Raw genomic sequence first — 453,837 nt, forward strand, 5'->3', positions numbered from 1 at the left:
ATGCGACCCAAACGTCTGGACAGCAAGAGCGGTTGCGCGGTCGAGGTCACGCTGTCGGTGATCGGCGGGCTGTGGAAGCCGGTGATCCTGTTTCACCTGCTGGAGGAGAAGAAGCGCTTCATGGAGCTGACGCGCCTGCTGCCGAACACCACGCAGCGCATGCTGACGCTGCAGTTGCGCGAGCTGGAAGCCGACGGCATCGTTGCCCGACATGTCTATCCGCAGGTGCCGCCGAAGGTCGAATATGAGCTGACCGAGTTTGGGCGAACGCTTGCGCCGGTGCTGATCAGCCTGCGGGAATGGGGCGAGTCGTATCGTGCGCACGGGTTGGGCGAAGGGTCGGGTGAGGCGGCGGGCGAGGCGCTCCGGGCGGGTGAGCGGACCGTACGCAAGAAGCGCGAGGCGCGGCCGAAAGCGGCCGTGTAGCGGGGCGTGACGTGGCGCGCGCCGGTGGAGCCGGCGCGTTTTCATTGTGTCGAAGCGCATGACATGATTCGACGTGCGAATTGATGGTCGATGTGATTGACGTCGTGCTTCCCTGCTGCTTCTCGCCGATTTTCATCGAATTGACTTGAATCGATTCGATGGGATGCGTGTGGGACCGGCCCGGGGCATGCGTGCCGTGGTGCGCGAAAAGATCGATGCTCGATTCGGGCCGGTGCCGCGCGAATAATCGGGGTGCGGTTTGCAATGAACCGCTGGAGGGTCAGGCGCCCCGCGATATTTTTCCGTTTCCCGTTCCAGCTTGTCCGGATAACTAATCGACAAGACAGGCCGGATGGAATCGTTTTCCGGCGTCCCGATGTCACGGCGGATACGGGCGTCGTTACGTTACGGCGCCGGGAACGCGCAGCTGAAATGCTGCTCGGCCGGGCGGCCGGCGCGGCGCAATGCGCAATTTTATTGTTCTTATCTTTGCTCCGATGGGCAAAAAAGCGGGCGGTGCGATGGGTTTCACCATTGGCACGCTCCATGCTGTGACCTCCGGGCGGTATCCAGGTTAATACCAACCGACATGAGAGGTCGAGCATGAAAAAAACTTTCAAATTGACGAATCTGGCGCTGTCCGCTGCAGCGGCATTCGGACTGGCGGGGGGCGCGCCGGTTCATGCGGGCACGCTGGATGTCCTGACGCTGCCGGGGGCAATCGGCGGCGTCGGCGTGAGCGCGGCGGGCGCAAGCGGGCCGGACATCGTGCCGGCGGGCGGCGGCATCAGCCTGGGCGGCGCGGGATCGGGCAGCTTCACGGTGGCCTTCGGCGATCCGGATGCCGGACAGGGCATCGACATCAGCGCGGGCCTGACGGGTTCCGCGAGCGCGTCGCTCAGCATCGGCGACGGCAGCGGGGTGGTCGAGCCGCTGACAGAGGCGCTGGGCGGCGCAGTAGGGGCGCTGACGGGCACCGTCAATACGGTGCTCGGGACGCTGGGCAGTGTGAGTCCCGCGGGCGTGCTGAACGGAACGATCAACTCGGTGACCGGCGTGCTGGGCGGGGTGGGCGTCGGCGGCAATCCGCTCGGGGCCCTGACGGGGGCGGTCAATACGGTGTTCAGCAGCCTGTGCGGTGTGAATCCGGTCGGCGCATTGAACGGCGTGCTTGGAACGCTGACGAATGCGCTGGGCGGCCTGGGCGGTGGAGGAAATCTGCTCGCGCCGCTGACGGGTGCGGTCAACACGGTGATCGGGACGCTCGGCGCGTCGAATCCGGTGGGCGCGTTGAATGGCGCGATCGGTGGCGTGACAGGCGCGCTGGGTGGTGTGGGCAGTGGCGGTGGCGTGCTTGCACCGGTGACGGGCGCGTTGAATGGCGCGGTTGGCGCGGTGACGGGCACGCTCGGCAGCATCGGCAGTGGCGGCGATCCGCTCGCGCCGGTGACGGGTGCGGTCAACACGGTAGTTGGCACGCTGAGCGGTGAGAATCCGATTGGTGGGTTGAGCGGCGCACTCGGCACGGCGACGGGCGCAGTGAATGGCGCGGTTGGAACGGTGACGGGCGCGTTGGGTGGCATCGGCGGCGGTGACCCGCTTGCGCCGGTGACCGGTGCGGTGAACACGGTAGTCGGGACGCTGAGCGGCGCGAACCCGATTGGTGGGTTGAACGGCGCACTCGGCACGGCGACGGGCGCGGTGAATGGCGCGGTTGGAACGGTGACGGGCGCGTTGGGTGGCATCGGCGGCGGTGACCCGCTTGCGCCGGTGACCGGTGCGGTGAATACGGTAGTCGGGACGCTGAGCGGTGCGAACCCGATTGGTGGGTTGAACGGCGCACTCGGCACGGCGACGGGCGCAGTGAATGGCGCGGTTGGAACGGTGACGGGCGCGTTGGGTGGCATCGGAGGCGGTGACCTGCTTGCGCCGGTGACCGGTGCGGTGAACACGGTAGTCGGGACGCTGAGCGGTGCGAACCCGATTGGTGGGTTGAACGGCGCACTCGGCACGGCGACGGGCGCAGTGAATGGCGCGGTTGGAACGGTAACGGGCGCATTGGGTGGCATCGGAGGCGGTGACCCGCTTGCGCCGGTGACCGGTGCGGTGAACACGGTAGTCGGGACGCTGAGCGGTGCGAACCCGATTGGTGGGTTGAACGGCGCACTCGGCACGGCGACGGGCGCAGTGAATGGCGCGGTTGGAACGGTGACGGGCGCGTTGGGTGGCATCGGCGGCAGCGACCCGCTTGCGCCGGTGACCGGTGCGGTGAACACGGTAGTCGGGACGCTGAGCGGTGCGAACCCGATTGGTGGGTTGAACGGCGCACTCGGCACGGCGACGGGCGCAGTGAATGGCGCGGTTGGAACGGTGACGGGCGCGTTGGGTGGCATCGGCGGCAGCGACCCGCTTGCGCCGGTGACCGGTGCGGTGAACACGGTAGTCGGGACGCTGAGCGGTGCGAACCCGATTGGTGGGTTGAACGGCGCACTCGGCACGGCGACGGGCGCAGTGAATGGCGCGGTTGGAACAGTGACGGGCGCGTTGGGTGGCATCGGCGGCAGCGACCTGCTTGCGCCGGTGACCGGTGCGGTGAACACGGTAGTCGGGACGCTGAGCGGCGCGAACCCGATTGGTGGGTTGAGCACGGCAACGGGAGCACTGGCCAACGCCGGTGGCGTACTGAGCGGAGCGCTGGGTACCGCAACGGGCGCGCTGGCCGACACCGGCGGCGTGTTGAACGGTGCCGTCGGCACGGTGACCGGCATGCTCGGCAACGCGGGCGGCGCACTCGCGCCGGTAACAGGCGCGGTGACCGGCGTCGTCAATACGGTGACCGCGACGGCGAGCAATCCGATTGCGCCGATCACCAGCATTGTCGGCAGTTTGGGCAGCGCGCTGCCGGTCGGCAACCTCGGCAATCCGGTCGGTGTCGTGAGCGGCGCGGTAGGCGCGGCAACGGGCGCCCTCGCCAACGCGGGCGGCGCACTGAACGGCGCGGTGGGCACGGTGGCGGGCACGCTCGGCAACGCAGGCGGCGCGCTTGCGCCGGTAACAGGCGCGGTGACCAGCGTCGTCAATACGGTGACCGCAGCGGCGAGCAACCCGATTGCGCCGATCACCAGCATCGTCGGCAACCTGGGCAGCGCGTTGCCGGCCGGTGCGCTGAACGGCGCGGTGGGCGGCGTGACGGGAGCGGTGGGCGGCGTGGCCGGCGCATTGCCGCCAGCCGTGAGCGCGACGGGCGGACTCGTCAATACCGTGGCGGGCGCCGTGACGAGCGTCGCGGGCGGCGGCGCGGCGTCGATCGGCCAGGTCGGCGGCGCGACGGCATCGCTGGTCGGCTCGGTGGCCGGTTCGGCCGGCGGCCTGCTCGGGGCGGGGGGCGGTGCGCTCGGTGCGGTGGCGAACACGACCGGTGCGCTGGCGGGCACGGGTGCGGCCGCACTGGGTACGGTCGCGACGGCGACCGGCTCGACGGTGGGCACGCTCGCCAACGCGACCGGGTCCGCGGTCGGCGGCGTCGCGGCGACGTTGCCGAGCCTGACGGTGTCGGTGACGAATCCGTCCGCGCATGGCAACAGCACGGCGGCCAGCCCGCTCGCCCCGGTGACCTCGCTCATATCGACGCTGACGAGCGGCGTACCGAAGTAGTCAGCTGGTCAGCGGCGCCCGGCGCTCCGGGTTCCGCTGACCGTTATCCGACAGCATGGGCTGTCGGTCCGCGGCATGGCGATGACGTCATGCCGCCTTTTTTCGAGGGGCGTCCCGCGCGGACTAGTTGGCGCAGGCCGGCACGACCGGATCGTTGCTGCCGGTATAGACGTAACCGTCGGAGACCCACTGGTTCGAATTCAGCCGGTACCACAGCCGCGTCGCGCCCCAGTTGCCCTGCACCGTATCGCCGTACGCGAAGCACGCGAGCGTCACCGTCGCGCCGTTCGCCACGCTGCCCACGACCGATGCGGACAGCGACGGCGCGTCGCGCAGGTTCACGTTGCCGGGCGCGCGGATCGGCGCGTCGACGGTGCGGCCCGGTTCGGGCGGGCCGCCGCTGTCGTCCGAGCCGTAGTTGGTCAGCGCGGCCTGTACGCCGACGCGGCGCTGGTTCCGTACCGCGTAGCCGCCGTACGCGGAGGGCCCCTCGAAGAACTGCCAGCCGCCGATCGTCTTGCCGTTGACCGGCACTTCCGTACCGCCCTGGCTCAAGGACAGATGCACGTGCGCGCCCGTGGTTTGCCCACCGCACGGCAGCGCGTTGCCGATGCGGCCGAGGTAGTCGCCCTGGCGGATGCGCGCGCCGTTCGCGACCTGAGCGAGCTGCTCCATGTGGTAGTAGGTGGTCTCGTAGCCGTTGTCATGAACGAGCTTGACGATCGCGCTGCCGTTGCGCTCGCAACTTCTGTACAGGTATGCGTCGCGCGCCGCGAGTACACGACCGTCGCCGCCCGAGAAGTCGAGCGAGTTGTACGGACGGCTTTCTCCGCTCCAGCCGTGCGCGCCGCCGGTCCAGTACCACGCGGTGTCGCGTTGCCACGGCAGCGCGAGTCCGGTCTGTCCGGGGGCGGCCTTCGGTTGCCCGCCGGCCGCGCCGCGTCGCGGATCGAGCTGCGCGCGTTCGGCGGGGCCGACCAGCGCGGCGGGCGCCGCGCCCAGCAGCGCCGCGTAGGTTGCGTCGCCTTCGACGCCGACCCGCCATGCACCCTGCGCGCGCCGCGCGACGAACAGCTTGCTGACGGGGTCGGCCGCCACGCCGTCGGGAACGATCTGCGTGGCGGCGCCCAGCACCCAGTCGCCGTCGGGCGTGACGCGGATCGTCTCGACCAGGGCATCCTGCCCTGCTGTGGCCAGGGTGGGCGCCTGTTTGCCGAGCCGCGTCGAAAACGCCTGCCGGGCCGCCTGCTGAAGCGCGACGTCGGCATCGGCGGCCATCGCGGCGCCGCCCTGCAGGCAGACCGCGAGCAGCGGGATGACGAGATATCGGGAAGCACGGTGAGCGCGGCGCGTGATCATGCGGTCTCCTGGTCGATGAGGGTGGGATAAATCGGAATCCTTACGGTTTGGTAACCATAGCGAGATTTGCGAAAAAGTAAACCTTCGGCGAAGGAAATCGTGCGACACCGCATCCATTGCCCGGCGATCGCGCCGATTGTTTCGGCGCGCACGTTTGCGCGTTTGTGTCGAGGGTGCGTGAGAGGAAACGATCGCCTGGGTCGTGTCGTAAAGTCTTATAGTGCAGGCACCCGGATGCGCAGCGCGACGCGCCTCCGGGCTCCATGCCAGGACGATACGAATGATATTGGGCAGAGTGCCCTGAGAGGACCAACATGAAGAAACTGATCAACGATGTGGGTACGGTGGTGCCCGACATGCTGAACGGCCTCGTCGCGCTGAATCCGCACCTGTCGTTGCTGCAGGACACGACGATCGTGGTGCGCGCGGATGCCGACGCGGCGGCCGCGCGCGGCGAGGTCGCGCTGATCTCGGGCGGCGGCGCAGGCCACGAGCCGGCGCACGGCGGTTATGTCGGGCTGGGCATGCTGAGCGCGGCGGTGGCGGGCGAGGTGTTCACGTCGCCGTCGACGGACGCGGTGCTCGATGCGATCCGCGCGGTCGCGGGTCCGGCGGGCGTGCTGCTGATCGTGAAGAACTATACGGGCGACCGCCTCAACTTCGGCCTCGCGGCGGAGATCGCGCGCGCGGAGGGCATCCCGGTCGAGATGGTGGTGGTCGCCGACGACGTCGCGCTGTCGGCGCGAGGCGAGCATGCGGGGCGGCGCGGCCTCGCGGGCACGGTGCTGGTGCACAAGATCGCCGGCGCGGCGGCGGCCGAGGGCCGGCCGCTCGCCGAGGTCGCGCAGGCGGCGCGCGACGCGGCCGCCGCGCTCGGCACGATGGGCGTCGCGCTCACGCCGTGCACGGTGCCGGCGGCGGGCAAGCCCGGCTTCTCGCTCGCCGACGGCGAGATCGAATGGGGGCTCGGCATTCATGGCGAGGCGGGCGTCGAGCGCGGTGCGCTCGAACCGGCGGATGCGATCGTCGCGCGCCTGCTCGACCGGATCGTGACGGATCTCGCCCCGGCGCGCGGCGAGCGCGTCGCGCTGCTCGTCAATAATCTCGGCGGCACACCCGCGAGCGAACTCGACATCGTCGCGGCCGCCGCGCTGCGCGAGCTGGATCGTCTCGGCCTGCGGGTCGAGCGCGCGTGGGCCGGCACGTTCCTGAGCGCGCTGGAGATGGCGGGCGTGTCGCTGACCGTGCTGCGGCTCGACGACGCGCGGCTCGCGCGACTCGATGCGGCTTCGCGCACGAGCGCGTGGCCTGTGCATGGCGGCGCGCTCGCGGCGGTGGTCGCGAAGGCGGCGCCCGCCGCGCCGCGCGCGCAGTCGGCCGAGGCGCGGCTCGCGCGCGACGCGGCGCTGCGGCGCGCGATCGAGGCCGTGTGCACGAGCCTGCTGGCGTCGGAGGCATTGCTGACCGAGATGGATCAGCGCGTCGGCGACGGCGATCTCGGCATCAGCCTGTCACGCGCGTCGCACGCGATGCGCGATGCGCTCGACGATTGGCCGTCGGCCGAACTGCCCGCGGCCGTGCTGCGCGAGATGTCGGCGACGATCCGGCGCGTGGTCGGCGGCACGTCCGGTCCGCTGTACGCGATCATGCTGATGCGCGCCGCCGCCGCGCTCGACGGCGTGCGCGAACCCGATGCGCATGCCTGGGCGCGCGCCTTCTCGGCGGCTGTCGATGGCGTGATGGAATTGGGCGGCGCGCGGCCCGGCGACCGCACCATGGTCGATGCGTTGCAGCCGGCGGCCGATGCATTGCGCACGGCGCTCGAGGCGCGGGCCGTCGACACGGCGGCCGCCTTGCGCGCGGCGGTCGAGGCGGCCGAGGCGGGCGCGGCGCGCACCGCGTCGATGACGCCGCGCCGCGGCCGCTCCAGCTATATCGGCGAGCGGGCGCTCGGGCATGCCGATCCGGGCGCGCACGCGGTCGGCCTGTGGCTCGCGGCGGTGCGCGACGCGCTGGTGGGCTGAGCATGACGTCGCGCGGGTGCATGCTGCACGCGTCCGCGCGACGGCTCGAAGCGCCTCAGGCGAGCCGCACGATACGGCGGCGCGGCCAGACCAGGCGGTAGTACAGGGTTTGCAGCAGGAGCATGGCGATGAAGGTCGTCGCGCAGGCCCACCAGATGCCGGCTAATCCGACCCGGGCGTTCAGCCAGAACGCGAGCGGCAATTCGATGCACAGGATCGCGCCGATCGCGAGCGCGGTCGGACCGGCGACTGCGCCGCTGGCACGCATCGCGCCGACCAGCACGTTCGCGCAGCCGAGCACGACCACGCTCCAGGCGACGATGTGCAGCAGATCGAGTGCGCGCGCAACCACTTCCGGCGCGGTCAGGAACGCGCCGACGAGCCACGGCGCGCAGCCGTGCACCAGGGCCACGATACTTCCGGTGAACAGCAGATTGAGCCGCAGGCCGGTGCCGACGATCGCGCCGATCCGTTCCGCGCGGCCCGCGCCGATGGCGTGCGACGCGAGGATCGTCGTCGTGATGCCGAGCGACATCGCCGGCAGCTGAATCCAGCTCATCACTTGCGTGACCGCGCCATAAGCCGCGGTCGCATCCGATCCGTGACGGTTCACGAGGCCGAGCAAGGCGAATTCGGCGAGCGCCATCGTCAGCATCTGCAGCGCGGCGGGCACGCCGATCCGCAACATCTTCGCGGCGATGGCCGGCTCGATGCGCAGGTTCCGCAGCAGCGCGTGGTCAGGCGCGAGCGGATGCCGGCGGCGACGCCAGTGCCACGCGGTCCAGAGCAGCGCGAGCGTGAAGGCCGCGAGCGTCGATACCGCGGCGCTCGCGACGCCGAGGCGCGGCAGGCCGAACCAGCCGCGGATCAGCGCCGGCGTGCACGCGAGCGAGAGCACCGTGGCGAACGCGAGCGTGCGCAGCGGCGTGACCGCGTCGCCGACGCCGCGGCTCATCGAGGTGGTGAGCCACATCAGCAGCACGATGGGCATGCCGGCCAGCATCAGCGTCGCATAGCGGCTCGCCTCGTCGAGCACGTTGGCGGGCGTGCCGAGCCAACGCATCAGCGACGCGGCGCCGAAGCCGCCGCCGATCGCGATCACGACGCCCACGCAGAGCATCAGCGCGAGCGCGGTGCCGGCGATCGCGCGCACCTTCGGCAGATCGCCCGCGCCCCACGCGTGGCCGATCAGGATCGTCGCGCCGGTGCTGAGGCCGATGATGATCGAGAGCAGCAGGAAGAACACCGGAAAGAACGCGGAGACCGCGGCGATCGCATCGACGCCGAGCATCTGCCCGAGGTAGAGACCGTCGATCGTGCCGGCGGCGGATTGCAGCAGATTGGTCAGCATCATCGGCAACAGGATCGCCAGATAGGTTTTCCATAAAGGCCGCACGGGCGGCGGGGCGAGGGTGGTCCGGGTGGACATGCGGGATTCCTTTGGGCAAAGCGACGCCATGACGCGCGGCGGACCGCGCGACGTCGCGTGAAGTGACGAACGGGAAAGGGGGCGCGGCGCGCGTGCGCCGCGCGGGTCAGGCGTCGGGCGCTGCCGTGTCGGCGTCGACCGCGGACGCGAGCCATGCCGCGTGTTCGCGGACATCGCGCGGCCAGCCGGCGATACAGGCGTCGAAGCGCGCCGCGTCGCGCGCGAACAGCGCGCGGGTGGCCTCTTCGAAGCCGGGCAGGTCGCCCGCGAGCGCCGACATGAAGTGATACGCGCGTTCCTGCTGCTGACGTGCGCGGTCGCGTTCGCCGTGCTTGCGGCGGGCGTCGTCGACCATCTTGCGCAGCGCGACCGAGGCGCCGCCCGGCTGCGTCGCGAGCCATTCCCAGTGACGCGGCAGCAGCGTGACTTCGCGCGCGATCACGCCGAGCTTCGGCCGGCCGCGCCCGCGGGCGGCGGGCGCGGCGTCGGCGTCGTCGCTTGCCGACGCCGACGCGCCAGCGGGCGCCGGCGTGTCGGGATAGCGCGCCCGGATCGCCTCGTCCGGCCCACGCGTATCGACGTCGATCGAGCGGCCGGTGCGGTTGTCGAAAATCAGGATCGACGCATTGGCATCGCGATCGAGCGCGTGCCGGGTGGCGAGCGCGATGGCCTGCAACGAGCCCGAGGCGAGACGCCGGTGGCCCGCGAAGCTCGTGTAGGCGGGAAAGGCGGAATGAGAAGTCATGACGGACACCGAGGAACAGGATGGTTCGAATAATACCCGGGTATTATTCGAGGTGCAATATTACCCGGGTATTATTTTGAGGGGGCGCGTCATGCATGCCGCGCGGGCGGCGGGGTGAACAGCGGCTGCAACTCGGGGGCGAGCGATCTCAGCAATTGCACCGCGAGCGCGCTCGTGAAGTCGTAGCGCGCCGCGTAGGGCTCGTGGGCATACGCGGTCAGCACGCCGAAGAAGCGCTCGCCGATCGCGAACACGAAGGTGGCGCTGCGGTTGACCTTGCGCGATTCGACGAGGCGCGCGCCCGGCGCATAGACGTTGAAGCGCTGGTCGCCGGTGCCGGTCTTGCCGTAGATCTCGAAGGTCCTGCCGTCGGGCAGCGTGAGGCCGGAGGCGAGCCGCCGCGCGGTGCCGTCGAGCACCACGTCGCGCAGCATGCGCCGCACGACGGCGACGATCTCGGGCGGCAGCATCGTGCGAGGCTGCGCCGGCGCGCGCGCGAAGCGCGTTTCGTAGGGCGTGTCCGGCGCGAACGTGAGCTGCGTGATGCTTTGCGTCGGGGCGTCGTTGCCGCCGTTCGCGATCATCCCGATCAGGTGCGCGAGCGCATCGGGCTGGTCGCCGGACGCGCCGATCGCGGCCGCGAGCGACGGCGTGAGATGGGCGAACGGGTAGCCGTACGCGCGCCATTCGCGGCCGATCGCATCGTAGGCGCGCAGCTCGATCATGCGGCGGATGCGGCGGTCCTGGGTGGCGTGATAGCGGGTCTTGTAGAGCCACGAATAGGTGGTGCGCCGCACGTCGCTGCTGGCGCCCTCCACGTCGTCGAGGGTGGCGCCCGGATGCGCGCGCAGGTAGGCGAGCGTCCACAGCGCGAGCGGATGCACGCTCGCGATGTAGCCGCGATCGTTGAGGTTGAAGCGATCGACGCCGTACTTCGCGTACAGCGCGGCGAGCGCGTCGTCCGGCAGCGTCGCGGCCGGCGTGCCCTTGAGCGTCGCGCGCATCCAGGCGTCGAACCAGGCGGGCGGGCCGTCGGGCGCGACGCTGCGCAGCACCGTGGCGATCTTCGGCGGCGATTTGCGCACGTTGCGCAGCATCGCGGCGAGCGCGTCGTCGTCGGTCCGGCCCGCGTAGCGCGTGTAGAAACGCTTCACGTAGACGCGGCTCTCGTCGTCGACGAAGCGGTCCAGGTAGCGCGCGCGGGCCGCGGGATCGTCGAGCCAGGCCGACGCGGGCCCGGAGGTTTCGATCATCTCGTAGTGGACGATGTCGCGCATCAGCCGCACGAACACGAGGTTCACCGAATGCGTGAACGCGGCGTGCACGGTCAGGATCCGGCCGTTGTCGATCTTGTCGAAATTGGTGAACGCTTGCGCGCCGCCGCCCGTATAGAAGGTCTCGCCGGCGCTCGCCGAGTATTTGCGTTCGATGGCCGCGTCGAGCATGGCCGGCAGCGACGGGTCGCGCGCGCTGGCCAGGTAGGACAGCGCCCAGCGGGTCAGCGTATCCGACGGATCGGGCTTCAAGCCGGCGCGTTCGGCGGCGGACAGCGGGGCGTAGCGCGCATGCAGCGCCGCGATGATGCGCAGGTAGGTGACGAGGGTGCGCAGCTTCGCGGTGGAGCCGAGATTGAGGCGCGCGCCCTGGTTGATGTCGAACGGCTCGTTGACGCTGTCCGTCTGCACGCGCAGCAGGTTCGCGCCGCCGCGCCGTTCGTACAGCGTGAAGCTGTAGGTCAGGTGCGACGGATCGTCGGCGGGGCGCAGCATCTCGAAGCCGTAGAGGCCGGCCGCCTGCGCGCCCGCGCGCGTCGCGACGCCCGCGAGGCGCGCGGACACGGCCTGCTGCACGCGGTTGTCGAGCGTGTCGGTGGCGTCGAGGTCGAGCCGGTCGAGCGCGTAGAAACCGGGCGTCCCGAGCGCGTCGAGCAGATGCGCGCGCGCGGAGGTCACGGCCTTGCGCGTGACGAACGATTGGGCCGGCGCGCGCGCCGGCGCCGGACTGAGCGCGATCGACGCGCCGAGCGCCGCGTCGCGCAGGGCCGGCGTGATCACCTCGTTGGCGGCGAGCAGGCGCAGATAACTGTCGGTCAGGCGCTGCAGCGCCGGGAAGTCGCGCTGCAGGTAATAGGAGGGCGCGCGCTGAGCGATCAGCAGCGACAGCACCTCGCGAAACGCGAGCGCCTGCGCGGCGAGCTGGTCGGGCGTCGCGGGCGCGGCGAGCAGGCGGTTGACCTCGTCGAAGTCGCGGTCGTACCACGCGGCGAGACCGTCGCCGATACCGATCACTTCGCCGAGGTGCGGACGGGCGGCGAGCGGCACCGCGTTCAGGTAGCGCGCGACGAGCGCCTCGCGCGCGGGCAGGGTTTGCGGCCCGTGCAGGTACGCGCGCAGCGACGCGGACGCGATCTGCCGCAGCTTCTCCGGCGGCGTCGCGGTGCGGCCGCCCGGCGAGTGACGGAATTTCTCCAACTGGGTCGCGAGCGTGCTGCCGCCGGGCGTGGCCTGGTGCGGCATGACGAAACGCAGGCCCTGATCGGCGAGCGCGCGGCCGAAACGTCCCCAGTCGAGGGCGGGGTTGCGTTCAGGCGCGGCGGCGTCGAGCAGCGTGCGATCCTCGATATACAGCAGCGCGGCGACGACGACGGGCGGGATCGCGTCGAACGACGGGTAGATCCGCGCGGGGTAGCGGGCCGTGTAGAGCGGTGCGCCCGTGGCGTCGCGCAGCGTGAGGCCGGTCTGGTCTTTTTCGTCGTAGGGGGGAAACAGGCCGGCGTCGGCGAGCGCGCGCATGCGGTCCGACTGCCGCGCCTGCGCCGTGACGATGAAGCCGCGCGATAGCAGGCGCTGCTCGATCGCGGGCAGCGCGGTGTAGCCGAGCCGCAGGTCGTAGGGGCCGTCGCCGGGGAAGCGGAGCGCGTTGCTCGGCCCGGCGCCGGGCTGATAGGCGAGCGTCTGGTCGTAGCGGGACAGGTAGCGCGCCTGCAGCCGCGAACTTTCGAGTTCGAGCTGACACAGCTTCGCGACGGCGGCGAGCGTGATGACGCTCAACGCCAGCAACCACAACCAACGCTTCCGCATCGATGCAACACCGATCGAGCGGAGCGGAATCCGAACCAGCGGCCGATTCATGGCGGCATCTCCCGGCAGGGACCGGAGCGTGCCGGATCCTCTTTCGTAGTGTAGTCGCCAAACCGAAAATGCCACGGTCGGGAGTGACCCGGGGTTCATGAAGGCGTCGACGGTCGTGGGCGGGCTTGTGGATGGCGCGCGCGGATTGGTACCATCGTCCGCTGTTGGTTCCGTTCATTTTTCGGCCGGTTGCCCGTGCGTTCGCGTCGGGCGCGCTGTTTGAGCCGGTTCGCCCAGCTTGCCAATCCGATGCACTATTTCACCCGAACCCTGATGTGCGCCCTTGCCTGCGTGACGTGCACGCCGGCGAGCCGGGCGGACGTCCCGTTCACCGACGCGCAACTGACGCCGCAGGCGGCGCTGATTCATATGAAGGCTGTCGACTATTGCGGGAAAGGCGCGGCTGACGATCGCGTGGCCTGCGAAAACGATTTCATCACCATGGCCAGCCAGATACTCGCGACGCAGCCCGGCATCGCGCCGCCCGGCGCACGCGCGGCGGACCACGCGGCGGCCGTCGCGGACGCCGCGCGTCGCCGCCTGCCTGCCGCCGAGCGCCTCGCCTCGCTCGCGCCGGCCGACAGCCCGGACCCCGGCCGGGATCCGGCGGCGCAGATGATCGGCTTGTCACGCGCGTGCGAGAAGCTGTTCCCGGAGACGGCCGCGCAGGCGAACGCGCAGCGGCTCGCCGCGCTCGAGGCGCAGAGCCCCGAGATCCATCGCGAGGCGGTCGCGCTGGAAGCGGACCGGTCGGTGGCGGCGCGCCGCCGGATCCACGCGGCCGAAGCCCAGTTCGGGTGGGATGGTCAGCTCGCCAAGCTCGTCTGCACGCTGTCCTGAGGCCGCGGCCCCCCGGTCTCGCGGGGGCGGCTCAGGGTGCGGGAACCTGCTCATCGGATCCGACCCTTGCAACTGTTACACTTTCCGCACTGCGGCATCGGTGCGTCGAAATCGCCAGAAAGCCCGCCGGGCGGGGCATTGAGCGAGATCAGGCCGATCGGGGAAGGATCCTGGGGCGGTTCTTGAATTTGTCAAAACCCGTCCATATAATTAGCACTCGCTGCACTAGAGTGCTAACAATTCTCTGCCGGGCTTCCGGCCCGGCAGATTCCCTCAGCGTTCTTCAGTCTCAATCAAGAGAGGAGTGAGTATGAACCTTCGTCCTTTGCACGATCGCGTGATCGTCAAGCGTCTGGATCAGGAAACCAAGACCGCGTCGGGCATCGTGATCCCCGAAGCCGCTGCAGAAAAGCCGGATCAAGGTGAAATCCTGGCCGTCGGCCCGGGCAAGCGCGACGACAAGGGCGCGCAGATCGCGCTCGACGTGAAGGTCGGCGATCGCATCCTGTTCGGCAAGTACGCTGGCCAGACCGTCAAGGTCGACGGTCAGGAACTGCTCGTGATGCGCGAAGAAGACATCATGGCCGTGGTCAACGCTAAGTAAGCGTTCGCCAACGTACCCATTCTCAAAGAATCCCAAGGAGTTAGAAGATGGCAGCTAAAGACGTCGTATTCGGCGATTCCGCCCGCGCGAAGATGGTCGAAGGCGTGAACATTCTCGCCAACGCAGTGAAGGTCACGCTGGGTCCGAAGGGCCGCAACGTGGTGCTCGAGCGCAGCTTCGGCGGCCCGACGGTCACCAAGGACGGTGTGTCGGTCGCGAAGGAAATCGAGCTGAAGGACAAGCTCCAGAACATGGGCGCGCAAATGGTCAAGGAAGTCGCTTCCAAGACCAGCGACAACGCCGGCGACGGCACGACGACGGCAACCGTCCTCGCGCAATCGATCGTTCGCGAAGGCATGAAGTACGTCGCATCGGGCATGAACCCGATGGACCTGAAGCGCGGCATCGACAAGGCAGTCGCAGCGGCTGTCGAAGAGCTGAAGAAGATCAGCAAGCCGTGCACGACCAACAAGGAAATCGCGCAGGTCGGCTCGATCTCGGCGAACAGCGATTCGTCGATCGGCGATCGCATCGCTGAAGCGATGGACAAGGTCGGCAAGGAAGGCGTGATCACCGTCGAAGACGGCAAGTCGCTGGCCGACGAGCTGGACGTCGTCGAAGGCATGCAATTCGACCGCGGCTACCTGTCGCCGTACTTCATCAACAACCCGGACAAGCAAGTCGCCGTCCTCGACAACCCGTTCGTGCTGCTGCACGACAAGAAGGTGTCGAACATCCGTGATCTGCTGCCGGTGCTCGAGCAAGTCGCGAAGGCTGGCCGTCCGCTGCTGATCATCGCGGAAGACGTCGAAGGCGAAGCGCTCGCGACGCTGGTCGTGAACAACATCCGCGGCATCCTGAAGACTGTTGCGGTCAAGGCGCCGGGCTTCGGCGATCGTCGCAAGGCGATGCTGGAAGACATCGCGATCCTGACCGGCGGTCAAGTGGTGGCGGAAGAAACCGGCCTGACGCTCGAGAAGGCGACGCTGGCTGAACTGGGCCAGGCGAAGCGCATCGAAGTGGGCAAGGAAAACACGACGATCATCGACGGCGCAGGCGAAGCCGTGAACATCGAAGCGCGCGTGAAGCAAGTGCGTGCGCAGATCGAAGAAGCGACGTCGGACTACGACCGTGAAAAGCTGCAAGAGCGCGTGGCCAAGCTGGCCGGCGGCGTGGCAGTGATCAAGGTCGGCGCTGCGACCGAAGTCGAAATGAAGGAAAAGAAGGCACGTGTCGAAGACGCACTGCACGCCACGCGCGCAGCTGTGGAAGAAGGCATCGTGGCCGGCGGCGGCGTCGCGCTGATCCGCGCGCGCACCGCGATCGCGGGCCTGACGGGCATCAACGCCGACCAGAACGCCGGTATCAAGATCGTGCTGCGCGCGATGGAAGAGCCGCTGCGCCAGATCGTCACGAACGGTGGCGAAGAGGCGAGCGTCGTGGTGGCGGCAGTTGCAGCGGGCAAGGGCAACTACGGCTACAACGCGGCAACGGGCGAGTACGGCGACCTGGTGGAAGCCGGCGTGGTCGACCCGACCAAGGTGACGCGCACCGCGCTGCAAAACGCGGCATCGGTCGCGGGCCTGCTGCTGACGACGGACGCAGCGGTTGCCGAGCTGCCGAAGGAAGACGCACCGATGCCTGGCGGCATGCCGGGCGGCATGGGCGGCATGGGCATGGATATGTAATCGGCGTTACGCCGCTTGCATTGAGGAACGCGCGGCGACGCGCGTTCACCCAATAAAAAACCCGCAGCGATGCGGGTTTTTTATTGGGGCCGACGGATCGTGCACCGCGCCGGCGGCCGGGGCGGGCGCGCCGCCGCGTTCAGCCCGGCGCGCTCTTGCCGGCCGCGGTCGGCCGGGTGGCGGCGGGTTGCAGCAGCGCTTCGTCCTCGTTGCTGCGCGCCCAGAAGAAGCGATCCGGCAGATACGCGCCCATGCCGGGACGGAACGCGTCGCGCGTGGCCTGATACAGGTACTCCTGCGCCTCGCGCACCGCCTCGGGCGGTTCCTGCCCGTTCGCGAGCAGCGCGGCGATCGCCGCGCCGAGCGTATCGGTGACGCCCATCAACCGGTGCGGCGTGCGCTCCCACAGATCCTGCCGGATCTGGCCTTCCTCGCCGTACAGCGTGTTGACGAGGCGGTGCGAGCCGGTCTCGGTCGCCAGGATGTATTCGCAACCCTGCGCCAGCAGGTGCGAGATCGCGGCGTCGAGATTCGGCGCTTCGGCGTCGCCGTCCGGCTGCGCGAGCGCGATCAGCGTCGCGTGGTCGGCGACGAGCAGCGTGGTCTGCGGCGCGAGCAGGTCGGCGATCGATTCGCGCAGGTCGTCGGCCGCGAGCACGTGCTCGTCGTCGAGCGTGAAATCCGGCGCGAGTACGAGCGGCACGCCGTCGTAGTCGGCGACCACCTCGGCGATCGCGCTCACGACTTCCGCGCGGGTCGCGGCGCCGATCTTGAACGCGGCCACCGGCATGTCTTCGAGCAGCATGCGCGCCTGCGCGGCGACGGTGTCGGGATCGAGCCCGGTCACTTCGTCGCAGGCGGCGGAATCGCGCACGGTATAGCCCGTCAGGACCGACACGCCGTGGCAACCCATGCTCGCCAGCGTCAGCAGGTCGGCCTGCAGGCCGGAGCCGCCAGTCGGATCGGACAAGCCGAAGGAGAGGACGATCGGGGGGGCATTGCTGGACATGGAAAAATGGGGCAAGAAAAAACGGACAGGCAGGACAACGGCGGGACGCACCAAGCATGGGCATCCTGTCGGCATTATGCGGCCGAATCAGGCGGGCCGACCGGGTTTTTTTATCGCACCGCAACGAAGCGCCGCGCGTCGAGGCGGATTGCTAGGCAGTCCGGCCCCGACACGGTACCATCATGGCTCTCAAATCAACGGACTTTCCTTACACGGCTTAAGATGGAATATAAAAGCTGGATGTGCCTGATCTGCGGTTGGATTTACGACGAAGAGGCAGGCTTGCCGGACGAGGGCATTGCCCCGGGCACACGCTGGGAAGACGTTCCCATCAATTGGACCTGCCCGGAATGCGGCGCGCGCAAGGAAGACTTCGAGATGGTGCAGATCTGACCGTCTTGCGCCGGTGTCCGTGGTGGGCGCCGGCAGCCCGTGCGCGACGCGCGTCAGGAAGGGGTCGACCGCGCGTCACGCGATGATCCGGCTTGCCGGGAGGTGAAAGCGCGCGCATGAGTTCCGATCCGATCACGCAAGCGGTGCTTGAAGCCCTGCCCAATCCGCGGGGGGGCGCAGTGCGCGTAGCGGAAGCCGCGCTGCGCGAGGCGGCCGACGCCTTCGAGCGCGAGTCGTCGCCGGCGGCGCCGCTTGGCGTCGCGGCGGCGGCGCTGCGCGATGCGGGCTGGCTGGCCGCGCACCGCTTCGTGGTCGCGCTGTCGCACGCCGCGCCGTTCGCGGCCGCCGACGTATCGCCGATGGCGTTCCATGCGGCGCTGCGCGCGTTCCGGCTCGCGGTGGCGCGCCACAATCTGCGCGAGCTGGCCTGCTCGCCAGTCCTGTTCGAGCACTATCACGCGCTGCGCACCCAGGTCGCGCGCGACCTGCGCACCGACACGCCGCACGACGCGCTCGCGCTCGCCGGGCGGCCGGTGCCGCCCGCCACGCTTCACACCTTGCCGGACCACGCGTTCCTGCATGTCCGGGCCCGCTTCGAGCAGGCGTTGCTGGCCGTGCTGCGCGCGCCGCAGGCGCCGCCCGACGCAGCCCTGGACGAGATCGCCGCCTGCGCGGCGGCGCTGTCCGGTCCGCTCCCCTATGACTATTGGCGTCTCGCGGGCGCGTGCGCGCACGCGCTGCGGGTGAGCGGCGCGGCCGAGCTGAAGCGCTTTCTCGCGCGCTGCAACCTGCTGCTGGGCGAGCAGGCGCGCGGCCTGCGCGTGGCATCGCCCGTGCTGGTGCGCGAGACGCTCGCGCTGATATGGCGCGATTACGCGCTTTACGGCGCTGCGGCGGAGGATGCCGACGACGTCGAGCTGCTGCGTGACTACGGCCTGACGGTCGACTGGCATGTGGCGGCCACGCAGGCGTCCGAGACGCTGTGGGAAGCGGACGCCGCGCGGGCGGAGCGCGCCGCGCTGGAGGACGCGCCGACCCGCGAGCTGGGCGTCGTGACCGTCAATGCGTACGCCTACGAGGATTTCCTGCAGACGGCCGATGCGTCGATGGCCGAGCTGGCGGGCGAGATCCGCGCGGCGGATGCCGGGACCGCGCTGCGCGCGGCCGATGCCGCCTACCGGGTCGGTGCGGCGGCGGGCGCGCTCGGGCTCGGCCATCTCGCGCTGCTCGCCGACGCGCTCGGTCTCGCCTGGCGGCGGCGCGCGCTCGCGGGCCCGCCCGACGCGGCCGGCGCGGCGGTGGTCGCGCGCGCGGCCGAGGCGCTGCGGGCGGCGCTGCACAAGATCGCGGCGGGCGTCGCGCCGAGCGGCCTGTCGACGGTGTGCTGGTCGCTCGCCGACCTGCTCGCGCGCCCGCCCGCGCAGGCCTGACGGGTCGCTTCGCGCGTCGCGCGAAGCGACGCCGGTCCGACTCGAACGCGTGATAGAGTGCAACGTACTCTGCCATCTTGACCCGTGGCGCCGCCGCGCCGCGAGTCTTTGCTAAAATTCAAACCATGTCCAAGAGTTCCGATCGCATCAATCTCACCAACCAGTTCCTGATCGCCATGCCCAACATGGCCGATCCGACGTTCTCGGGAACGGTGGTCTATCTTTGCGATCACAGCGAACGCGGCGCGCTCGGCCTCGTCATCAATCGTCCGACCGATATCGACCTCGAATCGCTGTTCAACCGTATCGACCTGAAGCTCGAGATCGAACCGCTCCTGCATATCCCCGTGTACTTCGGCGGCCCGGTGCAGACTGAGCGCGGCTTCGTGCTGCACGAGCCGGTCGAGGGCAGTTCGTACAGCTCGTCGATGAGCGTCGAGGGCGGCCTCGAAATGACCACCTCGAAGGACGTGCTCGAGGCGGTCGCCACCGGCACCGGCCCGAAGCGCTTCCTGCTGACGCTGGGTCACGCAGGCTGGGGCGCGGGTCAGCTCGAAGAGGAAATCTCGAAGAACGGCTGGCTCACCGTCGAGGCGGATCCGAAGATCGTGTTCGACACGCCGGCCGAGGAGCGCTTCGAAGCCGCGCTCGGGCTGCTCGGCGTCAGTTCCTCGATGCTTTCCGGCGAGGCAGGGCACGCATGAGCGCGGCGGGCTCGCGCGATGCGACGCTCCTCGCGTTCGACTACGGTGAAAAACGCATCGGCGTCGCGATCGGCAACACGCTGACCCGCTCCGCGCGCGCGCTCACCATCATCCCGAACCTGAACCGCGAGCACCGTTTCAAGGCGATCGGCGGGCTGATCGCCGAATGGCGTCCCGACGCGCTCGTGGTCGGCCTGCCGCTCCATCCCGACGGCGCTGCGCATGAAATGACCCAGCTGGCGCGGCGTTTCGGCAACCAGTTGAACGGCCGTTTCAACCTGCCGGTGAGCTGGGTCGACGAGCGCTACTCGTCGGTCGACGCGCGCGCGGGCGCGCGGGCGCGCGGCGAACGGGTCGGCCCGATCGACGCGGAGGCGGCCAGCGTGATTCTTCAACAGTATCTCGACCAGTTGTCCGATCATCATGAGTTCAATTGACGCCGAGGCGCTTTATCGCGCCTTGCTCGACCAGATCCGCGGCGCCCACGGCGCGGCCGCGTTCGCCGATCCGGCGGGTCCCGTGCTCGCGGGCATCCACAGCGGCGGCGCCTGGCTCGCCGAGCGCCTCGCGCGCGACCTGGGCGCGCCGGGCTTCGGCGTCGTCAACGTCGCGCTGCATCGCGACGACTACGCGAAGAAAGGCCTGCACAGCCAGGCGAGCCCCACCTCGCTGCCGTTCGAGGTGGATGCGCGCCGCATCGTGCTCGTCGACGACGTGCTCCATACCGGCCGCACCGTGCGCGCCGCATTGAACGAACTGTACGACTACGGCCGGCCGGCGGCCGTCGAGCTCGCGGTGCTCGCGGATCGCGGCGGCCGCGAGCTTCCGGTGGCCGCGCGTTTCGTCGGCGGCGCGCTCGACGTGCCCGCCGACGCGACGCTCGTGCTCGAACGCACCGCCGACGCGCGTTTCACGCTTCGCACCGAGGCGCGCACCGCATAAGCGCGCCGCATCCGGATCGTCCGGGCGCGCCCGGACCCAGCACCGCAGATCAGCATCACGTTGGAATCACGCCTACCATGACCCTCGACACCACCGGCCGCCCGGGCGGCTCCGCCGCGGCCGCGCCCGCCGAACGTTTCCGCTACGGTTTCCTGAAGGGCAACCCGCAGCTCACGAAAAACGGCGAGCTCAAGCATCTGCTGTCGATCGAAGGCCTGCCGCGCTCGATCGTCACGCATCTCCTCGACACCGCCGAGCAGTTCGTCAGCGTGACCGACCGCGAAGTGAAGAAGGTGCCGCTGTTGCGCGGCAAGTCGGTGTTCAACCTGTTCTTCGAGAACTCGACGCGCACCCGCACGACCTTCGAGATCGCCGCGAAGCGCCTGTCGGCCGACGTGCTGAACCTGAACATCAACGCCTCGTCGACGAGCAAGGGCGAATCGCTGCTCGACACGATCAACAACCTGTCGGCGATGCATGCCGACCTGTTCGTCGTGCGCCATGCATCGAGCGGCGCGCCGTACCTGATCGCCGAGCACTGCGCGCCGCACGTGCACGTGGTCAACGCCGGCGACGGCCGCCACGCGCATCCGACGCAGGGCCTGCTCGACATGTACACGATCCGCCACTACAAGCGCGACTTCACGCAGCTGCGCGTCGCGATCGTCGGCGACATCCTGCATTCGCGCGTCGCGCGCTCCGACATCCACGCGCTGACCACGCTCGGCGTGCCCGAAGTGCGCGCGATCGGCCCGCGCACGCTGCTGCCGGGCGGCCTCGAGCAGATGGGCGTGAAGGTGTTCCACAACCTCGACGAAGGGCTGCGCGGCGTCGACGTGATCATCATGCTGCGCCTGCAGAACGAACGGATGAGCGGCGCGCTGCTGCCGTCCGCGCAGGAGTATTTCAAGAGCTGGGGCCTCACGCCCGAGCGCCTCGCGCTTGCCGCGCCCGACGCGATCGTGATGCACCCGGGGCCGATGAACCGCGGCGTCGAGATCGACTCGCAGGTCGCGGACGGCCCGCAGTCGGTGATCCTGAACCAGGTCACGTTCGGCATCGCGGTGCGCATGGCGGTGATGGGCATCGTCGCGGGCAACCACGACTGACGCCGCCGCTCTCCCGACTTCAACGACTTCAACGAATCAACAGGCAGCGCATGAAGATTCATATCAAAGGCGGCACGCTGATCGATCCGGTCGCGGGCACCGAACAACGGGCCGACGTGTTCGTCGCCGCCGGCAAGATCGCCGCGATCGGCGTGGCGCCGGCCGATTTCACGGCGGCGAAGACGATCGACGCGAGCGGCCTCATCGTCGCGCCGGGTTTCGTCGACCTGTCGGCGCGTCTGCGCGAGCCCGGCTACGAACACAAGGCGACGCTCGCGTCCGAGATGGCCGCGGCCGTCGCGGGCGGCGTGACGAGTCTCGTGTGTTCGCCCGACACCGATCCCGTGCTCGACGAGCCCGGGCTCGTCGAGATGCTCAAGTTCCGCGCCCGCAACCTGCACCAGGCGCACGTTTATCCGCTCGGCGCGCTGACCGTCGGCCTGAAGGGCGAGGTGATCACCGAGATGGTCGAGCTGACCGAATCGGGTTGCGTCGGCTTCACGCAGGCCAATGTGCCAATCGTCGACACGCAGGTGCAGCTGCGCGCCCTGCAATACGCGAGCACCTACGGCTACACCGTGTGGCTGCGCCCGCTCGACGCGTTTCTCGCGAAGGGCGGCGTCGCGGCGAGCGGGGCGCTCGCGTCGCGGCTCGGCCTGTCGGGCGTGCCGGTGTCGGCCGAGACGATCGCGCTGCACACGCTGTTCGAGCTGATGCGCGTGACGGGCGCGCGCGTGCACGTGGCGCGGCTGTCGTCGGCGGCCGGCATCGCGCTCGTGCGCGCCGCGAAGGCGGAAGGGCTGCCGGTGACTTGCGACGTGAGCGCGAATCACCTGCACCTGATCGACGTCGACATCGGCTACTTCGACGCGCAGTTCCGCCTCGATCCGCCGCTGCGCGGCGAGCGGGATCGCGAGGCGATCCGCGCGGCGGTCGCGGACGGCACGATCGACGCGATCTGTTCGGATCACACGCCGGTCGACGACGACGAGAAGCTGCTGCCGTTCGCCGAGGCCACGCCGGGCGCGACGGGGCTCGAGCTGCTGCTGTCGCTGACCGTGAAGTGGGCGGACGAGGCCGGCGTGCCGCTCGCGCGCGCGCTGAACCGGATCAGCGCGGCGCCGGCGGACGTGCTGAAGCTGCCGGCCGGCCGGCTCGCGGTGGGCGGCGCGGCGGACCTGTGCGTGTTCGATCCGCGCGCACACTGGCGCGTCGAGCCGCGCGTGCTGAAGAGCCAGGGGCACAACACGCCATTCCTCGGCTACGAGCTGCCCGCCCGGGTGCGCGCGACGCTCGTCGCGGGCCACGTGGCGTTCGAGCGGCATTGAGCGGGGCGCCGCGATGAACGCTCTGCGCAAGGCGCGTCTCGTGCTTCACCTGCTGCGCGGCATGGCGACCATCGCGCTGTGCTTCGGGCGCGCGACCCCCGCGCGCCGCCAGCAGCTCACGCGGGCGTGGACCGAGAAGATGCTGCGGCTGTGCGGCATGCGGCTCGTCGTGCACAACGACGACGCGCGGCTCGACGCGCGTGCGCTCGTGGTGGGCAACCATGTGTCGTGGCTCGACATCTACGTGATCAATGCCTGGCGTCCGACGCCGTTCGTGTCGAAGGCGGAGGTGCGGCAGTGGCCGGTGGTCGGCTGGCTCGCGGAACGGCTGGGCACCGTGTTCATCCAGCGCGAGAAGCGCAGCGAGGCGCGGCGGATCATGCACGAGCTGGCCGAGCGGATGCAGGGCGGCGGGCTCATCTGCGTGTTTCCGGAAGGGACGACGTCCGACGGCGTCGAACTGCTGCCGTTTCATGCGAACCTGTTCCAGGCCGCCGTGTCGGCCGGCTGCCCCGTGCAACCGGTTTGCCTGATGTATGAAGACGGACAGGGGCGGCAGTCGCTCGCGCCGGCCTATATCGGCGAGATGTCGCTCGGCGAATCGCTGGGCCGGGTGCTGCGTGACGGCCCGTTGACCGCGCACCTGTACGTCGGCGCCCCGCTCGATCCGGGGGCGGACCGGCGCGAGCTGGCCGCGCGCGCGCAGCAATCGGTGGCGGCGTCGCTCGCGGTGTTGCAGGAAAAGTGCGCGCGGCCGGGCGATGCGGCGCGCGCGCGTTTTGCGGCGGCCGCGCGGGTTGCCGTTCCGGCCGACGCGCCGGCGCAGGAGGCAGGGGCGGAAACGCTGACGCGCGGCGAAGGCTGAGCGCTCGCTGCGCGCGGCGACGGGCTATTCGCCGGCCGCCCCGCATGACGCGCAGGCCACCTGCGTCACGGTGCGCCGCGCCGGATCGGCGTCGAGCACGACGGCCGACAACTGGTTGCCCCAGACGCAGCCCGAATCCAGCGCGACGAGCGTGTCGCGCAGCATCAGGCCGAGTGCGGCCCAGTGGCCGAACACCACCGTGATGTCGGCGCTGCGCCGCTCGGGCGCGTCGAACCAGGGCAGGTAGCCGGCGGGCGCGGCGGCGGGCCCGCCGTTCGCGCGGAACTCCATCGCGCCGTCGGGCGTGCAGAAGCGGATCCGGGTGAACGCGTTGAAGGCCACGCGCAGCCGGTCCTTTTTCTTCAGATCGGGATGCCACCGGTTCGGCTCGTTGCCGTACAGGTTGCGCAGCGTGTCGACCCAGTCCGGCCCGCGCAACGCGCGCTGCAGTTCGTCGGCGAGCTCCAGCGCGAGCGTCATGTCCCATTGCGGCAGCAGCCCGGCGTGGACCATCAGCATGCCCGGCCCGGCATGCGCGAACGGCCGCTGCCGCACCCAGTCGAGCAGGTCGGGGGCGTCCGGCGCGGCCAGGATCTCGCCGATCGTGTCGCCGGGCTTGAGCGTGCGGATGCCGGCCGCGACCGACAGCAGGTGCAGGTCGTGATTGCCGAGCACGGCCGTGGCGCGCGGGCCGAGCGCGATGACCTCGCGCAGCGTGGCGAGCGAGGCCGGGCCGCGATTGACGAGGTCGCCGGCGAACCAGAGCGGGGTGTCGGAGGCGGGGGCGAGCGTGTCGAGCAGGGTTTGCAGGGCGGCGTGGCAGCCCTGGAGGTCGCCGATGGCGATGGGGGTTGACGTCATGGCGGATGATGCGAGCAGGTGGTGGCAATAGAAGAATGATCGTTGCAACCGGGTCGGGATGCAATATTTGCACCACGATAACCATTTGATTCGACGTGTATTTTCTTGTTCCTGTCGGGTCCGGAGCGCTGTATCAAGTTGTTAGCGGCATGGCTTTTGCATGGGCCGACTTCTTATAATCGTTGCTTTCCCCCCGAAAATTAACATCTGATGACTTGGGACGGCTCGCTCAGCGGTTAAAATGCCGGGCCTGAGTGGTCGAGGTCTGTGACCTCACTACTTTGAGAAATCTTTTCGGCGGCGCGCTCCGCGCGTCCGCCTCGCATTACTAGAGGGAGCCTCATGATCCTGGTTACGGGCGGCGCGGGTTTTATCGGTGCCAACTTTGTACTCGACTGGTTGAACCAATCCGACGAAGCGGTGCTCAACGTCGACAAGCTGACCTACGCAGGCAACCTGCGAACGCTGAGATCGTTGGAGGGCAACCCGGCGCACGTGTTTGCGCGAGTTGACATCTGCGATCGGGCCGCGCTCGACGCATTGCTCGCCGAACACAAGCCGCGCGCTGTTTTGCATTTCGCCGCCGAAAGTCATGTTGATCGTTCGATTCACGGGCCTGCCGATTTTGTGCAGACCAATGTCGTCGGCACGTTCACCCTGCTGGAAGCGACGCGCCAGTACTGGAACGGCTTGAGCGACGCAGGCAAGGCGACGTTCCGTTTTCTGCACGTATCGACCGACGAGGTGTTCGGTTCGCTGTCCTCGACCGATCCGCAGTTTTCCGAAGCGACGCCGTACGCGCCGAACAGCCCGTATTCCGCGACGAAGGCCGGCTCTGACCATCTGGTGCGCGCCTATCATCACACGTATGGCCTGCCGACGCTCACGACGAACTGTTCGAACAACTACGGTCCGTACCAGTTCCCGGAAAAACTCATTCCGCTGATGATTGCGAGTGCGCTCGCGGGCAAGCCGCTGCCGGTGTATGGCGATGGGCAGAACGTGCGCGACTGGCTGTACGTCGGAGATCACTGCAGCGCGATCCGCGAGGTGCTCGCGCGCGGCGTGCCAGGCGAGACCTACAATGTCGGCGGCTGGAACGAGAAGAAGAACCTCGATGTCGTGCATACCTTGTGCGACCTGCTCGACAAGGCGCGGCCGAAGGCGGCCGGTTCGTATCGCGACCAGATCACGTACGTGACGGATCGCCCGGGCCATGATCGCCGTTATGCGATCGATGCGCGGAAGCTCGAGCGCGAACTGGGCTGGAAGCCTGCTGAAACGTTCGAGACGGGTTTGGCGAAGACCGTCCGGTGGTATCTCGATCACGAGGCGTGGGTCGAGGAGGTTGTATCCGGCGAATACGCGAAGTGGGGGGGGGCCAGCAATGGTTAAGGAGCGTGCTGGTCCGGTATTCCTCGTTACAGGTGCGAACGGCCAGGCGGGTTTCGAACTGTTGCGCAGTTTGGCGCCGCTGGGCCAGGTCATCGGGGTTGGGCGCGCGCGTTGCGATCTGGCCGACGCGGACGCGATTCGCCGGCTGGTGCGCGAACTGCGCCCGGACGTCATTGTGAATGCGGGCGCCTACACGGCCGTCGATCAGGCGGAAAAGGCCCCGGACGTCGCGCGCGCGGTCAATGCGCAGGCACCCGGCGTGTTCGCCGAGGAGGCGGCCGCATTGGGGAGCTTGCTCGTCCATTACTCGACCGACTATGTTTTTGACGGACAGAAGGCCGGGCGCTACGTGGAAAGCGACGAGCCGAATCCACTTTCCGTGTATGGCGCGACCAAATTGGAAGGCGAGCGGGCGGTAGGCCGGGCGGGATGCCGGCATCTGATTTTCAGGACCAGCTGGGCGTTCGGCGTGCATGGCGTCAATTTTCCCAAACAAATCATTCAGGCTGCGCGCCGCACGCCTGAGTTGCGAGTGGTGGCCGATCAATTCGGCACGCCGACCTCGACCGCACTGACTGCCGACGTGACGGCACACGCCATTCGCCGCTATCTGGACGGGCGCATCGATGTCGCGCAGGATGGGGTGTATCACCTGACGGCGCAGGGCGAGACATCCTGGTTCGAATACGCGCGCCACGTCATTGCGACGGTGCGGGATGCTGGATTGGTGACGCAGGCGAAGGCGGAGGACATCAAGGCGGTCAGCACGTCGGAGTATCCGACGTCGGCATTGCGTCCGAAGAATTCTCGTCTCGATACGACGAAATTGCGGCAAAACCTTGAGTTGAGCTTGCCGGCGTGGCAGGTGGGCGTCGATCAGATGCTCGCCCAGGTGACCGAGATTGCGGCGATGATGGCTGACAGATGATCGTGTCGCCACAAGTTTGGAGAATCAAAAATGAAACGTAAAGGAATCGTTCTGGCGGGTGGGTCAGGCACGCGCCTCTACCCGATCACGCATTCGGTATCGAAGCAGCTCCTGCCGGTCTACGACAAGCCCATGATTTATTACCCGCTGAGCACGCTGATGCTCTCGGGCATCCGCGACATCCTCATCATTTCGACGCCCGCCGACACCCCGAGGTTTGCGCAGATGCTGGGTGACGGGTCCCAGTGGGGGCTCAATCTGCAATACGCGGAGCAGCCTTCGCCCGACGGTCTGGCGCAGGCATTTCTGATTGGCGAAAAATTTCTGGACAACTCGCCATCGGCCCTGATTCTCGGCGACAACATCTTTCACGGCCACGAGCTGGTTGCCCAACTCAAGCGCGCTGACGCACGCACCGACGGGGCGACCGTATTCGCCTACCACGTTCAAGATCCCGAGCGCTACGGCGTCGTCGAGTTCGACGAGCAATTCCAGGCCCTGTCGCTCGAAGAGAAGCCGGCCGCACCGCGATCGAACTACGCGGTTACCGGGCTGTACTTTTACGACAATCAGGTGTGCGACATTGCGAAGAGCATCAAGCCATCCGCGCGCGGCGAACTCGAGATTACCGACGTAAACCGGTGCTACCTGGAAAAAGGCGGGCTCAATGTCGAGATCATGGGGCGTGGATACGCGTGGCTGGATACGGGCACGCACGAATCGCTGCTCGACGCCGCGACGTTCATCGCGACGCTCCAGCGCCGTCAGGGCCTGATGGTCGCCTGTCCGGAAGAGATTGCGTATCGCAATCAATGGATTACCGCGGACCAGGTCCGGGCGCTTGCGAAGCCGCTTGCCAAGAACGGCTACGGCGCCTATCTGCATCAAATCATTGCCGAGTGCATTGCATGAATCTGACCGTTATCGACACCACGCTGCCGGGCGTGAAGATTCTCGAACCCAAGGTGTTCGGCGACGATCGCGGCTTCTTCTTCGAGAGCTTCAACGCCCGCGAATTCGAAGAGGCGACCGGCGTGAGTCAGGCCTTCGTCCAGGACAACCATTCTCGCTCGGCGCGCAACGTGCTGCGTGGCCTCCATTATCAGATCCAGCATCCCCAGGGCAAGCTCGTGCGAGTCGTTGCCGGGGAAGTTTTCGATGTCGCCGTCGATATCCGCCGCAGCTCGCCGAATTTCGGCAAGTGGGTGGGCGTGAGGCTGTCTGCCGAGAACAAGCGCCAGCTGTGGGTGCCTGAAGGTTTTGCGCACGGCTTCGTCGTTCTGTCGGAAGCCGCGGAGTTTCTCTACAAGACCACGGATTACTGGTATCCGGAATACGAGCGCAGCCTGCTCTGGAGCGACTCGACGGTCGGCATCGAATGGCCGATCGAAGGCGATCCGATTCTTGCAGCGAAGGACAAGCTCGGGAAGACCCTGGCCGAAGCAGATTGCTTCGTGTGACGCGCTGCGCGTCAGATCTTTTGCATTTTCCGGAGCCTTGATTGCGGATGATTGTGAGTTTTTTCTCTGAGCTGGTTTCCTATCGCTATGTGCTTTCTCAGCTCATTAGTCAGAATCTTACGCTTCGGTACCGGCGGACGGCCATAGGGTTTCTCTGGACGCTCGTCAATCCGCTGCTGATGATTGCTGTCAGCGCGGTCGTGTTCTCGATCGTGCTGCGTATCGGCCTGAAGGATTATGCGATCTTTCTGTTCAGTGCGATTATCCCGTGGAACTTCCTGAACGGATGTATTCAGGCGGGTGGCACGTCGATGATCACCAACGAAGGGCTCATCAAGAAGATCTACGTCCCGAAGCACATCTTTCCGGTGTCGGCGGCGGTCAGCCTGCTTGTCGACAGTGTGCTGAGCACGGTGTCGCTGTTCGTGATCGTGCTGATCCTGGGGGCGAAGCTCACTTCGGCATTGCTGTTTCTACCTGTCGCATTCCTGATTACAGGCGTGCTGGGCGGTGCCCTCGCATTGATTTTTTCCGTGGTGTTCGTGTATTTGCGGGATACCGCTCACATCATCTCGATTCTGATGCAAGCGGTTTATTACATCACGCCGATTATTTATCCGGTATCGCTTGTTCCGGAGCAATACAGAATTTATTTCAAATTCAATCCGCTGTATTACTTCGTGCAACTTTTCCGTGCGCCGATCTATGAAGGAGTTTTTCCGGATGCGATGAGTGTCGCGGTGAGTTGTGGTACGTCGGCTATTATGGCGCTGATCAGCCTGATTGTTTTTCAGCGGTATTCGAAAAAAATTATTTTTAGGCTGTGATTCATGGATTCGAAAATTGAAATATCGGATTTAGGCGTCAGATTTCGGCTTTATCACGACCGGTCTCCGTCGCTGAAGCAGATCATTGCCGGCATGGGGCGCCATCGGGAGCGAAGCTTCAACGATTTCTGGGCGTTGCGCGACATCTCGCTGACCATCGACCACGGTGAGCGGGTGGGTATCGTTGGCCACAACGGAGCGGGAAAGAGCACGTTGCTGAAGGCGATTTGCGGAATTTACCCGCCGAGTTGCGGCGCGTTGGACGTGAAGGGGCGCATCGCGCCCTTGCTCGAGATCGGCGCGGGTTTCCAGCCGGAATTGAGTGGACGGGATAACATTTATCTGAATGGTGCGATTCTTGGTTTTTCCAAGAAGGCAATCGAGAAATTTGAGAGTGAGGTCATCGAGTTTACCGGCCTCTCGGAATTCATCGATACGCCGGTCAAATATTATTCGACCGGTATGTACATGAAGCTCGGATTCGCAATCGCGACGGCAGTGCCGCCTGAAATTCTGATCCTTGACGAAATGTTCGCGGGTGGCGATGCGTCGTTCGTCGAACGGGCGACCGCGCGCATGGATCAGTTCATTGATCAGGCAAACATCATGGTCCTGGTGTCCCATAGCATGGAACTGCTCGAGAAGATGTGCGAGCGGGTGATCTGGCTGGAGCGTGGCTGTGTCCGCGGTGACGGGCCTGCGCGAGACATCATTGGTCGATATCTCGAGTCGCAGCATGCACAGACGAGCGCCTGACGCCGTCAAGCAAATTTAAATAATTACGTGAACAAGTGATGAAGCGAATCGCCTTTTACATGTTCTATGACGAGCACGGGGTCGTCGATGATTTCATCATCCACAAACTGCGTGCGCTTCGAGAGCATGTCGACACAATTTTTGTCGTGTCGAATTCGGAACTGCAGCCTGAAGGGCGTGATGCGCTGGAAAGCGTTGCGGATACGGTCTTCGTGCGCGAGAACGTCGGCTTTGATGTCTGGGCGTACAAGGAGGCAATGGAGGCCTACGGGATCGACCGCCTGGAAGCCTTCGATGAACTCATCCTGCTGAACTACACGTTCTTCGGCCCGATCTTCCCGTTCTCGGAGATGTTTGAACATTTCGACGGGAATTCGGACATCGATTTCTGGGGGGTCAGTGCCCACAAGGAAATGGTGCCGAATCCGTTTACCGGCAGCGGCGTGCTGCCGCTGCACATCCAGTCGCACTGGATTACCGTGCGCAAGCGATTGTTCACGTCGCTCGAGTTCAAGAAATACTGGGCAGACATGCCCATGATCAAGTCCTACCAGGATTCGATTCTGCAGCACGAGTCGAAATTCACCGCGCACTTCAGCGGCAAGGGCTATCGCTACGACGTCTATCTTGACCCGGAAGCGTATCCAACTCAGTATGCGACGTTCCAGAGTGTCGTCACGACGCTCGAGGATCGCTCGCCGATCCTGAAGCGCCGCCTCTTTTTCCATGATCCGCTGTTTCTCGAGCAGAACGCGGTCATTCTGAAAGACGCCATCAAAATCGTCGAGGAGCAAAGCGATTACGATACCGGACTGATCTGGCAGAATGTCAGCAGAACAACGGTTCCGCGAAATCTGTATACCAATCTGGACAATCTTCACATTCTGAACGATGTACTGGATGGTGCGCCACGTGCGGAGACTGGGACCCGGGTGGCCGTGATCGTGCATCTGTACTATCCGGACATGCTCGACGAGATGGTCACGTACATCAGTCGCATCCCTCGGTCGTTCGATCTGTACATCACCACGAGCAGCGACGAAAAGAAGCAGGACATCGAGGAGCGGCTCAAGGCGCTCGACCTCGGCTGGAGGTACGAGGTGCGGGTGACGGAGGAAAACCGGGGCCGCGATATGTCGTCGCTGTTCATCACCTGCAAGGACGTCGTGCTCGACGGCGGATATGATTATATTTGCCGCCTGCATTCGAAGAAGTCGCCTCAGAACAGCTACAACATGGGGCGATTGTTCAAGGCGCACCTGCTGGAAAATCTGTTGTACAACGAAGCTTTTGTTGAGAACCTGTTGCGCGTTTTCGACGACAATCCACACGTTGGGATGCTGATGCCGCCGGTTATTCACATCGCCTATCCGACGCTTGGCCACGCATGGTTCGCCAATCGCCCGGGTGTCGAGGAATGGGTGAAGAAGCTCAAGATCCTCACGCCGCGCGACGACTATACGCCGTTGGCGCCGTACGGGACGATGTTCTGGTTCCGTCCCGATGCGCTGAAAAAGCTGTTCGAGTACGAGTGGAAATGGACCGACTTCAATCCGGAACCGGACCACACGGACGGCGGGCTCGCGCACGTGCTGGAGCGGTTGATGGGCTATGCTGTTCACGATGCGGGATACCTGGTTCATTGCGTGATGAACCGCGAGATGGCGGCATCAAGCTACACGAAGCTTGAGTACAAGCTTCAGCGAATCGCAGGGCTGTTGCCGAACGGAAATATCCTGGATCAGATCGGTTGGATCTCGCTGAATGCGCATCCCGCCTCGCTGCGATTCATGCTGGGGACATGCCTGCGCATCGCGCAACGCTCTTTTGGCAGCAAGCATCCGCGCGTGACCCGGATGCTCAGGCCGGTGTTTCGCACCATGCGTTCCGTTTACCGGGCGTTTGTCCGGTGAACCTGTCGGATAATGCTCTGATTCAGTAAGGGGGTGGCAGTGAGAGTGACTGTTACGGGCGCCGGCGGGTACGTCGGCCGACATGTGGTGCGTGCGCTCGTGGAGTTTGGGCACGAGGTGGTCGCGATTGGTCGCGATACGTATTCAGCCGGGGACATGATCGACGGCGTGGATTATCGTTCGATGGACATCTTCGACGAAGGCGTCCATACGTTCGAACGGATCGGTAGTCCGGACGTGTGCATCCATTTGGCGTGGGAGGCTGGATTCAATCACCAGGATCCGTCCCACATCGGCAATGCGCTGAAGCATTATCGTTTCGTCGAGCGGCTGATTTCGGGCGGCTTGAAACATATCGCAGTGGCCGGGTCGATGCATGAGATCGGCTATCACGTCGGCGAGGTGGACGCGCAGACGCCGACCAATCCGTTGAATCCCTATGGCGTCGCCAAGAATTTCCTGCGCCAGGCGCTTTCGCTTTTGTGCGAGAAGCATGGCATTGACTGGAAATGGCTGCGAATGTACTACATCGTCGGCGACGATACGCGGAACAACTCGATTTTTGCGAAGCTGCTGGCGGCCGAAGCCGAAAACAAGCCGACGTTCCCGCTCAATAGCGGGGAGATGCTGTACGACTTCATCGAGGTCGGCCGCTTGGGACGTCAGATCGCACTGGTATCCACGCAGGAGGCGTATCGCGGCGTGATCAATTGCTGCAGCGGCCAGCCCGTTGCGTTGCGAACGGCCGTCGAGCGTTTCATTGCAGATCGCCAGTTGAGCATTCGACCGGAGTACAACAAGTTTCCGCGGCGCCCCTACGATTCGTATGCGATCTGGGGAAATGCCGATGTCGTGCGCATCCTCGAGGATGCCGTGGGCGGCTCCCGCCAATCATGATGACATGAGCCATGCGTCGACGGTTCCACCGAGGATGTAGGGCTCGCTAGCGCCGGGATGGTGGCATGGTATTCAGTTCATTTTCGTTTCTGTTTCTGTTTCTTCCATTGTTTTTCGTAGGATACGGAAGCATCAGGAATGTCGTATACAAGAATATTTTTCTGTTCGGGGCGTCGCTGGCCTTTTATTTCGTGGGCGAGCACAGGCAGATCTGGATTCTGATCGCCTCTATCCTCATCAACTACGCATTCGGTCTGCTCGTGGGTCGCGCGCGCGAGCGCGGGCGTGCGTTTCTGCTTGGGCCTCGGATGCTGGTGGCGTTGTGTGTTGGCGCCAATCTCGTCCTGCTCGGCTACTTCAAGTACATCACGTTCCTGACGGAAAACCTGGCCGGTGTCGTGCACGTCCTTGGGCTGCCGGTGCACGTTGCGGTCGTGCATGCCGCATTGCCGCTCGGCATCAGCTTCTACACGTTCCACGCGCTGAGCTACGTGGTCGACGTCTATCGAGGTGAGGTCAAGGCAACGCGGAACCTCGTCAACGTCGGTACCTATTTCACGATGTTCCCGCAGCTCGTTGCAGGCCCGATCCTGCGCTACAACATGATCGGCCATGCGATGGGCAAGCGCACCGTGACCGCCAACATGCTGTCGCACGGCATCTACCTGTTCGTGCTCGGGCTCGCCAAGAAGGTGTTGTTCGCCGATACGTTCGCGATGACGGCGGACGCTGTTTTTGCCTTGCCGCCCGCGCAGATCGATTTCGGTCTGGCGTGGGTCGGCGCGCTGGCGTATTCCTTCCAGATCTTTTTCGATTTCTGGGGCTATTCGCAGATGGCGATCGGCCTCGGGTTGATGATGGGATTTGATTTCCCGCTCAACTTCAACTACCCGTACATTTCCAGGAATATCCAGGAGTTCTGGCGTCGCTGGCACATGACCCTGTCGTTCTGGTTTCGCGACTATGTGTACATTCCGTTGGGCGGCAACCGCAAGGGCAGGATGCGCACGTACGTGAATCTGATCGTCGTGTTTTTCCTCACGGGGCTCTGGCACGGTGCGGCCTGGACGTTCATCGTCTGGGGCCTTTGGCATGGCGGTTTTCTGCTGCTTGAGCGCGCCGCTGCTCGAGGCTTCGAGCGCTTGCCGCGCGCCGTCTCGCATCTGTACACCCTGCTGGTCGTGATCTTCGGGTGGGTCCTGTTCCGCGCAACGCACTTTTCGGATGCGCTGACGTTCTGGAAGGCCATGGTCGGACTGCACGGATTTTCGTCGCCGGCGCTGTATCAGTACCTGAACCCGCTGTTTGCCGTCTTGCTGATCGCGGGCGCAGTGTTCTCGACGCCCGTGCCAGCGAAGCTGTCGGCCTGGTGCGTGCCGCGCATCGCAGGCATGACGATGCCCACGGCCATGATTGCGGGGTCGGTGCTGTTCGTCATATCGAGTGTGAAGATTCTGTCGGGCTCGTTCAGCCCGTTTCTGTATTTCCGTTTCTGACCGGTAGAAAATGAGAGCCTTGAATCGATATTTTCCAGCGCTTGCCTTTTTCGCCGCTACGCTGATTCCCGCCGTCTCCTGTCTGTACAGCCCGGCGCTGTCTTCCTATCTTCACGCGTACGTGCGCGGCGGCGACGTCACGGGACTGGAAGAGCAGGTGCGGCGAAGCAATCCGGTCTGGAACGGCGCACTCGATATGTATTCGACTACGCTGTATCGGCTTGGTATTTCATCGAATCCTCATGCCGCGCGTATCGGGCAGGACGGATGGGTGTTTCTCGGAAACATGCACAACGAGAATTTCGATCAGGCAGTGCGCGCGCGCGAAATCAGCGACGGCGAGGCGCAGCAGTGGGCGGAAGTGCTCGACTCGCAGCGTCATTGGCTCGAGTCGCGGAACATCCCCCTGCTGTTCGTACTCGCGCCGATGAAGGCCAATATCTACCCGGAGAAACTGCCGCGCTGGGCGCAAGCCATGCGTGAAGGGAAGCCGTCCGCGTTGGATCAGTTCAAGAAATACGCCGGGGACGAACTGCTTGACGTTCGCGGTGCGCTGATCGAAGCGAAAGCGTCGGGCCTGAGCTATTCGAAACTGAACAGCCATTGGACCGGCTATGGTGCATATGCAGCCTGGCAGCCGATTGCAAGGCGCCTCGAAACCGAGCTGCCGGGGTTCCACGCATACGGCACCAAGCCTTACACGGCAATCAGCCATGTCGCCTACGGCAATGAGTTCGATGGGATGGTCAATATCCATGTGCCGAATCAATGGGATGAGGTCTCGCTGTCCGAACCGACGCCGTCGATCGACATGCTGGCGGCGGACGGCAACTGGGTATCGCTGAACGGCAATCCGCAGACGGATGTGCTGGATTTGCCGCGACACACGCGTAACCAAAGCGCGCCGAACAAGCTACGCGCACTGGTGTTGCGTGATTCGATGGGGAACAGCCTGTCGCCGTACCTGCAGGCGTCGTTTCGCGAGGTGATCCAGGAGCACCATCACTTCTACCCGGGGCATACGTTGAACCTGCCCGCGCTCATCGAGAAATACCGTCCGGATGTGGTGATCTACGTGATGACGGAGCGATTCTCGATTGCGCCGCTCGGCAATCTCTACTACTGGCGCGGCGAAGAGGCGTTCCGGAAGGCCGCCGGCGCAGGCGATCCGATGCGGGTCGTCCGCGCGCTTGGCACCCTTGGCGAACCGGCCGTCCTGTCGCTTGATGGTCCCCATTCGTCCGGTTCGCGCACCGGCGTGGTCCGGCTGCGCCTGAACAGCGCCGCGGACGGCGCGGTCAGGCTGACGACCCGTGACGCGACGCAATCTCGCGAATACTTCGAGTCGGTGACACGTGGTGCCAATGACCTCTATTTCTTCCTGTCCGAAAGCGAGTTGAAGGGTAGTATTGATGTCGTGCCGGTTGGTACCGACTCGATTCAGATCGAGACAAGCGAAATCAAGCGGCCATCCTAGCGCGTACAACGATGGACCGGATCATGCGCTGGTCCGGTACGCCAGTCAGACGAGGTCTTGGCAGCCGGGCCGTCTGTCGCAAAAATTGTTCACGGGAAGACGTATGGGGCGCACCGCGCTGACGCAGGAGGCGGATCGCTTCGAACAGACGGATGATCGCAAGGTGTGCGCGGTCATCGTAAGTTTCAATCCGGATATCGAGCATCTGCGCGCGATGATCGACGCGTTGACGCCGCAACTGGCGCGCGTCGTCGTCGTCGACAATGGGTCGGCGCCATCGGCGCTCGGGTTTCTGGAAACACTTGCGCAACACGCGCAGGTGGACGTCGTGCCGCTCGGCGAAAATCGCGGAATTGCGAGCGCGCACAACGAAGGCATCCGATATGCGCGTCGTGCCGGATGCCACTACGTACTGCTGCTCGATCACGACAGTAAGCCGGCACCCGATATGGTGGCGCAACTGGTCGGTGCCGAACGGCATCTGACCGGGGAAGGCGTGAAAGTGGGCGCGGTCGGGCCGGTTGCGATCGATAGTCGCACGGGCGCCCGTGCATCGTTCGTCGTGATGCGGGGTGTCCGGCTGCGGCGCATTCAGTGCGGTGGCGACGAAATCACGGAGGTCGATTTCCTGATCTCGTCGGGAACCCTGATCGTATTGTCCGTGTTCGACGAGATCGGCGGCATGCGCGACGAACTCTTCATTGATCATGTCGACACGGAGTGGTGCTTTCGCGCACGCACGCACGGCTATCGCCTTTTCGCAGTCGGGGCGGCTGGTTTGCTTCATTCATTGGGTGATGAGGTGCAGCGCGTCTGGATCGGCCGCTGGCGCAGCATTCATGTTCATTCACCGCTACGCGACTACTACATGATCCGCAACACTCTGCTGGTGGCGAAGATGTCGCGACTGCCGTTGCGCTGGCGCATGGCGCTCATGATTCGCGCTGTCGGGTCGTTCGCCTATTTCAGCCTGTTCATGTCTCCGCGTGCGCGGCGAGTCGCGGCGATGGCGACCGGTGTCGCGCACGGGCTGACGAACCGGTCCGGCAAACGCTGATTCGCTGCATGCCGAGGTCAAATATACACATGCATCCACGCTTTTCCGTTACGGTTTCCATCGTCACGTTTCGCTCCGAGCCGGCGATGCTCGAGCGCACGCTTCACAGCGTGAGCCGCGCGGCCCGTTTCGCTCGCGAAGCGGGCGCAATTGATCGCCCGGTTCAGGTCGCGCTGATCGACAACGATGATCAAGCGGCCGGCGCCGCCATTCAGCCGTATCGCGATCTCGACGACGTCGAGGTTCGGCTGATCAGTGGGCACGGCAATGTCGGCTATGGCAGGGGACACAATCTGGCGCTTGCCGAGACGGACAGCGCGTTCCATCTGATTCTGAATCCCGACGTCGACATGGAGGCGTCGGGATTCGCGGAGGCGATCGGTTTCATGAACGCTCATCCGGATGTCGGGTTGCTCGCGCCGCACGTCAGGGGTGACGATGGCCGGATGCAGTATCTGTGCCGGCGCTATCCGTCGTTGTTCGATCTGCTCCTCCGGGGCTTCGCGCCTGCGTGGGTGCGATCGCGATTCGCGAAGCGGCTGAACGGATACGAAATGCGGGACGTGATCGGCGAGCGCGACGTCGTGCTCGATCCGCCGATCGTCAGCGGGTGCTTTATGTTTTTCCGGACCTCCGCGCTGCAGATGCTGCAGGGGTTTGATCCACGCTACTTTCTGTATTTCGAGGATTACGATCTCAGTCTCAGGGTCCACGAAAAAGCGCGAATCGCCTATGTGCCCGCGGTGAAAATCGTGCACTTTGGTGGCGGGGCCGCCCGCAAGGGGGCCAAGCATATCCAGATGTTCGCGGCGTCCGCATTCCACTTTTTCAATCGTCACGGCTGGAGGTGGCGATGAGCGCCTTGCTCGTGACGGGTGCAAACGGCTTCGTCGGGCGTGCGCTGTGCACGCTGGCGCAGGCGCAGGGCCACACGGTGTCCGGGATCGCGCGCCGTGCCGGCGGTTGCGTACCCGGCGTGCGGGAATGGGTGCACGATACCGCGGATTTCGATGGGATGGAGGCCGCATGGCCGGCTGATCTGCAGGTCGATTGTGTCGTCCATCTGGCGGCACGCGTGCATGTCATGCGTGATGAGGCGCGTGATGCCGGCGCAGCGTTCGACGCGACCAACGTCGACGGTGCGTTGCGTGTGGCAAAGGCCGCGCATGCGCGCGGCGCGACCCGCTTCGTGTTCGTGAGCAGTATCAAGGCCATCGCCGAGTGGAGTGCGGACGTCCCGCTTGTCGAGGACATCGCGCCTCGTCCCAGGGACGCGTACGGACTATCGAAGCTGCGCGCCGAGCGCAGGCTCGTGCAGTTCGGGGAGTCGGCCGGACTCGACGTCGTCATCGTTCGTCCTCCGCTCGTTTACGGACCGGGCGTACGCGCTAATTTTCTGAGGATGATGAACGCCGTGTCGCGCGGCATGCCGCTGCCGCTCGGCGCAATTGAGTCACGGCGCAGTGTTGTCTACGTCCGCAATCTTGCGGACGCGTTGCTGCAATGCGCAATCGACCGGCGCGCGGCGGGGGGGTGTTTCCACGTCGCCGACGACGACGCGCCGACCGTCACGGGACTGCTGCGAATGGTCGGTGACGCGCTCGGCAAGCCGGCACGGCTCATTCCGGTGCCTCCGGGTCTGTTGCGAGCGCTCGGCAGGCTGACTGGCCGCAGTGCGAGCATCGAGCGGTTGACCGGCAGCCTGCACATCGATACCACGCATATACGACAGGTTCTCGGCTGGCAACCGCCCTATACCACCCGGCAGGGCATGGCGGCGACGGCCGCGTGGTATCGTTCGCGCAGCACTCAATGATGGGCCTCATGCAATTTGCAACGACTACGTGGCTGGGGGCGCTCGCGGTAGCGTTAACCGCAGCCGTCGCTTCGACAGCGATCCTGCGCGTCCTGCTTGCCAGCGGGCTCGCATGGCGGCTCGCAACCGACATTCCGAACGAGCGTTCGTTGCATACGTGCCCGACGCCGCGCGTTGGCGGCTGGGGTATCGTACCGGTGTTCGTCGCCGCACTGCTGGGCCTGGCTCCCGGGATGTGGCTGATCGCGCTTGCCGCGGCGATGCTTGCCGCGGTGTCGCAGATCGACGACCGGCGCGGGTTACCCGCGCCGCTGCGGTTCGCCGCGCACCTCGTGGCGGTGGCCGTGTTGTTGATCGGCTACCGGGCCGATGCGCCTTGGTGGCTGGTTGCCGGAATCGGTTTTGTGATGGTGTGGCTGACCAATCTCTATAATTTCATGGATGGCGCGGATGGTCTTGCTGGCGGGATGGCGCTGTTCGGGTTCGGGGCCTATGCGGTGGCGGCGCTGAGCGGCGCGAAGCCGGCTCCGGATCTCGTGATCGCCGGCGCGGCCGTTGCGGGCGCGGCCCTGGGCTTTCTCCTGCTGAATTTCCATCCGGCGCGGCTTTTCCTTGGCGATGCCGGCTCGATTCCACTCGGTTTCATGGCGGGGGCGCTTGGCTACTGGGGGTGGCGCGACGCGATCTGGCCATTGTGGTTTCCCGGCATGGTGTTCGCACCCTTCATTGCTGATGCATCGGTAACACTCTTGAAACGATTGCTTCGGGGCGAAAAGTTTTGGCAGGCGCATCGGGAGCATTATTATCAACGGATGGTGCGTACAGGCATGAGTCATTGCCGTACTGCCATCTACTGGTACCTCACCATGCTCGTAGGCATAATGCTTGCACTGTGGGTGTTGGGTCGTGCTGAACGGGTGCAATGGCTGTTTTGCATCGGCTGGTATGGGGCTCTTGCCTGCATCGGGGTCTTGATCGACATACGTTGGAGCAAGGTCCAACCCCCCACCGGTATCAATTCTTGAGGTCTCTCGCCGATGTTGCGATCCAAAGCATCATGGCTGTCATTGAGCGCTTTTCTGTTCGATTTTCTGGCCGTGGCGGCTGCGTGGTTGTTGGCGTACCTGGTGCGATTCAATGGCAGCATCCCGCCTGACTTTGTAAGCGGCGCGCTGACAGCGCTCGTCTGGGTGCTCCCTGTCTATGCGTTGATGTTCCACGTGTTCGGCCTGTATCGCGGCCTGTGGGTATTTGCGAGCTTGCCCGACCTGATGCGCATTTCGAAGGCGCTCGCGGGCGGCGGGATGATCGTGATGATCGGCGCGGTAATGTTTCAGCCGACGCCGATCATTCCGCGTTCCGTTCTGCTTGTCTTCCCGTTGATGCTGTTCCTGTTTATGGGCGGCGCGCGCGCGCTGTATCGTGCGACCAAGGAGTTTTACCTGTACGGCGGCCTCGTCGGGCAGGGCAAGCCCGTACTTGTGCTCGGCGCGGGTACGGCCGGTGCGAACCTCGCGCGCGAGTTGTCGCGCTCGGGCGAGTGGCGCCTCGTCGGGTTGCTCGACGACGATGTCACGAAGCACGGTCGCGAGGTGTACGGCTACAAGGTGCTCGGGGCGATCGACGACCTGGCCTACTGGACCGAGGCGTCGAAGATCGAATACGCAATCATCGCGATCCCGTCGGCCACGGTCGAAGTCCAGCGCCGTGTCGTGACCCTTTGTGTGCGCGCCAGGGTGAAGGCGCTGGTGCTGCCGTCGCTGACGACATTGATGCCGGGCCAGGGCTTCCTGTCGCAAGTGCGTCATATCGATCTCGAGGACCTGCTCGGCCGCGAGGCCGTCACGATCGATACGCCGCACGTCGAGGCGTTGCTGCGCGGTCGCGTCGTGATGATCACGGGAGCGGGCGGGTCGATCGGGTCTGAATTGTGCCGGCAGATCCTGCGTTTCGCCCCTGCACAACTGATCGCGTTCGACTTGTCCGAGTACGCGATGTACCGGCTGACCGAAGAGTTGCACGAGCGCTTCCCGGAGCAGCCGGTTGTGCCGATCATCGGCGATGCGAAGGATTCGCTGCTGCTCGATCAGGTGATGTCGCGCCACGCGCCGCACATTGTGTTCCACGCCGCCGCGTACAAGCACGTGCCGTTGATGGAAGAGCACAATGCGTGGCAGGCGCTGCGCAACAATGTGCTCGGCACGTACCGTGTCGCGCGCGCGGCGATCCGGCATGATGTGCGCCATTTCGTACTGATCTCGACCGACAAGGCCGTCAACCCGACCAATGTGATGGGCGCAAGCAAGCGCCTCGCGGAAATGGCGTGCCAGGCGCTGCAGCAGACGAGCGAGCGCACGCAGTTCGAGACGGTGCGGTTCGGTAACGTACTCGGCAGCGCGGGCAGCGTGATCCCGAAATTCCAGGAGCAGATCGCGAAAGGGGGGCCGGTGACGGTCACACATCCGGAGATCACGCGTTTCTTCATGACGATCCCGGAGGCTTCGCAACTGGTGTTGCAGGCATCGAGCATGGGCCGGGGCGGCGAGATCTTCATCCTCGACATGGGACAGCCCGTGAAGATTGTCGACCTCGCGCGCGACCTGATCCGCCTGTGCGGTTTCTCAGAAGAGCAGATTCGCATCGAGTTCACTGGCCTGCGGCCGGGCGAGAAGCTCTACGAGGAATTGCTCGCTGACGACGAGACGACGACGCGCACGCCGCACCCGAAACTGAGGATCGCGCGCGCGCGCGAGGTACCCGGTGACCTGCTCGCCGAACTGCTGCCGTGGCTGATGCAGCATCGTGTGCTCGGCGACGATGAGGTTCGCCGCGATTTGCGGCGCTGGGTGCCGGAATACCAGTCGGTTGCCGCGCCGGTATTGCAGAGCGTGCCGACGCGCTCGGCATCGAGCCGTTGACACGCGGCTCGTCGCGATGACGGTAGGGCCGCCTCGCACTTGGCTGCGGAAGAATCAGCCGCGTCCGGTTCGACGGCGCACCGCGCGACCGCAATCCGATTGAGCCGGCGGGCGCGGCGAGCGCCATTTCAAGGCTTGCGCCGCGTCTTTCGCACCACCATCCATCGCGGCACCTTGAACCGCACGATACTCACATAAAGCCACACATAGGTGAGCGCGAACAGCACGACGAACGTGAACAGGTGGGCCGTGTGTCGCCAAAACAGCGTCGCAGGAATCACGGCCACGAGGCACAACAGCCACAGATACGGCGATGTCAGCGAATTCCGGCGCGTCAGGTCGTGCGCATGCTTGGTTCCCACCGCCCACCGCATCAGCCGCTTGTACACCAGCATGTGCAGGTGCACGCCGTCCGGAATGCCGGGCGAGATCCCGCGGATGAATTTCTTCCGGTAGATCGAGAAGCAGGTCTCGAAGATCGGATACATGAACAGCAGCACCGGATACCAGGCCGACACCTCGCGATGCCGCATCACGAGCAGGATCGCGAGTTCCGCGAGCATGAAGCCGATGAAGTAGGCGCCGCCGTCGCCGAGGAAGATCAGCCCCGCCGGGAAGTTCCAGATGAAAAAGCCCATGATCGCGCCCATCATGATCAGCGAGCCGGACAGCACGACCGGGTCGCCGACCTGGAACGCGACGTAGGCGAGCGAGGCGAACATCATGAACGCCACCATCGAGGCGAGCCCGTTGAAGCCGTCGATGATGTTGATCGCGTTCGCGAGCGCCGCGACCGCGAGCACGGTGACGACCGCGGAGATCGCGACATAGCCGAGCACGAAGTCGAGCGGCGGCACGCTGATCCGGGTGATCGCGATGCCGAGCAGTCCGAACGCGAGCGCGGCCGCGGCCATCGTGCAGATGAGCCGCGCGAGCGGCGAGACCTTCTTGGTCAGGTCCTCGACGAGCCCCGAGGCGAAGGCCGGCGCGCCGCAGGCGGCCAGCCCGAAGATACTGCCCGCGACCGCCGGATAGCGGCGCGACAGCAGCAACGCGCCGACCGTGAGGCCTAGCACGATGCCGATCCCGCCGACCCGCGGCACGGGCCGGACGTGGAATTTCTGCACGCCGGCGAGATCGCCGTCGATCGAGAATTTCTCGTGCAGGTGCGCGTAGCGGATGACGAGCAGCGTGACGAGCAGGGAAGCGAGGAAACCGGCGGCGAAGCTGAGCATGGATGCGCTCGGAAGAGGGACAGCGGATTATACAAAACCCAGCGGGTTGTTTTCCTGCCAGCGCCAATGGTCGGCGCACATGCGCTCGATGCCGAATTCGGCGCGCCAGCCGAGCAGTTCGGCCGCGGCGGCCGGGTTCGCGTAGCACTCGGCGACGTCGCCGGGGCGGCGCGCGACCAGTTCGTAGGGCACCGGCCGGCCGGATGCCTGCTCGAACGCGCGCACCACGTCGAGCACGCTGTAGCCCTGCCCGGTGCCGAGGTTGACGACGAAGCTCGCGTCGCGCGCGACGAGCGCGTCGAGCGCGGCGAGGTGCCCGCGCGCGAGGTCGACCACATGGATGTAGTCGCGCACGCCGGTGCCGTCATGCGTCGGGTAGTCGCTGCCGAACACGCGCAGCCGTTCGAGCTTGCCGACCGCGACCTGCGCGACGTACGGCATCAGGTTGTTCGGGATGCCGGCCGGATCCTCGCCGATCAACCCGCTCGCGTGCGCGCCGACCGGGTTGAAATAGCGCAGCGTCGCGATTCGCCAGCTCGGGTCGGCGCGCTCCGCGTCGCGCAGGATCTGCTCGGCCATCAGCTTGGTCTGCCCGTACGGATTGGTGGCCGACAGCGGCGCCTGCTCGTCGATCGGCGAGCGCTCGGGCACGCCGTAGACGGTCGCCGACGAGCTGAACACCATGTGCCGGACGTCGCGCGCGTGCATGACCTTGAGCAGCGCGAGCAGGCTGTCGAGGTTGTTGCGGTAGTAGTCGAGCGGCTTCGCGACCGATTCGCCGACGGCCTTGAGCGCCGCGAAGTGGATCGCCGCGCGGATCGGGTGCGCGTCGAACACGCGCGCGAGCGCGGCTTCGTCGCAGACGTCGATCGGATAGAACGCGGGCGTCTTGCCCGTGATCGCGGCGATCCGTTCGAGCGCCGCGCGCTTGCTGTTGACGAGGTTGTCGGCGATCACGACGTCGTAGCCGTGTTCGAGCAGTTCGACCACGGTGTGCGAGCCGATGTAGCCCGCCCCGCCCGTGACGAGTATCGTGCCTTGTGCGTTCATTTTTCTGAGTTCCTCAGAGTGAGGCGCCCGTCTGGGCGCGGATCGTATCCTGGTAGCGCGCGACGACGCGCGCCTCGTCGAACTCGTCGGCGACCTTGCGCCGGCCTCGTTCCCCCATCGCGCGTCGCGCGGCGGGGTCCATCGACAGCATCCGTTCCAGCTGGCCGGCGAGGCTCGCGCTGTCGCGCACCGCGCACAGCAGGCCCGTCACGCCGTCGTCGACCACGTCGCGGCAGCCGGGTACGTCGGTGGCGACGATCGGGCGGCCCATCGCCGACGCTTCCATCAGCGTGCGCGGCACGCCTTCGCGGTACGACGGCAGCACCACGCAGTCGGCCGCCGCGATATGCGGCCGCACGTCGTGCGCCTCGCCGAGATATTCGATCACGCCTTCGCCGACCCACGCGTCCACGTCCGCCCGGCCGATGGCGCTCGGATTGTCGACGCCGAGCGGCCCGAGCAGCTGGAAGCGCGCGCGCGGTTCGCGTGCGCGCACGATGCGGGCCGCCTCGACGTATTCGCGCACGCCTTTGTCCCACAGCAGGCGGCCGATCAGGATGAACACGGGCGCGTCGCCGGCGGGCAGCGGCGCGGGCGCGAACTGTTCGAGATCGACGCCTTCGCCATGCAGGAGCCGCGCGCGCGCCGGATGGGCGAGCAGCCGTTCGCGCTCGAAGGTGGCGAGGTCGTCGCGGTTCAGGAACCAGACCTCGCGCGGGAACCGGAACGCGAACCGGTACAGCCGCTTCGCGACCTGGGCCGCGCGGCTCGGCTGGATGAACACGTAGCCGAGCCCGGTGGTCACCGCGATCGACGGCACGCGCGCGAGCCACGCGGCGATCGAGCCGTAGATGTTCGGCTTGATCGTGTAGTGGAACACGAGGTGCGGCCGGATCGCCCGGTAGTGCCGGTACAGCGCGGCGAGCGTGCGCAGGTCCTGGCGCGGATCGGTGCCTTTCGAGGCGACGGGCAGCTCCAGGTAACGGCAGCCCATCGCGATCAGCGGCTCGACCGTGCGGTCGCGCGGCGCGAGCACGGTCACCTGCGCGCCGCGCGCGACGAGCATCCGCAGCAGCCCGTGGCGGTAGGTGTGGATCGCCCAGGCGGTATTGCAGACGAGGACGATGCGCAATGGCGTGGCAAGGCTCATGAAAAAATTCGCAAAAAAATCGGGGCGCGCATCAGGCGGAGCGGTTCGCGCCGAACAGCGCGCGCTTGATCCGCTGCAGCATCCGGTACGGGGTCACGAAGTGCAGCAGGTTCTTCGCGAGCCCGGCCCAGTCGTACGGGTTGAGCGGGTTGAAATGGCGCAGCAGCAACGCGAGCGTCGAGCCGACCTGGCGCCGCCGCTTCGTCGCGCTGATCCCGCCCTCGTTCAGCTCATAGTACAGCCCGAGCTCCGGCAGGTTGGCGCAATCGTAGCGCGCCATCAGTCTCAAAAACAGATCGAGATCCTCGGCCGCGCGATAGTGCGCGCGATAGTTGCCGACCGCGCGCACGGCGTCGATCCGCAGCATCATCGACGGATGCACGAACGGCGAGCGGAAGAAGCGCGTGCGGCGCAGCGCGGCGGGCTCGGCGGGCGGCGTGAGCATGAACAGCGGCCGGCCGTCGCGGCTCACCACCTGGGTCCACATGCCGAGGCCCGCGACCCGCGGGTTCGCCTCGAGATACGCGAACTGCCTGGCGAGCCGGCCCGGCGCGGCGAGGTCGCCCGCGTCGATGCGCGCCGCGTAGCGGAAGCCGCGCGCGGCGAGCGCGTCGATGCCCGCCGCGAGCGCGCGCTCGATGCCGACGTTGCGCGGCATCCGCAGCACCTCGACGACGAGGCCCGGCAGTGTCGGCGCGACGATCGGCGGCGTGCTGCCGTCGTCGACGATCAGGACGTGGACGCGCGCGTCCTCGCGGAACGAGGCGAGCGTGCGCGCGACGTCGTCGCCTCCGTTGTAGACGGGCATCAGCACGGCGACGTCATCGAGCGCGGCGCGCGGGGAGGAGGTGGGCGTCATGGGCGCAGCTTGAAACGGATGTAGTGGAAATTGACGGCCGCCGCCGCCAGGTAGCCGGCGGCGAGGCCGACCAGCGCGCCGTACAGGCCGAGCCGGGGAATCGCGACGAGGTTGACGAGCGCGGCGCACGCGAGCGCGAGCAGCCATTTGGTCAGCAGCACGAATTTCGCCTGGTACTTGAGCACGATGAGATTGCCGATCGCCTCGATGCCGGCCGGGACGGACAGCCACACGGCCCAGCGGAAGATCTCGACCGAGGTTTCGTAGCCGGGCCCGAACACGCGGCCGATGATCACGCCGGCGAGCAGGTCGAGCACGAGCGCGCCCGCGGCCATCAGCGCGGCCGTCATGGCGATCAGCCGCCACACGTTGCGGCGCAGGCGCGCGAGATCCTGGACCCGGTACACGAACGCGGGCGCGAGGGTCTGCGCGAGCATCAGCGCTAGCGTGATCCAATTTTCGTTCAGTTGCTGCGCGGCCGCGTAGCGGCCCAGCTCGGCGAACGACACGTGGCGCTCGAGCATCAGCCGGTCGAGCTTCAGGAACAGGTACATGCAGATGAGGCCGAGCCAGAACACCGTGCCCGCGGTCGCGAAGTGGCGGAACAGCGGGCGGTCGAGGCGCCAGCCGAGCCTGCCGCCATGGCGGCGCCGGTAGTAGAGCAGCAGCGCCGCGCCGATCGCGGCGGCCTCGAGCGCCCACAGCCAGCCGAACCGCGCGGGCGCGGCGGCGGCCCGCACCAGCAGCCACACCAGCAGCGCCTTGGCGAGCGCGGCGGCCATGCTCGCGAGCAGCTGCGGCTTGCTGTAGGTCATGCTCTGCAGCCACGCGTTGATCACGCCGACGAACGGCTCGCGCAGCACCATCGTCACCGCGAGGCCGGCCAGCATCGCGCCGACGAGCGGATCGACGAGCCCCGCCGCGATGCCGGCCCAGGTCAGCGCGAGCGCCGCGACCGACACCACGAAGCGCAGCGCGAACGCGCTGCCGAGCACCGCGCCGAGCTGCGCGGGCGGGCGCTGGACGATGGTCGGCACGAGGATTTCCGCGCCGCAGACCCAGGTGAGCGGCGCGAGCACCAGCAGCAGCGTGTTCGCGTACTGCCACTTGCCGAACACGTCCGGCCCGAAATAGCGCGCGAGCAGGCCGCTGATCGCGATCGCGACGCCGATCTGCGTGAGCCGTTCGAGGCCCAGCCAGACCAGATTGGCGACGGCCTTGGCGACGTCGGGGTTGGCGATGCGCGCGAGCAGGGGTTTCAGCATCGGTGACGGGGCGGGAATGTACGCAAGATGACCGCGCCGGCCGCTTTTGCGCGCGACTTTGCTGCATTGAAGCATCCAGGCATTAGAATGGCGCGATCCGCGTTTCTGAAACCGGCCATTATAAGTGGGATCGGGCCCGTTCCTCACCTGATCCGGCCCGCGCCGGCCGGCGCGGCGGCCAGATTTTTACATGCACGACAGAGAGTGAATCGATGATTTCGCAATCCATTTTCAAGGCGTATGACATTCGGGGCGTGATCGGCAAGACGCTCGACGTGGGCGTCGCCCGGTCGATCGGCCTCGCATTCGGCAGCGAAGTGCGCGCCCAGGGCGGCGACGCGGTCGTGGTGGCCCGCGACGGACGCCTGTCCGGGCCGGATCTCATCGGTGCGCTGGCCGACGGCCTGCGCGCCGCGGGCGTCGACGTGGTCGACGTCGGCATGGTGCCGACCCCCGTCGGCTATTTCGGCGCGAGCGTGCCGCTCGCGCTCGCGGGCGGCGAGCGCCGCATCGACTCCTGCATCGTCGTCACGGGCAGCCACAACCCGCCCGATTACAACGGCTTCAAGATGGTGCTGCGTGGCGCGGCGATCTACGGCGAGCAGATCCAGGCGCTGTACCGGCGCATCGTCGCGAACGATTTCGCGTCGGGCAGCGGCAGCTACGAGCAATGCGACCTGGCCGACGCCTACCTCGAGCGCATCGTCGGCGACATCAAGCTCGCGCGTCCGCTCAAGCTCGTCGTCGACACCGGCAACGGCGTCGCGGGCCAGCTCGCGCCGCGCCTGTTCAAGGCGCTCGGCTGCGAGGTGGTCGAGCTGTTCACCGAGATCGACGGCCATTTCCCGAACCACCACCCGGATCCGGCGCACCCGGAGAACCTGCAGGACGTGATCCGCGCGCTGCGCGAGACCGATGCGGAGATCGGCTTCGCGTTCGACGGCGACGGCGACCGCCTGGGCGTCGTCACGAAGGACGGCCAGATCATCTATCCGGACCGCCAGCTGATGCTGTTCGCCGAGGAAGTGCTGTCGCGCAACCCGGGCGCGCAGATCATCTACGACGTGAAGTGCACGCGCAATCTCGCGCAATGGGTGCGCGAGAAGGGCGGCGAGCCGCTGATGTGGAAGACCGGCCACTCGCTCGTGAAGGCGAAGCTGCGCGAGACGGGCGCGCCGCTCGCGGGCGAAATGAGCGGCCACGTGTTCTTCAAGGACCGCTGGTATGGCTTCGACGACGGCCTCTATACCGGCGCGCGGCTGCTCGAGATCCTCGCGCGCGTCGCCGATCCGAGCGCGCTGCTGAACGGCCTGCCCAATTCGATCTCGACGCCCGAGCTGCAACTGAAGCTCGAGGAAGGCGAGAACGTGAAGCTGATCGACGCGCTGCGCGCGAATGCGCGCTTCGACGGCGCGGACGAGATCGTGACGATCGACGGCCTGCGCGTCGAGTACCCCGACGGCTTCGGGCTCGCGCGCTCGTCGAACACGACGCCCGTCGTCGTGCTGCGCTTCGAGGCGACCAGCGAGGCCGGAATCGAGCGCATCAAGGCGGCGTTCCGCGCCGCGCTGACGGCCGCCAAGCCGGACGCGCAGCTGCCGTTCTGAGCGAAGCCGGGCGTGCGCCCGGCGGCCCGCGCCGGTTGCGCGGGCGCAAGTTCGGCCCCGAAAGCGGCGCGGCGCGCGAGCGCGCGCCGCTTTTTGCCGTTCTCCGGGCCGCATCGCGATAAAATCCCCCCTTTCTGCCCCTGCCGGCCGTTCGCCGGCTTTTTTTCAGCGTGCAAAAGATTCTGATCGTGCGGGTGTCGTCGCTGGGCGACGTCGTGCACAACATGCCGGTGATCGCCGATATCCGGCGCCGGCATCCCGATGCGCAAATCGACTGGCTCGTCGAGGAAAGCTTCGCCGACCTCGTGCGGCTCGTCGACGGCGTGCGCAACGTCCTGCCGTTCTCGCTGCGCCGCTGGCGCAAGCGGCTCGGCTCGGGCGCGACCTGGCGCGAGATCGGCGCGTTCCGGCGCCGGCTCGCCGAGGAGCACTACGATCTCGTGATCGATTGCCAGGGCCTGATCAAGACCGCGTGGATCGCGAGCTGGGCGCGCGGCCCGCTCGTCGGGCTCGGCAACCGGACCGACGGCGCGGGCTACGAGTGGCCGGTGCGCTTCTTCTACGACCGGCGCGTGCCGATCGCGCCGCGCACCCACGTGGTCGAGCGCTCGCGCCAGCTGGCCGCGGCCGCGCTCGGCGATCCGGCGCCCGCGCCCACCGATCCGATCGCGTTCGGCCTCGACACGGGCGCGGCGGCGCGCGCGCTGGCGGCGCTCGACCTGAACCTGCCGGTGCCCTACGTGGTGTTCGTGCATGCGACCTCGCGCGCCGACAAGCAGTGGCCGGACGCCGCGTGGCGCGAGCTGGGCCAGGCGCTGGTGCGGCGCGGCGCGTCGCTCGTGCTGCCGTGGGGCAACGAGGCCGAGCGGATCACGAGCGAGCGGCTCGCGGCGGGCTTCGGCGCGGCCGCGATCGTGCCGCCGCGCCTGTCGCTGCCCGCGGTGGTGGGCCTGATCGACGGCGCGGCCGCGACCGTCGGGGTTGACACAGGTCTGGTTCACATTGCCGCCGCGCTGAAGCGGCCGACCGTCGAACTGTACAATTTCGCCACGGCCTGGCGCACCGGCGGCTACTGGTCGCCCAACGTCGTCAATCTCGGCACGGCCGGCCAGCCGGCGTCGCTGGCGCAGGTCCAGGCCGCGCTCGAGGCATTCGGCCTCCTGTAATTCACCCAGGCGATCATGAGCGAATCCCAGATCATCGAAGTGGCGTCCGCGGATTGGAGCGGGCGCAATCTTTCCGTGCCGCGCGAGCAGCTGCTCGCCGCGGTCGAGACCGGCAAGGTGCTGTACTTTCCGAACCTGCGCTTCGCGATCGAAGGCGGCGAGGAAGCGCTGCTCGATCCCGCGCTCGCGGACCCGAAGCGCAAGAACATCAGCCTCGCGCCGAACGGCGGCGCGCTCGCGGGCGTGCTCGGCGACAGCGTCATGCAGTCGGCGGTGCGCGCGCTCGTCGCGCGCTTCCAGCAGCAGGCGGGCTCGCTCGTCGACGGCCTCTTTCCCGAGTATCGCGGCCGGCTGCGCGTCGCGCCGACGAGCCTGCGCCTGATGCAGGTCGAGACCCGCCAGACGTCCTGGCGCAAGGACGACAGCCGGCTCCACGTCGACGCGTTCCCGTCGCGGCCGAACTACGGCGAGCGGATCCTGCGCGTGTTCACCAACGTGAATCCGGCCGGCGCGCCGCGCGTGTGGCGGGTCGGCGAGCCGTTCGAGGCGGTCGCGCGGCGCTTTTTGCCGCACATCAGGCCGCAGCTGCCGGGCGCCGCGTGGCTGTTCGACCTGCTGCACGTGACGAAGTCGAAGCGCAGCGCGTACGACCACCTGATGCTGAACCTGCATGACCGCATGAAGGCCGATCTCGACTACCAGCGCGACAGCGCGCAGGAAACCATGCCGTTCCCGCCCGGCAGCGTGTGGATCTGCTTCTCCGACCAGACCTCGCACGCGGTGATGTCCGGACAATTCATGATGGAGCAGACCTTCTTCCTGCCCGTCGAGGCGATGGCGCGCCCCGAGTGCGCGCCGCTCGGCATCCTCGAGCGCCTGCAAGGCAGGGCGCTGGTTTGAGCGCGCGCCTCTCGATGCGGGCGGGCTCGCGATGCTGAGGGCGATCTATCGCGCTTTGTGGTGGATCGTCGCGCCGCTCGCCGTGCTGCGGCTGTGGGTGCGTTCGCGGCGCGAGCGCGGCTATCGCGAGCACATCGCCGAGCGCTTCGGCCGTCGCGACGCGCATGCGCTGGCCGCGCGCGGCCCGGACGACGCCGCGCCGCTGATCTGGATTCATGCGGTGTCGGTCGGCGAAACGCGCGCCGCGCAGCCGCTCGTCGAGGCCCTGCTGGCCGCGCGGCCCGACGCGAAGATCCTGCTGACCCACATGACGCCCGGCGGCCGCGCGACGGGCGAACAGCTGTTCGGCGCGCGCGTGCTGCGCTGCTATCTGCCGTACGACATGCCGCACCTGGTGCGCCGGTTCCTGCGCGCGTGGCGGCCGGCGCTCGGCCTCGTGATGGAGACCGAGGTGTGGCCGACGCTGATCGACGAATGCCGTCGCGCGGACGTGCCGCTCGTGCTGACCAATGCGCGGATGTCGGCGCGCTCGTACCGGCGCGCCGCGCGCTTCGGCGCGGCGGCGCGCGACGTGTTCGGCGGCTTCGCGCGGGTGCTCGCGCAGAGCCCGGCTGACGCGGAGCGCCTGAGCGCGCTGGGCGCGCGCCAGGTCGCGGTGCTCGGCAACCTGAAATTCGACATGACGACGCCGCCCGAACTGGCGGCGCGCGGGCGCGCCTGGCGCGCCGCGATCGGCGCGCGGCCGGTGTGGGTCGCGGCGAGCACGCGGGAAGGCGAGGAAGCGCTGGTGCTGCAGGCGTTCGCGGCGCTCGCGACGCCGGGTGCGCTGCTGATCCTCGTGCCGCGTCATCCGCAGCGTTTCGACGAGGTGGCGGCGCTGGTCGAGCGCTGCGGCCTCAGCTGCGCGCGCCGCTCCGCGTGGGCGCCCGGCGCGGCGCCGGCGGCGTCCGAGCGCGTGGCGCCCGCCGCGCTGCCGGCCGACGTCGCGGTGCTGCTCGGCGATTCGATGGGCGAGCTGGGTGCGTACTACGCGGCGTCCGACGTCGCGTTCATCGGCGGCAGCTTGCTGCCGCTCGGCGGCCAGAACCTGATCGAGGCCTGCGCGGTCGGCGTGCCGGTGCTGATCGGGCCGCACGTGTTCAATTTCACGCAGGCCACGGCCGACGCCGTCGCGGCCGGCGCGGCCGAGCAGGTGCGCGATCCCGCGGATCTCGCGCGCGCGCTCGACGCGCTGTTCGCCGATCGCGCCCGGCGCGTCGCGATGGGCGCGGCGGCCGCCGCGTTCGCCGCGCGCCATCGCGGCGCGACCGCGCGCACGCTCGACGTGCTGCTCGCGCGCCTGCCCGATCCCGCGTAAGCGTTCGACGCGCGCGGCCTGCCGGCTACAGCCGCAGCAGGCCGCGCCGCTCGATGAACGCGACCACCTCGGCCACGCCGTCGAGCGTCTTCAGATTGGTCATCACGTAAGGGCGCGCGGCGCGCATCTTCTCCGTATCCGCGGCCATGACCTCGAGGCTCGCGCCGACCATCGGCGCGAGATCGGTCTTGTTGATCACGAGCAGGTCCGACTTGGTGATGCCGGGGCCGCCCTTGCGCGGGATCTTCTCGCCGCCCGCGACGTCGATCACGTAGATCGTCAGGTCCGACAGCTCGGGGCTGAAGGTCGCGGCCAGGTTGTCGCCGCCCGATTCGATGAACACGATGTCCGCGTCGGGGAAGCGCGCGAGCATGCGTTCCACGGCTTCCAGGTTGATCGACGCGTCCTCGCGGATCGCCGTGTGCGGGCAGCCGCCCGTCTCGACCCCCATGATCCGTTCCTCGGGCAGCGCGCCCGCCACGGTCAGCAGGCGCTGGTCTTCCTTCGTGTAGATGTCGTTGGTGATCGCGACGAGGTCGTACTGCGCGCGCATCGCCTTGCACAGCATTTCGAGCAGCGTGGTCTTGCCGGAGCCGACCGGGCCGCCGATGCCGACGCGCAGCGGCGGCAGCTTCTTGGTGCGACGGGCTGGGGAGGAGGGCGAGGATGCATTCATGATCGTGGGCTCAGGAGCGGAACAGCCGGGAGTATTGCGCTTCGTGACGCGCGGACAGGATGCCGAGCTGCGGCGCGAAGGTGTTGAGCGCGTCGGGCGCGATGGCGAGCGCGCGCGCCACGGCATCGCGGATCGGCGCGCGCAGCGCGACCAGGATCTTCTGGCCGGCCAGCTGGCCGAGCGGCACGGCCTTCAAGGCGGCGGCGGTCTGGTTCTCGATCCAGCCGAAGGCATAGGCGGTCAGCGTCGCGTCGGCGCGCGCGTCGTGCGCGGCGGCCGCGAACGCGAACGCAGTCGGCAGCGCGATCGGCCTGAGCGCGGCGAGCGTCGCGCGGCGCGCCGCGTCGCCCCATTCGAGCGACGCGCACAGCTGCGCGAGCGACCAGCCCATCTGTTCGGTCTCGCGCCGCAGCTCCGACGACTCCCGGCTCGCGACGAACTCCTCGTTGGCCGCCGCGAGCCCGGGCGCGTCGTGCTCGCGCCAGCGCGCGAGCTGGTGCGCGACGAACGGCAGCTCGCCGTGCGCGAGCACGTCCGCGAGGCCGCTCGCGATCCAGTCGCGCGCGCTGTCGGCGTCGCGGATCAGCTGCGCGTCGAGCGCGGCTTCCAGCCCCTGCGAATAGCTGAATGCGCCGATCGGCAGCGCCGGCGAGGCGAGATGCAGCAGCGCGAGCAGTTCAGCGGTGTCCATGGCCGTGCGTATGCGAGCACGACGGGCCATGCTGGTGGTCGTGGTCGTGGTCGTGGTCGTGGTCGTGCGAGTGCGAGTGCGAGTGCGAGTGCGAGTGCCCGTGGCGTTCGTCGAACACCTGCTGCGCGAGCGCATAGTCCTCCGCGAAGCTCGCGTCGTGGCCGTGGCGATGGCCGCCGCCGTATGCGCCGGCCTCCGGATGGAACGGCGCGTCGACCCGCTCGACCGTCGCACCGACCCGCGCGAGCATGTCGGCCAGCACCGGATCGTATTCGAGCGTCAGGCGGTCCGCGCCGATCTCGACGGGCGTGTGCCGGTTGCCGAGGTGGTACGCGGCGCGCGTGAGCGTGAGCGGGTCCGGCGCGCGCACGCGCAGCACCGCCTCGGCGGCCGCCGCGACGCGCACGAGGCCGCCGTCGTCCGCGACCAGCACGTCGCCGTCGCGCAGGATGGTGCCGCGCGGCAGCAGCAGCGCGACCGCCTCGCCGTCGTCGAGGGTCGCGGCGAGCCGGCTGCGGCAGCGCGCGTCGTAGGGGAGCGTGAGCACCGGCGCGCGCGCGACGAGCGAGGCGGCGAGTTTCACGTGCGGAGCGATGCGTTTGTCGAGCGTGCGCATGGGCGGAAGCGGAAACGTCAGAACAGGAAATAGCGCTGCGCCATCGGCAGCACGGTCGCGGGTTCGCAGGTCAGCAGCTGGCCGTCGGCCACCACGTCGTAGGTCTCGGGATCGACGCTGATCGACGGCCGCCATGCGTTGTGGATCATGTCGGCCTTGGTCACGGTGCGGCAGCCGCGCACCGGCACCACGCGCTTCGCGAGCCCGTAGCGCGCGGCGATGCCGGCGTCCGCCGCGAGCTGCGACACGAAGGTGAGCGAGGTGCGCGCGAGCGCGCCGCCGCGCGTGGCGAACATCTCGCGGTAGTGGACCGGCTGCGGCGTCGGGATCGACGCGTTCGGGTCGCCCATCTGGGCCAGCGCGATCATGCCGCCCTTGAGCACCATCGCGGGCTTGACGCCGAAGAACGCGGGCTCCCACAGCACGAGATCCGCCCACTTGCCGGGCTCGATCGAGCCGACCTCGTGCGCGATGCCGTGCGTGAGCGCCGGATTGATCGTGTACTTCGCGACGTAGCGCTTGGCGCGGAAATTGTCGTTGCGCGCGCCGTCCCCGGGCAGCGCGCCGCGCTGCACCTTCATCTTGTGCGCCGACTGCCAGGTGCGGAGGATCACCTCGCCCACCCGTCCCATCGCCTGCGAATCCGACGACACCATCGACAGCGCGCCGAGGTCGTGCAGGATGTCCTCGGCCGCGATCGTCTCGCGGCGGATCCGCGATTCGGCGAAGGCGAGATCCTCGGCGATCGACGGGTCGAGGTGGTGGCACACCATCAGCATGTCGAGATGCTCGTCGAGCGTGTTGATCGTGTAGGGCCGGGTCGGATTGGTCGACGAGGGCAGCACGTTCAGCTCGCCGCACACCTTGAGGATGTCGGGCGCATGGCCGCCGCCCGCGCCCTCGGTGTGGTAGGTGTGGATCGTGCGGCCCTTGAACGCCGCGACCGTCGATTCGACGAAGCCGGCTTCGTTGAGCGTGTCGGTGTGGATCGCGACCTGGGTGTCGGTGTCGTCGGCCACCGACAGGCAGGTGTCGATCGCGGCCGGCGTGGTGCCCCAGTCCTCGTGCAGCTTGAGGCCGATCGCGCCCGCCGCGATCTGCTCGACGAGCGGCTGCGCGAGGCTTGCATTGCCCTTGCCGAGGAAGCCGAGATTGATCGGCCAGCCGTCGGCCGCCTGCAGCATGCGCTCCAGGTGCCAGGGCCCGGGCGTGCAGGTGGTCGCGTTGGTGCCGGCCGCGGGGCCGGTGCCGCCGCCCAGCATGGTCGTGACGCCCGAGGCGAGCGCTTCCTCGATCTGCTGCGGGCAGATGAAGTGGATGTGCGTATCGATGCCGCCCGCGGTCACGATCATGCCTTCGCCCGCGATGATCTCGGTGGCCGCGCCGATCGCGATCGTCACGCCGGGCTGGATGTCCGGATTGCCGGCCTTGCCGATCGCCGCGATCCGGCCGCCCTTCAGCGCGATGTCCGCTTTCACGATGCCCCAGTGATCGAGGATCACCGCGTTGGTGATCACGGTGTCGGCGACCTCGGCGGCGTTGCGCTGCGACTGGCCCATGCCGTCGCGGATCACCTTGCCGCCGCCGAATTTCACTTCTTCGCCGTAGATCGTGCAGTCGCGCTCGATCTCGATCAACAGCTCGGTATCCGCGAGGCGCACGCGGTCGCCCGTGGTCGGGCCGAACATTTCCGCGTACGCGCGGCGGCTCAGGCGCAGTGTCATGGTGGGAATTCCGTGGAGGAGCGGGCGCGGCGCTTACAGCGGCCCCGCCACCTTGCCTTGAAAGCCGTGCACGATGCGCGCGCCGGCCAGCTCGACCAGCTCGACCGTGCGCGTCTGGCCCGGCTCGAAGCGCACGGCCGTGCCGGCCGCGATGTTGAGCCGGAAGCCGCGCGCGGCCGCGCGATCGAACGCCAGCGCATCGTTGACTTCGTGGAAGTGATAGTGGGAGCCGACCTGCACGGGCCGGTCGCCGGCGTTCGCCACCGTCAGCACGATCGTGTGGCGGCCCACGTTGAGTTCGTGCTCGCCGGGGTCGGTCAGGATTTCGCCCGGAATCATGCGGCCTCCACGGCGGCGGGGGGACAACGGTCACGCATGGCGGCCTTCACGGAATCGGATGGTGGACGGTGACGAGCTTCGTGCCGTCGGGAAAGGTCGCTTCGACCTGGATGTCGGGAATCATCTCCGGCACGCCGTCCATCACGTCGTCGCGGTTCAGGAGCGTGGTGCCGTAGTGCATGACTTCCGCGACGGTCCTGCCGTCGCGCGCCGCTTCCATCAGCGCGGCGGTGATGAACGCGACCGCCTCCGGATAGTTGAGCTTCAGCCCGCGCGCCCGGCGACGCTCCGCGAGCAGCGCGGCGGTGAAGATCAACAGCTTGTCCTTTTCGCGGGGCGTCAGCTTCATGAAAGATCGATTATCAGGAAAACGTAATATATTTGCGCGCGCAACCGTCTCGATCGCGCGCGGCTATCGTAGCACCGCATGCGGCGTCGCGGCACATGACAGATCACGTGTATCAGCAAGGGACATGCCATGCCGGATTTCGGCGCGGTTGCGCGTCGCGGCGGTGCCCGGCCGCACCGCGTTGGCGCGGTGCGGCCCGGAGGTGCGTCAGCGTGGTGCGGATTTCAGGTTTGCCACAGTCGCAGCGGCATCGCGTCGACGCCGTGCACGCGCGGACGCAGTTGCATCCACAACTGCGTGAACAGCTGCTGGAGCGCTTCGGTCGAATGCGCGAGCGCGCGCACGATCACGACGCCGGGCGTCACGCAGGTCGCGCCGGCGCGCAGCGCGGCGTCGAACGGCAGGGCGGGCGCGAGCGCTTCGGCGAGCGCCGCGTCGCAGGCGTCGCCGAGCGCCCACAGCGTGCCGTACACGGGGAAGCCGTCGAGCCCTTGCAGCGCGTCGCGCAGCGGGTCGTCGGCCTGCAGGTGGGCGCGCTCGACCCACAGCGCGGCGCCGTCGGCGCCCGCGAAGCGCGCGTAGGAAGCGATCCGCCCCGCGCGCCAGGTTTCGCCGGCCGCCTGCCTGCCGAGCTGCGACACGTCCCAGCCGAGCGCGCTCGCGCCCGCACCGAGACGCAGCGTGAATTCGAGCGACGCGTGCGTGGCATCGAAGAACAGGTTGTTCTGCGGCAGCCAGTCGAGCTTCGCGCGCGCGCCGACGTCGAGCGCGATGCGCTGGCGCGCGTCGAGATCGTTCGACTTGTACCACTTGGTCGCGCCGGGCGTGGTCAGCACCGCGTGCGCGTCGTCGCCGAGCCGGATCCGCACGTCGAGGCGGTCGCCGCCCGCGACGCCGCCGGGCGGATGCACGATCACCGCATGGCAGACGGCCTCGCCTTCCGGGTAGAGCGCGCGCTGCACGCGCAGCGGGCCGTCGTGCAGCCGGTGCGTGAGGGTCGTGCGCGCGCCGCGCCGCTCGAAACCGAGTTCGAGGCGGGCGCGCCACGACTTGGCGGAGGCGGGGCGGGCGGGTGGGGATCGTGGGCGGACATCGGCGCAATCGGGACAAACGGCGCGCCCATGCTACAGGATGCGCGGCGGTTCGGCACGAGGGCTTTGCGCGGCGAGTCGCACGCGGCGTATCCGGTGCGGTCGGCGCGCGGCGGATCGGCCCGGGTCAACACCGCCGACACCGCTCACACCGCGATCAACTCGCGCACGCCATGCGCCTCCATATCGCGGCCCGCGCCGCCCGCGACGATCTCGCCCCGGCTCATCACCCAGTAGTGGTCCGCGATCGCCCGTGCGAAATCGTAATACTGCTCGACCAGCAGCACCGTCATCCCCGCTTCCTCGACCAGCTGCCGCAGCGTGCGGCCGATGTCCTGGATGATCGACGGCTGGATGCCCTCGGTCGGTTCGTCGAGGATCAGCAGCTCCGGCTCGCTCATCAGCGCGCGGCCGATCGCGAGCTGCTGTTGCTGGCCGCCCGACAGGTCGCCGCCGCGGCGCGCGCGCATGTCCTTCAGCACCGGGAACAGGCGATAGATGCGTTCGGGGATCCGCGCGGGCGCCTTGCGGCTCGCCGCGCCGACCAGCAGGTTTTCCTCGACGGTCAGCCGCGGAAAGATGTCGCGGCCCTGCGGCACGTAGGCGAGGCCCGCCCCGACGCGCGCATAAGGCGGCAGCGCGCCGAGCGCGCGCTCGCGCCATGCGATGCGGCCGCTCTGCGCGGGCACCACGCCCATCAGGCAGCGCAGCAGCGTGGTCTTGCCGACGCCGTTGCGGCCGAGCAGCACGGTCAGCTCGCCCGCGCGCGCCGACAGGCCCACGTTGCGCAGGATATGGCTGCCGCCGTAGTACTGGTTGAGACCTTCGATCGTCAGCATCGCTTCATCGTCCCAGATAAGACTCGATCACCGTTTCGTCGCGCTTGACCTGGTCGAGCGTGCCCTGCGCGAGCACCGCGCCCTCGGCCATCACCGTCACGCGGCCCGTCTCGCCCGCGAGCGCGGCGACGAATTCCATGTCGTGCTCGACCACCATCATCGAGCAGCTGCCGCGCAGTGTGTTCAGCAGCTCGGCGAGCGCCATCGTCTCGTGGTCGGTCATGCCGGCCGCCGGCTCGTCGAGCAGCAGCAGCGCCGGACGCTGCATCAGCAGCATGCCGATCTCGAGCCGCTGCTTCTGGCCGTGCGACAGCTCGCCCGCGAGCCGATAGGCGCTGTCTTCGAGGCGGATCAGCGCGAGCGTCTCCTCGATGCGCGCCTGTGCCGCGCGATCGAGCCGCGCGCGCAGCGACGCGAACCAGCGCTTGTCGGTCTGCATCGCCAATTCGAGGTTTTCCCACACCGGATGCTGCTCGAACACGGTCGGCTTCTGGAACTTGCGGCCGATTCCCACGCGCGCGATCTCCGGCTCGTTGAGCCGGGTCAGGTCGAGGGTCTGGCCGAGGAACACCTTGCCGGCGTCGGGGCGGGTCTTGCCGGTGATGACGTCCATCATCGTCGTCTTGCCCGCGCCGTTCGGCCCGATCACGCAGCGCAGCTCGCCCGCGTCGATCGAGAGCGACAGCTTGTTCAGCGCGCGGAAGCCGTCGAAGCTCACCTCGACGTCGTCGAGATACAGGATCGTGCCGTGCGAGGTGTCGATCGCGCCGGGCGTGACCGGCCGCGCGAGCGAGGCGCTGCCGCTGACGGCGCGCAGGTCGGGCTCGCCCGCAGGGGCGTGGGCTGCGTTCATGAGCGATCTCCCTGGCGGCGCATCGAATCGAGCAGGCCCATGATGCCGCGCGGCAGCAGCAGCGGCACCAGCACGAAGATGAGCCCGAGGAACAGCAGCCAGTACTCGGCGAAATACGCGGTGAACACGCTCTTCGCGCCGTTGACCGCGAACGCGCCGATGATCGGGCCGATCAGCGTGCCGCGCCCGCCGACCGCGACCCAGATCGCCATCTCGATTGAATTGCCCGGCGACATCTCGCCGGGGTTGATGATGCCGACCTGCGGCACGTACAGCGCGCCCGCGATGCCGCACAGCACGGCGGATACGGTCCACACGAACAGCTTGTAGGCGAGCGGGCTGTAGCCGAGGAACATGAGCCGCGTCTCGCCGTCGCGCACCGCGGTGACGACCCGCCCGAGCTTGCTCGTGACGATCGCGCGCGCGCCGACGAAGGCCAGCACGAGGGTCGCGAAGGTCAGCAGGAACAGCGCGGTGCGGGTGCCGGGCGAGGTGATCGCGAAGCCCGCGATGCGCTTGAAGTCGGTGAAGCCGTTGTTGCCGCCGAAGCCGGTCTCGTTGCGATAGAACAGCAGCATCGCGGCGAAGGTCAGCGCCTGCGTGATGATCGACAGGTAGACGCCCTTCACGCGCGAGCGGAACGTGAAGTAGCCGAACACCCAGGCGACGAGCGCGGGCGCGGCGATCACCAGCAGCAGCGCGTAGGCGAGATGGCCGGTGCCGCTCCAGTACCACGGCAACTGGTGCCAGTCGAGGAACACCATGAAGTCGGGCAGGTCACTGCCGTACTTGCCGTCGCGGCCGATCGCGCGCATCAGGTACATGCCGATCGCGTAGCCGCCGAGCGCGAAGAAGAGCCCGTGGCCGAGGCTCAGGATTCCGCAGTAGCCCCACACGAGATCGAGCGCGAGCGCCGCGATCGCGTAGCACATGAGCTTGCCGGCCAGCGTCATCGCATACGCGGACAGATGGAGCGCGCTGGTTTCCGGCGCCACCAGCGCGGCGAGCGGCACGCCGACGCCGACCGCGAGGCACAGCGCGACGAGCGCGCGCCACGCGCGCGGGGACAGCAGCGCGGGGCGCGGCGGCAGGCCGAGCGCGAAGCCGTCGGCGGCGGCGCCGGCGGGCGGCGCGGGCGCATCGCGCGTGCCGGACAGGGATGAGGTGAGCGATGTCATGTCAGGCCTCCGCGCTGCGCCCCTTCAGGGCGAACAGGCCTTGCGGCCGCTTCTGGATGAACAGCACGATCATCGCGAGCACGATGATCTTCGCGAGCACGGCGCCCCAGAACGGTTCGATCGCCTTGCTCGCGAGCCCGAGCCCGAAGCCGCCGAGCACGGTGCCGGCGAGCTGGCCGACGCCGCCCAGCACGACGGCCATGAACGAATCGATGATGTAGCCCTGGCCGAGATCCGGGCCGACATTGCCGACCTGCGACAGCGCGCAGCCGCCGAGGCCCGCGATGCCCGCGCCGAACGCGAACGCATAGGCGTCGACGCGTGCGGTGCGCACGCCGACGCAGGCGGCCATGCGCCGGTTCTGCGTGACCGCGCGCACGAACAGGCCGAGCCGGGTGCGGTTCAGCACGGCCCATGCGATGCCGACCACGAGCAGCGCGAACGCGAGGATCGCGAGCCGGTTGTACGGCAGGATCACGTTCTGCATCACGGTGACGCCGCCGCTCATCCACGCGGGATTCTCGACCTGCACGTTCTGCGCGCCGAACAGCATGCGGGTCGCCTGGATCAGGATCAGGCTCACGCCGAAGGTCGCGAGCAGCGTTTCGAGCGGGCGGCCGTACAGGTGGCGCAGCACCGTGCGTTCGAGCACGATGCCGACCGCCGCCGCGGCGCAGAACGACGCGGGCACGGCGAGCAGCGGATACCAGTCGAACGCGCCGGGCAGGTAGCGTTGCACGAGCGTCTGCACGACGTAGGTCGCGTAGGCGCCGATCATCAGGAATTCGCCGTGCGCCATGTTGATCACGCCGATCAGGCCGTAGGTGATGGCGAGGCCGAGCGCCGCGAGCAGCAGCACGCTGCCGAGCGACAGCCCGGCGAACAGCGTGCCGACGATCTCGCCGCGGCGCTGGATCGCGTGCAGGGCGTCGAGGCCTTGCTGCGCGGCGGCGCGCACGGCGGCGTCGGGTTCCGCCCAGCCGCCGTCGGCGCGCTTCGCGACGAGCGGGCGCAACTGCTCGATCATGTCGAGATCATGGCGGGCGGCGACGAGCTGCACCGCTGCGAGCCGCTTCGCGGGATCGGGGTCATGCAGCGCGGCGATCGCCCACAGCGCATCGAGGCGGCGCTTGAGCGCGGGATCGGTTTCGCGCGCGCGGGCCGCGTCGATCAGCGGCTTCAACGACGGGTCGGGATTCTTCAGCAATGCGTCGAGCGCGCTGCGCCGCGCGGCGGGATCGGGCGAGCCGAGATCGAGCGCCGCGAGCGCGTTCGCGAGCTTGGAGCGCAACAGGTTGTTGAGCAGCACGGGCTGCGCGTTGCCCGCCGCGACGGCGGCTTGCGTGAGCGCGTCGCGCGCGGCGTCGCCTTGCTGGATCAGCAGGCGGCCGTCGTCGGTCGCGAGCGCGTCGCCGTCGGCGAGCGCGTGCAGCAGCGCGACGGCGGCCGGGTCGCCGGCGGCGGCCAGATGATCGACCGCGACGGCCTTCGCATCGAAATCGTCGCCGGCAAGCGCGGCGGCGTCGGCCGCCGTGAGCGCGTGCGCGGGCACGGCCGCGGCGAGCGCGAGGAGCGTCGCGAGCGCGGCGCACGCGCGGACGACGCGGGAAGAGAGCATCGGCATCAGGGTTTCCTGGCGAACTCGGAGGGCGCGCGCGGCCGGGCCGCGCGCGAGCGGGGCGTCAGGCGACGCGGGCGCGGCGCAGGAACGCGGGGATCGAGGCGACCACGTCGGGCTTGCCCTGGTTGCCCGCGATGTACGGGCTCCACGGCTGCGCGCGCAGCGCGGTCTTGGTGCGCCACACGACGTTGAATTGGCCGTCGCCGCGGATCTCGCCGATCATCACGGGCTTGTGCAGGTGATGGTTGCCGTCCATCGTCAGCGTGAAGCCCGACGGGGCGGCGAAGCTCTGGCCGATCATCGCGGCGCGCACCTTGTCGACGTCGGTGCTCTTCGCCTTCTCGACGGCCTGCTTCCACAGATGGATGCCGACATAGGTCGCTTCCATCGGATCGTTGGTCACGCGCTTCGCGCCGCCGGGCAGGTTCTGCGACTGCACCCACGCGGCGAACCGCGACTTGAACTTCGTGTTGGTCGGATTGCGCACCGACATGAAGTAGTTCCAGGCGGCGAGGTGGCCGACCAGCGGCTTCGCATCGATGCCGCGCAGCTCCTCCTCGCCGACCGAGAAGGCGACCACCGGCACGTCGGTCGCCTTCAGCCCCTGGTTGCCGAGTTCCTTGTAGAACGGCACGTTCGAGTCGCCGTTGATGGTCGAGATCACGGTGGTCTTGCCGCCCTGCGCGAAGGTCTTGATGTTCGCGACGATGGTCTGGTAATCGCTGTGACCGAAGGGCGTGTAGACCTCCTGAATGTCGGCGTCCTTCACGCCCTTCGATTTCAGGAACGCGCGCAGGATCTTGTTGGTCGTGCGCGGATAGACGTAGTCGGTGCCGAGCAGGAAGAAGCGCTTCGCGCCGCCGCCCTCGGCGCTCATCATGTACTCGACGGCCGGCAGCGCCTGCTGGTTCGGCGCGGCGCCCGTGTAGAACACGTTGCGCGACATCTCCTCGCCTTCGTACTGCACCGGGTAGTAGAGCAGCCCGTTCAGCTCCTCGAACACCGGCAGCACCGACTTGCGCGACACCGAGGTCCAGCAGCCGAACACGCACGCGACCTTGTCCCGGGTGAGCAGCTGGCGCGCTTTTTCCGCGAACAGCGGCCAGTTCGATGCGGGATCGACGACCACCGGCTGCAACTGCCGGCCGAGCACGCCGCCGCCCTGGTTGATCTCGGCGATCGTCATCAGCGCGGTGTCCTTCAGCGACGTCTCGGAGATCGCCATCGTGCCCGACAGCGAGTGCAGGATGCCGATCTTGATCGGACCGCCCGCGTCCGCGGCGTGGGCGAGCGGGAGGCGGTTCACGAGCGCGAGCGCGCCCGCCATCGAGCCGAATTTCAACAGACTGCGGCGTTTCATCGGGTTCCCCTTGACGTGTTGGCTGGGTCGCGCACCGTAACGGACGCGCAACGCTCAGCACTACGCAAGGCATGTGCCAGATCGCCCGCCGCGGGGCGCGGCGCGTGCGGGGACGGGGGCCGCGCGAAGATCGGCGGGCGGCGTGCGCGACGGCGGCGCGCACGCGATGATGCGTCGCGGTGCAGTATCAGGGGCGGAAATGGTGCACGAGGGCGCGGCCTGGGGAGGCGGCGTGCGTCATGCGTGCGGCGGATCGAACGGCGCCGGCGGCGCGGACCGGGCGGGGCCGCCCCCGCGCCGCGCGCCGGCGAGGCCCGGTTCAGGGCATCGCGCGGGTGCGGCGGCGGGCGGGTGCGGCGGCGGGCGGAGCGGCGCGTGGGGTGCGTGCGGGACGCACCGCAGGATCAGTAGCGCGGAACGGACGGATCGACGTCGCGCGACCACGCGTCGATGCCGCCTTGCAGGTTGTAGAGCTTCGTGTAGCCGCGCGAGGCGAGGAACATCGCGACCTGCGCGCTGCGCATGCCGTGATGGCAGACGCAGACGATCTCCGCGTCGTCGTCCAGCTCCTCGCTGCGCGCGGGGATCTGCTGCATCGGGATCGACACGCTGTTCGCGATCCGCGCGGTCTCGATCTCCCACGGCTCGCGCACGTCGAGCACGACGGGCGCGGGGCGCGACGCGTCGGCCAGCCAGGCGGCGAGATCGCGGGCGGTCAGGATCTGCATCGTCATCGTGCGGCTCAGAACTTGAAGCGCGACGGCTCGACCGCGTTGACGAGGTGATCGACGTAGGTTTCGAACACGTCGGCGACGCGGAACTGGGTGTCGTCGACGCGCGTGATGATCTGCGCCTTCATGACTGGCCGGCCGCCGACGAACGCCGCGAGGCGGCCGCCGACCTTCAGCTGTTCGAGCAGCGCCTGCGGCACCACGGGCAGGCCGCCCGACACGCAGATCACGTCGAAGGGCGCCTTCGCGGGCAGGCCCTGCGAGCCGTCGGCGAGCACGACTTCGGCGTTGGTCACGCCGTTGTTCCTGAGGTTCTCGGCGGCGAGCGCCGCGAGCGCCGGATCGATCTCGACCGACACGACGTGCTGCGCGCGATGCGCGAGCAGGGCCGCCATGAAGCCGGAGCCGGCGCCGATCTCGAGCACGCTTTCGTGCTTCTTGACCGCGAGTTCCTGCAGGATGCGCGCCTCGACGCGCGGGAACAGCATCTTCCGGCCGCCGGGCAGCGGCAGCTCGAGGTCGGCGAACGCGAGGTTGCGGTGCGCGGCGGGGACAAAGTTTTCACGCTTGATCACCGACAGGAGATCCAGGACTTCCTGATCCAGCACGTCCCACGGCCGGATCTGCTGTTCGATCATATTGAAACGCGCGTTTTCGATATTCATGGTGGTCATGCAGCCGGATAGGCCATCAGCGAGGGTAGAGAAACGCCGCGATTGTACCAAACGGCGCGCCGGGCTCGCCTTCAGAAGGCCTGCGGGGCGGCCGCGGGCGGGTCAGCGCTTGCTGTTGCGCATCTGTTCCTCGAGCGCGAGGTCGAGCTTGCTGACCTTGCGCGGCTTTCTGGGGCCAAGTCCGTCGACGAACGCGACGAATTCGTCGAGCGGCAGCGGCGTGCACAGCTTCTCGGTCGCGCCGCTCGAACGGTCGGCCAGGTAGAACAGGTCGCCGGGCATGCTGACCGCCGCGTAACGGGGGTTGCCGGTGCGGGTCTTCAGGCGTTCGACCGCGTAGGTCGCTTTGGTGGTGCGCATCGTGCGGGGAAAACCGGGGGCGGGAAAACCGACACTTTAGCAAGAACCGGTCGCCCCCGCCCGGCGCGTCATACCGTGCTCGAATAGCGCGGCGCGGCGTTGCCGGCCAGGTAGGCGTCGAACACCATCGCGATGTTGCGCACGAACATCCGGCCGGCCGGATGGAGCGTCAGGCGGTCGGCGCCGATCGACAGCAGGCCGTCGCGCTCGAAGTCGCGCAGGCTGTCCAGCTCGCGCGCGAAGCGCTCCGCGAAGCGGATCCCGTAGATCGCCTCGAAGGTCTCGAACGGCAGTTCGAGATTGCACATCAGCTGCGTGATCAGGTCGCGGCGCAGCCGGTCCTCCGCGCTCAGGCGGATGCCGCGCGCGATCGGCAGGCGCCGCGCGTCGAGCGCCGCGCCGTAGGCGGGCAGGTCCTTCGCGTTCTGCGCGTAGACATCGCCGACCTTGCCGATCGACGACGCGCCGATGCCGATCAGGTCGGTGTCGGCCTGGGTGCTGTAGCCCTGGAAATTCCGCTGCAGCGTGCCGTCGCGCTGCGCGCGCACCAGTTCGTCGTCGAGGTGCGCGAAGTGGTCCATGCCGATGTAGACGTAGCCCGCGGCCGTCAGCCGCTCGATGGCGAGGCCGAGCAGGGCGAGCCGGGTCGCGGGATCGGGCAGCGCGGCCGCGTCGATTTGCCGCTGCATCTTGAACAGGTGCGGCAGGTGCGCGTAGCCGAACACCGACAGGCGGCCCGGCGCGAGTTCGATGATCGTGTCGAGCGTGCGCGAGAAGCTGTCGACGGTCTGGTGCGGCAGCCCGTAGATCAGGTCGATGCTGGTCGAGCGGTAGCCGAGCGCGGGCGCGGCCGCGAGCAGGCGCGCGGTCAGGTCGAGCGGCTGGACGCGGTTGATCGCCTGCTGCACCTGCGGATCGATGTCCTGCACGCCCAGGCTCAGCCGGTTGAAACCCTGTTCGCGCAGGTGCGCGAGCGTGTCGGGCGACGCGGTGCGCGGGTCGATCTCGATCGAGAATTCGCCGTGCCGGTCCGGCGCGAGCGTGAAGTGCTCACGGATCGCCTCCATCAGCTCGGCCGTCTCGTCGCCGGACAGGAAGGTCGGCGTGCCGCCGCCCCAGTGCAGCTGCGTGACGGTGCGGCCCGGGTCGAACAGCGCGGACTGCAGCGCCAGTTCGCGCCGCAGCTGGTCGAGGTAGGGCCGTGCGCGCGCGTGGTTGCGGGTCGCGATCCGGTTGCAGCCGCAGTAGAAGCACGCGGTCGCGCAGAACGGCACGTGCAGGTACAGCGACAGCTCGCTGGCCGCCGCGCCCGGATCGGCCGCCGCGCGGAGGTAGTCGGCGGGATCGAAGTCGTCGCGGAACTGCGGCGCGGTCGGGTAGGACGTATAGCGGGGGCCGTTCGCGCTGTATTTCGCGAGCAGGTCGGGGCGGAACAGATCGGAGGCGGAGGGCGTCGTCATGCGGGGCTCGGAGCGTGCTTCAGGACGCTTCCGAGTATATAAACGGGCGCGCGCGCCGAATTGTGTAATAACGTCGCAGCAGACGAGGGATGGCACAATGCGGTTTCGGCCGGCGTCGTGCGCGTTGCCGCCGAGGTCGTTGCAGCGCAGGGTATCGAGGCAGGTTGGGGATGGATCCGATGGTTGAGGAAGGTCAGGCAGGGTTGCCGGAGCGGGCGGCGCATGCGTGCCGCGAAGGCTGCGCGGCGTGTTGCATCGCGCCGTCGATTTCGACCCCGATCCCCGGGATGCCGGACGGCAAGCCGGCCGGCGTGCCCTGCGTGCAGCTCGACGCCGACGCGCGCTGCAGGATCTTCGGCCGCCCCGAACGGCCCGCGTGCTGCGGCGGCCTGCAGCCCAGCGACGAGATGTGCGGCGGCACCCGCGCCCACGCGCTCGCCTGGCTCACCACGCTGGAAGCCGCGACGCGGCCCTCAGCCCAGACCCCATCAGCAGGAGATTGCGCATGATCCCATCGAGCGCGCCGGGCCGGCGCCGCTTCCTGTCCGCGTCGCTGGCGGCGCTCGGCGCAGCCGTCTCGCTCGCCGCGTGCGCATCGACGTTCCCGTTCATTCCCGATCACTACACGTTCTCGCAGGGCGACGTGCAGAAGGCGATCGCGCGCAAGTTCCCGTACCAGCACACCGTCGCGCAGGTGGTCGAGGTCGCGCTCGCGAATCCGGCGGTGGGGCTGAAGCCCGAGCAGAACCGGGTGGCGGTGCAGCTCGACGCCCGCTTCACGAGCCCGTTCCTGCGCGCGCCGGTGAACGGCACCTTCACGGTGTCCGGCCAGCTCGCCTACGACGCGCCGAGCCGTTCGGTGGTGCTGAAGTCGCCGGCCGTCGACAGCGTGAATCTCGACGGCGAAGCGCAGGCCTATACCCAGCAGATCGGCGCGGCCGCCGGGATGCTCGCGACCCAGCTGTTGACCAACTATCCGATCTACACGTTCAAGCCCGAGCAGCTGCAATTCGGCGGGGTGAACTACGAACCCGGTACAATCACAATTCTTACAAACGGCATACGTGTGGCGATCGTCGAAAAATGACGAGATGCGACGCGCGTGGCCGGGCGGGTCGCGCGTCGGGTGGGCGCCGTGGCCTTTTCCGGGACTTTCGAAACTGGGCTACGGATGGATTGGATCCTGATCTGCAAAGCGTTGCTCCTCGGCGTGGTCGAGGGGCTGACGGAATTTCTGCCGGTGTCGAGCACCGGCCACCTGATCGTTGCCGGCAGCTTCCTGAACTTCAACGACGCACACGCGAAGACCTTCGACGTCGTGATCCAGTTCGGCGCGATCCTGGCCGTGTGCTGGGAATATCGGCGGCGGATCGGCGCGGTGATCGGCGGGCTGCCGAGCCAGCCGCAGGCGCGCCGCTTCACGCTCAACGTCGTGATCGCGACGATTCCGGCGGTCGCGCTCGGGCTGTTGTTCGAGAAGGCGATCAAGGCGGCGCTGTTCTCGCCCGTGCCGGTCGCGTTTGCGCTGGTCGCGGGCGGGCTCGTGATCCTGTGGGCGGAAGCGCGTCAGCGCGAGCGCACCGAGCCGCCGCGCGTACAGACGATCGATGCGCTCACGCCGGTCGACGCGCTCAAGGTCGGTCTCGCGCAATGCTTCGCGCTGGTTCCGGGCATGTCGCGCTCGGGCTCGACCATCATCGGCGGGATGTTGTTCGGGCTCGACCGGCGCGTCGCGACCGAGTTCTCGTTCTTTCTCGCGATCCCGATCATCTTCGGCGCGACGCTCTATGAAACCGTGAAGGACTGGCACGCGTTCTCGGTCGACGCGATCGGATTGTTCTCGATCGGGCTCCTGGCCGCGTTCATCAGCGCATTCGCGTGCGTGCGCTGGTTGCTGCGCTATATCGCGTCGCACGACTTCACCGTGTTCGCGTGGTATCGGATCGTGTTCGGGCTGTTCGTGCTGCTCGTCGGGTATAGCGGCTGGCTCAACTGGAATTGAGGCGGCGACGCCGGCGCTGATGCCGGCGGCGCGGCAATGAAAAAGGCGGCGGCCTCGGACGAGGGCGCCGCCTTTTTGTTGTGGGCCGCGTGCCGTGCGTATCAGCCTGCGCGCTTTTTGAACACGAGGTCCCAGACGCCGTGACCGAGGCGCAGCCCGCGCCGTTCGAACTTCGTCACCGGCCGGTAGTCGGGGCGCGGCGCGTAGTCGTCGGCGGTGTTGTCGAGCGAGGGGTCGGCGCTCAATACCTCGAGCATCTGTTCCGCGTAGTTCTGCCAGTCGGTCGCGCAGTGCAGGTAGGCGCCCGGCTTCAGGTGCGCGGCGAGCTTCGCGACGAACGGCGGCTGGATCAGCCGGCGCTTGTGGTGGCGCGCCTTGTGCCACGGATCGGGGAAGAAGATGTGCACGCCGTCGAGGCTCGCGGGCGCGATCATGTGCTCGAGCACCTCGACCGCGTCGTGCTGGATGATGCGGATGTTGGTCAGGTTCTGTTCGCCGATCAGCTTCAGCAGCGCGCCGACGCCGGGCTCGTGGACCTCGACGCCGAGGAAGTCGTCGCCGGGGCGCAGCGCCGCGATTTCCGCGGTCGACGCGCCCATGCCGAAGCCGATCTCGAGGATGCGCGGCGCGGCGCGGCCGAACACCAGGTTCCAGTCGGGTTGCTCGGGCGTGTACGGGACCACGTAGCGCGGGCCAAGCTCGTCGAGCGCGCGGCGCTGGCCGGTCGAGACGCGGCCGGCGCGCGTGACGAAGCTGCGGATGCGGCGGTGGCGCAGCGGATTGTCCGAGTTGTTCGCGTCGGAGGGGGTGTCGTCGGCGCTCGCGCCGTCTTGCGGCAGGGCGGGGTCGTTCGGATCGTGGATCATCTTCGCAATCAGTGAGCGGGGCGGCGGTGCCTGGTCGCGTGCGGCGGGTGGGACCCGTCCGGCGCCCGATACGAAAAAGCCGCCTTCGACGAGGCGGCTTCGCGCGGGCTACACGGTGCGATTCAGGCTGCCTGGCAGCGGAAGGTGGAGCGGGCGATATTGTCCCACATAAGCGGAACCGCGGTCCAGAGACCGGCTGGCTAGCCTGCTGCACGGCCCTGCTGTCGGGACGAGCGGCATTGCGCCGAAGCCTTTTCGAGCCGCTGGGCGTCGGCGTGACTTGATTCGGTGGGCTCGTCCTTCGGTGGGAATGGGGGGCGTATGCCTGGTCCGGCATGGCGTGTGAAAGGGAAGGCGGGGACTGGGTGTGCGGACTACGCGATTCGATGGTGGCTATTTTTCTCGAGACCCGAAGGAGCAATTGAGGGATCATGCATTCTTTCATCTTTTTGCGTGAGGGACTGCATGGACGTCGGGAGCAAGAATCACCGGATTGACAATATCGAGTTCAACGTCACGGACATCGCGCGCAGCAAGCGCTTCTACGGCACGGCGTTCAGTTGGACTTTCACCGACTACGGCCCTGCCTACAGCGAGTTCAGCGATGGCCGCTTGACTGGCGGCTTCGCCATGGGCGAGCAGGTGCGGCCGGGCGGGCCGCTCGTGATCTTGTATGCCGATGATCTTGCCGATGCGCAACGACGCGTGGTGTCGGCCGGCGGGCAGATCAGCCGCGAACCGTTTTCGTTTCCTGGCGGGCGCCGGTTTCATTTCATCGATCCCGATGGCTACGAACTGGCGGTGTGGTCTGCGCAATAGCAGCCGTGGACGCATGCTCCCCGACGCGCGCGAGCGTCGGGGAGGCAATCTTTTCGATTCGATTGCGCCATCCGTTTCATGAGATCTTGAATTTTCCACGGAGGATCCCTGCAAGGCGTCGTTGCGGCGCATGCGGGGATTCACGCACGTCAGGCCGGATATCCCAGCGTATCCCGCAGCCGGTGCCAGTTGATTGCCAGGGCAGCGCCGAGCTGCCGGGCGGGATAGAGCGGCAGGCGCGAGATCGGCGTGACGGGGAAGTCGAGCTGAGCGACATCATGCCCACGCACGGCCTGCGCGAGCACGCGGCCGAGCGCCGTACCCATCGCCACGCCGCGGCCGCAGTATCCATAGGCGGTCCATACGCCGTCCGCCAGGCGGTGCAGACGGGGCAAGTCATCGATGGTCATGCCCACACGACACACCCATCCATGGGGCCAAGTCGCATCGGCGAGTTCGGGATAGCGCTTGATGGCGGCGTTTCGAAGCTGCGCGCGCGTCGCGGGATCGAGCGTTTCGGCAGAGCGTCCGCGGCCGCCGATGACAAAGCGGCCCTCGGGGTCGATGCGGCAGTAGTACGTGATCTTGCGCGTCTCGGAGATGCCTGCGCGGCGCGGCATGACGACGTCACGCAACGCTGACGGAAGAGGATCCGTGGCGATCTGCGCACTCGACACGGTGACGTACGATTGCGCGACCGCGGGCCATAGCCGGTCGGTGTAGGCATCGGTAGCCAGGATTACTTGCCGTGCGTGAACGAGGTAGCCGTTCACGGTCAGCGCGATACGGCTTCCTGTCGGTATGACCGCGCTGACATGCGAGTGCTCATGGATGATTGCGCCGCACGCGATTGCAGCGTTTGCGAATCCTCTCGCGTAGGCAAGCGGATGCACCGCTCCGGCGCGCCGCTCGAGCAAGCCCGCGGGCCAGAATGTCGAACCGGTCGCCGCTGCCATGGCATCGCGTTCGAGGTATTCGACGTCGCCGCCGTGCATGTTGATCTCCTCGGCCCTGGCTCGCAAATAGCGCGCGGACATGTCGGAATACGCACCCTGGATCCAGCCGCCGCGCGCCGCGTCGCAATCGATCCGATAGCGCTCGACAAGTTCGAACAGCTCATCCGCGTTGCGGTAGGCAAATCGCATCATGCGCGCGGCGCGCTCTGCTCCAAAGCGGGCGATGAGGGCCGACGGCGTCGGTTTGAAGCCTGGGACCACCTGGCCTCCATTGCGGCCCGACGCACGGTGAGCGATTTCGTGAGCCTCGAAGAGCGCCACCTTGATGCCGGACTGGGCAAGGTGGAGCGCAGCCGACAATCCCGTGAAGCCCCCGCCGATCACGGCGACATCGATGGAAAGCGGCGCGGAGATGGGGGGCGCTGCCTGACGCGGGAGCGTGGTGGCAGCCCAGAGCGTGGACGTCGGCATGAAGGAATTGGGCGTCATGGCAAGCCTATACGTTATGCGGATTCGGAGATGGCGAAGGTCTTTCGCTGCTTCAGGCGGCGTGGGTGACGCGCCGCAGGAAATCCCGCGTGCGCTCGTTGGCCGGTGCGGTGAGAATTTCTCTCGATGGTCCTTGCTCGGCGATTCGCCCGCCATCGAGGAACAACACCCGGTCGGATACGTTTCGGGCGAAGTCCATCTCGTGCGTCACGACGATCATCGTCATGCCTTTCTCGGCCAGCCCGCGCATCACGGCCAGAACCTCGCCGACCAATTCCGGATCGAGCGCGGAGGTGGGTTCGTCGAACAGAATGGCGTCGGGCTGCATCGCCAATGCGCGTGCAATGGCGACGCGCTGCTGCTGACCGCCCGATAACTGATGCGGGTAGTGATCGACCTTTTCAGCCAGACCTACGCTGGCCAGCAGTTCGCGCCCGCGATCGGCAGCCGCGGCGGCATCTTCCCCCTTCACGTGAACGGGACCTTCCGTGACGTTTCCGAGCGCCGTGCGATGGGGAAAGAGATTGAACCGCTGGAAGACCATCGCGACGCGTTGCCGGACCAGACGGATTCCCGCGTGTCCGGCGTCGACGCGAATGCCTTCCACCGAAATACTTCCTTCGTCATAGCGTTCCAACCCGTTGATACAACGCAACAGCGTCGACTTGCCCGAACCCGACGGGCCGATCAGGCAAACCACTTCGCCTGGGTGGATCTCGGCGTTGACGCCGTTCAGCACGCGGTGCGTACCGAATGACTTGCTCAGGTGCTCGATCTTGATCATTTGCTGCTCCCCATGCGTTTTTCGAGGCGGCCGAGCGAGTACATCATCGGCAGGCTCATGGCGAGGTACATCAGTGCGACAAGCGTAAAGACCGTCGCGCTCTTGAAGGTCGCCGATGCGATCAGCTTGCTTTGCATCGACAATTCGACCACGGTGATGACTGCGGTTTGGGAGGAGTCCTTGAGCATCATCACGACATTGTTGCCGTACGGCGGTAGTGCGATGCGCAGCGCCTGCGGCAGAATCACCCGCCGCATCAACTTCGTCCGCGACATGCCCAACGACTGTGCGGCCTCGAACTGCCCGACATCCACGGCGTTGATGCCGGCGCGGAATACTTCCGCCATATACGAGGAATAGGCGATGCCGAGCCCCAGGGAGCCGGCCTGGAAGGCGGTCAGGCTGATGCCGATCTCCGGGATCACGAAGTACATGTAGAACAGCACCACGATGATCGGGACGCCGCGGATGACGTTGGTCAGCACGCGGCTTGCATGGGCAAGCGGGGCGATGCCGCTCACGCGCAGAAGCGCCCAGCACAAGCCGAGCAGCGTGGCAATCGCCAGCGCCGCGACGGTGATGTAGATCGTGGTCAGTGCGCCTTGAAGCAGCAAGGGGAGGTAGGCCACTGCATCGGTCAGGAAAGAATCGAGCATCTGCAACTCTCGGGAGCGTGTGCATGCATCCCGTCGGGGACAGGCCTCATGGATGCATGCGTGGTGGAGACGAGTCGATCAGGACGTGACGTGCCACTTCGCGAGGATCGCGCTGAGCGTCCCGTCGCGGCGGAGCTTGGCGATTGCCTCGTTGAGCCGCGCGACCGTCGCGGCATTGCCCTTCTTGACGGCCAGGGCGATGTCAGTGGCGATCACCGGTTTGTAGGTGTCGACGAAGCGCACGTTTGCGCCGACCTGACGCACCTGGTAGGCGACCACGGGGCCGTCGCCGAATGCGGCATCGAGACGGCCAAGCGAGATGTCGCGGACCATGTCGGCCATCGTGTCGTACATCTTGACCTCCTTGAAGGCGCCGGCAGCCTTGATCGGTTCGACATAGGTCGTGCCGACCTGGACGCCGACGGTCTTGCCCTTCAGGTCCGCAAAGCTGCGATAAGGCGTGCTGTCCTTTGCCGACACGATCAGCCCTTCGCCATAGCTGACGACGACGTCCGAGAAGTCGACGACCTGGGCGCGTGCAGGAGTGCGCGCGAAGGCGGAAGCGATGATCCGGATCTTGCCGGTTTGCAGCGCCGGCACGAGCGAGGTGAAGGGAATCGGCATGATGTCGGGTTTGAAGCCCACTTCCTTGCCGACCGCATCAGCGATGTCGATCATCACGCCTTTGAGCGTGTTGGTCTGTGGGTCGAGATAGTTGAACGGCACCGCGCTCGGCGTGGCGCCGACCTTCAAGGACGGCAGGTCGGCGTATGCCGTCGAGATCGCGGCGGCAGCCGCCATCACGGCGACCCACGACTTCATGGTTTTCTGCAACATGTGGACTCCCTTCGTGAAACCGTATCGATGACGCGCGGCACAAGCCGGCAAGCACCGGCTGGAAAAATTATTCAGCGAGCGTTTTGCTATTGCATAGCGATACTAATGAATTGCATGTTGATTTGATCGTGCGACAGGGGCGGAGAATCGTCAATAGTCAAAAGACCCGGTTGCGATATGAAATGACGGCGGATAGGATTTCGTATCGATTTTGAGATCGTGATGTCGCGAGATATTTGATTTATTTTCCGTGGCCTCATGCGGTAGATAAATATCGAGATTTAATCTCCATTTTGTGAGCTGATTTACGTTGCCGCCAACGCACGGATGATCATGAACCCCGAAGACTCGACGCTCTATGTGCAATCTTTCGCCACGGGCATCGCGGTGCTGGATGCATTCGATGTGCAGCACGCATCGATGAGCTTGCCGGAGATTGCCGCTGCCGCGGGTATCAGTCGCAGCGCGGCCCAGCGGTTCGCCTTTACGCTCGAAGCGATCGGCTTGTTGATGAAAGATCCGGTCAGTAAGCGTTATTCGCTGTCGTCGCGTACCCTGGATGCGGGTTGTCGCTATCTGCAGTCGCATCCGCTGCTGGATCGAGCCAATCCCTATCTGCTCGAACTCAATCGCAGCGCGGGTGAAACAGTCAACCTGGCGGAGCCGGCCGGGACGGACATGATCTATATCGGCCGATTCCCGAGCCCGATGCGGCTGATGGTGCACATGCCGATTGGCCGCCGGATCCCGATGTACTGTTCTTCGGCCGGACGGGCGTTTCTGTCGTGTCTGCCCGAAGAGCAGGCGCGTCGGGTCCTGCAAAGCACACAACCGGTGCGTTTCACGCCCAGCACGGTGGTGGATGTGGACGAGTTGCTCAAGCGTTTGCAGAGGGCGCGCCAGGATGGATATGCGTACTGCAACGGGGAGTATTACCGCGGCGACCTCGCGCTCGCCGTACCGGTATTCGATCTCGGTCAACGCGTGGTCGCGAGCTTGCAGGTTTCCGTGTCCGCGTCCAGGTGGTCGCTCGATCGAGCGGTGTCGCGTTTCGTGCCGATGATGCAGGAAACTGCGCGGCTGATCTCCACGACGCCGCCGACGCAGCGCGCTCTGGCATCGCTCCTTGGGCCTCATGTCGATCAACCGGCCACATTGGGTGATCGGGCGGGTTCCCGATAAGCAAATACCCGTCACTTGCTCAAGCAATACGACGATACCGACTGCCACGTTCTGACCTCCCAATCGCACAGCCGCGGGCAGATCGACTACGAACGCGACACCCTCCGCCATGAGGTGGTCCGCCCACCAGACAACCGGATTCGATCGCGGCTGCCGCGTCTCGCGAGACGCGTTCCGGCGCGGCGGGCCAACACGCCCTAGCGGGCAATCCACGCATCCGTCCAGTTCGTCCCCTTGCCGGGCTCGTAGTGTGCGAGAGAAAGTCCGCACCAGCCCGTGTACGGCCACGGCTTGCATTCGTAGATCTTGCCGCCGTTGGTGACGCGGTCGCCGGCCTGGTATTCCGTACCGGGCCGGTATGCGGGAACGTCGTCTCCGCCGCCGCCTTCGCCGCCTCCACCCCCGCCGCCTGACTGCCCCTTGACCTTGACCACATGGTTCGCGTTTGCCTTGCGACCCTGGGCGTCGGTGATCTCCACCCGGAACGTCAGGTTCTTGTCCTGTTCGAGTGCGGGCGCCTTGAAGGTCGCCTCGGCGCCCTTGACCTGCAACGCGATGCCGTCGAGGCTCGTCCACGCGTACTTCAGATCCTTGCCGCCGGAGCCGCCGGCCGAGAGCTTGACTTGATCGTTCGCGTTCGCCGTCGACGGTCCCTCGATCCGCGCGACAGGCGGCGGCACGAGACCGCAGGCTTCCGGCTGCAACCAGGGCTTGCCGAACTGCGCCGAGTTCAGATCCGGGCGCTGGCCGACATTCCAGAAGTTCTGGCGATACAGCTTGCCGTCGTAGACCACGGTCTCGTGGAACGTCGAGTAGGTCTTCTTGCTGTCCCACGCGGGTGCGTCGAGGCAAGCACTGCCGCTCGACTTGATCCGGAGGTCGTGACTCGCCTGCGAGTCGCGCCCTTGCTTGTCGACCACCTTCACCGTGATCCGATAATCGGTGTCCTGCTGCAGCGTCGGCGCGATGAAGCTGGCGTGCGCACCCCGTTGCTCGAATGTCAGTGCGGGCCGGCTGCTCCATGCATAGGTCAGATCCTGGCCGGTCGATGCCTGAGCGGACAACTCGACGCGTTGCCCGCCTGGCGCATCGGTCGGGCCGGTCAGCGCGGCGACAGGTGCGGGACCGGCGCCGCCGTCGCGATCGAGCAACTCCGCCGCGCGCACGAGATCGGGCTGCGTGCCGATGTTCTTGCCGGGATCGACCACCGGCAGCGGCTTGCCGCTGTCGACGAGAAGCTGGCGCATCTGCTTCGGCGCGATATTGCCGAGCCCGCGCTCGCGCGCAAGGCTTTGCAGCCACGCCACGCTGCCCGCGATGATCGGGTTCGCCGACGAGGTGCCGGCGAAGCCGATCGTGTACAGCTGATGCCTGCCTTGTTTCCAGGTCGTCGTCGTGACGTTGCTGCCCCAGCTGAACACGTCGACGCGGCTGCCGTATTCGGAGAAGTCATTGCGCGCGCCGGTTTCCGGGCTGCCCGCGCCGACGTAGATTGCGCCCGAATCGTTGCGTCGGCGATCGTAGCGGCCCTGATGGTGGGGGGCGTCGAGGTCGACGCCGCCGTTGGCAGCCGCGAGGATCACGTGCACGCCTTTTTCCTGGGTCAGATAGGAGATCGCGTCGAACGCGAGGTCGACGGTCTCGACCGGCAAGAGACAGTCGACGTTCGGGCCGCAGCCGTCGCTTATGTCATATTGCACGCCGATCTGAAGTACGTCGCCGGCCTGCAGCACGTTGCGCAGGTCGACAAGGCCTTCGGCACCGTACTTCGTATAGCCCGCCTGCGCCTTCGGCGCGATGCCGGTCACGCCGAAGCCGTTGGCCCGGCCGAACATGATGCCGGCCGAGCTTGTGTCGTGCGACCCGGTTCGGTGGGGCTCGGCGTGCCAGTGCTCGATGAACGGCTTCGGCAGGTCGACGTGTTCGTAGTCCCAGTGATCGCTCTCGTCCGACACGAGTCGCACCTTGTCGCCGAGATGGTCGTTGATGCGATGCGCCTCGAACGCGTTGACGCCGCCCAGCTTCCAGTACGAAGAAGCCGGGTCCGGCGGCCCCATGTAGTTTTGACAGATCCTCGCGTTCTTGCCTTCGCAGTTCGTGTAGTCGGGGATGCCGGCCGCACGTTCGCCGGCTTCAGGTGCGATTGCATCGGCGTCGGTTGACGGGGTGGGGCGTTGCTTGCTCATCGATACCGGCTTCGGCTCGACCTGCGCGCTTTCGACGAGCGGATTGCGCTTCAATGCGCGCACGAGTTCCTCGGCGTCGCGCCCTTGCAGCGACGCGGCCGAGATCTTGTAGTAGCGCGTGAGATTGTGCCGTTCGAGCGGGGCGCGTTCCGCCGCGCTGCGCGCAGCGCCTTGCGGGATCAACGGCTGCATGTTCGCCGCCAGACGTTTCAATTCCGCCATGTCGCGCTGGCGCTGCGGTTCGGCGGTGGCGCGTGCCGCCGGTTCCTGCGCCTCGGCCTTGATCCGGATGAAGATGGGGCGCGGATCGTCGGCTGCGAATGCGGCCGACGAAAAGGCTGCGCCGGCGACCAGCGCGAATAACGATAAGCCGAGTTTCTTGTGCACACCTGCTCCAGAACGGGTTCGATCGTGGTCTTCACCATCGGGGGAAGGCCGAGAGGCGCCGATTCTGGTGTTGTTGGGGCGATGTCCAAAACAAGTTCAAAGGTTTCTGAATGGGGCGAGGCGGGGTGGTGAAGGCAGGGTGTTCGAAGGGGGCGGCTTAGGGCAGGTTCACACTAGCGAAGGGCTTCGACGATCAGGGCGAAGTTGATAAAAGCCATGAACATCAAATCGAGTTTGTCGAAGCGCGAGAAGATGCGACGAAAGCCCTTCAATCGACGGAACAGCCGCTCGACTTCGTTGCGACGTTTATACATCTGTCGATCGTACTCCCAGGGCTCGACGCGCGTGCTCAACGGAGGAACGACCGGGATGAAGCCCAGATCAAGCGCGAGTTGTCGGGTTTCGTTGCCTTCGTCTGCCTTGTCCATCAGCAGATGCAGCGGCCGATTCGGCGGTCCCAGGCGTTCGAGTAATGCACGTCCGTGCGGCGCATCGCCGGCTTGACCGGGCGACAGTGCGAACGTTATGGCTGTTCGAGCATCCGCGGCAACCATATGAATCTTGGTTGTCCATCCTCCGCGGGACTTGCCGATCGCTTGGGGTCCATTTTTTTAACGCACCGGTGCCGTCAGGATGAACCTTCACGATCGGGCTATCCAGCGATACTGCTTCAATTCGAACGCGAATAATCTGGGCGCGCTGCAACTCCGTGAACACTCGGTCCAGTACGCCGTTGCGCGACTAACGATTCATGCGCGTGTAGATCGTATGCCAGCGACCGAAACGTGGCGGCAGGCCGCGCCATTTACATCCGTGCTCGGCAACATAGAGGATCGCGTTGAGCACTTGCAGGTTCGACAGGCTCACATTGCTCGCTGTTGCGGCAAGCAATGTTCGATCTGCTTGAATTGGGCTTCGGAGATTTCCATCTCCGAAGCATAACCTTCAATCAATGTAGTGTGAACACGCCCTAGGACAGACATGACCACATCAGCCGTGCTTTTGCTTTCAAGAGTCAGATGCTGGCCTGGTTCGTTCTGCGGCGCGCCTGCCTGTACAGAAATCAAGTCACGCCGAGAAGGGAATATGTCCATGACCGGTCCACGTCGAAGAGGTTGCCCACTCGGGAATTCTCCCCGCGCACTCAGCGCACCCGCATCTGCGCTATGCAAGGCACGGGTGCATGTCGTGAGAATTTCCGGGATCCCTGCTGGGTGAAGGCTCCGTCAATACTAGAAGTTTCACACATCTCTAGAAATGAGAAGTATCTGATTTACCCATCAGATATCTGCTGTTTAGGGATGTGGTGGGTCTGGCATATGGAGCACACCTTCAGGGTGCGAGTCCCCAGGGTGTAGCGCTTCAGAAGTCGGTGCGCGGCATTTGTTGTGGCTTAAATGACTGAGCCACATTTGGCCCGGTCAGGCCAAATGTGGCTCGATTTTTTATCTTTAATTTTCAATTGGTTATTTCAATTCGAGTCAAAGTTGGCTCGAAAAATCCGAGAAAAGAACACTTATCGCGACTTCCGAAGATTTGATGATTCCCAATGTCTCGATGAAATCAATTTAACCTATTGATAAATAAGAACAAAAAACAAAAACAAAAGCTGGCACAGCGTTTGCGTTAAGACCTCTGTCATCACCGATGGCATCGCGGCCCAACCGGCCTTTTCGTCAACGATACAAGGAAGCAGCTAATGCCGACTCCCGCCTATATCAGCATCCAGGGCAAGACCCAGGGCAACATCACCCAGGGCGCCTTCACCGCAGACTCCGTGGGCAACGTCTACCAGGAAGGTCATGAAGACCAGATCCTAGTCCAGGAAATCGAGCACTTGATTGCCACCCCAACGGACCCGCAGAGCGGCCAACCGTCCGGCCAACGCGTGCACAAGCCGTTCGTGTTCACCGCACCGCTGAACAAGGCCACCCCACTGCTGTACCAGGCCTTGGCCTCCGGCGAGATGCTGCCGGAAGTGGAAGTGAAGTGGTACCGCACCTCCACCGAGGGCAAGCAGGAGCACTTCTTCACCACCAAGCTCGAAGACGCCACCATCGTCAATATCAACACCGTTCTGCCGCACGCGCAGGACCCGAGCAAGGCCGAGTACACCCAACTGGTCAAGGTCTCCATGGCCTACCGCAAGATCACCTGGACCCATGCCATCGCCGGCACCGAAGCTTCGGACGACTGGCGCAAACCGCAGGAAGCCTGACCCCAGGCCAGAAGCGCGGCCGGCGCTTAGTGCGCCGGCCGTGCCGACCTTGAGCTGAGCGATAACCCGGGCAAGGGCCCAGGTTGCTATGGAGCCCGCCATGCCTACCCAATCCGATCTGCGCTTCGCCTTCGACCTTGTCGGCAGCGAGACACGCGACGTCTTCGAGGTCGTCGAGTTCGAGTGCCACGAAGCGCTGTCCGAGACCTTCCACCTCGCAGTCGAACTGACCTGCGCCAACCCCACGGTCGACTTCGGCCAGGTACTCGACCGCCCCGCTCGTCTGACCGTCTGGCATGGCGATACCCCGGTGCGCTACATTCACGGCGCCGTGTCCTCCTTCGTTCAGGGCGACACCGGTTTCCGGCGCACGCGCTACTCCGCCGTGGTCGAGCCGCGCCTCGCTCGCCTGAAGCTCAGCTCCGACTGGCGCATCTTCCAGGGCCTCACCGTCCCGCAAATCACCGAAGCCGTTCTCAAGGCTCACGGTCTCACCCAGGACTACGAGCAGCGCAACACCACCGAGCACCAGGCCCGCGAGTACTGCGTGCAGGCCGGCGACACCGACTACCACTTCATCGAACGCATCATGCGCGAGGAAGGCTTTTTCTATTCCTTCCGCCACAGCGCCGAGGGCCACCAGCTCGTCCACAGCGACCGCCTGTTCATCCACGGCCGCGTGGGCGACGAACCGGTGCAGTACAATCCCACGCCCGGCGGCGACCAGCCGCAGCCCGCGCTGCGCCGCTTCGCCTATACCGAGAACGTGCGCACCGCGCGCCAGACCCAGCGCGACTACACCTTCCACCATCCCCGCTACAGTCACCAGCACAGCCGTGACGGCGTCGACCTCGAGCATCAGGGCCGCCGCTACGAGCGCTACGACTACCCCGCCCGCGCCAAGTTCGACGAGGCCGGCAAGCCCTTCGCCGAGAACCGCCTGCGCGGCCACCGCCGCGATGCGCGCATCGCCCTGGTCGAAGGCGACGACCCGCGCCTGCAGCCGGGTGTCTCCTTCACTCTTGCCGGCCACCCGCGCGAGGACATGAACCGCGGCTGGCGTCCGGTCAGCATCGTCCACCGCGGCAAGCAGCACACCAGCCAGGCCGAAGAGAACGCCGAGGCGCAGACCGGCACCCACTACCACTATGAGGCCGAGTTGGTACCGGACGACGCCGAGTGGCGCGCCGAGCCGCTGCCCAAGCCGCGCATCGACGGCCCGCAGAACGCAGTGGTGGTCGGCCCGCCGAACGAGGAGATTTACACCGACGAGTACGGCCGGGTGAAGGTGCAGTTCCCGTGGGACCGCCTGGGCAAGCAGGACGAATACAGCTCTTGCTGGATCCGCGTCTCGCAGAACATCGCCGGCGCCACCTGGGGGCACATGGCCAGCCCGCAGGTGGCACAACCCCTATTCAAGGTATTCTGCCTCCCGGTACGCGCATCATTGGCGGCGAAATCCAGAAAGGATGGGTACGCGTTCAATCGATAGCCGAAGGCAACGTAACGCCTCCGAAGACAGGTGATGCCGCGATTGAGGCCCGCGCCATAAGCGGCTGGGCTCATCTTGCCGCGCTGGAGGCGCACTCACAGGTGCCGGAGACCTTTGATGAGGTGGTGGTTCCCAAGACCCCGATCAAGGTTAAAGCAGGAGCATTGCTCGGGCACTTGGGCGAGTATCGCCGGGTAGTCGACCCCAGCTCGTCCCGCCAGATGTTGCACCACGAGATCATCGCGGGCGCCGACCTTCCGGCCTATTTGAAGAAGAGTAGAGCCGCAGCGCTAGCGGCTAAACCGGAAGAAAGGACGGTGTTGCGAGTAGCGCCCGGCGCACAATTGCGCAATGCGGTCCTGGCCCCCATCCAGACAGGGGTTCTCCGCCTAGGGTTGGTACTGGAGCTTGATGGCATCCCGCCGGATGAGGCGACCTATGTGAAAGTCAAACCTGTGGCTGAGCTGCAATGGATAGAGCGACGAGCAAAGCTGCCGGCTGGAGCCCAAGAAACAAAGCTGTATCGACACACTAACACCAATCCCTATACCGCTACGGATCTTGTTGCCGAAAACAATCGAGGCACCGATGGACAGGCCAAGGCTACAGTGTATCGGGGCATTCGTGTCGCAACGCCGAATGCGGAGTCGGTATGGATTGCGGCGACTACCTACCGTGGTTTGTACGACCTCAAGAATCTCAAGAAAGAGAGGTTGGTGCTATCAGATCTTAGCGGCTGGAATAGCTATCCGCTCGCCTTCACCGCCAACGGCTACAAGAACGGCAATGTCCCTCATCACTTTGCTATTTCGGCCTTGGAACTGGCACGCCCCGCTACGCCGGATCCTACCTCCGAGCCTATCGGCTTTGCACTGGATGAAGCAGGAAAACGTTGGTGGCAAGTGCAAGTTAGAGATAGCACCACCTGTGCAACGGGCTGGGCAGGCGAAGCAGGCCATACAGGCATCAGCTTGCACTCTCCACACGAATGGGTGGACTTTTCAATAATTGAGTCCGAATCTCAAACGGCCGCTTACGGCAGCTACTTCCTGGCCCTGGCAGACATGGCTGCATTTCAGCGCGGCGAAATGCCACTCAAGAAGAGTCAGCTGGATGCGCCCCTACAGCAGGTTTTCAGCATTCTGGACACCCACCCGGACGGCAAGCTGACGTTGGGCGAACTCCAGGCGGCCCAACGCAGCCGCAGTACCGTACAGCAACTCTCGCGGATCATCCTGCGCTACCCCAGCGAGTGGAAGGCCAATCCGGAGGCCTGGAAGCAGTATGACTCTCAGATCTCGCCGACCGACATGCCGGCATGGGAAAGCGAGAAATCTCGCATGCAGGAACTTTTTTGGTGGGAGGACGTTGAAGGAAAAATAGACGGAATCCCTGCTACCGATAAATCTTTCTACATTCATCCAGTTTCAATCTCAAGTAATTTTCTTCGTTATTCCGCCACGAAACTATCCGAGAGAGGATTTTGGTTTATCTTCAAGCAAGAGACCCTCAGAGGTGTTTCTAACGTTCTTCATTGGCCCAAAGGAGCCAGCGGCGTCACTCTTGGTCCAGGCTACGACATGAAAATGCGAAGTGCCGCAAGCATTCGTTCCGACATGATCTCAATTGGTCTCTCTGAGGATGTCGCAACCAGCATTTCGGCGGCATCAGGCCTAACCGAAACGGCGGCCGATGAATTCCGAAAAAACAATAAGAGTCTTGTTTCGCTAACCGAAGAACAAGAGTTCGCCTTGCTTCGTCTTATAGCTCCTCATTACGAAAAGATGGTTAGGGATAGTGTAGATTCCGATCTCGCGCAGCATGAGTTCGATGCATTGACTTGCTTTGCTTACAATCCGGCGGGCCGATGGTCTTCAGTAACCAGTTTTATTAATGATGGCAATCTGACTGATGCTACCAGCAAGATAAAGGAAGGAGTTACTTCAGCAGGAAAAGTGTTTGTCGGTTTGGTGAAGCGAAGGGATGATGAAACCAACCTCCTTCTCAATGGTCGCTACGAATATCATGGAGTGAAAATTGAACTTCCGTGAGAATTACTCAATCAGTGCTTTCAGCCGAATTGCGCTTTTTTGGGGAAATATGCTAAGAGCTATTCCTTGTGTGTCACTGGTCGCAGCAAGCGCTGTCTATTCCTCCCCTTTAGTTCAGCCTCCCCAACAGCTACCTATCGAATTGCTGGGGAAGTGGGAGGTTAGCGAAGTCCACCGCAATACCCAGTCATCTCGAACGTTCCAGTATGGCTGGAACTCCCCCATGCTTAGGTGGAGAATCTTTGATTTCAGTCTCTCCAAGATTGTAAATAACACACCCGAGAAAGCGATTCCCTGCCACAATCCTGTGGCCGTATCGAAATCTGTTGTAGTAGGCAGCACGCTGAATCGAGTCCTTGCGCATGAATTAAGTGGCACGGGATCGGTAGCAAAGGACTACGAGCTTAATATCCCGGAGTCACGGGTTGTAAATTTCTTGCATATTAATTGCTCAGGTGAGGCCTGGAATGGATCAATTCACTCGTCACAAAATGGTGATGAAATTTTCTCCGACGGGTCCTGGTTATTCTTCATCAGTAGTGATGAAATTGCTCTCCGATGGTATGGCGAAACCATCTTGATACTCAAGCGAGTGCCAATCAACGCCAGACCATCGCCATCATTCTCTTGCATTAATGCAAGGCTCCAATCTGAAAGAGCAATTTGTAAATCGCATGCACTTTCCGGGCTTGATAGAGGTGTAGCTTCAGCCTATCGAACGCTCCTGGAATCTACTGAGAGGGAGAGTCCCGGCGAAGTGATGCATGTGAAAAGCAGCCAAAAAAAATGGCTCATGATTAGAAATTCGTGCGGCACTGATAACTCCTGTTTAGCGGGCTCAATGGAGCAGAGGATTGGGGAAATTAATATGCCGATCGACTAGGGAAAAGTTGGTTTAGTGGGAGCCATGTTGCGGGCAAGGTGACAGGCTTTCCGGCAGATCAATCTGACTGCCATGTTCACTCAGTTGGATTTATCTCAAACTTAAATCACCCCGATCTTGAAGGGTTGCGCTATTTGTCCATGACGCTTTATGGCGAGAATCGAGGGCAAAACCATGAGTCAGAAATGGCCGTCGCCCGGGATATTAAAAATAGATTGAATACTGGCCGCTGGGGTGATGCATATCAGTCTGCAGTAACTGTAAGGCTCCAGTTTACCTGCTGGAATAAAGATGTAGAGCCCAACGGGCATGCCGCCATTCATAATCCTGTCGGTGATCCGTGCGACGTCCCCCATCCTTGAGTAGCGCGACGCTTTAGAGTTCAATCACGTAGTCAGGAGATTGGACATGAAGAAGCGGTTCACTGAAGAGCAGATCATTGGCTTTTTGTGCGAGGTGGAGGCCGGCCTGCTAATCAAGGAGCTTTGCCGCCAGCATGGTTTTTCCGAGGCTAGCTATTACCAGTGGCGCAGCAAATTCTGCGGCATGAGCGTGTCCGATGCGAAACACCTGGAAGAGCTTGAGGCGGAAAACAACCGGCTGAAGAAGTTGCTCGCAGAATCGATGCTGGAGAATGAAGTCACCCGCGAGGCGCTGCGAAAAAAGTGGTGAGCGCACCGTCACGCCGAGACTTGGTGCGCCATATGACTCACGGCGGCTTGAGCGAGCGACGCGCGTTGCGGGTGATTGGCATGAGCGCCAGCGCTTATCGCTATCAGCCTGTCCTGGACTGACCTGGGACGTTTCTTGTAGCCATTTGGCAAGTGAGTTCTCTTTTATCCTGGAGGCAAGGAGAACTCGATGAAGAAGCGATTTACCGACGAGCAAATCATCCGGATTTTGCGCGAGGCCGAAAGCCGGGACGAACCGGTGAAGGATCTGTGCAAGCGCCACAACATCTCGGAACAGACGTTCTATCGTTGGCGCAACAAGTTCGGTGGCATGGATGTGGCCGACGCCCGCCGGCTCAAGGATCTGGAATCGGAGAACGATCGGCTCAAGCGCCTGATCGCCGAGCAGATGCTGGTGATCGACGGTCTGAAGGAATTCAGCCGAAAAAAATGAGTCCCCCAACGGGTCGGCGCGAAGCGCTGGAAGTTCTGACTCGGCGGGGTCTCTCGCAACGCAAGGCATGTTGCTATCTGGGGCTGAGTCGCCGGGTGGCTACCTATACGCTCAAGCAACCGGAGAAGGATCGGAGCCTGGGCGAGCAACTGATGGCGGCCGCGCAGGAAGTGCCGCGCTTCGGCTACCGGCGGATGTCGGCCTGGCTGGCGATGGGCGAATCGCGCGTGCGGCGAATGTGGCGAGCCTTGCAACTCAACATTCCTCGGCGGCGTCCGCGCCGTCGTCGTTGTGGCAACGACATTCGCCTGCCCGGTGCGACACAACCCAATTCGGTATGGAGCTATGACTTTGTGCACGACCAGTTAGTGGACGGGCGGGCGTTGAAGATGCTCTGCGTGATCGATGAATACACCCGCGAGTGCCTTGCGATCGAAGTCGGCGCCGGCTTGCGGTCGCAGGATGTGATCTTGACGCTGTCGCGACTGATGCGACTGATGCGGCTGTACGGCAAGCCCGCGTTCGTTCGGTCTGACAACGGCGCTGAATTTACCGCTGCCAAGGTCATGCGCTGGCTGCGAGACGCTGCAATCGGTCCGGCCTTCATCGCGCCCGGCAGTCCGTGGCAAAACGGGTTCGTCGAGAGCTTCAACGGCAAGTTGCGTAACGAATTGCTGAACCGGGAATGGTTCCGCAGCCGTGCCGAGGCCAACGAACGCTGGCGGCAGTTCTACAACGGGCGCCGGCCCCATAGCGCGCATCGCTATCAACCTCCGGCCACGGTCCGTCGAGCTTGGTGGATTCCGATAATATCGACACGAGACTCACTGCCTGATTGGTCACAAAATTCAGCCTCAGGTCAGAGCCGGGGCATTGGCCTCTTGATGCCGTGCTGGCGGAGGGATTGTTCGCCGCGCTGTATTTTTTGAGCGAACAGGCGGCGTCGCTGACGGCGCCGTCGATGGATGATCCGGCGTTCGGCTAAGGATGGTGTGGCGCGGCGACAAACATGCATGAGGATGGCCATGTGAGTCGCTTTCCGCCAGTCGTGATCGGCGGCTATCGGCCACCTTCTGTCATTCGCGAGCAGGGCGCGGCCGGCGGATTTCCAAGGGCAACGGACGTTTGCCTCATCCCCGTGCAGGCCAACAAAGGGGGCGAGGCATCCCCCTGTTTTTCAAAGGCAGGGCCTTAAATCCACTGATCGTTCACCACAGTGCGCTCGCTTGGAGCGCTGTCCCCGGTATTCACGACACCGCGTGGCTCGATCAGCAGCAGTTTCACGCCGGCAAGTGCGCAGGGCTTGTGCTCGACGCCTTTTGGCACGACGGCCATCTGACCGGCACGCAACACGAGAGAACCGTCGCCCGATGGCCCATCTCGAAAGTCAATCCGCAATTCGCCGTCCAGCACGATAAAAGTCTCATCTGTATCGCTGTGTTTGTGCCAAACGAATTCACCTTCGACCTTTACGACCTTGAACTGATAATCGTTCATTTCCGCGACTACGCGCGGTTGCCAGTACCCGTCGATCAGTGCGATCTTGCCAGTCAGGTCGATCGCCTCGCATTGACCGCGTGAGGCGGGTCCTATGCCGGAATGTGTTGATATGGACATCGTTCGTACCCTCCGTTCGGTGTAGATGTGCCGTCGAGAATACTCAGCCACCAGAGGGCTGTATTGAACGATTGTGGGTAACGATTCAACCGAAGGGCACGTTGTTCACAATCCGGAGCCAGCGCCCCGGCGTAAGGCCAAAGGTCTTCAGGAAATGACGTGTCATGTGGCTTTGATCGGCAAAGCCTGCGTCTACGGCCGCACTCGCGAGCGAGATGCCTGAGAGCAGCATGCGCCGCACGGCATCGAGCCGACGCATTGTGAGGTAGCGATACGGACTCGTGCCGTAGAACGTGCGGAAATCGTGCGAGAGGCTCCAGCGGTCACGGCCCGTCGCGACTTCCACTTCTTCGAGCGTGACTATGCGCGTGAAGTTCGCGAGCAGAAAATCGCGAGCACGGCGCGCTGCGAAATAATCGCCTTTGCCTCGTTCGCGCGGCATGCCCGCGACGGCGGCGAGCGCATGCGCAAGCTCGGCCAGCGCGTCGCTCTGTTCAAGCGGTTCGAACGTATGGCCTACACGTTGCAGCAAGGTTTCCGTTGCCGCCCCGATACGTCGATCAGTCGTTATACCGCCTTCGAGGAACGGAAGCGCCCTGCCACCCAATACGTCCTGGAAAAGTGCTGGCTCCACGTAAATCATGCGGTACCGGAATCCCTCGCCCGTACCCGCCTGGCCGTCATGCGCTTCATCGGGGTGTAGCACGATGGTGTTGCCCGGCAGGCTGTCACGCTGGCTGCGTCGATAGCTGAAGCTCTGCACCCCCGCGAGCGTGCGGCCGATCGCGTACGTATCGTGGCGATGCATGGCGTAAGCTTTGCCGCGAAACCAGGCCTCGATGCGCTCGATGCCCTCTGTCGGCTGGGCGCGCACCACCCAGTCTGGGGGTATGGATGCAGGTTTTCGGAGCATGGCGAGTCACAAAGGAGAGTGAAGCACAGGGAGATTTTACAGAGTGCTACATGAGCGCGCCGAACGCGGCCCACTTCCATGTCGAAGTGATCGCATCGTCCTTTGCATCGACTGACAGAAATGGTTGCTTCTTCGTAAGCGATCCATTCGTCGCGCAGCACACGCGCTTCGCGGAGGGACACCTCTGGGTAGCTGCCCAGCGACATCCGCTTTTGCCTGCCGGCCCAGTAGTAGCGGAAATGCCAGGCCTTGCCTCCTGTCGCCGACACGGCCAGACAGAGGCCATCCAGATCCGGGAGGGTGTAGGCCTTGCCGGTGGCTTTGGCCTGTCGAATTGCGAAGTTGGAGAGCGCCATGCTCTTGCTCCTGAACATGAGTCAGGAACTCGATGCTGGTCACATGAACCGCGCGCCTCCATCCACAATCCGGAATCAGCCATGTCCGTAAAAATGGACTTGTTTTTGGACTTAAAAGTCCCGGCTGGGAGCGGATTTCAGTGGCTGTCGCCGGAATCGAAGGCAGGTCAATAAGTCAATTGCATCAATGACTTGACCCACTTCTCTGGACGTCCACGGATCTCCGTGGATTGAGGCGGTGGAGCGGGCGATGGGAATCGAACCCACGTCATCAGCTTGGGAAGCTGAGGTAATGGCCATTATACGACGCCCGCAGAACGAATGATTCTACAGCGGATTGGGTGGAAAGGGCAAGCGAGTGGATTGGGCCGCTGTCGTCGGGGCAGGCATCGCTCGACGATGGTGTGGTGGCATGGCTTGGTCGTGAAGTACCTGAGGGGCCACGTATTGTTCTATTCACCTCTGCGGAGGCGTCCGTCGGTTGTTCGTGGCGGGACGGGGGAGCGATCGAACTCCCATACATGCCGTCGACCGGGGTGCCGATATCGGGATGGGGGCAGTTATCGGGAGGTGAAACTCCCGATCCGAGAGTTGCCCGGCCGTAGTCGGATGGTCTAAATCGCGGGGACCGTCGCAGTATGTACGGCCTCTGCCGCCACGATCATGCGCGCGCGTATCCGATCGCCATCACAGCGAAGCGCGTCATCCGCCGGGTGGCGCGTTGCGGGCCGGCGAGGAAATCGCGCAACCCGGCCTGCTGTATCGAAGGCTATCTGCCTTCCAGCCATCTATACCGCGGCCCGCTTTACCCCCGGACACTCAACGCCTTCTCAAGCGCCGCAATCAGCTTGAATGCATCGTCGCGGCCGATCAGGAAACCACGGCTGGTGTACTCGCACCCGAAGGCGTAGAAGCTCGGCAGCAGCGTCACCATGTCCTTCTGCTGATCGAAATCGACTTCGCATCTAGTCAACGGGAAGAACGGGTGGGAATCGGTCTGCCGGTCGGACACGACGTCCTCCTAGTACATCTTGCGGGGCGGCAGCATGCGCTTCGCCCGCAAGCGTTGCCGCGCAACGGCGCTGGCCTTCTTGCGCTTGCGTTCCGCGGTGGGCTTCTCATAGCCGGTGCGGGCGCGCAATTCCCGGATCAGCCCGGTTCTCTCGATGTCGCGTCGAAAGCGCCGGAGTGCGACGTCGATCGGTTCGTTGACCTTGAGCGTGATGGTTGTCATGTAGATCCTGCTTCGGAGCGTTGGAAAGGGAAATCAGCCGAGTCGTGTCATGACGGCGCTTGCTATCTCGTCAGATTCGAACTCCGAATATCCGGCTCCGAGCGAAAGTGCGCGTACTGCCGCGAACATCTGCAACTCCTGTTGATGGCGCAAGCCGGAATCGGCAATTCCGGCGGGAAGGGCGGCGTCGGCACGGGCGACCTGACCTCGTCCGATCAGGCGAAGAAGCTCGTCGATGATCATGCCCTCCTCCTCATTGCCGGAAAGCCGCGTTGTCGCGGCGAACCGCGTCAGCGAGCGTCGGAAAAGAAATCCGGGTTGTCGCCGCCGGCGTTGTCGATGAGGCCCTCGGCATAGCGCAGCGAAGCACGACGTGCGTTGCCGACGGTTTCGAACGGTGCGTTGTCGACCAGCCTGAATGTCTGGCTGCGCGTCAGCGTATCGTCGGTGCCGCGCAGGCAGATCTTGACCGCTGCGTCGAAGCCGGCGTCATAGTTGCGAGGGCAGCCGTTGAAAGGCTGCACGTGGGGATAAATCAGTGGATAAATCTCGAATCCACGGTAGAGATGCATGCTCATGATGAAATCCTGGCGTTCGGTTGCGACGAATCGCATGGACGAACGCATTCAGCCGGTATCGCCGCTGCGCGGCGCGACAGGTAGGGTGTAAGGGGCAAACAGTGCGTGCGGGGAAGGCGGCGCGACGCAGCAAGGGGGTAGTGAAGAGGCGAGCACCGGAGGGCCAGGGTGTGCTCGGATGAAATGATCATACGCGCATCGTTCTCCGGATGTCCATCGCAATTTCGGACACCGCAGGGATGCGCGGGCGACCGGCGCGGGCGACCGGCATGCGATCGACGGGGCGACTCGCGCACGTTGTCCAGCCCGACCGTCAGCGCTGGACGAATCGTCTTCCCGTCGAGGCGGTCGACGCGTGTTCGTCCTTGTGCCGGAAGTTGATGCCGCCTCTGATCAAGTCTGCGAGCGATAACGCCGGCGTGACCCGATATCCCGATGCGTATGGGGCGACTACCACGCCGTTTCCCGGCGTCACGCGAAACCTGTTGTCCTGCAGCGCTTCGTCGACGACGCCGTCCAGTTCCCGACGACGCCGTCCAGTTCCAAAATCGAATACGCGCACGGCTCGGTACACGCCGCGTGGGCGCGCCGGCAAGGACGCATGCAACGCCTGGAAGGTGCGGTCGTATCATGCCCGCCCCGGGCGGGGTATCGGATATCCGCGGTGGCGGGGCGTGATCCTGGCGCGCGCATGATGCGCGCGCCAGCGGTCAGGGCTGGGTACTAAGGCGGGTTACAGCGGCGTGATGTTCGACGCCTGCAGGCCCTTGGGACCTTGTTTCGTCTCGAAGCTGACTTTTTGGCCTTCGGCGAGCGTCTTGAAGCCGTCGCCGCGAATCTCCGAGAAGTGCGCGAACAAGTCTTCCTTGCCGTTGTCGGGCGTGATGAAGCCAAAACCCTTGCTGTCGTTGAACCATTTGACGGTGCCGGTATCCATGTAGATCTCCTGAAAATTGGCGAGTATATGCGCCCCGAAAGGACACGGAAAAAGTCTCAAGGAGGGAGAGGACAACGAATACCGCAGGCCGCGGCCGATGGTGAGCAGCAATCACACTTCTTGAATACTTCGCGAGCCACAGTACGCTTCGTCAAGGGGGGCGTCAAGCGCTTTCGTCCGAAGCACGGACCTCGTCGTGTGCTTGCCGTCGTCATCGTGCCACGTTCGGGCGAGCACCGCCGGATGAACGTGGCACGACATCCAGAGGCGTTCGAGCCGACACCGATCGGCCAGGTTTGCGTGCGACGCCGATCGAGCAGAGCGCGCCTGGGTCCGGCTCCTCGCACCTGGCTGTTGTTGTGCGGCGAGGTCGCCAATATTTAGGTATCTGGATGAAATTTCGGTGAGATTCGTCAGGCTCAGGTGAGCGGGATCCCACGATTCCGATCCACGGTGCGCGGGCAAGGCCTCCGCCGTCATCGACCTTGCATGCGGCCTCGTTTCCCGCGAACCATGCGCGTTGTCGAGGTCGGTAAGGGCCGTCCGGGTTGGCAGGCCAAGCCTGTCCGTTCACGGCTGACATGGCGCGTGTCGAACATGCAAGCGCCGACGGCCTCATGCATCGCGCCGCAACCCGCAACTTGCGCCGTTTGTTCAAGCCCGCCGCGCCGCCGCACGGAACACTTCGCTCGTCCAACCCGCGGAGTCCGTCCATGCAGTTCCTCGTCAGAACCTTCTACGCTCCTGTTTTCTTCATCGGCACGATCAGCGCCGCGGTATGGCTGATCCATGTCCGCCACGCGCCGCCCTGGATGCTGATCGCGTTGTTCGCCGTCGCGCTCGCGCTGTCGTTCTGCTGCGAATCCCGGTTTGCCTACGATCTCGAATGGAACCGGTCGCGCGCCGATACGGCCCGCGACATGGCGCACGGTCTCGTGAACGAAGCGCTCAACGCGCTCGGCGTGTGCGTGGTGCCGCTCGTCACACGGTTCGCGCCGTTTCCCGGTCTTTGGCCGCAGCATTGGCCCTGGGTCGCGCAACTCATGCTCGCGATCGTCACAGCCGACATCGGCATCACGCTCGCGCATTACCTGAGCCATCGCGTGCCTTTCCTCTGGCGCCTGCATGCTGTTCATCACAGCGTCACACGGATGTACGGCTTCAACGGCCTGATGAAGCACCCGCTGCACCAGGCGCTGGAAGCCGTCGCCGGTACCGCGCCGCTGCTCCTGACCGGCATGCCCGTGTCGATCGCGGCGGTGCTGGCCTTCGCCATCTCGATTCAACTGCTGCTCCAGCATTCGAACGTGGACATGCGGCCCGGTCCGCTGCGTCATGTCGTTGCGTGGGCGCATGCGCACCGCTTCCATCACATGAAGTACGGCGACGCGGGCGACGTCAATTTCGGCCTGTTCCTGACGGTGTGGGACCGGCTGCTCGGCACCTATGTCGACGGCGACTATCGGATCGGCAGCCGCGACCTCGGCATCGGCACCCGGCCCGACTATCCCGACGCGTATCTGCGCCAGTTGCTCGAACCGTTCCGGCCCGAACGCGCATCGCCGGTTCCGGCCGCGCCGCCGGGGTTGCCGCGGCGTCTCTAGCGCAGGCTGCGGATCCGCATCGCGCGCAACGATGCATCGGCCCGCACGCCGAACAGCGCGCGCATCGTGCGCGAGAAATGGGCGGAATCGGCGAAGCCCGCCTCATGCGCGGCCGCCGTCAACGTCTGGCCGCCGAGCGCCCGTTCGAGCGCGACGCACAGCCGTCGCCAGCGCACCAGTTGCCGGATCGGCAGCCCCACGCGCGATCCGAACAGCCGTTCGAGCTGGCTGACCGACACATGCGCGGCGGTTGCGAGCGTGTGCGCGGACAGGGAGTCCGGCGACGGCGCATCGAGCAGCGCGAGCGCCCGCGCGACGCGTGGATCGTCGGGCAGGGGCCGCCGCCGCTGCGCGAGCGCCTCGGCGAGTGCGTCGAGCGACGGTGCGCCATGACGCGCGGCGTCGAGCAGCGCATCGGCCGACATCGCGAGCGGCTCCGCGTAAAGCGTGAAGAGCCGCGCGGGCGCATCGACGATCCGATGCCGCTGCATCGACGGGATCAGCACGCGCGCGCCGCGCACGGTTTCGCCATCGCATTCCACCGTGACGTCGCCGCCGGGCGACAGCAGCACCTGGTGCGCGTAATGCGCATGCATCGAGGTCGCGCCGGCCGCGCCGTCGATCAGTGCGAAATCCTTCGCAAGCCACAGCTCCCCGGACCAACCCGATGACGTCACTGCCTCCCCCTTCTGGTGCGTGCTTGTGCGGCCGAACCACGCCGCATGTCAATCACATGTTTTGTTGATTAAAAAGATTCAATTCATCGGGTTGCTTATCGATGCTCAATTGATAGGCGGACGCCTTACGCCATTATTTCGATTTTGTGCAATTTCATCCAATACGTCGTTTTTGATGCGCATAAAACTGGATGCGTCGCGGGAAATCGATTCTATTTTAAGAATTAATGAAGATTGGTGTTTCAGTTTTCGCTGTCAAGGTACTTGTTCCGGTTCACCGGGCGTCACGAAAGCGCCCGGCCGTCGTTCTGCAAGGCAGCGCCAAAAAACCGACCGCGCGGCCGCGTGGTCGTCCGAGCGTGATCCGAGGGCCGTTCCAACCAGAAGTTCTTTCCCACAGCACAGGAGCTGATGATGTCAGTCAACGTCGATAGCCTGGTCAGCAGCATCAAGAGCCACCGTTGCTACACCCACCCGGTCTTCCTCAACTGGGCGAAAGCGGATCCCGCGCCCGAGGTGGTCGGCGCGCTGTTCCATCAGATCCAGAACTTCTGTTCGGCGACCCGTCCGGGCTGGAACTTCCCCGACGCGCTGCACGAACACGGCTTGCCCCAGCAGAGCACGCTGATGCAGGAGATCGTCGAGAGCGAGGGCGGCCACGGCCCCGAGCTGGCGACGATGGCGGGTTACATCGTGAACCAGGCGGCCGGCGACGCGATCTTCGCGGACCTGTACGACCAGCACGCGGTGGAACAGGGGCTCAAGGCGTATTCCGATCGCCTGCTCGGCAGCCTGCCGGGCTACGACCACGCCAGCGGCCTGACGAGTCAGGTGCGCCGCGCGATGGCCGTGTTCGACGGCCGCAAGCAGACGGATCTCGCCTCCACCTATCGCAATCTCGGCGTCGCGCTCGCGCTCGAGATGATCTCGAATCGCCAGCTGATCCCCGGCGAAAAGCACTGCCTGGTCGACAGCGGCCTGTACCGCACCGATCTCGACGTGCCCGAGATGCACTACCTGCTCGAACACTGGGGCGAAGTCGGCGCGGAGGAGCAGCACGAACGCAATGCGCGCGAGGCGGTCGCGGTGGCGCTCGACGGTCCGCACGCGGCGCTCGTCGTCGAGGGGGCGCAGGATTTCCTCGATGCGCTCGCGAGCATGTGGGACCTGCTGGATGCGTCGCTGCTTCAGTCCGGGCATCCGGGCTATCGGGAGGACGCGCGGATCGCGGCTTGAGCGCACGACGACGGAGGCCGTTCATGGATCGGTTGCGCAAGAGGCGGATGGCTGCGCCTTGGCCGCGGGAGGCCGTGCCTGCCGCGGTGCTGGCGAGCCCGAGGGAAAGCATGCGGAGTCTGCCCAGGGTGTTGCAGCCGTTCCTGACCTGGCTGACGGGCATGCCGCTGTTCGACGAGACGCCGTTGTTCCGCTGGAACGCGTTCACCCGCACGGTCGCCGCCGTCGCGATCCTGCTCGCGGGGCTGGGCTTGAGCGCCGCGTGCCTGCGCGCCGGCGGCGTCGCGTATCTCGGGCTCGTGCCGGCCTGGCTGTTGACCGTCAACGGGATGCGCGACCTGTACACGGTGACCGAGCACTATTGCGCCCACGATACGTACTCGCGCGTGCACCGGCTCGACGTGCTGGTGGGCGAGTGCGTGTCGACGCTGCTGTTGGCGGCGCCGCTCGGCCTGTTCCGGCGCGAACACCTGAAGCATCACGCGGTGCCGCGTCTCGACAGCGATCCCGACGTGGTGTTCCTGGTCTCGACGGGGTTTCGCCGCGGGATGTCGCGGGCGGCATTCCGGCGCTACATCGCGCGGACCTGCCTGTCGCCGCGCTTCCACCTGCGCTACCTGGGCGCGCGCCTTGCCGCGAACCTGTCCGGCCCGCCGCTTCGCGTCGTCGCGACGCTCGCGTATCTCGCCGCGCTCGTTGTCGCGCTCACGCATTACCACGGCTGGCTCGCGTGGTGGGTCGCGTGGGTCGTGCCGGCAGTGCTGCTGTTCCAGATCGCATCGCTGATCAATTATCACTCGGAGCATCTGTGGGACGACGTGGCGTCGCTGGCCGGGCGCGAGGCGATCGCGCGGGTCTGCGTCGGGCGTTTCTGCGGCGATCCGGCGCCGGGTCCGCGCGCGGGCGTCGCGCGCTGGCTCATGTGGTGGGCGCGGGTGCTGTTCGTGCATCTGCCGCACCGGCTGCTGGTGTTGCCGGGCGACCAGTCGCAGCACGACCTGCATCACCGGCGGCCGCGCTCGGACTGGGCGAACGCGGCGTTCACGCGGCGCGACGACGTGATCGCCGGCGCGCCCGGCTGGCCGGTCGGCTATATCGACGTCTGGGGGAGCCTCGTCGACCACCTCGACGCCTGCGTCGATCCCCGGGGCTCGACACATCTCGTGCGGCATCCGCCGCACCACGCCGCGCGGGCCGCTGCGGCTGTCCGCGAGCGGCTTTCGACATCTTCTGGCTGAGGAGACTATGGAACTGATCTTTCGTGGCAAGACGCTGGATACCGGTTCGGCGCGGGTCGGCGCGCTGCACGCGTCGAACGGCATCCTCGACGATGTGTCCGCGCAGCATCAGCGGATGCGCGACGAGGGCTACCTGCTGTTTCGCGGGCTCGTGGATCCGCAGGTGGTGCTCGACGCGCGGCGCGAGATCCTGCTCAAGTACGCGATCGTGGGCGAGATCGACTCGAACGGCCACGACGTGATGGAGTCGATCCAGCAGACGCCGTCGTTCATCGATCAGGTGAACCTGCTCGCGTTCACCGAGAGCATCCGCTCGGGGAAGGCCTACAACGACGTCGTGTCCCATCCGGCGCTGCTCGGTTTCTTCGCGCGCTTTCTCGGCGGCGCGGTGGCGACCTTCGATTTCAAATGGCCGCGCTTCGTCCGCCCGGGCGAGGGCACCGGCATCCACTCGGACATCGTGTACATCGGGCGCGGCACGAAGAACCTGTGGTCGGCATGGATTCCGCTCGGCGCGGTGTCGCTCGACGAGGGGCCGCTGATCGTGCTGGAGCGCAGCCACCGCGCGACCACGCTCGACGCGTACTGGTCCGCCGACGCCGATCGCGACAAGATCGGCTGGCTCGGCGAGGATCCGTTCGCGCTGCAGGATGCGCTGGGCGGCCGCTGGCTCACGAGCCCGTTCGAGGCGGGTGACGTGATCGTGTTCGATACGCGGCTCGTGCACGGCTCGCTCGACAACGTGTCGCCGCGGCGGCGCTGCCGGCTGACCTCGGACACGCGCTACCAGCTCGCGCACGAGCCGCTCGACGACCGCTGGAACGGCGACATCTCGAATCCGCATGGCGGTTCGCAGAAGGCATTCCTGCCGGGCATAATGAAAACGAACGGCAATCGGGAATTCGAGGAGGAGTGGAAGCCCGTCGATGCGCACGGGCGGCTCGTCTCCGCGGTTTCGAGCGAGGCGTCGGCCTAGCGGCCCGGCCGCATCGAGCGCGCGCCCACCGGCCGGAGCGGGCTTACCGGAGATTCCATGAACGCCACCGAGTTGCGTGAGGCGCGGCCGTCGTCGTTGCCGGGCGCGGTCCTGCTGATGGTTGCCGCCACCGCGCTGTGGGGCGTCTCGTTCGTCGCGCCGCTCGTGCTGAACGCGTACACGCCGCTCGCGATCACCTTCGGCCGGTTCTTCTTCTATGGGCTGGTCTCCCTCGCGCTGCTGCTCGTGCGCTATCGCGCGCAGCCGCTCGGGCTCGCGGGGTGGGCGCGCGCCGCCGCGTACGGGTTGGCCGGCAACATCCTGTTCTCGCTCCTGGTCAGCTTCGGCGTGCAGGACACGGGCGCGGAGGTCGTGATCCCGATCATCGGGCTGCTGCCGATCTGCGTGTCGGTCGCGGGCGGCCGCGCGCTGTCCGCGGCGGCCTGGCGGCGGCTCGCCGTGCCGCTCGCGCTGGTCACGCTCGGGCTCGCGCTGGTGCTCGTGGTCCAGCGCGGCGGGCTCGTGCGCGACGCGCGGCTGTCGTGGCCGGGCGTGGCCGCGGCGGCGGCGACGGTCGTCATCTGGACGGCGTATGCGCTGTCGAATGCGCGCTTCCTGCGCGCGCATCCGTCGGTGTCCGGTGCGCACTGGTCCTGCGCGATCGGCGTGGCGACCTTCGCGCTCGCGCTCGTGCTGGCCGCGTGGCAGGCGCTCGCGACCGGCGCGGGCGTCTGGCGCACGGCCCAGACGCCGGCCCAGAGTCCCGCGCTGTTCGCGGCCGTGACGCTGGTGCTGGGCGTGGGCGGGTCGTGGCTCGCCACGATCTGTTTCAACCGCGCATCGAGCCTGCTGCCGATGAGCCTCGTGGGTCAGTTGATCGTGCTCGAAACCCTGTTTGGCATCGCCTACGCATGCCTCTACCGGAACACGCTGCCGCCCGCGCCGCAGGCGCTCGGGATGGCGCTCGTGCTCGCCGGCCTGTGGCGCGCGGCGCGCACGCGCTTCACATGACGCCGCTTCATCACGACAGACCAGGCGCGCGCAGCGCGAGGGACCGAAGCCATGGCACGACGCGATCCACGCAATCTTTCGGCGTTCTGGACGCTGCCGACGCTGCCGGGCGTCGAATTCCTGCACGCGCGCTATGCGACGCTGACGTTCGCGCCGCACGTGCACGAGGAACTGGTGATCGGCATGACGGAGGGCGGCGCGGGTTACTTCACGACCAACGGTCGCGAGCACATCGCGACGGGCGACACGCTGATCCTGTTCAATCCGGACGAGCCGCACCACGGCGGCGTGGCCGAAGGCGGGCAGTGGCAGTATCGCGCGCTGTACCTGAAGCCCGAGGCGCTGGAACGATTGCGGCTTCAGATCACGGAGTCGAACCGGCCCGCGTATTTCTCCGCGAGCAATGTCGCCGACGCCGCGCTGGTCGGCCGCGCGCTCGACTTCCATCGCGCCGCGCAGCCGGGCGCGGCGGCGCTGGCGCTGGAAACGGGCCTGCTCGACCTGATGGCGGGCGCGATCCTGCGCCACGGCGACCTCAAGGCGCGCCTGCCGCGTTGCGGCCGCGCGGAGCCGGTCATCGGCAAGATCAAGGACTACATCCACGCGCATTACGCGGCCGACGTGCAACTGGGCGATCTCGCGTCGCTCGCCGGCATGTCGGCGTTCCAGGTGCTGCGCGCGTTTCGCAAGCAGACCGGGCTGACGCCGCACGCCTACCTCAACCAGGTGCGTCTCGCCAAATCCAAGGCGCTGATTTCCAGCGGCTGCCCATTGACCGATGTCGCGATCACGGTCGGGTTCTTCGACCAGAGCCACCTGGTGCGGCACTTCAAGCGCAGCTTCGGCATCACGCCGGGACAGTTCGTGTGCGAACCCCGGCAAGCGGCCGCCGCGCCCGCGTTCTGAGCGGCGGCGCGGTGCGTCATGGCGTCAGCCGCTCCGGATCGCGCGGCACGAACGCGGCTTCCTTGACGCTCGCGAGCCCGAGCAGCTTCGCGATCACGCGTTCGACGCCGAGCCCGAACCCGCCGTGCGGCGGGCAGCCGTAGCGGAAGGTGTCGAGGTAGGGCGCGAGCGTCTCCGGATCGATGCCCTTGTCGATCGCCTGCGCGCGCACCCTCTCGTAGCGATGCTCGCGCAGCGCGCCCGTGGTGATTTCCAGCCCCCGGAACAGCAGGTCGAAGCTGTGGGTCGTGCCGTGCGTGCGATCGCGCAGGTGATAGAACGGCCGTTTCGCGAGCGGGTAGTCGTGGATGAAGATCAGGTCGTGTCCGAGCAGCGCGTGGAGCAGGCGTTCGCCTTCGTCCGGCAGGTCGTCGTCCGCGGCGAGCGGCATGCCGTGCTGCGCGAGCAGCGCTTTGGCGTCGGCGAGCGACAGGTGCGTGACGCTCGGCGCCGGCGGCAGCGCGATGTCGAAATGCTCACGCACCTCGGCCGCGAACGGCGCGAGGCGTGCGAACGCATGCCGCAGCATCGCTTCCTCGAAGGCCATCACCTCGCGTACGTCGAACACCCAGGCAAGCTCGACGTCGAGCCCGGTGAATTCGGTCAGGTGCCGGCTGCTGCGGCTGTCCTCCGCGCGGAACACCGGGCCGATCTCGAACACGCCCGCGAGCCCGGCCGCGATCGCCATCTGCTTGTAGAACTGCGGCGATTGCGCGAGATAGGCGGTGCGTTCGAAATACGCGACCCGGAATACCTGCGCGCCGCTTTCGCTCGCCTGGCCCATCAACTTCGGCGTGTGGATCTCGGTGCAGCCGCGCGCGAGCGCGAAGTCGCGGCAGGCCGTCTCGAACGCGCTGCGCAGCCGCAGCATGCACAGCCACTTCGGCGCCTTGAGGTCGACGACCCGGTGCGTGAGGCGCAGGTCGAGGCTGCTGCCCGGGCCGATCGGCCGCGCCTGCGCGAGCGAGAACGCTGCCACGTCGTGAACGCGCAGCTCGAGGCCGGCGGTCTTGCTTTGCGGTGCGGCGACCAGCTCGCCCGTCGCGCGGAACGTGGTGCCCGCGAGCCAGTGGCGGATGTCGGCGTGGCAGGCGCGCGCGGCCTTGTCGACCACGAGCTGCAGCGGGCCGCCGGCATCGTGGGCGAGCAGGAACTGCAGGTGCTTCTGGTCGCGCAAGGTATCGAGCGTCAGATACAGGCTGACGATTTGCCCGAGATGGGCGGGGGCTTCGTGGACGGTGATCGGCATGAGGGCCTCGTGGGATGAAAGTGACGCGGAAATAAAAAAAGGCACTCGGGATCGAGTGCCTTTGGTGTGGAGCAGGGGGGCTTGTCAGCGGCCGAACGCGTTCCTGTCACCCAAAGGCGACATCGGATTATTGCGACGGGCAACGCTGAAATGCGGCATGGGGCGCGGAGTGGGCGAGAGGGGCGGCCGCGCGCCGTGAAAAGGGCGGCGCGTCAGGGCATCGCATGACGATAGAGCAGAGACGGGGCGGCTGTAAAGCGGCGCGGCGATGACGCCGCGCATGGCGCGGGCTTTTGGGGGCCGGTATGCTGTGCGACTCGTTTGTTTGTCGCGGAGCACCCGGACCATCGTGTTTCCCCAACTGCACACCGAACGGCTGCTCCTGCGGGAGCTGCGCCCCGACGACGCGCCCGCGCTGCTCGCGATCCACGCGGATGCGGCGCACATGCGCTGGTACGGCGCCGATCCGGTTGCCACGCCCGACGACGCGGCGCGGCTCGTCGAACTCTATGCGGGCTGGCGCAGGATGCCGAACCCGGGCACGCGCTGGGGGATCGTCCGGCGCGAGGACCAGGCGCTCATCGGCACCTGCGGCCTGTTCAAGTGGAATCGCGGCTGGCGACGCTGCACGACGGGCTACGAGCTGGCTGCGTCCGAACAGGGGCGCGGCTACATGCGCGAAGCGCTGACGGCCGTATTCGCGTACGGCTTCGACGAGATGGCGCTCAATCGCATCGATGCGTCGGTGCATCCGGGCAACGCGGCGTCGATCCGCGTGCTGTCCGCATTCGGTTTCACGCGCGAGGGCTATACGCGGGAGGCGGGCTTCTGGGGCGGCAGATATCACGACCTGGTCGAGTTCGGCCTGTTGCGGCGCGATTTCCGGGCGTTCCCGGGCCGGGCGGGCGTCGAACCCGCGACGTGCGCCGAAGCGGCCGGGGCGGACGACGCATAGCCGTGAGCGCGCCGCGCCCGGCCGCGCGCTTGCGAACCGGGCGCGGCTGCGCATAAAGTAGATCCCGATCCGCCGCGCGGCCGCGCTGGGCCGCCGTCCTCATTCGGAAGGGTTCGTCTTGATCTACTCCATTCTCGCGATTTTCATCGGCGCCGGGCTCGGCGCGCTGCTCCGCTGGTTCCTGAGCATCGGCCTGAACGCGGTGCTGCCCGAGGTGCCGCTCGGCACGCTCGCCTCGAACCTGATCGGCGGCTACCTGATCGGCATCGCGGCGGTCGTGTTTACCGCCAGGGCGGGGCTCGCGCCCGAATGGCGCCTGTTCGTGATCACCGGCTTCATGGGCGGGCTGACGACCTTCTCGACCTATTCGGCCGAGGTCGTCACGCACGTGATGGAGGGGCAATACGGCTGGGCGATGACGGTGGCCGTCCTACACTTAATAGGATCGTTCGTCTTGACGGGGCTCGGGATGTGGACCGCCCGCGCGTGGCTGGTCGCCGGCTGAGCGGGCCCCGGGCGGGGAGGTACGCATGGACAGGATCTTGTTGCGCTTCTACGTGCATGAGCATCATCGCCTGCACTGGAAGCCGCTGTGGGAATGGCTGCTCGAGACCGCGAGCGGGATGGGCGTGGCGGGCGGCTCGGCGTTTCGCGCGATGGCGGGCTTCGGCCAGCATCACGTGCTGCACGCGGACCGCTTCTTCGAGCTGCAGGGGTCGCTGACCGTGGAGGTGGAATTCGTCGTCAGCGAGGACGAGGCGGCGCGCCTGATCGATGCGGTGTCGCGCGAGAAACTGCGGCTGTGCTACACGCTGATCCCCGCGCGCTTCGGCGTGATCGACACCCTGGGCGATGCGCCGCCGCCCGCGGCGGGTTAGCGGCGCGGCCCCGGGCGGGGCTTCAGATCCCGAACAGCGTCATCGACACGGCGGCGCGCGTGACGATCATGATCAGCACCTGGACGATCACGAACAGCAGGATCGGCGACAGATCGATGCCGCCCAGCTGCGGCAGCACGCGGCGCAGCGGGTTCAGGAACGGCGCGGTCAGCTGGTAGAGGATCGCCATCGCGGGCGAGCGCGGGTTGAGCCAGGACAGGAAGGCCATCAGGATCGTCATCCAGAACACGAGCTGGAGCGTCCACTTCGCGAAGGTCAGGAGCGCGACGATGACGAGGGTGGGCGCCATCGCCATCACGTCGACGCCCGACATCGACACCATCAGCACCACATAGACGAAGGCGGTCGCGAGCGCCGCGACGACGCTCGCCCAATCGATGCCGCTCACGCCTGGAATGATGCGGCGCAGCGGCAGCACGAGCCAGTTGGTCGCCTGCAACACGGCCTGAGTGACGGGGTTGTACGGCGGCACGCGCACGGCCTGCATCCAGACGCGCAGGATCAGGGCGGCCCCGAACAACGTGAAGACGGTATTGAGCAGAAAGCGGGCGATCTCGCCGAACATCGTTGGAATCCTTTTTATGCAATCAGGTAGCGGGAGACCGCCGCGCGACGCGGCGGCACACCGGGCGTCACATTATCACGGCTTTTCCCGGGCGGGGAACCCCGCCGGCCGGGCCTGCGCGAGCGCGTCTTCCACCGTGCGTTCGAGGGCGTCGAGCGCGGCGGGCGGCGTCGCGCGGCGCTTCGCGAGCGCGATCGCGCGACGGGTCAGCAGCGCATAGAGCGTGGCGTGGTCGCCGCCGCGCGCATCGAGCAGCGCGAGCTGCTGCTCGACGATGCCGGCGTCGCCGCGCGACACCGGGCCGGCGAGCGCATTCGCGAGGCCCTTGTCGCGCGCGGTCTCGATCGTGCCCGCGAGCATCGGCAGCAGCGCGCGCAGCGCGTCGTCCTCGGCGAAGCCGAGCGTGCGCCACAGCTCGACGCATTCGGACAGGCTGCACAGCGCGAAGCTCGCCGCGTAGTGCGCGGCCGCGTGGTACAGCATCCGGCCGCCCGCCGGGATCGACAGGGGATGGCAGCCGAGCGCGCCGGCGAGCGCGGTCAGGTGTTCCTTCAGCGCGCCGTCGGCCTCGATCGTCACCGAGCAGCCGTCGATGCGCGTCAGGTCGGCGTCCCCGCCGCCGAACAGGTACAGCGGATGAAACCCGCCCGTCGCCGCGCCCTGGTCGCGCGCCGGGTCGAGCAGCGCGACGCTCGACGCGCCGCTGCAATGAACGAGCGCCTGTCCCGCCGCGCGCGCCGGATCGAAGCGCAGCTGCGCGGCGAGCGCGCCGAGCGCGTCGTCGGGCACGGTCAGGAAAATCAGGTCGGCGGCGTCGACCACCGCCTGCGGCGTGTCGAGCGCCGCGCACGCCGCGCCCGACTCCGCCGAGATCTGCGCGGCGAGCGCCTGCGCGGACGCCGGCGCCCGGCTCGCGACCGCGCTGACGGCGTAGCCGGCCCGCGCGAAACGGCGCGCGACGCAGCGCGCGAGGCGGCCCGCGCCGATGAAACCGAGGCGGGGAGAGGCGGGGAGGGTCATCGGAGGCTCGTCGAAAGGTGGCGAAAGTCGTCAGTATCGCGTATTCGGCGCGGCCGCTGCCGGGCTGCGGCAGGGTGTCCGGTGCGACGTCTTGTCTCAAATTTGTAATCGTTCATTACGGTGCGCGGCGTGCGCGCCTCGTGGAAATCGGTAAGGGTGACCGATCGGTACGTAAGCGTTTCGCGAGGTGGCCGGAACAGCACGCCGACGCGGGATCCGGTGCGGCGGCGGGGCGCGCCGGCGGGGTCCGGAGGACTTGCAATTTGCAACAAATGGGCATGGATCGTCATACGGGTTTTCGCTACATTGCAGCCATACAGTCTGCAATCAGCTGCTGTGATGTGGTGCGCCATTCCGGCCGCGCCGCCAGGAGAACCGAAGTGAAAAAGCTCATTCCGTTCATTGCCGCCGCCGCGTTGGGTCTCGGGGTCGTGGGCGCCGCGCAGGCGCACGTGTCGGTCGGGATCGGCATTGGTCTGCCGGTCGCGCCCGCCTATCCGGTCTATGCGGCGCCGCCGCCCGTCTATTACGCGCCGCCGCCGCCCGTCTACTATGCGCCGGCGCCCGCCTACTACGCGCCGCCCGCCGTTGTGGTCGGCGGCTACTATGGCCACGGCTATTACGGTCGCCCGTACTGGCACCGCGGCTACTACGGCCATCCGTACTGGCGGCGTTGAGGTTGGCGCGCGGCCCGGCGGCCGCGCGCGACGGCGCGTTCCGGCGAGGCCGGGCGCGCCGTTTGTCGTTTACCGCGGATGCGCATGGCGGGTGAAGCTGGGACAATGGCCGCGTGTCCCACTCCTTGCCTGCTGCCCGCCATGTCTGCTTCCGCTTCCCTTCCCGCACCCACCTATGACGATGTCGTCGACGCCGCCGCGCGCCTCGAGGGCGCCGCGCATCGCACGCCGGTCCTGACCTCGCGCACGGCCGACGCGCGCACCGGCGCGTCGCTGTTCTTCAAGTGCGAGAACTTCCAGCGGATGGGCGCGTTCAAGTTCCGCGGCGCGTACAACGCGATCTCGCATTTCGACGCCGAGCAGCGCCGCGCGGGGGTGCTCACCTATTCGTCGGGCAATCACGCGCAGGCGATCGCGCTCGCCGCGCGGCTCGCCGGCATCCACGCGACGATCGTGATGCCGCACGACGCGCCGGCCGCGAAGGTCGCGGCCACCCGGGGCTACGGCGGCGAAGTCGTCACCTATGACCGCTACCAGGAAAATCGCGAGGAAATCGGCGCTCGGCTTGCGCAGGCGCGCGGCATGACGCTGATCCCGCCCTATGACCATCCGCACGTGATCGCGGGGCAGGGCACGGCGGCGAAGGAATTGTTCGAAGAGGTCGGGCCGCTCGACATGCTGGTCGTGTGCCTGGGCGGCGGCGGGCTGCTTGCGGGCAGCGCGCTGTCGGCGGCGGCGCTCGCCCCGGCGTGCGAGGTGTTCGGGGTCGAGCCGGAGGCGGGCAACGACGGCCAGCAATCGCTCGCGCGCGGCGAGGTCGTGCATATCGCCACGCCGCGCACGATCGCGGACGGCGCGGCGTCGACCCACCTCGGCGCGTACAACTTCCCGATCATTCAGCGCCATGTGAAGGGGATCGGGACGGTCAGCGACGCGCAACTGGTCGACACGATGCGCTTCTTCGCCGAGCGGATGAAGATGGTGGTCGAGCCGACCGGCTGCCTCGCGGCGGCCGCCGCGCTCGACGGCGTGCTGCCGGTGGCGGGCAAACGGGTCGGCGTGCTGGTGAGCGGCGGGAACGTCGATCTCGCGCGCTACGGCGAGTTCCTGCGCGGCTGAGCGCGGCAGGGCCGCGCGCGGCTCAAGCGGCGGCGTTCAGGATCAGGTCCCGATAGCCGCCGACGATCACGCTGTAGGAGAAATACGCGAACAGCATCGCGGAGACGACGTGGCAGGCCCGCATCAGCCCCGCGCCGGCGCGCCTGCGGCCGTGGCTCGCGAGCGTGCACAGGAACAGCGTCCAGGCGAGGCCGCCGAGAAAGAAGCCCGACAGGAACACCGACGCGGTGAGCGGCGTGGTCGCGCCGCTCTTCGCGATCAGCGCGCCGCCGACCGCCGCGAACCACAGGATCGCGGACGGCGACGACATCGCGAGCAGCATGCCGCGCCCGAAGCTGCGCCAGGTGCCCGCCCGCGCGGCGGCGGCGGCTTCCGCATCGTCGCCGGCCGGCGCGGCGGCGGGGCGCAGCGCCTCGCGCGCCATCTTCCAGGTCAGGAACAGCAGGATTGCGCCGCCGCCGAGCCAGACCACCCAGCGCACCGTGTCGAACCGCAGCAGCACCGCCATCCCGGCGAGCGCGAGCGCCGCGTAGACCAGATCGCCGACGCAGGAGCCGAGGCCCAGCCAGAAGCCGGGCCGGAAGCCGTGCGACAGCGTGAGCGACAGCATCGCCACGTTCACGAGGCCGATATCGAGGCACAGCGAAAGCGACAGGAAGAATCCATCCGACAACATCGACGCGGGTAGCATGTTCATCTGCGGGTGTAGCGAGGGGCGGCGCGCTCGCCGCCGGATTTCAGGACAGACCGAGCTCGGTCCACAGCCGGTCGACGCGCGCCTTGACGGCGGCGTCCATCTCGATCGGCCGGCCCCATTCGCGCTGGGTCTCGCCCGGCCACTTGTTGGTGGCGTCGATGCCCATCTTCGAGCCGAGGCCGGCGACGGGCGAGGCGAAATCGAGGTAGTCGATCGGGGTGTTCTCGACCATCACGGTGTCGCGCACGGGGTCGACGCGCGTCGTGATCGCCCAGATCACTTCCTTCCAGTCGCGCACGTCGACGTCCTCGTCGACGACCACGATGAACTTCGTATACATGAACTGCCGCAGGAAGCTCCATACGCCGAGCATCACGCGCTTGGCGTGGCCCGCGTAGCTCTTCTTCATCTGCACGATCGCCATGCGATAGCTGCAGCCCTCGGGCGGCAGGTAGAAATCGGTGATCTCGGTGAACTGCTTCTGCAGCAGCGGCACGAACACCTCGTTCAGCGCGACGCCGAGCACGGCCGGCTCGTCGGGCGGCTTGCCGGTGTAGGTCGAGTGGTAGAGCGCGTCGCGGCGCATCGTGATGCGCTCGACGGTGAACACCGGGAACCACTCCTGCTCGTTGTAATAGCCGGTGTGGTCGCCATAGGGCCCTTCGAGCGCGTGCTCGTAGCGCGCGCTCGCGCCCGTCGGACGCGGCGGCGCGCCGGCCGGCGCGGCGTCGGGCTCGCCCTGTTGCGGATGGATGAAGCCTTCGAGCACGATCTCGGCGCGCGCGGGCACCTGCAGCGTCTCGACGCCCGGCGTCAGGCAGCGCGCAAGCTCGGTGCGGCCGCCGCGCAGCAGCCCCGCGAACTGATATTCGGACAGCGTGTCGGGCACCGGCGTGACCGCGCCGAGCATGGTCGCCGGATCGGCGCCGAGCACCACCGCGACCGGATACGGCTCGCCCGGGTGGCGCAGCGTGAACTCGCGAAAGTCGAGCGCGCCGCCGCGATGGGCGAGCCAGCGCATGATCAGCCGGTTGCGGCCGATCACCTGCTGGCGGTAGATGCCGAGATTCTGGCGCGGCTTGTTCGGGCCGCGCGTGACCGTGAGCCCCCAGGTGACGAGCGGCCCCGCGTCGCCGGGCCAGCAGGTCTGGATCGGCAGCTTCGCGAGGTCGACGTCGTTGCCTTCCCAGACGATCTCCTGGCACGCGGGCGACGATACCGTTTTCGGCGCCATGTCCCACACCGCCTTGGCGAGCGACAGCAGCTTGCCGGCGTCCTTCAGGCTCTTCGGCGGATCGGGCTCCTTGAGCGCCGACAGCAGCCGGCCGACGTCGCGCAGCGACGCGAGCGCGGCGTCGTCGCCGGCGTCGACGCCCATCCCGAGCGCGACCCGGCGCGGCGTGCCGAACAGGTTGCCGAGCACCGGAAAGCGATAGCCGGTCGGCGCATTGAACAGCAGCGCGGGGCCGCCTGCGCGCAGCACCCGGTCGCAGAGTTCAGTCATTTCAAGCACGGGCGACACGGGCTGGGTCACGCGGCGCAACTCGCCCAGGCTTTCGAGGCCGTCGACGAAATCGCGCAAGTCTTTGTATTTCATGAAGAATATCCGGGCCGCAAGCGCGTTGCGGCGGGGTTGGGCGCGGCCGGCGGCAGCGCGCGTGAAACAGAGGGCCCGATTTTACCCAAGCGCGCGCCGAGCCGATCGAAACCTCAAAAATCGGCGAGCGGCGGCTGAGCCAGACGGCAAGCGGGTCTCCGTTCTGAAGGGTAACAAATCATTACTTTTTGTTATGACTTTGAAATTTTATAGTGTTGACGATCTATAAAACCCTGCTAGAATCCGCTCACATTGGTTGCAGGACCCTTGTGGAAAGTCACCAATCTCCGGTCCTTCAGACGCTTCGCGTCACCGTCTGCCGATACCTGCACGGCACCCGACGGCCTTGTTTGTTGTCCTAGCCAGCGCCCAGTCGACGCTGGTTTTTTGCGTGGGAGCCACCGCGCGTCCGCCCGCCTGGAAGGCGCCGGCCTGTTTTCCGCCGTGGCCCCCGAACGGTACTTATACCGTTTCTCCGATACCGTTTCGCCCAGCCATGGCGCGCGGTGTCTTGATTCCGCGGCAGTGCTTCCTGCCTCGCTTCGAGCTGAGCGAGCCGCACGAGTCATGTTCATGGGAGATCTGAATGAACGCTTGGTTATCGTGGCGTCCCAACGAGCGGCACGCGCAGGTTCTGCGCGCTGCGCTGCGCCGGGGGACGCGTGTCAGTCACCATTTATTCAGCGTGGTCGGCGGCATCGCCGTCGTGATCGCGCTGGCGTTGTGGCTCCTGCCCAACGTGCGCGGCACTCTCGCGGCCCGGCTGATGCCGATCGTGTCGGCCGCCGTGCAGGCCGGCCCGGCCCGCCTGCTGTCCGGCCACCCGTTGCCCGCCTTCGGTCCCGCGAATGCGAATCCCGACCAGCAGGACGACGTGTCCGGCGTCGAAGCGTCGCGCACGACCTACGACGGCGCGGTCAGCGGCCCGGCGTTCGGCGATGACGCCGCGCGCGGCACCTCGCCCGTCTCGCTCGCCAAACTGATCCCGACCCAGCGGGTCGCCGCCGATGCGCGCGACGACCGCGTGCTGACCTCCAATCGCGAGCAGGCGCTCGTCGCCACCTACCTGGCGCGCCGCTACCGCGTCGCGCAGGAGCCGGTCGGCCAGCTCGTGAAGGCCGCGTTCCAGACCGGCCGCGATGTCGGCCTCGATCCGCTGCTGCTGCTCGCCGTGATGGCGATCGAATCGGGCTTCAATCCGTATGCGGAAAGCGGCGTCGGCGCGCAAGGGCTGATGCAGGTGATGTCGAAGGTCCACTCCGACAAGTTCGAGTATTTCGGCGGCACCACCGCGGCGCTCCAGCCGCTCGTCAATATCCAGGTCGGCGCGCTCGTGCTGAAGGATTGCATCGCGCGCGGCGGTACGCTCGCGGGCGGCCTGCGCCTCTACGTGGGCTCGTCCTCGCCGGACGACGGCGGCTACGGCGCGAAGGTGGTTGCCGAGCGCGACCGCCTGCGCGATGTCGCGCGCGGCCGCAAGGTGTCGATCTACGCGTCGCAGTCGCCGCAGACGACGGCGGTGGTCACCACGGCGGCGGTGTCGACGGGGGGCCAGAAGCGGATCCAGGCCACGCTCGACGGCGCTCATCCGATGGCGATCAAGGCGATGGCGCCGAAGACCTCGCAGCAGGATGACGCGAGCGTCGACACGGCCAAGCGCGACAGCGGTTCGTCGGAACTCGGCACCTGAGCGGGCCCCGGGACCGGAGCCGCATCATGAAAAAAGCGCCCTCGGGCGCTTTTTTTCGTTCCAGGGACGGGCGCGATCAGCGTCCGAACTGCGCGCCGATCCGTTCGACCGCCTCCTCGAGCCGCGCGTACGCGGTCGCATACGAGAGCCGCAGGTAGCGGCGCGGGGCGGCCACGCCGAAGTCCATGCCGGGCACGAGCACGACGCCCGCGTCGTGCAGCAGCGCGCGGGTCAGCGCGGCGCTGTCGCCCGCCGCCGGATGGGCGACGCCGTTGCAATCCGCGTAAACATAGAAGGCCCCGTCCGGCATCACCGGCACGCCGAACCCGAGCCGTTCGAGTGCGGGCACGATGAAGTCGCGCCGGCGCTTGAATTCGAGCCGGCGCGCGTCGTAGATGTCGAGCGTGCGCGGCTCGAAGCAGGCGAGCGCCGCGTGCTGCGCGAGCGCGGACGGGCAGATGAACAGGTTCTGCGCGAGCTTCTCGAAGGTGTCGGTCAGCGACGGCGGCACGACCAGCCAGCCGAGCCGCCAGCCCGTCATGCTGAAGTACTTCGAGAAGCTGTTGACGGTGATCACGTCGTCGCCGAACGACAGCGCCGATACGGGCGCGTCGTCGTAGCTGAGGCCCTGGTAGATCTCGTCGACGATCGAGAAGCCGCCGCGCGCGCGCACGGCCTCGACGATCCGTTTCAGTTCGTCGGGCGCGAGCGAGGTGCCGGTCGGATTCGACGGCGACGCGAGCAGCACGCCGCGGGTGCGCGCGCCCCAGTGGCGCCGCACGTCGTCCGCGCTCAGCTGGAAGCGGGTCTCGGGGCCGCTCGGCACGAGCACCGCGCGTCCTTCGGCCGTCGCGACGAAATGACGGTTGCACGGGTAGGACGGATCGGGCATCAGCACTTCGTCGTCGCGGCCGACGAGCGCGAGGCAGGCGAGCAGCAGCGCCGCTGACGCGCCGGCCGTCACGATGATCCGTTCCGGCGCAATCGCGAGGCCGTAGGCGCGCGCGTAGTGCGCGGCGATCGCTTCGCGCAGCGGCGCGATGCCGAGCGCGCTCGTATATTGCGTGACGCCTTGCCGAAGCGCGGCGGCGGCCGCCTCGATCACGGGCTCCGGCGCGGTGAAATCGGGCTCGCCGATGCTCATGTGGATCAGGTCGCGGCCCGCGCGTTCGAGCTGCGCGGCCTCCTTGACGATTTCCATCACATAGAACGGTTCGATCGCGTCGACGCGCGAGGCGAGCCGGTGCAGCGGATCGGCAGCAGTATTCATGGCGGGTGCGGGCGGAAGACGGGGCGATGCGTCGGAACGCGAAAAAAAAGCGGGCGCCGAGGCGCCCGCTGGAGACTCACGCGCCGCGGCGAGCCTGGATTTCGGCCGGACGCAGCGTGACGGACAGCTTGTCGAGCACGCCGTTCACGTACTTGTAGCCGTCCGAGCCGCCGAACGTCTTCGCGAGTTCGACGGCTTCGTTGATGATGACGCGGTACGGCGTCTCGATCTGATGCTTCAGTTCGAAGGTGGCGATCAGCAGCACCGCCCGTTCGACCGGCGAGAGCTGCTCGATCGGCCGGTCGAGGCTCGGCGTGAGCGCTTCGGCCAGTTCCGCGTGGTCGCGGATCACGCCGTGCAGGATCGTGTCGAGCAGCGTCTTGTCGGCTTTGTCGTACCCCTGCGCACCGCGCAGCTGCGCATCGATTTCGCCCGAGGACGCGTTCGACAGCAACCACTGGTAAAGGCCTTGCGTCGCCAGTTCGCGCGACTGTCGGCGGGCGCTCTTCTTCATGCGCGTTCCTCTTCGTCTTCCTCGTCTTCGTCCTCTTCGTCGTCGCTGAGCTGGTCGAGCGTCATCGTGAGGTTAGCCATTTCGACCGCCACGCGCGCCGCGTCACGACCCTTCTCGGTCATGCGAGCAATTGCCTGCTCGTCGGTGTCGGTGGTCAGCACCGCGTTCGCGATCGGCGTGTTGAAGTCGAGCGCGAGGCGGGTGATGCCCGCGCCGCTTTCGTTCGACACCAGCTCGAAGTGATAGGTCTCGCCGCGGATCACCGCGCCGAGCGCGATCAGCGCGTCGAACTGGTTGCTTTCCGCGAGCTTTTGCAGCGCGAGGGGAATCTCGAGCGCGCCCGGCACCGTGACCAGCAGCACGTCCTCGCCGGACACGCCGAGGCGTTCCAGCTCCTCGACGCAGGCATCCGCCAAGCCGTTGCAGACGGGTTCGTTGAAGCGCGACTGCACGATGCCGATGCGCAGGCCGTCGCCTTCGAGGTTCGGTTGATATTGTCCGATTTCCATGTGTGTTCCGTACGTAGTTTGAATGAGCGGTTAGGGGGCCGCGCGGGTGCGCGGTCCCGAGCGAAATGGATCAGGCGGCGGGGCAGACCGCCGCCGCGCTGCCCGGCATCGGTACGAAGCCCGTCACCTCGAGGCCGTAGCCCGACATGCTGCCGAGCTTGCGTGGGTTCGACAACACCTGCATCTTGCCGACGCCGACATCGCGCAGGATCTGCGCGCCGATGCCGAAAGTCTTGAAATCGACCGGCCGGCGCTTCAGCGCGGCCGCGCGTTCCTCTTCATCGAACGCCTTGAAGACGTCGATCAGATGTTCCTTGGTATCGCCGCAGTTCAGCAGCACGATCACGCCCAGCTCGCGCGCGGCCAGCTCGCGCATCGCCGCGTCGAGCGTCCAGGAGTGGGTCGACACGCCGGTTTCGAGCAGATCGAGCACCGACAGCGGCTCGTGCACGCGCACCGGCGTTTCCTGGTCCGGCGTCGGCGCGCCGCGCACCAGCGCGATATGCGGCGAACCGCTCGGCTGGTCGCGGTACAGCACCGCGCGGAACGCGCCGTGCGCGGTCTGCATGGTGCGTTCCGCGACGCGCTCGATGATCGATTCGGTGCGGCTGCGATAGTGGATCAGGTCGGCGATCGTGCCGACCTTGAGGCCATGCTCGCGGGCGAACTCCATCAGGTCCGGCAGGCGCGCCATCGTGCCGTCGTCCTTGATGACCTCGCAGATCACCGCGGCCGGCGTGAGGCCCGCGAGCGCGGTGAGATCGCAGCCGGCCTCGGTGTGGCCCGCGCGCACCAGGACGCCGCCCGGCTGCGCCATGATCGGGAACACGTGGCCCGGCTGCACGATGTGATCGACGCGCGCGTCGTGCGCGACGGCCGTGGCGATCGTGTGGGCGCGGTCGGCGGCCGAGATGCCGGTGGTCACGCCCTCGGCGGCCTCGATGCTGACCGTGAACGCGGTGCCGTACTGGGTGCCGTTGCGGTAGGTCATGAGCGGCAGGTTCAGCAGCTTGCAGCGTTCCTGCGTGAGCGTCAGGCAGATCAGGCCCCGGCCGTAGCGCGCCATGAAATTGATCGCTTCCGGCGTCACGAATTCGGCGGCGAGCACGAGGTCGCCCTCGTTTTCGCGGTCTTCTTCGTCGACCAGGATCACCATCCGGCCGGCTTTCAGCTCGGCGATGATGTCGGGCGTGGAGGCGAGCGTCATAAAGGTTCAGGGCAAGGGAAAGCGCGTATTTTACGCCACCCAGGGACGGTTTTAGGCGCAGGCGCGCCGGACGGCGCGAAATGTGCGGCCGGTCGCGCGCGACGGCGCGCGCCGAGGTCCGCGCGGCCGCGTCGGCGGCCCCGTGGCCCGGGCGTTTCCGGTTGCCGCCGGGCCGTGCGGCGCGTTTCGCGCATGAAACGATTTGCGGCGAAATCGCACGGCGCGACCGCACGAATCGCGTATCGGCGGGGCGTGGCACGCTCCATGCGGCACCTTGGGATGCCGCGCGCGGCATGGCCGGGGTCCGCCCCCGATAGCCGCGCGTCGGCGCGCCCGTTCGCCGGCGGCGGCGAGGCGCCCGGCCGGGCGCCCGCGCAGGCGGCGACGGGCCGTCGTCGTCAAGGCCTGTTCTCGCACGGGGGAAATCATGTTCATGAAACGCATAGCCGGATGGCCGGCGCAGGCGGCGGGGCTGCTCGTCCTGCTCGGCGCGTTCGCGGGCGCGCACGCGCAATCGACGCCGCGCCTCGTCACGCAGCCGATCGACGAGCGCGCGACCGTCGCGCTGCCGGGCAACGTCCGGCCGGAAGCGAACGCCGCGAACGATCGCGGCCGGGTCGACGACACGCTGGTGCTCGACCATCTGCAATTGCTGCTGAAGCGTCCCGCGCAGACCGAGGCCGCGCTCGTGCAGCGGATCGCGCAGCAGCACGATCCGAAATCGCCGCTTTATCACCAGTGGCTGACGGCCGCGCAGCTCGGTTCTGAATACGGCCCCGCGCCGCAGGACGTCGCGGCCGTGACCGACTGGCTCACGCGCCACGGCTTCACGGTCAACCACGTCCAGCCGAACGGCATGGTGATCGACTTCTCGGGCACCGCCGAGCAGGTGCGCGGCGCGTTCGGCACCGAGCTGCACCAGTTCGAGGCCGGCGGGCGCATGCACTTGTCGAATCTCGCGGATCCGCGCATCCCGGCCGCCCTCGCGCGGGTCGTGAGCGGGGTCGTGTCGCTGCACGATTTCATGCCGCACGTGAATTTCCGTGCGCGGCCGTCCTACACCTTCGCGAGCGGCGGCACGACGTATCAGGCGGTGGTGCCGGCCGATCTCGCGACCATCTACAACCTCAATCCGTTGTTCTCGGCCGGCATCGCCGGGCAGGGGCAGACGATCGTCGTGATCGAGGACACCGACGTCTACCGCGCGACGGACTGGAGCACTTTCCGCTCGACCTTCGGCCTCGCGGGCTACACGACGGGTTCCTTCACGCAGGCGCACCCCGCGCCCGCGAGCGGCGCGAACAACTGCACGGATCCGGGCGTGGTCGCGGGCAACGAGACCGAGGCGGAACTCGACGCGGAATGGTCGAGCGCCGCCGCGCCCGGCGCGGCGATCGTGCTCGCGTCGTGCAAGGACACGCGCACCACCTTCGGCGGCCTGATCGCGCTGCAGAACCTGCTGAACGGCAGCAGCCCGCCCGCGATCGTCAGCATCAGCTACGGCGAATGCGAGGCGGAGAACGGCGCGACCGCCAATGCCGCGTACTACGCGGCCTACCAGCAGGCGGCCGCGCTCGGCACCTCGGTGTTCGTGTCGGCCGGCGACGAGGGCGCGGCGAGCTGCGACGCCAACGCGTCGAGGGCGACCCACGGCATCGGCGTGAGCGGCTTCGCATCGACGCCGTACAACGTGGCGGTCGGCGGCACCGATTTCGGCGACACCTACGCCGGCACCAACTCGACCTACTGGGGCGCGACGAACGGCTCGACCTACGGCTCGGCGCTGTCCTACATCAACGAGATTCCGTGGAACGATTCGTGTGCGAGCACGCTGATCGCGAAGAAGCTCGGCTATGCGGCGACCTATGGGTTCTCGGGCTTCTGCAACAGCCTGACCGGCCAGCGCAGCTTCGAGACCACCGCGAGCGGCAGCGGCGGGCCGAGCGGCTGCGCGACCGGCGCGCCGTCGCGCGCGGGCGTGGTCGGCGGCAGTTGCAAGGGCTATGCGAAGCCGTCATGGCAGGCGCTCGTCGGCAATCCGGCCGACGGCGTGCGCGATCTGCCCGACGTGTCGCTGTTTGCCGCCAACGGCGTGTGGGGGCACTACTACGTGTTCTGCGATTCCGATACGGCCGACGGCGGCGCGGCGTGCACCGGCGCGCCGAGCGGCTGGGCGGGCGCGGGCGGGACCTCGTTCGCCGCGCCGATCTGGGCCGGCTTCCAGGCGCTCGTCAACCAGAAGACCGGCGCGAAGCAGGGCAATCCGAACCCGACGCTCTACGCGCTCGCGGCGACGGAATACGGCGCGTCCGGCAGCAGTGCGTGCAATTCGAGCAACGGCAAGGGCGTGGGCAGCAGCTGCGTGTTCTACAACGTCACGCAGGGCGACATGGACGTGGACTGCTCGGGATCGAGCAACTGCTATCTGCCGGGCGGCTTCGTCGGCGTGCTGTCGACGGTCAGCAGCAGCTACCAGAAGGCGTACGGCACGGCGGTCGGCTGGAATTTCGCGACGGGGATCGGCACGGTCAACGTGACGAATCTCGTGAACGGCTGGTGAAGGTGGCCCGGCGGCGGCGGGAGCGGACCGCGGCGGGCCTCCGGCGCGGCCCGGTCCGGCGCGGCCGGGCCGGCCGCCCGAAAGCGCCCGGCCTGGCGACGACGCTTACTTCGCGTCGTCTTCCTTCAGTTGCGGCAGCGCGGACGATTCGCCCGGCGTCAGGAGGCCGACCTGCGCGTAGATGCGCAGCTTGTCGCGCGTATCGGTGATGTCGAGGTTGCGCATCGTGAGCTGGCCGATCCGGTCGCGCGGTGAGAAGGTCGACGCGACCTTCTCCATCGACAGGCGTTCCGGCTGGTACGTGAGGTTCGGCGACTTCGTGCTCAGGATCGAGTAGTCGTTGCCGCGGCGCAGCTCGATCTTCACTTCGCCCGTGATCGCGCGCGCGACCCAGCGCTGCGCGGTCTCGCGCAGCATGATCGCCTGCGGGTCGAACCAGCGGCCCTGGTACAGCAGGCGGCCGAGGCGGCGGCCGTTCTCGCGGTACTGCTCGATCGTGTCCTCGTTGTGGATCCCGGTGACGAGCCGCTCGTACGCGATGTACAGCAGCGCGAGCCCCGGCGCTTCATAGATGCCGCGGCTCTTCGCCTCGATGATCCGGTTCTCGATCTGGTCGCTCATGCCGAGGCCGTGGCGGCCGCCGATGCGGTTCGCTTCCAGCATCAGCTCCACCGCGTCCGTGTATTCGACGCCGTTCAGCGCGACCGGGCGGCCTTCCTCGAAGCGCACCGTGATTTCCTCGGCCGCGATCTTGACGTCGTCGCGCCAGAACGCGACGCCCATGATCGGATTGACGATCCGGATGCCGCTTTCGAGGCTCTCGAGATCCTTCGCCTCGTGCGTCGCGCCGAGCAGGTTCGAATCGGTCGAGTAGGCCTTCTCCGCCGACATCTTGTACGCGAAGCCCGCCTGGTTCATGAATTCGGACATTTCCGCGCGGCCGCCCAGCTCGTCGATGAAGGTCTGGTCGAGCCACGGCTTGTAGATCTTCAGGTCCGGGTTCACGAGCAGGCCGTAGCGGTAGAAGCGCTCGATGTCGTTGCCCTTGTAGGTGCTGCCGTCGCCCCAGATGTTGACGCCGTCTTCCTTCATCGCCGCGACGAGCATCGTGCCCGTCACCGCGCGGCCGATCGGCGTCGTGTTGAAGTAGGTGACGCCCGCCGTCGAGATGTGGAACGCGCCGCACTGCAGCGCCGCGAGGCCCTCGGCCACCAGCTGCGCGCGGCAGTCGATCAGGCGCGCGCCTTCCGCGCCGTATTCGGTCGCGCGGCGCGGGATCTCCTCGTAGTCGTCCTCGTCGGGCTGGCCGAGGTTGGCCGTATAGGCATATGGCAGTGCGCCCTTGAGTTTCATCCAGTGCAGCGCCGCGCTGGTGTCGAGGCCGCCGGAGAAGGCGATGCCGACCTTCTGGCCGGTCGGTAAGCTTTCAAGAATCGTCGTCATGAGGAAAACCGTTCAATCAAGGTCTGGAAGAAATCTCGCGCAATCTGCAAGTATCGTCCGTGCCCGATATTGAGGCAAGCCCGAAGGCAGGGCGTCCGCGGTGGCGCCGGATCGCGGCGCGCGCGCTCAAATGGTGCCGGATCTTTGCCGTCGCGCGGCGCGCGGCGGCCAGCAGCGGCCGGGGAAGGGCCGTTTCACGCGCCCGCCGGGATGGCCGGCCGACGCGTGCGATGGCGGAGCAGCCTCGTATTCTAGCGAATTGCCGGCGCGGGCCGGGTCGAGGCGGACGCGAGCGGCCGGCGACCCGGGGGCGGGCGGGGCCGACGCACCGGCCGGCGAGGGCGCGACCGCGCGGTGCGACGCCGCATTCATCGAGCACGGCCGGTCTCGGGTTGCTTCGTCGCATCGTCGTTGCGCTTCGCGGTCGCGCGCGTTCATCCATACGCGCGATCGGCGTGCGCGCGGAGCAGGTCCACCATCAGCTGCGCATTCGGCGACAGGAACAGGTCCGAACGCGTGACGAGGCCTTCGGCGAGATCGGGCAGCGGCGCGTCGAGATCGAGCCGCACGATGTCGGGGTCGTGCAGGTGCGAGGCGACTTCCTCATTGGTGACGGCGACCGCGGGCAGGCACTTGAGGATCGCCCAGCTCGCGATCGGATTCTGGCTTTCGATGTTCTGCGGGGCTTCGATCACCTGCGCGGCGCCCACTTCGGGCGGCTGCGCGTTGATGCGCATGCCGGCGCTCACCCAGCGAAAGCGCGACAGGTCGTCGAGCGTGCAACGGCGGCCGGCGAGCGGATGGCCGCGCTGCACGAGCGCGACGGCGGGCCGGCGGAACCAAGGATCGAAACGGAACGGCAGCGGGATCGACTCCGCGAACGCGGTGCACACGCCGAAATCGAGCGTGCCGTCGCGCAGGCCGGGCAGCACCGTCGCGAGCGCGCCGTCGACGATGCGCAGCGGCGCGCGCGGTCGTTGCGCGAGGAAGGCCGGCAGCGCGAGCGGCAGCAGGTTGGCGGACGCCATCTGCGACATCCCGAGCGCGACGCGCCCGTGCTGGTCGAGCGACACATCGCCGTCGAGCAGCTTCATCTGCTCGACGACCAGCGTCGCGCGCGGCAACAGCGAGCGGCCGGCCTCCGTCAGCGTCGCGCCGCCGACGCCGCGCGAGAACAGCGTCGCACCGAGTTCTTCCTCCAGAAGACGCAAGGTCTTGGTGACGGCGGCCTGCGAGACGCCGAGGTTCCGCGCAGCCGCGCGGATGCTGCCCAGCCGCGCGACGCTGACGAAGGCGAGTACTTGCGGATACTTCATGGTGACAACCCGCGGTTGAATACGTGAACGAAACGACGTCTTTTGACATCCGCGCATGCATGTCATGCTCGGCGTGCCTTTCGAAGGGGACTAGAAGGGCGGTTCGTTTGGAAAACACCATCACGCGGTGGGATGTCGACCGGACTCACGGGCGACGACTGCCGACGATCAAGCGAGAGTGTCACATGGAAAAAAAGCAAATGCGATCCAGTGCGTTCGCACCGTGGAGTCTGGCCGCCAGTGTCGTTGCCTTGACCCTGGCGGGATGCGGCGGAGATGAAATCGACAGCGGCGGCGTGCGGCCGGGCCCGGTGCCGGTCGCGAACGCGGCCTACGGCGACGGCGGCATGCCCGCGTTCTACACGTGGACGAGCCCGGTGCCCGGCGGCAAGCCGGGCCTCGTGCTGAGGCAGGAATCGCTGCCCGCGAACCTCGCGCTCGCCAATTCGGATCCGGCGCGCAACCTGCGCCTGCTGTACACGTCGACGGAAGGCGTCGACGGCAAGACGCCGATCACGGTGTCGGGCGCGGTCTACGTGCCGCAGGGCACGCCGCCCGCCGGCGGCTGGCCGATCGTCGCGTGGACCCACGGCACGGTCGGCATCGCGGACGTCTGCGCGCAATCGTTCCGGCCGCGCTCCACGCGCGACCAGACCTATCTCGGCGCGATGCTCGCGCAGGGCTACGCGGTGGTCGCGACGGATTACGAAGGGCTCGGCACGCCGGGACCGCATCCGTATCTCGTGCATCGCGCGGAAGCCTACGGCGCGCTCGACGCCGTGCGCGCGGCGCTCACCGCGCTGCCGGGCGTGCTGAACAACAAGGTGGTCGCGGTCGGGCAGTCGCAAGGCTCGGGCGCGACGATCGCCACGCTCCAGTACGCGCCGACCTATGCGCCGGACGTGCGGGTGGTCGGCGGCGTCGCGACGGGCGTCTACTTTCCGCTCGTGACGAGCGGCAGCGCGCCCGCGAATCCGATCGGCGTCGGCGCGGCCAGCAATTCGGTCTACCTGTTGCTCGCGATGCGCGGCACCGGCGCGCTCGTCACGCCCGGGTTCGATTTCCGTCCGTATATCTCGGATCGCGCGATGCCGGTGTACGACGCGACGCTCACGTCGTGCATCGACGGGCTCGATACGCTGCAGGAGGCGAACGGCGTCGACCAGACCAACTACGCGAAGGCGCCGCCGCCGGCCGACGAGGTCGGCGCGATTCTCAAGGCGACCTCGACGCCCGCCGCGGGATTCGCGTTGAAGGCGCCGCTGTTCACGGGCTCGGGGCTCGCGGATACGACCACGCCGCCGACCGATGCGTATGCGTTCGTGTCGCAGGCCTGCGCGCTCGGCGCGACGGTCGAGTGGCACGACTACCCGGGGCAGACGCATGACAGCACCGTCAACGCATCGCTCGCGGATTCGCTGCCGTTCATCCGCAAGGTGATGGGCGGCCAGCCGGTGGCCGGCAATTGCGGCGCGCTGAAACCGCCGGGCGCCGCGTAGTCGCGGCGGCGGGCCGATCTTCGCGGGCGCGGCGTCGTGATTCCGAAGGACGCCGCGCGTGGCGGGTCAGCGCGCGGCGTCCGGCTGCCTGCTGCTCCACATGAGCCGGTATGCGGCCTCGACCTCGCGCGCGAAGCGCGCGCCGTCCATCAGCGGCGAACGCGCGAGGCGCGGGCGCAGCGCGCCGCGCAGCGCGGCGAGCACGGGCAGGTCGCTGGCGAGCGCGACGGCGGCGTCGACGAACGCCTCATCGTGTTCGGCGGCGAGCATGGTGAGGCCGAGGTTCGCGAGCTGGCACAGCCCGCCGCGCCCGACCGCGGTGCGCCCCACCCGCGTGACGACCGGCACGCCCATCCACAAGGCGTCGAGCGTCGTCGTGTGGCCGTTGTAGGGGAAGGTGTCGAGCGCGACGTCGATGTCGAGATAGGACGCGAGATAGTCGGCGCGCGGCCGGTACGGCACGCACGTGACCCGCTCCGGCGCGATGCCGTGCGCGCGCAGCCGCTCCATCAGCCGGATGCGCCCCGCGCCGTGCGGCGCCATCACGACGAGCCGCGCATCGGGCAGGCGCGCGAAGATGCCGGCCCACAGGCGCAGCGTGCGGTCGGTCAGCTTGCAGGGATTGTTCAGGCAGCCGAACGTCGCGTGACCCGCCGCGAGCGCCGGCAACGGGCCGACGGCGGGCGTGTCGGCGAGCGGGTCGTAGCACCAGAACGTGTCGGCGAGGCGGATCGAGCGCTCGCGATAGAACGCCTCGTTGCCGGGCGGATCGAGATGCGGATCGGTCAGCCGGAAATCCATCGACGCGAGGCCGGTCGTGCCGGGGTAGGCGAGCCAGGTCGCCTGCACCGGCGCGGGCCGTCGCGCGTACAGGCCGGGCCGGCCGCCGTCCATGTGCATCGTCAGGTCGACGAGGAGATCGATCCCGTCCTCGCGGATGCGGTGCGCGAGCGCCGCGTCGTCGAGCCCCTGCACGTCGCGCCAGCGGTCCGCGTAGCCGGCGAGCCGTTCGGTCATCGCGTCCGGCCGCGCGACGCTCGCATAGCAGACGATCTCGAAGGCGTCGCGGTCGTGATTCGACAGCAGCGGCGCGAGGAACAACGCCTGGCAATGCTCGCGAAAATCCGCGCCGACGTAGCCGATCCGCAGCCGCGCGTCCGGCGCGTGCGTGCGGCAGGGGGCGGCATGCGCCGCGCCGGACGGCTCGTGCCGCGCGGACCAGCGCAGCGCTTCCTCGAGCACCGGTTCCGGCTGTTCCGACTGGAAGCTCAGCGCATAGACCAGATTGCTGTGCGCGACCGCATTGTCGGGATCGCACGCGAGCGCGCGCCGGTAGCTGTCGATCGCCTCGTCGAGCACGCCGTTGTCCTTCAGCACGTTGCCGAGATTGTTGTGGCTCGGCGAATGCGTCGGCGCGCCGGCGAGCGCGGCGCGCAGGTGCGCGATCGCCTCGTCGTGCAGGCCCAGCCGTCGCAGCAGGTTCGCGGCATTGTTGTGCGCGGCGACGCAGCCCGGCCGCGCGTGCAGCGCGGCGTCGAACGCCCGGGCGGCCGCGTCGGCGTCGCCGAGCGCCTCGCAGGCGTTGCCGAGGTTGTTCAGCGCATCCGCGTGGTCGGGCTGCAGCGTGGCCGCGCGCAGATACTGCTCGGCCGCGTCCGCGTGGCGGCCGAGCCCCTGCAGCGCATTGCCGAGGTTGTAGGCCGCGTCGGCGTCGAACGGCGCGCATGCCGTCGCGCGCGCGAGGTGCGTGGCCGCTTCCTCGAAGGCGCGCCGTTCGCACAGCGCGACGCCGAGATTGATCAGCCCGGCGCTCGCGTCCGGTGCGGCGCGCACCGCGTCGCGCAGCAGCGCGAGCGCGTCGTCGTGCCGGCCCTGCGCGTCGAGCAGCGTGCCCAGGTGCGTGAGCGCGAGCGCATGGGTCGGCTGCGCGGCGAGCGCTGTGCGGTAGGCCCGCTCGGCCGCGTCGAGCGCGCCGCATTGGCGGTGGCTGTTGCCGAGATTGTTGGCGGCGTCGGCGTTGGACGGATCGCGCGCGAGCGCGTCGTCATACGCGCCGATCGCGCCCGCGTGGTCGCCGAGCGCTTGCAGCGCGTTGCCGAGCGCGGCGTGCGTGTCGGCGTCGTCGGGCGCGAACGCGAGCGCCGCGCGCAGCGCTGCGGCAGCTTGCGCATGCTGGCCGAGCGCGTGCAGGACATGGCCGCGCGTCACGTGATGGCGCGCGTCGCGCGGCGCGAGCGCGACTGCCCGGTCCAATTGCGCGAGCGCGCGGATGCTGTTGCCGCTTTGCAATTCGAGAATGCCGAGCCGCAGCCGCAGATCGTCGTTGCGCGGGTCGTCGACGAGCGCCGCTTCGTAGATCGTGCGGGCCGCGGGCAGGTTGCCGGCGAGGTGGAGCGCCTTCGCCTGGGCGAGCGTCGAGTCGGGAGTCATGGCTGGGTGGAAACCGGCAAGGGAGAGCGGGCCGCACGTCGTGCGTCGAGCAGGCGCGCGAACGCCTGCGCGATGCGATCGACGTACGGGTTCTTGTGCGCGAGCGGCCCGTCGGCCGCTTCGCGATGGACGAGCATCGTCGCGTTCGCCTCGAAGACGACGACCTGGCCCTCGGCCGTCAGCGCGAAGTCGATGCCGCCGTAGTCGAGATCGAGCTGTCTGCCGATCGCGGCGAGCGAGCGCAGCGCGGTCGCGCCGAGCGCCGCGAGCGGATCGTCGAGGAAGCGCCGTTCCTCGTCGAGCTTCCAGGGCGCGGACGTCATGTCGGCCGAGAAATAGTGAACGAGCCAGTGCGAGGAAATCGCCAGGTGATACGGATACGGCACGCGATCAACGAAGATCATCCGGTACTTGCGGAACTCGCCGTCGGCGCTGCGCGTGTCGCGGTAGGCCGTGACATAGGCGGCGGCGTCGAGCCGCGCGAGCGCCGTCGCGAAGGTGGTGGGTTCGGTGTGCAGCGTCAGGCCCTCGCCGCCGTGCGCGCCGGTCGGCCGCAGCAGCAGCGGAAACGCGATGCCGGCTTGCGCGAGGCGTTCCAGCAGCAGGTCCAGCGGGGCATGGGGGGCGTCGATGCGCACGCAGGGCGGCACCCGCACGTCCGGCAGCGAGCCGAGCCGTTCGGCGGTGCGGTCGCGATGCGTGCGCGCGATCGCGTCGGGCGGATTCAGGATCGGCGCGCGGCTGCGGCCGGCGAAGCGCGCGAGGCGCGCGGCCAGCGGCGCGGCGATGTCGGGCTCGCCGATCGCGTTGAACACGAGATCGTGAGGCGGCAGGCGGGCATCCTCGGCGTCGGCCGCGTAGTCGAGCGCGTACTTGATGCGGGTCGTCGTGCGGAACGGCAGCAGCGTGTCGAGCGGAACATTGCCCGCCCCGCTGCCGACGCCGACGATCAGCACGCGGCAGGCTTCCTGATCGAGCGCGGGCTCGACGAACACGCGTTGCAGGCGGTAGGCGCGCGCGCGATGCCGGCGGGCCTCGATTCGACGACCGAGCGTGTCGTACAGCGCCGCGAGATTCTGGTGCGCGCTCGCGAGATCCGGATCGATGGCCAGCGTATGCCGATACCAGTACACCGCGTCGTCGACGCGTCCCTTCATCGAGTAGAGGGTCGCGAGGTTGTACAGCGCGAGCGCGCGCTGCGTATCCGGTGCGCCGTTCAGCATGCCGAACGCGACGACCGTGAGCTGGTGCGCGGCGAAGCCGATGGCATCGCCCGCGGCGTGCAGCGCATCGCGCATCTGAGCATGCAGGACGACATCGAGAGGCGCCGCGTCGAGCGCGCGCGCCAGCTTCCTGCACAGCGCCGGCGCGTCGGGCTCGACGCCCGCCGGATCGAGCGGCGGCTGCGCGAGGCCAATGGGGGCGGCGGCGTTCACGCGTGGGCGACGCTGAATTCGGTCAATGCGTCGCACAGCGTATCGACCGCGTCGGGCGTGACGGCGTTGTAGAGCGACGCGCGCAGGCCGCCCAGCGAACGGTGACCGTCGAGCCCGACGATCCCGCGTTCCGCGGCCGCGTCGGCGAATGCCCGGTCGAGCCGCGCGTCGCCGAACGCGAACGCGGCGTTCATGCGCGAGCGCCACGGACGCTCCGCATGCACGGCGATCGCATCGCTCAGCGCATCGAGCGTGAAGTAGAGCCGCCGCGCTTTCATGTCGTTGAGCCGCTGCATCGCGGCGAGTCCGCCGATCTCGTCGCGCAGCCAACGCGTGACCAGCGTCAGCACGTAGATCGCGAACACGGGCGGCGTGTTGTAGTTCGAGCCGTGCTCGACGTGCGTGCGGAAATCGAGGATGCCGGGCAGGGTGTCGGGAATCCGCTCGAGCAACGCGCGATCGATCAGCGCGACCGTGACGCCGGCCGGACCGAGATTCTTTTGCGCGTGCGCGTAGATCATCGCGTAGCGGCTCGCGTCGAGCGGCCGCGACAGGAAGTCGGACGACATGTCGACGATGAGCGGCGCGTCGTGCGGCGCGTCGGCGGGCGGCTCGAACTGCAGGCCCTCGACGGTTTCGTTCGACACGTAGTGCAGGTACGCGGCATCGGGGGCGACCGCGAGCTGATCGAGCGCGGGCAAGCGGCGAAAGCCGCAGTCCTGGCCGCTCCACGCGATGCGCGCGGGGCCGACGCGCGCGGCTTCGGCGCTCGCGCGGCTGCTCCAGTAGCCGGAATTCACGTACACGGGCGGCGCATGGCGGCGGCTCGCGAAGTTCATCGGGATCGTCGCGAACAACAGGCTGCTGCCGCCTTGCAGGAACGTGATCGCGTAGCGCTCGGGCAGCCCGAGCAACGCGCGCAGGTTGCGTTCCGCCTCGTCGAGGATCGCGCGGAACCAGTCGGATCGATGGCTCATGCCCAGCACCGACATGCCGGTTTCCGGCAGCGCGATGATGGCGTCGCGCGTCTGGCGCAGCACGGAGTCGGGCAATGCGCCGGGGCCGCCGGAGAAATTCAGGGTATTGGACATCGTCGGGAGCAGGTCGATAGCGTTGAACCGGGCGACGGGCGGCGCGCATGCGGCGAGCAGTCCGTCAGTGCGTGCAGGTTAGCGGCGCGGTATGCGGAACGAGGCGGGGAAGAGAGGGCGAATGTGCCGTCAATTCAAATAAAATTCCTTAATAATCAGATGGTTACTGAATATTTCGGTCAGCTTGATGCAAGCTGTTCGTGAGGTGCGGGGAGGGAGAACGGTGGCGCAGCGGTCGAAGGCCGCGCCGGTGTGGTCAGGATTGCGAAAGGTTTTGGGCGGGGGAGCCGGACGCTCGGGCGCGCGATGTCAGGCGGCCTCGGCGGCGTCCAGCAGCGCCGAGGCCGCGGGGATGAGCTTGCCGATCCGCCAGGCATCTCCGGCGGCTTCGGCCGTGGCAAGGAAGCCGGTCGTCCACAGCCCCGCGTAGAAGTACATCGCGCGGCGGGCGTCGCCCGTCAGCGCGCAACTGTCGATCAGCGCGTCGCCATAGGCGCGGCCCGTGTCGCCGACGTCGGCGGCCAGGTAGGCGAGCGTCGAGCCGACCTGCAACAGCGGATCGCCGTAGCACACGAAATCGATGTCGATGAAGCCGCTCAGCGCACCGTTGTCGACGATCACGTTCTTGGTCGTCAGGTCGTCGAGAAAGCACACCGGCTGGCAGGCCTCGAAATAGGGTTCGAGTGTGGCGCGCACTGTGCGCAGTCGCGCGCGCAGGCGGCCGAGCGGTGTCGGGGCGTCGTTGACGGAGGCCGTGGCCGGCGCGCCGAACAGATCGGTCCAGTGCGCGAGCGCGGCGTCCTGGCCGACCGGCGCCCAGCCGAAGCCGTGGCTGCGCGGCAGGCCGGCGACGCGACGCTGGCAATCGGCCACATGCCCGGCGACGCGGATCATCTGGTCTGCGCGCATCGAGGGCAGTGCGAATCTCAGGTCGAAGCCGTCGAGCCAGTTCAGGATCACGAAGGATCCGCCCGACGTGAGCGGGCCGACCGCGAGCACGTGCTGGACCGGCACGCCGAGCGCGCGCAGCGCGCCGAGATTGTGTGCGGTGTAGGCGAACGTGCTGCGCTGGGGGCTGATGCGCAGGACCACCTTCCGCCCGTCGGGCAGGTCGGCGCGGTAGATCGTGTTGCCGCTTTGCGTGAGGAGTTGCGGCACGAGCGCGAGCGGCTCGACCTGCAAGGCGCGCCGGATCAGGGCCGCGGCGGCTTCGGGGCCGTGCGGAGGCGCGGCGTCGCACGACGCCGGCAGTGCTTGAATGGACATGACCCGATTTCCCCGTTTGCTTTAGGTATGCAAAACGCCGGCCGCCGGGTGGGCGCGCGCTGGCAATACGCGCGCCGCCGACGCGCTGCAGCGAATGGCTCAGACTATAAGACGCGTTGTTTCGCGTGGCCTTTCGATCTGGATTACATGTGTTACGCGCGATGACATGTCGCCCGTCGGCAGGGCCGCGTTCATTAGGCGGCGTGACGGGGTGTTACGTGCGATGACAGTGCGTGTGCGTGTGCGTGTGCGTGTGCGTGTGCGTGTGCGTGTGCGTGTGCGTGTGCGCGGCGGGGGCGGGAAGATCCGTCCCCGATGCGCGCATGTGACGGCTAGTTCGGATACAGGGTGTCGCGCGGGAAGAACATGCGCGGCTCGAAAGGCGGCAAGACGACGGTCGCGCCCGCGGCCGTCAGGCGTACGTCGCAGGTCTGGTCGAGCAGCTGGCCCCGCCGGTAGATGAATGCGCCCGGGCCGCCGTTGCAGGGCGAGGCGTGTTCCAGGAGGTGAAGTTCGCGACCGTTCGACAGGGGGCGCGTGATGGCGAAGCCGTCGGCTTGCGCCGCCGTGAAGCCGAAGAGGGCGGCGACGCCGACGATGAAGTGTGCGATCCGCATGATGACGATTCCCAAGGTCGGCCGGATGACGCGCACCGGTCGGCCGCCGACGAGCCGGAACCGGTGTGGGTGCAGCGAAGTGCGTGATGTCGACAGGATACGCCCGCTGTGGCGGCGCGTGAGCCGGGGGGAATGCGGGGGCATCTTGCGTGGCGCTCGCGGCGGCGGCGGGTTTCGCCGTCGTGTGTTTTCTCCGCGCCGGCGTGACTGCTGCCTGACGGATGGCCGGCGGTCCGCTTGCGCCGTATCTCGATGCCTGGGGCTTGGGTTGGTCGGCAGGCGCAACGAAACGGGCGTTGTGCAAGGTCGAAACTGTCTATTTCGCTTCGAATTGGGTTTTTGCAAACGGAAGGGTGTTTCAGCGGATTATTGCCCTGCGGGCGATTGCTTTTGGTAATACACTCACAAAGTGGATTTTCTGCAATGGATTGCATCCAATTTCATTGAATCTGAAATTCCCATTGATGCTCCATTCTGCGGCATGAAGGCTTCGCTGATTTGACTTGATCGGCGCGAGTCGCCATGCCGAACCCTCTGCGCTACTTCTCTCACAAAAATGAACGTAACCACGTCGGACGACTGCACCGGGATCCTGCCGAACCACCCGATGTCCAAGCATTTCATCGTATTCGGGTACCGGGACGGCGCCTATTCAACGATTCCCAACAACTTCTTCAGGAATTGGTTCGACGAAGAGGCGCAGATCGGGACGTTCCACATCGGGAAGGGGTCGGGCCTGGGTGTCGGGTCGATTGCGAAGTACGACGCGGGCCTTCAGAGTCTCAGGCTCGGGAAATATGTCGCGGGCGGACTGCGGCTGCGCTTCCTGCTGAACGGTCAGCACGAGACGCGCACCATATCGACCTGCATGTTCAGCGTGTTCGGCGATGGCCTGCGCAATGCCCCGCCGCCGCAGTACGGCGATACCGTCATTCACAACGATGTATGGATCGGGGATGAGGCGTTGTTCCTGGGCGGCAGCGAAGTGCAGAGCGGATGCGTGATCGGCGCGCGCACGGTCGTGCCGCCGAATTTCCGCTCGGAGCCTTATGGCATTTATGTCGGATCGCCTGCGCGGTTGGTCAAGTTCAGGTTCCCCGAGCGCGTGCGCGAAAGCCTGATCGACCTCGCATGGTGGGATATGCCGCTGCAATGGATCAAGCAGTATAACGATGCGTTCCTGGCGGATCTGACCGAGGATGAAGGGCAGGCGCTTGAGGTGCTGGCGGAGTTGAAGCGGGCGAAGACGAGTGCAGTGCAGGTGGCGTCGGCGTAAAGGGTGATCTTTCTCCGGCGGTGCGGGATCGTGATGCGCGCTGGCGGCAGAATGCGAACAACTCGCCAGGCAAGGCGCGGCTCGACGATGCTCTTGTGGGACGACGCAGGCAACGCGGTTCGGTGCCCGCGTTGCCCGATACGACGCAAGGCAGTCGAGTCGGCCGCGTGCCGATTTTTGTGCATTGCTTGGAGGAATATCTGTAATGAGAACGCTGACTGCTTCGATCTTGCTGATGGTTCTGTCGAGCGCTGCGCTTGCCGGGAGTCAATCCTTGTCTGCGGGAGAGGGGGGCGGGGTTGATGAGCTGGTAGCCCGGGTGTATGGAATACCATATCGCGATGCTGTCTGCGCGTTCAGCAATATCGATAAGGGCACCGGAAAGTATCTGAATAGAAAATTCAACGACAAAAAGATTCGCGAAGAAATTTATCGGAAGACGTTTGGCGATGTTTTGTCGGTGAGTCTGTTTGATAAATTGAAGCGCCAATGCGTCGATGCGACTCGCGCGGGCTTGAAGCCGGATTTCAGGACGGGCGATCTGGATGAGGAAGATGGCAACCTGTTTGACGCAGCGCCCACATTGAAGGTGACCGCCAGACCGGTGATCATTCAGAAGAGTGCTGCACGGCTGCGTCTCAAGGTGCTGTGGCGGGCATCCTATGGGGGCGCGGACGCTTCCCCGGCGATCGACGGGCGGACCGACCTGATATTGATTCGGGAAGGCGGGGGCTGGCGTATCGACGACGCGATTGCCAATCCGGCGTTTGCTTATCGCGATTTCGACATCATTGATTTCGACAATGCGACGGCGCGGGTGCACCTGCGGGAAGAGTGATGGGCATTGGCTCTGCGGGTAGCGCGGGATGGATCGAACGGCGTGGGCCAATCATTTGCGGATCATGCTCCGTCGCTCCGTCGCGCTGGATACTGCTGCGATGCGCGGTTCCGCATGTTTGGGCTCGAATGCACTGCAGGAGGCGTGACGGCATACGAACCACACGCAATGGCCGTATGCCGTCAGCAAGCGATGGACCTGGGCGACGCCGGCAGACCGCGGGCGTAGCGAAACCGGCTTACTTCAACGACGATTGTGCATCCTGCGTCGAGAGCATCCGCTCCACATACCGCGCGATCATATCGATCTCCAGATTCACCCGGCTCCCCGTCTTCAGATGCCGCAGCGTGGTCACTTCGATCGTATGCGGAATCAGATTGATCGAGAACTCGCATCCGTCCTCGCGATCCTCGACCCGGTTCACCGTGAGACTCACGCCGTTGACCGTCACCGAGCCCTTGTACGCGAGATAACGCCCGAGTTCGCGCGGCGCGAGCACGCGCAGCTCATGCGACTCGCCCACCGGCGCGAAATGCGAGACGACGCCGAGCCCGTCGACATGCCCCGACACGATATGCCCGCCGAGCCGGTCATGCGCGCGCAGCGCCTTCTCCAGGTTCACCTCGCCCGGCTCGGCGAGGCCGGCCGTCTTGTTGAGGCTCTCGCGCGACACCTCGACGTCGAACGTGTGCGCGGTCTTGCCGATCGCCGTCATGCATGCGCCCTGGATCGCGATGCTGTCGCCGAGCGCGACGTCGGCGAGATCCAGCCCGCCCGCATGCACGGTCAGGCGCACCCCTGCGTCGGGCGAGGTGCCCAGCGGCGTGATGGTTTCAATACGGCCGACTGCCGCGACGATTCCGGTAAACATCGTGGTTGATTCCATTCAAGTTGAGAGGGGAGCGGGCGCGAAGCGCGCAAGCACGCGCAGATCGTCGCCCACCCGATCGATACTGTGAAACGCGAATCTGACGCGTGCATCGAGCGTGGCCGGCGCCGCGAGATCGAACATGCCGGCCGCGTCGCGGCCCAGCAGGCTCGGCGCGAGATAGACGAGCAGCTCGTCGACGCATTGCTCGCGCAGCAGCGAGCCGTTCAGCTTGTGACCCGCCTCCACGTGCAATTCGTTGATGCCGCGCTGGCCGAGCGCCGCGAGCATCGCGCCCAGGTCGACCTTGCCGTGCGCGTTCGCGCGCGGCGCGATCTCCGCGCCGCGCGCGCGCAGCGCGTCGGCGCGCGCCTCGCCCGCCGCGTCGAGCGCGCCGCAGAAGATCAGGAGCGGCTCGCCTTCGAGCAGATGCGCGTCGAGCGGCAGTTCGAGCCGGCTGTCGACCAGCACGCGCCGCGGCTGGCGCGGCGTATCGATGCCGCGCACGGTCAGGTGCGGATTGTCCTCGCGCACGGTGCCGATCCCGGTCAGGATCGCGCAGGCGCGCGCGCGCCACGCATGGCCGTCGGCGCGTGCCTCCTCGCCCGTGATCCACTGGCTCTCGCCCGTCGGCAGCGCGGTGCGGCCGTCGAGCGACGCGGCGCTCTTCATGCGCACCCAGGGCCGGCCGCGCGTCATCCGCGACACGAAGCCGATGTTGAGTTCGTACGCCTCCTGCGCGAGCAGCCCGCAGCGCACGTCGATGCCCGCATCGCGCAGCATCGTGAGCCCGCGGCCCGACACCTGGGGATTCGGGTCTTCCATCGCGGCGATCACGCGGCCCACCTGCGCGTCGATCAGCCCGAGCGCGCACGGCGGCGTGCGGCCGAAGTGGCTGCACGGTTCGAGCGTCACATACACGGTCGCGCCGCGCAGGTCGTGGCCGCGCGCGCGCGCGTCCTTCATCGCCTGTACTTCCGCGTGGTCCTGGCCGGCGGGCTGGGTGAAGCCCTCGCCGATCACGACGTCGTCCTTGACGATCACGCAGCCGACGCGCGGGTTCGGCGTGGTCGTGAACATGCCGCGCGCCGCGAGGGCGAGCGCCTGCTGCATCCGTGCGAAATCGCTGTCCGAGAACATCGGCGCGCCGCTCCCGCTCAGGCCGCGAGTGCGGCGAACGCGCCGCGCGCCGCCGCCAGCGTCGCGTCGATCGTCGCGTCGTCGTGCGCGCTCGACACGAAGCCCGCCTCGTAGGCGGACGGCGCGAAGTACACGCCGGCGTCGAGCATCAGGTGGAAGAAGCGGTTGAAGCGCTCGACGTCGCTCTTCGTCACGTCCGCGAAGCGCGTCGGCACCTGCTCCGTGAAGTAGAGGCCGAACATCGCGCCTATCGCGTCCGCGCTGAACGGCACGCCGGCCGCGCGCGCCTCGGCGGCGAGGCCGTCGGCGAGGCGGCGGGTCTGGCGCGTCAGCGCATCGTAGAAGCCGGGCGCCTGGATCAGGCGCAGCGTCGCGAGACCGGCCGCGACCGCGATCGGGTTGCCGGACAGCGTACCCGCCTGGTACACGCCGCCGAGCGGCGCGAGCCGGGCCATGATGTCGCGGCGGCCGCCGAACGCGGCAGCCGGCATGCCGCCGCCGATCACCTTGCCGAGGCAGGTGAGGTCGGGCTGGATGCCGTAGTGCTGCTGCGCGCCGCCGAGCGCGACGCGGAACCCGCACATCACTTCGTCGAAGATCAGCACGGCGCCGTGCCGGGTGCACAGCGAGCGCAGCGCGCCGAGGAACTCGGGCGTGCCGCGCACGAGGTTCATGTTGCCCGCGACCGGCTCGACGATCACGGCGGCGATTTCGTCGCCGAAGGCCTGGAAGGCTTCTTCGAGCGCCGCGACGTTGTTGTATTCGAGCACGGTGGTGTGCTTTGCGATATCGGCGGGGACGCCGGCCGAGGTCGGGTTGCCGAAGGTCAGCAGGCCCGAGCCGGCCTTCACGAGCAGGCTGTCCGCGTGGCCGTGATAGCAGCCCTCGAACTTGACGATCCGGCTGCGGTCGGTGAAGCCGCGCGCGAGCCGCAGCGCGCTCATGGTGGCCTCGGTGCCGCTCGACACCATGCGCACCTGTTCGATCGACGGCACCAGCTTGCAGATTTCCTCGGCGATCTCGATCTCGGCCTCGGTCGGCGCGCCGAACGAGAAGCCGTCGGCGAGCACGCGCTGGACCGCGTCGAGCACCTCGGGATGGACGTGGCCGACGATCATCGGGCCCCACGAGCCGATGTAGTCGATGTAGCGCTTGTCGTCGGCGTCCCAGAAGTACGCGCCCTGCGCGCGCTTGACGAAGCGCGGCGTGCCGCCGACCGAGCGGAACGCCCGCACGGGCGAGTTGACGCCGCCCGGGATGGTCTGTTGCGCGCGTTCGAAGAGGATCTGATTGTTCGACATGGTTGGGACCTGCGAGAGAGGGGCGGCGGTTGCGGCGGGAGCGCCGCGGCCCGCGCCGGGCTGGACGATCGTTCGATTGTACCGGAGAGCCGCGCGGCGGGCCGGCCGGCCCCGTGCGGCGCTTGCGCGCGGGCTCAGCCGCGCGGCGGCTTGCGCTTGCCGGTCAGCTCGGCCCAGCGTTTCTCGAGGGCGCCTTCCGCCATCGGCTTGATCGAGATGCCGGAGGTTTGCGCGTCCCAGGTTTGCACCGAGAATGGATGCACGCGCAACGCATCGCGCGGGATCACGACTTCCGAGTGGCCGTCGACGAGCCAGTCGTAGACGAAGTCGATGCACAGCCGGTAGCCGCGCCTGGTGTTCGGGTCGGGCACCTCGTACGGTGCGCGGGTCACGTAGCCGGAGCCGAACACGCCCTTGGGCTCCTTTGCGACCCGGTGCAGGAAGACCCGGTCGCCGGGCAGGATGCTGCGCGAGAATCCGCAGCCCCAGACGTCCGCGACCGCCTCGCCGGCTTTCACGCGGGCGGCGACGTCGGGCAGCTCGGGCCACGGCCACTTCTTGGGGCTCCAGATCAGCAGGAAGGCGGTCATGTCGACGGGGCGCGCGGCGGGCAAAAGCGCGAGCTTACCCGATGGCGGCGGGTCGTGGCGGCGGCGCGTCCCGATGGGGTCGCGTACAATCAGGAGCATGCGGCGGCCGGTGTGGCCGCTTTCGCTGTGCCCAGCCGGCGCGCGTCGGCTGGCTTCTTCCGTGGAACCCCATGTCTCATGTCGTCAGACGCCGGCCCGATGGCCGGCTGATCCTGTTGCTCGGCGCGCTGGCCGCGTGTGGGCCGATCGCCACCGATATGTACCTGCCGAGCCTGCCGTCGATCGCCGATGGCTTCGGCGTCGGCGCGGCTGCCGCGCAGCGTACGCTGACCACCTTCATGGCGGGTTTCTCGATCGGCATGCTGCTGTATGGTCCGCTGTCCGACACCTACGGCCGCCGGCCGGTGCTGCTCGGCGGCATCGCGCTGTTTACGCTTGCGAGCATCGGCTGTTTTCTGTCGCCGTCGATCGACGTGCTGGTGGTGATGCGTTTTCTGCAGGCGTTCGGCGCGGGGGCGGCGTCGGTGCTGTCACGGGCGATCGCGCGGGATGCGCATGAGCCGACGGATGCGGCGAAGGTGCTGTCGATGGTGGCGATCGTCACGGCGGTCGGGCCGTTGCTTGCGCCGTTGCTGGGTGGGCAGATCTTGCGTTTCGTGGGCTGGCGGGGCGTGTTCGTGGTACTTGCGCTGGTGGGTGCGGCCTGTGCCGTGACGGCGTTCCTGCGCGTGCCGGAGACCTGGCCGCGCGAGCGGCGCGCGAGTTCCGCCGTGCTGCGTTCGTTCGCCGCGTATGGCCGGATCGTCGCCGATCCGGTGGCCTGGGGGCACATGCTGTGCGGCGGGATGGCCTTTGCGGCGATGTTCTCGTATATCACGGCGACGCCGTTCGTTTATATCGATTACTTCCATGTCTCGCCGCAGCATTATGGGCTGCTGTTCGGGCTCAACGTGGTCGGCATCATGATCGGCAACCTGATGAATACGCGCCTGGTCGGCCGGCTCGGATCGCTGAGGATCATCGCGGGCGCGTCGCTGGTGAGCAGCGTGGCGTCGCTGGCGGTCGCGCTGGTCGCGCTGACGGGGTGGGGCGGGCTGTGGTCGATCGTCGTGTGTCTGTTCTTCGTGGTGGGGGTGGTGGGGATCCTGTCCGCGAACTGCACGACCGATCTGATGCAGCGTTATCCGCATAACGCAGGCGCGGCGGCGGCGGTGTTCGGCGCGATGCAGCTCGCGTTGGGCGCTGTCGCGAGTGTCGCGATCGGGGCGCTCGCCGACGGTACGCCGTTTGGGATGGGCGTGACGATCGGGGTGATCGGGGTGTTGTGCTTCGGCGGGCGCACGTTGGTGTTGCGGTGGCACGGGCGGCCGGTGCGGGGGGATTGACGGTTGTTTGCTTCGCGCTCTGGGTTTGTCGTGGATGTCCTGTGAGGGTGTTGGTCTATTCGCGTCGCCCCTCCCCGGGGCAGGGGTCACTTTTCTTTGTCCCCCAAGGGGACTTCCTTCGGGGCGTCTTGCCAAAGAAAAGTAACCAAAAGAAAGGCGTTTTTTAGATCCGAAAATAAGGTGCGATGGCGTTCAGAGTGGCCCAGCCGTAGCGAGTGGCGTAAGGGCGCAACGGGGATCGGCCCGCGCAGGGTCCGACCATACGCGCCGTAAACGGAGTGGTATACCGCCCGCAAGCTTCTCCTCGCTGCGCTCGTAGATGGGTGCTTCATGCCGGTGGCTTCGGATTGACTGGTCGGGAATCGACGGTCCGATAACCACGCCCCCCAAAGCCCCGGCCTGACACACCTTCAATCCCGCGCGTTAGACGCGGCCCCATGACTTAACCAATCGAGCACATCCGCGGCCTCGTCATCCGCGCCGGCGCGCGCCTTCGCTTGCGCCACTGCGTCGCTCAGCTCCGCATCTGGCGACGCGCGCCGAATCGCGACGCCTACCGCGAGAATATCGATCATCAGCAGATGCAGGATCCGCGAGATCATCGACAACTGCGACTCCCGCATCTCGATATGATCGGTTTCGAGCGCCACGGTCGCGCGCTTTGCAAGCGGCGTATTGCTCGACGTGATCGCGATCACCTTCGCGCCCGCCTGCATCGCGACATCGAGCACGCGCAGCAATTCCGGCGCCCGTCCCGACTTCGACACCGCCACGATCACGTCGCCCGTGCCGAGCAACGCAGCCGACGCCGCCTGCATGTACAGGTCGCCGTACGCGATGGTCGGAATCCCGAAGCGGAAGAACTTGTAATGCGCGTCCTGCGCGACGATGTTCGAATTGCCGAGCCCGTAGAACTCGATCCGCCGGGCGGTGTTGAGGATCTCGATCGCCTGCTCGACCTGCTCGAAGTTCAGGTGCTCGCGCAACTGCAGGATCGCCGACACGGTGTTGTCGAGCACCTTCGCGCCGAAATCGGTCGCGGTGTCGCCGAGGTGCACCTGGCTGTGGCTCATCGGAATCGTGCCCGTCAAGCCCGTCGCGAGCTTCAGCTTGAAGTCGGACAACCCCTGGCAGCCGAGCGAGCGGCAGAAGCGGATCACGGTCGGCTGGCTCACGTCGGCCTTGCGCGCGATGTCGATGATCGGATCGTTGATGATCGAGCGCGGATGGTTGAGCGCGAGATCGGCCACGCGCCGCTCGGCCGGCGTCAGCGCATCGCGCATCTGGCGGATCCGCTCGAACACCGCCGACGACGCGCCGCCCGTGCGGTTCGACAACTGCTCCGACAGAATCGCCGACACGCCGAGAAACGCCGGATATTCGGCGGTGATCAGGTAGGTCGGGATGTTCGCGAGATAGCCTTCGAAACGGCCCTTGGCCTCGAAGCGCGCGCGGAACGGCGAGCGCGTGAACAGCTCGCCGAGCCGCGGCACCACGCCGCCGCCGATGTAGATGCCGCCCAGCGCGCCGAGCGTCACCGCGAGGTTGCCCGCGAACGCGCCCAGGATCGCGCAGAAGCACTCGACACTCTCCAGCGCGAGCGCGTCGCCCGCGTGCGCGCGTTCGACGATCTCCGCCGTGTCGACGGTCGTCGCCACCCGCTTCTTGTCGCGCGCGGCGAGCGCGCGATAGATGATCTCCATGCCCGGGCCCGCGCACACGCGCTCGAACGACACGTGCGGATACTTCTTGCGCGCGTACTGCAGCACCAGATCCTCCCGCTCGTCCTGCGGCGCGAACGACGCATGGCCGCCCTCGCTGCCGAGCGCGATCCAGCGGTCGTCGGCCGGAATCAGCCCGGACACGCCGAGCCCGGTGCCCGGGCCGAGCAGCCCGATCACGCTGTTCTGCCGGCGCGCGCCGCCGCCGACCTGCACGCGCTGCGCATCGGTCAGCCCCGGCAGCGCCATCGCGAGCGCCGTGAAGTCGTTCACCACCAGCAGCGTGTCGAAGCCCAGCGCGCGGCGCGTCGCCTCGATCGAGAAGCTCCAGTTGTGATTGGTCATGCTGACCTGGTCGCCGTCGACCGGATTCGCAATCGCGATCGCCGCATGGTTCACGCGGCCGATCTTCACGTCCTTCAGGTACTTGCGGATCGCGTCGGTCAACGTCGGGTAGTCGGCGCCGGGATACACGCGGATCTGCGTGATCTCGCCGGGGCCGGTTTCCAGCGCGAAGCGCGCGTTGGTGCCGCCGACATCGGCCAGGAGGCGCGGGCCGTCGGCGTGCTGACTCGCGGCGGCCTTAGTTTGCACACCAGTAGACATCGAGCTTGATCCCCTTGTCGTTGGCCAGTTGCGAGATGGCGTTCCGCTGCGGCGCGGCCGCCGCAGCGTCGAGCACCGCGCGCTTGCGTTCACCCGCGATCAGCAGGAACAGCCGGTCGATGCGCTTGAGCGCGTCGAGCGACAGGCTCACGCGCGCGTGCGGCGCGGCCCCCGGATGCACGGCGACCCAGCGCTCGGGCGTCGTGGTCGCGTGGCTCCATTCGGGCGCATCGGCGAAGATCGACGCGGTATGCCCGTCCTCGCCCATGCCGAGCACGGCGACCTGCGGCAGCCGGTAGGCGGCGTTCGCGTTGAGCGCGGCGACGTGCGCGTCGAGCGCCGCGTGCGTGTCGACGAGCGGCAGGAAGCGCGCCGCCGACGCGGCGCCCTGCAGCAGCGTGTCGCGCACGAGCTGCGCGTTGCTGGCCGGATCGGTGTCGGGCACCCAGCGGTCGTCGACCAGCGTGACGTCGACCCGCGACCAGTCGAGCGCAATGCCCGACAGCGCCTGCAGGAACGGACGCGGGCTGGTGCCGCCGGACACGGCGAGCGTCGCGCCGGCCGGTTGCGCGAGCGTCGCGGCAAGCGCCGCGCCGACGGCTTGCGCGAGCGCGTCGGACTGGGCGCGCGGGCTTTCGAAAGCGTGAACCTCGATCACTTCTCCTCCAGGCTGCTTTTATTGAATTCGGTGGGGACGGCAGGACGGGGCGCGCGCGGCGGGGCGGCCGCGCGCCGCGCCGTCAGTTTTCCTCTTCGAGCCAGCAGGTGCCGTGCTGCGCGAGCATCGCGCTCGCGGCGGCCGGCCCCCAGGTGCCCGCCGCATACGGCTTGGGCGGCTTCAGCGATTGCGACCACTCGTTGAGGATCGGCTCGACCCAGCGCCAGGCGGCTTCCTGCTCGTCGCGCCGCACGAACAGCGCGAGGCGGCCGTTGATCACGTCGAGCAGCAGGCGCTGGTACGCCTCCATCTGGCCTTCCTTGAAGAACTGGTCGAACGCGAGATCGAGGTGCACGCTCGCGAGGTTCATCCCTTCGCCGGGCTGCTTCGCCAGGCAGTACAGGCGGATCGTCTCGTTCGGCTGCAGGCGGATCACGAGCCGGTTCGCGCCGGGGCGCAGCGCGGTCGGACCGAGCGCCGAATGCGGGACCGGCCGGAAATTGACGACGATCTCCGCCACCCGCTCGGCGAGCCGCTTGCCGGTGCGCAGGAAGAACGGCACGCCCGCCCAGCGCCAGTTCTCGATCTCGACCTTGAGCGCGACGAAGGTCTCGGTCGCGCTGTCGGGCTTCACGCCGGGCTCGGTCGCGTAGCCGGGCACCTGCGCGCCCTTGATCACGCCCGCGTGATACTGGCCGCGCACGGCGACCTTGCCGATGTCGCGCGGATCGATCGGCTTCAGCGCGCGCAGCACGCGCAGCTTCTCGTCGCGCACGGAGTCGGAATCCATCGAGTGCGGCGGCTCCATCGCGACGATCGACAGCAGCTGCAGCAGGTGGTTCTGCACCATGTCGCGCAGCGCGCCGGTATTGTCATAGAAATCGCCGCGCGCCTCGACGCCCAGCTCCTCCGCGATCGTGATCTGGATGCTCTCGACCCACTCGCGCCGCCACATCGGTTCGAACAGCGCATTGCCGAAGCGCAGCGCGAGCAGGTTCTGCACCGGCTCCTTGCCGAGGTAGTGGTCGATCCGGTAGATCTGGTCTTCCGCGAAGATCTCGCCGACCGCGTCGTTGATCGCGTTCGACGAGCGCAGGTCGTAGCCGAGCGGCTTTTCCAGCACGATGCGCGCGCCTTCGTTCAGGCCGACCGCGGCCAGCGCCTTGCAGATCGGCTCGAACAGCGACGGGCCGGTCGCGAGGTAGAACACCCGGATGCCCGACAGTTCGGCCACCGTGTCGCGCAACAGTTCGTAGTCCTCGGCGCGGCCGAGGTCCAGCTTCACGTAGACGATGCGCTCGAGGAAGCTGCGCCAGGTGGCGTCGTCGAACGCGGCGCCCGCGGCCTTCGCCGCGTGCGGCTTCACGCGCTCCTCGACCCATTCCAGATAGCCGTTCCGATCCGCCGCATGGCGGGCCACCGCGACGATCCTGCCGGTCTCGGACAGCATCTTCGAGCGATGCGCCTCGTACAGCGCCGGAAGGATCTTGCGCATCGACAAATCGCCGGTGCCGCCGAAAAGAACGAAGGTGAAGCTGGAATCGGTATGCATGTGTCTCCGCCGGGTTCGGGTGGCCGCTGAGCAAGCCGTAGTGCGATAAAAATATTTTTGACACTGAATTGTAGTTTAACTACAATCCGCCGCAAGGGGTAGCACCCAGCCGAAGAAAAAAGAAGCGCTCGGTACAAAGAGCGCATTCGTCGGTCGGGGCATGCGGCGCGCGAGGCGCGCCGAGTGTGGATGTTATCGGACATTGGTGGTGCGCATGGTTGACGCCGCGTGTCGCTGCGCCCCTGGCCCGAGCCGCGCCCCGCGTCGAAGGCCAGAATCAGAAGAGGAGACATATCGTTGAAGCGCGAGTCACTCAGTTCTTGAGAGCCCCCGGCCGGCATCGGCCCGCACGCATCGCCGCATGGCCTGCGTCGTTCGCGGCTCGGTTCCCCCCGGTTTCCCGTCTGTCCTGTAGCAAGCCGGCTTTCGCCTGGCGTGAAAGCCTTACGAGTTGATTCATCTGGAGGAGATAAGTAATGAAAGTTCGCGCGATCATGGGCGCGCTGTGCGCCGCGGGTCTGATGTTCGGCGCCGCGGCGGCGCAGGCGGCGGAGAACGTCACGGTGCTGCACTGGTGGACGTCGGGCGGTGAATCGAAGGCCGTCGGCGTGCTGAAGGACGACCTGCAGAAGCAGGGCTACGTGTGGAAGGATTTCGCGGTCGCGGGCGGCGCAGGCGCCGCGGCGATGACCGCGCTGAAGACCAAGGTGATCAGCGGCGACGCGCCGTCGGCCGCGCAGATCAAGGGCCCGCTGATCCAGGATTGGGCGGACCAGGGCGTGCTCGTCAACATCGATCCGGCCACGGCCGACTGGAAGCAGAACCTGCCGCCCGAGATCGACAAGATCATCAAGTACAAGGGCAACTACGTCGCCGCGCCGTTCTCGGTGCACCGCGTGAACTGGCTCTACATCAACAAGGCGGCGCTCGACAAGATCGGCGCCAAGGTGCCGACCACCTGGCCTGAATTCTTCCAGGTCGCCGACAAGCTCAAGGCGGCCGGGATCCAGCCGGTCGCGATGGGCGGCCAGCCGTGGCAGGACCTGACGCTGTGGGAGGACGTGGTGCTGTCGCAGGGCCCGGCGTTCTACAGGAAGGCGCTGGTCGACCTCGACCAGGCCACGCTGACCTCGCCGCAAATGCTCGACGTGTTCAACACGGTGCGCCGGATCCAGGGCTACTTCGACAACGGCCGCAACGGCCGCGACTGGAACCTGGCGACCGCGATGGTCATCAATGGCAAGGCCGGCATGCAGTTCATGGGCGACTGGGCGAAGGGCGAGTTCGAGAACGCCGGCAAGAAGGCGGGCAAGGACTACATCTGCGCGGCGGTGCCGGGCACCGCGAACGCCTACACGTTCAACGTCGACTCGTTCGTGTTCTTCCAGCAGAAGGGCGCGAAGACCCCGACCCCGGGCCAGGTCGCGCTCGCCAAGACCATCATGACGCCGGACTTCCAGGAGCAGTTCAGCCTGCTGAAGGGCTCGGTGCCGGTGCGCCTCGGCGTGAAGATGGACAAGTTCGACGATTGCGCGAAGAAGTCCTATGCCGACGAGCAGACGGCGATCAAGTCGGGCGGCTTCGTGCCGTCGCTCGCGCACGGCATGGCGCAGAACGACGCCACGGCGGGCGCGATCACCGACGTCGTCACGAAGTTCATGAACTCGTCGCAGGATTCGAAGAGCGCGGTGGCCGCGCTCGCGAAGGCCGCGAAGGTGAAGTGATCCGGCGCCCGCCGCGTCCGGCCGCCTGTGCGCGCCGGACGCGGCGGGGCTTGCCGCAGCGGGCCGTGGCCGGCCCGCGCCGTACCCGCCGTCCGTCCCGGCTCGCGCCGGGCAGGCGCTCTTGCTCCAGGAGTCGAAACAAGTGGCTGCCCCTCTTAGCGGAAATCGCGGCACCGGACCCAGCGCGGGCGACGCGCCTCGCACGTCGCCGCTGTCGGCCTTCGCCGACCGCTGGATTCCGAAGCTGGTGCTCGCACCCAGCATCGCGATCGCCGTGGTGTTCATCTACGGCTTCATCATCGTCACGGGCTACCTGTCGCTGACCAACTCGCGACTGCTGCCCAACTACGAATTCGACGGCTTCGGCCGCTACACCGACCTGTTCCAGAACGACGTCTGGTGGACCTCGGCCGCGAATCTCGGCTGGTTCGGCATTCCGTTCATCGCGATCTGCGTGGCGCTGGGCCTGTTCCTCGCCATCCTGCTCGATCAGAAGATCCGCAACGAAGGCGCGCTGCGCGCGGTGTTCCTGTATCCGATGGCGCTGTCGTTCATCGTCACGGGCACCGCCTGGCAGTGGATCCTGAATCCCGGCCTCGGGCTCGAGAAGGTCATGCACGACTGGGGCTTCGCGAACTTCTCGTTCGGCTGGCTCGACGATCCGGACAAGGCGATCTTCTGCGTGGTGATCGCGGCCGTGTGGCAGTCGACCGGCTTCGTGATGGCGCTGTTCCTGGCCGGCCTGCGCGGCGTCGACGCCGAGATCTTCAAGGCGGCCCAGGTCGACGGCGCGACGCTGCCGACCATCTACCGCAAGATCGTGATCCCGAGTATGCGCCCGGTGTTCTTCTCGGTGCTGCTGATCCTCTGCCACATCACGATCAAGACCTTCGACCTCGTCGTCGCGCTGACGGCGGGCGGGCCGGGCACGTCCTCGTCGCTGCCCGCGATGTTCATGTACACGTTTTCGTTCAACCGCGGGCAACTGGGCCTCGGCGCGGCGTCGTCGGTGATGATGCTCGCGACGGTGGTCGCGGTGCTCGTGCCGCTCATGTATCTGGAATCGAGGAGCACCCGCAATGCAGCCTAAGATGACGATCAGCCGGGCGGTCATCTACGCGGCGCTGATCCTGTTCGCGCTGTACTTCCTGTTCCCGATCTACGTGATGCTGTCGACCTCGTTCAAGGATCTCGACCAGCTGCGCACCGGCAACCTGCTGACGCCGCCGTCGCACTGGACCGTCGATCCGTGGCTCAAGGCCTGGAGCGGCGCCTGCACCGGCGTGCGCTGCGACGGCATGAAGCCGTTCTTCTTCAACTCGATCAAGATGGTGATCCCGGCGGTGCTGATCTCGTCGCTGGTCGGCGCGTTCAACGGCTACGTGCTGACCCACTGGCGCTTTCGCGGCGCGGATGCGCTGTTCACGATGCTGCTCGTCGGCTGCTTCATCCCGTTCCAGGTGATCCTGCTGCCGATGGCGCGCGTGCAGGGCTACCTCGGCCTCGCCAACACGACGACGGGCCTCGTGCTCGTGCACGTGGTGTACGGGATCGCGTTCACGACGATGTTCTTCCGAAACTTCTACGTGAGCGTGCCGGCGGAACTCGTGAAGGCCGCGCGCATCGACGGCGCGGGCTTCTTCACGATCTTCACGAAGATCCTGATGCCGGTGTCGCTGCCGATCTTCATGGTGTGCCTGATCTGGCAGTTCACGCAGATCTGGAATGACTTCCTGTTCGGGATCGTGTTCTCCGGCGTCGATTCGATGCCGATCACGGTGGCGCTGAACAACCTCGTCAACACGTCGACGGGCGTGAAGGAATACAACGTCGACATGGCGGGCGCGATCATCGCCGCGCTGCCGACGCTGCTCGTGTACGTGGTCGCCGGCCGCTACTTCGTGCGCGGCTTGACGGCGGGGGCGGTGAAGGGATAGGCCGGATGCCCGCCGCGCGCGCGTCGCGCGGCGGGACTTGCATGGGACCGGGGCCGGCGCCGCAACGCCGACCCTGATCGACAGCGTTGCATGGGATCGGCGTGAAGCGCGACAGCACGCACGCCGGTCGACATATAGACAGAGGATTCACAGCATGGCAAGCCTTTCCATCCGTGACGTGTACAAGACCTACCCGAACGGGGTGCCGGTTCTGAAGGGTGTCGACATCGACATCGAGGACGGCCAGTTCCTGATCCTGGTGGGCGGCTCGGGCTGCGGGAAGTCGACGCTGCTCAACATGATCGCCGGGCTCGAGACCGTGACGCGCGGCGAGATCCGGATCGACGGCAAGGTCGTCAACGACCTGTCGCCGAAGGATCGCGACATCGCAATGGTGTTCCAGTCGTACGCGCTGTATCCGTCGATGACGGTGCGCGAGAACATCTCGTTCGGCCTGAACATCCGCAAGGTGCCGAAGGCCGAGCAGAAGCAGATCGTCGATCGCGTTTCCGCGATGCTGCAGATCGAGCACCTGCTCGACCGCAAGCCGGGCCAGCTGTCGGGCGGCCAGCGCCAGCGCGTCGCGATGGGCCGCGCGCTCGCGCGCGATCCGGCGCTGTTCCTGTTCGACGAACCGCTCTCGAACCTCGACGCGAAGCTGCGCATCGAGATGCGCTCGGAAATCAAGCTGCTGCACCAGCGCCTCGGCACGACGATCGTCTACGTGACGCACGACCAGATCGAGGCGATGACGCTCGGCGACCGCATCGCGGTGATGAAGGACGGCGTGGTCCAGCAGTTCGGCGCGCCGCAGGAGATCTACGATTCGCCGTCGAACCTGTTCGTCGCGGGCTTCATCGGCGCGCCGCCGATGAACTTCATCAACGGCCGGCTGGTCGAGCAGGGCAGCGGCGTCGGCCTCGAACTCGACACGGGCGCGATGCGCGGCGTGCTGAACCTGCCGTTCGACGCCAAGCGGATGAACGGCCATGTCGGCCGCGAAGTGATCCTCGGGCTGCGTCCCGAGCGCATCACCGACGCGCGCAGCGCGCACAACGGCGAGGCGTCGAGCCTGCAGCCGATCGACGTGCGGGTCGACGTGACGGAGCCGACCGGCCCCGATACCCACGTGTTCGCGCAGGTCAACGGCAAGCGCATCGTGAGCCGCGTGCACCCGGCCGCCGAGCCGCGCGCGCAGGAAAACCTGACGCTGATGTTCGACGTATCGAAGGCGGTGGTGTTCGATCCGGCGACCGAGGCGCGGATCGTCTGAACGACGAGGCCGGCGCGCCGGCGAGCATCTGGATGAAGCGAGGCCCGAGGGCGAGCCCCTGAGTGCGAGACCCTCAGGGCCTCCAGACTGCTGACAAGCCCCACGTTTTCCGGAGCGTGGGGCTTTGCTTTTTTAGAGCCGGGTTGGCAGGGGTGCGGTGAGCGGCCGGACCGAACTGAGGGGCAAACGGCTCAAGAGACGCGGGTTTCTGGCGCGGCGCTCAAACCGTGCGCAGGCGCGCGCCGCGTCGGCGGCCCCGGACGGCCCTCGGGGGCCGCCGGGGCAACGCCGGTTTCTAATGCGTCGGACGATAGCCCGGCTGGCCCATCTGCCACAGCGCGAACGCCCACTCGTCGGCCAGCAGGTTCGCGCGCTGCGAGACGCTCGAACCGATGCCGTGGCCCGCGTCGTAGTCGATGCGCAGCAGCACCGGGCGGCCGCTGCCGGTCGCGACCTGCATGCGCGCCGCCATCTTCAGCATGTGCCACGGCGACACGCGCGGATCGTTGGCGCCCGTCGTGAACATCACGGCCGGGTAGGGCGTGCCGTCATGGATGTGCGCGTAGGCGCTCATCGCATAGAGGCCGTGAAAACCGGCTTCGTCGGAACTCGAACCCATCTCCGGCACGTTGGGCGGTCCGTTCGGTTCGGTCTCGAAGCGCAGCGCGTCGGACAGGCCCACGTCGTCGAGCACCACCCGGAACAGGCCCGGATTGATCTCCATCGCGCCGCCCATCACGATGCCGCCCGCGCTCGCGCTGTTGGCCGCCAGATATTTCGATTGCGTGTAGCCGCGGTCGATCATGTGCTGCGCGGACGCGATGAAATCGAGCATCGTGTTGATCTTGGTGAGCTTCTGCCCGGCGCGATGCCACGCGTCGCCGTATTCGCCGCCGCCGCGCATGTGCGAGACCGCGATGATCCCGCCGCGTTCGATCCACGCCTGCCAGGCCGGCGCGTAGTACGGGTCCATCGACACTCCGTAGCTGCCGTAGCCGAACACGATGGTCGGATGCGAGCCGTCGCGCTTGATGCCCTTCTTCGCGATGATCGACACCGGCACGCGCGTGCCGTCGTAGCTGACCGCGAATTCGTCGTGCACCTCGAGGTCGGTCGACTCGCTCTTCGACGGCGGGACGAGCCCGGTGTCGGTCGCGCTGCCGCGGGCCGGATCGTAGGCGATCTCGCGCGGCGCCGTGACCCAGCCCTGCAGGCTGAACATCACGCCCGGCGTGCGCGGATCGGTGCTCAGGTGATGCACGGTGCCGGCGAACGGCAGGTCGATCGCGCGCGCGTCGCGACCGTCGAAGCCCATGCGGCGCAGCTGGAACGACGCGCCCGCGCGTTCGCTCACATACAGCGCATCGCTCGCGGGCGCGAACGCATCGATCACGGCCGGGCCTTCCGGCACGACCACCTCGGCCTTCGCGAGTTCGGGCTGGGCGGCGGGCAGCGACAGGATGCGGAAGCGCGGCGCGCCCTTCTGGGACAGCAGGTACAGGCGGTCGCCGTGCAGCTGCACGTCGGTGACGCCGTCGTCCGGGGTCGCGATGCGCCGCCACGGGGTGCGGGCGCCGTCGACCTGATCGAGCGGCGCGACATAGAAGGTGTTCGGGTTGTCGTCCATGTTGCGGTTCGCGACCGCCACCGCGTAGTGCGAATCGGGCGCCAGCAGCACATAGCTGGCCTGCCCCTCGGGCACCTCGACCGCGCTCGACACGCCGCGCCCGAACACGGCCGTGTCGCCGATGCCGTCGGGGCGTTCGCCGAGCACGTGCAGGAACGTGACCGCGTTGTACTCGGTCTGCGATGGAGGCGTGTCGGGGCCCGGCTTCGGATAGCGCAGGTAGAAGAACGAGCGGTTGTCCGCGCGCCACGACACCACGCAATCGCTGGTGCGATCGATCGTCTCCGCCAGCAGCTGGCCGGTCTGCACGTCGATCACCTTCAGCACGCTCTTTTCCGAGCCGCCTTCGGACACGCCGTAGGCGACGTAGCGTCCGTCCCACGACGGCGAGTACCAGTCGAGCGCGAAATGATGGGCGCTGTCGGTCGACAGCTTCGCCGGGTCGACCAATACGTGTTCCGCACCGCTCACGCCGTCGCGGTAGGCGAGCTTGGGCAGGTTGGTGCCGGGCTCGAACAGGCGGTAGAACAGCCGGCCGCCGCGCCGGCTCACTTCGTCGCGCCGCAGGTCGCCGCTCATCAGCGCCTGGATGCGCCCGGCGAGCGCCGCGCGGCCGGAGAGGCTGTCGAGAACCTTACGCGTGTGGTTCGCCTGTCCTTTCATCCACGCCTGGACCTCGGGATCCTTGAGGTTTTCCATGTAGCGGTAGTTGTCCACCACCGGCGTGCCGAAGTAGGTGTCGGTGACGGGGCGCACCGGCGCGACGGGGGGGCCGTCCGCGGACCAGGCGACGCCGGCGGATGACAAGAACGCGGCCGCGAGCGCGGCGACCCTGATCGAAGTGGGTAGTTTCATTTTGACTCGTGGAGTAAAGAAACGCCGCCAAGCGTATTGCGTCGCGCGAAGCGGGGCAATGAAGCCGCACGATCTTAGTGGAACGATTTGGCGCTGCGTGTGGGAATTTGTGCGAATCGATGCCGCGGCGCCGCAAAGCAGGTCCGGGCGCCGGCCGCGATCGCGGCGCGCAGCCGAGGGCGCGCGCTCAGTGCGGCAGCCGCACGTCGTACCGGTAGGTCACGAGGCGCGCGGCGAGGATGAAGCCGGTCGCGAGCAGCACGCTGTAGACCGCGTCGACCTGCAGCGTGACGAGCAGCAGGTAGAACCAGCAGCCGGCGAACGCGCAGGTCGCGTACGGGCGGGAGTCGCGCAGGATCAGCGGGATGTCGTTGCACAGCACGTCGCGGATGATCCCGCCGAACACGCCGGTCACCACACCCATCATCACCGCGGTGAAGCGCGGCATGTCGGCGTCGAGCGCGATCGAGGTGCCGGAGATGCTGAAGATGCCGAGCCCGATCGCATCGGCGACGAGCAGCATGCGTTCGGCCGAGCGCCGCGACATCATGCGCAGCACGAGCGGCGCGAACAGCGCGAGCACGAAGATCACGATCACGTAGTACTCGTGCACGACCCAGTAGAACGGCCGCCGTTCGAGCAGGATGTCGCGCGCGGTGCCGCCGCCGAACGCGGTCGCGAGCGCGACGATGAAGGTGCCGACGGAGTCGAGGCGGTTCTTGCGCGCCTCGACGAAGCCCGAGATCGCGTAGGCGAGCGTCGCGATCGCCTCCAGCACGGCGATCGCGAGGGTCAGCCTAGGGTGCGGCACGCGGCCCGCGCTCGGGGGCGCCCGGCTGCAGCAGCACGAGCACCGCGCCCGCGCCGCCGTCGTTGTCGCGCGCCTCGCAGAAGGCGATCACTTCTTCCTTCTGCACGAGCCACGCGCGCACCTTGCCCTTGAGCACGGGCTCCTTGCCGATCGAGCCGAGCCCCTTGCCGTGGATCACGCGCAGGCAGCGCAGCCCTTTCTTGCCGGCTTCGCGGATGAACGCGGCGAGCGCGTCGCGCGCCTCGTCGCGGCGCATGCCGTGCAGGTCGATCTGCGACTGCACGATCCAGGCGCCGCTGCGCAGCTTGCGCACCACGTCGCGGCTGATGCCGGGGCGGTGGTAGTACAGCGATTCGTCGCTGTCGAGCAGGGTTTCCGGATCGAATTCGTCGGACAAGGTTTCGGACAGCACCGCCTCCTCGTCGAGCCGGGTCTGCTGCGGCACGGGCGGCGGCGGGGTGCGGCCGGGGGTGACCTTGCCGGACGGCGCGAGCGACCGGACCGCGCCGATCTCGCGGCGGAACAGGTCGGCGTCGGCGGCGGCCGCGCGGGCGACCTGGCGCGCCTCGACGCGCTCGCGTTCGCGGCGCTCGGCGTCGCCCTTGAGCGCGCCGCGCAGCGCGCCGAGCCCCGCGAGCCCCTGGCCGCGCAGGTCGGCGGCGGCGGGCGGGCGCGCGCGGCGCGGCTCGGTTGGGCCGCCGCGCGGCGTTTCGCGGGGTCGCTCGGATGGGGTTGGTTCTTCGCCATGGTGGTTCGGAGGCTCGAAGACGGGCGGATGCCGCCCGCGGACATGAAAAAGCCGCTGCGCGGGCAGCGGCTCTCGGCAGCGGCGCGCGCGGGTGGACGCCATTGTAGCGTCCGCCGCGCGACGGGCTTACTTGCGGTCGTGCAGGCTTTCCAGGTAGCGCTGCGCGTCGAGCGCGGCCATGCAGCCCGTGCCGGCGCTCGTGATCGCCTGGCGGTAGATGTGATCCTGCACGTCGCCGGCGGCGAACACGCCCGCGATGCTGGTGCCGGTCGCGTTGCCCGACAGGCCGCTGTTCGTGATGATGTAGCCGTCCTTCATCTCGAGCTGGCCCTTGAAGATGTCGGTGTTCGGCTTGTGGCCGATCGCGACGAACAGGCCCTGCACCGCGAGATCCTCGGTCGTGCCGGTCTCGACGTGCTTGATGCGCAGGCCCGACACGCCGGAGTCGTCGCCCGTGACCTCGTCGAGCACGTGGTTCCACTTGATCTCGACCGCGCCTTCCTTTTCCTTCTCCAGCAGGCGGTCGATCAGGATCGGCTCGGCGCGGAACTTGTCGCGGCGGTGGATCACGGTGACCTTCTTCGCGATGCCGGTCAGGTACAGCGCTTCCTCGACCGCGGTGTTGCCGCCGCCGACCACGGCGACGTTCTGGTTCTTGTAGAAGAAGCCGTCGCAGGTCGCGCAGGCCGACACGCCCTTGCCCATGAACGCTTCCTCGGACGGCAGGCCGAGATACTGCGCCGACGCGCCCGTCGCGATGATCAGCGCGTCGCAGGTGTATTCGCCGGCGTCGCCGACGAGGCGGAGCGGCTTTTCGTCGAGCTTCGCGGTGTGGATGTGATCGAACAGGATCTCGGTGTTGAAGCGCTCCGCGTGCGCGAGGAAGCGCTGCATCAGGTCCGGGCCCTGCACGCCGTTCGCGTCCGCGGGCCAGTTCTCCACGTCGGTCGTGGTCATCAGCTGGCCGCCCTGCGCGATGCCCGTGACCAGCACGGGCGAGAGGTTGGCGCGGGCCGCGTAGACGGCCGCCGTGTAGCCGGCGGGGCCGGAACCGAGAATCAGAACTTTCGCGTGTTTGGGCGTGGACATGTGCAAGATCCGTAAAAAACGGCCGGGCGGGCGGGGTGGCGCGAACGCACGACCTGGCGCGACCGACGCCGGCCGCGGGACACCAAGGTAGTTGGGTATGGAACGCGCATTATAAAGGCCCGCATGCTGCGCCGCCGAACGACAGTTTCAATCGCGGCGATAGCCGGTGCCGGACGGGGTTACCGTCATTTACACTTGGTCGGGCGGCGCAGCGTTTACAATAGGCCGGATAGAACGACCGGCGGCCGCGCGGCCGCCCCCTCTGAACGGATTCATGGCAAAAGCTCCCTATACCGCGCAGGCACAGGCGCTGCCGCACCGGATGTCGCGGCTCCTCGGCGAGATCCGCTGGATTCTCCAGGTCGCGCTGCTTGCGTTCCTGCTGATGGCGCTCCTGAGCTACAGCCGGCGCGACCCGAGCTGGACGCACGCCGCCCAGGTCGACCACATTTCGAACTGGGCCGGCCGCGTCGGCGCCTGGACGGCCGACATCATGCTGCTGCTGTTCGGCCTGTCGGCGTACTGGCTCGTCGTGCTGCTCGCGCGCCAGGTCGCCTCGAACTACCGGCGCATCACCCGCCAGGACGTCGTCCCCGAAACGCCGCGCAAGCCCGCGAGCTGGCTCGCGGAAGGCGCCGCGTTCGTGCTGGTGCTGCTCGCGAGCGACGGCGTCGAGGCGCTGCGCATGTGGTCGCTGAAGGTCCAGCTGCCGCGCGCGCCGGGCGGCGTGGTCGGCGAGGCGGTCGCGGGCGGCATGTCGCACGCGTTCGGCTTCACGGGCGGCACGCTCGCGCTCCTGGTCGCGCTCGCGATCGGGCTGTCGCTGTATTTCCGGTTTTCGTGGCTGTCGGTGGCGGAGCGCGTCGGCGATGCGATCCTGTCGGCGGTCACGCTCGCCAGGCTGCGCCGCGAGGCGGAGCGCGACCGCAAGCTCGGCGAGGCCGCGGCGGTGCGCCGCGAGGGCAAGGTCGAGGAGGAGCGGGTGCGGATCGAGGAGCACGAGCCCGTCACGATCGTGCCGCCCATCGTCACGCCCGCGAAGTCGGAGCGGGTCGAGAAGGAGCGCCAGGTGCCGCTCTTCACCGACTTGCCGGGCGACTCCACGCTGCCGCCGATCGCGCTGCTCGATCCCGCGCCGCAGACCCAGGAGGCGATTTCCGCCGACACCCTCGAATTCACCTCGCGGCTGATCGAGAAGAAGCTCAAGGACTTCGGCGTCGAGGTGAGCGTGGTCGCCGCCTACCCGGGGCCCGTCGTCACCCGCTACGAGATCGAGCCCGCCACCGGCGTGAAGGGCAGCCAGGTCGTCGGCCTCGCGAAGGATCTCGCGCGCGCGCTGTCGATCATGTCGGTGCGGGTGGTCGAGACGATTCCCGGCAAGAACTACATGGCGCTCGAGCTGCCGAACCAGCGCCGCCAGACCGTGCGGCTGTCGGAGATCCTCGGTTCCGAGGTGTATGCGGCCGCGCCGTCGGTGCTCACGCTCGGCCTGGGCAAGGACATCGGCGGCAAGCCCGTGTGCGCGGACCTCGCGAAGATGCCGCACCTGCTGGTGGCCGGCACGACCGGCTCGGGCAAGTCGGTCGGGATCAACGCGATGATCCTGTCGCTGCTCTACAAGGCGAGCGCCGAGCAGGTGCGCCTGATCCTGATCGATCCGAAGATGCTCGAAATGAGCGTCTACGAAGGCATACCGCATCTGCTGTGCCCGGTCGTCACCGACATGCGCCAGGCGGGCCACGCGCTCAACTGGACGGTGGCGGAGATGGAGCGCCGCTACAAGCTGATGAGCAAGCTCGGCGTGCGCAATCTGGCCGGCTACAACAACAAGATCGAGGATGCCGCGAAGCGCGAGGAGAAGCTGCCGAATCCGTTCAGCCTGACGCCGGACGATCCGGAGCCGCTCGGCAAGCTGCCGTACATCGTGGTCGTGATCGACGAGCTGGCGGACCTGATGATGGTGGTCGGCAAGAAGGTCGAGGAACTGATCGCGCGGATCGCGCAGAAGGCGCGCGCGGCCGGCATCCACCTGATCCTCGCCACGCAGCGTCCGTCGGTCGACGTGATCACGGGCCTCATCAAGGCGAACGTGCCGACGCGGATCGCGTTCCAGGTCTCGTCGAAGATCGACTCGCGCACGATTCTCGACCAGATGGGCGCCGAATCGCTGCTCGGCATGGGCGACATGCTCTACCTGCCGCCCGGCACCGGCCTGCCCGTGCGCGTGCACGGCGCGTTCGTGTCGGACGACGAGGTGCACCGCGTGGTCGAGAAGCTCAAGGAGCACGGCGAGCCCAACTACATCGACGGTCTGCTCGAGGGCGGCGTCGCCGACGGCGACGAGGGCTCGGGCGGCGCGGGAACCGGCGAGGGCGGCGACGAGTCCGATCCGCTGTACGACCAGGCGGTCGAGATCGTCATCAAGAACCGCCGCGCGTCGATCTCGCTCGTCCAGCGCCACCTGCGCATCGGCTACAACCGCGCCGCGCGCCTGCTCGAACAGATGGAGCAGTCGGGGCTCGTGTCGGCGATGTCGTCGGGCGGCAACCGCGAAATTCTCGTGCCGACGCGCGACACCGAATGAATCCGCATCGGGCCGGCGCGCCGTCGCCGGACGATCATCCAGGGAGAATCATCAGCATGCAGCAACCGTCGTTTGCAGTTCAGTCGAAACCGGCCGCGGCGTCGCGCCGCGGCCTCGCGCGCCGGCTCGGCGTCGCGCTCGCGGGCGCGGCGCTGATGCTCGGCGCATCGCAGGCGTTCGCGAGCGGCGCCGAGCAGTTGAAGGCGTTCGTCACGCAGGTGCGCACCGCGAAGGGCGATTTCACGCAGCAGATCGTCAAGGCGCCGTCGAAGGCGGCGAGCGGCGCGCTCGCCACGCAGAAGCCGACCGACAATTCGAGCGGCAGCTTCGTGTTCGCGCGTCCGGGCAAGTTCATCTGGTCGTACCAGAAGCCGTACCAGCAGGTGCTGCAGGCGGACGGCGACACGCTCTACGTGTACGACAAGGATCTGAACCAGGTCACCGAGCGCAAGCTCGCGGGCGCGCTGGGCGCGAGCCCGGCCGCGATCCTGTTCGGCAGCAACGATCTCGACAAGAACTACACGCTGCGCGACGCGGGCGAGAAGGGCGGGATCGACTGGCTCGAAATGGTGCCGAAGGCGCAGGACACGCAGTTCCAGCGCATCGGCATCGGCTTCAAGAACGGCGTGCTGGCCGCGATGGAGCTGCATGACGTGTTCGGCAACGTCACGCTGCTGACCTTCACCAACATCCAGACCAATCCGCCGCTCAAGGCCGATCAGTTCAAGTTCGTCGTGCCCAAGGGCGCGGACGTGATCACCGGCTGAGCGTCGTCGCGCGCCGTGATCGAGCGGGCCCGCCAGCGATGGCGGGCCCGCTGCGTTTCGGCGGCCGCGCGGCGCCGCGATGCGCCGTGCGCCGCGCTGTCATAATGACCGGTCCGGCGGCCGCCTGCGCCGCCATCGAAATTTCGTGGGAGCCAAGGTTCATGTCCGACCTGTTTCAAGTCGAACCGCGCCGGCCGCTCGCCGAGGCGCTGCGCCCCAAGACGCTCGCCGAGGTGATCGGCCAGACGCATTTGCTGGGCGAGGGCAAGCCGCTGCGGCTGGCGTTCGAATCGGGCAAGCCGCACTCGATGATCCTGTGGGGGCCGCCCGGCGTCGGCAAGACCACGCTCGCGCGCCTGACCGCGCAGGCGTTCGAGTGCGAATTCATCGCCCTGTCGGCGGTGCTGGGCGGCGTCAAGGACATCCGCGAGGCGATGGAGCGCGCGCAGGACACGCTGAACCGCACGGGCCGGCACACGATCCTGTTCGTCGACGAAATCCACCGCTTCAACAAGGGGCAGCAGGATGCGCTGCTGCCGTTCGTCGAGTCGGGGCTCGTGACCTTCATCGGCGCGACGACCGAGAACCCGAGCTTCGAGGTCAATTCGGCGCTGCTGTCGCGCGCGCAGGTTTACGTGCTGAAGTCGCTGAGCGACGACGAGCTGCGCCAGCTGCTCCAGCGCGCGCAGGCGACCGCGCTCGACGGCCTCGCGTTCGAGGCGCTGGCCGTCGATACGCTGATCGGCTACGCGGACGGCGACGCGCGCCGTTTCCTGAACCTGCTCGAACAGGCGCAGACGGCGGCGACCTCGGCGGGCCTGACGACGATCGACGCCGAGTTCGTCGGCAGCGCGATGACGCTGAACGCGCGGCGCTTCGACAAGGGCGGCGACAACTTCTACGACCAGATCTCGGCGCTGCACAAGTCGGTGCGCGGCTCGAGCCCGGACGGCGCGCTGTACTGGTTCTGCCGGATGCTCGACGGCGGCGCGGATCCGAAGTATCTCGCGCGGCGGATCGTGCGGATGGCGTGGGAGGACATCGGTCTCGCCGATCCGCGCGCGATGCAGGTCGCCAACGACGCGGCCGCGACCTTCGAGCGGCTCGGCTCGCCCGAGGGCGAGCTGGCGCTGGGGCAGGCGGTGATCTACCTGGCCTGCGCGGCGAAGAGCAATGCGGGCTACAACGCGTTCAACCAGGCGATGGCGTTCGTCAAGCAGGACAAGTCGCGCGAGGTGCCCGTGCACCTGCGCAACGCGCCGACCCGGCTCATGAAGGAACTGGGCTACGGGCATGCGTATCGGTATGCGCACGACGAGCCGCACGCGTATGCGGCGGGCGAGACCTACCTGCCCGACGGCATGCGCGAGCCGCGCTGGTACCAGCCGGTGCCGCGCGGGCTCGAAACCAAGATCGCCGAGAAGCTGACGTGGCTGCGCGAACTGGACAAGGCGGCGGGCAAGGACGACTGAGCCTCAGCGCTTGCGCCGCTCGAACTTTTTCCAGTAGCCGAACGGCTCCTCGTGGCACTCGATGTCGAGTTCGGCGATGCGGCCGTGCAGTTGCTGCTGCGCGTGGCCGACCGCGGCGTTGTAGACGAGCGGCGCGATTTCCTCGAGGAAGAAGCCGAGCAGCGCGCCGGCCTGCAGGTTGCCGATCGGTTCTTCCATGTTTTCGGTGAAGTAGCGTTGCAGCGAGACGATCGCGCGGTCGCGGACGTCCTTGTCGAGTTCGATGGCCATGCGGTCTCCAGCGGCGGCGGGGTGAACGGAAACGGGCGCGGCGCGCGGCCGCGCGCCGTCATCTTGACATGCGCCGGCGCGTACGGGCCGAGCGGCCCCGCAACGGGCGACCGCCGTGACGGGGCCGCGGTGCGTTAGAATCCTCGTTTCATACAACGATTTTTCCTGTCCTCCCATGCTCGACATCCAGTTGCTGCGCAAAGACCTCGACGGCGTAGCGAAACGCCTCGCCGATCGCGGCTACACCCTCGACGTCGCTGCGTTTTCCGCACTTGAAGCGGAACGCCGCGCGATCCAGACCCGTACCGAAGAGCTGCAGGCCCGCCGCAACAGCCTGTCTAAGCAGATCGGCGCGCTGAAGGGGCGAGGCGAGGATACGTCGGCGGTGATGGCGGAAGTGGGCGGCATCGGCGACGAGATGAAGGCCTCGGCGGTGCAGCTCGAGGACATCCAGGCGCGCCTGTCCGAGCTGATGCTCGGCATGCCGAACCTGCCGCACGACAGCGTGCCGGTGGGCAAGGACGAGGCGGGGAACGTCGAGGCCCGTCGCTGGGGCACGCCGCGGCAGTTCGATTTCGAGGTGAAGGATCACGTCGACGTCGGCACGCCGCTCGGCCTCGATTTCGAGACGGGCGCGAAGCTGTCGGGGGCGCGCTTCACGATGCTGCGCGGCCCGATCGCGCGCCTGCATCGCGCGCTCGCGCAGTTCATGATCGACACCCACACGCAGCAGCACGGCTACAGCGAAACCTACACGCCGTACATCGTGAATCCGGAAGTGCTGTACGGCACCGGCCAGCTGCCGAAGTTCGCGGACGACATGTTCCGCGTCGAGAAGGGCGGCGGCGAGAACACGGTCACGCAATACCTGATCTCGACCTCCGAGATCTCGCTGACGAACACGGTGCGCGACTCGATCGTCGACGCGCAGGCGCTGCCGATCAAGCTCACCGCGCATTCGCCGTGCTTCCGCTCGGAGGCGGGCTCGTATGGCCGCGACACGCGCGGCATGATCCGGCAGCACCAGTTCGACAAGGTCGAGATGGTGCAGGTCGTCACGCCGGAGACGTCGTACGCGGCGCTCGACGAGATGGTCGGCCACGCGGAGGCGATCCTGCAGAAGCTCGAGCTGCCGTACCGCGTGATGGCGCTGTGCACGGGCGACATGGGTTTCGCGGCGTCGAAAACCTTCGATCTCGAAGTCTGGCTGCCGGCGCAGAACACCTATCGCGAGATTTCGAGCTGCTCGAACACCGAGGCGTTCCAGGCGCGCCGGATGCAGGCGCGCTATCGCAACGCGCAGGGCAAGCCGGAGCTCGTCCATACGCTGAACGGCTCGGGGCTGGCGGTCGGCCGGACGCTCGTCGCGGTGCTGGAGAACTGCCAGAACGCCGACGGTTCGGTGACGGTGCCGGTCGCGCTGCGTCCGTACATGGGCGGCCTGGAGCGCATCGACGCGCCCCGCCAGGCGTCGTGAGTTTGCGCGCCGGCATGTTCCGGAAGCCCTTGTGAGAATTTTGCAAAAAGGGCTTGGAAGTTGAGCCGAGATCGTTCTATAATCTTTGCTTGCCCGGAAATGACCAGCCGGGAATGCAGTAAAAAGGAGAGGTGGCAGAGTGGTCGAATGTACCTGACTCGAAATCAGGCGTACGGTTTCCCCGTACCGTGGGTTCGAATCCCACCCTCTCCGCCAAGAAAACGAACTTTTTCGATGTGGCAGGCTTGTTCGAAATTGTTCACAAAGAAACGTCAGATTCTGTGGAAGAATCTGACGTTTTTTTACATCCAATGAGAATCGGTTACGCAAGAGTCTCCACGCAGGAACAGGAGACACGCGCACAGATCGACGCATTGACGAAGGCCGGCGTCGATGCAGTTCACGAAGAAAAGCGATCAGGTGCAAGCACCCGTCGCCCCGTCCTAGACAAACTCCTCCGAAATCTCAAGCGCGGCGACGTCCTGGTCGTCTACAAGCTCGATCGCGTTGCGCGATCGCTCAAGCATCTCCTCACCATCATCGATCGCCTAGCAGACCGAGGGGCGAGCTTTGAGAGCCTTACCGAACACATCGACACCAACACCGCATCCGGGCGGCTGATGCTCCAGATGCTAGGCGCGTTCGCCGAATTCGAACGGGAAATGATCCGCGAGAGGACGATAAGCGGCATGGAAGCCGCCAAGGTGCGCGGGGTCCGCCTGGGCCGCCCACGAAGCCTCAAAGCCGAGGACGAGCGCCGTGTCGTGTACCAATGGCGCACTGGGCAATACACGCTCACTGCGCTAGCGCATGAGCACAGTGTTCACATATCCAGCATCAAGCGCGCGATCCTTCGCGCTAATCCATATCGGCAGCCTGCATACCGCCAGTAAAGGCGGCTTTGCAGAGAGGGGAAGGGAGGCAAGCGACACTGCCTCCGACCTGGCGCATCGGTGCGACTCGCTACTCGGTCCGACGGGCCGCGCTGAGCCGCGCGACAAGCGCCACGACTCCGCTATGCGGCCGTCGCCCTAAGCCTCTCCGCTCTCGGTCGGACACTCCTAACGCTAGACGCAGAATGCCTTTGAATGTAAAAGGCTGGACTAGATCAAATGGGTAGCGCCAGATCGGGTGGCCCAGTATGGACAAGATTTGCCGCTCGACAAGATTCTTCGGGTCGCCAGCCAAATAGGCTGGCCAGCTGATGGCGAGGATTTCAGAACTCAGAAGACAACGACAGTCCGACTATGGCCAAACAACTGACAAAAAAAGACCTATTACTGCACATGCAGCACACGATTATTCCTTTTCACGTTCAAGGAGTGAAGGCCAGGTTATCCGCGTTGGACTTAGCGGCGAAGCGCGACTTGTTTACTCCGGTGGAAATCCATATCGCAGGCGCCGAGCCTGAGGTGCGGCACGAGCTACTTTTGGGCTACGCACAGCCGATTTGGTGCATGGGCGCTATACATTCGCGGTTCCTATTGGAATTCATGGGGCTGAAAAGTAAAGGCTCGCCGTCGCGCCTGGAAACCATCACCGAAAAAGAGCGTAGGTCGAGCGATATCGGAATCGAATGCTTTCAACGTGCAGACGACACATTCCTGCGAAAACTTGATCCGTCAATCGTTGAGCTCGTTCCGGATCCCGAGACCGTGAGACGTGCATGGATTGGCACCTGTGATTTCGCTGGGCAGCGGCTCGCCCACGCTACCGACGATTACAAACTGCAGAACGGCGACGTAACGGAGATGCTACGGCGCACGTTCGAAACCATCCCGGACCTCGTTAGCTATTGCTTTCACAGCAAACTATGAGTTACCGCTACCTGTAAAGAATACGGGTATGGCGTACAAGAAGGCTTTGGTACGGTGCGGCTACAACATCCGAGAGAGCCGGCCATGCCAACCATCTGCACGTTCGCCCTAAATGGTGCGTCACTATCCACCCTACAATGCCCTGGCATAGGAGCCTTCGCGGCGTTCTCCGGGATGCCGCAAGACAGGAACAAGCCTGAGGCCGTTTCACACCTCGACAATGGGCCGCTGCCGCCCGGTCGATACTACGTGGTCGATCGGCAATCGGGCGGGCGCATGGGCTGGCTTTATGACTTCGCTCGCGAATATGGCTATGGGACGAACCGCAGCCAATGGTTCGCGCTCTACCGTGACGACGGGAAAATCGATGACGAGACGATTATTCAGGGCGTTCATCGCGGGGCCTTTCGCCTACACCCTATCGGACCACAAGGCCGTAGCGAAGGGTGCATTACACTGACGAGCATCCCGGGTTTCAATAAGCTCGCAGCCACCTTGCGCGCGCAAGGCGCAACGATTCCAATTCCCGGCTCCGGGATGAAGGCATACGCAATCATCGAGGTACGGTAATGAAAGTCACGCGGTACGCCCTTAACGCGCTCGCAACACTCGCGATCGGATACGCGCTGTCCCGCTGGATAGACCAGCTTCCATACGAATTTTCGCCACTCCCTGCGACGATTACGGCCGTCATGCGAGCCATCGGTATCGACACGATCGCCCATGCCGATGACATCGAAGCAATAGGCTTGCTCGTCATCATCGCGGGATCATTCGTGGTCGCAGCGCTACTGGTTTGGATCGCGAATCGAGTCATCGAGCGCCGACGGCGCGCATAGGAACGCCCTACAGCTGTTGCACCTGAAGGGGCAACAGCACCTCAGTACGCCCCTTCGATGCTGTCCGACCGCTCATCCAATCAGGAAGAAACGCCAAACCTGATCGAGTTTGTCGGGCGTGTGTCGCCGCTTTGCTACTATGCCGCGTTCAAGGCGGCCGTCGATGCGCGGATTGATGAAATCCATCTGAGTAGCGGTTGGCGGCTGATGATCGGCAGCGTATTGCACCGGGTCGGTGTCGGTCTCGATGTGAACTACCTACTGGACGACGGCATGAGGATGGATCGCATCCGCAGCGTCCAGCCCGAGTGCGCAAGCCACGTCGGCCGCTCTGGAAGCACCCGTTGTATCTCGCGATCTGGGAGCGCCTGCCGAATGGCTTGCAGATTTGTCTTCTCGAATACGAGGCGCGGCTTGAAATGCGACAGGAACGACGCGCGAAACGATGATGTTGCCGTTCGAAAGAAGGAAGATGCCGATCGTCGAGGCGTGGCGGTTTTTTGCCGTGTCGTTGATGGTTTGGGCGGCCAGCGCGCCCGCCTGCGCGGGATCGTTGTCTTCTTCGTGTCTTACGTCCGCGGAAGTCAAACAACTGGATGCGGCATTCTGGGGCCCGTTTCCGTCTCCCGACGGATTCGCAACCTATGCCGCAGCGGATTTTTCGCTCAGTACGAACATCGTGACGTTGTCGGAGTTGCTCGTGGGTGCATCCGGAGGGCCGGCGCGTGCGCGGGCCGTCGCAACATTCCTGAGCCAGCACCCGGATATATTCGGCGCATTCAAGACCGCGCATGATTCGACCTATCTTTACCATCCAGGCCGCGATCACAGCCTGGATGCGTTGCGTGCGTCTTCGACGTTTCCTGTAGCGCGGTGCGTGTCGGAATTCAATTTCGTGGCGAAGCGGATGCGCGACCGATGCGTATACGGTCAACGTATCCGCGCCTTCAGCCTATCGTTCATCAAGGACCGTGGACGCGTCACGCTTCAGACCGGCGTGTTGGGAATGGAAGCTTGCAGTTGAACAATGGTGTCGATGGTCTGGGGACGGGCGATCGATGGCAGATTCAGTCCGTCGTGCCGGCGGGCCGCCGGGAATTGGGATCCCTTCTGATCCGCGGCCTTCGACGCCCGCGCCGGACGGCAGGCGGCGCGGGACGTTTGCACCCAGGCGTTTACGGCGCACTCACCGGGTGGATCGGCTCGCCGTTGTCCGTGACCTCCTGGAAGGAGAAGAACACGATTGCTGCGCCGGCCTGTACGTAGTACGGCTGCGCCGTCGCCCCTTTCTGCAGGTACAGCACGAAGCCGCGCGGGTCCTTGCGGTCCCAGCTTTCCGTGACCCCGGTCTTGACCGGGTACGGATTCGGGTCGCCGTGATTGCCCCAGGTGCTGATGGACACCTGGACATCTTCTGCCGATTTGTTCGTCACAGTAATTGCCATGGCGTTGCCTCTATCTGGATGGAGGTAAGGGAAGGGTGGCCTTTCCGGAATTCGACGGCGGGATGAGATGCCGCTGTCGTTTCGACTTGCCGGGAAAGCGCCCGGAATCAATGGTAGAGATCGCCTGATAAATTTGGACTGCGATTTATGGTGGTTTTTGATTATTTATTGGAATTTGTTTTTCATGAAATAAGTGGTTTTTTTATCGCGATGGATTGTTTGATGTGAGTGTCGGGGGATTCTGGTGTTTGATTGTCGATGTGAAAAGCAAAGCATCGGAAGGGATGAGTATATTTGGGTTCCTGAATATATCGCCGGTGTCGCAGCGGATGAATCGACGCAAAACCATCCGATGCGACGATGCGGCCATGACGTGCTTCTTCGTTGCCTGCATTCCGTGCGTGGCTGTTCTTGCTCATCGACCATGAGGTGCCTGCAATGACACGAGTTGGCTGTGCGACCACGTCGGCAGCAAGCCAATCATCCATGCGAGTGAAAGAGATCCAGGACGTATTCGGCGGTTTCGCGTTTCGCCATACCTACTCGGTGCGAACGGGGCGAATGCATCGTCGCATGGTTCTCGCGCGTGGTCGAAGATGGAGGCGCGGGAGACGCGATCGAGGCGCCGCCGCATTCCGGCGCCATGATCGCTCGACCGATTCCGCGCCGGCAATCTTGATTCCATCAATCAACTTCGAAATAGCACACCGAAATCGCCTCGAATCATTCCATGCAGACATGCCGCTAATTAATCGGACTTGATTCCCTGAATCAAGATTGACGCTCGAAGTCGGCGGGGAATAACCTCGGATCGACTTGTCCGGAGGGAAATGAGCATGTCTGAGAATCTGACCTTGTCGCAGCCCGGCGAAGTGAACGTGGCTGCCTACCTAAGCGACATCTGGCGCGCACTGAATGGAGATCCCGACGACCTCGGCGCGTTGAGTCTCGTCGGCGAGGGCGTCTTGCCGTCGCTGTTCAACGTGACCGACTTGGCGTCGGCGGCAATCGGCGCGGTCGGCCTGGCGATCGCGGAACTCGTACGGCAGGCGGGCGGCGCGCCGCCCGTCGTCGAAGTGAATCGCCGCCATGCGTCGCAATGGTTCGGCGTCTCGCTGCGGCCGCAGGGCTGGGCGCTGCCGCCGACCTGGGATGCGGTCGCGGGCGACTACCCGACGGCCGACGGCTGGATCCGACTGCACACCAACGCGCCGCACCACCGCGACGCGGCGCTTGCGGTGCTCGGCGTCGCGCCGGAGCGCGAGGCGGTCGCGCGGGCCGTTGCGCGATGGCAGGGCGACGCGCTCGAACAGGCTGTGCTCGATCAGTACGGCTGCGCGGCCGTGATGCGCACGCAAGAGGCGTGGGCGCGTCATCCGCAGGGCATCGCGGTGCGCGCCGAGCCGCTGCTGATCCACGATGCGGTCGAGGTCGACGGCCGTCGACCGGACTGGACGGCGCCGGCCGCGCGGCCGTTGCAGGGCGTGCGCGTGCTGGACCTGACGCGCGTGCTCGCGGGGCCGGTCGCGACGCGCGCGCTCGCCGGATTCGGCGCGCAGGTGCTCCGCATCGATCCGCTGTTCTGGGACGAGCCGAACGTCGTGCCCGACGTCGTGCTCGGCAAGCGCTGCGCGCGCGTCGATCTGAAATCGGCCGACGGCCGCGCGCTGTTGCGCCGGCTGATCGGCGAGGCGGATGTGATGGTGCACGGCTACCGACCCACGGCGCTCGCGGGGCTCGGTTTCGACGCCGACGAGCGCCGCCGGATCAATCCGTCGCTGATCGACGTGTCGCTCGATGCGTACGGCTGGAGCGGCGCATGGCAAGGCCGCCGGGGTTTCGACAGCCTGGTGCAGATGAGCACGGGCATCGCCGAAACGGGCATGCGCGAGAAGGGCGCGGACCGTCCGGTGCCGCTGCCGGTGCAGGCGCTCGATCATGGCACCGGCTACCTGATGGCCGCGGCGGTGGTGCGCGCGCTGGTGCGTCGTCTTGCGACGGGGCGCGGCAGCCGGGTGCGCGCATCGCTGGCGAGAACCGCGGCGCTGCTGGTGTCCACGGGCCTGCAATCACAGGAGCGGCCCTTGCTCGCGCCCGGTGTGCCTGCCGACCTGGCCGCCGGCATCGAGGCGACGAGCTGGGGCGATGCGCGGCGCATCGTGTCGCCGCTCGCGGTGTCGGGCGCGCCGATGCAATGGGCGTACCCGGCTCGCGAACTGGGTTGGTCGCCGGCCACGTGGTGAGATGCGCATGCCTCGTTCGAGACGAACGAGGCATGCGAACGAGCCTTGCCGATGTTGCGCCGATGCACGCTGGGCCGCCCGCATTGGCATGCTGCGAAGCAGCAAATCAATGACGGTGCGTATTGGTCGACTTGCACATGGCGTCGCGCCTCGCGGATCGAATTGATCCCATGCGAACGTCCGTGCGCGCCGAGCGCGCACGCTGCCGGTGCGCATACCGGCGCATGCGGAATTCCGCTGACGAATCGCGCACGGCGGCGCCCACGCGCCGCATCGATTCCGCATTAGTCTGCGCGGGGTGTGTTGCACCCCGGCGTTTGAAAATAACGATTTGACTCATGCCCCGCTTTCGGTTGAAGCTAATGGCTTGCTGTCCGAAGGGGGCTGTGCCTGCATGAGTTCGACTTTGACCGTTCGTCGTATCACCGCCGACCAGGGCGTCGTGTATCGCGAACTCCGCGCGTCGTCGCTGCGGGAGCCCTATGCATCCGGCGAAACGCCGGGTGCCGAATTGTCTGTCGACGCGGAGGTGGCCGCGTCGATCGCGGGCCAGCGCGCGACCTCCGATCAATCGACGATGTTCCTGCTGTACACCGAAGGGCATCCGGCGGGGATGATCGGCGCTTACTTCGACAACACGCCCGAGCATCGCGCGTTCGTCAGCGAGCTGTGGGTCGCCCATGCGGTGCGGCACCTGCGCGGCGGGGTGCTGCTCGTCGACACCGCGCGCACGTGGCTGGCCGAGCGCGGCGCGACCGAGATCTACGCGTGGATCGCCGACCAGAACCGCAGCGCGATCCGTTTCTACGAGCACGTGGGGTTCGGTTACACCGGCGAGCGTGCGCCGATCACGCGCATTCCGGGCGCGATGAAGTCGCTGTTCGTGTGGCGGCTTTTCAAATGACCCGCTGCCGTCCTGGCGGCGTCCCTCGCGCCCGCTGCCGGGCGCCCCTTCCCGAAAAAAATGGCTGCCGGCGTGGACGCCTGTAAAATACGCAAAAATTTTTTGCAGAACGTCCATGTCGCTTAAAAAATCGCCATTCTTTGAGCTACGCAGCGGCTCGGTCGACACGTTGCTGTTCATCGTGAAAACCACCGATCTCGATGCGTTGCGCAGCGAGCTGGTCAAGCGCTTCGAAGCGACGCCGGAATTTTTCGCCGATGATGTCGTCGCGATCGACGTGCGCCGGCTCGCCGACCACGAGCGCGTGCCGCTCGCGGACCTGCGCCAGATGCTGAACGACGTGCGGATGCGCCCGATCGGCGTGGTCGCGCAGGCGGGTCAGCATGCCTGGGCGGCGCAGGCGGGGCTGCCGCTGCTGGAAGCGCGCGACAAGCGCGCGCCGACGGCGAAGGCGGGCGGCGAGGAGGCGGCGGACGCGAAGCCGGCGGCGGCGGAAGCGGCGTCGTCGGGGGAGCCGGCGCGGCCGGAACCGGCCGTGGTCGTGGCCGCGGCGCCGTCGGGGGCGACACTCGTGATCGACAAGCCGCTGCGCTCGGGGCAGCAGATCTACGCGAAGGGCGACCTGGTGGTGCTCGCGCCGGTCAGCTACGGCGCCGAGGTGATCGCGGAAGGCAACATCCACGTCTACGCGCCGCTGCGCGGCCGCGCGCTGGCCGGCGTGCACGGCAATCACGACGCGCGCATCTTCTGCACGTGTCTGGAGCCGGAACTCATTTCGATCGCGGGTATCTATCGAACCACCGAGAACCCTCTGCCGGCCGATGTGCTCGGCAAATCGGTGCAGATCCGGCTCGAACAGGAAAAACTGATGATCGAACCGCTGCGCCTGACCTGAGCGCGGCGCGCGGCAGCGGATCGATCGGACCTCATTTGACGAAACAGGGTAGGGTAAATGGCAAAAATCATCGTGGTGACTTCGGGCAAGGGCGGCGTGGGCAAGACGACCACCAGCGCGAGCTTTGCTTCGGGGCTGGCGCTGCGCGGCAACAAGACGGCCGTGATCGACTTCGACGTCGGCTTGCGCAACCTCGACCTCATCATGGGGTGCGAGCGCCGCGTGGTGTACGACCTCGTCAACGTGATCCAGGGCGAAGCGAACCTGAACCAGGCGCTCATCAAGGACAAGAAGTGCGAGAACCTGTTCATCCTGCCCGCGTCGCAGACCCGCGACAAGGATGCGCTCACGCGCGAGGGCGTCGAGAAGGTCATCAACGACCTGATCGGGATGGGCTTCGAGTACATCGTGTGCGACTCGCCGGCGGGCATCGAATCGGGTGCGCTGCACGCGATGTATTTCGCCGACGAGGCGCTCGTCGTCACGAACCCGGAAGTGTCGTCGGTGCGCGATTCGGACCGCATCCTCGGCATCCTGTCGTCGAAGACGAAGCGCGCGACGGAAGGCGGCGAGCCGATCAAGGAGCACCTCCTGATCACCCGCTACAGCCCGAAGCGCGTGAGCGAGGGCGAGATGCTGTCGCTGGAAGACATCAGCGAGATTCTGCGCATCAAGCTGATCGGCGTCGTGCCCGAATCGGAAGCCGTGCTGCACGCGTCGAACCAGGGCCTGCCCGCCGTGCATCTCGAAGGAACCGACGTCGCGGAAGCGTACAAGGACATCGTCTCGCGCTTCCTCGGCGAGGACAAGCCGCTGCGTTTCACCGACTACCAGAAGCCAGGCCTGCTGCAGCGCCTCTTCGGCAACAAGTAACGGAGGCGCGCGATGTCAATTCTGTCTTTTTTGCTCGGTGAGAAGAAGAAGTCCGCGTCGGTGGCCAAGGAGCGTCTGCAGCTGATCATCGCGCACGAACGCGTGGGCGGCCGCCCGCCCGCCGACTACCTGCCCGCGCTGCAGAAGGAACTCGTCGCGGTCATCTCGAAGTATGTGAAGATTTCGAACGATGACATCCGCGTGAGCCTCGAACGTCAGGACGATCTCGAGGTGCTCGAGGTCAAGATCGAGATTCCGCAGGCCTGATACCGGAGTTCCCCCCCGCGCGGCGGCTGGTCCGCCGCGCGCGTCTTTCAAGCGCTTCATTACGCGCTGTTGCACTTTCAGGATCGCCGTAATACGGCGCCTGTCGACCGTTACACGCCTTCGCGCATTGAACGGATACGCTCTCGTCGCGTATTCGAACAACTCACCGGAGGTCGTGATGACTATCTCTCTTCGTCAAGTCGCAGCACCCCTGATCATCGCCGTCGCGGGAGCCTGGGTGGCCGCCGCGCCGCTCGCCTCGCAGGCGGCTGAAGTCCTGATCGTCGCGCCGAGCGCGCCGCCCCCCGTTCGCTACGAGATCGTGCCCGAGCCGCGCGTCGGCTACGTGTGGGATCGCGGCCACTGGAACTGGGAGCGCGGCCACTACGTGTGGGTCGCGGGGCACTGGCAGGCCGAGCGCGTCGGCATGCACTGGGTCGCGGGCCACTGGGCGCCGCGCGGGCCGAGCTGGGTCTACGTGAAGGGCCACTGGGCCTGAGGAGCGCAACGATGAAACGCACTCTGTTCGCGCTCGCGCTGGTCGTCGTGACGCTCGCCGGCTGTGTCGTGGTGCCGGCGCGGCCGGCCTACTACCGGCCCGCGCCCGTGGTGATCTATTGAACCCGCTTCAGCGCGCGGGCGCGTCGTCGTCCGCGCGCGTCGGCGCATCCGGCATGGGCGCATCGTCCGAGCGCAGCGTGTCGAGCGGATCGGCGGGGGCGGAGCCGGCGTCTTCCGGCGTGGTGATCGCGCTTGCAGCGGGCGTGATGGCCGCGGCGGTGGCGGGCGCGGCGGGCGTCGCCGGTTTCAGGTAGCGCTCGGCGAGCGATTCGTACAACGGCGGCACGAACAGGCGCGACACGCGGCTTGCAATCAGCGCGGTCGCCATCAGCGAGATCACGAGCGCATGACCATTGATCATCTCCATCACGATCACGAACGAGGTGATCGGCGACTGCGTGACCGCCGCGAGATAGCCGACCATCGCGAGCGCGATCAGCACCGGCAGGTGCATGTCGCTGAACACGCTGTGCAGCAGGTTGCCGAAGCCCGCGCCGATCGACAACGACGGCGCGAAGATCCCGCCCGGGATCCCCGGCAGGTAGGACGCGACCATCGACACCATCTTCAGGAACGGATAAAGCGCGGACAGCTGCTCGCGTCCGTCGAGCAGCCCGCGCGCTTCCGCGTAGCCGCTGCCGAAGGTCGTGCCGCCCGAGACCAGGCCGACCACCGCGATCACGAAGCCGCAGCCGGCCGCGAACGTGATCGGATGCTCGCGGTAGAGCGCGAGCAGGCGCGGCGGCAGCCAGCGGCTCGTATTGAGCAGCAGCCAGCCGAACAGGCCGCCCGCGATGCCCGTGACGAGCGCGGTGATCAGCACGGCGAGCGCGAGCAGCTTCGGGAAGTGCTGGCCGATGTCGATCGTGCCGAAGTAGGTGTAGTTGCCGTTCAGGCCGAGCGCGATCACGCCCGCGATGATGATCGCGGTGATCAGCACGCCGCTCGCGCGTGCGGAGAAGCTGCGCGTGAGTTCCTCGATCGCGAACACGATGCCGGCGAGCGGCGTGTTGAAGGCGGCCGACAGCCCGGCTGCCGCGCCGGCAAGCACCAGCTGCCGTTCGATCTGCGCGTTCGAGCGCGGATAGAAGCGGCGCAGGTTGAACATCAGCGCGGCGCCGATCTGCACGGTCGGCCCTTCTCGGCCGATCGTGAAGCCGCCGAGGATGCCGAGGAACGACACCAGGATCTTGCCGAACAGGATGCGCAGCGTGAGCAGCCGCGCGCCGAACGCGCTCGGGCGCGCGTGCAGCGTCGCGATGACCTGCGGGATGCCGCTGCCCTCCGCGCCCCGGAAGAAGCGCCGCGTGAGCCAGACCGCGCTGGCGGCGATGGCCGGCGTGAGGATCAGGGGCAGCCAGACGTAGCGGTGCTGCAGTGTGCGGAAGGTGTCGTAGCCCCAATCGATGAGGCGGGCGTACATCACGGCCGCGAGCCCGACGGCGATCGCACCGAGCCAGAACACGCCGTACTGGCGCCAGATGCGCTGCGTATGGCGCGTGAGGGAGGGGAAGCGTGACGGGCGTGGCATGGCGAAGCGGGTGAGGCAAAGGCCCAATTATAGGGAGTCCGCGCGATCCCGACGGGATGAAAGGTGAGCGACGGGAAAAAATTGCTATCTCGTCAAAATGTAATTCTTCCGTAATGTATGTCGTGGTTTGTGTATTTAGAATAGCAAACTAAAGGCGAGGAGATTCGACTACCAAATGAAACGCATTCTCATCGTGAAGGTCACGTCGCTCGGCGACGTCGTGCAAACACTGCCGGTGGTCGCGGATCTCCACCGGGCGTTTCCAGGGGTGGAGGTGGATTGGGCGGTCGACGAGTCATGCGCCGACGTGGTGCGCTGGAGCGCCGGCGTGAGCCGCGTGCTGTGCGCGCCGCTGCGCCGTTTCAAGAAGGCCCGCAGCGTGGCCGACCTGAAGGCGATCGCGGAATCGATCGGCGAGTTGCGCCGGTATCGTTACGATGCCGTGATTGATCTGCACGGCGTATATAAAAGCGCAATTATTGCGTTTCTCGCGCGGGCCCGGGAGCGGTATGGTTATCGGAATCCCGATCTCGGCGAGCGCGGCGCGATGTTCGCGTACAGCGGCCGCTTCGGTCCGCGGCCCGCGTGCGACGCGTGGCACGGCATGCGCGTGAGCGCGGGCGAGGCGCTGGGCTACGAACCGCAGGGGCCGGCCGACTATTGGCTCGTGCCGCCGACGCTCGACGACGCCGCGCAGGTCGAGCCGGATGCGGCGCGCCCGTATGCGCTGTTCTTTCACGCGACCTCGAACGACGACAAGCGCTGGCCGACCGGCGACTGGGCGGAGCTGGCGCGCGAGCGGCTCGCGGGCGGCATGCGCGTGCTGTTGCCGTGGGGATCCGCGAGCGAGCACGAGGAGGCCCAGCGGATCGCGCTGCGTGCGCCGGGAGCCGAGGTGATGCCGCGCCAGTCGGTGACCGAGCTGGCAGCGCGTATTGCGGGTGCGGCGCTGGTGGTCGGCGTCGATACGGGGTTCGTGCACATGGCGCATGCGTTCAAGCGGCCGACGGTGATGATCTTCGTCGCCACTTCACGCCATCACTGCGGGATCGCCGGCGCGCCGCATTCGCTGTCGATCGGCGAGACGGGCGTGATGCCGAGCGTCGACGATGTGCTGGATGCGATTGCGCAGGTGCGGCCGGAGCCGAATCTGGTGCGCTACCGGATGGCGGCGTTCTAGCGGCGCGGCTCAGGCGAGCAGCGCTTCGATCGCGAGCACGGCGGCGATCGCGGCGACGTTCGCAAGCAGCGCCTCGCCCACCACGCCGATCCAGGTCTTCGGTCTGAAGCGCACGGCGAGCAGCAGTGCGCAGCCCAGCGCGAGCGCGATGATCAGGACGACGTCGGAATTCTGGAGATGGATGCGCATCGGGGGCTCCTGTCCGCAGCCGGGCCGCCGGGGCGGCCCCACGCGTCGAGTATAGGCGGGCCGGCATGGCCCGCCTAGCGCGGGTCAGCCCCTATCTGTCACAGCCGAGTGTCGCGGGTCTCGCGCATCAGCAGGACGCCGATCAGGCTCACGAGCGCCGCGACCGACACATAGCCGCCGACCCAGGCCAGACCGCCGCGCGCGGCGAGCAACTGCGCGATGTACGGCGCGATCGAGGCGCCGAGGATGCCGCCGAGGTTGTAGGCGACGCCCGCCCCCGTATAGCGGACATGGGTGGGGAACAACTCCGGCAGCAGCGCGCCCATCGGTGCGAACGTGACGCCCATCAGGAACAGCTCGATCGTCAGGAACAGCGCGACGAGCGGCATCGAGCCGCTGCCGAGCAGCGGCGCCATCGTGAAGCCCGACAGCAGCGCGGCGAGCGCGCCGACGATCAGCACCGGCCGGCGGCCGAAGCGATCGGCGGCCCAGGCGGACAGCGGCGTCGCGAGCGCCATGAACAGCACCGCGAAGCACAGCAGGCCGAGGAAGCTCTGGCGCGAGAAATGCAGCGTCGAGACGCCGTACGACAGCGAGAACACCGTCGAGATATAGAACAGCGTGTAGCAGACGACCATCGCGAGCGCGCCGAGCAGCGTCGGCTGCCAATGGCGGGTGATGAGCGTGGCGATCGGCATGCGCACGCGTTCCTGTCGCTCGAGCGCGGCCTGGAAGGCCGGGGTTTCGGCGATCTTGAGGCGCACGTACAGGCCCACGGCCACGAGCACCGCGCTGACGAGGAACGGGATGCGCCAGCCCCAGCTGCGGAACTGCTCGTCCGACAGCGAGAGCGCGAGCGCGAAGAACAGGCCGTTCGAGGCCAGGAAGCCGATCGACGGCCCGAGCTGCGGGAACATCCCGAACCAGCCGCGCTTGCCCGCGGGCGCGTGCTCGGTCGCGAGGAGGGCCGCGCCGCCCCATTCGCCGCCGAGCCCGATCCCCTGGCCGAAGCGCAGCACGCACAGCAGCACCGGCGCGAGCGTGCCGATCGCATCGTAGCCGGGCACGAGGCCGATCGCCGTGGTCGAGATCCCCATCACCAGCAGCGATGCGACGAGCGTCGACTTGCGGCCGATCCGGTCGCCGAAGTGGCCGAACAGGAACGACCCGATCGGCCGCGCGATGAACGCGATCCCGAACGTGACGAACGCGGACAACGCCTGCGCGGTCGCGGAACCGTGCGGGAAGAACACCGGACCGATCACGAGCGCGGCGGCGGTCGCATACACGTAGAAATCGTAGAACTCGATCGCGGTGCCGATGAAGCTCGCGAAGACGATCCGCCGGTGACTGACGGTGGGGGGCGCGCCGGCATCGGCGGCGACGGAGGAAGGCGAAGCGGACATGCGTGTCTCCGGTGGTAGCGCGTCGCGGGGCCGTTGCGATCCGCCCGTCGGGCGGCGGCCGGGCCGCGTCATTGTGTTGGGTCGTGCAAGGCGCCGGGTCGGGCGGCCGCCGTTTCGCGGACGGCGGCGATGCTGCGGGAACCGGGCGCGCGAGGTGCGGCGTACCCGATGGCGGCCGCGCGCGTGACGCGGCCGTGGTGTGGATGCGTTGTGGGGCGTGCCGGATAGGTGCGCCGTCCAAGCGAGGCCGAAGGCCGGAAGCAGGTGGCGGAAATTATAACGATGCCCGTCGCGGCGCAGCAATGGCGCCGCGTCAATCGAGCGTCTGCGCCTGGGCGACGGCGGTGGTGCGCAACTGGAACTGGCCGTTGTCGTTGAACAGCCAGCATTCCATCATCTCCAGCTCACCGCGGCCGTCCAGCAGGCGGGACGGTGGCGGCGGCAGCGGCGCGGCCGCGTGCAGCGTCGCGAGCGCGATGCTTTCCGCCTCGTCGTCGCCGTTGCTGCGATAGACCGACGCGTGGATCACGTGACCGACGCGGTCGACGGTGAACGACACGACGACCAGCGAGCGCAGCATCGCCTGCGGCGTGCCGTGCAGGATGCGCGACGGATTGCGCTCGGCGATGCGATGCGCGACCGCGAGCCGATACTGGGCGACGTTGCCGTCGGGCACCGGGGTGGGCGTCAGGATCAGCATGTCGGGCGGCGGAGGCGTGATCGTGCAGGCAACGAGCAGCGCGGCGATGGACAGCGGCAGCGCCCGGCGGAGCAGGGCGAGAAAGCGGGCAGGGGCACTCATGATCGACGCTCGTCGATGAACCGGCAGATTGCCGTTTTCATCATAGGCAGCCGCGCGTGCGCGCGCATCGGGACAAACGATCTGTTGCACGCGGCGCGGCGCACGGACCGCGACGGCGCGGGGTCAGCCGCGCAACGCGAGCTTGTAGCCTTCGTGGCTCGCGACGAAACCGAGCCGCTCGTAGAAGCGATGCGCGTCGTGCCGCTGCTTGTCGGTGGTCAGCTGGACGAGGTCGCAGCCGCGCGCCCGGCAGGCGGCGACGGCCCATTCGAGCAGCCGTTCGCCGAGGCCGGCGCCGCGCTGCGACGACGCGATCCGGACCGCCTCGATCTGTCCGCGCCAGGCGCCGAGGCGCGCGATGCCGGGGATGAACGACAACTGCAAGGTGCCGATCACGATGTTGTCGGCGACCGCGACGACGAGCTGCTGGTTCGCATCGGCCTCGATCTCGCCGAACGCGGCGAGGTAGCGCGCATCGAGCGGCAGGCGGGTGGATTCGCGTTGGCTGCCGAGCGCGTCGTCGGCGAGAAGCGCGACGATCGCGGGCAGGTCGTCGCGCGTGGCGCGGCGGAAGATGAGATCGGACATGATGGGCGGAGCGGGGAGCGCGGGGTCGGGAGCAGGCGCGCCCATTGTGCGGGTGGGCGGCGTATTCCGCAATCGCGCGGGGGATCTCGCGGGGGGCGAGGGGGCGTCCGGTTCGCCGGCGGGCGAGGGCGGAGGCAGCCCGGCGGCGCGCCGATACGGTGCGGGCGCGCCGGAAAAGAAAAATCCCGCCTGGGCGGGATCTGCTGGCGGAAGCGGTGAGATTCGAACTCACGGACAGTTGCCCGTCGCTGGTTTTCAAGACCAGTGCCTTAAACCGCTCGGCCACGCTTCCACGGCCGGCATTGTAACCGAAATGCCGGCCCCGTCATGCGCGATCCGCTTGCGCGTCGCGCAGGAACAGCGCCTGCAGGTCGTTCAGGAAGCGCTGGCCGAGCGCGGTCGGCGCGATCCGCTCGTGGCTGCGCGTGATCAGCCCGCGCTGCTCCGCCTCGCGCAGCGCGGGTTCGATCTTCGCCATCGGCATCCCGGTGCGCTCGGCGAAGCTGTGCACCGGAAAGCCCTCGACGAGCCGCAGCGTGTTCAGCATGAACTCGAACGGCAGGTCGCGCGGGCCCACCTCGCGCTCTTCCTGCACCGGCGCGCCGGCCTTCACCTGCTCGATGAAGGTGCCCGGGTGCTTGTAGCGCGCCTGCCGCAGGATCCGGTTCGGGAACGACAGCTTGGTGTGCGCACCCGCGCCGATCCCGAGGTAGTCGCCGAAACGCCAGTAGTTCAGGTTGTGCTTGCACTGCCGGTTCGGGCGCGCGTAAGCGGACACCTCGTAGCGCCCGTAGCCCGCTTCGGCCGTGCGTTCGTGGATCCAGTCCTGCATGTCGGCGGACGCGTCGTCGTCGGGCACGGTGGGCGGGAACTTCGCGAACAGCGTGTTCGGTTCGAGCGTCAGGTGATACAGCGACAGGTGCGGCGGCGCGAACGACAGCGCGGTCTCGATGTCGGCGCGGCACTGGTCGAGCGTCTGGTTCGGCAGCGCGAACATCAGGTCGAGATTGAAGTTGTCGAAGGTGCGCGCCGCGACCTCCACGGCCGCGCGCGCCTGCGCGCTGTCGTGGATCCGGCCGAGCGCCTTCAGGTGCTCGCCGTTGAAGCTCTGGATGCCGATCGACAGCCGGTTCACGCCGCTCGTGCGGTATTGCGCGAAGCGCGCGGCCTCGAACGTGCCGGGATTCGCCTCGAGCGTGATTTCCGCGTCGGCGTCGAGCGGCAGCAGCGCGCGCACGTCCGACAGCAGCCGGTCGAGCCCCGCCGCGGACAAGAGGCTCGGCGTGCCGCCGCCGATGAAGATCGTATGCACCTGGCGCCCCCAGACGAGCGGCAGCGCCTGTTCGAGATCCGCGCGCAGCGCGTCGAGATAGTCGTTTTCCGGGAACGCGTCGCCTTGCCACTCGTGCGAATTGAAGTCGCAGTAGGGGCACTTGCGCACGCACCACGGGAAATGCACGTAGAGCGCGAGCGGCGGCAGCGAGGTCAGGTGCACGCGCCCCGGCGATGCGAAGGTCGCGACGATGCGCGCGCCGTTGGCGGCAGCCTGGCTCACGACGCGTCTCCGAGCCGCGCGAGCAGCGTGCGCAGCGCGAGCGCGCGATGGCTCTGCGCGTTCTTGACGGCCGGCTCGAGTTCGGCGGCCGTCGCGCCGAGCGCGGGCACGAGGAAGTGCGGATCGTAGCCGAAGCCGTGCGCGCCGCGCGGCGCGTCGACGATCTCGCCGTGCCAGCGGCCCTCGGCGAACAGCGGTTCGGGATCGTCCGGGTGGCGCACGAGGGCCAGCACGCAGCAGTAGTACGCGCGGCGATCGGCGACGCCCTGCAGTTGCGCGACCAGGTGCGCGTTGTTGGCGGCGTCGCCCTTGTCGAGCCCGGCGCGCTGCGCATAGCGCGCCGAATACACGCCCGGCGCGCCGCGCAGGGCGCGCACGCACAGGCCGGAGTCGTCCGCGATCGCGGGCAGGCCGGTCAGGCGGGACGCATGGCGCGCCTTCGTCAACGCATTCTCGATGAAGGTCGGATAGGGCTCGTCGGCCTCCGGCACGTCGAGTTCGCCCTGCGGGACGATCTCGATGCCGGCCGTCGCGAACAGCGCGGCGAATTCGCGCAGCTTGCCCGGGTTGTTCGACGCGAGCACGATGCGGCGCGGTGCGGCGTCGTCGAATGCGATCGACATGTCAGACACCCAGCGCCTGCTTCTGCAGGCGCACCAGCGATTCGATCCCCTGTTGGGCGAGATCGAGCAGCGTGTTCATCTCGGCGCGCGAGAATGGCGTGCCTTCGGCGGTGCCCTGCACCTCGACGAAACCGCCCGCGCCCGTCATCACCACGTTCATGTCGGTGTCGCAGCGTGAATCCTCTGCGTAATCGAGGTCGAGCAGCGGCGTGCCGTTGAACACGCCGACCGAGATCGCCGCGACGTAGTCGGTGATCGGCGAGCGCGTGAGCTTGCCGGCCGCGAGCAGCGACGAGACCGCGTCGTGCGCGGCGACGAACGCGCCGGTGATGCTCGCCGTGCGCGTGCCGCCGTCGGCCTGGATCACGTCGCAGTCGAGATGCAGCGTGCGCGGGCCGAGCGCCTCGAGATCGAACACCGCGCGCAGCGCGCGGCCGATCAGGCGCTGGATTTCCTGGGTGCGGCCGGTCTGCTTGCCGCGCGCCGCCTCGCGGTCGCTGCGCGTGTGCGTCGCGCGCGGCAGCATGCCGTATTCGGCGGTCAGCCAGCCCTGGCCGCGATCGCGCAGGAATTCGGGTACGCGCTCGGCGACGCTCGCCGTGCAGATCACCTTGGTGTCGCCGAACTCGACGAGCACCGAGCCTTCGGCGTGTTTCGTATAGTGGCGCGTGATGCGCACGTCGCGCAGCTGATCGACGCGGCGGCCGCTCGGCCGGGAAGGGGAATTCGTCATGGGAACCAATGCGCTGGGGGGAAACCGTGATTTTACGCCGAACGGCGCGACGGCCGGCGCAAGGGGCGCGGCCAAAAATGGGATAATACGCGTTTAACGCCCCGCGCCCCTCAAGCGCCGGGCGCCTCGAATTCCCAGGCCGGGCCGGCCAATCCTACGGCGAGACGAACCATGATCTACAGCATGACGGGCTATGCGAACGCTACGCGCGAACTCGTGGCGGCTTCAGGCAATGGCGGTACCAGTGTGTCGGTGGAACTGCGCACGGTGAATTCGCGCTTCCTCGACCTGAATTTCCGCATGCCGGACGATGTGCGCGTGTGTGAGCCGTCGCTGCGCGAGATGTTGATGAACAAGCTGTCGCGCGGCAAGGTCGACGTGCGCATCAACCTGCAGCGCGGCGACCAGAGCGCCAACGCGGGCGCGTTGAACCAGACCGCGCTGGGCCAGCTGGCCGAACTCGAGCGCGCGGTGCTCGATGCGTTTCCGGGCGTCGGCCGCATGCGTGCGGGCGAGATCCTGCGTTGGCCCGGCGTGCTCGCCGAGAGCGGCGTGTCGGCCGACACGCTGCGCGATGCGGTGCTGGCCTGCGGCAAGGAGGCGATCAACGAGCTGGTGGTGGTGCGCTCGCGCGAGGGCGCGCAGCTTGCGTCGATGCTGCTCGCGAACGTCGTCGAGATGGAGGCGATCGTCGCGCGCATCACGCCGCTCGTGCCGGAGCTGATCGCGAAGCATCAGCAGAAGATCGTCGAGCGCCTGCAGGAGGCGCTCGGTCTCGCGGCGCCGGAAGGCAGCATGCCGCTCGTGTCGCGCGAGGAAGCCGCCGAGCGGATCCGCCAGGAAGTGACGATGTACGGGATCCGCATCGACATCGCCGAGGAACTGTCGCGCCTGACCGCGCACCTGAATGAAACGCGTCATGTGATCGAGAAGGGCGGCCGGGTCGGCAAGCGCCTCGACTTCATGATGCAGGAACTGAATCGCGAAGCGAACACGCTCGGCTCGAAGGCCGCGGCCAAGGAGCTGGCCGACGCCTCGATGGCGCTCAAGCTGCTGATCGAGCAGATGCGCGAGCAAGTGCAAAACCTGGAGTAACGCAACATGACCGACACGAACCGCGCCGGCGCCGCCGCGCATACGCTGCACGCCGGCGCTTATCCCGGCAACCTGTTCATGGTGGTCGCGCCGTCCGGCGCGGGCAAGTCCACGCTGGTGAACGCGCTGCTGGCGAAGGATCCGGAGATCTGCCTGTCGATCTCGTACACGACGCGCAAGCCGCGTCCCGGCGAGCAGGACGGCCAGCACTACCACTTCACGACGGTCGAGGATTTCCGCGCGCGCCACGCGCAGCACGAATTCCTCGAGAGCGCCGAAGTGCACGGCAACTACTACGGCACGTCGCGCGTGTGGATCGAGGAGCAGATGAAGAGCGGCCACGACGTGCTGCTCGAGATCGATTGGCAGGGCGCGCAGCAGGTGAAGAAGCAGTTCCGCAACGCGGTCGGCATCTTCATTCTCCCGCCGTCGCTGGACGCGCTCGAAGAGCGCCTGAAGAAGCGCGGCCAGGATGCGCCGAACGTGATCACGCGACGCCTGCTCGCGGCGGGCAGCGAGATCGCGCATGCGTCGGAGGCGGAGTACGTGGTGATCAACGAGAACTTCGAGCGCGCGCTCGCGGAGCTTGAGTGCATCGTCTCGGCCACGCGCCTGCGGGTCGCGTCGCAATATGCGCGGCACACCGAACTTTTCATCGAGCTCGGCATCCATCTGCCTCACGCCGAGTAACGGCGGGGGCAGAGGGACATAAGGTAGAATACAAACCATATTCAGAAGGAAACCCAACATGGCTCGCATTACCGTCGAAGACTGCCTGAAGCAGATCCCGAATCGCTTCGAACTGGCGCTCGCCGCCACTTATCGTGCGCGTCAGCTCGCGCAAGGCCATACGCCGAAGATCGAAAGCCGCGACAAGCCGACGGTCGTCGCGCTGCGCGAGATCGCGGCCGGTCAGGTCGGCGTCGAGATGCTGAAGAAAGTGCCGGTTTAAGGCACACTCAGATTTCGACAGTCATGTAATCCCCGCGCAACCGACGTGCCAACCCGAGGAGGCGAATATGAGCACCACCCCATCGTCCGCCTCCGCGGATGCCAGCCCGGCTGAGGCAGCCGCCACGTCGCCCGCGCGGCAGTACATCGATGCGGTCCTCGAACAGTCGTTTCGCCATCTGTTCGGGCCGACCGCCACCCCGGAGCAGCCGCGCAAGCACGGCGTCGTTTCGATCGCGAAACTGACGGCCGCGCTTGCCGAGTATCTGAGCCCGGAAGAGGTCAAGGAAGTCAAGGCTGCGTTCCATTTCAGCGACGAAGCCCACCTTGGCCAGTATCGCCAGAGCGGCGAGCCCTACATCACCCATCCCGTTGCCGTTGCCGAGATCTGCGCGAGCTGGAAGCTCGACGCGCAGGCGGTCATGGCCGCGCTGCTGCACGACGTGATGGAAGACCAGGGCGTGACCAAGAGCGAGCTGGCCGAGCGGTTCGGCCCGAAGGTCGCGGAGCTGGTCGACGGGCTTTCGAAGCTCGACAAGATGGAGTTCCGCAGTCGCGAGGAGGCGCAGGCGGAGAACTTCCGCAAGATGCTGCTCGCGATGGCGCGCGACGTGCGCGTGATCCTCGTGAAGCTGGCCGATCGCCTGCACAACATGCGCACGCTCGGCGCCGTGCCGATGGAGAAGCGCCGCCGCGTCGCGCGCGAAACGCTCGACATCTACGCGCCGATCGCGCACCGCCTGGGTCTGAACAATACCTATCGCGAGCTGCAGGACATGAGCTTCGCGAATTTCAACCCGCATCGCTACGCGACGCTCGAGAAGGCGGTCAAGGCCGCGCGCGGCAATCGCCGCGAGGTGATCGGCAAGATCCTCGAGGCGGCCCAGCGGGCGATGGGCGACGCGAAGATCGAAGCGGAGATCACCGGGCGCGAGAAGACCATCTACAGCATCTACCGGAAGATGCGCGACAAGCAGCTGTCGTTCTCGCAGGTGCTCGACGTCTACGGCTTCCGGGTGGTGGTCGAGAATCCGCTCGACTGCTACACCTGCATCGGCGCGCTGCATGCGCTCTACAAGCCGGTGCCGGGCAAGTTCAAGGATTACATCGCGATCCCGAAGGTGAACGGCTACCAGTCGCTGCACACCACGCTCGTCGGCCCGTTCGGCGCGCCGATCGAGTTCCAGGTGCGCACGCGCAAGATGCACGAGATCGCGGAGGCGGGCGTCGCGGCCCACTGGCTGTACAAGAACGGCGGCGCCGACCTGAACGACGTGCAGTCGCGCGCCCACCAGTGGCTGAAGTCCTTGCTCGACATCCAGAGCGAGGCGGGGGATTCGAGCGAATTCCTCGAGCACGTGAAGATCGACCTGTTCCCCGATGCGGTCTACGTGTTCACGCCGAAGTCGAAGATCATGGCGCTGCCGCGCGGCGCGACGGCGCTCGATTTCGCGTATTCGATCCACAGCGATCTCGGCAACCAGTGCGTGGCCGTCAAGATCAACAACGAGCTGCTGCCGTTGCGCACCGAGCTGAAGAGCGGCGATATCGTCGAGGTCATCACGGCGCCGTACTCGAAGCCGAATCCCGCGTGGCTCGGCTTCGTGCGCACCGGCAAGGCGCGCTCGGCGATCCGTCACTATCTGAAGACGATGCGCCTGAACGAGTCGGTGCAGCTCGGCGAGCGGCTCGTCGACCAGAGCCTGAAGGGCTACGGGTTCGCGCTCGCGGACGTCGGGCCCGATGTCTGGGAAAAGCTCGTGCAGTGGACGGGCAACAAGAGCCGCCAGGAGATCTTCGCGGATATCGGCCTGGGCCGGCGCGTCGCGGCGGTGATGGCGAAGCGCATCGAGGTGCTGATGACCGGGCGCGACGCCGACGACGACCTGCCGCGCGCGGAGCGCCACGCGCACCATGCGCCGCCCGTCGTGATCACGGGCACCGAGGGTATGTCGGTGCAGTTGTCGGCCTGCTGCCGGCCGATTCCGGGCGACGACATCATGGGCTATATCGGCATCGGCCTCGGGATGGCGATCCACACGACCGACTGCCGGGTTGCGCAGCGGATCCACCGCCGCGATCCGGGCCGCTGGATCGACGTCGCATGGGCGCCGCAGCCGGGCCGCCTGTTCGACGTCGCGGTGAAGGTGCTGGTGAAGAACACGAAGGGGATCTTCGCGCGCGTGGCGGCCGACATCACGTCGGCGGACGCGAACATCGTGCACATCGCGATGGACGAGGATCTGACTCACGAGTCGACGGTGCTGCGCTTCGTGATCCAGGCCAGCGACCGCGTGCATCTGGCCAACGTGATGCGGCGCGTGCGGACCAATCCGGACGTGATGCGGATCATGCGCGAGCGATCGAGCGACGACGTCGTTCATGCGCGTCACGACGGCGGCATGCGGATCGACCGGGAGCGCCAGGATTATTGATGGCCTGCCGCGAGAGGCGGCGCGAAAACATTGGAACGGCAGCCTGCGGGCTGCCGTTTTTCATGGCGCCTGAAGGCGGCGCGCAAAAGAAAAGGGCCTTCCCGGAGGAAGGCCCTTTATAAATGGCGCGGCTGGCAGGATTCGAACCCACGACCCCTTGGTTCGTAGCCAAGTACTCTATCCAACTGAGCTACAGCCGCACGCAAAGCGGTGCTACTTCGAATTGTTAAGGGCCTTCTCGGGAGAAGGCCCTTGGAAAAGTGGCGCGGCTGGCAGGATTCGAACCCACGACCCCTTGGTTCGTAGCCAAGTACTCTATCCAACTGAGCTACAGCCGCACGCAGAAGTGAGATTATAGCAAAGGAAAATAAAAAGGGAAGTGGTCTTTCGCAATTTATTGGGACAAGCCGTTCGTGTACTCTTGGAGGCCTCATCCATGCTGTTGACCGTGTACGTATGAACAAGGCGTTTGTGAAGGAGCCGGACGGGGACGACGACGACCTCGATCACGCGCAACCCGCGATTCCGGCGGGGGCGAAGAACTACATCACGCCCGCCGGGCACCAGCGCCTGCGCGACGAACTGCTGCAACTGATCGACGTCGAGCGTCCGGAGGTGGTGCGCCTCGTATCGTGGGCCGCCTCGAACGGCGACCGTTCGGAGAACGGCGACTACATCTATGGCAAGCGCCGTCTGCGCGAGATCGATCGGCGCATCCGCTTTCTCACGAAGCGTCTCGATCTCGCGGAAGTCGTCGACGCGAGCCGTCAGGAGAGCACCGACCAGGTGTTCTTCGGCGCGACGGTCGACTATGCGACGCGGGACGGCGAGGACCATACGATCACGATCGTCGGCGTCGACGAGGTCGACCTCGATCATGGGCGCGTGAGCTGGATCTCGCCCGTGGCGCGTGCATTGTTGAAAGCCCGTGTCGGCGATACGGTCACCTTGATGACGCCGCTCGGTCCGGAGCCGATCGACGTGCTGGACGTTCGCTATCCGGCGCCGGGCGGGGCGGTCTGAACCGCGTGCCGTGCGACCGATCATGAAAAAAGCGCCCCATCGGGGCGCTTTCCACTGCGGCGTATGCTGCCCGCTCAGAAGCGGTGGCGCAGGCCGGCCGTGACGGCGATCTGCTTCTCGCTCGACGACGCGCCGCCGATGCCGTTGATGTAGGCGCCGAGACCCGTGCCGTCGGGGCTGACCTTCTGGTATTCGCCCTGCAGGTACACGTCGGTCCGCTTGGACAGCGCATAGGCGGTCTGCAGGTTGAACTGGTTCCAGCCCGGATGGCCGTTGTTGAGGAAGCCCGCGGTGTAGGTGTACGAGCCGGCCAGCGTCCAGGCCGGCGTGAATGCATAGCGGGCATTCACTTCATAGTTGTTGAAGCGGACGAACGAACCGTTGAGCGACACGCCGTTCGACAGGCCCGACGCGCCGGAACCGATGGCGAGACCCGAATCCACGCGGGTCTGCGTGAACACGAAGCCTGCCGTCGCCGGACCGTAGGTGTAGTTGATGCCGCCGCCGAACACGCGCTGACGCTGGCCGACGAAGGTGTTGTCGCCCGCCACCGCGCCGCCCGAATTGCTCACCGCGGGAGCCGTCAGGCCCGTGACGCTGTTGTTCAGCTGCAGGTAGCCGGCGCCGATGTTGAAGCCGGCGTAGCTGTACGACGCACCGACGCTGTAGGCGCGATTGTTCGAGAACTGGGTGCTGTTCGAGAAGCCATACAACGCGCCGAGTTTCAGGCCGCCGTAGTTGGCGCTGGTGTACTTGACCGCGTTATTGATCCGGAACGAATTGTTCAGGTTGTCGTTGTCGAACGGGTGGGCGAACTGAGTGCCGCCGAACTGCGTGCCAGTCAGCGACAGCGGGCCGATGAAGTCGACGACGCTGTCGTATTGGCGGCCCAGCGTCACCGCGCCGAACTGGTCATGCGACAGGCCGACGAACGCCTGGCGGCCGAATTCGCGCCCGTTTTGCTTGAGCGTGCCGTTGTTGATGCCGAAGCCGTTCTCCAGCACGAAGATCGCCTTCAGGCCGCCGCCGAGATCCTCTGCGCCGCGCAGGCCCCAGCGGCTGCCGTTCACCGAGCCGCTCGTTTCCGACCACGCGCTGTGGCCACCTTGGTTGTTCGCGTAGGTGATGCCGGCATCGATCAGGCCGTACAAGGTGACGCTGCTTTGCGCGTACGCCGCGCTCGCGAAGACGCTGGAAAGGGCTGCCACGATGAGAGTCTTTTTCATTGATCTATCTCCGTTCGGTACAGGATGGATGACGCTCTGGCCCGCATTGTTGGGCGCCTCCGGGGCGGCGCTGCGAGAGGGGGGCGCCCCGGAGGGAAATGCATCGGGCGCCACGACGCCCGTTCCAAGCGACTTGAGTGTAGAGAGCGAGGTCCGCGTCCGCTGATTCCAGATTAAGCAATAATTAATTTAAGTTCACGCAATGATTTCGGACTCGGCCGAAAGCCTTGCCGGGCAAGGCCGGCTCGCAATTCGGAGGGGATTTTCAGGGTTACGAATCGATTACCGCGTTGCGCGTTGGCGACAAAGGAGGGGGCCGGTCAAGCGTCGTCCAATCGTGTGATTATTGACACTTTGGCAATAGAGGTTTGTGCGGAGCATGGCTGATGAAGCCATGCCAAGTCGCTATACTGCAATCTCTGCTTTACGAAGCAGACTTTTTCGTTGACGGAAAAGATCTCCAAACCTTTGTCAGCGCGACTTTCCGGTCGCGCTTTTTTTTGCCCGCCGATTATTGTTCATACCAGCGACGCCGACGTGCCGGCGGCGCTGCATCGGTGTCGTCGCTGGGCGGCATCGCGGGCTGCGCCCAGTCTTCCATCACATAGTGCCGAGCATCGAGCGGCGAGGCGAGCAGGTTTTGCCAGTGGTCGCCGTGCCAGTTCGTGTCGAAGGCGGGATCGAGCAGGTCGGAGGAAATCGGGGTGCGATCTTGTCCGACCCTGCGGCGGGCAAAACCGAGCCGATGAGCGAAGCGTCGGATTCCATCCAGCATGACAATCTCCCGAGCCATTCAGGCACTGTTCAGGCGCGAGTCAGCTTGACGAATGTTTTTATGAAATACAATGCGGATAAATACTGAGTCAATGTGACTTTTTCTTCTCGCAGGTAGAACTTGCGATCGAACGGATATTTCCTAATCCCACCCGGCAATAATGACAGGTGTCGTTGCAAAATATTAATCTTTTGTAGGAAGTGTACCGATTCCAGATGTATTAGCGTCAATTAAGATAAGCGGTCATCAAAAATTTTCTTGACTGAATTGGATGCTCCAATTTATAAAAGCAGCACTAAGCCTTCGGTGCTTTCTGCCTCCGGTTACGAGGGTGGGGGATGAGGGATTTTTAGTGACGGCATAAGGGCGCAGCCCGATTTATTTAAATTTAGTGGGGAACTTGGAATATGGATACCGGTATCGTGAAATGGTTTAACGATGCTAAGGGCTTCGGCTTTATTACGTCGGACAATGGCGGTGAGGATTTGTTTGCACATTTTTCCGAAATTCGGATGGATGGCTTCAAGACCTTGAAGGAAAATCAGCGGGTGTCGTTCGAAGTAAAAACCGGCCCCAAGGGCAAGCAGGCCGCGAATATCCAGGCGCTTTGAACGCCGGAAGCGCATGAGGGTCGTGCGAGCCCCCGCCCCAGGCGGGGGTTTTGGTTTTCATGACGGGTAGAATGCCGGCTGGCGCCGCGCAGAATCCGGCGCATACTGCACCGAAACAGGAAGCGCCGTCTCTAGCTACTCATGTCCGAATCGCAATTGCTCCACCCGGCGACCGACGCGCCGATCGTGTTCGTCGACCTGGAAACGACAGGCGGCTCCGCCGCCGACCACCGCATCACCGACATCGGCATTGTCGAGGTCGGCGCGGATGGCACCCTGTCCACCTGGACGACGCTCGTCAATCCGCTGCAATCCATTCCGCCGTTCATCCAGCAGCTCACCGGCATCACCAACGAGATGGTGCGGGATGCGCCGACCTTCGACACGCTCGCGCCCGCGCTGTTCGAGCGTCTCGACGGCAAGCTGTTCATCGCGCATAACGCCAGCTTCGATCGCGGCTTCCTGCGCGCGGAATTCCAGCGCGTGGGCCTCGCCTTCAATCCCGACGTGTTGTGCACGGTGCGCCTGTCGCGCGCGCTGTTTCCGCGCGATGCGCGCCACGGGCTCGACGCGTTGATCGAACGGCATGGGCTCGTGCCCAGCGCACGCCACCGTGCGCTCGCCGACGCCGACCTGATCTGGCAGTTCTGGCGACGCCTGCACGATCAGGTGCCGGTCGAGCGGCTGCGCGAACAGATCGCGCGCACGACGCGTCATTACCGGCTGGCGGGAAGCGTGACCGAGGAACTGCTGGAGTCCGCGCCCGCCGGACACGGCGCCTATGCGCTGTTCGGCGAGGACGACGCGCCGCTCTATGTCGCGCGCAGCGTGCGGGTCCGGCAGCGGTTGCGGTCGCTGTTGACGGGGGAGCGGCGCTCGGCGAAGGAACTGCGCATCGCCGCGCAGGTGCGCCGGGTCGCCTGGCGCGAAACGCCCGGCGAATTGGGTGCGATGCTGGCGGAGGCGGCCTGGATTGCCGAATTGACGCCTCAGTTCAACCGCAAGCCGACCGAGGCGAAGGCGCGTGGACGGGCCGGCGAACTGCCCTGGCCGTTCACCGGCCCGGTCGTGTTCGAGGAGCAGGGCGCGGTGAGCGGATTCCACGTGATCGACCGCTGGCGCTACCTGGGCGCGGTGCGATCGATCGCGGAAGCCGCCGCGATCGTGGCGGCGGGCGCCGACGGCGCCTTTGTGCCGGCGGTCCAGCGGATCCTCCAGACCCATCTGGCGCGCGGCCTGCAGCTGGTGCCGCTCGCGCCCGCGGCCGCGTGAGGCGGCGTCAGCCGACGCGGCTCGCGCTGCCTGCGCTGCAGACGTGCGACAGCGCGGTGTCCAGCGCGACGGACTGCCCGGAATCGTAGCGGGTCAGCGTTTTCCAGTTTGCGATGCTGCGCGCGAGCCGCGACGGGCAATCGGGCGCGTCGCGCAGCGGTGCGGCGCGCGTGAGGCCGGCGAGCAGCGCTTGCGTGAGGCGATCGAGTTGCGGGCGCGTCTGGGTCGCGAGATCGGGCGCCGGGCCATCCGGCGCGCGAGTGGCGCGCCACTGCGTGAACAAGGCGTCCTGCACGATCTTGCTCGCGGCGATCTGATCCTCGAAGAACGCACGCGCATAGGCCGGCTCGATGCCGCTTGCCGCCGCGCGTCGCTCGACGCTGGCCAGCAATTCAGCCTCGCGGCGCGGATCCGTGATCGGCTTGTGGTTTGCCCACTTCCAGCGCGCCACCGGCTCGGCCAGCGCAAGGCGCTGCGACGCGAGCGCGACGAGGTTGGTAAGCGCGGTGTCGTCGCCGTCGGCGCGCGCGAAGTGCGGGGCGGCCAGCATGGCGAGGCCCAGCGACGCGGCCGTGAGGCGCGCGAGAGTCGTTGGTTTCATCGGGTGACAGGCGGTGCGGCGCGAGGCCGGGAGATTAAAAACCGAAGGATAAGCGAAGATACCGCGCTGCGGCGCGGCAGGAGATCAGCAGGCGCGGCCGAACACACCCGGCTGGCCGGTGCGGCCCAGGTGGCATATGGCTTGCCGAGACGGGAGGGCGGAAGTCCGCACGGAATCGTTCGCGCTCGCGCGACGGTTCACAGGCCGGAATGCGCCGTATCCGAACGAGCGGTCACTTCGGCGAGTACAGCTTGTGCTGCTCGTCGAAGAAGGCCCGAACGTGGTCCGGCAGTTCGGCGAGAAATTCGACGGCCACGGGTTCCGGATCCGGGCTCATCACTTTCTCGGGAGGCGGCATGCGCGTTGGCTTTTCGTCCATGATCATTCTCCTTGCGGTAAATCGATTATCGGCCGCAGCCTTTGCCTGACGCCAGTGTCGAATTGTTTCGACGCCGCTTTGTTGCGAAAATCGTACATGCTGCGGCGCGGCATGCCAGGGGCGAAGCGGGACAGGGTTCCGGGATCGCACGCCATCGCGCGCATCGCGTTCCTTGCGTGTGGTGATGGGGGGCGATGCGATGGCGGTCCGGTCCGGCGATTCCGCGTGTTTTCACCCATCGTCGACGGTGTGCGCATGAGCGTACTGCCGCGGAGTCGACGTGCCGTGCGGCGTCTGCGACCCTGCGCTGCAGACGCAGGATGACATCGGATCCGCTCGTTCCGCCGTTTCGGTTTCCGCGCGCATCTCGCCCTCGGCCGCAGTGTGACCGGGGGATTGATTCTTGTACGCGTGCTGGTTCACACAAATCGCATCGGGCGCCGTCTACCGCGCCCGCTTGGCTCGATCGCGTGGGGGCTCCCCGTATGCCGATGGGCTGGACATTTATCCATCATGGGCGCCGGCAGCGGGGCGTGCGGCGGACGGCACAGCCGCACGCCCGTCGGTTGTCCATTGTGCGGATTCGCAAGAAGCGCTGGCGGCGGTCGAATCGATCGTGCGTGAGCCGACATCCTCACGCATGAGCGCAAGCCTGGGCCGTAGTCGGGGAGCGGTGCGGCGGCATTGGTGATCTCGGCGCGGTGATCGGCCGTTGCGCATGGATCGAACCGAAGCGCGTCGATAAGGGAGTGAATCGCGTGCCGACGCTATCCGGCCCAAGCCGTTGCCGCTCGCGCACGTCGTTGGCCGGCGATGCGTAGGGCGCATGTGCGCTTCCGGAGGCATCGATACGGGAACAGCGGGGAAAGACTTGCCGACCGGCGTGCGCCGATGGAGGGAGAAACAGGCCCGGCGGCCGGAGCGGCCGCCGGGCGCAAGACCGTCAGGCGGCCCGCTTGAATAGACGGATCACGAACAACAGGATCACGGCGCCGATCACCGCGACGATGATCGAACCGATGAAGCCGCTGCCGATGCTGATGCCGAGCAGGCCGGCCAGCCAGCCGCCGATGATGGCGCCGACGATGCCGACGATGATGTCGACCAGCAAACCGAATCCGCCGCCCTTGACGAGCAGCCCGGCGAGCCAGCCGGCAATCGCGCCGATGATGAGCCACATAATCAAGCCATGAGCCATGGTGGTCTTCTCCTTGTGAAGTTCTTCAAATGAACCGACGCTGGTGGTCGATCGGTACTCGACACAACGGGCGCACCGATCCGGAGCGTCGCCCACGCAATGTACTGCAAGAAGCGCAGCAATAGACGGGTCAGGATCGTTAAGTAATGTTATGCATCCTTGGGTCGATTTTCCAACCGTTTTTTGTACGTGGAATCCACCTCCGTGTGAAATGAAAATGTAAGCGGATGGCTCGGATGACGAATCAATTTTGCGCGCCGGTCGGGTAAGCCGGACGGCGCGCAGGCGGTCGAGGCCAGATCAGACGGGATGAGCGGCGGTGAAATTCTTGAATGCCGCGTAGGCTGTTTTTTTCGTGACGCCGTTCGTGTCGACGAGGCCGAACAGGTTGTTGGATAGATCGATCAATTGATAGAGCATGACCGACTCCAGGTTGTACTGCGAGCGGACCGTGTAATACTGGGTCAGTGCGCGCGTCACGTAATCGGCTTGTTGGGCCGGCGTATCGAGATTGGCATTGAAGCCCCATTCGGTCAGCCAAATTGGCACTCCGAACGAATCGGCGAGGATGCGCAGCACGTTGAGCGAGCCGCTCGGCCCCGCGTGTTCGATGTCGCCGGACGACTCGTACCAGTGGTACATCGTCACGTCCCAGCGCACCGGCGTCGCGCCGCCGCGCCCGCTCGCGGAACCGTCGGGCTGGATGCCGTTCCACAGCATCTGCAGCGCGCCATACGCGAGCGGCACGCCGACGTCGACGCCGCAGCGGATCGTCGGGTCGACCGAGCGCACGCCGTCGATCATGCCGCGGATCGCGCCGCGGAATGCTGGCCAGTAGGCGGGGTTGTAGTCGGCGGGTGACGGCCCGAGGCCAGTGACGAGGCCGTAGGCATCGAGTTCGTTGCCGCATTCGATGTGCGTGACGAGCCCCTTCAGTATGCCTGCGACCGAGGCGGCGAGCCGGAAGCCGACCGCGTAGGCGTCCGTCTCGGACATCGTCTGTTGCAGCGCGGCGCTGGGATTCAGGCATGGCAGGATCGTGACGCCGCTGTTCGCGAACGGTCCGTGCAGCGCGACGGCGAGCGTGCGCGCCATGTCGGCGCTGGCGACGTCCGCGCGATAGCAGGTCACGCCGAGGTCCTTCAGCGCCTGCAATTGCTGCGCGGCGGGCATGCTGGCATAGATCGACTCGGCCCACCCCATGTGGCCGTTCATGCCGTAGAACAGCTTCTGCGCGGCCGGCGCGGGCCGGGTCGCGCGCGGATCGGTCGCGGCGGTCCAGTTGCCCGACTGATAGACCCACCATTGCGCGCTCGCGTTCTCCGCGTAGACCGTGTGGTTCCAGTAGAGCAGCAGTGTCGCGGTGGACGGAAAGCGCGTGTCGACCTCGTTGTTCAGAACCCGGCCATTCGCGATTCGCCAGCTTTGTCCGCCGCTGTCGGTCAACGTCGCGACGGGCGGGGTGGTCGTGCCGGAGGCCGATTCCGTGGGCGTCGATGTACCGCCGCCGCCGGATGTCGCTCCGCCGCCGGTGCCGGCAGACGCGTCGGCGTTGCCCGGACCGCCGCCATCCCCGCCGCCGCATCCGGCGAGGGTCAGCGAGCCGGCGCCGGCCAGCAACCCCGCAAGGAATCGGCGGCGTGCATGGCGCGCATCGGCGGCGGAATCTACGAGTGGTGGGATGGACGGGGTGGGGGAGAGGCGAGACATCATGATCCCGTTAATTTCAAAAAATGGGATTATAGCGATGTAAAGTTGAAAATCTGAATTATTTATACTCCTAAGCAAATTTTTTTGAAAAACAATCGCAATTACGATTTGTTGCTTTTTGGGAGGCGTGGTGCTGTTGCTGGGGCAGTCTGCTGCGCGTGCTGGAGGGGCGGGCAAGATGGTGCAGGGCGTGCGGCCTTGCGCGAAAGCTCTTTGGGAGGCGCGGTGCGCTCCGTTGCGTGATGGCGGGCGGGTGCGTCGCGGGCAATTTAAGCAGTTTCTGGCGAGTGTTCGAAGGGGCGAATTGGACATCAGTCGATGATTCGTTCTTTTTTATTAATTATTTTGTGGTCGAACGTGGATTGATGTTTTTGTCGCTAATCGATTCGAATTCAATCGATGTAATTTTTACTTTGCATGTGTAAAAATTATCTGATCGTCGAGGGCGGTTGGCGTGATGGCGAGCCCGTGAAGCGTGGATCGTGCGACGGATGAGTGGGCTGGCTGGTGGTCGAACATCGGAGAGGGGCTGTCGATCAATTCCGTTCAGAGGCATCCAATATGAAGCCGCAGCGCGCTGCGGTGGTGTCGGCCGCGTCGGGGTCGTGTGTTCGGGTGCGCGCGGCCTGCCTTGTTTGGTCGAGGCGGGTGGCGACGTCGAGCGACGCCGATATGCGTGCATTCTCCGATCCGCACCCAAGCGCCTCGACCGGGGGAGCGCGATCGCGGTCGTGAGCGGCAAGCTTCAAAAGCGCCCGCAGTGCATCGTCGTCCATATCAGAGGCATGTCGGTCGCCGTGAGTTCTGCATGATCAGGCATGTGAGCGCGTGGGCGACGACGAATGCCTGCATACACGTCTGAAGAGGTTTCATGGGCATCATGAGCGACGACGTCATCGATCGCGACAGGGGCTCGCGCATACAAGGAACGCGATGCAGCTTGTCGTGTGCGGCGGCGTCATCGGGGTGCGCCGTTGCCGCGCCGGCGGGCAGATCGGGGCGCGGATCAACACGCAATTCTCGCGATCACGGGAAACCGGGGCCGGCGACGCGTCCGCGTTGCAGCGAGAGAGAGCGCAATGCACGAGGTTTCGCGGCCATGCGTTCGGAAGGTCGCGCAAATCGATGACGGCGAGTCGCACGCGATGAGTTCGCGTCCGTCACCCGCACACGCTCGGCATGCCGGACGGGGCGTGCCGACTGAATTCGGATGCGAAGAAGGCCGTGTGGCGGTTCCTTGTCGCAGGCGTCGACGTGAGCGGGATTCGATGCGACCGACGGGCCATCGCGGCGATTTGCGGCAGGCGTGCCGGCGTGAATGAAAACGAGAGCGGGCAATCGCCCAAACGGAAAAGGGGTACAACGCGAACGTTGTACCCCTTTTGGATTCTGTTGGTGCCGGAGAGAGGAATCGAACCACCGACCTTCGCATTACGAATGCGCTGCTCTACCGACTGAGCTACTCCGGCAACAGAGAAATGAAATTATAGGGTGATATCCAAGGGCTTGGCAATAGGTTTTGCGAAATTTTTTATGCCCATCGGGCAACTCTCGCTAACTCTTTGATCTGGCGCGATTCTTCGTCTGCACGCATGGCGCGTGCAGGCCGGAAGGCCGGACATATCCCGAAAAATCCGGCGACCGACGCGTACACGATCGATCGCCCGGACATTCCGCCGTCCCACGATGCGCGATTTCCCGCGCATCGTGGTGGGGCACGTCAGCGTGCTTCCTCGTGATAGCGGACGACGCGCTCGACTTCGTTCTTCGAACCGAGGATCACCGACACGCGCTGGTGCAGGCCGGTCGGCTGCACGTCGAGAATCCGTTCGGCGCCGGTGCTGGCCGCGCCGCCCGCCTGCTCGACGATGAACGACATCGGGTTCGCCTCGTACATCAGACGCAGCTTGCCCGGACGATCCGGCGTGCGCTTGTCGGCGGGATACATGAAGATGCCGCCGCGATTCAGGATCCGATGCACGTCGGCGACCATCGAGGCGATCCAGCGCATGTTGAAGTTCTCGCCGCGCGGGCCTTCCGCGCCTGCGTTCACTTCATCGACATAGCGCTTCACCGGCTCGTACCAATGGCGCGCGTTCGATGCGTTGATCGCGTATTCGCGGGTGTCGGCCGGGATCTGCATGTTGCTCTGCGTGAGCACCCAAGAGCCCACTTCGCGATCGAGCGTGAAGCAGTTGACGCCGTTGCCGGTGGTGAGCACGAACACCGTCTGCGGGCCGTACACCGCGTAGCCCGCCGCGACCTGGCGCGTGCCCGGCTGCAGGAACGATTCCTCGGTCGCCTGCTTGCCGTCCGGGCAGCGCAGCACCGAGAAGATCGTGCCGATCGAGACGTTGACGTCGATGTTCGACGAGCCGTCGAGCGGATCGAACACCAGCAGGTATTCGCCGCGCGGGTAGTTGGCCGGGATCGGGAAGAAGGTTTCCATTTCCTCCGACGCCATCGCGGCGAGGTTGCCGCCCCATTCGTTGGCGTCGAGCAGGATTTCGTTCGACAGGATGTCGAGCTTCTTCTGGACTTCGCCCTGGACGTTCTCGCTGCCGGCGGTGCCCAGCGCCTCGCCGAGCGCGCCCTTCGACACGTTGTAGCTGATCGCCTTGCAGGCGCGCGCGACCACTTCGATCAACAGGCGCAGGTCGGCGGGAAGGTTGTTGGTCGCACGCTGCTGTTCGATCAGGAACTTGGACAGCGTGGTGCGTCGGGTAATGGACATGGCGAGGCTCCAGGAGGCGAAGAATGCGTAAACAGCCCCGATTTTACCCGCCGCACCCGCCGCCACGCGGTTTTTCGCGTGCTGGGCGGCCTCGCGCGCTCACAGCAGCTCGATTTCCGGCAGCGCGATCACACTGGTCTCGCGCATCGTCGCGACGAAGTCGGCCGCGTACGGACGGCTCGCGAACGCCGGCAGGGTCGCCGCGTACAGCTCGCCCGACAGAGGGGTGCCGTCGGCGCGATGCACCGGGCGCGCGCTCACGTAATGCTTGTCGAGGTAGGTCGCGACCGCCCACAGCGGCAGCGCCGCGACCCCGCGCCGGCTCGCGACCAGCTGCAGGATCGCGACGGTCAACTCCGAGGTGCGCCGCCTGGGCTCGATGCCGGCCGGCTTGAGTACCTGGCGCATGATGTCGAGCATGTCGTCGGGCACCGGGTAGGTGATCAGCGTCTCGGCGCGGAAATCGTCGGCCTCCAGCGCGTCGCGGCACGCGAGCGTGTGATCGTTGGCGATCAGGCCGACGATCTGGAAGCGGAACAGCGGGTGGTAGACCACGGCCTCGCTCGCATCGGCCTCGGCGACGATCGCGAGATCGGCGCGATCCTGGTGCAGCAGGCCGATCGGGTCGGCGTGGAAGCCCGACACGATGTCGAGTTCCACCTCGGGCCAGCGCTGGCGGAACGCATCCATCGCGGGCATCAGCCAATCGAAGCAGGTGTGGCACTCGACCGCGATCCGCAGCGTGCCGCCCGTGCCTTGCGCGAGCCGCGCGACGTCGCGCTCGGCCTCCTCGATCGCCGGCACCACGGCCTCGGCGAGCGCGAGCAGCCGCTTGCCGGCGGGCGTGAAGGTCAGCGGCGCGGACTTGCGGATGAACAGCGGCAGCCCGAAATGCGCTTCCAGCGCCTTCAGCTGGTGCGACAGCGCCGATTGCGTGACGCACAGGCATTGCGCGGCGCGCGACAGGCTGCCGGTGTCGCGCAGCGCCGCCAGGGTTTGCAGGTGGCGAAGTTCGAGAGGGGAGCGGATCATCGTGCGCGGCCGTGATGTTGAAAAATATTCATTTTGATCTGAAAAAACTTTCGTTTGAGTAATGATAAGGCAAATCCGATACTGATCGCCGGTTCGAAACAGGAGGATCCGATGAGCACGGCGCACGTATTGGGCTTTCCGCGCATTGGCGCGCAGCGGGAGTTGCCGGACGCGCTCGAGCGCTACTGGCAGGCGGGGCAGTCCGCGGACGCGGAACGGGCGTTGCGGGAGACGGGGCGCGCATTGCGCGCCGCGCACTGGCGCGTGCAGCGCGACGCCGGGCTGGACTGGGTGACGGTCGGCGATTTCGCGTGGTACGACCCCGTGCTGACGACGCTCGCGTACCTCGGCGGCCTGCCGGCGCGCTTCGGCTTCGATCCGCGCGCGCTGACGCTCGCCGATTATTTCGCGGCGGCGCGCGGCGACGCTGCGCAGCCCGCGATGGATTCGGCTGCCTGGTTCGATACCAACAGCCGTTACCGGGTGCCCGAGTACGGCCCGCAGACGCAATTCGGCACGGGTGTCGACTGGTTGTTCGACGAACTGCGCGAGGCGCGCGCGCTCGGGCATCCCGTGAAGGTCGCGCTGATCGGCCCGCTGACGCTGCTCTGGCTCGGCCGCGAAGGCGAGGGGCTGGCCGACCGTCTGGCGCTGTTGCCGCGCCTGCTGCCTGCGTATCAGGCGCTGCTCGCGCGTCTGAAGGCGGACGGGGTCGAGTGGGTGCAGATCGACGAGCCCTTGTTCGCAGCCGATCTGCCCGCGGCGTGGCGCGACGCGGTGCCCGCGGCCTATCAGACGCTCGCGCCGCATGCACCGCGGCTGTTGCTGAGCACGTACTTCGGTGACGTGAGCGAGCATGCCGCGTTGCTGAAGTCGCTGCCCGTCGCGGGGCTGCATGTCGATTGTGCCGGCGTCGCTACGTCGGGCGTCGCTACGTCGCTCGACGCATTCGCGGCCGATTATCCGGCGGACAAGGTGCTGTCGTGCGGGATCGTCGACGGCCGCAACGTCTGGCGGCACGACCTCGAGCGTTCGCTGGCGCGGCTCGCGCCGGTGCGCGAGCGGCTCGGCGAACGCCTGTGGATCGCGACGAGCTGCGCGTTGCAGCACGTCCCGGTCGACCTGCGCGGCGAGGCGCGGCTCGACGACGAACTGAAATCCTGGCTCGCGTTCGCGGCGCAGAAGACCCGCGAAGTCGCGGTGCTGCGCGACGCGCTCGTGCACGGGCGGCGGGCGATGGCGGCCGAGTTCGACGCGGCGGCGGCCGCGCTGGCGTCGCGCCGGACCTCGGCGCGGATTCACAATCCGCTGGTCCAGCGTCGCGTGGCGAGCCTGACCGACGCCGACGCGCAGCGCAGCGCCGCCTATCCGGCGCGCGCGGCGCTGCAGCGCGCGCGCTTTCAATTGCCGCTGTTGCCGACCACGACGGTCGGCTCGTTTCCGCAGACCGACGAGATCCGCACGGCGCGCACCGCGTTCGCAGCGGGCGCGCTCGATCATCTCGGCTATCTGGAAGCGATGCGCGACCAGGTGAAGGTCGCGATCGACAAGCAGCTCGCCTATGGCCTCGACGTGCTGGTGCACGGCGAGGCGGAGCGCAGCGACATGGTCGAGTATTTCAGCGAGCAGCTGTGGGGCTTCGCGCTCACGCGCGCGGGCTGGGTGCAGCACGACGGCGCGCAGTGCGTGAAGCCGGCGCTGATCTACGGCGACGTCTATCTGCCGGAGCCGATCACGGTGGGCTGGGCGCAGTATGCGCAGAGCCTGACCGACAAGCCCGTGAAGGGCATGCTGACGGGCCCGGTGACGATGCTGCAGGGTTCGTTCGTGCGCGACGACCAGCCGCGCGCGGTGACCGCGTTGCAGATCGCGCTCGCGTTGCGGCAGGAGACGATCGACCTGGAGAAAGCCGGGATCGGCATGATCCAGATCGACGAGCCGGCGCTGCGCGACGGGATGCCGCTCAAGGCGCGCGAGCGCGCGGCGTATCTCGAATGGGCGGTGCGCGCGTTCCGGGTCGCGTCATCGGGAGTGGGCGCCGCGACCCAGATCCACACGCACATGTGCCACGCCGCGTTCGGCGACATCCTGCCGACGATCGCCGCGCTCGATGCGGACGTGATCTCGATCGAGACGAGCCGCGCGAACCAGGGCCTGCTCGATGCATTCGACGGGTTCGCGTATCCCAACGAGATCGGCCCCGGCGTCTACGACATCCATGCGCCGCGCGTGCCGGGCGTCGACGAGATCGCGGGCGCGCTCACGCGCGCGCTCGAACGGATTCCGGCGGAACGTCTGTGGGTGAATCCCGACTGCGGCCTCAGGGCGCGCGAGTGGGCGCAGGTGGATGCCGCGTTGACGGCGATGGTCGCGGCCGCGCGGCGTGTGCGCGAGGGCGTGGCCGCGACGGTCTGACGCGCGGCGCACCCGCCAAGAAAAAAACCGGCATCGCCTGCGATGCCGGTTTTTTCATGGCCGCGGCCCGAAACGGCTCAGGCGAGCGCCTTCTCGATGATCTCGCGCACGTCGCGCGATTTCGCGCCGGCGGCCACGCGCTCGAGCGCGACCTTCATCTGCTCGCGCAGCGCCGGCGTGAAGCGGCGCCACAGTTCGAGCGCGCGCGCGAGGCGGGCGGCGACCTGCGGATTGATCGCATCGAGCGCGAGCACCTGCTCGGCCCAGAACGCATAGCCGGAGCCGTCCGCCGCGTGGAACTGCGACGGATTCGCCGAACAGAAGCCGAACACCAGCGAGCGTGCGCGATTCGGGTTCTTCAGATTGAAGGCCGGGTGCTGGAACAGCTTGCGAACGAGGTCGAGCGTCGGTTGGCCGGGTGTGCCGCGCCGCGCCGCCTGCATCGCGAACCACTTGTCGATCACGAGCGCCTCGTGTTCGAAGCGCTGGTAGAAATCGGCGAGCGCGCGTTCGGCCTCGGCCGCCGCGGCGGTCGAGACGGGCGCGGCCAGCAGCAGCGCGCCCAGCGCACCGGTGCGGTCGGTCATGTTGTTCGCCGCGTCGTACTGCGCGCCGGCGAGCCGGGTCGCGTCGACCGGGTCTTCCAGCTCGGCCAGGTAGGACAGCGCGAGGTTCTTGAGCCCGCGGCGGCCGGCCGCCTCGGGCGTCGGCGCGTAGGCGCCGGGCGTTTGATGATCCGCGTGGATCTGCAGCCAGGTGGCGCGCAGGCCGTTCGCGAGCGCCTGCCGCACGAACTGGCGGGCGCGATGCACGGCGGCCGGGTCCGCCTCGCGCATCTGATCGGCCAGGTAGGCCTCCGACGGCAGCGTGAGCGCCAGCTCGCGGAACGCGGGCGACAGCGACGCATCGGTCAGCACGCGCTGAAAGGCCGGGACGAAGCCGTCGTCGAGCGCGAGCGGCTGGCCGGCGGCCGCGCGCTCGGCGAGCGTGAGCAGCGCGCGCGTCGCGAGCCGCTGGCCGGCTTCCCAGCGGTTGAACGGATCACTGTCGTGCGCGAGCAGGAACGCGAGCTGCTCGGCGCTGTAGTCGTATTCGACGATCACCGGCGCCGAGAAGTTGCGCAGCAGCGACGGCAGCGGCGCTTCGGCGACGTCGACGAAGGTGAAGGTCTGCTCGGCCTGCGTGAATTCGAGGACCCGCGTCGTGCCGCTCGCGGCGGCCTCGCCGTCGAGCCGCAGCGGCAGGTCGCGGCCGTCGCGGCCGATCAGGCCGATCGCGAACGGGATCGGCAGCGGACCCTTCTGCGTGTCGCGGGCGGCCGGCGCGGCGTCGCCGTAGCCTTGCTTGAGGGTGAGCGTGTAGCGGCGCGCGGCGGCGTCGTAGGCGGTCGAGACCGTCACGCGCGGCGTGCCGGCCTGGCTGTACCAGCGCTCGAACTGCGCGAGGTCGCGCTGGTTCGCGTCGGCCATCGCGTGACGGAAGTCGTCGCAGGTCACCGCATGGCCGTCGTGGCGCGCGAAGTAGAGATCCATCCCGCGCCGGAAGCCGTCGCGGCCGAACAGCGTCTGGTACATCCGCACGACTTCCGAGCCTTTCTCGTAGACGGTCATCGTGTAGAAGTTGTTGATCTCGACGTAGCTCTCGGGGCGCACCGGGTGCGCCATCGGGCCTGCGTCCTCGGCGAACTGGAGCTGGCGCAGCACGCGCACGTCCTCGATGCGCTTCACCGCGCGCGCGGCCGGATCGTCGGCGTCGCCCGCGGCCATGTCGGCCGAGAACTCCTGGTCGCGGAATACCGTCAGGCCTTCCTTGAGGCTCAGCTGGAACCAGTCGCGGCAGGTGACGCGGTTGCCGGTCCAGTTGTGGAAGTACTCGTGGCCGACGACCGATTCGATGTTCGCGAAATCGACGTCGGTGGCCGTTTCCGGATTCGCGAGCACGTACTTGGTGTTGAAGATGTTGAGCCCCTTGTTCTCCATCGCGCCCATGTTGAAGTCGCTGACGGCGACGATCATGAAGCGGTCGAGATCGAGTTCCAGCCCGAAGCGGCGCTCGTCCCAGCGGATCGAATGGATCAGGGAATCCATCGCATGGCGGGTCTTGTCGAGATCGTGCGGCTCGACCCACACCTGCAGCAGCTTGTCCTTGCCCGAGCCGCTCGTGATCGTCTCCTCGATCGCGACCAGCTTGCCCGCGACCAGCGCGAACAGGTAGCTCGGCTTGCGGAACGGGTCTTCCCATTTCGCGTAGTGGCGGCCGTCGGGCAGCTCGCCTTCTTCGATCAGGTTGCCGTTCGACAGCAGCACCGGGTAGGCGGCGCGGTCGGCGCGCAGCGTGACGGTGTAGGTGGCCATCACGTCGGGGCGATCGAGGAAGTAGGTGATGCGGCGGAAGCCCTCCGCCTCGCATTGCGTGAAGAAATTGCCGCCCGACACGTAGAGGCCTGACAGCGTCGTGTTCTGGTCCGGCGCGCAGGTGCTCTCGAGCGTCAGCTCGAACGCATCGGGCAGGTTCTCGACCGTCAGGCCGTGCTCGTGCGCGCGCACGGCCGCATGGGGCGCGCCGTCGAGCCATGCGCCGATGAAGGCCAGCGCCTCGCCGCGCAGCTCCAGGTGCGGCGCCGGCGCGGCGGCCGGATTGCGGCGCACCCGCATCGTGTTCCGGACCACGGTGCGGGCCGGGACGAGGTCGAATTCGAGCGAGACGGTGTCGATCAGGAACGCGGGCGGCGTGTAGTCGGCGCGGCGGATCACGGCGGAGGTAGCGGCGGTATCGGACATGTTGATCGTGGGCGATGATGAGGATGAGGGCCCCTTCGCGCTCGTGGCGCAAAGCGGCGAACAGCCATTGTACAAAGCCTGGCGATGGCGCGCGGGACGAACTTTTTACCGGCTCGCATGGTCTTTGCATTATCGGCGTGGTAATGCCTGCCGGGCGATCGTATGATCGCGATGCCGCATGCACGGCCCACGCATAAAGAGGACGAATCAACATGAAGCGCAATCGAATCACCCGCGGCGCGACCTGGCTGGCGGTCGCCTGCCTCGCACTGCTGGCGGGCTGCACGAGCTACGTGAACACGCAGGTCACCGCGTTCTCCGACTGGAGCGGCAGCGACGCCACCCGCACCTATGCGTTCGCCCGCGCGGCGGACCAGCAGAACAGCCTCGAGCAGGCCACCTATGAACGGGTGGTCGCGAACGAGCTGTCGCTGTATGCGTTCCGGCAGGTGCCGGAGCCGCAGGCCCGCTATCTGGTCGGGCTGACCTACTCGATCAAGGGCGACCGGGTCACGGTGCCGCAGCCCGTGTACTACGATCCGTGGTTCGCGCCGGGGCCGTACTGGCGCGGCGGCCCGTGGGGGCCGTTCGGTCCGTGGGGCCCGTACCCGCCCGCCTACGTGAACCAGACCTACCAGATCTTCGACCGCACGCTCGACCTCCGCATCACGGAGCGCGCCACCGGCAAGGAGGTCTACAACGTGACGGCGCGCAACGCGGGCGAGGGCTCGTCGCTGCTGTGGGCCATGCCGTACCTGGCGCGCGCCGCGCTCGCCGATTTCCCGCTCGGCAACGGCATCGTGCATACCGTGCGGCTGCCGATCGACAAGCGCGGCGGCCCGGCGGCCCCGGGCGTCAACGAACGCTCGGTCATGCCTGCCGCCGCGCCCCCCACGGCGGCGTCCGGCGCGACGGTCAAGTAAACCCGATGAAAGCCGCGCGCCGTACGGCGCGCGGCGGCCGCGCCTATAGGCCGACGCCGAACAGCGCGAGCGCGCCCAGCACGACGAACAGCACGGCGGCGACGCCGTGCACCACCTTGGTCGGCAGACGGTGCGCGAAGCGGTCGCCGAGCACGATGGCCGGCACGTTCGCGAGCATCATGCCGAACGTCGTTCCGGCCACCACCCCCACGTAATCCTGGAAGCGCGCCGCGAGCGCGACCGTCGCGAGCTGTGTCTTGTCGCCCATTTCCGCGAGGAAGAACGCGACGAAGGTCGCGCCGAACACGCCGAGCTTCGAGCGGTTCGCATTGGCCTCGTCGGCGTCGAGCTTGTCCGGCACGAGGATCCACAGACCCATGCCGATGAAGGACGCGGCGAGCGCCCAGCGCATCACGGACGGCGTCACGTAGGCGCCGAGCCACTCGCCGAGCGCGCCCGCGCATGCATGGTTGATCAGGGTCGCCGCCAGCACGCCCAGGATGATCGGGACCGGCTTGCGATAGCGCGCGGCCAGCACGAGCGACAGCAGTTGGGTTTTATCGCCGATTTCGGCAAGCGCGACTGCGCCGGTGGAGATCAGGAAGGCTTGACTCACGTGGGGACATCCTCGGGCCTGTTGTGTGTGCGAGCGACGATCCGCCGCGCGCCGGGCCCATGTACGGCGCGCAGAGGACCATCGGTCTCGCCAGGCTGACAGTGTCTGCTGCGTCCGCCATGGCCGCGACGGCCAAGTCTGTTGACGGACGCCCCCGTCGCGATGCGGCCCGCCTGGGTGGCGGTGATCGCGCGGAGCGGCTACTCCCCAATGAGGAGCGGATTCTAGCACGCTGCCTTTCGCGTTGGAAAGGTTCCGCCCGGCAGCGCCGGGCGGGGCAGGCGCGGGTCAGTGCGCGCCGGCTGGGCGACCGGCCGGGCCGCGACCGGCCGGGCCGCGACCGGCCGGGCCGCGCGCGTCGTCGCGCCGGTGCACGCAGCGGCCGGCCGCGTAGGTGAACGCCACCGCGCGATCGTCGCCGAGCAGCGCGAGCGCGAACAGCAGCTCCTCGAGCGATTCGGCGCGCGCGCTGCGGCGCGCGAGGAGCGGGGTCGCGGCCGGATCGAGCACCACGAAGTCCGCTTCCGCGCCCGGCGCGAGCGTGCCGACCTGCGCGTCGAGGTCGAGCGCGCGCGCCGCGCCGGCGGTCGCGAGCCAGAACATCCGGGTCGCCGTCAGATGATGGCCGCCCAGGCGCGCGATCTTGTGCGCCTCGTTCATCGTCTGCAGCATCGAGAACGCGGTGCCGCCGCCGACGTCGGTCGCGAGCGTGACCGGCATGCCGGTCGCGTCGGCCCGGTCGAAGTCGAACAGGCCGCTGCCGAGGAACAGGTTCGAGGTCGGGCAGTGCGCGGCCACGGTGCCCGTCTCGGCCATGCGGCGGCGGTCCTCGTCGTCGAGGTGGATGCAGTGGCCGTACACGGCGCGCCGGCGCAGCAGCCCGTAGCGGTCGTAGATGTCGAGGTAGCTGCGGTGGCCGGGAAACAGCTCGGCCGCCCATTTCACCTCGTCGACGTTCTCGGCGACGTGGCTCTGCACGAACACGTCCGGGTGCCGGCGCGCCAGCTCGCCGCAGGCTTCCAGCTGCGCCTCGGTCGAGGTCGGCGCGAAGCGCGGCGTGAGCGCGTACATCTGCCGGCCGCGACCATGCCAGCGCGCGATCAGCGCCGCGCTGTCGTCGTAGCCCGATTGCGCGGTGTCGCGCAGGAACGCCGGGCAGTTGCGATCCATCAGCACCTTGCCCGCGATCATCCGCAGGTTGCGCGCGTCGCTCGCGGCGAACAGCGCGTCGGCCGACTGCGGATGCACCGTGCAGTACACGAGCGCGGTCGTGGTGCCGCACGCGAGCAGTTCGTCGACGAAGAATTCGGCGACGTCGCGCGCGTGGACGGGGTCCTCGAAGCGCCGCTCGGTCGGGAACGTGTAGGTGTCGAGCCACGGCAGCAGCCCGGGCGCAGGCGACGCGATCATGTCGGTCTGCGGGTAGTGGATGTGCGTGTCGATGAAGCCCGGCACGATCAGCCGGTCGCGCAGCTCGGTCAACTGCGCGTCGGGCGCGAGCCGGCCGGCGAGCGCCGCGTAGGCGCCCGCGGCGACCACCCGGCCGTGCTCGACGAGCAGCAGCCCGTCCTCTTCGAAGCGGACCGCGTCGGCGTCCTGCGCGGGGTCGCCGGTGAAGGTCAGGAGCCGCGCGCGGAAAGCGGATTGCGTCATGATGGGAGCCTCGCGCGGGTCAGAGCTGCGTGAGCAGCAGCGCGGACAGCGCCGCGACCACCCACATCGCCGGCTTGATGTCGCGGCGATGGCCGGTGCACAGCTTCAGCACGACGAACGCGAGGAAGCCGTAGGCGATGCCGTCGGTGATCGAGTAGGTGAGCGGGATCAGGATCATCGCGAGGAACGCGGGGATCGCCTCGTCGAAGCGGTGCCACTCGATCTTGGTGATCGACTCCATCATGAACACGCCGACCAGGATCAGCGCGGGCGCGGTCGCGATCGCGGGCACCAGCGACAGCAGCGGCGACAGGAACAGGAACGGCAGGAAGCACAGCCCCGCGACCACCGCGACGAGGCCCGTGCGGCCGCCCGCCGAGATGCCCGCGGCCGATTCGATGTAGGCGTTCGCCGGGCTCGTGCCGAGCGGCGCGGAGACGAGCGCCGAGAACGCGTCGACCATCATCGACTGGCGGATGTTGCGCGGATTGCCGTGCTCGTCGAGCAGGTTGCCGGCTTCGGAGATCGCCATGAAGGTCGACAACGCGTCGAAGAACGCGGTGAACAGCATCACGAAGATGAACGGCCAGTAGATCACCTTGAGCGCGCCGAGCAGGTCGAGCTGGCCGATCGCGGAGAAGTCCGGCGCGGCGAACAGGCCGTTCCAGTTGACGAGCGTCGGCGTCGCGATGGCGGCGGGCCAGTAGGCGCTGCCGTCGCCCCAGACGCGGCCGATCGGGATCGCGAGCAGCGTCGTCGCCACGATGCCGATCATCAGCGCGCCGGTCACGCGGCGCACCACCAGCACGGTCGTGATCGCGAGCCCCACGAGGAAGGTGACGATCACGGGGTTGAGCGAGGCCGAGTGGACGATCGTCACCGGGTCGCCGATGATGAACTTCGCGTTGACGAGCCCGATCAGGCTGATGAACAGGCCGATCCCGCACGACACCGCGTGCCGCAGGTTGGCCGGAATCGCGTCGACGACGAGCTTGCGCGCGTTGAACGCGGCCAGCGTCGCGAAGATCACGCCGGCCCAGAACACGCAGCCGAGCGCGGTCTGCCACGGCATCTTGCCGCCGTGCACCATCACGAACGCGAAGAGGGCGTTCATCCCCATGCCGGGCGCGACCAGCACCGGGTTGCGCGCGTACAGCCCCATCGCGCAGCTGCCGAGGAAGCTCACGATCACCGTGGCGGTGAGCGCCGCCGCGAACGGCACGCCGGCCTGCGACAGGATGCCGGGATTGACCACGATGATGTACATCGCGGTCAGGAAGGTCGTGATGCCCGCGACGATCTCGGTGCGCAGGCGCGAGCCCGCCGCGCGGATGCCGAAGTAGCGGTCGAGCGCCGAGCCGGAGGCCGGCGCGCGGGTGCCGTCATAGATGTCCATTGGTGCAGCTCTCCTCAGTGTCTGTTGTCATGGGGACGGTGATGGGCACGTGGGGGTGGGGGCGAACGGCGAGGCACGGGCGCGGTCCGGGGCGGGATCAGGCCGCGTGCCAGTAGGCGTCGAGCTGCGCGATCAGCGCGGCCCGCTGCTCGGGGCTCACGAACGAGGCGTCGAAGCCGTTGCGGATGATCGTGTAGACCGCCTGATCATCGAGCTGCAGCGCTTCGACCGTCGCGAAGAAGTTGTCGTTGACGTAGCCGCCGAAGTAGGCCGGATCGTCGGAATTGATGGTCACGGCCACGTTGCGCGCGAGCAGGTCCTTCAGCGTGTGCTTCGCCATGTCGTCGAACACGCACAGCTTCAGGTTCGACAGCGGGCACACGGTCAGCGCCATGCGCGACGCGGCGAGCCGCTCGACCAGCGCGGGATCCTCGATGCTGCGCACGCCGTGATCGATGCGGTCCACCTTGAGCAGGTCGAGCGCCTCGTACACGTAGGCGGGCGGGCCTTCCTCGCCCGCGTGCGCGACGAGCTTCAGGCCGAGCGCGCGCGCCTTCGCGAACACGCGCTCGAACTTCGACGGCGGATTGCCGCGCTCCGACGAATCGAGCCCGACGCCGACGAGCCGATGCTGGTATTGCTCGAACAGCGGCAGCGCTTCCTCGAAGGTGGCGAGCGCGTCTTCCTCGGACAGGTGGCGCAGGAAGCACAGGATCAGCCGGCTCGACAGGCCGCGCGCCTCGGCCGCCGCGAGCGCGCGCTCGATGCCGGCCACGACGGTCGCGATCGGCACGCCGCGCGCGGTGTGGGTCTGCGGATCGAAGAACAGCTCGGTATGCGTGAGGTTGTCGGCGAGCGCGCGCTCGACGTACGCCGCCGTCATGTCGTGGAAGTCCTGCTCGGTGAGCAGCACGCTCGCGCCCGCGTAGTAGATGTCGAGGAACGATTGCAGGTCGGTGAACGCATAGGCCGCGCGCAGCGCGTCGATCGAGTCGTACGCGAGCTTCACGCCGTTGCGCTGCGCGAGCGCGAAGATCAGCTCGGGTTCGAGCGAACCTTCGATGTGGATGTGCAGCTCGGATTTCGGTGCACGGGCGATCTTGTCCTTGAAAGTCGGCGTCATGATGATGTGTCTGTTCTTGGTCGGTTCAGAAAGTGGGGTTCGCGCTTTCGCCGCGCGCGAGCGCGGCCTGCGCGTCGACGGCCTGCAGGATCTGCGCGGCCGCCGAGATCGCGATCACCTCGGGCGCCTTGTCGACGATGCCGGGCACGCCGATCGGGCATTGCATCCGCGCGATCTGGCGCGGATCGATGCCGCGCGCGGCGAGGCGATGCTCGAACTGCGCGCGCTTCGTCTGCGAGCCGATCATGCCGAAAAACGCGAAATCGGCGCGCCGCAGGATCCGCTCGGCGAGATCGAGGTCACGCGCATGGTTGTGCGTCATCACGGCGAAATAGGCGTCGGGCGGGGCGGCGTCGACCGCTTCGTCCGGTGCGTCGCTGGCGTCGATCGTCAGGTTGTCGAGGCCGGCGAGCGCGGCGGGCGGCGGAAACTGCGCGTCGCGCTCGTCGACCCAGCGCACCCGGCACGGCAGCGTCGCGAGCACGCGCACGAGCGCCGCGCCGACGTGGCCCGCCCCGAACAGCACCACCGCGAATTCATGGGGCGCGATCGTCTCGGTCAGCAGCGGCGCAGCGGCGTCGCCCCACAGCAGGCAGTCGGCGCGCGCGACGCCGGGCGCCGGCTCGCTCAGCAGCACCGCGTCGGGCGAGGGGCCGAATGATACGCTACGCACCGTCGCCTCGCCTGCCGCGACGCGTTTCGCGAGCAAGGCGAGCCAGCCGAGGTCGCCGATATCGAGCCGCTCGAAGCCGAGCGTGACGGCGCCGCCGCAGCACTGGCCGAGGCTCGGGCCGAGCGGCAGGCGCGCGAGGCGGCGCGCGTGCGGCGTGTGCGCGCCTTCCTTCAGCAACTGGCGCGCGAGTTCGATCGCCTTCCATTCGAGATGCCCGCCGCCGATCGTGTGGCGGGCGCCCTCGCGCGTGACGAGCATCTTGGTGCCGGCCGCGCGCGGCGCGGAGCCCTCGACGCGCACGACCGTCACGAGGACGGCCGCGTCGCCGTGGGCGAGCAGACGTTGCAGGTCGGTCAGCCAGGTTTCCATCCGACGGGTCTCCAGGTTCAGGCCGCGGCGGCGCGGTGGCGCGGCAGGCCGATGCGCGGCGCGCGGCGGGGGCGGCGCGCGGACGAGGCGGCGAGGCGGGGCTGGCGGCGCGCGCGCTGCGCGGCGGCGGGCGCGATTGCGCCACGGCGCGCCCGCGAGCGATGCGGGGCGGCATGGGCGGGCGCGGCGCGAAGGCCGCGGCGCAGGAAGCGGATGGTTTGCGTTGTCATGGTCAATCCAGGCGACATTGCGGATCAGGCGCGCGTTACGCCGGCCGGGAAACATCGGCCTCGCGCACGTAGATCGCCATCCGGAAATCAAGATAGCACCGCCAAATACCGACAGTATGGCGCGGTGCTGATGCGGGCTATTCGGTGGCGATCATGACGATCGTAGGATTCGCACGACAGGCCGAAGTTGCGGTGGGGCGCGGCGACGCGCCGAGCAAGGCCGGGCGGGGCGGCGAACGGGGCGCCGCCGGGCGCGCGGCCCGTGGTTGAATGCGGGCCGGAACGGCTTAGGTGTTTACACGCGGCGGCGGAAAACCGCCGCGCGCCGTCGCGCTCACGCGGCGATGCGGCGCCGGTTGCGCCACAGCCCGGCCGCGACCAGCACGAACATCACGGCGAAGCCGATCAGCGCCCAGCCCGGCAGCAGGATGCCGAGGATCGGCGGGTACACGGTCTCGCACAGCCCGGCGACCTTGAACACGCCCGGCAGCCATTGCGCGGGCGGCAGGCTGTCGACGATCGGCTGCAGCGTGTCGAAGCCGCAGCTGAAGCCCGGGTTGAGCTGCAGGTACAGGTGGCGGGCCGCGGTGCCCACGCCGGCCGCCGCCGTCAGCACGATCAGCAGTTCCAGCAGGGCGATGCCGCGCCAGCCCTTCAGCCCGGCGCCGATGAACGCGAACACCGCGATCAGCAAGAAGAAGTAGCGCTGGATGATGCACAGCGGGCACGGGTCCTCGTTCTTCACGTATTGCAGGTAGAGCGCGCCGGCCAGCAGCGCAAGGCAGACGAGGCCGAGCAGCACCAGCAGGCGTCGTTCGCGACGCAGCGAGAGCGTGAAATCGTTCATCGGAGACGGGTTTCCTTCGGTCGGTCAGAAAATCGAATCGTCGGATTTTAGCGCGAACCTCGTGTCATTCCCCGTCGCCGCTTCAACGGATCGTATGGAGCACCGCCTCGACCGCCTGGCCGATCGACAGCAGCGCGTCGTCGCGGTGCGGCCCGGCCGCGAGCATCAGCCCGACGGGCGCCGCGTCGCGCGGATGGCAGGGGAGCGACAGCGCACAGGCGTCGAGGAAGTTGAACGCGCTCGGATTGCGCAGGATCAGCGCGTTGACGCGGGTGAACGCTTCGTCGTCGTGTTCGAGGTCGGCGATGCGCGGCGGCACGACCGGCACGGTCGGCGCGACGAGCGCGTCGAAGCGTTGCCAGATCGTGTGCTCAGCCTCGTCCAGCATGGCCGCGCGGGCGGCCATCAGGTCCAGGTAGTCGGCCGCGCTCGCCGGCTCGCCCTTCAGGATCCGCACGAGCACGCGCCGGTCGTAGTCCGCGCGGTGCTGCGCGAGCAGCGGGCGGTGCCAGGCGTAGGCCTCGATCGGCGCGAAGCCGAAGCGGTTGATCTCGGGCAGCCGGTCGAGCGGCGCGAAGCGCACCTCGGACACGATCGCGCCCGCCGCTTCGAGATGCTTGAGCGCGGTGTCGAGCGTGGCGGCCACCTCGGCGTCGACGCCGTCCGTCACGTAGTGGTTGAGCACGCCGAGCCTCACGCCTTCGAGCGGCCGGCGCGCCGGCACGCGCGGCTCGAGGCCGGCCAGCACCCGGTCGACCAGCGCGCAGCACGCGACCGACACGCCGATCGGACCGAACGAATCAAGCGTCGTCGACAGCGGCACGCCGCCCTGGCGCGGGATCCGGCTCGCGGTCGGCTTGAAGCCGGTGAGCCCGCACAGCGCGGCGGGAATCCGGATCGAGCCGCCGGTGTCGGTGCCGAGCGCGACGGCGGCCATGCCGTCCGCGACCGATGCGGCCGCGCCGGACGACGAGCCGCCCGCGATCCGCGCGTCGCCCGCGACGTCGCGGCGGTACGGCGAGCGCGGCGTGCCGTAGTGCGGATTGAGGCCGAGCCCCGAGAACGCGAATTCGCTCATGTTGGTGCGGCCGACCAGCACGGCGCCCGCGCGCCGCAGGCGGCCGACCACGGGCGCGTCGGCGGCGGCGGGTGGGGCGCCGGCGAGCGCGCGCGAACCGGCGCGGGTCACCTGGCCCGCGACGTCGAACAGGTCCTTGATCGACACCGGGATGCCCGCGAGCGGCGACAGCACCGTACCGGCCGCGCGCAGCCGGTCGTGCGCGTCGGCGGCCGCGCGCGCGCCGGCCGCGTCGACGTCGGTGAAGGCGATTGCGCCCTGGCCCGCCGGGTCGGCGATCCGTTCGAGGGCGGCGTCGACGAGCGCGCGGCTCGTGGTGGCGCCGGCGGCGAGGTCGGCGGCGAGTTGGGCGAGCGGCGGAAACGGAGCGAAGGGGGTCATGGCGGCGTCAGGACTGGATGTGTTGGACAAGGGACGCGCGGAACGCCTCGATGTGGCGCTCCACGGCGCGGCGCGCGCCGGCTTCGTCGCGCGCGCGCAGCAGTTCGTACAGCTCGGTGTGCTCGCGCTGGACGTCGGCGAGATGGTGCGGCTCGGACAGCGTGATGAACCAGAAGCGCAGCGAGCGCTCGTGCAGCCCGCGCAGGATCTCGGCGAGCACCGGATTGCGCGCGGCGGCCGAGATCGCGAGATGGAACGCACGGTCGAGTTCCATCATCGCCTCGACGTCGTGCGCGGCCACGGCGGCGCGCGCGTCGTCGAGGAGCGCGGCCATGCGCGCGTGGTCGTCGGCCTGCGCGTGGCGCGCGGCCAGCTCGACGCACAGGCCCTCGTTGATGAGCCGCACGTCGATGATCGCGAGCACGTCGTCGAGCGACACCGGCTTGACCATCACGCCCTTGCGCGGCATCACGCTCAGCATGCCTTCGAGCACGAGCCGGTGCACGGCCTGATGGACCGGGGTGCGGCCGATGCCCGTGCGCGCGATCAGCTCGGATTCGTTGAGCGCCGCGCCGGGCTTGAGCCGCATCGTGATGATGTCGCGCTGGATCAGCGCGTAGGCCTGGTCGGCAAGACTTTCCGGCGGCCGCGCGGCGGCGCGCGGCGGGCTGTGCGGCGAGGCAGGGGGCGTCATGGTGCGCGTGGCGGTGAAATTGCTGCGCATTGTAGATCAGGGGGGCCCGCCTCAGGGGGGCCGCCTCAGGGGCGTCCGCCTCAGGGGCGCTCGGCTCAGGGGCGTCCGCCTCAGGGGCGCTCGGCTCAGGGGCGCCCGCCTCAGGGGCACCCGCCTCACGGCGACCCGGCCACAGAGGGGCCCGCCTCAACAGCGTTCGGCAAGGGGGTGGCTGCCTCAAGGGCGTGCGGCGGGCGACCCGTCGCCTCGCGCATGCCCCGGCGCCGGCCGCGGCCGACGCCCGCCGGTGTCGATGCGCGGCAAGGCGAGCGTGACGAGCCCGCCCGCGACCAGCGCGACGGCGATCAGCACGAGGCCGGGCGTGATGCGGTGGGTCGCGTCCTTGATCAGGCCGAGCGCGTACGGGCTCGCGTAGCCGGCGAGGTTTGCGATGGAATTGATGACCGCGATGCCCGCGACCGCGGCGGTGCCCTGCAGGTAGCCGGTCGCCATCGACCAGAAGATGCCGAAGCCGGACAGGATGCCGATGTACGCGACCGCGAGGCCCGCCACGGCGAGCGGGATCGAATGGGTGAGCGCCGCGCTCGCGACGAGGCCGGCCGCGCCGGTGAAGCACGACAGCGCGTAGTGCCAGCGCCGCTCGCCGCTCAGGTCGGACGAGCGGCCGACGAGGACCATGCCGATGCCGGCGGCCAGGTACGGAATCGCGGTGACGAAGCCGTTCGTGACGAGGTCGGCGACGCCGAGATCCTTGATGATCTGCGGCAGCCAGAACGAGAAGCCCGCATTGCCGGCGACGAGGCAGAAATAGACGAGCGTGAGCAGCCAGAAGCGGCCCGAGCGCAGCGCGGCCCGCAGGCGGTGTTCGCCGCCCGCGCGGACGGCCTCGGCGCGATCGAGCGCGAGCCGTGCGGCGAGCGCGCTTTTTTCCTCGGGGCTGAGCCAGGCGGCATCGTCGGGCGTGTTGCGCAGCACCGCGAGCGCCCAGCAGCCGGTCAGGATCGACGGGACGCCCTCGATCACGAACATCCATTGCCAGCCGCGCAGCCCGTGCGCGTCGTGCAGCGCGGACATCAGGTAGCCGGACAGCGGCGCGCCGACGATGCCGGCGACCGGGATCGCGGCCATGAACACCGCGATCATCCGCGCGCGCCGGTCGGCGGGGAACCAGAACGTCAGGTACAGCACCACGCCCGGCACGAGCCCCGCCTCGGCGACGCCGAGCAGGAAGCGCAGCAGATAGAAGCTCGTTTCGTTCGTGACGAACATCATCGCGCAGGACAGGGCGCCCCACAGCATCGTGATCCGCGCGAGCGTCGCGCGGGCGCCGAAGCGCTTGAGCAGCAGATTGCTCGGCACCTCGAACAGGAAGTAGCCGATGAAGAAGATGCCCGCGCCCAGGCCGTACGCGGCGTCGGACAGGCCGAGGTCGGTGGTGAACTGCAGCTTCGCGTAGCCGATGTTGACGCGGTCGAGGTACGACAGCACGTAGACGAGGAACAGGAACGGCATGATGCGCCAGGTGACCTTGCGCAGCGCGCGCGCTTCAGGGTCGGCCGTTGACGTCGGGGAGGTCGGCATGGGGGTCTCGCGGGGCGGGGGTCAGTCGGCGATCTCGAGCACGCGCACGCGATAGGCGTGGCGCAGCGTGCGCTCGAGCACGGGGTCGTGCAGTTCGATCTCGAATGCGTCGCCGTCGGCCATCGTCGCGAGCGGGCCGTCGACGGCGAGCGTGCCGCAGTACAGCGCGCCGCGCTCGGGCAGCGCGGTCTCGCGCGGCGCGCGGGCCAGCAGGTCGGCGGGCGCGAGCAGGGCCGCGACGCTGCCCGCCTGATAGCGGCGGCGCGCGCCGTGCTGCGTGAGCCAGGCGCGCAGTTCGAGGCGGTCCCAGTGCGGCGCGACCTCGGCGAAGCGCCAGGCCACGCGCGCGACGGGTTTCGGGCACACCTGCTTCGAGACCGTGACGCCGTAGGCCTCGACCGCACGGTCGGTGTGATCGGAGCCGACCGTGACGAGCAGGCCGTCGGGGGTGTTGAGCAGCACGCATTCGGCCTCGCCGCCGGAGTGCGCGCCGACCACCTCGATCCGGTCCGACTGCGTGAGCAGGCCCGCGCCGAGCCGGTAGAAGCACGGCGTGGCGCTGGGCCGGCGCACGCCGAGCGCGGCCAGTTCGGCGATGTGATGTTCGATGGCGGCCGGGTCGCGGCCGGCCCAGCCGGCGATCGTGAGGTCGTCGATCGCGATGTCGATCGGCTGGGCGGGCGGGGTGGCGGAAACGGTGAAGGTGAGCGACGGCATGGGCAATCCTGCAGGCCTCGGGATAGGGAACGAATCTGGATATTAATGTGATATATCACATGAATCCAGCATGTCAAAATTCCCCGTCATGGAGCGAGCAGAGGGCGCGGGTGGCGATTTGTCGTCAGCTTGCAACAATGTTGACGAAATACTGGCGATTTGCCGCTAATCCGCTACTGAAGGATAATGAATCCTCGTTTAATACCGCGTGACCGACGCACCAGACCATCGTCATGAGCGAAAACACGCCAGCAGGCGCCGGGTCGTCCGGCTCTTCGTCCCCGTCCTCCTCCACGCCGCCCGCGAGCGGCCAGGTTGAATCGGCGGCCTCGACTTCCACTCCGCAGGACAAGCCTCAGCCCACCGTCCACGTCAGCGCGTTCGCTGCGCAGGTGGCGGCTGCGCAGGATGTCGGCGATCCCGGCGCGGCGCCGGTCGGCCAGGGCGCCGAGCCGGGCGCGCCCGGTTCCGCCGGGGCCGGCGCGGCTGCGCCCGGCGTGGCGACGCCCGAGCGTTCCGCCGCCGGGCGGGGCGCGAAGCCCGGCGCCCCGCCGCCCGGCTTCGGCGCGGCGCCCGATTTCGAGACCGCGCGCCCGCCGCCCGCCGGTGCGCCGGTCGCGCCGCCCGCGTATCTGAAGCAGAGCGATACACCGTGGTCGGTGTTCGGCCGCATCATCGCGGCGCGCGCGCGCCGGCTGTTCGACCGGGCCGGCCAGCGGATCACGCAGCGCACGCTGCGGATCGGCGTGTCGGCGCGGATCTTCCATCCGGAAGTCGGCGCGCCGGGGCTGCGCGGCAAGACGCTGCAATACCTCGAGGAATCGATCGCGCACTGGGTGATGTCGCGCGACGTGCTGGTGTTCATGATCCCGACCGTCGGCCATCAGGGCATGCTGCACCCGAGCAACATCCGCCTGCGCGATTACGCCAAGCACCTCGACGGGCTGCTGCTGCAAGGCGGCGCCGACGTGTCGCCGCAGACCTACGCGGCGTCCGACGCGCGGCCGGAGTGGCCGGGCGACCGGGTGCGCGACATGTACGAGCTGGAGCTGCTGCACGAGTTCGTCGAGTCGGGCAAGCCGGTGCTCGGCGTATGCCGGGGCTGCCAGCTGATCAACGTCGCATTCGGCGGGACGCTGTACCAGGACATCGCGACCGACGTGCCGACCGCCGGCGCGCACGTCAGCGAACGCTACGACCAGCATCGCCACACGGTCCGCTTCCCCGACGGCTCGACGCTCCAGAACATGTTTCCGGGCCGCCGCGAGGCGATCGTCAATTCGATCCACCACCAGGCGATCCGCGATCTGGGTCGCGACCTGAACATCGAGGCGGTCTCGGCCGAGGACGGCATCATCGAGGCCGTCCGCTACCGGCGCGCGCCGTTCGTGGTCGGCGTGCAGTGGCATCCGGAATTCCACCGCGCGGGCGGCCCCGAGCTGCTCGACTGCACGCCGCTGCTCGACACCTTCCTGCGCGCGGCGCGCGAGACCCGGCTGTGACGAACGGGGTCCGTTTCGCCGGGGCCTCGGTCCAGGTGGGACGGATCCGAAAATGTCGCGGGGCGCGCATCGGCTGCCCGGCATCGCCGGGAATCGCGCGATAATCCGCCGTTGCCCAATTCATGCGGAGTGCTGATCCGATGTCGTTCTGTCTGTATCGCGTTCGCCGCCTGGCGCTGTGCGTGGCGGTGTGCGCCGGCGCGCAGGCCGGCGCGTCGTTCGCCGCTGACGCCACGGCGCCCGTGGCCGGCACCCGGCCGGCCGTGACCGCGCTGACGGCTGAGCCGGCCGCGCCCGCGGCGGGCGAGCAGCCGCTCGGCTCGGTCGCGGAGATGATGAAGCTGCTGCACGACGGCAAGCTCGTCGAGCTGCGCACGACCTACAACGGCAGCTACGGCGCGAGCCTGCTGTTCTATCCCGACGAGATGACCTATTACGCGGCGCTGTTCCAGGACCGGCAGTTCTGGCGTGTGATTCCGTCGCAGGAGAAGCCGCGCGCCGAGATGATCTATGCGAACTTCGTCGCGCGGACGGTCGAGCTGGCCGATGTCGAGATCCAGCGCACCGAGCTGGCCGCGCAGAAGGCGTTTCTCGAGCGTGTGATCGCGCTGTCCGAGGAGCGCGCGAAGCGCTTGCAGGCCGACGTCGACGTCGCGCATACGCGGCAGGTGGAGGTGGCCGTGCAGCAGCGCGCGGCGCGCGACGAGGCGCAGGCGCTCGACGTGCAGAAGCGGGCCGCGCAGGCGCAGTTGCGCGAGCTTCAACAACAGGTGCAGAAGTTGCAGCAGCAGACCGAGACGGGTTTGGCCGCGCCGATGCGCTAGCGTCGCGCGGAACGATTGGTCAGTCAGCAGCCCGGCGCAGCAGTGCGCCGGGCTTTTTCATGGGCGGTGTCAGCGCGTGAACCGGGCGGGGTCGGCGGTCAGGCGTCGATGCTGCAGCGCGTTCGCCCAGTCGTCCGGCGGTGGGCGATGGGCGGCCGCCGGCAGCGCGGCGGGGAGGTCGGCGCGCAGGGTGGCGTACAGCGTTTGCCATTCGGCGAACGTCGTCGGATCGTCGAGCGCGGCCGGGCGTGTATGCCGATCGGGTGAGCGAGCGGCCGTGACGGGGGGATCGGTGCGATGCGGCGCGGCGGCGGCGTGCCGCATCGCGTGCTCGAGCGGCGGTCGCGTATGGATTGCTACCGGCCGGGCTGGTTTGACGCGAGCGTGGGACGCCTCGGGGAGCGGCATCACGGGCGAGACGGGGGCGTGCGTCGGCGCGCCCGCTGGCGGCAAGGGGGCGGTCGACGTATGCCGGGGTGGCGCCGCCGGGCGTGGGCGGCCGGCGCGAGCCTCGGGCGGCGCCGGTGTCGCGGCCGGCGCGGATGGTGCAGGCGGCGCGGCGCGCTCGGGGAGGTGAGACCAGAGCAGCCAGCCTATCAGGCCGAATGCGCCCAGCGCGCAGCACAGGGCGTGCAGCACGCGGGGCGGCCCGCCGGACGTCGGGATCAGCACGGACGACGCGGCGGGCGCGGCGGTGGTGGAGCCGGCCGGCGCCGTGCGGCGCAGCGGCCGCCACTGGCAGGCGCGGTGCGGGGCGTCGGGGTCGATGAAGACGGTGCGCAACTGCGCGGGGCAGCCGGCGAGGCTCGTCCATTCGCGCCCGAACGGCAGGCCGCTGAACGGCATGAGCGACGGGCGCGCCAATTGGCCTTCGACGGGAACGAGTGATGAGGCGGTCATGAGTCGGTCGGGCCGCGCGGCGTGAGCAAGGCGCGCATCGCCGGAAGCGGCCGGGGCGGGCAATCGAGGAATCATCGGTGAAGCGTCGCGGCGCGTCGATGGGACCGGTCTGAATCTGAATGAATCTGAATGAATCTGAACGTCGAAGTTGGCGCGGGCCGATGCCGCCTCGGCCCTGCCGCATCGCAGCAAGCGCGGCCCGCCGCCGTTCAATGGGGCGCGACGGCCCGACCCGGCCGCCTGCCGCGCCCGCTCGGGACTCCCGATCGTTGCGAGCCGCGCGGATGGCCGATCTCATCATTTCCCCCGATTTCCAGGCGTGCGTTTTCGCGCGACACTTTGACGCGGTTGCCCGTCGATTCGCAGTAATATGGCGGGCGCGATGCGGTGCATCATCGGCCTGCGTCGTCCCGTGTCCGCGCCAGCGGCCCGGCGATACCACGATGTCACGACCCTGCGCGCCCCACGCAGCAGCGGTGCCTTATCGAGAGAGACATGTCAACAGCGTCCCACGCCTCCCAGCAGGATGAATCGAAGTTCCGGACCGTATTCCGGGTCGTCAGCGGCAATTTTCTGGAGATGTACGACTTCATGGTCTATGGCTATTACGCGTCCGCGATAGCCAAGACCTATTTTCCGAGCGGCGACGCGTTCGCGTCGCTGATGCTGGCGTTGTCGGTGTTCGGCGCGGGCTTCCTGATGCGGCCCGTCGGCGCGATCGTGCTGGGCGCCTATATCGACCATCATGGCCGCCGCAAGGGCCTCATCCTGACGCTCGGCCTGATGGCGCTCGGCACGCTCACGGTGGCGACCGTGCCGGGCTATGCGACGATCGGCGCGCTCGCGCCGGCCCTCGTGCTGCTCGGCCGCCTGCTGCAGGGCTTCTCGGCCGGGGTCGAGCTGGGCGGCGTCTCGGTCTACCTGTCCGAGATCGCGACCAAGGGCAACAAGGGTTTCTACACGTCGTGGCAGTCGGGCAGCCAGCAGGTGGCGGTGGTGTTCGCCGCGCTCGTCGGCGTGCTGCTGAACAAGGCGCTGCCCGTCGAGCAGATGACGTCGTGGGGCTGGCGCGTCCCGTTCCTGATCGGCTGCCTGATCGTGCCGTTCCTGTTCCTGATCCGCCGTTCGCTGAAGGAGACCGACGAGTTTCTCGCGAAGAAGCACCGCCCGAGCATGGGCGAGATCATGAAGTCGATGGTCGACAACTGGGGCGTCGTGCTCGCGGGGATGGGCATGGTGATCATGACGACCGTGTCGTTCTACATGATCACCGCGTATACGCCGACCTTCGGCAAGGAAGTGCTGCACCTGTCGTCGATCGACGCGCTGCTCGTCACGGTCTGCGTCGGCATCTCGAACCTGATCTGGCTGCCGCTGTCGGGCGCGGTGTCCGACCGGATCGGCCGCCGTCCGGTCCTGATCACGTTCACCGTCCTCACGCTGCTGACCGCCTATCCCGCCGTGCAATGGCTCGTCGCGGATCCGTCGTTCATGCGGCTGCTGTCGGTCGAGCTGTGGTTGTCGTTCCTTTATGCGTCGTACAACGGCGGCATGGTGGTCGCGCTGACCGAGGTGATGCCGCCCGACGTGCGCACCGCCGGTTTCTCGCTGGCCTACAGCCTCGCCACGACGATCGGCGGCTTCACGCCGGCGATCTCCACGCTGCTGATCCACGAGACCGGCAACAAGGCCGCGCCCGGCCTGTGGCTTGCCGTGGCCGCAGTCTGCGGGCTGGTTGCGACGCTCGTGCTGTATCGCACGCCCGAGGCGCGCAATCAGTACAAGGCCGCGTAACTCGGAGGCATGCCCGCCGACCGGCGGGCGTCGAAAAAAGAGCGCCTCGGCGCTCCTTTTTTGTGCGATCAGCCGGCTTACGCGCGCCGCACGGCGTGCGCGACGGCTTCGACCACGGGCGCCCATTGCGCGGGCGCGGGCTGGCGATGCAACTGCGCGCGCGGATACCACGGGCTGTCCGCGCCCGTGAACCAGCGCCAGTCGGCCGCGAACGGCAGCATCAGCCACAGCGGCTTGCCGAGCGCGCCCGCGAGATGCGCGACGGCGGTGTCGATCGACACGACGCCGTCGAGCCGATCGACCAGCGCGGCGGTCGCGGCGAAATCGTCGAGGCCGTCGACCCGATGGATGCGCGCCGCGTGCGGGTGGGCGTCGAGCGCCGCGCGTTCGGCGTCGGACAGGGCGGGGTGCAGCACGATCCAGTCGACGTCGGGCAGCGCAAACAGCGGATCGAGCACGGCGAGCGGCAGCGAGCGGTTCTCCTGCGCCTGCTGGCGCCCGGCCCAGGCGATGCCGTAGCGGCGCTTGGCCTGGCCGCCGATCGAGCCGCGAAAGCGGCGGCGGGCGGTGTCCGGGGCCGTGAGATACGGCGTGCGCGACGGCAGTTCGTCGTATTCGAGCCCCAGCGCGAACGGCAGGCTCAGCAGCTCGCAGAGCAGGCCGGCCTCGGGCGCGCGCGGCGCGTCGAGCGCCACGACGCTGATCTGCCACGCGGCCGCGCACGGCGCGAACAGCGGCAGCAATTCGGGCTGAACCTGCAGGATCAGGCGCGCGCAGCGCGCGCGGGCGAGCGGAATGAAGCGCGCGAACTGCAGCGTGTCGCCGAAGCCCTGTTCCGCGCGCACGAGCAGCGTGCGCGTCGCGATCGGCTCGCCCTGCCAGCGCGGCAGTTCGGCGGGGCGGGCGCCCGGCAGGCGATGGCGGGCTTCATAGGCGGGCAAGCCGCGCGGCAGGTCGCGCAGCGTGAGCAGCGTGACCGCGCGGTGCATCTGCGCGCGCGCGTCGTCGGGGGCGAGCCGCAGCGCCTGATCGAACGCGCGCAACGCCATCTCGTGCGCACCGAGCGCGTGATGCGCGGTGCCGAGATTGAGCCACGCGAGCTGGAACGACGGATCGAGGCCGACCGCGCGCTCGTAATGGGGGCGCGCCTCGTCGTGCCGGCCGAGCGCCGCGAGCGCGTTGCCGAGCCCGAACAGGGCGAGCGGGAATTGCGGCACCAGCGCGAGCGCCGCCTCGAACGCGGGCATCGCGTCCGTGTGACGGCCGGCCGCGTCGAGCGTATTGCCGAGGTTGAAGTGCGCGGCGACGAAGCGCGGCTCGGCAGCGAGCGCCGCGCGGAAATGCCCGACCGCCTCGTCGACGCGGCCGAGCGCACCCAGCGCCATGCCGAGGTTGTTGTGCGCGCCCGCATGGCCGGGCCGCAGTTCGAGCGCGCGATGAAAGGCCGCGAGCGCCTCGCCGTGCCGGCCGAGCGCGTTGAGCGCGTTGCCGAGATTGTTGTGGATCGAGGCGTCGTCGGGCGTGAGCCGCAGCGCGCGCGCGAACGCGTCGGCCGCGTCCTCGTGGCGCGCTTGCGCCGCGTAGGCGTTGCCGAGGTTGTAGTGCGCGAGCGGAAAATCGGGCGCGAGCGTCAGCGCGGTGCGGAAGTGGTCGATCGCGGCGTCGAGCCGGCCCAGCGCCTTCAGCGCGTTGCCGAGGTTCAACTGCAGCGCGGCGTCGTGCGGGCGCAGGCCGACCGCGCGGCCGACCAGGTCGGCCGCCTCGGCATGCTGCCCCTGCTGGTGGCGCAGGACGCCGAACAGGTGCAGCGCGTCGGCGTCGGCGGGATTGGCGGCGAGCGCGGCGCGGTAGCCTTGCTCGGCTTCGCCTAGCCGGCCCGCGCGATGCGCTGCGAAGGCGCGGTCGAAAACGGATTCCATGACGCGGATGAAGCCAGAAACCGCTATTTTCCCACAAGCGTGACGTGGGTCGCCGAATCGGCTGTCCGGCCTATGGATGGCGCCCGGGCAGCGGCGTAGACTGGGCGCGTTGCCGCTCGCGGAGGTCCCGTATGGATGTCGTTCCGCTCGATATCGCCCCGGTGCTCGTGGTCGGCGCCGGTCCCACCGGTCTGGCGGCCGCGATGAGCCTTTCCCGCGCGCGGGTGCCGGTGCGCATCATCGACAAGGCGGCGCAACCGGCGTCGTATTCGCGCGCGATCGGCATCCAGGCGCGCACGCTCGAACTGTTCGAACAGCATCGGATCGTCGAGCCGTTTCTCGCGCTCGGGCATCGCGCCCGCCGCGCAAGCCTCTACTCGAATGCGCACCGCATCGCCCGGCTCGACTTCGATCCGCTGCAGACCCGTTATCCCTACCTGCTGTTTCTCGACCAGACCGTGACCGAGCGGCTGCTCACCGAGCATCTGGCCACGCTCGGGGTCGAGGTCGAGCGCGGCGTCGCGCTGACGCGCTGCGCGACGTCCGACGCCGCGCCCGAGGTGCTGCTGCGGCACGGCGACGGCCGCGACGAGATGCTGCGGCCGTCCTGCGTGATCGCCGCGGACGGCGCGCACAGCACGCTGCGCCATCTGCTGGGCGTCGGGTTCGCCGGGCGCGCGTTCGAGCAGACTTTCCTGCTGGCCGACCTGGCGGCCGACGTCGACTGGCCCGACGACGAGATCCACCTGTTCACGACGGGCGAGGGGATCGCGGGGCTCTTTCCGATGGGCGGCGGCCGCTACCGCTTGATCGCCGATCGTCCGCCGCACAACGGCGTCCTCAACGAGTCGGGCGGCCCGTCGCTCGAACTGTGCCGCGAGGTGGTGCGCGCGCGCGTGCCGCTTGCGATGGCGCTCGACGATCTCGCGTGGTCGTCGTATTTCCACCTGCACAGCCGGATGGTCGACCACCTGCGCTACGGCCGGGTGTTCTTCGCGGGCGACGCCGCGCACGTGCACAGTCCGGCCGGCGGGCAGGGCATGAACACGGGCATCCAGGAGGCGCTCAACCTGGGCTGGAAGCTGGCCCGCGTGCTCGCGGGCGGCGCGCCGGAACGGTTGCTCGACAGCTATCACATCGAACGGCATCCGATCGAGCGCGACGTGTTGCGGCAGACCAGCTTCGTCACGCAGGTCATCGAGGCGGACCACGGGCCGCTGCGGCTGCTGCGCGATCGCGTGGTGCCGCTCCTTGCCTCGTTCGGCCCGATGCGCGACGCGGCGCGGCGCACCGTCAGCGAGCTGGCGATCCAGTATCGCAAGAGTCCGCTCACGCTCGAACGCATGCTCGACGGCGGCCCGCGCGCCGGCGAGCGGGCGCCGGACGCGCTCGTGCGCGTGCTCGACGGGCCGCTCGGGGATGCGCCCGGGGTCGCGACGCTGTACGACCTGCACGATCCCGCGCACTTCACGCTGTTGCTGATCGAGGCCTCCGGCGCGGACGACGACGCGCCGCCCGCGGTCGATCCGGACGGCGCGGAGCTGGCCGCGGGCCTCGTGCGCGCGATGCCCGGCGCGGCGCGGGTCTGGCGCGTGGCCGATGCCGAGGGCGACGGCGCGCCGTCGCTGAGCGATGCCTACGGGCGCACGCGGCCGGCGTTCTACCTGTTGCGGCCGGATGGTTATGTCGCGGCGCGCGGCCGCGCCGCGTCGGATGGCGCGGGGCTGTTGCGGCACTGCGAGGCGTGGTTTGCCGCGCCCGTGCCGTCCGCCTGACGGCCCGGGCGCGCGGCGGCGTCAAGCCGGGGGACGGCGTCACGCATCGGTCGCGGCGGCGGGCGTCAGTTGCGCGCGGTGCGCGATGAGCGCGGCGCGCACGAGCGGCGCGAGCGCATCGGCGCCCGGCGCGTCGGCGCCCGGCGCATCGGCGCCCGGCGCATCGGCGCCCGACACGTCGTCGTGCGGATCGTCGAGCAGCGTCAGCAGCGCCCGGCGCATGCGCGGTTCCCAGAACCGCCGCAGGTGGTCGGCGATGCCGGCGAGCGCCTCGTCGTGATCGGGCATCGACGCGAAGAACGCCCCGATCTGGTTCGCCATCGTGGCCAGTTGCGCGCGGTTCATCGCATCCTCACTTTCCGCCCGCGGCGGGCTGGGCTTCGCGTCGCTCCAGCAGGTCGAGCTGCTGCGCGTTGAAGCGGCTGTATTGGCGCTGCCAGGCGGACGGCTGCGCGACCGGCAATACCTGCACCGCGGTGACCTTGTATTCCGGGCAGTTGGTGGCCCAGTCGGAACTGTCGGTCGTGATCACGTTCGCGCCCGACTCCGGGAAGTGGAACGTCGTGTAGACGACGCCCGGCTGCATGCGCTCCGTCACGTGCGCGCGCAGCACGGTCTGGCCGGCGCGCGACTCGATGCCGACCCAGTCGTCGGGGCGGATGCCGCGCGCCTCCGCGTCGTGCGGATGGATCTCGAGCCGGTCCTCGTCGTGCCAATGGACGTTGTCGGTGCGGCGCGTCTGCGCGCCGACGTTGTATTGCGACAGGATCCGTCCGGTGGTCAGGATCAGCGGGTAGCGCGCCGTCACCTTTTCCGGCGACGCGATGAACTGCGTGATCACGAAGCGGCCCTGGCCGCGCACGAAGGCGTCGACGTGCATGGTCGGCGTGCCTTCCGGCGCCGCGTCGTTGCAGGGCCATTGAATGCTGCCGAGCGTGTCGAGCCGCGCGTACGAGACGCCCGCGAAGGTCGGCGTGAGGCGCGCGATCTCGTCCATGATCTCGGACGGATGGGCATAGTCCATCGGATAGCCGAGCGCGCGCGCGAGCCGCAGCGTGACCTCCCAGTCCGCATAGCCGGCGAGCGGCGGCATCACGCGGCGCACGCGCGAGATCCGGCGTTCCGCGTTGGTGAAGGTGCCGTCCTTTTCCAGGAAGGTCGAGCCCGGCAGGAATACGTGCGCATACTTCGCGGTCTCGTTCAGGAAGATGTCCTGCACCACGATGCACGCCATCGACGACAGCGCGGCCGCCACGTGCTGCGTGTTCGGGTCGGACTGCACGATGTCCTCGCCCTGGCAGTAGAGCCCCTTGAAGCTGCCGTCGAGCGCGGCGTCGAACATGTTCGGGATGCGCAGGCCCGGCTCCGGCTGCAGCGTCGCTGACCAGGCGGCCTCGAACTGCGCGCGCACCGCGGCGTCGCCGACGTGCCGATAGCCGGGCAGCTCGTGCGGGAACGAGCCCATGTCGCACGAGCCCTGGACGTTGTTCTGGCCGCGCAGCGGATTCACGCCGACGCCTTCGCGGCCGAGATTGCCGGTGGCCATCGCGAGGTTCGCGATGCCCATCACCATGGTCGAACCCTGCGCATGCTCGGTCACGCCGAGGCCGTAGTAGATCGCCGCGTTGCCGCCCGTCGCATACAGGCGCGCGGCGGCGCGCACCGTGTCGGCCGGCACGCCGGTGATCGCGGCGCTCGTCTCCGGCGCGTGCTCGGGTTGCGCGACGAACGCGCGCCACTGCTCGAACGCGCGCGGCTCGCAGCGGGCCGCGATGAACGCATCGTCGAGCAGGCCTTCGGTGACGATCACGTGGGCGAGCGCGTTGACGAGCGCGACGTTGGTGCCCGGCCGCAGTTGCAGATGGTGGACCGCTTTCACATGCGGGCCGTCGACGAGATCGATGCGGCGCGGATCGACGACGATCAGTTGCGCACCTTCCCGGATCCGCCGCTTGAGCCGCGATGCGAATACCGGATGGCCGTCGGTCGGATTCGCGCCGATCACGACGATCACGTCGGCCGCACCGACCGAGGCGAAGGTCTGCGTGCCGGCCGACTCGCCGAGCGTGGTCTTGAGCCCATAGCCGGTCGGCGAATGGCATACGCGCGCGCAGGTGTCGACGTTGTTGTTGCCGAAGGCCGCGCGCACGAGCTTCTGCACGAGATAGGTTTCCTCGTTGGTGCAGCGCGAGGAGGTGATCGCGCCGATCGAATCCCGGCCGTGCTGTGCCTGCAGCCGGCGGAATTCCGAGGCGGCGTGTTCGATGGCTTCGTCCCAGCTGACCTCGCGCCACGGATCGGTGATCTTCGCGCGGATCATCGGCTTCGTGATGCGGTCCTTGTGGGTCGCGTAGCCCCAGGCGAAGCGGCCCTTGACGCACGCGTGTCCTTCATTCGCATGGCCGTTCTTGTGCGGCGTCATGCGCACGACCTGGTTGCCCTTCAATTCGGCCTTGAATGCGCAGCCGACGCCGCAATACGCGCACGTGGTGACCACCGCACGCTCGGGCAGGCCGAGCTGCGTGACGCTCTTTTCCTGCAGCGTCGCGGTCGGGCAGGCGGCGACGCAGGCGCCGCACGACACGCATTCCGACGCCATGAACGACGCGCTGTCGCTCGCGGCGACGCGCGACGCGAAGCCGCGCGCGGCGATCGTCAGCGCGAAGGTGCCCTGGGTTTCCTCGCAGGCGCGCACGCAGCGATTGCAGACGATGCATTTGGACGGGTCGTAGCTGAAGTACGGATTTGATTCGTCCTTGGGCGCGTCCAGGTGATTCGCGCCGTCGAAGCCGTAGCGGACCTCGCGCAGGCCGACCACGCCGGCCATGTCCTGCAGTTCGCAGTCGCCGTTGGCCGCGCAGGTCAGGCAGTCGAGCGGGTGGTCGGAGATGTACAGCTCCATCACGTTGCGGCGCAGCGCCTGCAGCCGCTCGCTCTGGGTGCGCACCTTCATGCCGGCTTCGGCGGGCGTCGTGCACGAGGCGGGATAGCCGCGCCGCCCCTCGATCTCGACGAGACACAGCCGGCATGAGCCGAACGGTTCGAGCGAATCGGTCGCGCACAGCTTCGGCACCGGGATGCCGGCCTCGATCGCCGCGCGCATCACCGATGTGCCGGCTGGCACCGTGACCGGATGGCCGTCGATGTCGAGCGTGACGTCGGTGTCGGCGCGCCGGCGCGGCGTGCCGTAGTCGGTGTCGTCGAACGGCGCCGCGCGGCGCGCGCCGGCGCACGCGCACTGGCCGGAGCCGCAGCCGCCCGGGAGCGTGTCGGAAGCGTGGAGGGTCATGCGGGGCTCCTTGATTCAGGCGGCGGCCTGGGTTGTCGACGCGGCGGGGCCACCAACGGCGGGGCCGGTCCCGGCGAGACCGAAATCCTCGGGGAAATGATCGAGCGCGGACAGCACCGGGTAGGGCGTCATGCCGCCCATCGCGCACAGCGAGCCCGCCGTCATCGTGTCGCACAGATCGCGCAGCAGCTGCACCTGGCGCACCGACGTGTCGCCCGCGCGGATCTTCGCGATCGTCTCGACGCCGCGCGTCGAGCCGATCCGGCACGGCGTGCACTTGCCGCACGATTCGAGCGCGCAGAACTGCATCGCGTACTCGGCGAGTTCGGCGAGATTCGAGGTGTCGTCGTGCAGCACGATGCCGCCGTGGCCGACCACCGCGCCGACGGCCGCGTAGGCCTCGTAGTCGAGCGGCAGGTCCCACTGGCTGTCCGGCAGGTAGGTGCCGAGCGGGCCGCCCACCTGGGCTGCGCGCGCCGGGCGGCCGCTCGCGGTGCCACCGCCGAACTCGAACAGCAGCTCGCGCAGCGTGACGCCGAACGCCAGCTCGACGAGCCCGCCGCGCCGCACGTTGCCGGCCAGCTGGAACGGCAGTGTGCCGCGCGAGCGGCCCATCCCGTAGTCGCGATAGAACGCGGCGCCGCGCGCGAAGATGATCGGCGCGGTGGCGAGCGTGATCACGTTGTTGATCACGGTGGGCTGGCCGAACAGGCCGGCGAGCGCGGGCAGCGGCGGCTTCGCGCGGACCACGCCGCGCCGGCCCTCGAGTGATTCGAGGAGCGCGGTTTCCTCGCCGCAGACATAGGCGCCCGCGCCCTTCGCGACGTGCAGCTCGAACGCGTGCGCGGAGCCGAGCACCCGCGGGCCGAGCCAGCCGGCGGCGCGCGCGTGTTCCAGCGCGGCGTCGAGCGCGGCGATCGCATGCGGATATTCGCTGCGCACGTAGATGTAGCCGACCGTCGCGCCTGTGGCGATGCCGGCGATCAGCATTCCCTCGATCAGGCAGTACGGGTCGCTTTCCATGATGAGGCGATCGGAGAAGGTGCCGGAATCGCCCTCGTCGGCGTTGCAGACGATGTATTTCTGCGCGCCGGCGGCCTGGCGCACCGTGCGCCACTTGATGCCGGCCGGAAACGCGGCGCCGCCCCGGCCGCGCAGGCCGGATTCGATCAGCAGCTCGCAGGCGGCGTCGCCGTCGAGCGCGAGCGCCTGCCGCAGGCCGGCGAGGCCGCCGTGCGCGAGGTAGTCGTCGATCGACAGCGGATCGGTCAGGCCGATGCGCGCGAAGGTCAGGCGTTGCTGACGCTTCAGGTAAGGCAGTTCGTCGACGATGCCGACGGCGCTCGGATGCGCGCCGCCGTCGAGCCAGCCAGCATCGAACAGGCCGGCCACGTCGTCGGCGCCGAGGTTGGCGTAGCCGGCGCGGCCCGCGGGCGTGACCACTTCGACGAGCGGTTCGAGCCACAGCAGCCCGCGCGAGCCGTTGCGCACCAGCTCGATCGCGTGGCCGCGCCGCCCGGCCTCGGCCACGATCGCGGCAGCGAGCGCGTCGGCGCCGAGTGCGAGCGCGGCGGAATCGCGCGGGACGTAGAGGCGCGTCGTCATGAGGTGGCCTCCGTCGCCCCGGCCGCCGCGGCGGTTGCATAGAGCGTGTCGAAGCGTGACGGCGACACGCGCGCATGCAGCGCGCCGTTGACGGTCAGGGACGGCGACTGCGCGCACAGCCCGAGGCAGTACACGGATTCGAGCGCGACCTCGCCGGCGGGCGCGGCCTCGTCATGACGGGCGTCGATGCGGCAGCCGGTGCGCGCTTGCGCGTGCGCGACGAGTGCTTCGCCGCCCATGCTGCGGCACGCCTCGGCCCGGCAGATCTGGATCGTCACGCGCGCGGGCGGCGCGCTGCGGAAGTGATGGTAGTAGGTCAGGACACCGTGAACCTCGGCGCGCGACAGGTTCAAGGCGCGCGCGAGCGGGGCGATGCAGGCGGGCGGCACGAAGCCGGCGTCGTCCTGGATCGCGTGCAGGATCGCGACCAGTGATGCGCCGGGCCGGACGTGTTTGTGCACGAGCGCCTCGGGGGCGACGGGGGATGGGGACATCCGGTATGCTCCTCCAAAGTCATATATGCGCACGCTGTGCATATGGTGCGCAAATCAACTCTGTTTTGATTGATTGCCGTTGACGATAAGCTGATCGCGGCGGCGTCGCAATAGGAAATGAGCGTGCATAAATGATTGAGATCGAATGCGACGCGCACTTGTACGTGCGCGACAGCGCGGGTCGGGTCGCGAGCCTGACCGACCTCGCGCCGCTGTTGGAATCGATCGCGGCGACGGGCAGCATCGCGCGCGCCGCGCATAGCCGGGGGATGTCCTACCGGCACGCGTGGGGTCAGGTGCGCGCGTTCGAGGCGTGCGTCGGCGGGGCGCTGATCGAAACCGTGCGGGGCAAGGGGACTTCGCTGTCGGCGCTGGGGCGCGCGGTGGCCGATGCGCAGCAGCTCGCGGGCGAGCGGCTCGACGGCAGCCTGCGCGCCTGCGCTGCGGAGATCGCGGGCAATCTCGATCGGTGGCTGACGCGGCGCGCGGCGGGCTTGCGGATTCACGCATCGCACGGCTACGCCGTCGCGGCGCTCGCCGAGGCCTGGGAGCGCGGCGGCGCGCCGCTCGATCTCAAGTACCGGGAAAGCGTGGAGGCCGTGAAGGCGCTGGCGGCCGGCGAGTGCGACCTGGCGGGCTTTCATCTGCCGCGCGGGCCGCATCGCGCGGCGTGCGCGCGGATCTACCGGCCCTGGCTCGATGAAGCGCGGCACGCGTTGATCCACCTCACGCGGCGGCGGCAAGGGCTGTTCGTGCCGCACGGCAATCCACGCGGAATCGCGGGGCTCGCGGACCTCGCGCGCGGCGACATCCGTTTCGTCAATCGCCAGCCGGGCTCGGGCACGCGGATGCTGTTCGAGCTGGCGGCGCAGGCGGCCGGCGTCGATCCCGCGCGGCTCGGCGGAGCGGCCTCGACCGAGCTGACGCATTCCGCGATCGCCGCCTTCGTCGCGAGCGGGATGGCCGACGTCGGGTTCGGCGTCGAGCCCGCCGCGCGCCACTTCGGGCTCGATTTCATCCCCGTGGCCGACGAGGACTATTACTTCGCCTGCGAGCGCGCGCGCTTGACCGACGCGCCGCTCGCGGGCGTACTCGCGCTGCTGCGCGAGGCGGACTACCGCGCCGGCGTCGCGCGACTCGACGGCTATGATCCGGCCGCCTCGGGCTCGCTCGTGAGCGTGTCCGACGGGCTCGCGGGAACGGCGGCGAAACGTCATGCCCGGTAATGGGGGGGAGGGCTGTTTCGCTGCACGGCGGCCGCGTTTGCGCTACGCTTTCCGTTCATCTACGTTTCATCCGCTACGCCGTCGCGGCGTTTTTCCTTTATGAAGCCATTCCTGTCCCTTACCGTCGCTGCCCTCAGCGCGGGCGTGCTTGCCGCCACCGCCTCGCTCGCGTTCGCGCAGAATTCTCCCGGCGTGCCGGGCGGCATCCTGAACGAGCAATTCCGTCTGAACGAACATCCGCAGATGCAGTTCGCCGCGTCGTCGCCGTCGCAGAAGTACCAGGGCAGCAAGAAGTCGGCCCTGCGCAGGAAGGGCGACATGGGCGACCCGAACGGCTGCAACCTCAAGTGTCCGATGGACGGCCAGTAAATCCACCGTTCGCCGCTGCCGGTTGTCCCGGCATGTCGGCTCTCGCCCGCGCGTCCAAGTGACGCACCCCGGCCCCGCGCGCCTTGGCGCGCGGTCGGACTACCAAGGCTGGTAGTTGTCGGCGCGCGCGGGTCCGCGTGAAATCTCCCTGTGTCTCGCCGAGCCGGCTTTGCCGGCCGATGGTCGCCGTCCTGGCGCGCGGGGCGCGCATTTCGCGCTGAATGAGAGTCGAACGATGGATCAAGCTTTGCAGCACGCGTCGCAATGGTGGGGCGCTGGCGACACCGAACCGGGTGCCCGACCGGGCCCCTCCGCCGATGAAACCGCGTGGCACGCGGTGGCGTCGGGCGGCCTGCGGCCTGCCGCCGAGGCGTGCCGCGCGCTCGGCGCGTATGACCGAGCGGCGCTTGCCGCGCTCAACCGGCACCGTGAGCTGAGCGTGCAGGCGGTGCGCGAGGGCGCGTCGCTCACGCTCTACGTGAATGCGCTCGGGCGCTTGCATGTCCGTCCATCGGACGCGCCGAAGATCGCCTATACGCCGGACGATACCTGGCTCGAGCTGGGGCATGTGGCGGCGGGCGCGGAGGTGCTGGCCGAGGTCGACGCGCGTTTTGCCGACTGGCAGCTGCGCGACCGGCAGTGCGCGGCGCGGGTGCGCACAACGCTCGACCGGGCGCACGCGAGCGGCGAACTGGCGCGGGTGCTGCAGGAGGCGCGCGCGTGCGTCGCGCAGATCGAACCCGTGTGTTTCTACATCGATGACCGGCTGTATACGCTTGCCGCCCGCTACGAACAGGTCGTGGGCGGGACGCGCGGCGCGCTGCTGCTGGCGTCGCTGCGCGAGCGCGGATACCCGGCCTGGAACGAGGACGAGCGCTTGATCGTCGCGGCGCTGTATGCGTTGAAGACCGCCGGACGGATCACGGCGTTCGCGGAATTCAACGGCGCGGTACTGAGCGCCGGCGCCTTGCTCGCTTGTCTGCGCGCGCTCGCCGTCGAGTGCGGCGCGGGGGAGTGCGACGATCTGTTCGACTGGGCGCGCAAGATCCACGATGGCCTGCTGCGGTCGGCCGGGGAATTGTGGCTGCGTTATCGCTGGCGCGGCGGTTTCGAATTCAGTTGCGCGGCGTCGCGGTCCGGATCAGGCGTCATGACGCTGCCCGACGATGCGCCGCTGTCTCGGCGCGCGCGCTGGTGGCGGGCCGCACGACATATCGGCGCGCGGCTTGGTTTCGCGCCTGCGCGCGTGTCGCGCGCAGGCGCGGCATCGCGCGGCTAAGCGGGGACAAGTCGGCGGGGACAAGTCACCACGGCCAAGTCACCACGGCCAAGTCACCACGGCCAAGTCACCACGGCCAAGTCACCACGGCCAAGTCACCACGGCCAAGTCACCACGGCCAAGTCACCACGGCCAAATCACCACGGCCAAATCACCGCGGCCAAATCACCGCGGCCAAATCACCGCGGCCAAATCACCGCGGCCGACCGGACGCGGCCGGACGCCATCAGTCGCGGGACCAGCCGGCGAGCAAAGCGGGCAGCGCGTCCATGTCGGCAAACACCGCCGCGACGCCCGCGCCGCGCAGCGCGGCCTCGGCATCCGCACCGGCCGGCGCGGGGCAATAGCCGAATACCGTCGCACCCGCGGCCACGCCGGCCGTCGCGCCCGTCACGGTATCCTCGACGACCGCGCAGCGCGCCGGGTCGACGGCGAGCGCGCGCGCAGCCGTCAGATAGACATCCGGATGCGGCTTGCTGCGCGGCAGATCGTGGCCGCTGAAGACGTGTTCGCCGAAGTAGTCGCTGATGCCCACCTTGGCCAACTGCATCCTGACCTTGCGCAGATCCGCGCCGGAGGCGACCGCGACGCGGCCGGCGACGGCCTGGTGTACGGCGTGCAGCGCGGCCGGCGCGCCGTCGATGGCGACCAGTTCGGCCTCGAGCGCGGCATCGCGGCGCGCGCGGAATTGCGCGAGCCAGTCGGCCGTGATCGCGACGCCGGTGTGTTGCTCGATGCGCGCCGCTTCGTCGCGCACGGCCTTGCCGACGAAGATCCGCATGGTTTCGGTCACGCTGATCGCCCACCCCAGTTCGCCGAGCATTTCGGCCAGCACGCGGTTCGTGATGGGTTCGGAATCGACCAGCACGCCGTCGCAATCGAACAGCACGGCATCAAACGGGAAGGACGTCATGGGCGCATCGGAGAGGGCGGCAGGAGCGGGCTAGGATACACCGGACCTGGCGGGTCCGGAACCGGTTGCGGGCCGGCTCCATCGTGTATTCGGGCGGGCGCGCCACCAGTAAAAAAACCCGCGCGGCCGGGAGGCTGTCGCGGGTTCGTGCCGTCGCGGCAGGGGCCGCGAGCGGGAGAATGTGGTGGAGGCGGCGGGAATCGAACCCGCGTCCAGAAGCGCTCTACGATCAGTTCTACATGTTTAGTTCTGTCGTTTGATTTAACCGTAACGTCGCGGACGAACACGCTCCGATACGGCGATTCACTAGGTTTTCGACCTCGGCGTCGTGACGCCACCGAAGCTTAACTGACGTATATGACCTCTGGCGGTATTGCTACCGGTCTTGCGACGCTAGCCCGTCAGTGAACTAGGCAGAGGACGGCGGCCCTTAGGCTGCCAGTGCGAACGTTTCGTCGTTTGCAGTTACGTTTTTCCCATTGATTAACGAGGTGACGGGTCCTCGACATGCCCTGACCGCTTCACAACCCCTGTCGAAACCAGGTCGCCCCCGCGGATCGGATCGATCATTATAGCCCAACATCGCGCAGGAGCCGCTGCAATTCGTCGGGCGTGGCGGCCAGGTGCTGCGCCTGCCAATCCTCGGGCGCGACACCGTCGCCGCAATAGCCGTATGCGGCCGCGATCGTCGTCATGCCCGCCGCGCTGCCGGCCTGGATGTCGCGCAGGTCGTCGCCGACGTACACGATGCGAGCCGGCTCGATCTGCAGCTCCTGCGCGGCATGCAGGAGCGGCGCAGGATGCGGCTTGGCATGCGGCGTCGTGTCGCCGCTGACCACGCAACCTGCGCGCGCGGCGAGCCCCAGCCGGTCGACGAGCGGGTCGGTCAGCCGCGCCACCTTGTTGGTCACGATGCCCCAGCGCACGCCGCGCGCGTCGAGGTCGTCGAGCAGCGCGCCGATGCCGGCGAACAGCGTCGTGTGCACGCACAGGTCGGTCGCGTAGTTCGCGAGGAATTCATCCCGCATTGCGTCATAGCCGGGGCTGTCCGGCGCGATGCCGAACGCGCCCGCGAGCAGGCCCCGCGCGCCGGCCGATGCGAGCGGGCGCAGCGCCGCGAGCGGCGTTTCCGGCAGCGCGCGGGCGCGCTGCATCTTGGTGACGGCGGCGGCGAGGTCCGGCGCGGTGTCGGCGAGCGTGCCGTCGAGATCGAACAGCACGGCGGCGCAGGCGTCGAGTCGCGGCGCGACGTCGGACGAAGGGGCGAGGGAAGTGTTCATGGCGGGAGGCTGCGGACTCAGGCGTGTCGGCGGCAGGCGACCAGGTAGTTGATGTCGGTGTCGTTCGACAGCGCGAAGCGCTTGCCGATCGGATGATAGGTGATGCCCTTGATCTCGACCGTATGCAGGTCGGTCGCGCGCACGAAGGACGCCAACTCGGACGGGCGGATGAAGCGCGCGTAGTCGTGAGTACCCTTCGGCAGCAGCTGGGCGATGTACTCGGCGCCGATCACGGCGAAGAGGTACGACTTCAGGTTGCGGTTCAGCGTCGAGAAGAACACCCAGCCGCCCGGCTTCACGAGGCTGGCGCACGCGGCGACCACGTTGGCGGGGGACGGGACGTGCTCGAGCATCTCCATGCAGGTGACGACGTCGTAAGCGCCGGGCTCGCGGGCCGCGAGCGCCTCGGCGGCGATCGCCTCGTAGTCGACCGTCACGCCGCTTTCGAGGCTGTGCAGATCGGCGACGCCGAGCGCCTCGGTCGACAGGTCGATGCCCTTGACCTGCGCACCGAGCCCCGCCATCGATTCGGACAGGATGCCGCCGCCGCAGCCGATGTCGAGCACGCGCTTGCCGGCGAGGTGCGCGTGCGCGTCGATCCAGCCGAGCCGCACCGGGTTGAGGTCGTGCAGCGGCTTGAACTCTGCGTTCGGGTCCCACCACTTGTGGGCAAGGTCACTGAATTTCTGGAGCTCGTGCGGATCGGCGTTGGTCATGTCGGCAAGCGGGATACGGGAAGGGCGGAGGCCGCCCGTCAATCAAGCCCCGAGTATATAAGGGGGCGGGGCGCCTTGCACGGAAACGTCCGGCGCGGGATGCGCGGGAATAAAAAAAGCCCCGCCGGAGCGGGGCCTTGCTGCCGGGTGATCCTGGGATCACCGCAACCTGTCTTACTTCTGAACTTGTTGCGTGCCGACCACTTCGACTTCCACGCGACGATCCGGTGCGAGGCAGGCGATGAGTTGCTTGCGGTTCTTCTGGTTGCAGCCGGTCGTGACCGGGTTGCGCTTGCCCTTGCCTTCCGTGTAGACACGGTTGGACTCGATGCCCTTGCTGACCAGGTACGACTTGACTGCTTGCGCACGGCGCAGCGACAGACGGTCGTTGTACTTGTCCGAACCGATGCGGTCGGTGTAGCCCGTGGCCACGACGACTTCCAGGTTCATGCCCTGGATCTTCGCTGCCAGCTCGTCCAGCTTCTGCTTGCCCAGCGGCTTGAGGGTCGCCTTGTCGAAGTCGAACAGCGCGTCAGCTTGATACGTGATCTTCTGGCTCGTGATGGCCGGAGCAACCGGAGCGACCGGCGTCGGCGCCGGTGCCTGGGCGACCAGTGCGCCATCGCACTTCGCGTTGGCGGTGGCCGGCGTCCAGAACGCATCGCGCCAGCAAAGCTCGTTCGTGCCGTTCATCCACACGTATTCGCCCGTGCCATTCACCCAGTTGTCGTTCACGGCTTGTCGCGACGCCGGCACCGACTGTGCCGAAGCGGATGCAGCCATAACTGCGGTAGCTGCAATGAACGCGAGCTTTGAAAGTTTATTCATATTTCTCCTCTCGAAATTGAGATTACCGCAGGTTTACTGCGAGCCTGTTGACGATGACAAGTCATACATTGCTCGAAGTATAACATTGGTGCGGCACAAAAAACGCGGCGCCGCTCTGTGTAGACTTCGAGCAGCGTCTAACTTTCAGTGCGTTGGCATTTTGCCATATCGTTCCCTTCCCACGAAAAAAAATCCTCCCCACCCTAAGATCGCTCTCCTGAATGTGGTGCATGTGCAACACGGCCTTGCCGCAAGTTTCAGAAATTGTCAAGGACTGAACAAAAAATAGCGCGTGGGAACCCGTGCCGGCCGGATTGTGAATGAAAACGAAACAGATTCGATCGGATCCGCGGGGATGGGGGGACGGGGCGCGGCGCGCTTCCGCTATATGTATATAGAGGGGCGGGCGTTGGGGCGGATTTGGCGCATGCTAGAATCGCACGTTGCGTCGCGTTTTTAGCGGCGCTCACGCGAAAGGCGGTCCCGTCTTCGCTCCGAAAAGATACACGGATACATGGATCAATTCGCCAAAGAGACCCTGCCCACCTCCCTCGAGGAGGAAATGCGCAAGTCGTATCTCGATTACGCCATGAGCGTGATCGTCGGACGCGCCCTCCCGGACGTCCGTGATGGCTTGAAGCCTGTGCACCGGCGTGTGTTGTTCGCAATGCACGAACTCAACAACGACTGGAATCGCGCCTACAAGAAGTCGGCGCGTATCGTCGGCGACGTGATCGGTAAATACCATCCGCACGGTGACACCGCGGTGTACGACACGATCGTCCGGATGGCGCAGGATTTCTCGCTGCGCTACATGCTGGTCGACGGCCAGGGCAACTTCGGTTCGGTCGACGGCGACAACGCCGCCGCGATGCGTTATACCGAAATCCGCATGGCCAAGATCGGTCACGAGCTGCTCGCGGACATCGACAAGGAAACCGTCGACTTCGGGCCGAACTACGACGGCAGCGAGATGCAGCCGCTGATCCTGCCGGCGCGGATCCCGAACCTGCTGATCAACGGCTCGTCGGGGATCGCGGTCGGGATGGCGACCAACATCCCGCCGCACAACCTGAACGAAGTCGTCGACGCGTGCCAGCACCTGCTGCACAACCCGAAGGCGACCATCGACGAGCTGATCGAGATCATCCCCGCGCCCGATTTCCCGACGGCCGGCATCATCTACGGCGTCGCAGGCGTGCGCGATGGCTATCGCACCGGCCGCGGCCGGGTCGTGATGCGCGCGACCACCCATTTCGAGGAGATCGACCGCGGCCAGCGGATGGCGATCATCGTCGACGAGCTGCCGTACCAGGTGAACAAACGCTCGCTGCTCGAGCGGATCGCCGAATTGGTGAACGAGAAGAAGCTCGAGGGCATCTCGGACATCCGCGACGAATCCGACAAGAGCGGCATGCGCGTCGTGATCGAGCTGAAGCGCGGCGAAGTGCCCGAGGTGGTGCTGAACAACCTGTACAAGGCCACCCAGCTCCAGGACACGTTCGGCATGAACATGGTCGCGCTGGTCGACAACCAGCCGAAGCTGCTGAACCTCAAGGAAATCCTGCAGTGCTTCCTGTCGCACCGGCGCGAAGTGCTGACGCGGCGCACCATCTTCGAATTGCGCAAGGCGCGCGAGCGCGGCCACGTGCTCGAAGGCCTCGCGGTGGCGCTCGCCAACATCGACGAGTTCATCGCGATCATCAAGGCCGCGCCGACGCCGCCGATCGCGAAGCAGGAACTGATGATGCGCGCGTGGGATTCGTCGCTCGTGCGCGAGATGCTGACGCGCGCGGAGACCGAGAACGCCCTGGCGGGCGGTCGCGACGCCTATCGTCCGGAAAACCTGAGCCCCGCGTTCGGGATGCAGGGCGACGGCCTGTACAAGCTGTCGGACACGCAGGCGCAGGAAATCCTCCAGATGCGCCTGCAGCGTCTCACGGGCCTCGAGCAGGACAAGATCATCGGCGAGTATCGCGAGGTGATGGCGCAGATCGCCGACCTGCTCGATATCCTCGCGCGGCCGGAGCGGATCACCACGATGATCGGCGAGGAGCTGACGCAGGTGAAGGCCGAGTTCGGCGACGCGCGCCGCTCGAGGATCGAGCTGAACGCGACCGAACTGAACACCGAAGACCTGATCACGCCGCAGGACATGGTCGTGACCATGTCGCACGCGGGCTACGTGAAGTCGCAGCCGCTGTCCGAGTACCGTGCGCAAAAGCGCGGCGGTCGCGGCAAGCAGGCGACCCAGATGAAGGAAGACGACTGGATCGAGACGCTCTTCATCGCGAACACCCACGACTACATCCTGTGCTTCTCGAACCGCGGCCGCGTGTACTGGGTCAAGGTCTACGAGGTGCCGCAAGGTTCCCGTAATTCGCGCGGCCGCCCGATCGTCAATATGTTCCCGCTGCAGGACGGCGAGAAGATCAACGTCGTGCTGCCGGTGCGTGAATTCTCCGAGGACAAGTACGTGTTCATGACGACGGCGCTCGGCACCGTCAAGAAGACGCCGCTCGAAGCCTTCAGCCGTCCGCTCAAGAAGGGCATCATCGCGGTCGGCCTGGACGACGGCGACTACCTGATCGGCGCCGCGATCACCGACGGCGCGCATGACGTGATGCTGTTCTCCGATTCGGGCAAGGCGGTGCGCTTCGACGAGAACGACGTCCGGCCGATGGGCCGCGAGGCGCGCGGCGTGCGCGGCATGCAGCTCGAGGACGGGCAGCAGGTGATCGCGATGCTGGTGGCCGGCAGCGAGGAGCAGTCGGTGCTGACCGCGACCGAGAACGGTTTCGGCAAGCGCACGCCGATCACCGAATACACGCGCCACGGCCGCGGCACGAAGGGGATGATCGCGATCCAGACCTCGGAGCGCAACGGCAAGGTCGTCGCCGCGACGCTCGTCGATCCAGAGGATCAGATCATGCTGATCACCACGGCCGGCGTGCTGATCCGCACGCGCGTTTCGGAGATTCGCGAGATGGGCCGCGCGACGCAAGGTGTTACACTCATCAGCCTCGATGAAGGCACCAAGCTCTCGGGTCTGCAGCAGATCGCCGAAGCTTACGCCGAGGGCGACGCCGACGAAGCGTCGGAGGGCGACGACGCCTGATTCTGGTTGTAACGGCCGGCGGCGTCCACGCGAAGCGCAACGCCTCGGCTGGTAACAGTTCATATTTCCATGAGGGAGTGATGATGCAAAAACAATTCAAGCAACTGGCCCTGCTGGCAGCTCTGGTGCCGACTTTCGCAATGGCGCAGTCGCTGTCGAACCAGGCGCCGGCTGCGGCTCCGGCTGCTGCTGCTCCGATCGACGCCGACAAGAAGGCGGCGATCAAGGACCTGCTCGACGCGATCGACGCGCCGAAGCTCGTGTCGGCTATCGCCAACAGCGCTGAAATGCAGTCGAAGCAACTCGTGCCGGCGATCCTCTCGGACGCGCTGTCGGAGAACAAGACGCTGAACGACAAGCAGAAGCAGGCTGCCGTGCCGACGCTGCAGAAGAACACCGTGCCGAAGCTGGTCGACAACGCAGGCAAGGTGTTTGAAACCTCGCAGTTCTCGGGCGATGCGATGCAGGCTCAGTACGACGCGTACGCGAAGTACTACAGCACCTCGGAAATCAAGGACCTGACGACGTTCTACAAGAGCCCGACGGGCCGTAAGTTCATCCAGGTGCAGGATCAGGTCGGCCGCGACGTCGTGAACGGCCTGATGCAGAAGTACATGCCGCAAGCGATCAAGGCGACGCGCGACCAGGCCGACAAGGAAGTCGCAGCCGTCAAGCCGGGCAAGTAAGCACGTTGCGCCGGCCCGGGGCGCAGGCGCCCCGGGTTTGGCGGGTTCGATACGACAGTGCGATAATGGCCGTTTGCGCAAGTGCGCAAGCGGCCATTCCTTTTTCTGGCGCGGCTTTTGCCGGCGTGTGCCGGCCGCGTCCCTCAGAGGTTCTCACGATGCGCGTCTATAACTTCTCCGCCGGCCCCGCGGCGTTGCCCGAAGCGGTGCTGCGTCAGGCCGCCGACGAAATGCTCGACTGGAACGGCAGCGGCATGAGCGTGATGGAAATGAGCCATCGCGGCCGCGAGTTCATGTCGATCCACGAGGCGGCGCTCGCGGACCTGCGCGAGCTGCTCGCGGTGCCCGAGCACTACCGGATCCTGTTCCTGCAGGGCGGCGGGCTCGCCGAGAACGCGATCGTGCCGATGAACCTGCTCGGCGCGCGGCGCACGGCCGATTTCGTGATCACCGGTTCGTGGTCGCGCAAGTCGCTCAAGGAAGCGGAGAAATATTGCACGGCGCACGTCGCCGCGAGCGGCGAGACCGAGGCGGGCTTCACGCGCGCGCCGGCGTTCTCGACCTGGCGCCTGTCCGACGATCCCGCCTACGTGCACCTGTGCACGAACGAGACCATCGACGGCGTCGAGACCTTCGAGGTGCCCGATCTCGGCGACGTGCCGCTCGTCGCGGACGTGTCGTCGCACATTCTGTCGCGGCCGCTCGACGTCACGCGTTACGGCGCGTTGTTCGGTGGCGCGCAGAAGAACATCGGCATGGCCGGCGTGACGCTCGTGATCGTGCGCGAGGACCTGCTCGACCGCGCGTTGCCGATCTGCCCGTCGGCGTTCGAATGGAAGACGGTCGCCGAGAACAACTCGCTCTACAACACGCCGCCCACCTATGCGATCTACATCGCGGGCCTCGTGTTCAAGTGGCTGAAGGCGCAGGGCGGCCTGCCGGCCATCGAGGCGCGCAATCTCGAGAAATCGAAGCTGCTGTACGACACGATCGACGCGAGCAGCTTCTATCTGAACAAGGTCGAGCCGACGTCGCGTTCGCGCATGAACGTGCCGTTCTTCCTCGCCGATGAATCCCGCAACGAAGACTTCCTTGCCGGCGCGAAGGCGCGCGGGCTGCAGCAGCTGAAGGGCCACAAGTCCGTCGGCGGCATGCGGGCGTCGATCTACAACGCGGTGCCGTTCGAGGGCGTGCAGGCGCTCGTCGAATATATGAAGGAATTCGAAGCGCGCCACGCCTGAACGCCGGGCGGGCCGCTTCATCAGCACGGCTCTTAACGCATGGACGACGATCTCAATTCCCGCTTGAAACCCTTGCGCGAGCGCATCGACGAGATCGATGCGCAGCTCATCGCGCTGCTGAACCAGCGCGCCGCGGTCGCGCTCGAAGTCGGCGAGGTGAAGAAGCATTTCAACGCGCCCGTGTTCCGGCCCGAGCGCGAGCACCAGGTGATCACGCGCCTGCAGGACATGAGCGCGGGGCCGCTCGCGAGCGACCACATCAGCGCGATCTGGCGCGAGATCATGGCCGCGAGCCGCGATCTCGAACAGACGATCCACGTGGCCTTCCTCGGGCCGGTCGGCACGTACAGCGAGCAGGCGATGCTCGAATACTTCGGCCAGTCGATCGAAGGCTTGCCGTGTCCGTCGATCGACGAAGTGTTCCGGTCGGTCGAGGCGGGCGGCGCGTCGTTCGGCGTCGCGCCCGTGGAGAACTCGGCCGAGGGCGCGGTGTCGCGCACGCTCGACCTGCTGCTGCACACGCAATTGCTGATCGGGGGCGAGCTGTCGCTGCCGATCCACCACAACCTGTTGACGCAAACGGGCAGCCTCGACGGCGTGCGGCGCGTGTGCGCGCATGCGCAGGCGCTCGCGCAGTGCCAGCAATGGCTGTCGGCGAATGCGCCGCATCTGGAGCGGCAGGCGGTGGCGAGCAACGCCGAGGCGGCGCGCATCGCGGCCGACGATCCGAGCGTCGCGGCGATCGCCGGCGATCGCGCGGCCATTCATTACCGGCTGCAGATCGTCTACGCGCTGATCCAGGACGATCCGCACAACCGCACGCGCTTCGTCGTGCTCGGCCGCGAGCCGACCGGGCCGAGCGGCCATGACCAGACCTCGCTGATCGTCTCGGTGAAGAACGAGCCGGGCGCCGTGTTCAAGCTGCTCGAACCGCTCGCGCGGCACGGCGTGTCGATGACGCGCTTCGAGTCGCGGCCGGCGCGCGTCGGCACGTGGGAGTATTACTTCTACATCGATATAGAAGGGCATCGCGATGACGCGTCGGTCACGGCGGCGCTCACGGAGCTCGGCCGGAAAGCCGCGTTCCTGAAAGTCCTCGGCTCGTATCCGCGTGCCCGTTGAGGGCCGCTGCCGTGAGCGTCGCCCCATGACGGCGCGATCCGGTCCGTCGAGCCGCGCGTGGGCCGCCCTGGCGGCGCCGCGCGGCCCCGGGCGGCATCCCGCCCCTGATCCGCGCGCGCCGGGCTTGCCCGCGCGCGCATTACCTGGCGTCTGCCGTGTCTGGTTTCTCTTTCAATAAGCTGGTGATTTTCGGCGTCGGCCTGATCGGCGGCTCGCTCGCGCGCGCGCTGCGCGAACGCGCGGGCGCGGCGGGCGAGGTGGTGGGCGTCGGCCGTTCGCCCGCGTCGATCGCGCGCGCCTGTGAACTGGGCGTGATCGACCGCGGCGCGGCGCTGGACGACGACGCGCAGTTGCGCGACGCGTTGCGCGGCGCGGACCTGGTGCTGCTCGCGGCGCCGGTCGCGCAGACCGGGCCGATTCTCGCGCGCATCGCGCCGTTCCTCGAGCCGTCGACCCTCGTCACCGACGCGGGCAGCACGAAGTCGGACGTCGAGGCCGTGGCTCGCACGGCGCTCGGCGCGCGCATCGGCCAGTTCGTGCCGGGCCATCCGATCGCCGGGCGCGAATCGAGCGGCGTCGAGGCGGCCTTGCCTGATCTCTACGTCGGGCGCAACGTCGTGCTGTGCGCGTTGCCCGAGAATCCGCCCGCCGCGCGCGAGCGGATCGCCGCGATGTGGCAGGCCGCGGGCGCCGAGGTGCGGACGATGGACGCCGCGCAGCACGATCGCGTGTTCGCGGCGGTGAGCCATCTGCCGCACGTGCTGTCGTTCGCGCTGGTCGAGCAGATTCTCGGCGAGTCCGACGCCGAACTGAAGTTTTCATATGCCGCGGGCGGTTTCCGCGATTTCACGCGGATCGCGGCGTCGAGCCCCGAGATGTGGCGCGACGTGTGCGTCGCGAACCGCGTCGCGCTGCTTGACGAGCTCGACGCCTACGCGCGCGTGCTGGCGCGCCTGCGCGCGGCGATCGACGCCGGCGACGGCGCGGCGCTCGAGGCGGTGTTCGCGCGCTCGCGCGACGCCCGCACCGCATGGCAGGAGCGCGGCGGCCAAGCCGCGCCCGGTTCCGTTCAGTCTTAACAGGATCAACAGGATCACTCATGGATCATCTCGATCTCGGCCCATTCTCCCAGGCGTCCGGCACGGTGCGGCTACCCGGCTCGAAGAGCATTTCCAATCGCGTGCTGTTGCTGGCGGCGCTGGCGGAAGGCGAGACCACCATCACGAACCTGCTCGATTCCGACGACACGCGGGTGATGCTCGATGCGCTCGGCAAGCTCGGCGTGCGGCTTGCGCGCGACGGCGACACCTGTGTGGTGTCCGGCACGCGCGGCGCGTTCACCGCGCGCACGGCAGATCTGTTCCTCGGCAACGCGGGCACCGCGGTGCGGCCGCTGACGGCCGCGCTCGCGGTCAATGGCGGCGACTATCGCGTGCACGGGGTGCCGCGCATGCACGAGCGGCCGATCGGCGACCTCGTCGACGGCTTGCGCCAGATCGGCGCGCAGATCGACTACGAGGAGAACGATGGTTATCCGCCGCTGCGGATCCGGCCGGCGTCGATCTCGATCGATGCGCCGATCCGCGTGCGCGGCGACGTGTCGAGCCAGTTCCTGACCGCGCTGCTGATGACGCTGCCGCTCGTCAAGACGAAGGAGGGCGTGACGGTCGTCGAGGTCGACGGCGAATTGATCTCGAAGCCGTACATCGAGATCACGATCAAGCTGATGGCGCGCTTCGGCGTGACCGTCGAGCGCGACGGCTGGGCGCGCTTCACGGTGCCGGCCGGCGTGCGCTACCGCTCGCCCGGCCGGATCATGGTGGAAGGCGACGCGTCGTCGGCGTCCTATTTTCTCGCGGCCGGCGCGCTCGGCGGCGGTCCGCTGCGGGTCGAGGGCGTCGGCCGCGCGAGCATCCAGGGCGATGTCGGTTTCGCGAACGCGCTGATGCGGATGGGCGCGAACGTGTCGATGGGCGACGATTGGATCGAGGTGCGCGGGATCGGCCATGATCACGGCAAGCTCGCGCCGATCGACATGGATTTCAACCTGATCCCCGACGCCGCGATGACGATCGCCGTCGCGGCGCTGTTCGCGGGCGGCGCGAGCACGTTGCGCAACATCGCGAGCTGGCGCGTCAAGGAAACCGACCGCATCGCCGCGATGGCGACCGAGCTGCGCAAGGTCGGCGCGACCGTGGAGGAGGGCGAGGACTATCTGATCGTCAAGCCGCCTGCCGCGCTGACGCCGAACGCGGCGATCGACACCTACGACGATCACCGCATGGCGATGTGCTTCTCGCTCGTCAGCCTCGGCGGCGTGCCGGTGCGCATCAACGATCCGAAATGCGTCGGCAAGACGTTCCCCGATTATTTCGAGCGCTTCCTGGCGCTCGCCAAGGCTTGACGCCTGCATTGAACTGATGAAACCGAACCGTCCTTTTCACCCGACCCCAGTTATCACGATCGATGGCCCGACCGCGTCCGGCAAGGGCACGGTCGCCGCGCTCGTCGCCGCGCACTTGGGCTTCCACCTGCTCGACAGCGGCGCGCTGTACCGGCTGGCGGCCCTTGCGAGCCTGCGCTACGCGATCGAGCCGGATCAGCCGGACGCGCTCGCGAAGCTCGTCGACGACCTGCACATCACGTTCCGCGAGGGCTGCGCGCAGCTCGACGGTGTCGACGTGTCGGACGAGATCCGCGCGGAGGCGATCGGCAACCGGGCCTCGGCGATCGCCGTGCATGCGCCGGTGCGCGCCGCGCTGGTGGCGCGCCAGCGGGCGTTCCGCAAGCTGCCGGGGCTGGTCGCGGACGGCCGCGACATGGGCACGGTGATCTTCCCGGACGCCGGGCTCAAGGTGTTCCTGACCGCGAGCGTCGAGGCGCGCGCTGCCAGACGGCATAAGCAATTGATGCAAAAAGGTTTTTCTGCTAATATAGATGACTTGCTCCGGGATTTGCGTGAGCGCGACGCACGCGACAGCAATCGCGCCGCCGCGCCGCTCAAGCCCGCCGCAGACGCCAAGCCCCTCGACACCTCGGGCCTGACGATCGAGCAATCGGTCGAACAGGTCCTGGCGTGGCACCGGGCGCTGGGCCAGTCCGCCTGAAGGGCGGGCATGTCGTGGTGCCGCGTGCGCATTTGCGCGCGGCGTGTGTTGAACCCTTAACCCCGTATGGCATTTGCACCTGTTCTGACAGCCGGTCATTCCGCCCGGCGAGACGGTACGAAACCCATGCACATTCCGATTTTTATGTCCGACCTGCAAACCTCCACCCCGAATACCGAATCTTTCGCGGCTCTGTTCGAAGAGTCGCTGACCCGCCAAGACATGCGCGCCGGCGAAGTGATTTCCGCCGAAGTCGTGCGCGTCGACCACAACTTCGTGGTCGTGAACGCAGGCCTCAAGTCCGAGGCATACATTCCGATCGAGGAATTCCTGAACGATCAGGGCGAGGTTGAGGTTCAGGCGGGCGATTTCGTTTCCGTCGCGATCGACGCGCTGGAAAACGGCTACGGCGACACGATCCTGTCGCGCGACAAGGCGAAGCGTCTCGCTTCGTGGCTGTCGCTCGAGAAGGCGCTCGACAACAACGAACTGGTCACCGGCACCATCACCGGCAAGGTGAAGGGCGGCATGACCGTGATGGTCAACGGCATCCGCGCGTTCCTGCCGGGCTCGCTCGTCGACACGCGTCCCGTCAAGGACACGACGCCGTACGAAGGCAAGACCCTCGAATTCCGCGTGATCAAGCTCGACCGCAAGCGCAACAACGTCGTGCTGTCGCGTCGCGCAGTGATCGAAGCGACCCAAGGCGAAGAGCGCGCGAAGCTGCTCGAGACGCTGAAGGAAGGCGCGATCGTCAACGGCGTGGTCAAGAACATCACCGACTACGGCGCGTTCGTCGACCTCGGCGGCATCGACGGCCTGCTGCACATCACCGACATCGCATGGCGTCGTGTGCGCCACCCGAGCGAAGTTCTGTCGGTTGGCCAGGAAGTCACCGCGAAGATCCTCAAGTTCGACCAAGAGAAGAATCGCGTCTCGCTCGGCATCAAGCAACTGGGCGACGATCCGTGGGAAGGCATCTCGCGTCGTTACCCGTCGGGCACGCGCCTGTTCGGCAAGGTCACCAACATCACCGACTACGGCGCATTCGTCGAAGTGGAGTCGGGCATCGAAGGCCTGGTCCACGTGTCGGAAATGGACTGGACGAACAAGAACGTCGCCCCGTCGAAGGTTGTTCAGCTGGGCGACGAAGTCGAAGTCATGGTCCTCGAGATCGACGAAGACCGTCGTCGTATCAGCCTCGGCATGAAGCAATGCAAGCCGAATCCGTGGGATGACTTCAGCCGCAACTTCAAGAAGGGCGACAAGCTGACGGGCGCGATCAAGTCGATCACCGACTTCGGCGTGTTCATCGGCCTGCCGGGCGGCATCGACGGCCTGGTCCACCTGTCGGACCTGTCGTGGAGCGAAGCCGGCGAAGAAGCCGTCCGCAAGTACAAGAAGGGCGACGAAGTGGAAGCGATCGTGCTCGGCATCGACGTCGAGAAGGAACGCATTTCGCTGGGCATCAAGCAGCTCGAAGGCGACCCGTTCAGCAACTACGTTGCCATGAACGACAAGGGTTCGATCGTTGACGGCGTGGTGAAGTCGGTCGATGCGAAGGGCGCCGTGGTGACGCTGTCGGGTGAAGTCGAAGGCTATCTGCGCGCATCGGAAATCGCGCAAGATCGCGTTGAAGACGCTCGCAACGTGCTGAAGGAAGGCGACAAGGTCAACGCGATGGTGATCAACATCGATCGCAAGTCGCGCGGCATCAACCTGTCGATCAAGGCGAAGGATTCGGCCGAGCAGCAAGAAGCGATTCGCGGCCTGCAGTCCGACTCCAGCGCAGCGGCAACCGGCACGACGAACCTCGGCGCGCTGCTGAAGGCCAAGCTCGACGGCCAGAACCAGTAAGCCTTACGAGGTCTGCTGAAGTATGACCAAATCCGAGTTGGTCGCCCAGCTGGCAACGCGATTTCCGCAACTTGTCCTCAAGGATGCGGATTTCGCGGTGAAAACGATGCTCGATGCGATGTCCGATGCTCTATCGAAAGGGCATCGCATCGAAATTCGCGGCTTCGGCAGCTTCGGCTTGAATCGCCGCCCGGCCCGCGTGGGTCGCAACCCGAAGTCGGGTGAGAAGGTGCAGGTGCCCGAAAAGCACGTGCCGCACTTCAAGCCCGGCAAGGAATTGCGTGAGCGCGTCGATGGCCGCGTCGGCGAGCCGTTGAAGCAAGACGAAGACACCGACGACGATCTGTAAGCGTCGCCGGAGCCCTGCCGGCATGGCTGAAAGAAAGCGCCCTTCATGGGCGCTTTTTCATTGGGGCGTGGGCGCTTGCGCGCGGGTGTCGCGCACGCGCGGCCCGAACCCGTTCGCGCGCCCTCAAACGCTTCCTTTACAATACGGGTCACTTCGGCGCGGCGAAGGGGAGTCGCACGCGTCGCCGGCAAATCTCAGTCAAAGAGAGGGTTTCATGAAATTTATCGTCTGGTTGATCCGGGTGCTGGTGTTCGTGCTGTTGCTGGTGCTGGCACTCGCCAATACGCAAACCGCCACGCTGAATTTCCTCGCCGGCTACAACTGGCAAGCGCCGCTGATCCTGATCGGCCTCGCATTCTTCGGCGTCGGCCTGCTCGCCGGCCTGCTGTCCGCCGCGCCTTCGGTGTTGCGGATGCGCCTCGAGAACGGCCGCCTGAAGCGTGACCTGCGCAGCGCGCGGGAAACCCCGGTCGCCGTCGATCAGCCGCCGATGCCGCCCGTCATTTAACGACCCCGAGTCGCGCGCTTGCCGCGCGGCTTTCTTGTCTTCGCCTCGATACATCGCATGGATCTCGATTTCTGGTGGCTGCTGGCCATCCCCGTTGCCTTCGCGCTGGGCTGGGCCGCCTCGCGCTACGACCTCAACAAGCTGCTCTCCGAAGGCACGAACCTGCCGCGTTCGTATTTCCGTGGCCTGAATTTCCTGCTGAACGAGCAGCCGGACAAGGCGATCGACGCGTTCATCGAAGTGGCGCGGCTCGATCCGGAAACGGTCGAGCTGCACTTCGCGCTCGGCAATCTGTTCCGCCGCCGCGGCGAGACCGACCGGGCGATCCGCGTGCACCAGAACCTGCTGAGCCGCAACGATCTGCCGGCCAACGAGCGCGACCACGCGCTGTTCGAGCTGGGCCAGGATTTCCTGAAGGCCGGCCTGCTCGATCGCGCGGAGGAAACCTTGCACATGCTCGCGGACGGCAATTACGCGTTGGACGCGCAGCGCGCGCTGCTGGCCATCTATCAGATCGAGAAGGAGTGGAACAAGTCGATCGAGACCGCGCGGCGGATCGAGGCGATGAGCGACACGCTGCTCGGCGTCGAGATCGCGCATTTCCATTGCGAACTCGCGCAGGACGCGTTGCAGCGCAAGGAGGCCGGTGCGGCTGAAGAGCAGCTGCGTCTCGCGCTCGTCGCGAATCCGCAGAACGTGCGTGCGACGATCCTGTCCGGCGACGCGGCCGCCGCGTCGGGCGATGCGCGCGCGGCGATCGCGCACTGGCGTCGCGTCGAGGCGCAGAATGCGGCTTACCTGCCGCTCGTCGCGGAGAAGCTGATGAAGGCCTACGACGGGCTCGGCGAAGGCGCGCAGGGCGCCGAACTGCTCAAGGACTACGCGGAGCGCTATCCGTCGAACGACCTGCTCGACGTCGCGTACCAGTACATCCTGCAGCTGAGCGGCACCGAAGCGGCGCATGCGCTCGCGCGCACGCAGATGGAGAAGTCGCCGAACTTGTCGGGCATGCTGCACCTGCTCGACGCGCAGATCGCGAGCGCCGACGAGGCGCGGCGCAGCGAACTGGAAATGATGCGCGCGCTGATCAAGCAGCGCACCAAGAATTTGCCACGTTATACATGTCAGAATTGCGGTTTCCGGGCGCGCCTCTTCTACTGGCAATGCCCGGGATGCAGTGGTTGGGAAACCTACGCGCCGCGGCGCGTCGAGCCTGCTGTCCCCAATTGATCGCAGCTCGATGGGGGCGCATGGCGCTCCCGGCGGCGTGAACCGTCAACCACCGGAAAGATTCACCGGAACACTTATGAAAATCACCATCATCGGCACCGGCTACGTCGGTCTCGTCACCGGCGCGTGCCTCGCGGAAATCGGGCACGACGTGTTTTGCCTCGACGTCGATCCCCGCAAGATCGAGATCCTGAACACCGGCGGGATTCCGATCCACGAGCCGGGCTTGCAGGAAATCATCGCGCGCACCCGCGCGGCCGGGCGCATCACGTTCTCCACCGACGTGGAGGCGAGCGTCGCGCACGGCGAGATCCAGTTCATCGCGGTCGGCACGCCGCCCGACGAGGACGGCTCGGCCGATCTGCAATACGTGCTCGAGGCGGCGCGCAACATCGGCCGCTACATGACCGGCTACAAGGTGATCGTCGACAAGTCGACGGTGCCGGTCGGCACCGCGCAGCGCGTGCGTGGCGTGGTCGACGAGGCGCTGGACGCGCGCGGCCTCGCGGGCAGCGTCGCGCATCGCTTCTCGGTCGTGTCGAATCCCGAGTTCCTCAAGGAAGGCGCGGCGGTCGAGGACTTCATGCGGCCGGATCGCATCATCATCGGCGTCGACGCCGACGAATCCGGCACGCTGGCCGCGGAGAAGATGAAGAAGCTGTACGCGCCGTTCAACCGCAACCACGAGCGCACCATCTACATGGACGTGCGCTCGGCGGAGTTTGCGAAATACGCGGCGAACGCGATGCTCGCGACCCGCATCTCGTTCATGAACGAGATGTCGAACCTCGCGGATCGCGTCGGCGCGGACATCGAGGCGGTGCGGCGCGGCATCGGTTCCGATCCGCGGATCGGCTATCACTTCCTGTACGCCGGGGTGGGCTACGGCGGCTCGTGCTTCCCGAAGGACGTGCAGGCGCTGATCCGCACCGCGAGCGAGAACGGCCATCCGCTGCGCATCCTGGAGGCGGTCGAGGCGGTCAACCACGCGCAGAAGCACGTGCTGCTCGACAAGATCGAAGCGGTCCACGGCGCCGACCTGAGCGGGCGCAGCTTCGCGGTCTGGGGGCTGGCGTTCAAGCCGAACACCGACGACATGCGCGAGGCGCCGAGCCGGCGCCTGATCGCCGCGCTGCTCGAACGCGGCGCGACGGTGCGCGCGTACGATCCGGTCGCGCTCGAGGAGGCGCAGCGCGTCTTCGCGCTCGATTTCGGCGCTGATGCCGAGGCGCTGGCCCGGCTGCAATTGGTCGATTCGGCCGACGATGCGCTGGTCGGCGCGGACGCGCTTGTGATCGTCACCGAATGGAAGGAGTTCCGCAGTCCCGATTTCGCGCATCTCAAGTCGGTGCTGAAGACGCCGGTGATCTTCGACGGCCGCAATCTCTACGAACCGGATGCGATGGCTGAACTCGGCATCGACTATCACGCGATCGGGCGCCCCCATGTCGAACCTCAACTCGTCCGCTGAGACAAGCGGCGCACCCGCGCCCGCCGTATCCCGCGATCAACTCGCGCACTCGCGCGTGCTGATCGTCGGCGACGTGATGCTGGATCGCTACTGGTTCGGCAACGTGAACCGCATCTCGCCCGAAGCGCCGGTGCCGGTCGTGCACGTGCAGCGCCACGAGGAGCGGCTCGGCGGGGCGGCCAACGTCGCGCGCAATGCGGTGACGCTGGGCGGCCGGGCCGGCCTGCTGTGCGTGATCGGCAGCGACGAGCCGGGCGACCGGATCGTCGAGCTGCTCGGCGAGAGCGGCGTGACGGCGTATTTCGATCGCGACCGCGCGTTGCCGACCACGATCAAGCTGCGCGTGCTCGCGCAGCAGCAGCAGTTGCTGCGCGTGGACTTCGAGGCGTCGCCGACGCACGAAGTGCTGCTCGCGAGCCTCGCGCGTTTCGATGCGCTGCTGCCGTCGTACGACGTGGTCCTGATGTCGGATTACGCCAAGGGCGGCCTCACGCATGTGACGACGATGATCGACCGCGCGCGCGCGGCGGGCAAGCCGGTGCTGGTCGATCCGAAGGGCGCGGACTGGGCGCGCTATCGCGGCGCGTCGCTGATCACGCCGAATCGCGCGGAGCTGCGCGAGGTGGTCGGGCAATGGGTGTCGGAAGACGACCTGCGCGCGCGCGTGGCGCAGCTGCGCGCGTCGCTCGCGCTCGACGCGCTGCTGCTGACGCGCTCGGAAGAGGGGATGACGCTGTTTACCGACGCGGGCGAGCTGAACGCGCCGGCGCAGGCGCGCGAAGTGTTCGATGTGTCGGGCGCGGGCGACACCGTGATCGCCACGGTCGCCACGATGCTGGGCGCGGGCCTGTCGCTTGCGGACGCGGTGGTGCTGGCGAATCGCGCGGCGGGGATCGTGGTCGGCAAGCTCGGCACCGCGACCGTCGAATACGACGAATTGTTTTGACGACGTCGCGGCGCCCCGGGCGTTCGCCGACGGATTTTTCTTTTAGAGCAGGATGACCATGACCCTGATCGTCACCGGCGCGGCCGGTTTCATCGGCGCGAATCTCGTGAAGGCGCTGAACGAGCGCGGCGAAACGCGCATCATCGCCGTCGACAACCTGACTCGCGCCGACAAGTTCAAGAATCTCGTCGATTGCGAGATCGACGATTACCTCGACAAGACCGAATTCATCGAGCGTTTCGCGCGCGGCGATTTCGGCAAGGTGCGCGCCGTGTTCCATGAGGGCGCCTGTTCGGACACGATGGAAACCGACGGCCGCTACATGATGGACAACAACTTCCGTTACAGCCGCGCGGTGCTCGACACCTGCCTCGCGAACGGAACGCAGTTCCTGTATGCGTCGTCGGGCGCGACCTACGGCGGCTCGACGCGCTTCGTCGAGGAGCGCGAGGTCGAGGCGCCGCTCAACGTGTACGGCTATTCGAAGTTCCTGTTCGACCAGGTGATCCGCCGCGTGCTGCCGACCGCCAAGAGCCAGATCGCGGGCTTCCGCTACTTCAACGTGTACGGGCCGCGCGAGACGCACAAGGGCCGGATGGCGTCGGTCGCGTTCCACAACTTCAACCAGTTCCGCGCGGAAGGCAAGGTCAAGCTGTTCGGCGAGTACAACGGCTACGCGCCGGGCGAGCAGACCCGCGATTTCGTGTCGATCGAGGACGTCGTGAAGGTGAAACTGTTCTTCTTCGATCATCCGGAGAAGTCGGGCATCTTCAACCTCGGCACGGGCCGCGCGCAGCCGTTCAACGATGTCGCGACGAGCGTCGTCAACACGCTGCGCGTGCTCGACGGCAAGACGCCGCTCACGCTCGCCGAGCAGGTCGAGCAGGGGCTCATCGAATACATCCCGTTCCCCGACGCGCTGCGCGGCAAGTATCAGTGCTACACGCAGGCCGACCAGACGAAGCTGCGCGCGGCCGGCTACGACGCCGCGTTCCTGACGGTGCAGGAAGGCGTCGACCGTTACGTGCGTTGGCTGTCCGGCCAGGTGTAAGCGCGGCGCTTCCCTGCCTACACTGGGTCTCACGGTCGGCAGCCGCCGGCCGTTTTTTTCAGGGAGATCCAGATGTTCAAGAAGATCCTTGGCGCGGCCGTCGGGTTGGCCGTGGCCGCGCATGCGTGGGCGGCCGTCGATGTGAACACCGCGAGCGATGACGCGCTGCGCGGCATCCGGGGCGTGGGTCCGGCAAAGGCGCGCGCGATCATCGACGAACGGACCGCGCATGGCCCGTTCAAGGACGGGGCGGATCTGGCCCGGCGCGTAAAGGGCATGGGCGGCTCGACGGTCGAACGCCTGCAGGCCGAGGGCCTCACGATCGGCGCGGCGAAGCCTGCCGCCGCCGCGCCGCCGTCGAAAGCGGCCGGCGCACCCGCGCGAAAATAGTCCGGGCTGCAAAATATCGCCCACCAGGCTCCTTCAGCCGTCGTGCCGTGCGGCGACGGTTTGCCCGCGGTCCGCCGCGGGTTTTTTGCGTGTTCGTCGGCGTGCGTGCCCCTCGCGTCGATGGGGTGAAGCGCGCGCGCGTCGGTGCTGGTTTAGAATCGCTCAATTAACCGGCTTCGTTCTATCGTCACGTTCATGGCTTACAAAACTATCGAAGACACGATCGGCAACACGCCGCTCGTACAACTGGTCCGGATCCCGGACGACGAGATCCGCGCGCGCAACAACGTGGTCCTCGCGAAGCTGGAAGGCAACAATCCGGCCGGTTCGGTGAAGGATCGGCCCGCGCTGTCGATGATCCGCCAGGCCGAGGCGCGCGGCCGGATCAAGCCGGGCGACACGCTGATCGAGGCGACGAGCGGCAACACCGGCATCGCGCTCGCGATGGCGGCCGCGATCCGCGGCTACAAGATGCTGCTGATCATGCCGGAGGACCTGTCGGTCGAGCGCCGTCAGAGCATGGCGGCCTATGGCGCGGAGATCCTGCTGACGCCGGTGAAGGGCGGGATGGAGCTGGCCCGCGATCTCGCCGAGCAGATGCAGCGCGAAGGCAAGGGCGTGATTCTCGACCAGTTCGCGAATCCGGACAATCCGCTCGCGCACTACGCCGGCACGGGTCCCGAGATCTGGCGCGACACCGAGGGCCGCGTCACGCACTTCGTGTCCGCGATGGGCACGACGGGCACGATCATGGGCACCTCGCAGTATCTGAAGGAACAGAACCCGCAGATCGAGATCGTCGGCGCGCAGCCCGAGGAGGGTTCGCGCATCCCCGGCATTCGCAAGTGGCCCGAAGCCTATCTGCCGAAGATCTTCGATCGCAGCCGGATCGATCGCGTCGAGAACGTGAGCCAGGCGGCGTCCGAAGCGATGGCGCGCAAGCTCGCGTCGGTCGAGGGGCTGTTCTGCGGGATCTCGTCGGGCGGCGCGTGCGAAGTGGCGCTGCGCGTCGCGCGCCAGGTCGAGAATGCAACGATCGTGTTCATTGTGTGCGACCGGGGCGATCGCTATCTGTCGACAGGGGTGTTTCCCGCCTGACGGCGTTCGCGCGCCGACATGAAAAAAGCGCCGCTGACAGCGGCGCTTTTTGCTGGTGAAGGCGGCGTGCGCGTTACTGCGGGTCGGGCTGCGCAACCGGCGCGGGGGCGGGCGTCAGCGCGCCGCCGGCCGCCATCTGCTCCTTGACGCGCTCGCCGAGCTGGTACACCGCGAGCGCGTAGAAGAAGCTGCGGTTGTAGCGGGTCAGCACGTAGAAGTTCTTCAGGCCGAGCTTGTATTCGGTCGCGCGGCCCGGCGTCGGCAGGTCGACGACCGTGACCGGCGTTCCCGCCTCGGCCGCGACGTTCAGCGACGGCTCGTCGAGCACGAGCCCCGCGCGCAGCAGCTGTGACAGCGCCCAGTGCGGCTCGGGCTGGCCGTCGGCGGCGGCTTGCGCCACGCCCTGGCTGCCGGTGTCGGGCGAGATGTTCCAGATCACCGGGCGATCGGTTTCCCAGCCATGCTGCTTCAGGTAGTTCGCGACGCTGCCGATCGCATCGGCCACGCTCGCGCGCAGATCGATATGGCCGTTGCCGTCGTAGTCGACGGCGTAGTCGCGGATGCTGCTCGGCAGGAATTGCGGGATGCCGACGGCGCCCGTATACGAGCCGAGCACGCTCGTCGGTTCGATCTGACTGTCGCGCGTCCACAGCAGGAAGTCTTCGAGGTTCTTGCGGAAGGTGGCCTGGCGCGCGTCGCGATTCGGCGTGTTCGGATAATCGAAGGCCAGCGTGGTGAGCGCATCGAGCGTGCGGAAGTTACCCATGTAGCGGCCGTAGATCGTCTCGACGCCGATGATTCCGACGATCACCTCGGGCGGCACGCCGAACTCGGCGGATGCGCGCTGCAGCGTGGCCTGATTCGCACGCCAGAATTTCACGCCCGCGTTGATCCGCACGGTGTCGAGAAAGCGCGACTGGTAGACGCGCCAGTTCTTCACCGACGGCGACGGGGCCGGCGTGACGAGCTTCACGGCGGTCGCCGAGTAGCTGGTGCGCGCGAACAGCGCGCGCAGCGCGGCGGGATCGAAGTTGTCGCGCGCGCTGACGTCGCTGATGAAGGCGTCGATCGTCGGGTTGTTCGCGTAGCGCTGCGGAACGATCTCTTCCTCGAAGGTTTGCCCTTGCGGCGCGGCCTGCGCGGGTTGAGCCTGTTGCGGCTGCGCCTGCGCGACGGTCAGCGGCGCGGCCGGCTGCGTCTGCGCGCAGGCGGCGGACACGCCGAGCGCGGCGGCAAGCGACAGGACGGCGAACGGAAGACGGCGAAGGACAGCGGATGAGACGGATGCGGCAGGCGGTTTGAAAGTCATGGCGAACCGGGGCGGTCGAGGCATTGTGTACGGCGCAGTATAACCGACGCCCCCCGGCCGTCGGCCCGGGAAGCGGCCGTCATGTGGTAAGTTAGCGGCGAACTTCGCGCAAGACGATTGTGTGAACACATTGAGGGAGACGACGGCGCGCGCGCGACCCGTGCCGCGCGCCGATGCATATGGCAACCGCCTTTTACACCCACCCCGACTGCCTGCTGCATGAGATGGGCGACTGGCATCCGGAATGTCCGGCGCGGCTGTCGGCGATCCGGGATCAGCTGATCGCGGGCCGGATCGACGACCTGATCGTGCACGAGACGGCGCCGTTCGCGAGCGAGGCCGCGCTTGCGCGGGTCCACACGCAGGCGCACATCGACTACATCAAGCGCAGCGCGCCCGCATCGGGCTACGCGGAACTCGATCCGGACACGCTGATGAATCCGCATACGTGGCGCGCGGCGCTGCGCGCCGCGGGCGCCGCGGTCGAGGCGACCGATGCGGTGCTCGGCGGCCGCTACGACAACGCGTTCTGCAGCGTGCGTCCGCCCGGCCATCATGCGGAGCCCGCGCGCGCGATGGGCTTCTGCTTCTTCAACAACGTGGCGATCGCCGCGCGGCACGCGCTCGAGGCGCACGGGCTCGAACGCGTCGCGATCATCGATTTCGACGTGCACCACGGCAACGGCACCGAGGCCGCGTTTGCGAACGACGAGCGGGTGCTGATGTGCAGCTTCTTCCAGCATCCGCTGTATCCGTTCTCGGGCGTCGAGCATCAGGCGCCGAACATGGTGAACCTGCCGATGCCCGCGCGCACGGGCGGGATGGCGGTGCGCGAGGCGGTCGACATGATGTGGCTGCCGCGTCTCGACGCGTTCCGGCCGCAGATGCTGTTCGTGTCGGCGGGCTTCGACGCGCACCGCGAGGACGAGATCGGCAACATGGGGCTCGTCGAGGCCGACTACGAATGGCTGACCGAACAGATCTGCGCCGTCGCGCGGCGTCACGCGCAAGGGCGCATCGTGAGCTGCCTCGAAGGCGGCTACAACCTCTCCGCGCTCGGCCGCAGCGTGGTGGCGCACCTGCGCGTGCTGGCCGGGCTGTGACGCGCGCCGGCGCGCATCACGTGCGCGCCGCGATCCAGTCGAGCAGCGCGCCGATCACGCGTTCGCGTTCGAGGTCGGCCATGGTCTCGTGATAGCCGCCCTCGTAGAGCGTCAGCGTGCGGTCGGGCGAGCCCACCTGGGTGCCGAACACACGGCTGCCGTCGGGTTCGGTGAGCTTGTCCGCGGTGCCGTGATAGACGAGCACCGGCAGGCGCAGCGCGCCGCGTCCGCGTTCGATGCGCTCCATGGCCGAGAGAATCTCCGCGCCCGTGCGCGCCGGCACCGCGTCGTGATGCACGAGCGGATCCGCGCGGTTCGCGCCGACCACGGCCGGATCGCGCGACAGCAGCGCGGCATCGATCTTCAGCGCGGGAAAGCCCGGCCATAGACGGCTCACGATGCGGCTCAGCGCGAGCATCCAGCGCGGCACGTCGCGCCCCGGCGCGAGCGCGGGGCTCGACAGGATCAGGCCGGCGAGCGGCGGGCCGCCGGCGGCCCGCTCGATCGCATACAGCGCGGCGATCGCGCCGCCCATGCTGTGCCCCATCAGGAACAACGGCGTGTTGTCGCGCGCGGCGCGCGCGACGAGCGCGTCGGCATCGAGCAGGTATTGGTCGAAATGGTCGATCCACGCGCGCCGGCCCGGCGAGCGGCCGTGGCCGCGCAGGTCCGTCGACACCAGCTCGATCCCGGCCGCGTTCAATCGCTCCGCGAGCGCCTGATAGCGGCCGGCGTGCTCGGCGAGGCCGTGCACGAGCGCGATCGTCGCACGCGGCCGGGCGGGCGCCGCGACCGGCCAGCGCGACGACGTCAGCTCCAGGCCGTCCGCGGTGCGCAGCCGGTCGTGGATCGGTCCCTGCGGCGTGGCGGCGGGCGCGGCGTCCCGGGCGGACAGCGTGTCGTTCATGGCGGGCGTCTCCGGTTCGAATGGGGCGTGGTCGTGTCGCACGATCATAGTCGCGGCAGCGTGCGGCGACTATGCGGTGTCCTCTAATTTCGCCTGGTTATGAAACGCTCGGAATCGATTATTAAGATTCATGAGGGGATTGCGGTAAAATCCGCCGCTATTCCAAGATACGGCGGCCGGCAGGCGAAGCAGGGAAGCTCGGCTTTGTCCGCTACCGTCGTTTTGTTTCGCTCATGATCGAAATTCGCAATCTTTCACAGCGGTTCGCCGGCCCGCAAGGCTGGATCGAAGCGCTGCACAACGTCAACCTGACGATCCCGCAAGGCGAGGTGTTCGGCATCATTGGCCGCAGCGGCGCGGGCAAGAGTACGCTCGTGCGCACCCTCAATCTGCTGACCCGGCCGTCGGAGGGCAACGTGGTGGTCGACGGCCGCGACCTGACGCAGCTGTCCGCGAGCGCGCTGCGCGCCGCGCGCCGCGACATCGGCATGATCTTCCAGCACTTCAACCTGCTGTCGTCGCGCACCGTGTTCGACAACGTCGCGCTGCCGCTCGAGCTGGCCGGCGTGAAGCGCGCGGAGATCGAGGCGACGGTGCTGCCGCTGCTCGAACTCGTGGGGCTGTCCGCGCAGAAGGACCGCTATCCGGCCCAGATCAGCGGCGGCCAGAAGCAGCGCGTCGGCATCGCGCGCGCGCTCGCGAGCAAGCCGAAAGTGCTGCTGTCGGACGAGGCGACTTCCGCGCTCGATCCGGAAACCACGCGCGCGATCCTCGAACTGCTCCAGCGGATCAATCGCGAGCTGGGGCTGACGATCGTCCTCATCACGCACCAGATGGAAGTGATCAAGCAGGTCTGCGACCGCGTCGCGGTGCTCGATGCCGGCCGCGTGGTCGAGACGGGCCGCGTGCTCGACGTGTTCCTGCAGCCGCATCACGAAGTGACGCGCGCGCTGATCGGCGACGTGATCGCGCAGGAACTGCCACCGGCGCTCAAGGCGCGCGTCGCCGAGCGCATGAAGACGGGCGCCGGTCATCTGCTGCGCCTGGCGTTCATCGGCTCGGGCGTCGACCAGCCGATCCTGTCGGAGACGATCCGCCGCTACGAGCTGGACTTCAACATCCTGCACGGCCAGATCGACGAGATCCAGGGGCAGGCGTTCGGGTCGCTCGCGGTGCTCGCGGGCGGCGAGCCGGGCAAGGTGGGGCAGGCGCTCGCGTATCTGCGCGAGCAGGGCGTGGTGGTCGAGGAGCTTTCGTATGTTGAGTGAAATGTTCGATATGTTCGTGCAGTCGTTCTGGGAGACGCTGATCATGGTCGGCATCTCCGGGGCGGTGGGCGCGCTCGTCGGCCTGCCGCTCGGCGTGCTGCTGTACCTGACCGATCGCCAGGGCGTGCTGCAGAACCTCGCGGTCAATCGCGTGCTGGGCGGCCTCGTCAATGCGGTGCGCTCGACGCCGTTCATCATCCTGCTGGTCGCGGTGATTCCGTTCACGCGGCTCGTCACCGGGTCGTCGATCGGCACGGCCGCGGCGGTCGTGCCGCTGACGCTCGCGGCGGCGCCGTTCGTCGCGCGTCTCGTCGAGACCGCGCTGCGCGAGGTCGATCGCGGCCTGATCGAGGCCGCGCAGTCGATGGGCGCGACCACCGGCCAGATCGTCTTCAAGGTGCTGCTGCCGGAATCGCTGCCCGGCATCGTCGCGGGACTGACCATCACGTTCGTGTCGCTCGTCGGCTATTCGGCGATGGCGGGCGCGATCGGCGGCGGCGGTCTCGGCGATCTCGGCATCCGTTACGGCTATCAGCGCTATCTGCCCGAAGTGATGTGGACGGTCGTCGCGATCCTGATCGTGTTCGTGCAGATCGTGCAGTCGTTCGGCGACTGGCTGGTGCGACGCCTCAGTCACCGTTGATCCCTTTGTCAGGAGCCAGGAACCGGACATGCAACGACGCTTTGTCTTGAAATTGGCGGCCGCGCTCGGCGTCGTCGCGTGTTTCGCGGGCGCGGTCGACGCGCAGACCATCCGGGTCGGCGTGACGGGCGGCCCGCATGCGCAGGTGATGGAAGTGGTCAAGCAGGTGGCGGCGAAGCAGGGGCTCGACATCAAGGTCGTCGAGTTCTCCGACTACGTGCAGCCGAACGCCGCGCTTGCCGCGGGCGACCTCGATGCGAACAGCTACCAGCACGCGCCGTATCTCGATGCGCAGGTGAAGGATCGCGGCTATCCGCTCGTCAAGGTGGCGGAGACCGTGACGTTTCCGATGGGTCTTTATTCGAAGCGCGTGAAATCGCTGGCCGAGCTGCCGCCGGGCGCGCGCATCGCGATCCCGAACGATCCGACCAACGGCGGCCGCGCCCTGTTGCTGCTGCAGAAGCAGGGCGTGCTGAAGCTGCGCGCGGACGTTGGTCTGAAGGCGACCCGCTTCGACATCGTCGACAATCCGCGCAAACTCAAGATCATCGAGCTGGATGCGGCGCAGATTCCGCGTTCGCTCGGCGACGTCGACGCCGCCGCGATCAATACCAACTATGCGATGGAAGCCGGCCTGAAGCCGAAACAGGATGCGATCGCGATCGAGGGCCCGAACGGCCCGTACGCGAACATCATCGCGATCCGCGCGGCGGATCGCGGCAAGCCCTGGGTCGGGAAACTGGTGGCGGCCTACCATTCGCCGGAGGTGAAGCACTACATCGAGAGCCGCTTCGGCGGCGCGGTGATCGCGGCCTGGTAAGGGCCGCGCGCGCGGGCGATTAGAGGCGAGGGTCGAGAGCCCGGGCTTTGCGTCCGGGTTTTTTCTCTTTTAAAATAGAACGATCGTTCGCTATTGCCGGCGCGCCGCTGAGGAGCGCTATCCTCGAAAACTGCAGACGGGCGGACACGTGGCGCCGCTCAGGCGGGCCTCGCTATAGAATGGCCGCTGGTCGTATTCGTAACTTTGGAGCGTGTGCATGAAAATCCTGGTGCCAGTGAAGAGAGTGGTCGATTACAACGTGAAGGTCCGGGTGAAGTCGGACGGCACGGGCGTCGACATTGCGAACGTGAAGATGTCGATGAACCCGTTCGACGAGATCGCGGTTGAAGAAGCCGTGCGCCTGAAGGAAGCGGGCGTGGCGACGGAAGTGATCGCCGTGTCGGTGGGCGTGTCGCAGGCGCAGGAGACGCTGCGCACGGCGCTGGCGATCGGCGCGGACCGCGCGATCCTCGTGGAGTCGGCTGATGAAGTGCAGCCGCTCGGCGTGGCGAAGATCCTGAAGGCGCTGGTCGACAAGGAACAGCCGCAACTGGTGATCCTCGGCAAGCAGGCGATCGACGACGATTCGAACCAGACGGGCCAGATGCTGGCGGCGCTGGCGAACCTGCCGCAGGCGACCTTCGCCTCGAAGGTGACGGTGGCCGACGGTAAGGCGACGGTCGCGCGCGAAGTGGACGGCGGCGCGGAAACGCTGTCGCTGACGCTGCCGGCCGTGGTGACGACGGACCTGCGCCTGAACGAGCCGCGCTACGTGACGCTGCCGAACATCATGAAGGCGAAGAAGAAGCCGCTGGAAACGGTGAAGCCGGCGGACCTGGGCGTGGACGTCGCGCCGCGCCTGAAGACGCTGAAAGTGGTGGAGCCGCCGAAGCGCGCGGCCGGCGTGAAGGTGGCGGACGTGAAGACGCTGGTCGAGAAGCTGAAGACCGAAGCCAAGGTGCTGTAAGGGGAGCGGACACAAATGACGATTCTGGTAATTGCGGAACACGACAACGCGTCGATCAAGGCGGCCACGTTGAACACGGTGGCGGCGGCGGCGAAGATCGGCGGCGACATTCACGTGCTGGTGGCGGGCCACAACGCGCAGGGCGCGGCGGACGCGGCAGCGAAGATCGCGGGCGTGAGCAAGGTGCTGCTGGCCGACGCGCCGCAGCTCGAAGCGGGCCTCGCGGAGAACGTCGAGGCGACGGTGCTGAATGTCGCGAAGGACTACTCGCATATCCTCGCGCCGGCGACGGCCTACGGCAAGAACATCGCGCCGCGGATCGCGGCGAAGCTCGATGTCGCGCAGATCTCGGACATCACCGCGGTGGATTCGGCGGACACGTTCGAGCGGCCGATCTACGCGGGCAATGCGATCGCGACGGTGCAGTCGAGCGACCCGATCAAGGTGATCACGGTGCGCGCGACGGGCTTCGACCCGGTGGCGGCGGAAGGCGGCAGCGCGTCGGTGGAGAAGATCGAGGCGGCGGCCGATGCGGGCCTCGCGCAGTTCGTGAGCCGTGAAGTGACCAAGCTGGACCGGCCGGAGCTGACGAGCGCGAACATCATCGTGTCGGGCGGCCGGGGCCTCGGCAGCGGCGAGAATTACACGAAGGTGCTGGAGCCGCTGGCGGACAAGCTGTCGGCCGCGCTGGGCGCCTCGCGCGCGGCGGTCGACGCGGGCTATGTGCCGAACGATTATCAGGTGGGCCAGACGGGCAAGATCGTCGCGCCGCAGCTGTACATCGCGGTCGGCATCTCGGGTGCGATCCAGCATCTGGCCGGCATGAAGGATTCGAAGGTGATCGTGGCGATCAACAAGGATCCGGAAGCGCCGATCTTCAGCGTGGCCGACTACGGCCTCGTGGGCGATCTGTTCACGCTGGTGCCGGAGTTGGTCGGCGAGCTGGGCTGAGCCCGGGCGCGGCGCGCCGCGCACTCACGCCGTTCAGGCATCGAACCGAAGGGGCGCGGCAAGCGCCCCTTTTTCATTGACAAGCACAGGCGACAGGAGAAGAGCACCATGAGCTATCACGCCCCCGTCAAGGACATGCTGTTCGTGATGAAGGAATTGGCCGGCCTCGACGCGGTTGCGCGGCTGCCGGGCTTCGAGGACGCCGGTTTCGAGACGGCGCGGGCGGTGCTGGAGGAATCGGCGAAGTTCTGCGGGGAGGTGCTGGCGCCGCTGAACGTGGAGGGCGACCGCAATCCGAGCAGCTGGAAGGACGGCGCGGTGACGGCGACGCCGGGTTTCGGCGAGGCGTTCCGGCAGTTCGTGGAAGGCGGATGGCAAGGATTGCAACACCCGACCGAATACGACGGCCAGGGGTTGCCGAAGCTGGTGGCGACGCCGTGCATCGAGATGCTGAACGCGGCGAACCTGTCGTTCGCGCTGTGCCCGCTGTTGACGGACGGCGCGATCGAGGCGCTGCTGACGGCGGGCACGGACGCGCAGAAGCAGCGCTACGTGCCGAAGCTGATTTCGGGCGAGTGGACGGGGACGATGAACCTGACGGAGCCGCAGGCGGGCTCGGATCTGGCGCTGGTGCGGTCGCGGGCGGAGCCGCGGGCGGACGGGTCGTACCAGGTGTTCGGCACGAAGATCTTCATCACGTGGGGCGAGCACGATATGGCGGAGAACATCGTGCACCTGGTGCTGGCGCGCACGCCGGGCGCGCCGGAAGGGGTGAAGGGGATTTCGCTGTTCATCGTGCCGAAGTTCCTGGTGAACGAGGACGGCAGCCTGGGGGCGCGCAACGACGTGCAGTGCGTGTCGATCGAGCACAAGCTCGGGATCAAGGCGAGCCCGACGGCGGTGCTGCAATATGGCGATCACGGCGGCGCGGTGGGGTATCTGGTGGGCGACGAGAATCGCGGGCTGGAGTACATGTTCATCATGATGAACGCGGCGCGGTTCGGGGTGGGGATGCAGGGCGTCGGGGTGGCGGAGCGGGCGTACCAGAAGGCGGCGGCCTTTGCGAAGGAGCGGGTGCAGAGCCGGCCGGTGGACGGTTCGGCGAGACAGTCGGTCACGATCATCCATCACCCGGACGTGCGGCGCATGCTGGCGACGATGCGGGCGCTGACGGAAGGCGCGCGGGCGTTGGCGTATGTGGCGGCGGCGCACAGCGACCACGCGCATCGTCATCCGGACGAGACGGAGCGTGCGCGCCACCAGGGGATCTACGAATATCTGGTGCCGGTCGTGAAGGGCTGGAGCACGGAGATGGTGAACGAGGTGGCGAGCCTGGGCGTGCAGGTGCACGGCGGGATGGGCTTCATCGAGGAGACGGGTGCGGCGCAGTACTACCGCGACGCGCGGATCCTGGCGATCTACGAAGGGACGACGGCGATCCAGGCGAACGATCTGGTGGGCCGGAAGACGCAGCGCGACGGCGGGGCGGTGGCGCAGGCGCTGCTGGCGGAGGTGCGCAAGACGGTAGAGGCGTTGGGCGCGCAGGAAGGCGCGGCGTTCGCGTCGATGCGCACGCAGCTGGCGCGCGGCGCGCAGTCGCTGGCGGCGGTGGTGGAGTACGTGGTGGTGACGGCGAAGCGTGATCCGAATGCGGTGTTCGCGGGCAGCGTGCCGTACCTGAAGCTGGCGGGGATCGTGCTGGGCGGCTGGCAGATGGGGCGTGCGCTGCTGGCGGCGCATCGCGAGCGTGAATCGGACCCGGCATTCCACGACGCGAAAATCGCGATCGCGCAGTTCTACGCGGAGCACCTGCTCACGCAGGCGGGCGGCCTGGAGGCGGCGGTGCTGTCCGCCGACAGCGCGGGCGGCGTGCTCGCGCTGAGCGAGGACCAGTTCTGAGTCGTACGCGGACGCGAAGCGGCATGAAAAACGGCGCCCTCGGGCGCCGTTTGCACTGGAGCGCGGCCGGCGCTTACGCGTATGCGGGGCGGTGCTGGCCGACGGTCTCGCGCAGGTAGCGATGCACCGACAGGTCGTCCGCCTGGATCGCGGGCTTCTTGCCCGACATCAGGTCGGCGAGCAGCTGGCCCGAACCGCAGGACATGGTCCAGCCGAGCGTGCCGTGGCCCGTGTTCAGGAACAGGTTCGACACCGGCGTGCGGCCGACCACCGGCGTGCCGTCCGGCGTCATCGGACGCAGGCCGGTCCAGAAGGTCGCCTTCGAGGTGTCGCCGCCGCCCGGGAAGAGGTCGTTGACGCACATTTCGAGCGTCTCGCGACGCGCTTCGAGCAGCCGCCTGTCGAAGCCGACGATCTCCGCCATGCCGCCCACACGGATGCGCTGGTCGAAGCGGGTGATCGCGATCTTGTAGGTCTCGTCGAGTACGGTCGAGATCGGCGCGGCGGCCGTATCGACGATCGGCGCGGTGATCGAATAGCCCTTCAGCGGATAGACCGGGATCTTCACGAGATTCGCGAGCAGCGCGGTCGAGTAGGAGCCGAGCGCCACCACGTAGGCGTCGCCGCGCACCATCTCGGCGCCGCACTGCACGCCGGCGATCTTGCCGCCCGCCACGGCGAGCGCGTCGATCGGCGTGTTGTAGCGGAACTTCACGCCGAGCGACTCCGCGAGCGCGGCGAGGCGCGTCGTGAACAGCTGGCAGTCGCCGGTTTCGTCGCCCGGCAGCCGCAGGCCGCCCGTGAGCTTGCGCGACACCGCGGCGAGCGCGGGTTCGGCGCGGCCCAGTTCGGCGGGCGACAGCAGTTCGTACGGGACATTCGCGTCTTGGAGCACCGCGATGTCCTTCGCGGCGCCGTCGAGCTGCTGCTGGGTGCGGAACACCTGCAGCGTGCCGCCCGTGCGGCCTTCATATTCGATACCGGTGTCGGTGCGCAGCGCCTGCAGGCATTCGCGGCTGTATTCCGCGAGCCGCACCATGCGGCCCTTGTTCTCGGCGTAGCGCGCCTCGGTGCAGTTGCGCAGCATCTGCCACATCCATTGCAGCTGGAAGCGGGTGCCGTCGAGGCGGATCGCGAGCGGCGCGTGCTTCTGGAACATCCACTTGACGGCCTTCAGCGGCACGCCCGGCGCGGCCCACGGCGCGGCGTAGCCCGGCGAGATCTGGCCGGCGTTCGCGAAGCTGGTTTCGAGCGCCGGGCCGACCTCGCGATCGATCACAGTGACTTCATGGCCGGCGCGCGCCAGATAATAGGCGCTTGCCACGCCGACCACACCGCTGCCCAAGATCACCACACGCATAGCTGCTCCAAGATGGAAGGTCGGGCGGCGCCGGCGCGATGCGCTGAACCTTCGCTGCCCTAGTTTTTTGCGCTATGGTATTGTCGAATCGCCAGTTTTTGTTATCGTATTTTTTTGATTTTCAGTCGAAACCCAATGAGAACTCAACGCCAACCGGTGCGCGCGCTCGACAAGCTCGACCGCCGCATCCTGAAGCTGTTGCAGGACGACGGTCGCATGGCGATGAAGGACCTCGCCGAGCAGGTCGGCCTGACGGTCACGCCATGCATCGAACGGGTGCGCCGGATGGAGCGCGACGGCGTGATCACCGGCTACCACGCGCGGGTCGATCCGGGGCAGCTGGGCGCCGCGCTGCTGGTGTTCGTCGAGATCACGCTGGACCACAAGAACGGCAGCATGTTCGAGCAATTCCGGCGGGAGGTCATGAAGATCGACGAGGTGCTCGAGTGCCATCTGGTGTCGGGGGATTTCGACTACCTGATCAAGGCGCGCATCGGCGAGATGGCCGACTATCGGAAGCTGCTCGGCGATATCCTGCTGCAGCTGCCCGGGGCCGTGCAGTCGAAGAGTTATGTCGTGATGGAGGAGATCAAGGAGACGCTGACGATCTCGGTCGACGAGTAGGCGGGCGGACTTGGCATCGTTGCGTTAATACTGTATAAATATCCAGTATTAACGAAGGCGTGTTGGCGGCTCCGGCCGCATCCAGGTGCGTGATGAGCGATCGATCCGATGTCGAGTACCCGATTGCGCCGCCCGCGCCCCGCAAGGGGCGCGGGGCGGTCGGCAATCTGCAGGGGCGTTACGAGGTGCTGCAGCGCGAGCAGGTCGACGACGGCTGGACGCCATCCGACGACGAACTGCCGCCCGCGCTGCGCACGCAGGTGTTCGAGGAGCGCGCGAAGAGCATCCTCACGCGCAATGCGTCGCCGGACATTCCATTCAGCGTGTCGCTCAACCCGTACCGGGGGTGCGAGCATGGCTGCATCTATTGCTTCGCGCGGCCGACGCATAGCTATCTGGGTCTGTCGCCGGGGCTCGATTTCGAAAGCCGCCTCTATGCGAAGGTGAACGCAGCCGAATTGCTCAAGCGCGAATTCGCGAAGAAGCACTACATCCCCGAGCCCATCGCGCTCGGCGTCAGCACCGACGCCTACCAGCCGGTCGAGCGCGACCTGCGCATCACGCGGCAGGTCATCCAGGTGATGCACGACCACGGGCAGCCGTTCGCGGCGATCACGAAATCCTCGCTGATCGAGCGCGATCTCGATCTGCTCGCGCCGATGGCCGCGCGCGGGCAGGTGATGGCCGCGGTCACCATCACGACGCTCGATGCCGAACTCGCGCGTGCGCTCGAGCCGCGGGCCGCGACGCCCGCGCGGCGGCTGCGCACGATCCGCGCCTTGCGCGACGCGGGCGTGCCGGTCGGCGTCAGCATCGCGCCCGTGATCCCGTTCGTCACCGAGCCCGATCTCGAGCGCGTACTGGAGGCGTGCGCGGAAGCGGGCGCGACGCATGCGAGCTATATCGTGCTGCGCCTGCCCTGGGAGGTCGCCCCCCTGTTCAAGGAGTGGCTGGCCGCGCATTTCCCGGATCGCGCGGACCGAGTGATGAGCCGCGTGCGCGACATGCGCGGCGGCAAGGATTACGAGTCGGCGTTCGGCCAGCGGATGAAGGGGGAAGGGATCTGGGCCGACCTGTTGAGGCAGCGCTTCCAGCAGGCGGTCAAGCGGCTCGGCTTGAACGTGCGCCGGGGCGGCGCGCTCGACATGTCGTTGTTCAGGATGCCGGACAAGCCGCGTGCGGCGGCGCCGTTCAAGGCGGCGCGCGACGCTGCGCAATTGAGCCTGTTTTCCGAGTAGCGCGCTTGCCCGTGAAGGGCGGATGCCGGCGGGCGCGCCGCTTACTGCGAAAGCTGCTTTGCCGCTTCGACCTGGGCCTCGAAGTAGGTTTGGAACGACAGGGCGAGGGCCGTCATCAGCAGAAACGCGCCGATCAGCAGCGAAAAGATCACGATGAAGATCACGGTCCAGCCGGAGCGGCTGTGGCGGCCGGTTTCCGCATTGAATTGCGCATCCCATTTCTCGTCGGGGCGCAGGCCGTAGACGAGCGCCGCGAGGAACGCCGCGAACAGCGAGATCGCGCCCGGTGCCGCCAGCCACCAGCCGAGCGTCGCGCTGCGCTGCGAATCGATCAGCAGCAGGATGCCCGGGATGCCGATCAGCGTGCCGAGCAGGTGCGCCCAGCCGGCGAGATCGCGCCAGCCGTACAGATAGAAGCGATGCGCGCCGAGCGAGCCGAGCAGGAAGGCGAGCGCGGCCGTGAGGGTCTTGGAGCGGAAACGGGGCGGGCGGCTGGACATGGGCGGGCGATGTGTCGACTGGGGGAGGGCCGCGCGGCGCGGCGAACGGGCTGGCATTCTACGATGCGAGGCTGCGCGCGGTCACGCCCGTGCTGCGTCAAGGTGCCGCATAGGTGACCCGGTAGATCGCGCCGGCGTGGTCGTCGCTGACGAGCAGGGAGCCGTCGGGCAGCGGCAGCACGTCGGCCGGCCGGCCCCAGGCGCTGTCGTCGGCGCCGAGCCATCCGGCGATGAACACTTCCTGGCGCGCGCGCTGGCCATCCGCGCCCGCGGTCACCCGCACCACGCGATAGCCGACCTTGCGGCTGCGGTTCCATGAGCCATGCTCGGCGATGAAGATGCTGTTGCGATAGCTGGCCGGGAACATCGCGCCGGTATAGAAGCGCATGCCGAGGGCCGCCACGTGGGCGCCGAGCTTCAGCGCGGGCGGCGCGTAGCGCGCGCAGTCGTGGCCCTGGCCGAATTCCGGGTCCGGCACATCGCCCGCATGGCAGAACGGATAGCCGAAATCGAGTCCCGCGCGCGGCGCGCGGTTCAGCGTGTCGTCGGGGCGATCGTCGCCGAGCAGGTCGCGGCCGTTGTCGGTGAACCAGAGCGCGTGCGTGACCGGGTGCCACGCGAAGCCGACCGAATTGCGCACGCCGCGCACGTAAGGCTCGTACCCACTGCCGTCGGGGTTCATGCGCCCGATCATCGCGTAGCGGTCGCGGTCCGCGAGACAGATATTGCAGGGCGCGCCGGTCGGCACGTACAGCTTGCCGTCGGGGCCGAACGCGATGAACTTCCAGCCGTGATGGCGTTCGGTCGGCAGCGCGTCGGTCACGACGGCCGGTTCGGGCGGCGCGGCGAGCCGGTTGTCGATCCCGTCGAAGCGCAGGATGCGCGAGATCGCCGATACATAGAGATCGCCGTTCCGATAGGCGACGCCGACCGGCATCGAGAGCCCCGAGGCGATCACCTGGTGCGCGGCGACCCGGCCGTCCCGCAGCGTCAGCGCGTGCACGCGACCGTCGGTGCTGCCCACGTACAGGATGCCGCGCGGCGACCAGGCCATCTCGCGTGCGGTCGGCACGTCGTCGGCCAGCACCTCGACGTGGAAGCCGGGCGGCAGGGTCAGGCGCTCGATGGGCAAGGCGGCGCGCGCGAGCGACGCGGCGAACATCAGGCAAAGCAGAGCGGGGCGCAGCCGCGAGGCGCGCAACAGGGGGCGGGCTGCCTGACGGCGCGTGGATTTCAGGCGCATGACGAATAACGGGGAAGGAGCAACCAGGATCGCATCATGGGAAAATTGTAAGTCTGTTGTTCGGCCGCCGGGCGGCCGTCGGCGCATTTTGTGCGGTAAGTGTTTGTTGTGCCTCTTGTTTCCCGCTATAATCCCGTGTTTCAGTAGTTTCGAACCCGGTTTACCCGAAGGATTTCATATGGTCATCATCCGTCTGGCTCGCGGCGGCTCGAAGAAGCGCCCGTTCTACAACATCGTCGCAACCGATTCGCGTAACCGTCGTGACGGCCGCTTCATCGAGCGCGTCGGCTTCTACAACCCGGTTGCCGAGAAGGGCGAAGCACTGCGTATCGTGCAAGATCGTCTGGCGTACTGGCAAGGCGTGGGCGCGCAGCTGTCGCCGACCGTCGAGCGTCTCGTCAAGCAAGCGCAAAAGGCGCAGCCGGCTGCCTAACATGGCGCGGTTTGCCGGACGTGCCGTCCGAGAGGTTTGCTGATGTCGGATCACGATTCCGGTAGCGCCAAGGGCGCGCGCGGGCGAACGCCGTTTGGCGTGTTCGTCCGCAAGCCCGTCGAGCGCGCGTCCGAACAGGGCGTCGCGGGCGGGGAACACACGAGCGTCGAGACGGCGCAGGCCTGGCCCGACGATGCGGTCGAGGTCGGCGCGGTCGTCGATGCGTACGGCCTCAAGGGCTGGGTCAGGATTGCGGCCCATGCCGGGGCGGGGCGAGGCGGCGATGCGCTCCTCAAGGCCCGTCACTGGTGGCTGGAGCAGAAGGGCGGTGCGCGTGCCGGCATGCGCGTGTCCCAGGCGAAGACGCATGGCGACTCGGTCGTCGCGCATCTCGCCGGCCTGGATGACCGCGATGCGGCGCTGGCGATGCGCGGTACGCGCGTGTTCGTGGGCCGCGGCGATTTTCCGGCGCTGGCCGCCGATGAATTCTACTGGGTGGATCTGATCGGTCTCGACGTCGTCAACGAAGCGGGTGTTGCGCTTGGCGAGGTCGCCGACATGATCGACAACAGCGTGCATTCGATCATGCGGATCACCTACCCGTCGACCGGCAAGGATGGTCGGCCGGTGACCGGCGAGCGGCTGATCCCGTTCGTCGGCGTGTATGTCAAGACGGTGGATCAGGCGGCGCGGCGGATCGTGGTCGACTGGGAAGCCGATTACTGAAATGAATCAGGCTCAGGAGCGCGCGATGCAGTTCGATGTCGTCACGCTCTTTCCCGAGATGTTTCGTGCGCTGACCGAGTGGGGCATCACGAGCCGCGCGGTGAAGCAGGGGCGTTTCGGTTTGCGCACGTGGAATCCGCGCGATTTCACGACGGACAACTATCGCACCGTCGATGATCGTCCGTATGGCGGCGGTCCCGGCATGGTGATGCTGGCCAAGCCGCTCGAGGCGGCGATCGGTGCGGCGAAGGCCGCGCAGGCGGAGCAGGGCGTGGCGGTGTCGCGGGTGGTCATGATGTCACCGCAAGGCGCACCGCTCACCCACGAGCGCGTGACGCGGATGGCGAATGAGCCCGGCGTCGTGCTGCTGTGCGGCCGCTACGAGGCGATCGACCAGCGTCTGCTCGATCGCTGTGTCGACGAGGAAATCAGCCTCGGCGATTTCGTGCTGTCGGGCGGCGAATTGCCGGCGATGGCGCTGATGGACGCGGTGGTCCGGCTGCTGCCCGGCGTGCTCAATGATGCACAGTCGGCGGTGCAGGACAGTTTCGTGGACGGCCTGCTCGATTGTCCGCACTACACGCGCCCCGAGGAGTACGAGGGCGAGCGGGTGCCGGACGTGCTGCTCGGCGGCCATCACGCGGAAATCGAGCGCTGGCGTCGCCAGCAGGCGTTGAGCAATACGCTGAAGAAGCGTCCGGACCTGATCGTCCAGGCGCGTCGCAACAAGTTGTTGAGCCGGGCCGATGAGGCGTGGCTCGCAAGTTTCCCGAAGGAAGCGAAGCAGACCTCCTGAGGTCGTCTCGCGGATTCGGGACCAGGCGGTGTCGCGGCATGCGTGCCCGGCGCCAGATGTGAATCCATCCTCTATCGGGGCCGAGCCGGGTTAACCGCAGGCGCGAACGCCGACATGATGGTTTTAGGAGTCAGTGATGAATCTGATCGCAAAACTTGAGCAGGAAGAAATCGAGCGCGCGCTCGCAGGCAAGACCATCCCCGAATTCGCCCCCGGCGATACGGTGATCGTGAACGTGAATGTGGTTGAAGGTACCCGCAAGCGCGTCCAGGCCTACGAAGGCGTCGTGATCGCGAAGCGCAACCGTGGCCTCAACTCGGCCTTCATCGTCCGCAAGATTTCGTCGGGCGAAGGCGTCGAGCGTACGTTCCAGACCTACTCGCCGCTGCTGGCGAGCATCGTCGTGAAGCGTCGCGGTGACGTGCGTCGCGCGAAGCTGTACTACCTGCGCGAGCGTTCGGGCAAGTCGGCCCGGATCAAGGAAAAGCTGGTGTCGAAGGATCGCACCGCTGCCGCTCCGCAAGCGTAAATGTTGTAAGGAAAAAGCACCCTTCCGGGTGCTTTTTTCATTCCGGCGCGACAATACGCAGATCCCCGCCCATACGAAGAGCGCCCTTTGACCCGCCGCCCGATCATCGATCCCGAAGTTCTGCCCGTCGAAGCCACCGGCAGCGATCTGCCCGCCGTGGCCCCCCGCCTCCTGACGCCCGCCGGCCTGCGCGAACGCTTCTCGCAATCGCTCGAATGGAACCGGGAGCCCGACGAAGTGCGCCTGGACGGCGATCCGCGCAGCGCGGCCGTGCTGGTGCCGTTCGTCGTGCGCGAGCACGGCCTGACCGTGCTGCTGACCCGGCGCACCGCTCATCTCAATGATCACGCGGGGCAGATCAGCTTCCCCGGCGGGCGCCGCGAGCCCGACGACGCGGATGCGCGCGCCACCGCGCTGCGCGAGGCGTGGGAGGAGATCGCGCTGGACCAGGAGCGGGTCGAGGTGCTGGGCGCGCTGCCCGATTACCTGACGGGGACCGGATTTTGCGTGGCGCCCATCGTCGCGCTCGTGCATCCGCCGTTCACGGTCCAGGCGGACACCTTCGAAGTCGCCGAGATTTTCGAGGTGCCGCTCGCGTTCCTGATGAATCCTGCCCACCACGAGGTGCGCGTGTTTCGTTGGGAGGGCGGCGAGCGTCGTTTTTTCGCGATGCCGTATCCGGATGGGCGCGTCGACGGACATTACTTCATCTGGGGCGCAACAGCGGGTATGTTGCGCAATCTTTACCGCTTTTTAACGGCTGCCTGAGCATGCCGGTCGCCCGGGCGAGCTTGTCCTGCGGGCGCGGCAGGCCATGCCGGGCGTGGGCTGTGCTATCGTTATGCGAAAAATCTCATAACGCGGATCGCCCGACTTTCGCATGACTTTCTTCTCGGTTCTCCTCGCACTCATCATCGAACAGGTCCGCGCGCTGTCGCCGAGCAATCCGGTCTTCGCGCTGTTTCAGTTCCATGCGGAAACCGCCGCGCACGGCTTCGACGCCGGCAAGAAAAAACATGGCGTGCTGGCCTGGCTGGTCGTCGTGCTGCCCTGGGTGCTGGGCGTCGCGCTCGTGTATTTCCTGTTGTTCAAGCTGAGTTTCGTGCTCGCGTTCCTGTGGAACGTCGTGGTCGTGTACTTCACGCTGGGTTTCCGCCAGTTCAGCCACTATTTCACCGACATCCATCTCGCGCTCAACAACGACGACGTGCCGCGCGCGCGCGAGATTCTCCACGAATGGACCGGCATGGACACGGTCGACATGCCGGTGGGCGAGATCGTCCGCCACACGCTGATCCATGCGGTGATCGCGTCGCATCGCCACGTATTCGGCGTGTTCTTCTGGTTCGTGCTGCCGGTCGGCCCGGCCGGCGCGGTGCTGTACCGGATCGCGGAATACCTGGCGCGCAGCTGGTCGGTGCCGGCCGATGACCGCACCGCGGCCTTCTCCAATTTCGCGCAGCGCGCGTTCTTCGTGATCGACTGGGTGCCGGCGCGCCTCACGGCGCTTGGTTTCGCGATCGTCGGCAATTTCGAGGACGCGATCTATGCGTGGCGCAACCATACGCGCCAATGGCCCGACCCGAACGACGGCGTGCTGCTGGCCGCCGGCAGCGGCGCGCTGGGTGCGCGCCTCGCGGGGCCGCTCGCCGAGCCGTCGGGCATCGACGCGCTCGCGGTCGGCGACAGCGGCCCGCTGACGGTCGGCGACGACTGCACGCCGCGCACGCTGCAGTCGGCTGTCGGGCTGGTCTGGCGCGCCGTGATCCTGTGGATGATCCTGCTGCTGATGCTGACCATCGCGGTGTGGGTGTCGTGACGTCGACGCGCCTTTCGCGTTCCGCCCATTGAAAAAGCCGGCTCGAAGCCGGCTTTTTCGTATCTGCCCCTGCCCGCGGGGCGTTCCCGCGCGGCGCGCTCAACCGTCGCGCGGGTCGCGCGCCGCGCCGCAGCGCCAGCATTCGGTGAACTGCGCCTCGAGCGTCTCGCCGCACCGTCCGCAGCGCCACGGCGCGGCGTCCGCGCGCGGGCCCCGTGCGGCGGCGTCGATCAGGCGCCGCGCGAGCGCTTCGTCGCGTTCGTCGTCGAGCCAGATCTCGGGGCCGCACTGGTCGGCCGGGATTCCGCCGAGCGCGCCCGTGGCATAGCGGTTGTGCAATTCGCAGCCGATGCCGGCCGCGCTCAGCACGTTGGCCCAGTGCTGGGCGGTCGCGAGATCGGGGGCTTTCAGTCGCATCGCGGTCCCGGCGGGCCTAGCGCACCACCTGGCTCGCCTCGTGCACGAGCTGCGCGTACAGCGCGTGACGCGTCGGGGCGATGCGGCCGTCGGCGACCGCTTCGAGGATCGCGCAGCCGGGCTCGTGCAGATGGTGGCAGTTGTAGAAACGGCAGTCGGCGAGCAACGGTCGGAATTCAGGGAACGCGCGCTCCAGCATGCCTTCCGTCAGATGATAGAGCCCGAATTCCTGGAAGCCCGGCGAATCGATCAGCGCGCCGCCGTCCGGCAGCGGGTAGAGGCGCGTGAAGGTGGTCGTGTGACGGCCGCTGTTGAGCGCCGCGGAGATCTCGCGGGTGGCGGCCTCAGCGTCCGGGACGAGCAGGTTGACGAGGGTCGACTTGCCCATGCCCGACTGGCCGAGCAGGATCGTCGCGTGGCCGGCGAGATGCGGCGCAAGCTGCGCGCGGGCGTCCTCCGGGCGGCCCTTGACCGACATCTCCAGCACCGCGTAGCCGAGCGCGCGATATGGCGCGAGGCGTGCGCGCGCCACATCCAGCGCGGCTTCGACGTCGATCTTGTTCAGCACGATCAGCGGCTTGAGCGCGTTGGCCTCGGCCGCGATCAGCGCGCGGCCGAGCAGATCCTCGCTGAAATAGGGCTCGGTCGCGAGCACGATCAGCAACTGGTCGAGGTTAGCGGCGAACAGCTTCGACTTGAACTGGTCCGAGCGGTACAGCAGGTTGCGTCGCTTGCCGATCTCGACGATCACGCCCTGGTCGGCCGAGCTGCGCTCGTAGAACACCTGGTCGCCGACCGCGACCTCGCTGCGCTTGCCGCGCGGAAAGCACTGCAGCATGGCTTCGCCGCTCGCGGGTGCCACGAGGTAGTGGCGGCCGTGCGCGGCGATCACGCGCCCTTCGGCGCGCTCGCCGCCGCGGGCGGGCCGGGCCGGCTGGTTACGGGGCGGGCGGCTCATGAGTGTTGCAGCAGACGGTCGATGCGCTGCGAGGCGGGCGGGTGCGAATAGTAGAACGCGGTATAGACCGGGTCGGGCGTCAGCGTCGATGCGTTGTCCTCATAGAGCTTGACGAGCGCGTTGACGAGATCCCGGGCGTCGGTCTGGCTGGCCGCGAACGCGTCGGCCTCGAACTCGTGCTTGCGCGAGCTGAGGCTGCCGAGCGGCGTGACGAAGAACAGGAAGACCGGCATCGCGAGCACGAACAGCACGAGCGCGAGGCCCGCGTTGCTGCTGGTCAGCGACGGCATCACGCCGAGGCCCGTGTAGAACCAGCTGCGCTGCGCGAGCCAGCCGAGCAGGGCGAGCATCGCGAGGCTCAGCACGAACGACACGAGCATCCGCTTGATCACGTGGCGGCGTTTGAAATGGCCGAGCTCGTGCGCGAGCACGGCCTCGATCTCGCTGCCGGACAGGCGCGCGAGCAGGGTGTCGAAGAACACGATGCGCTTGGCCGCGCCGAAGCCGGTGAAATAGGCGTTGCCGTGCGCGGAGCGGCGGCTGCCGTCCATCACGAACAGCCCCTTGGCGGCGAAGCCGCAGCGCGTCATCAGGCCCTCGATGCGCGCGCGCAGCGCGTCGTCGCCGAGCGGCTCGAACTTGTTGAACAGCGGCGCGATGAAGGTCGGGTACAGCACCAGGACGAGCATCTGGAACACGCCCCAGACGATCCAGGTCCACAGCCACCACAGCGCGCCCGTCTGGTTCATCAGCCACAGCACGACGAACAGCAGCGGCAGGCCCAGTGCGGCGCCGAGCAGCGTGTTTTTCACGAGATCGGTGAAGAACAGCCGTTTTGTCATCCGATTGAAGCCGAAGCGCGCCTCGATGCCGAACTGCCGGTAGTACTCGAACGGCAGGTCGATCACGCTCGTGACGGCCAGCACGGCCGCGACCAGCGCGACCTGCTGCGCATAGCCGTGGCCGAGCCAGCCGGCCAGCAGCGTGTCGAGCGCGCCGACGCCGCCCAGCAGCGTGAGCCCGACCAGCACCGCCGCGCTGACGACGATCTCCAGCAGGGTGAGGCGGGTGCGCTCGATCGTGTAGTCGGCGGCGCGCTGGTGCGCGGCGAGCGGGATGGTCGCGCGGAACTGTTCGGGCACGCGGCCGCGATGGGCGGCGACGAAGCGGGTCTGCCGCGACGCGAGCCATAGCTTGGTGCCGACCATCGCGAGGACCGCGGCGGCAAACAGCAGGGTGAACGTATAGGAGGACATCGAGGGAGCCAGTGGTATCTATGCGAGAATTATATGTTCTTGCGGACCGGGCTCGCTCGACGATCTCCGGCCGCGTGGGCGGCCGCTCGCCGCCCGCCATTTTCCAGGATGACTCATGACCGACACTTCCGCTCCCGCCGGCGCGCCCGCGCTTGTCCGCACCGATATGAATCTGGTGTGGCTCGACATGGAAATGACGGGGCTCAATCCGGACGAGGACCGCATCATCGAGATCGCGGTGGTCGTCACTAATTCGACGCTCGACGTCGCCATCGAGGGGCCGGTGCTCGCGATCCGCCAGAGCGATGAAACCCTCGCCAAGATGGACGACTGGAACAAGAACACCCACGGCCGCTCGGGCCTGATCGACCGGGTGCGCGCGTCGACCGTCACGGAGGCCGACGCGGCCGCGCAGATCGAGGCGTTCCTGGCCCAGTACGTGCCGCCCGGCAAGTCGCCGATGTGCGGCAATTCGATCTGCCAGGACCGCCGCTTCATGGCGCGCTGGATGCCGGAGCTCGAACGCTTCTTCCACTACCGCAATCTCGACGTCAGCACGCTCAAGGAGCTGTGCCGCCGCTGGCAGCCGGCCATCTACAAGGGTTTCCAGAAGCGCGCGATGCACACGGCGCTTGCCGACATCCACGAGTCGATCGACGAGCTCAAGTACTACCGCGAACACTTCCTGATCCCGGCCGCCGCGCCGGCGGCCTGAGGGCGGAAGGGCGGGCGGCGAGGCCCTCAGCCGGGCGCGCGCCGCGCGCTCTTCGGGCGGAACGCGTCGACCACCTCCGGCGCAGTCTCCGCGTACGGACCGCCGATCAGGTCGATGCAGTAAGGCACCGCGGCGAAGATGCCCGGCACCTTCACGGCGCCGTCGCCGCCGCGCAGCCCTTCGAGGGTTTCCCTGATCGACTTCGGCTGGCCCGGCAGGTTGATGATCAGCGCCGCGTGCCCGGCGGTCTCGCGGATCACCGCGACCTGCCGCGACAGGATCGCGGTCGGCACGAAATTCAGGCTGATCTGCCGCATCTGCTCGCCGAACCCCGGCATCTCCCTGGTCGCCACCGCGAGCGTCGCCTCGGGCGTCACGTCGCGGCGGGCCGGGCCCGTGCCGCCCGTGGTCAGCACCAGGTCGCAGCCGGCCACGTCGACCAGCTCGACGAGCGTGGCCGAGATGGTCGGCGCGTCGTCCTGGATCAGCCGCGTTTCGGCCCGCCACGGCGAGCGCAGCGCCTGGCCGAGCCAGCCCTCGAGGGCCGGGATGCCCTGGTCCTCGTAGACGCCGCTGCTCGCGCGATCGCTGATCGACACGAGGCCGACCACGAGTTCGTCGGGGTGGTTACGCTGTGTCGTCGTCATCGTCGGGCTCCTCGGCGTCGCCGGCGGCATCGCCCGGCGCGCCGCTGGCGGCCTTGATCCACTGGAACAGCTCGCGGAAATAGCGCGGCGGCCGGCCCTGCTCGGTTTCCTTGCGCGCGTTGCGGATCAGCGTGCGGCCTTCCTGCACGTCGGCGGCCGGATGCCGGCGGATGAACTCGGTCAGCGCGTCGTCGTTCGCGAGCAGCTGTTCGCGGGTGCGCTCGATCCAGTGCAGCTTGGCGGTCTCGGCCTTGTTGACGCCGCGCTGGGTGTCGAGCGCGGTGCGCAGCGCGGCCGTCTCGGCGTCGGTCAGCGTGCGCATCACGCGCCCGACGTACTGGATCTGCCGGCGCCGGCCTTCGTGATCGGTGATGCGCCGCGCTTCGCGCACCGCTTCGCCGAGGCTTTCCGGCATCGGCATGCGCTTGAGCGCGTCCTTCGGCAGCTCGACGAGCGCCTCGCCGAGCACCTGCAGCGCGTGCATGTCGCGTTTCAACTGGGATTTGCTGGGGCGATCGTAGCCGTGGCCGGCGTCTTCGTCGGCATGCTCGATCGGTTGGATACGGGTTTTGCGTGTCATGGGCCGCATTGTATCGCGGCGCGCCCGGCGCACGCTGACCCGGGTGCGGGATCCCGGACCTTGCTATGATCGCGGGATACGCTTCTTTTCACCCCGCGGGCGATGCGCCCGCCACCGGACACCCACGACGATGGCTGCAAACCTCGACGCACAGGCGGGCTACTTCCCGCACACGCAGGACCAATTGAAAGAAATCGCGTCGGACATCCTCCGTCACGCGAAGACGCTCGGCGCCAGCGACGCCGCCACCGAGATCTCCGAGGGCGACGGCCTGTCGGTGTCGGTGCGGCGCGGCGCGGTCGAGACGATCGAGCACAACCGCGACAAGATGGTGGGCGTCACGGTGTTCATCGGCAAGAAGCGTGGCAACGCGAGCACCTCGGACTTCTCGCCGGAGGCGCTGAAGGACACGGTCGCGGCCGCCTACAACATCGCGCGCTTCACGGCCGAGGACGATGCCGCCGGCCTGGCCGAGGCCGAGCTGCTCGAAACCGCGCCGCGCGACCTCGACCTGTACCACCCGTGGCAGCTCGATGCCGACGAGGCGGTCGAACTCGCGCGCCGCGCGGAAGACGCGGCCTTCGCGGTCAGCCCGCAGATCCGCAATTCGGAGGGCGCGAGCGTCTCGGCGCAGCACTCGCAGTTCGTGCTCGCGACCTCGCGCGGCTTCGTCGGCGGCTATCCGTACTCGCGCCACTACGTCGCGTGCGCGCCGATCGCCGGCAGCGGCCGGCACATGCAGCGCGACGACTGGTACACCTCGAAGCGCAACGCGGCGGATCTCGCCGCGCCCGAGTCGGTCGGGCGCTATGCGGCCGAGCGCGCGCTCGCGCGGATGGGCGCGCGCCGCCTCGATACCCGCAAGGTGCCGGTGCTGTTCGAGGCGCCGCTCGCCGCGGGCCTTCTGGGCGCGTTCGTGCAGGCGGTGAGCGGCGGCGCGCTGTATCGCAAGACCTCGTTCCTCGTCGACAGCATGGGCAAGCCGGTGTTCGCGCCGCACGTGCAGATCGTCGAGGACCCGCACGTGCCGCGCGGCATGGGCAGCGCGCCGTTCGACGAGGAAGGCGTGCGCACCCGCTCGCGCAGCGTCGTGAAGGACGGCGTGGTCGAAGGCTACTTCCTGTCGACCTATTCGGCGCGCAAGCTCGGCATGCAGACCACCGGCAACGCGGGCGGCTCGCACAACCTCGCGCTGCGCAGCGCGCGCACCGGGGCGGGCGACGATTTCGATGCGATGCTCAAGAAGCTCGGCACCGGCTTGTTGCTGACCGAACTGATGGGGCAGGGCGTCAACTACGTGACGGGCGACTATTCGCGCGGCGCGGCGGGATTCTGGGTCGAGAACGGCGTGATTCAGTATCCGGTCGAGGAGATCACGGTCGCGAGCACGCTGCAGGACATGTTCCGCCACATCGTCGCGATCGGCGCGGATTCGATCGTGCGCGGCACCAAGGAAACCGGCTCGGTGCTGATCGAGCAGATGACGATCGCCGGGCAGTAAGTGGAGCGGGCTTCACCCCGCGCCCGAAAGCAAAAGCGCCGCTTGCCGCGGCGCTTTTTTCATGGTGCGCGCGATGCGCCGCTCAGGCGGCGCGCTTGCGCCGGTAGACGACGAACGCGTAGGCGAAATCGTTCGGCGCGTTCGCGCGGTGCGTCTCGCGCGAGGCTTCTTCCCAGTGCGCCGGGTCCGGCGCGGGAAACGACGCGTCGCCGCTGAAATCGGCGTCGATCTCGGTGACGATCAGCTTGTCCGCGTGCGCGAGCCCTTCCGCGTACAGTTGCGCGCCGCCGATCAGGAACGCCTCGGCGGCCTGGTCGCGCGCGGCGAGCGCGAGCGCGTCGGGCAGCGAGGTGACCGCATCGCAGCCGTCGAAGCGGCGCGTCGCGTCGCGCGTGACGACGATGTTGCGGCGCCCGGGCAGCGGCCGGCCGATCGATTCGTGGGTCTTGCGGCCCATCACGATCGGCGCGCCCATCGTGGTGCGCTTGAAGAAGGCGAGATCCTCGGGAAGTTTCCAGGGGAGTTGGTTGTCGCGGCCGATCACGCCATTGCGGGCGCGTGCGACGATCAGGGTCAGCGTAGTCATGCGGGAGGGCGGAAGTCGAACCGGAAGAGCCCGATTCTACCGGAGCGCCGCGCGCGGCGCGCCGTCCGCGCTCAGGCCGGCGTCTCGTTGTCGTCGTCGCACGCGAGCGCGCGCTGTTCGGCGCACGCGAGGTCGCGCAGGCCGTGCGCGCCCATCAGCCGGTACAGCGTGACGCGCGACACGCCCAGCTCGACCGCCGCCTCGGTCAGGCGGTGGCGGTGCCGCAGCAGCGCCGCCTCGATCGCGCGGCGCTCGGCATGCTCGCGCGCCTCGGCGAGCGTGGTCGTCTGCTGCAAGGTGTACTGCGCGAGATCGAGGTCGGCGGCGGACAACAGCCGGCTGTCCGCCATCACGATCGCGCGCCGGATCCGGTTGATCATCTCGCGCACGTTGCCGGGCCAGCCGTAGCTGTGCATCGCCTCGATGGCGCAGGGCGTGAAGCCGCGGATCCGGCGCGCGCTGTCGTCCTTGAATTTTTGCAGGATGTGGTGCGCGAGGATCTCGATGTCCTTGCCGCGCGCGCGCAGCGGCGGCTCGTCGACGCGCAGCACGCACAGGCGATGGAACAGGTCGGCGCGGAAGCGGCCGTCGCGCATCGCGGCATCGAGGTCGACATGGGTCGCGGAGATGATGCGCACGTCCACCGGGATCGATTCGTGGCCGCCGAGCCGCTCGATGCGGCCTTCCTGCAGGAAGCGCAGCAGGCTCGACTGGCTTTCGATCGGCATGTCGCCGATCTCATCGAGAAACAGCGTGCCGCCGTTGGCCGATTCGACCCGGCCGATCTTGCGCTGGTTCGCGCCGGTGAACGCGCCGCGCTCATAGCCGAACAGTTCGGACTGCAGCAGATGATGGGGAATCGCGCCGCAGTTGATCGGCACGAACGGCGCCTTGCGGCGCGGCGAGCGCTCGTGGATCGCGAGCGCGGTCAGTTCCTTGCCGGTGCCCGATTCGCCCGAGATGAACACGGTCGCATCGGTGTTGGCGATCTTGCGGATGGTGCGGAACAGCTGCTGCATCGCGTCGCAGGTGCCGACCATCTCGTCGTCGCCGCTGGCCGCGAGGCCCGCCGCGAGATCGAGGTCGCACAGCGTCACCATGCCGTACGCATGGCCCACCAGGTAATCGAGCGTCGCCTGCGTCGGCGCGCCTTTCACGTAGTCGAAGCAATACTGGCGGATCAGCTTGCGGATCTCGGCGTCGTGCAGGCGCGCGTCGGTCGCGAGCGCGATCCAGCCGACCTGTTGCTGGCGCAGGATGCCTTCGAGCGCCGCCAGGTCGCGCGCGCCGAAACTGTCGAGATCGATGAGGCCCGCGTGCGGCACGTCCGGTTTCAGGAGCCGCCCCGCCTCGCTGGCCGTGCGGGCGGTCAGCACCTGCCAGCCGCGCGCGCCCAGGTGCTCGACCAGCACGGCATCGGGCGCGCGCGACAGGTACAGCAGCGCGCGCGCGGCTGGATCATCCGCCGCCCGCGAGCCGGACGGCGCGACCGCGAGGTGCGGCGCATAGCCCGGTGCGGCGGCGGGAGAGAGGGGGCGGGAATCGTGCACGATGACCTCGTTCGATTTCGACGGCTAGAACGTGTACGGGAATCGCACGCCCACGACAAAGTTCGGCGCGTCGGGCGTGAGCCCGATGGAGACCGACGCATTCATCGTCAGGTGCTTGTTGAACACGTGGTTGAGGCCAAAATTGACCGTCGACGCCGTGGTCTGACTACCCGGTACTTTCTGCCATCCCTGGCCGGGGGCTTGGGTTTCGGTTTGTGGTTCGATCGCCATCGTGTACGAGATGCTCGCCGAGTCGCGCTCGGAGAACGCAAGCGCGACGCCGCCGCCGAACTGGATGATGTCGCCGAGTTTCACCTTGGCGGGTTCGGTCTGCCCGACCACCGACGAGATGTCGGAGAACGAGCGCGCGACGTTGTACGTATACGAGAGGCTGCCGAACAGCACGATCGGGTCGTAGGTCTTCAGCGCCGACACGCCGGCCGTGATCGCCCACATGCCGGTGCCGGTCGGCAGCTTGTCCGGCGCGACCAGGTTGGTGTTGTTCGGATCGATCTGTTCGAGCTTGATGCCGAACGGCGAGGTGCCGGTCGGCGTCTTGACGCGCAGGCTGGCCACGATGTCGGGCATGTTCTGCGTTTCCTTCAGGATCTGGTAGTAGAGCCCGAAGTTGACGTCGCCGAGCGCGTGCGAATTCACGGTCGAGTCGGACAGCGTGCTCGCCGCGCCGCCCGCGCCGCCGACGATGAAGCTGCTGGTGCGGTACAGGTAGGGCACGTCGACGTCGATGTTGATCCGGCTGGTGAGGCCGTAGCGGACGTCGACGTCGGTCATCAGCTGGTGCGACTTGGTCTCGCCGAGATTCAGGTTGCCGAGGAAGATCGCGTCGAGCGCCAGGAACCCGGACAACTGCAACTGGCGGCGGTCGTAGTAGGTGTCGCTGATGCCCCAGTCGATCGTCAGCTTGTGATCGAAGAGCGGCGCATGCTCGCGCTGCACGACCGCGTTCTCGGCCTCGGTGCGGCTCGGCTGGGCGGCCTTGTTGTCGGTGCCGATGGTGCCGGCCGACCCGCTCGCCGCGCTGCCCTCCGACGATGGCGGCACGGGCGGCGTGACGGGCACGCCGGTCGCGGTGCCGGTGCCTTCGCCGCCCGCGGGCGAGATCGGCGTGTACTGCGCCACCGTGGTCGGTGCGCCCACGCCGTCGGCGCTGCCGCCGGGCACGCCGCGACCGCGCTGCGCCATCTGCAGGTCGATGACCTGCTGCTCGAGCGCGTCGATCTTGCGTTGTTGTTCGTCGACGACTTTCATCAGCGTATTCAGGCGGTCTTCCATTGACTGATCCGCAAGCGCCTGCGCGCTTGCCCCCTGCGCCAGCGCGAACAACAGGGCGGCGGCCGGAATGGCCGCGAGCGCGTGGCGTGGCAAGTACTTGTTCAACCTTGTGTGGTGCATGGTCCTTCCCCCGGTGTGGCCGCCGCGCGTCGGCTCATCGAACCGGTGCGCGGCCGCCTGGAACGGCGCATCTGCATGGTGAGGCCGAGCGGTTTGCGAGCCGCGTTATCTCCTTGTCATGACGCTGTTTTGCAGCGCTTGAAGAATCCCCATCTGTCTCAGCGTGGACGCCGACATCTGCTGGGTCTGCAGTTGCAACTGCAGTTGGTTGCTCGCGTTTTGTGAGTTGCCCGCGATTTGCAACAGCTGGGCGATGGCGCCCGCTTGTTGGGTGTTGCTCGGCGTGATGGTCTGTTGCGCGAGTCCCGCAGGCGTCTGCAGGGCGAGCGCGATGCCACCGTTGCCGAAGGTGATGCCGGCTTTGATCGTGCCGGTCGCGTTGCTGGCGAAGGCGCTGGACGACGCGCTCGCGCCGGGCAGCATCGTCACCTGCGGATCGCCCGAATTGAAGTCGATCAGCGCGGTGTTGGTGCCGCCGTTGTAGCTGCCGGCCACTTGCGTGACCTGCGAGATGCCGTTGACCGAGATCGACTGGCCGCCCGCGGCGACCGCGTTCGGCGTCGCGCCGCTCGGGCCCGCGCCGCCGATCACCTTGGCGAGCGTCGAGACCTGGGCGGACAAGTGGTTCGCGGCGTTGGCCGCGACCGACAGCGAGCCTTGCGCGACGGCCAGCGCGCCGTTCGGCAACTGCCATTGAGAAAGCAGGTTCAGAACGAACCCGGAAATCATCGAGGAGTCGGCATACTTGCCGGTCTGTTGTGCGAGCACGTCGTCACCGACGTCCTGCAGGGGCAGGGCGTCGGGCTCAGTGTCCTGGGCGAATGGAAGGGACAGCGCGGGGGGCGCGCTTTCGGCTGCGATGGCGCTGCTCGCGAAGCCGCACGCGGTCGCGCACCACGCGAGGCAAAGCGGCGGGAGGTAGCGTTTCATGATGGTCAGAAAAGATCTGCCTTGATCAAGCCGAATTCAACGAAGGGAATCGTGGCAGAGCCGGTGCTGAGTGCCTGCTCGCGTAGCTTGAGCGCCAACGATTCGTTGTTCTGCAAGAGCGGAGAGTCCTCCTTGAAGGGTTTGCCGAGCACGGCGAAAACGAGGCCGTTCCAGCTTTTGGCGAAATCCTGTTCGAGCACGATGCGATTGCCGAGCGCGGGGTCGGCGAGGAAAATCCGGCCGTTCTCCGCGTGCTTGACGATCACGAAATGCTCGTAGCCGTCGATGTTCATCAGCACGAGGACGGGAATCTGCAAGTGGTAGAGCGCGTCGATGCCGACCCGGAAGCCGCGTCCGCGCAGCCCCAGCGTCTCGACGAATTTCTTCATGTCGAGCATCGAGAAGCCGTGCTTGACCACGGTGTCGGGCGTCGAGAAGGCCATCATCCGGCGGATCATCTCCGGTTCCGGGATGTCGATGTCGTAGCCGTACTTGAGCAGCGTCGCGAGCGCGGCGGAGCCGCAGCTGAAATCGAACTTCTGGTTGACGATGTCGCGATAGCGCAGATCGCGCATCGAGCGCACCGTCTTCGTGAGCGGCACGCCGGTGAGCGTAAACGCATCAATGCTCGCCTGCGCGAACGCGGCCGCGCAGAGCGCGCAGCCGGCGAACGCCACGGCGAGGTGCCTAGGCGACAGCCAGTTTTCCCCGGACATACTGATCTCCTGCACGCGGGCCGGGATGAATGCCTCCCGGCCCGCGTTCCCCTGCTTCGGTCAATGACCGTTGTTCAACGCAGCGATGGCAAGACCGTTGTGTTGGAGGTTGCCCGCACCACCGGCGATGTTCACGCCGATGTTGCCGGTTGCGCCCGTGAGCGTGTTCGCGCCCAGTGAGGCGGTGCCGTCAAACCGACCGCTGACCTGCGCCGACGCCATTTGCGAGTTGTCGTCCGTCGCGACCATCGCAACCGTCTTCGCCATGGTCGGATCGACCGTCGTCACCGAGCCGGCGAGGCTGTTGTTCTGGACGTTGCCGACGCCCGACGCGACGTTCACCCCGACGTTGCCCGACACGGCGGCGAGCGAGCCGTCACCGATCGAGGCGTTCAGGTGGAAGTCGTTGATCCGGGCGGAACCCGACGACGTTTGGTTGCTGAAGATCTGCGCGTTGCCGAACACGTTGCCGACATCCACCGAGGCGAGCGCCACGTCGTTGCTTTGCGCGTTGTCGACGCCTTCGGCGATGTTCACGCCGAGATTGCCGGTTACGCCCGTGGCAGCGGCCGTGCCGGTCGTCGCGGTCAGCGTGCTGGCGACTTCCGTGTTGACGTACTGCGTCACGCTGCCCGTGGTCGATACGTTGACCGAGTCGAGCGTGTTGCTGAAGGCCCAGAGGGCGTAGGCGGTGAGCGACGCGCTTTCGTGTTCATGCAGCGATTCGCTGGCCGACGTGCTCGACGAGGTCTGGCTGTGGCTGGCTTCCCACGCCGCACCGAATTGCGACTCGGTCAGGCTCGCACTTTGCGACTCGTGCTCGTGCAGGCTCGCCGACTGGTTCGCATAGGTGTTTTCGCCCCAGATCGCCCCGGCCGCACCGACGATGTAGCCGGCGGACGCAGTCGAGACGCTGCCGCCGGCGGTGAAGCCGAAGGGCAGCGGGATCGCGTAGCCGGTGATGTTGGCGGCGTTGTAGGTGCCTGCCGCATAGCCGGCGCCGCCCGCGATGAACGCGGAGCCGCCGCTGTTGGCCGACTGGTGCGCGCTCGCCGATGCATTGAGCGACGAGCTTTGATGCGCGTTCGCGTTGTAGTACGAGCCGCCCACGATCCAGGCGTTCGAGCTGGTCGACGATGCCGAATGCGCGTGCATGCTTTCGGATTCGCTGAGCGATTGCGACTGACCGGCCGTGAAGAACGCGCCGCCCGTATCCGTCACCGACGAATAGGTGTTGTTGACGGACGTCGTGACCTTGCCCTTCGTGTAGCTCTGATAGAGCGGGTCGAGCGAGACGTGCGACAGCGTGACCGACTGCGTGTTGTTGATGACGGCACCTGCGGTACTGGATACGCTGACGCAACCAAACAGCTCAACCCAGCCGAAGATGCCAACCGTTTCCACTACCCCCGTTACGTTGAACAGGTAGGGATTGGGCGGGAACGCGAACGCGGAGCTGGCCGCCGACGCGAGAACCGCCGCTGCAATGACTGTGCGCTTCATAATACGCTCCGATACGGATGTGGCTTAGTTAAAAAAGAGTGCCCGCCGGGGGACGGAGCACAAAACTGTTGGCCGTGGCATTACCGGCTCCGGCCGTCTGGTTGACTTGTACGATGCCGCTGATATGCTTGAAAGCGTCGCCGCTAATCGACACTTCGCGCATGTCCTGGCCCCCCGTCGGTCGTCCCAGGTTTCCGCTTCTGGGGGCCGCCTCGGATAATTCGGTATCCGACACGGTCTCCACTCCCGCGCCCAGCACGCCGACTGCCGCGCTGTTGCGCTGAAGATTGGCTGTGCCCGCGCTCTGATTCACCATCAGCACGCCAGACACATTCGAGAACGCATTGCCCGCGATGCCAGCCGTCGCGTTGCCCGTATGGGCGACGGCGTACGCGAGCTGTTCGGAAGTCGCGCTTGCCGCGCCTCCCGCTCCACTGATCACCAGCTGATTGGCCTGGACGTTGTCGAGGCCCGCCGTTTCATTCACCGTCAGTACGCCGGTCACGTTGGTCGCTGCGCCAGGGCTGATCGATGCTGCGCCGGTCACGTAGGGCAACGCCTGCGCATGCACGGCGTGCGCGAAGCCGCTCAGTGCGAGCGCCAGCGCGGCGCTGCTCAGGAACAGCCAGGGCGCGGTTTGCGCGCGCGCGCGGCGGGCGATGGGCCGGGCGTTCATCGAATGCCTCCCAGCGCGCTCGTGATCGGCGCCACGGCGCTCGTGACCGAGTTCGAGATCATTCCGCCGATGCCGCCCGTCGGCACGGTCATGCCGTTCGGGTTGCGCGCGACGCTGGTGCCGACCAGGTCGCCGTTGAGAATCTGCGTGACGGCCGCGATGCCGGCGGTGCCGCCGATCAGCCCGTTGGGCGCGAGTCCGCTCGAGCCGTGCGCGTTGGTCAGGTCGGTGTCGGACACGAGGGTCGCCATCATCGGATCGAAGGTATTGGCCGGGAAGGTCGTGGCGCGCACCAGCACGGGATCCTGGTCGACCGGCACGGGCCGGTAGGCGATGCGCGGCGTCACGTCGCGCTCGACGATGATGTCGCCGGGATTCTCGACTTGCTGCGCGAGGGCGCCGGCCGCCGCGAAGCCGACGAGCGCGGCGCACAACGCGCGGCGCGACAGCGGCAACGGCAACAGATGGAGCAGGGCGGTCATGTCGGTTCCTTGGTTGCGTCGTGCGGGGCGGAGCTTGAGGCCGCCGCGCGGCATACATTCACATTTCACTTACTTGCGGGTGTAGCTCGCGTTGTTGCTTTGCATCGCGCGCTGCGCGTCGACCGGGATCGGCAACGGGGTCGGCGGGGCGATCTCGTCCCACAGCGTCACGCCGTTGCCGCCGTTGCCGCCGCTGCCGCTCGTGACGAGCAGTTGCGGGGCGGCCGCCACCATCAACATGCCGGTCGCGCGGCCGCGTTGCAGGTCGAGCGTGTCCTCGTCGAGCTGAGTGGAATGCTTCATCCACGCAGCGTCGGTGACGAAGGTCAGGAACGTCGTGTCGGGCGGGGCGGTTTCATCCGCCTCCTGCGCCAGTGCGGCGAGCGGCAGCAGCGCGGCGGCGAGCGCGGCGATGAGCGGGAGTCGGCAGGAACGGAATGCGTGTCGCATGGCATGTCTCCGGTGTGCGGGTCATTGAGCGAAATGCGTGCCATCGCGCGCAATCCGTTGTCGCAGCGTGATTCGCGTGATGAGGTGCGCGGCGTCGCGGCCGCAATCGCGGAAAAATGTTTCAGCGTTGAAACGAGGGGCTTGGGAGTACTGCTGATTCACAAAAGACCGACTACCGACAACACTGAAGCCAGACGAATGAAAATCGAATTGAAAATGACAGTCTTTCGGAATATCAGCAGATGAATGGGGCTGGGACGAAGGCCTGGAGAGGCGTTGCTGATCGGCAATGATGGTTTTAATGTATTTGCCATGCGCAACGCGTAAAAGTAAGCTTCGCTGAATAAATCAACGAGATTGAAAAGGGCCAAGATTTTGAACGGCCCTTTGCATATAAAAAGCGCCGTTTTACGGGGAACGTCGTTCCTAAGCTGTGAAATGGCGGATCGAGCCTGTACCAGGCCGATTTGACCGGGCGCCCGGGCATGCCGGGGGGCGCGTCGTGACTAGACGAATCGGGTGGGAGAAAGGCGTGACGGACAGACATCTGATCTATTTTTCGCGGGATCCGAGCACGGATCTGCGGCATTGCTTCGATGCGCGCGGGTGGCGCGTCGAATGCGTCGGGTCGATGCGCGAGATGCGCCGCGCGGCTGCTCATGCGACCGCCGCGGGCGGCCTGCTCGATCTGAGCGCGGGCCTGAAGCCGAGCGATCTCGCCGACCTCGAATCCTGCCTGACCGTGCCCCATGTCGGCTGGATCGCCGCGACCCAGCGCGGACAATTGCAGGACGCCGGACTGCGGCGTCTCGTGCGCGACTATTGCTTCGACTACGTGACGGTGCCGTACGAAGGCGAGCGGATCGTCGAGTCGATCGGCCACGCGTACGGGATGGTCACGCTCACGGACGGGCTCGCGCAGCCGGCGGGCGGCCAGCGCGAAGGCGAGATGGTCGGCACCTGCGACGCGATGCTCGCGTTGTTCAAGACGATCCGCAAGGTGGCCGCGACCGACGCGCCGGTGTTCATCTCCGGCGAATCCGGCACCGGCAAGGAACTGACCGCGGTCGCGATTCACGAACGTTCGTCCCGCGCCGAGGCACCGTTCATTGCGCTCAACTGCGGCGCGATTCCGCCGACGCTGCTGCAGTCCGAACTGTTCGGCTACGAGCGCGGCGCGTTCACCGGCGCGAACCAGCGCAAAATCGGCCGGGTCGAGGCGGCCCACGGCGGCACCTTGTTTCTCGACGAGATCGGCGACCTGCCGCTCGAAAGCCAGGCGAGCCTGCTGCGCTTCCTGCAGGAGAGCAAGATCGAACGCCTCGGCGGGCACGTGTCGCTGCCGGTCGACGTGCGGGTGATCTGCGCGACCCACGTCGACATGCAGGCCGCGCTGCGCGAGGGCCGCTTCCGCGAGGACCTGTACCACCGGCTGTGCGTGCTGAAGATCCACGAGCCGCCGCTGCGCGAGCGCGGCAAGGACATCGAGGTGCTCGCGCGGCACATGCTCGAACGTTTCAAGGGCGATGCGCACCGGCGTCTGCGCGGCTTCTCGCCGTGCGCGATCGCCGCGCTCCACAACTACGGCTGGCCCGGCAACGTGCGCGAGCTGATCAACCGGGTGCGGCGCGCGATCGTGATGTCCGAGGGACGCATGATCACCGCCACCGATCTCGAGCTGGACGGGCACGTCGCGCTGGCGCCGGTGTCGCTCGTCGAGGCCCGCGAGGTCGCCGAGCGTCGCGCGATCGAGCTCGCGCTGCTGCGGCATCGCGGCCGGTTCGCCGATGCGGCGCGCGAGCTGGGCGTGTCGCGCGTGACGCTGTATCGGCTGCTGTGCGCCTACGGCATGCGCGCGCGCGAGGAGCCGGATGGGCTGTCGGCGCCGCTGTCGGGGTGAGCGGGCGCGAGGCTTGTTAAAATCGGCGGGTACGGCCGTTTCCCGGCCGAAGGAACCCGCATGAAACAGTATCTCGATCTCGTCCGCACCATCCTCGACACCGGCACCTGGCAGGACAACCGCACCGGCATCCGCACCATCAGCATGCCGGGCGCGATGCTGCGCTTCGATCTGCAGGACGGTTTCCCGGCGGTGACGACCAAGAAGCTCGCGTTCAAGTCGGCGATCGGCGAGCTGGTCGGCTTCCTGCGCGCGACGCGCAGCGCGGCCGAGTTCCGCGCGCTCGGCTGCAAGGTCTGGGATGCGAACGCGAACGAGAATGCGGCGTGGCTCGCGAATCCGTACCGCGCGGGCGTCGACGATCTCGGCGACGTGTACGGCGTGCAATGGCGGCGCTGGCCCGGCTACAAGCTGCTGGATGCGGGCGCCGGCGCGCAGATCGACGACGCGCTCGCGCGCGGCTACCGGATCGTCGCCCGCCTCGACGATGAGGGCGCGCCCAAGGTTCTGCTGTACAAGGCGATCGACCAGCTGCGCGAATGCCTCGACACGATCATGCGCGAGCCGTCGAGCCGGCGCATCCTGTTTCATGGCTGGAATCCCGCTGCGCTCGACGAGATCGCGCTGCCGGCTTGCCATCTGCTATACCAGTTCCTGCCGAACGTCGCGAAGCGCGAAATCTCGCTGTGCCTGTACATCCGCAGCAACGACGTCGGCCTCGGCACGCCGTTCAACCTGACCGAGGGCGCGGCGCTGCTGTCGCTGGTCGGCCGGCTCACGGGCTACACGCCGCGCTGGTTCACGTATTTCATCGGCGACGCGCACATCTACGAGAATCAGCTCGACATGCTGCAACAGCAGTTGCAGCGGGAACCGTTCCCGAGCCCGCGCCTCGCGATCGACGCGCGCGTGCCGGATTACGCCCGGACGGGCGTTTACGCGCCCGAATGGCTCGAAAAGATCGAGCCGTCCGATTTTTCACTCGTCGACTACCGGCACCACGCGCCGTTGACCGCGCCGATGGCCGTCTGAAGCCGCGTCGCCCAAGCCAAAAGCCCGCTTCGAGCGTGATGCCGTTCAGTTAGGGATCTTTCTTGGGAAGAGGGCGGGATAACGAGCGGGACGGGACTTGACGGCCCGATCGCATTTGCGATCGGGCCGTTTTACGTTGATGAGCCGCGTGAGGTGTTCGCGAAGTCGCTTGAGAACGGCGGGCAGCGTGGCGAAGGCGGGCGTACGTGCGGCCCACATCATTTCGTGCTGGATGAGATGGCGCGAGCGAACGAAGCTGAGTTCGCTCGGTTCGCACTTGGCCTCGAAGGCAGCGCAAGCCATTTCGCGGCGAATCAGGTTGTAGGCGATCAACGCTCCCCAGATTTCCTGGTAAATGCCGTCGACGGTCCGGCTGCGATCCAGCATGAAGATCGGGTGGTCGGTCAGCATCGCGTCAAACGTTGACAGCTTGGCCCGCCGTTTACAACTCCAACCCCAAAAGAAAATGCCGTTCAGGCCTTAACTGAACGGCATTACCGCTTCGAGCGGGCTTTTTGCATCGGCGCGCGCCGTTCAGGCGTGCCGCTGCTCGTCGTGATGCGTGCTGCCGTGCTGTTCCGGGTGTTCTTGATGCTCCGGATGTTCCTGGCGCGGCGGCGCTTCGTGCGGCGGCGGGTTGTGCGGCGCCTGGGCGGGCGGCGCGGCCGGGCGCGGCTCGGCGCGGGGCGCAGGCGGGCGCGCTTCGTTGACGGGCGGCCGGTAATCCTCGCGCGGCGGCGCGAATTCCGGGCGCGGCTCGGCGCGCGGCGCTTCCGGCGGGCGGTAGTCGTTGCGCGGCGGTTCGGCCGGCTGCGCGTGCGGCTCGGTTTCGCGCGGCGAGCGGATTGGCGGCAGGGCGTTCTGAGCAGGCGAGCGCGGCGGCAATTGTGCGTTCGGCCCGCCGTTCGCGCGCTGCTGCTCGATCGGCGGATGCGCCTGCGTCCATGCGGGTTGCGGCGTGGGGAAGCGCTCGCCGTTGCGCGCCTCGTTCGCGGCGGCGGGCGGGCGCGGCACGCCGGCTTCGGGCTGGCCGGCGCGCGGCGGCGCTTGGCTCGCGCGCGGCTCGGCCGGCGGCATGCGCTCGGACTCGCCGTGCGCGGCTTGCGGCCCGCGGCCCGGTTGCAACACCGGCGTGCGGGTGTTGACGAGCTGGACATTGCGCGGCGTCGGCTGTGCGCTCGCGCCTGCCTCGGGCCGCGTGCGCGCGGCGTAGTTCGGCGGCGCCGCGCTGCGGATCACGGGCGCGCCCGCGCCCGGCACCTGGCCGCCGCTCTGCGCGAAATGCTGCGCGAGCTGGTCGTGGTAGGCGGCCGGCACGACCGGGTTGCGGGTCGCGACGATCGAGCGCTGCAGCGCGGCGGCGGGCGGCTGATACGCGGCGTTGCGCAGGTTGCCGCTGAAGCTCTGGCGCACCGGCGCGATCGCGGGCGCGCCCGCGCCCACCTGCGCGTTGCGCCACTGCTGCGGGTCGACCTTCTGCGCGAAGCGCGCGACCGGCTGCCCGTGGACGAACGCGGTCGCGGGCACGGCCGTCACCGCGTTCGGCGCGCGATAGTTGATGAAGGTCTTGTTGATGTTGGTGATGTTCGTCACGTTGGTGACGTTCACGGTCTTGTTGATCGTGATGTTGTTGACGACCGTCTGGTTGACGCGCTGGTAGTAATGCGGACTCCAGCCGCCCCAGCCCGGGTGCCAGGCTTCGTGCGGGCCGAGCGGGAACCACGCGACGCCCGCGGCGACCGCGCCGCCGAGCGCGAGACCCACGCTCCAGCTGAAGCCGCCGCCCCCGCCGCCGACGAAGGCCACGAGCGCCGGCGCGTAGCAGGGCGGCGCGGCCGCGACGATCGGGCCGGGCACCCACGCCCAGGCGTTGCCGAGATAGGCCCAGCGGCCGTAGTGATACGGCGCGAAGCCCCACGGCTGGTCGTCGACCCAGGTCCAGCCCCACGGCGCCTGCCAGATCCAGTGGCCGGTGTGGTACGGCGCCCAGCCCGCGGGCACCGCGTTCGGGATCCAGACCGCGCCGTACTGCGAGTCGTCGCGCCAGCTCCCGTTCGCATCGAGATCCTGGTAGCCGGGGATGTCGCGCGACACGTAGCGCGCGGACAGCGAGCGGTCCTCGGCCGCGTCGCGGCTCGCGGCCCACTGGTCGAGCGGATCCGGCGCAGGGGCGGCGTATTCGCCCGCGACCTGCAGGTTGGTGCCGCTGAAGACGATCTGCTGGCCCGCCGACACCGGCATCTGCCCGCCGTCGCCGTACACGGTCGCGCTGCCGCGCCGCACCGTGACCGTCGTGCTCGCGCCGTTCGGCGCGACGTCGACCCGGTAGTCGCCGGGGCCGCCGACGGCGAGCGCGAGATTCGGCGTGTCGATCTCGTACGAGGTGCCGGGCGGCAGTTCGCGCACGTGCGTCGACAACGTGCCGAGCGCGACCTTCAACTGCGCGTTGGCGTCGTCGAGATTGAGGAGCGCGAGGCTCGTCGAATCGCCGAGCCGGACGGCGGTCGAGCCGATATGCAGCTCCGAGCGCGCGCCCGTGTCGTTCCACACCTGGTCGCCGGTCGTGAGCGGTCGATTGACGGCGGCGTACGACCAGTCGGTCGCGCCGGCCGGCTCGGTCGTGACCGCGCCGGTGAGGTAGTCGAGCCGCGCGACGCGGGTGGGCGGATCGCCGCCCGGCTGCTGGGCCTCGGGATACGGCGCGCCGGCGTCGGGCACCTGGGCGAAGGCGGGAGGCAGTGCGGCGAGCGCCGCGGCGACGAGCGTGAAGCGGGCAATGCGTTTGAGCAGAACGGGAGGATGGCTGGCGGACGTTTTCATTGTGGTCTCTTGTTCAACGGCGCTGGTCGCGCGCCGCATGCCTGCACTCTATCCGCTGGCGGTATTTCCGAGCCCCCTGTTTTGTTAAGCGATCCGTCGCTGCTGTAACAAAACTTGTCTATCCGACGATTTCGTCATCCGCCCGAAAAATGATCGTCAAACGTCCGTAAGCAGCTGTGCGAAATGGCGCTGTCCCGGGGGCGTGACACGCAGCACGCGCGGCTTGCCCGCGCGCTCGATCCAGCCCTGCGCATGGAAGCTGTCGAGCAGCGCGGCGCCGAGCGCGCCGCCCAGGTGCGGGCGCCGTTCGCTCCAATCGAGGCACTGGCAGGCGAAACGCCGCCGGCGCTTGCGCTGGTCCGCGACGTCGACGCCCCAGCGCGCCAGTGCCGCGATGCCGTCGGCGGTGGCGTCGAGCCCGTCGGCGCCGTGCGCGAGCCAGCCGCGCGCGAGCATGCGCTCGTACACCTGGACCGCGAGTTCGCCTGCCATGTGGTCGTAGCAGGTGCGCGCATAGCGCATCTCGAGCGGAACGGTGCGTGCGGCGCGCGGCGCGGCAGGCGCGATGGCGGCCGCATGCGCGACGGTGGCGAGCGCTTCGAGCGCGGCCGCGATGTCGGGCGACGCGATCCGGTAGTAGCGATGCCGGCCCCGCACGTCGAGCGCGAGCAGGCCGCCGTCGGCGAGCCGCGCGAGATGCGCGCTCGCCGCCGACGGCGACAGTCCGGCGATCAGCGTCAGCTCGCCCGCGGGGCGCGCGCTGCCGTCCATCAGCGACCACAGCATCGCGGCGCGGCCGGGGTCGGCGAGCAGCGCGCCGAGGCGGCTCAGGCCGGGGAAGGGGGGGTGTGGATCGGTCGGCATCGGGGTGTTCCTGGCACGGGATGCGTGCAGTGTAGGCGCATCGCGCATGCGATGTTTCAGGCCGGCGTGAAATGTCGAGGATGAGGCGGGGCGCGTAGAATGACGCCGGTTTCCTTCCTTTTCTCACGCCATGAAGACGCTTTGGGCCGTTGCCGCCGTGCTGGCCGCCGCGATCTGCGCCGGGTGCGCGCAGGGCGGCGCGCCGGGTTCCGCCGGCACGGGCAGCATCGAGATGTACGGCACCCTCGACCAGGGCATCACGATCCGCAACTGACGCGCGACGTCGCGTGTCAGGCGCGTTCGAGCCGGTGCGCGAGTCCGTCGAGGATGATCGCGAGTCCCTGCTCGAAGTGCGCGTCCGGTCCCGCCTGCACGACCGCTTCGAATGCCTGCCGCAGGAACGCGGACGGCTCGGCCCGGTTCGGCGCGCGCCCGGCCTTGCCGCTCGCCGCGCTCTGCTGTTCCAGCACCGCCCCGACGACGTACTGGCTCACCATCAACAACGCATGCGCGGCGGCGACCGGCGTGAAGCCGGCGTCGCCGAGCAGGCGCAATTGCGCCTCCACCGCCGCGAAGTGCGGCGCGTCCGGCGTGCTGCCCGCATGGACCCGCGCGCCGTCGCGGCAGGCAAGCAGCGCGCCGCGGAAGCTGCGCGCGTTGTCGGCCACGAAGCTGCGCCAGTCGTCGCCGTCGCGCGGCATCGCGCAGGTGTGATGGCGGCTCAGGAGCGCGTCCGCGAGTGCGTCGAGCAGCGCGCGCTTGCTGTTGAAATGCCAGTAGAGCGCCGGTTGCTGCACGCCCAGCCGTTCGGCCAGCAGGCGGGTCGTCAAGCCGTCCATGCCGACTTCGTCCAAAAGCGCCAGCGCGGCGTCGATCACCTGTTCCCGCTGCAATTTCGCCACGATCGGGATCCTCGTCGTTGTGAATTTATCGGTGATAAATTATAGTGCCCAGAAAATTTATCATCGATAAATTAACCGACGATCAGCGGAGAGGACATGGCATGAAGCGCGCGGTGGTGGTGGCGGGCATGGTGGTGGGGCTCGATGCGCTCGGGATCGGCTGCGTGATGCCGGTGCTGCCCGGGCTGCTGCGCGAACTGGGCGCGGGCGGGGCGTCGCTCGCGTGGCACTACGGCGTGCTGATCGCGCTGTACGCTGCGTTGCAGGCTGTCTGCGCGCCTGTGCTCGGGCGGCTCGCGGATCGTCATGGCCGGCGGCCGGTGCTGCTGGCCTCGCTGGCGTGCGCCGCGCTCGACTATGCGGTCGCGGCGCGCGCGAGCGGACTCGCGATGGTTTACGCCGCGCGCGCGGTGGCGGGCGTCACGGGGGCGACCGGCGCGGTCGCGGGGGCGTGCGTCGCGGACGCCGCGCCGCCCGGCGAGCGGGCGCGTTACTTCGGGCTATTGGGCGGGTGCTACGGCGCGGGGTTGATCGCGGGGCCGGCGTTGGGTGGATTGCTGGGCAGCCAGGGCTTGCGGGCGCCGTTCGCGGCGGCCGCCTTGCTGAACGGCCTCGCCTGCGCGGCCGCGTGGCGCTGGCTGCCCGAGCACGCACGCGCTGCGCGATCCGCGGCGGCCGAGGCCGTGCCGGCCGAGGACGCGTCGGCGGAAGGCGAGGGCGCGTTGCGTGGCAACGGGTTCGGGCGCTGGCTCGGCGTGTATGTCGTGATGCAGTGGGTCGGGCAGATACCGACGACGCTGTGGGCGATCTTTTGTGCGCAGCGCTTCGGCTGGTCGCCGGGCATGGTCGGGCTGTCGCTCGCGGGATTCGGCTCGCTGCATGCCTAGGTCCAGGCGTGCGTCGCCGGGCCGCTGGCGGCGCGCTGGGGCGAGCGGCGCACGCTTGCGATCGGCATCGTGGTCGATGCGCTCGGCTATCTGCTGGTGGCGTTCGCGTCGAGCGGCGCGCAACTGATTCCCGGCATGCTGTGCCTCGCGCTGGGCGGCGTCGGCACGCCTGCGCTGCAGGGGCTGCTGAGCCGTCTCGCCGGGCCCGCGCGCCAGGGCGCGCTGCACGGGCGGCTCGCGAGCCTGAACGGCGTCACCGCGATGGGCGGGCCGCTCGCGTTCAGCGCGTTGTACGCGGCGAGCGGGGGATGGGACGGATGGAGCTGGCTGGCGGGGGCGTTGTTTTACCTGCTGTGCGTGCCGTTATGGCCGGGGCGGCGGCATGCCGGGCCGGGCTGAGGGGCGGCTGCGCCCTTCGGTTCGACGAATCAGGCCGCGCTTGCCGCGCGGCAACGTGTCGCAGTGCGCCGTATAATCGCGCCATCCCCGCAACACCGCTGAACCGCAGAACGGAGCCAAGATGCCCAGCATGCCCACCGCCGCCCTCGATCGTACCGAGACCGTCTTTCGTTTCCTGGCCGAGCCGACTTCCGTGAATTTCGGCGGCAAGGTGCACGGCGGCGCGTTGATGAAGTGGATCGACGAGACCGCCTATGCCTGCGCGGCCATCTGGTCGAGCCGTTATTGCGTGACCGTGAGCGTCGGCAATATCCGTTTCCAGCGGCCGATCCTGGTCGGCAACCTGGTCGAGCTGAAGGCGCGGGTCGTCGCGACCGGCCGCACCAGCATGCACATTCACGTCTCGGTGCATGCCGGCGATCCGAAGGGCGGCGTGCTGCGCCAGACCACGGACTGCCTCGTCGTGTTCGTCGCGGTCGACGAGAACGGCAACCCGCTGCCGGTGCCGCCGTTCGTGCCCGCCAACGACGAGCAGAAGCGCCTGGCGAAGTACGCGATGGATGTGCGCGCGGCGCTCGACAAGATCATCGAGCTGAAGCCGGAAGAGGTCGCGAAGGGCGACGTTTGATGGTCTGATCAATACGCCCGGGCGCGGCGGTTGCCGCGCCCGGGCGAAATCGAATGCGTCGCCCGGTTCGTCAGGGCGACGCGTCTGCCTCAGGCGTCGCCGACCATGTCGCCGGGCCGCACCCACTCGTCGAACTGCGCCTCGGTCACATAGCCGAGCGCGAGCGCCGCGGCCTTCAGCGTCGAGCCTTCCTTGTGCGCCTTCTTCGCGATCTGCGCGGCCTTGTCGTAGCCGATGTGCGGATTGAGCGCGGTCACGAGCATCAGCGACTCATTGAGCAGCGTGTCGATCCGCGCGCGGTTCGGCTCGATGCCGAGCGCGCAGTGGTCGTTGAAGCTGTGCGCGCCGTCCGCGAGCAGGCGCACCGACTGCAATACGTTGTGCGCGATCATCGGCCGGAACACGTTCAGCTCGAAATTGCCGCTCGCGCCGCCGAAGTTCACCGCGACGTCGTTGCCGAACACCTGGCAGCACAGCATCGTCACGGCCTCGGACTGGGTCGGATTGACCTTGCCCGGCATGATCGAGCTGCCCGGCTCGTTCTCCGGAATCGACAGCTCGCCGAGCCCGCAGCGCGGCCCGCTCGCGAGCCAGCGCACGTCGTTGGCGATCTTCATCAGGCTCGCGGCGATCGTCTTCAGCGCGCCGTGCGCGAACACCAGCGCATCGGCCGCGGCCATCACCTCGAACTTGTTCGGCGCGGTCACGAAGGGCAGGTGGGTGAGCGTCGCGATCTCGGCCGCGAAGGCCGCCGCGAACTTCGGATGCGCATTGAGGCCGGTGCCGACCGCCGTGCCGCCTTGCGCGAGCTGGTACAGATGCGGCAGCGTCGCTTCGACGTGACGGATGCCCTGTTCGAGCTGCGCGACATAGCCCGAGAACTCCTGGCCGAGCGTGAGCGGCGTCGCGTCCTGCAGATGCGTGCGCCCGATCTTCACGATGCCGGCAAAGGCGCGCGCCTTCGCGTCGAGCGTCGTGCGCAGCGCGGCCAGCGCGGGCAGCAGGTGCTGCGTGATCGCGCGCGCCGCCGCGATGTGCATCGCGGTCGGGAACACGTCGTTCGACGACTGCCCGCGATTCACGTCATCGTTCGGATGCACCTTGCGCGCCTCGCCGCGCACGCCGCCGAGCAGTTCGCTCGCGCGGTTCGCGATCACTTCGTTCAGGTTCATGTTGGTCTGCGTGCCGGAGCCCGTTTGCCAGACCGCGAGCGGGAATTCGTCGGGATGGCGGCCGGCGATGATCTCGTCGGCCGCGGCCACGATCGCGTGTGCCTTGTCCTCGGCGAGAACGCCCAGTTCGAGATTGACCGTGGCCGCCGCGCGCTTGATCAGCGCGAGCGCGTGGATCAGCTCGGGCGATTGCTTCTCGGTCGAGATCTTGAAGTTCTGCAAGGACCGCTGCGTCTGCGCGCCCCATAGCCGGGCGTCGGGCACGGCGATCTCGCCGAAGGTGTCGCGTTCCATCCGTACTGCTTCGCTCATGATTCACTCCATCAGAATGAAAGAAGGAAGGCCGCGCGGCGCGCGGCGGGAAATGTAAGGGGAACGGGCGCCGCTTCTGCGGTGGCGTCCTGAGACAGCTAGCATAGCGCCGCGCGCGATTTCGCGTCGCGGCGCGGCATCAGTGCGGCATCAGTGCGGCATCAGTGCGGCATCAGTGCGGCATCAGTGCGGCATCAGTGCGGCATCAGCGATGCGCTCTTGCGGTGGAAGCGCCAGGTCATCAGCACCGCGACGCTGGCGAGCCCGGCGGCCAGGCCCCACCACAGGCCGCGCACGCCGAGGCCGGCATGGAACGCGAACCAGTAGGCGGTCGGAAAGCCGATGCCCCAGTAGCCGAGGGTCGCGGCGAGCATCGGCACGCGGGTGTCCTTGAGCCCGCGCAGGCAGCCGGAGCCGACCGTCTGCATGCCGTCGACGATCTGGAACACCGCGGCGATGCCGAGCAGCGACATCGCGAGCGTGACCGTGTGCGCGTTGGCGGGATCGTCGAGCCTCAGGTAGAGGCCGACGATCGCGTGGGGCGCGAAGATCAGCACGAGGCCCGACAGCGACATGAACGCCACCCCGAGCGCGAGCGCGACGAAGCCCGCGTGGCGGGCCGCGAGGGGTTGCCCCGCGCCGACCCAGTAGCCGACCCGCACGTTGGCGGCCTGGCCGATGGAGAGCGGCACCATGAACGCGACCGACGCGACGTTGAGCGCGATCTGATGGGCGGCCAGCGACGATTCGCCGAGCACGCCGACCGTGAGGCCCGTCGCGAGAAACAGCGTGGATTCCACGCCGTAGGTGATGGCGACCGGCCAGCCGATGCCGACCAGCTCGCCCATCAGCGGCAGCTTCGGCCGCGAGCGGGCGACGAAGTGGCGGAATGCGGGGCGGCCGTGCAGCAGCACGAGCAGCGTGGTGGCGCTGATCCAGATGGTGATCGCGGTGGCGGTCGCGGAGCCGAGGAAGCCGAGACGGGGCAGGCCGAACGCGCCGTGGATCAGCCCGTAGTTGAGCACTGCATTGATGCCGACGCACACGACGGACACCCACAGCAGGCGCCGCGCGGCACCGATCGCGGGCAGGAACGAGCGCATCAGCCCGACGCCGATCAGGCTGCCGGGCGCGGCGAAGCGCAGCACGCCCGCGTATTCGCCGACGTTGCGCGCGAGCAGCGGCGGCTCGTGGAACATCAGCAGGATCGGTTCCGCGAACGACAGCAGCAGGAAGGCCGGCACCGTGAGCAGCATGGCGAGCGCGAAGCCGGTCCAGTAGATGTGCGGCACCTCGTGGTCGGCCTTCGCGCCGCGCGCGTGCGCGACGCTCACGCTGATCGAGGTCAGCACGCCCTGCATCAGCGTGACCACCACGAAGAACAGATTGGCGCCGAGGCCGCCCGCGGCAAGCGAATCGGGGCCGAGCGAGCCGAGCAGCACGGTGTCGGTGACGCTCATCGCCATCTGCGACAGTTGGGCGATGGCGAGCGGCGCGGCGAGGCGCGCGGTGTCGGAGGCGTGACGAGTGAGCGACGGCGGCGCGGCGGCCGTCCGCGAGAAAGCAGGAGGCGACATGGAATGAGCGCGCGCGCGGATACTTGCCCGCACGCTTGTTTATTTTTGAGAGACAGTCAGCTTACGGGTTTCGTCCGACGCTGTCGATCAGGTGCGCCGAAGGCCATGTCGCCGACAGGGGCTCGCTAGCCCGCGTGCACCGCGATCCGCGTGTCGCCGAGCAGCACCACCTGGCCGTCGCGGATCTTGCAGGTCTTGCGCAGCTCGACCGCGCCGTCGACCTTCACCGCGCCCGACGCGACGAGCACTTTCGCCGAGCCGCCGCTGTCGGCGAGCCCGGTGATCTTGAGCAGGTTGTGCAGTTCGACGAAGTCGCCGGTCAGGGTGAAATCCAGGTTGGGCATGGCGGAACGGGCGCGGCGCGCCGGGAGAATGGCTCCGCATGATAAGCCAGCGCGCGCCGCGCCGGGGATAAAGCGCGCGCGCGGCGGAGGGCCGGATCCCGGGGCCGCGCGTTTACGGGCGCCGCTGTTGCTGCTGTTGTTGCTGCGCCTGGCCCGCGTTCGGCCGCACCGGGGTCGCGACCATGAAGACGCTGCGCAGCCATGCGGCGGCGCGCGAGAAGATGTCGTAAGGCTCGTCGATGAAGATCTCGGGTTTCAGGAGCCGCAGGTATTCCATGATCTGCTGCGCTTCCTGCTTCTGGAACGAGCCGTGCGCGAGCCCGAGCCGCAGCAGGCCGCGCAGTTCGCCGAGCTTTTCGCGCGCGGCGCTGCCGACGTTCATCTCGCAGGCGAGCTTCGCCTCGTAGACGCGCTGCCGCAGCGATTCCGCCAGCCGCCACGCGGGCGTCTGCATGCGCTCCTCGAGGGTCTGGATGTCGATCGCGGCCGCCTTGATCTGCGCGGCGAGCGGATCGACGAGCGTGTCTTCGCCCTGCGCCTCGGAGACGATCGCGGCGGCCCAGTCGCGGCACGCCTTCGCCAGCTCGTCGGGGGTCCACTCGGAGCGCGACGCGAACCCGAAGCCGAATTCGCCGGCCTGCCGCATCAGGATCGCGACGACATCGGGGAATTCCTTGTCGAGCGTGCGTTTCGCCCACGCGTACTGGCCGCCTTGCAGCATGCGCTGCACCGCGTGCTCGGTCAGCGGCACCATGTTGTCGAGCAGCTTCGCGCGCAGGAAGTCCTCGAACGACGGGGTGGCGAATTGCGGGTCGAGCTTGAGCGACACGCGCAGGAACGCTTCGAAGTCCTTGCGCAGGGAGTCGACGGTGTCGTCCTTGATGGATAGGGTGATCTGGCCCATGGTTCTCGATGCTCGATGCCGGCCGGCTGGGTGGCGCGCTGACGTCAGTGGGGCGAAGCCGCGCTGGCTGTTCGGGCCGGACAGCCGGCGCTTGCCGGAAGGTCTCGCCGCCCGCCCGCCGACGTCGACAGGTCGACCCCGCGCGACCGATGGCGGGGCCTCACCCGCTTAACGGCGGCGCAGCCGGAAACTTGAGGCCCCGGCCGGGCCCTTGAGGTCCGAGCACCGGAATCAGGCCGGCGGCCAGGCGTTCGGCAGCACGATGCCTTGCCAGAGGAAGAACGCCGCGAGGCTGACCGTGATCGTCAGCAGCGGGCGGCGGGTCGCGGCCGACACGGCGATGGCGACGAGCCCGCCGACGAGCTGCGGGTTGCGCCAGGTGAATTCGGGCGCGCCGCCGTGCGGCGCGATCATCATCGGCGCGACGATCGCGGTGAGCACGGTGACCGGCACGAAGCCAAGCGCGGTGCGCAGGGGCGGCGGAAAGCGCAGCCGCTCACCGCACAGGAACAGCGTCGCGCGGATCGCATAAGTGACGAGCGCCATGCCGACGATCAGCAGCAGCAGGCTCATGACGCGGCCTCGGTCGGCTCGGGCGCGCCCGAGCCCCGGCGCGACAGCGCGACGCCGACCGCGACGCCGGCCGCCACGGCGGCGAGCAGGCCGAGCTTGTACGGCCAGCCCAGCCAGCAGCAGGCGAGGACGCCCGCCGTGAGCGCGGCGGCGAGCTGGCGCGGGGCGGCGAGCTGCGGCACGACGATCGCGATGAAGGTTGCCGCCATCGCGAAATCGAGTCCGAGCGTGCGCAGGCCGGGAAAGGTCGCGCCGAACAGCAGGCCGGCGGCGGTCCAGACCTGCCAGTTCAGATACATCGCGAGGCTGGAGCCGAAGAAGTAATGCGGACCGAGCGTGCCGGGGGCGGCCTGGCGGTAGTGCGCCTGGGCGACCGCGAACGCCTCGTCGGTCAGGAGCGCGCCGAGCGTCGCGCGCCAGCGCAGCGGCAGGTGGGCGACATGGGGCGCGAGCGTCGCGCTGTAGAGCAGGTGGCGCAGGTTGACGATGAAGGTGGTTGCGAGCACCACCGCGAAGCCCGCGCCGCCGGCGACGAGGCCGAGCGCGATGAACTGCGCGGAGCCGGCGTACACGACGAGCGACATCAGTTCGCCGTGCCACCACGTGAGCGGCCCGGTCGACACGAGCGTGCCGAAGATCACCCCGAACGGAGCGGCGCCGACGAGCATCGGCAGGGTGGCGCGCACGCCGGCGGCGAATTCGGCGCGCGGGCGGCGCGGCGGGGAAACGGAAAGGAACGGGTTCAACGGCTGGTGCCTCCAGGATCCCGTCAGCTTAGCGGCGCGGCGGCGCGCGGGCTTGTACGTTCTTGCCGCGGCTCAGGTCTGGCGCCAGCGGCCGGGCGGCACGCCGAACATGCGCCTGAAATGACGCGTGAAGTGGCTCTGGTCGGTGAAGCCGTTCGCGGCGGCGACGTCGGCGACCGCCACGCCCGCGCGCAGCGGCGCGAGCGCGCGCTGCAGGCGCAACTGGTTGCGCCAGGCGTGGGGCGGCATGCCGGTCTCGCGCACGAACAGCCGGGCCGCGTGAAACGGCGACAGGCCGGCCGCGCGGGCGACTTCCGCGAGCGTGACCGGATCGGCGAGGTCGGCGGCGAGCCGTTCGCGCATCGCGTCGACGCGCGGCTCGGCGTGCGCGAGCGCCTGGGGGCGGGCATGGGTGCCGGAATGGCGGACGATCAAGGTCGAGAACGCGTCGAGCATCGCCGTCTCGGCCGCGAGCGGATCGTCGCCGGCTTCGAGCGCCTGGTAGGCATGCAGGAGGCGTTGCGCGAGATCGAGGTCGCGGATCACGTCGGGGCGGAACCACGGCGCATCCTGCGGCGTGCCCGCGAGGGTCCGCGCGAGATCGTGGATGAAGTCGACCGGCACGTAGCCGACGCGGTAGCGCCAGCCGTCGTCGTGCGCGCGCGAGCCGGTGTGGACTTCACCCGGATTGATCACGGGCACGGTGCCGGGCACGGCGACGTGCGTGGCGCCGCGGCAGGTGTAGCGCTCGGCGCCCGCCTCGATGACCGGGATCGTGTAGGCGTCGTGCCAGTGCAGCGCGAACGCCTGGTCGCGGTAGCGCGCCGTGACGAGATCCGCGTCGGGCAACAGCGGCGTGCGCCAGTAGCGCGCGGAGTCGCGGGAGCGGGGCGGGACCATGGCCGGTGCGGTGGCGCGCCTACTTGAGCGGAATCGGCGTGCCTTCGGGCACGGGCACCGCGGTCACGCTGTTCTTCGGGCTGCCGCTCGCGATGCGGTCGCTGTAGGTCAGGTAGATGAGCGTGTTGCGCTTGCGGTCGACCACCCGCACCACGTGCAGGGTCTTGAAGATGAACGACATGCGCTCGCTGAACACGTCGGTCTGCTGCTTGAGCGGCTCGGTGAAGCGGATCGGGCCGACCTGACGGCAGGCGATCGACGCCTCGCTCGGATCCTCGGCGATCCCGAGGCTGCCCTTGATGCCGCCCGTGCGGGCGCGCGACACGTAGCAGGTCACGCCGTTGACGAGCGGATCGTCGTAGGCCTCGACCACGACGCGATCGGAGCCGGTCAGGCGGAAATTGGTGTTGACGCTGCCGACTTCCTCGGCGTGGGCGGCGGTAAGCGGCAGGAGGGCGGCGCAAAGCGCCAGGGCGGGGCGACGGATGTTCATGGGCTGCGGGCGTGACGGTTGCGGAGGGAGCACGACTCTAGCATGCCGCCGCGCGCGGGGTGGGTGCGCCAAAAGACCGAAGGGCGGGTGGGCGGGGCGGCCTGCTGCGCGCCTGCGATCCGGGGAAAAGAAAAGTTTCGGGCGCCCGGCATCCTTCGATGTCTCGATGCCCCGCCCCGGGTTTGAATCGCGTGGTTTCCCGCCCGATTTCGCATTGGCGTGGAACGTACGGAATGCCGCGCGCTATTTAGGCGCGGGTCATGGGCTTTGCAGCCAAGGATGGGGTCAGCGGCCGGCGGGCGCGATGCCGCGCGAGCGGCCTACAAAGCACAACGCCCCAGGCTTTTCAGCCTGGGGCGTTGATATGTTTGGCTCCCCGACCTGGGCTCGAACCAGGGACCTACGGATTAACAGTCCGGCGCTCTACCGACTGAGCTATCGGGGAATAAAACGGGTGCTGCGTGTCTGTTCGCTGCCATGAAAAAGCCCGTCAGCAACGGGCCTTTGCATTTCTTGGCTCCCCGACCTGGGCTCGAACCAGGGACCTACGGATTAACAGTCCGGCGCTCTACCGACTGAGCTATCGGGGAACAAACAGCAGAGAAACGAGATTCTATGGTGCGTTGGTCAGTCTGTCAACAGTTTTGGCGGCAATGCAGCAAAAAAGCGCGCGCCGCCGTGCGGGCTCAACGCTCGAGCAGGTGCAGCTTGTCCTGGACGTCCTTCCACTCGTCGGCATCGGCCGGCGCGGGCTTGGTCTTGGTGATCGACGGCCATGCCTTCGCCAGTTCAGCGTTCAGCGGAGTGAACTGCTGCTGGTCGCCCGGCACGTCTTCTTCCGCGTAGATCGCGTTGGTCGGGCACTCGGCGACGCAAACCGCGCAATCGATACACTCGTCCGGGTCGATCGCGAGGAAGTTGGGGCCTTCACGGAAGCAATCCACCGGGCATACATCGACGCAATCCGTGTATTTGCACTTGATGCAGCCTTCGGTCACTACGTGAGTCATTCAAATTGCTCCTGCTTGGCGATGTGTATATGGGGTATGGGCGTGGCGCCAAAAGCGGCATTGTAACTGAAGCGCAAAACCCGCATGCAGCGCGCGGATTCCCGGCTTATACCGTTTCGTGATTAGTTTATGGCGGCGCAAACGCCCCGGCGTCCGCCCTCGCGGATGGTCCGGCCCGTATTCGGGTAACATGGTCGCCACGGAGCGGGCGGCGCGCAGGGGCGCGCGGATCTCCGGGCTCCGTCTCGATTTTGGTTGTCCTGAATCATGATCATCACTTCGCTGCTCGATACCGATCTGTACAAGTTCACGATGATGCAGGTCGTCCTGCATCATTTCCCGGCCGCGAACGTCGAATATCGTTTCAAGTGCCGCACGCCCGGCGTCGACCTCGTGCCCTATATCGACGAGATCCGCGCGGAGGTGAAGTCGCTCTGCGAGCTGCGCTTCACCGACCCGGAACTCGACTATCTGCGCCGCCTGCGCTTCATCAAGAGCGACTTCGTCGATTTCCTCGCGCTGTTCCACCTGAGCGAGAAATACATTTCGGTGCTGCCGTCGGCGAAGGGCGACGGCGAGATCGAGATCGAGATCAAGGGGCCGTGGCTGCATACGATCCTGTTCGAGATCCCGGTGCTCGCGATCGTCAACGAGGTGTACTTCCGCAATACGCAGCGCGAACCCGATTATCGCGAGGGCCGCGAGCGGCTGCGCGAGAAGATCCAGCTGCTCGGCGGCCAGCCCGGCTTCGCCGATTGCAAGATCGCCGACTACGGTACGCGCCGGCGCTTCTCGAAGGACTGGCACGAGGAGGTCGCGCTCACGCTGCGCGACGGGCTCGGGCCGCAGTTCGCCGGCACGAGCAATGTCTACTACGCGATGAAGCACGGGCTCACGCCGCTCGGCACGATGGCGCACGAGTACCTGCAGGCCTGCCAGGCGCTCGGCCCGCGGCTGCGCGATTCGCAGATCTTCGGCTTCGAGATGTGGGCGAAGGAGTATCGCGGCGATCTCGGCATCGCGTTGTCGGATGTCTACGGCATGCAGGCGTTCCTGCGCGACTTCGACATGTACTTCTGCAAGCTGTTCGACGGCGCGCGCCACGACTCGGGCGATCCGTTCGACTGGGGCGAGCGCCTCATCAAGCACTACGAGGACAACCGCTGCGACCCGCGCACCAAGGTGCTGGTGTTCTCCGACGCGCTCGACATCCCGAAGGTGATGCAGCTCTACGAGCGGTTCCGCGGGCGCTGCAAGCTCGCGTTCGGGGTCGGCACGAACCTGACCAACGATCTCGGCTACGTGCCGCTGCAGATCGTGCTCAAGATGGTGCGCTGCAATGGCCAGCCGGTCGCGAAGCTGTCCGATTCGCCGGGCAAGAGCATGTGCGACGACAAGGCGTATCTCGCCTATCTGCGGCAGGTGTTCGGGATCGCGCCGCCGGCCGACGACGACGGCGCCGGCAAGTAAGGCGGCGCCCGGGGGCGGGCGCGGCGCGATGCGGCCGGTATAATCGCAGGGCTACCGACCGCCACCGTCACAAGGACCGCTCATGGACACTTCGGCTGCCCGCCGCAACATCCTGGCGCGCATTCGCGCGGCATCGGGCCGTTCGGCCGAAGCCGACGCGACGGAGCGCGAGCGCGTCGCCGATTATCTCGCGCGTCATCCCGAGGGGCCGCGTCCGCCCGTGCCGGCCGACCTGGCCGGCCAGTTCATCGAGGAAGCCCGCCGCTTCGAAACCACCGTCGACACGGTCGCATCCCCGGCCGATGCGCCCGCGGCCGCCGCCCGCTATTTGAGCGGGCTCGGCCTGCCCGTCGAGGCGATCGCCTGGCGTACGCTCGAGGGGCTCGACTGGCGCGGCGCGGGGCTGTCCGTCGCGTTTCGCCAGCCGGAGGACGCCGACCGGGTCGGCATCACCGGGTGTTTTTGCGCGATCGCGGAAACCGGGTCGCTGGTTCTGCTGTCTAGTCCGGAGACCTATGCGTCGGCCGGGCTGCTGCCGGAGACCCATATCGCGATCGTGCCGGCGTCGCGCATCGTGGCCGGCCACGAGGAAGCGTTCGCGCTGATCCGCGCGGAACGCGGCGAATTGCCGCGTGCCGTGAACATCGTGTCGGGGCCGTCGCGTACCGGCGACATCGAGCAGACCATCGTGCTCGGCGCGCATGGGCCGTATCGCGTACACGCGATCGTCGTCACCGGCGCGTGACGGCGATGGCGCCCGCTGCGCCCGCAATCCATCCGTACTTCAAGAGGTAGTGAACATGAAACGACATGCCGCCTGGGCGGGCATGGCGCTGGGAGGGGCACTCTGTGCGTTTCCCGCGCCTGCATCGGCCGCGACTCTCGACGGCGCCACGCTTTCCGCGTTGTGGGGCATCCCGTTCGCCGGGATCCTGTTGTCGATCGCGGTATTCCCGCTGATCGCGCCGGTCTTCTGGCATCACCATTTCGGCAAGATCGCCGCGCTGTGGGCGCTGCTGTTCCTCGCGCCGTTCGCCGCGGCGTTCGGCGTCGGCACCGCGTTCGGCACGCTCGTGCATGCGCTGCTCGAGGAATACATCCCGTTCATCGTGCTGCTGACCACGCTATATACGGTCGCGGGCGGCATCTGCGTGCACGGCAACCTGCACGGCACGCCCAAGCTCAATACCGGGATCCTCGCGCTCGGCACGGTGCTCGCGAGCATCATGGGCACCACCGGCGCGGCGATGCTGCTGATCCGGCCGCTCCTGCGCGCGAACGACAACCGCAAACACGTCGTGCACGTGGTCGTGTTCTTCATCTTCCTCGTCGCGAACGCGGGCGGCTCGCTGTCGCCGCTCGGCGATCCGCCGCTGTTCCTCGGCTTCCTGAACGGCGTGAGCTTCTTCTGGACCACCACGCATCTGGCGCTGCCGATGCTGTTCATCTGCGGGATCCTGCTCGCGCTGTTCTTCGCGCTCGACACCTACTACTACCGCAAGGGCGGCGAAGAGGCCAAGCCGTTCCTCGACCCGACGCCCGACAGCCACGGCATCTCGATCGACGGCAAGGTCAACTTCCTGCTGCTCGGCGCGGTGGTCGTGCTCGTGCTGATGAGCGGGCTGTGGAAGCCCGGCATCACGTTCGACGTGTTCGGCACGCACGTCGCGCTGCAGAATCTCGTGCGCGACGTGGCGCTGATCGTCGTCGCGCTCGTGTCGCTCGCGATCACGCCGCGTTCGGCGCGCGAAGGCAACGCGTTCAACTGGGCGCCGATCGAGGAGGTCGCGAAGCTGTTCGCGGGGATCTTCGTGACGATCGCGCCGGTGATCGTGATCCTGCGCGCGGGGCAGGACGGCGCGTTCGCGCAGATCGTCCACCTCGTGACCGGGCCGGACGGCAAGCCGGTCGACGCGATGTATTTCTGGGCCACGGGCCTGCTCTCGTCGTTCCTCGATAACGCGCCGACCTACCTGGTGTTCTTCAATCTCGCGGGCGGCGACGCGCAATCGCTGATGACGACGGGCGCGAGCACGCTCGCGGCGATCTCGGCGGGCGCGGTGTTCATGGGCGCGAACAGCTACATCGGCAATGCGCCGAACTTCATGGTGAAGGCGATCGCGGAATCGCGCGGCGTGCGGATGCCGAGCTTTTTCGCGTATCTCGGCTGGGCGGTCCTGATCCTGGTGCCGGTGTTCCTGCTGGCGACGTGGATCTTCTTCGCCGCGTAAGCGTGCGATGGTCGTGACGGAACGGCACACGGCGCGAGGCGCGGCGTGTGCCGTCCGTCGTATACGGAGGGGGCAATGCAGAAAGTATTGGTGGCGCGTCCGATCTTTCCGGACGTGATCGAACGGCTCAAGCAGTATTTCGAGGTCGACTGGCACGACGGCGACGCGCTCGCGCCCGACGCGCTCGCGCGGCGCCTCGCGGACAAGGACGGCGCGCTGACGGCGGGCGATCCGATCGATGCGGCCGTGCTCGCGGCGGCGCCGCGGCTGCGCGTGGTCGCGAACATGGCGGTCGGCTACAACAACTTCGACATGGCCGCGTTCGACGCCGCGCACGTGCTCGGCACCAATACGCCCGACGTGCTCAACGAATCCACCGCCGATTTCGGCTGGGCGCTGATGATGGCGGCCGCCCGCCGGATCGCCGAGTCCGAGCACTGGCTGCGCGCCGGCCACTGGCGCAAGTGGGCGTACGACGGTTTCCTGGGGACGGACGTGTACGGCTCGACGCTGGGCGTGATCGGCATGGGCCGGATCGGGCAGGCGCTCGCGCGCCGCGCGCGCGGCTTCGGCATGCGGGTCGTCTATCACAACCGCTCGCGGGTCGCGCCCGAGATCGAGGCCGAACTGAACGCCGAGTATGCGACGAAGGAGGCGCTGCTCGCGTGCGCCGACCACGTGGTGCTGGTGCTGCCGTACACGGGCGCGAGCCATCACACGATCGGCGCGGCCGAGCTGGCGCTGATGAAGCCCACCGCGACGCTGACCAATATCGCGCGCGGCGGCATCGTCGACGACGCCGCGCTCGCCGTCGCGCTGCGCGAGCGGCGCATCGCGGCGGCCGCGCTCGACGTCTACGAGGGCGAGCCGAGCGTGAATCCGGCGCTGCTCGAGGTGCCGAACGTCGTGCTCACGCCGCACATCGCGAGCGCGACGGCGGCCACGCGGCGCGCGATGGCGAATCTCGCGGCCGACAACCTGATCGCCGCGCTGGGCGAGGGGCCGCGCGCCGGGCAGCCGCCGAACCCGATCAACCCGGGCGTGCTCGGAAAGGCGCGCCGATGACCTCCTGGCTGCTGATCGCCGTGGTGGCGCTCGCGGCGGCGCTGCTTGTCGCGCTGATCGTGCTCGGCGTGCTGGTGCGCGGCGGAGGGCGCGACGACGCGATCGCGCAGCTCGGCGAGCATCTGGACGACGCGATCGATGCACAGGCGCATGCGGTCGAACGTCTCGAACGCGAGCTGCGCGGCGAGATCGCGGGCAGCGCGCGCGGCGCGCGCACCGAGTTGAGCGGCAACTTCGCGCAGCTGCAGCAGATGCTGGCCGCGCAGTTGACGAGCGTCGCGACCGTGCAGAATCACCAGATCGACGGCTTCGGCCAGCAGCTGGCGAAGCTGGTCGAGGCGAACACGCAGCAGTTCGACGCGATGCGCGGCGCGCTGCAGCAGCAGTCGCAGCTGGCGCGCGACGAACAGGGCGCCGCGCTGCGCCATCTCGGGGCGGTGCTGAACCAGCAGCTGGCGCAGCTGACCGAGGCGAACGACCGCCGCATCGGCGAGGTCCGCGCGACGCTCGAACAGCGGCTCAAGGAGATCGAGGCGAACAACGCGACGAAGCTCGAGGAGATGCGGCGCACGGTCGACGAGAAGCTGCACGCGACGCTCGAACAGCGTCTCGGCGAATCGTTCAAGCTGGTGTCGGACCGGCTCGAACAGGTGCATCGCGGTCTCGGCGAGATGCAGACGCTGGCGGCGGGCGTCGGCGACCTGAAGAAGGTGCTGACCAATGTGAAGACGCGCGGCACCTGGGGCGAGGTGCAGCTCGAGGCGCTGCTCGAACAGATGCTGACGGCGGACCAGTATGCGAAGAACGTCGCGACGGTGCCGGGCAGCAGCGAGCGGGTGGAGTTCGCGATCCGCCTGCCGGGCCGTCACGACGCGCGCGACCGCGATGCGCGGCCGGTGTGGCTGCCGATCGACGCGAAATTCCCGCGCGAGGACTACGAGCGCCTGCTCGACGCGCAGGAACGCGCCGACGCGGCGGCGGTCGAGGAGGCCGGGCGCGCGCTCGAGGCGCGGATCCGCGCGGAGGCGCGCACGATCGCCGAGAAGTACGTGGCGCCGCCGTACACGACCGATTTCGCGCTGCTGTTCCTGCCCACCGAGGGCCTGTATGCGGAGATCCTGCGCCGGCCCGGGCTCACCGACCTGCTGCAGCGCGACTGCCGGATCACGATCGCCGGCCCGACCACGCTGACCGCGCTGCTGAACAGCCTGCAGATGGGGTTCCGCACGCTTGCGATCGAACAGCGCTCGAGCGAGGTCTGGCAGGTGCTGGGCGCGGTGAAGACCGAATTCGGCAAGTTCGGCGACGTGCTCGCGAAGACCAAGGCCCAGCTCGAAACGGTCACGCGCTCGATCGAGTCGGCCGAGCAGCGCACGCGCGTGATGAGCCGCCGGTTGAAGCAGGTCGAGGCCTTGCCGGGCGACGAGGCGGCCGGGCTGTTGGGCGGCGCGGGGACGGAGCCGGAGCCGGACGACGCGTGACGCGCGCCAGGCGGGAAACGGGACAAGGGGCGCCGCGGCGCCCCTTGTTGCATTCAGCGGGGCTGCGCGAGCGTCGCGAGCGCGTCGCCGGCGACGCGCACGATCTGCCAGTCGGGCATCACGGTCGCGCCGAGCTTTTCGTAGAAATCGATGGCCGGCTGGTTCCAGTTGAGCACGGTCCATTCGAAGCGGCCGCAGCGGCGCTCGACCGCGAGTGCGGCAAGATGCCGCAGGAAGCGCGTGCCGAGCCCGGAGCCGCGTTCCGGCGGCTGCACGTACAGGTCTTCGAGATAGAGGCCGCGCCGGCCGACGAAGCTCGAATAGTTGTGGAAGAACAGGGCGTAGCCGACGAGCGCGCCGTCGCGCGCGGCGACGAGCGCCTCGGCGGCCGGGTGCGCGCCGAACAGCGCCTCGGCGAGGTCGGCTTCGGTGGCGGCGAAGACGTGCGCGAGCTGCTCGAATTCGGCCAGCTCGCGCATCAGCGCGAGGAGCGCGCCGACGTCGCCGGGCGTCGCCGCGCGGATCGCGGCGGCCGCGGTCATGCCTCTTCCGGCGCGTCGGACAGCACGATCTCGATGCCGCCGAAGCGCGAGGCCACCCAGTTGTAGGCGTGGCAGGCGATCCACAGCAGCACGAAGCCGAGGATCGCGTTGAGCAGCAGCGCGCTGAAGATCGTGCTCAGCTCGACCGACCCGAAGCGCACGAAGGCGACCAGGATGCCGAGCAGGACGATCGGCACGCTGAACGTCAGGTAGACGAGAATCAGCGCCTTCGCGGTTTGTCCCGCGGCGATGGATGTGATTTGCTTTTTCATGTGCGTGTAGCCCCCGTGTGTACAGAAAACGAATCTAGATTGCGTCGCCGAACGGCAGGATATCGACCGTGGCGCCTACGTCAACCCGCGCGGTGTCGTGCGCGAGCACGATGAAGCAGTTGGCGGCCGCGAGGCCGGCGAGCGAGGCCGAGCTTTGCGAGCCGGCGGGCTCGACCAGCCAGCGGCCGTCCGGCGCGCGCGAAGCGCGGCCGCGCAGATATTCGGTGCGGCCCGGCCGCTTGTCGAACGCATGCGTGCTGACGGCCGGATAAAGCGCGGCCGGCTGCGGCTCGGCGCCCATCATGGCGAACAGCGCGTCGCGCACGATCACCTGGAAGGTCACCGCGACCGCGACCGGGTTGCCCGGCAGGCCGAAGAACAGCGCGGGCCGCTCGGCGCGCGTGTCGTCCGCCCACAGGCGGCCGCAGGCGAGCGGCCGGCCCGGGCGCAGCGCGACGTTCGCGAAGGTGACGTCGCCGAGGCGCGCGAGCAGCGCGCGCGTGAAATCCGCGTCGCCGACCGAGACGCCGCCCGAGGTGATCACCACGTCCGCCTGGGCGGTGGCGGTGCGCAGTGTGTGTTCGAGCGCCGCCGGATCGTCGCGGACGATGCCGAGGTCGAGCAGGTCGAGGTTGAGCGGCGCGAGCATGCCGTGCAGCGTCGCGCGATTGCTGTCGTAGAGCGCGCCCGCGTCGAGCGCTTCGCCGGGGACGCGCAACTCGTCGCCGGTGGAGAAGAACGCGACGCGCAGGCGGCGGCGCACCGCGAGGTCCGTGATGCCGAGCGAGGCGAGCAGGCCGAGATCGGCGGCGCGCACGCGCCGGCCCGTGCCGAGCACGCGCGCGCCGCGCGCCAGGTCTTCGCCCGCGCGGCGGCAGTTGGCGCCGCGCGCGATGCTCGCGGCCGCGAAGCGCACCGTGTCGCCTTCGAGCGTGGTGCGCTCCTGCGCGATCACGGTATCGGCGCCCGCGGGCATCGGCGCGCCCGTCATGATCCGCACGCAGGCGAGCGCGGGCAGCGTGCCCGTGAACGGGTGGCCGGCCAGCGCGCGGCCCGCGACGGACAGCGCGCAGTCGGCGGCGCCCGCGAGCAGCGCGCCGGCGAACGCGTAACCGTCCATCGCCGCATTGTCGTAGGCCGGCACGTCGAGCGGCGACAGGATGTCGGCGTCGAGCACCCGGCCGAGCGCGTCGCGCGCCGCGACCCGCTCGTGGTCCGTGACCGGCGTCGCGTGGCGCAGCGCGAGCGCGCGGGCGGCATCGACGCTGAGCGGAGCGTCGGTGTCGGGCGAAGCGGGCGAGGCGGTGGCGGTATGCGTGGTCATGAGTGGGAGGCGCCGCGAGGCGGACGATGATCGTGGCCGGGAGGCCGGCGGTGTGCGCGGCGGGCGCGTGGTGGCCGGGATGGCACGCGGCGGGCGGAGCCGGCGGTGCGCGTCAGGCGCGGTTCAGTCCGGCCAGATCCTGCAAAGAGTTGGCATTGTAAAACGCGCGCTCGTCAGTAAAAGTGACTTCGACGGTCTTGTGGCGTGCGTACCACGCACGCATCCGGTGCTCGCCGGCTTCGAGCGCGGCCGTCAGGTCGTCCGCGAGCGCGGTGCGCACGAGCGCGAACACCGGGTGCGGCGAGCGCGCGCCGTGCGCGTCGACGGTCGCGGCCATCGCGATGTCGGCGTGCGCTGCGTCGAGCGCCGCGGCGAGCCGCGCGCCGAGATCGGCGGGCAGGAACGGCGAATCGCACGGCGCGCACAGCACGAAGGGCGCGTCGACGGCGAGCAGGCCCGCGAGCAGGCCGGCGAGCGGGCCCGCGAAGCTGTCGTCGGCATCGGTCGCGACCGTCGCGCCGAACGGCGCGCCGAGCACGGCGTAGCGGTCGAGATGGCGGTTCGCGCTGATCACGAGCGGGCCGGCCTGCGGCGCGAGACGGCGCAGCACGTGCAGCGCGAGCGGCTCGCCGTGCAGCAGTTGCAAGCCTTTGTCGACGCCGCCCATCCGCGTGCCGCGTCCGCCTGCGAGCAGCAGGCCGGCGGGGGCGGAGGAGGGAGAAGACGGGACGCTGCGCATCAGCCGCCGATGTAGGACATCTCGACGCGCCGGGCGTCGCGCACGGGCGCCGTCGGGCTGCCGCGCAGCTGCGAATAGCGGTCGGCGCGCGCATGCCAGATCTGCGCGATCGCGGTGGCGATCTCGGCGTCGCTCGCGCCGCCGCGCAGCAGCGCGCGCAGGTCGTGGCCCGATGACGCGAACAGGCACAGGTACAGCTTGCCTTCGGTCGACAGGCGCGCGCGAAGATCGCCGCGAGCACGTCGGCGCTCGCGAAATCGGCGTCGTTCATGCGCTTGAACAGCGCGTCGTCGAGCGCGTCGAGGCTGATCGTGACGCGCGACAACCCGGCGTCCTTCAGGCTTTGCGCCTTTTTCGCGAGCAGCGCGCCGTTGGTGGTGAGCGTGAGGTCGAGCGGGCGGCCGTCGATCGTGGTCAGGCGCGCGAGCCGCTCGATCAGGAATTCGAGGTTCTTGCGCAGCAGCGGCTCGCCGCCGGTGATGCGGATCTTCTCGACGCCGTGCGCGACGAACTGCCGGGCCAGCCGCTCGATTTCCTCGTGCGACAGCAGGTCTGCGTGGGGCAGGAACGGATAGTTCTTGTCGAACACCGCGCGCGGCATGCAGTAGACGCAACGGAAGTTGCAGCGGTCCGTGACCGAGATGCGCAGGTCGCGCAGCGGCCGGGCCAGCGCGTCGTTCAGGACGCCGGTCGGGACGTGGGCGGGGCCGGGGACCGGCACGGCGCTCGCGTCGGCCACGGGAATGATGCGTCGGGACATGATGATTGAAAGGTAATCCAGACTTCCATTTTAGCTGGAAGCGACGAGGAGGACCGGTGCACGGCGTCCCGTGGAAAACCAGCACAGATAAAAAAGCCCGCCTCTTTCGAGGCGGGCTTTTGTCCAAGCGGCGCGGAACTTAGTGGTTCTGCGACGTTTCGACCTGCTGCATCGGCGTTGCGTCAGCCGGCGGCAGCGCCTTGCGCTCGCGCGGCACGCGCGCGGCGGGCGCGTGTTGCGACGCCTCGGCCTGCGCGGCGCGCAGCTTGTCCGTGTCGGTGTTGACCCACACGAGCCCGGCTGCTTCCAGCACGGTCTCGAGCTTCGCGGCCGGCGCAGGCGCGGCGGCGACCGGCACGGGTTGCGGCGCGACCGGCGCCGGGGCTGCTTCGACCGGCGCGGCCGTTACGACCGGCTCCGGCTGGGGCGCGGCGACCGGCGTCGGCGCGATGGCTTCGACCTGCGGTTTGGCGGGGGCGGCAACGGTTGCCACGGCCACGGGGGCGGCTTGCGGCGCAACTGGGGCGGTTTCGACCGCGACCGGGGCGGTTTCAGCCACGACCGGCGTTTCGACTGCGACAGGTGCCTCGACCGCGACAGGTGCTTCGATTGCCACCGGCTCGACGGCCGCCGGCTCGACATGCGCGACCGGTGCGGTTTCGACCACGGCCGGCTCGCTTGCCGGGGCAGCGGGTTCGGCTGCGACGACGGGCGTTGCGGTGTGGGCGACGTCCGTCACGGCCACCTCGGTTGCCGCTGCGGCGGCGACCACGGCCACGGCGGGCGCTGCGACCGGCTCGGCTGCGTGCGTTGCGGCGTCGGTTGCGCTGACGCCTTCGTCCGCGTCGCCTCCCTGGTGCATCACGCCCTGGATTTCCTCGTCACGCTCGCGACGACCGCCACGGCGGCCGCGACGACGGCGGCGGCGCTCTTCGCTGCCGGCTTCCGCGTCACCGCCTTCGATATCAGGCGCGTAGCCCGGCTTGTCGGTCGCTTCCGCTGCATGCGCGTCGGTGCCGCGGTTCACGGTTTCGAGCGTGGCGGCATGCTGGACCGGTTTGCGGCGCTCGCCGCGCTCGCGGCGCGGCGCGTCGGCGGCTTCCGGCTGCTCGGCGCGTTCGCGTTGGTCGCGCGGCTCGCGGTTTTCACGCGGCTCGCGGGGTTCACGCGGTTCACGGGCCTCGCGCGGCTCGCGGTTCTCACGGGCCTCGCGCGGTTCGCGGCCTTCGCGACCCTCGCGGTTGTCGCGTTGGCCACGGCCTTCGCGCGGCTCGCGGCCTTCACGGCCTTCACGCGGTTCCCGAGCCTCGCGGCCCTCGCGGTTTTCACGGCCTTCACGCGCTTCCTTGCCTTCGCGTTCGGCGCGCGGCTGCTGCGCGCGGCCGCCGGCTGCCTGGTCACGGCCGCCTGCCTGCTGCGGGCCGTTGCCGCCGCGGCGGTTGCGGTTGCGATCGCCGCCGCGTTCGGCCTTTTCGCCGCGCTCGGTCTTGTCACCGCGTTCGCGCGCCGGACGGGCCGCTTGCTCCTTGGCGGCCGGCGCCGGAGCGGGCGCGGCGGCCGGCTGGAGGCCGAACAGGCCCTTCAGCCAGCCCACGAAGCCGCCGCTCGCCGCGACCGGCGCGGCGGGTGCCGCCGGCGCCGGCTGCGGGCGCTGCGGCGCCGGGCTGGGCGCCGGACGCTCGGGCGTGATGCCCTTCACGGCGGCTTCCTGCTTCGGCTTCACCTCTTCGGCGCGCTTGCTGTAGCCGGTTTCCGACTCGAGTTCGCGGGCGGCTTCCTCGGCCATCTTCCACGAGGCGCGCGGGTCGTCGAGGCGCGCGTCGTCGTGGCGCAGGCGTTCGAGCTTGTAGTGCGGGGTGTCGAGGTGCTTGTTCGGGATCAGCACGACGCCGACCTTGAAGCGCGACTCGATCTTGTTGATTTCCTGGCGCTTTTCGTTGAGCAGGAAGGCGGTTACCTCGACCGGCACCTGGCAGTGGATCGCCGCGGTGTTTTCCTTCATGGCCTCTTCCTGAATGATCCGCAGCACCTGCAGCGCGGACGATTCGGTGTCGCGGATGTGGCCGGTGCCGTTGCAGCGCGGGCAGGTCACGTGGCTGCCTTCCGACAGGGCCGGGCGCAGCCGCTGGCGCGACAGCTCCATCAGACCGAAGCGCGAGATCTTGCCCATCTGCACGCGGGCGCGATCGTGCTTGAGCGCGTCCTTCAGGCGCTGCTCGACCTCGCGCTGGCTCTTGGCCGATTCCATGTCGATGAAATCGATCACGATCAGGCCGCCCAGGTCGCGCAGGCGCAGCTGGCGGGCCACTTCATCGGCGGCTTCGAGGTTGGTGCGGGTCGCGGTTTCCTCGATGTCGGCGCCCTTGGTGGCGCGCGCCGAGTTCACGTCGATCGCGACGAGCGCCTCGGTGTGGTCGATCACGATCGCGCCGCCGGACGGCAGCGGCACGGTGCGCGAGTACGCGGTCTCGATCTGGTGCTCGATCTGGAAGCGCGAGAATAGCGGCACGTCGTCGTGGTAGCGCTTCACCTTGTTGACATTGTCCGGCATCACGATGTCCATGAAGGCGCGGGCCTGGTCATGGATCTCGGTGGTGTCGATCAGGATTTCGCCGATATCGGGCTGGAAATAGTCCCGGATCGCGCGGATCACGAGGCTCGACTCCAGGTAGATCAGCATCGGCTGGCCCGAGTGGCCGCTTTGCGAAGCGGCCTCGATCGCGCGCCAGAGCTGCAGCAGGTAGTTCAGGTCCCACTGCAGTTCCTCGGCGCTGCGGCCGATGCCGGCCGTGCGGGCGATCATGCTCATGCCGTCGGGCAGCTCGAGCTGGGCCATCGTCTCGCGCAGTTCCTGGCGCTCGTCGCCCTCGATCCGGCGCGACACGCCGCCGCCGCGCGGGTTGTTCGGCATCAGCACCAGGTAGCGGCCGGCGAGCGAGATGAAGGTGGTGAGGGCGGCGCCCTTGTTGCCACGTTCTTCCTTCTCGACCTGGACGATCAGTTCCTGGCCCTCGCGCAGCGCATCCTGGATGCGGGCGGAGCGCATGTCGACGCCTTCCTTGAAATACTGGCGGGCGACTTCCTTGAACGGGAGGAAACCATGGCGATCTTCGCCGTAGTTGACGAAACAGGCTTCGAGCGACGGTTCGATACGGGTGACGACACCCTTGTAGATATTGCCTTTGCGCTGTTCGCGGCCGGCCGTTTCGATATCGATGTCGATGAGTTTCTGTCCATCGACGATTGCGACGCGCAGTTCTTCCTGCTGCGTCGCATTGAACAGCATGCGTTTCATTGAACGACTCCAGGCGGCTCTGCCGGCGGCGCCTCGCGGTTGTCAGCCGGAGGGCGGGGACGACGTCAGGCCGCGCCTTGTTGTGTTGTCACAAGCACGCTGGAGCGGGGATGCCGACGGGGAGAATTGCCTGCGGAGGCCCGGCCCGGACGACAGGGGCGGTGGCCATTGGCACTGCGAACACGGCTTCAAAGCACGGCGTCGACACTCCGCGCGCCTCAGGGCGCGCTAAGCCTCCGACCGGGCACTGCCGCAAGGCGCGGGCGCAAGGTGCGCGCGACGCCGATGGGCGGCAGATGCTGCGGCTGGGCCGCAGCGGGGAGTATCGAATCCAGCCCGACTTTCCCGCCTGGGGTGTTCTTCCTTGGTTTGACGTCGCCAAGCTTCGCACTCTTCGCGAAGCCACATCAGGCGCACGCCGTAACATTCGCAACTGGAAGCGCAGGCTGCTCACTGCGCGGCGCGTGCGCTTCCAATTGAATTCTTTGGTCCAACATTCCGTTACCGCGGCAGCGTTTCAACCGAATCCGCCTGTGGGCGCGATCCCTGCCGAAGCCGGCTGCCGTGCGTGCAACTTGCTGCTTTCTGATTCATCAAGGACGAGCAGCACGCCCCCGGCGCAAGTAAAATGACGGTTTGCGCTTGCGCCTTGCACAGTCCGCCCGAATCGGCCGATCAGGCCGCCCGCGGCGGAAAGCTGCACAAAATTATATTCAGTATGAATGAGTTAGGCAAAATTTCTCAGAAATTGGTCGCGAGCGACCAGGTTTCACTGCTCGAAATCGACGACAGCGCGGCCGGACAGCGCATCGATAATTTCCTCCTGCGCGTCTGCAAAGGCGTGCCGAAGAGCCATATCTACCGGATTCTGCGCAGCGGCGAGGTCCGGGTCAATAAGGGTCGGGTCGACGCCCAGTACCGGCTCGCGCACGGCGACATCGTGCGGGTGCCGCCCGTGCGGATCGCGGCGGCCGACCTCGCGCGCGCCGACGCCCCCGTCGTGCAGCCCGCCGCGTTCGAGATCCTGTTCGAGGACGACGCGATGCTCGTCATCAACAAGCCGGCCGGGGTGGCGGTGCATGGCGGCAGCGGCGTCGCGTTCGGCGTGATCGAGCAGCTGCGTGCCGCGCGGCCGCAGGCGAAGTTCCTGGAGCTCGTGCATCGGCTCGACCGCGAGACCTCGGGTATCCTGATGCTCGCCAAGAAGCGCTCGGCGCTCGTCGGCCTGCACGCGCAGATCCGCGACAACCAGCTCGACAAGCGCTACTTCGCCTGCGGGCACGGCGACTGGGCGGCCGACTGGGGCCGCCGCCGCGCGGTCAAGGCGCCGCTCTTCAAGTACTCGACGCCCGACGGCGAGCGCCGGGTGCGGGTGCAGGACGACGGCCTGCCGTCGCACACGGTCTTCAACCTGGTCGATCGTTGGCCTGGCTACGCGCTGCTGGAGGCGGAACTCAAAACGGGTCGGACCCATCAGATCCGGGTACACCTTGCCCATCTCGGCCTGCCGATCGTGGGCGACGCGAAATACGGCGATTTCGCACTGAACAAGGCGCTGGCGCGCGCAAACGCGATGCCGTCGCTGAAGCGGATGTTCCTGCACGCGCACCGGCTGCGCGTCGCGCACCCGCTGACGGGCGAGGCGCTGCAGTTCGACGCGCCGCTGCCCGCGGAATGCCGCAGTTTCATCGATCAACTCACCGACTTGCGCGATACCGCCCGATAAAAGCATGGCTCGAGAGCAATTTGACCTGATTGTGTTCGACTGGGACGGCACGCTGATGGATTCGACTGCGCATATCGCGCACAGCATCCAGGCGGCGTGCCGCGACCTTGGCCTGCCCACGCCGTCGGACGAGGCCGCGCGCTACGTGATCGGCCTCGGGCTGCGCGACGCGCTGCAGATCGCCGCGCCGGATCTCGATCCGGCCGACTATCCGCGGCTCGCGGAGCGCTACCGGGTCCACTATTTCACGAAGGACCAGCGCACCGAGCTGTTTCCCGGCGTGCGCGCGATGCTCGAGGAGCTGCGCGACACCGGCTACCTGCTCGCGGTCGCGACCGGCAAGGGGCGGGTGGGCCTGAACCGCGCGCTCGACCAGGCCAAGCTGACCAGCCTGTTCGACGGCACCCGCTGCGCCGACGAGACCTTCTCGAAGCCGCATCCCGCGATGCTGCAGGAGCTGACCCGGGAATTGGGTCAGGATCTGGCGCGCACCGTGATGATCGGCGACACCACGCATGACCTGCAGATGGCCGCCAACGCCGGCGCGGCGGGCATCGGCGTCGGCTACGGCGCGCACGCGGCGGCGGCGCTCGCGGCGCTCGAACCCCGTTTCGTCGCGGCCGATATCGAGGCGCTGGCCGGCTGGCTGCGCGAGTACGCATGAGCGAGTCAACGCAACCCGCCTGGCGCGTGTGCGCCGCCGATGCGCTGGCCGACGGCGGTGCGGGCGTGCGCTGCGCGGCGCGCCTGCGCGGCGAGGAGGCGGTCGTGTTTTTCGTGCGCTACGAGGGCCGGGCCTACGGCTACCTGAACCGCTGCGCGCACGTGCCGATGGAACTGGACTGGGTCGAGGGGCAGTTCTTCGAGTCGTCCGGCCTGTATTTGATGTGTGCGACGCATGGCGCGATCTACGCGCCCGATACCGGCAAGTGCGTCGGCGGGCCGTGCCGCGGCGCGCGGCTGCGGCCGGTCCAGGTCGACGAACGGGACACGCCGGACGGCCGTGCGGTATTCTGGCTGCCCGACGACGACCTGCATCCCGCAGCGTCCTGACTTCTGACGACCCCGCATGGCCGACCAACTGACTCCTTCTGATTCGACCCCTAAATCTTCCACCGGCGGCGAGTCGGGTTGGGAGCGCGCGGCGCTCGAGCGGATCGCGCTCGCGGCGATCAAGGAACAGCGCGCGGCGCGGCGCTGGCGGATCTTTTTCCGCTTCGCGTTCCTGGCGGTGCTGCTGGTCGTGGCGTTCGCGCTGGTCGATTTCTCGGGCGACGGCAAGCTGTCGTCGGGCCGCCACACGGCGCTCGTGACGATCGACGGCGAGATCGCCACGGGCACCAACGCGAATGCGTCCGACATCAATTCGGCGCTCGACGACGCGTTCGACGACGCGGGCACGGCGGGCGTGGTGCTGCGCATCAACAGCCCGGGCGGGAGCCCGGTGCAGGCGGGCATCGTGTACGACGAGATCCGCCGGCTGCGCAAGCAATACCCGTCGAAGCCGCTCTACGTGGTCGTCACCGACATGTGCGCGTCGGGCGGCTATTACATTGCGTCGGCCGCGGACAAGATCTACGTCGACAAGGCGAGCATCGTCGGCTCGATCGGCGTGCTGATGGATGGCTTCGGCTTCACGGGCCTGATGGACAAGCTCGGGGTCCAGCGCCGCCTGCATACCTCGGGTGAGAACAAGGGCTTCTTCGATCCGTTCTCGCCGGAAACGCCGAAGATGGACGCGCATGCGCAGGAGATGCTCGACCAGATCCACGCGCAGTTCATCAAGGCGGTGAAGGACGGCCGCGGCGCGCGGTTGCACGACAGCCCCGAGTTGTTCTCGGGGCTGTTCTGGACCGGCGAGAAGAGCGTCGAGCTGGGGCTCGCCGACGGCTTCGGCACGACCGACAGCGTCGCGCGCGACGTGCTGAAGGCGCCCGACATCGTCGACTACACGGTCAAGGAAAGCCTGTCCGACCGGGTCGCGCGCCGTTTCGGCGCGGCGGTCGGCCATGCCGCGATGAAGGCGGCGCTGGCGGGCGGCGAGTTCAAGCTGCGCTGATCGGCCGCCCGCCGGGGCCCGGCTAGTTCGCGAGCAGCAGGAAGATCGCCGGGCGCTTGTGCAGGTCGGGCGCGGGCGCCTTTTTCCAGGCGGCGGCCGGGCGGCTCAGGATGGTCTCGGTCGACAGCGTCAGGTCGGCGGCGACGCAGATCAGCGTCGACGGCGCGCAGGTCGCCGTCAGCGTGTCGAGCATCGCCTGATTCCGGTACGGCGTCTCGATGAAGATCTGGGTCTCGTTCGCCTTGCGCGAATGCGCCTCCAGTTCCCGCAGCCGCTTCGCGCGGGCGGCGGCGTCGACCGGCAGGTAGCCGTGGAACGCAAAGCTCTGGCCGTTCAGGCCGGATGCCATCAAGGCAAGCAGGATCGAACTCGGGCCGACGAGCGGCACGACCCGTACGCCGCGCTCGTGCGCGCGCCGCACCAGCAGCGCGCCGGGGTCGGCGACGGCCGGACAGCCGGCCTCCGACACGAGCCCGGCGTCGGTGCCGGCGAGCAGCGGCGCGAGCAGCCGCTCGATCTCGGCTGCCGGCGTCTTGACGTTCAATTCGCGGATCTCGATGTCCTGGATCGGCCGTTCGGTGCCGATCTTCTTCAGGAAGGCCCGGGTCGTTTTCGCGTTCTCGCCGACGTAGTAGCCGAGCGTCGCGGCGCGCGCCTGCACGGCGGCAGGCAGCACGGCCGCGAGCATCGCCGCGTCGCCGTCGCCGAGCGTGTTCGGGATCAGGTACAGGGTGCCGGTCGTCATCGTGCGATGCCTCCCGAGGCGGCGCCGAACAGCGGCAGCCCGGCCGTGCCCAGCATGCGCGTGAGCGCGATCAGCGGCAGGCCGATCAACGCGGTCGGATCGTCGGAATCGATCGCATCGAGCAGCGCGATGCCGAGCCCTTCGGATTTCGCGCTGCCCGCGACGTCGTAAGGGGTCTCCGCGTGCAGATAGGCGTCGAGCGCCGCGTCGGCGAGCGTGCGAAAGCGCACCCGCGTCACGACGTCCTCGCGCTGCGCGTGGTCGGTGCGGCTGTCGTAGAGGCACAGCGCGCTGTGAAACTCGACCTCGCGGCCCTGCATGGCCTTCAGCTGGGCCAGCGCGCGCGCGTGGGTGCCCGGCTTGCCGATCTGCAGCCCGTCGAAAGTCGCGACCTGGTCCGACCCGATCACGAGCGCGCCGTCCGGCGCGTCGATCTGCCGCGCGACCGCGCGCGCCTTCGCTTCGGCGAGGCGCAGGGCGGTCGCGGCGGGCGTTTCGTCCGGCAGCGGGGATTCGTCGAGGTCGGGGCTCAGCACGTCGAACGGCAGGCGCAGACGCTCGAGCAGCTCGCGCCGATAGCGGGAGCTGGAGGCAAGGATCAGGCGGGGGAGGCGGGAAGGGGTGGCCGGCATGATGGAAAGCGGTTGAGGCGGATCAATGGGGCGCCCGCTGGGCGCTGTTTAAGTGTTTGACTCGAAAAGACAAAACGGTTATGCTTTTGCGCTTTTCATCGGCAGTATTTGTGCCGATTTCTTCGGAAACCGCTCCGGAGGCCGCGCCGAGCCTGTGTCAGGCCCAGGCGGGCGGCGCCGGGCGGGTGGGTCAGCAACGGGCCAGGCCTGGCCGGTACGCCCGGCCATCCCGATCGACGACAGCAGGAGCGCACATGACATCTTCCGGCAAACCTGCGGTTTCGCTCGATCCGCACGCGGTCGACCTGTTCGAGTTCGCTCGCAGCGGCCGTCAGGCGGCGGGCGCGCTGCACCTGTCGCAACTGCCGCGCATGTTAAACGAAGTGCCGGCCGACGCGCCAGACCGCGATACGCGCTTCACCTGGCAGGCGGAGGGCTCGACCCAGCCGGAACTGCAGGACGACGGAACCGAGGGGCCGCAGCCGTATCTGCGCCTCGCGCTGCACGGTTCGGCGTGGCTCGAATGCCAGCGCTGCCTGACGCCGTACCAGCAGGCTTTCGATGTCGACGTGGTGTATCGCATCGTGGCGACCGAAGAAGAAGCCGAGGCATTCCCGCTCGACGACGATGAGGTCGATGTGATCGTAGGCTCGCGCCAGTTCGATCTCGTCGACCTGATCGAGGAGGAGTTGCTGCTTTCGCTGCCCCTTGTGCCGAACCACGATGTGTGTCCGGCGGTGCACGAAAGCCTCGTGTCGGGCGCGAGCGCCCCCGTCGCCGAAGCGGATGAAGCATCCGACGAGGCGGGCGGGGAGAGCGACAAGCCGAACCCGTTCGCGGCGCTCGAGGCGCTGAAGCGAGACGGCGAGAAACACTAGGCAGTAGGAGCACGGGAAGGCGTTGGGCCGTCGGGCCCGGGATGTTAAGCGTCGGATCGGGCTGTGTTAGAATCCGAAAAATTTTTAGGAGTTAGTCATGGCAGTTCAGCAAAACAAGAAGTCGCCGTCGAAGCGCGGCATGCACCGTTCGCACGATTTCCTGACGGGCGCGCCCATCGCGGTCGAGCCGAGCACGGGTGAAGTGCATCTGCGCCACCACATCAGCCCGAACGGCTACTACCGCGGCAAGAAGGTCGTCAAGACGAAGAACGACTAAGCGTCGCGTCGCGCGGTGCCTGATGATGATTCGGGCGGTTCGTGCGACAAGCGGTTCGCTTGACACTTTCCTGGCTCGACAAAAAGGCGGCATTCAACTGCCGCTTTTTTGTGCCTGAAATTCGTCGCACTCCATGACTGTAAAGCTCACAATCGATTGCATGGGAGGCGACCACGGCCCGTCCGTGACCGTTCCCGCCGCAGTCAAGTTCGTCCGCGCGCATCCCGACGCCAGCCTGATGCTCGTCGGCCTCGACAGCGCGATCCGGGCCCAGCTCAAGAAGCACAAGGCGCTCGACGAACCCGCGCTGACCATCGTGCCCGCCACCGAAGTCGTGGCGATGGACGATCCGGTCGAAGTCGCGCTGCGCAAGAAGAAAGATTCCTCGATGCGGGTCGCCCTCAATCACGTGAAGGACGGCGACGCGCAGGCCTGCATCTCCGCCGGCAATACCGGCGCGTTGATGGCGGTTTCCCGTTACGTTCTCAAGACGCTGCCCGGCATCGAGCGGCCCGCGATCGCGTTCGCGCTGCCGAATCCGACCGGCTACACGATGATGCTGGACCTCGGCGCGAACGTCGACTGCGAACCGCAGCATCTGCTGCAGTTCGCGGAGATGGGGCACGCGCTCGTCGCCGCGCTCGAAGGCAAGGAGCGTCCGTCGATCGGCCTGCTCAACATCGGCGAGGAGATGATCAAGGGCAACGAGACGATCAAGCGCGCGGGCGAATTGCTGCGCGCCAGCACGCTCAATTTCCGCGGCAACGTCGAAGGCAACGACATCTACAAGGGCACGGTCGATGTGATCGTGTGCGATGGTTTCGTCGGCAACGTCGCGTTGAAGACGTCGGAAGGGCTCGCGCAGATGCTCGCCGACATCATCAAGGAAGAGTTCAGCCGCTCGCTGCTGTCGAGGCTGATGGCGGTGCTCGCGCTGCCGGTGCTGCTGCGCTTCAAGAAGCGCGTCGATCATCGGCAGTACAACGGTGCGGCGCTGCTCGGCCTGCGCAGCCTCGTGATCAAGAGCCACGGCTCCGCGGACGCCTATGCGTTTGAGTGGGCGATCAAACGCGGGTATGATGCCGTCAAAAATGGCGTGCTGGAGCGACTGTCGCGGGCGATGGCGGAAAACGCCGCGCCGCTGGCCGACGGACGCGAGGCGGGCGGGGCGGGCGGTGCGAGCCCTGTGGCCGGTCAGCCAGCAGAGCCTTCCGCCGCGCTATCCTCTAAAGCATAAATGGCCCAATCGACTCTCTATTCCCGCGTGCTCGGCACGGGCAGCTGTCTGCCGCCCAACCGGGTCACGAACCAGGACCTCACCGATCGTCTCGCGCAGGAAGGCATCGAGACCAGCGATGAGTGGATCGTCGCGCGCACCGGTATCCACGCGCGCCACTTCGCCGACCCGAACGTGACCACGAGCGACCTCGCGCTGGTCGCCGCGCAGCGCGCGATCGAGGCCGCCGACGTCGATCCGCAGTCGATCGATCTGATCATTGTCGCGACCTCGACGCCCGACTTCGTGTTCCCGAGCACGGCCTGCCTGCTGCAGAACAAGCTCGGGATCAAGAACAACGGCGCCGCGTTCGACGTGCAGGCGGTGTGCTCGGGCTTCGCGTACGCGCTCGCCACGGCCGACAGCTTCATCCGCAGCGGCCAGCACCGCACGGCGCTCGTGATCGGCGCGGAAACCTTCTCGCGCATCCTCGACTTCAAGGACCGCACCACCTGCGTGCTGTTCGGCGACGGCGCGGGCGCGGTCATCCTCGGCGCGTCCGAGGAGCCGGGCGTGCTCGGCAGCGCGCTGCATGCGGACGGCAGCTACTCGCATATCCTGTGCACGCCGGGCAACGTGAACGGCGGCGTGATCAGCGGCAGCGCATTCCTGCACATGGACGGCCAGGCCGTCTTCAAGCTCGCGGTGAACGTGCTCGAGAAGGTCGCGGTCGAGGCGCTCGCGAAGGCGGGCCTCGCACCCGAACAGGTCGATTGGCTGATTCCGCACCAGGCGAATATCCGTATCATGACCAGCACCTGCCGCAAGCTCGGCTTGCCGCAGGAACGCATGGTCGTCACCGTCGGCGAGCACGGCAACACCTCCGCTGCGTCGATTCCACTCGCGTTCGACACCGCAGTGCGCGACGGCCGCATCAAGCGCGGTCAGCATGTGCTGATCGAAGGCGTCGGCGGCGGCTTCACGTGGGGCGCGTCGGTGTTCCGCTACTGATTTCCGCGGATCTCATCCCAGCCGGCGCGCAGAAGCTGCGCGCCGCTCGAATCGATTCATTTGGGGACGTTATGAAATTTGCATTTGTCTTTCCCGGCCAGGGCTCGCAGGCTGTCGGCATGCTCGACGCATTCGCCGACCTCGCCGTCGTGCGCGAGACGGTCCAGGAGGCGTCCGATGCGCTCAAGCAGGATCTCGGCAAGCTGATCGCCGAGGGCCCGGCGGAAGAACTCAATCTCACGACCAATACCCAGCCGGTGATGCTGACCGCCGCCTATGCGTGCTATCGCGCGTGGCAGCAGGCGGGCGGCCCGGCGCCGTCGATCGCTGCCGGGCACAGCCTCGGCGAGTACACCGCGCTCGTCGCGTCCGGCGCGCTCGCGTTCGCCGACGCGGTGCCGCTCGTGCGGTTCCGCGCCCAGGCGATGCAGACCGCGGTGCCGGTCGGCCAGGGCGGCATGGCCGCGATCCTCGGTCTCGACGACGAGACGGTGCGGGCCGTGTGCGCGGAAGCATCGGTCGCCGGCGTGGTCGAGGCGGTGAACTTCAACGCGCCGGCCCAGGTCGTGATCGCCGGGGCCAAGGCCGCGGTCGAGAAGGCCTGCGAGGTGGCGAAGGCGAAGGGCGCGAAGCGCGCGCTGCCGCTGCCGGTGTCCGCGCCGTTCCACTCGTCGCTGCTGAAGCCGGCGTCGGACCAGTTGCGCGACTATCTCGCGCGGGTCGACGTGAAGGCGCCCGCCGTCGACGTCGTGAACAACATCGACGTGGCCGTGGTCAGCGATCCGGCCGCGATCAAGGACGCACTGGTGCGTCAGGCGGCCGGCCCGGTGCGCTGGGTCGAGTGCGTGCGGCACATCGCGGGCACGGGCGTCACGCACGTGATCGAATGCGGCCCGGGCAAGGTGCTGACCGGCCTCACGAAACGCATCGACGGCAACCTGACGGGCGCCGCGGTGTTCGATCCGGCGTCGCTCGACGAGGCGCTCAAGCTCGTCGCCGCGTAAGCGGAGCCAGGCGCTCGCCGTTCACCGAACCACGGAAGATTTCATGGAAAAAACTCTCGATAAACAGGTTGCGATCGTTACCGGCGCATCGCGCGGCATCGGCCGTGCGATCGCGCTCGAACTGGCGCGTCGCGGCGCGATGGTGATCGGCACCGCGACGAGCGAGTCGGGGGCCGACGCGATCAGCGCGGCATTCAAGGAAGCCGGTCTCGAAGGCCGCGGCGCGATGCTGAACGTCAACGACGCAGCCGCCGCCGAGGCGCTGATCGAGGCGACGGTCAAGGAATTCGGCTCGCTCGGCGTGCTCGTCAACAACGCGGGCATCACGCAGGACCAACTCGCGATGCGTATGAAGGACGACGACTGGGACGCGGTGCTCGACACCAACCTGAAGTCGGTGTTCCGCCTGTCGCGCGCGGTGCTGCGTCCGATGATGAAGGCGCGCGGCGGCCGGATCATCAACATCACGTCGGTGGTCGGCTCGGCCGGCAACCCGGGGCAGGTCAACTACGCGGCGGCGAAGGCCGGCGTGGCCGGCATGACCCGCGCGCTCGCGCGCGAGATCGGCAGCCGCGGCATCACGGTGAATTGCGTGGCGCCCGGCTTCATCGACACCGACATGACGAAGGCGCTGCCCGACGAACAGCAGGCGGCGCTCAAGACCCAGATTCCGCTCGGCCGCCTCGGCAGCCCGGACGACATCGCACACGCGGTCGCGTTCCTCGCGTCGCCGCAGGCCGGCTATATCACAGGCACGACATTGCATGTGAACGGCGGCATGTACATGTCGTAACGGATTTCGTTTACCATCCGCGCCGTGCCACGTTAATCCTGTCGCGGCGCTTGTCTAACCGTAAAGCCGGCGCGCATTTTGGGCGGCAGCAAACCTGATAAAATGCGCGCACTTGTAAATCTGAACTTTCCCTCGGAGGGGTAATGGACAACATCGAACAACGCGTCAAGAAGATCGTCGCTGAACAACTGGGCGTCGCCGAAGGCGAAATCAAGAACGAAGCATCGTTCGTGAACGATCTGGGCGCGGACTCGCTCGACACCGTCGAACTGGTGATGGCACTGGAAGACGAGTTCGGCATGGAAATCCCGGACGAAGAGGCCGAGAAGATCACGACCGTGCAGCAAGCGATCGACTACGCTCGCGCGAACGTCAAGGCCTAAGCGCCGTCCGCGTCGTTCAGCGCATACTGCGTTTGAGGCGCATCTCGCCGGCTCCGTCCGGCAGAGCTAACAGCCACAGGGCTCGCAGGGCTGGTTCCTGTGGCTGCTGTGGCTTTTGTTTTTGTCATCCAATGGAAAAGAGGTTACCGTGAGCCGCCGTCGAGTCGTTGTTACAGGCCTTGGGCTGATTTCGCCTGTTGGCAATAATGTTGCCGACGGCTGGGCCAATCTGGTGGCCGGCAAGTCCGGCATCGCCAACATCACGAAGTTCGATGCGACGAACTTCTCGACCCGCTTCGCAGGCGAGGTGAAGGGCTTCAATATCGAAGACTACCTGCCCGCGAAAGAAGCGCGTCACATGGATACGTTCATCCACTACGGCGTCGCGGCCGGCATGCAGGCGATGCAGGACAGCGGTCTTGCGATCACCGAGGAAAATGCCGAGCGGGTCGGCGTCATCGTCGGCTCGGGGATCGGTGGCCTGCCGATGATCGAGGTCACGCAAACCGAACTGCTGAACCGCGGTCCGCGTCGGATCTCGCCGTTCTTCGTGCCGGCGTCGATCATCAACATGATCTCGGGCCACCTGTCGATCAAGTTCGGCCTGAAGGGCCCGAACCTCGCGATCGTCACGGCCTGCACGACCGGCCTGCACTGCATCGGCGAGGCGTCGCGCCTCATCGAGTACGGCGATGCCGACGTGATGATCGCCGGCGGCGCGGAATCGACCGTCTCGCCGCTCGGCATCGGTGGTTTCGCGGCCGCGCGCGCGCTGTCGCAGCGCAACGACGATCCCGCGACGGCGAGCCGTCCGTGGGACAAGGACCGCGACGGTTTCGTGCTGGGCGAGGGTGCGGGCGTGATGGTGCTCGAGGAGTACGAGCACGCGAAGGCGCGCGGCGCGAAGATCTACGCCGAGATCGGCGGCTATGGGATGAGCGGCGACGCCTATCACATGACCGCGCCGCTCGAGGACGGCGACGGCGCGCGCCGTTGCATGGTCGCTGCGCTGCGCAACGCGGGCATCAATGTCGACCAGGTGAACTACCTGAACGCGCACGGCACGTCGACCCAGCTCGGCGACCTCGCTGAAACGATCGCGATCAAGCGCGCGTTCAACGACCACGCGAAGGACATCGTCGTCAATTCGACCAAGTCGATGACGGGCCACCTGCTGGGTGGCGCGGGCGGTCTCGAGTCGGTGTTCACGGTGCTGGCCGTGCATCATCAGATCTCGCCGCCGACGATCAACATCCTCAACCAGGACCCCGAGTGCGATCTCGATTACTGCGCGAACGAAGCGCGGGACATGAAGATCGACGTCGCGCTGAAGAACTCCTTCGGCTTCGGCGGGACTAACGGCACGCTGGTCTTCAAGCGCGCCTGACGCAGGCTCACTTGACGGATCCTTTCCGCGCCGGTCCGCGCATCGCGCTGCGCGCGTCGGCCGGACTGGCCGGCGCGCTGGCCGGGTGCGTGGCAAGCGCGGCATGGGCCTGCCGGGTGGTCGCGACGCCCCTCGTCGGGCCGTCCGGCGCGACGCTCCTCGCCTTGCTCGTGGCCGCCTGGCTCGCGCTGCGGGTCGGCGCGGCCTGGCGACGCAGGGTGCCCGCGCAGCTCGGCATCGATGCCGGCGCGGGCACGCTCGCGGCGTTCGACCGCGCGGGCCGGCTGCTGGCGGAAGGGCGCGTGGTCGACGGCGTGCAGTGGAGCGATCTGCTGCTCGCGCTGACCGTACGCGGCCGGACGAAGCGTGCGGCCACGCTGTTCGTGGCCGCGGATTCGGTCGACGTATCCACGTTTCGCGTACTCTCCGTGCTGGGCCGTCGCGCGCGTCGCGGCGAACCGGCACGGGCGTGACGCGCGCGGCGCGAGGGCGGGGCGCTACAATGGCGTTCCGCGTTGCATCCCTAGTTAACGGATTTGTCAGGTGAGTGAAAAAGAAATCGACCAGGCGCTGGTCGAACGCGTACAGAAAGGCGACAAGGCGGCGTTCGAACTCCTGGTCACCAAATACCACCGCAAGATCATCCGACTGATTTCGCGCCTCGTGCGGGATCCCGCGGAGGTCGAGGACGTGGCCCAGGACGCCTTCATCAAGGCGTATCGGGCGTTGCCGCAGTTTCGCGGCGAATCGGCGTTCTACACGTGGTTGTACCGGATTGCCGTGAATACGGCGAAGAACTACCTTGCGACCCAGGGTCGCCGGGCGCCCACCTCGACTGAAGCGGATGCCGAAGAAGCGGAAACTTTCTCCGACGCCGACCAACTAAGGGATATCAACACGCCCGAGTCGATGTTGATGAGCAAGCAGATCGCCGAGACGGTCAACGCCGCCATGGCCCTGCTGCCGGAAGAATTGCGCACGGCGATCACGCTGCGCGAGATCGAAGGCTTGAGCTACGAGGAAATCGCGGAAATGATGGGATGCCCGATCGGCACGGTCCGGTCGCGGATCTTCCGCGCCCGCGAGGCGATCGCCACGCGGTTGCGGCCATTGCTCGATACGCCGGAAGGCAAGCGCTGGTAAGCGCATGGCGGGCCGGGACGGCCCGGGGTCTAGAGGTATCACAGAAAGTCGTGGATCACGACGGGATAGGTAAGATGGGGAGCATCATGGGGTCGGTTTCTACACAGTCGCAAGCATGCTCGCAAGGCGAGCGCCTGTCCGCACTGGTCGACGGCGAGCCGCTCGACGGGCTTCAGCTGGGGCAGCTCCTGGCCGGGCTTGGCGAGACCGAGCGCGTGACCTGGGCGCAATACCACGCGATCGGCGATGCGCTGCGCTCGGATGAGCTTGCGCTGTCGCCGGCCGTCAGCGAAACCTTCATGACGCGCTTCTCCGCGAGCTTCGCGGCGGAGCCGCACCTGCTCGCGCCGGCCGCGATCAGCCCGGTGGCGCGCACGCTGCTGTCGTGGCGCCGCCGCGTCGTGCCGGCGTTCGCGGTGGCGGCGGCTGCCGCCACGCTGACCTGGATCGTCGTGCCGCAGCTGCAGGGCACGGGTGGCGGTCAGGCGCAGATCGCGTCGGCGGGCGCGCCGCAGGGCGGCGTGCAGCGCGTCGCGGCCGTTCAGGCAGGCGCGCAGCCGGCGTTGCAGGATGCCAACATCATCCGTGACGCGAGCCTCGACCAATATCTCGAAGCGCACCAGCAGTTCGCGCAGCAACCGGTCGTGACGGGCTCGATGCCGCTCATTCGCGCCGCCGTGACCACGCAAGGCCAATAAACCCGATGCGGACATTGCAGGTGAAGCACGCCATTCCCGGCTGGAAGCGGCTGCCGGCGCTGTTGCTTTGCGCGGCCGCGCTGTTGTCCGTTCAATCCCACGCCGTCGCGCAGCAGCCCGACGATCTCGTCGCCACGCGGCGCGCCGCGGCGGACTGGCTCGACCGGATCCAGCAGGCCGCGCAGCAGCAAAGCTACGAAGGCACCTTCGTCTACCAGCGCGGCACCTATGTGCAGTCGTCACGCATCGTCCATGTGGCGGTGAAGGGCGACGGCGAGTACGAGCAGATCGAGACGCTCGATGGCAAGCCGCGCAAGCTGCTGCGCCATAACGACGATCTCTACACGTTCGTGCCCGAGCGGCGCCTGTGCGTCGTCGAACGGCGCCAGAACAAGGATTCCTTCCCGGCGCTGCTCGGCGCGAGCGGCGAGCAGGTGCTGGCCGTCTACGAGCCGAAGCTGCTCGGCCAGGACCGGGTCGCGGGGCTCGACGCGCAGGTCGTCGAACTGATGCCGAAGGACGCCTACCGCTTCGCCTACAAGCTCTGGACCGACGCGCGCACCGGGCTGCTGCTGCGTTCGCAGACGCTCGACGCGGACGAGCGCGTGCTCGAGCAGATCGCGTTCTCGCAGGTGCAGATCGGCGCGGGCAATGCCGCGCAGAAGGGCGCGATCGCGGCAGGCATGCGCAACCTGACCGGCTGGACCGTGGTGCGGCCGCCTGTCGCTCCCGTCGACATCGAGGCGCAGGGCTGGCTGATCGCGCCGACCGTCGCCGGCTTCCGCAAGATTCGCGAAGTGCGCCGTCCGATGGCGTCGCGCGATGCCGGCGATCCGCCGATCCCGGTCGACCAGGCGGTCTATACCGACGGCCTCGCCACCATCTCCGTATTCATCGAACCGGCCGAGAAGAATGTCCGCAAGGAAGGCGCGGGCAGCACCGGCGCGACCCACGTGCTCGTCAAGCGCCGCGGCGACTACTGGATCACCGCGCTGGGCGAGGTGCCGCCGGCGACCTTGCAGCAGTTTACGTCTGCCATAGAATACAAGGCTTCCAAGTAACCTTCCTCCGGTCCGACATGAAGAAACTTTCGCTGCGCAACTGGCTGGCCGCCGCGGTGGTGGCTGCCTGGGTTCCGTTCGTCCCCCACGCATCGGCGGCGCCCGCGGCGAGCGCCGCCGGCGCGAGCACGCCCGTGGCGCCGGCGCGCGCAGGGCTGCCCGATTTCGCCGATCTCGTCGAGAAGGTCGGGCCGGCAGTCGTCAACATCCGCACCACGGCGAACGTGCCGACCGACACGCGCGGCATGATGCCGCCGGGGATGGACAACGGCGACATGTCGGAATTCTTCCGTCGCTTCTTCGGCATCCCGTTGCCGCAGGCGCCGGGCAATCCGAAGGGCGCGCAGCCGAACCCGCCCGATGCGCCGGACGCCGAGCAGAACCGCGGCGTCGGCTCCGGCTTCATCCTGTCGTCGGACGGCTACGTGATGACCAATGCGCACGTGGTCGACGATGCGGACACGATCTACGTGACGCTGACCGACAAGCGCGAGTTCAAGGCGAAGCTGATCGGCGTTGACGAGCGCACCGACGTGGCGGTCGTGAAGATCAACGCGACCAGCCTGCCGAGCGTTGCGATCGGCGATTCCAACCGGGTCCGCGTCGGCGAATGGGTGGTCGCGATCGGTTCGCCGTTCGGGCTCGACAACACCGTCACGGCCGGCATCGTCAGCGCGAAGGGCCGCAATACCGGCGACTACCTGCCGTTCATCCAGACCGATGTCGCGGTCAACCCGGGCAACTCGGGCGGTCCGCTGATCAACATGTCGGGCGAGGTGATCGGCATCAACTCGCAGATCTACAGCCGCACCGGCGGGTTCATGGGCATCTCGTTCGCGATTCCGATCGACGAGGCGATGCGGGTGGCCGACCAGCTGAAGGCCTCGGGCAAGGTGGTGCGCGGCCGCATCGCGGTGGCGATCGGCGAGGTCACGAAGGACGTCGCCGACTCGATCGGCCTGCCGAAGGCGGAAGGCGCGCTGGTCAGCAGCGTCGAGCCGGGCGGCCCGGCCGACAAGGCGGGCATCCAGCCGGGCGACATCATCCTGAAGTTCAACAATCGCCCGGTCGATACGGCCACCGACCTGCCGCGCATGGTCGGCGACACGAAGCCCGGCACGCGCGCGACGGTCACGATCTGGCGCAAGGGCCAGGCGCGCGACCTGCCGATCACGATCACCGAGGTGCCCGTCGACAAGAACGCCAAGGCGGACGCGGGCCAGAGCCAGCCGAAACCGCGCCAGAGCAACTCGCTCGGGCTGACGGTGAACGATGTGCCGGCCGACCAGCTGAAGGCGCTCAAGCTGCGCGGCGGCGTGCAGATCGTCAATGTCGACGGTCCGGCCGCGCGCGCGGGCCTGCGGCGCGGCGACATCGTGCTGCGGGTCGGCGACACCGACATCACGAGCGCGAAGCAGTTCGTCGACCTGACCGCGCAGCTCGATCCGCAGAAGGTGGTGGCGGTGCTGGTGCGGCGCGGCGACAACACGCAGTTCATCCCGATCCGTCCGCGCCAGAAGTAGGCGAATCGTGATCTTCACGCTGTACGGCCGCGGCTGGTGCCATTTGTGCGACGACATGCGCGACGCGCTGGCGCCCGTCGCGGCCGAGTTCGGCGCGCGCGTCGAGGTGGTCGACATCGATGCGGACCCCGCGCTGGTCGCGCGCTACGACGAGGACGTGCCGGTGCTGCTGCTCGACGGCGTCGAAGTCTGCCGGCATCGTTTCGACGCGGCGCGGGTGACGGAAGCGCTGCAGCGGGCCGTGCGGCGCGGTTAGCCGCGGGTTCCACGCAAAGGCCGCCCCTGGCAGGGCTTTTCGGCTAAAATAGGCTGTTTTTTCACCGACTTACACAAGGCGTGCTCTGCGATCGTCGAGCGCGCCTTTTTCGCTTGATCGGACGGAATGGATCATATTCGCAACTTTTCGATCATCGCGCACATCGACCATGGCAAGTCGACGCTCGCGGATCGCATCATTCAGGTATGCGGCGGCTTGTCCGACCGCGAAATGGAATCGCAGGTGCTCGACTCGATGGATCTCGAGCGCGAGCGCGGCATCACGATCAAGGCGCAGACCGCCGCGCTGTCGTATCGGGCGCGCGACGGCAAGGTTTACAACCTGAACCTGATCGACACCCCGGGGCACGTCGATTTCTCGTACGAGGTGAGCCGTTCGCTGTCCGCGTGCGAAGGCGCGCTGCTCGTGGTGGACGCGAGCCAGGGCGTCGAGGCGCAGACGGTCGCGAATTGCTACACGGCGATCGAGCTCGGCGTCGAGGTCGTGCCGGTGCTCAACAAGATCGACCTGCCCGCCGCGAACCCGGAGAACGCGATCGCGGAGATCGAGGACGTGATCGGCATCGACGCGACCGACGCGACCCATTGCAGCGCGAAGACGGGGCTCGGCGTCGAGGACGTGCTCGAGTCGCTGATCGCCAAGGTGCCGCCGCCGAAGGGCGATCCCGCCGCGCCGCTGCAGGCGCTCATCATCGATTCCTGGTTCGACAACTACGTCGGCGTCGTGATGCTGGTGCGGATCGTCAACGGCACGCTGCGTCCGAAGGAAAAGATCAAGCTGATGGCGACGGACGCGCAGTTCCCGGTCGAGCACGTCGGCGTGTTCACGCCGAAGTCGCGCAATCTCGAATCGCTGTCGGCCGGGCAGGTGGGCTTCATCATCGCCGGCATCAAGGAACTGACGGCCGCCAAGGTCGGCGATACGGTCACGCATGCGACCAAGTCGGCGCTCGCGCCGCTGCCGGGCTTCAAGGAAGTGAAGCCGCAGGTGTTCGCGGGCCTCTATCCGGTCGAGGCGAACCAGTACGACGCGCTGCGCGAGTCGCTCGAGAAGCTCAAGCTGAACGATGCGTCGCTGCAGTACGAGCCGGAAGTGTCGCAGGCGCTCGGCTTCGGCTTCCGCTGCGGCTTCCTCGGCCTGCTGCACATGGAGATCGTGCAGGAACGGCTCGAGCGCGAGTTCGACATGGACCTGATCACGACCGCGCCGACCGTCGTCTACGAGGTCGTGAAGAGCGACGGCGCGACGATCACGGTCGAGAATCCGGCGAAGATGCCGGAGCCGAGCCGGATCGGCGAGATCCGCGAGCCGATCGTGACCGTGAACCTGTACATGCCGCAGGAATACGTGGGTTCGGTGATCACGCTGTGCGAGCAGAAGCGCGGCATGCAGATCAACATGCAGTACCACGGCCGCCAGGTGCAGCTCACCTACGAGATCCCGATGGCCGAGATCGTGCTCGACTTCTTCGACCGGCTGAAGTCGGTGTCGCGCGGCTACGCGTCGATGGACTACGAGTTCAAGGAATACCGCGCGTCGGACGTCGTGAAGGTCGACATGCTGATCAACGGCGACAAGGTCGACGCACTGTCGATCATCGTGCACCGTTCGCAGTCGCAGTATCGCGGCCGCGAAGTCGCGGCGAAGATGCGCGAGATCATCCCGCGCCAGATGTACGACGTGGCGATCCAGGCCGCGATCGGCGTGCACATCATCGCGCGCGAGAACATCAAGGCGCTGCGCAAGAACGTGCTGGCGAAGTGCTACGGCGGCGACATCTCGCGCAAGAAGAAACTGCTGGAGAAGCAGAAGGAAGGTAAGAAGCGGATGAAGCAGGTGGGTTCGGTCGAGATCCCGCAGGAGGCATTCCTGGCGATCTTGCGCGTCGAAGACAAATAACAGGACTGATCCTTTATGAATTTTGCGCTGATCCTTTTTGTGCTCGTCGTTTTGACGGGCATCGCGTGGGTGCTGGACAAGCTGGTGTTCCTGCCGCAGCGGCGTCGGGCGGCGGATGCGGCGGTCGAGGAGTTCGATCGCCAGCAGGCGCGCGTCGGCGAGCGCTTCGCCGACGAGAACGCGCCGCAGACGCGTGCGCGGCTGCGCGACGACAAGCTGCGCCAGCCGTGGTGGCTCGAGTACACGGCGAGCTTCTTCCCGGTGATCCTCGTCGTGTTCGTGGTTCGTTCGTTCATCGTCGAGCCGTTCAAGATTCCGTCGGGCTCGATGGTGCCGACGCTGCTGGTCGGCGATTTCATCCTCGTCAACAAGTACGACTACGGGCTGCGGCTGCCTGTCGTCAATACCAAGATCACGGCGGGGCGGCCGCTCGAACGCGGCGATGTGGTGGTGTTCCGCTACCCGAAGGATGAGTCGGTCGACTACATCAAGCGCGTGATCGGCCTGCCGGGCGACACCGTCGCGTATCAGGACAAGCAGCTGACGATCAACGGTCAGCCGGTGCCCGAAACGCCGATGGCCGACTACTTCGACGAAGAGCGCATGAACTACGCGAAGCAGTTCGAGGAAACGCTGGGCACCCGCAAGAACGCGATCTTGAACAATCCCGGCGTGCCGCCGTTCGTGATGGGCGCGTACGACTACCCATATCGCGACAACTGCGAATACAACAGCCGCGGCGTGATCTGCAAGGTGCCGCCGGGTCACTACTTCATGATGGGCGACAACCGCGACAACAGCGCGGACAGCCGCTACTGGGGCTTCGTGCCCGACAAGAACATCGTCGGTCGCGCGTTCTTCATCTGGATGAATTTCAGCAACCTGAAACGCATCGGCTCGTTCAACTGAGCAACGCGCCGTTCGGCAACACGTCGCACGACGTGTTGCCGAACTACTTTAAGAACCCTCGGTAACACCGCTTCGTCACGCCTTTTCGTGCCCGGCCCCGTCCGTTCGACGGAGTTGGCGCCCGCGTTATACTCCTGCACATGCCCCTATCCCAGTTGGAAAGCCGGCTGCGCTACGAATTTCGCAATGCGGAATTGTTGCGCCAGGCTTTGACCCATCGCAGTCACAGTGCCACGCACAACGAACGGCTCGAGTTTCTCGGCGACTCCGTTCTCAATTGCGCGGTGGCCGCCCTTTTGTTCCAACGTTTCGGTAAGTTGGACGAAGGCGATTTGTCGCGCGTCCGGGCGAATCTCGTCAAACAGCAGTCGCTGTACGAAATCGCTCAGGCCCTTAATATTTCCGACGGGCTGCGCCTGGGCGAGGGCGAGTTGCGCAGCGGTGGGTTCCGGCGCCCCTCGATCCTCGCGGACGCATTCGAAGCCATCATCGGGGCGGTGTTCCTCGATGGCGGCTTCGAAGCCGCCCAAGGGGTGATCAAGCGCCTCTACATTCCGATCCTCGATCACATCGATCCGCGCACCCTCGGCAAGGACGCGAAGACGCTGCTGCAGGAATACCTGCAGGGTCACAAGATCGCGCTGCCGACCTATACCGTCGTGGCGACGCATGGTGCGGCGCACAATCAGCAGTTCGAGGTCGAGTGCACGGTGCCGAAGCTCGACGTCAAGGTGTCCGGGTCCGGCGCGAGCCGGCGCGCGGCCGAGCAGGCCGCCGCGAAGAAGGCGCTCGACGAGGTGATGGCCGCCGCGCCGTTGCTCGGCGCGAAGCCGAAGCGCTCGAAGGGCGCGCGGGCCGCGAAGCATGCGGAACCGGAGATCGTGCCGGGCGTGAAGGGCGTGCAGGAAGCACTCGACCTGCGTGCGCCGGACCGCAAGGAACGTGCGCCGGCCCGCGCGGCGGGCGGCCCGGCCGAAGCCCGGCCCGCGGCGGAGCCGGTTGCGCCCGCCGGGCCGATCGCGGTGATCCGCGGCGCGCACGCCGAGCCGGCCGAGCGGTCCGCCCGCGCCGCCGACAAAACCGCCGCCGCCGACAAACCGGCGGAGAAAACCGACGCGGCGCCGCGCGCGGCGGCCGGCCTGGTCGACAAGCCGCCCCGTCCCCGTGACGCGACGCCCGCGCTGTCCTCCGAAGCCGAGCCCGGCATGGCGGCCGCCCCCGTGCGCGCTGCCGATGCCGGCCATTGATCCCGAACACGATACCGGTCGCGCCCAACCCGCGCGCCGGTTCCGAACCCGCTGCATCCTGATATGAACGCTCCCGCTCCCACTGGTTTCCGCTGCGGCATGATCGCGATCGTCGGCCGGCCGAATGTCGGCAAGTCGACGCTGATGAACGCGCTGGTCGGCCAGAAAATCAGCATCACGTCGCGCAAGGCGCAGACGACCCGCCATCGCATCACCGGCATCCACACGCTCGACGACGCGCAGTACATCTTCGTCGATACGCCGGGCTTCCAGACCCGCCACAGCACGGCGCTGAACCGCTCGCTGAATCGCGCGGTGACCTCGACGCTGACGTCGGTCGACGCGATCCTGTTCGTGATCGAAGCCGGCCGTTTCGGCCCGGACGACCAGCGGGTGCTCGACCTGATCCCGCCCGGCACGCCGACGCTGCTGATCGCAAACAAGCTCGACCGCGTGAATGACAAGGACACCCTGTATCCGTTCATGCAGCAGATGGGCGCGCTGCGCGAGTTTGCCGAGATCGTGCCGCTGTCCGCGATGCGGCCGGAGGACATCCGCCGCTTGACGGACACGATCAAGCCGTACCTGCCCGAGGGCGAGCCGATCTACGGCGAGGACGACCTGACCGATCGCAGCTCCCGCTTCCTCGCGGCGGAAATCCTGCGCGAGAAGGTGTTCCGCTGGACCGGCGACGAATTGCCGTACACGAGCACCGTGGTGATCGACAAGTTCGAGGAGGAAGGGCGCCTGAAGCGCGTGTTCGCGACGATCCTGGTCGAGCGTGATTCGCACAAGGCGATGGTGATCGGCAAGAAGGGCGCGAAACTCAAGCAGATCAGCACCGAGGCGCGCATGGACATGGAGAAGCTGTTCGACGGTCCGGTGTATCTGGAAACCTTTGTCAAGGTGCGCAGCGGCTGGGCCGACAACGAAGCAGGGCTTCGCGCCTATGGGTACGAATGACGCGTGGATGATGCCCGCGGAGGGCGAGGCGGCTTCCGAGCCTGCCGCGCCCGCCGACGCGCCGCCGCCCGAGCCGCCCCGCAAGGCGCGCCGCGGCGGCGCGCGCACATCCGAGTTCCGGGTGGCCGAGCAGCCGGGCTTCGTGCTGCATAGCTACCCGTATCGCGAGACGAGCCTGATCATCGACGTGCTCACGCGCGACCACGGCCGCCTCGCGCTCGTCGCGAAAGGCGCGAAGCGCCCGCATTCGGCATTGCGCGGCGTGTTGCAGACCTTCCAGCCGCTTGCGCTGTCCTGGTCCGGCAAGTCCGAGCTGCGCACGCTGACGGGCGCGGAATGGGTGGGCGGCATGCTGCCGCTCGCCGGCGACGCGCTGCTGTGCGGTTTCTACGTGAACGAGCTGCTGGTCAAGTTCTGCGCGCGCGAGGATCCGCATCCGCCGCTGTTCAAGCACTACCTCGTCACGCTCACGCGGCTTGCGCATGGCGAAGCGCCGGTGCAGGTGCTGCGCTCGTTCGAGCGCGTGCTGCTGCGCGAGACCGGCTACGCGATGTCGCTCGGCCGCACGGTCGCGCGACGCGCGGTGCAGCCGGACGGCCGCTACGTGTTCGATCCGGAGCGCGGCGTGCGCGACGCCGACGACAGCGTGCCGTCGCATTGGCCGGTCGTGTCCGGGCAGACGTTGCTCGACATGGAGGAGGACGATTACCATCGGGCTCTGACCGTCGCGCAAAGCAAGACGCTGATGCGCTTCCTGCTGAACACCTACCTGGGCGGCACGCCGCTCGCCACGCGCCAGATCCTGATCGACCTGCAAAATCTATGAGCTTCTTTCTCACCACGCCCACCGCCATCGACCTCGGCGTCAACATCGACCACGTCGCCACGCTGCGCAACGCGCGCGGCACCGCCTATCCCGATCCGATCCGCGCCGCGCTGGCCGCCGAAGCCGCCGGCGCGGACGCGATCACGCTGCATCTGCGCGAAGACCGCCGCCACATCGTCGACGCCGACGTGCGCACGCTGCGGCCGCTCTTGACGACGCGCATGAACCTCGAATGCGCGGTGACGACGGAGATGCTCGACATCGCCTGCGAGATCCGTCCGCACGATGCCTGCCTCGTTCCGGAGAAGCGCGAGGAGCTGACCACCGAGGGCGGGCTCGACGTCGCGGGCCGCTTCGAAGCGGTGCGCGCCGCGTGCCGGCAGCTCGCGGATGCGGGCGTGCGGGTGTCGCTGTTCATCGATCCGGACGAAACCCAGATCCGCGCCGCGCACGAGGCGGGCGCGCCGGTCGTCGAACTGCACACGGGCCGCTACGCGGATGCGCACGATGAGGCGGAGCAGCAGCGCGAATACGAGCGGATCGCCGCCGGCGTGGAGGCGGGCGCACGGCTCGGCCTGAAGGTCAACGCGGGCCACGGCCTGCATTACACGAACGTACAGCCGATCGCGGCGATCGACGGCATCGTCGAATTGAACATCGGCCATGCGATCGTCGCGCACGCGATCTTCGTCGGTTGGGACAACGCGGTGCGCGAGATGAAGGCGATCATGGTCGCCGCGCGCGTCGCGGCGCTGCACGGCGCGCGCTGAACGCCGATGGCGATCTACGGCATCGGCACCGACGTCGTCCAGGTGAGCCGCATCGCGGCCGTGCTCGAACGCACGGGCGGGCGGTTCGCCGAGAAGGTGCTCGGTCCGGACGAGCTGCGCGTGTTCCAGGCGCGGCGCGCGCGCTCCGAAGTGCGCGGCATCGCGTTCCTCGCGACCCGTTTCTCCGCGAAAGAGGCGTTCTCGAAGGCGATCGGCCTCGGGATGCGCTGGCCCATGACGTGGCGCGCGCTGCAGGTGCTCAACGAGCCGAGCGGGCAGCCCTTCGTGGTCGCGTCGGGCGAGCTGGCGGCCTGGCTCGGCGCGCGCGGCATCACGGCGCGCGTCACCGTCAGCGACGAGCGCGACTACGCGGTCTCGTTCGTGGTCGCCGAGACGCCCGACCCGGCCGCCGGCCGCGACGCCGCCTGATTTCTTACCGAAGGATCCTGATTCGATGAAACTGACTCCCGGCCCGGTGATGCTCGACGTCGTCGGCACCGCGCTGACCCGTGACGATGCGCGCCGTCTCGCGCACCCGCAGACGGGCGGCGTGATTCTGTTCGCCCGCCACTTCCAGGACCGCGCGCAGCTGGTCGCGCTGACCGAGGCGATCCGCGCGGTGCGCGAGGACATCCTGATTGCGGTCGATCACGAGGGCGGCCGCGTGCAGCGCTTCCGCACCGACGGCTTCACGGTGCTGCCCGCGATGCGCCGCCTGGGCGAGCTGTGGGACCGTGACGTACTGCGCGCGACCGAGGCGGCGACGGCCGTCGGCTACGTGCTCGCGGCCGAACTGCGCGCGTGCGGCATCGACATGAGCTTCACGCCGGTGCTCGATCTCGACTACGGCCACTCGAAGGTGATCGGCGATCGCGCGTTCCACAGCGATCCGCGCGTCGTCGCGCTGCTCGCGAAGAGTCTCAATCACGGGCTGGCGCTCGCGGGCATGGCCAACTGCGGCAAGCATTTCCCCGGCCACGGCTTCGCGGAGGCGGATTCGCACGTCGCGCTGCCGACCGACGACCGGCCGCTCGACGCGATCCTCACGGCCGACGTCGCGCCTTACGACTGGCTCGGCCTGTCGCTCGCGGCGGTGATCCCGGCCCATGTGATCTATACGCAGGTCGATGCGCGGCCCGCGGGCTTCTCGCGGATCTGGCTGCAGGACATCCTGCGCGGCCAGCTGGGTTTTGAAGGGGCGGTGTTCAGCGACGATCTGTCGATGGAGGCGGCGCGCGAGGGCGGGACGTTGACCGAGGCGGCCGAGGCGGCGCTCGCGGCCGGCTGCGACATGGTGCTCGTGTGCAACCAGCCCGAGGCGGCCGAGCAGGTGCTCAATGAATTGCGGACGATGCCCTCGCGCGAATCGAGCCGCCGCCTGAAGCGGCTGCGGCCGCGCGGCAAGGCGCTCAAGTGGGACAAGCTGATGCGCGAACCGGCCTACGTGCGCGCCCAGGCGCTGCTGCACACGCTGTTCGCCTGATCCGGCGCGGCGGGGCGGGCGCTCAGGCCCGGCCCGCCGTCGCTCAGTCTTCTTCCTTCATCCGCTGCAGCTTGTTGTAGAGCGTCTTCGGGCTGATGCCGAGCAGTGTCGCGGCGCGGTGCCGGGTGCCGCCCACCGCGTCGAGCGTCGCGCGGATCAGCAGATCCTCGACGTCCGCGAGCGGGGTGCCGACCCGCACCTGCACGCTGCTGCCGTTCAGCGACGTGCCGGCCGTGAGGCTTGGCTCGCCCGCGTGCAGGGTGTCGATGAAATCGCCCGAGGCGTCGTACGCGAGCCGGACCCGCTCGTGCAGCTCCCGGACGTTGCCGGGCCAATCGTAGGCGCGGCATTCGCGCACGAAGCCCGGCGCGAGCCGCTTGTCGGTCGCACCAAGGCCCGCCGCGCGGGTCTCGCGGTTCAGATCGTCGACCAGCGCCTCGGCGATCTGGATCACGTCGTCGTCGCGCTCGCGCAGCGGCGGCAGGCCGACCGATGCGGCGTCGAGGCGCAGCCACAGATCCTCGCGCAGCGTCCCGTTCGCGACCGCCTCGCGGGCCGGGCGGCGCGTGGTCGTGATCAGCCGGAAATCGCTCGAAATCTCGCTGCTGCCGCCGATGCGCATGAAGTTCTGCGAGTCGAGCGTGCGCAGCAGCGCTTCCTGCAGGGCCAGCGGCAGCGCGGTGATCTCGTCGAGCAGCAGCGTGCCGCCGCTCGCTTGTTCGAACAGCCCCGGTTCGCGGCGCTCCGGGCCGGTGTAGCTGCCGCGCTCGCGGCCGAACAGCATGCCCTCGAGCGCGGTGCCGTCGGTTTCGAGATTGCGCGGCGACACGGCGGCCGCGCGGCAGTCGAACGTGATGAACGGTCCCTTGCGGCGCCGGCTCAGCTCGTGCAGCGTGCGCGCGGCGATCTCCTTGCCGGTGCCGGGCTCGCCCCAAAGCAGCACCGCGGTCTCGGTGCGCGCGTTGTGCTCGAGCATGTCGTACACGTGCTGGATCGCGTCGCTGCGCCCGACCAGCGCGCCGAACCGGCCGAGCCTGCGCAGCGTGGCGCGCAGCGACTGGACCTCGTCGATCAGCTCGTACGGCCGCGGAATCCGCGCGAGCAGGCTGCGCAGGCGCGGAATGTTGATCGGCTTCAGCAGATAGTCCCAGATGCCGTGCCGCAAGCCCTCGATCGCGCTCTCGACCGTCGCATTGCCGGTCAGCACGATCACCGGCAGCGATCCGTTCGGCTGCTGCTGCGGCAGGTTCTGCAGCAGGTCGAAGCCGCTGCCGTCGGGCAGGTTCAGGTCGACGAGCACCACGTCCGGGATCGAGCGGGCCAGCGCCGTCCGGGCTTCGGCGAGCGAGGTCGCGGTATCGACGGAAAATCCGTCCGCGCCGAGCAGCGCGGTGAGCCCGGACAGGCTATTGGGATCGTCTTCGACAATCAGGGCGTGTGGCATGGTGTACGCGAATATTCAAATGGGCGGGCAGCGTGCGGCAGCCTCATTTTGAGATTAGAAATGGATTTTATGCCGCGCCGCGCTTTTAGCGTACGGTATTTGTCAGCCGATATAAAACGGTTACCGAAGATACAAATTGGATATCTTTGATTTGCCTTACAGCGCGCATTTCGTGCTGGGTGTCCGGGGGCTGTCCGCCAACGAAAAAGCGCCCCGGAGGGCGCTTGATTCGGCGTGCTTCGCAAGGGGCGCTTCGCTTACGCGCGGCTGCGATACTCGTTGGTACGCGTGTCGATTTCGATCTTGTCGCCGGTGTTGCAGAACAGCGGCACTTGCAGCTCGTAGCCGGTCGAGATCTTCGCGTTCTTCAGCACCTTGCCCGACGACGTGTCGCCCTTGACGGCCGGTTCCGTGTAGGTGATTTCGCGGACCAGGACCGTCGGCAGTTCGACCGAGATCGCCTTCTCGTTGTAGAACACGACTTCGCAGGCCATGCCGTCTTCGAGGTAGTTGAGCGCGTCGCCCATCATTTCCGCCTCGACTTCATACTGGTTGTAGTCGGCGTCCATGAACACGTACATCGGATCGGCGAAGTACGAATACGACACTTCCTTGCGCTCCAGCACGACGACGTCGAACTTGTCGTCGGCCTTGTAGACCGATTCCTGGCCCGCGCCCGTCAGCAGGTTCTTCATCTTCATCTTCACGACGGCGGAGTTGCGGCCCGACTTGTTGTATTCGGCCTTCGAGATCACCATCGCTTCGCTGCCGATCATCACGACGTTGCCTACGCGGAGTTCCTGTGCGGTTTTCATCATAAAACTGTCCTGTACGAAAAAATTGCCCGGGCGTTGCGCAACGGCGGACGCCGCAAGCGGGTTCATTCCGGCGGGTCGCGCGGGGGCCGTTCCGGCCGGGCCGCGCGCTGCGGGCCACGGACGCCGAAAACGTACGCGCTTGCGCAGTCTGCCGTTGGATAACCGCTTATTTTAACTGAGATTTTGAGAATTCGGCCAGATTTCCGGCGAGATCGCCGCGCGACGCCAGTTCGTCCGCCCAGGCGGCCGCGCGGGTGCGCAGCGCCGTGCGATGTCTCCAGAAATCGGCCCAGTCCGGCGCGCCCTGGCCGTTCCAGGCATGCCAGAAACGCGCGAGCGCGGCGCCGGCCGGGGCGTCGAGGCCGTCCCCCAGGTGCGCGAGCGCGGCGTCGAGCTTCGGCAGGTGCGCGTCGTCGGCCTGCGGGTAGATTTGCCAGACGAATGGCCGCCGGGCCCATTGCGCGCGCACGAACGAATCCTCGCCGCGGACGAAGTTGATGTCGCTGACCCACAGCAGCGGGTCGTAGGCGGGCTGCGCGACGAACGCGAGCCCGTGTGCGCACAGGTTGCCGCGCGCCGCCCGGCTGCCGGCCGCGAGCTGGCCCGTGCCGAAGAAGCGGCCGAGCCCGGCCGACACCCGGCCTTCCGGCGCCAGCAGGGCGACCGGCTGGTCGCCGTCGCGCCATTGTTCGAGCAGCGCGTCGAGCGCCGGATTTTCGTACGCGAACAGCGACGCGACCAGCGTGCCGGCGGCCGGCGCGGGGCCGCCCGTCGCGGCCTGCCACCAGGCGTCGCGCGCCGCGGCGTCGAAGGCGTCGCGGCGCGCATCGAGGTCGCGCTCCTTGAGCACGCCGCCCGTGCCCGCGCCGAGCCCGGGGAAGAAGAAGGTCTTGGTGAGCGGATAGCGCGGGTGCGGCGAGGGCCGCAGATGAAAGTCGCCGACCCAGTCCTCGGCGCTCAGGTATTCGAGGTTGATCCACACCGGCGCGCGTGCGCGGCGGGCCATCGCCGCGACGTACTCGGGCGGCAGCTCGCATGCGAACGCCTCGATCACGACGTCGGCGATCGCGAGCGTGTCGCCCGCGTGGGCCGGCCCGCGCCAGTGCTCGACGACGATCCCGTCGAGCGTCTGGCGCGCGGCGTCGACGCGCGCGTCGGGCCGCAGCCGCGCGAACGGGTGCAGGTCGTCGACGAAGAGGCGCACCTGCCAGCCGTGTTCGTCGGCGAGTTGGCGCGCGAGGCGCCAGCAGACGCCGATGTCGCCGAAATTGTCGATCACCGCGCAGAACAGGTCGCAGGCGATGCGGCGGACGGCGGGCGCGGCGTCGACGACGGCGGCGTGCGCGGACGGGATCAGGGGAAAGGACGGCATCGGAAGCGGGGCGGGAATGCTCTAAACTGGCGATTCTAAATGACCTGTTCGCGCGCGCGCCGCGTCGAATCACGCATGACATCCCCCGAGACACCCGAAACCGTTTTCGAGCCCAAGAAGATCCTCGCGCAGTTGCCGCACATGCCGGGCGTCTACCGCTACTACGATGCCGACGGCGCGGTGCTGTACGTCGGCAAGGCGCGCGACCTGAAGAAGCGCGTGTCGAGCTATTTCAACAAGACCCAGCTGTCGCCGCGCATCGCGATGATGGTCACGCGCATCGCGCGGATCGAGACCACGGTCACGCGCTCGGAAGCCGAGGCGCTGCTGCTCGAAAACAACCTGATCAAGGCGCTCGCGCCGCGCTACAACATCCTGTTTCGCGACGACAAGTCGTACCCGTACCTGAAGCTCACCGGCCATCGCTTCCCGCGCATGGCGTATTACCGCGGCGCGGTCGACAAGAAGAACCAGTATTTCGGGCCGTTCCCGAGCGCTTGGGCGGTGCGCGAGAGCATCCAGATCCTGCAGCGGGTGTTCCAGCTGCGGACCTGCGAGGATTCGGTGTTCAACAACCGCACCCGGCCCTGCCTGCTGCACCAGATCGGCCGTTGCAGCGCGCCGTGCGTCGGCGCGATCGGCGACGACGACTACGCGCGCGACGTGTCGAACGCGTCGCGTTTCCTGCTGGGCCGCCAGAACGAGGTGATGGGCGAGCTCGAGCAGAAGATGCATGCGTTTGCCGCCGAACTGAAGTTCGAGCAGGCGGCGCAGGTGCGCAACCAGATGAGCTCGCTCGCGACCGTGCTGCACCAGCAGGCGATCGACGTCGGCGGCGACAGCGACGTCGACATCCTGGCCGTGGTCGCGCAGGGGGGGCGCGTGTGCGTGAATCTCGCGATGGTGCGCGGCGGCCGGCATCTGGGCGACAAGGCCTACTTCCCCGCGCATGTGGAGAGCGCGCTGACCCTCGCGGAAGGCGGCGCGGGCGATGCGGAGGCTGATGATCGGGCGGCGGGCGGTCCCGCGGAGGGCGGTCCCGCGGCGGGAGACCTTGCTGCGGGCGATCCTGCGGCAGACGACCTCGCGACGGAGGGCGCGACGGCCGGCGCGGCGGCGCTCGAGCGCGAGGTGCTCGAGGCCTTCATCGCGCAGCACTACCTCGGCAACCGGGTGCCGCCGGTGCTGGTGGTGAGCCATGCGCCCGCGAACCGCGAGCTGATCGACATCCTGACCGAGCAGGCGGGGCACAAGGTGACGCTGCTGCGTCAGCCGCAAGGACAGCGGCGCGCGTGGCTGACGATGGCCGAGCAGAATGCGCGGCTCGCGCTCGCGCGGCTGTTGTCAGAACAGGGTTCGCAGCAGGCGCGCACGCGCGCGCTCGCGGACGTGCTCGGCTACGACAGCGAGGATCTCGCGCAGCTGCGGATCGAGTGTTTCGACATCAGTCATACGATGGGCGAGGCGACCCAGGCGTCGTGCGTCGTCTATCACCATCACAAGATGCAGTCGGGCGAATACCGGCGCTACAACATCACCGGCATCACGCCGGGCGACGATTACGCGGCGATGCGCCAGGTGCTCACGCGGCGCTACGAGAAAATGGTCGAGCAGGCGGCCGAGGCGGCCTCGGCCGACGCGGAGGCGGGCATCGACGCGGACACGACGCGCGAAGCCGCAGCCGGCGCGCTGCTGCCGAACCTCGTGCTGATCGACGGCGGCAAGGGTCAGGTCGAGATGGCCCGCCAGGTCTTTACCGAGCTGGGGCTCGATTGCTCGATGCTGGTCGGAGTCGCGAAGGGCGAGGGGCGCAAGGTGGGCCTCGAGACGCTGGTGTTCGCCGACGGCCGCGCGCCGCTCGAGCTCGGCAAGGAAAGCGCGGCGCTGATGCTGGTTGCGCAGATCCGCGACGAGGCCCACCGTTTCGCGATCACAGGGATGCGCGCGAAGCGTGCGAAGGCGCGCCAGACCTCGCGGCTGGAGGAGCTGGAGGGCGTCGGCGCGAAGCGGCGCCAGCGCCTGCTCGCGCGCTTCGGCGGATTGCGTGGGGTGGTGGCGGCGAGCGTCGAGGAGCTGGCGAGCGTCGAGGGCATCTCGCACGCGCTCGCCGAACAGATCTACCGGCAGCTGCATTAGCCGCGTCGCGCCGGGCCGCCGGCTTGTAGCGGGGCGGGTGACACGGCACAATTGCAGCTCCTTTACCCATGTCGCCTGCCATGCCGTTCAATTTTCCGATTTTCCTGACGTGGGTGCGAATCGTGCTGATTCCGCTCGTGGTCGGCGTGTTCTATCTGCCGGACACGGTGATGAGCGGCGATCACCGCAACCTGGCGGCGGCGGTCGTGTTCATCCTGGCCGCGCTGACCGACTGGTTCGACGGCTTCCTGGCGCGCAAGTGGAACCAGACCTCGGCCTTCGGCGCGTTCCTCGATCCGGTCGCCGACAAGCTGATGGTGACGGCCGCGCTGCTGGTGCTCGTGCAGCTCACGCGGATCGACGCGGCGATCGCGCTCGTGATCGTCGGCCGCGAGATCGCGATTTCGGCGCTGCGCGAATGGATGGCGCAGATCGGCGCATCGAAGAGCGTCGCCGTGAATTCGCTCGGCAAGTTCAAGACGGCCTGCCAGATGATCGCGATCCCGATGCTGCTGTTCTATGGGCGTCTGCCGCTCGGCGTGTTCGAGCTCGATACGCGCGTGTGGGGGCAGTGGCTGATCTATCTCGCCGCCGTGCTGACGATCTGGTCGATGCTCTACTACATGAAGCTCGCGTGGCCGCAGATTCGCGAGCGGGGCGGGGCGGCCTGACGCGCGCGAGCGTGTGCAAAAGAAAAAAGGGTGCGAAAAAGTGTTGACACCCGAAACTGGTTTCTACATAATCTCGTTTCTCCGCTGCACGGCAAGCAGTAAGCGCAGCGGGAAGCAGCAAAACGCGGGAGTAGCTCAGTTGGTAGAGCGCAACCTTGCCAAGGTTGAGGTCGCGAGTTCGAGACTCGTCTCCCGCTCCAATTCGAAGCGGCGTTTTGTGAGTAGTGAAGCAGCAGGACGTCCGATGCAGGACATGCGGGAGTAGCTCAGTTGGTAGAGCGCAACCTTGCCAAGGTTGAGGTCGCGAGTTCGAGACTCGTCTCCCGCTCCAAATTTTGATCTTCAGCGTTCCACGGAATTCTGTAAGTCGTTGAAAAAGGGGCGAAAGCCCCTTTTTTCATTCCGGTGAGGTCTACCGGAATCCAGCAGCAGCCAGCACTTTTCAGCCCATCTATACGGACGCGGGCTGGAGCGTATTGTTGCTGGGCGGTAGCGGGCGATATGTCGACCATCTGTTCCTGAATGAACCCAGGTACAGAGGAGTTGAACATGGCACTCTCCGCAACGGGCTTACCATTCAAGGCCTGAGCGCAGCAGCCACCATTTGGGCCACCGGCGCGTGGCGGGCTACGGTTTTCTGACCGAGGCCAGTACGGTCACCGGTTTGATCCTGGTGACGAACCTGCTGCTCCGCCAGCGCGCCAAGCTGGTCGACCGCCATGTACCTGAGGCCGAAGCCGAAGAGCGCTACTACAACATCGCACTGACCTGCGCGTCCTCGGATGAGGCGGTGATGCGGGCCGAATTGCTCAACGCCATCGGCGCGCACAATTTGCGACTGCGGGGAGTCGAAAGCCGGCAGCGCGATGGCGGACGTTCGGAAGTGCACACGATCGTCTACTCCACACAACAGGAAGATGAGCGGGTGGAAAAGCTGGTGGGCCGCTTGAGCCTGCTGCCGCAAACCTATTCCGCGAGCTGGACCTCTGATACGGGCAACACGTGAGTGGCCGCGCTCTGCTGAGCACCTGCGCAAAGCCACGGCGCACGCAGATGCTCAGCACTGTCTTACTCGACCAGCCAGTCCGCTTCACCTTCCACCAGTTTGCCGCCATGGCTGGTGCTGTCTCCCTCACGAGCCACCGGCTGGCCTTCCACGCTGGTGCCTGGCGAACCTGTCTGGATGACGGCACCGCAACTGATCCGATCACCAACGCGCGCGACGGCGCGGCCGTTGATCTCGGCACTGCTTGCGCCACTGACGACTGTACCGCTCCCGTGGATGGGGCAACTGTGTTTATGACCAACGAGGACGATTGGTTTCATTTCAAACTCCTTGGGTTTAGAACGGCATCAGCTTTTTCAAGTCATCACGAATCAATACGCTCCCCGTTGACACGAATCACCGGCTTGCGTTTTTCGTTGAAGCCGCACAACCGGTCTATCTCCTTGAGGAACTGCGTGGACGGCACGTTGTACTGAATGAAGGCTTCGACGCTGCCCGGGAACGCGTTGATCAGCAGCCAGCCCAGCCAGAGCGGGATGGTGATGGGGGGGCCTTGAACAGGCCGTAGGGCTTCGCCAACCTACGTCGAAGCCCCGCATACCAGTCTCGGTAAGGTTGCTGTCTCTTGCCAACGGCATCGTCGTGGCGGCACCTGCGCGGGTTTAGGCAGATTTTCAAGACCTCGTTCCATGAAAACTTGAAGATAGGACCAGAGGGACTTGGCTGACCGATCTCCGTCAAATAGACCGAGATTTCCGCAAGCCGCACAGATCTCGGTCGGCGGATCCATGCTGTGGTCCACGCCGATGAGATACAGCGGGTGCCGGCTTGCGTAGCCACTTGCAGACACAATGGGAACGTACCCTGCCACGGCTTCGAGGTGATTCCAGTCGAGTACGTGGAGACGCTTCTGCCGCGGGTATATGAAGTAGAGTTTTCGGGTGCCTCGATGAATGCGAATAAAGGCGCCGCGACTCCGATGAGCCCCGCTGGCTAAGTAAAAAATAAAGGCCATGCCAATCGATACTGGTAGCCCGGAGAGCATAACCAAGATTGTATCTGGCTCTATGCTTGCGGGGCCGAGGGCGAATATGCCCAATACAACTGCGAAGATGAAAACAACGACGGACATTCCAATGAGGCCGGCAGCTCCGCTTTGCGTGCAATTTGCATAAGTTTCAAGTTCGATACACCTATCGTTAATCCGTCGCACCCCATCGGGTTGAGGGGTTTCTTCCGTAGCCGATCTCGATACAGTGGCGTTCCACCAACGCGCAGGCTGTTTGGTAGACGCTTGATCAGATTGGCTGTCCTATCCACGGCAACACTTCATGGCTCAATGCGCTCCCCGTTCACGCGGATAACCGGCGTGCGCTTCTCGTCGAAACCGCATAGCCGGTCGATCTCCTTGGGAAACTGCGTGTACGGCACGTTGTACTGGATGAAGGCTTCGACGCTGTCCGGAAATGCGTTGATGAGCAGCCAGCCCAACCAGAGCGGAATGGTGATGGGGGCCTTGAGCAGGCCGTAGGGCTTTGCCAACCTACCTCGCAGCCCCGTATACCAGTCTCGGTAGGGTTGCTGCGTCTCTTGCCACCGGCTTCGTCGTGGCTGGAGCGGCGCGGGCTTGGGTAGGCCCTCAGGACCTCGCTCCATGAAGGCTTGCAGATAAGACCAGAGCGCCCTGGCTGACCGGTCACCATCGAACATACCGAGGTTGCCACAGGCCGCACAGATCTCGGCGGGCGGATCCATAGCGTAGTCGATGCCGATCAAATACAGTGGATGTCGGGAAGTATTAATGCTGCCGGTAAAGGTCGGGATATACCCAGCTAAGGCCTCGATGCTATCCCAGTCGAGTACGTGGAGGTGTGTCTGCCGGGGGTAAATGAAGTAAGCCTTTCGAGTTTCTCTATGGATGCGAATATAGCCTCCACGACTCCGATGGGCACCACTTGCGAAGTAAAAAAAGAGAACTATAGAAGGTAAAACCGGAGCAATAAGTGCGAAGGTTAGAAGTGTTTGTTCAGTTATCTTATCTCTATCCGCAACTGCCAATATCAGTAGCAGAGCGGATGCGGTCACGAGAATGGACATTCCAATATGACCAGCGATACTGCTCTGCGTAAAGTTAGCGTAGGTCTCAAGTTCGATACACTGTTTGCTGACCCGCCGCACTCCATCGGGTTGTGGCAATTCTCCAGAGGGGGGAGCTTTATATAGAGGCGTTCCACCGAGGCGTAGGCTTCTTGGAAGACGTTTAATTTCAGTTGTCATTTGGTGCTCCAACGGGTTCAAGCTTGGAAGAGTCAATCGGATCGGTAAACCATCCCCCCGATGTGAATACCAACGGTGTCGGCGCGTCAGGTTGCAACAATGCCAAACCGGGTTGTTGCTCCGGATCCGGAAAGTACAGATATTCCAAGTCCACCTTGGCATCCTCATGCATTTGAATCGACCAGCCACATTCCTTTCCAGTGCCACCTAACGGTGTAACCAAACACTCACGACGGTAGTCTATAGGGCTGCTTTCAGCGGAGTGGATAATGGGCCCATTGACTCGGGAAAGCTTGTTGCCGCGCAGACTGAAGGCTAACCTTGTTTGGAATTTATCTCCTGGCACATCGTTTGTTCCGGGGAGTTGGCAACTGATGCGAAGTGTACCCACTGAGTATCCGGGGGCTTTGTCCCACTCAGGCGTCAGGCGCGGGCGATAGTACAAACTATGTACAGCATCCAACTCCTCATGATTGTTGTAATGGCGGCTGTCAATCCCCCACGCGCTGTGCTTAAGCCATCTCTCCACAGGGCCATGTTTGGTCATGTCTGCCCCAAACGCAAACCCAATAACAAGTACGACGGCGATACCCGCAACAACGGCCCAGCCCCCCGGAGTCAGGCCAAGCACTATAGCGGCTGCTCCACCACCTGAAACAGTCAAGGCGGTGGCTGTGCCTCCTGCCCAGGTCGCAACCGTCAGCAGGCCGCCGGCCATGGCTGAGCTGACCAACATCCAACCTTGTTCTGGGTTACTTTCACCAAATGCAGCGGCCGCCCTAATTGCATCCGCAACTGCTGTGATGCCGACTCCCCCAGCACCGAAGATAGCTACCCCACGTTTGGCGGCAAGTATCTTCATGCTATTCGCTAAAGCGGTATTGCCACGCGCTTTAGCTGATATAACAGTGACGGCTGCGCTAGTTTCTATTCCAGCGCCAACAAGAGAGTAAAGGGCTCCAGCAACTGCCGCAGTATTTGCCGCCTTATTTTCCGTCGAATTCCACGCTTTTAGTGAATTATTCATTCCCTTAAGCGCAAGGAAGCCTCCTAATCCAGTGAAGAAGTGCCCTCCGGGGCCACGTATCCGATTCATCGCGTTAATGAACGGATTGCCTTCCATATGAATAGCCCGTGCCGGTGGCAGCGCAGGCCGCTCTGCCGGCGCGCGGTCAAGTTCGCGGTATGTGGTTTCACCAACCTTGACCCAGTCGTACACCAGAACACGAGTAAGTACATCGACCTGGTTGATTTTCGGCGGTGGCATTTTCCAGCCGCGCGAGCGCTCGGCACCGAGCGTTTGGTAACCTTGGAATTCATAGGCGGCACGCTGCAGATCCACCAAGCGGACATCATATACAACGATGGTTGCGTTGGCTCTGATCTCCATCACATGTCGCAGACGTCGTACCAGGACGTCTGCTTGCTTTGCTTCCGGTAGCACCTGCAACAATCCAATCAGCGCATTGGTGGCGGGAGCGATAACATGCTCTTCCATAAACTTGTCCATTACATCAAACATGTTTTTGGCAATATCGCCGGTGCTGGACTTCAACCGAGCCAACAGGATTTCGCTGCCATTGGCAAGTGCCAGCCAATAGGGGCTTTTGTCCGCAGGCTTGGCGATCAGGTCATCCATCACCTTGCCGCCCTCCTTGGTGTGAACCAAGCCGCCAATACACTGGAAGACTGCATTCTCATAGTCGCGTGCGTTGTGGATCACGGTAAGATCAAAACACCTCAGTGCTTTGCCCAACAGCTTCTCTTGGTCGATGAGTTGCACCCAGGCGATAGAATCGTTCACCGCTGTGGCAATGGTTTTCTCAAACTCTTTGATCTTCTTGGAGTAGGTCTCGGGAAACAATGTCGCGCCGGCATAGTTCACAAGATTGCGTTGCTTGGCTAGGGCTTTGGCCGAATCTGGGGAACTGGCCGCCTGCTTCTTCATGGCCTCAAAATAGTTGGTAATGAGAATCCCACTCTGCAACTTGTGTGCATTTTGCCCGGCATACTTGGTCTTGCTCGCGACCGCCTCCGTGACCAGATAGTGCAACTCACTTGCAATCCCGATCGGATCTTGCAACGTGACCGCCAGAGGCGTGATTTCCATGCGCGGTTGCAAAGCGATGTACATGTTGCCCAAGATGTTATTGCTGTTGGGCGCTCCTTCGGTAAAGCGGATTTCGCTCCATCCGTAGTGCATCGGTACGCCGTAAACGGCGGGCGCGAGCAGTTCGAGCGTTGAGCTGCCAAGCAGTGCTGCATTGAAAACGTGCTTTTGCCCGGCGCCTCCGGCAGGCATGCACTTGGTGGCCAATGTGTCGCGTAGACCGTCCTTATTGGTTTCGACCTGCCAGAGTGTGCGATGGGTAAGCAGCGTGTCACTTACCAACAGGTAGACGGTCTCTGCGGTTTTGCTCTCCGGAGCAAGTAGATAGGGTTTGGCACCGGCTGTATCGGGCCGGGTGTGCCGACCTGGTGTAGCATCTTTGTCATCAGACCGGTCCCACCAAATACGGGCAAATCGCACATCCTCGGTAACTTGATAGTGTTGTGTCCACATACGGTCATTCTCGAAATAGCAGAGGTAGACGTAGGTGCCTGGGCGCAGCACGCGCAAACCATAGGCCTTAGCAGGCTGTTGAAAAGCGCCTCGCTTTGGCGATCGGGGCACGGTTTAAAAGGGTTTCGTATGCGATTGGCCGCTGAGTTGCAGACGGATCGTGCCGGATGCGCCGCTGGAGAGCGGACCGGCCGGCGCGTTGCCACGCAACTGCTGCGCTCGGGCGGCTCATCGCGTGGCTCCTTGCGGCACCGCTGCCAGTATTCGGGCCATTCGAGTCAGGTTGCTCGCCAGCATCGTCAGCTTGAAGTGCTGGTCGACCCGCTTGATGCCGCGATACGCGGTCTGCCGAATCCTGCCGACGGTCTTGCCCCAGCCGAAGTGCTCTTCGATGCGCTTGCGAATCACTTGGCTGATGCCATAACCGGCGTGCCGCGACGTCCGTCCGTCGATCGCGCTGCCGCCTTGATGCGTGTCGTTGCGCGCGACGTGCGGCGTCACTTTGCGCGTTCGGCAATCCCGCACAAAGTCGCGCATGTCGTAACCCTTGTCGGCACCGAGCGTCTTGGCGTGACGACCCGGTACGCAATCGAGCAGGCGCAATGCACTCGCGCGTTCGCCGAAACCGTCCGCGTGACTGACCACTGCGCCCACCACCAAGCCCGAGCGGTTCTCCATCAGGATGTGCCCCTGATAACAAAGGATGGCTCCGCTTTGCCGCCCCTTTCGGAACAGGCGCGCATCCGGATCAGTGCTCGATTCATGCGTGTCGTTGCTGCGCCGCTTGCCCTTCCAGTCGGTGTCGACATTGCGGCCACCGCCGGCCGGTGGATCGTCCGAACCGTCCTTGGGCCGGAAGCTCTTGTGGCTGGCCCACGCCTGGATCAGCGTGCCATCAACCGAGAAGTGTTCTCTGGAGAGCAGCCCTTGCTTGTCGGCCAAGCTCATGACTTCGGTAAAGAACGCTTCGACCACTTCGTGCTCGAGCAGACGATCCCGGTTCTTGGAGAACACCGAGTGGTCCCAGACGGCGTCTTCGATCGCCAGTCCGACGAACCAGCGGAACAGCAGGTTGTAGCGCATCTGCTCCATCAGCATGCGCTCGCTGCGCACCGAGTACAGCACCTGCAGCAGCAACGCACGCAGCAGCTTCTCGGGGGGAATCGACGCACGGCCGCTGTCCGCATAAATCGTGCCGAACAATCCGTTAAGTCGCTTCAGCGCTTGATTGACCAGCAACCGAAGCGGTCGCAACGGATGATCGGCCGGCACGAAGTCTTCCAGCTTCACCGTCGTGAACAGCGGTTCTTGCATCTCGTCCATTCCGCGCATCGCTCTCGCCTGCTCAAGATCATGAACACGATATCTCTAACGCACCGCCCTCAGGGCCCGTTTACACCGTATCCAAATTCAACAGCCTGTTAGTACCTGTGAGAGCGGGATACCCCTCGGTACTCAGCGTGGGGAATATGCTTTTATCGAGGGCTCTATCCGCGATGCCATAGCGCATCGGGTAGACAGGAACACACCGCTCACACGGTAGTGGCGAGATTGCAGCGGCCAGTTGCTTCTCGTTGGGGCGGTTGGGGCCCAGGGCATTTTTATGGGGCGTCGTCATATGGGTTCCTTCAAGCTCTTGCGGTGGCGAGTGCCGTCAGCCGCGCTTCGGCGTCAAGCAACCGCTGTTTCCCTTGCACCTGTCTTTTTAAAAAGATGTCACGCAATGCAGCATCCTTGGCGAAGAACTCATGCGGGTACTGGAAGCGAAGTTCCACATAGTGGCGAACGTCGCGCTCAGCGGTTAGCGCTAGTTGATCACCTACGCCAGCCGCCAAGCCTCCAGCTCCGCAAATCGCGCCGCCTGCTGCTACCCGCGTCCCTGACATCGTCTCCCTGGTTCGACGCAATGAGTCGCGTCGCAAGAGCGAACAGACTGGAATGCTGCTTCTGCGCGTGGAGGATGCATTGCCGGGTCAATCCAAGGTGGTGATCTCCGCACCTGCGGTGGGTGGAGCTGAACCCAGGCCGTTACTGGCGATCAGTTGCCTGCAGAACATCTCGCGTCTGCAATTGCTGACTGCACAACCGCTCGACGTGAACCGCGTGAGTATTCGCATGCTGGTGGACGGCCGGCCGATTTCCACCAGCCGGCCCTGGCAGGTGCTGGAGGATGGCACGGTGACGGATGCCGGCCGCGGTCTGGTCGCCATCGAGCAACTCCGCCACCTGACCCGTCCCGCCCAGCAACTGCAACTGGAGAGCGACCATGCGCCCTTCGACGGGCTGTCGTTCGACGCCTCCGCGCTGCACGACCTGATGGGGCAACAACGCGAGGCTTGCCATTGGTGAACACTTTGCCTCCATTGGACCTCGACACTATCCTGTCTCCGATATCGCCGCAGCGTCCTGCCGGCGATTTCGACGAGGAAGACAACGCCTATCAGGGGATCGATACCGAGATGCTGAAGCTCGGTGGTCTGCAGGAGGCGACCATCGACTGGAGCTATGTGGACTCGGCGGCACGCCAGTATCTGCAAACCCAGTGCAAGCACCTGCGTATCGCCGCTCACCTGGCGGCCGCGCGCATGCGCGCGGGAGGCTGGCGCGGCTGGGCCGAGGCGGCGGGGGTACTCGCCGGCATGCTGACTCAGCACTGGGACAGTAGCTTTCCCAAGCCCGGTGCCTCGGGACTGACCGCCAAGCGGCGGCTGATGGACCAGCAGTTGGAGCGTCTGGGCGAAGCGCTGGCCAAGCTCGACGGCAAGGGATACGCTGAGGAGTACTACAAGGCGGGGCAACGGGCGCTGGACAAACTGCAAAGCATCGCAGCCGAAACCCGGCTCGATACCTCGGCCTTGAATCGGCTGGAAGGCCAGCTTCGGCAAAGAGCCGAAGCCAATCGGGCACCGGAGCTGGCCGAGGCGCAGCTCGACCTTGGCCCTCGCTCCACGGCAGTGACCGAGGCCTTTTTCACGCCCGTCGCCATGGAGCCAGGCAACGAGCGCGGGACGCGCCGCTCCCTGCTCAACGTGGCCGACATCATCAATCAACAAGATGCCTATGACCCGACGGGCTACCTGCTGCGCCGTTTTGCTCTGTGGGCGCACCTGAGCGTTGCCCCGTCGACCCGCAAGGACACCCAGCGGACCGAGTTGATGGCGGTTCCTGCCGAAACCGCTGAAGCCTACTGGGACTTGCTGAAGGCAAATACGGTCGATCCCGTCCTGCTGCAGCGGGTTGAGAAGAGCGTCACGTCTTCTCCTTACTGGCTTCGCGGCAGCTACCTCGCTGCCGGCATCGCCCGGCGCCTGGAAATGCCGAACGTGGCAGAGGCGATTCGCCTGGCGACCGAGCGATTTGTCTCGAGACTGCCAGCGCTGGTGAAGCTGCAGTTTGCCGACGGGCGACCCTTTGTCGACGGCGAAACGCAATCCTGGATCAGCGGCGCAGATAAAGGCTCCGCGAAGCTCGGCGCCGGGCAGGAGTACCCCGCATTACGCGACGAGCTACGCGAGACCCTGGAGACCTCCGGCGTAGAAGCCATGCTCAAGCGCCTTGAAACCACCCAGCAGGCGTCGGCCGACCCTCGTCATGGCTGCCATGTCATGACGATCGCCGCCGAGCTGCTCGGCGCGCGGGGGCTTGCCTGGCTCGCTGACGGCTTGTACGCCCGCGCGCATCAGATGATGCGGGACGCGTCTGCGCCAGAGTGGGAGCCGGCCCTCTTCGGTCTGCTTGAGCAGCATGTGCACCCAGCAATGGAACACAAGAACTAGGAGCTACCTCATGTTTAAGATATGGTCGAACCTGAAGTGCTATGGCCGGCCCGTCCTGGGTTGGGCCAAGCAAGGCATGCCGCTGGCGCTGCTGCTGGTTCTGATACTTGCCCTAGCGGGCATCTGGTGGCTGGGGCCTAAATGGACCTGGGGCGAGCATCAGCCTCTGGCCAGCCTCGCCGCGCGCGTGCTCGCCACTTTGGTACTCCTCGTGCTGCCCTTGTTGGTCTGGGCCATCCGGCTGCGCAAGCGCAACCGGACGCTGGAGGCCGAGCGCAGCCAGGGGCAGGAGCAACAGTTGGACCCCTGCCTACGCTACGTACAAGCCCAGGAGCGCGACCTGGACAGAAGCCTGGGCGTGCTCCAGGCCAACCTCAAGGGGCGCAACGCGCTGTATCAACTGCCCTGGTACTTGGTGCTGGGCCAGGAGAATGCGGGTAAGACCAGCTTCGTCAACCGCTCCAGCCAGAGCTTTCCACTCACCGGCGAAGTCAAGGCGGGTAGCCGGCGCCTGGAGGAAGACCCCGACAGGATCTACCGCATTGACTGGTGGATGGGCGACCAGGCCGTGCTCATCGACCCGCCGGGCGAACTGATCAGCCAGCCGCGGGTGCCGACCTATGTTGAATCGGATGCCTCCAGCGGCGACGACGAACAGCGGGCGTTCCGGCACGCCACGGCACAACCCTCTCTGCCGGAGGATTTGCACCCGCGCCTGTGGGACAGCTTTGTCGGCTGGCTGGGGCGCAACCGCAGCCGTCGCCCGCTCAACGGCGTGGTGCTGATCGTCAGCCTGGTCACCTTGCTCAACCAGCAACCCAGCGACCGAAAGGCGCTTGCCTCATTGCTGCGCGCCCGGATGACGGAACTCAGCCGTCAGCTCGGCACGCGACCGCCCCTGTACGTCGTCCTGAGCAAGTTCGATTTGCTCGAAGGATTCGAGCCGCTGTTTTCACGGCTGCCCAAGTCCGTGCGTGAAGACATCTTCGGCTTTACCTTCACCCTCGAGTCGCTGCAGCGCTACGACGCCTGGCGCGATGAGCTTGGCGCGCGCTACGACGAATTCCTCAAGCGCCTGAACGAGCAGGTGTTCGATGCCCTGGCCGACGTCAGCGAACTACCCCAGCGCGAAGCCCTCTATTCCCTGGTGCGGCAGTTGGCCGGCATGCGCCCGTTGCTGCTGGAATTCCTGACCGATATCCTGGGTAGCGATCGTTACATCACCCCGGCGCTGCCGCGCGGCGTGTTCCTGTCGTCGGTCTACCAGCAAGGCGTGCTGACCAATGCCTTTGTGGCATCCGCCTCGCAGAACTACGACATCCGGGAGCCCGTGCCGACCATGCACCCCAGCGGACGGGCTATGGTCTACTTCGCCCAGCAACTGTTCCAGCGGGTGATCTACCCCGAGTCCGGCCTGGCGGGCGACAACCCGCGCGTGCTGGCCGACAAGAAGCGCGCACTGGCCCTGCGCTTCGGCATTGCTTCACTGGGCAGCGTGGTCCTCATCGGTGGCTGGTACCACTACTATGCAGTGAACCGGGACAAGGCCCTGAACGTACTGGATCGCAGCCGCGCCTACAGTGCCCACGCCATCGACGGCAAGCTCGACCCAACCGGCCGCAACCTGCTGCAGCCGCTGGATCAGATCAGTAGTGCGGTGGCGGTTTACGGCGATTACCGCGAAGCCTGGCCGGTGGTAGCGGACCTGGGTCTATACCAGGGCCGGCAGATTGGCCCGAAGGTCGACCAGGCCTATCTCACCTTGCTGTCGCAACGCTTCCTGCCGGCGCTGGCCAGTGGTGTAATGGAGCACCTCGACGGGACTGCCGTGGATAGCGACGCGCAATTGGCCGCGCTGCGTGTCTACCGCATGATCGAAGATCGGCCCAATCGCCGGCCACCGGTGGTCGAGCGCTGGATGGGCGAACAATGGGCGCAGGCCTTCCCCGGCGAAGATCAGGTGCAGCGCGCGCTCATGCGCCACCTCGACTACGCCATGAAGTACGCCGATGCCCGGTTGCCCCAGTACCAGCAACGCGTGTCCGCGGTGCAGCGCGACCTGCGACAAATCCCGCTGCCACAGCGCGTGTACATGACCATGCGGCGCCAGGCGTGGGAGTCCCTGCGGGCGCCGCTGGACCTGCGCAACGAGATCGGCCCGGCCTTCGACGTGGTCTACCAGCCGAACAGCACCGGTAAAAATGAAACGGGGAAGCCAGCCGCCGATGGCCGTATCGACGCGCTTCTGACGGCCAAGGGCTACCGCAGCTATTTCGCGCCGCACAGCCAGGACCTGACCGAACTGGCGATGATCGATCAGTGGGCCTTGGGCGAGCGGCGCAACATCGACTACTCAGAGGCCGACAAGCGCGCGCTGGCCGAGCGTATCCGGGCCATCTACAGCCGCGACTACATCGATTCCTGGCAGAGCAACCTCAACCAGCTCGAGGTGCGTGACTTCCAGGACCTTGCCGAGGCGGTCAACGTGCTGGGCAGCGTGACCAGTCCGGCGGCGCCGTTGCGCCGGTTGGTGGAAACCGTGCGTGACAACAGCGAGCTGAGCACCAAACCCGGGCCGCTCTCGGCTGCCGCAGTCCCTGCCAAGGACGCCGCAGCTGGGCCAGCCACCGCCGCGCTGGAGAAGACGGCCGGCGATACGGAGGCCGGGCCGATCCTCAGCGTCGCCCGCGCGTTCGCGCCGATGAGCCAACTGCTGGAGGCCAAGGGCGATCGCCCGTCGTACCTCGACGAAACCATGCTCGCTATCGGCAACGTGCAGGACAAGGTGCGCACCGTGCACGACAGCCCGGACCGCGGCAAGACTGCTCTCAGCGTGGTGCTCGAACGCTTCGGCCTGAAGGGGCCGGATCCGATCAGCAACCTGCAGCGGATCGCCGCCGGGCTGCCTGAGCCATTGAACCAGCAAGTGCGCAAACTGGCCGACGAATCCTCCCGGGTGATCCTGGTGGAAGCGCTGCGCGAGCTCGAGCGCCGCTGGGACACCGACGTCTATCGCTTCTACCGCGAGCGCCTGGCCAACCGCTACCCGTTTAACCCCGCCAGCCGCGAGGAAGTGGCGCTGGACGACTTCACCGCGTTCTTCGGCCCCCAGGGGCGCCTGCAGCAGTTCCGTGAGAAGTACCTCAACCTGTTCATAGAGGACAACCTGGAGGCTCTGTACTCCGAGCGCCTGGGCGGCTACCTGGTGCGTACCGACGTGCTGACCCAGCTCGAAGCGGCCGAGAGGATCCGCGACGCCTTTTTCAACAGCCGTGGCACGCTCGGCGTGCAGTTCTACGTCGAACCGCTGGGCATGGCACCCAACAAGCGCAGCAGTTCCCTCAGCGTGGAAGGGCAATTGGTCACCTACAACCATGGACCCACCACCAGCACGGCGCTGATCTGGCCGAACACCCTGGCGCCCAGCAACGAAAGCCGCATGGCCCTGGTCCACGCCGGCGGTAGCAGCAGCGGCCTGGTGTACCGCGGCCCCTGGTCGCTGTACCGCCTGCTGAGCCAGGCCAGGCTGAACGGCGCCACCAGCACCAGCGTCGATCTCAGTTTCGCCGCGCCGGATGGCGGCATGCGCTACCGCATCAGTACCGAGAAGGCCAACAACCCCTTCACCCAGTCGCTGTTCAAGGGCTTCGCCTTGCCGCAGACGCTGTTGCAGGATGGCGTACAGGGCAATGCCACAGGCAAACGCGCTGCCGCTCCAGGTCGCGCTCCGATGGAACTGGCACAGCGCACTCCGCTGCCGAGGGGCCTTCCCTGAAAGCAGGTGGAGCGATGTGCGAGCCGGAGGCGGGTAGAGCCCCTGGCTTCCACCCGCCAAGGGCGAGTGGGCAGCCCCAGCCAAAAAAGGATGAGCCAGCACCGCGACCAGTTTGCGTTTGCTCAGGTATCCACGCGGGCCGGGCTTGGGTTCCGCTGTCTCCCGGTACCGCACGACGAATCCCGCCAGCAGCGCGGTTGCCTCGCTCCAGTTGCGCCAATTACGTGCGTGAGTCGGGCAGTCATCAGGTGCCCGACCACGCGCAAATGCTTGCACTGCGAGGTCAGGTACTGACGGACGCTTCGTCCACGTATGCCCGATCAATACTCGCAGACTGCAGGCCGCCGAGTTTGACCATTTCATGTTCGATGTCTTGGAACGTCTCGTCTTCTTCATCGAAGATGCCGCTCGGCTGCTTGGGATCTATATCCACCAGCAACCGCTCGAGATCCAGAGGGGGCAGGTTGATCACCAGTGACATGCCTCGCGCTGCTGTTTCATCAAGGTGTGCAGGTATGTCGCATCGAACTGCAGCCCCGATACCGGCGCATAGTCGCTTTCCACCTGCAAGCGAGCGCCTGCGCCTACCAGATGGCGCAGTTGCTCAATGGCGACCAGGCCACGCCCCGCGTCGACCACCGTGCCGTCTGCAAGCACTTGCCATGAGACAGGCGGCGAGATAGGCCTGCCGTCCACCAGCAGGCGGATGTTCATTCGATTGGGATCAACAGGATGCTGGGTTAGCAACTGCAGCCGAGAGATGTTCGACAGGCAACTGATCGCCAGGACAGGCGGGGCTGCCGAGCCGTCCATGGCCGGAGCGGAAATCACCACGTTCCACCGCTCGGTGATCGGCTCCTCCTCGCGAGACAGGCGAAATCCGGTTTCTCCTGCCTGGCGGCTGGACTCATTGAGACGGACCAGGCCGACAATCTCCGGCACGCGTACAAACGCGTTGCTACTGTCGGACGGTGCTACCGCTGCCGGGGTGGGAGACGTCGGTGCCGGCGGCGTTCCGGCGGCGGTGTCGAAGCAGGCCAAGCGCTCGATATCCGAAACGACGCCGATGCAGGCTTTTTCGCGTAGGTTCGCCGCTGCGGCGTCGGCCTGTTTGCCGGCGTCGCAACCGGCGACAAGTACCGCGAAGGCCAGAGCCAAGCTGAGTGATTTCATGGGGTTGAGTCCTCCTTGTCCGGATTCCATTTCAGGTATTTGCGTGCCAAGGTGCGTTTGGGAATGCCCAGACTCTGCGCTGCAGCCGAGCGTGATCCGTTGGCCTGTTGCAGGCGTGCTTCGATCAGGCGGCTTTCGAAGGCGACCAGCGCTTCCGGCAGATCGTTGGTTAGCCAGAGGTCAGCCCGAGGCGATGCGGATTCCGTGGGGATGCCGGCTCGCATCGGAATCGGTTGGAGTCCCCGGATAGCGTCCGGAGAAATCGCCTGGCCTGCCTGGGTACTCTCGGCGGCCACCATCACCAGGCTGCGCAGCTCGCGCACATTGCCGGGAAACGAATGTGCCTCCAGCAGTCGCAGCGCTCGCGCGCTGAATCCGGGGATGTGTACCTGGCACTCGCGGTTGTATTGCAGCAACGTGTGTTCGGCCAGAACGGCGATGTCTTCCGGGCGCTCCCGTAGCGCTGGTACATGCAGGATCAACTGGTGGATGCGGAAACACCGGTCTTTCCTGAATCGACCTTCCGCGATGCGCAGTGGCCGCGGCTGGTGCGTGGCGCAGATCAGGCGGAAATCGGAGTGGCGTTCCTGATTGGCGCCCGCCGGGCGGTACTTCTTTTCATTGAGCACGCGCAACAGCCGGCCTTGAAGTTCGAGTGGCATGTCGCCAATCTCGTCCAGAAACAACGTGCCGCCAGCTTCTTCCAGGGCTTGCGGGGAAGAGGTATTCAGCCGGTCGAAGACGGCGGAAAGTTCAATTCGGATCATGAGAGTGAACTCATCAATGGAAAGCGAGAAGACTGGAAGAGAACATTTGCGAAGGCGAGTGCCATCGAGTCAAGTAACGGTTAACCGATACTAGTAAGACGAGGAGGGTAATTGGATTAATAAGGAAACATATATGGAGCACGCTGTAAATCAGACGCATTCGGTTTTAATGTGAATTTATGTGATTCGAAAAATGCATGTCTCTATTGCCAAATATTTAGTACTTCTCCAATAGGCAGGTTTTTGAGGAGGACGTTAACTCACTATCGAAAAGCCGATTCTCTCGGTGCGATATTTCGCAACGTTCCGGTTCCGGTAAAGGATATGCCTCAGCAAAGGCATTGCAGGGCCACGGAGTTCTTTTCGGCGCTTTCCTCAGCTACTGCAGGACAGTTCTGGCTAGCGCTCACTCCTCTTGCCAAGTTATTTATTCCATACCTGAGACGGCTCCCCGTTTTCAGTAGCACTCAGCTTTGGAGTCCGGGGTTAATTAGCTGCTTCTGCCGCCAGTTGGCGGGCGCAGGTTGCGGGCGTCGGACCGGCGGTGCCAGAATTTCCGTGTTCAAGGCGGGTTGAGAATCATAGGGCAGGTCGAACGAATCGATCAGCGTAGAGGATAGCGAATGGGTTCATCGCCGCCTTCCAATCTTTGGCTGAGCGTCCCCACTCAGCGGTGATATTGCGCAGCGCCAGCCAGATGAGCTTCGTTGCTGCGTCATCGGTCGGGAAGCGCCCGCGCGTCTTGAATCCGGAACTTGGCACCTTCGGTGTTTTCGAGCCATAGGCCGAGGATGTCGCGCGACCCATCGGGCAGCACACCCAGCGCCAGATAGACGGCCTGGTTACGAACCACGGCGTCTTCACGGATCTTGACCCGCAGCGCATCGAAGAACACGACGGGATACATCGGCTCAAGCGGCCGGGACTGCCAGGCCGTGACCTCAGCCATCACTTCGTCGGTCCACGGAGCTGATGAAGTCGGGCGAGACCTCAGTGCCGTGCTGTTCAAGCAGGAAAGCCCTGGATCTCGCGCACCGTCATGCCCCGGGCATACATGGCGACGATCCTGTCATCGAACCCGGTGAAGCGCCGTTCGTGTTTGGGAATCAGCAGCGGTTCGAAGCTGCCGTCGCGGTCACGCGGCACCTCAATGCGAATCGGGCCGTCTTCGGTCAGAACCGTCTTGGCGCCTTTGCCATTGCGCTGATTCGCGGCGTTGGCCGGTTTGGCAGCACCGGACGGATAGCCGAGATGGTGATTCATCTCTCCGCCCGGTGCTCGTTCGATCAGCGCCTTCTTGAGCGCCAATGTCGCAGCATTGATGGCGTCAGCCGCCATCGAGGCCGTTACCAAACTGCTCCGGCAGTTCGGCGGGAATCGCCGGCAGGTCCGCCGGCTGGGCTTTCGGTTTGCGTGGCATAAACGCTCCTGAGTCGCGTCATGTTATGCCTTGAACACGAAATCTCTGACAGTCCCCCCTTGGCATTGACATTCCCACTTCCCCCAAGAAGCCCGAAGCCGACGTGACGTCGCGTGTGAACAGGTCGTCCGCGGTATCGCTCATCGTGCTCCCCGGCTGACCCGGTCGGGATCACGATGAAAATCGTCGCCTCGACGAGATCCACTCGCCGCTATTCCACATGCGCCTGCAGCAGGACGACAAGCCGCTGCGCGAGTGGCGGCATATACGCGCCGGCCCGATGCATCGTGGCGATGCGCCGGCGCAACTCGAGTTCGCCGGCGCGCACGTCGAGCGCGCGCAATCCCGACAACTGATCCAGTGCCTCGGTGCCGCTCACGCACAGCAGCGGCGTGCCGCGCAGTAACAGCAGCAGCGACGTGCTGCCGAAATCCATCTCGACACGCAGGCGTGGGCCTGGCAGGCCGCGCATGCGAAACGCGTCGTCGATCTGGCGTCGTACGGGTAGCGTCGACTCGGGCAGCAGCCACTCCTGGTCCGCGAGGTCGGCGAGCGTGAGATCGCGTTTGCGCTGCAGCGGATGCGCTTCGTCGGCGAGTACCGACAGGCGATCGCGGAACAGTTCGAGGATGGCGAGCGCCGGATCCGGTTGCGCGGGAGCGGGCGCGACGACGAGGTCGAGTTCGCCCGCGGCCAGGAGATCGAGCAGGTCGCGCGCGAGCCGGCAGCGCAGCCGCAGCCTGGCCGCCGGCCGCTCGCGGATCAGTTGCCGGCATGCGCCAAGGACGAGCGCGCTCGGCACGGTCGGCGAGTAACCGATCCGCACGATGCCCCGCTCGCCGCTGCTGATCGCGCGCATTTCCTGCATGGCGTCGTCGAATTCGAGCGTGATCCGCTGCGCCCGCGCGACGAAGCGCGCGCCGGCCGGCGTCGGCGTCATGCCGTTCGCGTTGCGCTCGAACAGCGTGACGCCGACCTGCGCCTCCAGCCGTTGCATCGCCTTGGTCAACGCCGGCTGCGACAAGCCCAAGGCATCGGCGGCCTTGCCGATGCTGCCGTGCCGCTCGACGGCCAGCAGGTACTCCAGATCTCGCGTATCCATCGGGGGGTTCCCATTGGTTATGACTTTATAGCTGGCGATGCATTGTGGTGATGCATGGGCATCTTACAGACTGGCGGCATTGTTCGACCAGGAGAATTCGCTTGAGCTTTACCTACTTCCTGCGGCGCGCCGCCCGTTTCTGGGGCGATCAAACCGCCGTGCTCCATCGCGATCGCGCCCTGACGTATCACCAACTCGACGCGCGCTCGACGCGGCTGGCGAACGCACTGCGCGGGCTCGGCTTCACACCGGGCGCGCGGATCGCCGTTCAGGCGCGCAACTGCATCGAACTCGTCGAGATCGAATGCGCGCTGTACAAGGCCGGCCTCGTGAAAGCCGCGCTGAACCCGCGTTTCACCGCGGCCGAGGCGGCCGACGTCGTCGGCAACTGCACGCCCGTCGCATTCATCGGCGGGCGCGGCTATACGCACTACACCCCTGACTCGCCAGGCTTCGTGACGGTGGAACGGTTCGTGTCGCTGGACGGGCGGACCGATGGCTATCTCGACTACGAGGCGCTGATCGCGCAGGGCAGCGACGCGGTGCCTGATTACGCGCCGACGCCCACCGACCTCGCGGTCCTGCATTTCTCGTCGGGTTCCACGGGGCGCATCAAGGCCGCGATGCAGAGCTACGGCAATCGGCTCGCGTCGCTGCGCAAGATCGTGCTCGGCATGGATCGGCTCGCGCAACCCGGCGACCGGCTCGCGCTGATCGGGCCGATCACGCATGCATCGGGGATGCTGATGCAGCCCTATCTGTTTTGCGGCGCGACGCTCGTGCTGTTCGACACGTTCGAGCCCGCGCATTTCCTCGCCGAAGTGGCGCGGCAGCGCATCACGCATGCATTCATGGTGCCGGCGATGATCAACATGCTGCTGAACGAGCCCGACCTCGCGGGCGCGGATCTGCGCAGCCTGAAGGTGCTGGGTTACGGCGCGGCGCCGATGGCGCCCGCGCGCATCGAGGAAGCGTGGGCGCGTATCGGCCCGGTGCTGTCGCAAGGCTACGGCGCGAGTGAATCGACGTCGGGCGTCACCCGTTTCGGCATTGCCGATCACGCGCAGGCGATGACCTCCAACCGCGAACGGCTCGCCTCGTGCGGGCGGCCGCTGGGAGAGACCGAGGTGCGCGTCGTCGACGCGAGCGGGCAGGAGGTCGACGGGGATGCCATCGGCGAGGTCGTGATCCGCGGCGCGGACGTGTTCCAGGGCTACTGGAACGCGCCGGAACTGACGCGCGAGGTGCTGATCGACGGCTGGCTGCATACGGGCGATCTCGCGCGCACTGACCGCGAAGGTTTCATCTACCTCGTCGACCGCAAGAACGACATGATCATTTCGGGCGGCTTCAACGTCTATCCGACCGAAGTCGAGGCGGCGCTGTACCAGCATGCGGACGTGCTCGAAGCCTGCGTCGTCGGCGCGCCCGACGACAAATGGGGCGAAGCCGTGAAGGCCGTCGTCGTGCTGAAGTCCGGCCGCGATGCGCAGGCCGCCGATCTCGTCGCGCATTGCCGCGCGCTGCTCGCCGACTACAAGCTGCCGCGCGCCATCGATTTCGTCGCGGAATTGCCGAAGAACGCCAGCGGCAAGATCGCCCGCAAGCTCGTGCGCGAGCAGTACTGGCGCGGCGTCGCGCGTCGCGTCAACTGAAGGGGATCCCCATGTTCGATCATCTGACCCATCCCGACTTCGTGGCGCTGCGCGCCGACCTGCGCCGGTTCGTCGACGAGACATTGCGTCCGGTCGAGCGCGAGCTGGGACTCGACTCGGAAGACGTGTGGCCGCGCGACGTGCTGCGCAGCGTGTGGCGGCGTTCGGCCGAACGGGGCTTTTATACCGCGAGCCTGCCGGTCGCGCTTGGCGGCAGGGGGCTGTCGATCGTCGAGCAGTGCGCGTTGAAGGCGGACCTCGCGGCATCCGGGGCGGCGCTCGCGCCGCATGTGCTCGGCGAACTTGGCGGGCCGCCGCGCGTCGGCAACATGCTGAAGTATGCGACACCCGCGCAGCTCGAACGCTACTTCAAGCCGGTGATGCGCGGCGAGAAGTCGACCTGCTTCGCTCTGACCGAACCGCATTCGGGTTCCGATGCACTGAGCATCCGCACCCGTGCGGTCGAGGACGGTGACACGCTGGTGATCAATGGCGCGAAGCACTTCATCAGCGGTGCGCCGTTCGCGGACTTCGCGATCGTGATGTGCGTGACCGATCCGGACGCGGCGCCGCCGCAGATCACGGCGGTGCTCGTCGATCTCGACCTGCCGGGCGTGAGTGTCGAGCATGAATACGTGCCGATGTCGGGCCAGCATATCGACGCCGACATCCGCTTCGACGATGTGCGGGTGCCGCGCGAGAACGTGTTCGGCGGGATCGGCAACGGCTTCAAGCTCGGCATGTCGCGCATCAACGTGAACCGTTTGCTGCATTGCCCGACCATGCTCGGCCTGGCGATGTCGGCCTACCGGGCGTCACTCGACTACGCTCGCACGCGTCAGCAGTTTGGTGGGCCGATCGCGCGTTTCCAGGCGATCCAGCACATGCTCGCCGACATGGCCGCCGCGCTGTGGGCGTGCGAAAGCATGATCGCGCACACGGCCGCGCTGGCCGATGCCGGCGCGGACCTGCGGATGACGGCCGCCGCGTGCAAGCTGTACGTGTCGGAGCGGTGCTTCGAGGTGGCGGACAAGGCGGTGCAGATCCACGGCAACGTCGGCGTGACGCGAGGGCATCCGGTCGAGCAGACGTTTCGCAAGCTGCGGATGTTCAGGATACTGACCGGCACGAGCGAGATCCAGCGCAACACGATCGCGAAGGCGATTCTCGAACCCGTCGGCGCGGGGCGCGGCGCATGACGACGCCTGACGACGGGCGCGGCGCCTGGCCGGTCGGTGACAGCGACGCACCGGCGTGGTCATGCCTGCGCGGCGTGCGGATCGTCGATGCGGGCCAGCTGTTGCCCGGGCCGCATGCCTGCGCGCTGCTGCGCCAGCTCGGCGCCGACGTGATCAAGGTCGAGCCGCCGGGCGGCGACGCGCTGCGGTGCTTCGGCGACGACACGTTCGCGCAGTTCAACCGCGGCAAGCGTTCGATCGTGCTCGACCTGAAGACCTCCGACGGCCGCGCGCGATTTCTCGATCTCGTGCGCGACGCCGACGCCGTCGTCGAGGGGAACCGGCCCGGCGTGATGGCGCGGCTCGGGCTCGACTACGACGCACTGGCCCGGACGAATCCGCGCGTCGTGTTGTGCTCGATCACCGGATACGGGCAGGACGGTCCGTCCGCGAATCGTCCCGGTCACGATCTGAATTTTCTCGCCGACGCCGGTTACTGGTCGATTCCCGCGCAGCTGCACGACGCCGTCGCGCGTCCGCGCGTGCGCCTTGCCGACCATGCGGCCGCGCTGCATGCGGCGCTCGCGCTGGCGGTTGCCGTGATGAGCGCGCGCGCGAACGGCATCGGCCAGCATCTCGACGTGTCGATTCACGACGCGATCTTCGCGTGGACCGCGCCGGCCGCCTGGGCGTTGCGCACGGGGCGCGATACGCCGGACGACGCGCGCTGGGTGATGCCCGACAACGATGTGTTCGAGACCGCCGACGGGCGATACATCGTGCTCGCGACGCTGGAGGACAAGTTCTGGGCCGCGTTCGTCGATGCGCTCGGCGAGGCGTTCCCCGCGTTGCGCGATCCGCGCTTCGCGCGCCGCGCGGGGCGTCAGCGACACCGTCACGCGGTGGCGGACCTGCTGCGCGCGATATTCGCGAGCCGCACGCAGGCTGAATGGCGGCGCGCGCTGTGCGGGCTCGACCTGCCGGTTTCGCCGCTGCCCGACACCGACGCGCTGTTCGACGATCCCCATGTTCGCGCGCGCGGCGTCGTGCGCGAAATCGACGGCGACGGCGCATTGGCCGTGCGCTTCCCCGTGAAGTTCTCGCTGGGACTGCCGGACCGCGACGACCGCGTGCCGGGGCTGGAGGCGCACGACGACGCCTAGCGGCCGCGCGCGGCCGGATCTACCCATACGGAGACACGAATGACGACAGGCAATACGCAGTACCGCCCGGCGCGGGCATGGTCAATCGCAATCATGCTGGCGCTGATGATGCTGGTGAATTTCCTCGACAAGGTGGTGCTCGGGCTCGTATCGGTGCCGATGATGCGCGACCTGAATCTGACGCCCGCGCAGTTCGGCTTGATCGGCGGGAGCCTGAACTGGTTGTTCGCGATCTCCGCCGTCGTGGGGGGAATCGTCGCGAATCGGCGGCCCGCGAAGTGGCTGCTGTTCGGCATGGCGGCCGCGTGGTCGGCGCTGCAACTGCCGATGCTGGTCGCCGGGTCGATCTGGGTCGTGATCGTGTGCCGCGTGCTGCTCGGCGCGGGGGAGGGGCCCGCGTCGCCCGTTGCCACGCATGCGATCTACAAATGGTTTCCCGACACGCGCCGCAACCTGCCGGTCGCGCTGCTGCATCAGGGCAGCGCGCTCGGGCTCTTGATCGCGGGGCTGACGATTCCCGTCGTGACGACGCACTGGGGCTGGCGCGCGAATTTCGCGGTACTCGCGCTGCTCGGCGCGGCGTGGTGTGTCGCGTGGGCCGTGTATGGCGAGGAGGGCACGCTGACGCGCGCGCCGCGCGCCGCAAGCGCCGAGCGGATTCCGTACGGGCTGCTGCTGACTGATCGGACCGTGTACGGCAACTTCCTGGGGCACTTCGCGGCGAACTGGATTCTCGCGATGACGCTCACGTGGATGCCGGCCTACCTGCAACTTGGACTCGGTTTCCAGCCGCACGCGGCGGGCCGCCTGTTCGCGCTGTTCGTGGCGGTCACGTCGCCGTTGAGTCTTGGGTTGGCGTGGCTGTCGCAGGCGCTGCTCGCGCGGGGCGTGCCTTCGCGCTACGGGCGCGGCGTGTTTGTCGCGGCGGCGCTCGCGGTCGCGGGGCTGCTGCTCGCTTTGCTCGCGGTGCCGGGCATGCCGCGGGACGCGAAGTTGGCGCTGCTGACGCTCGGCAGCGGGATGACGCTGACGATGTACTCAATCGGCCCCGCGATGCTTGCCGAGGTGACGCCCGATGCGCAGCGCGGCGGCGTGCTCGCGATCAGCAATGCATTCGCGTCGCTCGCGGGGCTTGGCGCGCCCGTCGTGACCGGCTTGCTGATCGAGGCGAGCGGCGCGTCGACGGCGCGCGGATTCGAGCAGGCGTCGCTTGTGTGCGGCGGGGTGCTCGTGCTGTGCGGTCTGCTCGGCGCGCTGTGCCTCGACCCGCAGCGTTCGCTACGCCGCCTCGCGCAAGCACCGCGCGACGCGTCGGCGACGCTGGGGGCGTCGCGCGGCTGAGACGCGTCGTGCATGCGATTCGGATAACAAAGCCATCCTCGATGAAAGGAGGCGTGTGAAAAACGAAGGGGGCGTGAGATAAAACGGAGGAGACAGATGAAAAAGATGATGGCGGCGGCGCTGATCGGCGTGCTGTCCGGTGCGGCTCACGCGCAGTCGAGCGTGACACTGTTCGGCAAGATCGGCGGTGGCGTCCGTTGGGTGAACGGCATGACGGGCGGCAGCCAGATCGGCTTCAACAATAACATCATCGCCGGCAATGAAATCGGCATTCGCGGCCGGGAGGACCTGGGCGGCGGCATCAAGGCGCTGTTTGTGCTGGATGGCGCGTTCAACAGCGGCACCGGCGCGCTGAAGAGTTCGGGGACGCTGTTTTCGCAGGCCGCGTATGTGGGCCTGATCGGCGATTTCGGCCGCGTCACGCTGGGACGCCAGTTCAGCGCGGCGGCGGATCTCGGTATCGCGCTCGATCCGCTGGGCGGGCGCGGGCAGTCGATCGCGGTCGAGCCGGGCGTATTGTTCGTCGGCAATCCGTTCACGCTCGATTCGCGCTTCAACAACACGATCAAGTATCTCGGGCAGACGGGCGGGCTGCGGGTCGGCGCGAGCTATTCGCCGGGCGGCGTGGCGGGGGCGTCACGGGCGGGCACGAGCTATTCGGCGGCCGCGATGTATACGCTCGCCAGCCTGACGGGGGGCGTGTCGTACGCGAAGACGTACAGCCCCGACGGCAGGCAGTCGGCGCAGACGATCCTGACGGGCGGCACGCTGCAGCTGGGGCGCGCGCGTTTCTACCTGAGCTATGCGTCGCTGAACGTGACCGCGAATACGGCCGGCGCGCCGTCGCGGCGCGACGATATCCCGTTGTTCGGCATCGTCGTGCAGCCCGTTCCGTCCGTGCAGTTGAGCGCGGCCGCGTTTTACGACCGCGCGCGCAATCTCGGCAACGCGCCGAACGCGGATGGCCACAAGCTGACGACCTACGCGATCGCCGAGTACTTCCTGTCGAAGCGGACAAGCCTGTATGTCGAGGTCGACCGCAACGGGATGACGGGCGCGTACATGCGCGACCCGACGACGATCGCGGCGCTCGGGCTGCGGCCTGGCGCGAGTGCGATGACCGGCGTGTCGATCGGCCTGATGACGCAGTTCTGACGTTTTCTTCACTCGACTTTCCGGAGTCTCATTCGATCATGCGTACTTCATTCCCCCTCGTCGCGGCGCTATTGACGGCCGCGTGCTGGACCGCCGTCGCGCATGCGCAAGCCGATGCGGCGAGCGCGGCGGCGTCGATGTCGGCGGACGCGCCGACCTCCTCGCAGGCGTCCGCGCCGGACAGCCTGTCGGCGGCGCAGCGCAAGGAGGCCGACCGCAAGCTTCAGCGCCGTGTCGGCGCGGCGCTCGCGCGCACGCGAGAACTCAACGCGACGCGGATTCTCGTGCGCGCGCGCGATGGCCAGGTGACGCTGACCGGCTCGGTCATGGAGACCAGTCAGGCGAGCCTCGCGGCGGCCGTCGCGCGGCGCGTCGCCGGCGTCGCGTCCGTATCGAACCAGTTGCGCATTGACGGGCCGGCGCTGTGACACCGCGCCGCGGCTTGCGTTCATCCCATGACGGAGTCCATTCCATGCGATTTCATCGATGTTTTTCCCCCGCGCCGCGCGCCGGCCGGCTCGCCGGCGCGTGCATGCTGGCAGCTTGGCTCGCGTTCGTCGGCGTGACCGCGCGCGCGGCGCCCGATCCGGCCACGGGCGTGATGCAGGGCTTTCCGCCACCGGCCGATCAGGTCGTCGACAAGGCGAACGTGTTCACGCCGGCTCATCTGCGCTGGGCGTTGCGCAATACCCGGCTGCTTGCACCGACCGCGGGCATCCGGCATGCGGCCGGGCCGATGCCGCTGCCGGAGCATCCGGCGGCGGGCCTCGATGCGCTGCCGGTGACGATCGGCGGCGAAACGCTGACGCTGGACGCGTACCTGCGTGCGACGCACACGGACGGCTTCATCGTCCTGCAGCGCGGCCGGATCGTATACGAACGCTATTTCGATGGCTTCCGGCCCGATGAGCCGCACGCATGGGCGTCGATGACGAAGTCCGTGACGGGGCTGCTGGCTGCGCAACTGATCGAGGCGGGGGTGCTCGATGCGGACGCGCCGCTGTCGCGCGCGGTGCCGGCGCTTGCCGACACACCGTTCGGCAGCGCGACGCTGCAGCAGAATCTGGATATGGAGGTGCCGGCCGCGTACGCGCCGGGCGTGCCGCCCGATCTGGGGCTGTTCGGCGCGGTCGGGCTCGTGCCGCGCCGCGAAGGCGCGCCGGCCAGCATCGTCGAGTTCCTGGGGACCGTGCAACGCGTGCCGGATGCCGCGCCGGGCAGTGTGTGGTTTTATCAGAACGGATCGCCGGAAGCCGTTGCATGGGCGATGCAGCGCGCGACGGGGCAGTCGTGGGGCGCGCTGGTCGAGCGGTGGCTTTGGCGCGACTTCGCCGAGGACGACGCGTATGTCGCCGTGGATCGCAACGCGATGGCGATGGCGAGCGGGGGCCTGTATACGACGCTGCGCGATGCCGCGCGCTTCGCGGAGCGCGTGCGCACGGGGCTGGCCGGTGTGCCGGGCATGCTGCCCGCGTCGACGATCCGCGCGGCGCTGCAACCCGCGCGCAATGCGGCGCTGTTCGCGAAAGGCAATGTGGTGCCGGGCAAGGACGGCTTCTCGTATCGCGACTATTGGTATCAGGTGAACGACGGCGATGGCTCATTCGCGGCGGCGGGACGATTCGGCCAGTCGATATGGGTCGATCCGAAAGCCGCGTTGACGATCGTCAAGTTTTCGTCGTCGCCCGATTTCACGCCGCGCGCGCGTGATGCGCGAAGTGACGCCGTGCGGCCGCGCGTCGCGCTCGAACGCGGCGATGCATTGAATGCGGTTGCCCGGGCGCTCGTCGGCCGTTTGCCGTGATGCGGACGCGGCGGCGCCGATCTGCGGGGGCGGCCCGATAAAAGTCCGGCGGTCGATGCATGCGGGGTCGATTTCTTTATCGCGGGGGCTTGCCAAGTTACTCAGACTAGTCCATAATTTATTTTCTTGATTCGGCGGGGTTTGAAAAAAGCCCATAAGAATCAAGTACTTGGAACGTGATTGGGTGGCTCGGCCCCCATGTCGCATCAAGGGAAGCCGGGCTTCCCTTTTTGTTTGGCGAGATCGTCGATCTCCTCGTTCATATCTGAGGGTCGTTGCAGGAGGTATTCAATGCAGCGGTTTCTCAGTCCGCTTTTGGCGCGATAGCAAAGCGGTTATGCAGCGGCCTGCAAAGCCGTTTAGGCCGGTTCGACTCCGGCTCGCGCCTCCAGAACAAGCCCCGCTTCGGCGGGGCTTTTCTTTTTTCTGCTTAGCTTTCATTTCCGTAAGAAAATCGCCTGGAGCGGTACAAAGTCGTCACTAACCACTCAAGAAACACGCGCAACCACTCTTAAGTCGGTTCTTTGGCCGTATAGGTGAGTTCGCACTGTACATTGCGACCAAGCGATTACGGCCTTCCGGAACGTGGGAATACATCATCCGACGTTCACAGCTCCTACCAAAGCCATTTTCCCTGACGTTCCAATCCGAGGAAGAGGGTGACGCGTACGTCGCCCGACTCGAACAACTGCTCGACGCCGGCATCGTTCCGGCGGACGTTGTCGAGCAGCGAGATCTGATCTCAACCACGCTCGACGCCGTTCGCGAGTATCTGCGTTGCGTATCCGTGCCTGATTCCGACGCCCAGGTGTTAAGCACGTTGCTTGGCCGGCTACCATCGAAAGCGCTATCGACCTTGGACTATGAATGGGCCGAGCGGTGGGTGACAGGCATGAAGCACGAGCATCATCTATCGTTGTCGACGATTCGCCACAATGTCGGTGCGCTCGCTCGCTGTTTCGACTGGGTGGTCAAATCAGGGACGCCGATGCTTGCCGTCAAGCTGCTGCGGCTGTTGCCGAAGCGATACGCGACCTATACGGATGACGATCGAGTAGCTGTCGAGGCGCAAGACGTTGCTGCGAAAGGCGATGTGCATCGTGATCGCCGGCCGAGCGAGGCAGAGGAGGTCGAGATCCGCCGAATCATGTCCTGTGGAACGCCCCAGGGCCGCGAGCGGGCGCTAGCACCTCTGAACACGAGCTGAAGAATGAACACGGAACTGAATCATTTGCACTCGAAAAGCTTCGTCGCATTATCAATGTCGCGCTAGAGGAATAGCAAACGACGCCGAAGATGCCGCCGCGTTTCCGAGAGTGGTACATTGCCGCAAAGCAAAATTCGAGAGGGCCACGGCAATGAGATCGATCATTTGCCAGGGTGACACCACGTCCCACGGCGGGCGTGTGCTTGAAGGGAGTGAAAGCTACACGCTTTACGGACGCCGAGTTTCCGGCGTCGGGCACATGGTGCTGTGCCCACAATGCAAGGGCGTGTTTCCCATACTGCCCGACACGCTCGGCCGACGCGTCCCTCACCAGATCGCCGGCCGCGACACAGCGGTCGAGGGAATGCGCACCGCGTGCGGCGCGACACTCATCGCGCAAGATGCGAACGGCACACTCGATGACGTAGGCGCGGGAACGCCGACGGCAGGCGTGGCCGCTGCCACCTCAGCGCCTCCCGCCCCCTCATCTACCCTTTGCCTCGAATGCCTGCAAGCGGCGGCCCGCGACGCCCTCACCATCGTTCCGCGTGGATGACAGCATGCAGACAATCGATCGCCAGTTCGAACGACAACGAGCGCATAGCGCGCAAGAGATGCATCTGTACGCCTTGGTCGACGGCCTCCTATGCGCCGGCGCTACGCCCCAGGTCATGCTCAGGCGCTCGTCAGCGGCCATCGCGCTGTTCGACGGCACGGACGGACGAATCGCTGGCCGACGCCGGCCCCTGGCTGCTCGACGCAACGCCAGCGCAATCTCGGCACCCGCTCCGCAGACTTGCGAACTCCGATTCGGGGATCTCCTGGCTGATCAGCACTACGTCGATCGCCACCCTCGCCGATGAGCTGCGCGACCGCCTCGACGTCCGATTGCCGGACGGACGCACGGCGCTGTTCCGTTTCTATGACGCACGCATCGCGCCCGATCTGTCACGGCTCATGGATCCGATGCAACGCCATCGGTTCTTCTCCGTGGCGTGCAACTGGCATACCGAAGTCAACGGCACCTCGATGGAGATTTACAGGCATGCTTGAGCTATCCCCAGAACAGCTCGCGAGCCTCGCCGACATCGACGCAATCAACTACGTCGCGCGCATCCGCTCGGATCTCGTCAGCGCTGACGCTGGGCTGTCGGCCGACGCGACCCTATCCGCGCGCCTCTGGTCCGCGTTTCGAGTCGCGCGCGACTACGGCATCACAACGGACGAAAACACGTCGGCATTCCTTCGCATCGAGGCGTACAGCCCGGGCTTTTACAGCAAGCCCGCGACCCGCGCGTGGCTGACTCGCCCTGGCGCTACGGCCGATTCACGTTTTCATGACTATTTGAGGGTGCTGCGCTGGCGCATCCAGCATCCGGAATTCAAGGGGGGAGCCCTAGATGGCGAGTTTGGTGGTGACGGGAATAGAGGCGGCGGTAACCGAATTGGGGCCGCTCTTGGCTCGCGCTGGCGTAGCCTTGTTGGGTGGGGCCGCGGTCGGGGGAACGGCAAGCCTGTCGGGTGACACGTCGAAGGACAACAGCAAAGCGACCCCGATGACGCGAGCCGTACCGCGCACCGGCGACAGTTGCAAGAAATGCCCGCCAGACTTGGGACTCGCCCAGCGACGCAATTCCCAAATGAATGCCGCGCCGCGCGAATACCAAGGCCGAATCACCGGCCGGCCATTCAGTGTTGAGGAGGGCTGGAGCGAGGAATGGGTCTGGCTTGAGACCGACTTTGACGGCTTCCGCTCGGAAGAATGCTTGCAGCAAGAAGCCAAGGGCGACTATGACCAGTTCTTTGATCCCCTGACAAAAAAGCCGCTCAGGTGGTTCAAAGGAATCGATCCACTCGTCGTAGGGATCGAAACCCGAGCCGACAAGGTACACGCGAATCCGCCTGCTCGGCTCATGTACTATTTCCAAACACCAATGACCGCCGCGTACTTACGCACCACGCTGGCGGAAAACGGCATTCCGTATATCGTCACCGGCTGATCATGAAAATTACGTCACGCTTCCGAGACCCACAACAGGACGCCACAGACCTGCCGCGTGCTTTCGGCCGCCTGGGCGACATTGCCAAGGCGATCCACGAGGCGACACCGCAATTCTCGACGTGGTACTTAACCGGCAACTCGAAAAAAGAAGCGCTGCTGTATCCCGCGTTCGAAGATTGGCATGCGACGACGGCCGCATTGGCCGTGCTGCGGACTGAGTTTGAGGGCGCGGAACAGCGCGCACAGATGATCTCGCTATGGGACGGCGGCGATGACGAACAGGCCGGCGCGAAACTCACCTTCCTGATCGCCCCCAAAACGCGCCCGAAGAAAATCGAGGCGGACTTCAATGACGAGCGAGCGCTGTCCATCGACCAGGCGCTCGACGTCGTTCGAGCGATGGTCGCGACTACCGCACCGGCATACATCACCGTCGAGCCGCACGGGTATGCCGAAAGGCAGGTATTTGACGACAAACCGGGAGTGGGCTGGATGCTTTATCTACCCATCAAGATCACTCAGCGCCAACTCCCTGAAGCGCGCGCTCTCGTACCTGTCGTCGTGGACGACCAGACGGCGGGCACGGTCATCGTTAGCGTAGCTGACGATGTGTTCTCGATCGACAATCCCGAACATGTCGAGATAGCGAACCGAATCGAGATCCGGCTCGCCGATCAGGATTTACTCCCTACATACACGAGCGTGTGAGGCGACCACAACTCGCGCCGACTCGCGGGTCAGGATAGCCCCACCGGCTCAGCCGCATCGTTCCAGCTGAAGATGATCAACTCGCGTCGATCGACCGCCTTGATCCGCTTGGGTTTCCCGGACCAGATCTAGAGCGAGTTTTCCGGCGTTTCGGGTCTGGTTGAACCCGGCAAAGGCATCAGCTGACGGGCGAATTCAGCTGGTGCCAACTCTTTGAGAGCAGAGTGAGGACGGCTCTCGTTGTAATCCCGGCGCCAGGCCTCGACGATCGCTTTGGCTTCGCCCAACGTCTCGAACCAATGTAGGTTCAAGCACTCATCGCGGAATGATCCGTTAAACGTCTCGATGTGGCAATTGTCCGTCGGCTTGCCCGGTCGGCTGAAGTCGATTTTTGCTTGGTAGTGGTACGCCCACATATCGAGCAGGCGCCCGGAAAACTCGCTGCCGTTGTCGACAAACAGATGCCGCGGAGCGCCGCGCCGAGCGGCGATTCGGTTCAATGCGGATACCACGTGTTCGCCTTTCAAGCGTTGCCCCACTTCGATCGCCAACGCCTCCTTCGTGAACACATCCACGATCGTCAAAGTGCGAAATTTCGAGCCATCAGCAAGCTGGTCAGCCACAAAATCCATACTCCAAGCGTCGTTTGGCCTGACCGGAACGATCTTCGCCACGCGCGTCACCACCATCTTTCGTCGCTTCGGCAATTTCGAGCGCAACTGCAACTGCTCTTCGCAATACAACCGGTACGCCTGATTCCGACCCAACTGCCAGCCTTCCCGGCGCAGCAGTACATGGACGCGTCGATACCCGTAGCGCACACGCGTATAGGCGATCTCGCGCATACGTGAGCGCAGTTCTGGGCGAGGGTCCTTGATGCTTTTGTAGTACTGAACGCTGCGCGGTTGCTTCACGAGCCGACAGGCCCGCCTCATCGTCAATCCGTAGTGGCTCACCACGTAATCCACCACGTCTCGTCTCAGCGCGGGCCGGGCCACTTTTTTGCAGCTACGTCTTGCAAGATGGCCTTGTCCAAGCTCAATTCGGCGACCAGCTTCTTCAGCCGCGCATTCTCGTCCTGCAACTGCTTGAGTTCGCGTACCTGATCAGACTGCATCCCGGCGTATTGTTTCTTCCACCGATAGAACGTCTGTTCCGAAATACCGACCTGCCGGATCACATCGGCCACCGGCATCCCCAGTTCGGCTTGCTTCAGCACTGCCACAATCTGTTCGATCGAAAAGCGTTTCCGTTTCATGACAAACGACCTCCTGGTTCAGGGTCAAGCCAGGGTGTTCAGTTCGAACAGGGTTAGCCAGCAACAGACGTTGGCCCGTTCCTTCACCTGGACGTTCGAACGTCGGCTCCGCTCAGATTAGGGACCTTTGTCCTTGGATCATGTCGCTCGCGTTTCTGACGTCTCCATGCAGCCAACGCTCGTTGCCTGCAGTGTGCCAGCGCTAATTGGGAAGATGGGGGGCGCAGCGTTGTCGGAATGCTGGGCCGCGACCACGCATGAACAACAGCAACCATGTCGACCTGTACAGCATGCCCCCGACGACAAGAGTAGGGCGACAGTGGCCAGCGCGGACGAACCCGAGCCCCGAGCACGCCAGAACGTGATCCTTGAGCTCCGCCATTTCGCGGCAAAGCCCGGGGGCGGACATGTCTGTGCATTGCGCCGGGGGAATGTCGAAATTCCGTCCGACTTCACCGAGGCCGCTCTTCGAAATTACAGCGGTCCGAAAAAATGAGACAGGTCATGCCTACATTTTTCCAACAACCATATTCGACACATTTTGTTTAGCAAAACAAACGAAAAATTAGGGAGACATCTAGTAGTTGATAAACGCACCGATCAGTAATATTCCGTAACATGATGAAAGGAACAGCGATTTCCGAAGAGGAGACCAAAGATGAGAAACAACACACGCTGGATAGTGACCGCAATTGCAGTCGCAATGCTGAACGCCGGTTGCGGGGGGGATACGGTTGACAGTACGCCTGCCGGTAATTCTCCAACGCGCCCCGGCACACCATCGAATCCGGGCACACAGCCTACTCCAGGCTTGCCGTCCAATCCGGGCACGCCGCCTACTCCAGGCTCGCCGTCCAATCCGACGCACCCCGTCAAGGATTTACAGTTGACGCGCTACGTCGACCCGATGATCGGCACGGATCAGGTGCCGCCTATCGATCCTGAAATTGCCAAATCCGAAACCCATCCTGAAGATTTGCTCGGCGGTTTTACAACGCCTGCTGCCTCGTTGCCGTCCGGCATGGTTCAGTGGGGACCGGATACCCCACCTGTTCCCGATGTGTGGAGTCCACCCGGTTATCACTACAGTCAGACAGAAATCACCGGTTTCAGCGTCACGCACCTGAGCGGTGTCGGTTGTAGCGCCGGAGGCGCATTGCCAATATTTCCGACCGTCGCCGGCCAAGACGGTCCGGCGTCGTTCAAGCATTCGAACGAGACCGCGAAACCCGGCTACTACAGTGTGACCTTCGACAACGGTATCCGTACCGAACTGACGGCAACGTTGCGTTCCGGCGCCGCACGTTTTGCATGGCCGGACGGCAAGAGCGGTCAACTCAACATTTCGGCTGAAAGCACCGCAAACGCGGGTGATGGGGTAATTTCACTCGATCCGAATGATCCGAAAGCGTTGCAAGGTACGCTGACAGGTGGCGGTTTTTGCAATAACGGTCAGACTTACACCATCAATTTTTATATTGAATTTGATAAGGAGTTCAAATCAAACATAAGCGGCGACAACGCACAATTGACTTTTCCATCGTCGAAACCAGTGAACATGAAAGTCGGGATTTCGTACGTCAGCGTCAAAAATGCGAAGGATAACTTGCAACAGGAAAGTGGATCCCAAACGTTCGACCAACTTGTGTCGCAGGCCGATGCAATATGGAACCAGGAACTGAATGCAATTCAAGTAACGGGCGGTAGTGACGAGAATCTGAAGAAGTTCTATTCATCGTTATATCATGCGCTGCTTGCTCCTAGCATTTTCAACGATGCAGACGGCGAATATCTGGCGGTGGACGGCACAACGGCCAAGGTGCAAGCGGGTCACAACCACTACACGACGTTCTCCACCTGGGACATTTACCGTTCGCTGATGCCGATGATCGCGTGGCTCAAGCCGGCTGCCGCAAGTGACATGATGCAGTCGCTTGTCGATGACGCCAACGTGTGCGGCGGCAGTTTCCCGAAATGGGTCGAAGCCAACACGACTAGCGACGTGATGCCAGGTGACGGAGCCTCCATTCTTGTAGCGCAGAGTTATATGTACGGTGCGACCGGCTTCGATACGAAAAGAGCATTGTCGATCATGCTCGATACGGCAAATGGTGTCGCCACTTCGTGCAACGGAATCACCGCCCTCCCGGGACTTTCCGATTACATCAAGTATGGCTATTTGCCCCCGGAAACGATCAGCAACGGCCCCGCATCGACGACACTGGAGTATGCCGTTACGGACTATGCTGTTTCTCGTTTCGCGCAGGCGCTTGGCGACGACAATAACGCCGCAAAAATGCTGATGCGTTCGACGAACTGGAAAAATCTGATCAAACCGTCTACCCGCGCTCACAACGGTACAACGTTGCCGACGCTGTCCGATCGCACTGGCGATGGAAAATGGACGGCGAACTCGTACAAGGAAGTTGAAGGCAACGTTGAACAATACACGTGGATGGTACCGTTCGACATTCCCGGTTTGATCAACATCCTGGGTGGTGATAGCGCAGTCGTTCCCCGGCTCGATATGTTCAACCTCTTCCTGAACGCCGGCGAAGGCAGCCAGCACATGTGGATCGGCAACGAACCGTCGTTCGCGACGCCGTGGATATACAACTGGACGAGTCGCCCGGACAGGACACAGAAAATCGTGCGCCAAATCGTCAATCAACAATACACGACGGCCGCATCCGGTCTGCCGGGCAATGACGACGAAGGTGCAATGTCTGGATGGTTTGTGTGGGCGGCGCTTGGACTTTATCCGGAAGTCCCGGCTGTACCGGGTTTTACGCTGACAGGCCCTTTATTCCAACATGCGCTGATCAAACTCGGCAACGGTAATACGCTGACGATTGACGCTGACAACCCCGACTTCACCTACGTCAAAAGCGCCACACTGAATGGCGCTGCGTTGAACAACACGTGGCTTGACCTCGAGCAGGTCAGGAATGGTGGCGCACTTGCTTTCGGCCTCAGCGATGCGCCTACGACATGGGGACGTCCGCCTGTGGCACGGTGATTTTTCAGCGGGAAAAACTGCGTCGCATGTATTTGTCGCAATTGTATATCCATCAAATAAATGCGTTTTTTAATTTTAGTACTTGACCGGCCTCTATTGTCCCCTTACTCGATCCGGGGCAATTTCGTGGCGGGTGTCTGCTTGTTGGGCACCCGCTCTTTTTTATACTGCCGAAGATGCGATGCTGGCACGAGAAATGTGCGCAGGATCAGACGGATATTTTTCGACGAGAATTTATCACATCCCGTTGAAGCAATGTGCCGCCCTCAACGAGTCGAGGGTCGGGAGCGGAAGTCCGCGAAAGTGATAGGCCTAGGTTTTGGCGTAGCTTTCTGATCAAAGCCACGTCAGATAAGGCGAAGTTACCGATGCATCATCGTCGACTGCAAGTTGCCTTGCAACTGGGCGACAGGAGAAGTGCGGAAACCCGCTGCGAGCGGGCTTTTCTTTTTTCATCGCCCTCCGCCGCCTCCGCATGAGCCCCGCCGCGGGACGGCGAGCCGGTTCGCGAAGTGCGCTATGCTGCGGATTCACGCCGGCCCGCCTCAGTCAACAGGAGTACGCAATGTTCCCCGCAGAAATTCTCGCCGCCTATCTCGCGGCGTGCATGGTCATCGTCATCTCGCCGGGACCGGACAACATCCTCGCATTGAGCCGCGGCCTGAGCCAGGGCGCGGCCGCCGCGGCCACCTCGTCGCTGGGCGCGGCCGTCGGCATCATGGTGCATACCGTGGCCGCCACGTTCGGCCTGACCCTGCTGCTGCAGACGAGCCCCTGGGCGTTCTGGGCCGTCAAGCTGATCGGCGCGGGCTACCTGATCTACCTCGGCATCAAGGCGTTGCGCTCGCGCGATCTGATCTCGATCCGCGCCACGGATCGCCTGCCGTTGCCCACGGTCCTGCGCACGGGGATCCTGTCGAACGTGCTCAATCCGAAGCCGGGCCTGTTCGTGATCGCCTTCCTGCCGCAGTTCGTCAGCGCCGGGCGAGGCTCGGTGCAGGTTCAGATGCTCGTGTACGGCGCGATCTTCGCAGTCAGCACGTTCGTCGTATTCACGCTGCTCGGCGCGTTCGCCTCGCGGCTGTCGAAGTGGTTGCTCGCGCATCCGAAGGTCACCGCCCACCTCAATACCGCCGCGGGGATGACGCTGATCGGCGCGGGCCTGCTGGTCCTCTCGCTGCGGACCCGCGCGGCGCGTTGACGCGTCGATGCGTTCAACCATGAAAAAGCCCCGCTTCGGCGGGGCTTGGTTTTTCAACGCGGACGCATGGCCGGCTCAGCGCCCGCGCTCCGCGCATTCCACGAACACGCGGCACAGCGCTTCCATGCCGCGCGCATCGTCGTCGTCGAAGCGCGCGAGCAGCGGGCTGTCGACATCCCATACGCCGAGCAGCGTGCCGTCGGCCGCCACGAGCGGCACCACGATCTCCGACTGCGACGCCGAATCGCAAGCGATGTGGCCGGGGAATGCGTGCACGTCGCGCACGACCTGCGTCTCGCGCGACTGCGCGGCGGCGCCGCATACGCCCTTGCCGAGCGGAATCCGCACGCACGCCGGCTTGCCCTGGAACGGGCCGACCACCAGTTCCCTGCCGTCGTGGAAGTAGAACCCCGCCCAGTTGAGGCCCTCGAGCGCGTGATACACGAGCGACGAGAAGTTGGCGGCGTTGGCGACGAGATCGGTCTCCGTCTCGAGCAGCGAACGCGCCTGTGCGACGAGTTCGGCGTAGAGCGCGGGCTTGGACGAGGGCAGGTTGTCAGGCAGTGCGAACATGAGGGATGACCAGAGTGGGAGGGGCGCCGCATCGCGCGCATGGAGCGCAGTCTAAGCGAATTCCGCGATGCGCGCGGTGGCCCGCGTCAATCGGGATCGAGCGCCGCGAATCGCTGCGCGAGGAAATCGAGCAGCGCGCGCACCGACGGCAGCAGGCCGCGCCGCGAAGCGTACACCGCATGCACGATCTCGCGGCGCGGCGCCCAGCCGGGCAGGATCCGCTGCAGCGCGCCGTGCGCGAGCGCGTCGCGCACCAGCAAGGTCGGCAGCTGTACGATGCCGACGCCCGCCACGGCGGCCGCGCGCAACGCGGGCATGCCGCGCGTCACGAGCCGGGGATGGTGCAGGATCGTCGCGCGCGCGCCGTCCGGGCCGAGCAGGGTCCAGGCGTGATCGTCCTGCGGCGTGCCGAGCGCGAGGCTCGGCAGGTTCGCGAGATCGGCCGGCACGCGCGGCATGCCGGCCCGCGCCAGCAGGTCAGGGCTCGCGACCAGACACTGGCCGCGCTCGGCCAGCGCGCGCAGCACCAGATCGCTGTCCTCAAGCGGCGGCGGACGCACCCGGATCGCGACGTCGATCCCTTCGCCCACCACGTCCACGCGGCGATTGGTCTCTTCCAGATGGATCTCGACGTGCGGGCAGTGCGCCATGAACGCCGCGAGCATGTCGCCCACCAGCGTGTCGAGCAGCGCCACCGGGCAGGTCACCCGCACGATGCCGCGCGGCTCCGCGTGCAGCAGCGCGATCGCCTCGTCGGCCGCGTCCGCCTCGACCAGCATCGCGCGACAATGCGCGTAATAGGTCTGGCCGACATCCGTCACCGCGAAGCGGCGCGTCGAGCGCTGGATCAACCGCATCCCGATCCGTTCCTCGAGCAACGCGATCCGGCGGCTCAGCTTCGATTTCGGCAGGTTGAGCGCCCGGCCCGCCGGCGCGAAGCCGCCGTGGTCGACCACCTGCACGAAGTAGTAGAGGTCGTTGAGGTCTCGTGTCATTCATCGTTCACCAGATGGAACGCTGCGTGTGATTATTGCAGCCTACCGATTCCATCGTTCTGATTATATTGTTCTATTCATGGCGCGGGGCTTCCGCTCCGCCGGTGAACCCCACAGGAGAACCACATGAAGAAGATCGTCGGCGTGTACAGCGCACCGCGTTCGCATTGGGTCGGAGATGGTTTCCCGGTGCGCTCGATGTTCAGTTACGACAGCCATGGCGCGCACTTGAGCCCGTTCCTGCTGCTCGACTACGCGGGGCCGGCGCAGTTTCCGCCGGGCACCCATCGCCGCGGGGTCGGCCAGCATCCGCACCGCGGCTTCGAGACGGTGACCATCGTTTACGAGGGCGAGGTCGACCATCGCGACTCGACGGGCGCGGGCGGCCATATCGGGCCGGGCGACGTGCAGTGGATGACGGCGGCAGGCGGGATCCTGCACGAGGAGTTCCATTCGGAGCAGTTCACGCGGCAGGGCGGCACGCTCGAAATGGTGCAGCTGTGGGTGAACCTGCCGGCGAAGGACAAGCTCGCCGCGCCCGGTTATCAGACCCTGCTCGACACGCAGATTCCGTCGGTCGCGCTGCCGGACGAGGCAGGGCGGGTGCGCGTGATCGCGGGCGAGTTCGACGGGCATCGCGGCCCGGCGCGCACCCATACGCCGATGGACGTCTGGGACGTGCGCCTGAACCAGGGCGGCCGCGCGCGTTTCGAGATCGCTGAAGGTCGCACGCTCGCGCTCGTCGTGCTGCGCGGCACGGTGCTTGTCAACGGCGCGGAAATCGCGCGCGAGGCGCAGCTCGTGCAGTTGGCGCGCGAAGGCGACGGGGTCGAGATCGAGGCCAACAACGACGCGACGCTGCTGCTGCTGAGCGGCGAGCCGATCGACGAGCCGATCGTCGGTTATGGCCCGTTCGTGATGAACAGCGAGGCGGAAATCCGTCAGGCCGTCGACGATTTCAACAGCGGCCGGTTCGGGCGCATGCCTGCGTGAAAGACGCCGGCCCCGCATGTCGCGGGGCCGGCGGCCGCGTTTCGGCCGCGTTTCGGCCGCGTTTCGGCCGCGTTTCGGCCATTCGGCCATTCGGCGCGCGGCGCGTACGGGGTCGCCCGGCTGGCGCGCGCGGGACATCGCGGCATAATGCCCGGCTAGGCGCCGCGATCCGTGCGGCGCGTGCCCAGGATTTTCTTCGTCATGAATGCCTCTGCCGTTTCGTCATCCCATGTGTCCGCCCTCTCGTTCGAATGGCGTTGGAGGCCGTTCGCGGCGCTGTCGCCCGTCGAGGTCTACCAGATCCTGTCGGCCCGCAGCGACGTGTTCGTGGTCGAGCAGAACTGCGTGTACCGCGACATCGATCATGCGGACTTCGACGCCTGGCATCTTGGCGCGCACGATGAAGCAGGGCAGCTGGCGGGCTACTTGAGGGTCTTGCTGCCGGACGCGACGGAGCCCGACATCCGGATCGGCCGGGTGCTGACGACGCAGGCGTTTCGCGGCATGGGCCTCGGCAACCGGCTGCTCGCCGAGGCGCTCGAACGGATTCGCGCGCAGTGGCCCGGCACGCCGATCAGCCTGCATGCGCAGGCGCATCTGCAGAAGTACTACGGCGCGTTCGGATTCGCGCCCAGTTCCGAGGTGCACGACGAGGACGGCATCCCGCACGTGTGGATGCGGTCGGCCTGACGCGGTCGGCCTGACGCGGTCGGCCTGACGCGGTCGGCTAGACGCGGTCGGCCAGACGCGGTCGGCCAGACGCGGTCGGCCAGACGCGGTCGGCCAGACGCGGGGCGCGGCGGCGCGCCCCGCGCGCGCCGTCAATGCGGCGCGGCCGGCACGGCGCCGCGCTGCGGGCGCGCGTCGCGCTCGTTGCGCAGGCGGCCGCGCGCCGACAGGCGCATCCAGTGGCGCAGCGCGATCAGCGCGCCGATCACGCTCATCATCGAGCCGGGGATCCACAGCAGCAGGCCGCCGATCTGCTGGTCGCGCAGCGGGCTCAGCCAGGTGAACGCGCGGCCGCAGATCGAATACACGGGATACAGCTCGTGCGGCGTGAAGAAGATCAGCGCGCCGAGCACGATCTGCGGCGGGATCGCCGCGACGATGACCAGGATCCGCCGTCCCGGCGCAAGCCGCGCCGGCGGGGCGGGCCGTGGATCGAGGACGAGCCACCAGAACAGCAGCCCGTCGATCACCATGCTCCAGTTCATCACGCGATAGAGCCGCCAGTCGAGCATCGCGATGAAGTGGATCGGCGAGAGCAGCCAGAAATAGATCAGCCCGACGAACAGCACCACCGCGACGACCGGATTGAACACGACGTCAAGCGCGATCCGCACCGGCTTGAATGCGAGCGTGGGGCCGACGAAGCGGCGTCGCCACGCGGCCGGGATCCCCGCGCGCAGCGCGGCGCCCGGATACGACAGCGCGATGAAGAATGGCCCCAGGTGGTGCAGCACGAGGTGCTGCGCGCGGTGCATGAAGAACTCGTGTTCGAAGAAGTAGTCGAGCCGCGTGTGCAGTGCGACGTACAGCGCCGTGAGCCCGAGCCAGAACGAGAAGCGCCGCAGCGGCGAGACTTTCGCCTTGCGCGCGCCGCGGATGAACAGCACGGCCGCGACGAGGACCGCGATTACCACGGTCGGCGACGGCTCCCACGGTTCGAGCCAGTACAGGAGTTCCATCACGCGAGACTTACTTGGTGGTCTGCGCGGGCGACTTCACGGCGAACGGCGTCTCGAGCTTCTCGCCGTCGGAGAACGTGAGGCGCAGGTGCACGGTGTCGCCCGGCTTGATCGCGTGCTTCGGTTCTTCGAGCATGAAGTGGTAGCCGCCCGGCGCGATGTCGACCTTGCCGCGCGCGGGGATCGTCAGCTTGTCGACCATCACCATCTGTTGGGTCGAGCCGTTCGAGACGGTCTGGTGCAGCATCGTCATCCCGTATTCGGGGCTGTCGACGTCGACGAGATCGATCGGCTTGTCGCTGGTGTTGACGAGGGTCACGTAGCCGGCGGCGGGCAGCTTGTTCGGCAGCCAGCGCACCCAGGCGTTCTGCGCGCTGATCGCGTCGGTGCCGCCCGCGTAGGCGTGCAGGCTCAACGACAGGGTGGCGAGCGCGGCGAGGGTCTTCAGTTTGGTCGACATGGCGGGGACCTTTTCGGTGAATGCCGTTTCAGGAACGGTTGACGATGATCCGGCGCAGATCGGTGGCGATCGCGGCGGGGGAATCCTGGTCGGTCGCGAGCAGGCGCGCGCGGCCCTGCGCGTCGAACACGTAGACGGCGGAACTGTGCGTGACCTCGTAGCCGCCGCTCGGATCGCGCTTTTCCATCTGGTAGGCGACGCGATAGCGCTTCGCGAGCGATTCGATCTGGCGCTCGGTGCCGGTCAGGCCGTACGCATGCGCGGCGTCGAACGCGGCCACGTAGTCGCGCATCGCCGCGGGGGTATCGCGCGCGGGATCGACCGAGACGAACAGGATCCGCACGTCGCGCGCATCGGGGCCCAGCAGCGCGAGCACCTGCATCAGGCGCGCCATGGTTTCGGGGCAGACGTCCGGGCAGTGCGTGTAGCCGAAGTAGACGAGCGCGACCTGGCCGCGGAACGCGGCGGCGTCGATCGGCTGACCGTTCTCGCCCGTCAGCGTGAAGGTGAGGTCGGGCAGGTGGCCCGTCACGTTCGCGAGCGTCCACGGCGCTTCGCGGGACGAGCAGGCGGCCAGCGTCGCGGCGGCCAGGAGGCCGGCGAGGGCGAGGCGAACGGTGCGGACGACGCGGGTGCGGGCGGACAGGCGCCGCGCGGTTGGCTGAAACGGCATTCCAGGGCTCGGTCGAAGAATGGCGGGGACGGCGGCGATGCGCCGCTTTCCGGCGGTTGCGACTGTAACGCACTTTGATCGGGATCGTCCTTTCGAAACGCGTGCAAAGCGTCCGGCCGGGGCAAAATGTCGCATCGGCGCGGTCTTGCGGTCCAGGCGCGGCCGTGCGTTTTGCGCATGGTGGCCGCGAGGCGCGGTAAGATGCGCACATTTCCCGGCGGACCGCCCCGCCAGCGGTCATTCTTCCAGCGAATCGATGCAATCCGTCCCGGCTTCCTTCTCCCTGAGCGACACCGCTTTCTTCTTCGATTTCGACGGCACGCTCGTCGAATTGGCGCCCACGCCCGACAGCATTCACGTCCCGCCCACGCTGCCCGCGCTGCTCGACAGCCTGCGGCAGCGCGCGCACGGCGCGCTCGCGATCGTCTCGGGGCGCGCGATCGACAGCATCGACGCGTTCGTGCGGCTGCCCGACCTGCCGGTCGCGGGCCTGCACGGCGCGGAACGGCGCGATGCGAACGGCGACGTGCAGCGGATCGGTTTCAACGACGCCCGCCTGTTGCGCATCGAGCGCGAACTGGCCGCGTTCGTCGAGCGCCATGCGGGCATGCTGCTGGAGATCAAGGGCGCGGCGGTCGCGCTGCATTTCCGCAATGCGCCCGAGCACGAAGTGGCGGCGCAGCGCGCGGCCGAGCGGCTGGTCGCCGAGTATGCGGACGCGTATGTGCTGCAACCGGGCAAGATGGTGTGCGAGATCAAGCCGAAGGGCGTCGACAAGGGCCGCGCGGTGACGGCGTTCCTCGCCGAGCCGCCGTTCGCGGGCCGCACGCCGGTGTTCGCCGGCGACGACCTGACCGACGAGAAGGGCTTCGCCGCCGTCAATGCGGCGGGCGGGCTGTCGATCAAGGTGGGCGCGGGCGAGACCACGGCGCGCTGCCGCGTCGAGTCGGTCGACGCGTTTCATGCGTTGCTCGCGCAGTGGCTGTCGACCGGCAGCGTGCGCGCATGAGCCGCCTCATCATCGTATCGAACCGCGTCGCGCCGATTTCCGAAGGCGAGCCGGCGGCGGGCGGGCTCGCGATCGGGGTGTACGACGCGCTCAAGGAAACGGGCGGCATGTGGTTCGGCTGGAGCGGCGACGTGGTCGCCTCGGGCGCGCCCCAGATCCACGTCGAGGAGCGCGGCCCGGTCACGTTCGCGACGATCGGGCTCGCGCGGCGCGATTACGAGCAGTACTACCGCGGCTTCTCGAACGCGACGCTGTGGCCCACGTTTCACTACCGCACCGACCTGATCCAGTACGACCGCCACGAATTCGAGGGCTACTGCCGGGTCAACATGTGGCTCGCGCAGCAACTCGTGCCGCTGCTGCACGAGGACGATGTGATCTGGGTGCACGACTACCACCTGATCCCGTTCGCGCAGGCGCTGCGCGCGGCCGGCGTGAAGAACCGCATCGGCTTCTTCCTGCACATCCCGTTCCCGGCCGCGCAGGTGCTCGTCAACGTGCCGCCGCACCGGGCGCTCGTCGAGGCGCTGTGCGCGTTCGACCTGCTCGGCTTCCAGACCACCTCCGATCTGCGCGCCTTCTGCGACTACATCGAGCACGAGGCGGGCGGCACGGTCGAGCCGGGCGGGCGGGCCGTCACGGTGCGCGCGTTCGGCCGCACGCTCGGCGCGGGCGCCTATCCGATCGGCGTCTACCCGGACGAGATCGCCGCGCTCGCGCAGGCGGGCCAGAGCGGCAAGGCGGTGCGCACGCTCGCGACCTCGCTGCGCGGCCGGCAGCTCGTGATGAGCGTCGACCGGCTCGATTATTCGAAGGGGCTCGTCGAGCGCTTCCGCGCCTTCGAGAAGCTGCTCGAACACGAGGCCGCGTACCGCAACCATGTGTCGTTCCTGCAGATCGCGCCGTCGACGCGCGCGGACCTGCGCGCCTACCAGGACATCCGGCTCCAGCTCGAGGCCGAATCGGGGCGCATCAACGGGCGCTTCGCGGAACTCGACTGGGCGCCGATCCTGTACATCCACCGGCAGTACGAGCGCCAGCTGCTGGCCGCGCTGTACCGGCTCGCGCGCGTCGGCTACGTGACGCCGCTGCGCGACGGGATGAACCTGGTCGCGAAGGAATACGTGTCGGCGCAGGATCCCGAGGATCCGGGCGTGCTGGTGCTGTCGCGCTTCGCGGGCGCGGCGCACGAGCTGACGGGCGCGCTGATCGTCAATCCGATCGACATCGGCGGGATGGCGGACGCGCTGTCGCAGGCGCTGTCGATGCCGCTCGCCGAGCGGCGCGCGCGCTATGCGGACATGATCGCGCAGCTGCGCGAGAACAATGTATCGGTGTGGCGCGACCATTTCCTGACCGACCTGAAGTCGCGCCCGCGCGCCTGAACGGAGCCGGCCGGTTCACCCAGGGAAAAAGCCGCGCGGCGTGACGCCGCGCGGCTTTTTTCGCTGTGAGGCGGCGCGCGCCGCGCTCAGGCGACGCGTTCGCCGTCCGCGCCGCCGCCGGGCGCGGGCAGGTGGTGCTGCTTCGCGAGCAGGTCGCGGTACAGGCCGGGACGATTGCGCAGGACCTCGGGGCTGCCGTCGTCGATCACCTTGCCGGTGCTCATCACGATGATCCGGTCGAAGTTGCGCAGCGTCGACAGCCGGTGCGCGATCGCGATCACGGTGCGGCCGACCATCAGGCGGTCGAGCGCGGCCTGGATCGCTTCCTCGGAGGCGCTGTCGAGCGCCGAGGTCGCCTCGTCGAGCAGCAGGATCGGCGCATCCTTGAGGATCGCGCGCGCGATCGCGATGCGCTGCCGCTGGCCGCCCGACAGCTTCACGCCGCGGTCGCCGACGATCGTGTCGTAGCCTTCCGGCATCGCCTCGATGAAGTCGGCGCAGCGCGCCTCGCGCGCGGCGGCGAGCACCGCCTCGCGGCTTGCGTCGGGACGGCCGTACGCGATGTTCTCGTAGATCGAGCGATGGAACAGCGAGATGTCCTGCGGCACCAGCGCGATCGACTGGCGCAGGCTGTCCTGCGTGAGCGTGGCGAGATCCTGGCCGTCGATCCTGATCGCGCCGTGCTGCACGTCGTAGAAGCGCTGCAGCAGCGCGAGCACGGTCGACTTGCCGGCGCCCGACTTGCCGATCAGGCCGACGCGCTGGCCGGGCTCGATGTGCAGGTCGAAGTGGTCGAGGATCGGCCGGCGCTTCGGGTACGCGAACGTGACCCGCTCGAAATCGACGCGGCCGCCGCGCGGCGCGAGCAGGACGGCGTCGGAGCGATCCGGCATGCCGTGCGGTTCGAGCAGGGTCCGGACGGCCTCCGAGAGGCGCGCGACGTGCTGCGTGACGTCGACGAGCGCGACGGCGAGATCGCGCGTACCGTGCAGGATCGTGAAGCCGAGCGAGCTGACGAGCACGATGTCGCCCGAGGTCGCCTGGCCGCGGTCCCACAGCCACAGCGCCCAGCCGAGCAGGCCGGCCGACAGCATCGCGGTGATCACCGCGTGCAGCAGCCGCAGCTTCTCGAGATACAGCAGGCTTTGCTGGCGCGCGTCCATTTCCGCCTTGACGGTCGCGCCGAAGCGTTTCTGCTCGCGCAGCGTCATGCCGAACGCGCGCACGAGGCCCATGTTGCCGATCACGTCGACCAGTTCGCCGTCGACGGCCGCGGCCTTCGATGCGAAATTGTGATGGCGCACCGAGCCGCGGCCCGCGAGCTTGAACAGCACGATCGCGAGCACGGCCGAACAGCCGAGCAGGCCGAGCGCCATCAGCGGATTGACGACGATGATCATCAGGATCGCGCCGATCACCGCGATGCACGGCGGCAGCACGTTCCACGCCATCGTGTTCTCGGCGGTGTAGATGGCGTTCGAGGTCGCGGTGATCCGGCTCGCGAGCGTGCCCGGCTGCTTCTCCGCGTAGTAGGTCGGGGAGTGGCCGCTCAGGTACTGGAACAAGTCGCGCCGCAGGTCGCCCGTCACCGCGACGAAGGTGTGCGCGGCAACCCAGCCGCCGACGCGCCACAGCAGGTTGTCGGCGGCGATCAGGCCGACCAGGAGCGCGAACGCGCCCCACAGCGGCCCCGGATGGTGGCGGCCGGCCGCGAGCACGTCGATCAGGTGCTTGATCGCGTATTGCGAGCCGAGCGCGCAGCCGACGGCCGCCAGCACGCTCCCGAGCACGATCATGTGCGCGACGGGATGCATCCTGATGTAGCGGAACAGGAAAGCGAGCGGACGGCTCGCGTAGCTCGAGAGCTTCGCGTTGTATGCGTTGCGCTGGGCAGGGGTGAGAGCTTCCAAAATTGTGCGTGTGGTGAACCAGTGGTTGGACGCCGCGCGCCCGCGGCCGACAGGCCGCGACACGGACGAAAGCCGGCATTGTAAACAAGCCCGTGCGCGATGCCGCGTCGATGTTTGTGTCGCGGCGGCATCCGGCTCATTTTGAGATAAAATTCCACATCTTGCGATGGGCAGCCAGATTGCGGTGCAGCAACTCGGGCGCGGTCGCGGTGAAGGCGGGGCGCCAAGCCTGCCGCGAGTGGGTCCTACTCTAAATCTGTCTTTAAAATTAAAGGGTTGCAAAGTGTTGCACCTTTGTAACAAGGTAAAGACTTTGAAATCTTGTGCGCCGCAGCGGAAAAATTTGCTGATAATGAGCGCCGGGTTGGCCCTCCGGATTTTTTACGGGATCCTGTCAACGGGGCGTGCGGTCGCGCGTTCTAAGCGGGGTGCCTCGCTGATCCAAGGCCAGCGCGCATTCCAGGCCGCGAACCGGTCCTTTCGTCTGACGTTCGCACGACACAACCGGTCGGGCAGGGCGCTCAACCCACAGCTGCATTTTTTGCCGATTTTTTAGGAGTTACGCACATGCGAATCGCTCAAATCGCTCCATTGCACGAAGCGGTTCCCCCGAAGTTGTACGGTGGCACCGAACGCGTGGTGTCCTACCTGACCGAAGCGCTGGTCGAGGCGGGCCATGACGTCACGTTGTTCGCGAGCGGCGATTCGCAAACGTCGGCGAAGCTCGAGGCCGTGTGGCCGCAGGCGCTGCGCCTCGACCCGACGATCCGCGACGTGATGGCGCCGCACATGCTGCTGCTCGAGCAGGTGCGTCGTCGCGCGGACGAGTTCGACGTGCTGCACTTCCACATCGACTACTACCCGTTCCCGCTGTTCTCGCGCCAGCCGGTGCCGCACCTGACGACGCTGCACGGCCGCCTCGACCTGCCGGAACTGCAGCCGATCTTCAACACCTTCAGCGACGTGCCGGTCGTGTCGATCTCCGACAACCAGCGCATGCCGCTGCAACAGGCGAACTGGCTGTCGACCGTCTATCACGGCCTGCCGGAAAACCTGCTGAAGCCGCTGCCGGACGTGAAACCGAGCTACCTCGCGTTCCTCGGCCGGATTTCGCCGGAGAAGCGCGTCGACACGGCGATCCGCATCGCCGCGCAGGCCGGCATGCCGATCAAGATCGCGGCCAAGCTCGACAAGGCCGATCGCGCCTACTACGAAGAGCAGATCAAGCCGCTGTTCGCGCTGCCGCACGTCGAATACATCGGCGAGATCAGCGAATCCGAGAAGGCCGAGTTCCTCGGCAACGCGCACGCGCTGCTGTTCCCGATCGACTGGCCGGAGCCGTTCGGCCTGGTGATGATCGAGGCGATGGCATGCGGCACGCCGGTGATCGCGTTCAAGCGCGGCTCGGTGCCTGAAGTGATCGACAACGGCGTCTCGGGCTTCGTCGTCGAGGACGAGCTGTCGGCCGTGGCGGCCGTCAAGCGTCTGCATACGCTGCCGCGCGAGCAAGTGCGCGCAGCCTTCGAAGCGCGCTTCTCGTCGAAGGTGATGGCGCAGAACTACGTCAAGGGTTACGAAGAACTGCTGCGCCGGAAGCGCCGCACGGTCCTGCGCGAAGTCAACGCCGGCTAAGCCGCCGCGCCTCGCGCGCCACGACGCCCCGCACGGGTTGCCCGTGCGGGGCGTCGTGCATTTCACGGCCGGGATCTGTTGTATCCGCGCCGCGCGGGGCCGGGCGCAGCGCCGCAAACCCGTGATTTATAACGTAGATTCATCTGCGATACCGGTAATGTCCCTATAATGGCCGTGCCTTGAAATCCGGCCCCGGCCGACCGTCGACAGGAGAGCAGTTTTGACGAGAACGAAAACCACGCGCGCGAACCCGGCCCCCGGCGCCGGCGTGATCTTCGCGCTGCGCGCCGTCGGTCTCGTGCTGCTCGCGCGCTGGTTGTTCTCGATGTCCCTGATGGGCTATCGCGCATCGCTGTCGGCGATGGCGTCGTCGCCGTGGGCCTGCATCAACGTGGTCCTGATCTTCCTGCTGCTCGTGCTGCCCGGCGCGCAGGCGCGCGCCGAGCGGCCGTTGCATCCGCTGCCGCAATGGCTGCGCCAGGCGCTGCGGTTCTTCGCGCTGCTTGGTTTCGTGTTCGCGGTCTGGTCGGTCGGCGCCTTTGCCTGGGCGGTCGGCTGGCGGCGCGCGCTGCACGCGGTGACGGCCACCAACGGCTGGCTGGTCGCCGCGCCGGCGCTGTACGCGGCGGTGATCTGGGTGTGCCGGCCGCGGCCGCTGTGGCGGACCAACATCGCCGCGCGCCGCTTCGCGATCGGCCGTTACGCGGTGTCCCTCGATGTGCTGACCCGCACCGTGATCGTCTGGATGGAAAGCCGCAAGGTGGGCCAGTATGATGCGCGCGAGTTGTCGGTGCGCTGGCCGGCCGGCGCTGCGCCGCAGGCGGACGGGGCCGGCGCCGATGCGTCGGGCGCCGATGCGTCGGCGGCCGCCGTCGCGCCTGCGCCGCGGCCCAGGCCGTGGGCGCGGCCGAAGCTCGAATTGCTGTGGGATTCGCCCGCGGCGGTCGGGCACAACCGCCAGATCGTGATGCGCGCGCCGCTGGTGACCGAGGGCGACCGGGTTGCCGCACGGGCGCTCGACACATCCCTCAAGCAGGTAACCTGAACGGCGCGGGCTCGCCCGCCGGGAGACGCTCCGATGATGATCCGATGGTTGCTGGCGGCCGTGCATCTGAGCGCGTTCGGCTTCGCGCTGGTCGGCATCGCGGGACGCAATCGCGCGCTGAGGCGTGTGGCGGCGGATCCGCAGCCCGGTGAGCTGGGCGCGGTGTTCCGCAGCGACGCGATGTGGGGCCTGGCGGCCCTGGTGCTGATCGCGACGGGCCTTGTACGCGCGTTCGGCGGCTTCGAGAAGGGCGCCGTCTACTATTTGCACGAACCGCTGTTCCATCTGAAGATGGGCGCGGTCGTGCTGATCCTGCTGCTCGAACTGATGCCGATGATCGGCCTGATCCGCTGGCGCATCGCGCTGCGCAAGCATGCCGCGCCGGCGCTGGGCGCGGCGCGCGGCTACGCGCGGATCGGCCATTTGCAGGCGGTGTTGATGATCGTCATCGTGTTCGCCGCCTCCGGCATGGCGCGCGGCATCGGGCTGCCGGGGTAGGCGCGAGGCGCGCCGATTCGACGGGGCGATCCGACGCGGAGTAGGCGGGAACGGGGATCTGGTTGCGATTGGATCTATCGCTCAGCGTCTCGGGCTCCGCGCCCAGGGCTCCGCGCCCAAGGCTCCACGCCCAGGGCTCCGCGCCCAGGGCTCCACGCCCAGGGCTCCGCGCCCAAGGCTCCGCGCCCAAGGCTCCGCGCCCAAGGCTCCGCGCCCAAGGCTCCGCGCCCAGGGCTCCGCGCCCAGGGCTCCGCGCCCAAGGCTCCGCGCCCAAGGCTCCGCGCCCAAGGCTCCGCGCCCAAGGCTCCGCGCCCAAGGCTCCGCGCCCAAGGCTCCGCGCCCAAGGCTCCGCGCCCAAGGCTCCGCGCCCAAGGCTCCGCGCCCAAGGCTCCGCGCCCAAGGCTCCACGCCCAAGGCTCCGTACCCAAGGTCTCCCACCCAAGGTCTCCCACCCAAGGTCTCCCACCCAAGGCCCGCAGCGCATCGCACGCCGCCCACGCTCCTTTACTGACGTGCAATGTCCGCCGGGGCGCTCAGCCCGCCGTTTCCACGAGGCTGAACGACGCGACCGCATGACCCAGTTGCCGCCCCTGCGATTCGAGCGACTGCGACGCGGCCGTCGCCTGCTCGACGAGCGCCGCGTTCTGTTGCGTCACCGCGTCCATCTGCGTGAGCGCCACGCTGACCTGTTCGATGCCGCGCCGCTGCTGCTCCGACGCGGTCGCGATCTCGGCCATGATCGTGGTCACGCGCGCGACGGCCTCGGTGACGTCGTTCATGGTTCGGCCGGCGTCGCCCGCGATGGTCGCGCCGTTGCGGATCCGCTCCACCGAATTGGCGATCAGCTCCTTGATTTCCTTCGCGGCGCTCGACGAGCGCTGCGCGAGCGAACGCACCTCGCCCGCGACCACCGCGAAGCCGCGCCCCTCGTCGCCGGCGCGCGCCGCTTCGACCGCCGCATTGAGCGCGAGGATGTTGGTCTGGAACGCGATGCCCTCGATCAGGCCGGTAATCTCTGCGATCCGGCTCGCGCCGTCGCTGATGTCGCCCATCGCCGCGAGCACCTGATCGACCGCTTCGTGGCCGTTGCGCGCGACGTCGGACGCCTGCGTGGCGAGTGCGCTCGCCTGTTGCGCGTGCTCGGCGTTCTGCCTGACCGTCGAGGTCAGCTCCTCCATGCTCGCCGCGGTCTGTTGCAGCGAGGCCGCCTGTTCCTCGGTGCGCGACGACAGGTCGAGGTTGCCCGCCGCAATTTCCTCCGAGCCGTTGCGGATGTGGTCCGCCGCGTCGCGCACCTGGCCGATCAGGCCGACGAGGCTCAGCTGCATCGCGCCCATCGACGCCAGCACGCTGCCCTCGGCCGCTGCGTCGGCGCCCGCGATCGGCCGCAGGTCGCCGTCGGCCACGCGGCGGGTCGCCGCGCTCAGCGCGGCCGGTTCCGCGCCGAGTTCGCGCAGCAGGCTGCGCGTGATCAACCAGCCGGCCAGCAGCGCCGCGCCGAACCCGAGCGCGCAACCCGCGAGCAGCACGAGGCGCTGGATCCGCAGCGCCTCGGCCGCCGCGCTCACCACCTGTTCGCCGCGCCGCCGCGTGTAGTCGGAGTAGTCGTTGGTGGCCTTCACGAGCGCGGCGAGCAGCGGCCGGCATTGGTCGTTCATCTTGGCGATCGCGGCCTCGCGCTGTCCCGCCAGCGCCAGCTCGACGATCGCGAGGGCGACCGGGCCGTAGTCGGCCTCGACGCGCGCGATCGCCGCCGCGCGGGCGCGCGCTTCGTCGTCGAGATCCGTCGCCTGCACGAGCTTCGCGTTCAAGCGTTGCAGGTCGCGCTGCACCTCGGCGTGCGCGCGCGTGACGGCGGCCTTCTCCAGCGCGAGGTCGTCCGGCCGCGTCACGAGCACCAGGTTGCGCGCCGCGATCGCGCGCTCGTCCACCGCGTTGCGGATTTCCTGCGCGAGCGCCGCGCGCGCGGCAACGCCGTCGACGTAGTCGGCAAAGCGGCGGTTGGCCGCGGTGAGCGCGCCGGCCGCGGCCAGCGCGAGCACCGCGAGAATCGTGATCAGGGCCGCGAAGGCCGTGGTGAGACGGGCGCGGACGGACAGGTGTCGAAGTTTCATGAGGCGGGTTCCTCGAGGCTCGGGTGAACGGGTTCGGCGACGTTCGATGGGCAGGGAACGAGCTGCTGAAAGGCCGCGCGCCGCGGGGCGCGCCGTCGGTCTGTCGCATCGGGACGGCACAGTGCTGCGGATTGCTGTCTCCGGACGGGTTTTCGGCTGCGCCGATTCTTTCTGAATACTGAAAATTGTTAGCGAACGTTAAATTGACGGCGGGAGGCGCGAAAGAGAGGGGGAGTGGCCTGAATGGGGCCCGATGCGGCGGAGAGGATGGGAGATGGGGATGGATCGCCGCGCAAGCGGCGGGCCGGGGCGACCCGCCGCTTGCGCGGCGTCAAACGACGTTGTGTTCGACGATCGGCCGGCCGGCGAGCACGCGTTCGAAACCGAGCGCGGACAGGTCGAGCGAGGTGAAGCGGCCGTGCAGGATCAGCTCGGCGACGCCGCGTCCGGTCGCCGGGCCTTGTTGCAGGCCGTGGCCGGAAAAGCCGTTCGCGAACACGCAATTGTCGAGGTCGGGGTGGCGGCCGATGATCGCGTTGTGATCGAACACGTTGTACTCGTAATAGCCGGACCAACTGCGCACCACGCGCAGCGCCTCGAACTGCGGCACGCGATGCGCGAGCGTCGGCCAGATCACGTCGTCGAACAGCGTGTGGTCGACTTCGTCGAGCGGCAGGTCGTCCGCGTCGCGCGCGGGCGACGGCGAGGCGCCGCACAGGAACGATGCGCCTTCGGGTCGGAAGTACACGCCGTTCGGATCGATCACGAGCGGGCAGCGCGGCAGCACGGCCGGCGAGGTCACGTTGAAGATGCTGCGGCGGCGCGCGTAGACCGGCAGCTCGATGCCGAGCAGCTGTGCGATCGGACGCGCCCACGCGCCCGCCGCGTTGACCATCACGTCGCAGTCGTGCGCGCCGCCGCCGGCGGTCAGCACCCGGGTCACGCGCCGGCCGTCGCGCCGCACGCCCGTCACGTCGGCGGCCGCGTAGCGTGCGCCGAGCGCGCGCGCCTTGCGGCGCAGCGCCTGCACGAGCCCGTAGCCGTCGAACCAGCCTTCGCCGCTTTCGCCGTGCGTGCCGGCGGCGAGATCGTCGGTATTGAGCCACGGGAAGGCGTCGTGCAGCGGCGCGCGCGGCAGGTAGCGGATCTGTGCGCCGAGCGCGGTCTGCAAGGCGTGGTTCGCGCGCAGCGTCGCTTCGCCCGCAGGCGAAGCGAGGAACAGGTAGCCGCCTTCGTGCAGGTCGACCGAGGGCCGTTCGCCGTCGACCGCGAGCCGTTCGCCGAGCGTGCGCAGGAAATCGATGCCGTACAGCGACATCTGCACCGACAGGGGCGTCGAGAACTGCTGGCGGATCGAGGCGGCCGACAGTGCCGACGAGGCGCGCGCATAGGTCGGGTCGCGCTCGATCACGGTGACCTCGACGCCGGGATCGGCGTCGCGCAGGAAATAGGCGACGGCGCTGCCGATGACGCCGCCGCCGACGATGACGACTTTCGAATGCAAGGGCTTGTCTCCGTATCCAGGGGCGGCGCCGGGCGAGTGCCGGCGGACGCTGTTGCGTATCGGACTGGTTTTATATGGAACCAATTTACGCACGCCCCGGTACGGTCGTCTTGACGATACGCCTCGCTTTTCATGCGGATTTCCGCACAGCCGGCGAGGCGGCGGCGCGCGGCCCGGCCCCTGGCGGGCCGCGCCGCGCGCATCCGTCAGACGGTGGCGATCAGCGGATCGCTCATGCTCGGGCGGCCCGTCTCGACGTGGCCCGCGAAGCGGCGCAGGAAGCCGAGCGGCGTGCCGTCGCTGACGCTCAGGTCATACCAGCCGTGGCTGCGGCGCAGGTCCCAGTAGTCGTCGAGGCGTTCGCCCGGCTGCAGCGTGTAGACGCGCGCCGCGCCGCTGCCGTAGGCATTGGCGACGGTCAGCTTGATCGGCGCGTGGCCGCGGTTCGACAGGCGCAGCGTGATGTTGCCGTTCGCGACGTCGTAGCCGTAGATCACCTCGGGCGCCGCGCTGCGCGCGAGGCCGGCCGCGGTGCTGCCGCGGAACTGGCACAGGAAGCCGTTCGGGCCGTGCACGGTCAGGTCGTAGACGCTCAGCGTGAACGCGGTGCTCCAGGCGTCGGACACGCGCCTGCCGGCCTCGACCGTGTAGGCCCACGGGCCGTCGATCCGGTTGCCCGAACGCACCTGGAACGCGGCGCCCGCGCGGCCGGTGTTCGCGAACGTGAGCTTGAACTTGCCGGACGCACGCTCGATGCGGCCGTGCACGAACAGCTCGTACGGCAGCGCGCGCGCCGGCCGCAGGCCCGCCTCCTGCTTCGGCACCGACTGCACGAGCGGCGGCAGCGGGATGTAGCTCGGATGCGTGTTGCGGTCGGGCGGCGCGTAGCCGCTCGTGTCGGGCAGTTGCGGCCAGCTGTCGTCGGGGCTCGCGAAATTGAACGCGGCGGTCAGGTTGCCGCACACCGCGCGTCGCCACGGCGACACGTTGCCCGCGGGGATCGCGTACTGGTGGCCGAAGCGCGCCTCGATGAACTGCAGCAGCGAGGTGTGATCGAAGGTCTGCGAGCACAGCCAGCCGCCCTTGGTCCACGGCGACACCACCAGCATCGGCACGCGCGGCCCGAGGCCGTAGGGGCCGGCCATGTGGGTCGCGTCGCCGGGGAAGATCTCGTTGGTGGTCGCGACGGTCGACAGGCCGTTGTCGCGCGATTGCGGCGCGAACGGCGGCGGCACGTGGTCGAAGAAGCCGTCGTTCTCGTCGTAGGTGATGAAGAGCGCGGTCTTGCTCCACACCTCCGGGTTCGAGGTCAGCGCCTTCAGCACCTGCTCGACATACCACGCGCCGTAGTTCGCCGGCCAGTTCGGGTGCTCCGAATACGCTTCCGGCGCGCAGATCCACGACACCTGCGGCAGCGTGCCGTTCGTCACGTCCTGCTGCAGCACGTCGAACAGCGTGCCGCCCGCGCTGATGTTGGTGCCGGTGCGGGCCTTCTGGTAGAGCGGGCTGCCGGGCTGCGCGTTGCGATACTGGTTGAAGTAGAGCAGCGAGTTGTCGCCGTAGTTGCCGATGTACGGGTTCGAGGTCCAGCCCCACGAGCCCGCCGCGTTCAGACCGGTGCCGACGTCCTGGTAGATCTTCCACGACACGCCGGCCGCTTCCAGCACTTCCGGATAGGTGGTCCAGCCGTAGCCCGCTTCCTCGTTGCCGAGCACCGGGCCGCCGCCCACGCCGTCGTTGCCGACGTAGCCGGTCCACATGTAGTAGCGGTTCGGGTCGGTCGAGCTGGGGATCGAGCAGTGATACGCGTCGCAGATCGTGAACGCATCGGCCAGCTGATAGTGGAACGGGATGTCGTTGCGCTGCAGGTAGGCCATCGTCGTGGTGCCCTTGTTCGGCACCCACTGGTCGTAGCGGCCGTGGTTCCAGGCCGCGTGCATGTCCTGCCAGCCGTGCGGTAGGTCCTGCAGGAACTGCATGCCGAGATTGTCCGCGGTCGGGTGGAACGGCAGCACCTCGCCGAGCCCGCCCGGCTGATGGAACACTGACTGGCCCGACGGCAGCGTGAGCGGACGCGGATCGCCGAAACCGCGCACGCCGCGCAGCGTGCCGAAGTAGTGGTCGAACGAACGGTTCTCCTGCATCAGGATCACGATGTGCTCGATGTCGCGGATCGTGCCGGTGCGGCGGTTCGCCGGAATGGCGAGCGCGTCGCGAATGACCGGGGGAAACAGGTTGAGCGCGGCGGCGCCGGCGGTGCCGGCAGCGAGGCGCAGAAAGTCGCGGCGATTCTTGGTCGTCATGTGAGCTTTCCAGTGCGGGGAGAGTGGGCGGCTGCCCCTGTAGCAGCCGGGGAAACGAAGGGCGGCGCGCGGGTGCGTGAACGGTGCGGACGCCGGGCGCCGTCCGATGCCGCCGCGAGGATATCGGGGAAACAGTGTCATTCATATGAAGGGGGCCCGAATGCCGCCTCAAGCTTTCGGAAGCCTAACGAAGTGTGCGGAGCATCGCGGCGGGTGTCGCGCGGGCGGGGCGTCGCGAAGAAGGCGCGCGGCCCGGTAGTCCGGCGATCTGGTTGTGTCCGCAACCGGATGGCGGAGCGTCGCGGGGCGGCGGGTATCGGCCCGGCCGTCGCGACGCCGCGCGCGGACGAAAAAAAACCACGCGTCGCGTGGCGTCGCATCGCGGCGCGGTCGCTCACTCGACGTCGGACACCCAGGCGCCGAACCATTCGCTCGGCCGCGCGATCTCGTCCTGCGCGGCGACGAGTTCCAGCTCGTAGCGGCGTGCATCGTAGGTGGCCTTGACGACCGCGTGGACCGCGGCGAGCGTGTGTTCGAACGCCGCCCGCACGGTGTCGCCGCGCAGCCGGCGCGCGACGAACACCGCGCTCGTCAGGTCGCCGACGCCGACCGGGTGGCGCGGAAACGCATAGAGCGGGCGCTGCCCGATCCACGCCTCGGTTTCGGTCACGGCGAGCATGTTGAAACGGTCGGCGGGACTATTGCGGTCGTGCAGGTGCTTGACGAGGATGATGCGCGGGCCGCGCCGGATGATCGCGCGGCACGCCTCGATCGCCTCGGCGACGGTTTCGATGCGGCGCCCGGCGAGCTTCTGCAGCTCGCCGTGATTGGGCGCCATGCCGTCGGCCAGCTCGGGCAATTCGTTGACGATGAATTCCTCGACGCCGGGCTCGGGGCGCACGCCGCCCGTCTGGCCCATCGCGGGATCGCAGAAGTACCATGCATTCGGGTTCATCGACTTGACGACGCGCACGATGTCCACCGCCGCGCGCGCCTGCGCGGGCGAACCCAGAAAGCCCGACAGGATGGCGTCGCAGCGCTTGAGCGCGCCGATCGCCGCGATGCCGTCGACGAGCTGCTCCATCTTCGCGGCGTCGATCGCGCTGCCGGCCCAGTGGCCGTATTGCATGTGATTGGACAATTGCACCGTGTTGAGCGGCCAGACATTGACGCCCAGCCGCTGCATCGGGAATACGGCGGCGCTGTTACCCGCGTGGCCGTATATGACATGCGACTGAATGCTGAGGACGTTTTTCATGATGGAGTTCGCCTGCACGCGGTTCAGGGTCTTTTGAACGATACAGGAGTTTCCGCGATTCGCGGAAACATCCGGTAATAGAGCGTTGCGGCGTCGTCAGGCAACGGAAAGTAAAATGACGGCCAATTCTGACGCGTGATGGCGCGCCCCGCGCCGGCCTCTTTTTCCGACTTCATATCGACGATGCCTGCTATCTCCAACCTGTGGTTCAGGCGGTTCGGCGCCGCGCTTGCCGCCGCGGCCTCCCTGTCCTGCGCCGCCGCGCCGCCCGGAACCGCGAGCGCGCCGACGGCCAGCGCGCCCGCCGTTCCGGACGGCCCGGCGTACGGCGCGGAGCTGGAAGGGTTCGCGTATCCGGGCACGGTGCGCCACTACGCGTTCACGTCGCAGCGCGAGACGCTGCAGATGGCGTATCTCGACGTGCGTCCCGAGCATCCGAACGGCCGCACGGTCGTGCTGCTGCACGGCAAGAACTTCTGCGCGGGCACCTGGGAGGCGACGATCGACGTGCTCGAGAAAGCGGGCTATCGCGTGATCGCACCCGACCAGATCGGCTTTTGCAAGTCGTCGAAGCCCGAGCGTTATCAGTACAGCTTCCAGCAGCTCGCGCATAACACGCACGCGCTGCTCGAATCGATCGGCGTGAAGGAGGCGACGATCGTCGGCCATTCGACGGGCGGGATGCTCGCGGTGCGCTACGCGCTCATGTATCCGAAGGCGACCCAGCAGCTCGTGCTGGTCAATCCGATCGGGCTCGAGGACTGGAAGGCGCTCGGCGTGCCGCCGCTGTCGGTCGACTACTGGTATGCGCGCGAGTTGAAGACCACGGCGGACGGCATCCGCCGCTACGAGCAGGGCACCTACTACGCGGGCGAGTGGTCGCCGGCGTTCGAGCGCTGGGTGCAGATGCTGGCGGGCATGTACCGCGGCCCGGGGCGTGAAGCCGTGGCGTGGAATTCCGCGCTGATCTACGACATGATCCTCACGCAGCCGGTGGTCTACGAGCTCGGCGCGCTGCGCACGCCGACGCTGTTGTTGATCGGCGACAAGGATACGACCGCGATCGGCAAGGACGTTTCACCGCCCGACGTGCATGCGAAACTCGGCCACTACCCCGAGCTGGCGAAACGCGCGCAACTGGCGATCCCCGGCGCGACCCTCGTCGAATTCCCCGCGCTCGGCCACGCGCCGCAGATCCAGGATCCCGCCACCTTCCACAAGGCGCTGCTCGACGGGCTCGCGGCGCTGAAACCCGTCACCACCGCGGCCCGCGCGCGCGACTGAGCTTCGCGCGCGGTCGCGCCGGCCTAGGCGGCCGGGGCGGCGGCCAGTTCGTCGCGCACTTGCGCGGTGATTTCGTAGGAGCGCAGACGCGCCGCGTGATCGTAGATCTGCGCGGCGACGATCAATTCGTCCGCACCGGTCTGCGCGATCAGCTGCTTCAGACGCTCGCGCACCGTGTCGCGCGAGCCGATCGCCGCGAATGACAGCGCGTGCGCGACATTCGCGCGTTCCAGTTCGTTCGCGTCGAGCATGTCGACGGGCGGCGGCAGCTGGCCCGGCGTGCCGCGCCGCAGGTTCAGGAACTGCTGCTGCAGCGACGTGAACAGCCGGCGCGCCTCGGCGTCGGTTTCGGCGGCGAACACATTGATTCCCACCATCGCATACGGTTTCGGCCAGGCCGCCGACGGGCGGTACTGCGCGCGATACAGCTCGAGCGCGCGCAGCAGGTAGTCCGGCGCGAAATGCGACGCGAACGCGAACGGCAGGCCGAGCATCGCGGCCAGCTGCGCGCTGAACAGGCTCGACCCGAGCAGCCAGACCGGCACGTCCAGCCCCGCGCCCGGCACCGCGCGCACGCGCTGGCCCTCGACCGGCGTCGCGAAATAGCGCTGAAGCTCGACCACGTCGTCGGGGAAGCTGTCGGCGCTGCCGGCGAGATCGCGCCGCAGCGCGCGCGCCGTGGTCTGGTCGGTGCCGGGCGCGCGGCCCAGCCCGAGGTCGATGCGGCCCGGATACAGCGATGCGAGCGTGCCGAACTGTTCGGCGATCACGAGCGGCGCGTGGTTCGGCAGCATGATGCCGCCGGACCCGACCCGGATCGTGCGCGTGCCGCCCGCGACATGGCCGATCACGACCGAGGTGGCCGCGCTCGCGATGCCGGGCATGTTGTGGTGCTCGGCCAGCCAGTAACGCCGATAGCCCCAGCGCTCGGCGTGCTGCGCGAGGTCGAGGGTATGGCGGAAGGCCTGGGCGGCGTCGGTGCCGGCGGGAATCGGAGCGAGATCGAGTACGGAAAACGGAATCATCGGGCGGATCCGGAAGTGGGGCGGAAGGGCAAGTCGCGCGAGGTCGTTTGATGCGTGCGCGCAACAGTTGCCGACGATTGTGCCAAAGCGTTCCGCATCGCGCAGGCGCCGCCGGGATACCCCTGCGAGCGACAGGGACGGACGGCGCGACAAAATGGCGCGCGCAACGATTCTGGAGATTGTTTGGCGCGCCGTTTTAATGATGCGAAATATGACGAAATATCCGGTATTTCGCGGTAACTCTTTCGGCCTATACAAAAAATTACAGAATTGCTTACGTAACCCACAGCAATCGGCCTGCAAACCGCTTACGCTAACAGACGCTATGTTGCGTGAATATGGAGCTCATCTGCGATGATTTCCTGTTTTCGCATCAATCCGTTTCCATCGGACGGCAAGCGTTTCCGGCCGCGCGCTGCTAAAATTCGCGGCCTGTCCATATCGTGCCAACGGATTTTGCTTCCTCGTCCCCGGCTTCCCGCGATGATTGATACCGGGCAGCCCGCAGGATGCCGACAGTGTGCCCGCCCGTTGCGCGGCGCATGCTGTCCGCTGGCTATAAGAGGAGTCGGGAACTTGCCCGAAATCGTCCCTGCCACATCGTCGCCGCCACGTTGCACCTGCCGTCCCGGCATCGGGAGGCGCGGCGCATGACGGTCCCGGTTTCCATCGTCGAGTGGGTGCTGCTGGCGTTGACCGCCGCCGCCTGCGGCTATGCGCTGTTCGCGGCGTTCGCGCCGGCGCCGCGCACGCCGCGCACGGCCGCGCGCGACGGCTATGCGAGCGTCAGCGTGCTCAAGCCGCTGTGCGGCGCGGAGCCGCATCTGTACGAGAATCTCGCGAGCTTCTGCGAGCAGCGCCATCCGCGCTACCAGGTGCTGTTCGGCGTCGCGTCGGCGGCCGACCCCGCGGTGGCGGTGGTCCGGCGCCTGCAGGCCGACTATCCGGAGTGCGACATCGAGCTGGTGATCGATGCGCGCGTGTATGGCAAGAACCTGAAGGTCAGCAACCTGATCAACCTCGCAGAACGGGCGAAGCACGACCGGATCGTGATCGCCGACAGCGACATCGCGGTCGAGCCCGACTACCTGACGCGCGTGACCGCGCCGCTCGCGGATGCGTCGGTCGGCGTCGTGACGTGTCTGTATCATGCGCGCAGCGTGGGTGGCTTCTGGACCCGGATCGGCGCGCAATTCGTCGACGCCTGGTTCGCGCCGTCGGTGCGCATCACGCATCTCGGCGGGTCGAGCCGCTTCGGTTTCGGCGCGACGCTCGCGCTCACGCGCGACACGCTCGACCGGATCGGCGGCCTCAAGGCGCTCAAGGACGAGCTGGCCGACGACTACTGGCTGGCCGAACTGCCGCGCCAGTTCGGTCGGCGCACCGTGCTGTCCGAAGTGAATGTCGCGACCGACGTGGCCGAGCCGTCGTTCGTGCCGCTGTGGCTGCGCGAGACGCGTTGGCTGCGCACGATCCGCTCGTTGAATCCGGCGGGTTTTGCCTTCCTGTTCATCACGTTCACCGCGCCGTGGCTCGCGCTCGGCGCGCTGCTCGCCTGGCGCTGGGACGGCTCGCTTCTCGGCATCGCGACGGCGGCGCTGGTCGCGGCGGGCGCATTCGGGCGGCTCACGCTGCACGCGCGCGGCGCGGCGAATGCGCGCGCGTTCTGGCGCGACCTGCCGCTGATACCGGTGCGCGACACGCTGCTCACGCTCGAGTGGCTGGCGGCCGCATTCGGCACCCAGGTCGTGTGGCGCGGCGCGCGCATGACCGTGGTGGGCGGCGAGGCGCGCACGATGATCGAGGGCGCCGACGCGCGCCGCACGCCCTGATGGGAAGCGCGGGCGCCCGCGAGGCGGCCCGCGCGATGTTATTGATCCATTGCATTCAACTGAATCGAATCTATGCAGGCTACCGGAGCATTCATGAAAACGCTGTTCTTGCAGGCCCCTTCGTATGACGGCTTCGACGGCGGAGCGGGCTCCCGCTACCAGGCCAAGCGCGAAATCCGTTCCTTCTGGTACCCGACCTGGCTCGCGCAGCCGGCCGCGCTGGTGCCGGGCAGCCGTGTCGTCGACGCGCCGGCCGACGGCCTGTCGGTCGAGGAGACCCTGAAGATCGCCAACGACTACGACCTCGTGATCATCCACACGAGCACGCCGTCGTTCCCGACCGACGCGATGTTCGCGCAGGATCTCAAGAAGATGAAGCCGTCGATGCTGATCGGCATGGTGGGCGCGAAGGTGCAGGTCGATCCGCACAATTCGCTCACGGCGACCGATGCGATCGACTTCGTGTGCCGCGAGGAATTCGACTTCACCTGCAAGGAAATCGCCGAGGGCCGGCCGCTCGCCGAGGTCAAGGGCCTGTCGTGGCGCGCCCGGGACGGCTCGATCGAGCACAACGAGACGCGTCCGGTTCTCGAGGACATGGATTCGCTGCCGTTCGTCGCGCCGGTCTACAAGCGCGACCTGAAGATCGACAACTACTTCATCGGTTATCTGAACTATCCGTACGTGTCGATCTACACGGGGCGCGGCTGCAAGTCGCGCTGCACTTTCTGCCTGTGGCCGCAGACGGTGAGCGGCCATCGCTACCGCGTGCGCTCGGTGGAGAACGTGCTCGAGGAAGTGAAGTGGATCCGCGACAACATGCCGGAAGTGAAGGAGGTCATGTTCGACGACGACACCTTCACCGACGACGCGCCGCGCGCCGAAGCGATCGCGCTCGGGCTGGGCAGGCTCGGCGTGACGTGGTCGTGCAACGCCAAGGCGAACGTGCCGTACAAGACGCTCAAGATCATGAAGGAGAACGGCCTGCGCCTCTTGCTGGTCGGCTTCGAATCGGGCGACGACCAGATCCTCGTGAACATCAAGAAGGGCGTGCGCACCGATTTCGCGCGCCGCTTCAGCGCGGACTGCAAGCAGCTCGGCATCAAGATCCACGGCACCTTCATCCTCGGTTTGCCGGGCGAGACGCAGGAGACCATCGAGAAGACGATCGCGTACGCGAAGGAGATCAATCCGCACACGATCCAGGTGTCGCTCGCCGCGCCGTATCCGGGCACGACGCTCTACAAGCAGGCCGTGGAGAACGGCTGGATGGAAGAGAACAAGACCATCAACCTGGTGAGCAAGGAAGGCGTGCAGCTCGCGGCGATCGGCTATCCGCACCTGTCGCGCGACGAGATCTATCACCACCTCGAACAGTTCTATCGCGAGTTCTACTTCCGGCCGTCGAAGATCTGGGAGATCGTGCGCGAGATGCTGACGAGCTGGGAGATGATGAAGCGCCGCCTGCGCGAAGGCGTGGAATTCTTCCGCTTCCTGCGCGCGCACGAGGCGTGATTCGTGACCGCGCGTGCGCTGATCTTCACGGCCGATGACTTTGGCCTGCACCCCCGGGTGAACGCGGCGGTCGAGCGCGCGCATCGCGACGGCGTGCTCACGGCCGCGAGCCTGATGGTCGGCGCGCCGGCCGCGCGCGATGCGGTCGAGCGGGCGCGGCGCCTGCCATCGCTCGCGGTCGGCCTGCACCTGGTGCTCGCCGACGGCCCGGCCACGCTGCCGGCGCGCGAGATCCCCGCGCTGGTCGGCCCGGACGGCCGCTTCGGCGACGCGATGGCGAAGGACGGCTGCCGCTTCTTCTTCCTGCCGTGGGTGCGCGCGCAACTGCGCCGCGAGATCCGCGCGCAGTTCGAGGCGTTCGCGGCGACCGGGCTCGCGCTCGATCACGTGAACACCCACAAGCATTTCCATCTGCATCCGACCGTGCTGTCGATGATCCTCGAGATCGGTCGCGCGTTCGGCATGAAGGCCGTGCGGCTGCCCTGCGAGCCCGCGACGCCCGCGTGGCTGAAGCCGTGGATCGGCCTCGTGCGCGCGCGCCTCGACCGCGCGGGCATCGCGCACAACGACTACGTGGTCGGCATCCGCGACACCGGGCGCATGGACGAGCGCGTGCTGCTCGACGCGCTGGCCGCCTTGCCGGCCGGCGTCGGCGAGATCTACTGCCATCCGGCGGAGCCGGGCGACGCGCCGATCACGCCGTCGATGCACGGCTACCGGCCCGCCGACGAACTCGATGCGCTGTTGTCGCCGCGCGTCGCGGCCGCGCTGCAGGCGGCGGGCGTCGCGCGCGGCGGCTTCGCGGCCGTGTTCGGCGCGGCGCGCCGGCCGGGCGGCGCGGGCGCGCGCCGGACGGGCGCGCAGCCGTCATGAGCCAGTGGCTGAAATGGCTGGGCTGGCCGCTCGGGATCGCGATCCTGCTCGCGCTCGTGCTGCGCGAGGGCGTCGGCGACGTCGGGCACGTGCTCGGCCAGGCCGGCTTCGTGCTGCTGTGGCTGGTGCCGTTCCATGCGGTGCCGCTGCTGCTCGACGCGTATGCGTGGAAGCTGCTGCTGGGCCGGCGCGCGCCGCTCATGTTCCTGTGGTGGATCGCGACCGTGCGCGAAGCGGTGAACCGCCTGCTGCCGGTGGTCGGCATCGGCGGCGAGATCGTCGGGATCCGGCTCGCGCGTTGGCGCATCGACGATGCGAGCCGCGTGACCGCGTCGGTGATCGTCGAGGTGCTGGTCACGGTCGTGGTGCAGTACGCGTTCGCGGCGCTCGGCCTCGTGCTGCTGCTCGCCACCACGCAGCGCGGCCTCGGCGCGCAGACCATCGCGCTTGCGCTCGTGCTGTCGCTGCCGATCCCGGTGCTCGCGTTCATGCTGATGCGGCGCGGCGGCGTGTTCCATGCGATCGAACGTTTCGCGGGGCGCATGCTCGGCGAATCGAACCGTCTGCTGCAGGGGATCGACGGGCGCCGCCTCGACGCCGACATCGATGCGCTGATGTCGCGCACGGGCCTGCTGTTCCGCGCGTTTTTCTGGCAGCTGCTCGGCTATGCGGTGGGCGCGCTGGAAATCTACTGGGCGCTCGCGTGGCTCGGCCATCCCGTGTCGATCGGCGGGGCGCTGGCGATCGAGGCGATGACGCAGGCCGTGCGCCACGCGGCCTTCATGGTGCCGGGTGGCCTCGGCGTGCAGGAGGCGACCGTGGTGCTGCTCGCGCAGATGTTCGGCGTCGATCGCGAGGCGGCGCTCTCGCTCGCGATCGTGAAGCGCGGCCGCGAGGTGGTGTTCGGCGCGCTGGCGCTGGGCTCGTGGCAGCTCGTCGAGCTGGCGCGCACGCGTCGCGGGATCCGCCTCCACGGGCAGCGCGCCGCGCGCGCGGACGGGGCCGGGGCGCGGCCCGCCGTCGAGACGCCCGAACGGATGCTGTAGGCCGTGCATGGCCGCGCGCATCCGCGCGCGGTATGCTGGCGGCTGGCTCACCCTTGGCGCTTCGCGCGCCGCGTCCCGATGATGATGGTCCGTTCCAGGCTGCTACCTGTCGCGCTGCTCGGCGTTGTGCTTACCCTGTCGGCGTGCGACGACCAGCAGCGCGAGCAAACCGTGCAACGACTCAAGGATTTCTTCACCGCGATCAAGCCCGCGCCGCTGTTGCTGAAAGGGCTCAAGCCCGGCGTCTCGACCGAGGCGGAGGTGCGCGCGCAGATGGGGCGCCCCGAGACCGAGCGCGTGTTCACCGACGGCTCGAAGCGGCTCGAATATCCGCGCGGCCCGATGGGCAACGAGACCTACATGGTCGATCTCGATCGCGACGGCCGTTTCATGGTCGCGATCCAGGTGCTGACGGCCGCCAACTTCGCGAAAATCCAGCCAGGCATGACGGAGGACGAGGTGCGGCGGCTGCTCGGCAAGCCGTGCGAGATCGCGCGCTATCCGCTCAAGCCCGAGATCGTGTGGAGCTGGCGCTGGCTCGAGGACGGCGTCAATCAGGACGCCTATTTCAATGCGCATTTCGGCCCGGACGGGCGGGTGTATACGACGTCCCGTTCCGATCTCCTCAAGGGCCGTTAGCGTGCGTTGCTTCCGAGGCCGATCGCGCGGCGCGCGCGCTCGGACCGACGGGCAGGCCATGTGACGTCGCGTGTGGATCGATCAGGCGCGGCGCGACCCAGGCGGCCTGGGCGTCGCCCGCGGGGCGGTGCGTGACGGGACGACGTTCGCGTCATCGCCTTTGCGCGCGATAGGCGCAGTGCACGGACCGACTGCGCATCCCCGCTCCGTTCGCCTTCGCCGAGGCATTGCGTGGCCGGCGAGGGTGGCCGCGCCGCGAGGCGGCCGGCGATGCGCGTCCCGCCTGCCGGGGGCGGGCGGAGCGAGCCCGATCCACGCTTGCCGGGTTAACCCGAGCAGAGCCGCCCGTCGCGGTCTATCGAAAAAGCGACTCGAAACCTGCAAAAACGCGGCGCACTGTCGCGGTGGAATGAACACCGGCGTCCACGCTTTATCTCGATAAAACAGGCGTGTGGGCGGGCGGCGCGCCGGCGCGCGGGCTTGCTGCGTCGCAACACGGCGATGTCCCGCTATTTGAACCGATATTTTTTGCTTGCGACCATCCGGATCAAATCGGTGCGGGCCGTGACGGCGCGCGCCGCTGCCAATCTTTGACGGAGACGCGCGATGCTTTACGGCTTTGGCCCGGTGATCTGGGCGGGTACCGTGCAGACGATCGAACTGTCGGTGCTGTCGCTCGCGGCCGCGGTCGTGCTGGGCCTGCTCGGCGCGGTTGCGAAACTGTCGAGCAACCGCCTGCTGCGGGGGATCGCGACCGGCTACACGACGCTGATCCGCTCGGTGCCCGACCTGGTGCTGATGCTGCTCTTGTTCTACAGCATCCAGATCTGGCTGAACCAGCTGACCGACCTGCTGGGCTGGGATCAGATCGACATCGATCCGTTCGTGGCGGGCGTGCTCACGCTCGGCTTCATCTACGGCGCGTACTTCACCGAGACCTTCCGAGGCGCGTTCCTGTCGGTGCCGCGCGGCCAGCTGGAGGCGGGCAGCGCCTACGGGATGAGCGGGGCGCGGGTGTTCGCGCGGATCATGTTCCCGCAGATGATGCGCTTCGCGCTGCCGGGCATCGGCAACAACTGGCAGGTGCTCGTGAAGGCGACCGCGCTGGTGTCGATCATCGGGCTCGCCGACGTCGTGAAGGCGGCGCAGGACGCGGGCAAGAGCACCTTCAACATGTTCTTCTTCATTCTTGTCGCGGCGCTCATCTATCTCGCGATCACGACGGTGTCGAACCTCGTGCTGCGCCAGTTGGAGAAGCGCTATTCCCTTGGTGTCAGGCACGCAGAACTATGATCGAGATTCTCCAGGAATTCGGGCGCGCGTTTCTCTACTGGGACGGCCAGCGCATGTCGGGGCTGGCGGTCACGCTGTGGCTGCTGGTCGCGTCGCTGGCGCTGGGCTTCGTGTGCGCGGTGCCGCTCGCGGTGGCGCGGGTGTCGAAGCGGCGCTGGCTGTCGACGCCGGTGCGCTTCTACACCTACCTGTTTCGCGGCACGCCGCTGTACGTGCAATTGCTGCTGCTGTACACGGGCGTCTACAGCCTGGAATTCGTGCGTTCGCACTCGCTGCTCGACGCGTTTTTCCGCAGCGGATTCAACTGCGCGATCCTGGCGTTCGCGCTGAACACCTGCGCGTACACGACCGAGATTTTCGCGGGCGCGATCCGCGCGATTCCGCACGGCGAGGTGGAGGCGGCGCGGGCCTACGGGATGCGGCCGTTCACGATGTACTGGCGGGTGATCCTGCCCTCGTCGCTGCGGCGCGCGCTGCCGCTGTACAGCAACGAAGTGATCCTGATGCTGCACGCGACGACGGTGGCGTTCACGGCGACCGTGCCCGATATCCTGAAGGTGGCGCGCGACGCGAATTCGGCGACCTACATGGCGTTCCAGTCGTTCGGGCTCGCCGCGCTGATCTATCTTGCGGTATCGTTCGCACTCGTCGCGGCGTTCCGCCGCGCCGAGCGCCACTGGCTCGCGTACCTCGCGGCCGGCCGACATTGATTTCACAACCGGGAGAGCCAGTTGGCAGAGACCACGCACACGAGCCCCGCCTGCAAGCTGGCGGCGCAGGACATCCATAAGCGCTACGGCGACAACGAGGTGCTGAAGGGCGTGTCGCTGAACGCGAAGGCGGGCGACGTGATCAGCATCATCGGCGCGAGCGGCTCGGGCAAGAGCACGTTCCTGCGCTGCATCAACTTCCTCGAGCGGCCGAATGCGGGGCAGATCATCGTCGACGGCGAGACAGTGCGGACCCGGGCGGACAGGGCGGGCAACCTGGAGGTGGCCGACCACAAGCAGCTGCAGCGGATCCGCACGAAGCTGGCGATGGTGTTCCAGCACTTCAATCTGTGGGCGCACATGAACGTGCTCGAGAACGTGATGGAAGCGCCGGTGCACGTGTTGGGCCTGTCGAAGCGGGAGGCCGAGGAACGTGCGCGCGAGTACCTGGAGAAAGTGGGGTTGGCGCCGCGCGTCGAGAAGCAGTATCCGTCGCATTTGTCGGGCGGCCAGCAGCAGCGGGTGGCGATTGCGCGCGCGCTGGCGATGCATCCGGACGTGATGCTGTTCGACGAACCGACCTCGGCGCTCGATCCGGAGCTGGTGGGTGAAGTGCTGAAGGTGATGCAGAAGCTGGCCGAGGAAGGACGGACGATGATCGTCGTCACGCACGAGATGGGGTTCGCGCGCAACGTGTCGAATCATGTGATGTTTCTGCACCAGGGGCGGACCGAGGAAGAGGGCGATCCGGCCGAGGTGCTGGCGCGGCCGCAGAGCGAGCGCCTGAAGCAGTTCCTGTCGGGCAGCCTGAAGTAACGGGGCGGTCGGGCGGGTGGGGATCACGGTGACACGTCCGGTGGGGAGTGCGCGCACGGCGCAGGTGGCGATCGTTGCGTTGCCGCCGGTGTCGATGTCGGGGGTGGGCCCGATCGTCGACGCATTGAATCTGGCGAACGAGATCGACGGGCGGCTGCTGTACCGGTGGCAGGTGTGCTCGTGGGACGGGCGCGCGGTGCCGCTGGCGGGCGGGGCGCAATGGCATGCCGATGCGGCGTTCAACGATGCGATTGCGTGCGACTGGCTGATCGTGGTGAGCGAGCGGTTCCAGCAGTTTGCCGATTACCGGATGTTCCTGGCGAGCCTGGCGCGGGTGGGGCAGCGGACGCCGCTGGTGACGGGGGTCCACCACGGCGTGTGGTGGCTGGCGATGGCGGGACAGCTGTCGGGCTACCGGGTGAGCGTGAACTGGGAGACCTACCAGCAGTTCGCCGAGGAATTCGAGCGCTCGATCGTGACGCAGCAGATCTTCGAGATCGACCGCGACCGCGCGACCTGCGCGGGCGGGCAGGCGACCGTGGATTTCATGCTGGCGGTGATCGGGCGCGACCATGGGCCGGAGCTGGCCGAGCGGATCGCGGATGCGATGGGGGCGGGGAGCCTGCGCAGCGGCGAGGCGCGGCAGCGGATTCCGTTCGTGACCGCGCCCGGGGAGCGGCATCCGAGGTTGAACGATGCGTTGCAGCTGATGGAGGCGAATGTCGAGGATCCGCTCACGACCGACGAGATCGCCGGGTTGGTGGGCGTGTCGCGGCGACAGCTCGAGCGGCTGTTCAGGCAGTACCTTGGGGCGATGCCTTCGAAGTACTACCTGAATCTCCGGCTGCTGAAGGCTCGGACGCAGTTGCAGCGCACCAGCAAGTCGGTGGTGCAGGTCAGTCTTGCATGCGGGTTTTCGTCGGCTGCGCATTTCTCCAATGCCTATCGGGAGCGGTTCGGAGTGACGCCGAGAGAGGATCGGCGCGCCTGGCTTGAGAAGCAGCATGGGCGTGGGGGGGAGCCGCGGGCGGGGGCGCTTGTCGAGAGGGAGCCTTTGGATTGAGGTGCTGCTTCGCGGTTTGGGTTGTGTCTGGTGTCGTAAATTTCCTGTGATGGTGTTGGTCTATTAGCGTCGCCCCTCCCCGGGGCAGGGGTCACTTTTCTTTGTCTTGCCAAAGAAAAGTAACCAAAAGAAAGGCGCTTTAGATCCGAGAATAAGGTGCGATCGCATTCGGAGTGGCCCTGCTGTAGCGAGTGGCGTAAGGGCACAACGGGGATTGGCCCGCGCAGGGTCCGACCATACGCGCGGTGAAGCGGAGTGGTATACCGCCCGCAAGCTTCTCCTCGCTGCGCTCGTAGATGGGTACTCCACGCCGGTGGTACTGAGGGCGCGGCGGTACGTCGAGTGGTTGATGCGGTTCTATTTTTTGCTGAAGTGACGCGATGCGCGGATTGAGTCGCGAGGACGCATGCGCGGGAAGTGGACCGGACTGAGAGCGTAGCGAGCAGGAGCTTGCGGGCGGTATACCACTCCGTTTTACGGCGCGTATGGTCGGACCCTGCGCGGGCCGATCCCCGTTGCGCCCTTACGCCACTCGCTACGGCTGGGCCACTCTGAACGCCATCGCACCTTATTTTCGGATCTAAAAAACGCCTTTCTTTTGGTTACTTTTCTTTGGCAAGACGCCCCGAAGGAAGTCCCCTTGGGGGACAAAGAAAAGTGACCCCTGTCCCGGGGAGGGGCGACGCTAATAAACCAACACCCTCACAGGACATCCACAAAAAACCAAAGCAACAAACCATGAGGAACGAGTCGCAAACACGCAAGACGACCGCTCCCTCCGTTATCTAAACTACCCCTGTTACCTCTTGAGAGAAAAAAGGATCCGCCATGACCACCCCGACCGTGACCCGCCAGACTTTCGACGAAGTGATGGTGCCGGTATTTTCCCCCGCGCCGTTCGTGCCGGACCGCGGCGAGGGTTCGTGGGTGTGGGACACGGCCGGCCGCGACTACGTGGATTTCGCCGGCGGCATCGCCGTGACGGCCTTGGGCCACAGCCACCCGGCCCTCCTCAAGGTCCTCGACGAGCAAAGCCGCAAGCTCTGGCACATCGGCAACGGCTACACGAACGAACCCGTCCTGCGCCTCGCCCGCCGCCTCGAATCCCTCACCTTCGCCGATCGCGCCTTCTTCGCGAACTCGGGCGCGGAGGCCAACGAGGCCGCCCTCAAGCTCGCCCGCCGCGTCGCGTTCGAACGCCACGGCGCCGACAAGGTCGAGATTCTCTCGTTCACCCAGTCGTTCCACGGCCGCACCCTCTTCACCGTCAGCGTCGGCGGCCAGCCCAAGTACTCGGAAGGCTTCGGCCCCATCCCCGCCGGCATCAAGCATCTCCCGTACAACGATATCGCCGCCGCCCAGGCCGCCATCGGCCCGCAAACCTGCGCGGTCATCGTCGAGCCGGTCCAGGGCGAGGGCGGCGTGATCCCCGCCGATCCCGCCTTCCTCAAGGCCCTGCGCGATGCCTGCGACGCCCACGGCGCGCTGCTGATCTTCGATGAGGTCCAGACGGGCGTCGGCCGCACCGGCCATTTCTACGCCTACATGGACTCGGGCGTCACCCCCGATATCCTCACCACCGCCAAGGCGCTCGGCAACGGCTTCCCGATCGGCGCGATGCTCACCACCAACGAACTCGCCGCTCACTTCAAGGTCGGCGTGCACGGCACCACCTACGGCGGCAATCCGCTCGCCTCGGCCATCGCCGACAAGGTCGTCGAGCTGATCAGCGATCCCGCCCTCCTGCAAGGCGTGCGCGACCGCAGCGAGCGTCTCATGGCCGCGCTCGCCCGCATCAACGCACGCTTCAACCTGTTCAAGGAAATCCGCGGCAAGGGGCTCCTGGTCGGCGCCGAACTCGTCGACGCATTCGACGGCCGCGCCAAGGACTTCGTGTCCGCCGCCGCCGAGCACGGCGTCATCATGCTCGTGGCCGGCCCCAGCGTGCTGCGCTTCGTGCCCTCGCTCGTGATCCCCAACGAAGTCCTCGACGAAGGCCTCGCCCGCTTCGGGAAGGCCGTCGAACAGGTGCTCGCGGCCACCGCCGCCGCACGCTGAGCGGGTGCGACGATGCTATTCGTTCGCCCAGGCAGGCTCGCCGATCTCGACGCGCTCGCGCACATGGCGCGCACCGCGCAACCGGTGCTGCATTCGCTGCCGCACGACCGCAACGCGCTCGAAGCGCGCGTCGCGCTGTCCGAGGACTCGTTTCGCACGGAGGTCGATTTCCCCGGCGAGGAGTTCTATCTGTTCGTGCTCGAGGACAGCGTCTCCGGCAAGCTGCTCGGCACGGCCAGCATCGTCGCCGCCGCCGGCTACTCGGAACCGTTCTACGCGTTCCGCAACGATGCGCTGATCCACGCCTCGCGCGAGCTGCACGTGAATCGCAAGATCCACGCGCTCACGATGTCGCACGAGCTGACCGGCAAGAGCCGGCTCGCCGGCTTCTATGTCGATCCGGCGCTGCGCGGCGACGCCGCCGCGCACCTGATCTCGCGCGCCCGCATGATGTTCATCGCCGCCCAGCGCCGCCGCTTCACCTCCGAGGTGTTCTCGCTGCTGCTCGGCGTCACCGACGAACACGGCATGTCGCCGTTCTGGGAAGCGGTCGGCCGCAAGTTCTTCGGCCGCGATTTCGCCGCCGTCGAGATCGAGTCGGGCGGCCGCAGCCGCACCTTCATCGCCGAGGTGATGCCGCGCTATCCGCTCTACGTGCCGCTCCTGCCCGAGGCCGCCCAGCGCGTGCTCGGCGAGCCGAACCAGCACGCGCTGCTCGCCTATGACATCCATCTCGAAGAAGGCTTCGAACCCGATCGCTACGTCGATATCTTCGATGCGGGCCCGGTGCTCACCGCGCAGGTCGATCGCACCGCCTGCGTGACGCGCGGCGTGCTGCGCTCCGTGCGCAATGCCGACGCGTCGCGCGGCGACAGCACCTATCTGCTGTCGAGCGGGCGCGGCGACGCGTTCCGCTGCGTGCTCGCGGATCTGCCCGACGCGCACGACGGCGATGCGCCACTGTCCGCCGAGGTGCGCGCCGCGCTCGACGTGATCGCAGGCGATACGGTCCGCTGCGTGCCCTTGCATCAATCCGGCGGCGCGGCCGCCGTCAATCCGGGAGACGCGTGATGATCGTCGTTCGTGTCGTACAGACGGGCGATGTCGATGCGCTCGTGGCGCTCGCGCGGGAAACCGGCCCGGGCCTCACCACCTTCAAGCCCGATCGCGATGCGCTCGCCGCGCGCGTCGAGCGCACCCGGCGCACGCTCGAAGGCCGCGCCGCGCCCGCCGAAGCCGGCTATTTCTTCGTGATGGAAGACACCGCCACGGGCGACATCGCCGGCGTGTGCGGCCTCGAAACCGAGGTCGGGCTCGAGCAGCCGTTCTACAACTATCGCGTCAGCACGGTCGTCCACGCCAGCCAGGATCTCGGCGTGTGGACCCGCATGTCGCTGCTCAACATCTCGCACGACCTGACGGGCTATGCCGAGGTCTGCTCGTTGTTCCTGAGCCCGCGCTATCGCACGGGCGGCGTCGGCGGCCTGCTGTCGCGCTCGCGCTTCATGTTCATCGCGCAGTTCCGCGAACGCTTCCCGGAACGTCTGTGCGCCGAGCTGCGCGGGCACTTCGACGACAGCGGCTCCTCGCCGTTCTGGCGCGCCGTCGGTTCGCACTTCTACCAGATCGACTTCAACGCCGCCGACTATCTGAGCTCGCACGGCCGCAAGTCGTTCCTCGCCGAGCTGATGCCGCGCTTTCCCGTCTACGTCGACCTGCTGCCGCAGGAGGCGCAGGACTGCGTCGGGCTCACGCACCGCGACACACTGCCCGCGCGCAAGATGCTCGAAGCGGAAGGCCTGCGCTACCAGAACCACGTCGACATCTTCGACGCCGGCCCGGTGCTCGAATGCCACATCGCCGACCTGCGCACGGTGCGCGAGAGCGAAGCGGCGCCCGTCGTGATCGGCGTGGTCGAGCCGGGCGCCGCCGCGCCGCGCGCGCTGGTGTCGAACACCTCGCTCGGCGATTTCCGCGTCGGCGTCGCGCCGGGCGCGATCGAGAACGGGGTATTCACGCTCAACGCGGCCGACGCAGCCGCCCTCAACGTGGCAGCCGGCGACCTCGTGCGCGTGCTGCCGCTCAAAGCCAAACAGGGATAAGTCATGACAGAACTCTTTATCGACGGCGCCTGGGCCGCGGGCACGGGGCCGGTTTTCGCGTCGCGCAATCCGGGCACGGGCGAAACGGTGTGGGAAGGCGCGGGCGCGGCGGCGGCCGACGTCGAGCGCGCGGTGGCCGCCGCGCGCCGCGCGTTCGCGCCGTGGTCGGCGCTCGGCTTCGACGCGCGCTGCGCGATCGTCAAGCGCTTCGCCGCGCTGCTCGGCGAACGCAAGGAGGCGATCGCCACGCTGATCGGCCGCGAAACCGGCAAGCCGCTGTGGGAGGCGCGCACCGAGGTCGCGTCGATGGCCGCCAAGGTCGACATCTCGATCCAGGCCTATCACGAGCGCACCGGCGAGAAGCGCGCGCCGATGGCCGACGGCGTCGCCGTGCTGCGCCACCGGCCGCACGGCGTGGTCGCGGTGTTCGGTCCGTACAATTTCCCGGGCCATCTGCCCAACGGGCACATCGTGCCGGCGCTGATCGCGGGCAACACGGTGGTGTTCAAGCCGTCCGAGCTGGCGCCCGCGGTCGCGCGCGCGACGGTCGAGACCTGGCGCGACGCCGGCCTGCCCGACGGCGTGCTGAACCTCGTGCAGGGCGAGAAGGACACGGGCGTCGCGCTCGCCAACCATCGCCAGATCGACGGGCTGTTCTTCACCGGCAGCTCCGATACCGGCACCGTGCTGCATCGCCAGTTCGGCGGCCGCCCCGAGATCGTGCTCGCGCTCGAGATGGGCGGCAACAATCCGCTCGTGATCGGCGAGGTCGAGGATCTCGACGCGGCCGTGCATCACACGATCCAGTCGGCGTTCCTGTCGGCCGGGCAGCGCTGCACCTGCGCGCGCCGCATCCTGGTGCCGCGCGGCGCGTTCGGCGATCGTTTCCTCGCGCGTCTCGTCGACGTGACGGCGCGCATCGAGGCGGGCGTCTACAACGCCGAGCCGCAGCCGTTCATGGGCGCGGTGATCTCCGCGCGCGCGGCGTCGCGCCTCGTCGCCGCCCAGGACGCGCTGCTCGCGCGCGGCGCGACGCCGCTCGTCGCGATGACGCAGCGCGATCCCGCGCTCGGTTTCGTGAACGCGGCGATCCTCGACGTGACCGCCGTGCGCGACCTGCCCGACGAGGAACACTTCGGCCCGCTCGCGCAGGTGATCCGCTACGCGGACTTCGACGAGGCGCTCGAACGCGCCAACGACACCGCGTTCGGCCTGTCGGCGGGCCTGCTTGCCGACGACGAGGCCGCGTGGGCGCAGTTCCGGCACGCGATCCGCGCGGGCATCGTCAACTGGAACCGGCCGACCAACGGCGCATCGTCGGCCGCGCCGTTCGGCGGCGCGGGGCGCTCCGGCAACCACCGGCCGAGCGCGTACTACGCGGCCGACTACTGCGCGTATCCGATGGCCTCGGTGGAGAGCGCGCAATTGCAGATGCCCGCGAACGTGTCGCCGGGCCTTCATTTCTGAGCAGGAAGCGACCATGAACGCAACTGAAGCGAATTTCGACGGGCTGGTCGGCCCGACCCACAACTACGCGGGGCTGTCGTTCGGCAACGTGGCGTCGCTGAACAACGAGAAGTCGGCCGCGAATCCGAAGGCGGCCGCGAAGCAGGGGCTGCGCAAGATGAAGCGGCTCGCCGACCTCGGCTTCGCGCAGGGCGTGCTGCCGCCGCAGGAGCGGCCGTCGCTGCGGCTGCTGCGCGAGCTGGGCTTTTCCGGCAAGGACGCCGACGTGATCGCGAAGGCGGCCGCGCAGGCGCCCGAGCTGCTCGCCGCGGCCAGCTCCGCCTCCGCGATGTGGACCGCGAACGCGGCCACCGTGAGCCCGTCCGCCGACACCGGCGACAGCCGCGTGCATTTCACGCCGGCCAACCTGTGCAGCAAGCTGCATCGCGCGATCGAGCACGAGGCGACGCGTCGCACGCTGTCCGCGATCTTCGCGGACGAGACGCGCTTCGTCGTGCACGAGGCGCTGCCCGGCACGCCGGCGCTCGGCGACGAGGGCGCGGCCAACCATACGCGCTTTTGCTCGGCCTACGGCAACCCGGGCGTCGAGTTCTTCGTGTACGGCCGCGCCGAATATCGACGCGGGCCGGAGCCGAAACGCTTCCCGGCGCGCCAGACCTTCGAGGCGAGCCGCGCGGTCGCGCAGCGTCACGGCCTGCGCGAGACCGCGACGATCTACGCGCAGCAGAATCCCGACGTGATCGACGCGGGCGTGTTCCACAACGACGTGATCGCCGTCGGCAACCGCGATACGCTGTTCTGCCACGAACGCGCGTTCGTCGACCAGCAGGCGGTCTACGACACGCTGCGCGCCTCGCTCGGCGCGCACGGCGCGGCGCTCAACGTGATCGAGGTGCCGGATCGCGCGGTCAGCCTGGCCGATGCGGTGTCGTCGTACCTGTTCAACAGCCAGCTGCTGTCGGGCGCCGACGGCCGGCAGGTGCTCGTGGTGCCGCAGGAGTGCCGCGAGAATCCGAATGTCGCCGCCTATCTCGATCAGCTCGCGGCCGGCAAGGGCCCGATCAACGAGGTGCTGGTGTTCGATCTGCGCGAGAGCATGAAGAACGGCGGCGGGCCTGCGTGCCTGCGGCTGCGCGTCGTGCTGAGCGAGGCGGAGCGGGCGGCCGTCACGTCGAACGTGTGGATGAACGACACGCTGTTCGCGTCGCTCGACGGCTGGATCGAGCGCCACTACCGCGACCGGCTCGCGTCGGCCGACCTCGCCGATCCGGCATTGCTCGACGAATCGCGCACTGCGCTCGACGCGCTCACGCAGATCCTCGGCCTCGGGTCCCTGTATGACTTCCAGCGCTGACGCGGGCGGCGCGTGGCTCGATGACTGCCTCGCGCTGACGCTGGGCGGCGCGGCGCCCGAACCGCGCAGCGGGCCGTGCGCGAACGGCGCGGTGCGCTGGACCTGGCTCGACGAGGGGCTGTTCGCGTTCGAACCGGCCGCGCCGGCTGCCGCGTTGCCGAGCGTGCTCGTGTCGGCGGGCGTGCACGGCGACGAGACCGCGCCGATCGAATTGCTGTCGGCGCTCGTGCGCGATCTCGCGCGCGGCGCGCTGCCGCTCGCGTGCCGCCTGCTCGTCGCGCTCGGCAATCCGGCTGCGATGCGCGCGGGCGAACGCTACCTCGACGACGATCTGAACCGTCTGTTCAGCGGCCGCCACGCGCAGCATGCGACGAGTCGCGAAGCGCCGCGCGCGGCGCGGCTCGAAGCGGCCGCGCGCGCGTTTTTCGACGCGGCGGCGGGGGCGCGCTGGCACGTCGACATGCATACGGCGATCCGCGCGTCGGTGTTCGAGCGTTTCGCGCTGCTGCCGCATACGGGCGCGGCGCCGACCCGCGCCATGTTCGAATGGCTCGGCGGCGCGCAGATCATGGCGGTGCTGCTGCATACCGCGAAGGGCAATACGTTTTCGCACTTCTGTGCGGAGCGGTGCGGCGCGCTCGCCTGCACGCTCGAACTCGGCAAGGTGATGCCGTTCGGCCAAAACGACCTCGCGCGTTTCGCGGGCGCGGACGACGCGGTGCGGCGGCTGGCGGCGGGCATGCCCGCCGCGGGCGGCGCGTTGCCGCGCGTGTTCACGGTGATCGACCAGATCACGAAGCACAGCGACGCATTCGAGCTGTTCGTCGCGACGGACGTGCCGAACTTCACGCCGTTCGCGCGCGGCGCGCTGCTCGCGCGCGACGGCGCTTACCGCTACGAAGTCCGGCACGACGAGGAGCGCATCGTGTTCCCGAATCCGACCGTCAAGCCGGGCCTGCGCGCCGGGCTGATGGTGATCGAGACGACCGACGCCACGCACGCCGCGCTCGCGTGATGCAGGCGCGGCGCGCGCGGCGCGTATGCGTCAGCGCCCGAGGCCTTCCGCCGCGAGCGCGTCGCGCACCGTCGGGCGCTCGGCGATCCGCGCCATGAACGCGAGCAGATGCGGATACGGCGCGAGCGGAATCCGCAGGACATTCGACCAGTTCGCGATCGTGTCGCGGTGCGCGCGACGCGCCGCGCGCCGGAACACCTGATCGGCCGCGCGGTCGGCGCGCTGCGGATCGCGGTGTTCGCGCCGGCCGCGCAGGCGGCGCGGCTGCGCGACCCCGCCGCCCGGCGCGAATGCGACTGGGCGGCGCCCGACCTGGCGCTGTCGCATCAGCCCTCGGTGGCCTGGCGTCGCCGCCGCCATCCCGAGATCGAGCCGCGCTACCGGGTGAACTGCGTGATGTCGGTATGCGAACTGGTGGAGGCGGGGCTCGCGATGGGCGTGCTGCCGGTCTTCCTCGCGCGCGGCCGGCCCGGGTTGGCCCAGGTGAGCCCGCGGCTCGACGAGAACGAATCGCAGCTGTGGTGTGGGTGCTCGCGCATCCCGATGCGCGGCATCTGCCGCGTGTGTCGGCGGTGTACGCGCATCTGGCCGACGCGCTGGCCGAGGCGGGCGGCGCGGCCGATTGACGCCGCCCGCTTGCGCGCGTGCGACACGGATTTGCGGAATCGGCCGAGCCGGGCCGGCGACCGTTGCGCGCACTGCAACAGGCGGACCGAAGCGGCGCTCGACCGGAACGGCGGGCGCGGGGCGGTACAATCGCGGGTTCGCGGCTGTTGCGCCGCATCACGAGGAGCCCGGCCATTTGTCCGGGAATACCGGCGCTGCAAAGATGCGCCGGACCGATTGTTGATCGAACCTGTTCCATCGTACGAGGAGAACCCCCTGATGAAGTTGAACTGGCGAAAGATGGCCGCGCATGCGGTGGTGACGGCCACGGCGCTGGCGGCGGGCAGTGCGTTTGCCGCCGACCTGAAGGAAGTGCGTTTCGGCGTCGAGGCGTCGTATGCCCCCTTCGAATACAAGACGCCCGACGGCAAGCTTGCCGGTTTTGACATCGACGTCGGCAACGCGGTGTGCGCGAAGCTGAAGGTCAAGTGCGTGTGGGTCGAGAATGCATTCGACGGGCTGATCCCGGCATTGCAGGCGCGCAAGTTCGACGCGATCAACTCGGACATGACGATCACCGAGCAGCGTCGCAAGGCGATCGACTTCACGGATCCGATCTATACGATCCCGAACCAACTGATCGCGAAGGCGGGCAGCGCGCTGCGGCCGACGCCGGCCTCGCTGAAGGGCAAGCGGGTGGGCGTGCTGCAGGGCACGATCCAGGAAGCGTACGCGAAGAAGCGCTGGGCGCCGGCGGGCGTGGAAGTGGTGCCCTACCAGACCCAGGATCTGGCGTATGAAGACCTGAAGTCGGGCCGGCTCGACGCGACCTTCCAGGATTCCGAGGCAGGCGCGAAGGGCTTCCTGAGCAAGCCGCAGGGCGCGGGCTTCGCGTTCGCGGGCGGCCACGTGTCGGATACCGAGATCCTCGGCATCGGCGTGGGCTACGGCCTGCGCAAGGGCGATGCGCAGCTGAAGACCGCGCTGAACCAGGCGTTGAAGGATCTGAAGGCCGACGGCACGATCGACGGCCTGGCGAAGCAGTACTTCAGCGTGCCCGTCACGCTGAAGTGATCCGCGCGCGGCCCGGGGCCGCGCAACGATCGAGCAACCGGCCGCTTATGCGGCCGGTTTTGTTTTGGAGGATCAAACGCGCGCGGATTCGCGAGCGACAGGCGTCAATTTGCCGGTGTATCATCACCCGCTTAATTATTGAGATAAGAATGGCGGACGACGAGAGCCGCAGCGGCCGGAAATCAGCCTACGAGAAATCTGCAACCGGGGAACAGAGATGGAGAACAGGACCGTGCCGGGGCTAGGCGCCGAGGACGGAGCGGGGGACGAGGGGACGGATGCGCCGGAGGCGTTGGCCTTGCTGGTGAGCCGGCAGCCGCTGGTGGATCGCGACGGATTGTTGAACGGATTTGCGCTGCGGGTGCGAGAGGATCTCGGCGAGTGGCCGGAGGCGCTGGTGGCGGGGATCCGTGAAGCGGGCGTGCGGGCGTCGCTGGGCGGGCACAAGGCGCTGCTCGCGGCGACCCGGCCGTTGCTGTTCGCGGACGCGATGCAGGCGTTGACGCCCGAGCGTTATACGTTCGAGTTGTCGGCGCAGATGGAGATCGACGGTGATTTGATTGTGCGGCTGGTGGCGTTGCATCGGCGGCGATACCGGTTTGTGCTGGACGGGGTGGCCGAGCCGGGCCCGGGGTTTGCGCAATTGCTGCCGTATGTGGAGGCGGTGAAGCTGGATCTGGAGCGGATCGCGGGGCCGATGCTGCGCAAGCTGGTGGACGCGATGAAGGCGGCGGGCAAGCGCCTGATCGCGACGAACGTGGAGACGCCGGAGCGGCAGGAGCAGGCGAAGGCGCTCGGTTTCGTGCAGTTCCAGGGCTACTGTTTCGCGCATCGGCATGTGAGCCCGTCGCGGCGGGTGAGTGCGCCTCGGCATGCGTTGCTGAACCTGATGCAGCTGTTGGCGACCGATCCGAACGTCGCGCAGCTCGAAGTCGAGTTGAAGCTGAACCCGGTGCTGGTGATGCATTTGATGCGGCTGGCGAATACCGGGGAAGCGGGGATCGGGCGTCAGGCGACGACCTTGCGCGAGGCGATTGCGGCGACCGGGACCAACCGGATTGCGCGCTGGACGCAGATCCTGCTGTATGCGGATGGGCGCAAGGTCGCGCTGGAGAATGATCCGCTGGTGCAGTTGGCGGCGACGCGGGCGCGGTTCATGGAACTGGCGGCGATGGCGTTGCCGGACGCGGACCGGCGGACCGTGGAGGCGGCGTTTCTGGTAGGGGCGTTGTCGTTGATCGATGCGGTGTTTGGGGATCCGATCGCGGTGACGCTCGATGATCTGACCGTGTCGCCGACGGTGCGCGCGGCGATCTTGTCCCGGGACGGGGCGCTGGGCGCGCTGCTCGACGTGATCGTCGGGATCGAGCGCGCCGATTGGGCGGCGGTCGAGGTGGGGTGCGGGAGGCTCGTGGGCTTCTCCTCCGCCGAGGCGGGCAAGGTCGCGCTCAAGGCTGCCGCCTGGGCCGCCAGTGCGGATTACACGCTCGATGCGGTGGGGTTGGGGCGGTTCCAGAACTGAGCGGAATTGGGCTGGATGTGATGCACCCGGTCAGCAGGCGCCCGCTGCGTGGATTCGGCGGAGGATCGTTCAGCCCGCAGGCGAAGACGATCCGGGCGGGTTGCGGGAAGCACGGCTTCGAGTGCGACGGCCTGCTTTTCCCGCTTCCGGGTGGCGCCGCAGCCGCCTGCGACGTGTTGACCCAGGGATACCGAAGGCGTGCACGGGAGACCGGCGTTGCCGGTCTCCCGATACATGCGTACTCGCCGCCATCGCATCGGTATCCGCGCGCCATCGCCTCATGGGGGTTGAAGCGATATCCATGAATCACCGAGAGGACAGGCGCGAGCAGCGTGACGCTTCTCGGCGACGGCGAGACGAATGTGGTCGGCTCGAACGTCCCGGGCCGCACGTGATCGCACGACCTTTCCGCCAGCTGCCGGCGCACGCTCCGGGCAACTTGCGGGCCCATCGACCACGGGCGCCTAGCCTCCGTAAATATCGAAATCGAAGTACTTCTTTTCGAGACTCTTGTAGGTGCCGTCTTTGAGCATGTCGGCGATCGCCTTATTGATCTTTACCCGCAGATCGACGTCCTCCTTGCGCAGGCCGATGCCGGTGCCGCTGCCGAGGATCTTCTCGTCGACGAGTTCCGCCCCGACGAGCTGGAAGCCGGCGCCGCGCGGCGTTTTCAGGAACGCAATATCGGCTTGGACCTCATCCTGCAACGCACCGTCCAATCGGCCCGAGAGCAGATCGGTATAGACCTGGTCCTGATTCTGGTAGGACATGACCTTCACGCCCTTCGGCTCCCAGTAGGTCTTCGCGTAGGTTTCCTCGGTCGAGCCCTGCTCGACGCCGACCACCTTGCCGGCCAGCGACTCCGGTGTCGGAAGCAGCCCTGAGCCCTTCTTCGCGACAAGGCGCCTCGGCTCCTTATAAAGCCTGTCGGAGAAGTCGATCTGTTCGGCGCGCTTCGGCGTAATCGACATGGACGACAGCACGCCGTCGAATTTCTTTGCCTTCAGTGCGGGAATCATCCCGTCGAAGTCATTCTCGACCCACACGCATTTTGCCTTGAGGCGCGCGCAGATCTGGTTGCCGAGATCGATGTCGAAGCCGACCAGGCCGCCGTCGGCGCGCTTCGATGCGAACGGCGCATAGCTGGCATCCACGCCAAACCGGACGACTGTCCAATCTTTCGCATAGACAGTCGTGGAACTGGCCACGATAGCAAGGTACAGGGCAAGCTTTTTCATAAATTCTCCATGGATTGACTTCGCGATATCGAATGCGTCAAGCGGTAGGCACGAAGGGGGTAAATGAAACGGGATTGGCTGGATGATTCAATATGAAGCAGTCCTCGGAGCGTTCACTCCGTGTAGCTGGGGAGCGTGGTTTGATGTCGATGCGGCAAGTGGTATGTCATGACCCAGTCCTTCGCGGCCTGCAAGTCAGGGGCGAAGAAACGATCCTCGTCGTAAGCGGGCACGCGAGCGCGGATCTCGTCGATTGCCGCTTCGATGTTTTCCGCCGAGCGCAGCGGTCGGCGGAATTCGACACCCTGCGCGGCCGCCAGCGCTTCGATCGCAACCACCCCGGCCGTGTTGTCGACCATCGTCGCCAGCCGCCGGCCGGCGAAGGTTGCCATCGAGACGTGATCTTCCTGATTGGCGGAAGTCGGGAGGCTGTCGACGCTCGCCGGATGGGCCAATGACTTGTTTTCGGACGCGAGCGCTGCCGCGGTGACTTGCGCGATCATGAATCCGGAATTCAGGCCGCTCTCCTTGACGAGAAACGCGGGCAGTCCGCTCAAGTGGGTGTCGAGAAGCAACGCGATGCGTCGCTCCGAAATCGCGCCGATTTCCGCGATCGCAATCGCCAGCGCGTCCGACGCAAAGGCCACCGGCTCGGCGTGGAAATTGCCGCCCGACAGGATGTCGCCCTCGTTGGAGAAAATCAGTGGATTGTCCGAGGCCGCGTTCGATTCAACACGCAACACCTCGGCCGCGTTGCGGATCTGCTGGAGGCACGCGCCCATCACCTGAGGCTGACAACGAATGGAATAGGGGTCCTGAACGCGCCCGCAATCGGCGTGCGAATCAAGGATGGCGCTGCCGTCGAGCATGTCGGCGTAGATAGCCGCCACGTCGATTTGACCTTGCTGTCCGCGTGCTGCATGAATCCGCGCGTCGAACGGCACCTTGGAGCCCATGATGGCCTCCAGCGACAGCGAGCCTGTCGTGACGGCGGCGGCGAATACGCGCTCGGCGCCGAACAGGCCGACGAGGCCGAGCGCCGTCGACACTTGCGTGCCGTTGAGCAGCGCCAGACCTTCCTTGGGCCCGAGTTCCAGCGGCGCGACGCCGGCGAGTTCGAGTGCGTCGAGCGCGCTCATCTCGGTTCCGCGATAGTTCACGCGCCCCACGCCGATGAGCGCGGCGGCCAGGTGGGCCAGCGGGGCGAGGTCGCCCGACGCCCCGACCGACCCCTTCGAAGGAATGCGCGGATAAAACCCGTGGTTCGCGAGTTGGACGATGCGCTCGATGACGACGGGACGGACACCCGAGTAGCCGCGGGCGAGGCTCACGGCCTTGAGCGCCATGATCAGACGAACGGTCTTGTCGTCGAGGCATTCGCCGGTTCCGACGCTGTGAGAGAGCACCAGGTTTTCCTGGAGTTGCTTCAGCTTGTCGGTCGGAATGATCGTATGGGCGAGCTTGCCGAAACCGGTATTGATGCCGTAAGCCGTCTTGCCTTCGCTGATCAGCGTGGCGACGACATCCTGAGCGCGCGCGACGCCTGCCAAGGCCGCCGGATCGATCAGGAACGGCGAGCCCTGCTCATGGATCGAGCGCAACTGGCGCAGCGTCACAGTGCCGGGGGTCAAAATGTGTTGGGCAGTCTTGTCCATGGTCTCGTGATAGATGGGTGAGGGTTGACGCGTCGCGCGGGCCGTCCTGTGAGTCGGGCAGGGGAGATAACCGGGTTTTTCCGATCGTTCAGAGGGTCAGCAGCGCGGAAATGAGTTTCTCGTTTTCTTTTCTGCTTCTAAGGGAAACGCGCAGCGTTGCCGTTTCCTGCAAACCGTCGAATGAAGTGGCGTCCGCAACGACGATTCCCTTGCGCGCGATTTTCGCCGCGGCTTGCGCGGAAGATTGTGATTGCAATTCGAGCAGCATCATATTGCCGTGCGATCCAAGCACGCCGATATCCAATTTTTGGCTGATTCTTTCGCGGAAGTAATTGCTTTCCTCCAGAAAGGTGCGGTCGCATCTTGCTATGAATTCCTCGTCTTCAAGCGCGGCAACCGCCGCGGCGGCAGCCGGGCGCGATACATTAAACGGCGGACGCGCCATTTCGGCGGTATCGATGAGTTTTTCAGCGGCCACGACAAAGCCGACACGCATTCCCGCCAAGCCGAAGAACTTGGAAAAGGTCCGCATGACGGCGATGTTGTTCAATTTGTCCGGCAATCTGAGGCACCCTTCCTTTTTGGGATTGATTAATGCCTCATCCGCGACGAAAATCGTTTGAGGAAAGGATCGGGCCATTTCCTCGATAACGTCGATGTCGATCAGCTCCCCCGTCGGATTGTTTGGCGAGCAGATGAAAGCCATCGTGATGCGGTTGCTTCGCAAGGCTTCGGTATAGCGATCGGCATCGAACCGCTGGCTCGCTCCGCCCTTTACACCAATGACCTCGCAACCGTGCAATTGCGCCTCGAGGGCGTAGCGGGGGAAGGTTGGCAAATGGATGAGGATCGTGTCCCCGGGCGCGGTCCAGGCATGTATCAGCAATTTGATCACGTCATCGAGGCCGGCGCCAAAGAGAAACTTCCCTTTGGCATGCCGATATTTATTCGAAAGAGCGGCGCGCAATGCCGACAAGTTGATGTCCGGGTAAAAATTTGCGTTTCCCATCGCCTCGCGCGCAGCCGTGATAGCCGCCGGCGAGCAGCCGAGCGGGTTAACATTGAGCGAGAAATCGATCATGCTGGATTGACTCAGACCATATCGATTCGCCAGAAGCTCGAGCGATGTTTCCAGCTCGTACAGGCGCGGTGATTTGGAATTTGGATGATTTTCGTTCATGTCGATCAAGTATTCGTGGATTGCGCCGAGCACCCGCCGATTCGATGCGGGTTGCTCCCTGTTTGGTAATGATTTATCGATTCGATAATGGGTTCCTGCTCGGAATAACTTCGAGGCCGTTATTTCAATCCGGAAAATCAGCCATGCGAAATGATTGGTCGATTCATGTGGCGTTTATGTTGCGTTGCGCTGCTCATGAACAAGGATCAATGTGTTTCTGAAGCCCGCGCCATGAGCGATCTCTACCCGGCAGCCCGTTGTCGGTAGGTGGTGTTCGAACAGTCGCTTCGCGTCTTTAGAATCAGGCGATTGGCACGATCATCCGTCGTGATCGCGCCTGACGGGCGCCCGGCAATGGCGAGCCCTCATGCCTTGCTCGCCCGCAAGACAGGAGCCGCGTCCCGGTGTGTGCGCGGCCCGGGTTCGCCCGCCTTGATGCATCGAGCCGCACGGCCGCGTGCCTGTTAGTTTGCATAATGGATCGGGGGTGCCAAGCAATCCTCCACGATGCGTCTCCTGATCGACTCCGTGCTATATCCGACGAACCTATCGTAGACTACGCGAGGTGATCAAAATAGCGAATTGTTCTAATCGAGGCATTAGGCTGACTTATGAGGCTGACTCTGGACTCTTCCTTTCTCGGCGCGCTGCGATGCTTCGAAATGGCCGGTCGCCACTTGAGCTTCACCAAGGCCGCAGCGGCGCTGAATCTCACGCAAAGCGCGATCAGCCAGCAGATTCGCAACCTCGAGGAAAGGCTGGGATATCCGCTTTTCAAGCGTCAGGGAAGAGGGCTCGTGCTCACCGAGAAAGGTGTGCAGCTCTACGAAACGACGTCGGAGGCGTTCGCGGAAATCAGCCGCACCGTGCATCGCCTCAGCCTGTCGGGTACCCCGCTCAAGGTGAATTGCCTGCCGTCGTTCGCATTGCAGTGGCTGATGCCGCGGCTGGTCGAGTTCCATCGGGATCAGCCGGATATTTCGGTGCGCCTGCAGGCCGAGTTTCACCCCCTGGACCGGCACCTGATGATGGAGAACGACATCGACGTTGCGATTCGGTATAACCCGGACAGCCATCGGCAGGCGTCGGAGGAGGCGATCCTGGATGAATACCTGGTGGCGGTGGCGACGCCCGATTACGTCGCGGCCCATCCTTCATTGGCGGCCGGCGAGCTATCCGACGATCTCACGTTCCTGCATGATGCGGAGCCGTGGGTGGGCGCCCCGGAATACATCGAGTGGCGAGCTTGGGCGACGGCTTGTTTCCCGGATTGGTCCGAGCGCGGGGCCGGTCCGCAATTCAACTTGTCGAGCCTGGCGATTTCGGCCGGGCTGAATCATCAGGGTATCGTCCTGAGCCGCACCGTATTGATTCAGGAAGAACTCCGGAGCGGACGGCTCGTGAAGGCATTCGAGCACACGGCTCGCGCACCGGCGCGCTATGTGCTGTTGTGCCAGGAGCCGAACGAGCCGCGTACCGCTGCGTTTTCAACCTGGCTCAAGGAGGAGTGCAGGCGCTTTGCGCTGGCCCGACGCGATATGCTCGGGCCCTGCTGATCGGCCGCGTCGAGGTCGACAAGAGGCGGCCATGCTCGTTCGATGTCCCGCCGCCGAGGGGCGGCCCGGATGCGTGACGTTTTCGCCAACCTCGACTTAACGTCACGATCTGATTGCGATATTCAGCGTCGTCGTCCGCCTTGCGGCGTCGAGGCGACGCGCGAAACGTCAGCGGACCTCGTCCATCGCCCCGCGAAAGAACCGTCCCAATTCCCGCCCAAGCTCGTTGAGCACGGCCATCTCCTGCTGGGAGATCTTGCGCGCCGCCTGCCCCCCGGTCCAATCGGCATAGAGCAGGGCGACGGCCTGCTGCTCGACGAGCACCGGCAACAGCACGAACGACCGGGCGTCGTCGAACGCCTCCCGATACCACCCGGGCAAACGCTTCAGCATCTTGGGATCCTGGGCGTGCTCGATGAAGATCCCGACCGTATTGCTGATCGCGAGATGAAACACGTCGGGCTCGAACGCCTCGTGAAACGCCAGCCGTCCGAGCACCGCGTCGACATCCGCGCCGAACCCGAGCCGCGCGGCGAACACCCCATCCTCCCGCCGCACGAACATCACGGTGCGCGTAAACGCGAGCCCCGCGAGCACACTCTCCGACGCCAGCGCCAGCACCGGCCCCAGCACGTGCTCCGACGGCAGCGCCCGCAAATCCGCCAGCCCCGCCTCCAGGCGCGCCTCGGGATTCGGCGCCGCCCGCGCGATCGCATCCGCATTCGCCCGCAACTCGACGATCTCCCGCATCATCGTGTCGCTCGCCTCTTCATCCGCCAGCGAGGCCGCCATCTCCTCCAGCCGCTCCGGCTCCAAGTTCAGCACGTCGCCGAACCGATGCGCCAACGCGGCGATCCGCGCGTCCCGCTGCGCGCCCGCCGGCGCCGTCAGCGCCGCGGCCATGTCGGTCGAGCAATGGCTCACCGCCCGCAGCCAGCGCACGTCCGGCGACACCTCTTCGTCCGCGTCGTAGTGCGTCATCCCCGAGCGGATCAGCTCGGGCAGCCGCCAGCGCGCCGCGGCCTCCAGCCCGATCTCCTCGAATCCCACCCCCAGCACCTCCTGGCACGCGGTCTCGTCGTCGCCGTCCAATTCCGCCGCGCGGCGCTGGATCGCGTCCCATTCGCCGTCGAGATAGCACACCACCAGCAGCTTGCCCACCTGGCGCATCAGCGTGCAGACCACCGCCTCCTCGCCCGCCCGCAAGTCCGTCTGCGCCGTCAGCTTGCGCGCCACGCACCCCGACAGCAGGGCGCGGTTCAACTCCAGCTTCGCCTCGATCCGCCGCGGGGCGCTGTGGTGAAAGTGGTCGACGAGCTTCAGCCCCACCACCAGATGACCGACGGCATCCATGCCCAGCACCATCAGCGCCCGCGTCACGGTCGTGATGTTGCCGCCAAAGGCCATGTACATCGCGGAATTGGCCAGCCGCAATACCTTCTGCGTCAACGCGAAATCGGACAGCACGACCCGCACCAGCGCCGTGAAATCCAGATCGTCGTTCTTCATGGCGGCCATCGTCGCGCGCAATGACTCCGACAACAGCGGGAAATCGCCTCGTTCGTTCATCCGCGCCCAAAGCTTGTCGAGCAATGCTGTCTTGGGCATGTGTTCGGTGATAGACATTCGTATCTGTGTGTGTATTGGCCGGCCGGACCCTGTCGTCACGCCGCTTCGTGCAGGCGCAGCTCCCGTGCCTCGAAGCGCTGCGCCAATTCCTCGGACGGCAGCGCCTGGCAAACGAGCCAGCCTTGTATGTGGTTGCAGCCCATTTCGGTCAACAGCACCCGCTGCGCTTCGGTCTCCACGCCCTCGGCGACCAGTTCCAGCTCCAGCGTCTGCGCGATGCCGACGACAGCCGACACGATCGCGCGGTCATTGCGCGACGTCAACAGGTTCTCGACGAAACTCCGGTCGATCTTCAATTTCGCGAGCGGGAAGCGCTGCAGGTACGCCAGGCTCGAATAGCCCGTGCCGAAATCGTCGACCGCGAAACGAATCCCCAGGTCGGTGACTTCTTCGAGCAGCGCCTTCGCATGCGACGGGTCGTGCATCAGCAGGCTCTCGGTGATCTCCAGCACGATCCGTTTCGGGTCGATGCCCGTCAGCGCAATCGCGTCCCGCACGCTCTGCGTGAAGCGCGGATCCCGGAACTGCTGCGGCGACACGTTCACCGCCACGTACTGCAACGCAATCCCCTGGCGGTCCCACGACACCAGCTGCATGCACGCCGCCTTCAACACCCAGTTGCCCAGGTAGTTGATCAGCCCGATCGATTCCGCGAGCGGGATGAAGGTCGCCGGCGGCACCAGGCCGTGCACCGGATGGTGCCAGCGGATCAGCGCCTCCACCCCGACCACGCCGCCCGTGCGGCTCTTCGTGATCGGCTGGAAGTGCAGCGAGAACTCGCCGTTGCGCACCCCGTCGTACAGGTCCGCCTCCAGCTTCAGCCGCTCCGCATCCGCCGGATCGTCGGCCGGCAGGTGGAACGCCAGCGCATTGCCGCCCGACGCTTTCGCCTGCGCGAGCGCATGGTCCGCGCGCCGCAGGAGCGGGCTGTGGTGCTGCGCGTGCTTCGACGCGCTGCGCTCTTCCGGGTACAGCGCGATCCCGATGCTCGCCGACAGATGCACGGGCTGCCCCTCGTACGCATACGGCTGCTGGATCGCGGTCTGCAACCGGCGCGCCAGCGATTCGGCCGTGTCGGCCGCGCGCGTCCGTGTCGGCGCGGTGAACACCACCGCGAACTTGTCGCTCGCCACCCGCGCCAGCCGTTCGCCCGGCGCGATCATCCCCTGCAGGCGCTGCGCGGTGTCGCGCAGCAGGGTGTCGCCCGCGTCGTAGCCCAGCGCGCGGTTGATCCGCTGGTAGTCGTCGAGATCGAGCAGCAGCAGCGCCGCGCACGTGCCATGCTCGTCCGCGATCCGCTGCGCCTGCATCAGCGCCGGAATCAGCGCCGACAGATTGTCGAGCCCCGTCATCGGGTCGTGATGCAGCTCGTAGGTCAGCCGCGCCTCGATCGCGCGCCACGACGACACGTCGAATGCCGCGATCGCATAGCCCTCGATGCCGTGGTGGCGGCTGCGCACCGCCCGCAACTCGACGTCGAGCGGGTAGGTCAGCGACTTGACGATGCACATCGTCGCCTTCTCGACCGCGCCGCTGTGCGACGCGCGCGCAAGCAGCGCTTCCAGCGTCGCGGTATCCTGATCGGGAATCAGGTCGCGCAGCGTCAGCGTGCGCAGGTAATCACGGTGGTAACCAATGAAGCGCAGGCTCGCATCCGACACATACAGAAAGCGCAGGTCGCGGTCGACATGCGCGAGAAAATCGACCGCGCCCACGGTCTGCTCCAGCCAGTTGCGAACCGTATCGTCGTCGCGCGGCGCGCCGGAGCCGGCGCGCGCCGGCATCAGCGCGCCGCCTGACCAGGCGAGGCGGCGGAGCGTGTGAAGGGCGGTGCGCCAGGAGCCCTTGCGGGGCATCTTGTTCCTGTTGGCTTCCATGTTTCTCGCTGGCGTGAAAAGGCTGGAACCGGTTGTCCGGATGCAATAACGGCGCTTTGGGCCGATTCTTTAGCGTTGAGAATGAAAGCGGTGCCCGAATGACTCGGGCGTTCGGGATGCGAACGTGATCGGCTCGCGGGTCGAGCCTGACTTTATTAGAAATGAGGACGCAGATGAAGCGAAAACTTGCAATGCCCGTCGCGGCAACCTTGATCGCGGGCCACGCGCTGACGGCCCAGGCCGTGCTGAAGACGGGCGACGCCGCGCCCGATTTCAGCACCGAGGCATCGCTGGGCGGTAAGACTTACACGTATGCGCTCGCCGATGCGCTGAAGCAGGGGCCGGTGGTGCTGTATTTTTATCCGGCCGCGTTCACCAAGGGCTGCACGATCGAAGCGCACGCGTTCGCGGAAGCGGTCGATTCGTACAAGCAATACGGCGCGACGGTGATCGGCGTTTCGGCTGACGATATCGGCACGCTCACGAAGTTCTCGGTCAGCGAGTGCCGCAGCAAGTTCCCGGTCGCGGCGGACCCGGATGCGAAGATCATCCGCGCGTACGACGCGAAGCTGCCGATGGTCGACAAGGCGAACCGGGTGTCCTACGTGATCGCGCCGGACGGGAAGATCCTGTATGAGTACACGAGCATGTCGCCGGACAAGCACGTCGAGAACACGCTGGCGGCCGTGAAGGCCTGGGCCGCGGCCCATCGCCAGTAAGCGGGGCGGGCGGCGGCGCGCGCCGCCGCCGGGTCAGGCGCGCAGCGCCTGTTCGATCGGCACGGTGCCGCCGACGAAGCCGATCGTCTTGCGCGAGATGCCGAGCTTGATCGCCTCGATCGCCGCCCAGGCCACGTCCTGTCGCGCCACCGGCACCGGATCGTCCGGCCGCGCTTCCGCGAGCGCGATCTTGCCCACGCCCGGGCCGTCCGACAAGGGCCCCGGCCGCAGGATCACGTAGTCGACGCCGGAGGCGATCACGCGGTCGTCGCCCTCGCGCTTCATCTGCGCGTAGTGGCGCAGCGCTGCGTCCGTCCGTTCCGGGTGGTACGCGGACAGCGCGCTGATCACGACCAGCTTCTGCACGTTGTGCGCCTTCGCGTACTCGGCCGCGCGCGCCACGGCGTCGCGATCGATCTGCTCCTCCTCGGCGGGGCCTTCCGATTCGGCCGAGCCGGCCGCGTAGATCGCGTGGGTCACGCCCTGGAACGCCCCGGAGAAATCCCCGGTGAGATCGGCCACGATCACCTTCGCGCCGGGCAGCGCGTAATCGGGCTGGCGGACCAGCGCCGTCACCTCGAAATCCTGCTGCTTGAGCAGCAGGTCCGCGAGCGCGACGCCCGTGCGGCCGGTCGCGCCGATCAGCAATACCTTCATCGCCATGAAGCCACTCCTTGCCTTGGATACCCTGCGTTCAAACCGAGATGGGGGCGAACGGGCAGCCTACAAGTGTATGCCGAATCGGCGCGGCGTCGGTGACGCGCAGGGAAGATGGGTGGTGTGCGCCCCCGTCGCCGCGTCGGGCGACGGGGGCGGGCGCTTACTCGCTCGCGCCGGCCGGCGTGCCGGCGCCGTGGCGGCGCTCCCAGCGCAGCCGGATCCGGTCCATGTACAGGTACACGATGGGCGTCGTATAGAGGGTCAGCAACTGCGAGACGATCAGGCCGCCCGCGATCGCGATCCCGAGCGGCGCGCGCAGCTCGGCGCCGTCGCCGTTGCCGAACGCGAGCGGCAGCGCGCCGAGCAGCGCCGCCATGGTGGTCATCATGATCGGCCGGAAGCGCAGCAGGCACGCCTCGTGGATCGCGTCGAACGACGACTTGCCCTGTCGCGACGCGTCGATCGCGAAGTCGACCATCATGATCGCGTTCTTCTTCACGATCCCGATCAGCAGGATCACGCCGATCAGCGCGATGATGCTGAACTCGGTGCGGAACAGCAGCAGCCCGAGCAGCGCGCCGACGCCCGCCGAGGGCAGCGTCGACAGGATCGTGACCGGGTGGATGTAGCTCTCGTACAGCACGCCGAGCACGATGTAGACCGCCGCGAGCGCCGCCAGGATCAGGATCGGCTGATCCTTCAGCGACTGCTGGAAGGCCTGCGCGGTGCCCTGGAAGCTGCCCGTGATGGTCGGCGGCATGCCGATCTCGGCCATGGTCTGATAGATCGTCTGGGTCGCGTCCGACAGCGACACGCCCGGCGGCAGGTTGAACGAGATCGTGGTCGCGACGAACAGCCCCTGGTGGTTGACCGCGAGCGGCGTCGTGCTCGGCCCGAAGGTCGCGATCGTGGACAGCGGCACCATGGTCGACTGCGAGGTCGACACCGCCGCGCCCGACGACGCGCTCGACTTGCCGCTCGCCGCGATCGAGTTGAGCGCCTGGTTGCGCGCGGAATCGGACGCGATCGCGGCGGCGCTGGTCGCGCTCGTGCCGGCCGCGCCCGCGCCGACGAAGGTGCCGGCCGCCGCGTTGGTGGTCTGCGAGCCGTTCGCGCTGCCGCCCGTCGTGCTGATGTAGATCTGGTTCAGCATCTCCGGGCTCTGCCAGTACTGCGGCGCGACCTCCATCACCACGTGGTACTGGTTGAGCGGGTTGTAGATCGTCGACACCTGGCGCTGGCCGAACGCGTCGTACAGCGTGTTGTCGATCTGCGCGGGCGTGATGCCGAGCCGCGCGGCGGTCGCGCGGTCGATCGTCACCATCGATTCGAGGCCGCCTTGCTGCTGGTCGGAATTGACGTCGGTCAGCTGCGGCTTCGACTGCAGCGCCTCGGTCAGGATCGGCCCCCACTTGTAGAGGTCCGCCGTCGAATCGCCGAGCAGCGTGAACTGATACTGCGCGTTGCTCTGCCGGCCGCCGACGCGGATGTCCTGCGCCGCCTGCAGGAAGGTGCGCGCGCCGGCGACGTCGGACAGGCGCGGGCGCAGCTGCTGGATCACCTGGTCGGCGGACAGCTTGCGCTCGCTCTTGTCCTTCAGCGACACGAACATGAAGCCCGAGTTGGTCTGCGCGCCGCCCGTGAAGCCCGCGACGCTCGCGACGTTCGGGTCCGCCTGCACGATCCGCATCATCTCGGAGAACTTGAGCTTCATCGCCTGGAACGACGTGGACTGGTCGGCCTGGATCCCGCCGATCAGGAGCCCGGTGTCCTGCTGCGGGAAGAAGCCCTTCGGCACCACGATGTACAGGCACACGTTCAGCACGATCGTCAGCAGGAGCGTGACGAGGATCGTCAGCGGATGGCGCAGCGCCCACGACAGCGTGCGCTCGTAGCCGCGCTGCAGCCCCTCGAACCTGCGTTCCAGCCACTGCGCGAGGCGGCCTTCGTCGCGCTTGTCGTGGGCTTCCGGCAGCAGGCGCGCGCACATCATCGGCGTGAGGGTCAGCGACACGATCAGCGACACGCCGATCGCGAGCGACAGCGTCAGCGCGAATTCGCGGAACAGCCGCCCGACGATGCCGCCCATCAGCAGGATCGGCAGGAACACGGCGACCAGCGACAGGCTGATCGACAGCACCGTGAAGCCCACCTCGCGCGCGCCGTCGAACGCGGCCTGCATGCGCGATTTGCCGTTCTCGATATGACGCGAGATGTTCTCGAGCACCACGATCGCGTCGTCGACCACGAAGCCCGTCGCGACGATCAGCGCCATCAGCGAGAGATTGTCGATCGAGAAGCCGAGCAGGTACATCGCGCCGAAGGTGCCGACGATCGAGATCGGCACCGCGATGCTCGGGATCAGCGTCGCGCGCCAGTTGCGCAGGAACAGGAACACCACCATCACGACCAGGCCGACCGCGATCAGCAGCGTGTGCTCGGTGTCGCGCAGCGACGCCCGGATCGTCTTCGAGCGGTCGAGCACCGGCGTCACCTGGATGTCGGCGGGCAGGGCGGCCGCGAGCTGCGGCAGCGCCTCGCGCACCCGGTCGATGGTCTCGATGATGTTCGCGCCCGGGGTGCGGTACAGGATCACGAGCACCGCGCGCTGGCCGTTCGCGAGGCCCAGGTTGCGCAGGTCCTCGACCGAGTCGACCACGCTCGACACGTCCGACAGGCTCACGGCCGAACTGTTGCGGTAGGCGATCACGAGGTCCTTGTACTGCGAGGCCTGCGACGCCTGGTCGTTGGTGTAGAGCTGGTAGTGGTTCGGGCCGTACTCGATCGCGCCCTTCGGGCTGTTCGCGTTGGCCGAGGCGAGCGCGGCGCGCACGTCTTCCAGGCCGATTCCGTAGTGGAACAGCGCGTGCGGCTCCAGTTCGATGCGCACCGCGGGGTTCGCCGAGCCGCTCACGCTGACCTGGCCGATCCCGTCGATCTGCGACAGCGACTGCTGCAGCACCGTCGAGGCCGCGTCGTACAGCTTCGCGGGCGAGGCGGTCTTCGAGGTCAGCGACACGATCATGATCGGCGAATCGGCGGGATTCACCTTGCGATAGGTCGGATTGCTCTTGAGGCTCGCGGGCAGGTCGGCGCGCGCCGCGTTGATGGCGGCCTGCACGTCGCGCGCGGCGCCGTCGATGTCGCGGTCGAGGCCGAACTGCAGCGTGATGCGCGCGTTGCCGACCGAGCTCGACGAGGTCATCTCGGTGACGTCGGCGATCGAGCCCAGGTGGCGCTCGAGCGGGCTCGTCACGCTGGTCGCGACGGTCTCCGGGCTCGCGCCCGGCAGCGAGGCCTGCACCGAGATGGTCGGGAAGTCGACCTGCGGCAGCGGCGAGACCGGCAGCTTGATGAACGCGAACAGCCCGGCGAGCGCGATCCCGAGCGCGAGCAGCGCGGTCGCGATGGGGCGGGTGATGAACGGACGCGACAGGTTCATTTACGCATCCGGATGGGCGCCGGCCGCGTTGCCGTCGCGGTGGAACAGCGCGCGCAGGCGGCGCGCGAGCGCGTCGAAGCCGAGATAGATCACGGGCGTCGTGAACAGCGTGAGCACCTGCGACACGATCAGGCCGCCCGCGATCGCGATCCCGAGCGGCTGGCGCAGCTCGGAGCCCGAGCCCGAGCCGACGATCAGCGGCACCGCGCCGAGCAGCGCCGCGAGCGTGGTCATCAGGATCGGCCGGAAGCGCAGCAGGCAGGCCTGGTAGATGGCATCGCGCGGCGACTTGCCCTCGACGCGCTCCGCCTCGAGCGCGAAGTCGATCATCATGATCGCGTTCTTCTTGACGATGCCGATCAGCAGCACGATGCCGATGATGCCGATGATGTCGAGGTCGTGGCCGGTGATCATCAGCGCGAGCAGCGCGCCGACGCCCGCCGAGGGCAGCGTCGACAGGATCGTGATCGGGTGGATGTAGCTCTCGTACAGCACGCCGAGCACGATGTACATCGTGATGATCGCGGCGAGGATCAGGAACAGCTGGTTCGACAGAGAGGCCTGGAACGCGAGCGCCGCGCCCTGGAAGCGGGTCTGGAACGAGCCGGGCAGGCCGATCTCCTTCTCGGCGGCCTCGATCGCCTTGACCGCCTCGCCGAGCGACGCGCCGGGCGCGAGATTGAACGAGATGGTGGTCGCCGGGAACTGGCTCAGGTGCGTGACGAGCAGCGGCGAGGGCCGCTCGTGGAAGGTCGCGATCGCCGCCAGCGGCACCTGGCCGCCGCCCGCCGCCGGCAGGTAGATGCCGTTCAGCGAGGTGGTGTAGTGCTGCATCTGCGGCTCGGATTCCAGGATCACGCGGTACTGGTTCGACTGCGTGAAGATGGTCGACACGATGCGCTGGCCGTAGGCGTCGTAGAGCGCGTTGTCGACCGTCGCGGGCGTGATGCCGAAGCGCGCGGCGGTCGCGCGGTCGATCTCGATGTAGACCGACTGGCCGTTCTGCTGGAGGTCGGTCGCGACGTCGGCGAGCGAGGGCTCCTTCTTCAGCCGGTCGACGAGCTTCGGCACCCAGGTCGCGAATTCGTCGGGATTCGGGTCGGTCAGCATGAACTGGTACTGGGTCGGGCTGACGGTCGAGTCGATCGTCAGATCCTGCACCGGCTGCATGTACAGCGAGATGCCGGGCAGGTGCGCGACCTGCTGCTGCAGCGTGCGGATGATCTCGCTCGCCGTCTCGCTGCGCGCGTCGCGCGCTTTCAGGTTGATCAGCATCCGGCCGCTGTTGAGCGTGATGTTCGCGCCGTCGACGCCGATGAACGAGGTCAGGCTCTCGACGTCGGGGTTCTTCAGGATCTCGGCCGCGAGCGCCTGCTGGCGCTCCGCCATCGCCTGATACGACACCGACTGCGGCGCCTGCGTGATCGCCTGGATCACGCCGGTGTCCTGCACCGGGAAGAAGCCCTTCGGGATCACCACGTAGAGCACGCCCGTCAGCACCAGCGTCAGCAGGGCGACGACGAGCGTCGCGCGCTGCCGGTTCAGCACCCATTCGAGCGCGACGCCGTAGCGCGCGATCACCTTGTCGATCAGCACGTGCACGCGGGTCTCGAAGCGGTGGCTTTCGAGCGGCGGGGTGTGGCGCAGCAGCTTCGCGCACATCATCGGCACGAGCGTGAGCGACACCACCGCCGAAATCACGATGGTCACCGCGAGGGTGATCGCGAACTCGTGGAAGAGGCGGCCCACCACGTCGCCCATGAACAGCAGCGGGATCAGCACGGCGATCAGCGACACCGTCAGCGAGATGATGGTGAAGCCGATCTGCCGCGAGCCCTTGAGCGCGGCCTCGAGCGGCGCCTCGCCTTCCTCGACGTAGCGCGCGATGTTCTCGATCATCACGATCGCGTCGTCGACCACGAAGCCGGTCGCGATGGTCAGCGCCATCAGCGACAGGTTGTTCAGCGAGAAGCCCGACAGGTACATCACCGCGAGCGTGCCGATCAGCGACAGCGGCACCGACAGGCTCGGGATGATGGTCGCGTAGAGGTTGGCGAGGAACAGGTACATCACGAGCACCACGAGCGCGACCGCGAGCGCCAGCTCGAACTGCACGTCGCGCACGGCGGCGCGGATCATCGTGGTGCGGTCGGTGACGATCTGCACGTCGAGCGAGGCGGGCAGCGCTTCCTGCAGCTTCGGCAGGATCGCCTTGATGCTGTCGACGGTCTGGATCACGTTCGCGCCGGGCTGGCGCTGCACGTTCAGGATGATCGCGGGCTCCGAGTCGACCCACGCGCCGAGCTTGGTGTTCTCCGAGCCGGCCACCACCTTGGCGACGTCGGTCAGCATCACGGGCCGGCCGCTCTTGTAGGCGACCACGGCGTCGTTGTACTGGTCGGCGCTCGTCAGCTGGTCGTTCGCGTTGATCGTGTACGCGCGGGTCGGGCCGTCGAAGTTGCCCTTCGGCGTGTTCACGTTGAGGTTCGAGATCGTCGTGCGCAGATCATCGAGGTTCAGGCCGTACGAGGCGAGCGCGAGCGGGTTCGCCTGGATCCGCACCGCCGGCCGGTTGCCGCCCGACAGGCTCACGAGGCCGACGCCCGCGACCTGCGAGATCTTCATCGCGAGCCGGGTGTCGGCGAGATCCTGCACCTGGGTGAGCGGCAGCGTCTTCGAGGTGACGGCGAGCGTCAGCACCGGCGCGTCGGCCGGGTTCACCTTCGCGTAGATCGGCGGCGCGGGCAGGTCGGACGGCAGCAGGTTGCCGGCCGCGTTGATCGCGGCCTGCACTTCCTGCTCGGCGATGTCGAGCGGCAGGTCGAGGCTGAACTGCAGCGTGATCACCGAGGCGCCGGCCGAGCTTTGCGACGACATCTGGTTCAGCGACGGCATCTGGCCGAACTGGCGTTCGAGCGGGGCGGTCACCGACGAGGTCATCACCTCGGGGCTCGCGCCCGGGTAGAAGGTCTGGACCTGGATCGTCGGGTAGTCGACCTCGGGCAGCGCGGCGAGCGGCAGGAACCGCAGCGCGACGAGGCCGGCCAGCAGGATGGCCGCCATCAGCAATGCGGTGCCGACCGGGCGGAGAATGAAAAGACGGGACGGATTCATTGCTCAGGCGGCGCTCATTGCGATTGGGCTTGCGACGCGCCCTTCTTGTGATGGCCCGCGTGGCCGGCCGATGCGCCGCGCGCGCCGGACGCATGCTTGGGCCGCTCGGCCGGGATCATGATCGTCGAGCCTTCGCGCAGCCGGTCCGAGCCGTCCGTCACGACCCGCTCGCCGACGGCGAGCCCCGCCGCGATGCTGGTGCGCTCGCCGTCCACCGGGCCCGGCGTGACCTTGCGCACGGTGACCGTGTTGTCGGGCTTCACGACGTAGACGAACTGGCCGATCGAGCCCGTCAGCACCGCGGAGGTCGGCACGATCGTCGCGCCGCGCAGCGTGTCGACGAGCAGGCGCGTGTTCACGAACTGATTCGGGAACAGCATGTTGTCCGCGTTCGCGAAGCTCGCGCGCAGCTTGACCGTGCCCGTGGTGGTGTCGATCTGGTTGTCGAGCGTCGCGAGCGAGCCGGTCGCGAGCGCCGTGGTGTTGTTGCGGTTGTACGCGGTCACCGACAGCGCGTTGCCCGCGTTGACCTGCTTGAGGATCGACGGCAGGTTGTCTTCCGAGGTCGTGAAGATCACGCTCATCGGCTGCAGCTGGGTGATCACGACGATGCCGTTCGCGTCGGACGGCGTCACGTAGTTGCCCGGATCGACCTGGCGCAGGCCGACGCGGCCCGACACGGGCGCGGTGATGCGCGCGTAGGTCAGGTTCAGCTTGGCGGAATCGATCGCCGCCTGGTCGGTCTGCACGGTGCCTTCGTATTGCTTGACGAGCGAGGCCTGGGTGTCGGCCGTCTGGGTCGCGATCGAGTCCTGGGCGACCAGGGTCTGGTAGCGCTTGAGGTCGAGGCGGGCGGTCGCGAGCAGCGCCTGGTCGCGCGCGAGCGTGCCTTGCGCATTGGCGAGCGCGACCTGGTACGGGCGCGGGTCGATCTGCGCGAGCACGTCGCCCTTGTGCACCATCTGGCCTTCCTGGAACGCCACCGACTGCAGGTAGCCCGCCAGCTGGGTCTTGACGGTCACGTTCGCGAGCGGCGTGACGGTGCCGAGCGCGTTCAGCACGATCGGCATGTCGCCCTGGGTGGCGCTCGCGACCTGCACCGGCTGCGGCAGGCCCGCCAGCGCGCTGGGGCCGCCGCGCTTGCGGCCGCCGCCCTGGCTCGCCGCGTTGTCCGGCGCGCCGGTGCCGCGGCTCCACGGATGCCACCACAGCAGCCCCCCCGCCACGACGGCGGCGAGTACGCCAAAGGCGATCAGCTTGCGACGGGAGCGCGGGGTGTCCGTGGGACGGGGAGCGGCGGGTGATTGCTTTTGTTGATTGTCCATCGTTCGATTGGGCTGGCGGGCGCGCGGCGCGCGGAAGCGGCGCGGCCTCGTGGGCCGGCCTGCGCTGCGAAAAAGAGCGGGATGCGCCGCGGACGGGCGGCGCGAAGTTGCATGATGCTACGTCCCGCCGGCAGGTAGCGTCCAGCGATCCAATCTTTCATCGGGTTACGTGCGTTACAGATGGCTGTCAAGTGACATCGGGCTGGCGCGCGCGTCAGGTGGCGCGCGCCGTCCGGGGTGTTTCAGGCGTCGCCCGTGGCGGGCCACAGCGAGCCGCCGATCTCGCGCGTGATCTGCGTGATGCACGCGCGCAGCGCCGGCACGGCGGTCGACAGCAGCCATTCGGGCGGGCACTGGTGCGCGGCGCCGCCGCAATTGACCGCGTAGCGCTGCCCGGACGGGCCGACGAAGCCCGCCGCGATCGCGTTCAGGCCTTCGCGCCACTCGCCGAGCGCGAGCGCGTAGCCGTCCCGCGACGCCTCCTCGAGCGCCGGCGTGAGGCGGGCGACGACATGCGGCCAGTCGTCGCCCGCGGCGGCCTGCAGCGCGCCGATCAGGCCGCGCCGCTCGTCCGGTTCGAGCGCCGCGAGGTAGGCGCGCCCGACCGCGGTGCGCGCGATCTCCATGCGCGAGCCGATTTCGAGCCGGGTCACCAGCACGGCGGAGCGCGGCCGGATCACGTCGATCGCGACCATGTCGAGCCGGTCGCGCACCGCGAGGTGGACCGACAGCGAGGTGCGCTCGGCCAGCTCGGCGAGGAACGGCCGCGAGCGCGCGCGGATGTCGAAGTTGCGCAGGAAGCCGTTGCTCAACTCCAACACCGACGCGGTCAGCACGAAGCGTTCACTGTCGGGCAGCTGGAACAGGAAACCGGCGCTGACGAGCGTCGCGGTGATGCGGGAAACGGTCGGCTTCGGGATACCTGTTAATTCTGTCAGTTCCCGGTTGCTGACCGGGGCGTCGGCGGCGGCGATGCGCCGCAGGACCGAGAGCCCTCGGGACAGCGCGCTGATTTCGTCGGGCGCGGCGTCGCGTTCCCGGGAATGGATCTGAGCGGTGGTCGGTGTCGGCACGGATTTCTCTCTTTTTTCCGAAACGTAATTTCAGATTATATAATTTGTATGATAAATGCGAGTGATGCGCGGATTTCCGGAACCATGCGCATCACATGCAACTATATCGCCTTGCCCTTGGTCTGTTAGGGAAATACTTAATCACGCAGTGCAGCAAATTAGACCGTACATCATAATTTTTCGCTTGACTTGTCCTGCGGAAAAGGAAAGAATGCGTTCAATTCCGAAACATCGTTTCGCTGTTTAGATGGGAACGACGTTTCATGCAGTCTCTCAGGTTCTAGCACGGCCCTCGGAATGGCTAGAACTTTTTTAGCGCCACGGTCTCCGTGGCGCTTTTTTTTTGCCTTTTTCGATCGATCCCGGGCGGCACGCGGAAAATTTCTATCCCAATATATGAGACAAAATAGCGATCTGAGATATCAGTCTGGCGGGGCTGGGGCGGGGCGGCGCGCAAAAAAAAAGCGCGCGGCTCCGAGGAGCCACGCGCGCAAACCGGCGTGGAGCGCCGCGACGAATGAAACGTGATGAAGCGGGTGGGCGGGCTTAGCCCTTCTTGAGGCGGATCGCGGACGGCTCGGCCGTCAGGTAGCCGACGCTCGCACCGAAGCGGCTCCGGTAGTTGCCGTTGATGAGCGGATCGAGCACGGGCTTGACCTTGTCGTGCAGCGGGCTTTCCCAGTCGCCCGCGTGCTGGAAGTTGCTCATCACGTAAGTCCAGCCGTTGATCTCGTCCACCGCGTGCAGGCCGGTCGACTCGGCGCCCGCCGGGCACGACAGGACGCGCGCGAGGGTCTTCTGGTCGACGTGGTAGGCCCACAGGAAGTTGTTCACGTGCATCCCGGAGTCCTCGCCGATGAACAGCGTGCGCAGCTTTTCGGAGAACTTGAGGTTGTCCGGGTTGGCGATCCTGTCCGGGTGGGCGAGGTTGCCGAGCGCGTCGGCGGCCGCCAGATCCTCGCCGACCAGCGCGGCCGGCGCGCTCATGTCGACGGGCACCCAGTCGCTGTCGATCGCGCCGCCCGCGAGGTCGCGCTGACCGCCCTTGAGGTTCAGCGCGTAGACGGCGCCGGCGGCGATCTTGCGCTCGAGCGCGACGTCGCGCGACACCGCATTGCCCTTGACCATCGAGGTCTCGATGCGCGACATCGCCATGTAGACGACCTTGTCCTTCGCGTTGACGGTCGTGCCCTCGAGCTTCGTGAACGCCATGCTGCCGCCGACGAGCGCCGCGTAGCGGTGCGTTTCCAGGAACGCGGCCGCCTGCTCCATGCCCGGCTTCACGCGCACCCAGTTGAACTTGCCGCTGAAATGGATCTTCGTGAAGCTCGGATCCGCCGGATCGCTGGTCGCGACGTCGAGGATGTCGGACGCCTTCAGGCGGTTCGCGAGCGCCTCGATCCCGTCGCTCGTCGCGTGGCCGATGCGAATCCACGTGAGCGTCGCCGCGCCCGCGCCGGCCGCCGCGGTCTGGTTCCACTTGCCGACGTACAGCGTGCCCGCCGACAGGTCCGCCGGGCGGTCGGCCACGAACATGAAGAGGCCGCCGTTGGTCGCGTCGTCGCCCATCATCACGGTGCGCCGGTCCGGCATCACCTGGATCAGTTCGTGCGAAATCCGGCCGAGGCAGTAATGCTTCTTGATGCTGCCCGTGCCGTCCGGATTCACGGTGATCTCCGGCAGGTGGCCGTAGTGGTAGGGGTTGGCCGTCGTCTCGCTGCCGAAGGTGTTGAGGCTGAATGCCTTGAACTGCGCATCGGTCGCCGCGCGGGTCGCATCCGGTTCGTATTCCTCGCTCGACAGGTGGGTGTTCCACGGCGACAGGCTCGCGCCGCAGGTGATCCACAGGCCGTGCGCCGACGAGGTGTCGACGTTGTGATACTTGACCAGCGCGAGCGCGCCCGTGGCCGGATCCTGGTCGAGCGTCAGCACCGCGATCGGCGACGGCAGCTGGCCGTAGACCGACGTGCCTTTCTGGTCGCGCGTCGTGTATTCGAACTGCACGACCGCGAACACCGGGTTGCCCTTCACGCCGGCGACGCGCGCATTGGGCAGCGTCAGCAGCGAGCTGCCGTCGGGGCAGTCGGAAAAGAACTGGCGTTCCTTGCCCGCCACCGAGGTGTCGCGGATCGGCTGGTTGCGGATGTCGTAGTAGCCGCCCGCGAGGATCGCGCCGCCCCGGCCGTCCGGCACGAGGTCGCCCGTCATGAAGAACGGCCGGTAGGCGAGCTTGTACTGGCGCGCGCTGCCGTCGGCGAACGACACGGACAGCGTCGAGCCGACCGTCGTCTGCGCCATCGCGGCCGGATTGTCGAGCGACGGCGCGGCCATCGACGCGAAGGTCGCCGCCGCGAACGCGGCGGGCGTCGGCGTGGGCGTCGCCGCGTCGTCGCCGCCGCAGCCGCTCAGCAGCGCGGGCAGCGCCAGCCCGCTCAACGGAAGCATCGGCGCGCCGGCCAGCAGTTTCAGGACGTGGCGGCGGGAAGAATCGGGCTGCGCGGGCATCGTGGGTTCCAGTATCGTGAGCGTGGGTGGGCGCCGGCCTCTATGAAAACGAAAGCAACAAGCAGGCTGTTTGAAAATTTGTTCGCAGTGTAGGGATGGAAGATGAAAGTTTTTTGAATTGATTCCGTATGATTCGACAATCGCCGCCGCTGTTTCTGGATCGAGCGCCGAATCGACCGACCGGCCGTGCCGAACTGGCCGCGCCGAACCGGCCGTGCCGGACCCGATTCGAGGCCGGCGCGAGCGCGCGGCGAGATGTAAAAATTGCCCACGCCCGGCCGGCGGGCCCCGCCGGCCGTCGTATGATGTTTTTTTGCCTGGAAGCGCCGCGCGCGGCGCATGAGCTGATGACGATGTCCACCCTTTCTCCTCGCCGCTGGCCGCGCGCCGCGTTGTGCGCCGCCTTTGCGGCCGGCCTGCTCGCCGGCTGCAACAAGACCGACACCCCGACGCCGCCGGACACCGCGGCCAGCGCCGCCGCGCAGGCGGCCGCCCAGGCGTCGCGCAAGCTCGACCAGGTCGCGGGCTTCGTCGACCAACAGCTCGATGCGGCCAAGCGGGGCGTCGCCTCGGCCGCTTCCGCGGTGCCGCCGCTGAGCGCGAGCACGGTGTCCGCGGCCGCCCAGGCGCAGTTGCAGGGCGCGGCCTCGGCCGTGTTCGGGCAGGCCGCCGCGGCCGCCGGCTCTCAGCTCGAGGCCGCCGGCCGCAAGCTCCAGCAATGGAGCCAGCAGGCCGCGCCGGCCAGCGCCGCGAGCGGTACCCGCTCCGGTGGATGACGGACTTGCGTTTCCAATTAAATGTAATTATGATGGTTACATATTGTCGTCGAGCGGTGGCGCAGGCGCGTCGCCGGACAGGTGAGTCATGAACACGAGCAGTCGCTTCGCATTCGCCGTCCATGTGCTTGCCTTGCTGTCGATGCAGGAAGGCGTGCCCTTGTCGTCGGGGGTGATCGCGGGCAGCGTCAACACCAATCCGGCGTTGATCCGCCGCCTGCTGTCGATGCTGGCCGCGGCCGGGATGACCACCTCGCAGCTCGGCGCGGGTGGCGGCGCGTTGCTGGCGCGGGAGCCGGGCAGCATCACGCTGCTCGACGTATACCGTGCGGTCGACGACGCGCAGCTGTTCGCGTTGCATCGCGAAGCGCCGAACCCGGACTGCATGGTGGGGCGGCATATCCAGGGCGCGTTGACCGGGTACATCGGCGATGCGCAGCGTGCGATGGAAGCCGCGCTCGCGCAGCGCACGCTGGCTGACGTGACGGCCGACGTGCTCGACGCCGAGGCGCAAGACGGAGCATCCGCCGCGGCCGCGCGCGGCGGGTGAGCAGGATGGGGCCGGCGACGCCGGCCGGACAGGCAGTCGTGGGGGGAACCCCCCGCTTTTTTTACCTTTAAATGTAATCAATACGATTACATATTGACTTCACCGGAGAACGAGCATGACCCAACGTACTTTGAACATCGCCTTGTTTGGCGCCACCGGCATGATTGGTTCGCGTATCGCCGCGGAAGCGGCTCGGCGCGGCCATCGCGTGACCGCGCTGTCGCGTCAGGCGGGCGCGGCGGGCGCGACGAACGTGACCGCGCGCGCGGCCGACCTGTTCGACGCGGCGAGCGTCGCGGCCGCGCTGGCCGGCCAGGATGTCGTGGCGAGCGCCTACGGTCCGAAGCAGGAGGATGCGGCGCAGGTCGGCGCGGCGACGCGCGCGCTGGTCGAGGGCGCGCGCCGCGCCGGTCTCAAGCGCCTGGTGGTGGTGGGCGGCGCGGGCTCGCTCGAAGTCGCGCCCGGCAAGCAGCTCGTCGACACCGAAGGGTTCCCCGACGCGTACAAGGCGGTCGCGCTCGCGCATCGCGACGCGCTCACGTACCTGAAGACGGCGGACGATCTCGACTGGACGTTCTTCGCGCCGGCCGCGATGATCGCGCCGGGCGAGCGCACGGGTCGCTTCCGCACCGGCGTCGATGCGCTGCTGGCCGATGCGGACGGCAACAGCAAGATCTCGGCGGAGGACTATGCGGTCGCGTTCGTCGATGCGCTCGAGCAGGACGCGTTCGTGCGCCGGATCGCGACGGCCGCCTACTGACGCGTGGCGGCGCCGGCCCGGCGCGTGGGGCCGGCAGGCCCGTGGACCGCGCGGGTCCGATCATGGGACATGCTGCGCGGGCGCATGCATCGATGCGCCCGCGCAGTGTCTATTGGCGGGTCGGGTTGGCGCGTGTCGAACGCACGGTGCGGCCGCGCGCTCGCACGGGACGCCGGCCGGTCGACCCATCGGCATCAAGCGTCGTGTTTCCCGGCGCGGGAGACCAAGCCGGCGCGCCGATCGCGCGGCGTGTCGGGCGCGCGCGCTGCCTTGTCTACAGTCAGGGGGGCGTGTGACGGTCGTGCGAGTCGAGCGAGGCGGGGGGGCGGGGCGTGGGAGCGTGTTGGCGGACCAGCTGTTCGCAGAGGGGGCCCGACGGCCGCCATGTCGGCATCGCGCATGGTGCCTCCCGACGCAGGGGACGTGGCGGCGGTTCGGCGCCGCAGCGCGCCAGGCGTGCGCGCTGCCTCATGTGCGGGTCGGGTTGCTGTATGGCGGTCGTGCAAGCCGGGCGAGGCGGGGGGGCGTGCGTGCGCGGAGGATCGCGCGGACGCATGGGCCGCTCGGCGGCCGATGCGTCGGCCTCGCGCGTCTCCTTCGCTTTCCGCCGCCGGGATGATCCGGTGATCCCGCGCGGCGCGTCAGGCGTCCGCGTCGACGCGCGCGTTGACGTGGGTGGCGATGCGCTCGCCGGACACGCCGTACACGTGCAGCGACACGGCGGGCGCTTCGTGCGGTTCGCCGCCGTGGCCGAGCCGATGGATGCCCGTCATGCCGGCGCGCACGAACGATACCGCGCCCGGCGCGCGCGGCCGACGGCGCAGTGCGCTCGCACGGCCGGCCGCTTCGTGCCAGGCATAGGCCGTTTCGCTCAGGGTGCCTTCGAGCACCGCGTAACCGCACCAGGTCCGATGGCCGTGCGCCGGGCTCCATTGTCCCGGGCGCCAGACCAGCGACACGATCGCGTAGCGGCCGAGCGGATCGGCGGCAAGCAGGTGACGGCGGTACGCGTGCGCACTGCTTTCACGCTGCCCGGGCGCGAGGAGCCCGGATGCGGCGGCGGCCTCCGCGAGCGCCGCGCGCGCGAAGCGCGCATGCCGCGCCGGTTCCGCGCGGTGCGCGGTCGCGTCGAGCGCCGCATCGAGCCGCGCGCACAGCCGCGCGAGCGGCGCCGTGACGATGCGCGGCGCGGCCGGCGCGCCGGCCGTCGGCGGGCCGGGGCGAACGGGGCAAGCTGGGCGTCTGGATTCATCGGCAAATCGGTGAATCGGCGCGTCGTGGAGCGCCCGCCGGGATCAATGGGACGGATACGTATTTATACCGGTCGACGCGGAGAAAGGGATTCCATACTGTTCCCCCATCTACTTTTTCAATAGAAAAAAATTCTATCCACACGAGGTTGGGGAAATGGATGCGATCGACCGCAAATTGCTCGAACTCCTTCAGGCAGACGCGACGCTGCCGATCGCCGAGCTGGCGCAACGGGTGAACCTGTCGCAGACGCCGTGCTGGAAGCGGATTCAGCGGCTCAAGGAAACCGGCGCGATCCGCGCGCAGGTGGCGTTGTGCGATCCGCGCAAGCTGGGCGTCGGCACGACCGTGTTCGTCGCGGTGCGCACCAACCAGCACACCGAGGAGTGGGCGGCGCGCTTCACGCAGGCGGTGCGCGACATCCCGGAGGTGGTCGAGGTCTACCGGATGAGCGGCGAGACCGATTACCTGCTGCGCGTCGTCGTGTCCGGCATCGACGACTACGATCGCGTGTACAAGCAGCTGATCCGCGCGGTGCCGCTGTTCGACGTCAGTTCGTCGTTCGCGATGGAGCAGATCAAGTACTCGACCGCGCTGCCGGTGCGTGACGGCGTCTGACGCCTGAGCGCGCGGGCGCGGCGAACCCGGATTGCATGTCGCGCACGGTTGCCTATCGTTGAGACAGGGTCGCGCGCCGGGCCGGCCGCGGGTCGGGCGGGCGTCCGGCCCGTGGGCGGACGGAGGCAGTGATGAAAGCACTCTCGCAACTGATCGAGGCGATTGGCGTCGAACCGGCCGATTTCGCCACGCCGCCGACGCTGCCCGTCGCGCTGCCGCGCCGCGCCAGGATCACCTCGGTATTGAGCTGGGTGGGGGCTTACCTGGTCGATCACCCGGACGACACGCTCGGTCTGTACCTCTACCGCGCGCGCGCCGACCTGCCGTGCATCGTGACGCCGGTGACGCAGGCGTCGCTCGTGCGCGCGCTCGACTCGTCGGCGCTCGAACCGATACTGGGGCCGGACGTGCTCGAGATCGTCAGGGCGGATGTCCTGCGGGCGTTCGATCTCCGTCGGCGCGATGACATGCCCGGCGCCGGGGAGCACGACGCCGCGAGCGCGATCGAAAGCGCGCGGCCGGGATTCGGCGGCGCGGGCCTGGGCAGCTTGCCGGGACAGTCGCGCTATCGGCTGCGCGAATATCGGTGCCCGGCGTGCGGCCACACGGTCAGCGCGATTCCGCTCGACGGGCTGCCGCCGCCGAACTGCATGCGCAACCATCCGCCGCGTCACATGGAACCGGTGGCGCAATGAAATTCGACGCGCTGTTCGACGCCGGTTTCAAGGAGCTTGGGGCGCGCTTCTTCCTGGTCGCGTTCCTGCCGATGCTGGTGGTGGCGCTGGTGGGCGCGAGCCTGATCGCGGCCGGTGCACCCGCCGCGACGCCGTCGTGGCGCGGCTTCGTGGCCGCGCTCGACGCCGCCGCGCTCGCCGATTGGGCCGGGCTGCTGTTCGCGGTGCTGGTGCTCGCGTTCGTCTCGATGCCGTTGCAGGATGCGCTGGTGCGGGTGTTCGAGGGCTACTGGGGCAAGCTGGCGACGACGCGGCCGGGGCGCTGGTGCGTGGCGCGTCAACGGCAAGCGCGCGCGCAACTGCTGGCCGACATGCAGCATGACGGGCAGCCCGGGACGGCCGATGCCTTTGCGCTCGACTCGGCGGCGCGCCGCTTCGCCGCCCATTACCCGGCGGATGCGTCGCGCGTGCTGCCGACCCGGCTCGGCAACGCGCTGCGCGCGGCCGAGGATCTGGCCACGTACCGCTACGGGCTCGACAGCATCGTGATCTGGCCGCGTCTCTACCCGTACCTCGGCGATGCGCTGAGCGGCCTCGTCGACAGCGCGCGCAACCAGCTCGACATGTCCGTGCGGCTCGTGGTGACGTTCCTGCTGTGCGCGCTGGTGTCGCTGGCGCTGCTGTTCGACAAGGGGTGGTGGTGGCTGATGCCGATCGCGTTCGCGGGCGTGGCGCGGCTGGCCTATCGGGCGGCGGTCGAGGCGGCGGTCGCGTTCGGCGCGATGATGAACGCGGCGATCGACCTGCGGCGCTTCGATCTGCTCGATGCGCTGCATCTGCCGCTGCCGGCCGACCTGGCGGACGAACGCAGGCGCAACGCGGCGCTCAGCGAATTCCTGCGCCAGGGCGGCGACTTGCCGCTCGGGTACGCGCATCCGGAGAAGCCCGGGACAGCGGGCGGCGGCGCGGCGGAAGACGCGTTGCGGCAGGGCGTGCGGCTCGAACTCCGGAGCGTGGAGACGGGGGCGGCGGACGGCGCGTTGAGCGAGGCGCTGCGCCGCGGCGTGCGGCTCGAACTCCGGCGCGTCGAGCCGGCGCCGCCGGCCGAGCCGGACAAGGGCGCCTGAGCGGCCGGCGCGCGGGGCCTAGCGCCCGCGCGCGAGCGCGCGCTGCCGTTCTTCCGCAAGCGTTTCGCGCCGCACGAAGTCCGCGACGAACGCGTCGGCCGGATGATGATGCAGGCGGTACGGCGTGTCCCATTGCGCGATCGCGCCGTCCCGCATCACGCCGATCCGGTCCGCGATCGCGAACGCCTCGGCCTGATTGTGCGTGACGAGGATCGCGGTGTGGCCGGTCGCCTTCAGGATGTCGCGCAATTCGAACGCGAGCCGCTCGCGCGTATCGACGTCGAGATTCGAGAACGGTTCGTCGAGCAGCAGCAACTCCGGGGCCGGCGCGAGCGCGCGCGCCAGGGCGACGCGCTGCTGCTGGCCGCCCGACAGCTCGTGCGGATAGGCGCGCGCCGCATCCGCGAGCCCGACCAGCGCCAGCATCTGCGAAACGCGTGCGCGGCGCGCGGCGCGCGTCTCGCGCCGCAGTCCGAAGCCGACGTTGTCCTGCACGCTCAGGTGCGGGAACAGCGCGTAGTCCTGGAACATCATCCCGACCCGTCGCCGTTCCGGCGGCACCTCGCCCGCGGGCGTCGACAGCACCGCGCCGTCGAGCGCGATCGTGCCGTCGCGCAGCGGTTCGAAGCCCGCGATCGCGCGCAGCACGGTGCTTTTGCCGCAGCCGGACGCGCCCAGCAGGCAGCCGATGTCGCCGCGCGCGAGCGACAGGCTCAGGCGCTCGACGACGGCGCGCGGGCCGGCCGGCGTGTCGTAGGCGAGCGAGATGGCGTTCAGTTCGAGCAGGGGAGCGGGCATCAGGGTCCAGGCTTGAGTGGGGTGCGCGCGAGCAGGATCACGGGCGCGAGCCCGGCCAGCACGATCGCGAGCGCGGCCACCGCGCCTTCCTCATAGGTGCCGCGCGCGGCCTCCGCGTAGAGCCAGGTCGCGAGCGTGTCGAAGTTGAGGGGGCGCAGCAGCAGGGTGGCGGGCAATTCCTTCATCGCGTCGACGAACACGAGCAGCGCGCTTGCGACGAGCGCGGGCCGCAGCAGCGGCAGGTGCACGCGCCGCAGCGTCATGCCGGCGCTTTCGCCGAGCGTGCGCGAAGCCTGTTCGAGCGCGGTCGGGATGCGCGCGAGCCCGGCCTCGATGCTGCCCGCCGAGATCGCGAGGAAGCGGATCGTATAGGCGAGCACGAGCGCGGCGAGCGAGCCCATCAGCACGAGCCCGTCGCGGCCGAGCAGGCCGGCGAGCGCGCGGTCGGCCAGCGCGAGCGGCGTGAGCAGGCCGATCGCGAGCACCGTGCCCGGCACCGCGTAGCCGAGGCTCGCGATACGCGCGCAGGCGCGGCCCGCGCGCTCGGGCGTGCTGTCGCGGCGGTTGCGCGCGGCCCACGCGACGATCAGGCCGCCGGCGAGCGTCGCGAGCGTCGCCCCGCCGGCGAGCAGCAGCGTGTTGCCGAGGCTCGCGAGCAACTGGCCGGACACGCCGCCCACCTGATGCATGCGTTTCGCGGTTTCCGCGACCAGATAGGCGGCCGGCGCGCCGAAGCCGAGCAGCACCGGCAGCCAGCCGAGGCACGCGGCGCCCGCGGCCGCCGCGCCGCGCAGCCGCCGCGGCGCGGCGGCGCGCATCCGGCGGCCGTGCGCGTAGCGCTGGCGACGGCGGCCGTGGCGTTCGAGCGCGATCATCGCGACCACGATCGCGAGCATCGTCACCGCGATCTGCGCGGCGCCGGCGAGATCCGAGCGGGTGATCCAGGTGGTGTAGATCGAGACGGTCAGGGTCTGCACGCCGAGGAATTCGGAGGCGCCGATGTCGTTCAGCGTTTCGAGCAGCGCGAGGCTCAGCCCGACCGCGATCGCCGGGCGGGCGAGCGGCAGCACCACGCGCGCGAAGGTTTCGATGCGCCCCGCGCCGAGCGTGCGGGCCGCCTCGACGAGGCTCGCCGATTGCGTGACGAACATCGCGCGGGTGCTCAGATACACATACGGATACAGCACGAAGCCGAGCACGAGGATCGCGCCGGGCAGCGAGCGCAGGTCGGGCAGGCGGAACTGGCGCGGGCTGTCGAAGCCGAGCAGCCAGCGCAGCGCGCCCTGCACGGGGCCGATCGGGTGCAGCAGGTCGAGATAGGCGAACGCGACGATGTAGGTCGGCACCGCGAGCGGCAGCAGCAGCGCCCAGCTCAGCATGCGCCGGCCCGGGAAGTCATAGGCGGTCACGAGCCACGCGGCGCCCGTGCCGACCACCGTGACGATCGCGCCGACGCCCGCGAGCAGCAGCAGCGTGTTCGCGAGCGCGCGCGGCAGCACGAAGGCGGCGAGATGGCGCCAGTGCGCGGGATCCGCGTCGAGCGCGGCCCAGGCGAGCGTGAGCAGCGGCGCGAGCACCGCGGCCGCGACGAGCGCCGCGGCCGCGAGCCAGCCGCGCTGCGCGACGCGAGGGACGCGCGACGCAGGGCGGCGGGGCGCAAGCGCCTCAGTTGTCAAAGCCGACCTTGTCGACCAGCTGGCTCGCGAGCTTGCGATGCTTCGCGATCTCGGCGAGCGGCAGCGCGTCGACCTTGAGCGGGCCGAAGCTCGCGATCACCGGGTCGAGCGTGACGCCCGCGCGCACCGGATACTCGTAGTTCGCGCGCGCATACAGCGCCTGCGCCGGCGCGGACGCCAGGTATTCGAGCAGCTTCACGGCGTTGTCGCGGTTCGGCGCGTGCTTCGCGACGGCCGCGCCGCTGATGTTCACGTGGGTGCCGCCGCCCTTTGCATTGGCGAAGGTCGGGCGCACGACCTTGATCGCGTCGCCCCACTTGCGCGCGTCGGTGCCCGGCTCGGCGTGCTTCATGTGGCCGACATAGTAGGCGTTCGCGAGCCCGACGTCGCAGATGCCGCCGAGGATGTCGCGCGCGACATCGCGGTCGCCGCCCGTCGCCTTGCGCGCGAGGTTCGCCTTCACGCCGCGCAGCCACTGCTCGGCCGCGGCCGCCCCGTCGTGCGCGATCATCGCGGCGACGAGCGCGGTGTTGTACGGATGCTGGCCCGAGCGGATGCACACCTTGCCCTTCCACTTTGGATCGGCGAGATCCTCGTAGCGGACGGCGTCGAGCTTCAGATCCTTTTCCACGTAGAGCACGCGGTCGCGCAGCGACAGCGCGTACCAGTCGCCGTTCGCGCCGCGCAGGTTCGCGGGGATCGCGTCGGCGAGCGTGCTCGAACGCACCGGCTGCGTGAGCCCGCCGTCGACGAGATCGAGCAGGTTGCCGATGTCGACCGTCATCAGCACGTCGGCCGGCGACTTCGCGCCTTCCGCCTTGACCCGTTCGAGCAGGCCGTCCTTCACGAACACGGTGTTGACCTTGACGCCGCTGTCGCGCGTGAACGCGTCGATCAGCGGCTGGATCAGTTTCGGTTCGCGGGTGGTGTAGAGGCTGACCTCGTCGGCCGCGTGCGCGGGCAGCGCGAGCGCGGCGACGGCGCCCGCCAGCGCGAGCGTGCGGGCGAACGGGACCAGGGGGATGCGAGTCGGGTACATGGAACCTCCGGAGGATCGGCCGCGCGGCCGCGACGCGCCGGCTCGGCGCATTGAACATTACAAAAATGAAAGAAAGCGGATTGTAAGTTGAATGCGAATGCGAATCAACTTTGGGGCGCGGCGGCGGGGCGGGGAGAAATGCGCGGGGATGGGGGCGTCGCGCGGGCTTGCGCGTAGAATGCCCGCTTCGATGACTTTGACGAAGCGAGACCCGACCATGAACGATCAGCGCAAGAAGAATCCGGTATTCGGCGTATCCATCCTGATCGTCGTCGCGGTGGTGCTGGTGATCGGCACCATCCTGTACAACGCGATCTCGCAGAAGCGCGACTACGACGAGGCGCATCCGGCGCCCGCGGCGAGCGCGTCGGCAGCGCAGGGCAACGGCAACTGAGCGGCCGGACCGGGCGACCCCGTCCGGCGCGGCATCAGGACGACGCGGCCGCGAGCTTCGGCCGGATCCGCGTGGCGTACACGAGCGCGAGCAGCACGAGCCAGGCGAAGCCGACGTAGAGCGCGACGCGGGTGTCCTCGACGTAGCCGATCATCGCGATCACGAACACCATGAACAGGATCGTGAGCGCCGGGCCGACCGGCCAGAACGGCACCTTGAACTTGAGCGCGGCGGTCTCGGCGCGCGACAGCCGCCGCCGCATCGCGACCTGCGACAGCAGGATCATCAGCCACACCCACACGGTCGCGAAGGTCGCGATCGCGGCCACCATCAGGAACACGTCCTTCGGCATCAGGTAGTTGAGCACGACGCCGATCAGCAGCGCGCCCGCCATCACGAGCACCGTGACCCACGGCACGCCGTGCCGCGAGGTCGCGGCCAGCGCGCGCGGCGCCTGGCCCTGGCGCGCCATGCCGTACATCATGCGGCCCGCGCCGAAGATGTCGCTGTTGATCGCCGAGATGGCCGCGCTGATCACGACCAGGTTCAGGATGCTCGCGGCCGACTGCACGCCGAGCGCCGAGAAGATCTGCACGAACGGGCTGCCGTTCGAGCCCACGCCGGTCCACGGGAAGATCGACATCAGCACGACCATGGTCAGCACGTAGAACAGCAGGATGCGCACCGGCACTGCGTTGATCGCGCGCGGCAGCACGCGTTCGGGATCCTTGGCCTCGCCCGCGCTCATGCCGATCACCTCGATCCCGCCGTACGCGAAGATCACCACCGACAGCGCCGCGATCAGGCCGCCCATGCCGTTCGGCAGGAAGCCGCCGTGGCTCCACAGGTTCGAGAGCGAGGGCGCGCTCCG

Annotated in this window: 407 protein-coding genes, 11 tRNA genes, 1 other RNA gene, 16 pseudogenes and 1 riboswitch (1 of these 436 only partly in view); of the genes and pseudogenes, 229 read left to right on the plus strand and 206 right to left on the minus strand. The window is 67.2% G+C overall.

All coding sequences use genetic code 11. From position 1 onward, the window contains the following. Together Bsp3421_RS16130 and Bsp3421_RS16135 are read left to right on the plus strand one after the other, a co-directional pair. A complete protein-coding gene (locus Bsp3421_RS16130; RefSeq protein ID WP_274001452.1) occupies positions 1-426 on the plus strand; it encodes a winged helix-turn-helix transcriptional regulator in 426 nt (141 codons plus the stop codon). Positions 427-1,029: 603 nt separating this feature from the next. After that, positions 1,030-4,080, plus strand: coding sequence for a beta strand repeat-containing protein (locus Bsp3421_RS16135; RefSeq protein WP_274001453.1), 3,051 nt, complete (start codon positions 1,030-1,032; stop codon positions 4,078-4,080). 123 nt (positions 4,081-4,203) lie between these two features. On the opposite strand, the gene Bsp3421_RS16140 is transcribed toward Bsp3421_RS16135, so the two are convergent. Next, positions 4,204-5,439, minus strand: a complete 1,236-nt coding sequence (locus tag Bsp3421_RS16140) for a peptidoglycan DD-metalloendopeptidase family protein (RefSeq protein WP_274001454.1) — start codon at positions 5,437-5,439, stop codon at positions 4,204-4,206. Between the two features lie 314 nt (positions 5,440-5,753). On the opposite strand from Bsp3421_RS16140, the gene dhaL reads away from it, so the two are divergent. Further along, positions 5,754-7,463 carry a dihydroxyacetone kinase subunit DhaL gene (gene dhaL / locus Bsp3421_RS16145; RefSeq protein ID WP_274001455.1) on the plus strand — a complete coding sequence of 570 codons (1,710 nt, stop codon included), beginning with the start codon at positions 5,754-5,756 and terminating at the stop codon, positions 7,461-7,463. 55 nt (positions 7,464-7,518) lie between these two features. Here dhaL and Bsp3421_RS16150 read toward each other — a convergent pair whose 3' ends face one another. The 3 genes from Bsp3421_RS16150 to Bsp3421_RS16160 form a co-directional block, all read right to left on the minus strand. After that, entirely contained in the window at positions 7,519-8,892 is a 1,374-nt protein-coding gene (locus tag Bsp3421_RS16150) for an MATE family efflux transporter (protein ID WP_274001456.1), read from the minus strand. Between the two features lie 106 nt (positions 8,893-8,998). Further along, the gene (locus Bsp3421_RS16155; RefSeq protein WP_274001457.1) at positions 8,999-9,637 is read right to left on the minus strand and encodes a DUF2239 family protein; all 639 of its coding nucleotides are present in this window, start codon (positions 9,635-9,637) and stop codon (positions 8,999-9,001) included. A gap of 89 nt (positions 9,638-9,726) precedes the next feature. Beyond that, a complete protein-coding gene (locus Bsp3421_RS16160; protein WP_274001458.1) occupies positions 9,727-12,768 on the minus strand; it encodes a transglycosylase domain-containing protein in 3,042 nt (1,013 codons plus the stop codon). 219 nt (positions 12,769-12,987) lie between these two features. Here Bsp3421_RS16160 and Bsp3421_RS16165 point away from each other — a divergent pair, with 219 nt between their 5' ends. The 3 genes from Bsp3421_RS16165 (at position 12,988) to groL (ending at position 15,900) form a co-directional block, all read left to right on the plus strand. Further along, positions 12,988-13,608, plus strand: a complete 621-nt coding sequence (locus Bsp3421_RS16165; RefSeq protein ID WP_274001459.1) for a hypothetical protein — start codon at positions 12,988-12,990, stop codon at positions 13,606-13,608. 310 nt (positions 13,609-13,918) lie between these two features. Further along, positions 13,919-14,212: a co-chaperone GroES gene (gene groES / locus Bsp3421_RS16170; RefSeq protein ID WP_274001460.1), complete on the plus strand. Its 294-nt coding sequence runs from the start codon at positions 13,919-13,921 to the stop codon at positions 14,210-14,212. 47 nt (positions 14,213-14,259) lie between these two features. Further along, positions 14,260-15,900 carry a chaperonin GroEL gene (gene groL / locus Bsp3421_RS16175; protein ID WP_274001461.1) on the plus strand — a complete coding sequence of 547 codons (1,641 nt, stop codon included), beginning with the start codon at positions 14,260-14,262 and terminating at the stop codon, positions 15,898-15,900. Between the two features lie 139 nt (positions 15,901-16,039). Here the strand turns inward: groL and Bsp3421_RS16180 are convergent, their stop codons facing one another. Continuing rightward, the gene (locus Bsp3421_RS16180; RefSeq protein WP_274001462.1) at positions 16,040-16,909 is read right to left on the minus strand and encodes a hydroxymethylpyrimidine/phosphomethylpyrimidine kinase family protein; all 870 of its coding nucleotides are present in this window, start codon (positions 16,907-16,909) and stop codon (positions 16,040-16,042) included. 222 nt (positions 16,910-17,131) lie between these two features. Here Bsp3421_RS16180 and Bsp3421_RS16185 point away from each other — a divergent pair, with 222 nt between their 5' ends. The 8 genes from Bsp3421_RS16185 to Bsp3421_RS16220 all read left to right on the plus strand — a co-directional run bounded on the left by Bsp3421_RS16185 (position 17,132) and on the right by Bsp3421_RS16220 (position 23,680). After that, on the plus strand, positions 17,132-17,302 hold the full coding sequence (locus Bsp3421_RS16185) for a rubredoxin (RefSeq protein WP_006400971.1): 171 nt from the start codon (positions 17,132-17,134) through the stop codon (positions 17,300-17,302). 116 nt (positions 17,303-17,418) lie between these two features. Beyond that, positions 17,419-18,732, plus strand: coding sequence for a hypothetical protein (locus Bsp3421_RS16190; RefSeq protein WP_443111556.1), 1,314 nt, complete (start codon positions 17,419-17,421; stop codon positions 18,730-18,732). 125 nt (positions 18,733-18,857) lie between these two features. After that, positions 18,858-19,436 (plus strand): YqgE/AlgH family protein, encoded by a 579-nt coding sequence (locus Bsp3421_RS16195; RefSeq protein ID WP_252985023.1) that lies wholly within the window; start codon positions 18,858-18,860, stop codon positions 19,434-19,436. Continuing rightward, entirely contained in the window at positions 19,433-19,873 is a 441-nt protein-coding gene (ruvX, locus tag Bsp3421_RS16200; RefSeq protein ID WP_274001547.1) for a Holliday junction resolvase RuvX, read from the plus strand. Before Bsp3421_RS16195 ends, ruvX begins: the two co-directional genes overlap by 4 nt. Next, positions 19,860-20,378, plus strand: a complete 519-nt coding sequence (pyrR, locus tag Bsp3421_RS16205) for a bifunctional pyr operon transcriptional regulator/uracil phosphoribosyltransferase PyrR (RefSeq protein ID WP_274001548.1) — start codon at positions 19,860-19,862, stop codon at positions 20,376-20,378. The genes ruvX and pyrR overlap by 14 nt, the downstream gene beginning before the upstream one ends. A 77-nt stretch (positions 20,379-20,455) precedes the next feature. Further along, positions 20,456-21,487, plus strand: coding sequence for an aspartate carbamoyltransferase catalytic subunit (locus tag Bsp3421_RS16210; protein WP_274001551.1), 1,032 nt, complete (start codon positions 20,456-20,458; stop codon positions 21,485-21,487). Positions 21,488-21,537: 50 nt separating this feature from the next. Further along, positions 21,538-22,815 (plus strand): dihydroorotase, encoded by a 1,278-nt coding sequence (locus Bsp3421_RS16215; protein ID WP_274001553.1) that lies wholly within the window; start codon positions 21,538-21,540, stop codon positions 22,813-22,815. 13 nt (positions 22,816-22,828) lie between these two features. Further along, entirely contained in the window at positions 22,829-23,680 is an 852-nt protein-coding gene (locus Bsp3421_RS16220; protein WP_443111557.1) for a lysophospholipid acyltransferase family protein, read from the plus strand. A gap of 24 nt (positions 23,681-23,704) precedes the next feature. Here Bsp3421_RS16220 and Bsp3421_RS16225 read toward each other — a convergent pair whose 3' ends face one another. Then, positions 23,705-24,541: a symmetrical bis(5'-nucleosyl)-tetraphosphatase gene (locus Bsp3421_RS16225; protein ID WP_274001555.1), complete on the minus strand. Its 837-nt coding sequence runs from the start codon at positions 24,539-24,541 to the stop codon at positions 23,705-23,707. Positions 24,542-24,883: 342 nt separating this feature from the next. Here Bsp3421_RS16225 and rfbB point away from each other — a divergent pair, with 342 nt between their 5' ends. From rfbB to Bsp3421_RS16300, 15 genes are all read left to right on the plus strand, one after another. Then, positions 24,884-25,936, plus strand: a complete 1,053-nt coding sequence (gene rfbB / locus Bsp3421_RS16230; RefSeq protein ID WP_274001558.1) for a dTDP-glucose 4,6-dehydratase — start codon at positions 24,884-24,886, stop codon at positions 25,934-25,936. Beyond that, positions 25,929-26,864 carry a dTDP-4-dehydrorhamnose reductase gene (gene rfbD, locus Bsp3421_RS16235; RefSeq protein ID WP_274001559.1) on the plus strand — a complete coding sequence of 312 codons (936 nt, stop codon included), beginning with the start codon at positions 25,929-25,931 and terminating at the stop codon, positions 26,862-26,864. The genes rfbB and rfbD overlap by 8 nt, the downstream gene beginning before the upstream one ends. 30 nt (positions 26,865-26,894) lie before the next feature. Beyond that, complete coding sequence (rfbA, locus tag Bsp3421_RS16240; protein ID WP_274001560.1) at positions 26,895-27,776, plus strand: glucose-1-phosphate thymidylyltransferase RfbA; 882 nt, start codon at positions 26,895-26,897, stop codon at positions 27,774-27,776. Then, entirely contained in the window at positions 27,773-28,324 is a 552-nt protein-coding gene (gene rfbC, locus Bsp3421_RS16245; RefSeq protein WP_274001563.1) for a dTDP-4-dehydrorhamnose 3,5-epimerase, read from the plus strand. The genes rfbA and rfbC overlap by 4 nt, the downstream gene beginning before the upstream one ends. Before the next feature lie 47 nt (positions 28,325-28,371). Beyond that, entirely contained in the window at positions 28,372-29,151 is a 780-nt protein-coding gene (locus Bsp3421_RS16250; protein WP_274004445.1) for an ABC transporter permease, read from the plus strand. Between the two features lie 3 nt (positions 29,152-29,154). Then, complete coding sequence (locus tag Bsp3421_RS16255; protein WP_274001564.1) at positions 29,155-29,907, plus strand: ABC transporter ATP-binding protein; 753 nt, start codon at positions 29,155-29,157, stop codon at positions 29,905-29,907. A gap of 38 nt (positions 29,908-29,945) precedes the next feature. Beyond that, complete coding sequence (locus Bsp3421_RS16260; protein ID WP_274001565.1) at positions 29,946-31,820, plus strand: rhamnan synthesis F family protein; 1,875 nt, start codon at positions 29,946-29,948, stop codon at positions 31,818-31,820. Positions 31,821-31,907: 87 nt separating this feature from the next. Next, positions 31,908-32,717 carry an NAD-dependent epimerase/dehydratase family protein gene (locus tag Bsp3421_RS16265; protein WP_274001567.1) on the plus strand — a complete coding sequence of 270 codons (810 nt, stop codon included), beginning with the start codon at positions 31,908-31,910 and terminating at the stop codon, positions 32,715-32,717. Between the two features lie 65 nt (positions 32,718-32,782). Continuing rightward, positions 32,783-34,213 carry an MBOAT family O-acyltransferase gene (locus Bsp3421_RS16270; RefSeq protein ID WP_274001570.1) on the plus strand — a complete coding sequence of 477 codons (1,431 nt, stop codon included), beginning with the start codon at positions 32,783-32,785 and terminating at the stop codon, positions 34,211-34,213. A 19-nt stretch (positions 34,214-34,232) separates the two neighbouring features. Then, positions 34,233-35,690, plus strand: coding sequence for an alginate O-acetyltransferase AlgX-related protein (locus Bsp3421_RS16275; RefSeq protein ID WP_274001573.1), 1,458 nt, complete (start codon positions 34,233-34,235; stop codon positions 35,688-35,690). Positions 35,691-35,793: 103 nt separating this feature from the next. Continuing rightward, on the plus strand, positions 35,794-36,747 hold the full coding sequence (locus Bsp3421_RS16280) for a glycosyltransferase family 2 protein (protein ID WP_274001574.1): 954 nt from the start codon (positions 35,794-35,796) through the stop codon (positions 36,745-36,747). 29 nt (positions 36,748-36,776) lie between these two features. Further along, the gene (locus Bsp3421_RS16285) at positions 36,777-37,604 is read left to right on the plus strand and encodes a glycosyltransferase (protein ID WP_274001577.1); all 828 of its coding nucleotides are present in this window, start codon (positions 36,777-36,779) and stop codon (positions 37,602-37,604) included. Next, positions 37,601-38,563: a UDP-glucose 4-epimerase family protein gene (locus Bsp3421_RS16290; protein ID WP_274001579.1), complete on the plus strand. Its 963-nt coding sequence runs from the start codon at positions 37,601-37,603 to the stop codon at positions 38,561-38,563. The genes Bsp3421_RS16285 and Bsp3421_RS16290 overlap by 4 nt, the downstream gene beginning before the upstream one ends. Before the next feature lie 8 nt (positions 38,564-38,571). Beyond that, positions 38,572-39,588, plus strand: coding sequence for an MraY family glycosyltransferase (locus Bsp3421_RS16295; protein WP_274001581.1), 1,017 nt, complete (start codon positions 38,572-38,574; stop codon positions 39,586-39,588). A gap of 12 nt (positions 39,589-39,600) precedes the next feature. Beyond that, positions 39,601-41,481 carry a polysaccharide biosynthesis protein gene (locus tag Bsp3421_RS16300; RefSeq protein WP_274001583.1) on the plus strand — a complete coding sequence of 627 codons (1,881 nt, stop codon included), beginning with the start codon at positions 39,601-39,603 and terminating at the stop codon, positions 41,479-41,481. Positions 41,482-41,609: 128 nt separating this feature from the next. Here Bsp3421_RS16300 and Bsp3421_RS16305 read toward each other — a convergent pair whose 3' ends face one another. Genes Bsp3421_RS16305 through Bsp3421_RS16325 form a run of 5 tightly spaced genes read right to left on the minus strand, consistent with a single transcriptional unit; the run spans position 41,610 to position 47,115 of the window. Further along, positions 41,610-42,716, minus strand: coding sequence for an MraY family glycosyltransferase (locus Bsp3421_RS16305; RefSeq protein ID WP_274001584.1), 1,107 nt, complete (start codon positions 42,714-42,716; stop codon positions 41,610-41,612). 27 nt (positions 42,717-42,743) lie between these two features. After that, positions 42,744-43,766, minus strand: a complete 1,023-nt coding sequence (gene galE, locus Bsp3421_RS16310; RefSeq protein WP_274001587.1) for a UDP-glucose 4-epimerase GalE — start codon at positions 43,764-43,766, stop codon at positions 42,744-42,746. Positions 43,767-43,779: 13 nt separating this feature from the next. Further along, the gene (locus Bsp3421_RS16315) at positions 43,780-44,916 is read right to left on the minus strand and encodes a glycosyltransferase family 4 protein (protein ID WP_274001590.1); all 1,137 of its coding nucleotides are present in this window, start codon (positions 44,914-44,916) and stop codon (positions 43,780-43,782) included. Between the two features lie 31 nt (positions 44,917-44,947). After that, positions 44,948-45,775 (minus strand): glycosyltransferase, encoded by an 828-nt coding sequence (locus Bsp3421_RS16320; protein ID WP_274001591.1) that lies wholly within the window; start codon positions 45,773-45,775, stop codon positions 44,948-44,950. Further along, complete coding sequence (locus Bsp3421_RS16325; RefSeq protein WP_274001594.1) at positions 45,772-47,115, minus strand: lipopolysaccharide biosynthesis protein; 1,344 nt, start codon at positions 47,113-47,115, stop codon at positions 45,772-45,774. Before Bsp3421_RS16325 ends, Bsp3421_RS16320 begins: the two co-directional genes overlap by 4 nt. Positions 47,116-47,252: 137 nt before the next feature. Between Bsp3421_RS16325 and Bsp3421_RS16330 the strand changes: the two genes are divergently transcribed. The 4 genes from Bsp3421_RS16330 (at position 47,253) to waaA (ending at position 52,070) form a co-directional block, all read left to right on the plus strand. Further along, positions 47,253-48,647 (plus strand): phosphomannomutase/phosphoglucomutase, encoded by a 1,395-nt coding sequence (locus tag Bsp3421_RS16330; RefSeq protein ID WP_274001596.1) that lies wholly within the window; start codon positions 47,253-47,255, stop codon positions 48,645-48,647. A gap of 170 nt (positions 48,648-48,817) precedes the next feature. Then, positions 48,818-49,813 (plus strand): lipopolysaccharide heptosyltransferase I, encoded by a 996-nt coding sequence (waaC, locus tag Bsp3421_RS16335; RefSeq protein ID WP_274001597.1) that lies wholly within the window; start codon positions 48,818-48,820, stop codon positions 49,811-49,813. Positions 49,814-49,828: 15 nt separating this feature from the next. Continuing rightward, a complete protein-coding gene (locus tag Bsp3421_RS16340) occupies positions 49,829-50,713 on the plus strand; it encodes a Kdo hydroxylase family protein (protein WP_274001598.1) in 885 nt (294 codons plus the stop codon). 31 nt (positions 50,714-50,744) lie between these two features. Continuing rightward, a complete protein-coding gene (waaA, locus tag Bsp3421_RS16345; RefSeq protein ID WP_274001600.1) occupies positions 50,745-52,070 on the plus strand; it encodes a lipid IV(A) 3-deoxy-D-manno-octulosonic acid transferase in 1,326 nt (441 codons plus the stop codon). 25 nt (positions 52,071-52,095) lie between these two features. Here the strand turns inward: waaA and ureG are convergent, their stop codons facing one another. From ureG to hemN, 16 genes and pseudogenes are all read right to left on the minus strand, one after another. Next, a complete protein-coding gene (gene ureG, locus Bsp3421_RS16350) occupies positions 52,096-52,746 on the minus strand; it encodes an urease accessory protein UreG (protein ID WP_274001602.1) in 651 nt (216 codons plus the stop codon). 10 nt (positions 52,747-52,756) lie between these two features. Continuing rightward, positions 52,757-53,437, minus strand: a complete 681-nt coding sequence (locus Bsp3421_RS16355) for an urease accessory protein UreF (RefSeq protein WP_274001603.1) — start codon at positions 53,435-53,437, stop codon at positions 52,757-52,759. Next, positions 53,424-54,053: an urease accessory protein UreE gene (gene ureE / locus Bsp3421_RS16360; RefSeq protein ID WP_274001606.1), complete on the minus strand. Its 630-nt coding sequence runs from the start codon at positions 54,051-54,053 to the stop codon at positions 53,424-53,426. Before ureE ends, Bsp3421_RS16355 begins: the two co-directional genes overlap by 14 nt. Positions 54,054-54,070: 17 nt before the next feature. Further along, entirely contained in the window at positions 54,071-55,777 is a 1,707-nt protein-coding gene (gene ureC / locus Bsp3421_RS16365; protein ID WP_274001608.1) for an urease subunit alpha, read from the minus strand. A gap of 33 nt (positions 55,778-55,810) precedes the next feature. Continuing rightward, positions 55,811-56,116 carry an urease subunit beta gene (locus Bsp3421_RS16370; protein WP_274001610.1) on the minus strand — a complete coding sequence of 102 codons (306 nt, stop codon included), beginning with the start codon at positions 56,114-56,116 and terminating at the stop codon, positions 55,811-55,813. A gap of 46 nt (positions 56,117-56,162) precedes the next feature. After that, on the minus strand, positions 56,163-56,465 hold the full coding sequence (locus Bsp3421_RS16375) for an urease subunit gamma (protein ID WP_274001612.1): 303 nt from the start codon (positions 56,463-56,465) through the stop codon (positions 56,163-56,165). A 224-nt stretch (positions 56,466-56,689) separates the two neighbouring features. Then, positions 56,690-57,558: pseudogene (locus Bsp3421_RS16380) on the minus strand (urease accessory protein UreD). A gap of 144 nt (positions 57,559-57,702) precedes the next feature. After that, the gene (urtE, locus tag Bsp3421_RS16385; protein ID WP_274001615.1) at positions 57,703-58,395 is read right to left on the minus strand and encodes an urea ABC transporter ATP-binding subunit UrtE; all 693 of its coding nucleotides are present in this window, start codon (positions 58,393-58,395) and stop codon (positions 57,703-57,705) included. A gap of 4 nt (positions 58,396-58,399) precedes the next feature. Then, positions 58,400-59,248: an urea ABC transporter ATP-binding protein UrtD gene (gene urtD, locus Bsp3421_RS16390; RefSeq protein ID WP_274001616.1), complete on the minus strand. Its 849-nt coding sequence runs from the start codon at positions 59,246-59,248 to the stop codon at positions 58,400-58,402. Further along, a complete protein-coding gene (gene urtC, locus Bsp3421_RS16395) occupies positions 59,245-60,426 on the minus strand; it encodes an urea ABC transporter permease subunit UrtC (protein ID WP_274001618.1) in 1,182 nt (393 codons plus the stop codon). The genes urtD and urtC overlap by 4 nt, the downstream gene beginning before the upstream one ends. A 1-nt stretch (position 60,427) precedes the next feature. Continuing rightward, a complete protein-coding gene (gene urtB, locus Bsp3421_RS16400; RefSeq protein ID WP_274001621.1) occupies positions 60,428-62,050 on the minus strand; it encodes an urea ABC transporter permease subunit UrtB in 1,623 nt (540 codons plus the stop codon). 58 nt (positions 62,051-62,108) lie between these two features. Next, positions 62,109-63,407: an urea ABC transporter substrate-binding protein gene (gene urtA, locus Bsp3421_RS16405; RefSeq protein WP_274001623.1), complete on the minus strand. Its 1,299-nt coding sequence runs from the start codon at positions 63,405-63,407 to the stop codon at positions 62,109-62,111. Positions 63,408-63,811: 404 nt separating this feature from the next. Next, entirely contained in the window at positions 63,812-64,135 is a 324-nt protein-coding gene (locus tag Bsp3421_RS16410; RefSeq protein ID WP_252984210.1) for a rhodanese-like domain-containing protein, read from the minus strand. A 14-nt stretch (positions 64,136-64,149) separates the two neighbouring features. Continuing rightward, the gene (locus Bsp3421_RS16415) at positions 64,150-64,803 is read right to left on the minus strand and encodes a protein-L-isoaspartate O-methyltransferase family protein (protein ID WP_274001625.1); all 654 of its coding nucleotides are present in this window, start codon (positions 64,801-64,803) and stop codon (positions 64,150-64,152) included. 111 nt (positions 64,804-64,914) lie between these two features. Beyond that, positions 64,915-65,172 (minus strand): hypothetical protein, encoded by a 258-nt coding sequence (locus Bsp3421_RS16420; RefSeq protein ID WP_274001626.1) that lies wholly within the window; start codon positions 65,170-65,172, stop codon positions 64,915-64,917. A 68-nt stretch (positions 65,173-65,240) separates the two neighbouring features. Further along, the gene (gene hemN, locus Bsp3421_RS16425) at positions 65,241-66,632 is read right to left on the minus strand and encodes an oxygen-independent coproporphyrinogen III oxidase (protein WP_274001627.1); all 1,392 of its coding nucleotides are present in this window, start codon (positions 66,630-66,632) and stop codon (positions 65,241-65,243) included. Between the two features lie 179 nt (positions 66,633-66,811). Between hemN and Bsp3421_RS16430 the strand changes: the two genes are divergently transcribed. From Bsp3421_RS16430 to Bsp3421_RS16440, 3 genes are all read left to right on the plus strand, one after another. Further along, positions 66,812-67,141, plus strand: coding sequence for a YkgJ family cysteine cluster protein (locus Bsp3421_RS16430; protein WP_443111609.1), 330 nt, complete (start codon positions 66,812-66,814; stop codon positions 67,139-67,141). Then, a complete protein-coding gene (locus tag Bsp3421_RS16435) occupies positions 67,138-67,719 on the plus strand; it encodes a DUF1439 domain-containing protein (protein ID WP_274001629.1) in 582 nt (193 codons plus the stop codon). Before Bsp3421_RS16430 ends, Bsp3421_RS16435 begins: the two co-directional genes overlap by 4 nt. 84 nt (positions 67,720-67,803) lie before the next feature. Then, entirely contained in the window at positions 67,804-68,634 is an 831-nt protein-coding gene (locus Bsp3421_RS16440; protein ID WP_274001631.1) for an undecaprenyl-diphosphate phosphatase, read from the plus strand. A gap of 101 nt (positions 68,635-68,735) precedes the next feature. On the opposite strand, the gene trmB is transcribed toward Bsp3421_RS16440, so the two are convergent. Continuing rightward, a complete protein-coding gene (gene trmB / locus Bsp3421_RS16445) occupies positions 68,736-69,500 on the minus strand; it encodes a tRNA (guanosine(46)-N7)-methyltransferase TrmB (protein ID WP_274001632.1) in 765 nt (254 codons plus the stop codon). Positions 69,501-69,965: 465 nt separating this feature from the next. Between trmB and Bsp3421_RS16450 the strand changes: the two genes are divergently transcribed. Further along, positions 69,966-70,319: a VOC family protein gene (locus Bsp3421_RS16450; RefSeq protein ID WP_274001634.1), complete on the plus strand. Its 354-nt coding sequence runs from the start codon at positions 69,966-69,968 to the stop codon at positions 70,317-70,319. A gap of 149 nt (positions 70,320-70,468) precedes the next feature. Here Bsp3421_RS16450 and Bsp3421_RS16455 read toward each other — a convergent pair whose 3' ends face one another. From Bsp3421_RS16455 to Bsp3421_RS16470, 4 genes are all read right to left on the minus strand, one after another. Then, positions 70,469-71,764, minus strand: coding sequence for an NAD(P)/FAD-dependent oxidoreductase (locus Bsp3421_RS16455; protein WP_274001637.1), 1,296 nt, complete (start codon positions 71,762-71,764; stop codon positions 70,469-70,471). Positions 71,765-71,816: 52 nt separating this feature from the next. Next, entirely contained in the window at positions 71,817-72,548 is a 732-nt protein-coding gene (locus Bsp3421_RS16460; RefSeq protein WP_274001638.1) for an amino acid ABC transporter ATP-binding protein, read from the minus strand. Then, on the minus strand, positions 72,545-73,204 hold the full coding sequence (locus Bsp3421_RS16465; protein ID WP_274001639.1) for an amino acid ABC transporter permease: 660 nt from the start codon (positions 73,202-73,204) through the stop codon (positions 72,545-72,547). The genes Bsp3421_RS16460 and Bsp3421_RS16465 overlap by 4 nt, the downstream gene beginning before the upstream one ends. A gap of 78 nt (positions 73,205-73,282) precedes the next feature. Then, positions 73,283-74,005: a substrate-binding periplasmic protein gene (locus tag Bsp3421_RS16470; RefSeq protein ID WP_274001640.1), complete on the minus strand. Its 723-nt coding sequence runs from the start codon at positions 74,003-74,005 to the stop codon at positions 73,283-73,285. Between the two features lie 369 nt (positions 74,006-74,374). On the opposite strand from Bsp3421_RS16470, the gene Bsp3421_RS16475 reads away from it, so the two are divergent. Beyond that, a complete protein-coding gene (locus Bsp3421_RS16475; RefSeq protein ID WP_274001642.1) occupies positions 74,375-75,223 on the plus strand; it encodes an IclR family transcriptional regulator in 849 nt (282 codons plus the stop codon). 197 nt (positions 75,224-75,420) lie between these two features. Here Bsp3421_RS16475 and Bsp3421_RS16480 read toward each other — a convergent pair whose 3' ends face one another. Further along, positions 75,421-77,796 (minus strand): S8 family serine peptidase, encoded by a 2,376-nt coding sequence (locus Bsp3421_RS16480; RefSeq protein WP_274001644.1) that lies wholly within the window; start codon positions 77,794-77,796, stop codon positions 75,421-75,423. Positions 77,797-77,969: 173 nt separating this feature from the next. Next, positions 77,970-78,725: pseudogene (locus Bsp3421_RS16485) on the minus strand (IS5 family transposase). A 770-nt stretch (positions 78,726-79,495) separates the two neighbouring features. On the opposite strand from Bsp3421_RS16485, the gene Bsp3421_RS16490 reads away from it, so the two are divergent. From Bsp3421_RS16490 to Bsp3421_RS16520, 8 genes and pseudogenes are all read left to right on the plus strand, one after another. Next, the gene (locus Bsp3421_RS16490) at positions 79,496-80,014 is read left to right on the plus strand and encodes an Hcp family type VI secretion system effector (protein WP_274001647.1); all 519 of its coding nucleotides are present in this window, start codon (positions 79,496-79,498) and stop codon (positions 80,012-80,014) included. 100 nt (positions 80,015-80,114) lie between these two features. Beyond that, positions 80,115-81,506, plus strand: coding sequence for a type VI secretion system tip protein TssI/VgrG (tssI, locus tag Bsp3421_RS16495; RefSeq protein ID WP_274001649.1), 1,392 nt, complete (start codon positions 80,115-80,117; stop codon positions 81,504-81,506). A gap of 1,616 nt (positions 81,507-83,122) precedes the next feature. Continuing rightward, positions 83,123-83,557 (plus strand): glycoside hydrolase family protein, encoded by a 435-nt coding sequence (locus Bsp3421_RS34435; protein WP_443111610.1) that lies wholly within the window; start codon positions 83,123-83,125, stop codon positions 83,555-83,557. After that, positions 83,544-84,440 carry a lysozyme inhibitor LprI family protein gene (locus Bsp3421_RS16500; RefSeq protein WP_274001650.1) on the plus strand — a complete coding sequence of 299 codons (897 nt, stop codon included), beginning with the start codon at positions 83,544-83,546 and terminating at the stop codon, positions 84,438-84,440. The genes Bsp3421_RS34435 and Bsp3421_RS16500 overlap by 14 nt, the downstream gene beginning before the upstream one ends. Before the next feature lie 38 nt (positions 84,441-84,478). Beyond that, positions 84,479-84,802: a hypothetical protein gene (locus Bsp3421_RS16505; protein WP_274001651.1), complete on the plus strand. Its 324-nt coding sequence runs from the start codon at positions 84,479-84,481 to the stop codon at positions 84,800-84,802. Between the two features lie 46 nt (positions 84,803-84,848). Next, positions 84,849-85,231 (plus strand): annotated as a pseudogene (locus Bsp3421_RS16510) (transposase); the annotation flags it as partial. A 70-nt stretch (positions 85,232-85,301) separates the two neighbouring features. Further along, a pseudogene (locus Bsp3421_RS16515) lies at positions 85,302-86,400 on the plus strand (IS3 family transposase). Further along, positions 86,401-86,550 carry a hypothetical protein gene (locus tag Bsp3421_RS16520; protein WP_274001652.1) on the plus strand — a complete coding sequence of 50 codons (150 nt, stop codon included), beginning with the start codon at positions 86,401-86,403 and terminating at the stop codon, positions 86,548-86,550. Between the two features lie 206 nt (positions 86,551-86,756). Here the strand turns inward: Bsp3421_RS16520 and Bsp3421_RS16525 are convergent, their stop codons facing one another. The 10 genes and pseudogenes from Bsp3421_RS16525 to Bsp3421_RS16570 form a co-directional block, all read right to left on the minus strand. Beyond that, entirely contained in the window at positions 86,757-87,182 is a 426-nt protein-coding gene (locus tag Bsp3421_RS16525; RefSeq protein ID WP_274001654.1) for a cupin domain-containing protein, read from the minus strand. Positions 87,183-87,267: 85 nt separating this feature from the next. Beyond that, entirely contained in the window at positions 87,268-88,095 is an 828-nt protein-coding gene (locus tag Bsp3421_RS16530) for an AraC family transcriptional regulator (protein WP_274001656.1), read from the minus strand. Positions 88,096-88,241: 146 nt separating this feature from the next. Beyond that, positions 88,242-88,451, minus strand: a pseudogene (locus Bsp3421_RS16535) (Arm DNA-binding domain-containing protein); the annotation flags it as partial. A gap of 239 nt (positions 88,452-88,690) precedes the next feature. After that, a tRNA-Gly gene (locus Bsp3421_RS16540) sits at positions 88,691-88,765 on the minus strand. A gap of 491 nt (positions 88,766-89,256) precedes the next feature. Beyond that, positions 89,257-89,463: a hypothetical protein gene (locus Bsp3421_RS16545; protein WP_274001658.1), complete on the minus strand. Its 207-nt coding sequence runs from the start codon at positions 89,461-89,463 to the stop codon at positions 89,257-89,259. A gap of 9 nt (positions 89,464-89,472) precedes the next feature. After that, entirely contained in the window at positions 89,473-89,685 is a 213-nt protein-coding gene (gene rpsU / locus Bsp3421_RS16550; protein ID WP_252985512.1) for a 30S ribosomal protein S21, read from the minus strand. A gap of 33 nt (positions 89,686-89,718) precedes the next feature. Then, positions 89,719-89,928, minus strand: coding sequence for a hypothetical protein (locus tag Bsp3421_RS16555; protein ID WP_274001659.1), 210 nt, complete (start codon positions 89,926-89,928; stop codon positions 89,719-89,721). Positions 89,929-89,975: 47 nt separating this feature from the next. Beyond that, positions 89,976-90,263 (minus strand): hypothetical protein, encoded by a 288-nt coding sequence (locus Bsp3421_RS16560; protein ID WP_274001661.1) that lies wholly within the window; start codon positions 90,261-90,263, stop codon positions 89,976-89,978. Between the two features lie 313 nt (positions 90,264-90,576). Next, positions 90,577-90,825 (minus strand): translation initiation factor IF-1, encoded by a 249-nt coding sequence (locus Bsp3421_RS16565; protein ID WP_274001663.1) that lies wholly within the window; start codon positions 90,823-90,825, stop codon positions 90,577-90,579. A gap of 171 nt (positions 90,826-90,996) precedes the next feature. After that, a complete protein-coding gene (locus Bsp3421_RS16570; RefSeq protein ID WP_274001665.1) occupies positions 90,997-91,200 on the minus strand; it encodes a cold-shock protein in 204 nt (67 codons plus the stop codon). Between the two features lie 713 nt (positions 91,201-91,913). Between Bsp3421_RS16570 and Bsp3421_RS16575 the strand changes: the two genes are divergently transcribed. Beyond that, complete coding sequence (locus Bsp3421_RS16575) at positions 91,914-92,804, plus strand: sterol desaturase family protein (RefSeq protein ID WP_274001668.1); 891 nt, start codon at positions 91,914-91,916, stop codon at positions 92,802-92,804. On the opposite strand, the gene Bsp3421_RS16580 is transcribed toward Bsp3421_RS16575, so the two are convergent. Beyond that, positions 92,801-93,481 carry an AraC family transcriptional regulator gene (locus Bsp3421_RS16580; protein WP_274001669.1) on the minus strand — a complete coding sequence of 227 codons (681 nt, stop codon included), beginning with the start codon at positions 93,479-93,481 and terminating at the stop codon, positions 92,801-92,803. The two genes, Bsp3421_RS16575 and Bsp3421_RS16580, sit on opposite strands and share 4 nt — an antisense overlap. Before the next feature lie 414 nt (positions 93,482-93,895). Between Bsp3421_RS16580 and Bsp3421_RS16585 the strand changes: the two genes are divergently transcribed. The 5 genes from Bsp3421_RS16585 to Bsp3421_RS16605 all read left to right on the plus strand — a co-directional run bounded on the left by Bsp3421_RS16585 (position 93,896) and on the right by Bsp3421_RS16605 (position 98,848). Further along, positions 93,896-94,717, plus strand: a complete 822-nt coding sequence (locus Bsp3421_RS16585; RefSeq protein WP_274001670.1) for a hypothetical protein — start codon at positions 93,896-93,898, stop codon at positions 94,715-94,717. A 110-nt stretch (positions 94,718-94,827) separates the two neighbouring features. Beyond that, a complete protein-coding gene (locus Bsp3421_RS16590; RefSeq protein WP_274001673.1) occupies positions 94,828-95,955 on the plus strand; it encodes a fatty acid desaturase in 1,128 nt (375 codons plus the stop codon). 7 nt (positions 95,956-95,962) lie between these two features. Then, on the plus strand, positions 95,963-96,931 hold the full coding sequence (locus Bsp3421_RS16595) for a phytanoyl-CoA dioxygenase family protein (protein ID WP_274001675.1): 969 nt from the start codon (positions 95,963-95,965) through the stop codon (positions 96,929-96,931). Positions 96,932-96,988: 57 nt separating this feature from the next. Further along, entirely contained in the window at positions 96,989-97,942 is a 954-nt protein-coding gene (locus tag Bsp3421_RS16600; RefSeq protein ID WP_274001678.1) for a DMT family transporter, read from the plus strand. A gap of 51 nt (positions 97,943-97,993) precedes the next feature. Continuing rightward, on the plus strand, positions 97,994-98,848 hold the full coding sequence (locus Bsp3421_RS16605) for an AraC family transcriptional regulator (RefSeq protein WP_274001679.1): 855 nt from the start codon (positions 97,994-97,996) through the stop codon (positions 98,846-98,848). A gap of 16 nt (positions 98,849-98,864) precedes the next feature. On the opposite strand, the gene aspS is transcribed toward Bsp3421_RS16605, so the two are convergent. Continuing rightward, positions 98,865-100,136 carry an aspartate--tRNA(Asn) ligase gene (gene aspS / locus Bsp3421_RS16610; RefSeq protein ID WP_274001681.1) on the minus strand — a complete coding sequence of 424 codons (1,272 nt, stop codon included), beginning with the start codon at positions 100,134-100,136 and terminating at the stop codon, positions 98,865-98,867. Positions 100,137-100,485: 349 nt separating this feature from the next. On the opposite strand from aspS, the gene Bsp3421_RS16615 reads away from it, so the two are divergent. The 3 genes from Bsp3421_RS16615 to Bsp3421_RS16625 all read left to right on the plus strand — a co-directional run bounded on the left by Bsp3421_RS16615 (position 100,486) and on the right by Bsp3421_RS16625 (position 101,969). Next, a complete protein-coding gene (locus tag Bsp3421_RS16615) occupies positions 100,486-101,091 on the plus strand; it encodes a GNAT family N-acetyltransferase (RefSeq protein ID WP_274001683.1) in 606 nt (201 codons plus the stop codon). 118 nt (positions 101,092-101,209) lie between these two features. Then, entirely contained in the window at positions 101,210-101,596 is a 387-nt protein-coding gene (gene crcB, locus Bsp3421_RS16620; RefSeq protein ID WP_252985497.1) for a fluoride efflux transporter CrcB, read from the plus strand. 25 nt (positions 101,597-101,621) lie between these two features. Next, positions 101,622-101,969, plus strand: a complete 348-nt coding sequence (locus Bsp3421_RS16625; protein WP_274001684.1) for a DUF190 domain-containing protein — start codon at positions 101,622-101,624, stop codon at positions 101,967-101,969. A 22-nt stretch (positions 101,970-101,991) separates the two neighbouring features. On the opposite strand, the gene Bsp3421_RS16630 is transcribed toward Bsp3421_RS16625, so the two are convergent. Together Bsp3421_RS16630 and Bsp3421_RS16635 are read right to left on the minus strand one after the other, a co-directional pair. After that, positions 101,992-102,555 carry a YggT family protein gene (locus Bsp3421_RS16630; protein WP_274001687.1) on the minus strand — a complete coding sequence of 188 codons (564 nt, stop codon included), beginning with the start codon at positions 102,553-102,555 and terminating at the stop codon, positions 101,992-101,994. Positions 102,556-102,630: 75 nt separating this feature from the next. Then, on the minus strand, positions 102,631-103,575 hold the full coding sequence (locus tag Bsp3421_RS16635) for a Rossmann-like and DUF2520 domain-containing protein (RefSeq protein WP_274001688.1): 945 nt from the start codon (positions 103,573-103,575) through the stop codon (positions 102,631-102,633). A 380-nt stretch (positions 103,576-103,955) separates the two neighbouring features. On the opposite strand from Bsp3421_RS16635, the gene Bsp3421_RS16640 reads away from it, so the two are divergent. Beyond that, positions 103,956-104,252: a hypothetical protein gene (locus Bsp3421_RS16640; RefSeq protein ID WP_274001690.1), complete on the plus strand. Its 297-nt coding sequence runs from the start codon at positions 103,956-103,958 to the stop codon at positions 104,250-104,252. A gap of 141 nt (positions 104,253-104,393) precedes the next feature. After that, complete coding sequence (locus Bsp3421_RS16645; RefSeq protein ID WP_274001691.1) at positions 104,394-105,371, plus strand: threo-3-hydroxy-L-aspartate ammonia-lyase; 978 nt, start codon at positions 104,394-104,396, stop codon at positions 105,369-105,371. Positions 105,372-105,393: 22 nt separating this feature from the next. On the opposite strand, the gene Bsp3421_RS16650 is transcribed toward Bsp3421_RS16645, so the two are convergent. Together Bsp3421_RS16650 and ubiD are read right to left on the minus strand one after the other, a co-directional pair. Beyond that, the gene (locus Bsp3421_RS16650) at positions 105,394-106,068 is read right to left on the minus strand and encodes a LysE family translocator (RefSeq protein WP_274001693.1); all 675 of its coding nucleotides are present in this window, start codon (positions 106,066-106,068) and stop codon (positions 105,394-105,396) included. A gap of 40 nt (positions 106,069-106,108) precedes the next feature. Further along, a complete protein-coding gene (gene ubiD, locus Bsp3421_RS16655; RefSeq protein ID WP_274001694.1) occupies positions 106,109-107,665 on the minus strand; it encodes a 4-hydroxy-3-polyprenylbenzoate decarboxylase in 1,557 nt (518 codons plus the stop codon). Positions 107,666-108,251: 586 nt separating this feature from the next. Between ubiD and Bsp3421_RS16660 the strand changes: the two genes are divergently transcribed. Beyond that, entirely contained in the window at positions 108,252-109,355 is a 1,104-nt protein-coding gene (locus Bsp3421_RS16660) for a lytic transglycosylase domain-containing protein (protein ID WP_274001695.1), read from the plus strand. 76 nt (positions 109,356-109,431) lie between these two features. Here Bsp3421_RS16660 and Bsp3421_RS16665 read toward each other — a convergent pair whose 3' ends face one another. From Bsp3421_RS16665 to ribBA, 4 genes are all read right to left on the minus strand, one after another. After that, complete coding sequence (locus Bsp3421_RS16665; protein ID WP_274001696.1) at positions 109,432-110,625, minus strand: pyridoxal phosphate-dependent aminotransferase; 1,194 nt, start codon at positions 110,623-110,625, stop codon at positions 109,432-109,434. Positions 110,626-110,701: 76 nt separating this feature from the next. Then, the gene (gene nusB, locus Bsp3421_RS16670) at positions 110,702-111,139 is read right to left on the minus strand and encodes a transcription antitermination factor NusB (protein WP_274001697.1); all 438 of its coding nucleotides are present in this window, start codon (positions 111,137-111,139) and stop codon (positions 110,702-110,704) included. Next, complete coding sequence (gene ribH, locus Bsp3421_RS16675; protein ID WP_252985352.1) at positions 111,136-111,648, minus strand: 6,7-dimethyl-8-ribityllumazine synthase; 513 nt, start codon at positions 111,646-111,648, stop codon at positions 111,136-111,138. Before ribH ends, nusB begins: the two co-directional genes overlap by 4 nt. A 70-nt stretch (positions 111,649-111,718) precedes the next feature. After that, entirely contained in the window at positions 111,719-112,855 is a 1,137-nt protein-coding gene (ribBA, locus tag Bsp3421_RS16680; RefSeq protein ID WP_274001699.1) for a bifunctional 3,4-dihydroxy-2-butanone-4-phosphate synthase/GTP cyclohydrolase II, read from the minus strand. A 433-nt stretch (positions 112,856-113,288) separates the two neighbouring features. On the opposite strand from ribBA, the gene Bsp3421_RS16685 reads away from it, so the two are divergent. After that, positions 113,289-115,415, plus strand: a complete 2,127-nt coding sequence (locus Bsp3421_RS16685) for a S53 family peptidase (protein WP_274001700.1) — start codon at positions 113,289-113,291, stop codon at positions 115,413-115,415. Positions 115,416-115,520: 105 nt separating this feature from the next. On the opposite strand, the gene argG is transcribed toward Bsp3421_RS16685, so the two are convergent. Together argG and Bsp3421_RS16695 are read right to left on the minus strand one after the other, a co-directional pair. Further along, positions 115,521-116,858, minus strand: coding sequence for an argininosuccinate synthase (argG, locus tag Bsp3421_RS16690; RefSeq protein WP_274001701.1), 1,338 nt, complete (start codon positions 116,856-116,858; stop codon positions 115,521-115,523). A gap of 434 nt (positions 116,859-117,292) precedes the next feature. Further along, positions 117,293-118,174 carry a LysR family transcriptional regulator gene (locus Bsp3421_RS16695; protein WP_274001703.1) on the minus strand — a complete coding sequence of 294 codons (882 nt, stop codon included), beginning with the start codon at positions 118,172-118,174 and terminating at the stop codon, positions 117,293-117,295. Positions 118,175-118,359: 185 nt separating this feature from the next. On the opposite strand from Bsp3421_RS16695, the gene Bsp3421_RS16700 reads away from it, so the two are divergent. Then, positions 118,360-119,673, plus strand: a complete 1,314-nt coding sequence (locus Bsp3421_RS16700; RefSeq protein ID WP_274001704.1) for an alpha/beta hydrolase — start codon at positions 118,360-118,362, stop codon at positions 119,671-119,673. A gap of 66 nt (positions 119,674-119,739) precedes the next feature. On the opposite strand, the gene Bsp3421_RS16705 is transcribed toward Bsp3421_RS16700, so the two are convergent. The 5 genes from Bsp3421_RS16705 to Bsp3421_RS16725 all read right to left on the minus strand — a co-directional run bounded on the left by Bsp3421_RS16705 (position 119,740) and on the right by Bsp3421_RS16725 (position 126,513). After that, positions 119,740-122,103 carry a tetratricopeptide repeat protein gene (locus Bsp3421_RS16705; RefSeq protein ID WP_274001706.1) on the minus strand — a complete coding sequence of 788 codons (2,364 nt, stop codon included), beginning with the start codon at positions 122,101-122,103 and terminating at the stop codon, positions 119,740-119,742. After that, positions 122,100-123,539 (minus strand): ATP-grasp domain-containing protein, encoded by a 1,440-nt coding sequence (locus Bsp3421_RS16710; protein WP_274001708.1) that lies wholly within the window; start codon positions 123,537-123,539, stop codon positions 122,100-122,102. The genes Bsp3421_RS16705 and Bsp3421_RS16710 overlap by 4 nt, the downstream gene beginning before the upstream one ends. Further along, the gene (serC, locus tag Bsp3421_RS16715; protein WP_274001710.1) at positions 123,536-124,630 is read right to left on the minus strand and encodes a 3-phosphoserine/phosphohydroxythreonine transaminase; all 1,095 of its coding nucleotides are present in this window, start codon (positions 124,628-124,630) and stop codon (positions 123,536-123,538) included. Before serC (Bsp3421_RS16715) ends, Bsp3421_RS16710 begins: the two co-directional genes overlap by 4 nt. A 309-nt stretch (positions 124,631-124,939) precedes the next feature. Beyond that, positions 124,940-125,896 (minus strand): phosphotransferase family protein, encoded by a 957-nt coding sequence (locus tag Bsp3421_RS16720; RefSeq protein WP_274001712.1) that lies wholly within the window; start codon positions 125,894-125,896, stop codon positions 124,940-124,942. A gap of 332 nt (positions 125,897-126,228) precedes the next feature. Next, a complete protein-coding gene (locus Bsp3421_RS16725; RefSeq protein WP_274001714.1) occupies positions 126,229-126,513 on the minus strand; it encodes a hypothetical protein in 285 nt (94 codons plus the stop codon). 556 nt (positions 126,514-127,069) lie between these two features. Here Bsp3421_RS16725 and Bsp3421_RS16730 point away from each other — a divergent pair. Both Bsp3421_RS16730 and Bsp3421_RS16735 read left to right on the plus strand, forming a co-directional pair. Further along, positions 127,070-127,789, plus strand: a complete 720-nt coding sequence (locus Bsp3421_RS16730; protein WP_274001715.1) for an acetyltransferase — start codon at positions 127,070-127,072, stop codon at positions 127,787-127,789. A 205-nt stretch (positions 127,790-127,994) separates the two neighbouring features. Continuing rightward, positions 127,995-128,627, plus strand: a complete 633-nt coding sequence (locus Bsp3421_RS16735; protein ID WP_274001716.1) for a hypothetical protein — start codon at positions 127,995-127,997, stop codon at positions 128,625-128,627. A gap of 238 nt (positions 128,628-128,865) precedes the next feature. Here Bsp3421_RS16735 and Bsp3421_RS16740 read toward each other — a convergent pair whose 3' ends face one another. The 4 genes and pseudogenes from Bsp3421_RS16740 to Bsp3421_RS16755 form a co-directional block, all read right to left on the minus strand. After that, complete coding sequence (locus tag Bsp3421_RS16740; RefSeq protein ID WP_274001718.1) at positions 128,866-129,498, minus strand: riboflavin synthase; 633 nt, start codon at positions 129,496-129,498, stop codon at positions 128,866-128,868. A gap of 15 nt (positions 129,499-129,513) precedes the next feature. Beyond that, positions 129,514-130,635: a bifunctional diaminohydroxyphosphoribosylaminopyrimidine deaminase/5-amino-6-(5-phosphoribosylamino)uracil reductase RibD gene (gene ribD, locus Bsp3421_RS16745; RefSeq protein WP_274001719.1), complete on the minus strand. Its 1,122-nt coding sequence runs from the start codon at positions 130,633-130,635 to the stop codon at positions 129,514-129,516. Positions 130,636-130,652: 17 nt separating this feature from the next. Next, positions 130,653-132,087, minus strand: a pseudogene (gene hemL, locus Bsp3421_RS16750) (glutamate-1-semialdehyde 2,1-aminomutase); the annotation flags it as partial. Continuing rightward, on the minus strand, positions 132,071-132,526 hold the full coding sequence (locus Bsp3421_RS16755; RefSeq protein ID WP_274001720.1) for a hypothetical protein: 456 nt from the start codon (positions 132,524-132,526) through the stop codon (positions 132,071-132,073). The gene Bsp3421_RS16755 and the pseudogene hemL, both read right to left, overlap by 17 nt. Before the next feature lie 170 nt (positions 132,527-132,696). Here Bsp3421_RS16755 and Bsp3421_RS16760 point away from each other — a divergent pair, with 170 nt between their 5' ends. Further along, positions 132,697-133,911, plus strand: coding sequence for a Bcr/CflA family multidrug efflux MFS transporter (locus Bsp3421_RS16760; protein ID WP_274001721.1), 1,215 nt, complete (start codon positions 132,697-132,699; stop codon positions 133,909-133,911). Positions 133,912-134,321: 410 nt separating this feature from the next. On the opposite strand, the gene Bsp3421_RS16765 is transcribed toward Bsp3421_RS16760, so the two are convergent. From Bsp3421_RS16765 to zwf, 3 genes are all read right to left on the minus strand, one after another. Beyond that, complete coding sequence (locus Bsp3421_RS16765) at positions 134,322-136,238, minus strand: bifunctional transcriptional regulator/glucokinase (RefSeq protein ID WP_274001723.1); 1,917 nt, start codon at positions 136,236-136,238, stop codon at positions 134,322-134,324. Then, a complete protein-coding gene (gene pgl, locus Bsp3421_RS16770) occupies positions 136,216-136,896 on the minus strand; it encodes a 6-phosphogluconolactonase (RefSeq protein WP_274001724.1) in 681 nt (226 codons plus the stop codon). The genes Bsp3421_RS16765 and pgl overlap by 23 nt, the downstream gene beginning before the upstream one ends. Before the next feature lie 82 nt (positions 136,897-136,978). Next, positions 136,979-138,448: a glucose-6-phosphate dehydrogenase gene (gene zwf / locus Bsp3421_RS16775; RefSeq protein ID WP_274001727.1), complete on the minus strand. Its 1,470-nt coding sequence runs from the start codon at positions 138,446-138,448 to the stop codon at positions 136,979-136,981. A 476-nt stretch (positions 138,449-138,924) separates the two neighbouring features. Between zwf and Bsp3421_RS16780 the strand changes: the two genes are divergently transcribed. The 4 genes from Bsp3421_RS16780 to Bsp3421_RS16795 all read left to right on the plus strand — a co-directional run bounded on the left by Bsp3421_RS16780 (position 138,925) and on the right by Bsp3421_RS16795 (position 143,382). Next, positions 138,925-140,172, plus strand: coding sequence for an ABC transporter substrate-binding protein (locus tag Bsp3421_RS16780; RefSeq protein ID WP_274001728.1), 1,248 nt, complete (start codon positions 138,925-138,927; stop codon positions 140,170-140,172). Positions 140,173-140,314: 142 nt separating this feature from the next. Next, positions 140,315-141,262 (plus strand): carbohydrate ABC transporter permease, encoded by a 948-nt coding sequence (locus Bsp3421_RS16785; protein ID WP_274001729.1) that lies wholly within the window; start codon positions 140,315-140,317, stop codon positions 141,260-141,262. Next, positions 141,252-142,109: a carbohydrate ABC transporter permease gene (locus tag Bsp3421_RS16790; RefSeq protein WP_274001730.1), complete on the plus strand. Its 858-nt coding sequence runs from the start codon at positions 141,252-141,254 to the stop codon at positions 142,107-142,109. The genes Bsp3421_RS16785 and Bsp3421_RS16790 overlap by 11 nt, the downstream gene beginning before the upstream one ends. Positions 142,110-142,263: 154 nt before the next feature. After that, positions 142,264-143,382 (plus strand): ABC transporter ATP-binding protein, encoded by a 1,119-nt coding sequence (locus Bsp3421_RS16795; RefSeq protein WP_274001732.1) that lies wholly within the window; start codon positions 142,264-142,266, stop codon positions 143,380-143,382. Between the two features lie 295 nt (positions 143,383-143,677). Here the strand turns inward: Bsp3421_RS16795 and Bsp3421_RS16800 are convergent, their stop codons facing one another. The 4 genes and pseudogenes from Bsp3421_RS16800 to trxB all read right to left on the minus strand — a co-directional run bounded on the left by Bsp3421_RS16800 (position 143,678) and on the right by trxB (position 148,512). Then, the gene (locus Bsp3421_RS16800) at positions 143,678-145,864 is read right to left on the minus strand and encodes a prolyl oligopeptidase family serine peptidase (RefSeq protein WP_274001735.1); all 2,187 of its coding nucleotides are present in this window, start codon (positions 145,862-145,864) and stop codon (positions 143,678-143,680) included. Between the two features lie 187 nt (positions 145,865-146,051). Further along, positions 146,052-146,675, minus strand: coding sequence for a trimeric intracellular cation channel family protein (locus Bsp3421_RS16805; RefSeq protein WP_274001737.1), 624 nt, complete (start codon positions 146,673-146,675; stop codon positions 146,052-146,054). Further along, a pseudogene (locus tag Bsp3421_RS16810) lies at positions 146,662-147,422 on the minus strand (Smr/MutS family protein). Before Bsp3421_RS16810 ends, Bsp3421_RS16805 begins: the two are co-directional and overlap by 14 nt. Positions 147,423-147,549: 127 nt before the next feature. Then, positions 147,550-148,512 carry a thioredoxin-disulfide reductase gene (trxB, locus tag Bsp3421_RS16815; protein WP_274001738.1) on the minus strand — a complete coding sequence of 321 codons (963 nt, stop codon included), beginning with the start codon at positions 148,510-148,512 and terminating at the stop codon, positions 147,550-147,552. Between the two features lie 274 nt (positions 148,513-148,786). On the opposite strand from trxB, the gene Bsp3421_RS16820 reads away from it, so the two are divergent. From Bsp3421_RS16820 to Bsp3421_RS16830, 3 genes are all read left to right on the plus strand, one after another. Continuing rightward, positions 148,787-151,096 carry a DNA translocase FtsK gene (locus tag Bsp3421_RS16820; protein WP_274001740.1) on the plus strand — a complete coding sequence of 770 codons (2,310 nt, stop codon included), beginning with the start codon at positions 148,787-148,789 and terminating at the stop codon, positions 151,094-151,096. Positions 151,097-151,152: 56 nt separating this feature from the next. Then, on the plus strand, positions 151,153-151,863 hold the full coding sequence (gene lolA / locus Bsp3421_RS16825; RefSeq protein ID WP_274001741.1) for an outer membrane lipoprotein chaperone LolA: 711 nt from the start codon (positions 151,153-151,155) through the stop codon (positions 151,861-151,863). Between the two features lie 161 nt (positions 151,864-152,024). Continuing rightward, positions 152,025-153,335, plus strand: a complete 1,311-nt coding sequence (locus tag Bsp3421_RS16830) for a replication-associated recombination protein A (RefSeq protein WP_274001742.1) — start codon at positions 152,025-152,027, stop codon at positions 153,333-153,335. 3 nt (positions 153,336-153,338) lie between these two features. On the opposite strand, the gene Bsp3421_RS16835 is transcribed toward Bsp3421_RS16830, so the two are convergent. Next, positions 153,339-153,605, minus strand: coding sequence for a DUF2164 domain-containing protein (locus Bsp3421_RS16835; RefSeq protein ID WP_274001744.1), 267 nt, complete (start codon positions 153,603-153,605; stop codon positions 153,339-153,341). A 175-nt stretch (positions 153,606-153,780) separates the two neighbouring features. On the opposite strand from Bsp3421_RS16835, the gene serS reads away from it, so the two are divergent. The 7 genes from serS (at position 153,781) to Bsp3421_RS16870 (ending at position 158,762) form a co-directional block, all read left to right on the plus strand. Continuing rightward, entirely contained in the window at positions 153,781-155,082 is a 1,302-nt protein-coding gene (gene serS, locus Bsp3421_RS16840) for a serine--tRNA ligase (RefSeq protein ID WP_274001745.1), read from the plus strand. 125 nt (positions 155,083-155,207) lie between these two features. Beyond that, positions 155,208-155,298 (plus strand) — tRNA-Ser (locus tag Bsp3421_RS16845). Between the two features lie 95 nt (positions 155,299-155,393). Then, positions 155,394-155,975, plus strand: a complete 582-nt coding sequence (locus tag Bsp3421_RS16850) for a recombinase family protein (RefSeq protein ID WP_274004446.1) — start codon at positions 155,394-155,396, stop codon at positions 155,973-155,975. Between the two features lie 354 nt (positions 155,976-156,329). After that, the gene (locus Bsp3421_RS16855; RefSeq protein ID WP_274001746.1) at positions 156,330-156,899 is read left to right on the plus strand and encodes a hypothetical protein; all 570 of its coding nucleotides are present in this window, start codon (positions 156,330-156,332) and stop codon (positions 156,897-156,899) included. Between the two features lie 84 nt (positions 156,900-156,983). Further along, positions 156,984-157,469, plus strand: coding sequence for a DUF2778 domain-containing protein (locus Bsp3421_RS16860; RefSeq protein ID WP_274001749.1), 486 nt, complete (start codon positions 156,984-156,986; stop codon positions 157,467-157,469). Next, complete coding sequence (locus Bsp3421_RS16865) at positions 157,469-157,738, plus strand: hypothetical protein (RefSeq protein WP_274001751.1); 270 nt, start codon at positions 157,469-157,471, stop codon at positions 157,736-157,738. Before Bsp3421_RS16860 ends, Bsp3421_RS16865 begins: the two co-directional genes overlap by 1 nt. A 472-nt stretch (positions 157,739-158,210) precedes the next feature. Continuing rightward, positions 158,211-158,762, plus strand: a complete 552-nt coding sequence (locus tag Bsp3421_RS16870; protein ID WP_274001754.1) for a hypothetical protein — start codon at positions 158,211-158,213, stop codon at positions 158,760-158,762. A 151-nt stretch (positions 158,763-158,913) separates the two neighbouring features. Here Bsp3421_RS16870 and Bsp3421_RS16875 read toward each other — a convergent pair whose 3' ends face one another. Together Bsp3421_RS16875 and Bsp3421_RS16880 are read right to left on the minus strand one after the other, a co-directional pair. After that, on the minus strand, positions 158,914-159,141 hold the full coding sequence (locus Bsp3421_RS16875; RefSeq protein WP_274001755.1) for a hypothetical protein: 228 nt from the start codon (positions 159,139-159,141) through the stop codon (positions 158,914-158,916). A 224-nt stretch (positions 159,142-159,365) separates the two neighbouring features. After that, positions 159,366-159,671: a hypothetical protein gene (locus Bsp3421_RS16880; protein WP_274001757.1), complete on the minus strand. Its 306-nt coding sequence runs from the start codon at positions 159,669-159,671 to the stop codon at positions 159,366-159,368. Positions 159,672-160,013: 342 nt separating this feature from the next. Between Bsp3421_RS16880 and Bsp3421_RS16885 the strand changes: the two genes are divergently transcribed. From Bsp3421_RS16885 to Bsp3421_RS16910, 6 genes are all read left to right on the plus strand, one after another. After that, positions 160,014-161,426: a CoA transferase gene (locus Bsp3421_RS16885; protein WP_443111558.1), complete on the plus strand. Its 1,413-nt coding sequence runs from the start codon at positions 160,014-160,016 to the stop codon at positions 161,424-161,426. Between the two features lie 283 nt (positions 161,427-161,709). Continuing rightward, on the plus strand, positions 161,710-162,330 hold the full coding sequence (locus Bsp3421_RS16890; protein ID WP_274004448.1) for a GNAT family N-acetyltransferase: 621 nt from the start codon (positions 161,710-161,712) through the stop codon (positions 162,328-162,330). A gap of 115 nt (positions 162,331-162,445) precedes the next feature. Then, complete coding sequence (minC, locus tag Bsp3421_RS16895) at positions 162,446-163,225, plus strand: septum site-determining protein MinC (RefSeq protein ID WP_274001761.1); 780 nt, start codon at positions 162,446-162,448, stop codon at positions 163,223-163,225. Positions 163,226-163,282: 57 nt separating this feature from the next. Further along, positions 163,283-164,098: a septum site-determining protein MinD gene (gene minD / locus Bsp3421_RS16900; RefSeq protein ID WP_274001763.1), complete on the plus strand. Its 816-nt coding sequence runs from the start codon at positions 163,283-163,285 to the stop codon at positions 164,096-164,098. A gap of 12 nt (positions 164,099-164,110) precedes the next feature. Further along, the gene (gene minE / locus Bsp3421_RS16905; protein ID WP_038714060.1) at positions 164,111-164,365 is read left to right on the plus strand and encodes a cell division topological specificity factor MinE; all 255 of its coding nucleotides are present in this window, start codon (positions 164,111-164,113) and stop codon (positions 164,363-164,365) included. 178 nt (positions 164,366-164,543) lie between these two features. Further along, complete coding sequence (locus Bsp3421_RS16910; protein ID WP_274001765.1) at positions 164,544-164,864, plus strand: YXWGXW repeat-containing protein; 321 nt, start codon at positions 164,544-164,546, stop codon at positions 164,862-164,864. 129 nt (positions 164,865-164,993) lie between these two features. On the opposite strand, the gene Bsp3421_RS16915 is transcribed toward Bsp3421_RS16910, so the two are convergent. Next, positions 164,994-166,457, minus strand: coding sequence for a chloride channel protein (locus Bsp3421_RS16915; RefSeq protein ID WP_337995304.1), 1,464 nt, complete (start codon positions 166,455-166,457; stop codon positions 164,994-164,996). A 175-nt stretch (positions 166,458-166,632) separates the two neighbouring features. Here Bsp3421_RS16915 and waaC (Bsp3421_RS16920) point away from each other — a divergent pair, with 175 nt between their 5' ends. Then, positions 166,633-167,637, plus strand: coding sequence for a lipopolysaccharide heptosyltransferase I (gene waaC, locus Bsp3421_RS16920; protein WP_274001767.1), 1,005 nt, complete (start codon positions 166,633-166,635; stop codon positions 167,635-167,637). A gap of 9 nt (positions 167,638-167,646) precedes the next feature. Here waaC (Bsp3421_RS16920) and Bsp3421_RS16925 read toward each other — a convergent pair whose 3' ends face one another. The 8 genes from Bsp3421_RS16925 to rph form a co-directional block, all read right to left on the minus strand. Beyond that, positions 167,647-167,826, minus strand: a complete 180-nt coding sequence (locus Bsp3421_RS16925; protein ID WP_252985866.1) for a hypothetical protein — start codon at positions 167,824-167,826, stop codon at positions 167,647-167,649. A 98-nt stretch (positions 167,827-167,924) separates the two neighbouring features. Beyond that, a complete protein-coding gene (locus tag Bsp3421_RS16930) occupies positions 167,925-169,232 on the minus strand; it encodes an MFS transporter (RefSeq protein WP_274001770.1) in 1,308 nt (435 codons plus the stop codon). A 313-nt stretch (positions 169,233-169,545) separates the two neighbouring features. Beyond that, complete coding sequence (locus tag Bsp3421_RS16935) at positions 169,546-170,034, minus strand: TonB family protein (RefSeq protein ID WP_274001771.1); 489 nt, start codon at positions 170,032-170,034, stop codon at positions 169,546-169,548. 123 nt (positions 170,035-170,157) lie between these two features. Further along, the gene (locus Bsp3421_RS16940) at positions 170,158-170,622 is read right to left on the minus strand and encodes a GNAT family N-acetyltransferase (protein WP_443111559.1); all 465 of its coding nucleotides are present in this window, start codon (positions 170,620-170,622) and stop codon (positions 170,158-170,160) included. A gap of 204 nt (positions 170,623-170,826) precedes the next feature. Further along, a tRNA-Ser gene (locus Bsp3421_RS16945) sits at positions 170,827-170,914 on the minus strand. 33 nt (positions 170,915-170,947) lie between these two features. Next, complete coding sequence (gene hemW, locus Bsp3421_RS16950; RefSeq protein ID WP_274001774.1) at positions 170,948-172,177, minus strand: radical SAM family heme chaperone HemW; 1,230 nt, start codon at positions 172,175-172,177, stop codon at positions 170,948-170,950. Then, positions 172,174-172,800, minus strand: a complete 627-nt coding sequence (gene rdgB, locus Bsp3421_RS16955; RefSeq protein ID WP_274001775.1) for an RdgB/HAM1 family non-canonical purine NTP pyrophosphatase — start codon at positions 172,798-172,800, stop codon at positions 172,174-172,176. The genes hemW and rdgB overlap by 4 nt, the downstream gene beginning before the upstream one ends. 1 nt (position 172,801) lies before the next feature. Then, entirely contained in the window at positions 172,802-173,533 is a 732-nt protein-coding gene (gene rph, locus Bsp3421_RS16960) for a ribonuclease PH (RefSeq protein WP_274001777.1), read from the minus strand. A 171-nt stretch (positions 173,534-173,704) separates the two neighbouring features. Between rph and Bsp3421_RS16965 the strand changes: the two genes are divergently transcribed. The 4 genes from Bsp3421_RS16965 (at position 173,705) to Bsp3421_RS16980 (ending at position 178,014) form a co-directional block, all read left to right on the plus strand. Beyond that, positions 173,705-174,628, plus strand: coding sequence for a YicC/YloC family endoribonuclease (locus Bsp3421_RS16965; protein ID WP_274001779.1), 924 nt, complete (start codon positions 173,705-173,707; stop codon positions 174,626-174,628). 6 nt (positions 174,629-174,634) lie between these two features. Further along, on the plus strand, positions 174,635-175,318 hold the full coding sequence (gmk, locus tag Bsp3421_RS16970) for a guanylate kinase (RefSeq protein ID WP_274001781.1): 684 nt from the start codon (positions 174,635-174,637) through the stop codon (positions 175,316-175,318). Positions 175,319-175,376: 58 nt separating this feature from the next. Continuing rightward, on the plus strand, positions 175,377-175,580 hold the full coding sequence (gene rpoZ / locus Bsp3421_RS16975) for a DNA-directed RNA polymerase subunit omega (RefSeq protein WP_006025620.1): 204 nt from the start codon (positions 175,377-175,379) through the stop codon (positions 175,578-175,580). A 67-nt stretch (positions 175,581-175,647) separates the two neighbouring features. Next, entirely contained in the window at positions 175,648-178,014 is a 2,367-nt protein-coding gene (locus tag Bsp3421_RS16980) for a RelA/SpoT family protein (protein ID WP_274001784.1), read from the plus strand. Positions 178,015-178,137: 123 nt separating this feature from the next. On the opposite strand, the gene Bsp3421_RS16985 is transcribed toward Bsp3421_RS16980, so the two are convergent. After that, positions 178,138-178,214 (minus strand) — tRNA-Arg (locus Bsp3421_RS16985). Between the two features lie 61 nt (positions 178,215-178,275). Further along, positions 178,276-178,352 (minus strand) — tRNA-Arg (locus tag Bsp3421_RS16990). A 118-nt stretch (positions 178,353-178,470) separates the two neighbouring features. Here Bsp3421_RS16990 and greB point away from each other — a divergent pair. Next, positions 178,471-179,037 carry a transcription elongation factor GreB gene (gene greB, locus Bsp3421_RS16995; protein ID WP_274001786.1) on the plus strand — a complete coding sequence of 189 codons (567 nt, stop codon included), beginning with the start codon at positions 178,471-178,473 and terminating at the stop codon, positions 179,035-179,037. A 74-nt stretch (positions 179,038-179,111) separates the two neighbouring features. Here the strand turns inward: greB and Bsp3421_RS17000 are convergent, their stop codons facing one another. Continuing rightward, entirely contained in the window at positions 179,112-180,263 is a 1,152-nt protein-coding gene (locus tag Bsp3421_RS17000; protein WP_274001787.1) for a porin, read from the minus strand. A 511-nt stretch (positions 180,264-180,774) separates the two neighbouring features. Next, positions 180,775-181,038, minus strand: coding sequence for a hypothetical protein (locus Bsp3421_RS17005; protein WP_274001788.1), 264 nt, complete (start codon positions 181,036-181,038; stop codon positions 180,775-180,777). 407 nt (positions 181,039-181,445) lie between these two features. On the opposite strand from Bsp3421_RS17005, the gene Bsp3421_RS17010 reads away from it, so the two are divergent. Next, on the plus strand, positions 181,446-181,649 hold the full coding sequence (locus Bsp3421_RS17010; RefSeq protein WP_252987407.1) for a cold-shock protein: 204 nt from the start codon (positions 181,446-181,448) through the stop codon (positions 181,647-181,649). 141 nt (positions 181,650-181,790) lie between these two features. Further along, positions 181,791-182,921, plus strand: coding sequence for an exonuclease domain-containing protein (locus Bsp3421_RS17015; protein WP_274001792.1), 1,131 nt, complete (start codon positions 181,791-181,793; stop codon positions 182,919-182,921). A gap of 7 nt (positions 182,922-182,928) precedes the next feature. Here Bsp3421_RS17015 and Bsp3421_RS17020 read toward each other — a convergent pair whose 3' ends face one another. From Bsp3421_RS17020 to Bsp3421_RS17055, 8 genes are all read right to left on the minus strand, one after another. Then, positions 182,929-183,522, minus strand: coding sequence for a chorismate mutase (locus Bsp3421_RS17020; protein ID WP_274001793.1), 594 nt, complete (start codon positions 183,520-183,522; stop codon positions 182,929-182,931). A 232-nt stretch (positions 183,523-183,754) separates the two neighbouring features. Continuing rightward, positions 183,755-183,901 (minus strand): hypothetical protein, encoded by a 147-nt coding sequence (locus tag Bsp3421_RS17025; RefSeq protein WP_252983905.1) that lies wholly within the window; start codon positions 183,899-183,901, stop codon positions 183,755-183,757. A 943-nt stretch (positions 183,902-184,844) separates the two neighbouring features. Next, on the minus strand, positions 184,845-185,099 hold the full coding sequence (locus Bsp3421_RS17030; protein ID WP_252983910.1) for a GlsB/YeaQ/YmgE family stress response membrane protein: 255 nt from the start codon (positions 185,097-185,099) through the stop codon (positions 184,845-184,847). A gap of 300 nt (positions 185,100-185,399) precedes the next feature. After that, the gene (locus tag Bsp3421_RS17035; RefSeq protein WP_274001796.1) at positions 185,400-186,719 is read right to left on the minus strand and encodes a glycosyl hydrolase; all 1,320 of its coding nucleotides are present in this window, start codon (positions 186,717-186,719) and stop codon (positions 185,400-185,402) included. Between the two features lie 626 nt (positions 186,720-187,345). Then, a complete protein-coding gene (locus Bsp3421_RS17040; protein ID WP_274001799.1) occupies positions 187,346-187,585 on the minus strand; it encodes a hypothetical protein in 240 nt (79 codons plus the stop codon). A 617-nt stretch (positions 187,586-188,202) separates the two neighbouring features. Beyond that, positions 188,203-188,278 (minus strand) — tRNA-Thr (locus tag Bsp3421_RS17045). 251 nt (positions 188,279-188,529) lie between these two features. Continuing rightward, positions 188,530-189,543 carry a class 1 fructose-bisphosphatase gene (locus Bsp3421_RS17050; RefSeq protein ID WP_274001801.1) on the minus strand — a complete coding sequence of 338 codons (1,014 nt, stop codon included), beginning with the start codon at positions 189,541-189,543 and terminating at the stop codon, positions 188,530-188,532. A gap of 99 nt (positions 189,544-189,642) precedes the next feature. Then, positions 189,643-190,575, minus strand: coding sequence for a LysR family transcriptional regulator (locus Bsp3421_RS17055; RefSeq protein WP_274001803.1), 933 nt, complete (start codon positions 190,573-190,575; stop codon positions 189,643-189,645). A 111-nt stretch (positions 190,576-190,686) separates the two neighbouring features. Between Bsp3421_RS17055 and metE the strand changes: the two genes are divergently transcribed. After that, the gene (gene metE, locus Bsp3421_RS17060; protein ID WP_274001804.1) at positions 190,687-192,990 is read left to right on the plus strand and encodes a 5-methyltetrahydropteroyltriglutamate--homocysteine S-methyltransferase; all 2,304 of its coding nucleotides are present in this window, start codon (positions 190,687-190,689) and stop codon (positions 192,988-192,990) included. 77 nt (positions 192,991-193,067) lie between these two features. Here metE and pepN read toward each other — a convergent pair whose 3' ends face one another. Further along, positions 193,068-195,770, minus strand: coding sequence for an aminopeptidase N (pepN, locus tag Bsp3421_RS17065; protein ID WP_274001806.1), 2,703 nt, complete (start codon positions 195,768-195,770; stop codon positions 193,068-193,070). Positions 195,771-195,982: 212 nt separating this feature from the next. Here pepN and Bsp3421_RS17070 point away from each other — a divergent pair, with 212 nt between their 5' ends. Then, a complete protein-coding gene (locus tag Bsp3421_RS17070; RefSeq protein ID WP_274001808.1) occupies positions 195,983-196,693 on the plus strand; it encodes a DUF4136 domain-containing protein in 711 nt (236 codons plus the stop codon). A gap of 43 nt (positions 196,694-196,736) precedes the next feature. On the opposite strand, the gene Bsp3421_RS17075 is transcribed toward Bsp3421_RS17070, so the two are convergent. From Bsp3421_RS17075 to Bsp3421_RS17115, 9 genes are all read right to left on the minus strand, one after another. Continuing rightward, positions 196,737-197,309, minus strand: a complete 573-nt coding sequence (locus Bsp3421_RS17075; RefSeq protein ID WP_274001809.1) for a TMEM165/GDT1 family protein — start codon at positions 197,307-197,309, stop codon at positions 196,737-196,739. 92 nt (positions 197,310-197,401) lie between these two features. Beyond that, positions 197,402-197,530, minus strand: a riboswitch (yybP-ykoY riboswitch). A 67-nt stretch (positions 197,531-197,597) separates the two neighbouring features. Then, entirely contained in the window at positions 197,598-198,962 is a 1,365-nt protein-coding gene (gene guaD, locus Bsp3421_RS17080; RefSeq protein WP_274001810.1) for a guanine deaminase, read from the minus strand. A 19-nt stretch (positions 198,963-198,981) separates the two neighbouring features. Then, positions 198,982-200,358, minus strand: a complete 1,377-nt coding sequence (locus Bsp3421_RS17085; RefSeq protein WP_274001811.1) for an NCS2 family permease — start codon at positions 200,356-200,358, stop codon at positions 198,982-198,984. 97 nt (positions 200,359-200,455) lie between these two features. Next, positions 200,456-201,481: an adenosine deaminase gene (locus tag Bsp3421_RS17090; protein WP_274001813.1), complete on the minus strand. Its 1,026-nt coding sequence runs from the start codon at positions 201,479-201,481 to the stop codon at positions 200,456-200,458. A gap of 25 nt (positions 201,482-201,506) precedes the next feature. Next, positions 201,507-202,523, minus strand: a complete 1,017-nt coding sequence (gene xdhC / locus Bsp3421_RS17095) for a xanthine dehydrogenase accessory protein XdhC (protein WP_274001815.1) — start codon at positions 202,521-202,523, stop codon at positions 201,507-201,509. Positions 202,524-202,540: 17 nt separating this feature from the next. Then, the gene (locus Bsp3421_RS17100) at positions 202,541-202,753 is read right to left on the minus strand and encodes a hypothetical protein (RefSeq protein ID WP_274001816.1); all 213 of its coding nucleotides are present in this window, start codon (positions 202,751-202,753) and stop codon (positions 202,541-202,543) included. A gap of 334 nt (positions 202,754-203,087) precedes the next feature. Next, positions 203,088-203,600: a disulfide bond formation protein B gene (locus tag Bsp3421_RS17105; protein ID WP_274001818.1), complete on the minus strand. Its 513-nt coding sequence runs from the start codon at positions 203,598-203,600 to the stop codon at positions 203,088-203,090. An 82-nt stretch (positions 203,601-203,682) separates the two neighbouring features. Next, entirely contained in the window at positions 203,683-205,059 is a 1,377-nt protein-coding gene (locus tag Bsp3421_RS17110; protein ID WP_274001819.1) for an amidase, read from the minus strand. Between the two features lie 7 nt (positions 205,060-205,066). Further along, the gene (locus tag Bsp3421_RS17115; protein ID WP_274004239.1) at positions 205,067-205,753 is read right to left on the minus strand and encodes a GntR family transcriptional regulator; all 687 of its coding nucleotides are present in this window, start codon (positions 205,751-205,753) and stop codon (positions 205,067-205,069) included. Here Bsp3421_RS17115 and Bsp3421_RS34440 point away from each other — a divergent pair. Next, positions 205,752-205,868, plus strand: a pseudogene (locus Bsp3421_RS34440) (hypothetical protein); the annotation flags it as partial. The gene Bsp3421_RS17115 and the pseudogene Bsp3421_RS34440 sit on opposite strands and share 2 nt — an antisense overlap. A gap of 101 nt (positions 205,869-205,969) precedes the next feature. Here Bsp3421_RS34440 and Bsp3421_RS17120 read toward each other — a convergent pair. The 3 genes from Bsp3421_RS17120 to Bsp3421_RS17130 all read right to left on the minus strand — a co-directional run bounded on the left by Bsp3421_RS17120 (position 205,970) and on the right by Bsp3421_RS17130 (position 208,391). Next, positions 205,970-207,334 (minus strand): MFS transporter, encoded by a 1,365-nt coding sequence (locus tag Bsp3421_RS17120; protein WP_274001821.1) that lies wholly within the window; start codon positions 207,332-207,334, stop codon positions 205,970-205,972. 21 nt (positions 207,335-207,355) lie between these two features. Then, positions 207,356-208,051, minus strand: a complete 696-nt coding sequence (locus Bsp3421_RS17125) for a DUF2848 domain-containing protein (protein ID WP_274001823.1) — start codon at positions 208,049-208,051, stop codon at positions 207,356-207,358. Positions 208,052-208,175: 124 nt separating this feature from the next. Continuing rightward, on the minus strand, positions 208,176-208,391 hold the full coding sequence (locus tag Bsp3421_RS17130) for a hypothetical protein (RefSeq protein ID WP_274004459.1): 216 nt from the start codon (positions 208,389-208,391) through the stop codon (positions 208,176-208,178). Positions 208,392-208,443: 52 nt separating this feature from the next. On the opposite strand from Bsp3421_RS17130, the gene Bsp3421_RS17135 reads away from it, so the two are divergent. Both Bsp3421_RS17135 and Bsp3421_RS17140 read left to right on the plus strand, forming a co-directional pair. Beyond that, positions 208,444-209,553 (plus strand): gamma-glutamyl-gamma-aminobutyrate hydrolase family protein, encoded by a 1,110-nt coding sequence (locus Bsp3421_RS17135; protein WP_443111560.1) that lies wholly within the window; start codon positions 208,444-208,446, stop codon positions 209,551-209,553. A 140-nt stretch (positions 209,554-209,693) separates the two neighbouring features. Continuing rightward, positions 209,694-210,377, plus strand: a complete 684-nt coding sequence (locus tag Bsp3421_RS17140; RefSeq protein WP_274001827.1) for a DUF2968 domain-containing protein — start codon at positions 209,694-209,696, stop codon at positions 210,375-210,377. A gap of 69 nt (positions 210,378-210,446) precedes the next feature. On the opposite strand, the gene Bsp3421_RS17145 is transcribed toward Bsp3421_RS17140, so the two are convergent. Continuing rightward, positions 210,447-211,277 (minus strand): hypothetical protein, encoded by an 831-nt coding sequence (locus tag Bsp3421_RS17145; protein WP_274001830.1) that lies wholly within the window; start codon positions 211,275-211,277, stop codon positions 210,447-210,449. Positions 211,278-211,772: 495 nt separating this feature from the next. Between Bsp3421_RS17145 and Bsp3421_RS17150 the strand changes: the two genes are divergently transcribed. Next, the gene (locus Bsp3421_RS17150) at positions 211,773-213,071 is read left to right on the plus strand and encodes an MFS transporter (RefSeq protein ID WP_274001831.1); all 1,299 of its coding nucleotides are present in this window, start codon (positions 211,773-211,775) and stop codon (positions 213,069-213,071) included. 77 nt (positions 213,072-213,148) lie between these two features. Here Bsp3421_RS17150 and Bsp3421_RS17155 read toward each other — a convergent pair whose 3' ends face one another. After that, entirely contained in the window at positions 213,149-214,990 is a 1,842-nt protein-coding gene (locus Bsp3421_RS17155; protein ID WP_274001832.1) for a tetratricopeptide repeat protein, read from the minus strand. Between the two features lie 131 nt (positions 214,991-215,121). On the opposite strand from Bsp3421_RS17155, the gene Bsp3421_RS17160 reads away from it, so the two are divergent. After that, positions 215,122-216,765, plus strand: a complete 1,644-nt coding sequence (locus tag Bsp3421_RS17160; RefSeq protein WP_274001834.1) for an FAD-dependent monooxygenase — start codon at positions 215,122-215,124, stop codon at positions 216,763-216,765. Positions 216,766-216,804: 39 nt separating this feature from the next. Here Bsp3421_RS17160 and Bsp3421_RS17165 read toward each other — a convergent pair whose 3' ends face one another. The 4 genes from Bsp3421_RS17165 to Bsp3421_RS17180 are packed head-to-tail and all read right to left on the minus strand — an operon-like array spanning position 216,805 to position 222,153. Beyond that, the gene (locus Bsp3421_RS17165) at positions 216,805-217,110 is read right to left on the minus strand and encodes a formate dehydrogenase subunit delta (RefSeq protein ID WP_274001835.1); all 306 of its coding nucleotides are present in this window, start codon (positions 217,108-217,110) and stop codon (positions 216,805-216,807) included. 7 nt (positions 217,111-217,117) lie between these two features. Continuing rightward, positions 217,118-220,054 carry a formate dehydrogenase subunit alpha gene (gene fdhF, locus Bsp3421_RS17170; RefSeq protein ID WP_274001836.1) on the minus strand — a complete coding sequence of 979 codons (2,937 nt, stop codon included), beginning with the start codon at positions 220,052-220,054 and terminating at the stop codon, positions 217,118-217,120. Positions 220,055-220,069: 15 nt separating this feature from the next. Then, positions 220,070-221,659, minus strand: coding sequence for a formate dehydrogenase beta subunit (locus tag Bsp3421_RS17175; protein WP_274001837.1), 1,590 nt, complete (start codon positions 221,657-221,659; stop codon positions 220,070-220,072). Further along, positions 221,656-222,153: an NAD(P)H-dependent oxidoreductase subunit E gene (locus Bsp3421_RS17180; RefSeq protein ID WP_274001838.1), complete on the minus strand. Its 498-nt coding sequence runs from the start codon at positions 222,151-222,153 to the stop codon at positions 221,656-221,658. Before Bsp3421_RS17180 ends, Bsp3421_RS17175 begins: the two co-directional genes overlap by 4 nt. 131 nt (positions 222,154-222,284) lie before the next feature. Here Bsp3421_RS17180 and Bsp3421_RS17185 point away from each other — a divergent pair, with 131 nt between their 5' ends. From Bsp3421_RS17185 to Bsp3421_RS17195, 3 genes are all read left to right on the plus strand, one after another. Continuing rightward, entirely contained in the window at positions 222,285-223,379 is a 1,095-nt protein-coding gene (locus Bsp3421_RS17185) for a substrate-binding domain-containing protein (protein ID WP_274001839.1), read from the plus strand. Between the two features lie 99 nt (positions 223,380-223,478). Then, complete coding sequence (locus tag Bsp3421_RS17190; RefSeq protein WP_274001841.1) at positions 223,479-223,748, plus strand: hypothetical protein; 270 nt, start codon at positions 223,479-223,481, stop codon at positions 223,746-223,748. Between the two features lie 235 nt (positions 223,749-223,983). After that, positions 223,984-225,027, plus strand: coding sequence for a hypothetical protein (locus Bsp3421_RS17195; RefSeq protein WP_274001843.1), 1,044 nt, complete (start codon positions 223,984-223,986; stop codon positions 225,025-225,027). 226 nt (positions 225,028-225,253) lie between these two features. On the opposite strand, the gene Bsp3421_RS17200 is transcribed toward Bsp3421_RS17195, so the two are convergent. From Bsp3421_RS17200 to ompA, 5 genes are all read right to left on the minus strand, one after another. Continuing rightward, on the minus strand, positions 225,254-225,940 hold the full coding sequence (locus Bsp3421_RS17200; protein ID WP_274001844.1) for an HAD family hydrolase: 687 nt from the start codon (positions 225,938-225,940) through the stop codon (positions 225,254-225,256). Between the two features lie 182 nt (positions 225,941-226,122). Further along, positions 226,123-226,492: a transfer-messenger RNA gene (gene ssrA, locus Bsp3421_RS17205) on the minus strand. Between the two features lie 17 nt (positions 226,493-226,509). Next, a complete protein-coding gene (locus Bsp3421_RS17210; protein WP_274001846.1) occupies positions 226,510-227,220 on the minus strand; it encodes an HAD family hydrolase in 711 nt (236 codons plus the stop codon). A 17-nt stretch (positions 227,221-227,237) separates the two neighbouring features. Then, the gene (ubiG, locus tag Bsp3421_RS17215; protein ID WP_274001848.1) at positions 227,238-227,936 is read right to left on the minus strand and encodes a bifunctional 2-polyprenyl-6-hydroxyphenol methylase/3-demethylubiquinol 3-O-methyltransferase UbiG; all 699 of its coding nucleotides are present in this window, start codon (positions 227,934-227,936) and stop codon (positions 227,238-227,240) included. Positions 227,937-228,110: 174 nt separating this feature from the next. Next, positions 228,111-228,764, minus strand: a complete 654-nt coding sequence (gene ompA, locus Bsp3421_RS17220) for an outer membrane protein OmpA (RefSeq protein ID WP_252986677.1) — start codon at positions 228,762-228,764, stop codon at positions 228,111-228,113. Positions 228,765-229,278: 514 nt separating this feature from the next. Between ompA and gyrA the strand changes: the two genes are divergently transcribed. From gyrA to cysM, 16 genes are all read left to right on the plus strand, one after another. After that, entirely contained in the window at positions 229,279-231,882 is a 2,604-nt protein-coding gene (gene gyrA / locus Bsp3421_RS17225; protein ID WP_274001849.1) for a DNA gyrase subunit A, read from the plus strand. A gap of 83 nt (positions 231,883-231,965) precedes the next feature. Next, positions 231,966-232,568: a DUF2059 domain-containing protein gene (locus tag Bsp3421_RS17230; RefSeq protein ID WP_274004241.1), complete on the plus strand. Its 603-nt coding sequence runs from the start codon at positions 231,966-231,968 to the stop codon at positions 232,566-232,568. 158 nt (positions 232,569-232,726) lie between these two features. Then, positions 232,727-233,809 (plus strand): 3-phosphoserine/phosphohydroxythreonine transaminase, encoded by a 1,083-nt coding sequence (gene serC / locus Bsp3421_RS17235; RefSeq protein WP_274001851.1) that lies wholly within the window; start codon positions 232,727-232,729, stop codon positions 233,807-233,809. A gap of 39 nt (positions 233,810-233,848) precedes the next feature. After that, positions 233,849-234,931 (plus strand): prephenate dehydratase, encoded by a 1,083-nt coding sequence (gene pheA, locus Bsp3421_RS17240; RefSeq protein WP_274001852.1) that lies wholly within the window; start codon positions 233,849-233,851, stop codon positions 234,929-234,931. Between the two features lie 155 nt (positions 234,932-235,086). After that, positions 235,087-236,010, plus strand: coding sequence for a prephenate dehydrogenase (locus Bsp3421_RS17245; RefSeq protein ID WP_274001854.1), 924 nt, complete (start codon positions 235,087-235,089; stop codon positions 236,008-236,010). A gap of 20 nt (positions 236,011-236,030) precedes the next feature. Continuing rightward, entirely contained in the window at positions 236,031-237,335 is a 1,305-nt protein-coding gene (aroA, locus tag Bsp3421_RS17250) for a 3-phosphoshikimate 1-carboxyvinyltransferase (RefSeq protein WP_274001856.1), read from the plus strand. Positions 237,336-237,351: 16 nt separating this feature from the next. Further along, positions 237,352-238,038 (plus strand): (d)CMP kinase, encoded by a 687-nt coding sequence (gene cmk, locus Bsp3421_RS17255; protein WP_274001857.1) that lies wholly within the window; start codon positions 237,352-237,354, stop codon positions 238,036-238,038. Between the two features lie 126 nt (positions 238,039-238,164). After that, positions 238,165-239,895: a 30S ribosomal protein S1 gene (gene rpsA, locus Bsp3421_RS17260; protein ID WP_337995305.1), complete on the plus strand. Its 1,731-nt coding sequence runs from the start codon at positions 238,165-238,167 to the stop codon at positions 239,893-239,895. A 22-nt stretch (positions 239,896-239,917) separates the two neighbouring features. Continuing rightward, positions 239,918-240,244 (plus strand): integration host factor subunit beta, encoded by a 327-nt coding sequence (locus Bsp3421_RS17265; RefSeq protein WP_274001861.1) that lies wholly within the window; start codon positions 239,918-239,920, stop codon positions 240,242-240,244. 214 nt (positions 240,245-240,458) lie between these two features. Continuing rightward, positions 240,459-240,752 (plus strand): LapA family protein, encoded by a 294-nt coding sequence (locus tag Bsp3421_RS17270; RefSeq protein WP_274004242.1) that lies wholly within the window; start codon positions 240,459-240,461, stop codon positions 240,750-240,752. 57 nt (positions 240,753-240,809) lie between these two features. Continuing rightward, positions 240,810-241,982: a lipopolysaccharide assembly protein LapB gene (gene lapB, locus Bsp3421_RS17275; RefSeq protein ID WP_274001864.1), complete on the plus strand. Its 1,173-nt coding sequence runs from the start codon at positions 240,810-240,812 to the stop codon at positions 241,980-241,982. Between the two features lie 76 nt (positions 241,983-242,058). Next, positions 242,059-243,453, plus strand: a complete 1,395-nt coding sequence (locus Bsp3421_RS17280) for a UDP-glucose dehydrogenase family protein (protein WP_274001865.1) — start codon at positions 242,059-242,061, stop codon at positions 243,451-243,453. Beyond that, positions 243,428-244,399, plus strand: a complete 972-nt coding sequence (rfaE1, locus tag Bsp3421_RS17285) for a D-glycero-beta-D-manno-heptose-7-phosphate kinase (RefSeq protein ID WP_274001868.1) — start codon at positions 243,428-243,430, stop codon at positions 244,397-244,399. Before Bsp3421_RS17280 ends, rfaE1 begins: the two co-directional genes overlap by 26 nt. 58 nt (positions 244,400-244,457) lie before the next feature. Further along, positions 244,458-245,450, plus strand: coding sequence for an ADP-glyceromanno-heptose 6-epimerase (rfaD, locus tag Bsp3421_RS17290; protein ID WP_274001871.1), 993 nt, complete (start codon positions 244,458-244,460; stop codon positions 245,448-245,450). A 72-nt stretch (positions 245,451-245,522) separates the two neighbouring features. Next, positions 245,523-245,840 (plus strand): ComEA family DNA-binding protein, encoded by a 318-nt coding sequence (locus tag Bsp3421_RS17295; protein ID WP_274001873.1) that lies wholly within the window; start codon positions 245,523-245,525, stop codon positions 245,838-245,840. A 195-nt stretch (positions 245,841-246,035) separates the two neighbouring features. Then, entirely contained in the window at positions 246,036-246,938 is a 903-nt protein-coding gene (gene cysM, locus Bsp3421_RS17300; protein ID WP_274001876.1) for a cysteine synthase CysM, read from the plus strand. A 73-nt stretch (positions 246,939-247,011) separates the two neighbouring features. Here the strand turns inward: cysM and mltB are convergent, their stop codons facing one another. After that, a complete protein-coding gene (gene mltB, locus Bsp3421_RS17305) occupies positions 247,012-248,247 on the minus strand; it encodes a lytic murein transglycosylase B (protein WP_274001877.1) in 1,236 nt (411 codons plus the stop codon). Positions 248,248-248,426: 179 nt separating this feature from the next. On the opposite strand from mltB, the gene Bsp3421_RS17310 reads away from it, so the two are divergent. Then, positions 248,427-249,350 carry a histone deacetylase family protein gene (locus Bsp3421_RS17310; protein WP_274001879.1) on the plus strand — a complete coding sequence of 308 codons (924 nt, stop codon included), beginning with the start codon at positions 248,427-248,429 and terminating at the stop codon, positions 249,348-249,350. A 16-nt stretch (positions 249,351-249,366) separates the two neighbouring features. On the opposite strand, the gene Bsp3421_RS17315 is transcribed toward Bsp3421_RS17310, so the two are convergent. Beyond that, on the minus strand, positions 249,367-250,188 hold the full coding sequence (locus Bsp3421_RS17315) for a lysophospholipase (protein ID WP_443111589.1): 822 nt from the start codon (positions 250,186-250,188) through the stop codon (positions 249,367-249,369). A gap of 302 nt (positions 250,189-250,490) precedes the next feature. Here Bsp3421_RS17315 and Bsp3421_RS17320 point away from each other — a divergent pair, with 302 nt between their 5' ends. The 6 genes from Bsp3421_RS17320 to Bsp3421_RS17345 all read left to right on the plus strand — a co-directional run bounded on the left by Bsp3421_RS17320 (position 250,491) and on the right by Bsp3421_RS17345 (position 256,805). Beyond that, positions 250,491-251,525, plus strand: coding sequence for a methionine ABC transporter ATP-binding protein (locus Bsp3421_RS17320; RefSeq protein ID WP_274001885.1), 1,035 nt, complete (start codon positions 250,491-250,493; stop codon positions 251,523-251,525). After that, on the plus strand, positions 251,515-252,168 hold the full coding sequence (locus Bsp3421_RS17325; protein ID WP_274001887.1) for a methionine ABC transporter permease: 654 nt from the start codon (positions 251,515-251,517) through the stop codon (positions 252,166-252,168). Before Bsp3421_RS17320 ends, Bsp3421_RS17325 begins: the two co-directional genes overlap by 11 nt. A gap of 28 nt (positions 252,169-252,196) precedes the next feature. Then, positions 252,197-252,988 carry a MetQ/NlpA family ABC transporter substrate-binding protein gene (locus tag Bsp3421_RS17330; RefSeq protein ID WP_274001890.1) on the plus strand — a complete coding sequence of 264 codons (792 nt, stop codon included), beginning with the start codon at positions 252,197-252,199 and terminating at the stop codon, positions 252,986-252,988. A 217-nt stretch (positions 252,989-253,205) separates the two neighbouring features. Beyond that, entirely contained in the window at positions 253,206-253,955 is a 750-nt protein-coding gene (locus Bsp3421_RS17335; RefSeq protein WP_274001891.1) for an electron transfer flavoprotein subunit beta/FixA family protein, read from the plus strand. Positions 253,956-253,970: 15 nt separating this feature from the next. Further along, on the plus strand, positions 253,971-254,906 hold the full coding sequence (locus Bsp3421_RS17340; protein ID WP_274001893.1) for an electron transfer flavoprotein subunit alpha/FixB family protein: 936 nt from the start codon (positions 253,971-253,973) through the stop codon (positions 254,904-254,906). 108 nt (positions 254,907-255,014) lie between these two features. Next, on the plus strand, positions 255,015-256,805 hold the full coding sequence (locus tag Bsp3421_RS17345; RefSeq protein ID WP_274001895.1) for an acyl-CoA dehydrogenase: 1,791 nt from the start codon (positions 255,015-255,017) through the stop codon (positions 256,803-256,805). A gap of 73 nt (positions 256,806-256,878) precedes the next feature. Here the strand turns inward: Bsp3421_RS17345 and Bsp3421_RS17350 are convergent, their stop codons facing one another. After that, complete coding sequence (locus Bsp3421_RS17350; protein WP_274001896.1) at positions 256,879-258,165, minus strand: D-amino acid dehydrogenase; 1,287 nt, start codon at positions 258,163-258,165, stop codon at positions 256,879-256,881. A gap of 135 nt (positions 258,166-258,300) precedes the next feature. Between Bsp3421_RS17350 and Bsp3421_RS17355 the strand changes: the two genes are divergently transcribed. Together Bsp3421_RS17355 and Bsp3421_RS17360 are read left to right on the plus strand one after the other, a co-directional pair. Then, complete coding sequence (locus Bsp3421_RS17355; RefSeq protein ID WP_274001899.1) at positions 258,301-258,789, plus strand: Lrp/AsnC ligand binding domain-containing protein; 489 nt, start codon at positions 258,301-258,303, stop codon at positions 258,787-258,789. Between the two features lie 92 nt (positions 258,790-258,881). Further along, positions 258,882-260,027, plus strand: coding sequence for a PA0069 family radical SAM protein (locus Bsp3421_RS17360; protein ID WP_274001902.1), 1,146 nt, complete (start codon positions 258,882-258,884; stop codon positions 260,025-260,027). A 41-nt stretch (positions 260,028-260,068) separates the two neighbouring features. Here Bsp3421_RS17360 and Bsp3421_RS17365 read toward each other — a convergent pair whose 3' ends face one another. Continuing rightward, on the minus strand, positions 260,069-260,527 hold the full coding sequence (locus Bsp3421_RS17365) for a TM2 domain-containing protein (RefSeq protein ID WP_274001905.1): 459 nt from the start codon (positions 260,525-260,527) through the stop codon (positions 260,069-260,071). A 97-nt stretch (positions 260,528-260,624) separates the two neighbouring features. Beyond that, positions 260,625-261,689: a PQQ-dependent sugar dehydrogenase gene (locus tag Bsp3421_RS17370; RefSeq protein ID WP_274004244.1), complete on the minus strand. Its 1,065-nt coding sequence runs from the start codon at positions 261,687-261,689 to the stop codon at positions 260,625-260,627. A 259-nt stretch (positions 261,690-261,948) separates the two neighbouring features. On the opposite strand from Bsp3421_RS17370, the gene rpsP reads away from it, so the two are divergent. The 6 genes from rpsP (at position 261,949) to Bsp3421_RS17400 (ending at position 266,073) form a co-directional block, all read left to right on the plus strand. Beyond that, entirely contained in the window at positions 261,949-262,203 is a 255-nt protein-coding gene (gene rpsP / locus Bsp3421_RS17375; protein WP_252987646.1) for a 30S ribosomal protein S16, read from the plus strand. A 42-nt stretch (positions 262,204-262,245) separates the two neighbouring features. After that, positions 262,246-262,929: a ribosome maturation factor RimM gene (rimM, locus tag Bsp3421_RS17380; protein WP_274001908.1), complete on the plus strand. Its 684-nt coding sequence runs from the start codon at positions 262,246-262,248 to the stop codon at positions 262,927-262,929. A gap of 1 nt (position 262,930) precedes the next feature. Next, positions 262,931-263,725 carry a tRNA (guanosine(37)-N1)-methyltransferase TrmD gene (gene trmD / locus Bsp3421_RS17385; RefSeq protein ID WP_274001910.1) on the plus strand — a complete coding sequence of 265 codons (795 nt, stop codon included), beginning with the start codon at positions 262,931-262,933 and terminating at the stop codon, positions 263,723-263,725. 136 nt (positions 263,726-263,861) lie between these two features. Next, positions 263,862-264,254, plus strand: a complete 393-nt coding sequence (rplS, locus tag Bsp3421_RS17390; protein ID WP_252987649.1) for a 50S ribosomal protein L19 — start codon at positions 263,862-263,864, stop codon at positions 264,252-264,254. A gap of 87 nt (positions 264,255-264,341) precedes the next feature. After that, the gene (locus Bsp3421_RS17395; RefSeq protein ID WP_274001911.1) at positions 264,342-265,022 is read left to right on the plus strand and encodes a CoA pyrophosphatase; all 681 of its coding nucleotides are present in this window, start codon (positions 264,342-264,344) and stop codon (positions 265,020-265,022) included. Between the two features lie 112 nt (positions 265,023-265,134). Next, positions 265,135-266,073, plus strand: a complete 939-nt coding sequence (locus tag Bsp3421_RS17400) for a CobD/CbiB family protein (protein ID WP_274001913.1) — start codon at positions 265,135-265,137, stop codon at positions 266,071-266,073. A 99-nt stretch (positions 266,074-266,172) separates the two neighbouring features. Here Bsp3421_RS17400 and Bsp3421_RS17405 read toward each other — a convergent pair whose 3' ends face one another. The 3 genes from Bsp3421_RS17405 to Bsp3421_RS17415 are packed head-to-tail and all read right to left on the minus strand — an operon-like array spanning position 266,173 to position 268,704. After that, positions 266,173-266,490, minus strand: coding sequence for a putative signal transducing protein (locus Bsp3421_RS17405; RefSeq protein WP_274001914.1), 318 nt, complete (start codon positions 266,488-266,490; stop codon positions 266,173-266,175). Between the two features lie 16 nt (positions 266,491-266,506). Beyond that, positions 266,507-267,448, minus strand: a complete 942-nt coding sequence (gene rsgA, locus Bsp3421_RS17410) for a ribosome small subunit-dependent GTPase A (protein ID WP_274001915.1) — start codon at positions 267,446-267,448, stop codon at positions 266,507-266,509. Beyond that, a complete protein-coding gene (locus Bsp3421_RS17415; protein ID WP_274001916.1) occupies positions 267,445-268,704 on the minus strand; it encodes a M48 family metallopeptidase in 1,260 nt (419 codons plus the stop codon). The genes rsgA and Bsp3421_RS17415 overlap by 4 nt, the downstream gene beginning before the upstream one ends. Positions 268,705-268,819: 115 nt before the next feature. Here Bsp3421_RS17415 and orn point away from each other — a divergent pair, with 115 nt between their 5' ends. Beyond that, positions 268,820-269,419 (plus strand): oligoribonuclease, encoded by a 600-nt coding sequence (orn, locus tag Bsp3421_RS17420; RefSeq protein WP_274001917.1) that lies wholly within the window; start codon positions 268,820-268,822, stop codon positions 269,417-269,419. 26 nt (positions 269,420-269,445) lie between these two features. Here orn and mog read toward each other — a convergent pair whose 3' ends face one another. Together mog and yjgA are read right to left on the minus strand one after the other, a co-directional pair. After that, positions 269,446-270,066: a molybdopterin adenylyltransferase gene (mog, locus tag Bsp3421_RS17425; protein ID WP_274001918.1), complete on the minus strand. Its 621-nt coding sequence runs from the start codon at positions 270,064-270,066 to the stop codon at positions 269,446-269,448. Next, positions 270,047-270,646 carry a ribosome biogenesis factor YjgA gene (gene yjgA, locus Bsp3421_RS17430; RefSeq protein WP_274001921.1) on the minus strand — a complete coding sequence of 200 codons (600 nt, stop codon included), beginning with the start codon at positions 270,644-270,646 and terminating at the stop codon, positions 270,047-270,049. Before yjgA ends, mog begins: the two co-directional genes overlap by 20 nt. A 130-nt stretch (positions 270,647-270,776) precedes the next feature. On the opposite strand from yjgA, the gene pmbA reads away from it, so the two are divergent. Beyond that, a complete protein-coding gene (gene pmbA, locus Bsp3421_RS17435; protein ID WP_274001923.1) occupies positions 270,777-272,147 on the plus strand; it encodes a metalloprotease PmbA in 1,371 nt (456 codons plus the stop codon). A gap of 82 nt (positions 272,148-272,229) precedes the next feature. On the opposite strand, the gene Bsp3421_RS17440 is transcribed toward pmbA, so the two are convergent. The 9 genes and pseudogenes from Bsp3421_RS17440 to Bsp3421_RS17480 form a co-directional block, all read right to left on the minus strand. Further along, complete coding sequence (locus Bsp3421_RS17440) at positions 272,230-272,733, minus strand: dihydrofolate reductase (RefSeq protein WP_274001926.1); 504 nt, start codon at positions 272,731-272,733, stop codon at positions 272,230-272,232. A 71-nt stretch (positions 272,734-272,804) separates the two neighbouring features. Continuing rightward, a pseudogene (locus tag Bsp3421_RS17445) lies at positions 272,805-274,286 on the minus strand (sigma 54-interacting transcriptional regulator); the annotation flags it as partial. A 21-nt stretch (positions 274,287-274,307) separates the two neighbouring features. Next, entirely contained in the window at positions 274,308-275,696 is a 1,389-nt protein-coding gene (locus tag Bsp3421_RS17450; protein WP_274001928.1) for a hypothetical protein, read from the minus strand. A 105-nt stretch (positions 275,697-275,801) separates the two neighbouring features. Next, positions 275,802-276,626 (minus strand): peptidase C39, encoded by an 825-nt coding sequence (locus Bsp3421_RS17455; RefSeq protein ID WP_274001931.1) that lies wholly within the window; start codon positions 276,624-276,626, stop codon positions 275,802-275,804. 5 nt (positions 276,627-276,631) lie between these two features. Next, a complete protein-coding gene (locus Bsp3421_RS17460; protein WP_274001933.1) occupies positions 276,632-277,342 on the minus strand; it encodes a C39 family peptidase in 711 nt (236 codons plus the stop codon). Positions 277,343-277,402: 60 nt separating this feature from the next. Beyond that, entirely contained in the window at positions 277,403-278,845 is a 1,443-nt protein-coding gene (locus Bsp3421_RS17465; RefSeq protein WP_274001934.1) for a cell wall anchor protein, read from the minus strand. A 28-nt stretch (positions 278,846-278,873) separates the two neighbouring features. Then, positions 278,874-279,521 carry a hypothetical protein gene (locus Bsp3421_RS17470; RefSeq protein ID WP_274001935.1) on the minus strand — a complete coding sequence of 216 codons (648 nt, stop codon included), beginning with the start codon at positions 279,519-279,521 and terminating at the stop codon, positions 278,874-278,876. Continuing rightward, complete coding sequence (locus Bsp3421_RS17475; protein ID WP_274001937.1) at positions 279,518-280,003, minus strand: hypothetical protein; 486 nt, start codon at positions 280,001-280,003, stop codon at positions 279,518-279,520. Before Bsp3421_RS17475 ends, Bsp3421_RS17470 begins: the two co-directional genes overlap by 4 nt. Before the next feature lie 69 nt (positions 280,004-280,072). After that, positions 280,073-280,453, minus strand: a complete 381-nt coding sequence (locus tag Bsp3421_RS17480; protein WP_274001939.1) for a hypothetical protein — start codon at positions 280,451-280,453, stop codon at positions 280,073-280,075. A gap of 532 nt (positions 280,454-280,985) precedes the next feature. Here Bsp3421_RS17480 and Bsp3421_RS17485 point away from each other — a divergent pair. After that, a complete protein-coding gene (locus tag Bsp3421_RS17485; protein WP_274001941.1) occupies positions 280,986-282,353 on the plus strand; it encodes a sigma-54 dependent transcriptional regulator in 1,368 nt (455 codons plus the stop codon). Positions 282,354-282,413: 60 nt separating this feature from the next. Beyond that, positions 282,414-283,385: a thymidylate synthase gene (locus tag Bsp3421_RS17490; protein ID WP_274001942.1), complete on the plus strand. Its 972-nt coding sequence runs from the start codon at positions 282,414-282,416 to the stop codon at positions 283,383-283,385. 45 nt (positions 283,386-283,430) lie between these two features. Here the strand turns inward: Bsp3421_RS17490 and Bsp3421_RS17495 are convergent. From Bsp3421_RS17495 to Bsp3421_RS17505, 3 genes and pseudogenes are all read right to left on the minus strand, one after another. Continuing rightward, a pseudogene (locus tag Bsp3421_RS17495) lies at positions 283,431-283,763 on the minus strand (IS4 family transposase); the annotation flags it as partial. A 156-nt stretch (positions 283,764-283,919) separates the two neighbouring features. Beyond that, complete coding sequence (locus Bsp3421_RS17500; protein WP_274001943.1) at positions 283,920-286,205, minus strand: DUF6600 domain-containing protein; 2,286 nt, start codon at positions 286,203-286,205, stop codon at positions 283,920-283,922. A 156-nt stretch (positions 286,206-286,361) separates the two neighbouring features. Further along, positions 286,362-287,069 carry an ArsR/SmtB family transcription factor gene (locus Bsp3421_RS17505; RefSeq protein WP_274001945.1) on the minus strand — a complete coding sequence of 236 codons (708 nt, stop codon included), beginning with the start codon at positions 287,067-287,069 and terminating at the stop codon, positions 286,362-286,364. Positions 287,070-287,199: 130 nt separating this feature from the next. On the opposite strand from Bsp3421_RS17505, the gene Bsp3421_RS17510 reads away from it, so the two are divergent. Continuing rightward, positions 287,200-287,343 carry a hypothetical protein gene (locus Bsp3421_RS17510; RefSeq protein ID WP_274001948.1) on the plus strand — a complete coding sequence of 48 codons (144 nt, stop codon included), beginning with the start codon at positions 287,200-287,202 and terminating at the stop codon, positions 287,341-287,343. Between the two features lie 16 nt (positions 287,344-287,359). On the opposite strand, the gene tetR is transcribed toward Bsp3421_RS17510, so the two are convergent. Continuing rightward, positions 287,360-287,971 carry a tetracycline resistance transcriptional repressor TetR gene (tetR, locus tag Bsp3421_RS17515; RefSeq protein WP_274001949.1) on the minus strand — a complete coding sequence of 204 codons (612 nt, stop codon included), beginning with the start codon at positions 287,969-287,971 and terminating at the stop codon, positions 287,360-287,362. A 101-nt stretch (positions 287,972-288,072) separates the two neighbouring features. On the opposite strand from tetR, the pseudogene Bsp3421_RS17520 reads away from it, so the two are divergent. After that, positions 288,073-289,257, plus strand: a pseudogene (locus Bsp3421_RS17520) (TCR/Tet family MFS transporter). 121 nt (positions 289,258-289,378) lie between these two features. After that, on the plus strand, positions 289,379-289,885 hold the full coding sequence (locus Bsp3421_RS17525) for an acyl-CoA thioesterase (protein ID WP_274001951.1): 507 nt from the start codon (positions 289,379-289,381) through the stop codon (positions 289,883-289,885). An 89-nt stretch (positions 289,886-289,974) separates the two neighbouring features. On the opposite strand, the gene fumC is transcribed toward Bsp3421_RS17525, so the two are convergent. From fumC to fdxA, 11 genes are all read right to left on the minus strand, one after another. Next, the gene (gene fumC, locus Bsp3421_RS17530; RefSeq protein WP_274001952.1) at positions 289,975-291,369 is read right to left on the minus strand and encodes a class II fumarate hydratase; all 1,395 of its coding nucleotides are present in this window, start codon (positions 291,367-291,369) and stop codon (positions 289,975-289,977) included. Between the two features lie 194 nt (positions 291,370-291,563). Beyond that, on the minus strand, positions 291,564-292,946 hold the full coding sequence (locus Bsp3421_RS17535; RefSeq protein ID WP_274001953.1) for an MATE family efflux transporter: 1,383 nt from the start codon (positions 292,944-292,946) through the stop codon (positions 291,564-291,566). A gap of 125 nt (positions 292,947-293,071) precedes the next feature. Then, complete coding sequence (locus Bsp3421_RS17540; RefSeq protein ID WP_252983175.1) at positions 293,072-293,290, minus strand: RNA-binding S4 domain-containing protein; 219 nt, start codon at positions 293,288-293,290, stop codon at positions 293,072-293,074. Positions 293,291-293,402: 112 nt separating this feature from the next. After that, positions 293,403-294,194, minus strand: a complete 792-nt coding sequence (locus tag Bsp3421_RS17545; RefSeq protein WP_274001955.1) for a DUF4088 family protein — start codon at positions 294,192-294,194, stop codon at positions 293,403-293,405. Between the two features lie 231 nt (positions 294,195-294,425). Then, complete coding sequence (locus Bsp3421_RS17550; protein WP_274001957.1) at positions 294,426-294,767, minus strand: AzlD domain-containing protein; 342 nt, start codon at positions 294,765-294,767, stop codon at positions 294,426-294,428. Continuing rightward, entirely contained in the window at positions 294,764-295,513 is a 750-nt protein-coding gene (locus Bsp3421_RS17555) for an AzlC family ABC transporter permease (protein WP_274001959.1), read from the minus strand. The genes Bsp3421_RS17550 and Bsp3421_RS17555 overlap by 4 nt, the downstream gene beginning before the upstream one ends. A gap of 72 nt (positions 295,514-295,585) precedes the next feature. Continuing rightward, on the minus strand, positions 295,586-296,413 hold the full coding sequence (locus tag Bsp3421_RS17560; RefSeq protein WP_274001960.1) for an AraC family transcriptional regulator: 828 nt from the start codon (positions 296,411-296,413) through the stop codon (positions 295,586-295,588). Between the two features lie 19 nt (positions 296,414-296,432). Next, positions 296,433-296,906 carry a CreA family protein gene (locus tag Bsp3421_RS17565; protein ID WP_274001963.1) on the minus strand — a complete coding sequence of 158 codons (474 nt, stop codon included), beginning with the start codon at positions 296,904-296,906 and terminating at the stop codon, positions 296,433-296,435. A gap of 369 nt (positions 296,907-297,275) precedes the next feature. Next, a tRNA-Asn gene (locus Bsp3421_RS17570) sits at positions 297,276-297,351 on the minus strand. A gap of 69 nt (positions 297,352-297,420) precedes the next feature. Continuing rightward, positions 297,421-297,496, minus strand: a tRNA-Asn gene (locus Bsp3421_RS17575). 96 nt (positions 297,497-297,592) lie between these two features. Beyond that, positions 297,593-297,916: a ferredoxin FdxA gene (gene fdxA, locus Bsp3421_RS17580; protein WP_252983169.1), complete on the minus strand. Its 324-nt coding sequence runs from the start codon at positions 297,914-297,916 to the stop codon at positions 297,593-297,595. 267 nt (positions 297,917-298,183) lie between these two features. Here fdxA and pncB point away from each other — a divergent pair, with 267 nt between their 5' ends. From pncB to rmuC, 5 genes are all read left to right on the plus strand, one after another. Continuing rightward, complete coding sequence (gene pncB / locus Bsp3421_RS17585; protein ID WP_274001966.1) at positions 298,184-299,386, plus strand: nicotinate phosphoribosyltransferase; 1,203 nt, start codon at positions 298,184-298,186, stop codon at positions 299,384-299,386. An 82-nt stretch (positions 299,387-299,468) separates the two neighbouring features. Next, positions 299,469-300,131 (plus strand): LutC/YkgG family protein, encoded by a 663-nt coding sequence (locus Bsp3421_RS17590; RefSeq protein ID WP_274001967.1) that lies wholly within the window; start codon positions 299,469-299,471, stop codon positions 300,129-300,131. Positions 300,132-300,186: 55 nt separating this feature from the next. Continuing rightward, positions 300,187-301,617: a sodium:proton antiporter gene (locus tag Bsp3421_RS17595; RefSeq protein WP_274001969.1), complete on the plus strand. Its 1,431-nt coding sequence runs from the start codon at positions 300,187-300,189 to the stop codon at positions 301,615-301,617. A 75-nt stretch (positions 301,618-301,692) separates the two neighbouring features. Beyond that, positions 301,693-302,682, plus strand: coding sequence for a 2-hydroxyacid dehydrogenase (locus Bsp3421_RS17600; protein WP_274001970.1), 990 nt, complete (start codon positions 301,693-301,695; stop codon positions 302,680-302,682). Beyond that, the gene (gene rmuC / locus Bsp3421_RS17605; protein ID WP_274001972.1) at positions 302,679-304,163 is read left to right on the plus strand and encodes a DNA recombination protein RmuC; all 1,485 of its coding nucleotides are present in this window, start codon (positions 302,679-302,681) and stop codon (positions 304,161-304,163) included. Before Bsp3421_RS17600 ends, rmuC begins: the two co-directional genes overlap by 4 nt. Positions 304,164-304,216: 53 nt before the next feature. Here rmuC and Bsp3421_RS17610 read toward each other — a convergent pair whose 3' ends face one another. The 6 genes and pseudogenes from Bsp3421_RS17610 to Bsp3421_RS17635 form a co-directional block, all read right to left on the minus strand. After that, positions 304,217-304,705 (minus strand): GNAT family N-acetyltransferase, encoded by a 489-nt coding sequence (locus tag Bsp3421_RS17610; protein WP_274001974.1) that lies wholly within the window; start codon positions 304,703-304,705, stop codon positions 304,217-304,219. Further along, a complete protein-coding gene (locus tag Bsp3421_RS17615; RefSeq protein ID WP_252983162.1) occupies positions 304,702-304,977 on the minus strand; it encodes a hypothetical protein in 276 nt (91 codons plus the stop codon). Before Bsp3421_RS17615 ends, Bsp3421_RS17610 begins: the two co-directional genes overlap by 4 nt. A gap of 34 nt (positions 304,978-305,011) precedes the next feature. Beyond that, entirely contained in the window at positions 305,012-306,301 is a 1,290-nt protein-coding gene (gene moeA / locus Bsp3421_RS17620; RefSeq protein ID WP_274001979.1) for a molybdopterin molybdotransferase MoeA, read from the minus strand. Positions 306,302-306,413: 112 nt separating this feature from the next. Next, on the minus strand, positions 306,414-307,040 hold the full coding sequence (gene mobA, locus Bsp3421_RS17625) for a molybdenum cofactor guanylyltransferase MobA (RefSeq protein ID WP_274001981.1): 627 nt from the start codon (positions 307,038-307,040) through the stop codon (positions 306,414-306,416). Further along, positions 307,040-307,800 (minus strand): annotated as a pseudogene (locus Bsp3421_RS17630) (GTP 3',8-cyclase MoaA). Before Bsp3421_RS17630 ends, mobA begins: the two are co-directional and overlap by 1 nt. 139 nt (positions 307,801-307,939) lie before the next feature. Then, the gene (locus tag Bsp3421_RS17635) at positions 307,940-311,095 is read right to left on the minus strand and encodes an Rne/Rng family ribonuclease (RefSeq protein WP_274001983.1); all 3,156 of its coding nucleotides are present in this window, start codon (positions 311,093-311,095) and stop codon (positions 307,940-307,942) included. A gap of 718 nt (positions 311,096-311,813) precedes the next feature. On the opposite strand from Bsp3421_RS17635, the gene Bsp3421_RS17640 reads away from it, so the two are divergent. The 4 genes from Bsp3421_RS17640 to Bsp3421_RS17655 are packed head-to-tail and all read left to right on the plus strand — an operon-like array spanning position 311,814 to position 314,880. Continuing rightward, a complete protein-coding gene (locus Bsp3421_RS17640) occupies positions 311,814-312,821 on the plus strand; it encodes an RluA family pseudouridine synthase (protein WP_274001985.1) in 1,008 nt (335 codons plus the stop codon). 4 nt (positions 312,822-312,825) lie between these two features. Continuing rightward, positions 312,826-313,485, plus strand: coding sequence for an HAD-IIIA family hydrolase (locus tag Bsp3421_RS17645; RefSeq protein WP_252983155.1), 660 nt, complete (start codon positions 312,826-312,828; stop codon positions 313,483-313,485). Next, the gene (locus Bsp3421_RS17650) at positions 313,482-313,874 is read left to right on the plus strand and encodes a Rieske (2Fe-2S) protein (protein ID WP_274001988.1); all 393 of its coding nucleotides are present in this window, start codon (positions 313,482-313,484) and stop codon (positions 313,872-313,874) included. Before Bsp3421_RS17645 ends, Bsp3421_RS17650 begins: the two co-directional genes overlap by 4 nt. A 16-nt stretch (positions 313,875-313,890) precedes the next feature. Beyond that, a complete protein-coding gene (locus Bsp3421_RS17655; protein ID WP_274001989.1) occupies positions 313,891-314,880 on the plus strand; it encodes a S49 family peptidase in 990 nt (329 codons plus the stop codon). Positions 314,881-314,902: 22 nt separating this feature from the next. Here the strand turns inward: Bsp3421_RS17655 and Bsp3421_RS17660 are convergent, their stop codons facing one another. Further along, positions 314,903-315,625 carry an SAM-dependent methyltransferase gene (locus Bsp3421_RS17660; RefSeq protein WP_274001991.1) on the minus strand — a complete coding sequence of 241 codons (723 nt, stop codon included), beginning with the start codon at positions 315,623-315,625 and terminating at the stop codon, positions 314,903-314,905. Continuing rightward, positions 315,622-316,257: a Maf-like protein gene (locus Bsp3421_RS17665; RefSeq protein WP_274001994.1), complete on the minus strand. Its 636-nt coding sequence runs from the start codon at positions 316,255-316,257 to the stop codon at positions 315,622-315,624. The genes Bsp3421_RS17660 and Bsp3421_RS17665 overlap by 4 nt, the downstream gene beginning before the upstream one ends. 254 nt (positions 316,258-316,511) lie before the next feature. Between Bsp3421_RS17665 and Bsp3421_RS17670 the strand changes: the two genes are divergently transcribed. From Bsp3421_RS17670 to nagZ, 22 genes are all read left to right on the plus strand, one after another. Further along, positions 316,512-317,135 carry a DUF177 domain-containing protein gene (locus tag Bsp3421_RS17670; RefSeq protein ID WP_274001996.1) on the plus strand — a complete coding sequence of 208 codons (624 nt, stop codon included), beginning with the start codon at positions 316,512-316,514 and terminating at the stop codon, positions 317,133-317,135. A 97-nt stretch (positions 317,136-317,232) separates the two neighbouring features. Continuing rightward, positions 317,233-317,412 carry a 50S ribosomal protein L32 gene (gene rpmF / locus Bsp3421_RS17675; protein WP_252983148.1) on the plus strand — a complete coding sequence of 60 codons (180 nt, stop codon included), beginning with the start codon at positions 317,233-317,235 and terminating at the stop codon, positions 317,410-317,412. 133 nt (positions 317,413-317,545) lie between these two features. After that, entirely contained in the window at positions 317,546-318,649 is a 1,104-nt protein-coding gene (plsX, locus tag Bsp3421_RS17680; protein ID WP_274001999.1) for a phosphate acyltransferase PlsX, read from the plus strand. Then, entirely contained in the window at positions 318,650-319,639 is a 990-nt protein-coding gene (locus Bsp3421_RS17685; protein ID WP_274002001.1) for a beta-ketoacyl-ACP synthase III, read from the plus strand. It begins immediately after the preceding gene. A 71-nt stretch (positions 319,640-319,710) separates the two neighbouring features. Further along, positions 319,711-320,643 (plus strand): ACP S-malonyltransferase, encoded by a 933-nt coding sequence (fabD, locus tag Bsp3421_RS17690; RefSeq protein WP_274002003.1) that lies wholly within the window; start codon positions 319,711-319,713, stop codon positions 320,641-320,643. A gap of 43 nt (positions 320,644-320,686) precedes the next feature. After that, positions 320,687-321,436, plus strand: a complete 750-nt coding sequence (fabG, locus tag Bsp3421_RS17695; RefSeq protein ID WP_274002005.1) for a 3-oxoacyl-ACP reductase FabG — start codon at positions 320,687-320,689, stop codon at positions 321,434-321,436. 143 nt (positions 321,437-321,579) lie between these two features. Then, on the plus strand, positions 321,580-321,819 hold the full coding sequence (gene acpP, locus Bsp3421_RS17700; protein ID WP_012735022.1) for an acyl carrier protein: 240 nt from the start codon (positions 321,580-321,582) through the stop codon (positions 321,817-321,819). A 148-nt stretch (positions 321,820-321,967) separates the two neighbouring features. Next, a complete protein-coding gene (gene fabF / locus Bsp3421_RS17705; RefSeq protein ID WP_274002026.1) occupies positions 321,968-323,206 on the plus strand; it encodes a beta-ketoacyl-ACP synthase II in 1,239 nt (412 codons plus the stop codon). A gap of 11 nt (positions 323,207-323,217) precedes the next feature. Then, entirely contained in the window at positions 323,218-323,679 is a 462-nt protein-coding gene (locus tag Bsp3421_RS17710; protein ID WP_274002028.1) for a hypothetical protein, read from the plus strand. Between the two features lie 70 nt (positions 323,680-323,749). Further along, on the plus strand, positions 323,750-324,349 hold the full coding sequence (gene rpoE / locus Bsp3421_RS17715) for an RNA polymerase sigma factor RpoE (RefSeq protein WP_252983141.1): 600 nt from the start codon (positions 323,750-323,752) through the stop codon (positions 324,347-324,349). 86 nt (positions 324,350-324,435) lie between these two features. Then, a complete protein-coding gene (locus tag Bsp3421_RS17720; RefSeq protein WP_274004246.1) occupies positions 324,436-325,047 on the plus strand; it encodes a sigma-E factor negative regulatory protein in 612 nt (203 codons plus the stop codon). Positions 325,048-325,052: 5 nt separating this feature from the next. Further along, positions 325,053-326,108 (plus strand): MucB/RseB C-terminal domain-containing protein, encoded by a 1,056-nt coding sequence (locus tag Bsp3421_RS17725; RefSeq protein ID WP_274002030.1) that lies wholly within the window; start codon positions 325,053-325,055, stop codon positions 326,106-326,108. A 17-nt stretch (positions 326,109-326,125) separates the two neighbouring features. Continuing rightward, positions 326,126-327,631 carry a DegQ family serine endoprotease gene (locus Bsp3421_RS17730; RefSeq protein WP_274002033.1) on the plus strand — a complete coding sequence of 502 codons (1,506 nt, stop codon included), beginning with the start codon at positions 326,126-326,128 and terminating at the stop codon, positions 327,629-327,631. A gap of 55 nt (positions 327,632-327,686) precedes the next feature. After that, a complete protein-coding gene (locus Bsp3421_RS17735; RefSeq protein WP_274004249.1) occupies positions 327,687-327,887 on the plus strand; it encodes a glutaredoxin family protein in 201 nt (66 codons plus the stop codon). A gap of 126 nt (positions 327,888-328,013) precedes the next feature. Continuing rightward, positions 328,014-329,807: a translation elongation factor 4 gene (lepA, locus tag Bsp3421_RS17740; protein ID WP_274002036.1), complete on the plus strand. Its 1,794-nt coding sequence runs from the start codon at positions 328,014-328,016 to the stop codon at positions 329,805-329,807. 15 nt (positions 329,808-329,822) lie between these two features. After that, positions 329,823-330,716: a signal peptidase I gene (gene lepB / locus Bsp3421_RS17745; protein WP_274002038.1), complete on the plus strand. Its 894-nt coding sequence runs from the start codon at positions 329,823-329,825 to the stop codon at positions 330,714-330,716. A 140-nt stretch (positions 330,717-330,856) separates the two neighbouring features. Continuing rightward, entirely contained in the window at positions 330,857-331,963 is a 1,107-nt protein-coding gene (gene rnc / locus Bsp3421_RS17750; RefSeq protein ID WP_274002041.1) for a ribonuclease III, read from the plus strand. Positions 331,964-332,026: 63 nt separating this feature from the next. Next, entirely contained in the window at positions 332,027-332,926 is a 900-nt protein-coding gene (era, locus tag Bsp3421_RS17755; RefSeq protein ID WP_274002043.1) for a GTPase Era, read from the plus strand. Continuing rightward, positions 332,913-333,752: a DNA repair protein RecO gene (recO, locus tag Bsp3421_RS17760; protein WP_443111561.1), complete on the plus strand. Its 840-nt coding sequence runs from the start codon at positions 332,913-332,915 to the stop codon at positions 333,750-333,752. The genes era and recO overlap by 14 nt, the downstream gene beginning before the upstream one ends. Continuing rightward, positions 333,749-334,522 (plus strand): pyridoxine 5'-phosphate synthase, encoded by a 774-nt coding sequence (pdxJ, locus tag Bsp3421_RS17765; RefSeq protein ID WP_274002045.1) that lies wholly within the window; start codon positions 333,749-333,751, stop codon positions 334,520-334,522. Before recO ends, pdxJ begins: the two co-directional genes overlap by 4 nt. A 6-nt stretch (positions 334,523-334,528) precedes the next feature. Then, entirely contained in the window at positions 334,529-334,951 is a 423-nt protein-coding gene (acpS, locus tag Bsp3421_RS17770) for a holo-ACP synthase (protein ID WP_274002048.1), read from the plus strand. 25 nt (positions 334,952-334,976) lie between these two features. Further along, the gene (gene nagZ, locus Bsp3421_RS17775) at positions 334,977-336,005 is read left to right on the plus strand and encodes a beta-N-acetylhexosaminidase (protein ID WP_274002050.1); all 1,029 of its coding nucleotides are present in this window, start codon (positions 334,977-334,979) and stop codon (positions 336,003-336,005) included. A gap of 43 nt (positions 336,006-336,048) precedes the next feature. Here nagZ and Bsp3421_RS17780 read toward each other — a convergent pair whose 3' ends face one another. The 3 genes from Bsp3421_RS17780 to earP form a co-directional block, all read right to left on the minus strand. Continuing rightward, a complete protein-coding gene (locus Bsp3421_RS17780) occupies positions 336,049-337,449 on the minus strand; it encodes a sigma-54-dependent transcriptional regulator (RefSeq protein WP_274002051.1) in 1,401 nt (466 codons plus the stop codon). 257 nt (positions 337,450-337,706) lie between these two features. Next, positions 337,707-338,264 (minus strand): elongation factor P, encoded by a 558-nt coding sequence (efp, locus tag Bsp3421_RS17785; RefSeq protein WP_252982604.1) that lies wholly within the window; start codon positions 338,262-338,264, stop codon positions 337,707-337,709. A gap of 169 nt (positions 338,265-338,433) precedes the next feature. Next, complete coding sequence (gene earP, locus Bsp3421_RS17790; RefSeq protein WP_274002052.1) at positions 338,434-339,639, minus strand: elongation factor P maturation arginine rhamnosyltransferase EarP; 1,206 nt, start codon at positions 339,637-339,639, stop codon at positions 338,434-338,436. Positions 339,640-339,714: 75 nt separating this feature from the next. Here earP and uvrC point away from each other — a divergent pair, with 75 nt between their 5' ends. The 5 genes from uvrC to Bsp3421_RS17815 all read left to right on the plus strand — a co-directional run bounded on the left by uvrC (position 339,715) and on the right by Bsp3421_RS17815 (position 343,452). Then, positions 339,715-341,775, plus strand: coding sequence for an excinuclease ABC subunit UvrC (gene uvrC, locus Bsp3421_RS17795; RefSeq protein WP_274002053.1), 2,061 nt, complete (start codon positions 339,715-339,717; stop codon positions 341,773-341,775). Positions 341,776-341,855: 80 nt separating this feature from the next. Next, on the plus strand, positions 341,856-342,446 hold the full coding sequence (gene pgsA / locus Bsp3421_RS17800) for a CDP-diacylglycerol--glycerol-3-phosphate 3-phosphatidyltransferase (protein WP_274004254.1): 591 nt from the start codon (positions 341,856-341,858) through the stop codon (positions 342,444-342,446). Positions 342,447-342,570: 124 nt separating this feature from the next. Next, positions 342,571-342,646 (plus strand) — tRNA-Gly (locus Bsp3421_RS17805). 55 nt (positions 342,647-342,701) lie between these two features. Next, a tRNA-Gly gene (locus Bsp3421_RS17810) sits at positions 342,702-342,777 on the plus strand. Between the two features lie 273 nt (positions 342,778-343,050). Beyond that, entirely contained in the window at positions 343,051-343,452 is a 402-nt protein-coding gene (locus Bsp3421_RS17815; RefSeq protein ID WP_274002054.1) for a hypothetical protein, read from the plus strand. A gap of 62 nt (positions 343,453-343,514) precedes the next feature. Here the strand turns inward: Bsp3421_RS17815 and Bsp3421_RS17820 are convergent, their stop codons facing one another. From Bsp3421_RS17820 to Bsp3421_RS17840, 6 genes are all read right to left on the minus strand, one after another. Further along, on the minus strand, positions 343,515-343,772 hold the full coding sequence (locus Bsp3421_RS17820; protein WP_274002055.1) for a PAAR domain-containing protein: 258 nt from the start codon (positions 343,770-343,772) through the stop codon (positions 343,515-343,517). A 260-nt stretch (positions 343,773-344,032) separates the two neighbouring features. Then, on the minus strand, positions 344,033-344,584 hold the full coding sequence (locus Bsp3421_RS34445) for a DUF6708 domain-containing protein (RefSeq protein WP_443111562.1): 552 nt from the start codon (positions 344,582-344,584) through the stop codon (positions 344,033-344,035). A gap of 197 nt (positions 344,585-344,781) precedes the next feature. Then, positions 344,782-345,729, minus strand: coding sequence for a DUF6708 domain-containing protein (locus tag Bsp3421_RS17825; protein WP_274002057.1), 948 nt, complete (start codon positions 345,727-345,729; stop codon positions 344,782-344,784). After that, complete coding sequence (locus Bsp3421_RS17830) at positions 345,719-348,403, minus strand: toxin VasX (protein WP_337995306.1); 2,685 nt, start codon at positions 348,401-348,403, stop codon at positions 345,719-345,721. The genes Bsp3421_RS17825 and Bsp3421_RS17830 overlap by 11 nt, the downstream gene beginning before the upstream one ends. Before the next feature lie 117 nt (positions 348,404-348,520). Continuing rightward, the gene (locus Bsp3421_RS17835) at positions 348,521-349,615 is read right to left on the minus strand and encodes an IS5 family transposase (RefSeq protein WP_077268099.1); all 1,095 of its coding nucleotides are present in this window, start codon (positions 349,613-349,615) and stop codon (positions 348,521-348,523) included. Between the two features lie 305 nt (positions 349,616-349,920). Beyond that, the gene (locus Bsp3421_RS17840; protein ID WP_274002063.1) at positions 349,921-350,127 is read right to left on the minus strand and encodes a hypothetical protein; all 207 of its coding nucleotides are present in this window, start codon (positions 350,125-350,127) and stop codon (positions 349,921-349,923) included. 58 nt (positions 350,128-350,185) lie between these two features. Between Bsp3421_RS17840 and Bsp3421_RS17845 the strand changes: the two genes are divergently transcribed. Genes Bsp3421_RS17845 through tssM form a run of 3 tightly spaced genes read left to right on the plus strand, consistent with a single transcriptional unit; the run spans position 350,186 to position 355,843 of the window. Beyond that, on the plus strand, positions 350,186-350,641 hold the full coding sequence (locus Bsp3421_RS17845) for a type VI secretion system-associated protein TagO (RefSeq protein WP_337995323.1): 456 nt from the start codon (positions 350,186-350,188) through the stop codon (positions 350,639-350,641). After that, positions 350,638-352,068 carry a type VI secretion system protein TssA gene (gene tssA / locus Bsp3421_RS17850; protein ID WP_274004256.1) on the plus strand — a complete coding sequence of 477 codons (1,431 nt, stop codon included), beginning with the start codon at positions 350,638-350,640 and terminating at the stop codon, positions 352,066-352,068. Before Bsp3421_RS17845 ends, tssA begins: the two co-directional genes overlap by 4 nt. A gap of 10 nt (positions 352,069-352,078) precedes the next feature. Next, positions 352,079-355,843 (plus strand): type VI secretion system membrane subunit TssM, encoded by a 3,765-nt coding sequence (gene tssM, locus Bsp3421_RS17855; protein ID WP_274002066.1) that lies wholly within the window; start codon positions 352,079-352,081, stop codon positions 355,841-355,843. A 283-nt stretch (positions 355,844-356,126) separates the two neighbouring features. Here the strand turns inward: tssM and Bsp3421_RS17860 are convergent, their stop codons facing one another. The 5 genes and pseudogenes from Bsp3421_RS17860 to Bsp3421_RS17880 form a co-directional block, all read right to left on the minus strand. Next, on the minus strand, positions 356,127-356,324 hold the full coding sequence (locus tag Bsp3421_RS17860) for a hypothetical protein (protein WP_274002067.1): 198 nt from the start codon (positions 356,322-356,324) through the stop codon (positions 356,127-356,129). Next, a complete protein-coding gene (gene vasI / locus Bsp3421_RS17865; RefSeq protein WP_274002068.1) occupies positions 356,312-357,016 on the minus strand; it encodes a type VI secretion system-associated protein VasI in 705 nt (234 codons plus the stop codon). The genes Bsp3421_RS17860 and vasI overlap by 13 nt, the downstream gene beginning before the upstream one ends. After that, positions 357,013-357,783, minus strand: a complete 771-nt coding sequence (locus Bsp3421_RS17870; RefSeq protein ID WP_274002071.1) for a sigma 54-interacting transcriptional regulator — start codon at positions 357,781-357,783, stop codon at positions 357,013-357,015. Before Bsp3421_RS17870 ends, vasI begins: the two co-directional genes overlap by 4 nt. 579 nt (positions 357,784-358,362) lie before the next feature. Continuing rightward, positions 358,363-359,203 (minus strand): annotated as a pseudogene (locus tag Bsp3421_RS17875) (IS256 family transposase). A 211-nt stretch (positions 359,204-359,414) separates the two neighbouring features. Then, on the minus strand, positions 359,415-360,305 hold the full coding sequence (locus Bsp3421_RS17880; RefSeq protein WP_274002073.1) for a LysR family transcriptional regulator: 891 nt from the start codon (positions 360,303-360,305) through the stop codon (positions 359,415-359,417). A 101-nt stretch (positions 360,306-360,406) separates the two neighbouring features. Between Bsp3421_RS17880 and Bsp3421_RS17885 the strand changes: the two genes are divergently transcribed. The 14 genes and pseudogenes from Bsp3421_RS17885 (at position 360,407) to Bsp3421_RS17950 (ending at position 372,518) form a co-directional block, all read left to right on the plus strand. Then, positions 360,407-361,960, plus strand: coding sequence for an AMP-binding protein (locus Bsp3421_RS17885; RefSeq protein ID WP_274002074.1), 1,554 nt, complete (start codon positions 360,407-360,409; stop codon positions 361,958-361,960). A gap of 11 nt (positions 361,961-361,971) precedes the next feature. Then, positions 361,972-363,159, plus strand: a complete 1,188-nt coding sequence (locus tag Bsp3421_RS17890; RefSeq protein WP_274002075.1) for an acyl-CoA dehydrogenase family protein — start codon at positions 361,972-361,974, stop codon at positions 363,157-363,159. Beyond that, on the plus strand, positions 363,156-364,301 hold the full coding sequence (locus Bsp3421_RS17895; RefSeq protein ID WP_274002077.1) for a CaiB/BaiF CoA transferase family protein: 1,146 nt from the start codon (positions 363,156-363,158) through the stop codon (positions 364,299-364,301). Before Bsp3421_RS17890 ends, Bsp3421_RS17895 begins: the two co-directional genes overlap by 4 nt. Positions 364,302-364,340: 39 nt before the next feature. Then, entirely contained in the window at positions 364,341-365,642 is a 1,302-nt protein-coding gene (locus tag Bsp3421_RS17900; protein ID WP_274002078.1) for an MFS transporter, read from the plus strand. Positions 365,643-365,738: 96 nt separating this feature from the next. Beyond that, a complete protein-coding gene (locus Bsp3421_RS17905) occupies positions 365,739-366,797 on the plus strand; it encodes a porin (protein ID WP_274002080.1) in 1,059 nt (352 codons plus the stop codon). Between the two features lie 38 nt (positions 366,798-366,835). Then, positions 366,836-367,225: a BON domain-containing protein gene (locus Bsp3421_RS17910; protein ID WP_274002082.1), complete on the plus strand. Its 390-nt coding sequence runs from the start codon at positions 366,836-366,838 to the stop codon at positions 367,223-367,225. Between the two features lie 44 nt (positions 367,226-367,269). Then, positions 367,270-368,601, plus strand: a complete 1,332-nt coding sequence (locus Bsp3421_RS17915) for a serine hydrolase domain-containing protein (protein WP_274002084.1) — start codon at positions 367,270-367,272, stop codon at positions 368,599-368,601. 317 nt (positions 368,602-368,918) lie between these two features. Then, positions 368,919-368,992 (plus strand) — tRNA-Cys (locus Bsp3421_RS17920). 501 nt (positions 368,993-369,493) lie between these two features. Then, positions 369,494-369,808 (plus strand): hypothetical protein, encoded by a 315-nt coding sequence (locus Bsp3421_RS17925; RefSeq protein ID WP_274002086.1) that lies wholly within the window; start codon positions 369,494-369,496, stop codon positions 369,806-369,808. A gap of 151 nt (positions 369,809-369,959) precedes the next feature. Then, the gene (locus Bsp3421_RS17930; RefSeq protein WP_274002089.1) at positions 369,960-370,364 is read left to right on the plus strand and encodes a PAAR domain-containing protein; all 405 of its coding nucleotides are present in this window, start codon (positions 369,960-369,962) and stop codon (positions 370,362-370,364) included. A 4-nt stretch (positions 370,365-370,368) separates the two neighbouring features. Beyond that, positions 370,369-370,861, plus strand: a pseudogene (locus Bsp3421_RS17935) (DUF4123 domain-containing protein). Continuing rightward, entirely contained in the window at positions 370,854-371,333 is a 480-nt protein-coding gene (locus tag Bsp3421_RS17940) for a hypothetical protein (protein ID WP_274002093.1), read from the plus strand. Before Bsp3421_RS17935 ends, Bsp3421_RS17940 begins: the two are co-directional and overlap by 8 nt. Positions 371,334-371,448: 115 nt before the next feature. Further along, complete coding sequence (locus Bsp3421_RS34040) at positions 371,449-371,808, plus strand: restriction endonuclease fold toxin 5 domain-containing protein (RefSeq protein ID WP_337995307.1); 360 nt, start codon at positions 371,449-371,451, stop codon at positions 371,806-371,808. Between the two features lie 2 nt (positions 371,809-371,810). Then, complete coding sequence (locus Bsp3421_RS17950) at positions 371,811-372,518, plus strand: immunity 52 family protein (protein ID WP_274002095.1); 708 nt, start codon at positions 371,811-371,813, stop codon at positions 372,516-372,518. A 128-nt stretch (positions 372,519-372,646) separates the two neighbouring features. Here the strand turns inward: Bsp3421_RS17950 and Bsp3421_RS17955 are convergent. Then, positions 372,647-373,776, minus strand: a protein-coding gene (locus tag Bsp3421_RS17955) for an IS3 family transposase (RefSeq protein WP_443111402.1) whose coding sequence is annotated in 2 segments (ribosomal slippage) — positions 372,647-373,515 and positions 373,515-373,776 — 1,131 coding nt in all. Because the reading frame shifts where the segments join, the coding sequence is not laid out codon by codon here. A 214-nt stretch (positions 373,777-373,990) separates the two neighbouring features. On the opposite strand from Bsp3421_RS17955, the gene Bsp3421_RS17960 reads away from it, so the two are divergent. The 3 genes from Bsp3421_RS17960 to Bsp3421_RS17970 all read left to right on the plus strand — a co-directional run bounded on the left by Bsp3421_RS17960 (position 373,991) and on the right by Bsp3421_RS17970 (position 377,996). Beyond that, on the plus strand, positions 373,991-374,272 hold the full coding sequence (locus Bsp3421_RS17960; protein WP_274004259.1) for a TIR domain-containing protein: 282 nt from the start codon (positions 373,991-373,993) through the stop codon (positions 374,270-374,272). Positions 374,273-374,434: 162 nt separating this feature from the next. Further along, on the plus strand, positions 374,435-376,795 hold the full coding sequence (locus Bsp3421_RS17965) for a GH92 family glycosyl hydrolase (RefSeq protein ID WP_274002096.1): 2,361 nt from the start codon (positions 374,435-374,437) through the stop codon (positions 376,793-376,795). A 565-nt stretch (positions 376,796-377,360) separates the two neighbouring features. Continuing rightward, positions 377,361-377,996 carry a LysE family translocator gene (locus Bsp3421_RS17970; RefSeq protein ID WP_274002098.1) on the plus strand — a complete coding sequence of 212 codons (636 nt, stop codon included), beginning with the start codon at positions 377,361-377,363 and terminating at the stop codon, positions 377,994-377,996. A gap of 75 nt (positions 377,997-378,071) precedes the next feature. On the opposite strand, the gene Bsp3421_RS17975 is transcribed toward Bsp3421_RS17970, so the two are convergent. Both Bsp3421_RS17975 and Bsp3421_RS17980 read right to left on the minus strand, forming a co-directional pair. Continuing rightward, positions 378,072-378,569, minus strand: a complete 498-nt coding sequence (locus Bsp3421_RS17975; protein ID WP_274002100.1) for a GAF domain-containing protein — start codon at positions 378,567-378,569, stop codon at positions 378,072-378,074. An 86-nt stretch (positions 378,570-378,655) separates the two neighbouring features. After that, positions 378,656-379,564, minus strand: coding sequence for a LysR family transcriptional regulator (locus tag Bsp3421_RS17980; protein WP_274002102.1), 909 nt, complete (start codon positions 379,562-379,564; stop codon positions 378,656-378,658). A 126-nt stretch (positions 379,565-379,690) separates the two neighbouring features. On the opposite strand from Bsp3421_RS17980, the gene Bsp3421_RS17985 reads away from it, so the two are divergent. Together Bsp3421_RS17985 and Bsp3421_RS17990 are read left to right on the plus strand one after the other, a co-directional pair. Further along, the gene (locus tag Bsp3421_RS17985; protein ID WP_274002104.1) at positions 379,691-380,557 is read left to right on the plus strand and encodes a pirin family protein; all 867 of its coding nucleotides are present in this window, start codon (positions 379,691-379,693) and stop codon (positions 380,555-380,557) included. Between the two features lie 201 nt (positions 380,558-380,758). Beyond that, the gene (locus Bsp3421_RS17990; RefSeq protein WP_274002107.1) at positions 380,759-381,247 is read left to right on the plus strand and encodes a GNAT family N-acetyltransferase; all 489 of its coding nucleotides are present in this window, start codon (positions 380,759-380,761) and stop codon (positions 381,245-381,247) included. Positions 381,248-381,378: 131 nt separating this feature from the next. Here the strand turns inward: Bsp3421_RS17990 and Bsp3421_RS17995 are convergent, their stop codons facing one another. From Bsp3421_RS17995 to Bsp3421_RS18005, 3 genes are read right to left on the minus strand one after another with little or no spacing between them, the layout of a single operon-like run. Further along, the gene (locus Bsp3421_RS17995) at positions 381,379-382,245 is read right to left on the minus strand and encodes a cytochrome c oxidase assembly protein (protein ID WP_274004260.1); all 867 of its coding nucleotides are present in this window, start codon (positions 382,243-382,245) and stop codon (positions 381,379-381,381) included. A 10-nt stretch (positions 382,246-382,255) separates the two neighbouring features. After that, positions 382,256-382,705, minus strand: coding sequence for a copper chaperone PCu(A)C (locus Bsp3421_RS18000; protein WP_274002109.1), 450 nt, complete (start codon positions 382,703-382,705; stop codon positions 382,256-382,258). 28 nt (positions 382,706-382,733) lie between these two features. Further along, complete coding sequence (locus tag Bsp3421_RS18005) at positions 382,734-383,378, minus strand: SCO family protein (RefSeq protein ID WP_274002111.1); 645 nt, start codon at positions 383,376-383,378, stop codon at positions 382,734-382,736. Between the two features lie 256 nt (positions 383,379-383,634). On the opposite strand from Bsp3421_RS18005, the gene otsB reads away from it, so the two are divergent. Beyond that, on the plus strand, positions 383,635-384,387 hold the full coding sequence (otsB, locus tag Bsp3421_RS18010) for a trehalose-phosphatase (RefSeq protein ID WP_274002112.1): 753 nt from the start codon (positions 383,635-383,637) through the stop codon (positions 384,385-384,387). Further along, complete coding sequence (otsA, locus tag Bsp3421_RS18015; protein WP_274002113.1) at positions 384,384-385,772, plus strand: alpha,alpha-trehalose-phosphate synthase (UDP-forming); 1,389 nt, start codon at positions 384,384-384,386, stop codon at positions 385,770-385,772. Before otsB ends, otsA begins: the two co-directional genes overlap by 4 nt. A gap of 86 nt (positions 385,773-385,858) precedes the next feature. On the opposite strand, the gene Bsp3421_RS18020 is transcribed toward otsA, so the two are convergent. Further along, a complete protein-coding gene (locus tag Bsp3421_RS18020; protein ID WP_274002116.1) occupies positions 385,859-387,682 on the minus strand; it encodes an ABC transporter ATP-binding protein in 1,824 nt (607 codons plus the stop codon). A gap of 567 nt (positions 387,683-388,249) precedes the next feature. Between Bsp3421_RS18020 and Bsp3421_RS18025 the strand changes: the two genes are divergently transcribed. From Bsp3421_RS18025 to Bsp3421_RS18035, 3 genes are all read left to right on the plus strand, one after another. Continuing rightward, a complete protein-coding gene (locus tag Bsp3421_RS18025) occupies positions 388,250-389,314 on the plus strand; it encodes a glycosyltransferase family 4 protein (RefSeq protein WP_274002119.1) in 1,065 nt (354 codons plus the stop codon). Between the two features lie 220 nt (positions 389,315-389,534). After that, entirely contained in the window at positions 389,535-390,359 is an 825-nt protein-coding gene (locus tag Bsp3421_RS18030) for a hypothetical protein (protein WP_274002121.1), read from the plus strand. A 33-nt stretch (positions 390,360-390,392) separates the two neighbouring features. Continuing rightward, on the plus strand, positions 390,393-390,857 hold the full coding sequence (locus Bsp3421_RS18035; protein ID WP_274002124.1) for a DUF2214 family protein: 465 nt from the start codon (positions 390,393-390,395) through the stop codon (positions 390,855-390,857). A 533-nt stretch (positions 390,858-391,390) separates the two neighbouring features. Here Bsp3421_RS18035 and Bsp3421_RS18040 read toward each other — a convergent pair. The 4 genes from Bsp3421_RS18040 to pdxY form a co-directional block, all read right to left on the minus strand. Continuing rightward, a complete protein-coding gene (locus Bsp3421_RS18040; RefSeq protein WP_274002125.1) occupies positions 391,391-392,971 on the minus strand; it encodes a methyl-accepting chemotaxis protein in 1,581 nt (526 codons plus the stop codon). Between the two features lie 331 nt (positions 392,972-393,302). Further along, positions 393,303-394,475, minus strand: coding sequence for an NAD(P)/FAD-dependent oxidoreductase (locus Bsp3421_RS18045; RefSeq protein ID WP_274002128.1), 1,173 nt, complete (start codon positions 394,473-394,475; stop codon positions 393,303-393,305). Between the two features lie 206 nt (positions 394,476-394,681). Next, entirely contained in the window at positions 394,682-396,778 is a 2,097-nt protein-coding gene (locus Bsp3421_RS18050) for a phosphocholine-specific phospholipase C (protein ID WP_274002131.1), read from the minus strand. A 394-nt stretch (positions 396,779-397,172) separates the two neighbouring features. Next, positions 397,173-398,036, minus strand: a complete 864-nt coding sequence (pdxY, locus tag Bsp3421_RS18055; protein WP_274002132.1) for a pyridoxal kinase PdxY — start codon at positions 398,034-398,036, stop codon at positions 397,173-397,175. A 183-nt stretch (positions 398,037-398,219) separates the two neighbouring features. Here pdxY and Bsp3421_RS18060 point away from each other — a divergent pair, with 183 nt between their 5' ends. Further along, on the plus strand, positions 398,220-399,320 hold the full coding sequence (locus Bsp3421_RS18060; RefSeq protein WP_274002133.1) for an alpha/beta fold hydrolase: 1,101 nt from the start codon (positions 398,220-398,222) through the stop codon (positions 399,318-399,320). A gap of 23 nt (positions 399,321-399,343) precedes the next feature. Here the strand turns inward: Bsp3421_RS18060 and Bsp3421_RS18065 are convergent, their stop codons facing one another. After that, complete coding sequence (locus Bsp3421_RS18065; RefSeq protein ID WP_274002134.1) at positions 399,344-400,345, minus strand: LLM class flavin-dependent oxidoreductase; 1,002 nt, start codon at positions 400,343-400,345, stop codon at positions 399,344-399,346. Positions 400,346-400,995: 650 nt separating this feature from the next. Between Bsp3421_RS18065 and hpnI the strand changes: the two genes are divergently transcribed. From hpnI to astE, 15 genes are all read left to right on the plus strand, one after another. Then, the gene (gene hpnI / locus Bsp3421_RS18070; RefSeq protein ID WP_274002136.1) at positions 400,996-402,177 is read left to right on the plus strand and encodes a bacteriohopanetetrol glucosamine biosynthesis glycosyltransferase HpnI; all 1,182 of its coding nucleotides are present in this window, start codon (positions 400,996-400,998) and stop codon (positions 402,175-402,177) included. 93 nt (positions 402,178-402,270) lie between these two features. Further along, positions 402,271-403,692: a hopanoid biosynthesis associated radical SAM protein HpnJ gene (gene hpnJ / locus Bsp3421_RS18075; RefSeq protein ID WP_274002138.1), complete on the plus strand. Its 1,422-nt coding sequence runs from the start codon at positions 402,271-402,273 to the stop codon at positions 403,690-403,692. A gap of 3 nt (positions 403,693-403,695) precedes the next feature. Further along, positions 403,696-404,565, plus strand: a complete 870-nt coding sequence (gene hpnK / locus Bsp3421_RS18080; protein WP_274002140.1) for a hopanoid biosynthesis-associated protein HpnK — start codon at positions 403,696-403,698, stop codon at positions 404,563-404,565. After that, positions 404,562-405,611: a lysylphosphatidylglycerol synthase domain-containing protein gene (locus Bsp3421_RS18085; protein ID WP_274002142.1), complete on the plus strand. Its 1,050-nt coding sequence runs from the start codon at positions 404,562-404,564 to the stop codon at positions 405,609-405,611. Before hpnK ends, Bsp3421_RS18085 begins: the two co-directional genes overlap by 4 nt. 81 nt (positions 405,612-405,692) lie before the next feature. After that, a complete protein-coding gene (locus tag Bsp3421_RS18090) occupies positions 405,693-406,250 on the plus strand; it encodes a hypothetical protein (protein WP_274002144.1) in 558 nt (185 codons plus the stop codon). 606 nt (positions 406,251-406,856) lie between these two features. After that, positions 406,857-407,543 (plus strand): ABC transporter permease, encoded by a 687-nt coding sequence (locus tag Bsp3421_RS18095; RefSeq protein ID WP_274002146.1) that lies wholly within the window; start codon positions 406,857-406,859, stop codon positions 407,541-407,543. After that, on the plus strand, positions 407,540-408,253 hold the full coding sequence (locus tag Bsp3421_RS18100) for an ABC transporter permease (RefSeq protein WP_252982657.1): 714 nt from the start codon (positions 407,540-407,542) through the stop codon (positions 408,251-408,253). Before Bsp3421_RS18095 ends, Bsp3421_RS18100 begins: the two co-directional genes overlap by 4 nt. Before the next feature lie 21 nt (positions 408,254-408,274). Continuing rightward, positions 408,275-409,069: an ABC transporter ATP-binding protein gene (locus Bsp3421_RS18105; RefSeq protein ID WP_274002148.1), complete on the plus strand. Its 795-nt coding sequence runs from the start codon at positions 408,275-408,277 to the stop codon at positions 409,067-409,069. A gap of 22 nt (positions 409,070-409,091) precedes the next feature. Beyond that, on the plus strand, positions 409,092-410,132 hold the full coding sequence (locus tag Bsp3421_RS18110) for a GlxA family transcriptional regulator (RefSeq protein WP_274004261.1): 1,041 nt from the start codon (positions 409,092-409,094) through the stop codon (positions 410,130-410,132). Positions 410,133-410,960: 828 nt separating this feature from the next. Beyond that, a complete protein-coding gene (locus Bsp3421_RS18115; RefSeq protein ID WP_274002150.1) occupies positions 410,961-412,190 on the plus strand; it encodes an aspartate aminotransferase family protein in 1,230 nt (409 codons plus the stop codon). A gap of 12 nt (positions 412,191-412,202) precedes the next feature. Then, positions 412,203-413,261 carry an arginine/ornithine succinyltransferase subunit alpha gene (aruF, locus tag Bsp3421_RS18120; protein ID WP_274002152.1) on the plus strand — a complete coding sequence of 353 codons (1,059 nt, stop codon included), beginning with the start codon at positions 412,203-412,205 and terminating at the stop codon, positions 413,259-413,261. Then, positions 413,261-414,292 carry an arginine N-succinyltransferase gene (astA, locus tag Bsp3421_RS18125; RefSeq protein ID WP_274002155.1) on the plus strand — a complete coding sequence of 344 codons (1,032 nt, stop codon included), beginning with the start codon at positions 413,261-413,263 and terminating at the stop codon, positions 414,290-414,292. The genes aruF and astA overlap by 1 nt, the downstream gene beginning before the upstream one ends. Before the next feature lie 3 nt (positions 414,293-414,295). After that, positions 414,296-415,759, plus strand: a complete 1,464-nt coding sequence (gene astD, locus Bsp3421_RS18130; protein WP_274002158.1) for a succinylglutamate-semialdehyde dehydrogenase — start codon at positions 414,296-414,298, stop codon at positions 415,757-415,759. 13 nt (positions 415,760-415,772) lie between these two features. Continuing rightward, complete coding sequence (astB, locus tag Bsp3421_RS18135; RefSeq protein ID WP_274002160.1) at positions 415,773-417,113, plus strand: N-succinylarginine dihydrolase; 1,341 nt, start codon at positions 415,773-415,775, stop codon at positions 417,111-417,113. Continuing rightward, on the plus strand, positions 417,097-418,128 hold the full coding sequence (astE, locus tag Bsp3421_RS18140) for a succinylglutamate desuccinylase (protein WP_274002162.1): 1,032 nt from the start codon (positions 417,097-417,099) through the stop codon (positions 418,126-418,128). The genes astB and astE overlap by 17 nt, the downstream gene beginning before the upstream one ends. 30 nt (positions 418,129-418,158) lie before the next feature. Here the strand turns inward: astE and Bsp3421_RS34045 are convergent. Continuing rightward, a pseudogene (locus tag Bsp3421_RS34045) lies at positions 418,159-418,287 on the minus strand (glutathione transferase GstA); the annotation flags it as partial. Positions 418,288-419,013: 726 nt separating this feature from the next. On the opposite strand from Bsp3421_RS34045, the gene Bsp3421_RS18150 reads away from it, so the two are divergent. Continuing rightward, entirely contained in the window at positions 419,014-419,808 is a 795-nt protein-coding gene (locus Bsp3421_RS18150) for an ABC transporter substrate-binding protein (protein WP_274002167.1), read from the plus strand. 217 nt (positions 419,809-420,025) lie between these two features. Then, a complete protein-coding gene (locus Bsp3421_RS18155) occupies positions 420,026-421,330 on the plus strand; it encodes an EAL and HDOD domain-containing protein (RefSeq protein WP_274002168.1) in 1,305 nt (434 codons plus the stop codon). Positions 421,331-421,374: 44 nt separating this feature from the next. Here the strand turns inward: Bsp3421_RS18155 and Bsp3421_RS34450 are convergent. The 4 genes and pseudogenes from Bsp3421_RS34450 to Bsp3421_RS18170 all read right to left on the minus strand — a co-directional run. Next, positions 421,375-421,587, minus strand: a pseudogene (locus Bsp3421_RS34450) (IS481 family transposase); the annotation flags it as partial. A gap of 207 nt (positions 421,588-421,794) precedes the next feature. Then, positions 421,795-422,568: an ABC transporter substrate-binding protein gene (locus tag Bsp3421_RS18160; RefSeq protein WP_274002170.1), complete on the minus strand. Its 774-nt coding sequence runs from the start codon at positions 422,566-422,568 to the stop codon at positions 421,795-421,797. Between the two features lie 113 nt (positions 422,569-422,681). Then, positions 422,682-424,223, minus strand: coding sequence for a histidine ammonia-lyase (hutH, locus tag Bsp3421_RS18165; RefSeq protein WP_274002172.1), 1,542 nt, complete (start codon positions 424,221-424,223; stop codon positions 422,682-422,684). A gap of 88 nt (positions 424,224-424,311) precedes the next feature. Then, complete coding sequence (locus Bsp3421_RS18170) at positions 424,312-425,403, minus strand: pyridoxal phosphate-dependent aminotransferase (protein ID WP_274002174.1); 1,092 nt, start codon at positions 425,401-425,403, stop codon at positions 424,312-424,314. Between the two features lie 611 nt (positions 425,404-426,014). Here Bsp3421_RS18170 and Bsp3421_RS18175 point away from each other — a divergent pair. Next, on the plus strand, positions 426,015-426,959 hold the full coding sequence (locus Bsp3421_RS18175) for a LysR family transcriptional regulator (RefSeq protein ID WP_274002175.1): 945 nt from the start codon (positions 426,015-426,017) through the stop codon (positions 426,957-426,959). A 168-nt stretch (positions 426,960-427,127) separates the two neighbouring features. On the opposite strand, the gene Bsp3421_RS18180 is transcribed toward Bsp3421_RS18175, so the two are convergent. Together Bsp3421_RS18180 and cdpA are read right to left on the minus strand one after the other, a co-directional pair. After that, a complete protein-coding gene (locus tag Bsp3421_RS18180; protein ID WP_274004262.1) occupies positions 427,128-428,585 on the minus strand; it encodes an HDOD domain-containing protein in 1,458 nt (485 codons plus the stop codon). 38 nt (positions 428,586-428,623) lie between these two features. Next, on the minus strand, positions 428,624-430,372 hold the full coding sequence (cdpA, locus tag Bsp3421_RS18185) for a cyclic di-GMP phosphodiesterase CdpA (RefSeq protein ID WP_274004263.1): 1,749 nt from the start codon (positions 430,370-430,372) through the stop codon (positions 428,624-428,626). 266 nt (positions 430,373-430,638) lie between these two features. On the opposite strand from cdpA, the gene Bsp3421_RS18190 reads away from it, so the two are divergent. After that, on the plus strand, positions 430,639-431,184 hold the full coding sequence (locus Bsp3421_RS18190) for a peroxiredoxin (protein ID WP_274002177.1): 546 nt from the start codon (positions 430,639-430,641) through the stop codon (positions 431,182-431,184). 33 nt (positions 431,185-431,217) lie between these two features. On the opposite strand, the gene Bsp3421_RS18195 is transcribed toward Bsp3421_RS18190, so the two are convergent. The 6 genes from Bsp3421_RS18195 to Bsp3421_RS18220 form a co-directional block, all read right to left on the minus strand. Beyond that, on the minus strand, positions 431,218-431,847 hold the full coding sequence (locus Bsp3421_RS18195) for an SDR family oxidoreductase (protein ID WP_274002179.1): 630 nt from the start codon (positions 431,845-431,847) through the stop codon (positions 431,218-431,220). Positions 431,848-432,004: 157 nt separating this feature from the next. Beyond that, positions 432,005-435,286 (minus strand): efflux RND transporter permease subunit, encoded by a 3,282-nt coding sequence (locus tag Bsp3421_RS18200; protein WP_274002180.1) that lies wholly within the window; start codon positions 435,284-435,286, stop codon positions 432,005-432,007. Further along, positions 435,287-438,400, minus strand: a complete 3,114-nt coding sequence (locus Bsp3421_RS18205) for an MdtB/MuxB family multidrug efflux RND transporter permease subunit (protein ID WP_274002181.1) — start codon at positions 438,398-438,400, stop codon at positions 435,287-435,289. A 14-nt stretch (positions 438,401-438,414) separates the two neighbouring features. Then, on the minus strand, positions 438,415-439,725 hold the full coding sequence (locus Bsp3421_RS18210) for an MdtA/MuxA family multidrug efflux RND transporter periplasmic adaptor subunit (protein WP_274002182.1): 1,311 nt from the start codon (positions 439,723-439,725) through the stop codon (positions 438,415-438,417). Positions 439,726-439,967: 242 nt separating this feature from the next. Then, the gene (locus tag Bsp3421_RS18215) at positions 439,968-440,798 is read right to left on the minus strand and encodes an IclR family transcriptional regulator (RefSeq protein WP_274002184.1); all 831 of its coding nucleotides are present in this window, start codon (positions 440,796-440,798) and stop codon (positions 439,968-439,970) included. Between the two features lie 546 nt (positions 440,799-441,344). Next, the gene (locus Bsp3421_RS18220; protein ID WP_274002185.1) at positions 441,345-443,303 is read right to left on the minus strand and encodes a PhoX family protein; all 1,959 of its coding nucleotides are present in this window, start codon (positions 443,301-443,303) and stop codon (positions 441,345-441,347) included. Positions 443,304-443,656: 353 nt separating this feature from the next. Here Bsp3421_RS18220 and Bsp3421_RS18225 point away from each other — a divergent pair, with 353 nt between their 5' ends. The 3 genes from Bsp3421_RS18225 to Bsp3421_RS18235 all read left to right on the plus strand — a co-directional run bounded on the left by Bsp3421_RS18225 (position 443,657) and on the right by Bsp3421_RS18235 (position 445,389). Then, complete coding sequence (locus Bsp3421_RS18225) at positions 443,657-444,079, plus strand: hypothetical protein (RefSeq protein WP_337995309.1); 423 nt, start codon at positions 443,657-443,659, stop codon at positions 444,077-444,079. An 88-nt stretch (positions 444,080-444,167) separates the two neighbouring features. Continuing rightward, positions 444,168-444,629 (plus strand): Rrf2 family transcriptional regulator, encoded by a 462-nt coding sequence (locus Bsp3421_RS18230; protein ID WP_274002188.1) that lies wholly within the window; start codon positions 444,168-444,170, stop codon positions 444,627-444,629. A 115-nt stretch (positions 444,630-444,744) separates the two neighbouring features. Further along, positions 444,745-445,389 carry an NAD(P)-dependent oxidoreductase gene (locus Bsp3421_RS18235; protein ID WP_274002190.1) on the plus strand — a complete coding sequence of 215 codons (645 nt, stop codon included), beginning with the start codon at positions 444,745-444,747 and terminating at the stop codon, positions 445,387-445,389. 641 nt (positions 445,390-446,030) lie between these two features. Here Bsp3421_RS18235 and Bsp3421_RS18240 read toward each other — a convergent pair. Beyond that, positions 446,031-446,657, minus strand: a complete 627-nt coding sequence (locus Bsp3421_RS18240; protein ID WP_443111590.1) for a cysteine dioxygenase — start codon at positions 446,655-446,657, stop codon at positions 446,031-446,033. A gap of 139 nt (positions 446,658-446,796) precedes the next feature. On the opposite strand from Bsp3421_RS18240, the gene Bsp3421_RS18245 reads away from it, so the two are divergent. The 3 genes from Bsp3421_RS18245 to Bsp3421_RS18255 all read left to right on the plus strand — a co-directional run bounded on the left by Bsp3421_RS18245 (position 446,797) and on the right by Bsp3421_RS18255 (position 449,059). Then, entirely contained in the window at positions 446,797-447,258 is a 462-nt protein-coding gene (locus tag Bsp3421_RS18245; RefSeq protein ID WP_274002193.1) for an Lrp/AsnC family transcriptional regulator, read from the plus strand. 131 nt (positions 447,259-447,389) lie between these two features. Continuing rightward, complete coding sequence (locus Bsp3421_RS18250; protein WP_274002196.1) at positions 447,390-447,953, plus strand: hypothetical protein; 564 nt, start codon at positions 447,390-447,392, stop codon at positions 447,951-447,953. Continuing rightward, positions 447,950-449,059 (plus strand): hypothetical protein, encoded by a 1,110-nt coding sequence (locus Bsp3421_RS18255; protein WP_274002197.1) that lies wholly within the window; start codon positions 447,950-447,952, stop codon positions 449,057-449,059. The genes Bsp3421_RS18250 and Bsp3421_RS18255 overlap by 4 nt, the downstream gene beginning before the upstream one ends. 18 nt (positions 449,060-449,077) lie before the next feature. Here Bsp3421_RS18255 and Bsp3421_RS18260 read toward each other — a convergent pair whose 3' ends face one another. The 3 genes from Bsp3421_RS18260 to Bsp3421_RS18270 are packed head-to-tail and all read right to left on the minus strand — an operon-like array spanning position 449,078 to position 452,572. Next, positions 449,078-449,857: an ABC transporter ATP-binding protein gene (locus Bsp3421_RS18260; protein WP_274002199.1), complete on the minus strand. Its 780-nt coding sequence runs from the start codon at positions 449,855-449,857 to the stop codon at positions 449,078-449,080. Beyond that, a complete protein-coding gene (locus Bsp3421_RS18265; protein WP_274002202.1) occupies positions 449,857-451,533 on the minus strand; it encodes an ABC transporter permease in 1,677 nt (558 codons plus the stop codon). The genes Bsp3421_RS18260 and Bsp3421_RS18265 overlap by 1 nt, the downstream gene beginning before the upstream one ends. Beyond that, positions 451,523-452,572 (minus strand): Fe(3+) ABC transporter substrate-binding protein, encoded by a 1,050-nt coding sequence (locus Bsp3421_RS18270; protein WP_274002204.1) that lies wholly within the window; start codon positions 452,570-452,572, stop codon positions 451,523-451,525. Before Bsp3421_RS18270 ends, Bsp3421_RS18265 begins: the two co-directional genes overlap by 11 nt. 217 nt (positions 452,573-452,789) lie before the next feature. On the opposite strand from Bsp3421_RS18270, the gene Bsp3421_RS18275 reads away from it, so the two are divergent. Then, the gene (locus Bsp3421_RS18275) at positions 452,790-452,966 is read left to right on the plus strand and encodes a hypothetical protein (protein ID WP_274002207.1); all 177 of its coding nucleotides are present in this window, start codon (positions 452,790-452,792) and stop codon (positions 452,964-452,966) included. Between the two features lie 34 nt (positions 452,967-453,000). On the opposite strand, the gene Bsp3421_RS18280 is transcribed toward Bsp3421_RS18275, so the two are convergent. Continuing rightward, on the minus strand, positions 453,001-453,837 hold the 3' portion of the coding sequence (locus Bsp3421_RS18280; protein ID WP_274002208.1) for an amino acid permease. The gene runs 528 nt beyond the window's last position; 837 of the gene's 1,365 nt are visible here — the last part of the coding sequence; its start codon lies off the right edge, out of view — the gene reads right to left on this strand; the stop codon is at positions 453,001-453,003.

This window comes from Burkholderia sp. FERM BP-3421 (genome assembly GCF_028657905.1).
Lineage (GTDB): Bacteria > Pseudomonadota > Gammaproteobacteria > Burkholderiales > Burkholderiaceae > Burkholderia.

Coding starts and splice junctions, on each gene's coding strand:
- Bsp3421_RS16130 (WP_274001452.1), top strand. CDS start 1: ATGCGACCCAAACGTCTGGACAGCAAGAGCGGTTGCGCGGTCGAGGTC.
- Bsp3421_RS16135 (WP_274001453.1), top strand. CDS start 1,030: ATGAAAAAAACTTTCAAATTGACGAATCTGGCGCTGTCCGCTGCAGCG.
- Bsp3421_RS16140 (WP_274001454.1), bottom strand. CDS start 5,439: ATGATCACGCGCCGCGCTCACCGTGCTTCCCGATATCTCGTCATCCCG.
- dhaL (WP_274001455.1), top strand. CDS start 5,754: ATGAAGAAACTGATCAACGATGTGGGTACGGTGGTGCCCGACATGCTG.
- Bsp3421_RS16150 (WP_274001456.1), bottom strand. CDS start 8,892: ATGTCCACCCGGACCACCCTCGCCCCGCCGCCCGTGCGGCCTTTATGG.
- Bsp3421_RS16155 (WP_274001457.1), bottom strand. CDS start 9,637: ATGACTTCTCATTCCGCCTTTCCCGCCTACACGAGCTTCGCGGGCCAC.
- Bsp3421_RS16160 (WP_274001458.1), bottom strand. CDS start 12,768: ATGAATCGGCCGCTGGTTCGGATTCCGCTCCGCTCGATCGGTGTTGCA.
- groES (WP_274001460.1), top strand. CDS start 13,919: ATGAACCTTCGTCCTTTGCACGATCGCGTGATCGTCAAGCGTCTGGAT.
- groL (WP_274001461.1), top strand. CDS start 14,260: ATGGCAGCTAAAGACGTCGTATTCGGCGATTCCGCCCGCGCGAAGATG.
- Bsp3421_RS16180 (WP_274001462.1), bottom strand. CDS start 16,909: ATGTCCAGCAATGCCCCCCCGATCGTCCTCTCCTTCGGCTTGTCCGAT.
- Bsp3421_RS16185 (WP_006400971.1), top strand. CDS start 17,132: ATGGAATATAAAAGCTGGATGTGCCTGATCTGCGGTTGGATTTACGAC.
- Bsp3421_RS16190 (WP_443111556.1), top strand. CDS start 17,419: ATGAGTTCCGATCCGATCACGCAAGCGGTGCTTGAAGCCCTGCCCAAT.
- Bsp3421_RS16195 (WP_252985023.1), top strand. CDS start 18,858: ATGTCCAAGAGTTCCGATCGCATCAATCTCACCAACCAGTTCCTGATC.
- ruvX (WP_274001547.1), top strand. CDS start 19,433: ATGAGCGCGGCGGGCTCGCGCGATGCGACGCTCCTCGCGTTCGACTAC.
- pyrR (WP_274001548.1), top strand. CDS start 19,860: ATGAGTTCAATTGACGCCGAGGCGCTTTATCGCGCCTTGCTCGACCAG.
- Bsp3421_RS16210 (WP_274001551.1), top strand. CDS start 20,456: ATGACCCTCGACACCACCGGCCGCCCGGGCGGCTCCGCCGCGGCCGCG.
- Bsp3421_RS16215 (WP_274001553.1), top strand. CDS start 21,538: ATGAAGATTCATATCAAAGGCGGCACGCTGATCGATCCGGTCGCGGGC.
- Bsp3421_RS16220 (WP_443111557.1), top strand. CDS start 22,829: ATGAACGCTCTGCGCAAGGCGCGTCTCGTGCTTCACCTGCTGCGCGGC.
- Bsp3421_RS16225 (WP_274001555.1), bottom strand. CDS start 24,541: ATGACGTCAACCCCCATCGCCATCGGCGACCTCCAGGGCTGCCACGCC.
- rfbB (WP_274001558.1), top strand. CDS start 24,884: ATGATCCTGGTTACGGGCGGCGCGGGTTTTATCGGTGCCAACTTTGTA.
- rfbD (WP_274001559.1), top strand. CDS start 25,929: ATGGTTAAGGAGCGTGCTGGTCCGGTATTCCTCGTTACAGGTGCGAAC.
- rfbA (WP_274001560.1), top strand. CDS start 26,895: ATGAAACGTAAAGGAATCGTTCTGGCGGGTGGGTCAGGCACGCGCCTC.
- rfbC (WP_274001563.1), top strand. CDS start 27,773: ATGAATCTGACCGTTATCGACACCACGCTGCCGGGCGTGAAGATTCTC.
- Bsp3421_RS16250 (WP_274004445.1), top strand. CDS start 28,372: ATGATTGTGAGTTTTTTCTCTGAGCTGGTTTCCTATCGCTATGTGCTT.
- Bsp3421_RS16255 (WP_274001564.1), top strand. CDS start 29,155: ATGGATTCGAAAATTGAAATATCGGATTTAGGCGTCAGATTTCGGCTT.
- Bsp3421_RS16260 (WP_274001565.1), top strand. CDS start 29,946: ATGAAGCGAATCGCCTTTTACATGTTCTATGACGAGCACGGGGTCGTC.
- Bsp3421_RS16270 (WP_274001570.1), top strand. CDS start 32,783: ATGGTATTCAGTTCATTTTCGTTTCTGTTTCTGTTTCTTCCATTGTTT.
- Bsp3421_RS16280 (WP_274001574.1), top strand. CDS start 35,794: ATGGGGCGCACCGCGCTGACGCAGGAGGCGGATCGCTTCGAACAGACG.
- Bsp3421_RS16285 (WP_274001577.1), top strand. CDS start 36,777: ATGCATCCACGCTTTTCCGTTACGGTTTCCATCGTCACGTTTCGCTCC.
- Bsp3421_RS16290 (WP_274001579.1), top strand. CDS start 37,601: ATGAGCGCCTTGCTCGTGACGGGTGCAAACGGCTTCGTCGGGCGTGCG.
- Bsp3421_RS16295 (WP_274001581.1), top strand. CDS start 38,572: ATGCAATTTGCAACGACTACGTGGCTGGGGGCGCTCGCGGTAGCGTTA.
- Bsp3421_RS16300 (WP_274001583.1), top strand. CDS start 39,601: ATGTTGCGATCCAAAGCATCATGGCTGTCATTGAGCGCTTTTCTGTTC.
- Bsp3421_RS16305 (WP_274001584.1), bottom strand. CDS start 42,716: ATGCTCAGCTTCGCCGCCGGTTTCCTCGCTTCCCTGCTCGTCACGCTG.
- galE (WP_274001587.1), bottom strand. CDS start 43,766: ATGAACGCACAAGGCACGATACTCGTCACGGGCGGGGCGGGCTACATC.
- Bsp3421_RS16315 (WP_274001590.1), bottom strand. CDS start 44,916: ATGAGCCTTGCCACGCCATTGCGCATCGTCCTCGTCTGCAATACCGCC.
- Bsp3421_RS16320 (WP_274001591.1), bottom strand. CDS start 45,775: ATGACGCCCACCTCCTCCCCGCGCGCCGCGCTCGATGACGTCGCCGTG.
- Bsp3421_RS16325 (WP_274001594.1), bottom strand. CDS start 47,115: ATGCTTCAATGCAGCAAAGTCGCGCGCAAAAGCGGCCGGCGCGGTCAT.
- Bsp3421_RS16330 (WP_274001596.1), top strand. CDS start 47,253: ATGATTTCGCAATCCATTTTCAAGGCGTATGACATTCGGGGCGTGATC.
- Bsp3421_RS16340 (WP_274001598.1), top strand. CDS start 49,829: ATGAGCGAATCCCAGATCATCGAAGTGGCGTCCGCGGATTGGAGCGGG.
- waaA (WP_274001600.1), top strand. CDS start 50,745: ATGCTGAGGGCGATCTATCGCGCTTTGTGGTGGATCGTCGCGCCGCTC.
- ureG (WP_274001602.1), bottom strand. CDS start 52,746: ATGAATGCATCCTCGCCCTCCTCCCCAGCCCGTCGCACCAAGAAGCTG.
- Bsp3421_RS16355 (WP_274001603.1), bottom strand. CDS start 53,437: ATGGACACCGCTGAACTGCTCGCGCTGCTGCATCTCGCCTCGCCGGCG.
- ureE (WP_274001606.1), bottom strand. CDS start 54,053: ATGCGCACGCTCGACAAACGCATCGCTCCGCACGTGAAACTCGCCGCC.
- ureC (WP_274001608.1), bottom strand. CDS start 55,777: ATGACACTGCGCCTGAGCCGCCGCGCGTACGCGGAAATGTTCGGCCCG.
- Bsp3421_RS16370 (WP_274001610.1), bottom strand. CDS start 56,116: ATGATTCCGGGCGAAATCCTGACCGACCCCGGCGAGCACGAACTCAAC.
- Bsp3421_RS16375 (WP_274001612.1), bottom strand. CDS start 56,465: ATGAAGCTGACGCCCCGCGAAAAGGACAAGCTGTTGATCTTCACCGCC.
- urtE (WP_274001615.1), bottom strand. CDS start 58,395: ATGCTGACGATCGAAGGTCTCAACCAGTACTACGGCGGCAGCCATATC.
- urtD (WP_274001616.1), bottom strand. CDS start 59,248: ATGAACGCAGCCCACGCCCCTGCGGGCGAGCCCGACCTGCGCGCCGTC.
- urtC (WP_274001618.1), bottom strand. CDS start 60,426: ATGACATCGCTCACCTCATCCCTGTCCGGCACGCGCGATGCGCCCGCG.
- urtB (WP_274001621.1), bottom strand. CDS start 62,050: ATGCCGATGCTCTCTTCCCGCGTCGTCCGCGCGTGCGCCGCGCTCGCG.
- urtA (WP_274001623.1), bottom strand. CDS start 63,407: ATGAAACGCCGCAGTCTGTTGAAATTCGGCTCGATGGCGGGCGCGCTC.
- Bsp3421_RS16410 (WP_252984210.1), bottom strand. CDS start 64,135: ATGCAGATCCTGACCGCCCGCGATCTCGCCGCCTGGCTGGCCGACGCG.
- Bsp3421_RS16415 (WP_274001625.1), bottom strand. CDS start 64,803: ATGAATATCGAAAACGCGCGTTTCAATATGATCGAACAGCAGATCCGG.
- Bsp3421_RS16420 (WP_274001626.1), bottom strand. CDS start 65,172: ATGCGCACCACCAAAGCGACCTACGCGGTCGAACGCCTGAAGACCCGC.
- hemN (WP_274001627.1), bottom strand. CDS start 66,632: ATGACGACGCCCTCCGCCTCCGATCTGTTCCGCCCCGACCTGCTCGCG.
- Bsp3421_RS16430 (WP_443111609.1), top strand. CDS start 66,812: ATGGTTGAGGAAGGTCAGGCAGGGTTGCCGGAGCGGGCGGCGCATGCG.
- Bsp3421_RS16435 (WP_274001629.1), top strand. CDS start 67,138: ATGATCCCATCGAGCGCGCCGGGCCGGCGCCGCTTCCTGTCCGCGTCG.
- Bsp3421_RS16440 (WP_274001631.1), top strand. CDS start 67,804: ATGGATTGGATCCTGATCTGCAAAGCGTTGCTCCTCGGCGTGGTCGAG.
- trmB (WP_274001632.1), bottom strand. CDS start 69,500: ATGATCCACGATCCGAACGACCCCGCCCTGCCGCAAGACGGCGCGAGC.
- Bsp3421_RS16450 (WP_274001634.1), top strand. CDS start 69,966: ATGGACGTCGGGAGCAAGAATCACCGGATTGACAATATCGAGTTCAAC.
- Bsp3421_RS16455 (WP_274001637.1), bottom strand. CDS start 71,764: ATGACGCCCAATTCCTTCATGCCGACGTCCACGCTCTGGGCTGCCACC.
- Bsp3421_RS16460 (WP_274001638.1), bottom strand. CDS start 72,548: ATGATCAAGATCGAGCACCTGAGCAAGTCATTCGGTACGCACCGCGTG.
- Bsp3421_RS16465 (WP_274001639.1), bottom strand. CDS start 73,204: ATGCTCGATTCTTTCCTGACCGATGCAGTGGCCTACCTCCCCTTGCTG.
- Bsp3421_RS16470 (WP_274001640.1), bottom strand. CDS start 74,005: ATGGCGGCTGCCGCCGCGATCTCGACGGCATACGCCGACCTGCCGTCC.
- Bsp3421_RS16475 (WP_274001642.1), top strand. CDS start 74,375: ATGAACCCCGAAGACTCGACGCTCTATGTGCAATCTTTCGCCACGGGC.
- Bsp3421_RS16490 (WP_274001647.1), top strand. CDS start 79,496: ATGCCGACTCCCGCCTATATCAGCATCCAGGGCAAGACCCAGGGCAAC.
- tssI (WP_274001649.1), top strand. CDS start 80,115: ATGCCTACCCAATCCGATCTGCGCTTCGCCTTCGACCTTGTCGGCAGC.
- Bsp3421_RS34435 (WP_443111610.1), top strand. CDS start 83,123: ATGATCTCAATTGGTCTCTCTGAGGATGTCGCAACCAGCATTTCGGCG.
- Bsp3421_RS16525 (WP_274001654.1), bottom strand. CDS start 87,182: ATGTCCATATCAACACATTCCGGCATAGGACCCGCCTCACGCGGTCAA.
- Bsp3421_RS16530 (WP_274001656.1), bottom strand. CDS start 88,095: ATGCTCCGAAAACCTGCATCCATACCCCCAGACTGGGTGGTGCGCGCC.
- rpsU (WP_252985512.1), bottom strand. CDS start 89,685: ATGACAACCATCACGCTCAAGGTCAACGAACCGATCGACGTCGCACTC.
- Bsp3421_RS16555 (WP_274001659.1), bottom strand. CDS start 89,928: ATGATCATCGACGAGCTTCTTCGCCTGATCGGACGAGGTCAGGTCGCC.
- Bsp3421_RS16560 (WP_274001661.1), bottom strand. CDS start 90,263: ATGAGCATGCATCTCTACCGTGGATTCGAGATTTATCCACTGATTTAT.
- Bsp3421_RS16570 (WP_274001665.1), bottom strand. CDS start 91,200: ATGGATACCGGCACCGTCAAATGGTTCAACGACAGCAAGGGTTTTGGC.
- Bsp3421_RS16575 (WP_274001668.1), top strand. CDS start 91,914: ATGCAGTTCCTCGTCAGAACCTTCTACGCTCCTGTTTTCTTCATCGGC.
- Bsp3421_RS16585 (WP_274001670.1), top strand. CDS start 93,896: ATGTCAGTCAACGTCGATAGCCTGGTCAGCAGCATCAAGAGCCACCGT.
- Bsp3421_RS16590 (WP_274001673.1), top strand. CDS start 94,828: ATGCGGAGTCTGCCCAGGGTGTTGCAGCCGTTCCTGACCTGGCTGACG.
- Bsp3421_RS16595 (WP_274001675.1), top strand. CDS start 95,963: ATGGAACTGATCTTTCGTGGCAAGACGCTGGATACCGGTTCGGCGCGG.
- Bsp3421_RS16600 (WP_274001678.1), top strand. CDS start 96,989: ATGAACGCCACCGAGTTGCGTGAGGCGCGGCCGTCGTCGTTGCCGGGC.
- Bsp3421_RS16605 (WP_274001679.1), top strand. CDS start 97,994: ATGGCACGACGCGATCCACGCAATCTTTCGGCGTTCTGGACGCTGCCG.
- aspS (WP_274001681.1), bottom strand. CDS start 100,136: ATGCCGATCACCGTCCACGAAGCCCCCGCCCATCTCGGGCAAATCGTC.
- Bsp3421_RS16625 (WP_274001684.1), top strand. CDS start 101,622: ATGGACAGGATCTTGTTGCGCTTCTACGTGCATGAGCATCATCGCCTG.
- Bsp3421_RS16630 (WP_274001687.1), bottom strand. CDS start 102,555: ATGTTCGGCGAGATCGCCCGCTTTCTGCTCAATACCGTCTTCACGTTG.
- Bsp3421_RS16635 (WP_274001688.1), bottom strand. CDS start 103,575: ATGACCCTCCCCGCCTCTCCCCGCCTCGGTTTCATCGGCGCGGGCCGC.
- Bsp3421_RS16645 (WP_274001691.1), top strand. CDS start 104,394: ATGTCTGCTTCCGCTTCCCTTCCCGCACCCACCTATGACGATGTCGTC.
- Bsp3421_RS16650 (WP_274001693.1), bottom strand. CDS start 106,068: ATGAACATGCTACCCGCGTCGATGTTGTCGGATGGATTCTTCCTGTCG.
- ubiD (WP_274001694.1), bottom strand. CDS start 107,665: ATGAAATACAAAGACTTGCGCGATTTCGTCGACGGCCTCGAAAGCCTG.
- Bsp3421_RS16660 (WP_274001695.1), top strand. CDS start 108,252: ATGAACGCTTGGTTATCGTGGCGTCCCAACGAGCGGCACGCGCAGGTT.
- Bsp3421_RS16665 (WP_274001696.1), bottom strand. CDS start 110,625: ATGAATACTGCTGCCGATCCGCTGCACCGGCTCGCCTCGCGCGTCGAC.
- nusB (WP_274001697.1), bottom strand. CDS start 111,139: ATGAAGAAGAGCGCCCGCCGACAGTCGCGCGAACTGGCGACGCAAGGC.
- ribH (WP_252985352.1), bottom strand. CDS start 111,648: ATGGAAATCGGACAATATCAACCGAACCTCGAAGGCGACGGCCTGCGC.
- ribBA (WP_274001699.1), bottom strand. CDS start 112,855: ATGACGCTCGCCTCCACGCCCGACATCATCGCCGAGCTGAAAGCCGGC.
- Bsp3421_RS16685 (WP_274001700.1), top strand. CDS start 113,289: ATGAAACGCATAGCCGGATGGCCGGCGCAGGCGGCGGGGCTGCTCGTC.
- argG (WP_274001701.1), bottom strand. CDS start 116,858: ATGACGACGATTCTTGAAAGCTTACCGACCGGCCAGAAGGTCGGCATC.
- Bsp3421_RS16695 (WP_274001703.1), bottom strand. CDS start 118,174: ATGAAGTATCCGCAAGTACTCGCCTTCGTCAGCGTCGCGCGGCTGGGC.
- Bsp3421_RS16700 (WP_274001704.1), top strand. CDS start 118,360: ATGGAAAAAAAGCAAATGCGATCCAGTGCGTTCGCACCGTGGAGTCTG.
- Bsp3421_RS16705 (WP_274001706.1), bottom strand. CDS start 122,103: ATGACTCCCGACTCGACGCTCGCCCAGGCGAAGGCGCTCCACCTCGCC.
- serC (WP_274001710.1), bottom strand. CDS start 124,630: ATGTCCAATACCCTGAATTTCTCCGGCGGCCCCGGCGCATTGCCCGAC.
- Bsp3421_RS16720 (WP_274001712.1), bottom strand. CDS start 125,896: ATGTCCATTCAAGCACTGCCGGCGTCGTGCGACGCCGCGCCTCCGCAC.
- Bsp3421_RS16725 (WP_274001714.1), bottom strand. CDS start 126,513: ATGCGGATCGCACACTTCATCGTCGGCGTCGCCGCCCTCTTCGGCTTC.
- Bsp3421_RS16730 (WP_274001715.1), top strand. CDS start 127,070: ATGAACGTAACCACGTCGGACGACTGCACCGGGATCCTGCCGAACCAC.
- Bsp3421_RS16735 (WP_274001716.1), top strand. CDS start 127,995: ATGAGAACGCTGACTGCTTCGATCTTGCTGATGGTTCTGTCGAGCGCT.
- Bsp3421_RS16740 (WP_274001718.1), bottom strand. CDS start 129,498: ATGTTTACCGGAATCGTCGCGGCAGTCGGCCGTATTGAAACCATCACG.
- ribD (WP_274001719.1), bottom strand. CDS start 130,635: ATGTTCTCGGACAGCGATTTCGCACGGATGCAGCAGGCGCTCGCCCTC.
- Bsp3421_RS16755 (WP_274001720.1), bottom strand. CDS start 132,526: ATGACCGCCTTCCTGCTGATCTGGAGCCCCAAGAAGTGGCCGTGGCCC.
- Bsp3421_RS16760 (WP_274001721.1), top strand. CDS start 132,697: ATGTCTCATGTCGTCAGACGCCGGCCCGATGGCCGGCTGATCCTGTTG.
- Bsp3421_RS16765 (WP_274001723.1), bottom strand. CDS start 136,238: ATGTCTACTGGTGTGCAAACTAAGGCCGCCGCGAGTCAGCACGCCGAC.
- zwf (WP_274001727.1), bottom strand. CDS start 138,448: ATGCATACCGATTCCAGCTTCACCTTCGTTCTTTTCGGCGGCACCGGC.
- Bsp3421_RS16780 (WP_274001728.1), top strand. CDS start 138,925: ATGAAAGTTCGCGCGATCATGGGCGCGCTGTGCGCCGCGGGTCTGATG.
- Bsp3421_RS16790 (WP_274001730.1), top strand. CDS start 141,252: ATGCAGCCTAAGATGACGATCAGCCGGGCGGTCATCTACGCGGCGCTG.
- Bsp3421_RS16795 (WP_274001732.1), top strand. CDS start 142,264: ATGGCAAGCCTTTCCATCCGTGACGTGTACAAGACCTACCCGAACGGG.
- Bsp3421_RS16800 (WP_274001735.1), bottom strand. CDS start 145,864: ATGAAACTACCCACTTCGATCAGGGTCGCCGCGCTCGCGGCCGCGTTC.
- trxB (WP_274001738.1), bottom strand. CDS start 148,512: ATGTCCACGCCCAAACACGCGAAAGTTCTGATTCTCGGTTCCGGCCCC.
- Bsp3421_RS16820 (WP_274001740.1), top strand. CDS start 148,787: ATGGCAAAAGCTCCCTATACCGCGCAGGCACAGGCGCTGCCGCACCGG.
- lolA (WP_274001741.1), top strand. CDS start 151,153: ATGCAGCAACCGTCGTTTGCAGTTCAGTCGAAACCGGCCGCGGCGTCG.
- Bsp3421_RS16830 (WP_274001742.1), top strand. CDS start 152,025: ATGTCCGACCTGTTTCAAGTCGAACCGCGCCGGCCGCTCGCCGAGGCG.
- Bsp3421_RS16835 (WP_274001744.1), bottom strand. CDS start 153,605: ATGGCCATCGAACTCGACAAGGACGTCCGCGACCGCGCGATCGTCTCG.
- serS (WP_274001745.1), top strand. CDS start 153,781: ATGCTCGACATCCAGTTGCTGCGCAAAGACCTCGACGGCGTAGCGAAA.
- Bsp3421_RS16850 (WP_274004446.1), top strand. CDS start 155,394: ATGAGAATCGGTTACGCAAGAGTCTCCACGCAGGAACAGGAGACACGC.
- Bsp3421_RS16855 (WP_274001746.1), top strand. CDS start 156,330: ATGGCCAAACAACTGACAAAAAAAGACCTATTACTGCACATGCAGCAC.
- Bsp3421_RS16860 (WP_274001749.1), top strand. CDS start 156,984: ATGCCAACCATCTGCACGTTCGCCCTAAATGGTGCGTCACTATCCACC.
- Bsp3421_RS16865 (WP_274001751.1), top strand. CDS start 157,469: ATGAAAGTCACGCGGTACGCCCTTAACGCGCTCGCAACACTCGCGATC.
- Bsp3421_RS16870 (WP_274001754.1), top strand. CDS start 158,211: ATGCCGATCGTCGAGGCGTGGCGGTTTTTTGCCGTGTCGTTGATGGTT.
- Bsp3421_RS16880 (WP_274001757.1), bottom strand. CDS start 159,671: ATGGATGATTGGCTTGCTGCCGACGTGGTCGCACAGCCAACTCGTGTC.
- Bsp3421_RS16885 (WP_443111558.1), top strand. CDS start 160,014: ATGAGCATGTCTGAGAATCTGACCTTGTCGCAGCCCGGCGAAGTGAAC.
- minC (WP_274001761.1), top strand. CDS start 162,446: ATGTCGCTTAAAAAATCGCCATTCTTTGAGCTACGCAGCGGCTCGGTC.
- minD (WP_274001763.1), top strand. CDS start 163,283: ATGGCAAAAATCATCGTGGTGACTTCGGGCAAGGGCGGCGTGGGCAAG.
- minE (WP_038714060.1), top strand. CDS start 164,111: ATGTCAATTCTGTCTTTTTTGCTCGGTGAGAAGAAGAAGTCCGCGTCG.
- Bsp3421_RS16910 (WP_274001765.1), top strand. CDS start 164,544: ATGACTATCTCTCTTCGTCAAGTCGCAGCACCCCTGATCATCGCCGTC.
- Bsp3421_RS16915 (WP_337995304.1), bottom strand. CDS start 166,457: ATGCCACGCCCGTCACGCTTCCCCTCCCTCACGCGCCATACGCAGCGC.
- waaC (WP_274001767.1), top strand. CDS start 166,633: ATGAAACGCATTCTCATCGTGAAGGTCACGTCGCTCGGCGACGTCGTG.
- Bsp3421_RS16925 (WP_252985866.1), bottom strand. CDS start 167,826: ATGCGCATCCATCTCCAGAATTCCGACGTCGTCCTGATCATCGCGCTC.
- Bsp3421_RS16930 (WP_274001770.1), bottom strand. CDS start 169,232: ATGTCCGCTTCGCCTTCCTCCGTCGCCGCCGATGCCGGCGCGCCCCCC.
- Bsp3421_RS16935 (WP_274001771.1), bottom strand. CDS start 170,034: ATGAGTGCCCCTGCCCGCTTTCTCGCCCTGCTCCGCCGGGCGCTGCCG.
- Bsp3421_RS16940 (WP_443111559.1), bottom strand. CDS start 170,622: ATGTCCGATCTCATCTTCCGCCGCGCCACGCGCGACGACCTGCCCGCG.
- rdgB (WP_274001775.1), bottom strand. CDS start 172,800: ATGTCGATCGCATTCGACGACGCCGCACCGCGCCGCATCGTGCTCGCG.
- rph (WP_274001777.1), bottom strand. CDS start 173,533: ATGACGAATTCCCCTTCCCGGCCGAGCGGCCGCCGCGTCGATCAGCTG.
- Bsp3421_RS16965 (WP_274001779.1), top strand. CDS start 173,705: ATGATCTACAGCATGACGGGCTATGCGAACGCTACGCGCGAACTCGTG.
- gmk (WP_274001781.1), top strand. CDS start 174,635: ATGACCGACACGAACCGCGCCGGCGCCGCCGCGCATACGCTGCACGCC.
- rpoZ (WP_006025620.1), top strand. CDS start 175,377: ATGGCTCGCATTACCGTCGAAGACTGCCTGAAGCAGATCCCGAATCGC.
- Bsp3421_RS16980 (WP_274001784.1), top strand. CDS start 175,648: ATGAGCACCACCCCATCGTCCGCCTCCGCGGATGCCAGCCCGGCTGAG.
- greB (WP_274001786.1), top strand. CDS start 178,471: ATGAACAAGGCGTTTGTGAAGGAGCCGGACGGGGACGACGACGACCTC.
- Bsp3421_RS17000 (WP_274001787.1), bottom strand. CDS start 180,263: ATGAAAAAGACTCTCATCGTGGCAGCCCTTTCCAGCGTCTTCGCGAGC.
- Bsp3421_RS17005 (WP_274001788.1), bottom strand. CDS start 181,038: ATGCTGGATGGAATCCGACGCTTCGCTCATCGGCTCGGTTTTGCCCGC.
- Bsp3421_RS17010 (WP_252987407.1), top strand. CDS start 181,446: ATGGATACCGGTATCGTGAAATGGTTTAACGATGCTAAGGGCTTCGGC.
- Bsp3421_RS17015 (WP_274001792.1), top strand. CDS start 181,791: ATGTCCGAATCGCAATTGCTCCACCCGGCGACCGACGCGCCGATCGTG.
- Bsp3421_RS17020 (WP_274001793.1), bottom strand. CDS start 183,522: ATGAAACCAACGACTCTCGCGCGCCTCACGGCCGCGTCGCTGGGCCTC.
- Bsp3421_RS17025 (WP_252983905.1), bottom strand. CDS start 183,901: ATGGACGAAAAGCCAACGCGCATGCCGCCTCCCGAGAAAGTGATGAGC.
- Bsp3421_RS17030 (WP_252983910.1), bottom strand. CDS start 185,099: ATGGCTCATGGCTTGATTATGTGGCTCATCATCGGCGCGATTGCCGGC.
- Bsp3421_RS17040 (WP_274001799.1), bottom strand. CDS start 187,585: ATGGACGACGATGCACTGCGGGCGCTTTTGAAGCTTGCCGCTCACGAC.
- Bsp3421_RS17050 (WP_274001801.1), bottom strand. CDS start 189,543: ATGTCCATTACCCGACGCACCACGCTGTCCAAGTTCCTGATCGAACAG.
- Bsp3421_RS17055 (WP_274001803.1), bottom strand. CDS start 190,575: ATGATCCGCTCCCCTCTCGAACTTCGCCACCTGCAAACCCTGGCGGCG.
- metE (WP_274001804.1), top strand. CDS start 190,687: ATGAGCACGGCGCACGTATTGGGCTTTCCGCGCATTGGCGCGCAGCGG.
- pepN (WP_274001806.1), bottom strand. CDS start 195,770: ATGTCCGATACCGCCGCTACCTCCGCCGTGATCCGCCGCGCCGACTAC.
- Bsp3421_RS17070 (WP_274001808.1), top strand. CDS start 195,983: ATGAAGCGCAATCGAATCACCCGCGGCGCGACCTGGCTGGCGGTCGCC.
- guaD (WP_274001810.1), bottom strand. CDS start 198,962: ATGACGCAATCCGCTTTCCGCGCGCGGCTCCTGACCTTCACCGGCGAC.
- Bsp3421_RS17085 (WP_274001811.1), bottom strand. CDS start 200,358: ATGGACATCTATGACGGCACCCGCGCGCCGGCCTCCGGCTCGGCGCTC.
- Bsp3421_RS17090 (WP_274001813.1), bottom strand. CDS start 201,481: ATGACGCCGACTTTCAAGGACAAGATCGCCCGTGCACCGAAATCCGAG.
- xdhC (WP_274001815.1), bottom strand. CDS start 202,523: ATGGAAACCTGGCTGACCGACCTGCAACGTCTGCTCGCCCACGGCGAC.
- Bsp3421_RS17100 (WP_274001816.1), bottom strand. CDS start 202,753: ATGACAACGCAAACCATCCGCTTCCTGCGCCGCGGCCTTCGCGCCGCG.
- Bsp3421_RS17105 (WP_274001818.1), bottom strand. CDS start 203,600: ATGAACGATTTCACGCTCTCGCTGCGTCGCGAACGACGCCTGCTGGTG.
- Bsp3421_RS17110 (WP_274001819.1), bottom strand. CDS start 205,059: ATGACCCCCTTCGCTCCGTTTCCGCCGCTCGCCCAACTCGCCGCCGAC.
- Bsp3421_RS17115 (WP_274004239.1), bottom strand. CDS start 205,753: ATGACGCCCCCTGCCTCGCCGCACAGCCCGCCGCGCGCCGCCGCGCGG.
- Bsp3421_RS17120 (WP_274001821.1), bottom strand. CDS start 207,334: ATGCCGACCTCCCCGACGTCAACGGCCGACCCTGAAGCGCGCGCGCTG.
- Bsp3421_RS17125 (WP_274001823.1), bottom strand. CDS start 208,051: ATGCCGTCGCTCACCTTCACCGTTTCCGCCACCCCGCCCGCCCAGCCG.
- Bsp3421_RS17140 (WP_274001827.1), top strand. CDS start 209,694: ATGTCGTTCTGTCTGTATCGCGTTCGCCGCCTGGCGCTGTGCGTGGCG.
- Bsp3421_RS17145 (WP_274001830.1), bottom strand. CDS start 211,277: ATGACCGCCTCATCACTCGTTCCCGTCGAAGGCCAATTGGCGCGCCCG.
- Bsp3421_RS17150 (WP_274001831.1), top strand. CDS start 211,773: ATGTCAACAGCGTCCCACGCCTCCCAGCAGGATGAATCGAAGTTCCGG.
- Bsp3421_RS17155 (WP_274001832.1), bottom strand. CDS start 214,990: ATGGAATCCGTTTTCGACCGCGCCTTCGCAGCGCATCGCGCGGGCCGG.
- Bsp3421_RS17160 (WP_274001834.1), top strand. CDS start 215,122: ATGGATGTCGTTCCGCTCGATATCGCCCCGGTGCTCGTGGTCGGCGCC.
- Bsp3421_RS17165 (WP_274001835.1), bottom strand. CDS start 217,110: ATGAACCGCGCGCAACTGGCCACGATGGCGAACCAGATCGGGGCGTTC.
- fdhF (WP_274001836.1), bottom strand. CDS start 220,054: ATGACCCTCCACGCTTCCGACACGCTCCCGGGCGGCTGCGGCTCCGGC.
- Bsp3421_RS17175 (WP_274001837.1), bottom strand. CDS start 221,659: ATGACGACGCGCCTCTACGTCCCGCGCGATTCCGCCGCGCTCGCACTC.
- Bsp3421_RS17180 (WP_274001838.1), bottom strand. CDS start 222,153: ATGTCCCCATCCCCCGTCGCCCCCGAGGCGCTCGTGCACAAACACGTC.
- Bsp3421_RS17185 (WP_274001839.1), top strand. CDS start 222,285: ATGATTGAGATCGAATGCGACGCGCACTTGTACGTGCGCGACAGCGCG.
- Bsp3421_RS17190 (WP_274001841.1), top strand. CDS start 223,479: ATGAAGCCATTCCTGTCCCTTACCGTCGCTGCCCTCAGCGCGGGCGTG.
- Bsp3421_RS17195 (WP_274001843.1), top strand. CDS start 223,984: ATGGATCAAGCTTTGCAGCACGCGTCGCAATGGTGGGGCGCTGGCGAC.
- Bsp3421_RS17200 (WP_274001844.1), bottom strand. CDS start 225,940: ATGACGTCCTTCCCGTTTGATGCCGTGCTGTTCGATTGCGACGGCGTG.
- Bsp3421_RS17210 (WP_274001846.1), bottom strand. CDS start 227,220: ATGAACACTTCCCTCGCCCCTTCGTCCGACGTCGCGCCGCGACTCGAC.
- ubiG (WP_274001848.1), bottom strand. CDS start 227,936: ATGACCAACGCCGATCCGCACGAGCTCCAGAAATTCAGTGACCTTGCC.
- ompA (WP_252986677.1), bottom strand. CDS start 228,764: ATGAATAAACTTTCAAAGCTCGCGTTCATTGCAGCTACCGCAGTTATG.
- gyrA (WP_274001849.1), top strand. CDS start 229,279: ATGGATCAATTCGCCAAAGAGACCCTGCCCACCTCCCTCGAGGAGGAA.
- Bsp3421_RS17230 (WP_274004241.1), top strand. CDS start 231,966: ATGCAAAAACAATTCAAGCAACTGGCCCTGCTGGCAGCTCTGGTGCCG.
- serC (WP_274001851.1), top strand. CDS start 232,727: ATGCGCGTCTATAACTTCTCCGCCGGCCCCGCGGCGTTGCCCGAAGCG.
- pheA (WP_274001852.1), top strand. CDS start 233,849: ATGGACGACGATCTCAATTCCCGCTTGAAACCCTTGCGCGAGCGCATC.
- aroA (WP_274001856.1), top strand. CDS start 236,031: ATGGATCATCTCGATCTCGGCCCATTCTCCCAGGCGTCCGGCACGGTG.
- cmk (WP_274001857.1), top strand. CDS start 237,352: ATGAAACCGAACCGTCCTTTTCACCCGACCCCAGTTATCACGATCGAT.
- rpsA (WP_337995305.1), top strand. CDS start 238,165: ATGCACATTCCGATTTTTATGTCCGACCTGCAAACCTCCACCCCGAAT.
- Bsp3421_RS17265 (WP_274001861.1), top strand. CDS start 239,918: ATGACCAAATCCGAGTTGGTCGCCCAGCTGGCAACGCGATTTCCGCAA.
- Bsp3421_RS17270 (WP_274004242.1), top strand. CDS start 240,459: ATGAAATTTATCGTCTGGTTGATCCGGGTGCTGGTGTTCGTGCTGTTG.
- lapB (WP_274001864.1), top strand. CDS start 240,810: ATGGATCTCGATTTCTGGTGGCTGCTGGCCATCCCCGTTGCCTTCGCG.
- Bsp3421_RS17280 (WP_274001865.1), top strand. CDS start 242,059: ATGAAAATCACCATCATCGGCACCGGCTACGTCGGTCTCGTCACCGGC.
- rfaE1 (WP_274001868.1), top strand. CDS start 243,428: ATGTCGAACCTCAACTCGTCCGCTGAGACAAGCGGCGCACCCGCGCCC.
- rfaD (WP_274001871.1), top strand. CDS start 244,458: ATGACCCTGATCGTCACCGGCGCGGCCGGTTTCATCGGCGCGAATCTC.
- Bsp3421_RS17295 (WP_274001873.1), top strand. CDS start 245,523: ATGTTCAAGAAGATCCTTGGCGCGGCCGTCGGGTTGGCCGTGGCCGCG.
- cysM (WP_274001876.1), top strand. CDS start 246,036: ATGGCTTACAAAACTATCGAAGACACGATCGGCAACACGCCGCTCGTA.
- mltB (WP_274001877.1), bottom strand. CDS start 248,247: ATGACTTTCAAACCGCCTGCCGCATCCGTCTCATCCGCTGTCCTTCGC.
- Bsp3421_RS17310 (WP_274001879.1), top strand. CDS start 248,427: ATGGCAACCGCCTTTTACACCCACCCCGACTGCCTGCTGCATGAGATG.
- Bsp3421_RS17320 (WP_274001885.1), top strand. CDS start 250,491: ATGATCGAAATTCGCAATCTTTCACAGCGGTTCGCCGGCCCGCAAGGC.
- Bsp3421_RS17325 (WP_274001887.1), top strand. CDS start 251,515: ATGTTGAGTGAAATGTTCGATATGTTCGTGCAGTCGTTCTGGGAGACG.
- Bsp3421_RS17330 (WP_274001890.1), top strand. CDS start 252,197: ATGCAACGACGCTTTGTCTTGAAATTGGCGGCCGCGCTCGGCGTCGTC.
- Bsp3421_RS17335 (WP_274001891.1), top strand. CDS start 253,206: ATGAAAATCCTGGTGCCAGTGAAGAGAGTGGTCGATTACAACGTGAAG.
- Bsp3421_RS17340 (WP_274001893.1), top strand. CDS start 253,971: ATGACGATTCTGGTAATTGCGGAACACGACAACGCGTCGATCAAGGCG.
- Bsp3421_RS17345 (WP_274001895.1), top strand. CDS start 255,015: ATGAGCTATCACGCCCCCGTCAAGGACATGCTGTTCGTGATGAAGGAA.
- Bsp3421_RS17350 (WP_274001896.1), bottom strand. CDS start 258,165: ATGCGTGTGGTGATCTTGGGCAGCGGTGTGGTCGGCGTGGCAAGCGCC.
- Bsp3421_RS17355 (WP_274001899.1), top strand. CDS start 258,301: ATGAGAACTCAACGCCAACCGGTGCGCGCGCTCGACAAGCTCGACCGC.
- Bsp3421_RS17360 (WP_274001902.1), top strand. CDS start 258,882: ATGAGCGATCGATCCGATGTCGAGTACCCGATTGCGCCGCCCGCGCCC.
- Bsp3421_RS17365 (WP_274001905.1), bottom strand. CDS start 260,527: ATGTCCAGCCGCCCGCCCCGTTTCCGCTCCAAGACCCTCACGGCCGCG.
- Bsp3421_RS17370 (WP_274004244.1), bottom strand. CDS start 261,689: ATGTTCGCCGCGTCGCTCGCGCGCGCCGCCTTGCCCATCGAGCGCCTG.
- rpsP (WP_252987646.1), top strand. CDS start 261,949: ATGGTCATCATCCGTCTGGCTCGCGGCGGCTCGAAGAAGCGCCCGTTC.
- rimM (WP_274001908.1), top strand. CDS start 262,246: ATGTCGGATCACGATTCCGGTAGCGCCAAGGGCGCGCGCGGGCGAACG.
- trmD (WP_274001910.1), top strand. CDS start 262,931: ATGAATCAGGCTCAGGAGCGCGCGATGCAGTTCGATGTCGTCACGCTC.
- rplS (WP_252987649.1), top strand. CDS start 263,862: ATGAATCTGATCGCAAAACTTGAGCAGGAAGAAATCGAGCGCGCGCTC.
- Bsp3421_RS17400 (WP_274001913.1), top strand. CDS start 265,135: ATGACTTTCTTCTCGGTTCTCCTCGCACTCATCATCGAACAGGTCCGC.
- Bsp3421_RS17405 (WP_274001914.1), bottom strand. CDS start 266,490: ATGCGACTGAAAGCCCCCGATCTCGCGACCGCCCAGCACTGGGCCAAC.
- rsgA (WP_274001915.1), bottom strand. CDS start 267,448: ATGAGCCGCCCGCCCCGTAACCAGCCGGCCCGGCCCGCCCGCGGCGGC.
- Bsp3421_RS17415 (WP_274001916.1), bottom strand. CDS start 268,704: ATGTCCTCCTATACGTTCACCCTGCTGTTTGCCGCCGCGGTCCTCGCG.
- orn (WP_274001917.1), top strand. CDS start 268,820: ATGACCGACACTTCCGCTCCCGCCGGCGCGCCCGCGCTTGTCCGCACC.
- mog (WP_274001918.1), bottom strand. CDS start 270,066: ATGACGACGACACAGCGTAACCACCCCGACGAACTCGTGGTCGGCCTC.
- yjgA (WP_274001921.1), bottom strand. CDS start 270,646: ATGACACGCAAAACCCGTATCCAACCGATCGAGCATGCCGACGAAGAC.
- pmbA (WP_274001923.1), top strand. CDS start 270,777: ATGGCTGCAAACCTCGACGCACAGGCGGGCTACTTCCCGCACACGCAG.
- Bsp3421_RS17440 (WP_274001926.1), bottom strand. CDS start 272,733: ATGACTACGCTGACCCTGATCGTCGCACGCGCCCGCAATGGCGTGATC.
- Bsp3421_RS17450 (WP_274001928.1), bottom strand. CDS start 275,696: ATGCACCACACAAGGTTGAACAAGTACTTGCCACGCCACGCGCTCGCG.
- Bsp3421_RS17455 (WP_274001931.1), bottom strand. CDS start 276,626: ATGAAACGCTACCTCCCGCCGCTTTGCCTCGCGTGGTGCGCGACCGCG.
- Bsp3421_RS17460 (WP_274001933.1), bottom strand. CDS start 277,342: ATGTCCGGGGAAAACTGGCTGTCGCCTAGGCACCTCGCCGTGGCGTTC.
- Bsp3421_RS17465 (WP_274001934.1), bottom strand. CDS start 278,845: ATGAAGCGCACAGTCATTGCAGCGGCGGTTCTCGCGTCGGCGGCCAGC.
- Bsp3421_RS17470 (WP_274001935.1), bottom strand. CDS start 279,521: ATGAACGCCCGGCCCATCGCCCGCCGCGCGCGCGCGCAAACCGCGCCC.
- Bsp3421_RS17475 (WP_274001937.1), bottom strand. CDS start 280,003: ATGACCGCCCTGCTCCATCTGTTGCCGTTGCCGCTGTCGCGCCGCGCG.
- Bsp3421_RS17480 (WP_274001939.1), bottom strand. CDS start 280,453: ATGCGACACGCATTCCGTTCCTGCCGACTCCCGCTCATCGCCGCGCTC.
- Bsp3421_RS17490 (WP_274001942.1), top strand. CDS start 282,414: ATGAAACAGTATCTCGATCTCGTCCGCACCATCCTCGACACCGGCACC.
- Bsp3421_RS17500 (WP_274001943.1), bottom strand. CDS start 286,205: ATGAAAACGTCCGCCAGCCATCCTCCCGTTCTGCTCAAACGCATTGCC.
- Bsp3421_RS17505 (WP_274001945.1), bottom strand. CDS start 287,069: ATGCCGACCGATCCACACCCCCCCTTCCCCGGCCTGAGCCGCCTCGGC.
- Bsp3421_RS17510 (WP_274001948.1), top strand. CDS start 287,200: ATGAAGACGCTTTGGGCCGTTGCCGCCGTGCTGGCCGCCGCGATCTGC.
- Bsp3421_RS17525 (WP_274001951.1), top strand. CDS start 289,379: ATGCCCAGCATGCCCACCGCCGCCCTCGATCGTACCGAGACCGTCTTT.
- fumC (WP_274001952.1), bottom strand. CDS start 291,369: ATGAGCGAAGCAGTACGGATGGAACGCGACACCTTCGGCGAGATCGCC.
- Bsp3421_RS17535 (WP_274001953.1), bottom strand. CDS start 292,946: ATGTCGCCTCCTGCTTTCTCGCGGACGGCCGCCGCGCCGCCGTCGCTC.
- Bsp3421_RS17540 (WP_252983175.1), bottom strand. CDS start 293,290: ATGCCCAACCTGGATTTCACCCTGACCGGCGACTTCGTCGAACTGCAC.
- Bsp3421_RS17545 (WP_274001955.1), bottom strand. CDS start 294,194: ATGGGCCAGATCACCCTATCCATCAAGGACGACACCGTCGACTCCCTG.
- Bsp3421_RS17550 (WP_274001957.1), bottom strand. CDS start 294,767: ATGAGCCTGCTGCTGCTGATCGTCGGCATGGCGCTCGTCACTTATGCG.
- Bsp3421_RS17560 (WP_274001960.1), bottom strand. CDS start 296,413: ATGGTCCCGCCCCGCTCCCGCGACTCCGCGCGCTACTGGCGCACGCCG.
- Bsp3421_RS17565 (WP_274001963.1), bottom strand. CDS start 296,906: ATGAACATCCGTCGCCCCGCCCTGGCGCTTTGCGCCGCCCTCCTGCCG.
- fdxA (WP_252983169.1), bottom strand. CDS start 297,916: ATGACTCACGTAGTGACCGAAGGCTGCATCAAGTGCAAATACACGGAT.
- pncB (WP_274001966.1), top strand. CDS start 298,184: ATGATCATCACTTCGCTGCTCGATACCGATCTGTACAAGTTCACGATG.
- Bsp3421_RS17590 (WP_274001967.1), top strand. CDS start 299,469: ATGGACACTTCGGCTGCCCGCCGCAACATCCTGGCGCGCATTCGCGCG.
- Bsp3421_RS17595 (WP_274001969.1), top strand. CDS start 300,187: ATGAAACGACATGCCGCCTGGGCGGGCATGGCGCTGGGAGGGGCACTC.
- Bsp3421_RS17600 (WP_274001970.1), top strand. CDS start 301,693: ATGCAGAAAGTATTGGTGGCGCGTCCGATCTTTCCGGACGTGATCGAA.
- rmuC (WP_274001972.1), top strand. CDS start 302,679: ATGACCTCCTGGCTGCTGATCGCCGTGGTGGCGCTCGCGGCGGCGCTG.
- Bsp3421_RS17610 (WP_274001974.1), bottom strand. CDS start 304,705: ATGACCGCGGCCGCCGCGATCCGCGCGGCGACGCCCGGCGACGTCGGC.
- Bsp3421_RS17615 (WP_252983162.1), bottom strand. CDS start 304,977: ATGAAAAAGCAAATCACATCCATCGCCGCGGGACAAACCGCGAAGGCG.
- moeA (WP_274001979.1), bottom strand. CDS start 306,301: ATGACCACGCATACCGCCACCGCCTCGCCCGCTTCGCCCGACACCGAC.
- mobA (WP_274001981.1), bottom strand. CDS start 307,040: ATGCGCAGCGTCCCGTCTTCTCCCTCCTCCGCCCCCGCCGGCCTGCTG.
- Bsp3421_RS17635 (WP_274001983.1), bottom strand. CDS start 311,095: ATGAAACGCATGCTGTTCAATGCGACGCAGCAGGAAGAACTGCGCGTC.
- Bsp3421_RS17640 (WP_274001985.1), top strand. CDS start 311,814: ATGAATGAGTTAGGCAAAATTTCTCAGAAATTGGTCGCGAGCGACCAG.
- Bsp3421_RS17645 (WP_252983155.1), top strand. CDS start 312,826: ATGGCTCGAGAGCAATTTGACCTGATTGTGTTCGACTGGGACGGCACG.
- Bsp3421_RS17650 (WP_274001988.1), top strand. CDS start 313,482: ATGAGCGAGTCAACGCAACCCGCCTGGCGCGTGTGCGCCGCCGATGCG.
- Bsp3421_RS17655 (WP_274001989.1), top strand. CDS start 313,891: ATGGCCGACCAACTGACTCCTTCTGATTCGACCCCTAAATCTTCCACC.
- Bsp3421_RS17660 (WP_274001991.1), bottom strand. CDS start 315,625: ATGACGACCGGCACCCTGTACCTGATCCCGAACACGCTCGGCGACGGC.
- Bsp3421_RS17665 (WP_274001994.1), bottom strand. CDS start 316,257: ATGCCGGCCACCCCTTCCCGCCTCCCCCGCCTGATCCTTGCCTCCAGC.
- Bsp3421_RS17670 (WP_274001996.1), top strand. CDS start 316,512: ATGACATCTTCCGGCAAACCTGCGGTTTCGCTCGATCCGCACGCGGTC.
- rpmF (WP_252983148.1), top strand. CDS start 317,233: ATGGCAGTTCAGCAAAACAAGAAGTCGCCGTCGAAGCGCGGCATGCAC.
- plsX (WP_274001999.1), top strand. CDS start 317,546: ATGACTGTAAAGCTCACAATCGATTGCATGGGAGGCGACCACGGCCCG.
- Bsp3421_RS17685 (WP_274002001.1), top strand. CDS start 318,650: ATGGCCCAATCGACTCTCTATTCCCGCGTGCTCGGCACGGGCAGCTGT.
- fabD (WP_274002003.1), top strand. CDS start 319,711: ATGAAATTTGCATTTGTCTTTCCCGGCCAGGGCTCGCAGGCTGTCGGC.
- fabG (WP_274002005.1), top strand. CDS start 320,687: ATGGAAAAAACTCTCGATAAACAGGTTGCGATCGTTACCGGCGCATCG.
- acpP (WP_012735022.1), top strand. CDS start 321,580: ATGGACAACATCGAACAACGCGTCAAGAAGATCGTCGCTGAACAACTG.
- Bsp3421_RS17720 (WP_274004246.1), top strand. CDS start 324,436: ATGGGGTCGGTTTCTACACAGTCGCAAGCATGCTCGCAAGGCGAGCGC.
- Bsp3421_RS17725 (WP_274002030.1), top strand. CDS start 325,053: ATGCGGACATTGCAGGTGAAGCACGCCATTCCCGGCTGGAAGCGGCTG.
- Bsp3421_RS17730 (WP_274002033.1), top strand. CDS start 326,126: ATGAAGAAACTTTCGCTGCGCAACTGGCTGGCCGCCGCGGTGGTGGCT.
- Bsp3421_RS17735 (WP_274004249.1), top strand. CDS start 327,687: ATGCGCGACGCGCTGGCGCCCGTCGCGGCCGAGTTCGGCGCGCGCGTC.
- lepA (WP_274002036.1), top strand. CDS start 328,014: ATGGATCATATTCGCAACTTTTCGATCATCGCGCACATCGACCATGGC.
- lepB (WP_274002038.1), top strand. CDS start 329,823: ATGAATTTTGCGCTGATCCTTTTTGTGCTCGTCGTTTTGACGGGCATC.
- rnc (WP_274002041.1), top strand. CDS start 330,857: ATGCCCCTATCCCAGTTGGAAAGCCGGCTGCGCTACGAATTTCGCAAT.
- era (WP_274002043.1), top strand. CDS start 332,027: ATGAACGCTCCCGCTCCCACTGGTTTCCGCTGCGGCATGATCGCGATC.
- recO (WP_443111561.1), top strand. CDS start 332,913: ATGGGTACGAATGACGCGTGGATGATGCCCGCGGAGGGCGAGGCGGCT.
- pdxJ (WP_274002045.1), top strand. CDS start 333,749: ATGAGCTTCTTTCTCACCACGCCCACCGCCATCGACCTCGGCGTCAAC.
- acpS (WP_274002048.1), top strand. CDS start 334,529: ATGGCGATCTACGGCATCGGCACCGACGTCGTCCAGGTGAGCCGCATC.
- nagZ (WP_274002050.1), top strand. CDS start 334,977: ATGAAACTGACTCCCGGCCCGGTGATGCTCGACGTCGTCGGCACCGCG.
- Bsp3421_RS17780 (WP_274002051.1), bottom strand. CDS start 337,449: ATGCCACACGCCCTGATTGTCGAAGACGATCCCAATAGCCTGTCCGGG.
- efp (WP_252982604.1), bottom strand. CDS start 338,264: ATGAAAACCGCACAGGAACTCCGCGTAGGCAACGTCGTGATGATCGGC.
- earP (WP_274002052.1), bottom strand. CDS start 339,639: ATGCCGTCCTTTCCCCTGATCCCGTCCGCGCACGCCGCCGTCGTCGAC.
- uvrC (WP_274002053.1), top strand. CDS start 339,715: ATGACATCCCCCGAGACACCCGAAACCGTTTTCGAGCCCAAGAAGATC.
- pgsA (WP_274004254.1), top strand. CDS start 341,856: ATGCCGTTCAATTTTCCGATTTTCCTGACGTGGGTGCGAATCGTGCTG.
- Bsp3421_RS17820 (WP_274002055.1), bottom strand. CDS start 343,772: ATGAAACCAATCGTCCTCGTTGGTCATAAACACAGTTGCCCCATCCAC.
- Bsp3421_RS34445 (WP_443111562.1), bottom strand. CDS start 344,584: ATGTCCGTCGTTGTTTTCATCTTCGCAGTTGTATTGGGCATATTCGCC.
- Bsp3421_RS17825 (WP_274002057.1), bottom strand. CDS start 345,729: ATGACAACTGAAATTAAACGTCTTCCAAGAAGCCTACGCCTCGGTGGA.
- Bsp3421_RS17835 (WP_077268099.1), bottom strand. CDS start 349,615: ATGGACGAGATGCAAGAACCGCTGTTCACGACGGTGAAGCTGGAAGAC.
- tssM (WP_274002066.1), top strand. CDS start 352,079: ATGTTTAAGATATGGTCGAACCTGAAGTGCTATGGCCGGCCCGTCCTG.
- Bsp3421_RS17860 (WP_274002067.1), bottom strand. CDS start 356,324: ATGTCACTGGTGATCAACCTGCCCCCTCTGGATCTCGAGCGGTTGCTG.
- vasI (WP_274002068.1), bottom strand. CDS start 357,016: ATGAAATCACTCAGCTTGGCTCTGGCCTTCGCGGTACTTGTCGCCGGT.
- Bsp3421_RS17870 (WP_274002071.1), bottom strand. CDS start 357,783: ATGATCCGAATTGAACTTTCCGCCGTCTTCGACCGGCTGAATACCTCT.
- Bsp3421_RS17880 (WP_274002073.1), bottom strand. CDS start 360,305: ATGGATACGCGAGATCTGGAGTACCTGCTGGCCGTCGAGCGGCACGGC.
- Bsp3421_RS17890 (WP_274002075.1), top strand. CDS start 361,972: ATGTTCGATCATCTGACCCATCCCGACTTCGTGGCGCTGCGCGCCGAC.
- Bsp3421_RS17895 (WP_274002077.1), top strand. CDS start 363,156: ATGACGACGCCTGACGACGGGCGCGGCGCCTGGCCGGTCGGTGACAGC.
- Bsp3421_RS17900 (WP_274002078.1), top strand. CDS start 364,341: ATGACGACAGGCAATACGCAGTACCGCCCGGCGCGGGCATGGTCAATC.
- Bsp3421_RS17905 (WP_274002080.1), top strand. CDS start 365,739: ATGAAAAAGATGATGGCGGCGGCGCTGATCGGCGTGCTGTCCGGTGCG.
- Bsp3421_RS17910 (WP_274002082.1), top strand. CDS start 366,836: ATGCGTACTTCATTCCCCCTCGTCGCGGCGCTATTGACGGCCGCGTGC.
- Bsp3421_RS17915 (WP_274002084.1), top strand. CDS start 367,270: ATGCGATTTCATCGATGTTTTTCCCCCGCGCCGCGCGCCGGCCGGCTC.
- Bsp3421_RS17925 (WP_274002086.1), top strand. CDS start 369,494: ATGAAGCACGAGCATCATCTATCGTTGTCGACGATTCGCCACAATGTC.
- Bsp3421_RS17930 (WP_274002089.1), top strand. CDS start 369,960: ATGAGATCGATCATTTGCCAGGGTGACACCACGTCCCACGGCGGGCGT.
- Bsp3421_RS17940 (WP_274002093.1), top strand. CDS start 370,854: ATGCTTGAGCTATCCCCAGAACAGCTCGCGAGCCTCGCCGACATCGAC.
- Bsp3421_RS34040 (WP_337995307.1), top strand. CDS start 371,449: ATGAATGCCGCGCCGCGCGAATACCAAGGCCGAATCACCGGCCGGCCA.
- Bsp3421_RS17950 (WP_274002095.1), top strand. CDS start 371,811: ATGAAAATTACGTCACGCTTCCGAGACCCACAACAGGACGCCACAGAC.
- Bsp3421_RS17960 (WP_274004259.1), top strand. CDS start 373,991: ATGGGGGGCGCAGCGTTGTCGGAATGCTGGGCCGCGACCACGCATGAA.
- Bsp3421_RS17965 (WP_274002096.1), top strand. CDS start 374,435: ATGAGAAACAACACACGCTGGATAGTGACCGCAATTGCAGTCGCAATG.
- Bsp3421_RS17970 (WP_274002098.1), top strand. CDS start 377,361: ATGTTCCCCGCAGAAATTCTCGCCGCCTATCTCGCGGCGTGCATGGTC.
- Bsp3421_RS17975 (WP_274002100.1), bottom strand. CDS start 378,569: ATGTTCGCACTGCCTGACAACCTGCCCTCGTCCAAGCCCGCGCTCTAC.
- Bsp3421_RS17980 (WP_274002102.1), bottom strand. CDS start 379,564: ATGACACGAGACCTCAACGACCTCTACTACTTCGTGCAGGTGGTCGAC.
- Bsp3421_RS17985 (WP_274002104.1), top strand. CDS start 379,691: ATGAAGAAGATCGTCGGCGTGTACAGCGCACCGCGTTCGCATTGGGTC.
- Bsp3421_RS17990 (WP_274002107.1), top strand. CDS start 380,759: ATGAATGCCTCTGCCGTTTCGTCATCCCATGTGTCCGCCCTCTCGTTC.
- Bsp3421_RS17995 (WP_274004260.1), bottom strand. CDS start 382,245: ATGGAACTCCTGTACTGGCTCGAACCGTGGGAGCCGTCGCCGACCGTG.
- Bsp3421_RS18000 (WP_274002109.1), bottom strand. CDS start 382,705: ATGTCGACCAAACTGAAGACCCTCGCCGCGCTCGCCACCCTGTCGTTG.
- Bsp3421_RS18005 (WP_274002111.1), bottom strand. CDS start 383,378: ATGCCGTTTCAGCCAACCGCGCGGCGCCTGTCCGCCCGCACCCGCGTC.
- otsB (WP_274002112.1), top strand. CDS start 383,635: ATGCAATCCGTCCCGGCTTCCTTCTCCCTGAGCGACACCGCTTTCTTC.
- otsA (WP_274002113.1), top strand. CDS start 384,384: ATGAGCCGCCTCATCATCGTATCGAACCGCGTCGCGCCGATTTCCGAA.
- Bsp3421_RS18025 (WP_274002119.1), top strand. CDS start 388,250: ATGCGAATCGCTCAAATCGCTCCATTGCACGAAGCGGTTCCCCCGAAG.
- Bsp3421_RS18035 (WP_274002124.1), top strand. CDS start 390,393: ATGATGATCCGATGGTTGCTGGCGGCCGTGCATCTGAGCGCGTTCGGC.
- Bsp3421_RS18040 (WP_274002125.1), bottom strand. CDS start 392,971: ATGAAACTTCGACACCTGTCCGTCCGCGCCCGTCTCACCACGGCCTTC.
- Bsp3421_RS18050 (WP_274002131.1), bottom strand. CDS start 396,778: ATGACGACCAAGAATCGCCGCGACTTTCTGCGCCTCGCTGCCGGCACC.
- pdxY (WP_274002132.1), bottom strand. CDS start 398,036: ATGAAAAACGTCCTCAGCATTCAGTCGCATGTCATATACGGCCACGCG.
- Bsp3421_RS18060 (WP_274002133.1), top strand. CDS start 398,220: ATGCCTGCTATCTCCAACCTGTGGTTCAGGCGGTTCGGCGCCGCGCTT.
- Bsp3421_RS18065 (WP_274002134.1), bottom strand. CDS start 400,345: ATGATTCCGTTTTCCGTACTCGATCTCGCTCCGATTCCCGCCGGCACC.
- hpnI (WP_274002136.1), top strand. CDS start 400,996: ATGACGGTCCCGGTTTCCATCGTCGAGTGGGTGCTGCTGGCGTTGACC.
- hpnJ (WP_274002138.1), top strand. CDS start 402,271: ATGAAAACGCTGTTCTTGCAGGCCCCTTCGTATGACGGCTTCGACGGC.
- Bsp3421_RS18085 (WP_274002142.1), top strand. CDS start 404,562: ATGAGCCAGTGGCTGAAATGGCTGGGCTGGCCGCTCGGGATCGCGATC.
- Bsp3421_RS18090 (WP_274002144.1), top strand. CDS start 405,693: ATGATGGTCCGTTCCAGGCTGCTACCTGTCGCGCTGCTCGGCGTTGTG.
- Bsp3421_RS18095 (WP_274002146.1), top strand. CDS start 406,857: ATGCTTTACGGCTTTGGCCCGGTGATCTGGGCGGGTACCGTGCAGACG.
- Bsp3421_RS18100 (WP_252982657.1), top strand. CDS start 407,540: ATGATCGAGATTCTCCAGGAATTCGGGCGCGCGTTTCTCTACTGGGAC.
- Bsp3421_RS18115 (WP_274002150.1), top strand. CDS start 410,961: ATGACCACCCCGACCGTGACCCGCCAGACTTTCGACGAAGTGATGGTG.
- aruF (WP_274002152.1), top strand. CDS start 412,203: ATGCTATTCGTTCGCCCAGGCAGGCTCGCCGATCTCGACGCGCTCGCG.
- astA (WP_274002155.1), top strand. CDS start 413,261: ATGATCGTCGTTCGTGTCGTACAGACGGGCGATGTCGATGCGCTCGTG.
- astD (WP_274002158.1), top strand. CDS start 414,296: ATGACAGAACTCTTTATCGACGGCGCCTGGGCCGCGGGCACGGGGCCG.
- astB (WP_274002160.1), top strand. CDS start 415,773: ATGAACGCAACTGAAGCGAATTTCGACGGGCTGGTCGGCCCGACCCAC.
- astE (WP_274002162.1), top strand. CDS start 417,097: ATGACTTCCAGCGCTGACGCGGGCGGCGCGTGGCTCGATGACTGCCTC.
- Bsp3421_RS18150 (WP_274002167.1), top strand. CDS start 419,014: ATGAAGTTGAACTGGCGAAAGATGGCCGCGCATGCGGTGGTGACGGCC.
- Bsp3421_RS18155 (WP_274002168.1), top strand. CDS start 420,026: ATGGAGAACAGGACCGTGCCGGGGCTAGGCGCCGAGGACGGAGCGGGG.
- Bsp3421_RS18160 (WP_274002170.1), bottom strand. CDS start 422,568: ATGAAAAAGCTTGCCCTGTACCTTGCTATCGTGGCCAGTTCCACGACT.
- hutH (WP_274002172.1), bottom strand. CDS start 424,223: ATGGACAAGACTGCCCAACACATTTTGACCCCCGGCACTGTGACGCTG.
- Bsp3421_RS18170 (WP_274002174.1), bottom strand. CDS start 425,403: ATGAACGAAAATCATCCAAATTCCAAATCACCGCGCCTGTACGAGCTG.
- Bsp3421_RS18175 (WP_274002175.1), top strand. CDS start 426,015: ATGAGGCTGACTCTGGACTCTTCCTTTCTCGGCGCGCTGCGATGCTTC.
- Bsp3421_RS18180 (WP_274004262.1), bottom strand. CDS start 428,585: ATGTCTATCACCGAACACATGCCCAAGACAGCATTGCTCGACAAGCTT.
- cdpA (WP_274004263.1), bottom strand. CDS start 430,372: ATGCCGGCGCGCGCCGGCTCCGGCGCGCCGCGCGACGACGATACGGTT.
- Bsp3421_RS18190 (WP_274002177.1), top strand. CDS start 430,639: ATGAAGCGAAAACTTGCAATGCCCGTCGCGGCAACCTTGATCGCGGGC.
- Bsp3421_RS18195 (WP_274002179.1), bottom strand. CDS start 431,847: ATGGCGATGAAGGTATTGCTGATCGGCGCGACCGGCCGCACGGGCGTC.
- Bsp3421_RS18200 (WP_274002180.1), bottom strand. CDS start 435,286: ATGAACCTGTCGCGTCCGTTCATCACCCGCCCCATCGCGACCGCGCTG.
- Bsp3421_RS18205 (WP_274002181.1), bottom strand. CDS start 438,400: ATGAATCCGTCCCGTCTTTTCATTCTCCGCCCGGTCGGCACCGCATTG.
- Bsp3421_RS18210 (WP_274002182.1), bottom strand. CDS start 439,725: ATGGACAATCAACAAAAGCAATCACCCGCCGCTCCCCGTCCCACGGAC.
- Bsp3421_RS18220 (WP_274002185.1), bottom strand. CDS start 443,303: ATGCCCGCGCAGCCCGATTCTTCCCGCCGCCACGTCCTGAAACTGCTG.
- Bsp3421_RS18225 (WP_337995309.1), top strand. CDS start 443,657: ATGTCCACCCTTTCTCCTCGCCGCTGGCCGCGCGCCGCGTTGTGCGCC.
- Bsp3421_RS18230 (WP_274002188.1), top strand. CDS start 444,168: ATGAACACGAGCAGTCGCTTCGCATTCGCCGTCCATGTGCTTGCCTTG.
- Bsp3421_RS18235 (WP_274002190.1), top strand. CDS start 444,745: ATGACCCAACGTACTTTGAACATCGCCTTGTTTGGCGCCACCGGCATG.
- Bsp3421_RS18245 (WP_274002193.1), top strand. CDS start 446,797: ATGGATGCGATCGACCGCAAATTGCTCGAACTCCTTCAGGCAGACGCG.
- Bsp3421_RS18250 (WP_274002196.1), top strand. CDS start 447,390: ATGAAAGCACTCTCGCAACTGATCGAGGCGATTGGCGTCGAACCGGCC.
- Bsp3421_RS18255 (WP_274002197.1), top strand. CDS start 447,950: ATGAAATTCGACGCGCTGTTCGACGCCGGTTTCAAGGAGCTTGGGGCG.
- Bsp3421_RS18260 (WP_274002199.1), bottom strand. CDS start 449,857: ATGCCCGCTCCCCTGCTCGAACTGAACGCCATCTCGCTCGCCTACGAC.
- Bsp3421_RS18270 (WP_274002204.1), bottom strand. CDS start 452,572: ATGTACCCGACTCGCATCCCCCTGGTCCCGTTCGCCCGCACGCTCGCG.
- Bsp3421_RS18275 (WP_274002207.1), top strand. CDS start 452,790: ATGAACGATCAGCGCAAGAAGAATCCGGTATTCGGCGTATCCATCCTG.